The following is a 455316-nucleotide window of genomic DNA, read 5'->3' as shown; positions in this document are numbered from 1 at the left end:
CGGCGCTGAAGTTGTTGTTGTTGTTCTCCCAGTAGAAGCGCGAGGCCGAGGCACCCGTGTCGCTCAGCCAGTAGAGCGTGATGTCGTCGAGGATCTCGTCCTTGGACAGCACGCGTTCCGGTTGACCGTCGCTGAAGGTCCATTCGGCGATCTTCTCGTACATGAACGCGGCCAGCGAGGCCGGCGAGTCGCACAGCGCGTAGCCGATGGTCTGTGGCCGCGTGACCATCAGCGCGCCGTACGCCGCGTTGCGCGCGAAGAAGCGGCTCAAGGTCTCGAAGGCGAGGCGCTCCGGCGCGGACAGTCCCGCCGGCGGCGCATCGCCGGCGTTGATCGGCTTGACGAGCTCCGCCGGGACGGTCGGCGGCATGCTGACATGGATGCCCGCCAGTCCGGGCACCTGGAGCCGGGCCATCGCGTTGGAGATCACCGAGCCGTGATCGCCGCCTTGCGACACGTAGCGTGCGTAGCCGAGCCGCTCCATCAGCACCGCCCAGGCCCGACCCACTCGCTCGGGGCCCCAGCCCAACTCCGTCGGCCGACCAGAGAAGCCGTAGCCAGGGATCGACGGGATGACGACGTCGAAGGCGTCGGCCGCCGCGCCGCCGTACGCGGTCGGGTCCGTCAGCGGGCCGATGCTCTTGACCATCTCGAGGATCGAGCCGGGCCAGCCGTGCGTGATCAGCAGGGGCAAGGCGCTCGGGTGCCGCGACTTCACATGCAGGAAGTGGATGTCCACGCCGTCGATCTGGGTGACGAACTGAGGCAGCGCATTCAACGAGCGCTCCAGGCGGCGCCAGTCGTACGGCCCGCCCCAGTAGGCGCAGAGCTTGCGCAGCGTCGCCAGCGGCACGCCCTGCGAGGTGTCGCGCACCGTCTCCCGGTCGGGCCAGCGCGTGGCGGCCAGACGCCGCCGCAGGTCGTCCAGCGCCGCCTGCGGGACCGCGATGCGGAACGGCCGGATGCTGGCATCGCCCGGGGCGGCCTGCGTGGGGCCGGCGCCGGAGGCGCCGCTCCAGGCGGTGCTGGCCGTGGCGCCGTGGCTGGCCTCGGCGGAACGGGCCAGCAGGCTCAGACCGGATGCGCCTGCGATCGCGGAGGCGGCGAGGAAGTGGCGTCGCGCGGCATTGGCGCGCGGCGGATTCGAGTCGGACATGGGGATGCTCCAAAAAGAGAGTGGATCAAGGCGTCGCATCACATCAAAACCCGCGCGGGCGGCCCATAGCACCCTCGTTCAGCAGGCTGCAACCAAGGTATGGGCAACAGGTGGCCCCCGCGATGGCGCCACTTGGCGACGGTGCGCCCCCGCCTGATTCCGCTGACCGGCTTGCGAACCGCGGCGACTGCTCCTATGATTCCGATTCATGTAGCGTTCCCTACATCAAAAGACATGCCGCCACTCGCAGACCTGCCCTACGAATCCGCCCGCCGCCTCGGCGCGCGGTTGCATCGCGTCCGGCTGGAAGACGGCTCGTCCCGGCTGCTGGTCGGGAGCCAAGGCGATTCCGCGGCGCTGCTGTCCTTGCTTCAGCGCGAGTACGCGTTCCGGGATGCGCTGCGCGGCGACTGGGCCGTGCAGCCCGAGGCGCTCGTTCCGAGCGGGCAGCGCCTGCTGCTGCTGGTCAGCGATCCCGGCGGGGTCCCGCTGCGCCAGCTGGCCCAGCCCGCCTTGCCGGTCCGCCAGTTCCTGCGGTTGGCCTGCGTGATCACGACGGCCATCGCGGCCATGCATCGGTCGGGCGTGTTGCACCGCGCGCTCACACCTGACCGGATCCTGGTGGACGAGCGTCTGCGAGGCGCGCACCTCATCGGTTTCGGCATGGCGACGCGCCTCGAGGTCGACGCGCAGCTTCCGGCGGACGATCCCGCCGAATGGGATGACGCGAGCTTCGACTATCTGGCGCCGGAACTCGGTGCACGGATGAACGTGCGGGCCGACGTCCGGGCCGACCTGTATGCATTGGGGGCCATCTTCCATGAGCTGCTCGTCCACGCGCCGCTCTTCGAAGCGCCCGACGCCGTGGCTCGCCTGCATGCGCATGCCACCCGGCGGCCGACCCTGGCGCATCGCCTGAGGCCCGAGGTGCCGATGCAGCTGTCGCGCATCGTCGGCCGCCTCCTGGAGAAACCGCCCGAGCTGCGCTATGCCGATGCGGCCGCGCTGCTGGCCGACCTCACGGCCTGCGAGGAACTGCTGGACGAGCACGGCGGCATCCCGACCTTTCCGCTGAACGCCGGCTCCGCGATGGCGGATTGGGACCATGCGATGCCCGTGCTCGGGCGAGAGGATGAACTTCGCCGGCTGCAGGCGCTCTACGAAGAGGTCCGGACCGGAGGGGGTGCGCGCACCGCCTTCGTCCATGGCGACGCGGGCATCGGCAAGTCGCGGCTGTTGCGCGAGCTGGTCGCGCGACTGGAGGGCGACAACGCCCCCCTGGTCGCCGCGGCGAAGTGCATGTCCGCCGGCACCGGCCTGCCGTTCGACGTGATGACGCGCGCGCTGCAACCCTTGCTGCAGGTGGCGCTCAGCAGCGCCGAGCAGGAGTTCGCGAACTGGCGCGGGCGCCTGCGCGAAGCCACGCATCCGGTCTCCGCGACGGTGGCCGGCCTGCTGCCCGACCTGCGTCCCCTGCTGGATCTGCCCCCGGAGGGCGACACGCCCTTCCTCGCGGACGTGGCGCTGGTCTTCGAGCGGGAACTGCTGCTGCACGCGATGGCCCGCCTGATCGTCTGCTTCGCGCGGCCGGAGCGGCCCTTGGTGCTGATGCTGGACGATCTGCAATGGGCCGATGTCGAGACGCTGCGACTGCTCGATCGTCTGCTGGCCGATCATCCCGATGCGGCCCTGCTCGTGCTGGGATCGATCCGGTCGTCGGCTCCCGGTCTTCCCCGGCCACTGTCGCCCGCGCCAAACGCCCGCGTCGAGCCGCTGCACCTGGATCTCGCACCGATCGACAGCGCGTCGACGCGCCAGCTCATCGCCGGGGCCCTGGGGCAGGCCATGTCCGACGCCCCGGCGCTGGCCGATCTGCAGCAGCTGGTGGAGAAGTGGACCGGCCGCAACCCGTTCTTCATCCGTCGGCTGCTGAGCCGCCTGCTCGCCGCGCGCCTGCTGCGGCACGACCCGGTCCGGCGCGCCTGGACCTGGGACCTCCACCGCATCCGCGCGGAGCCCGGTCTGTGCGACGTCGGTGGATTGCTGGCCCTGGACCTGGATGAACTGCCTGACGCGTCGCTGCCCTTGCTGCAGACGCTGGCGGCGCTCGGCGACCGCGTCGCGGGGCCGTTGCTGGCGTTGGCGGCCGGCGTAGCGCCCGAGGCATTGCCGCCCGCCCTGGCGGCGGCGGCCGAGGCAGGGTTTGTCAGCGCGGACGGCGATGAATGGGCCTTCACCCATGATCACGTCCGGGAGGCCGTGCTGGCGTCGCAGCCTCCGGCGGCGCGTGCGGCGCTGCATCTGTCCGTCGCGCACCGGCTGATGACGGCACCGCCGTCGACCGTGCCGATCTACCTGCTGGCGACGCAGGTCAACCTCGCCGCGCCCTCGCTGTCGCTCGGCCCGCATGACGAGAGGCGCGCCTTCGCGCGCGTCAACCTCGAGGCCGGCCGACGCGCCAAGGCCGCCACCGCTCATCCGGCGGCGCTGGACTACTTCCGCCATGCGCTGCGCTGGTTCGACGGCGATCGCGGCGAGGAGGCGCTTCAGGCGGCCCTGCTCTGCGGCGAAGCCGAGTTCATGACCGGCGCACTGGCGGAGGCCGAGGCGCGGCTCGCCGGCCTGGCGGACCTGGCCGGCGACGGCGTGTTCGGCGCTGAGCTCGCGCGTCTGCGCGCCGCGTTGTACACCGCCCTGGGGCGCTATGACGACGCTCTCGACGTGGGACTGGGCTTCCTGCGGCAGGCGGGTTTCGAGTTGCCGCGACGACCGGACGACGACCAGGTGGAGGCCGAGTACCGGGAGGTGCGCCAATGGATCGCCACACACGGCATGTCGGCGTTGCGCGATCTTCCGAGCGACACCGACCCGCGACGCCGCGCGATGGTCGACGTCTTCGCCGACTTGCTGCCGCCGGCACTCTATTCCGACCAGCGCCTGGTCGACCTGATGCTGCTCCGGATGGTGCGGCTGGCCATCGCCAACGGCCATGCGGATGCCTCGGCCAACGGCTACGTCTGCATGATCCAGCTGTTCGGCGCACGCCATGGCGACTTCGCCACGTCACACGCCTTCGGCGAGCTGGCCCTGCACCTGGTGAACGAGCGCGGCTTGAGCCGCTACCAGGCCCGGGTCTATCACACGTACGCCACCTTCGTCGTCCCGTGGACGGCCGCGGCGCGCAGCGCACGGCCGCATTTCGACCGGGCCTTCGACGTCGCCACGCGCGTCGGCGACCACACGTTCGCGTTGTACTGCGGTCGCAACCGGGCGACCGGCATGCTGTTCGCCGGGGAATTCCTCGCCGACGTGCGCCAGAGCGTGGAACCCGCGCTGGCCCGGGCGCGCGACGCGGGCTTCCAGCTCGTCGTCGATGCGCTGCTGGCGCAGCGGACGCTGCTGGACGAGCTGCAGGCCGTCGACCGCGATGACGGCGGTCATGGCGGTCATGGCGGTATGGGCCGCGCGGCGATGGACGAGACGATGGCCGAGCCGGTCGAGTCGGCGACGCCCACGCTGGTCGACCTCGCCTACTGGGTGTACCGGTTGCAGGTGGGCGTGCTGTTCGGCGACGCGGCGATGGCGCGCAGGGCGCGCCTGCGCGCCGAGGCCTGCCAGGACGCCGCACGCGGCTTTGCCGAGTACGGCGACCTGCCGTTCTATGGCGCGCTGGCGCTGCTCGCGAGCGGCAGCGAGCAGGAGCCTGAAGACGCGCAGGCGCTGGATCGTCATATGGGGGCCCTGGCAGGATGGTCGACCCACTGCCCGGAGAATTTCGGCGCACGCTGGGCGCTGGTCCGAGCGGAGCTTGCGCGCCGTGAGCGCCGCGCCGCCGAGGCCGCCGAGTTCTACGCCGACGCGGTGTCACAAGCTCGACGCCAACAGCTCACGCAGGTCGAGGCGCTGGCGGCGGAACTCGCCGCGGAGTTCCATCTGGCGCAGGGCCGCGACATCGAGGGACGCGCCTATCTGCGACATGCGCTCGCCGCCTGGCAGCGCTGGGGAGCGACGGCCAAGGAGCGCGAGCTCCAGGCGCGCCACGCCGGGCTGCTGGAGCCGGAAGCCTCGAGTTTCCCGACCACCCGGCTGCACACCCTCGACGTCCAGGCCGTGCTGCGGATCAGCCATGCGCTGGGAGGTGAACTGGTGCCCGAGCGCGTGGTCGAAACGACCATGCACACCGCGCTCGAAAGCGCCGGGGCGGAGTACGGCGCGCTGGCGCTCCTGCGGGGCGACCACTGGCTGGTGCGCGCCACCGCGCGCGTGCAGGCCGGCGTCATCGTGGTCGCGCAGAAGCCGGCGCCGCTGTCGAGCGAAGTGCTGCCCGTGTCGGTGTTGCACGCTGTCGCCCGCGCGCAGCAGGCGACGCAGCTCGACGACGCGCGCGATTCGCAGGCGTTGGCCCAGGACGACTACGTGAAGCGTCTTAGCCCCCGTTCGCTGCTGTGCGTGCCGATGATGCGCCGCGGCCAGCTGATCGGTGTGCTCTACCTGGAGAACAACCTGGCCCCGCGCGTGTTCACGGCGGCCAAGGCGGAATTGCTGGAGGTGATCGCGTCACAGGCCGCATTCGCGCTGGAGAACACCCGGCTCTACGAGGAGGCGGTCGACCAGAGCCTGCAGCGAGCCGCGGCCGAGGAGCGCCTGCGCGCCGCGCTCACGGAGCTGGAGCGGGCCACCCGGCTGAAGGCGATGGGCGAGCTGGTGGCCTCCATCGTGCACGAGATCGGCCAGCCGCTGAGCGCGATCGACACCTCGGCGAGCGCCGCCGGCCGCTGGCTGGATCGCGCCCAGCCGGAGGTGGGCGAAGCGTTGGCGATGGTCCGTCACGTCGGGCTGAGCGCCCGGCGGGCCAAGAGCATCATCCAGGGTCTGCGGGCGATGACGCGCAAAGTGGAGCCGCGCTTGGCCGAGGTCGACCTCGGCGACGCGCTGCGCGAATGCGCCACCCTGGTGAGCGGCTCGCTCGCCGAACTGGGCGTCGCGCTCGACCTGGCCGACACCGGGGCGTCGACGCGGGTGATGGGCGACCGCGTCCAGCTTCAGCAGGTGGCGATCAACCTGTTGATGAACGGCGCGGAGGCCATGCTCGACGCGCCCGCCGACCGGCGCCGGCTGTCACTGTCCTGGGGCGCCGACGGTGCCGGACGGGTGCACGTCGTGGTCGAGGACCGGGGCGACGGCATCTCGCCCGATGCGCTGGGCCAGATCCTGGAACCGTTCTTCACCACCAAGGCCACCGGCATGGGCATGGGACTGGCGATCTGCAAGTCCATCGTCGGCGCCCATGGCGGGACGCTGGCCTTTTCGCCGGCGCTTCCGCACGGCACGCGGGTGGTGCTCGATCTTCCGGTGGCCGATGCCGATGCCGATGCCGATGCCTGCAGGCCCGACGACGGCCCGACGGCCTCACGGGTTCCTGACGCGACGCCTGCCTCGGTCCGGGTGGACGCGCCTGCCGGGCCGATACCCGCTTGATGCGGCCCGCTTGGCGGCCCGCCTGGCGGCCGTCGACGCGGCAGCCGTCGCAACCGTCGGCATGCCGCGCGCCGGCCGGAAGGACAGGTCCGACGGTCCGGCCGTACGAGGACGGGGCCGCCGGCGTTTGACGCCGCACAAACCGTCGTAGGGGTCCTGCCATCCCTGGGTCCGATTGGTCGACGCACGTTGCCCTGGTCCCATGCACACATCGCGGATCGAGGCCGATGGACCACGCACCGCGATCCGCCTCCCGGCGGTGGGCATCGCGTCTGGCGTCGCCCGCGTCGCCGGGGGCCCCTGATGCATGGAGCTTCACATGATGAACCGCACGTTCCCGTTCCCTCCGTCTTCCGTCGCACGGAGCACCGTCCCGCAACGGCTGCTGCTCGCCGTCACGCTGGGTGGCGCCCTCCTGGCCGGACTGATGTCCGTCGCGCTGGCCGCGGAGCCGCCTTCCGCCGGCATGGGCCCGCTGAGCCGCGCCCAGGTGCTGCAGGACCTGAAGGCCTACCAGGACTCCGGCCTGGCCGCCCTGGAGCACGACGATTCCCAGTCGCAGATCGGCACCGAGGCCTGGCGGCAGGCGCGCCGGCGCTACCTCGCGTTGACGCACATGGCGGGCGTCGCCGCCAAGCCGCTGACGCGCCAGGAGGTGCTTGCGGACCTGCGCCTCTATGAGTCGTCCGGCCTGGCGGCGGCGGAGCGGCGCGACGGCGAGCAATCCAACGTCTCCGAAGCGCTGCTGCAGGCACAGGCGCGTTACGACGAGCTCAGCATGATGGACGGCATGAACGACAAGCCGCTCAGTCGTGCGGAGGTGCTCGCGGATCTGCAGATCTACCGCGAATCCGGTCTGGCCGCGTTCGACCGCAGCGAGGGCGACTTCTCGCGCAGTTCGCCCGATTACGTCGCGGCACGGGCACGCTACGAGACGCTCAAGCACGGCGATCGCTACCAGACGCTGGTCACGGCGCTGCGCACGCGCGCTGGCGAGCCGGGCTGAGACCGACGACCCCGGTGCCGGGCGCGGCCACCGCCCGGCACCGCGCCGACGTTCCGGCATGACCGCCCGACATGGAGCTTCCCATGACCTTCCTGCTGCTTGCTTTCGCTGCCGGCGCCTTGGCGCTGTTGAGCCCCTGCATCCTCCCGGTACTGCCGTTCGTGCTGACCGGCTCCGGACGACCGCTCCGCCGCGGCGCGTTGCCGTTGCTGCTCGGCATGGCCGGCAGCTTCGCGGTGTTCGCGTCGTTGACGGCCCTCGGCGGCGGCTGGGTGCTGCGATCGAGCATGCTGGCGCGGGCGTTCGCGCTGGTCTGGCTGGCCGTGGTCGGGATGAGCTTGCTGTTTCCGGGCCTGGCAGAACGTCTGGCCGCGCCGCTCACGCGCTGGTCGGGTCGGCTGCTCGCCAGGAAGGCGGGACCGCCGGGCCCGGGCGGAGACGGCAGCGGATGGTCACTCGCGGTCACGGGGATGGCGACAGGCCTGCTGTGGGCGCCCTGCGCCGGTCCCGTGCTGGGTCTGGTGCTGGCGGGTGCCGTGGCCGGCGCGCCGCCGCTGACCACCCTGCTGCGGCTGCTCGCCTTCGGCGCCGGCGCCGCCTGCGTGATGGCGCTGGTGATCGGCGCTGGCCGGCGGCTGGCATCCGCCGCGCGGCGGACGGCCCGGTACGTCGCCGCGCTGAGGCGAGTGATTGGCGCCCTGGTCCTGCTGTCGGTCGCCGCGGTGGCATCGGGCGGGTGGGAACAGGCCCTGTGGCGCTTGCCGTCCCTCGCGACCCAGACGGCGGAGCAGCGTCTGCTCGACGGTTGGAGCCGCGCGCGTTCCGTGGATCCGACCGGGTCGCGGTCGGCGGGGGACCTCCTGCTCGAGGACACGCTGGACGACGACGGACCGCGAGTCGGCGCGGTGCCCGTGGCTTGGTGGCGCCAGGCGCCCGATGCCACGACGACCCCTGATGCCGCCGACCTCCCCGACGAAGGACGGTTCCCCGGCTTCCCGGGCACCACCGGCTGGATCTCCGGGGGACCGCTCAACGCGCAAGCCCTGCGCGGCAAGGTGGTCGTCGTCAATTTCTGGACCTACTCCTGCATCAACTGTCTGCGCACGCTGCCGCACATGCGTGCCTGGGCCCGCCAGTACGCGTCGCAGGGCCTGGTGGCGGTGGGCATCCACACGCCGGAATTCGCTTTCGAAAAGGACAGCGCCAACGTGGCCGCCGCGGTGCGGCGCCTGCAGATCGACTATCCGGTCGCGCAGGACGACGCCTATGACGTCTGGCGTGCGTTCGGCAACAGCTACTGGCCCGCGATCTATGTCATCGATGCGAAAGGCCGCATCCGGCACCACCAGTTCGGCGAAGGGGGAGAGGCCCACACCGAGCAGGTCATCCGGGCGCTGCTGGCCGAGAGCGGCGCGGCGCCTGCCGCATCGGATGCCGTGGCCGACATGGGCGGTGTCGGGGCCTCGGCGGACCTGGCGACCTTGCGTTCACCGGAGTCCTACATCGGCTACGCGCAGGCCACTGCCCTGGCCTCGCCGGGCGGCGCCGTCCGTGACCGCCCCTCGCGCTACCGCGTCGGCGACCTGGCACTGAACGATTGGGGACTGTCCGGCACCTGGACCGTCGGCCCCGAGTACGCCACCCTCGCGGCAGCCGATGGTGCGATCGCCATGCGCTTTCACGCGCGGGACCTCCACCTGGTGCTGGGCGTGCCGACCGGCGGCGCACCGATCAGATTCGTGCTGACCATCGACGGCGCGCCGCCCGGGGAAGCCCACGGCCTGGACGTCGACGCCCAAGGTCGCGGCGTGGTCACGTCCAGCCGGCTCTACCAGCTGGTCCGCCAGCCGCAGGTGTTGCGCGACCGCCGCGTCGAGATCCGTTTCCTGGATCCCGGCGTGCGGGCCTACGCGTTCACGTTCGGCTGAGCCCCGGAACGCCATGCCAACATCCTTTCGTATAGGAGACATCGGCAGGCCGGCTCTGCTACCGTTCGCGCCTGATGCGATCCCGATAGCCACCATGCAGCCCGTGTTCTCCCCGTCCGCCCGATCGGTCTCCCCGCCGGAGGCCGGGTCGCGGACCGATCCGCCCCGCACCGTCTACGTGGTGGATGACGAGGCGCTCATCCGCACGGCGCTGGCCGGCCTGCTGCGCTCGATGGACCTGCAGGTGCGCGACTTCCCGTCGACCGAGGCCTTTCTCGCGGCACCCAAGCCGGCCGGGCCGTCCTGCCTCGTGCTCGATGTGCGCCTGCGTGGCGAGAGCGGTCTGGCGTTCCAGCAATCGCTGTCCGGACACGGGTTGGGCCATCTGCCGGTCATCATGATGACCGGCCACGGAGACGTGCCGATGACTGTCCGCGCCATGAAGGCCGGCGCGCGCGACTTCATCGAAAAACCGTTCCGCGACCAGGACATGATCGACGCGGTCGTCGCGGCCCTGGAGGCCGACGCCCGCCGGCTGGCGCTGGACCAGTCGCTGGAGGGGCTGCGCGACTGCTGGACCAGCCTGACCGCCCGCGAACGCGAGGTGCTGGGCCTGGTCGCCACCGGGCTCATGAACAAGCAGATCGCGGACCGCATGGGCATCGCCGAGATCACGGCCAAGATCCATCGGGGCCAGGCGATGCGCAAGATGCAGTCCAGGTCGGTCGCGGACCTGGTGCGCAAGATGCAGTCGCTGGGCCTGCTGGACACGGCCGTCTGAGCGCGCGCATGCTGGTCCACCCGGCCCCGATCCCGTCCCCGGCGCTGATCGTCATCGTCGACGACGACCCGTTCGTCCGCACGGCCACGAGCAGCCTCGTGCGCGCCTTCGGCTGGCAGGCGCGCGCCTTCGCGTCCGCGTCCGAATTCTTCGCCGCGGATGTCGCGTGCCGGATGGACTGCCTGGTCTGCGACATCCACATGGATCAACTCGACGGCATCGGCCTGCTCGCGCGGTTGCAGGACGACGGCTGCCGCGTGCCCACGGTGTTCATCACGGCGCTGACCTCGGAATCCGTCCGGCGCCGCGCGCTCCACCAGGGCGCGCTGTGCGTCATCGACAAGCCGATCGACGCCGCGGAGCTGGAAGACTGGGTGCGACGCGCGCTCGAGGAAACGGCCCGCGAGGGTTGAACGCCGGCGTGGCCGCCGCCGCCGTGTTTCCGTTCAGGAGGCGGGCAGCCGGTCGGTCCCGGTCCGCGGCCGTGCACCCGCCGCCGTGCGCGTCAGCCGGCTCGACGTGAGCATCACGGCCGTATTGAGGACCAGTCCGACGAAGCCCGGATGCAGCTCCTGCAGCCAGGACGGCGCCCAAGGCAGCAACTCGCGCAGGGCCACGCCGCCGATGGCGGTGGCGCAGACGAAGCCGACGCCGGCGACGATGCCGGCCATGGCGCCCACGTGATTGCCCGCCGAAGGCGCGATCAGCGCGGTGAGCAGGGCCGGCACGAGTTGAGCCACGACGGCGAAACCGATCAGCAGCAGCACCACGATGCTCGCGCCGCCGTTCAGCGTCAGCGCCACGGTCACGGCCATCAGCAGCGGCACCGCGAGGCGGGACACGCGCATCAGGTGCGCGTCCGAGCTGCCGGGCCGCAGCGGCCGGTAGAGGTTGCGCGCCAGCAGCGTCGAGGCGGAGACCAGCATGATCGAGCCCGGCACGAGGGCCGTCAGCATGCCCGCCGCCCCGATCACGCCGACGAACCAGGGGTCGAAGGCGCGGATGGACAGCGCGAGCAGCGCGAGATCGATCTGTCCGCCACTCAATCCGGGCACGTTCAGGACAGCGGCATAACCCGCGAACATCGAGAACAGCATCACCAGCGCGTAGAGCGGCATCACCGCCGCGTTGCGGCGGAAGATGCGCGGCGACTTCGCGGTGAAGACGGCGCTGAACGCGTGCGGCCACAGGTACATGCCGATCGCGGACATGGCCACCGTGGAGGCGAACCAGACGGCGTTGCGACCCGTGTCGGGCAGGGCGAGGAAACCGGGCCGCACCGTCTCGATGCGCTCGAACATGGCCCCCAGTCCGCCGTGGAAATGCGCCGGCAGGTACAGCCCGAGGAAGACGCAGACCGCGAGCACCAGCGCGTCCTTGACCACGGCCGTGACCGCCGATCCGTGCATGCCGGACAGCATCACGTAGGCGGTCATCGCGACCGCCCCCGTCATGATGGCCATCGCGGGCGAGAGCGCGCCGTAGGACGTGACCTGCACGATCAGGCCCAGCCCCTTCATCTGCACGACCAGATAGGGCACCAGCGCCAGCAGGGCCACTGCGGACACGAGCAGCCCCAGCGCCGGACTGCCGTAGGCCGCGGCGAACACCTCGGGCTGCGTCATCGCGCCGTGCCGCCGCGCCAGCCGCCAGATCGGGGGCAGCAGCCAGTACGACATCACGAAGGCGAGACAGGTGTAGACCAGCACGTACAGCGCCGCGCCGCCGTGTCCGTAGGCGAAGCCGCTGGCGCCGAGGAAGGTGAACGTGGTGTAGAGCTCGCCCGCCATCAGGACGAAGACCAGCACGGTGGAGAAGCCGCGTCCTCCGACGCTCCATTGCGCCAGGTCCATGCGCACCCCGCGTCGCGCCCACAGGCCGGCGCACAGGGCCAGGACGAGCGTGAGCAGGATGACGGACAGCGCGACGTTCATTCGTCCTCCTCCTGCGATCCGCGGTTGGCGGGATCGAGCCGGTACACGCAGGCCATCACCAGCGCGCTGAGCAGCACGCCGCCGATGATCCAGGCCATGAAGAAGGGCAGGCCGAGCACGAAAGGCTTGACGCGGTTGGCGACCGCCAGACCGAGTGCCGCGTGGAGAAAGGGCAGCAGGCCGAGGACATGGTGAAGTCGCATCGCGTCAGCCCCTGTCCGTGCCGGGTGGCGGCCGCGTTCCGGCTTCCGACATCGCGCGCAGCACGGCGTCCGGCGTGGCTGGCGCCTCGCGCACGCGGACACCCGTCGCGTGGTGGATGGCATTGAGGATCGCGGCCGCGGTCGGCACCAGCGCGGGCTCGCCGATCCCCTTGGCCCCATAGGGGCCCAGCGACGTGGGCGCCTCGATGAAGAGCGTCTCCACCTCCGGCACGTCCCGGACCGTCGGGATGAGGTAGTCGTGCAGGTTGTTCCCCGAGCCGGGCTCGTAGCGCTCCATCAGCGCCATGCCCACGCCTTGGGCGACCGCGCCTTCGACCTGGCCCTGCAGCAAGGTGGGATTCACCATGCGGCCCACGTCGTGCGCCGCCACGACGCGTTCGACCCGGACGCGTCCGGTGTCTAGATCCACGACGACCTCCGCCATCTGGGCCCCGAACGCGTAGGCCGCATAGGGCCGGCCCTGGCCGTCGTGATCGAGCGCGGTGGTGGGCGGGTCGAAGCGCTCCTCGCTCTTCAACGCATAGCCCTGCGCATCGACCGGCAGTTCGGCGAGCACGAGTCGCACGCCGGCGACCGTCACCCCGTCTTCGCCGAAATGCACCGGCGCCGCCTCGTCCGCGCCCGCCATGCGCCGGAGCTGGCCCAGCAGGGCGCGCCCGGCGAGGAATGCGGCCCGCCCGGTGACGAAGGTCTGGCGCGAGGCCGACGTGCGGCCGCAGTCCGGCGTCAGGTGGGTGTCGGCGCCGACGATGTGCAGCCGCGCCAGGGGAATGCCGAGCGCATCGGCGGCGATCTGGGGGATCACCGTGTTGGCGCCTTGGCCCGCATCCACGGCACCTTGGTGCAGCACCAGCGTGCCGTCGGGCCGCAGGCCGATGCGGACGGTCGACGGGTTCGGCAGCGCGGTGTTGCCGCAGCCGTAGAAGAACGCGGCGAGGCCCACGCCCCGCCTTTCCCGCGGCCCGGCGTCACCGGCACGCGCATGCGCGGCCCGCCAATGGGGTCGCAGGGCCTCCAGGCAGGCGACCAGTCCCACGCTGTCGTCCAGCACCTGCCCGGTCGGCAAGGTGTCGCCGGGACGCAGCGCATTGCGCAGCCGGAACTCCAGCGGGTCCCAACCGCCGCGCACGGCCAGCTCGTCGATGAGCTGTTCCTGCGACATGGTGGTCTGCGGCACGCCGAATCCCCGGAAGGCGCCGGCGGGCGTGACATGGGTGTGGCGCGCGCGGGCCCGGGCGCGGTAGTGGGGGATGCGATACGGCCCGCCGGCATGGACGGGCACGCGATTGGCCACGGCCGTGCCCCACGACGCGTAGGCGCCGGTGTTGTAGTCGCCCTCGAAGGTCACCGCCAGCAACTGGCCCTGCGCGTCGGCGGCCATGCTGGACGCGATGCGCGCGGGATGTCGCTTGGTCGAGGTGGCCATCGATTCCTCCCGCGTGTACACGAGCGCCACCGGCCGGTCCATGTGCCAGGCGGCGATGGCCAGCAGCGGCTGCACCGTCATGTCCAGCTTCCCGCCGAAGCCGCCGCCGACCGCCGTCGGCACGATGCGCACCCGGTCCGGCGCGATGCCCAGGATGCGGGCCAGCTCTTCGCGATGCGGATGCGGCGCCTGTGTCGACGAGTGGATCTCGACCCCGTCTTCCGTGCGGCGCGCCCATCCGGCTTCAGGTTCCAGATAGGCGTGCTCGACGAAGCTGGATTCGAAGCGGGCCTCCACGACGAGCGCCGCGTCGCGCAGCGCCGTCGCCGCGTCGCCGCGTTGCACCGTGCCCTCGATGAGCAGGTTGCCCGGCCGATGCTCATGGAGCAGCGGGCTGTCGGCGCGGGCCGCGATGTCCACGTCGGCAAGGGCGGGTCTCGGGGTCCAGGTGACGGGGAAGGCTGTCAGGTCCAGGGCCGCGAGGGCGTCCGCCTCGCCCACGATCAGGGCCACGGCCTCCAGGTGATGTCGCGCCTCGGCGACGGGCAGCACCGGTTGGTCGGCATAGGGCGCGGCCACGCCGTGCACGTTCCGGCCCGGCACGTCGGCATGGGTAAGCACGCGCAGCACGCCGGGATGGGCCTGGACGAAGGCCTGCAGATCGCCGAAGGCGAAGCCGGCGCGCGGATGCGGGCAGCGCACGGCGCGCAGGTGGAGGCTGCCGGCCGGAATGCCGTCGGCGCCGAAGCGATCCGTCCCCGTCACCTTGGCGTTGCCGTCCAGCCGCGTCAACGGACGGCCGACCGCGCGGCCGTCGTCCGGCAGGGTGAGTGGACGCGGCGGGGCGTCGGTGGCGACGTCCAGCACCGCGTCGACGATCTTGCGATAGCCGGTGCAGCGGCACAGCACGCCCTCCAGCGCCGCCTCGGCATCGGATCGGTCACGCACGCGTCCGGCGTCGATCGCCGCGCAGGCCGACGTCAACATGCCGGGGATGCAGAAGCCGCATTGCACGGCCTGGTGGGCCAGCAGGGACTGCTGCAGACGCCGACCGCAGGCACTGCCCGCGGCAAGCCCTTCCACGGTGAGCACCCGACGGGCGCGCAACCGGGCCACGGGCGTGATGCAGGCGTAGCGCGGTTCGCCGTCGACGACGATCGTGCAACTGCCGCAATCGCCCTGGCCGCAGCCGACTTTCGTGCCGGTCAGTCCCAGGTGCTCGCGCAGGAAGTGGGTGGCCGGCCGCGAGAGGTCCCCGGGCAGCGGATGCCGCTCGCCGTTGACCTCGACCCACTCGGGCATGGCGTCAGCGGCGGCTGTCATCGGGTGCCTCACAACGCGCGCACGCGCGCGCCACCGCCACGCGGGCCCAGTGGTGTCGCAGCGCCGCCGAACCGCGACGGTCATCGATCGGCGACAGCTCCGGCATCGGCGTCTCGGCGATCAGGCGCTCGAGCGCCTCCCGGGGCGCGCCCTCCAGCCGGGATTCCAGCGCGCGCAGGCGCACGGCGACCTCGGACGCCCCGGCCACGGCGATGGCGGCCTGCGCGAGCGTCCGGTCATCGCGCCAGCGCAGGCGCACGGCAGCGGCGACCACCGCGATGGCCGAGGCCTCGCGCCGCGCGAGCTTCACGAAGGCGGTCCGCTCGTCGGGGCGCTGAGACTCGACCAGGACCGCGACGAGCAGTTCCTCCGGCAGCAGGGCCGTGCGCCGCCGGCCGAGCACGAACTCGGACAGCGGCAACTGGCGCTCGCCATGCCGGCCCCGCAGCGTGACGCGGGCATCGAGCACCAGCAATGCCGGAATGCCGTCGGCGGCGGGCGACGCATGACACAGGTTGCCCCCCAGGCTGCCCTGCAGCCGGATCTGCCGCGATCCGATGGTTCGCGCAGCCTCGCGCAACACTGCGGGCAACTGCTCGCACGCGTCGATCCGGTCCCAGGTGACGGCGGCGCCGATCCGCAGCGTCGATCCGTGCGTCGCGATGCCCTGCAGGGCGTCGACCGCGCTCACGTCCAGCCACGCGACGCCGGTGGGTGGTCCGGCGGAATCGGCGTACGCGTCGGTGGCACCGCAGACGATGCGATGCGGTCCGCGTTCCAGCGCGGCCAGTGCGTCGTCCAGGGAATGCGCGCAGAGGTAGTTCATCGGGCGAGGCCGCGGGGGGCGTATCGACGGCAATCCTACAGGCCGGGGGGCGGGCGCCCTAGGCGGCCTGTGCGCGGACCACGCGCAGGACACTGTCGACGACGAAATCGGCCCACTCATCGACCGCGCCGGGACGTTCCAGCGATTCGCCCAGGAACGCGGAAATGGTGAAGCGGTTGGAGGTGAAGAAATAGGCGGTGGAGACGATCAGGAGGTAGACGTCGCGCGGCCTCAACCCGGGCCGGAAGCTCCCCTGGGCCACCCCCCGCTCCAGGATCTCCGCGATCAGGTCGAGCGCATTGGACGAGAACTGCGTCGCCTTCTCCGACTTCGCCACGTGCCGGCCCTTGTGAAGGTTTTCGGTGTTGAGCAGGGTGACGAACTCCGGATGCCGCCGGTAGTAGGCCACCTTGAACCGGATCAGCGCCGTGAGCGCCTCCACCGCGTCGGGCAGGACAGGGGCGGCCTTGGCCTCCGCTTCATCCATGCGCTGATAGATGCCTTCCAGCACGGCGATGAACAGCCCCTCCTTGCTGCCGAAGTAGTAATAGATCATCCGGTCGTGCGACTTCGCGAGGCTGGAGATCTTCTCGACGCTGCCGCCGTCATAGCCGTAACGCGCGAATATCCGCGTCGCCGCCTTGAGGATGCTGTCGCGCGTCGCCTGGGCCGACGCCTCCCGCACGCCGGTGCCGCGGACCGTCTTCGTCTTGCTGGTGAGTGCCATGGGATCTGATGTAGCAGTTACTACACGAAGGACGACATCATAAGGGTCGGCGGTGGGGGCGGGTCCGCACGCGTGCATCGGGAGATGCCCGGCGGCGGCGGATCAAACGAAGGTATGGGTCCGGGGGGCCGCTCGTTCAATACCCGCGACGCCGGGCCGCTGCTCTGATAGCCACCGAGGCGCTGGAGACCCGGTTTCCGCGCCGATCCCCCACTCACGCAGAGGCTCTCATGACCCGCTTCATCCTCCGTCCGCTCGCCGCCTTCGCACTGATCGCCGCCGCGATCGCCGCGCCCGCCTTCGCCACCGACGCCATGTCGTCGGGCAAGCCCACCATCGTGCTGGTGCACGGCGCCTTCGCCGATGCCTCGAGCTGGAACGGCGTGGCCGCCGAATTGCGCGACAAGGGCTACCCCGTGGTGGCCGTCGCCAATCCGTTGCGCTCGGTGTCCGGCGACGCGCGCTACACCGCCAGCCTGATCGACCGCATCCCCGGCCCGATGGTGCTGGTGGGCCATTCCTACGGTGGCTCCGTCATCAGTGTTGCCGCCGAGGGCCAGGCGCGCGTCAAGGCCCTGGTCTACGTGTCCGCGTTCGCGCCGGAACGAGGCGAATCGGTGGCCGAGCTCGCGGGCAAATTCCCTGGCAGCACGCTCGGCGATTCGCTCGCGACCCCGGTGCCGCTGCCCGAGGGCGGCAACGATCTCTACATCGACCAGCAGAAGTTTGCCGCCCAGTTCGCGGCCGACGTGAAGCCGGCGCTGGCACGCCTGATGGCGATCGGACAGCGGCCGGTGGCCGAGGGGGCCCTCTCCGAGCGCAGCCAGGGCACCGCCTGGAAGGCGCTGCCGGTGTATTTCCTCTATGGCGCCAAGGACAGGAACATCCCGCCCGCGGCGATGGCCTGGATGGCCGAACGCGCCCATGCGCGCAGCACGGTCGTCATCCCCGGCGCCTCCCACGTCCCGCAGGTCAGCCATCCGCATGAGGTCGCGGTGTTGATCGACACCGCCGCCCGCGCGGCCCGATGAACCCCTTCAAGGAGATTGCCATGTCCAAAGACACCTCGCGTCGCGACTTCCTCGCCCAGGCCACGGTGGCCGGCGCCGGCCTGGCGTTGTCCGGGTTCTCCGGCATGTTGTCCGCCGCGCCCGCTCCTGCGTCGGCGCACACGGGCTTCGGCCCGTTGCGCCAGATCGACGCCGGCGCGCTGAATGTCGGCTACGTGGATATCGGCCCGCGCGACGGCCAACCGGTCCTGCTGTTCCACGGCTGGCCCTATGACATCCACTGCTACGAGGAAGTGGCCCCGTTGCTGGCGGCCAAGGGCCTGCGTGTGATCGTGCCCCACCTGCGCGGCTACGGCACCACGCGCTTCCTGTCGGACGCCACCCTGCGCAGCGGGCAGCAGACGGCGCTGGCCGCCGACGCGATCGCATTGATGGATGCGCTGGGCATCCGCAAGGCCATCGTGGCGGGCTGCGACTGGGGCGCGCGCAATGCCTGCGTGATGGCCGCGCTGTGGCCGGAGCGGTGCCAGGCGCTGGTGTCCGTGAGCGGTTTCCTGGTGCTCGACCGCGCCACGGCACTGACGCCGCTGGCGCCGACCGACGAACTCACCTGGTGGTACCAGTACTACTTCGCCACGGAGCGTGGCCGCATCGGCTACCAGACCAACCTCAAGGCGTTTGCTCGGCTGATCTGGCGTCAGGCCTCGCCGCAATGGCGCTTCGACGACGCCACGTTCGAGCGCTGCGCGCAAAGCCTCGTGAACCCCGATCAGGTGGCGCTGGTGGTCCACAACTATCGCTGGCGTATCGGTGCCGCGGAAGGCGATCCGCAGTACGACGCGCTCGAGCGTCAGCTGTCCCAGGTCAAGACCGTGGCGCTGCCGGCCATCACGCTGGAAGGTGACGCCAACGGCGCGCCGCATCCGCCGCCGGCCGCCTATGCCTCGCGCTTCACCGGTCGGTATGAACACCGCAACCTCAGCGGCGGCATCGGCCACAACCTGCCCCAGGAAGCGCCCGCTGAATTCGCCCGCGCCGTCATCGACGTGAGTCGGTGGTGATGCGCCTTTCCAGCCTGTCGACGCACCGCGTGCGTCGCTCCACCCTCGACAACAAGGCCTCTTCATGACCCGCATCATCGACAACGTCCTCTACACCGCCGAAACCCGCACGACGGGCGGCCGCGAAGGCCGCGGCAGTTCCAGCGACGGCGCACTCGACGTGCGTCTCAGCACGCCCGGCGGCACGGGCACCGGCACCAATCCGGAGCAGCTCTTCGCCGTGGGCTATTCGGCCTGCTTCATGGGTGCGATGCGCCGGGTCAAGGCGACCCCGCCGATCCGTGTGCCCGACGACGCGTCGATCCAGGCGCACGTCTCGCTCGGCACGACCGCAGACGGCGGCTTCGCGCTGGCGGTGCAGCTTCATGTCGACCTGCCCGGGCTGGACGAAGCGCAGAAGTGGGCGCTCGTCGACGGCGCCCATCAGCTCTGCCCTTACTCGCATGCGACGCGGGGAAACATCGAGGTGGCGTTCAGCGTCGCGTGATCGCAGGCCCCTCGCTGCTCAACTGGCTCAGGAGTTGCTCCATGAATTCGAACCGTATTGCATCGCTGCTTGCCCTGGCGTCCATCGCCGTTTCATCGACGACATGGGCAGCCGAGGAGGCGGCTTCGAAGCCGGCTTCGCCCATCTATGGCGTGGTCGTGCCCGATGACTATCGCCAGTGGCCATTGGTCGGCGTGGCCACGGAGGATGCGCCGCTGGACGAGCTGCGGGCGGTGGTGGGCAATCGCATCGCGATCGACGCCTATCGCCTGGGCCAACTGCCCTTCCCCGACGGCGCCATGCTGGTCAAGCTGGCGTGGAAACGCCAACGGTCGACGGAGTTCCCTGCAGCGACGGTGCCCGGCCAACCCACTACGGTGCAGGTCATGGTCAAGGATTCGAAGCGTTATGCCGACAGCGGTGGATGGGGGTATGGGCGATTCGTCGACGGCCGACCCGTCGACAAGGCCCAGCATCAAACCTGCTTTGCCTGTCACAACGCCCTCGTGAAGGCGCGAGACGACGTGTTCACGAAGTTCGCGCCTTGAGGCCCACGCCCGGAGCGGGGACCGGCCGATGATCCATCCGTGCGGCTTGCTGCGGCCGGTGCCGACCCCTTGGCGGCACAAACAAAAAGCCCCTGACTCCTTGCGGATCAGGGGCTTTGCGCTTCGCGCGGTCCGACGCTCACACGTCGATATTCGCCGCCCTCAGCGCGTTCTGCTCGATGAACTCGCGGCGAGGTTCCACCTCGTCGCCCATCAGCATCGTGAACACGCGGTCGGCTTCGATCGCGTCCTCGATCTGCACGCGCAGCAGGCGGCGGACCGTCGGGTCCATCGTCGTTTCCCACAGCTGCGCGGGGTTCATCTCGCCCAGGCCCTTGTAGCGCTGGCGGCCGACGCTGGACTCGGCCTGCGTCATCAGCCACGCCATCGCGGCGCGGAAGTCCGCGACCTTGCTTTCCTTGGCCTTCTCGCCCTCACCCTTGCGGATCACCGCTTCCTCGCCGACCAGACCCTTGAAGGTCGTGCCGGCCGCGGCCAGGATCTCGTAGTCCGCGCCGTGCACGAAGTCCGCCGTGATGATGCTCGAGCGCACGTTGCCGTGGTGACGGCGGCTGATGCGCAGGAACTGCTTGTCGGTGCGCGGATCCGTCTCCGCATTCACCACCGCGTCGTGCAGCGTCGTCTGCAGCGCCGTCGCGGCGATCTGCGCCGCTTCCGGCGTGTCCAGGCTGATCGACAGGCCCGACGCCAGCAGGTGCAGCGCCTCGCCGTCCATCCAGGCCGACAGGCGCTCGATCACGTTCTGAGCCGCCACGTACTGGCGCGCCATCGTCTCGAGCTGCTCGCCCTTGAGCACCGGGCCCGCGCCCACGCCAGCCGTGTGCAGCTCGGCGTCGTTCAGCGCGACCTTCAGCAGGAAACCGTCCAGCTCGTGGCCGTCCTTCAGGTACTGCTCGTGCTTGCCGACCTTGACCTTGTACAGCGGCGGCTGCGCGATGTAGATGTGGCCGCGCTCCACCAGCTCCGGCATCTGCCGGTAGAAGAAGGTCAGCAGCAGCGTCCGGATGTGCGCACCGTCCACGTCCGCGTCGGTCATGATGATGATGCGGTGGTAGCGGAGCTTCTCGGGGTTGAAGTCGTCGCTGCCGGCGCCGCGGCCGATGCCGGTGCCCAGCGCGGTGATCAGCGTGATGATTTCATTGCTGGTCAGCAGCTTCTCGTAGCGCGCCTTCTCGACGTTCAGGATCTTGCCGCGCAGCGGCAGGATCGCCTGGAACTTGCGGTCGCGGCCCTGCTTCGCGGAGCCACCGGCGGAGTCGCCCTCCACGATGTAGATCTCGCACAGCGCCGGATCCTTTTCCTGGCAGTCCGCCAGCTTGCCCGGCAGGCCCATGCCGTCCAGCACGCCCTTGCGGCGCGTCATCTCGCGGGCCTTGCGTGCCGCTTCGCGCGCGCGGGCCGCTTCGACGATCTTGCCGCAGATGATCTTGGCGTCGACCGGGTTCTCCAGCAGCCAGTCCGTCAGCTTGCTCGCCACGACGTCTTCCACCGGACCGCGCACTTCGCTCGACACCAGCTTGTCCTTGGTCTGCGAGCTGAACTTCGGCTCCGGCACCTTGATGCTGATCACGCAGGCCAGGCCTTCGCGCATGTCGTCGCCGGTGACGTCGACCTTGGCCTTCTTGGCCAGCTCGTTGTCCTCGATGTACTTGTTGATCACCCGCGTCATCGCCGCGCGCAGACCCGTCAGGTGGGTGCCGCCGTCGCGCTGCGGGATGTTGTTGGTGAAGCAGAGGACGCTCTCGTTGAAGCCGTCGTTCCACTGCATCGAGACCTCGACACCGACGTTGGTGTTCTGGTCCGACAGCTTGTCGCCCTGCGCGTGGAAGATGTTCGGGTTCAGCGGCGTCTTGCCCTTGTTGATGAACTCGACGAAGCCGCGCACCCCGCCCGCGAAGGCGAAGTTGTCTTCCTTGTTGTTGCGCTCGTCGACCAGGCGGATCTTCACGCCGTTGTTCAGGAACGAGAGCTCGCGCAGGCGCTTGGCCAGGATGTCGTAATGGAACTCGGAGTTCTGCGTGAAGATCTCGGTGTCCGGCAGGAAGTGCACCTCGGTGCCGCGCTTGTCGGTCTCGCCGACGATCTTCATCGGGCTGGTCTCGACACCGTCGCGGACCTCGATCACGCGGTCCTGCGGGAAGCCCTTCTTGAACTCCAGCTGATGGACCTTGCCCTCGCGGCGCACGATCAGGCGCAGGGTCTTGGACAGCGCGTTCACGCAGGACACGCCCACGCCGTGCAGGCCGCCCGAGACCTTGTAGCTGTTCTGGTTGAACTTGCCGCCCGCGTGCAGCTCCGTCAGCGCGATCTCGGCCGCCGAGCGCTTGGGCTCGTGCTTGTCGTCCATCTTCACGCCGGTCGGGATGCCGCGGCCGTTGTCGATGACGGAGATCGAGTTGTCCGTGTGGATCGTGATGACGATGTCGTCGCAGTAGCCGGCCAGCGCCTCGTCGATCGAGTTGTCGACGACCTCGAACACCAGGTGATGCAGACCCGTGCCGTCCGAGGTGTCGCCGATGTACATGCCGGGGCGCTTGCGCACCGCCTCCAGACCTTCCAGGATCTGGATGCTGGACTCGCCGTACCCCGCGCCGTCGTTCTGCGGCACAGGCGTCGGGGTGTTCTCAGGAGTGCTGTTATCGGTCATCAGTGGGTACTCGAGGCCGCCGAGGCGGCCGCTGAAAAAAACTGTCTAGAACCCCCGCCTGGCGGGGGCAGGGGGTGCGCAACATGCCCGCTCCGCGGAGCGAAGGTTGCGCAGCAACCTTAGATCCTCATCGGCATGACGACGTACTTGAAGCCCGAATGCTCGGGGATGCTGAGCAAGGCGCTCGACGAGCTGTCGTTTAGGTCCACGCGCACCATGTCCTGCGACATGTTGGCCAGCACGTCCATCAGGTAGGTGACGTTGAAGCCGGTCTCGATCTGGTCGCCGCCGTAGTCGATCTCCAGCTCTTCCTTGGCCTCTTCCTGCTCGGCGTTGCTCGACGCGATCGACAGCAGGCCCGGGTCGAAGGACAGGCGCACCGCCTTGAACTTCTCGCTGGTCAGGATCGCCGCGCGCTGCAGCGCGGCCAGCAGCGGCTGGCGGCCGATCAGCACGTGGAAGCGGTGGTTCTTCGGGATGACGCGGTTGTAGTCGGGGAACTTGCCCTCGACCAGCTTGGTCACGAACTCCATGCCGCTGAAGCTGAACTTGGCCTGGTTGCCGGCGAAGCGCATCTCGATGGGCGCGCTCTCGTCGTCGCCCTTGCCGCCGTCCTTCAGCAGGCGCATCAACTCCAGCACCGTCTTGCGCGGCAGGATGACTTCCTGCTTGGGCATCTCGGTGTCGGTCTCGGCCTGCGCCAGCGCCAGGCGGTGGCCGTCGGTCGCGACCAGCGTCAGCATCTTGCCTTCGGCCACGAACAGGATGCCGTTCAGGTAGTAGCGGATGTCATGCACCGCCATCGCGAAGTGGACCTGGTTGATCAGGCCCTTCAGCGTCTTCTGCGGCACGCTGAACGCGGGGCCGAAGTCGGCCGCTTCCTGCACCAGCGGGAAGTCGTCCGCCGGCAGCGTCTGCAGCGTGAAGCGGCTCTTGCCGCCCTGCAGCGTCATCTTGCTCTGGTTGGACGTCAGGCTCACCGTCTGGTCCGACGGCATCGAGCGCAGGATGTCGATCAGCTTGCGCGCGCCGATGGTCGTGGAGAAGTCGCCGTCGTCGCCGTCGAACTCGACCGCGGTGCGGACCTGGATTTCCAGGTCGCTCGTGGTCAGCTCGACCTGCCGGCCCTGCTTGCGGACCAGCACGTTGGCCAGGATGGGCAGCGTGTGGCGCCGTTCCACGATGCCGGACACCGCCTGCAGCGCGGCAAGCACTTTGTCCTGGCTGTCTTTCAACACGATCATGTCAACCTCTCTCCACTGTTGGCTGTACGGGCGAACGCGGCATTTTCGCTGAAGGCGAAGGCGTTTTTTCTCAACCCTTCAGCGTTTGCTCCAGGACGTGCAACTGCTGGTTCAACTCGGTGTTCTTCTGGCGCTCTCCGCCAATCTTGCGGACCGCGTGCAGCACCGTGGTGTGGTCGCGGCCGCCGAACAGCTCGCCGATCTCTGGCAGGCTCTTCTGCGTCAGTTCCTTGGCCAGATACATCGCGATCTGGCGCGGGCGGGCGATGCTCGCCGGGCGCTTTTTCGAGTACATGTCCGCGACCTTGATCTTGTAGAAGTCGGCGACGGTCTTCTGGATGTTCTCGACCGAGATCTGCCGGTTCTGGATGGATAGCAGGTCCTTGAGGGCCTCGCGCGCCAACTGGATGTTGATTTCCTTGTGCGAGAAGCGGCTGTAGGCCAGCACCTTGCGCAGCGCGCCTTCCAGCTCGCGCACGTTGGCGCGCACGTTCTTCGCGATGAAGAAGGCCACGTCCTCCGGCATCGGCGCGTTCTCCGCGTCGGCCTTCTTGATCAGGATCGCGACGCGCATCTCCAGCTCGGGCGGCTCGATGGCCACCGTCAGGCCGGCGTCGAAGCGGCTGGTCAGGCGTTCGTCGATGTCCACCAAGCCCTTCGGGTAGGTGTCCGACGTCATGATGATGTGCGCCCGCTTGGCCAGCAGCGCCTCGAACGCGTTGAAGAACTCTTCCTGCGTCCGGTCCTTGCCGGCGAAGAACTGGACGTCGTCGATCAGCAGCAGGTCGAGCGAGTGGTACTTGGCCTTGAGCTCGTCGAAGGTCTTGCGCTGGTAGTTCTTGACCACGTCCGAGATGAACTGCTCGGCGTGCAGGTAAAGCACGCGGGCGTCGGGACGGTCCTTCAGGAGCGCATTGCCGACGGCGTGGATCAGGTGGGTCTTGCCCAGGCCGACACCGCCGTAGATGAACAGCGGGTTGTACATCTGGCCCGGCGCGCCGGCCACGTGCAACGCGGCGGTGCGGGCCATCTGGTTGGCGCGGCCCGGCACGAGCGTGTCGAAGGTCAGGCTCGTGTTGATGCGGTGGCGCGTGGCGCTGGGCGGGAGGTTGGCCGGGACGTTGGGCGCTGCGCCCTGGATCAGGCTGGCGGCGGTGGCCGGCGCGGCGGGCGCCGTGGCCACGGAGGCAGGGCGAGCTCCGGTGACTGGTTGGCCGGTCACGGGCTGGGGGGCGCCCGGACCGCCGCGCAGGCCGTGCTGCTGCAGCACCTGGCCCATCGTCATGCCGGACGGCGAGGTGCGGGGCAGCGGTGCGATCGCCTCGCGCGGCGCCAGCGACAACTCGAGGCGCGCGGGCTTTCCGGCGAGTTCGGTCAGGATGGCCTCGATCCGGCCGGCATACTGGCTGCGGATCCAGTCCAGCTTGAACCGGTTGGGGACGCGGAGCGACACCAGCACGGCCTCGTGGCCGTTCTCGTCCTGCTGGGCGACCTCCGCGGGGGGCAGCGGCCGGATCCAGGTATTGAATTGCTGTTCGGGCAGTTCGGCGGCCAGGCGTTCGCAACCGCGCTGCCACAGGGCCGCACCCGACAAGTCTGCGCTCATTGTGGAAAACTTATTCTTCGAGCGGCCCGATTGTACCGATCCGAGGCCGCGGAGTCTGGGTTATCCACAGATTTTTTCCCCCGGTCAAGTGCAGGTAATCCCCGTGGCGAGCTGCATCCGGATTGACCCTGACGCAAATCTTTGCTGTAATCGCGGGTTTTCCGGACGCCCGGACGTAGCTTCGTGGGCCTCCGCTTTCCGAGCGGCTTCCGACATCCCCCGATGTCCGTGCGCAGCGCAACAAGCCAACGGGCCGACACAGGCCCTCAGGGGCACGTGGCGCGAGGCGACGGGAAGTACCAAGTTTCCTAGAGGTTGAACATGAAACGCACTTATCAAGGCTCCAAGACCCGTCGCGCCCGTACCCACGGCTTCCTGGTCCGCATGAAGACGCGTGGCGGCAAGGCCGTCATCGCTGCTCGTCGCGCCAAGGGCCGCAAGCGCCTGGCCGTCTGAGCCCAACGCAAGACCAGACGCCAGACGACCTCGTCAGCACCGTGATCGGCCGCGTCGTACGATCGGCCGATTTCGAGCGCGTGCTGGGTACGCCCAGCCGCGCGCGCAGCGCGCACTTCGCCGTGCACCACCTGGCCGACAGCCCCTCGCTGCCCAAGCGCCGTCCATCCACAGGAACGGCTGACTTGTCCACAGGTGATGCACCGATTCATCCCCAAGCTGTGGATGAAACGCAAACCGCGATCGTGGCGCCCACCTCCGCAGTACCGGCTCCAGCCGCGCCCGACCGGGCTTGGCTGGGCTACGTCGTGCCCAAACGGCACGCGAAGCGCGCGGTCACGCGCACGCTGCTGAAGCGGCAGATCCGCGCGGTGTTCGGCGAGCTGCCGGAGCTGCCGCCTGGGCTGTGGGTGGTCCGGCTGCGCATGCCTTTCGATCGCAAGCAATTCCCCAGCGCGTCCTCGGACGCGCTGCGCGCCGTTGCGCGTGCGGAACTGCTGCAGCTGACCCGCAAGCTGGCGCGACCGCCGGCTCCTGCGCCGGCGAGCTGACCGGACCCCGGTTCGGAAAAACGACCATGGATCCCCGCCCCGGCCTGTCGACGCGTTTGCTGATGGGGCTGGTGCGCGGCTACCAGCTGCTGTTCAGCGCCTGGCTGCGTGCGGGTTGCCGCTACAGCCCGAGCTGCTCCAACTACGCGATGCAGGCCTTGCGTCAGCATGGCGCTGCCGCCGGCACCTATCTGGCGGCCGCACGGATCTTGCGTTGCAACCCTTTCTGTCTGGGCGGACACGATCCCGTGCCCGACAATCCGCCCCGCCTGTTCACCCGATTGCTGCGTCCGTCCGGATGCCGTCCGGGGGCAGCCTCTTCAACCGCCAATCCAAAAGCTTCCCATGACTGATATTCGCCGCACCATCTTGTGGGTGGTGTTCACGATGTCGCTGGTCCTTCTGTGGGACGGCTGGCAGCGGCACAACGGACAGCCGTCGCTGTTCCACCCGGCGCCGGCGAAGGTCGCCACCGCGCCGGCCGGCCCGGCATCGGCCGCTTCCGCCGCCGCACTGCCGGCTGCTGCGGGCGCGTCCGCCGCCGGCACGACCGCCGCGGCCCCGGCACCGATCAAGAACGAGCTGGTCACCTTCACGACCGACGTGGTCAAGGCGACCATCGACACCCGCGGCGGCAGCCTGGTGCGCGTCGAGCTGCTCAAGCACGCCGACGACACCAACCCGAGCGGCCACGTCGTCGTGCTGGACCCGGTCCGCAACTACAGCGCCCGTTCCGGCCTGCTGAACGTGCCCAACGCACCCAGCGACCAGACGGTGCTGACGCTGGTCGACGGCCCGCGCGAGCTGAAGGACGGCCAGGACACCCTGACCGTGAAACTGGAAGCCGACCAGGGCGGCGTGAAGCTGGTCAAGACCTACACCTTCAAGCGGGGCGACTACGCCATCGCGGTGAACCACGAGGTGACCAACACCGGCGCCGCCGCGGTGACGCCGCAGCTGTACCTGCAGCTGGTGCGTGACGGCCACATCGACCACACCGGCCCGTCCTTCGCGCCGACCTCGTTCTCGGGTCCCGCGATCTACACGGACAAGGCGAAGTACCACAAGCTGGCCTTCGACGACCTGAAGAAGAACAAGGCCGAGTACGAGAAGAACGCCGAAGACGGCTGGGTCGCGATGGTCCAGCATTACTTCGTCAGCGCCTGGATCCGCAACGAAGCGGGTCCGCGTGAGTTCAACGTCCGAGCGCTCAACGAGAACCTGTACACCGCCGGCATGGTGATGAACTTCGCCACGGTCGCGCCGGGCGCCTCGGCCAAGCTGGACGACGTGCTCTACGTCGGTCCGCAGGAAGAGAAGAAGCTGGAAGTCCTGGCCCCCGGGCTGGAGCTGGTGAAGGACTACGGCATCTTCAAGATCCTGTCCAAGCCGCTGTTCTGGCTGCTGGACGTGCTGCACTCGCTGCTGGGCAACTGGGGCTGGGCGATCATCCTGCTGGTCGTGATGCTGAAGGCCGCGTTCTACGGCCTGAACGCCAGCGCGTACCGCAGCATGGCCAAGATGAAGGCGGTGAACCCGCGCATCCAGGAAATGCGCGAGCGCATGAAGGACAAGCCGCAACAGATGCAGCAGGAGATGATGCGCATCTACAAGGAAGAGAAGATCAATCCGCTGGGCAGCTGCCTGCCGATCTTCCTGCAGATGCCGTTCTTCATCGCGCTGTACTGGGTGCTGCTGTCGAGCGTCGAGATGCGCGGCGCCCCGTGGGTGATGTGGATCCACGACCTGTCCAAGCCGGACAGCCTGTTCGGTCACCTGTTCGGCGCGCCGATCGGTCCGCTGCCGCTGCTGATGACGGCCTCCAGCCTGCTGCAGGTGTGGCTGAACCCGCAACCGGCCGACCCGGTGCAGGCCAAGATGATGTGGATCATGCCGCTGGCCTTCAGCGTCATGTTCTTCTTCTTCCCCTCGGGTCTGGTGCTGTACTGGCTGGTGAACAACATCCTGTCGATCGCCCAACAATGGATGATCAACAAGCAGATCGGCGGAGCCTCGGCGAAGAAGTGATGACGGTCTGCGGGATGTGGTAATTCCGCACGCTCGCCGAAGGAGCCCCCGCACCCCGGGGGCTTTTTTTCGCCTGCGCCGGAGGCTTAAATCGAGGCATGCGGGGATCGCTTCTCCGACCGCTGCCGGGTCACCGGCACGGGCGGGGACCGGAGGCCCAAGACGCGGGTTCATGAGAGCCTGCGACGACGCCTTCCCCGCGCCATCTTCGACGTTGCGGAGTCGTGCGGACGGCTCCGCAACGTCCTGCGCGCCACACATCAAGAGCGGCGGCCCGAACGGGCCAGCCGCCCCCTCCAAGGAGCCCGAGTTGAACGCCGACACCATCAGCCCACCGCAGGTGCGCGCGCAGGAGCGTGCGCGCGAGGAGGCGTCGTCCGGCGCCTTCGAGTCCAATGGCTACCGGCCCAGCGTGGCCGTGCTGCTGCCCTGCTACAACGAGGGGCTCTCGATCCGGCGCGTGGTGGAAGACTTCCGCCGTCATCTGCCCGAGGCGACGATCTTCGTCTACGACAACCGCTCGACCGACAACACCGCCTCGGAGGCGCGCGCCGCCGGCGCCGTGGTGCGCCACGAGCCGTGGCCGGGCAAGGGCAACGTGGTGCGGCGCATGTTCGCGGACATCGACACCGACATCTACGTGATGGCCGACGGCGACGGCACCTACGACGCGGCGATGTCGCCGATGCTGGTGCAGCGCATGATCGACGGCCACCTGGACATGGTGGTCGGGACGCGCCGCGGCGTCTACGACAACGCCCACCGGGCGGGTCACGGCTTCGGCAACCGGCTGTTCAACGGGGTGTACCAGACGCTGTTCGGGCGGCTGTTCACCGACATCTTCTCGGGCTACCGCGTGTTCTCGCGTCGTTACGTGAAGAGCTTCCCGGCGGTCGCCGCCGGTTTCGAGATCGAGACGGAGATGTCGGTGCATGCCAGCCAGCTGCGCATGCCGATCGAGGAACATCCCACCGAATACGGCAGCCGTCAGGAGGGCAGCGTCAGCAAGCTCAACACGGTGCGCGACGCGCTGCGCATCCTGCGCACGCTGGTGCTGCTGTTCAAGGAGATCCGGCCGGCGCGTTTCTACAGTCTGATCGCCGGTCTGCTGACGCTGGTGGCGGTGGGCCTGGGCGCGCCTCTGCTGCTGACCTTCATCGAGACCGGGCTGGTGCCGCGCCTGCCGACCGCGGTGCTGGCGACCGGACTGGTGCTGCTGGCCGGCATCGCGCTGACCTGCGGACTGATCCTGGACAGCGTCGCGCGCGGACGGCTGGAGCAGAAACGCATGATCTACCTCGGACTGACGCAGTTCAGATCGCGTCCGAGGGGATGAGCCTGCGCCTGCCCGGAGCGGGTTTCGTGCGCTTCCTTCTTGTGGGGGGCACGGGCTTTGTCATCGACGCGGGACTGACGCTGCTGCTGATCCGTGCCGGCCTGCCTGCCGCGTGGGCGCGCGTGCCCGCGATCGCCGCCGCGATGGTCTTCACCTGGCTGGCCAACCGCCGTTTCACCTATCGCGTCCAGACGCGCCGCAGCGGCGCGGAGGCGCTGCGCTACGGCGCCGTAGCGTTCGCGATGGCGCTGTTCAACTACCTCGTCTATCGGCTGCTGCTTGACGCCGGCGTCTCGGCGCTGCCCGCCATCGTCATCGCAACGGCGCTGCAGACCTGCATCAGCTACGTCGCCTACAAGCGCCTGGCCTTCCGACAATCATGAACCGTCCTTCGATCTCCGTCCCCTTGAGCGCTTCCGCGCCGACCCCGTCGCGCCTCACGGCCCTGTCACTCGGCGAACGCTGGCTGTGCGGCCTGGCGATCGTGATCGGGCTGATCGGCGCTGTCGCCTTCTGGGCCGCGCGCGGAAGCCTGTGGGAAGACGAGGTGATCGCCATCACGCACGGGCTGCAGCCGCTGTCGTCGTTCGTGTCGGAGATGCTGCGCAACGACATCCATCCGCCGACCTGGTTCCTGCTCCTGAAGGCTTGGTCCGCGTGGGCGCCGGCCTCGGACGCCTGGGCGCTGGCGAGTTCGCTGGTGCTGGCGCTGGCGAGCGCGTGGACGGTGCATCGCGTGACGCTGCGGCACGACGGCCCGTCCGCGGCGCTGTGGGCCTGCGCGCTCTATTGCGTGCAGCCGACCTTCGCGTGGTCTGCCGGCACGCTGCGCATGTACAGCCTGGTGCCCCTGCTGGCGGTGCTGAGCTGGCATCTGGGCCGGCGTCTGATCCAGGGCGGTCCGACGCGCGTCGGCGTCGTGCTCGTGGCGGTCCAGCTGCTGCTGGCCTACAGCCATGCGATCGAGTTCCTCTTCGTTGGGCTGATCGCGCTCAATGTGCTATGGGTCGACTGGTCCCGCAGCGACCGCGCCGGACGCTGGCGCTGGGCGCGCTGGCAGGGGCTGACGCTGCTGGGGATGGCCTGGCTGCCGTTGAGCGCGCTCTCGCGTGGCACCGAGCCGCTGCCGCCCAGCCATTGGACGGGGCTGTTCCGGAACCCGGCATCGATGATCGCCGGCTGGCCGCTGGAGAGCGACAGCCTGTTCCTGATCGCCGGCGGCCTCGTGTTCCTGGCGATGGCCGCGTTGGCGCTGCGCACGGCCGACGGCCGCCGGATCCTGCTGGGGCTGCCCGTACTGGGGCTGCTGGCGGCGTTGGGCATCGGCATGTTCGGCAAGCCGCTCTACAAGACGCCGGTGTTCGCGGCGAACCTGCTGCCGTTCCTGGCGATCGCCGCCGGGCTCGGTGCGGCACGCCTGGGCGCACCGGCCGCGCGCGCCGGCGCGGCGGTGCTGCTGCTCGTCCTCGCGGCGACGACGCTGCCGTGGTCGCAACGCCAGCTGCCGCCCGAGAACTACGCGCCCGCCGGACGGGCGATCGCCGCGGCGGTACGCCCTGGCGATGTGGTGGTGGTGCCCAACGTCAGCGTGTACTGGGGCGTGATGCGCTACGCCACGACGGCGCCATGGGGCCGGCCGCTCGAGATCCTGCCGCCGGACAACGCATCCTGGCAGGCCCTCAAGCGCAAGCTGGGCCCGGACTGGGTGCGGCGCTTGAGCCTGGCGCAGACGGGCGACCGGGTCGAGTTCAACGGCGTCACCTACGTCGTCGGCGAGCCGCGCGACGTGGCCCTCGCGCCGGGCGTCAGCCTGTGGGTGGTGCAGCGCGCTCGGTATGCCTCCTCGGTGGGATTGGCCGCCCCCGCGCGGGTGATGAGCACCGAGTGGTTCGGCCAGGAACTCAGCGTGCAGCGCCTGCAGGCCGATCCGACGGGGACGACGACGATCTCGAATCCCGACCGGCCCTGATGCCACCGAGGGGTGCGAGACAATCGCCCCCATGCTGTCGCGCCACCAGGACCCCATCGCCGCCATCGCCACCGCGCCAGGAAGAGGGGCGGTCGGCATCGTGCGGGTGTCCGCACCTCAAGACCTGACCCCGCTGGTGACGGCGATCTGCGGCCGCGCGCTGAAGCCGCGCGAGGCGACCTATCTGCCGTTCCGCAGCGCGCAGGGCGAGGCGATCGATCACGGCCTGGCGCTGCTGTTCCCGGCGCCGCATTCGTACACCGGCGAGCACGTGCTGGAGCTCCAGGCTCACGGCGGCCCGGTGGTCTTGCAGCTGCTGCTGGCACGATGCCTGGAAGCCGATCCTGCGCTGCGGATGCGCTTGGCCGAGCCTGGCGAATTCACGCGACGCGCGTTCCTCAACGGCAAGCTGGACTTGGCGCAGGCCGAGGCTGTCGCCGACCTGATCGATGCCAGCACCGAAGCCGCTGCCCGCAGCGCCGGGCGTGCGCTGGCGGGGGCGTTGAGCGGCGAGGTCGGCGGCCTGCGCGATGGACTGATCCAGCTGCGCATGCTCGTTGAGGCAACGTTGGATTTCCCCGAGGAAGAAATCGATTTCCTCGAACAAGCCGATGCGCTGGGCAAGCTGCGGCGATTGCTGGTGCGGGTGGAAGCCTTGCTCGACCGCAGCCGGCAGGGCGCCATCCTGCGCGAGGGCATCAAGGTCGTGCTGGCGGGGCAGCCGAATGTCGGCAAGAGCTCGCTGCTGAATGCGCTCGCCGGTGCCGAACTCGCGATCGTGACGCCGATTCCCGGCACCACGCGGGACAAGCTGAGCCAGACGATCCAGATCGAGGGGGTGCCGCTGCACATCAGCGACACGGCCGGCCTGCGGGACACGGAGGACGAAGTCGAACGCATCGGCGTGGCGCGCAGCTGGGATGCGATCGCGGATGCGGACGTGGTGCTGTTCCTGCACGACCTGACACGTGTCGGCCATGCGGACTACGAGTCCGAGGACGCCGAGATCCGCGCGCGCCTTGCAAGTGTCGATCCAGCGCGGATCCTGCAGATCTACAACAAGGCCGATGCGCACGCGCCGGCGTCATTGCCGGCAGGCGCGCTGACCTTGTCCGCGAAGACAGGCGAGGGCCTGGATGGGCTGCGGCGCAAGCTGTTGGAGCAGGTCGGCTGGCACGCGGTGCCCGAAGGGCTCTTCATCGCCCGCGAACGCCACGTGCAGGCGCTGCGCCGGACACGCGAGCACATCGAGCTGGCCCTCCTTCAGGCCGAGGCGCTGCCGCCGGCACTGGACCTGATGGCGGAGGAATTGCGCCTCGCGCATGACGCGCTCGGCGAGATCACCGGGGCCTTCACCGCCGACGACCTGCTGGGGGAGATCTTCAGCAGGTTCTGCATCGGGAAGTGACCGGGCTCAATGCCCTTCGAACTCGATCAGCGAGAACACCTTCAAGCCCCCGTCGCGCAGGCGCTTTGAGCCACCGAGTTCCGGCAGATCCACGATCGCCGCACCTTCGATGACCTCGGCGCCGAGTCGCTCCAGCAAGCGCTTGCCGGCCATCATCGTGCCGCCGGTCGCGATCAGGTCGTCGATCAGCAGCACGCGGTCGCCGGCCTTCACCGCATCGGTGTGCATCTCCACGGTGGCGCTGCCGTACTCCAGCGCGTAGGTCTCCTGCACCGTCGTGAACGGCAGCTTGCCCTTCTTTCGGATCGGCACGAAACCGACATTCAACTCATACGCGAGCACGGATCCGATGATGAATCCGCGCGCATCCAAGCCCGCGATCGCATCGGGACGGGCGTCGAAGTAGCGATGCACGAACTGGTCGATCAGCACGCGGAACGCCCGGGGGTTCGACAGCAGCGGCGTGATGTCGCGGAACTGCACACCCGCTGACGGCCAGTCCGACACGGTACGGATCTGCTGCTTCAGGAACTGGATCGGGTCCAGGGTGGGATCGGCGTGTGGCATGGGCGTGATTGTCGCGCTGCCGGTCGCGCCGGTGGTTCAGGCCGTCTGCTGCTGGCAGATCAGCCGCGCCCTGCCGGCCTGCTTGGCCTCGTAGAGCGCCGCATCCGCCGTCTGGATCAGGCGTTGTGCTGCGTCGCCGTTCTGGGGGATGAAGGACGCCACCCCGATCGACAGGCTCACCGAGCGTCTCACCGGCGATCCCACATGCTCGATCGCGGCCAGTCTCACGCTGTCCAGGCAGCGCTGGGCCACCACTTGTGCGCCGGCCAGGTCGGTGTCGACCAGCAGCACCGCGAATTCCTCGCCGCCGTAGCGGCAGACCGACTCGCCACCCCGGCCCGCACAGCTGCGCAGCAAGGTCGCGACACGGCGCAGGCAGTCGTCGCCGGAGACATGGCCGTAGCAGTCGTTGTATTGCTTGAAGTGGTCGATGTCGACCATCAGCAGCGCCAGCGGACGGTTGGCACGCGTGGCGCGGTGCCATTCCGTCTGCAGCAGCTGGTCGAAGAGTCGCCGGTTGCCCACGCCGGTCAGGCCGTCCGTCGTCGACTGCCGGGCGAGCAGCTCATTCGCGCGACGCAGGCGCTCCTCCTGGCGCTTGCGCTCGGTGAGGTCGGTGACGATGCAGACGTACAGGTGGATCGTGTCGGTGCGCACCTCGGCGAGCGCCAATTGCAGGTGCAGCGCCTCGCCGCTGCGATGCCGCGCCGTGAACTCGCGCGGCTGGCCCAGCAGCGCACGCGGGTCCAGCGTCGCGTCCGGCGTTGCGCCGGGCTCGGGCACCGTCGCAGTGGCCGCGCCCAGCAGCATGCCGAGGTGCACGCCCTGCAGCTCCGCTGCGGTGAAGCCGAACAGCAGCTCGCAACTCGGGTTGGCCTCCAGCACATGCCCGCCCGAATCGAGCGTCAGGATCCCGTTGGCCGCCGATTCGATCGTCGCCCGCAACTGCGCCCGGCTGGCCGCCAGCCGCTGCTGCTCGTGGATCAGGTCTGTCACGTCCATGCGCACGCCGACGATGCCGCCCGACGGGGTGCGGGACTCGTAGATGCGCAACCACATGTCGTCGTGCACGCGCTGCAGCAGCGGCGACACCTGCTTGCCGCGCGCCTGCTTGCGCTCCTCCAGCCACTCGGGCTCCCGTCCGCGGGCCTCGGGGATGCCGCCGCGCGCGAGCGACTCGCGCACGAGGTCCTCGAAGGTGCACTTGTGCTGGAAGTGCCGCAGCATGTGCGGATAGATCTCGACCAGGCGCTTGTTGTAGGCGATCAGGCGGTCCTCGGCGTCGAAGATCTCCACGCTGGCCGGCAGCGCGTCGATGGCTTCCTCCATCGTGCGCTGCGCCAGCTTCGCCCGGGCTTGCGTGCGCGCCAGCGTCGACACGACCGCCACCGCCAGCAGCACCGTCAGCACCAGCGAGGCCATCCCCAGCCAGGCCAGCCAGCCATCCACCGCCATGCCGCCGAGGCTCACCGTCAGCACGATGGCCTGCAGGCCGACCAGCAGCGCGAACGCGAGCAGCGGCCAGGTGCGGACTTCGGCGAATCGGTTCATCGCGGGAGCGGCGCTGCTGAGGGCGCCCGGAAAAAGGGTGGCTGATCCTAGCCACCGCGCTCCGCAATGGAAACCGCTCTACGGGGGGAGAAGCAGGTTCCTGCGACGTCCCCCCGTTGGTGTGATGCCACGCTTTGTGCGTGACGGTGTACGGAAGGCTCAGCCGCCGCGGGTGATCGGCATGTCGCCGGCGTTGGGGAGCGTCATGTGACGGGCGAGCTCCAGCTTCGCCAGGGAGTTGCGATGGACCTCGTCCGGGCCGTCCGCGAAGCGCAGCGTGCGCTGACCCGCCCACATGTAGGCCAGCGGCGTGTCGTCGCTGACGCCCATGCCGCCGTGGACCTGCATCGCCCAGTCGATGACCTTCAGCGCCATGCTGGGCGCGACGATCTTGATCATCGCGATCTCGGCCTTCGCGACCTTGTTGCCGACGGTGTCCATCATGTAGGCGGCCTTCAGCGTCAGCAGCCGGGCCTGCTCGATGCTGCAGCGCGCCTCGGCGATGCGTTCCTGCGTGACGGTCTGCTGCGCGATCGTCTTGCCGAAGGCGACCCGCGAGATCGCCCGCTTGCACATCAGCTCGAGGGCCCGCTCCGCCGCGCCGATCGAGCGCATGCAGTGGTGGATGCGTCCCGGGCCGAGGCGGCCCTGCGCGATCTCGAAGCCGCGGCCCTCGCCCAGCAGGATGTTGTCCACCGGCACGCGCACGTTCTTCAGCTCGATCTCCATGTGGCCGTGCGGCGCGTCGTCGTAGCCGAAGACGCTCAGGTGGCGCTTGATCGTGAGGCCCGGCGTGTTCGCCGGCACCAGCACCATCGACTGCTGCTCATGGCGGCCCGCGTCGGGGTTGGTCTTGCCCATCACGATGTACAGCGCGCAGCGCGGATCGCCGGCGCCCGACGACCACCACTTCGTGCCGTTGATGACGTACTCGTCGCCGTCGCGGTCGATGCGGCACTGGATGTTGGTCGCGTCCGACGAGGCCACGTCCGGCTCCGTCATCAGGAAGGCGGAACGGATCTCGCCGCGCAGCAGCGGCTCCAGCCAGCGGTCCTTGTGGGCCTCGCTGCCGTAGCGCTCGATGGTCTCCATGTTGCCGGTGTCCGGCGCCGAGCAGTTGAAGACCTCGGGCGCCCAGTACACGCGGCCCATGATCTCGCACAGCGGCGCGTACTCGAGGTTGGACAGCCCTTCCGGCGCGCGCGGCGAGCGGGGCAGGAACAGGTTCCACAGCCCGGCGGCGCGGGCCTTGGGCTTGAGCTCCTCGATCACCTTCGTCGGGATCCACGCGTTGCCGTTGCGGCGGTTGGCATCGATCTCCTCGTGATAGCGCTTCTCGTTGGGATAGATGTGCTCGTCGAAGAACGCGAGCAGGCGTTCGCGCAGCTGTTCAACCTTGGGGCTGTAGTCGAAGTTCATGGGGAGGTCCTTCAGCCGCGTTGGCTGCGATAGCGGAGGTACTGCGCGTACAGCGCTTCCATCGTGGTGGCCCGCTCGTCCGCATGCAGCGGATGCGACGGGGCGAAATTGCAGACGCGCAGCAGCCAACTGGCCGGGGCGTCCCCGGTCGGCGGCGCCACGTCCAGCACATTGATGCAGGCCGGCGACTGGACCCAGCTGCCCAGCATCACGCGCTGGCCGCCGGTCACCGCGTGCGAGAGGATGGCCGCATTGACGACGCCGTGCAGCACCAGCAGCGCGCAGTCCCAGTCGGGATCGGCCTGCAGGCGCGCGACGCCGCCGAGCACGCGGTCGAGCAGCTCGCCGACGCTCTCGCCGTTGAGGAAACGTTGCGACTCCGCGACCGGACTGCGTTGCAGTCCGTTGAAGGCTTGATCCAGGTCCTTGTCTGCGATCTCGCCGAGACGGCCGCCCCGGATCTCCTGCCATTCGGGCCAGGTCTGAGGCCTCAAATCGCTCTGTCCGGAATGCCGCAGCACCAGGTCCGCGGTCTCGACGGTGCGCGGCAGGCCCGAGACGATCGCGCGATCGAAGCGGACGCCCGCGGCGCGGAAGGCCTCGCCGGCGGCTTGCGCCTGCGCGATGCCGTCGTCGTTGAGCCGCACCTGTTCGGGCAGCACCGGGCGACCGGTCGAGCCATCGAAGTAGGTCACCGCGCCATGGCGCATCAGGTAGATGCGACGGCGTTGCGGGCTGCGGGGCAGGGTGTCCAACATGGCAGGCAGTGTGGCGCAACGGCGAAGGGCGCACTGTCACGCAGGCGGCAGGCCTTCGCGCGGGGTCACAATTCGCCCGCCGCGCGATGCGGCATCTCCAATTCTCTTCTTCCCGCCGCCCTTCTGACGCCTTGGTGACAAGCCCTTCCCCGATGCCTTTCCATCGCCCTCACGGCCCTCATGCGGCCGGCGAGGTCCCGCTGCGCGATGACATCCAGGCCTTGCGCGCGATCGCCGTGTTGTGGGTGCTGCTGTATCACGCGCAGATCCCGGGCGCATCGGGCGGCTACCTCGGCGTCGACATCTTCTTCGTCATCTCCGGCTACCTGATCACCGGGCTGATCCAGCGCGCGCTGCAGCGCGGCGACTTCTCCTTCCGCGCCTTCTACGGACGCCGTGCGCGACGACTGCTGCCGGCCGCGTACGTCGTGCTCGGTGCGACCTTGCTCGCGGCGCCATGGGCGCTCAACCGCAGCGAGCAGATCGACTTCGTCGGCCAGCTGCTCGGTGCGCTGGGCTTCGCGAACAACGTCGTGCTGTGGCGGCAGACGGGCTACTTCCAGGGCGCATCCGACCTCAAGCCGCTGCTGCACTTCTGGTCCCTGGCGCTGGAGGAGCAGTACTACCTCGTGCTGCCCGCGTTGTTGGCCTTCAGTCCCGCGCGCCTGCGGGCCGGCGTCGCGATCCTTGTCACCGCGGCCAGCCTCGCATTGCTGATGTGGTGGCAGCCGTTCGATGCGAGCGGCGCGTTCTACCTGCTGCCGACCCGTGCGTGGGAACTGGGCCTCGGATCGATCGGCGCGTTGATGGGCAGTGCGGCGGGCGCAGGTTCGGTGCAACGGGCGCTGCGATGGCTCGCATGGCCGGCCTGGGCGCTGATCCTCGTCGTGCCGATCGCGCCGCAGTGGCTCGGTGCCGCGCATCCCGGGCCGGCCGCGTTGACCGTCGGACTCGCGACGCTGGTCCTGCTGCTGCGCGAGCCCGCCGGACTGCCGCGCGTGGCGGCTCCGCTGATCCGCATCGGCGATTGGTCCTATGCGCTGTACCTTGTGCACTGGCCGCTGATCGCGATCCTTCACAACGCGTGGGTCGGACTGAAGGCCGATCCGCATGCCTTGATGGCCTGGCGCCTTGGCGCTGTGCTGCTGGCATTCCCTCTGGCGTGGGCATTGCATCGCACCGTTGAACGGCCCGCCAAGGCCCTCCTCACCGGCCGACGCGGCGCGCTGATCCTGGGCACCGGCACGGCGGCGATTGCGCTTGGCGGCGTCGTGCTGGCGCTGCACAAGCCCGCGCCGGGCTCGATCGACTTCGTCGAGCTGCGCAAAGCCAACTACGGACTGTCCGCCAACTGCGATGCCGAGGAGCCCTTCGACGGCCGCGAGGACTGTCGCACCCGTCCCGGCGCGCGGTGGATGGTCTGGGGCGATTCCTACGCGATGCACCTGGTGCCGGGACTTGTCCGCGTGGCCAGCGATCAGGGTCTGGTGCAGGCGACGAAGTCCTCGTGCGGACCCTTCCCCGGCCTGACGCCGGTGCGGCCGGAACTCGGTCGGGGCAACAGCTTCGCCTCGCCGTGGATCGAGCAGTGCCAGGCCTTCAACGCGTCGGTGCTGCGCTGGCTGGAGCGGCATCCGGAGATCGACACCGTGGTCCTGTCGAGCCTGCTGACGCAGTACCTGGACGACTCGAAGTACGAGCTTCAACGCACGCGCGCCGGCGAGCGTCTGCGAGGCGAGACAGCGATGCGTGCTGCGCTGCTCGATGACATGACCGCGACCGTGAAACGGCTGCGCGCGATGGGCAAGCGGGTGATGGTGGTGGCGCCGCCGCCGTCGGCGCCCTTCGACATCGCGGGGTGCCTTGAACGTCGTCAGGCGCATCGCTGGACGATCGGCGCGACGCCGGGATGCGTGATCGACGAGAAGGACGACGAACGCCGGCGCGCCGCCGAGCACCGCTTCATCGCCGACCTGGCGAAGTCGGACGCGCGTCTGCCCGTGCTGCGTTTCGAGCCCTTGCTGTGTGACGGCACGACGTGCCAGGTCGAGCGCGACGGCGTGCCGCTCTACCGGGACCAGGGCCATCTGAGCCACGAGGGTTCGCGCCTGCTGATGCCGGGCGTGATGTCCGAAGCACTCGGCGAACGGCAGATGGCCTTCCTCCGAAGTCCTCGGTAGCAAAACCGTCGAAGGACGGCAGTGGTTGGGGACGGGAGGGCATGGGGTTTCGGAGCTCGCCTCCGGGGCCCCATGCCCTCGCGGCCAACGCCCCGATCAACGCAGGGGAAGCGGCCTTCAGCCCACCAGCAACCCATGCTCAGCCCGCGCGAGCGCTTCCGGCGTCCCTGACACGACGAGCGTGTCGCCGCCCTGAAGCACCAGGTCATCGCTCGCGTCCTTCACCGCCCCGTTGGGCCGCCGCACGGACACCACGCTGACGCCCCACGCCGGCAACCCGATCTCCCCGAGCGTGCGCCCTTCCAGGATGCTGGCCATCGGCAGGCTGATGGACTGGAGCCTGGCCTGATCGCGTTCCTCGGAGGTGTCGTCGTCCGCGCCGTGGAAGTAGCCGCGCAGCAATCCATAGCGACGGTCCCGCGCGTCCCGCGCGATGCGCAGCACGCGGCGCATCGGCACGCCGACGAGCGCGAGCGCATGACTCGCGAGCATCAGCGAGCCTTCGATCGCTTCCGGCACCACTTCGGTCGCGCCGGCGGCGCGCAGCTTCTCGAGGTCGGTGTCGTCGATCGTCCGCACCACCACCGGCACATGCGGCGCGTGGCCGCGGACCTCATGCAGCACCTTCAGCGCCGACGGCGTGTCGTGGTACGAGATGACCACCGCGCTCGCCCGCGTCAGGCCCGCGGCGATCAGGCTGGGCAGCCGCGCCGCGTCCCCGAACACGACGCTCTTGCCCGCCGCGGCCGCCTGCCGCACGCGGTCCGGATCCAGGTCCAGCGCCATGTAGGGGATGTGCTCCGTCTCCAGCAGCGTCGCCAGGTTCTGCCCGCTGCGGCCGTAGCCGCAGATGATCACGTGCGCATCGGTCTTGATCGACTTCTTCGCGATCGTCGTCAGCTGCACGGACTGCAGCAGCCAGTCGCTCGCAGACAGCTTCATGACGATGCGGTTGCTGTGTTCGATGATGATCGGCGTCAGCAGCATCGACAGCACCATCGCCGCCAGCACCGGGCTGACCCACTGCGCGGCGATCAGGTTCTGCTGCGCGCCCAGCGTCAGCAGCACGAAGCCGAATTCTCCCGCCTGCGCCAGGTACAGGCCGGTGCGCAGCGCGACGCCGGTCGGCGCGCGGAACAGCTTCGCCAGTCCCGCCACCAGCACGAACTTCGCCAGCGTCGGCACCAGCGTCAGGATGATCACCAGCGGCCATTGGTAGACCAGCGTCTGCCAGTCCAGGCGCATGCCGATGGTGATGAAGAAGAGCCCGAGCAGCACATCGTGGAAGGGCCGGATGTCCAGCTCCACCTGATGCTTGTATTCGGTCTCCGCGATCAGCATGCCGGCGACGAACGCCCCCAGCGCCAGCGACAGCCCCGCATGCTCGGTCAGCCAGGCCAGGCCCAGCGTGACCAGCAGCAGGTTCAGCATGAAGAGCTCCTGGCTCTTGCGCCGCGCCACCAGCGTCAGCCAGCGGCGCATCAGGTGCTGGCCGCCGGTGAGCAGCAGCACCAGCAGCACCACCGCCTTCAGCGCGGCCCAACCGAGCGATTCGATCATCTCGGCGCCGCTCCCGCCCAGTGCCGGGATCAGCACCAGCAGCGGCACGACGGCCAGATCCTGGAACAGCAGCACGCCGATCACGCGCCGGCCGTGTTCGCTCTCCAGCTCCAGCCGTTCGGACATCAGCTTCACGACGATGGCCGTGGAGCTCATCGCCATCGCCGCCCCGAGCGCCAGCGATCCCTGCCATCCCAGATCCCAGGCCCAGCCCAGCATCCCGAACAGCCAGCGGAGGAAGACATTCCCCAGCATCGTCCCGCCGATGGTCACGACCACCTGCAGCAGCCCGAGCCCGAACACCATCGAGCGCATGCTGTGCAGCTTCGGGAGGTTGAACTCCAGGCCGATCACGAACATCAGGAACACCACGCCGAACTCAGCCAGATGCTGCACGCCGGGCACGTCGCTGGCGAGCGCCAGCGCATTCGGGCCGATCACCACGCCCACGACCAGATAACCCAGGATCGGCGGCAGCTTCAGCGAGCGGCAGACCACCACGCCCAGCACGGCGGCGATCAGGTAGATGAGGGTCAGGTCCAGCGCGGTGAGCATGGCGGCGATGGTACTGGCCCCCCACCCCGGGTGGCCCCGGATGCGACAAGGCAAAGGCTGGATATAGTTTGCAGTACGACGTCCGTCGCATTCCATACACAGATCGGACGCGTTTCACGAGGGAGATCCACGCATGACTGCCATCGTCCGCGGCGCCAGCCTGGCGCGCGTGCTGGGCGCTTTCGCGCTCGCCATCAGCCTGACCGGCTGCATGAGTGTCTATGTCGACAACCGGCCGGCGGAAGTTCCGTCCAGCCAGTTCGCCAAACCCGCCGAACCGAAACCGGTCCAGCTGTTCTTCGAATTCCAGACCAAGGGCGTGCAGAACCAGCAGGCCACCGCCCTGCTGAAGGGCCGCATCACGGACCAGGTCCGCACCAGCGGAGTCTTCAGCACCGTGTCCGAGACGCCCGTCGACGGCGGCGCCTCGCTCAGCATCGTGCTGGACAACGTGCCCACGTCCGACGACGCGTTCAGCAAGGGTTTCGTCACCGGGCTGACCTTCGGCCTGGTCGGCTCGCAGGTCGGCGACGGCTATCTCTGCACCGCGACCTATCGCGCGCCCGGCGCCGCCGAGCCTGTCGTCAAGCAGTCCCGCGGAATCCTGTGGGCCACCGTCGGCGCCAAGTCGTCGCCCGAGGGCGCGACCAAGGCCGACAGCATCGACGCCGCCATGACCCGCATCTCCCGCCAGGTCGTCAGCAACGTGCTGAACGACGTGACGCGCGATCCGACGTTCCGCTGATCGCTGCGGATCGCGGCTGATCGCCGCGGTCTGCCCGCTCGCGCAGCTCCTCCCTCCGTCCAGGTTCCATTCCTCATTTCGAGTTTCGAGAAAGCACTCCCATGACCTCGTTCCTGATCCGCGCCGCCCGCCTGACCATGGTGCTGGCCGCCACCGCCGCACTGACCGCCTGCGTGACCGCCAAGATGCCCGCGCCGTCGTCCAGTGCCGCCAACGTCGAGAAGCTGCGCGCCGCCAAGGCCGCGCCCTCGCAGGTGGGCACCTTCAAGCTCGCCGCCGGCAAGCCGGCCGGCATGGACACCGAGCTCGGCGGCCTGCGCGGCTCGTCGATGCAGCCGTCCGCCGGCACCTTCTCCGGCCAGCTGCGCGATGAACTCGCCGCCGAACTGAAGGGCGCGGGCCTGCTCGACGCGGCCAGCCCGGTCGTGATCGAGGGCGAGCTGACCGACAGCCGCGTCGACGCCGCCATCGGCACCGGCACCGGCCGCCTGGCCGCGCGCTTCGTCGTCAAGCGCAACGGCCAGAAGGTCTTCGACAAGGAACTGGCCGCCGAGTCGAGCTGGGAGTCGAGCTTCGTCGGCGCGACCGCCATCCCGCTGGCGATCAACCAGTACGGCGCGCTCTACAAGACGCTGATCGGCAAGCTGCTCGACGACGCGGAGTTCCGCGCCGCGGTCAAGGGCTGAGCCCTGGCCGACCCCCTCACGGCGTCGTGACGTCGTGCGAAAAACAGGCCCAGCGGGGCCTGTTTTTCATGGGGCGCGCGTGACGAAGGCGTGGCGCGGGCATGGCGCGTCCACGCCGGAAGTGGCTTGGCTTTGGTCATGTCCCGGGCGCAAACTAGCCGCCTTATGCATGGGGCGCATGCCCGCATGTGCACTCGGCTTTGCCGCACGTGGCGGACGGGCAGGGCTTCGGGGTACCGTTCGCGCCACCGAAAAGTTACGGAGCATTTCATGCCCAACCTGTCTTTCGTTTCCCCCACGCGCAACAGTCCCTGGGGCACCTACCTGTCCCAGATCGACGCCGTCGAGCCCTATCTGGGCAAGCTGGCCCGCTGGGTGGAAACGCTGCGCCGCCCCAAGCGCGCGCTGATCGTGGACATCCCCATCGAACTCGACAACGGCACCATCGCCCACTTCGAGGGCTACCGTGTCCAGCACAGCCTGACCCGCGGCCCCGGCAAGGGCGGCGTGCGCTACCACCCGGACGTCACGCTGGAAGAAGTGATGGCGCTGTCGGCCTGGATGACGGTCAAGAACGCCGCGGTCAACCTGCCCTACGGCGGCGCGAAGGGCGGCATCCGCCTGGACCCGAAGACGCTGTCGATGAAGGAGCTGGAGAAGGTCACCCGCCGCTACACCAGCGAGATCGGCATGATCATCGGCCCGACGCAGGACATCCCCGCGCCTGACGTGAACACCAACGGCCAGATCATGGCCTGGATGATGGACACGTACTCGATGAACGTCGGCGCGACCGCCACCGGCGTCGTCACCGGCAAGCCGATCGCGCTGGGCGGTTCGCTCGGCCGCGTGGCCGCCACCGGCCGCGGCGTGTTCGTGGTGGGTCGCGAGGCGATGCGCCGCTTGAACGTGAACCTGGAAGGCGCGCGTGTCGCCGTGCAGGGCTTCGGCAACGTGGGTTCCGTGGCTGCCAAGATGTTCGCCGCCAACGGCGCGATCGTCGTCGCGGTGCAGGACCACACCGGCACCATCCTGAACGAGAACGGCCTGGACATGACCGACCTGCTGGACCACGTGGCCCGCACCGGCGGCGTGGGCGGCTTCAAGGGCGCCGACCGCATCGACAACGAGAACTTCTGGGACGTGAAGTCGGACATTCTGATCCCGGCCGCCCTGGAAGGCCAGATCACCGGCGAGCGCGCCAAGCGCGTGCAGACCCGGGTCGTCATCGAAGGCGCTAACGGCCCGACGACGCCGGACGGCGACGCCGTGCTGGCGGACCGCGGCATCATCGTCGTCCCCGACGTGATCGCCAACGCGGGCGGCGTGACCGTGTCCTACTTCGAGTGGGTGCAGGACTTCTCGTCGTTCTTCTGGACCGAGGACGAGATCAACGTCCGCCTGGACAAGATCCTGGTCGGCGCGTTCAAGGGCATCTGGGATACGGCTGAGCACCACAAGATCCCGCTGCGCACGGCGGCGTTCACGGTGGCCTGCACGCGGGTGCTGGAAGCGCGCGAGGAGCGCGGCCTGTATCCCTGAGTCATCGCCCGCGGTTTCTCGCGGTTACGGTACGAACGGGCGCCTCGGCGCCCGTTTTTCGTTGTCAGTGCGTGATCTTCGTGCCGAGCACCACGAGGAACTGCGCAATCCACGCGGGATGCGCGGGCCAGGCCGGCGCGGTGACGAGCTTGCCGTCGGTGACCGCCTGGTCGACCGGGATGTCGGCGAAGCTGGCGCCGGCCAGCTCGACTTCCGCCGCGCAGGCGGGATAGGCCGAGACCTTCTTGCCCCGGATGATGCCGGCCGCGGCCAGCAGCTGCGCGCCGTGGCAGATCGCCGCGATGGGCTTGTCGGCCTGCGAGAAGTGCTGCACCAGCGGGAGCACGCCCGGCATCGTGCGCAGGTACTCCGGCGCCCGGCCGCCGGGGATCACGAGCGCGTCGTAGTCCTGCGGCTTGATGTCGTCGAAGCTCGCGTTCAAGGTGAAGCGGTGACCCGGCTTCTCGGAATAGGTCTGCGCGCCTTCGAAGTCGTGGATCGCCGTCAGGACGAAGTCCCCGGCCTTCTTGCCGGGGCAGATCGCATGGACCTGGTGTCCCACCGCCTGCAGCGCCTGGAACGGCACCATCAGCTCGTAGTCCTCGACGTAGTTGCCGGCCAGCAGCAGCAGTTTCTTGCCCATCGCATCTCTCCAGAGTCGGTTGCAGGAGCAACGATTCTGGGAGGCCGGGATCGTCAGGACGATGAATCCGTCATGTACCCGCGTCGGCGTCGCGGGCTCGCAGCCAGGGCGCCGCGACGACCGCGAGCGTCCAGCAGATCCAGGCGGTCCACATCGTGTGGCTCGGGTAGTGCGCGCCGCGCGCCATCTGGGCGAAGCCATAGAGTACGCCCAGGGACACCACCGCGCCGAGCGCGACCCGGGCCTGCCGCGGATAGGCCCGCCGCAGCATGAAGAACAGGCTGAAGAAGGCGAAGGCGGAACTCGCATGTCCCGAGGGGAAGCAATGGCCAGGACCACCGTCCCGCAGGCCGAAGCGCCAGTGCGAGACATAGTGCGCCACGCCGCCGAACTCGGCCAGGTCCCAGGGGCAGCTCGTCGTGCTGCCCTGCTTCATCAGCGGGATGACGATCAGGCTGACCGCCGTGAGCGCCACCGCGCCCCAGCGCTCGCGGCGCGTGAGTCCGGGCCACAGCGGCCGGACGGCATTGATCACCAGCATCACGGCCAGTCCGGTGGCCACCCAGCGACCGCCTTGATGCAGCAGGCCCGAGGTCATCCAGTGGTCGCGCAGCGCGAAGCCGTGCGCATCGGCGAACAGCCGCACGACGGCCAGGTCCCACCCGGCCAGGTCCCACAGCAGCAGCGCCGCCAGCCCGGCCATCGCCACGAGCCATCCGCGCCGCAGCGCCGGGAGCGACATCGCCCCGACGGGCGACAGGACCGGCGACGCGGTCGAACCGGCGCCGAGCTGGAGGGAGGACAGGGGATGCGGCTTCACGGGGTGCAGTGGGCGCTCCGGCGCTGAAGTCGCCCTGAAGCCAAGCTGAAGGCCGGCTGAAGACCCGCGACGCTTCGCACGCCGGGTCGGGCGCTCGCGCAGTGTGTCGACGGCTGCTATCTTCCCGTCTCGACGATCCGGCCCGACAGGCCGCTGCCACTGCCATGCGACTGCTGCTCCTCGAAGACGACGAACTCCTCGGCGAGGCCCTGCGCGACTTCCTGCGCGCCGAGGGCCACACGGTGACCTGGGCCCGGCGCCTGTCCGAGGTGCTGCCCCGCCAGCACGAGGAATTCGAGGCGCTGCTGGTCGACTGGCAACTCCCCGACGGCTCGGGCCTGGACTGGCTGCGCGGACTGCGCCAGCGCGGCGTGTCGACGCCGGCCTTGATGCTGACCGCCCGGGACCTGCTCGCCGACCGCCTGCAGGGGCTGGACAGCGGCGCCGACGACTACCTGGTCAAGCCCTTTGCGCCGGAGGAACTCGCCGCCCGCCTGCGCGCGGTCAGCCGCCGCCATGTAGGGGCGAGCAGTTCGCAGCGGCGGTACGGCGATGTCGTGCTCGACCTCGCGGCCAAGCGCGCGACGCGGGACGGCCAGGCGGTCGAGTTGACCGCCCGCGAATGGGCCGTGCTGGAGGCGCTGGCGCAACGCGCCGGCCGGCTGTACCCGAAGCGCGATCTCGAACTGCAGGTCCTCGGCGACGACGCCGAAGTCCTGAGCAACGCGCTGGAGGTCCACGTGTCGAGCCTGCGCCGCAAGCTCGGCCGCGAATTGATCGAGACCGTCCGGGGCCTGGGCTATCGCCTCGGGCCGGAGGCCGCGTGACCGTGCATGTGCCCGCGGGCCCGCGCCGCCCCTCCATCGCCGGCCGCCTGGCGCGCCAGCTCCTGATGATCTCCGCCTTCTGGGCGCTGCTGGCCGGCGTCAGCGTCTGGCTGGTCGTGCAGGAGGAGGTGGACGAGTTGCTCGACGAGACGCTGCAGGCGTCTTCGCAGGTGCTCGGACAGTTGCTGCGCCAGGGCAGCGCGATGCCGGCCGAGATCGCCGACAACGACGATCTCAGCACCCATTTCGCCTGGCAGCTCGTCGGGTCGGACGGCGCGCTGCTGCATCGCTCGCCGCTCGCGCCGGTGAATGCCTGGAAGCTGCCGCCCGGCTTCAGCGACTGGCAGGACGATGGCACCGACGGCGATGACTGGCGCGTCCACGTGCGTCCGCTGTCCACGGTCGCCGGGCCGGGCTGGCTGATGGTGGCGCAGACCAGCGCCGAGCGGAAGGAAGTGCGCAGCCGCGTCGGCTTGGCGAGCGCCCTCTCGGCGCTGCTGGTCGGCGGGCTCTGCATGATGTGGATGAACCGGCGCGCGCGGGCCGAGCTGGCGCCGCTGGCCGAGCTGTCCGGCGCGCTCGCCGACTACGACCCGCTCGACACGCGCCAGCTGTTGCCGGAGCAGCACCGGCAGGAACTGGCCGGCATCCGCGCCGCGGTGCTCGACCTCGGACAGCGGCTGGCGCAGCGCGTGGCCAACGAGCGTGCTTTCAGCGCGCATGCGGCCCATGCGCTGCGCACCCCGCTCGCGGGCATGGACGCGCAGCTCGCGATGGCGCTGCGCGAGGCCCCGCCCGAATCACGGGCCCGGCTGCAGCGCACGCGCGAGGCCGCCGACCGGCTGCGCCGCGTCGTGACCGCGTTGCTGACGCTGTTCCGCACCGGCATGAGCCTGCGCTGGCAACGCCTGGATCTGATCGAGCTGCTGTCGCTGCTGCCGCTGCCGGACGGCCTCGCGCTGGACCTGCCGGAGGACGAGGCAGGTATCGACGCCGACCCCGACCTGCTTGCCGCCGCGCTGATCAACCTGATCGACAACGCCTGGCGCCACGGCGCCTCGCGCGTGCAGTTGCGCCTGCACCGCCAGCCCGACGGCGGCCTCCTGCTGCAACTCACGGACAACGGCGAAGGAACGGCCGATTGGCAGCGGGTGGACCTCAACGACGCACTGGAGCGTCAACAGTACGAAGGCCGCATGGGCCTGGGCCTGATGATGGCCGACTTGGTGGCGCGCGCCCATGGCGGCGACCTGCGCCTGCCTCCCGTGGACGGGGGCTTCGGCGTGGCGATGCGGCTCGGTCCGGCGCCGGACTGAATCGACCCCGGCGGCTACACTTTCGCCCTTATGACGACCCATGCCGCCCTCACCCATTCCCGCGCGCTCGACGTGGCCCGCGCGGCCTTGAAAGTCGAGGCCGACGCGCTGCTCGCGCTCGGTCCGCGCCTCGGCGAATCGTTCGAGCAGGTGGTCCGGACGATCCTTGACAGCACCGGCCGCGTGGTCGTGATGGGCATGGGCAAGAGCGGCCACGTGGGCCGCAAGATCGCCGCCACGCTCGCGTCCACGGGCACGCCGGCCTTCTTCGTCCATCCGGGCGAAGCCAGCCATGGCGACCTCGGCATGGTCACCCCCGGCGACATCGTGCTGGCGCTGTCCAACTCCGGCGAGAGCGATGAGCTCAACGCCATCATCCCGGTGCTCAAGCGCCTGGGCGTCACGCTGATCGGCATGACCGGCGGACTGTCGTCGTCGCTGGCCAAGCATTCGAACTTCGTGCTGGACTCGCGGGTCGAGCAGGAGGCCTGTCCCCTCAACCTCGCGCCGACGGCGAGCACCACCGCGCAGATCGCGCTCGGCGACGCGCTGGCCGTGGCGCTGCTCGACGCCCGCGGCTTCCGCGCCGAGGACTTCGCCCGCTCGCATCCGGGCGGCTCGCTGGGCCGCCGTCTGCTGACGCATGTCCGCGACCTGATGCGCAGCGGCGATTCGCTGCCGCGCGTGAGCGCGGAGATGCCGCTGCTCGACATGATGCGGGTGATGTCCGACAAGGGCCTGGGATGCGCGGTGCTGGCCGATGCCGACGGCAAGGTCGGCGGCATCTTCACCGACGGCGACCTGCGCCGCCTGATCGAACGCGGCACCGACCTGCGCGGCCTGACCGCCGGGCAGGTGATGCATCCGAATCCGCGCACGGTGGCCGCCGACGCGCTGGCCGTCGTCGCGGCCGACCTGATGGAGCAGGCGCGCATCACGCTGGTCCTCGCGGTCGACGACGAGCAGCGCCTCGTCGGCGCGATCAGCATCAACGACCTGATGCGCGCGAAGGTGATCTGATGAGCGGCACGCCTTCCTACACCCCGGGCAACCCGGCGGCGGCGATGCCGGCCGTGGTGCGTGAACTCAAGCCCGCCCTGTCCTTCCCGCCCGAACTGCTGCTGAAGGCGCAGGGGCCGGCGCTCGGCCTCAAGGCCGCCATCTTCGATGTCGACGGCGTGCTCACCGATGGCCGCATCTACCTGAGCGAGGCCGGCGAGACCATCAAGGCCTTCGCCACGCTCGACGGCCACGGCATGAAGCTGCTGGCGCAGGGCGGCATCGTCCCCATCGTCATCACCGGCCGGGACTCGCCGGCGGTGCGGCGCCGGGTGGCCGACCTCGGCCTGCCGCACGCGGTCTACGGCGCGAAGAACAAGCTGGCCGCGGCGCAGCCGCTGCTCGATCAACTGGGTCTGCACTGGGATGAGGTCGCCGCGATCGGCGACGACTGGCCCGACCTGCCGCTGATGGTGCGCGCCGGCTTCGCGTGCGCACCGGCGCAGGCCCATGCCGAGGTGAAGGCGGTGGCGCATCACGTCACCGCCGCAGCCGGCGGCCACGGTGCCGCGCGCGAGTTCTGCGACCTGCTGCTGATGGCGGCCGGCCAGTACGCGAAGCTGCTGCACGGCCACCTCGAGACCCTGGACGGGAGCGGGCACTGATGGCGGCTCTCGTTCCGCCGCCGACCGCCCCGCGCCGCCGCGCGCAGCCGCTGCTGTGGCGCCTGCAGTCGATGCTGGCCAACTACGTGCCGCTGCTGCTGATGGCGATGCTGGCGGGCTTCACCTGGTGGCTCATCAAGAACACGCCGCAGCTCGAGGCGCCGCGTGAGAAGACCGCGCCCAAGCATGAGCCGGACTACCGGATGAACGGCTTCGAGGTGCAGCGCTTCAGCAGCGACGGCCGGCTGACCGGCCGGATCATCGGCACCGAGATGCGCCATTACCCGGACAACGACACGCTCGAGATCGACAGCCCGCAGCTGCGCGCCTACGGCAAGCTCGACGAGCTGCTGGTCGCGGACGCGCAGCGCGGCGTGTCCAACGGCGACGGCAGCGAAGTGCAGCTGCTCGGCGACGTGAAGGTCAAGCGCTATCCCAACGGGGACACGGCGCAACCGCCGGACCTGGAGCTCTACGGCGAGTTCCTGCACGCTTTCGTGCCGCAGCAGCAGATCCGTTCGCACCTGCCGGCGCGGGTCGTCGGCATGGGCGGCGAGATGCAGGTGAAGAGCTTCGTCTACGACCAGCTGACCGGACGCCTCACCTTCAGCGGCGGCGGTCGCGCGACCTTTGCCGCGCAACCCGGCGTGCGGCCGTCCCTGCAGCCCGCGAAGGCCGCCGGTCCTGCTGCCGGTCCTGCTGCCGCCAAGCCGGCTGCCAGACCTGCCACGGCGGCTTCCGGCACGGCGACCTTCAGCAGCAAGCCATGACCCCACTTGTCTACATCACCGGTGCCTCCAGCGGCATCGGTCAGGCGCTCGCGCTGCAGTACTACCGCGAGGGCTGGAACCTCGCGCTGGTCGCGCGCCGCGTCGAGGAATTGAGCGCCTGGGCCGAGCAGCAACGCCTGGAACCGTCCCGCTGGCGCGTGTACCGCGCCGACGTCAGCGACGTGGAAGCCATCGCGGCCACCGGTCGCCGTTGCATCGCCGAGCAGGGCCTGCCCGACGTCGTCATCGCCAACGCCGGCATCAGCATCGGCATGGACACGGCGATCTACGAGGACCTGGCCGTGATGCAACGCCTCTACGCGACCAACAACATCGGACTGGCCGCGACCTTCCATCCCTTCGTCGGCCCGATGCGGGCGCGCCGCAGCGGCACGCTGGTCGGCATCGCCAGCGTCGCAGGGATCCGCGGGTTGCCGGGACACGGCGCTTACTGTTCCAGCAAGGCCGCGGTCTTCAGTTATTGCGAGAGCCTGCGCGGGGAATGTCGGCCGGATGGCGTCAAGGTCGTGACGATTGCGCCGGGGTATGTCGATACTCCGCTGACCCGCGAGAACCGGTATGGCATGCCCTTCCTGATGCAGCCCGAAGACTTCGCGCGCAAGGCCTATGCGGCCATCGCGGCGGGCGCGCGCGTGCGCTTCATTCCGTGGCAGATGGGCGTCGTGGCGCGCGTCATGCGGGTGCTGCCGGGCGCGGTTTTCGACCGGCTGCTGGCGGGGCGTCCGCGCAAGCATCGTCAGGGCGAGACCTGACCCTGGCGCACTGCCACGGCCGCTGTCCCTCACCCCTGCCCTCTCCCGCAAGCGGGAGAGGGAGCAAGAGGGGCTGATCACCAAAAGAAAAGGCGCTCCGAGGAGCGCCTTTTTCATTGCGAGGCGGGATCGACCCGCCTGCCGTGCGTGGCTCAGTAGCCGCCGCGACCGCCGCCGTAGCTGCCGCCGCCGCCACCACCGTAGCCGCCACCGCCGCCGCCGCCGTAACCGCCGCCGCCGCTACGGCCACCGCCGTAACCGCCGCCGCCGCCACTGCGACCACCGCCGCCGCCACCACCGTAGCCGCCGCCACCACCGCCGCCGTAGCCGCCGCCACCGCTGCGGCCACCGCCGCCGCCGAAGCCGCCACCACCGCTGCGGCCACCGCCGCCGCCGAAGCCGCCACCGCCGCCCGGACGGTCTTCACGCGGACGAGCCACGTTGACGACGATCGCGCGGCCGTCGAGGGCCTGACCGTTCATGCCGTTGATGGCAGCCTGCGCTTCATCGTCCGTCGACATTTCCACGAAGCCGAAGCCCTTGGAACGTCCGGTCTCACGATCCATCATGACCTTGGCGGAAATGACGGTGCCGAATGGCGCGAATGCCTCCTGGAGCGACTCGTCTCGCACGCTGTAAGCGAGGTTGCCCACGTATAGCTTGTTTCCCATGGGGGAAGCCCTTTCAAAACCAAATAACCCAATGTGCTGCTTCAACCCATCGTGAACCACTCATACGAAGGCGCTGCATTCAGGCGATCCGATTATGTGTGACAGGATTGGCGGTTCGCAACGCGTCAAGCTGGTTGTTGTTTTTCAGCTTATGCGCGCAAACCCCGAGCAGTGCCAGAGGCGCTCAACAATCTCCGCCTCCAACGTCTTGGTGGGGCAAATCAGACTCCTGACTCGCTCCATCTCGCCTTGGTGTTTTCCACTATGCGGATGCAACCCTGCTGAAATCGCACAACGTGTCGCCCATCGCACCGCCACTCCCACTTCAGGACGAGGTCCCGGCCGCACCGCGGCTGCGCATCGTCTCGCTGGTTCCCTCCGTGACGGAACTGCTGTTCGCACTCGGATTGGGCCCTTGGATCGTCGGCCGCACCGGTTTTTGCATTCATCCCGCGCCGGCGGTGTCAGCAATATCAAAGATCGGCGGGACGAAGGACGTCAACCTCCGGAAGCTGCGGGCGCTGGCCCCCAGCCATGTGATCGTCAACGTGGACGAGAACCGCCTCGAAACGGTCCAGGCCTTGCGCACGTTCATCCCCCATTTGGTGGTGACGCACCCCTGTGGGCCGGAAGACAACCTCGCCCTCATCGCGCAGGTCGTGGACATGGTGGAGGTTTTTGCCGCCGAACTGGGGGTCAGGTCTGAACCCTCCGGCAGAAAAGTCATTCCGCCGGACGAAATTTCCTACCTCGAAGGGGCGCTGCCGGATGTCCCTGAACTGCGTGACCGGGCCGAACGTCTCGCGGCCCGGTTGCACGAGGAGTTGGCCGCCTGCCGGTCCTTCCTCGCCGATCGTTCCTTGGCACAGGCGAGGAGGCCCCGCGTTCTTTACCTGATCTGGCGCGCGCCGTGGATGACGGTGGCGCGCGACACCTACATCGCGCGCATGCTCGCCGAGGTGGGATGGCAGACGTGGCCGCCGGTCGACGGCGGTCCGCATGGCGCAGCGCGCTATCCGGTCGTGGCGGGCGACGAGCCCTGGCTGGCGGAGATCGACGAGTTGCTGCTCAGTTCGGAGCCCTACCGTTTCGGCGAGGAGCATCTGGCCGAAGCGCAGGCGCTCTGCCCGAACGCCCGGGTGCGGCTGGTCGATGGGGAACTGATCAGTTGGTACGGCCCACGCGCCGCCGACGGCTTGCGCTACCTTCGCGAACTGGCCGGCGCGGAGCCCCGTGCAACTCCGCGATGATCTCGGCCATGAGCACGTCTTCCGCCGCCTCGCCATCCGTCTCGTCGCCACCGAGGGCAGCCGCGCCGTCCGCCGGCCAGATCCTGCTGCTGGAAGACGACCCCGCGATCGCCCAGACCGTGAGCTTCGTGCTGGAGCGCGAGGGCTACCGGGTCCACGCCTGTGGCTGGCTGCACGAGGCGCGTTCGGCGCTGGCCTCGAACGCGCCGGACCTGGCGATCCTCGACGTCGGCCTGCCGGACGGCAACGGCCTGGACCTGTGCCGCGAGCTGCGCCAGGGCCCGCTGGCGCGGCTGCCCGTGCTGGTGCTGAGCGCCCGCAGCGAGGAGGGCGACAAGGTGCTCGGCCTGGAACTGGGCGCCGACGACTACCTGGCCAAGCCGTTCAGCAACCGCGAGCTCGTGGCGCGCGTGCGGGCGCTGCTGCGCCGTGCCCAGGCGCCGGTGGAACCGGCCGCGCCTGCCGTGGCCGGCTTCGTGGTCGAGGCCGAAGGCTCCCGCGTGCGCTTCCATGGCGAACTCCTGCCGCTGACCCGCCGCGAACTGGGTCTGCTGCTGCGCCTGCTGAAGGCGCCCGGGCGCATCCACAGCCGGGACAGCCTGCTCGATGCCGTCTGGGGCATGGATGCCGACAGCAGCGACCGCACCGTGGACACGCACATCAAGACGCTGCGGGCCAAGCTGCGCCAGGTGCGGCCCGACCTCGACCCGATCCGCACGCACCGCGGCATGGGCTATTCGCTGGAGTGACGGCGGATGCGCCTCGGCCTGCGACTGTTCCTCGGCTTCTTCCTGGTGGCGGGGCTGAGCGCCTTCATCCTGCTGCGCGTCGTGCTGGGCGAGTTCAAGCCCAGCGTGCGCGAGGTGATGGAGGACATGATGGTCGACACCGCCAACCTGGTGGCCGAATTGGCGCGCGACGAGCTTGCCGCGATGCCGCCCGGCGGGGACCTGTCCGGCACGCGATTCGCGCAGCGCGTGCGTGACTACGCCGAGCGCCCCGTCGACGCGCGCATCCTCAGCGCCCGCAAGCGCTCGCTGGACTTCCGGATCTACGTGACGGACGCGGGTGGACGCGTCGTGCTGGACACCAGCCCCGTCCCGGCGGTCGGCCAGGACTATTCCGCCTGGAACGACGTCGCCCGCACCTTGCGTGGTGAATACGGGGCGCGCTCGACACCGGAGAAGCCGACGCTCTATGGCAATGCCGACGAATTGGGCAACGGCAAGGACGGGCAGGGCGGTCCGGTGATGTACGTCGCGGCGCCGGTGCGTCTGGACGGCCGCACGATCGGCGTCGTGACCGTCGCCAAGCCGGCGGCCGCCGTACAGCAGATCATCTATCGCGCCGAGCGCCGCATCTGGATCGCGGGGCTCGGCCTGCTGGCGGTCTCGCTGGCGGTGGGTGTCGCGGTGACCGCGTGGATGATCCTCACGGTGCGGCGCCTGCGGCGCTACGCGCAGGAGGTCCAGCTCGGCGAGCGCCAGGCGCCGCCGAAGGTGCCCGGCGAACTGGGCGACCTGGCGCAGGCGATGGACGCGATGCGCGAGCGCCTCGACGGTCGTGAGCGCCTCGAGCACCTGGTGCGCGCGCTGACGCATGAGCTCAAGAGCCCGCTGGCCGCGCTGCGCGGTGCCGGCGAACTGCTGCAGGACGAACTGCCGGACGCCGATCGGCAGCGCTTCGCCGCGCAGGTGGTCTCGCAGAGCGAGCGCATGACGGAACTGGTCGAGCGTCTGCTCGCACTGTCCACGCTGGAGCTCCGGCGCGGGCCGGAGCATCCGCGTCCAGTGGCGCTCGTCGGCGCGGTCGACGAGGCACTCTCCCTGCTCCGCGACCGGCTGGAGCAGCAGGGACTGACGGTGCGCTGGCTGCGCCGCGATGCGGTCGAACTGCAGGCCGACGCCGAGATGCTGGCGCTGGCCATCAGCAACCTGCTGACGAACGCGATCGACTTCGCGCCAGCCGGATCCGAACTGGCACTGCAGGTCGGCATTGAGCCTGTGACGGACGCTCAGGAGTCCCGCGCGTCCTTCGCCTTCTTCGAACTGCGCGACCACGGCCCCGGCGTGCCGCCGGGCGCGTTCGCGCAACTGGGCGAGCGCTTCTTCTCGACGGCCCGGCCGGGCAGCCTGCGCAAGGGCTCCGGCCTGGGTCTGGCCATCGCGCGCCAGATCGCCGGCCTGCATCGCGGCGAGTTGCGTTTCGAACCGGCCGAGCCTGGTCTGCGGGTGCGGCTCGCCTTCCCGCTCTTCACCGCGGCCTCACAAACTTCGTCCTGAGCTCACGGCCGCTGCCGAGACTGCCGCCTTCCGTGTATCGCCGAGGGGCGAGGAGAAGGGGATGCAGATGAAGGCGCTGTGGTGGAAGCTGGTGATCCTGGGCGGCGTGACGCTGCTGCTGCTGTTCGTACTGTTGCGGATCGGCTGGCTGGTCGACGAGCGGCAGGAGCGCCAACGCGCCGCGGAGGCCGGCGTGGCCGCAGCGCAGGCGGGACCGCAGGTGCTGCTCGGCCCGATGGTGCAGCGCAGCTGCACGGAGGAGTGGGAGTCCGTCAACGGCATCGGCAAGGACCTCACGAAGACGCCGGAACGGCGCGATTTCGTGCTGTCTGCGGTACCGACCGAGCTGAAGGTCGATGGTGCGCTGAACCAGGAGCAGCGAGAGCGCGGCCTGTTCAAGGTGAACGGTTACGCCGGCGAGGTGACGTTGCAGGCGCAGTGGACCTCGCTCGGTGCGTTGACGCCGGTGGCGGAACACAAGGGCAAGTTGAGCTGCGAAGACCCGCGCGTGATGTTCGCCGTCAGCGACGCGCGGGGGCTGCGCGCCGTGAGCGTCAAACGCGGTACCGAGACGCTGCAGGTCCGACCCGGGACCCGTCATGACAGCTACGCGCACGGCTTCCATGCATCGCTTCCGGACCAGGCGACGGAGCAGCCGCTGACCCTGTCGTTTGCGATCAACCTGGTGGGGATGACGGACTTCGGCATCGTGCCGGCCGCCTCGGTGACGCAGGTCAAGCTGCGCTCGAACTGGCCGCACCCGAGCTTCGGCGGCCGCTTCCTGCCGATGTCCAAGCGGATTGACGAACGCGGGTTCGAAGCGCAGTGGCAGGTCACCGAGCTCGCCACGACCGCGCCACGCGATGTCCTCGCCGGGTTCTCGCTGCCCGGCGTAGAGCGCGACCCCGATGCCGCCCGCGCCTATGCACCGAACCCGGTGCCGGGTCGGGAGGCCAAGTCGGGCATCGTGGCCGACACGCTGGCGTTCTCGATGATCGACCCGGTCAATCCGTATGTGATGAGCGACCGCGCCATCAAGTACGGCCTGATGTTCATCGTGCTGACCTTTGTCAGCGTCGGTCTGCTGGAACTGCTGTCCCGCCGCCGCGTCCACCCGGTGCAGTACCTGCTGGTGGGTCTGGCGATGACGCTGTTCTTCCTGCTGCTGCTGAGCCTGTCCGAACACCTGAGCTTCGCGCTGTCCTATGCGCTGGCGGCAGGCGCGGCGATCGGGCTGCTGGCGTTCTATGGCGCAGCCATGCTCGGCACGGCGCTGCGCGGGCTGGGGTTCGGCGCGCTGGTGGCGGTGCTCTACGGCGCGCTGTTCGTCCTGCTCAACCTGGAGAAGGCCTCGCTGGTGGTCGGTGCGTCGCTGCTCTTCGCGGTGCTGGCCATGGTCATGACCCTGACGCGGCGCATCGACTGGTACGCCCTGAACGGGCGCACTGCGGAGCGACCGGAAGAAGAGGCCATCGGCTCTTGGTGACAACGTGGTTGCCGGCCGCCCGTGGCTAGTTCAGCATGGGTCTTCACAGACCCATCACGACAAGAGAGACATGGGCGGAGACAACCCAAGCAACGATCGCGAAGCGGCGCCCGAGACCGCCTCGGGCCGCTTCGACTTCATCATCGTGGGCGCCGGCACCGCCGGCTGCCTGCTCGCCAACCGGCTGAGCGCCGACACATCCAAGCGCGTGCTGCTGCTCGAGGCCGGCGGCCGCGACGACTACCACTGGATCCACATCCCTGTCGGTTACCTGTACTGCATCGGCAATCCGCGCACGGACTGGCTGTTCAAGACCGAGCCCGACGCGGGCCTGAACGGGCGCAGCCTGCGCTACCCGCGCGGCAAGGTGCTGGGCGGGAGCTCCAGCATCAACGGGATGATCTACATGCGCGGCCAGACCCGCGACTACGACGGCTGGGCCGAGGCCGCCGGCGACGACGCGTGGCGCTGGGACGCGGTGCTGCCCTACTTCCGCGAGCACGAGGACCATTGGCGCCTGGACGAAGGCGCCGAACGGCCGCCCGGTTTCGATCCGGCGATGCACGGGCACGGCGGCGAGTGGCGCGTGGAGAAGCAGCGGCTGCGCTGGGCGGTGCTGGACGCGTTCGCGGCCGCGGCGCAGGAAGCGGGCATCCCGGCGACCCCCGACTTCAATCGCGGCAACAACGAAGGCGTGGGCTACTTCGAGGTCAACCAGCGCAACGGCTGGCGCTGGAACACGGCGAAGGCGTTCCTCCGGCCGGCCTGCTATCGGCGCCCCAACTTCGAGATGTGGACCGGCGCGCACGGGCAGCGGCTGCTGTTCGAGCAGATGGACGGCGAGGTCCGCTGCGACGGCGTCCTCGTGCGCACGCCGCAGGGGCTGGAGACGGTCCGCCTGAATCCGGGCGGCGAAGTGCTGCTCGCGGCCGGCGCGATCGGCTCACCGCAGTTGCTGCAGCTGTCGGGCGTCGGCCCGGCGGCGCTGCTCCAACGGCACGGGATCGACGTGGTGAAGGACCTGCCTGGCGTTGGCGGCAACCTGCAGGACCACCTGCAGATCCGCGCGGTCTTCCAGGTGGGCGGCGTCAGCACGCTCAATACGCTGGCGTCGAGCTGGTTCGGCAAGGCGCGCATCGGACTCGAATACGCGCTGCGCCGCACCGGTCCGATGAGCATGGCGCCGTCGCAGCTCGGTGCGTTCGCCAAGAGCGGACCGGACAAGGACTGGCCCGATCTGCAGTACCACGTGCAACCGCTGTCGCTCGATGCCTTCGGCGAGCCGCTGCACGCGTTCAACGCGTTCACGGCCAGCGTCTGCAACCTGAATCCCACCAGCCGGGGCACGGTCGCGATCCGTAGCGCCGATGCGGCCGATGCGCCGCTGATCGCGCCCAACTACCTCAGTACCGCCGAGGACCGCGACATCGCGGCGCGCAGCCTGAGGCTGACGCGGCGCATCGTCGAGCAGCCGGCGCTGTCCCGCTACCGGCCGCGCGAACACAAGCCGGGCGTCGAGTTCCAGACCGATGAGGAGCTGGCCCGCCTGGCCGGCGACATCGCCACGACGATCTTCCATCCCGTCGGCACCTGCCGCATGGGCCGCGCCGACGACGAGAACGCCGTCGTCGACAGCCGCCTGCGCGTTCGCGGCGTCGCCGGCCTGCGCGTCATCGACGCGAGTGTCATGCCGACGATCACCAGCGGGAACACCAATTCGCCCACGCTGATGATCGCGGAGCGCGCCGCCGCCTGGCTGCGCGCCGGGGAGTGAACGGCGCCGATCAGGCGCTGAAGCGTTCCTCGAGGTAGGCCAGCAGCGTGCGGATCGTCTGGGCCTCGCCGCCGACCGGGCGGCCCGGACGTGCGATGTCGTTCCAGGCGAACAGGTCGATGTGCAGCCAGTCCTGCTCGGCCGGGATGAAGGCTTCGAGGAACAGCGCCGCGTTGATCGCGCCGGCCAGCGCGCTGCGGCCGGTGTTCACGATGTCGGCGATGCTCGACGTGATGCCTTCCTTGTAGGGCGACCACAGCGGCATGTGCCACAGCGGGTCGTCCATCTTCAGGCCCAGGTCGACCAGGTCGCGCGCCGTGTCCATGTGCTTGGAGAACAGCGCCGGCAGCTGCGCGCCCAGCGCGATGCGCGCCGCGCCGGTCAGCGTGGCCAGGTCGATGATCAGTTCGGGCCTGGACTCGGTGGCGTAGGCCAGTGCGTCGCACAGGATCACGCGGCCTTCGGCGTCGGTGTTGCCGATCTCGATGTGCAGGCCCGCGCGGGTCTTGATCACGTCGCCCGGACGGTAGGCGTTGCCGCTGATCGAGTTCTCCACAGCCGGGATCAGCACCTGCAGGCGCACCGGCAGCTTCAGCGCCATGATCAGCGTGGCCAGGCCCAGCGTGTTGGCCGCGCCGCCCATGTCCTTCTTCATCTGGCGCATGCCGTCGGCCGGCTTGATGTCCAGGCCGCCGGTGTCGAAGCACACGCCCTTGCCGACCAGCGTCAGGCGCGGGTGCTTGTCGCTCCCCCAGTTCAGCTCGATCAGGCGCGGCGCGCGGGTGCTCGCGCGGCCGACGGCGTGGATCGCGGGGAAGTTCTTCTTCAGCAGGTCGTCGCCGACGATCTCCTTGAACTTCGCGCCGTGCTGCTTGCCAACGACAGCCGCGGCCTTGGCCAGCTCTTCCGGCCCCATGTGCTCGGCGGGGGTGTTGACCAGGTCGCGCACCGCGGTCATCGCGGTGGCGATCGCCAGGCCGCGCTGGCCGTCCGGGCTGCTCTTGATCAGCAGCTGCGCCGGCTCGCGCTTGCGCGGCTTGTAGAGGTCGAACTGGTAGCAGCCCAGCTCCCAGGACATCGCGGCGGCCTCGTCCTGCAGCGGCAGGCCGTCGGGCGACAAGGTGTAGGCGCCTTCGGGCAGCGCGAGCGGCAAGGCCGACAGCGCGAACGGGTGGGCGGCGTGCGCCACGCCGGCGAAGACCTGCGCCAGCTTGCCGTCTTCGCCCGGCACCAGGGCGAAGGTGTCCGGCGCGGCGGAGAAGCCCAGCGTCGCCAGCCATTGCTGGGTGCGCTTGGGCAGCTTCGGGGCGAGAGCCTGGTAGGCGGCGCGATCCAGCGCCAGGATGGGCGTGGCGCGAGCCACCGAGTTCTTGAATTGGACGTTCATCGATGCAGCGGCGCGCCGCGGGTCGCGCGGAGGGCCGGCCTTGGGGGTTGGCGGTGGCGCATTCTCGCTCGCCCTCCCTCCGAAGGTGGGGGCACCACGCTGTTCGGGGGCGTGGTGGCGACGAGCGTCGCCCTTGTCCCTCAAATGGGCTGCGGTACTGCGGCGGCCGGGGTCTGGGAAGCGCTCAGCAGGACTGTCGCAGACGCGACAGCAGCGACTGCGCCGCAGCGGTGGTGCCGGCTGGCGCGTTGGGACTGGCGGCGGACATCGCGGGGTTGTCCTGGGCGGCCTGGATCAGCCGCTGCGCCGCGGCCGGCCCGGGCAGCACCGGGCCGATGAAGCACACCCGCTCGCCCTGGCCGATCAGCAGCGTCGGGAAGGTCTCGACTTCCAGGTCGTCGACCAGCTCGGAGTCGTCCTCGATGTCCACCCACAGGAAACGAGCGCCCGGATGCTGCTGACGCAGCGTCGCGAAGTCGTCCCGGTAGGTGTCGCAGGTCCGGCACCAGGCCGCGCACAGGCAGGCGACCAGCAGGTCGGAAGACCCCTCGGAAGCGGGAGCCGGCAGGGGCGACGGGGTGGAAACAGCAGACATGGGGCCGGAGCTTAGCCGAGTTGAGCCGATGGCAACTTCGTTCGCTATTCGTCCAAAGCACCAGCATGGTGCCCAGTGCGTGACGATGGCGCGAGCTTTGTTCAGATTTGTGAGGAGCCTGTCAACGGCGTCCCAATGGGCCGCGTTAGCTGGCACAAAGCGGTCATTGCAAGCGGTCTTCCCCCCGCCCCAGGCCGCCGAAAGCCAAGAAGGTCCCCGACCATGATGAAGTCCCAAACCCGCACCGAATCCCAGCCGCGCCGCCTCCCGATGCCGGAACTGGCGCAGCACGACAAGGGCCGCAAGCACGAAGCCTTCGAAGTCGCCAGCCTGGGCTGCGACCGCCGCAGCGTCGCGCGCGCCCTGCGCTTCGACCGCAAGCGCTGAGCCCCTGAGCGGAGCCGCCCCGAGTCCGGGCGGCGGCCTCGCTCCCCAGCGCCCCGTCAGTCCTCGTCGTCCGGAGACTGCAAGGGCGCCAGCAGCCGATCGATCTCGTCGGCGCTGAACTTCTCCAGACGCTCCCCCCCGTCACGGCCCAGCATGCCGTCCGCCAGCGCCCGCTTGCGGGCCTGCAGCTCGAGCATGCGCTCCTCGATCGAGCCCTCGATGGCCAGCTGGTGGACGAACACCGGCCGCGTCTGGCCGATCCGGTGCGCCCGGGCATGGGCCTGTGCGTCCACCGCCGGGTTCCACCAGGGGTCGACCTGGATGACGGTGTCCGCCGCCGTCAGCGTCAGCCCCACGCCGCCCGCCTTCAGGCTGACCAGCATCAACGGCGCCTCGCCGGCCTGGAACCGTCGCACCACCTCGCCCCGTTTCCCTTCCGGCGTCGCGCCGGTGAGCGTCATCAGCGGGATCCGGAGTTCGTCCATCGCGGCCTCGATCAGGTCCAGCATGCCGGTGAACTGCGAGAACACCAGGATCGTCCGACCCTGGGCGATCATCTCGGGCACCTTCTCCCGGATCCATTCCAGCTTGGCGGCCTCCATGCCGTGCGGGACCTCGACCCCTGGCACCAGCCGCGGATCGCAGCAGACCTGGCGCAGCTTCAGCATCGCGTCCAGGACGGACATGAGCCCGGAGCCGAAGATCTCCGACTCCTTCAGCAGCCGCCGCACGAGGTGGTCGGCGCCGATCCGCACGCTCTCATACAGCTGACGCTGGCGTCCCTGCAGCGGGATGCGCTGGGTAAGGACCGTCATCGGGGGGAGATCCTTGGCGACCTCTTCCTTCAAGCGCCTGAGGATGAACGGCCGCACGCGGGAGGCCAGCTCCCGGGCGCGGCGGGCGTCGCCGGTCTGTTCGATCGGCTTGCGCCAGTGCCGCGCGAAGGAGCGCGACTCGCCGAGGTAGCCCGGCATCAGGAAATCGAACTGGGTCCAGAGTTCGCCCAGGTGGTTCTCGAGCGGGGTGCCGGTGAGCACGAGGCGCTGATCGGCCTGGAGCCGGCGCAGCGCCCTTGCGGCCCGCGACCGGGGGTTCTTCACGGCCTGGGCTTCGTCCAGCACCAGCACCGAGAACTTCGGTTTCGAGAGCGCCCGCACTTCCCGCCATGCCAGCCCGTAGCTGCAGAGGAGCAGGTCGATGTCGCCGAGGCGCTTCATCACCTGGGCCCGCTCGGCCGGATCGGAGAGCGTGGCCACCCGCAGGTCGGGCGCGACCCGCGTGGCCTCCTGCGTCCAGTTGAAGATGAGCGAGGTCGGCGCGACGACCAGCGCCGGCGACGTGAGCCGCCCGGCCTGTTTCTCGACCAACAGATGCGCCAGCGCCTGCGCGGTCTTGCCCAGGCCCATGTCGTCGGCCAGGATGCCGCCGAGTTCCTGACGTGCCAGGTATTGCAGCCAGGCCAGGCCCTGCAACTGATAAGGGCGCAGCGTGATGCCCAGACCTTGCGGCGCGGCCGATGCCGGCGGCGGACCGGCGTCGCGCAGGCGCTCCCACATCGTTCGCAGCTCGTCGGCGCCGAAGACCTGCCAGCGGCTGTCCGGCACGTCGAGCGCCGCCAGCCGCGCGGCTTCCCAGGAAGTGAGCTTCACCGGCCCGCGCCGTGAGCGTTGAGCGACCAGGACGTCCAGCAGGTTGAGCATCAGCCGCTTCAGCGGCGCCGCCGTGGTGTGCAGTCGCCGTCCGCCGGGCGCCTTCAAGCTGATGATGGCGTCATCGTCGATGCCGGCGATCGCGTCGGCGTAGAGCCAGCGGCGGTCCTTGCGCAGCAGGTCCCAGATCATCGGCGCGAGGTCGACACGCTGCCCCTGCACCGTCACGCCCAAACTGAGCATCCAGGAGCCCTTGCGGCGCGACAGCGCCAGCGTCGGCAGCCGGTCGCCCGGACCGGGCGCAATGGCGGTCCGGACGTCGACCGGCTCGTCGCCCTCCGGCTGGACTTCCAGCGACCATGCGTCGATCGCGACGCTGTGATGGGCGAAGCCGGGCAGGAAGTCGATCTCCCAGCCGAGCTTGCGCAGCCGCGGCACCTCGTCGGCGGCGAAATCGGGGAACAGGTCTTCCTGCTCCAGCGTCCAGCACGGGGTCAGTCCTCGCCCGAAGGACGCGTCGCGCCACTGCAGCATCTCCACGTCCACCGGATGCAGCGGCAGCGCCTGCCATTGCTCCAGCGCCGCCGGATCGGCCGGCCATCGCTCCAGCCGCAGCAGCGACACGCGATCGCCCCGCGGCCCCAGCTTGCCGTGCGGCCGCAGGCCGAGCAGGCCGTCGCCGCGGTTGAGCGTCTGAAGGATCAGCTTCGGAGGGAGCGGGGAAGGCGGCGCGGTCATCGGAGAGGCATTGTCGACGCGCCGCCGACCTGCCGGCCCGATGCACCGGCCCGATGCTCCGGCTCATCGCACCGGCTCAGCCCTCCTTGTTCTCCTTGCCGTCCTTCGGCACGCGGGGCTTGGGCAGGCCAGTCTTCGTGAAGTCGGCCGGCACGCGCATCAGCGTGGCCTCGGGTTCCGCACGGCGGATGTTGCGCAGCTGGTAATTCTGTTCGCCGCTACGCGGGTCCTTGGTCTGGACGCTGACGGTGACCTTCAGGTCGGGGGAGGTCCACACCTCGCGCGAGATCACGATCGGCTTCTCGTTGCCGATCTTGCCCGCCGGGATCGTGCGTGTCGTGCGTCCGCCGGTGACCTTGAGGCCGTCGATCTCCTTGGGCGGCAGGTTGTTCGGTTGCGTGTCCTGCCCGTTGAGGATCAGCGGCTCGACCCGCATCGCCACGGCCGGAGGCAGGGGCGACATCGGCGACAACGGGCCCAGCGGCCCCGGCGGCGTCTCGACGCGGATGACGCGGACCTCCTGGCCGCCGTCGCCCGGGGCGATCACGACAGGCGTCGCGACGCGCACCGTGGTGGGTCCGCTGGGCGCGGCGGGCGGCGACGGCGGCTTGGGCGCCTCGACGCGCTGCGCCGCGTCGCCATGGCCGAAGTTCTCGCGCGCCCAGTCGCGCATCTTGCGGCCGTACTCGCGCATCTTGTCGTTGTAGTCCCGCATCTTGTCCTGGTACTCCCGCATGCGTTCGCCGTACTCGCGCTGGGCCTCGGCGTCGACACGCCCGCCGCCGAGATAGCGCGCGGTCTTGCGTTCAGGATCGAGCAGCCAGTTCTCGCCGCTGACCGCGTCGCGGAGATAGACGACCTTGCGTCCCTGGCGTTCGACCTCCTGGCGCGTCCGGCCCTCGCCGTCACGGCACAGCTGGCTGGTCTGCTGGTGGACGATGCGATTGCCGTCGGCCAGCGGCTGGACGGTCTCATGCACGGCCTGCGCGCAGTACGGCGCGCCCTTGACGACACGCTCCGTGCTGAGGATGTGCATCGCGACGCCGGACTCGGCGATCAGCTCGGCGACGTCGGGCACGGGAGGCACCGGCGGAACAGGCGGGACGACGGCGGGCATCACTGGCGGAGCGGGCGGTGCCGGTTGCGCGCCGGGGTCCGGCGACGCGTGCGCGGCGGGCTGGGCCTGGACCGCGATGGCGGCGAGCGCCAGGGCAAGGGTGGTGAGGGAAGTCTTCATGGCGGTCTCCAGGGAAGGAAGCGGGACGTCGTTCAAAAGAGCAAGAGCGGATGGCGGGGAGCCAGGGTCGAGGAACGGCGGGAGGGTCAGGCGTTGCCGGAACGGTCAGGGCATGACCCGCATCGCGAGCACGTCGCCCGAGGCATGCACCAGCAACTCGGCGCGCACCGGCGCGGCGGCATCGGCGGGGTCGTAGGGCAGGCCCAGCAAGGCGAGGCGCTCACGGGGGACCTCGGCGGGAACGAGCCACGCATTGCCGGCGCCGGCCTTCTCGAAGGCCGCCCAGCGGTCGGCGGACACGAGCACGATGAAGCCGCTGCCCGGATTGCCCATGACGGTGGCGCCGGACTCTCCCGGCGGCGCGGAGCCCAGCAGCCAGACACAGGCGACCAGGACGGAGGCGCACAGCGCCGGGCCGGCGAGCGCCCATCGCCAGCGGCCGGCCTTGCCGGCCTTCTGGCGAGCGGCGAACTGCTGGCGCATCGCGACGAGCACCGCGTCGTCGCGTTCAGACGGCGGCGTGCGCTGGCGCAGGTCCTGGGCCACGGCCCACAGCCAGTCGGCCAGGCGCGCGGTGCGGGGCGGGGAGGTGTCGGTGGTCTTCATCATGCGGACTTCGATGAACGTTCGATCACGTCCGCCGCGGCGGACGACAGGGGCCGGGTCTCGTCCTGCAAGGCGGCCAGCAGGCGCGCCCGACCCCGGTGGAGCCGGGTGCGCAGGGTGTTGAGTTCGACGCCGGCGATCCGGGCGGCCTCGGCATAGGTCCGCTCCTGCAGATCGACCAGGACGATGGCTTCCCGGAATGCCCAGGGCAGGGTCTGCAACGCGGCCCACACCCGGGCCTGGTCCTGCGCGCGGACCAACTGCTGCTCCGGCGCATCGGCGGCGTCGTGACGGAGGTCTTCGGCGTCCTCGTCATGGGCGACCGGCAGGTCCCGCCAGCGCGCCAGCAGGTGATGCCGGGCCACACCGGCGAGGTACGCGCCGAGCGGGCCTCTGCCCGCGTCCCAACCCTCGGGCCGGCCGGCGAACTGCACGAAGGCTTCCTGCATCGCGTCCGCCGCCAGATCGGACTGGCCGCACAGCGCCAGCGCGTAGCGATAGACGCCGGGCGACTCACTGCGATACAGCGGCTCCAGCGCGCTCGCATCCCCCTGGCGCAGGCGCCGGACCAGCGCCTCGCTGACGGTGGTGCTGGAAGGCGGCGGCTCGCGCTCGCCGCCGGCGGCATGCGCGTCGGCGGGGTCGGGGCGGCTGCGGCCAGCCAGGCGGGTCCAGAAGCTCATCGGGCGTTCGACGTGAGTTGCGTGATAGTTGAACGTATTGCGCGAGCGGTCCGGAAAGTTCCCGGCTCGCACACAAGAATTTGTCTGTGTGGCGGCTCGGGCGGAGAAACCTCCCGGCATCGGTTCGAGCCTCCCCCGTGTTTCAGGGGAATGACACCTCCACGCCACACCGGGCGACCCTCGCCCGAAAGTCGAGAACAGTGCACCGTGCGATGTCCGCAAATCGTTTTCGATGGGGCCATTTCACGCAAGTGAGCGCCGGCCAACCGTTCCATCTTGGTGCATTCGCCAAGTGAAAACCCCAAGTGCGTGCATGGGGGTGCGGTCCTAGCATCCACCCCACTCGACGCGACACCCGTCCCGCGCTGGCGACAAGCCGGCACCAAGGGGGTTGCCTACGGGGGCTGAGGAGACAAAACAGATCAGACCAATTCGAACGAACAACAGTGACACTGTCACAATTCGCGGGCACCTGGATCAGGTGCCCGTTTTGTTTTCGTGGCCTGGTTTTGCGCGCATCAAGCGATCGTTCTCGGCCCGTGTCCGCGGCCCCGGGGCCGCTCTTGCGAGTTGCAGATGATCGAGTTGTTGACCGCGGCCGTGGCGTCGCTGCTGGCCGGATTTGTCGATGCCGTCGTGGGCGGCGGCGGGCTGATCCTGGTGCCGGCGCTGTTCAGCGTCTACCCGGGCGCCGCCCCCGCCACCCTCTTCGGCACCAACAAGGGCGCCGCCATCTGGGGGACGGCCTGGGCCACCCATCAATTCTCCAAGCGCGTGTCGCTGCCCTGGCTGGCGCTGATGCCGGCCGCCGCCGCCGCGCTGGCCGGCAGCTTCGCCGGCGCCTGGGCCGTCACGCAGGTGGACCCGAGCGGCCTGCGCAAGGCCCTGCCGGCGATCCTGCTGGGCGTCCTGCTGTACACGCTGGCGAAGAAGGACCTCGGCCGGCACCACGCGCCGCGCCACGAGGCCGCCACGCAGACCCTGATCGCCAGCGTGATCGGGCTGACGATCGGTTTCTACGACGGCTTCTTCGGGCCGGGCACGGGCAGCTTCTTCGTCTTCCTGTTCGTGCGGCTGCTGGGCTTCGACTTCCTGCATGCCTCCGCGACCGCCAAGCTGATGAACACGGCGACCAACTTCGCCGCGCTGGTGCTGTTCGCCTACAAGGGCCACGTCTGGTGGCACGTCGCGGCGGTGATGGCGGTGGCCAACGTCGTCGGCAGCCTGGTCGGGACGCGCATGGCGTTGGCCAAGGGCGCGGGCTTCGTGCGCGGCATGTTCGTCGTCGTCGTGTCACTGCTCATCCTCAAGACTGGCTACGACGCCTTCCTGCGCTGAGGCTGCGCAGCGAACGCCGGGCACGCCAGACGCCCTCCGAACAACACACCCCGGGTGTCCGCCAAAGGCGGGATGCCCGGCAGCCCATCGCCCGGGCTACCATCCGTCCAAACAACCGCTGACCACCATGCCTGTCGATCCTCAACTCCGCGCGCTGGATATCGAGATCCCCACCCAGCCGGACGTGCTGGTCAAGCTCTCGCTGCTGATGGCGGACGAGGACATCGACCTGCAAGCCGTCTCGGGCCTGGTGGAGACCGACATGGCGCTGGCCGCCGCCGTGCTGAAGGCGGTGAACTCGTCGCTGTACGGCCTGCGCGGCCGTGTGCAGACGGTGCACCAGGCGCTGACCTACCTCGGCATGCGCGAGGTCGCCGCGATCACCTTCGAGATGGGCCTGCGCGCCGCCTTCCCGCCGGCGGTCGAGCTGGAACCCGTCTGGACCCGCGCGGCCAAGCGCGGCCTGCTGATGGGCCGGATGGGCCAGATGCTGGGCGTCGACCCCTGGGCGGCGCACTCGGCGGGCCTGTTCGAGGAATGCGGCAAGGCGGTGCTCTATCGCCATGCGCCGGGACACTATCCCGCGATGCTGCGCGCGACGGCGAGCGACAAGGAGCTGGTCCAGCTGGAGCACACCGCCTTCGGCGTCAGCCACGACGCACTGGGCGCGGCGCTCTGCGAGAGCTGGGGCCTGGCGCCTGCCGCCGTCGCCAGCGTGCGGTACCACGTGCAGCTGCAACATGAGCTGGTGATGCCCGAGGCGATGCAGCGCCGGGGCGTCGGCGCGATCTCGCTGGTCGCGTGGACGCTGATGAACAAGCCGGAAGCGCTTGACGAGACCGTGATGGAGATCGCCCCGCAGGCACAGCTCGACGAGACGCTGATGTTGCGCGCCGCGCGCCGCGTCGAGGAGCAGCTGCAGCAGGCTGAATCCCGCGGCCGCTGATACACGGACACGGCGCCGGGCGCGCCGCGATCACGACGCGAGACAGAGCCGATCGCGTCCCATGCGCTTGGCGATGTAGAGCGCCTCATCCGCCGCCTGCAGCAGCGCCTGCGGGCTCAAGTACGGATGTCCCGGCTGCGAGGCTGCGAGACCGGCGCTGATCGTCACGATCCCGTCGTCCGGCGAGCCGTCGGGCAGCGCCCCATGCGGCACCGCCAGCGTGCGCCAGCCCTCTCGCAGGGCTTCCATCAGTCCCTGCGCGGACTCGATGTCGAAGCCGGGCAGCAGCACGACGAATTCCTCGCCGCCCAGACGGGCGACCAGGTCGGTGTCGCGCTGGAAGTGCTCGGCGAGCAGCCGCGCGAGCCGGCGCAGCACCTCATCGCCGGCACTGCGCCCGTGGTGCTCGTTGTACGGCTTGAGGTGATCCACGTCGAGGATCGCCAGTGCCAGCCGTCCCTGGTCGCGCTGCGCCCGCTTGAATTCACGCCGTAGCGCGTCGTCGAACTCCCTCCGATTGGCAATGCCTGTCAGCGCGTCATGACGCTCCATGGAGGCCAGCTCGCGCCGCTTCGCTTCCAGCGATCGCTCCGCCTGCTGCAGCGCGCGGTGCTGGCGGGCGATCTCCTCCCGCAGTTCGCGCCCGCGGGACTGCTCGCGGTGCAGCTCGTCGCCCAGCGAGGTCCGGACGTGGTCGAGCGCCTGCTCCAGTTGCAGCAGTTCGCGGGGCCGCGGCTCGCCAGGTTCGAGCCAGGTCAGCGTCTGCGGCGGCAATGTCGGATCGAAGCGGCTGGCCTGCGCCGACAAGTGGCTCAACTGACGCAGCAGCCAGCGGTCGAGCATGAGCGCGGCGACCAGGCCCAGCACCGTGGCCAGGCTCAGGTGGATCAAGGCGGAGCGCAGCATCGGATCGCGGCGCAGCGTGTCGACGATCGTGGAGGCGGACGCCTGCAGGCGCAACTCGCCGCTGCCGGCGAGCGAGAACTCGGCGCTCTGACCGGGTTCGCCGTCGTCGTCGGACAAGGCGCGGAACTGCTCGCCGTCGCGCGTGCGCAGCTCGATGCGACGCAGGTTGTAGCGGGTGAGGATGTGATGCAGCAGACCGTGCAGCGCCTCGGGCCGCTCCAGCCGCTGCTGGAGGCTGTAGGCCAGCGGACCCGCGTAGAGCAGCGGGATGGCGCTCAGTTCGGCGTCGGCCTCCACGGCGCGGCGCTGCGTCGTCTCGCGCAACTGCCAGCCGCTGGACAACGCGACGAGCAGCAGTCCGAACACGAACAGCGCCAGCAGCGGGCGGGCGCCCACCGAGATGCGGATGGCCTTGTGGGTCATGCGTGGATGCCGAGCTTGCGACGGAAGTCGCGCTATACACCGTCAAGTCATCGTCGGCCCATTGTGCCGAGCCGTGTTCACTGGTTTCCCCGGGGAAACTCCAAGCCGGGACGGGTCTCAGAATGGCCCCCCATACCTCAGGGGGAGGCGATGAAACGAACTGCCGTGGCCGCGTGGCTGTTGCTCGGAGCCGGCGCGGTCAGCGCCGATCCGGGCTATTACCTCGTGCGCCCGTACAGCGAGGCGGGACAGACCACGCTCGACCTGCGCTACTGGCATGTCGATCCGCCGGACGAGCCCGCGACGCTGTGGCCCGAGGTCGGGCTGCGCTACGGCGTGAACTCGCGATGGAGCACCGAACTGCTGCTGAGCTGGATCGGCCCGACGCTGCACGAGCAGACGCTGAGTTCGATCAACTGGGTCAATCAGTTCCTGTTCACGCAGGGGGATTCCCCCTATGACCTGGGCCTGCACCTGCAGGTCATCCGCAATCGCGGGCAAGGCAACGCGATGGAGGTGGGGCCCATCTTCCAGACCGAGTGGGGGATGACACAGCTCAACCTCAACGTCTTCTTCAGCCACGACGCGGGTTCGCGCCGGCAGAACCAGACGAAGCTCCAGTGGCAGGCCTTGCATCGGTGGCAGCCGGGCTGGCGCCTCGGCGTGCAAGGCTTTGCCGAGCCGAAGTCGTGGCGCGCGGGACCTGTCGCGAAGTTCGACCTCGGCGGGCATGCCGAACTGACGGCCGCCTACCTCTGGGGGAACACCTACCGCAGCCGTGGGGACATGCTGACCGCCTCGCTCCAAGTGGGGTTCTGAAACCTAGAATCCGCCCGCCCCGCCAACCTTCTTTCCGAAGGCGCGCGGTGCAGCGTTCTCAGGGCGGGGTGGAAGTCCCCACCGGCGGTATCCGGGGCGCGGTCGACAGACCGACGACCCCGGGAGCCCGCGAGCGCCCGGCACCGCCCTTGTGGTGCCGGGGTCAGCAGACCTGGTGAGAGGCCAGGGCCGACGGTCACAGTCCGGATGAAAGAGATCGCGTCCATCGTCGGCCTCGCGGGCCGGCGCAAGCGTTCGCGCCTGCGCCGCCGGGCGGCCGCGTTGTGCGTGCGCGCCCTGATTCATCGTTCCAACCGAAGGGTTCACATGAATCAGACCAAGCTCCACTCTCCCTCCTCCGCCGTTCCGCGCGTGGCCATTGTGTCCGCGAGCTGGCATGCCGACCTGGTCGGCCGATGTCGCGAGGCCGCCATCCGCGGGCTCGAAGCCGGCGGGCCCGTCAGCGTCGAGACCTTCGAGGTGCCCGGTGCCTTCGAGATTCCGCTCCATGCGATGAAGCTCGCGCGCAGCGGACAGTTCGATGCGGTGCTCGCGTGCGCGCTCGTCGTCGACGGGGGCATCTACCGTCACGACTTCGTCGCGCAGGCCGTCATCGACGGGCTCATGCGGGTGCAGCTCGATACCGGCGTGCCGGTGTTCTCGGCGGTGCTCACGCCGTTGGCGTTCCACGAGCACGCGACGCACCACGGGTTCTTCCATGAGCACCTCGTGATCAAGGGCACCGAGCTCGCCGGAGCCTGCCGCGCGACGCTGGCGGCGTTGCGCAAGCTGGACGCGCTGACCGCTTGAGCGTGTGAGCGTTTGCGTGACGGCGCTCGCATGCCGTCGCCAAGCGCGGCCCTGCACAGGATAGGAGGCCTCGCGTCCGCGAACCTCCCACCCTGTTCCGGGCCCAGTGACATTCGCGGTGCGCGCTATGAGCGCGTGGCTGCGTCGGTCAGTTGGCGTGAGGTCACAAACCTCCGCGGCTGGCCGGTCACTGGATCGGTGAAGGCGATCTCGCGCGCGAGCAGCTGCAGCGGACGCGTGAAGTCCACCGTGTCCTCGACCGGCTGCAGCACCGGATAGATGCGGTCGCCCTCGATGGGCAGACCCAACGCGCACAGCTGCGCGCGCAGCTGATGCTTCACGCCACTGTGCGGGCGCAGCTCGTAACGGGCGCGGTCGGCGCCGAGGCGCTCGATCAGCGCGAGGCGCGTGCGCGCATTCGGCACGGCGCCCTCGTCATCCACCGTGCGCATCTGCATGAAGTCGACGGGGTGTTCCTCGAGTCGGCTCTCGTACTCGAAGGGCAGTCGCGCGCCGATGTCGTCGCGCCACGGCGCGATGGCCTCGTAGACCTTCTCGACATCGCGATCGCGGAACAGCCGCTGGTACGCGTCGCGCGTGGCCGGCTGCACGGAGAACAAGGTCAGTCCCGCCGTCTCTCGATCGAGTCGATGCACCGGACTCAGATCGGCCAGGCCGGTCTCGCGGCGCAGTCGCGTGAGCAGCGTCTGCTGCACGTAGCGCCCCTTCGGCGTGACCGGCAGGAAGTGCGGCTTGTCGGCGACGAGCAGGTGATCGTCCACATGCAGGATGCGGGCCTCGAAAGGCACTTGCGGTTCGTCATCGAGCCAGCGCCAGTAGTAGAGGCGTCGCTGCGCGCGATAAAGCGCATCGGGCGCGAGCGGCGCGCCGGCGTCATCGAGCACGTCGCCCCGCGCCATCCGCGCGGCCCAGTCGTCGCGCGCGACCAGCGGCAGGCGATCGGCCAGGAAGTCCAGCACCAGGATCCAAGCTCCCGGCGGGCAGGCCAGCGCGCTCGCGGCGACACCGTCACGCAGCGGCAAGGCGAGCTTCAACGGACGGGCCATGGGAAACGCGTCTTCAGCGCGGTACGCGGCCTACTCGACCTGCGCCGGACCGCGCGCGCGCTCGTCGAGGAAGCGGTTCAGCCGCTGCAGGTCGTCGGCATCGATCGTCGCGCCGTTGCGCCAGGTCTTGATCCACGCGTCGCGCTGAGGATCCGCGGCGAGCTGCCGCACGGCCTGGTCCATCGCCTCGATGGCGCGGCGGCCTTCCGGCGTGCGGCTGCAGCCGGCGGTGGCGACCGAGGTGCTGCGGCCTTCGGCCAGCGGCAGCTTGGCGAGTTCGGGCGGGCCGGGATGCGTGGCGTTGTACTCGTCGACCGTGACCGGGTACTCGAGCGTGTAGTCCATGCGCCTGGCTCGCAGCATCGGCAGCAGGTGGGCGCCGCGCCCGGCGACGATCGCCCGCGGCGCCCGTTCCGGATTCGCGGCGAGCAGCTTGTCGATGCGGGGGCCATAGCTGCGGTCCCGCGGCAGCAGGCCGGTGAGGTCGGTGCGGCGCAGCAGGTCCGCGAGCTGCAGCGCCTGGCCGTTGGCCTCGAATCGCGCGAGATCCTCGCGCCGCACGACCACGTGGATCTGGCGCGACATCATGGCCGGGTGGAGCGGGGTGAAGTACAGCCATTGCAGTCGCTCAGGCGTGCGCACGTGCAGCACGGAACACAGCGTCTCGCCCTGGCGCACCTGCGCCTCGAAGCGGGGAAGGCTGAGCTCGATGAACTCGTGCCGGTACTGCGGCATGCGCTCGATGAGCAGGCGCAGGAAGCCGTCGACCTCGCCCTGGCCGAGGTCCTCGACGCGCTGCGGCGGCTTGCCGTCGCGATAGACGAAGTGCGGGGCCATGTCCTGCACCAGCCAGCGCAGGACCGGCGGCGCCGGTGGCGGCGAGGGCTGCGCCGCGGCCGGCGCGATGGCCCCGAGGGCGACGAGGAGTCCGGTCATGAAGACCGGAGCGGCCAGGGCCAAGCCGCCCGCGGCCGCGCGGAGGCGGCGGCCGACGGGCATCGGGTGACGAGAGGGTGTCAGTCGCCCTCGACCCATTCCACCTTGGCGCCGAGGCGGGTGATGTTCTCGGCGAACTGCGGATGGGCGCGGCGGACCGGCGTCGCGTTGCGGATCACGGACTTGCCCGGGATGCTGGCCGCGACCATCAGCAGCGCGATCGCGACGCGGATGATGTAGGGGCTCTCGACCTCGGCAGGGCTCAAGGTCTTGCCGCCGAAGGTCACCATGCGGTGCGGGTCGGACAGGAAGGCGTGCGCGCCGAACTTGGACAGCTCGGTGGTCCAGCCCATCGCGCCGTCGTAGACCTTGTTCCAGAACATCACGCTGCCCTCGGCCTTCACGCCGAGCGCGACGAAGATCGGCAGCAGGTCGACCGGCAGGTAGGGCCACGGCGCCGCCTCGACCTTCTGCAGGATGTTGCGGGTGAAGGGCTCCTTGACCTTGAGCTTGCCGTCGACGACGGAGCGCGACCAGCCGTCCTCGTGGATGATATGCACGCCGAACTTGGCGAAGGTGCGGTCGATCAGCGGGAACTGCTCCGGCTGCGAGTTCTTGACCCTGACGTCGCCGCCGGTGATCGCGCCCAGCGCCAGGAAGGTGACGATCTCGTGGAAGTCCTCGGCGAAGGTGAATTCGCCGCCGCCCAGCGACGCGACACCGTGGATGGTCAGCCGCGAGGTGCCCAGGCCTTCGAGCTTGGCGCCGAGCATCTGCATGAACTGGCAGAACTCCTGCACGTGCGGCTCGCTGGCGGCGTTCATCAGCGTCGACGTGCCGTGGGCGAGCGCGGCGCAGAGGACGAAGTTCTCGGTCGTGGTGACGGAGGCGTAGTCGGTCCAGTGGTCGTTGGCGCGGAGCTGTCCTTCGACCTTCACGACCAGGCCGTCGGGGGCGCGATCGACGCTGGCGCCGAAGCGCTGGAAGACCTCGACGTGCGGATCGATCTCGCGCGCGCCCAGGGTGCAGCCCTTGACGTCGTCCTCGATGCGGGCGGCGCCGAAGCGCGCCATCAGGCCGGGCACCAGCATGATCGAGGAGCGCATCTCCTCGGGCAGGTGGTCCTTGGCCGGGTCGAAGTGGGTGTCCAGGTGGTGCAGGTCCAGCACGCCGCTCTTGAAGTCCACGGACACGCTGCTGCCGAGCTTGCGGAAGACCTCGAGGATCTTCTTCACGTCGGTGATCTCGGGCACGCCATGCAGGCGGACCGGCTCGCGCGTGAGCAGGGTGGCGCAGAGGATGGGCAGGACGGCGTTCTTGTTGGCCGAGGGAACGATGCGGCCCTTCAGGGGCGAGCCGCCGTGGACGATGAGGTTGGACATGGCCTGGCGCGGGCGCGCGGGTGGAATTCGGTGGACGAGCGCGAATTATCGGGGGTCGCGGGATGGCCCGGCGCTCGAACGGGACATCGATTTGCATCTTGCAACGCGGGCCCCGGGGGCGCCAGCGAAGGTGTTTTCATGCAGCGGAAGAAATCTTCCTTCCACGCGTCGAATCGAGGCAGCCGGACCTGGGCCGCGAGGGGCTCGTCTCCTAGGGAAGTCATGGGCGTCCGGGAGGGACCGGCCTCGTGAAAATGCCGACCCATGATCCCGCCCGTTGATCCGACCACGCCCGAGACCGCTCCCTTGGTGCCGGACGTGCCTGTGCCTTCGCCCGTGCCCGCAAGCGCACCCGCGACCTCGCCCATCCGCCGGCTGCTCGCGAAGAAGCACGCCGCCGCAGGGGCCCCCGAGGACCCGCGCGACTGGATCACTCCCGAGGATCTCAACGTCGCCCCGGCCTTGCTCGGTCTGCCGCTGGCCTCTCCCTGGCAGCGGGCCAAGGCGATGGCGGTCGACGTGACGCTGGTGACGCTGCTCTCGAACTTCGGCAACACGCCGCTGCTCGCGGGCTGCTGCTGGGTCGCGTGGCGCTGGTACAAGCAGCAGCGCGCGTCGCGCGGGGAGGTCCGGAAGGAATCCGGCTGGCTCGGCTGGGCGCCGGCGTTGTGCCTGGTCGCGTTCGGGCTCTACTCGAGCACGATGGAGCACATCGACGAGCCGACCAAGCGGGCCCGCCGCGAGGCCGTCGCCGCCGCGTCGACCGAGAAGACCGACAAGGCCGACCGCCAGGACGAGGATGCCGACGCGACCGATGTCCACGAGGACGTCAAGGACCTCGTGAAGCACGCGATGGCCACGGCGACCGCCGCCGCCTCGGCCGCCTCCGGATCCGCTTCCGGCGGTCTGGAGCAGAAAGTGATCCGGCAGGTCGAGCAGGACGGCGAACTCCAGCGCAAGGCCGATCGCGTGCGCATCAAGGCGCTGCAGGAGGAGGTCCGCTCGCTCAAGGACGAGGCCAAGCGCTCGCCGCTCGAAAAGCTCCGCCACTGGTGGGAAGTCGTGGGCCTGAACCTCGTCTGGGCCTTCGTGTATTTCGTGGCCTTCCCGCTGATCTGGCCGGGCCAGACACCGGGCAAGAAGCTGATGGGCCTGCGCATCGTGGAACTCACCGGCAAGCCGCTCAAGCCGATGCTCTGCGTGCGCCGCTATGGCGGCTACGCGGCCGGGGCGACCACCGGCGGCATGGGCTTCCTGCAGATCCTGTGGGACGCCAACCGCCAAGGGCTGCACGACAAGGCCGCGCACACCGCCGTCATCGACACGCGCAACCCGCGTCGCCTGCGGCTGTCCGAAGACCTGACGGGCTGAACTCAGCCCTTGGGATCGAGCCGCTTCGCGCGCGCCAGGCGCCAGGCCTCGGCGGGATCATCGCCGTAGACCTCGTCGGCCGTGGTCGCCGTCTCGCGCCGGTGCGTGTCGATCGCGATCCGCTTGTCGAAGACGAAGCACTCTCCGCGCCAATCCGCGTCGGCATCAGGCATCTGCTCGAAGTAGTTGAGGATGCCGCCGTCCAGTTGCCGCACGGTCAGTCCGCGTTCGGTCATCCAGCCGGAGAGCTTCTCGCAGCGGATGCCGCCGGTGCAGTACATCGCAACCGTCTTGCCTTCGCGTTGCCAGGTCTCGGCGTGGGCGTCGATGTAGGCCGGGAAGTCGCGGAAGTGCCGCACCCCTGGATCGATCGCGCCGTCGAAGTGGCCGAGCTCGAACTCGAAGTGATTGCGGTTGTCGAGCACGACGACGTCGTCGCGTCGGATCAGCTCGCGCCATTCGCGCGGCGAGACGTGCGTGTCGCGGGTGTCGGCCAGCCCCGTCACGCCGTCCAGGCCGAAGGCGACGAGCTCCGGCTTTTCATGCACCTTCAGCAGCGTGAAGGGACGCGTCGCGCAGAAGCTGCGCTTGAAGTGCAGGTCGGCGAACGGCGGCTCGGCGCGCAGCGCGGCCTCGTAGGCATTGAGCGCCTGCGGCGGTCCGCCGATCGCGCCGGTGATGCCTTCGGGGGCCAGGAGCACGTTGCCCCCGATGGCACGTCCCAGCGCCTCGTTGACGTCGCGCAGCCGCTGCGCCAGCGCCGACGTCTCATCCAGTCGGACGAACTTGTAGAACGAGCTGTGCTCGTGCTCGGAGGAGGACATCGGAGGGACCACTGAAGACGGACGCTGTAAGGAAACCGGGGGAGAACGCGATGGTACCGAGGTCCTCCGGTGGCCCGGGAGCAACCCGGGTGCGGGACCCGTACTTGCCCGCCTAGAATCCGCCACCCTTTTTCCGCCCTGTCGAGGGCCCAACGCCGTGTCCGATCGCCTTGCCGTCCTGCCTCAATACCTGATGCCCAAGGGCGCCATGACGCGGCTCGCCGGTCGGTTGGCAAGCGCGGAACTGGGCGGCTTCACGACCTGGACGATCAAGCGTTTCATCGCCAAGTACGGCGTGAACATGGCCGAGGCGGCGGAGTCCGATCCGACCGCCTACTCGACCTTCAACGACTTCTTCACCCGCGCGCTGAAGCCAGGCGCCCGCCCGCTGGCGGATGCCCCGCTGATCTGCCCCGTCGACGGCGCGATCAGCCAGTTCGGACCGATCCGCGCGGACCAGATCTTCCAGGCCAAGGGCCACCAGTACTCGACCACCGCGCTGCTCGGCGGCGATCAGCAACTGGGCGCGCAATTCCGCGACGGCCACTTCGCGACGATCTACCTGAGCCCGCGCGACTACCACCGCATCCACATGCCCTGCGCCGGCCGCCTCGTGCGCATGGTGCATGTGCCGGGCGACCTGTTCTCGGTGAACCCGACGACCGCCCGCGGCGTGCCGGGCCTGTTCGCCCGCAACGAGCGCGTGGTCTGCCTCTTCGAAGGCGAGCACGGGCCGTGGGCGCTGGTGCTGGTGGGCGCGACCATCGTCGGTTCGATGGCCACCGTCTGGCATGGCGTCGTCAATCCGCCCCGGCCGGGCCGGCTGCGCACCTGGCACTACGAGAACGAACACTTCAGCTACGCGCAGGGCCAGGAGATGGGCAGATTCCTGCTGGGCTCCACCGTCGTGCTGCTGTTCCCCAAGGACCTGCCGATGGCGTTCAACGCGCAGTGGCAGCCCGGCGGCGCGGTGCGCCTGGGCCAGCCGATGGCCACGCTGGGCTGATCGGCCGGTCCCCCGGCAAGCCCTGTCCCTCCGGCGGGGGCCCGCCTTTGCGGGACAATCGCCGTTTTGCGAAACGACGGCGACGAGCTCCCATGACCCTGCGTGTCCTGACAGGCATCACGACCACCGGCACCCTGCACCTCGGCAACTATGTCGGCGCGGTGCGCCGCGCCATCGCGGCCAGCCGCGAGCCGGGCGCCGAGAGCTTCTTCTTCATGGCCGACTACCACGCGCTGATCAAGTGCGACGAGCCGGCCCGCATCGAAGCCTCGCGCCTGCAGATCGCCGCGACCTGGCTGGCGGCCGGCCTGGACACGAGCCGGGCCGTCTTCTACCGCCAGAGCGACATCCCCGAGATCCCCGAACTGACCTGGCTGCTGACCTGCGTCACGTCCAAGGGCCAGATGAACCGCGCGCATGCCTACAAGGCCTCCGTCGACGCCAACGTGGCCGCGGGCGAGGACCCAGACGCCGGCATCACCATGGGCCTGTACAGCTATCCGATCCTGATGGCCGCGGACATCCTGATGTTCAACGCGCATCGCGTGCCGGTCGGCAAGGACCAGGTCCAGCACATCGAGATGGCGCGCGACGTCGCGCAGCGCTTCAACCACACCTTCAAGACGGAGCTCTTCACGCTGCCCGACGCCAGCGTGGACGAGGAGATGGAGCTGCTGCCAGGCCTGGACGGCCGCAAGATGTCCAAGAGCTACGACAACTCGATCCCGCTGTTCGAAGGCGGCGAGAAGGCGTTGCGCGAGGCGATCTCGAAGATCGTCACCGACTCGCGTCTGCCCGGCGAACCCAAGGAGACCGAGGGCTCGCACCTGGTCCAGATCTACGACGCGTTCGCGACGCCGGAGCAGCGCAAGGCGTTCCGCGCGGCGCTGCAGGCCGGCCTGGCCTGGGGCGAGGCCAAGGACCAGCTGTTCGCCCTGATCAATGCGGAGATCGGCCCGATGCGCGCGAAGTACGAGGCGCTGATGGCCAATCCCGAGAAGATCGAGGAGATCCTGATGGAAGGGGCCGCCAAGGCCCGCGCGATCGCGGGTCCGCTGCTGGCGCAGGCGCGCGAGGCCGTCGGCCTGCGTCGCTTCAAGGCCCTGGCCGCGCCGGTCGCCCAGGCGGCCAAGGCGAAGTCGACGGTGCCGGCCTTCAAGCAGTACCGCGAAGCCGACGGACTCTTCTACTTCAAGCTGCTCGCGGCCGACGGCACCCTGCTGCTGCAAAGCACCGGCCTGTCGCAGGGCAAGGAAGCCGGCCAGTGGGTCGCGAAGCTCAAGCGCGAAGGCGCGGCCGCTTTGGGTGAGGCGCCGGTGTCCAAGGAAACCAGCGACGACGTGCTGCTGCCAGCGCTGGAAGCGCTCGTGGCCGCCGAACTGGAAGCGGCGGCGGCGAAGGGTTGAGCGCATCGGCGTTTCGAAAGGAAACCCTGGTTTAGGGTGCCAAGTCGATCACGTTCATCGAAGAAACCCGCTCGTTCCGCGACGTGAGGCGTCGTAGTCTCCGATGTTGATTCCGTCACGATTCAACACCACAACAAGGAGACCACCGATGTCCACGACGACCCGCCTGCCTGCCGACTCCCTGGCGCTGCAACGCCTCTATGCCTGGGAGCTCGACACGCCGGACCGGGTCACGCTGCGCCAGCCCATGGGCGGCGGCGTGGTCAAGGACTTCACCTGGAAAGAGGTCGCCGACCAGGCGCGCCGCATGGCGGCGCATCTGAAGACGCTCGGTCTCGAGCAGGGCTGGGAACCCGGCGCCCGCGTCGCCATCCTGTCCAAGAACTGCGCGTGGTGGCTGATGAGCGACCTCGCGATCTGGATGGCCGGCTACGTCAGCGTGCCGCTGTACCCGACGCTCGCCCCCGACACCATCCACCAGATCCTCAGCCACAGCGAGGCCAAGCTGCTGTTCGTCGGCAAGCTCGACGGCTGGGAAGGCATGCGTCCCGGCGTGCCGCTCGGCCTGACCTGCATCTCCTATCCGGTCTCCCCCGACGACGCGCAGGACACCTACGACCACTGGGACGCGATCTGCGCCGAGACCCAGCCGCTCAAGGGCAAGCCCGTCCGCGCCGCCGACGACCTCGCCACCATCATCTACACCTCCGGCACGACGGGCACGCCCAAGGGCGTGATGCATTCGTTCGGCAACTTCTCGTGGGCCATCGCCACGGGGCTCAAGCGCATTCCGCTGAGCGAGAGCGATCGCATGCTGTCCTACCTGCCGCTGGCGCACGTCGTCGAACGCGCGCTGGTCGAGCACGGCTGGCTGCACACCGGCATGACGGTGTACTTCGCGGAGAGTCTGGACACCTTCGCCGCCGACCTGCAGCGCGCACGGCCGACGGTGTTCTTCTCCGTGCCGCGGCTGTGGACCAAGTTCCAGCAGGGCGTGCAGGCCAAGCTGCCGCAGCCCAAGCTCGATCTGCTGTTCAAGCTGCCCATCGTCGGCAACCTGGTGCGCAAGAAGATCCTGAAGGCACTGGGCCTGAACGAATGCACCTTCGCCGCCGGCGGCGCCGCGCCGATGCCGGTCGCGCTGCTGAAGTGGTACCGCGCGCTGGGCCTGCCGATCAACGAGGGCTACGGCATGACCGAGAACCTCGCGCTGTCGCACATCACCGTGCCGGGCCGCGACCAGATCGGCAGCGTCGGTCCCGCCTACGACGGCGTGCAGACGCGTCTGGATCCGATCACCGGCGAGCTGCAGATGAAGAGCCAGGCGCTGATGCTCGGCTACTACAAGCAGCCCGAGCTGACCGCGGAGACGCTCACCGCCGACGGCTGGCTGAAGACCGGCGACAAGGCGGAGATCTCCGACAAGGGCGCGCTCGCGGGCTGCGTGCGCATCACCGGCCGGGTGAAGGATCTGTTCAAGACGAGCAAGGGCAAGTACGTGTCGCCCGCGCCGATCGAGGACCGCCTCTCGACGAATCCCGCCATCGAGGCCTGCGCGGTCACGGGCGCGAACTTCGCGCAGCCGGTGGGCATCGCGATGCTGTCGCCCGAGGCCGCCGCGCGCGATCGCGCCGGGCTGGAGCAGGAACTCATCGCGCATCTGGAGAAGGTCAACGAGCGCCTCGATCCGCACGAGCAGCTCGACTGCCTGATCGTCACGGCGACGCCGTGGACCGTCGACAACGGCTTGATCACGCCGACCTTCAAGGTGCGACGCAACCGCGTCGACGAGGTCTACGGCCCGCGTCTGGAAAACTGGATCGCCCAGCGCCGGAAAGTCATCTGGGCGGACTGATGCGCCGTCCCGGCGGCTGACGCATGATGGGCGCATGAAACGCGGATCCCTCAAGCGCTGGGCCGCCCTGCTCAAGGGCGAGCTGCTCACCGTCTTCTACGCGGCACGCGATCCGGAGGCGCCCTGGCTGGCGCGTTTCGTGGCGATCGCGGTCGCCGCCTACGCGCTCAGTCCGATCGACCTGATCCCGGACTTCATCCCGGTGCTCGGCCTGCTCGACGATCTGATCCTGGTGCCGCTCGGATTCTGGCTGGTGCTCCGGCTGATGCCGCCGCAGGTGATCGCGCGGGCCCGATTGCGCGCCGCCGAGCAGCGCGGCCGGCTGCCGCGCAACCTCAAGGTCGGCGCGGCGATCGTCGTGCTGTGGGTGCTGCTGATGGTGCTGCTCGTCGTGTGGCTGACCGGTCGCGGCGGTGCACCGGCCGGCGCCGTCTGAGCGGACGAGATCAATCCGGACCGAGGCCCCGCTTCGCCAGCGTCTCGGCCACCCATTCGATGAACACGCGCATGCGCGCCGACACGTAGCGGTTGGGCGAATAGACCAGGTAGACCGGCACGGCGTTGTGGTGCCACTCGGGGAACAGCGGCACCAGTTCGCCGCTCGTGAGCTGCTCCTCGACCGCGTACTTGGCCAACTGGACGACGCCCAGTCCCGCCAGCCCGGCGGCGACGTAGGCGTTGCTGTCGTTGACGTCGAGCCGGCGGCGGCCCTCGACCTCGATGCGCTCGTCGCCGCGGTGGAACACGAACGGGAACACGCGCCCGGTCCGCGACGAGAAGTAGCCCACCGCCTGGTGCGGCTCCCGGTCCAGGTCTTCCGGGGTCTCGGGCGTGCCGTGCTTCTCCAGGTAGGCCGGCGACGCGCAGGTGCAGAACTGGATCTGCCCGACGCGCCGCGCCACGAGGCCCGCGTCCTGCACCGCGCCGACGCGCAGCACGAAGTCGACGTTGTCGACCAGCAGGTCGATGGCGCGGTCGCTGACGCCCAAGGCGATCTGGATGTCGGGGTAGCGCTCGTGGAAGTCGCCCAGCGCGGGGATCAGCACCCGCGATCCCGTCAGTGTCGTCACGTCGACGCGCAGGCGGCCACGCGGCTTGCTCTGGTCGTGGAGCATCCCCTGGTCGATGGCCTCGAGCTCGCTCAACAGGGCCATGGTCCGCTCGTAATAGGCGGCGCCATCCTGCGTGACGGTCACCTTGCGGGTGGTACGCGTCAGCAGCTGGACCCGCAACCGCGCTTCCAGCGCCTGCACCAGCCGCGTCAGGCTGGCCTTCGGGAGATCCATCGAGTCGGCCGCCTTGGTGAAGCTGCCGGTTTCCACCACCCGGGCGAACGCCCGCATTTGCACGATCCGGTCCATCCGATGCCCTTGATCAGGCGGCCCGGAAGGGGGACTGCTGGGGGGCCGCGGGGCGATTCTCCGGGATTCCGCACGGTCGTGCGCGTTCCGCGCCGCATTCCCGGGTCACGCGCCATGTCGGGGCGATGCGGGCGAATGCCGGATGAATATGTCCTCCCGACGGTTTGAATATCCGATCGATATCGAACGAGGTATGCCGGGGCCCGCAGACTTAATTCTGGCTTAAGCAAAAGAAAACCCCTCGGCGAGTAGTGGCTCATCCGAGGGGGGTATAGGCGGTCGATGACGGACAGGAGGAGGAGTGCGGAGAACCGCCACCGACCAGGGCCGGAGCCCTTGACCTCAAAAAATGCTCTCTACCAGACTATTGTTCGAGTTCTCTCTCAGGGGGGTTGCTTGCAGGCGGGTATCAGGAACGGGAATCAGGAATCCGGAAATCAGCGGCCGGCGACGGCGGTCGACGGGGCGCTGCCGCCGAACTTCTTCACCAGCGTCGCGTAGTAAGGCGAGCTGCGCAGTTCGGCGTACTTGGCCTTGGCAGCGTCGCGGCGGGCGTTGTCGTAGCCGTAGGTTTCCGACTGCTCGACGGCGGCCAGGCCGGATTCGCGGTAGATCTCCAGGTCAGCCAGCACTTCGGCGCGGCTCACGGCGCTGGGGGTGTTGACGGGCTGGGTGTGCGGGTTGTCGTTGGCCATCGCGCTGCCGGCCACCAGGGCGGCGGAAGCGAAGAGGACGGAAGCCAGGATGTTCTTGGAGGTCATGATCTTTCCTTTCAGATGGGTCCCAGGGCAACAGCGAAGGGGCACGGGGTGGATGATTCGGCCCGTCGATTGCGCCAGGGATTCAATCCGGTTTCGTTTGAAATCCGTCGGTTGCCCGGAGGTTTCAAGTCGTCGCCTGGTGGAGATTCCTGGAAGCGGTTTCGATGTGTCGATGGGATGAACTATGAACGATAAGGGTTCACCCTTAAATCCATTCCTTCGCAACAGTCCGTTGAAAAGATCGGAACAATCACTGCGCGCCTGTCGCGCGGTTCCCGTTGGGGGCGGGCATGATGGCGGCCTTTCGGGAGACGTCTTCGATGCTTGGCACCCACGACCTCGGCCTCTTCATCGCTTCCGGCCTGCTGCTCAACATGACGCCGGGACCGGATTCGCTGCTGATCATGGCGCGCAGCGCCACGCAGGGCTTCCGCGCCGGCTCGGCCGCGGCGCTGGGCATCGGCGCCGGCACCTGCGTCCACATCCTGGCGGCGGCGCTGGGGCTGTCGGCCCTCATCTCCGCGTCGACGGCGGCGTTCACCGTGGTCAAGCTGCTCGGCGCGGCCTATCTGGTCTACCTGGGCGCCAGCATGCTGTTCAAGCGCCGCGCCGCCGAGCCCCGGCCGGACGAGGGACGCCAGGAGGAAGCCATGTCGCCGCCTCCCGCGGCGCCGCTGCGGAAGATCTTTGCGCAGGGCTTCCTCACCAACGTGCTGAATCCCAAGGTCGGGTTGTTCTTCCTGGCCTTCGTCCCGCAGTTCATCTCGGCTGATGCGCCGAGCAAGGCCGCAGCGTTCCTGTTCCTCGGCGCCATCTTCAACGTGAACGGGATGCTGTGGTGCCACCTGCTGGCGTGGTCGAGCGCCGTGGCGGGCGCCCGCGCGCGCGGGCAGGGGTGGGCACGCGCGCTCGGACGATGGCTCAATCGCGGCATCGGCGCGCTGTTCCTGGCTTTCGGCGTGCGATTGGCGATGGCCGAAATGGCCTAGGCCACCTGCGGTGCGCGTGGCGTTCGGTTTGGCCGAACCGCGCCTGCGGGTTTTCCATCGCGGGAGTAGGCTTCCGGCATGACTGCCAAGACCCCACCCCTTTCCGGCGGCTCCACGCCGGCGTCCGGCGTCCCCGGGCACTACACCGCACATGAAAAGCGCGACCGCATCTTCGCCATCGTCGGCGCGTCGTCCGGCAACCTGGTCGAGTGGTTCGACTTCTACGTCTACGCGTTCACGTCGATCTACTTCGCCCACGCGTTCTTCCCGAAGGGCGACCCGACGGTGCAACTGCTCAACACGGCAGGCGTGTTCGCGGCAGGCTTCCTGATGCGGCCGATCGGCGGCTGGCTGTTCGGCCGGATCGCCGACCGCAAGGGCCGCAAGACGGCCATGATGATTTCGGTGCTGATGATGTGCGGCGGCTCGCTGGCCATCGCCTGCATGCCGACCTACGAGACCATCGGCGTCCTGGCGCCAGCGCTGCTGCTCGCGGCGCGGCTGTTCCAGGGCCTGTCGGTCGGCGGCGAGTACGGCACCAGCGCCACCTACATGAGCGAGGTCGCGCTGCGCGGCCAGCGCGGGTTCTATGCGTCGTTCCAGTACGTGACGCTGATCGGCGGCCAGCTGCTCGCGGTGCTGGTCGTGGCGATCCTGGAGCAGACGCTGACCGACGCGCAGATGCACGACTGGGGCTGGCGCATCCCGTTCGCAGCGGGCGCCGCGACGGCGGTGATCGCGTTCTATCTGCGCCGCTCACTGGCCGAGACCGCGAAGGCGGAACAGCTCGACCGCAAGGAATCGGGCTCGATGCGCGAGCTGTTCGGCAAGCACATGCGGTCCTTCCTGATCGTGCTGGGGTTCACCGCGGGCGGGTCGCTCGCGTTCTACACGTACACGACCTACATGCAGAAGTACCTGGTGCTGAGCGTGGGCATGGACAAGAAGGTGGCGAGCACGGTGATGACGGCGGCGCTGTTCGTCTACATGTGCATGCAGCCGCTGTTCGGCGCGCTGTCGGACCGCATCGGGCGGCGGACGTCGATGCTGTGGTTCGGCATCCTGGGCGCCCTGTGCACCTGGCCGATCCTCTCGGCGCTCAAGGGCGTGCAGAGCCCGTACGCGGCCTTCGGCCTGATCATCCTGGCGATGGCGATCGTCTCGCTGTACACGTCGATCGGCGGGCTGATCAAGGCGGAGATGTTCCCGCCCGAGATCCGCGCGTTGGGCGTGGGCCTGTCCTATGCGATCGGCAACGCGATCTTCGGCGGCTCGGCGGAGTTCGTCGCGCTGAGCCTCAAGTCCGCCAACATCGAGAGCGCGTTCTACGTCTACGTGTCGGTGATGTGCTTCTTCGCCTTCCTCGTCTGCTTCCTGATCCCCGACCTGCGCAAGCATGGGCATCTGAACGAGGTGCATTGACGGTCTTGTCCATTTGTCCGATTGCCCTTTCAAACCAGTGGCCATCGCGCTTACACTGATCGCCGACAGTCAAGCGCAGCGCTGGTAGAGGTCTCCGCAAGGAGGCAGCCCTGAACGGGTGGGATCCTCGAAGCTGGGGGCTGTCACCAACCCTCGAATGCCGCACCCAGGTGCGGCATTCTGCTTTTCAGGGATTCGAAGTCCGAGAGGAACTTCATGCCGTATCCCAGCCAGCTCCGGCCGTTGCGATAGACGTGCCGTCGCAGCAGGTGGAGATAGCTCGGATCGGTCACCCCGAAGCGACTCGGATTGACGGCGTAGAACGTGCTGCTCGCGACGGCATCCGCGATCTGAAGTCCTGCCAACTGGCTGTGCTGCACGGCGCGCAGACGATCGATGTCGATGGCGGGCCAATGCACCTGTCCATCGATGTTCGGATCAGTAGCGCCGCGCAGCAGACGCATGTGCCCGCGCATGTCCTCATAGGACATGGCGGCGCGATCCGAAAAGATCAGATCGACGGTGCCGTCTCCTTCGTCCGCTCGCGCATGGTCCCGGCAAAGCCACGAGACACGTTCGACCAACAGACGGGTCAGATCGCGATAGAGCAGAAACTTGTTGGACTGATAGGTCGCGATATCCGAGATGTCCGGCTTGTAGCTGAGCACGCTCACGGTCCGGAAGCTCAACTGCGCCAGTTCATGGAACAAGACCAGGCGCGGCAGATGGTCCATCTTGCACAGATGGAACGGGTGCGACCGTTCTCGGCCGAGCCGCTGGCGCACGCGCATCAATGCATCCACGCCCGATCGCTCATTGATCCGTCGAAACACAACGGCCGACAACACAAACCAGCGTGAGCTGCCGCGGCCATCTTCCTTGAAAAGAAATCCGTCGTCGCCGGATTCATCAATGTACGCAATGAAGCTCGAATGCATCCGAGGAATTCTGTTGTGTCCGCGGGAGGTCGCCGGACCAAGGTCACCTCGATTCGATCAACATGGACGCACGTTCCAGCGCTGTCATCGCCCTCGAGTGTCTGCAACGTGATCAGGAACCGTCGCACATCCCCAGGTGATGCGACAGGTACAAGCGCCCGCGGAACCACGACTCCCAGCCGCTGGCCTTGAGCCGGTCGAGCACCGGCCCCTTGACCTCGCTGAGGTCGAGGCGCCGGCCCTGGCGCTCCAGCGTCTCGTGCAGCTCCTTCAGCGCGCTGAGGCCGCTGAAGTCGATGCTGTTGACCGGCGACATCTGCAGCAGCACGCGCCGCGTGGTCGGGTGCGTGTCGAGGTGGGCCTGGACGACGTCCGCCAGGCTGCGGCCGTTGAGGAACAGCAGGCTCTCGTCGATGCGCAGGCCGAGCACCTCCGGATCGAGCTCGACCTTGTAGCGCTCGACGTTGCGGTAATGCTCGGTGCCCGGAATGCGGCCGATCAGCGCCACGTGCGGCCGGGCGCTGCGCTGCAGCAGCAGCGCGATCGCGCTCGCCACGCCGAGGCCCAGGGCCGCGGTGATGCCGACGAAGATCACCAGCAGCGTCACCGCCGTCATGAGCAGCGCCTCGGCGCGGTCGTAGCGCCAGGCGTCGGCATAGGGGCCGAACTTCAGTCCCGACAGCACCGCGACCATGATGCTGGCCGCCAGCACCGGCTTGGGCACCCAGGCCAGCAGCGGCGACAGGGTCAGCAGCACCAGCCCCATCATCGTGGCGACGAAGACGCCGGTCATGCGCGTGCGGCTGCCCGCGTCGCTCATCAGCACGCTGCGCGAGAAGCTCGCCGCGGCGGGCATGCCGCCCGAGATCGCCGCGGCCAGATTGGCCACGGACAGGCCCATCAGCTCGCGTCGCGCATCGACGCGTTGACCGACGCGGCGCGCCAGCGACTCCGCCACCGCGAGGCTCGAGACGTAGCCGAGCAGTCCGATCAGCGCCGCGCCCGGAAGCATCGCGGTCCAGAGCTCGGCGTCGAGCCGCGGCAGCGTGAAGACCAGCGCCAGCGGCGGGAGCTCGCCGACACGCGGCAGCCCCTGCGGATCCCAGCCCCAGGCGACGCCGATGCCGATGAGCAGCACCGCCAGCGGCGCGATGCGCGAGATGAAGCCCTTGGGCAGCCGCCGCACGACGACCAGCGCCAGCAGCGAAACGACGCCGAAGAGTGCCGCGACGCCGCGCCAGTCGAAGCCGTGCTCCGACAGCGAGCGCCACAGGTCCGGCAGGGTGCCGCCGGTCGCCGTCGAGCCGATCAGCACCGGCAGCTGGCTGGCGGCGATGGCGATCGTCGCGCCCGATTCGAAACCGTGCAGCACCGGCACCGACAGCAGCGCCGCCAGCGCGTGCAGGCGCAAGAGCGCGGCCGCGCCGAGGAACAGGCCGACCTCGGCGGACAGCACCAGCGCGGCCTCGCTCGGGCTGACGCCGGCGGGCGCCAGCTGCAGCGTCTGCATGATCATCAGCGCCAGCACCGCGACCGGGCCGATGTTGAGGAAGGGGCTGGAGCCGAGCGCCGCGTAGAACAGCGGCGGCAGCAGGCTCGCGTAGAGGCCGACCTGCGGCGGCAGACCCGCGAGCATCGCGTAGGCCAGGCTCTGCGGAATCAGGAGCACGCTGACGACCACGGCGGCGACGAGATCGTCGCGCAGCGCGTCGCGCAGATAGGGCCGGATGGCGGCGGGAGAGGGCAGCGTCGGCATGGGGGGAGGCCGCAGGAGCAGCGCGCGGCAGTATAGGTGCCCCCTCCCCCGCGGCTGCCGCGGCGCACGCGCCTGCCGCACCCACCTGTCCCCTCGGTGCTCAGAGGATCGGTGCCCCGGCGGGGTTGTCCGGCGGCACGCGCGGCAGCGGCGGCGTGCGCGGTTCCAGCAGGTCGATCGACAAGCGCAGCGTCAACTCCTCGCCGCGCGGCAGCGGGAGCAGCCGCGGCGTGTCCGGCGTCATCAGCCGGAGCTGGACCGAGCTCCGCGTCGGGTGGCGCTCGAAGCTCAGCGTGTCCATCGGCGGTTCGCCGCGCAGCAGCACGATGCGGCCGCCGGCACCGCTCAGCGAGGCGATGCCGCACCAGGGATCGCGCCGCTCCGCGTGGTCGCGGCCGGTGAGCTTCACCACGTCGAGGGACTCGTCCAGCCACGCGGCGTCGGCGAAGTCTTCCGGGAAGTTCAGCAGCCAACCGAGCCGCGCCGGCATCGGCATGCGGCTCAGGTTGCGGACCGACAGGCTCCAGTCGAGCCGGTGCTCGTCCAGGCGGAAGGTCTGGCTCGCCTGGAAGCCCCAGGCGCCCGGCGACGGGCTGCGAGGATGCAGCATCAGCGTGATCGCGTCGGGCGCCTGTTGCGTGATGCGCCAGGGCTCGTCGAAGACGCCCGGGTCCGGGACGAGGTGCGCCATCTCCTCGGGCACTTCCGACGGCGGCGCCAGTCTCACGGCGCCGCCGCCGACCAGCTTGCCCCGCTCGATGAGGAGCGGACGCAGCCACGGTTGGCGACCGCCAGGCCCACTCTCCCCCAGCCAGCGCAGCCGCCCGCCGCGATCCGGCGCGATCACCGCGCGCCAGCGCCCCGATTTCAGTTCGACGACTTGACCCACATGCATCCCCCATGTCCAAAAGCGGCGGAGTCTGCGCGCGGGGACATGGGCCCGGGTTTACCGAAAGAGGGGTGGATCCTTGCCAGCCTGATGCATCGAGGTGGGACAGCTGCAAGGCTTTGCAGAGCGCCCCTCGGGCCCGCTACGCGCTGGCGATCAGCGCCGCGATGCGCTCGTCGGACAGGCGGATCGGCGAGGCGTGCGCGGGCAGCAGGGCGACCACGGCGTGGTCCTCGCGGCTGCTGTCGCGCAGCACCGGCGTCTGCCGCGGTTCGCCGTTGGCGTTGGTCAAGGCCGACACCATCGGCCGGTGCGCCTTGTCGCCGTTGCGCACGACCAGGCCGACCTCGCCGCTGGCCAGCCGCACCAGGCTGCCCGGCGGGAAGATGCCGAAGGACTTGATCAGCGCCGCCGCCAGCGGGCTCTGCGCCGCCATCTGGTGGAGCTCGCGCCCCGCCTGCGCCGCGCTCATCGCCGGCCGGTTGGCCCGGCTGCTCAGACGCGCGGTGTAGACGTCGGCGTAGCGCAGCATCTCGGCCAGTTCGCCCACGTCGCCGATCCCATGCGGGTAGCCGCGTCCGTCCGGCGTCTCGTGGTGCTGCAGCACGGCTTCCAGCCAGTCCGGATCGTCGATGCCGGCGGCGCTCAGCATCTCGACGCTGCGGATGGGGTGCTCGTTGATCGCCTCGCGCTGCATCGCCGTCAGCGGCGAGACCTGGCTGGACAGGCGCGCCTGCAGGTCCAGCATGCCCAGGTTCATCGTCAGCGCGGCCTGGAAGGCCCGGCGTTGATCGTCCGGGCCCCAGCCCAGATAACGGGCCGCCGCGTGGCACGCCGTGGCCGCATGCAAGGAATGCGTAACGCCGTAGTGCCCGCTGGTGGATTCAGGCTGTCGTACCACCTGTGAGAGTGCGACCTCGGGCGAGCTGTCGATCAGCGTCAGCATCAGCGCCGTGGCGCCGTCGAGCGCCCCGGCCATGCGGTCCGGCGAGGCCGAGAGCGCGTTGCGCACATCCTGCATGCCGCGGTCCCATTCCTCGGGGAGCCGGTCGCGCAGGTAGGCGGCGGAGCGCGTCGGTCCGGGCGTCGTCTGCCGCGCCGATTCGGCGAGCTCGCTCGCGTCGACCAGCGCGCCCCGGCGCATCAGCGCGTCGAGCTGCGCCTCGTCGGCGATCACCTGCCCGCGCGCGAGCAGGAGCGTCCGGTCGGTGTCGCGCACGCTGAAGGCGAGCGGCTGACCGAGGACGATCCGGTTCTTGACCGATGACAGTGAACAGACACGCATGACAGACGTGGAGAGCGGAAGGCAGGCCGGCCCCGTTCGACATGTCTTGAAGTTGTAACGCGGGCGGCCCGGACTCTACATCGTCCGTTCGGCCTCCGTTCTGAACTGTCGCGGCACCCCCTCGCCCGGGTGGGGGAGGAAAGCGCCGACTCCGTCACGAATGATCGCCCCGGGGACGCCCGGATCCGGCCGGGCTCGACCGGTCAGGCAGGGACGGCTGCAGGCGCCTCGGCGGCTGCCGGGTAATCGCTGTAGCCCGCCGCGGTGCCGCCGAAGAGGGCCTCGCCATCGAACCCGGCGAGGGTCAGGCCTTGCGCCAGGCGTGCCGGCAGGTCCGGATTGGCGATGAACGCGCGTCCGAACGCGATCAGGTCCACCAGCCCTGAAGCCAGCAGCGACCGGGCGCGCGCGGCGTCATAGCCGCCGGCGACGATGATCCGGCCGCCGTAGGCCGCGCGCAGCGCGTGGCGGAAATCCTCCGGCACCTGCGGCGCATCGTCCCAGTCCGCTTCGGCCAGATGGAGGAAGCCGACACCCCGGCGCGACAGTTCGCCGGCGGCCTGCAGCAGGGTCGGGATGATGTCCGGGCAGGCCATGTTGCGCGCGGTGATGAAGGGCGCCATGCGCACGCCGATGCGCGACGGATCCACCTCGGCGGCCACGGCGTCCACGACCTCCAGCAGGAAGCGGATGCGGTTGTCGCGGGACCCGCCGTATTCGTCCTCGCGGTGGTTGGCGGTGGTGCGCAGGAACTGGTCGATCAGGTAGCCGTTGGCGCCATGGATCTCCACGCCGTCGAAGCCGGCGCGCATCGCGTTGGCGGCGGCGCGGCGGAAGTCGTCGACGACGGCGCGGATCTCATTGCGCGAGAGCGCGCGCGGCACCGGGCAGTCGATCATGCGGCCGACGCCGTCCTCGCCGGCGATCCAGACCCTCGCCTCCGGCGACAGCGCGGACGGCGCGACCGGTTGGCCGCCGTCGTGGAAGACCGGATGGGACATCCGGCCGACGTGCCACAGCTGCAGCACCATGCGGCCGCCAGCGCGGTGAACCGCCCGGGTGACGAGCTGCCAGCCCGCGACCTGCTCCTCGCTGTGGATGCCCGGCGTGAAACTGTAGCCCTGCCCCTGCGGCGAGATCTGCGTGGCTTCGCTGACGATCAGCGCGGCGCTCGCGCGTTGCGCGTAGTACTCGGCCATCAGCGCGTTGGGCACGTTGCCGGGCTGCGTGCTGCGGGCGCGGGTCATCGGCGCCATCACGACGCGATGGGGCAGCGCCAACGGGCCGAGGGTGGTGGGGGTGAAGAGATCGGTCATGGGGGTCCTTGAGGAAGCGTCGGTCATGGCAGCGTCGATCGTGGAAGCGCCGTTCGCGTCGCCGGGGTGGCTCACTGGATGAGGGCGCCGCCGTCGATGTCGATGACGGCGCCGGTGACGAAGGGGTTGTCGATGACGAACAGATAACCGGCGGCAAGGTCCTGCGGGCGGCCCGCGCGACCGGCCGGCAGGCTCGCCGCGGCCTTGGCCAGCATCGCGTCGCGTGCCGCCGGCGCCATGCCGGCGTAGGCCTCCGTGTCGGTCAATCCGGGGCTGACGACGTTGACGCGCAACGGGGCCAGTTCGCGCGCCAGCACCTTGGCGCTCGCCTCGATCGCGGCGTTCATCGCCGTCTTGACGATGGTGCCGGGCGTGGCGCGTCGCGCCAGGAAACCCGAGGTGAAGGTCAGCGTGCCGCCCGGACGCAAGCGGCTGGCCGCCGCGCGGGCCACCGCGATCGCGCCCCAGAACTTGACGTCGAACGCCGCCTTGGCCGCGGTCAGGTCGACCGAGGCGGCGGGGCCGCCCGGCGCTTGCGATCCGGCGGTGACGACAACGTGGTCCACCGGTCCGATCGCGGCGAGGAAAGCTTCCACGGCCGCCGGGTCGGCGATGTCCAGGTCGGTCGACCGGCCCGCGACGATGACGCGCCCCGGGCGTTCCCGGAGCGCGTCGGCCACGGCGCGACCGATGCCGGAAGTTCCGCCGAAGACGACGCTGACGGTGTCTGGCGTGAAGGAAGGAGAGGGGAGTGGGGTGTCCATGTTCGTTCCAGGCTGTTTGATGGTTGCCAGTCTGGAAGCAACAGGCGGGGTCGTTGAATCAGGTGGTCGGCGAGGCTTTTTCAAAGAAAATCGAACAATGACCCGGATCGCCGACCTCGAACTGCTGGTGCGCATCGCCGACCTCGGCAACCTCACCGCGGCCGCGAAGGCCCTGGACTGGTCGCCTGCCGCGGCGAGCGCCGCGCTCAAGCGCATGGAAGAGCAGCTGGGCTTTCCGCTGTTCGTGCGGAGCACCCGCAGCCTGCGGCTGTCGGGCGAGGGCCAGCGCTACCTGCCGCATGCGCGGACGGCATTGCGCGCGCTGACCGATGGCCGGGACGAGGCGCTCGCGGGGCGGGAGGCGCTCAGCGGCGAACTGCATCTGACCGTGCCCTCGGACCTGGGCCGCCATGTGCTGCTGCCGTGGCTGGAGCAGTTCCAGGAACGCCACCCGGCGCTGACGCTGCGACTGCAGATCGGCGACCCGCTGACGGACCTGCTGCGGCGCCCGGTCGATGCCGCCGTCCGCTACGGCCAGCCGGCGAGCGGCGCCCAGGTCGCGTTGCCGCTGCTGCCGGACTGCCGTCGCGTGCTGGTCGCCGCGCCGCATTACCTGGCCTTGCAGGGGATGCCGGCATCGCCGGAGGACATGTCGCGCCACGAGGCGCTGCGCTACCTCGTCGGCGGCGAGGTGCCGTCGCACTGGCCCGTCGAGATCGCCGGCCAGCCGGTGGGGCTGCCGCTCTCGGGGCGCCGTGTCGCCGACGACGGCGAGGTCGTCAAGCGCTGGGCGTTGGCGGGCCTGGGTCTGGCCTACAAGTCGTGGCCGGACGTTGCCCAGGAGCTGGCCAGCGGCCAACTGGTCCACGTCAACCCGCACTGGCGCGGCGATCCGGCGCCGCTGCACCTGATCGTGCCCGGCCGCGCGCAGCTGTCGCCCGCGCTGCGCCTGGTCCGCGACGAACTCCGCCGGCGCCTGGAGGAATTCGCCCGCGCCATGCCGCGCTGAGGCCCTGCCGGGGTCAGGTCTCGCGCCCCCGCGGCACCGGGGCCGTGCCGTCCGGGTGGCAGGCGCAGGCTTCGCCGTGCGCCGCGGACACGAGCTCCTCGAGGATGCCGCAGGCGTGATGGTCGTGATCCGCATCACAGCGCTTCTGCAGCGCGACCAGCTGCGCCTCCAGCGCCCGCATGCTCTGCAGCCGGGCGCGGACTTTGCCGAGTTGCGACGCCACCAGGACATCCACCTTGACCAGTTCCTCGGGATCGCGGGTCTCGAGGCTGTCCAGCAGCAGCGTGACGTCCGCCAGCGACATGTCCAGCGCCCGGCAGTGCCGGATGAAGGCGAGCCGCTCCAGGTGTTGGTGGGCGTAGTCGCGGTAGCCGTTGTCGCTCCGCGCAGGCGGAGGCAGCAGGCCGCTCTTCTCGTAGAAGCGGATGGTCTCGATGTCCACGCCGGTGGACTTGCTCAGTTCGCCGATTCGCATGCCGATCAGGATAGCCGCTTGACCTTGGAGCGGCTACAGACTATCCAATCGACCCCCATGGCACATCAGGAACACGATCACCGCCCCGCCGCGCCCGAGTCCGCCGCGGCTTCCTGCGGCGGATGCTGCGGTCACACGGCCGTCGCGCCGAAGCCTGCACCCGTCCCGGCCGCGCAGGGGCATGGACACGCCCATCGCCACGAGGCCGACCATGGTCATCAGCGCCCGCATGGTCACGACCACGACCACGACCACGACCACGACCACGCGCATGGGCACGACCATGGCCCCGGCGCGTCGTGCGCGGCGCCCGCACCGAAGTCGCCGGCCCCGACCGCCGAGGAACTCGCCGGCACCACGCGCCAGCGCTACTTCATCGCCGGCATGGATTGCCCGACCGAGGAAGGCCTGCTGCGCAAGCAGCTGCAAGGCAAGGACGGTGTGGTCGCGCTGGAGTTCGACCTGATCAACCGTCTCCTCGACGTTCATCACCGCCTGCCCGACGACGCGTCACTGCGCGCGGCGATCAACGCTGTCGGCATGAGCGCCGAGCCCATCGAAGCCGAAACGCCGCCGCCCGTGCCGCCGCCGGCGATCTCGACCGGCCTGAAGTGGCGCATGGCGATCGCCGGCATTGCCGCGATCGCGGCGGAGACGCTCGCGTTCTCCGGCTTCGACGAGTCCGGCCCGCTGGTGATCGCGCTGTCGATCGCGACGATGCTGCTCGGCGGCCTGCCGACGCTGCGCAAGGGCTGGATCGCGCTGAAGAGCGTGACGCTCAACATCCACCTGCTGATGAGCCTCGCGGTCATCGGCGCCATCGTGCTCGGCCAGTGGCCCGAGGCGGCGATGGTGGTGTGGCTGTTCGGCCTGTCCGAGATGATGGAGAGCCTGAGCCTGGCGCGGGCCCGCGATGCGATCCGCGCGCTGACGCAGCTCGCGCCGGAGACGGCGCAGGTGCAAGGCGCCGACGGCCGATGGACCTCGGTGCCCGCGGCCGACGTGGCGATCGGCGCGAAGGTCCGCATCCCTCCGGGCGAGCGCGTGCCGCTCGACGGCCGTCTGCTCACGGGGCGCTCCAGCCTGAACGAGGCGGCGCTGACCGGCGAGGCGATGCCGGTCGACAAGGCGCCCGGCGACGCGCTGCTGGCCGGCAGCATCAACGGCGACGGCCTGCTGGAGATGACCGTCACCGCCGGCAAGGGCCACACGCTGCTCGACCGCATGGCCGCCGCCGTGCAGCAGGCGCAGTCGCAGCGCGCGCCGACGCAGGCCTTCATCGATCGCTTCGCCCGCGTGTACACGCCGGCGGTGGTCCTGGTGGCCGTCGCGCTGGCGGTGCTGCCGCCGCTGCTGGGCTTCGGGACGTGGAGCGACTGGATCTACAAAGGCCTGGTCCTGCTGGTGATCGCCTGCCCGTGTGCGCTCGTGATCTCGACGCCGGTGACGGTCGTCAGCGGCCTGGCCTCGGCGGCGCGGCGCGGCATCCTGATCAAGGGCGGTCTCTACCTCGAGCGCGCCCGGCAGCTGAAGACGCTAGCCTTCGACAAGACCGGCACGCTCACGCAAGGCAAGCCGCAACTGGCGGCGGTGCAGCCGCTCTACCCCTCTGTGAACGCCGACCAGGCGCTGCACCTGGCCGCGCGGCTCGATGCCGGCAGCACGCACCCGCTCGCGCAGGCGATCGTCGCGGCGCACGCACAGCGCGTGGGGACCGTGCTGGAGCCGGTCGACCATCTGCAGAACCTGCCCGGCCTGGGCCTGACCGCGCAGCTGGACGGCGCCGAATTCGCGCTCGGCAATGAGCGTCTGGCCGAGCAGCGTGGCGCCGTCGACGACGAGGCCCGCAGCGCCGCCCGCGCGCTGCAGGCGCAAGGCCACACGCTGGTCTGGCTGATGCGCGGCGCGCAGACGCTGGCCTTGCTGGCGCTGTCCGACACGCCGCGGTCCGAGGCCGCCGAGGTGCTCAAGACGCTGCGCGCGCGCGGCTTGTCGCTGACGATGCTCAGCGGCGACCAGCGCGCGAGCGCCGTCGCGATGGCGGGTCGCCTCGGCATGCCGGAGGACGCGGTGCGCGCGCCGCTGCTGCCGCAGGACAAGCTCGATGCGATCGCGAAGCTCGCGGACGAGCAGGGCCCGGTCGCGATGATCGGCGACGGCGTCAACGACGCGCCGGCGCTGGCGCGCGCCGACATCGCGATCGCGATGGGCGCCGCCGGCAGCGCGACCGCACTGGAGACCGCCGACATCGCGCTGATGCAGGATGACCTGCGCAAGCTGCCCGAGCTGATCGACCTGTCCGAGCGCGTGGCGACGGTGTTGAAGCAGAACATCGTCGTGGCGCTGGGCCTGAAGGCGATCGTGGCGGCGCTGACGCTCGCGGGCATCGGCTCCTTGTGGCTGGCGGTGCTGGCCGACGCGGGCGCGAGCCTCCTGGTGGTGCTCAACGGCCTGCGGCTGCTGCGCGAAAAGCGCCCCTGAGCGCCTGTCCGCATGGAGCTGCTTCGGGACACGCTCCTGCAACGCCGAGACCTGTGCGTACGGCCCTGGGAAGGGTCTCCGCACCTAGGGTGAGCCCTAATGCCGGCGGAGCGGCTGATGCCGACCTTTCGCTGACAATGGCGCCGCCTGCCGCTGGCGGGCCCCAAGGGATTGATCGATCCGGGGCCTGGACCAGCGGCAAACGCGTTCTGATCCCTGGAACGCGGTTTCCCGTGACCCGGAGCGCCGGGTCATTGATTCCTCAGCGATCCACCAGCGATCGATCACGGAGCGTCGTTTGAACACAATTCAAACTCCCGGAGCGCGGCAGACCATCCTCGGCCAGCCCAACAGCCTGTTCGTCCTGTTCTTCACCGAGATGTGGGAACGGTTCTCCTACTACGGCATGCGGGCGCTGCTCGTGCTGTACCTGATCTCCGAGGCCACCAAGGGCGGCTGGGGCTGGACGCGCGAAGAGGCGACCAGCCTCTACGGCACGTACACCATGCTGGTGTACCTGACGCCGATCATCGGCGGCTACATCGCGGACCGGTTCCTCGGCACGCGGCGCTCGGTGGTGCTGGGCGGCTTCATCATCGCGGCCGGCCACATCGCGCTGTTCTTCGACACCAAGGCGACCTTCTATGTCGGCCTGGGTCTGGTGATCCTGGGCACGGGCCTGTTCAAGCCGAACATCTCGGCCATCGTCGGCCAGCTCTACAACAAGGACAACGAAGGCCAGCGTGACGGCGGCTACACGCTGTTCTACATGGGCGTGAACGCGGGCGCCTTCTTCGGCATCTCGCTGTGCGGCTACATCGGCGAGAAGATCGGCTGGCACTATGGCTTCGGCCTGGCGGCAGTCTTCATGATCCTGGGCGCGCTGCAGTTCTGGATGGCGCAAGGCATCTTCGGCGACATCGGCGGCGAACCCGGCAAGAACGCGCCGCTGGTGGACGCGAGCGAGCCGCTGGACGACACGCCCGCCCACATCGTCCGCGACCGCCTGATCGCGATCGGCGTGTTCTCCTTCTTCACGATCTTCTTCTGGTTCGCCTTCGAGCAGGCCGGCGGATCGATGACCATCTTCGCGGCGGACTACACCGACCGCGCGCTGGTGGGCACGAGCGGGCTGATCTTCAAGATCGTCAACTCGCTGATGACGCTGATCCCGGTGGCGATCCTGAGCTGGCTGCTGATCAAGCTGGCCCGCAGCACCGAGGGCCTCTACAAGGCGTCCAACGCCCTGCTCGCCCTGGCGCTGGCGGTGATCTGGGGCCTGTCGCTGTGGATGCTGGGCCGCGAGTTCGCGCTGGAGCAATCGGAGATTCCGGCCACCTGGTTCGGCGTGCTGAACTCCTTCTTCCTGGTGATCCTGGCGCCGATGTTCAGCAAGATGTGGGAGCGTCGCTGGAACCCGAGCGGTCCGGTGAAGTTCGGCGTCGGCCTGGTGCTGCTGGGCCTGGGCTTCGCGGCGCTGTCGTACGGCGCGTCGGGCATCCCGGCGGGCGCCAAGACGGCGCAAGTCAGCATGGTCTTCCTGACGCTGGCTTACCTGCTGCACACGATGGGCGAGCTGTGCCTGTCGCCGGTCGGCCTGTCCTACATCTCCAAGCTGGCGCCGGCGCGCCTGCTGGGCCTGATGTTCGGCGTCTGGTTCGTCAACGCCGCGATCGCCAACAAGATCGCCGGCATGACGGGCTCCTACATCGACGCGATCTCGTCGACGTACTCGATGTCCACCTTCTTCCTCATCTTCACCATCGTCCCCGCGGGCGCCGGCGTGCTGCTGATGCTGCTCAGCCCGTGGATGAAGAAGCTGATGCACGGGGTGCATTGAGCGAAGGCGCAGAGCGCCTTCCTCGAATCGATCAAACCCGGGCCCCGCCCGGGTTTTTTCTTGTCCGTCGTTTGCAATAGGATCGCTCCCTGGCCGGAGCACAGCCGCTCTCCTTCAGGCGCAATCGTCGGCGACCGACGTGACTCGATCCGAGTGCGCTCGTGACTTTCCAGATCCTTCTTCCCACCACGCTGCAGCCTTTCGGGCATGCGCTGGTCCATTCGCTGTTCCAGTCGGAGCGGGATGTGTTCCCGAAAGGCATCACCGTTCTGGTGCAAGGCGAAGTGCTGGCTTTTCCCAGTCGCGTCTACTGCCCACCCGACCGGCTGCAAGCCGTCGTGGACCACGCAGGAGGCGATGCCCGCAGACTCGCGCTTTGCTTCGGCACCCGTCATCACGACGGGCACATCCGCGAGGCTTGCCTGAGGCAACTCGGCGTCATGGATCCGCCGTGGGTGATCCCGTTCTTCGCCCAGCTCCTCGGGGAGTACGTGGTTGAGATCGCCGAGGTCGTCGCCGAGGCGACCTCGAGCGCGGACCCGGCCGAACTCGCCGCCTTCGTGGCGGGCAATCCGGGCTTCATGGCGACGACGCGGCGCAGGGTCCTCAGCTACTGGGACTGTTACTACCGGGACCGCTGGAGCACCGTGACGGGGTATCCCGCCATGGCGGCCCTGGAAGCCATCGAACGGATTGCCGCGGGTGAAGCGATGTCCGGGAGCGCGAAGCCCCGCTCCGGCGTCCTTGCCCAATCCTCCGAACCCCCATCCTCCTGACGTTTTCCGGCAGTGTCTCCGACGAGACTTGCTCACAACCTTGCCCAGGCAGTCAATCGTTTCAAGGAAGCCCTCCCGCGAAGGGACAGGTATTGCCTGAGGCACTGGAAGCGTTTTCATGTACCGCGTACATTCCGCCGCACGCTGCGGTGCAACAGATGCCGTGGGCGTTTTCGGGAGTGATGCATGGCTGGACCTTCTTTCAATCGCAACGCCGTCGCCGGAGCCCTCGTGGCGCTGCTGCTGACCGCCTGTGGACAACAGGATCAACAACAACAGCATGGCGGCCCCCCGCCCGTGACGGTCGCCCCGGCGATCGCGCGCGAAGTCCAGGACTTCGATGAATTCACCGGGCGCCTCGAAGCGCCGGACACTGTCGAGATCCGCGCCCGTGTCGCCGGAACACTCGACAAGGTCCACTTCCGCGAAGGCCAGGTCGTCAAGAAGGGCGACCCGCTCTTCACCATCGACCCGCGTCCGTTCCAGGCCGAGGTCGCCCGCGCCGAGGCCCAGGCCGCCGCCGCCCGCACCGCCGCCGAACTCAGCAAGTCCGACCTGGGCCGCGCCGAGAAGCTCGTCGCCATCCAGGGCGTCAGCCAGCAGGAGATCGACCAGCTCAAGGCCGCCGTCCGCAACAACGAGGCCAACATCCGCGCCGCGGAAGCCGCCGTGACGCAGGCCAAGCTGAACGTCGAGTTCACCCAGGTCCGCGCCCCGGTCACCGGCCGCAGCTCCCGCGCCAACGTGACGCCCGGCAACCTCGTCAACATCGGCGACCCGGTGCTGACCACCGTCGTCTCCAGCGACAAGGTCTACGCCTACTTCGACGCCAGCGAGGCGACCTTCCTGAAGTACGCCGCCGCCGCCCGCGCCGGCGGCAAGCGCGAGCAGGTCTACAAGATCCGTCTCGGCCTGGCCAACGAGCAGGGCTACCCGCACGAAGGCCGCATGGACTTCGTCGACAACCGCCTGAATCCGGCCACCGCCACCATCCGCGGCCGCGCCGTGTTCGACAACAAGGACGGGCTCTTCACCCCCGGCCTGTTCGCGCGCGTCCGTCTGGAAGGCACCGGCTCCTACAACGCCACGCTGATCCCCGACCGCGCCATCGGCACCGACCAGGCCAACAAGGTCGTGATGGTCGTCGGCGCCAACAACATCGTGGCGCCCCGTCCGGTCCAGGCCGGCGCGCTGTTCGACGGCTACCGCGTGGTGCAGGGCGTCAAGCCCGGCGAGCTCGTGATCATCGACGGCCTCCAGCATGCGATGCCCGGCGCGCCGGTCACGCCGCAGCAGGCCAAGCTCGACGACAAGGGCCGCCCCGTCGCCGCGCCGCAGGGCGCCGCCCCCGCCGCTCCTGCCGCGTCGAAGTAACCCGACGCGAGGCCGTCCATGGATATCTCACGCTTCTTCATCGAGCGGCCGCGCTTTGCGTCGGTCCTCTCGATCTTCATCTTCCTGGTGGGCCTGCTGGCGATCTTCCGGCTGCCCATCTCCGAGTACCCCGAGGTCGCGCCGCCGCAGGTCGTCGTGCGCGCCCAGTTCCCCGGCGCCAACCCGCGCGTGATCTCCGAGACGGTGGCCACGCCGCTCGAGGAACAGATCAACGGGCTGGAAAACGTCCTGTACTTCGACAGCCAGGCCACCGCCGACGGCGGCATGACGCTGACGGTCACCTTCAAGATCGGCACCAACCCGGAAGCCGCGGAAACGGCGGTCCAGAACCGCATCAACCGCGCGCTGCCGCGCCTGCCCGACATCGTCCGGCAGATCGGCGTGACGACCGAGAAGTCCAGCCCCAACCTGACCATGGTCGTCCACATGGTCAGCCCGGACAACAGCCGCGACGCGCTGTACCTGCGCAACTACGCGCAGCTGCAGGTCCGCGACGAGCTGCTGCGCGTGCAGGGCATGGGCTCGGTGCAGGTCTTCGGCTCCGGCGACTATGCGATGCGCATCTGGCTGGATCCGGCCAAGCTGGCCGGTCGCGGCCTGACCGCCTCCGACGTCACCAACGCCATCCGTGAGCAGAACACGCAGGTCGCGGCCGGTGTCGTCGGCGCGCCGCCGGCGCCCAAGGGCACCGACTTCCAGCTGCAGATCAACACGCAGGGCCGCCTCGTCACCGAGGAGGAATTCGCCGACGTCATCATCCGCACCGACACCGCCACCGGCGGCCTGGTCCGGGTGCGCGACGTGGGCCGCGTCGAGATGGGCCCCGGCACCTACGCGCTGCGCAGCCTGCTGAACAACAAGGAAGCGGTCGGCATCGGCATCTTCCAGGCCCCGCAGTCCAACGCGCTGAACATCTCCAAGGATGTGCGCGCGACGATGGAGCGCCTGAAGGAGACCTTCCCGGCCGGCGTCAGCTACGACATCGTCTACGACCCGACGCGCTTCGTCGCCACGTCCATCGAGAAGGTGATCCATACCCTGATCGAGGCCGTGCTGCTGGTCGTGCTGGTGGTGATCATCTTCCTGCAGACCTGGCGCGCGTCGATCATCCCGCTGCTGGCCGTGCCGGTATCCATCGTGGGCACGTTCGCGGTTCTGCTGCTGCTGGGCTACTCGATCAACACGCTGACGCTGTTCGGGCTGGTGCTCGCCATCGGTATCGTGGTCGACGATGCGATCGTGGTCGTCGAGAACGTCGAGCGCAACCTCGAGGACGGCCTCACGCCGCATGCCGCGACGATCAAGGCGATGCAGGAGGTCTCCGGGCCCATCATCGCGATCGCGCTGGTGCTGTGCGCGGTGTTCATCCCGCTGACCTTCGTCCCGGGCCTGTCGGGCCAGTTCTATCGCCAGTTCGCGGTCACGATCGCGATCTCGACGGTGATCTCGGCGTTCAACTCGCTGACCCTGTCGCCCGCCATGGCGGCCTTGCTGCTGCGTCCGCACGACGCGCCCAAGGACCCCATCATGAAGGTGATGGACAAGCTGTTCGGCCGGTTCTTCCACTGGTTCAACTGCTTCTTCCAGCGCCGCAGCGAGGGCTACAGCCGCGGCGTCACCGGCATCCTGAAGCGCAAGGGCGGCGCGCTGGTCGTCTACGCGATCCTGCTGGCCCTGACCGCGCTGCTGTTCACGCGCATCCCGTCGGGCTTCGTGCCGGCGCCGGACAAGCAGTACCTGATCGGCATCGCGCAGCTGCCGGCCGGCGCCACGCTGGACCGCACCGAAGAGGTCATCCGGCGCATGAGCGACATCGCGCTGAAGGTGCCCGGCATCCGTGACTCGATCGCCTTCCCGGGCCTGTCGATCGCCGGCTTCTCGGCCGCGCCCAACGAAGGCATCGTGTTCTTCGGCCTGGACGAATTCGAGAACCGGACCACCGCCGACAAGTCCAAGGACGCGATCCTGGGCAAGGTCAACGGCGCGATCCAGCAGATCCAGGGCGCGCGCATGTTCGTCGTGCCGCCGCCGGCGGTGGACGGCCTGGGCAACGCGGGCGGTTTCAAGGTGCAGGTGCAGGACCGTTCCGGCCTCGGCGAGCAGGCGCTGTACGGCGCCGTCTGGGGAACGCTGGGCCCGATCTACGGCGATCCGAAGAGCGGCATCGGCACGCCGTATTCGACCTACGACATCAACGTCCCTCAGCTCTTCGCCCACGTCGACCGGGTGAAGGCCAAGCAGATGGGCGTGAAGCTGCAGGACATCTACGACACGCTGCAGATCAACCTCGGCTCGCTCTACGTCAACGACTTCAGCCGCTTCGGCAAGACCTACCAGGTGATCGTGCAGGCGGACGCGGCCTTCCGTTCCAACGCCGGCAGCATCACCGACCTGAAGACGCGCAACGAGAAGAACGAGATGGTGCCGCTGGGCGCGCTGATGAACGTCGATCCGACCTTCGGACCGACGCGCGTGACGCGCTACAACGGCTTCCCGAGCGCGGACATCAACGGCGCGGCCAAGCCCGGTTTCTCCAGCGGCCAGGCCGAGGCGGAGATCGAGAAGCGCCTGAAGAACCTGCCGCGCGGCATGACCTACGAGTGGACGGAGCTGACCTACCAGGACCGGCTGACCCGCGACATCAAGGTCGGCGGTTTCGCGATCCCGACGCTGGGCGCGGTGCTGGCGATCTCGGTGCTGCTGGTGGTGCTGGTCCTCGCGGCCCAGTATGAAAGCTGGTCGCTGCCGCTGGCCATCATCCTGATCGTGCCGATGTGCATCCTGTCCGCGCTCTTCGGTGTGTGGCTGTCGCACTTCCCACCGTTCGCGCAGGCCGGGGATCTGAACATCTTCTCGCAGGTGGCGCTGGTGGTGCTGGTCGGTCTGGCGTGCAAGAACGCGATCCTGATCGTCGAGTTCGCAAAGGAACTCGAGGAGCGCGGCGAGGCGCTGCACGACGCGATCATCCACGCCTGCCGCATGCGGCTGCGTCCCATCCTGATGACCTCGATCGCGTTCTGCGCGGGCGTCATCCCGCTGATCCTGGGCTCCGGCGCCGGCAGCGAGATGCGTCGCGCGATGGGCATCGCGGTGTTCTCGGGCATGGTCGGGGTGACGCTGTTCGGCATCTTCCTGACGCCGGTGTTCTACGCGCTGCTGCGCAAGAGCACCGAGAAGAAGCGGGCTCATGCGGTCGAGCTGCGTCATCAGATCGATGCCGCCGCCCATCCGTTCCACCCGGGCGTCGACGACGCCGATCCGCCCAAGGGCAGCCCGGCCAAGGGGGGCGCATGATGTTCTATCGAGTCTCTTTGATGGCCGCTGCCGCGGCCGCGACGGTGGCGCTCACGGGCTGCTCGACGGCCCCCGCGCCGAAGAAGTCCGAAGTGCCTGTGTCCACCGGCTTCGCCAACGCACCGCAAGGTGACGGCGCCGCGCTGGCGCAGGCGCCGGTGGGCCGCTTCTGGCAGGGCTTCAACGACAGCGGGCTGGACTCGCTGGTGAACCGCGCGCTGCAGGCCAACACGGACCTGCGCATCGCATCGGCCAACCTGCGTGAAGCACGGGCGTTGTCGCGCTTCGCCGATGCGCAGCTGTTCCCGACCGTCGATCTGACGGCCGGGGCCGGCCGCGCCCGCGCGCCCGATTACCAGGGCAACCCGCAGAGCAGCAACGCGTTCTCGGTCGGCTTCGACGTGCGGTGGGAGGCCGACCTGTTCGGTCGCCTGTCCGACGAGCGCCGGGCCACCGCGGCCGAGCTGCTGGCGGGCGAGGCGGGTCTGCGCTCGGCGCAGGTCAGCGTCGCGGCGGAAGTGGCGCGCAACTACTTCGAGCTGCGCGGTCTGCAGGAGCAACTGCGCGTCGCCCAGCAATCGCTGGAGACGCAGCAGGGCGCGTTGAAGCTGGTGTCCGGTCGCCAGGAAGCGGGCCGCGGCACGGGCTTCGACACCGAGCGCGCCCGCGCGCTGGTGCAGAGCACCGCCGCCACGATTCCCGCGCTGGAGATGGCGCTGGCGCGGACGCGTTACCGCCTGGCGGTGCTGACGGGCCAGCCGCCGACGGCGCTCGACGTGGAACTGTCCGACGTCAAGCCGCTGCCGGGCCTGAAGACCATCGCGCTGGATCGCATCGGCACGCCCGAGGATCTGCTGCGTCGTCGTCCGGACGTCCGTGCCGCCGAAGCGCAGGCCGCGGCCGCCGCGGCGCGTGTCGGCGTGGCGCGTTCGGCGATGTTCCCGCGCATCACGCTGGGCGGCACGATCGGCCAGAACGCGACGCGCATCGGCGACCTGGGCGATGGTCCGGCGTATGCCTACAACCTCGGCGCGCAGCTGGTGTGGAACCTGCTCGACTTCGGCCGCATCCGCGCCCAGATCGCGGCGGCGGATGCCCGCAACGAGGCGGCCTTCGTCAGCTACGAGCGCACCGTGCTCGCCGCGCTGGAGGAGACCGAGGGCGCGCTGGTGACCTACAACCGCAGCCAGCAGCAGGCGCAGGCGCTGTTCGATGCGGCCGTGTCGGCGGAACGTGCGGCCAACATCGCGCGTGAACGCTTCAAGGTCGGCATCAGCGACTTCCTCGCCGTGCTGGACGCCGAGCGCGAACTGCTCACCGCGCGCAACCAGCTGGCGCAATCGCAGACGGCGGCGGCGACCTCGCTGGTCGGTGTCTACAAGGCGCTGGCGGGCGGCATCGATGCGGAGGCGCCCGCGCCGACGGCGATGCGCTGAGGCGTCACCGCCACAACGACAAAAGGGGCCTCGGCCCCTTTTCTTTTGTCGTCTGCGATCCCGGTGTCAGCGCAACACAGCGCTGTCCGCGTCGCGTGCGTCGATCCCGCATCACTGGCCCTTGAACAGGCCCTGGAACTGGCGCGAGACCGGCAGCTTCTCTTCGCAGCCCTTCAGCGACAGCTGCATCGTGTTCTCGTCGACGCGCGTCGCGTTGGCGATGAAGCGGCTGTTGACCAGCACCGAGCGATGCACCTGCCAGAACACGTCCGGATCGAGGTCGCTCAGCAGCTCCTTGAGCGCGGTGCGGATCCAGGCCTCGCCGTCGCGGTGCACGACGCGCGTGTAGCGGCTGTCGCTCTGGAAGAACAGGATGTCGTCGGGGGCGATCAGCTGGATCTCGCGACCCTGGCTGGCCTGGATGGGGCGCATCGTCGGTCGCTGGGCGGGAAGAAGCTGGCGCAGCAGTTCCAGCGTGGCCGCAGGCATCGCCGGTGATGCCGGACCACCGCCCGATCCGGCGCGGTCGTTCGATCCCTCTGATCCGCTCTCCGGCCCGATGTCCTGCGCCTGGCGCTGTCTCAGCCGCTGGATGCATTGCTCCAGCCGTGCGTCCTCGACCGGCTTCAGCACGTAGTCGACCGCGCCCGCCTCGAAGGCCGACAACGCGTGGTCGCCATAGGCCGTGACGAACACGACCTGCGGCGGCTCCGCCAGCTGCGACAGGCGCTGTCCGACCTCCAGGCCGGACATGCCCGGCATGCGGATGTCCAGGAAACACAGCTGCGGCTCGTGCTCGAGGCAGTCGTCCCAGGCGTCGCAGCCGTTGACGCTGGCCGCCACGATCTCGATCTCCGGCGCCAGCCGCGCCAGCGCAGCGCGCAACTGCTCGCGCGGGCCTTCCTCATCGTCCGCGATCAGGGTGCGGATCTTCGTCGTCATGCGTGTTGTCTCCCCGATATGACCGATGCGGTGCCCGGTCGAATCCTCAATGACCGCCTCGATGTGATCTGCGGGCATCCGCGCATTCCGCAGCGGTCAGGCGGCCGGCACCTCGACCCACGCGAGGCATCCCGGCGCATCGAGCGAGCCCGGCTCTAAGCCTAACGCGGCGCGTTCGCCGAACTGCGCCTTGAGCCGCTCCCGCGTGTTGGCCAGGCCCAGGCCCTCGCAGGCGCCGGGCGGCAGGCCCTGCCCGCCATCCTGCACTTCCAGGCGCAGGTGCCCGCCCGCGGCCTTCACCCGCACGGCGATGTGCCCGCCGCGCAGGCTGGGCTCGATGCCGTGCGTGATCGCGTTCTCCGCCAGCGTCAGCAAGGTGCCGGGCGGCAGGCTGGTGCGGGCGATCGCGGTCTGTGCCGTCTCGTCCGTGTCCAGCGACCAGCTCAGACGCTGCCCCAGCCGCGCCTGCATGATGTCCAGGTAGCTGCGCACGATCTGGAGCTCCTGCTCCAGCGGCAGCCGGTCCTGCTCGAACATCGGCAGCGTCGCGCGCAGGTAACGCGTCAGCGAGCGCAGCATGGGTCCGGCGCGGTCGTCGCGGGTGTCGACCCAGTGCTGCAGCGAGGCCAGCGTGTTGAAGAGGAAATGGGGCTGGATCTGCGCCGTCGCCAGCCGCTGCGCCATCGCGATGCGCTCGTCCTGCGCGTCGAGCTCCGCCAGCCGCGCGCCCAGCTGTTGCGTCCGGTACAGCGTCAGGAACCACCACGACGACACCGTCAGCGTCATCCCGCCGGCCACGAAAGGCAGCAGGTCACGGGCTTCCTCGCGGAAGCCCGCCTTCACCATGCCCAGCGTGAACAGCACCATCAGCACGCTGAGCGCGAGCGTCGCACCGTTGAAGCGGGTGCGGGTCGGCTGGCGCCACAGCCAGCGCGCGACGGCCAGCCCCACGGACGCCATCGCCAGACCGCCGATCAGGATCACATGCGCCAGATGGCGCGGCAGCATCGTGTAGAAGACAAGCCCCAGCACCAGCACGTTGCTCATCACGTAGCTGTCGATGGCGCTGGACCAGCGCCTCAGGCCGGAGCGCTCGATCTCCGCCTCGCTGAAGGTGCGCCGCGGGCCCGGGAACAGCCACTGGGTCCAGTCGACCTGGACGGCGCCGGCGTCGGCCGAGGGGGCCGTTGCCGTGGCGGGCGGTGCCGCCGTCGATGTCGCGGTGCCGGTGGCCAGGGACGGCTTGGCGTCGGGGACCGCGTCGGCGGGAGCGCTGGGCGAAGTCATGGGGCAAGTCTAGGCGAGCGGCCTGGACGCCGTCTCCGGATGCGGCGAATGGCGGTTGGCGAGGACGATTGGCTGACGGCGGCGACCGAGCGGACGCCGTGGCGGCCGGTGCCCCGTTCCGCTCAATCGCCTCCTCACGCTCGGTATTCGCTGCACGGGGCACCGGCCGCCACGGCTAGCACAGAGGCTCGCCGCCCACGAAGACCTTCAGCGTGCCGGGCTCGATGGGGATCCAGGCCTCGCCGCGCGTGAGCGGCTCGGTGGCGACGATCGCGATGCGGTCGTCCTCCGTGGTCTTGGCGGCCAGGTCGACGCTCACATCCTCGTCCTGCAGCGTGACGTGGCCGAACGGCGGCTGGCGCAGCAGGTAATGCAGCTTTGTCGAGCCGTGCGCCCACAGCGCCTGGCCGTTGGACAGCAGCATGTTGAAGGTGCCATGGCCATTGAGCCGCGGGAGCAGCTCGCGCAGCGTGTGGTTCAGTTCCTCGATCGCCGGCATGTCGGCATGCGCCTTGGCCAGCTCCTGCATCAGCCAGCAGAAGGCCTGCTCGCTGTCGGTCTGCCCGACCGGCTTGAACGCCGCATGCAGCCGGGGCGTGAAGCCCTTCAGGTCGCCGTTGTGCGCGAACACCCAATAGCGGCCCCAGAGTTCGCGCACGAAGGGGTGGGTGTTCTCCAGCGACACGACGCCCTGCGTCGCCTTGCGGATGTGCGCGATGACGACGTCGCTGCGGATCGGGTAGGTCTTGACCAGCTCCGCCAGCGGCGAGACCCGCGCGCTGTGGTGGTCGACGAAGTGCCGCAGGCCGCGGCCCTCGAAGAAGGCGATGCCGAAGCCGTCCTTGTGCTCGTGCGCCCGCGTCGCCAGCCCGGCGAAGCTGAACATCACATCGGTCGGTCGGCGGGCGTTCATGCCCATCAGCTGGCACATCGCGGTCTCTCCAGGCTCAGGTCGCGGGAGTCATCCTAGGCGACTTGGGGCGCGTCATTCCAGGAACAGCCGCGTGAGGCCCTTCAGGCTGACCAGGTTGCCGGGGTTGCTGGTCTCGTTGAGCACGCCGCTCATCCGCTTCAGCAGGCGCGGGCTCTTCTTCGCGCGCCAGATCAGCAGGTCGGCCAGCCACGGGAAGCGGTTCACGCGGTTGCCGCGCTCATAGAGGTCGTACTTCGGCTGCAGTGCGCGCAGACCCTGCTCGTACTGCTCACGGACCTGCGTGTCGACGGCACTGGCGCCAGCGCCGTTCCCGGCCGCTCCGGCGCGGTGCGCCAGGATGGCCTCCGCGGCCAGCAGGCCGGTCTCCATCGCCTTGCCGATGCCCTCGCCGGTGAAGGAGTAGGTCGAGCCCGCCGCCTCGCCGGTGACCAGGAGGCCGGGCCGCGTCCAGCGCGCGCCGTTGAGCGTGCAGCGCAGCGGCGCGCCCTTGAGCTCGCCGATCAACTCGCCTTCGGCCATCAGGCGCTTCGCGGGCGGGTAGTGTTCGACGAAGGCGTCGAAGATGGCGCGCAGGTTCACGTCCTTCTTCTGCCCCTTGCCGGCCATGTCCTTGTGGCTGTCGGTCACGCCGACGCCGATGTTGAAGCTGCCGTCCGGTGCCGGGAAGATCCAGCCGTAGCCCGGTTGCACCGGCTTGCACCAGACCACCTCCAGCGCCTTGATTTCGCCGACCATGGCCGGCGCGCGCACGTAGCCCCGCAGCGCGACGCCGCTGGGGGTGTGGCGCTCGCACATGCCGGCGGCCGTGAGCGCCTTGGGCACCGCGCCGGTGGCCAGGATCACCCAGTCGGCGGCGATCTCGTGGGGCTGGCCGTCGATGGTGAAGCGCGCGCCGCGCACGCGGCCTTGCGCGTCTTCCAGCGCCGCCTCGAAACGGGCCGGCGCCAGGAAGCGCGCGCCGGCTTCCTGCGCGCCGAGGTTCAGGATCTCGTCGAGCTGCTTGCGCGGCAGCACGGCGAGGTGGCCCGGCACGTCGATCCGGCCGCCGCGCGGCCCGATGCAACCCACGTGCGCCGAGCGCTGCGCCTTGGCCATCACGCGATCCAGCAGGCCCAGGCGTTCCAGCGCGTGGTGCGCGTCCGGGATCAGCCCGTCGCCGCAGACCTTGTCGCGGCCCAGCGGCTGCTGGTCGGCGAACACGACGTCCACGCCCGCCTTCGCCAGCCAGCGCGCCGCGGCGCTGCCGGCGGGACCGGCGCCGATGATCAGCACGTCGCAGCGAAGCGGCGCGGCGGAAGGGATCGCGGGTTCTTTCATGTCGGTGTGGCTGGCGTCACGCCCCGGGGAGCGCAACGGAAGGGGAAATGAAAAAGGGCCCCGGATGGGGCCCTCGGTGCGTGACGGACGCGTCGATCAGAAATCGTACGTGCCGCGGATGTAGAAGGTGCGACCGGTCGCGTCCGTGAAGCGCGGATCGTAACCTGCCTGGAAGACCTGGGTCTGGAAGGTCAGCGGGGGATCGCGGTCCGTCAGGTTGCGAACGCCCAGCGTGATCGACGCCGTCTTGATCGGACGGAACGACGCGTACAGGTCCGCCGTGGCGTAGCTGTTGACGCGGTTGGTCGGATCCACGTCGATGTAGCCCGACTTGTAGTGACCGGTCAGGCCGACCGTGTACTTGTCGTAGGCCCACACCGCCGACAGCGTGTGCTGCCAACGGAACACCGGGCCGGCGCCGGAGTACACGCCGACGTTCTGGTTCCACGGGCCGTCCTGCAGGTCCTGGTACTCGTACTTCGTCACGTACGTGCTGTTCAGGCCCAGCGAGACGGTGCCGGCACCTTGGAAGCGCAGGCGGTAGTTCGCGTTCAGGTCGAAGCCGTTGGTGTTGTTGCCGCCCAGGTTGAGTTGGCGCACGTCCACGTAGCCGCAGTTCGGGCCCGGGCACTGCGAACCGTCGACCGACAGGAAGCCCGCCGCGTTGCGGTGGTAGAACTGACCGAACTTGTCCAGGTTGGCCGGGTCGAACAGCGACGCGTCGCCGATCACGCCGATCAGGTTCTTCACGCGCAGCCACCAGAAGTCGACACCGAAGCTCAGGTCGTTGAGCGGTGCGAACTGGAAGCCCAGCGACGCGCTCTTGCTCTTTTCAGGCTTGAGCTGGTCGTTGCCGCCGTTGCGGACCATGAACTGCGCGTCGCACAGGTTGATGGTCGTTCCGCCGTTGGCGCACAGCGCCGGGTCATTGACCGTGCTGGAGTTCGTGTAGGTCGGCGCGGCATGCAGTTCATACAGCGACGGAGCGCGGAAGCCGGTCGAGTACGAACCACGGACCAGCACTTCCTTCATCGGCTGGAAGCGGAAGCTGACCTTGGGGTTGGTGGTGCTGCCGAAGTCGTTGTACTTGTCGTAGCGGACGGCGGCGGTCACATCCAGGGTCTTCAGGATCGGCACGTTCAGTTCGCCGTAGACGGCGTACACGTTGCGCTTGCCCGTGCTGAAGATGTTGGGGTCGATGCCGGTGGAGGCGATCACCGTCTGCGCGTAGGCGTCCTGCGCGTCCTGGGTGAACTTCTCCTGGCGGAACTCGGCGCCCAGCGCCAGGGCGGCGGGCTTGCCGGCACCCAGCCAGTCGCCCAGTTCGCGGCTGGCGTGCGCGTCCAGGTTGGTCGTGCGGCCCTTGCCGATCATCAGGCGGCCCAGCGCGGCGGCGCTCTGCAGGTAGGCATCGCCGGCGGCGTCCTGCGCGCCGAACGGGTTGATGATGCCGGTCAGGATGCCTTCGGTGATCTTGTTGCCGTCCGAGTAGCCGCTGATCAGGTCCTCGGTCACCTTGTTCTGGTTGTAGCTCAGGCCGGCGGCGTAGTCCCAGCCTGCCAGCGTGCCGTCCAGCGACAGCACCAGGCGCTGCTGCGTGTTGGTGTTCTTGTCGCCGCGCGGGCCGTTCGGGGAGTCACGCCACTTCAGCGTGATGTAGCCCGGCTGGATCGCCGCGCCGCCGTCGGTCATCGTCTGGCCGGCAAAGCCGTCGCCGTCGTAACCCGGCAGCAGCGCCGGGTTGTTCGGGTAGTACGGGTTGGGGGTGCCGTCCGGACGCAGGCGGTTCTGCACCAGGAAGCCGTACGGCACCGGGGCGATGCGCGTCTTCACCTCGGAGCGGGTGATGAAGTACTCCGCGCCGAAGGTGTGGTCGTTGTTCAGCTTGACCGTGCCCTTCAGCATGGCCGAGGTGCGCTGGCTCTCCGGCAGGTAGTCCACGTAGCGCGAGGTCGACATCGTGCAGGACGTCTGGTCGGCGTTCGGGACCAGGAAGTCGCCGCCGGCGCAGGTCGGCGCGGCCGGGTTCCAGACGGTCGAGCCGTCCTGATAGTAGTTGGCCGGCAGGGTGGAGCCCGACTTGCCGCCGACGAAGCGGGTGTTGAACGGACGGTCCGTGCCGCCGATCGGATCCTGCTTCTGCAGGTCGACGAAGCCGAACAGGTTGAAGCCCTGCTTCTCCAGGTCGCCGTAGCCGAAGCCGGCGTTGGCGTTGCGGGTCTTGCCGCCGGCATGCTGCGGCGAGTCGAAGCCCAGCGTCACCGTGCCGCCCGTGTAGTCGGAGCGGGTGATGAAGTTGATGACGCCACCGATTGCGTCCGTGCCGTACAGCGACGAGGCGCCGTCACGCAGCACTTCGATGCGCTCGATCGCCGCCAGCGGGATCATGTTCAGGTCGGGCGCGGAACCGTCGAACGCGTTGTTGGCGATGCGGCGGCCGTTCAGCAGGACCAGGGTCTTGTTGGCGCCGATGCCGCGCAGGTCGGCGAAGGAGGCGCCACCCGTCGACGAGCCGACGGCCTGGCTGGTGCCCAGGCTGCTCTGGCTGGCGGTCAGGGTGCTGAGGATCTGTTCGACGGTCGTCAGGCCTTGCTGGCGGATGTCGCTCATCTTGAAGGTCGTCACCGGGACGGACGACTCGGCGTCGAGCCGCTTGATCGCGGTCCCCGTGACGACGACCCGTTCGAGCTGGCTCTGTTCCTGTTGTTCCTGGGCGAGCGTCGGGAAGGACGCGGCCGCGAAGGTGGCGGCGACTGCCAGGCTCACCGCGTTCAGCTTGTACATATGCACCTCTAGGGGGAGAGCCCGCCCTCCTCGTGGGTGCGGCGAGCCGGAATTGAAACGACCCCGCATCGCGAGGCCTGACAAAAGTGTGCTGACGAATCGCCAGAGGTCATAGGTGCCTGTTCGTAAAGCGCGCGAATTTGGGACCGCGCGCGCCGAAACGGGCTGTTTTCGCGGGTTTCTCCTTACCGTTTCGTGACGGTTCGGTCGTGCCTGCGCCACAGTTTCGGAATTTACGAATGCTTAACTCATATGGAAATGTCGGATTTCAAACGCCGGGGTTTCGAGCGGATTTCGCACGAATCGTTGGATATATGTATGCATGACGTTAAGACAGCGATAAGAAGCGTAGGTGCGCAGCAACGTTGAATTTATCGATTCGATTTGATGAATATGGAAAATGGTCGTCAATCCAATGGCTTATCGATATTGGACAGAGTATGGAAACAATACTTAACCTGAGAGGATCGGCCTCGGACCCTTGTGATGGCGATCGTCCCGTGGCAGCCGAAAAAAAAGGACTCCCGGAGGAGTCCTTGTCGTGATGCGGTGCCGACGCCCCGCCGTGGTGCGGCGGGAGGTGGCGGTCGCGATCAGAAGTCGTAGCTGGCGCGCACCTGGAAGGTCCGGCCCATCGGGCTGTAGTAGCGGTAGTCGAAGCCCAGCATGTGGCCGCCATTGGCGCGCAGCGACAGCGGGGGTTCCTTGTCGAACACGTTCTTGATGCCCAGGGCGACCGTCAGCTGCTTGTTCCAGGTGTAGGCGGTCTGCCAGTCCAGCGTGGTGTACGCCTTCACCTTCAGGCGCACCACTTCCGTCAGCGTGCCGTCGTCGCTGGTCAGCTCCGTCGGGAAGTCCTTGTAGCCCGACTGGTAGTTGATGTTGGCCGTGTGCGCCCAGTTGCCGTGCTGCAGCGTGTTGGTCCACTGGCCCTTCCAGCGGAAGGTCACCTCGCCGATGGACGGATGGTTGTCCGCGATCGTCGAGAAGTACTCCTGGCCCGGCTGCAGCTGGTTCTTGGACGTCAGCATGTAGGTCGCGCGGACGTTCGAGGTCAGCCGGCCGAGCGGGGTGTTCGCGCGGCCGGTGACGTCGAAGTCGATGCCGCTGTTGAACGACTTGCCCAGGTTGGTCGTGCTGGCGTTGTAGGCCAGGTACTTCTGGTTGGTGTTCGGGTCGGTGTACACCAGCCAGCGGTCGGCGTACTTGGCGGGGTTGCCGAAGGCCTCGTTCTCGTCGACCGAGCCGAAGGTCTTGTCGATGGCCACCCACCAGTAGTCGGCACCGAACGAGAAGCTGCTGGCCGGCTCGACGCGGAAGCCGATCGTGGCCTGCTTGGACTCTTCCGGCTTGACCTCGCCATTGCCGCCGGTGAAGACGTTGTACTGCTTGCTGCCCGGCTGGCACAGGGCGCCCAGGCTGGTCGCCATGGCGCGCATCGCGTCGGAGCAGGCGTACTGGTCGGCGGTCACGCCGAACTCCTGCAGCGGGCGATACAGCTGGCGCAGCGTCGGCGCGCGGAAGCCGGTGCCGACCGAGCCGCGGATCAGCAGTTCAGGCATCGGCGTGTACTTGAACGACAGCTTGCCGTTGGTTGCGCTGGCAACGTTGTGATAGTCGTCGTAGCGGACGCCGCCGGTCACTTCCAGGTTCTTCAGGACCGGAACCACCAGTTCCGCGAAGGCGCCGGCGGTGTAGCGGTGGGCCTTGTACGGGACCGCGACGGTGCTGTCGCCGAAGCGCTGGTCGTCGCCGTTGGGACCGCCGTGGCCGAGCGCGACGGCGCCCGGATCGTCCTTGACTTCTTCCTTCTGCACGCTGGCGCCGACGGCCAGGTAGGCGGCGCCGCCCGCAGCCTTGAAGACTTCACGCGAGGCACGGAAGTCGGCGTTGATCATCGTGCTGGTCTCGGTGCTGTAGATGCCCGAGATCATGATGTCCTTGGCCGCGGCCTTGGCGGCGTCCGACTGGTTGCCCGGCAGCACGAACGGGTTCCACAGGCCGCTGCGCAGCAGCGAGCCGAAGGCCTTGGCCAGCGGATAGCCGGAGTTGCTTTCCTCGACCTTGGCGCGCTGGTAGCCGGTGGTGGCGGTGTAGTCCCAGCCGGCCAGCTGACCTTCCAGGGACAGCCACAGGCCCTTGGTGTCGCGCTCGAAGATGCTCGTGCGGTTGCCCAGGTCGAAGGCGCGATACGCCACCGACGCCGCGTCGGTCGCGCTCACGTCGAAGCCCTGGTCGGCCAGCGACTGCAGGTAGGCCGGGGTGTAGCCGACGGCAGCCAGGTAGCTGGCGAACGGGCCGTTGACGTCCACGGCGATGGAGCCCGGCACGGCGGCGATCTTGCCGCTGGTCTTGGTCTTGCCCAGCAGCAGGTCGGCGCGCAGCACGTGCTCGCCCAGCTTCACGCTGCCCGAGCCGAACAGGTTGGTGCGCTTGCGGTCCGGGAAGGCCTGGACGGTGCCGGCATAGTCGAATGCGCAGGCCTTGCCGTCCTGGACGTGCTGCGGCGCGCATTCGCCGTTCTGCGCCAGATAGGCGTTGCGCAGTTCGTAATCCAGGACGTCGTTGCCCTGGCCGTCCTTGGTGATGATCGGCACGGCGATGTTGCCGGGGATGGACGATCCCGAACCGTTGAAGAACGTGAACGCCTTGCCCTTGTAGTTGAAGGGGATGACGCCCGACTTGGTGAAGTCGCGCTGGCTGGCGCTCAGCTGGTCGCGCTTGTCCATGGACAGCGCGGCCATGACGTTGAAGCCGTCGCGCTCCAGGTCGCCGAAGCCGCCGGAGATCGAGGCGCTGCGTTCCTTGCCGCCCGATTCCTGGGGCTGCGACCAGAAGGCGCTCAGGTTGATCTTGGTCGAGTTGGTGCGGGTGATGAAGTTCACCACGCCGGCCACCGCGTCCGAGCCGTACAGCGCCGAGGCGCCGTCGGTCAGGACTTCCACGCGGTCGATGATCGCCAGCGGGATCATGTTCAGGTCCACCGCGCCGCCGGCTTCGCCGATCAGGCGGCGGCCGTTCAGCAGCACCAGGGTGCGGTCGCCGGTCAGGTTGTGGATGGACACGGTGGTCTGGCCGCCGCCGCCGCCGCCGACGGTGTCACCCTCGACGGTGCCGCCCTGCACGGCCGACAGGTTCTGCATCAGCTCGGTGACCGAGGTCACGCCGCTGCGCTCGATCTCGGCGCGGGTGACGGTCTGCACCGGCAGCGAGCCTTCGGCGGCGATCCGCTTGATGGCCGAGCCGGTCACGACGACGCGTTCCAGCTGGGTCTGTTCCTGGGCTTGGGCAAGCGCGGCCGACGACGCGATTGCAATGGTGGCGGCGACTGCCAGGCTCACCGCGTTCAGTTTGGTCTTCAAAGAAACACTCCTAAAGGTGTCGTGCGGCGGCGCTTGTGGCGACGCGCGAAACATATCCAGACGACCTTCGTTCTCAGCAAAACGTGAAGGTCGCGTGAAAGAAGTGTCAATGACCAGAATTCGACAGCCGGCGGGGGTTCCTACCAATTGAGGCGGTCCGGATCAACGGGAAATGGGGTGTTCCCAGAACGGCCGATACCCCTGGATGACCGGCGTCACGGGTGACTTCCGGCCAATGCAGGGGTATCCGCAGGCAAGCCTCTCCCGAGGATTGCCCGAATCGTCATGCGCCCAACCCGTTGTCGAGCAGCAACAAACCGTATCCCGACCGCCACAGGCGGCCGGGAGGGTTTGTCAGCGTTCCATCAGAAACCGTACGCGGCGCGCAGGAAGAAGGCGCGGCCGGTCGGATCCGAATAACGGGGGTCATAACCGCGCTGCGAGCGGGTCGACTGGTTCGAGAACGACGGGTCGGTGTCGAACAGGTTCTTCACGCCCAGCGTCAGCGACGTGGACTTGTTGAACTTGTAGGTGCCCGACAGGTCCACCAGCGTGTACGTCGCGACGTTGCCGTAGAACGAGGCGCCGCCGACCACGGTGGTGGGATCGTTCTGGTCGCGGTAGCCGCTCTGATGACGGATCGACAGACGCGAGCTCCAGTTGTTCAGCGCCCAGGCGGCCGAGAACGTGTGCTTCCAGCGCAGGACCGGATTGGCATCCTTGTAGACGCCGACGTTCTCGATGAAGTCGCCCGACGGGTTCGTCTGGTACTTGTAGCTGTGGACGTAGGTGCTCTCGTACGACAGCGCCAGGTTGCCCCAGCCGGCCAGCGCGGTCGAGTAGGCAGCGGCGAAGTCGATGCCGTCCGTCTTGACCCGGCCGATGTTGTCGTTGGTCTGGATGACGTAGCCGATGGCGTTGCTGTTCAGGTCCAGGCCGCCGCAACGCTGCAGGTTGGCTTGCACGGAGGCCGGCAAGGTGTTGCAGCGCACGATGTTGGCGGCGTAGCGGGTCGGGTCGGCGAAGATCACGTCGATCGGCAGGACGTTGATCTGGTCCTTCAGGCGGATGTTCCAGTAGTCCACCGAGACGGTCAGCGCCTTGACCGGCTCGACCACGAAGCCCACGGTGAAGGTCTTGGACTTCTCCGGCTTCAGCTGCGGGTTGCCGCCGTTCTGCACCTGCGGTTGCGACTGGCAGTCACGGCTCTTCACGCCGCCGTTGACCGGGTTGCCTTGCCCGTCGCACAGCAGCGGGTCGTTCTTCGCGCCGGACGAGAAGGTGACGGTCTGCGGGGCGTACAGGTCGTCCAGGCCAGGGGCGCGGAAGCCGGTGTTGTAGGAGCCGCGCAGGGCCAGTTCCTTGATCGGCTGGAAGCGGATGCCGATCTTCGGGTTGGTCGTCGCGCCGGCGTCGGAGTAGTCGTCGCGGCGCAGGGCCAGCTGGACTTCCACCGACTTCAGCACCGGCAGCAGCAGTTCGGCGCCGATGGCCTTCACGTTGCGGTCGCCGCCCACGTGGTTCGGCGAACGGCCGGCCGACGGGATGGCCAGCACGACGTCGTCGTTGGTGTCGCTCTTGTACTCTTCCTTGCGGTACTCGGCGGCCAGCGCCACGGCGGCGCGGCCACCCGGCAGGTCGAAGAGTTCCCGCGACGCGCGGAAGTCGACGCTCTTCGTCTCGCCGGTGGCGTTGGCGAACACACCGCGGCGCTTGGCCTGTTCGATGATGGCCAGCTGGGCCGGCGTCGCGTTGGCGAAGGGGTTCAGGTTGCCGGCGGCGACCTGGGCGCGGACGAACGGCGCGTTGACGTAGCCGTCGACGGCGGCGTCATTGGCGGTGCTCTTCGAGTAGAGCGCGCCAGCGCGGTAATCCCAGTCGGCGATCACGCCGGACAGGTCGGCCACGGCGCGTTCGGCGGTCGAGTGCGAACCGTTGGTCCGCGGGCCCGCCGGCACCATGCGCCAGCCCACGCTGATCGGCTTGGTCGGATCGATGCCGGGATAGGTGCTCGGGAAGAACGGGTTGTTCGGCTGGATCGTGATCGCGGACACAGGGTCCGGCGCCACGCGGGCCGTGTTGTCGTTCTTGGTCGAGATCACGTCCAGCGACAGCACGTGGTTGTCGCCGACCTTCACGGTGCCGCGGCCGGACAGGGTCGTCTGGTCGACGTCGGGAGCGATGTCGATGGTCGAGCTGAAGTCGAAGATGCAGACCTTGTTGTTGGTCGGGTTCACGACCGACAGCGGCGCCTGGCAGCCGGGGGCCGTCGGGTTGCCCGACAGGTTGCCCTGCGTGAAGTTGCCCGGGAAGGTGGTCGGCGAGCTGCCGGCCACGCCGCGCGAAGCGATGATGCCGGTCTTGGCGAAGTCGCGGTCCAGCGCGCGGATGCGGTCGCTGCGACGCTTGTCGAGCGAGCCCCAGAAGTTGACGCGATCCTTCTCGAGGTCGCCGAAGCCGAAGGTGATGGACGCGCCTTCCTTCTTGCCGCCCTTTTCCTGCGGGTTGGACAGCTCCACGACCGCCTGGCCGCCGCGGAAGTTGGACTTGGTGATGAAGTTGATCACGCCGCCGATCGCGTCCGTGCCGTACACGGCGGACGCGCCGTCACGCAGCACTTCCACGCGGTCGATGACGGCGAAGGGGATGGAGTTCAGGTCGACCGCGTTGGCGCCGAAGGCGAACGCCGTCATGCGGCGGCCGTTCAGCAGGACCAGGGTCTTGTTGGTGCCCAGGCCGCGCAGGTTCGCGTAGGTCGCGCCGCCGGTGCTCGAGCCGATCGAGTTGGCGCCGGTGTTGCTGGACTGGCTGGACGACAGCAGTTCGATGATCGCCTCGACGCTCGACACGCCGGAGGCGCGCAGTTCCTCGGCCTTCATCACCGTGATCGGCAGGGCGCCTTCATCGGAGATCGAGCGCTTGATGGCGGAGCCGGTGATTTCGATGCGTTCGAGCTGCGTGGCCTCTTGGGCTTGTGCGGCGCCGATCGAAGCCGCGAGGATCGCGGTGGCGATGCTGATGCGGCGGAGTTGATGCGAAGGGGTCATGCCTGCTTCCATGAAATGACAAAAATGATTGCGGCGCCGACGAATTGTTGTCACCCGACACTGCACGTAAGTGAAGAAACTTTAAGGAACAGGAATTGCCAAGGACCCTGGGGCCCGCCCCTAAGGGTTTCCCATGCTTGAACGTTCGCGGTTCGCATAGCTCTGCATGCCGAATGGCACCCGGGTGCCTAAAGTCATTCCAGTCCGCATCATTGAAATGCTGGAATTGATATCGGCGCCCACAAAAAAGCGGCCCGGAGGCCGCTGTCATCGTCTTGGACGTACGCCGCACGATGGCGGCGATTCGCTGCAGATGGTTGCCGTTGTTCAGGCGTTCAATGCTGCGCGCCGGTTCCCGCCGCCTTGCGCTTCTGCCGCCAGGCGTGCAGCAGAGGCTCGGTATAACCGCTCGGCTGTTCACGGCCTCTGAACACCAGATCGAGCGCAGCCTGGAACGCCATGCTGTTCGGATGGCCGGCCATGGCTTCGTACAACGGGTCGCCAGCGTTCTGACCATCGACAACGGCGGCCATCCGTTCGAATGTCGCCCGAACCTGTTGTTCGGTCACGACGCCGTGGTACAGCCAGTTCGCCACGTGCTGGCTCGAGATGCGCAAGGTCGCCCGGTCTTCCATCAGGCCGACCTGGTTGATGTCCGGCACCTTCGAGCAACCGACGCCCTGATCGATCCAGCGCACCACGTAACCGAGGATGCCCTGGATGTTGTTGTCCAGCTCCTGCTGTTTCTCGGTGTCGCTCCACGACGGGTCAGCCGCCACCGGGATCGTGAGCAGGCGCTGCAGCAGCTCCGCGCGGTCGACGCCGGGCGCCTCGGCCTCGATCTGCTGCTGGACCTGCGCCACGCTGACCTGGTGGTAATGCAGCGCGTGTAGCGTGGCGGCGGTCGGGCTCGGGACCCAGGCCGTGTTGGCGCCGGCCTTGGGATGGGCGATCTTCTGTTCGAGCATCGCGGCCATCAGGTCGGGCATCGCCCACATGCCCTTGCCGATCTGGGCGCGGCCCCGCAGGCCGGCGCTCAAGCCCGTCAGCACGTTGTTGCGCTCGTAGGCCTGGATCCAGGCGCTGGCCTTCATGTCGCCCTTGCGCAGCATCGGGCCGGCCAGCATGGCGGTGTGCATCTCATCGCCGGTGCGGTCCAGGAAGCCGGTGTTGATGAAGGCGACGCGGCTCGGCGCCGCGGCGATGCAGGCCGCGAGGTTGACGCTGGTGCGGCGCTCCTCGTCCATGATGCCCAGCTTGACCGTCGAGGCCGGCAGGCCGAGCAACTGCTCGACGCGGCCGAACAGCTCGTTGGCGAAGCCGACCTCGGCCGGGCCGTGCATCTTCGGCTTGACGATGTAGATCGAGCCGCGGCGCGAGTTGCGCAGCCCCGAGCCCGACAGCTGCTTCAGGTCGTGGACCGAGATCAGCGTCGTGATCACGGCGTCCAGGATCCCTTCGGGGATCTCTCGGCCGCCGTCGAGCAGGACGGCCGGGTTGGTCATCAGGTGGCCGACGTTGCGGACGAACAGCAGCGAGCGGCCCGGCAGCACGACGTCGTCGCCGCCCCCGGCGGCCTTGTAGACGCGGTCCGGATTCAGGCGGCGGACGAAGGTCCGGCCGCCCTTGCTGACCTCCTCAGTCAGCGAGCCTCGCAGGATGCCCAGCCAGTTGCGGTAGGCCAGCAGCTTGTCCTCGGCGTCCACGGCGGCGATCGAGTCCTCGAGGTCGAGGATGGTCGAGAGCGCCGATTCCATCAGCACGTCCGAGACGCCCGCGGCGTCGGCCTGGCCGATCGTCGAACTGCGATCGAACTGGAGCTCGAGGTGGATGCCGTGGTGACGCAGCAGGATGGCCGTCGGCGCGTCGGCATCGCCCAGATAGCCGATGAACTGGGCCGGATCGGTCAGCGCGACGGTGCGGCCATCCTTCAGCGCCACCGTCAGCGCGGTGCCGCCCACCGTGTAGCCGGCGGCATCGGCGTGCGAGGCGCCCGCCAGCGGCGCGGCCTGGTCCAGCACCTGGCGCGCGAAGGCGATGACCTTCGCGCCACGGGCCGGGTTGTAGCCGCCGGCGCGCTCGGCGCCGTCGGTCTCGGGAATGACGTCGGTGCCGTAGAGCGCGTCATAGAGCGAGCCCCAGCGCGCATTCGCCGCGTTCAGCGCATAACGGGCGTTCAGGATCGGCACCACCAGCTGCGGGCCGGCCTGGATCGCGAGTTCGGCATCCACGTTGGCGGTCGTCGCCTTCGGATCCGCCGGCAGCGGCACCAGATAACCGATCTGCTTCAGGAAGGCCCGGTACGCCGCCATGTCGGCGATCGGGCCGGGATGGGCGCGATGCCAGCCGTCGATCTCGGTCTGCAGCCGGTCGCGCTCGGCGAGCAGCGAGGCGTTCTTGGGTGCCAGGTCATGCGCCAGCGCATCGAAGCCGTGCCAGAAGGCGGCCGGCTCGACGCCGGTGCCCGGCAGCGCCTCGGTCTCGATGAAACGGGCCAGGGCGGCATCGACCTGGAGACGGTGGTGTTGGCTGCGTGCGGTCATGACGGCTCCGAAAGGACGGTTCAACGGTTCAGCGATTCGTTGACTGTAGGGCGTGCGAGGGCGCTGATTCATGTCGGCCCCGGTCGAGGATCCCTGACTTTTTTGCACAAATAACAACGCATAGGGTCGCCATTCATTGCTTCTGGCGGTGCAACGATCCAACAATCGTTGCTCATGGACCGCCTCAAACAGATCGAGTCCTTCGCGCTGGTCGCGACGAAGGGCAGCCTGACCGCCGCGGCACAGGCCGAGGGCGTGGCCCCGGCGGTGATGGGTCGCCGCCTCGACGCGCTGGAGGCGCGGCTCGGCGTGAAGCTGCTGCTGCGCACGACCCGCAAGCTGACGCTGACGCACGAGGGCATCGCCTTCCTCGAGGACTGCCAGCGCCTGCTCGCCGAGTTCGCCAGCGCCGAGGCCAGCGTCAGCGCCGGCGGCGTGAAGGCCAGCGGCCATCTGCGGATCACCGCGCCGGCGGGCTTCGGCCGACGCCATGTCGCACCGCTGGTGCCGGACTTCCTGGCGCGGCATCCGGAGGTCAGCGTGTCGCTGAACCTCAGCGATCGCGTCGTCGACATCGTCAACGAAGGCTTCGATTGCGCGGTGCGCGTCGGCGACCTCAGCGACTCCAGCCTGATCAGCATGCGGCTGGCCGATAACCGGCGGCTGTGCGTGGCGGCGCCGTCCTACCTGAAGCGCGCCGGCACGCCGAAGCATCCGTCCGAGCTGATGCGGCACGAATGCCTGACGCTGAGTTCCGACGCGAGCCAGACGCGCGGCTGGGCATTCCGCATCGACGGGCAGGTGCAGCACCTGCGGCCCAGTGGGCGACTGGACTGCAGCGATGGTCAGGTCCTCCACGACTGGTGCCGGCAGGGGCTCGGACTGGCCTGGCGCAGCACCTGGGAAGTGGCCGCGGCGCTGCACGCCGGCGAGCTGGTCAGCGTGCTCGACGACTTCGCCGCGCCGCCCAACGGCATCTTCGCCGTGCTGCCCCAGCGCAAGCACCTGCCGTTGCGGGTGAGGCTCTGGATAGACTTCCTCAAGGAGCATCACGGCAGCCCCGACTACTGGGGAAGCTGGGCGCGTGCCTCCACCGCGGAGACCCCATGACCCTCGAAGCCCTGCTCGCCGGCCTGCACATCGTGGCCATCCTCAGCCTGGTCGTTTTCCTGTCGAGTCAGGCGGCGCTGTGCCGCAGCGAATGGATGAATCCGGCCGTCGTGCGCCGCCTCTCGCGGCTGGACATGATCTACGGCATGACCGCGGTGGCCGTGCTGCTCACCGGCCTGGCCCGCACCTGGTGGGGCATGAAGGGCCTGGGCTGGTACTGGCACCAACCGCTGCTGCACTTCAAGTTCGGGATGTTCATCGTGATCGGGCTGATCTCGATCAAGCCGACGCTGACCTATCGTCGCTGGCTGAAGACGCTCGACGGCGGCGGCGGTCTGCCCAGCGAGACCGAGGTGCGCGCCACGCGCCGCCTCGTCATGATGCAGGCGCACCTGCTGATCCTGATCCCGATCGCGGCAGTGATGCTCGCGCGGGGCGTGTTGACCAAGTAACTCGCGGTCGGCGAGGTGACGCGGCGTCGCATTGGGATGCCCCGCTAGGCGCAGACCGGAGCCATAGCGGCGCTATGGCGAGGATCTGCAACGACGCGGGGCGCCCAATGCGGCGTTGCGTCACTTCGCCGACAGGCACTCTTTCATGAAGGCCTTGCGCGCATCGCCGGTCTTGCCCTTGGCATCGGCGTTGCAGGTCGTCATCTTGGCCTGCTGCGCGGTCTTCGCGGGCGCCGAAGCGGTCTCGCCCTTGAGGCAGCTGCTCATGAAGGCCTTGCGCTCATCGCCGGACTTGTCCTTGGCGTCCGCATTGCAGCTCTTCATCAGCTGCTGCTGCTTCAGCTGCTTCTCGGACGGCTCCTTCTTGGCGTCGTCGGCGGCATGCGCGCCCAGCGCGGCCAGCGCGAGCAGGGCACCGGCGAACAGCGAGGTCGGGGTCAGGTGTTTCATCACTCTCTCCTACGGGGCTACAGGGGGTTTGGGGAAGGACCTGTCGGGCAGTTGAGCACAGCAACGAACGGCTCTCAAGAGCGGTTGACGCACGTCAAGAGAATGGGTGACTCGCACGCGTTGACGTCGATTCCACGCTGACCTGCAGACACAAGTCAGACGCCCACTCACATGATCCGGCGTGGAGAAGCCAGTGCCTCATGGGCGAGATGGAGCCGCCTGACAAGAACCTGGATGAAAGCCCGGTCGAAACGGTGCTGGCACTCGGGACTCAGCTGCCCCAACGACTCCGGCGTGAAGGACACGGTTGTGCAAAGTTGGGTCACCCGGATGTCGGTGCTGTGGCGGCGCAGATCGGGATTCGGTGCCAGATAGGCCATCTCGCCGACCGAGGTCCCCGTGCCCAGCGTGGCGACCAGCGCCTCGTCGCGCCAGACCTCGACCTCGCCCTGCGTGATGATGTGGAAGGTGTTCCCTTCCTGCCCCTTCTTGAACAGCGGGTAGTCGAGCGGATAACGGCGCCATCGCGCGCGCCGCACGACCTCCCAGAGCTCGACGTCGCCGAAGCCCGCGAAGAACTCCAGCCCGCGCAGCAGGTTGAAACGCTCCGAGTCCTTCACCTCGTTGAGCCGCGCCAGCGGCACCAGCTGCTTCGCGACCAGTTCCGACAGCGCCTGGCCGAAGGACTCCCAGTCGGGATAACGCTCGGTCGGGTGCTTGTAGAGCGCCCGCTGGATGACCGCGTCCAGTTCCGCCGTCACGCCGCCGCGCTGGCCCAGCAGCGGCTGCGGGGCCTGGTGGTAGATCTGATGCATCAGCGCCATCTGGTTGGGCGCGTCGAAGGGCGGCCGGCCGCTGACCAGGTGGTACAGCACGGCGCCCAGCGCATAGATGTCGGCCTGCGCGCCGACGTCGCCGCCTTCGATCTGCTCGGGCGGCATGTAGGCCAGCGAGCCGACGCGATGCACCTGCGTCATGTCGGCATTCAGGTTGAGCGCGCTGCCGAAGTCACTGACCTTGACATCGGTGACCTGACCCTGGCTGTCGAGCACCGCCAGCAGGTTCGCCGGCTTGATGTCGCGGTGCACGACGCCCTGGCGGAACACATACGACAGCGCCATCGCGCACTTGAAGCCGAGTTCGACGATCTGGTCCAGCGGCAGCAGCCGGTCGTTGCGGCAGAAGTGCTTCAGCGTGACGCCGTGGACGAACTCCATGACCAGGTAAGGCAGGTCGCCGTCCTGCACCGCGTCGAGGATCTGCACCACGTTCGGGTGCTGCAGCCGTCCGGCCAGCGCAGCCTCCGCGGCGAAGAAGCGGATGCTGAGCGTGTCTTCCTCGGTATGGCCGCCGGCCGACCAGGCGCGCATGCGCTTGATGGCGACCTCCTGGCCCTTGAAGTCGTCCATGGCGAGGAAGACGTCGCTGGTCGCGCCTTCACCCAGGCGTCTCAGCACGCGGTACTTGCCGATCTGCTCCGGCAGGTCGGCCAGTCCGCCGAGCGTCGAGTCGGAAAAGGTGGAGGGACGGAGATCGTCGGAGGCGCTCATCGGAGGGCCATCCTGCCCCAGGGAGAGGGTGCGGGCAAGAGGGGCGCACGGTCTCTTACAGGGGAGGTCCCCTAAAATGCGGCCCCATGATCCAAGCCAAGCAGGAATTGCTCACCGCCCTCGGCACCGTGCTCCAGGGCCTGAGCCAGGAGGCCGTCGCCGCCGGCCTCATCGCCGCCGCGCCCGCGGCCGCTTTCGAGAACCCCAAGCAAGCCTCCCACGGCGACTTCGCCTGCACGGCGGCGATGCAGCTGTCCAAGGCGCTGAAGAAGAACCCGCGCGAACTGGCGCAGACGCTGATCGCCCAGCTGCAGGCGCAGCCCGCCTTCGAGCGCTGGGTCGAGGCGCTGGAGATCGCCGGTCCCGGTTTCATCAACATCCGCCTGAAGCCGGCAGCCCGGCAGGCCGTGGTCGGCGAGGTCTTCGCGGCGACGTCGCGTTTCGGCCACCAGCCCGCGCGCGAGACGTCGGCGCTGGTCGAGTTCGTCTCGGCCAATCCGACCGGCCCGCTGCACGTCGGCCATGCGCGCCAGGCGGCGCTGGGCGATTCGCTCTGCCACCTGTTCACGACGCAGGGCTGGAAGGTCAGCCGCGAGTTCTATTACAACGACGCCGGCGTGCAGATCGCGACGCTCGCGCAGTCCACGCAGTCGCGCCTGAAGGGCCTGAAGCCGGGAGACGACGGCTGGCCCGAGTCGGCCTACAACGGCGACTACATCCAGGACATCGCCGACGCCTTCCTGCGCAAGGAGACGGTGAAGGCGGACGACCGCGAGTTCACCGCCTCCGGCGACATCGACGACCTGGACGGCATCCGCCAGTTCGCCGTGGCCTACCTGCGACACGAGCAGGACCTGGATCTGCAGGCGTTCGGACTGCGCTTCGACAACTACTTCCTCGAGTCCTCGCTGTACAGCGGCGGCCAGGTCGAGGACGCCGTGTCGCGCATCATCGCCAACGGCAAGACCTACGAGGACGGCGGCGCGCTGTGGCTGCGCTCGACCGACTACGGCGACGACAAGGACCGCGTGATGCGCAAGTCCGACGGGACGTTCACCTACTTCGTCCCGGACGTCGCGTACCACGTCAACAAGTTCAAGCGCGGCTTCTCCAAGTGCATCAACGTCCAGGGCAGCGACCACCACGGCACGATCGCCCGGGTGCGCGGCGGCCTGCAGGCCACCGGCGTCGGCATCCCGCCCGGCTTCCCCGACTACGTGCTGCACAAGATGGTCACGGTCATGAAGGGCGGCCAGGAGGTCAAGATCTCCAAGCGTGCCGGCAGCTACGTGACGTTGCGCGACCTGATCGACTGGACCAGCCGCGACGCGGTGCGCTTCTTCCTGATCAGCCGCAAGGCCGACACCGAGTTCGTCTTCGACGTCGACCTCGCGCTCAAGGCCAACGACGAGAACCCCGTGTTCTACGTGCAGTACGCGCATGCGCGCATCTGCTCGGTGCTGCGCAAGGGCGCGGAACAAGGCCATGACGAGGCCGCCGTCGCCGGCGCCGACCTGTCGCTGCTGACGGCGCCGACCGAGTCCGCGCTGATGCTGAAGCTGGCGGACTATCCCCGCATGCTGACGGCCGCGGCGCAAGACCTGGCCCCGCACGACGTCGCGTTCTATCTGCGCGACCTGGCCGGCGCGCTGCACAGCTACTATGGCGCCGAACGCGTGCTGGGCGACGACCCGGCCCTGACGCGCGCGCGCCTGGCGCTGCTGGCCGCGACGCGGCAGGTGATGCGCAACGCGCTGGCGGTGCTGGGGGTGTCGGCCCCGGACGCGATGGAACGTGACTCGCAGGAGCAGCAATGAGCAAAGAGAAGCAGCGCGGCGGATTCGCCATGGGCCTGATCGTGGGCCTGCTGCTGGGGCTGGGGATCGCGCTGGGCGTGGCCCTGTACGTGACGAAGGCGCCGGTGCCCTTCGTCAACAAGCTGCCGCAGCGCACCGCGGAGCAGGACGCCCAGGAAGCCGAACGCAACCGGAACTGGGATCCCAACGCCCCGCTGGCCGGCCGCGCCGGCGCGAAGGCGGCCTCGGGCGTCGTGACGCCGGCGGTCGTTCCGGCCCCGACGCCGGCCCAGCAGGCGCCGCAGGTCACCACCGGCTCGACGCCGGCTCCGGCGGTCGAAGGCCGCCCGGCGGAGCGCGCTCCCGCCGCCCAGCCGCAGGCTCAGACGCCGCCGGCCGCGAAGCCGGAACAGCGCCCGGCGGAGCAACGCGCCGCCGACGGCGCGCGGCCCGATGGCTCGCGCGGCAGCTTCTTCGTCCAGGCCGGCGCCTACACGCGCATGGAGGACGCCGAGCAGCAGCGCGCCAAGCTGGCGATCCAGGGCTTCGCCGCCAAGGTGATGGAGCGCGAGCAATCCGGCCGCACCGTGTTCCGTGTGCGCCTGGGACCCTTCGACACGCGTGACGAAGCCGAGGCGCAGCAGAAGAAGCTCGAGGGTGCCGGCGTCGAAGCCAACCTCGTCGCGATCCAGCGCTGAGCGGCCGCCTCACGCCCGAACGGCCTCCGTACAACGTTAATGCCGCTCTAAGTTTGACTTTCTAGGATGGCCGGCCGCTGCGGCGCCGGTCGCAGCGGAACCAACAAGGAATCGAAGATGAAGCGTCGCGAATTCAACACCCTCACGGCCCTGTCGACCGCCGCGGGCGGTGGTGTGCTCCTGGCCGGCGCCCCGGCGCAGGCGCAGGGCGGCCCGGTCGAAGGCCGCCAGTACCAGCGTCTGGCCACGCCGGTGGCGGGCTCGACGCCGGGCAAGGTCGAGGTGATCGAGTTCTTCTGGTACGGCTGCCCGCACTGCTACGTCTTCGAGCCGACGATCGAGGCCTGGGCCAAGCAGCTGCCTGCGGACGTCGTGTACCGCAAGGTCCACGTGGCCTTCCGCGCCAACGTGAAGATCCACCAGCAGCTGTTCTTCACGCTGGAGGCGATGGGCAAGGAAGCGCAGGTGCGCCCCGCCATCTTCAACGCCATCCACCGCGGCAACCAGAGCCTGCTCGATGTGGAGGAGATGGCCAAGTTCCTGGCGCCGCTGGGCGTGGATCCGGCGAAGTTCAAGGAGACCTTCAAGTCCTTCACCGTGCAGTCCAAGTGCCAGCAGGCCGAGAAGCTGCAGAACCAGTACAACATCGACGGCGTGCCCAGCGTGGCGATCGGCGGGCGTTTCCTGACGTCGCCGGCCATGGCGGGCTTCGGGCTGCGCGTCAGCGAGGAAGAACTCGGCCAGCGTTGCATCGCCGTCGCGAACTATCTGCTGCCGCTGGCGCGCAAGGGCGCCTGAGCGGCCTGATCGTCTACTGCCCCGGCTGCTGGCCCTCACCCCCCGCTCTCTCCAGCGAGGCGGCAAAAGAGTCCGGCTGGAGTCTTTCGAAAGCGCCCCTCGTGGGCGCTTTCTGCTTTTTCGGTGCCAGGACTTGCGCACCGTGTGTCTGGGGCTTAAAGTGATATCACCTTTTTGGAGGAGTTGGTGATGAGCACGACCGCAGTCCCGAAGACCCCCCCGTCGCGCGCCGCTGCGCCGGCGACGATGGAGCGCCGCGCCGGGACGGCCAATGGCTACGCCGCGCTGCTGATCGGCCTGGGCCTGCTGGCCTTCGCCGTCTGGCGCGTCGCCTCGTTCCGCCATGAGGCGATCGACCTGACGCAGGTGACGCTGATCCTGGTGGGCCTGATCCTGCTGTCGGGCCTGTACATCCAGCAGCCCAACGAGGCGCGCCTGCTGACGCTCTTCGGCCGCTATGTCGGCACCGACCGCGTGTCCGGGCTGCGCTGGACGATCCCGCTGTTCATGGCCAAGCGCCGCCTCTCGCTGCGCGCGCGCAACCTGGACGCGCCGACGCTGAAGGTCAACGACAAGCGCGGCAACCCCGTCGAGATCGGCGCGGCCGTGGTCTGGCGGGTCCAGGACACGGCGCGCGCGGTGTTCGAGGTCGACGACTTCGAGCAGTACGTCAGCATCCAGGCGGAGGCCGCGATCCGGCATGTCGCCTCGCAGTTCGCCTACGACGAGGGCGACGACATCGACAGCCAGGAGATCACGCTGCGCGCCGGCGCCGACGAGGTGATGGCCGCGATGATCGACGAACTGCAGGCGCGCCTCCAGCCCGCAGGGGTCAGCGTCGAGACGGCCATGCTGACCCATCTGGCCTATGCGCCGGAGATCGCGCAGGTGATGCTGCGCCGCCAGCAGGCCGAAGCCATCATCAGCGCCCGCAAGAAGATCGTGCACGGCGCGGTCAGCATGGTCGAGGAAGCCCTCAAGGGCCTGAGCGAGCGCGAGATCGTGCAGCTCGACGACGAGCGCAAGGCGGCGATGGTGTCCAACCTGCTGGTGGTGCTGTGCTCCGACAAGGACACGCAGCCGATCATCAACGCGGGCACGCTCTACAACTGAGTGCGCGCAGGGAGCAGGCATGGCCATGACATCACGCAATCCGTCGACTGGGACCACCGCGGCGCCCCCCTCGCCGACAGGCGGCGGCTGGAGCCCGTGGCGAGCCCTGTTCGTCGCGTGCTGGGGCGCGCACCTGTCGTTCATCCTGCTATCCGCGGGGTCCTTGCCGGCCGTCGTGGTGGATCCTTCCCATGGGGGCAAGACCTGGAGCCGGGACGCCTATGTGGCGATCTCGCTCGGCATGGGCGTCCTCGTGCCCGCGATGTGCACCTGGGGTGTGGCCTTCGTCGCCCGGCACTTCACCGGCGCGCTGAACATGCCGAACAAGGACTACTGGATGGCGCCGGAGCGCCGCGCGTCGACGCTGGTCACGCTGGGTCGCCTGATGTGGCCGCTGGGCTTGCTGATCGTGCTGGCGCAGGCCGGGTCGACCGTGATGGTGCTGGCGTCGGTGATGCATTGGCCGCTGGGTGGCGAGATCCCCATCGTGGGCGGCGTGGTGTGGGCGATGGCCATGGCGGCCTGGGTGGGCGTGGTGCTGCGGACCTTCCGTCTGCCCGAGCGGTCATCGATGTCATCGCCATCGCAGCGCCCGGCATCGCAGGGCGATCGTCAAAGACCGCGCACCCCTCACCGCCGTCCCGGGCGCTGACGACGGAGCGGCGCAGCGATGGGCAGTCCCGGCAAGAAGCAGTTTCCGCTGCGCCTCGATCCGGCGTTGTGGGAGGAGATCGAGCGCCTGGCCGCGATCGAGCTGCGGTCCTCCAATGCGCAGATCGAGTTGCTGCTGCGCGAGGCGCTCAAGCGCCGCGGCATCAAGCCGGCGCTCTCGCCCACGCCGCGCCGGGGTCGTCCGCCGGCGGGTGAGGGGGACGCCTCCGGCGAGGGCGATGAAGGCTCTGGCCTCTTCGATGTCCCCGGCAGCGCCGACGGCGCCGGCAACGCTGGCGAATAACCCGTCCGCCGTCCCCGCCATCGAGGCCTCCAGCGGACTTCGCACGACCGTGCTAAATTGCGGCGCATGGAAGCCAAGACTGCCCGCAGTGAGCTGACGCAGAGCGCCATCGTCGACGTCGCGCTGGAGATGGCACGTCTGGACGGGCTGGACAGCCTGTCGATCGGCGAGGTGGCCAAGCGGCTGAACCTGTCCAAGAGCGGCGTGTTCTCGCGCATCGGCTCGCGTGAAGCGTTGCAGGCCGCGGTGCTGGATGCGTTCGAGAAGATTTTCCAGCAGGAGGTCATCCTGCCCGCGCTGCGCGAGCCGCGCGGCCTGCCGCGGATGGATGCGATGGTGCGCGCCTGGTTGAATCGCGTCGACGGGCCGCACGGCAACTGCCTCTACGTGGCCGGCGCCTTCGAGTACGACGATCGCGACGACGCGATGCGCGATCACCTGCTGGACGGTGTCCGCCGCTGGCGCGGCACGCTGCGGCGTACGCTGCTCCAGGCGCAGGACGCCGGTCAGCTGCGCGCGGATGCCGACCTTGACCAGTTGATCTTCGAGCTCGATGGGCTGTTCACCGCGCTCGTCCGCGAGGTGCGCTTCCTGCGCACGCCGGATGCCGTCGATCGGGCCTGGACCAGCTATCGCCGCCTGATGGCGCCGGCGCTGGTCACGAACGCCCCTCCGTCTTCCGCTTCACCCGCCTGAGGCCGCCGCACATGAACCGCGCCGGCCTCATCGCTTCCACCAATTTCGCACGATCGTGCGAAGTCGCTCGCGGCTCATGTCGCGGCGCCTGTTCCTGACCTTCGAGGAGTCGATCATGACCATCCTGCTGATCCTGAGTCTGTTGTCCGGCGGCGCGTTGTGGCGCGCCTGGGCCTCCTGGCGCCGGCTGATGCGGCAACTGCCGCGGCGCAACCGCGACATGGTGCTGTTCTGAGCGCGCGCCCGCTCCCGCGTCACCACCCGGTCACGGGATAAGCCGGAGTGGCGATGCCATGAGCGCTCCTTACACTCGATGGCTTGTCCCATTGAGGAAAGTCCATGGCGTGGTTGATGCGCTGGCGGCCCGTGACCGTCGGCCCCGAGAAGGCGATTGCTCCCGATGAACGCCTGTCCTGGCCGCAGACCGCGGCGCTCGGCCTGCAACATGTGATCGCCATGTTCGGCGCCACCGTGCTGGCGCCGCTGCTGATGGGCTTCGATCCCAACGTCGCCGTGCTGATGAGCGGCGTGGGCACCTTGCTGTTCTTCTTCCTGACCGGTGGTCGCGTGCCGAGCTACCTGGGCTCGAGCTTCGCGTTCATCGGCGTGGTCATCGCCGCGACCGGGTATGCCGGCAGCGGCCCCAATCCCAACCTGCCGCTGGCGCTGGGCGGCATCATCGCCTGTGGGGTGCTGTACACCGCCATCGGCCTGCTGGTGTCGGCCACCGGCAGCGGCTGGGTCGAGAAGCTGATGCCGCCGGTCGTGACGGGCGCGGTGGTCGCGGTGATCGGGCTCAACCTCGCCTCGGTGCCGATCAAGAACATGGCGCCGACGCCGTTCGACGCCTGGATGCAGGCAGCGACCTTCGTCAGCGTCGCCGTGGTCGCGGTCTTCGCGCGCGGCATGCTGCAACGCCTGCTGATCCTCGCCGGCCTGATCCAGGCCAGCCTGATCTACGCGCTGTTGACCAACGGTTTCGGCCTGGGCGCGCCGATCGACCTGTCGAAGGTCGCGGCGGCGGCGTGGATCGGCCTGCCGCAGTTCCATGCGCCGGTCTTCGACGGCGCCGCGATGCTGATGATCGCGCCGGTCGCGCTGATCCTGGTCGCGGAGAACCTCGGTCACCTGAAGGCGGTCGGCGCGATGACCGGCCGCGACATGACGCCCTTCCTCGGTCGCGCCTTCATCGGCGACGGGCTCGCGACGATCGCCAGCGGCGCCGTCGGCGGCACGGGCGTCACGACCTACGCCGAGAACATCGGCGTCATGGCCGCGACCCGGATCTATTCGACGGCGGTCTTCGTCATCGCGGCGCTGATGGCGCTGGCGCTGGGCTTCTCGCCGAAGTTCGGCGCGCTGATCCAGGCCATCCCGCTGGCCGTGATGGGCGGCGTCAGCATCGTCGTGTTCGGCCTGATCGCGATCGCGGGCGCCCGCATCTGGGTGGACCACCAGGTCGACTTCCGCGACCCGCGCAACCTGATGGTGGCCGCGATCACGCTGGTGATCGGCACGGGTGACTTCACGCTGAAGCTGGGTGGGTTTACCCTGGGTGGCATCGGAACTGCCACCTTCGGCGCGATCCTGTTGCATGCGCTGCTCCGGCGCAGCCGCACGGACTGACCCCACGCCGCCTGCACGGGTGTGGAGACCCGGGCTTCCAATAACGAGACGGACAACTCGACATCAGCACGATGAGCAAGGTTGGGGTGTTGCGAGCAGCGGTGGACGGACGGTCGTCGGCGGGCGTGGCCGATGGACGCGTGCGCGCCGCGGCCCTGGCACTCGCCGTGAGCCTGGCCTTGCCGCTGCTGTCCGGGTGCGGCCCCGGCGATGGCGCGGCCCCGGCCGCCTCGTCCGCCGGTCCGGCCCTGCAGGATCGCGCGCTGCAGGCCGAGCTCGAACAGCAGGAACGCGTCGGACAAGCCCATCCGCGCGAGCATGTGCGCGAGCTGCAGGCGATCGAGACACGCGCCGCGGTGGGCAGCGCCGAGCGGCTGGAAGCGCTGAGCCAGCGCGCGGCCCTGCTCGCGCAGCTGCGCGACCGCAGCGGTCACGAGGCGGCGCTCGAGCAGCTCAAGGCCTGGCCCGAGGCCGCGCCGACGCGGGGACAGATCCCGCTGGCGCTGATGCTGGCACGCGCGCAGTGGCTGAAGGCGAACGGCGAACTGGGCGCCGGCGTGCGGCTGCTGGGCGGCCTGTCCGACATCGACGCCGCCACCGCCGACCGGCGCCTGATGTGGCGCGCCACCGAGCTGCGCGCCTACATCCAGGGCGATTACGGCGAGGTCGACGCGGCGGTCGAGAGCGGCTTGAAGGCGCTGGATCAGGCGCGGGCGATGGACTCGCGCTGGCGCGCCGCGGCCACCGAGGCGACCCTCGCCTTCAACTATTTCCGCAGCCAGCAGATCGACCATGCCAAGCGCACCGCGCGCGAGGCGTTGCAGGCTGCGCAGCAGGACCCCGACCCGGTGCTGCTGTACTCGGTCCACACGATCCTGGGCATCGTGTACTCGCAGGACGAGGATCCGAAGCTCAGCCAGCAGGCCCGCGAGCAGGCGCTGCAGTACGCCCGCGAGGCGCAGGCCCAGGGCCTGCAGGCGCTGGCCCTGGGCAACCTGGCGGATTACGAGCTGCGCACCGGCAACTACGCACGCGCGCTGGACCTCTCGACGCAAAGCCTGGCCCTGGCGCACGAGAGCGGCGACATCTCGACCGAGATCCTCGCGCGGCACAACTCGGGCATCGCCAAGATCGGTCTGCGCAAGCTGGAAGAGGGCAAGCGCGACGTGCTGCAGGCCATCACGATGGACGCCCAGCGCGAGGCCGGCAGCTACACGGCGGAGTCCTGGCTGGAACTGGGCATCTACCTGGAGAAGTTCGACGACCTGCCCGGCGCAATCGCGGCCTTCCATCAGTCGCGCAAGGAATTCGACGAGGTGCTGCGCGACGAGACCCGCAAGGCGGTGCTGGAGGCGCAGGCGCGTTTCGAGGACCAGCAGCGCCAGCGCGAGATCCGTCTGCTCAACCAGGACAACAGCCTCAAGGCCGAGCAGATCCGCACCCGCGACCTGCAGCTGAAGCTGTGGGCGGAGGTCGGCGGCTGCGTGCTGCTGTCCGGCGCCCTGCTGGCGCTGGCCTACCGGCGCATCCGCCGCACGAATGCGGCGCTGGCGCAGACCAACGAATCGCTGCGCGTGCAGAGCGAGCGCGATCCGCTGACGGGGCTCGCGAACCGGCGCCACTTCCAGCAGGCCATCGCGCAGCGCACCCGCGAGGGCGGCCTGCGCGGCAGCCTGTTCCTGATCGACATCGACCACTTCAAGCGCATCAACGACCAATGGGGCCACGCGGCCGGCGACACCGTGCTGGTCGAAGTCGCGCGCCGCCTGAGCGGCGTGTTGCGCGAGCAGGACCTGGTGGTCCGCTGGGGCGGGGAGGAGTTCCTGATCCTGGTGAACTCCGAGGCGACGGAGGATGCGCGTCAACTGGGCCAGCGGCTGCTGGACCAGATCGGCGGGCAGCCGGTCGACCACGGATCGCTGCGCATCCCGATCAGCGCATCTGTCGGCTTCGCCAGCTTCCCCATGGCGCCGCAAGACCTGACCCTGGAATGGGAGCGCGCCATCGACCTCGTCGACACCGTGATGTACATGGCCAAGGCCCACGGCCGCAACAAGGCCTACGGGGTGGCGGCCATGCAGGCGCGCGACCGCGATCAGCTGCTCGCGCTGGCCGGGCGCATCGAGTCCGCCTGGCACCAGGGCCAGGTGCAGCTGGTCAGCCTGCTCGGACCTGCGCAGGAGCCGCGCGCATGAGGACAGGAGTGCGTGCCTGCCTGAAGGCTGTCCGGACGGTCGCCCGGACAGTGAGTCTGACGGCCGTCCTGCTGGGCCTGGGCGCGACCCTGGCGCTCGCGGAGATCCCCGATCGCGCGCTGGATGCGCAGCTCGCGCAGCTGGACCGCTTCGGCTACAACGAGCCGGAGAAGGCGGCGCAGCAGTTGCGCGCGCTGCTCGCGGAGCCGGCACATGCGCCGCACCGTCTCCACATCGAGTACGCGCTGGGCCGCAACGCGGTCCAGGCCGGTCGTCCCGACGACGTGCGCCGCATCTCCCGCGAGCTGGAGGCGCGGCCGGGCGGTCGGCCGCTGTCGCGTCTGCTGCTGGCTGAACTGCAGGATCGGCAGGGGCAGACCGGCCGCTCCGGCGAGATGGCGCAGCTGGCGCTGGATGAGCTGGCGCCGGCCTGTCCGGCCACGTCGACGCCGGCGATTCCACCCGGCTGCGATGCGCGCGTGATGATCCAGGCGCTGCGCCTGGTGGCGCGGGCACAGGGCGCGCGCGGCGAATACGCCTTCGCGGAAACCTCGTTGCGGCGGGCCTTGTCGCTGGCGCAGGCGATCCAGGACCACAGCGTGACCGGCACGATGATGGGCTCACTGGCAGTCAACAGCCAGGTGAGGGACGAGTCCGCCGCGGCCCAGCAGTGGATGGCGCAGGCATGGCAGCTCGCGCAAGGCGACGTCTCGGCGATGAGCCGCGCCAAGATGGTCGAGTCGATGGTCGCGTCCCGGCGCGGGGACCGGACCGCCCAGTTGTCCGCGCTGGAAGACGCGCTGCGCCTGGCCGAGCAGGCGGGCGGCCGGCGCGACGTGGCGCTGCTGCAGAACAACCTGCTGGACGCCTACATCCACACCGATCAGTCCGCCAAGGCGATCCAGCTCGCGCGGCTGGCGCTGCCGGTCGTCCAGTCCTACAACGACCAGACGGTCGAGCGCACGCTGCGGCACAACCTGTCGGTGGCGCTGGTCCAGCAGCGCCAGTTCGAGCCGGCACGGCGCGAGATCGCGCGGGTCCTCGAGATGGCGCAGGGCGACTTCGATCCCGTGCGCCGCGCGCTGCAGCTGCGGGAACTGGGCGAGGCCTACGCGAAGGTCGGCCAGGCCAAGGAGGCGCTGCGGCTGTATCACGAGGAGCGTGCGCTGAGCGCGGACACGGCGCGCCGCAACCGCGAGTCCTCGCTGCAGCAGTTGCGGCTGAAGTACGACAGCGAGGCCAAGCAGCGCGACCTGGAACTGCTGCGCCGCGAGCAGACGCTGAAGGACCGTGAGCTCGGCAACCGCCGGCTGGCGCAGTACGTCGGCGTCGGGCTGGCGGCGCTGCTGGGGCTGTCGCTGATCCTGATGGGCGTGATGCTGGCGCGCGTGCGCGAGGCCAACCGCAAGCTGAAGGCCAACCAGAGCCTGCTGCGCGCGCAGAGCGAGCGCGATCCGCTGACGGACCTCGCCAACCGCCGTCACTTCCTCGCGGTCATGGACCGCCACGCGAAGGACATGTTCACCGGCGCGCTGCTGATGATCGACATCGATCACTTCAAGCACGTCAACGATCGCCACGGCCACGCGGCCGGCGACGCCGTGATCATCGAGGTCTCGCGTCGCATCGCGCAGGCGGTGCGGGCCGAGGACCTGGTGGTGCGCTGGGGCGGCGAGGAGTTCCTGGTCTTCGCGCGCAATGTCGCGCCGGACCAGCTGCAACTGCTCGCGGAGCGCGTCCTGTTCATCGTCGGCGAGACGCCGGTGCAGACTGCGGCGGGACCGCTGCGGGTGACCTGCTCGATCGGCTTCGCGCATTTCCCGCTGCCGCCGGCGCAGCTCGCGCTGCACTGGGAACAGGCCGTCAACTGGGCCGACATGGCGCTCTACACGGCCAAGTCGCAGGGCCGCAACCGGGCGCGCGGCATCGTCACCGTCGCGGCCGGCGACGCGCAGGCGCTGATCCAGATCGAGGCCGACTTCGACGCCGCCTGCAGCTCGGAGCGCGTGCAGCTCCAGACCATCCTGGGTCCGGAGTCCCCCGAGGTGCCCGGCGCCGACTAGTCGCCCATACTGGGGCGGCCAAGATCACAACATCGGAGACGTCCCCATGAGCCTGAACCGCCGCGCGCTGCTCGCGCTGTCGTCCACTGTCTGGCTGCCGGAGCTCGTCCGCGCGCAGGCGGCCTGGCCCTCGCGCCCGCTGCGCATCGTCGTGCCCTTCCCGCCGGCCGGCACCACGGACCTGATGGCGCGCGCGATGGCGCCCGAGTTGCAGAAAGCCTTCGGCCAGCCGGTCATCGTCGAGAACAAGCCCGGCGCGGGCGGCAACACCGGCTCGGCCGACGTGGCGCATGCGACCGACGGCCACTCGCTGGTGATGGGCACGGTGGGCACGCATGCGATCAACCAGTCGCTGTATCCGAAGATGCCTTTCGACCCGGTCAAGGACTTTGCGCCGATCACCTTGGTGGCGTCCGTGCCCAACGTGCTGGTGATGAATCCGGCGAACGCGCAGAAGTACGGCATCAACAGCGTGGCGGACCTGGCGCGCGTCGCCAAGGCCAATCCCGGCAAGCTGAACATGTGCTCCAGCGGCAACGGCACGTCCATCCATCTGGCGGGGGAGCTCTTCAAGAGCCTGACCGGCACCTACATGATCCATTTCCCGTACCGCGGCTCGGGACCGGCGCTGCTGGACCTGATGGGCGGGAACATGGACCTGATGTTCGACAACCTGCCCTCGGCGCTGCCGCACATCAAGTCCGGCAGGCTGAAGGTGATCGCCGTGACGAGCGCGAAGCGCAGCGAGGCGCTGCCTGACCTGCCGACCATCGCCGAGAGCGGCGTGCCGGAGCTGAAGGCCTTCGAGGCCTCGTCGTGGTTCGGGCTGCTGGCGCCGGTCTCGCAGCCGGCCGATCAGGTCGCACGCGTGCAGCGCGAAGTGGCGAAGGCCCTGGCGACGCCGGTGATGAAGGAGCGCATGGCCGCGCAGGGCGCGGTCCCTGGTGGCGGCACGAGCGCCGAGTTCGCCGCGCTCATTGCCCGCGAGACGACCAAGTGGGCCAAGGTGGTCAAGGTCTCCGGCGCGAAGGTCGACTGAGCGCGCCGACTCGATCTCGATCGCGCCTCTCGATCCGAAGCCGGCGCTGCCGGTGCCCCTCAGAGCGAATGCCGAGCGTGAGGAGGCGATTGAGCGGCGAGGGGCACCGGCAGCGCCGGCTGGGCGCAGTCAGAGAACGCGCTCCGGATTCAGAACTTGAAGTCGTAGTCGATGGTGAGCGGCGCGTGGTCGCTGAAGCGCTGGTCCAGGTAGATCGCCTCGCGCGTGGCCAGATGGGCCATGCCGGGCGTGGCCAGGTGGTAGTCCAGACGCCAGCCCACGTTCTTCGCCCAGGCCTGGCCGCGGTTGCTCCACCAGGTGTATTGATCGGGCTTGTCGTTGAGCACGCGGAAGACATCGACGAGGCCGATGTCCTTCTCGAGCAACCGGGTCATCCAGTCGCGCTCCTCGGGCAGGAAGCCGCTGTTCTTCCGGTTGCCCTTCCAGTTCTTCAGGTCGATCTCCTTGTGGGCGATGTTGACGTCGGCCACGAGGATGAACTCGCGCTCCGCGCGCAGGGCCATCAGGTAGGGGTACATCTCCGCCAGGAAGCGGAACTTCGCGGCCTGGCGCTCCTCGCCGCTGGACCCGCTGGGGAAGTAGCAGCTGATGAGGCTGAGCTTGCGTCCCGGCTTGTCGAAGCGCTTCTCGATCCAGCGGCCTTCGTTGTCGAACTCGCTGCTGCCGAAGCCGACGATCACGTCGCTGGGGGTCTCCTTCGTGTAGAGACCGACGCCGGAGTAGCCCTTCTTCTGCGCGTAGTGGAAGTGGCCGGTGAGCGTGTCGTAGCCCGCGAACTGCGACTCGACGACATCGGCCTGCGCCTTGAGTTCCTGGACGCCGACCACGTCGGCCTGCTGCTGCGGCAGCCAGTCGAAGACGCCCTTGGTGGCGGCCGAGCGGATGCCGTTGAGGTTGAGGGTGATGAAGCGCATGGGCGGTGGACGGGTGACCCTGGAAGAGGGCGGCAGTATCGCAAAGCCTCGTTCCGAAGTTGGCAGCAGCGGGGGAGGCGCCTGACCGGTCAGGGGGATGGTGCTGCACCAAGTAGCGCCCGCCCCGTGCGCCGTCCACGCCCATTCGGGCGACACGCGAGCGGGTGCAGTGTTTGGGCAACACAAAACGCACCTTCATGGTGCGTGGGGTGACGGCTTTATGACGAACTTGCTAGATTCGCGTCCACCGCGCCAACCGGCGCCCACATTTTTGCCGTCTGTGAACCCGGTTTACCTATCGGTGTCCCGGTCGGCCTCCCCCGGTTTTCCATCCTTCCCCCGGAGTCCATCCATGAATCGATTCGCCACCCAGCGCGCAGCCGTTCCGGCCCTGCGCGAGGCCGCCGCAGCCGTGTCGCTGGCCCTGCTCGCCTGGCCCGCGCTGGCGCAGGACGCGCAGACTGACACCGCGGCCAAGGAGAAGGGCCAGCTGGAGACGGTGACCATCACCGCTGAGCGCCGGGTCGAGAACATCAAGGAAGTGCCGAACGCGGTCACCAAGATCTCCGGCGAGAAGCTGGACGTCTTGAACTCCGCCGGCCAGGACGTGCGTTTCCTGTCGGGCCGCGTGCCCAGCCTGAACATCGAATCGTCGTTCGGCCGCGCTTTCCCCCGCTTCTACATCCGCGGCTACGGCAACACCGACTTCCGCCTGAACGCGTCGCAGCCGGTCTCGCTGGTGTATGACGACGTGGTCCAGGAGAACCCGATCCTGAAGGGCTTCCCGGCCTTCGACCTGGCCGCCGTCGAAGTGGTGGCGGGCCCGCAGGGCACGCTCTATGGCCGCAACACGCCGGCCGGCGTCGTGAAGTTCGATTCGGTGAAACCGTCGCAGCGCCAGGAAGGCTACCTGAACGTCTCGTACGGCAACTACGGCACCATGAACCTGGAAGGCGCCGCCAACGTGCCGCTGACCGGCGACTGGGCGGCCCGTATCTCCGCGCAGATCCAGCATCGCGACGACTGGGTCAAGAACCAGGTGCCCACCGGCAAGACCGGCGAGCTCGAGGGCTACGACGACCGTGCCCTGCGCCTGCAGGCGCTGTATCAGCCGCACAAGGATTTCAGCGCGCTGTTCAACTTCCACGGCCGCGACCTGAAGGGCAGCGCGCGCGTGTTCCGCTCGTCGATCATCAAGACCGGCACCAACGACCTGGTCGACGGCTTCGATCCCGAGAAGGCCTACACCGACGGCGTGAACGAGCAGACCCTGCACGCCACCGGCGGCAGCGCGCGCCTGCGCTGGGGCCTGGGCGCGATCAACCTGTACTCGATCACCGGCTACGAGTCGGTGCGCCCCTTCAGCCGCGGTGACGTGGACGGCGGCTTCGTGTACTTCGGCCCCAAGCCGTACACGCAGGAAGGACAGGCGACCTTCCCGGCTGAATCGTCGAGTTCGATGAGCGGCCATCGCCAGATCACGCAGGAGTTCCGCGTCGAGTCCGCCGCGGCCGGCCCGCTGCGTTGGCAAGGCGGTCTGTACTTCTTCGACGAGCGCTATACCGCGCGCAGCACCGACTACACGACCGCGACCGGCGTGGCCGCCGGCTACGTCGACACGTACCAGAAGAACACCGCGTGGGCGGCCTTCGGCTCGGTGAACTACGCAGTCACGCAGGACTTCCAGCTGCGTGGCGGCCTGCGCTTCACGCACGACAAGAAGGACGTGAAGGTCACCAGCGACTACACCGACCTGAACACCTCCACCGGTGTCACCGCCAACACCGGCGACTCCAAGTGGAACTGGGACGTGTCCGGCACCTACAAGGTCACGAAGGACACCAACCTGTATGCGCGCGTGGCCACCGGCTTCCGCGCCTCGTCGGTCCAGGGCGCGTCGCGCTTTGCTGGCCAGTCGCAGGCGACGCCGGAGAACGTGACCTCCTACGAGGTGGGCGTGAAGTCGGACTTCTGGGATCGTCGCGCGCGCCTGTCGGCCAGCGCCTTCACCTACACCGTGAAGGACCTGCAGTTGACCGCCGTCGGCGGCCAGAACAACGCGAACCGCCTGCTGAATGCCAAGAAGGCTGAAGGCAATGGCGTGGAGCTGAACCTGGAAGTCCTGCCGGTCGATCAACTGCTGATCACCCTGGGCGGCAGCCTGAACAACACCAAGATCCGCGACAACACGCTGTCGCTGCCGGCTTGCGGCGGCGGTTGCACGATGACGGATCCGCTGGTGGCCGGCTCGACGACCAACTACAGCATCGACGGCAATCCGCTGCCGAACGCGCCGAAGTGGGTGGCCAACCTGACCGCGCGCTACTCGATCCCGACCGCGGCCGGCAACGAGTTCTACATCTACACCGACTGGGCCTACCGCTCGAAGGTCAACTTCTTCCTGTACGAGGCCAAGGAGTTCACCGGCAAGTCGCTGACCGAAGGCGGCCTGCGCGTGGGCTACATCTGGAGCAACGGCAAGTATGAAGTCGCCGGCTTCGTCCGCAACATCACGGACCAGATCCGTGTGACCGGTGCGATCGACTTCAACAACAACACCGGCTTCATCAACGACCCGCGTACCTACGGCGTCCAGTTCAAGGCGATCTTCTGATCGCGGACGGACCCTGGTGACCGACGAGGCCCGCTTTCGAGCGGGCCTTTTTTCTGGGCGCCGTTCAGCTCAGGCCCAGTTCAGGCGATCGGCAAGGCGCTCAACGCGCGACTCAGTTCGTCGTGCAGCGCACGCACCGGCGCGACCTCGGGATGTTCCGCCGCCGTGCCCGATTCAGCGATGAAGCGGCAGGCGGCGAAGTCCCGCGAGCGTTGGTCGTACGCGGCGGTCCACGCCTGGCGGTCCGCGAGCCGCGCCGGATTGATGGGCCAGGTGCCCGGCCGGGGCGTCATGTGACGGGCGATGCCCATGCGCCAGGGCTTGCCGGTCAGGCGCGCACGGAAGCAGCGCTGCGCGAGGGACATGCGCTGGTACAGCCGGTCCGCGCCCGCCGCGGTCATCGCTGCCTGGGCCAGCGGATCCGCCGGATCGAACGGCTGGTGCGTGACCAGCAGACGGAATCCCGCAGGCGTCTCATACAGCCGGATCCGCCAATCGGCATGCGCGGCGATGAAGGCGTCGACGCGCTGGCGGGTCATCAGCGCCGGTGTGCGGTCGTAGCGCCGGTTCAACCGGTCGATCGAGGATCGGACGAACGCCGCAAGGATCAGCGACACCACCAGGGCGCCGACATGCCATCCCGCGCCACGTCCCCAGACGGCCAGTTGCAAGCCGACAACCACCCCCAGGAAGATGCCACCCGACACCTTGGGCGGCAGCGTCGACGCCGGCACATCGACGTCGATGAACAACGTCGATGGCGTGTTCAGGCAATGCGCGCCGTAGGCGTTGCGCGTGATGACGCTGTCACCGTGCCGGGCGAGGATCTCCTCGCGGATCGGCAGGCCTTCTTCCCCATACGGCGTCTTGCGGTCTCGCGGTTCGACCTTCTCGCCGGCCTGCGCACGGGCCATGGCCTCGGCGGCGCGTTCGTCGGCGTGGCGCTGCGCATCGTCCTGGCTCATGTCCGACCAGCCGAAGCGGCGGATCGTCCGCTGCCTGTCGCCGGCCCGGTGCCGGACACGGCCCTCCGCCCAGAAGGTGGGCACCAGCATGTCGATTCCTCTCTCGTGTTGACGGATGTTGCGAAGGTGTTTCGAGGGGTGTTGCCGAGGGCGGACCATACCGGATTGCGGCGACACTCCGGCGAGGGACCGCCGCTTGCCGCGTCACCCCGCGCCCTACAATTCCGGCCCAATTTCACTGTCACGACTCGACGTCGCGCCGCCATGACCACCGCCGCCAATCGCCAGGATTCCAGCCAGCATGCTCAGGACGCCCTGGCCCAGGAATTCGTCGCCTTCGCCGTCGACACCGGCGTGCTGCGCTTCGGTGAGTTCAAGACCAAGGCGGGTCGTCTCAGCCCGTACTTCTTCAACGCCGGCCTGTTCGACGACGGCCTGAAGATCGGCAGGCTGGCGCAGTTCTACGCGCAGCGGCTGCTGGCCTCGGGCGTCGAGTTCGACATGATCTTCGGCCCCGCCTACAAGGGCATCACGCTGGCCGCGGCCGTCGCGATCGAACTGGCGCGGCTGGGCCACAACAAGCCGTTCGCCTACAACCGCAAGGAAGCGAAGGACCACGGCGAGGGCGGCACGCTGGTCGGCGCCAAGGTCCAGGGTCGCGTGCTGATCATCGACGACGTCATCTCCGCCGGCACGTCGGTGCGCGAATCGATCGCGATGATCCAGGCCGCCGGTGCCACGCCCTGCGGCGTGGCCATCGCGCTGGATCGCCAGGAGAAGGCGGCCGAGAACGGCCAGGATCTGCCCTGGTCGGCGGTACAGTACGTGCGCGACCAGTTGAAGCTGCCGGTCGTCGCCATCGCGGGGCTGTCGGACCTGCTCCAGTATCTGCAGACCACCAGCAGCACCGCCGTGTCCGCCCATGCGACGGCGGTCCATGCCTACAGAGATCGCTACGGAGTCTGATGCGCGCTTCCCTCTCACGCCGTCCGCTGTCCCGATCGATCGCCAGGTCGACGCTGGCCGGTCTGCTGCTGTCGACCGGTACGCTGGCGGGCGTCGCCTGGGCTCAGACGAAGGCGGCGCCGCCGACCAACATCTACACCTGCACGACGCCCGACGGCCGTCGGCTGACCTCCGATCGACCGATTCCGGAATGCCAGTCGCGCGAGCAGCGCGTGCTGAATTCCGATGGCTCGGTCCGCAGGATGCAGCCTCCGGCGATGTCGCCCGAGGAGCAGGCGGCGGCCGATCAGCGCAAGCGCATGGAGGAAGTCCAGCGCGCCGCCCAGCAGGACGCGATCCGGCGTGACCGCAACCTGCTGCAGCGTTACGCCGATCAAGCCTCGCATCAGCGCGCGCGCGAGGCGGCGCTCGACGACATCCGTGAAGCGATGCAGCAGTCCGAGAAGCGCCTGCAGGTGCTCGCGGCCGAGCGCAAGCCCATGCTCGACGACGCCGAGTTCTACAAGGGCAAGCGGATGCCGATGAAGCTGCAGCATCAGCTCGACATGAACGATGCTTCGGCCGCCGCGCAGCGCGAGTCGATCGACAACCAGAAGGCCGAGATCGTGCGCGTCAACAAGCTCTATGACGAGGAGCTGGGGCGCTTGAAACGGCTGTGGGCCGGTGCGGCGCCGGGTTCGCTGGAAAAGCCGTCGACGCCGGCCGCGTCGCAGCCCACGCCGGCGAAGCCGCCGGTGCAGGCCTCCCCGGCCAGCGGGCGCTGACGAGCGCGCCTGGCGGCGCGCCAGTCGGATCGCCCTGGCGTGGTGGCGCTCAGGCGCCGAGTTTCTTCTTCAGCAACTCGTTGACGGTGGCCGGATTGGCCTTGCCCTTGGCCGCCTTCATCGCCTGGCCGACCAGCGCGTTGAACGCCTTCTCCTTCCCGGCACGGAATTCCTCGACCGACTTGGCGTTGGCCGCGAGCACCTCGTCGAGGATGCGCTCGATCTCGCCGGTGTCGTTGGACTGCTTCAGGTCCTTCGCGTCGATGATCGCGTCGACATCGGCGCCCTCGCCGGTCCACAGCGCCTCGAACACCTGCTTGGCGGAGTTGTTGTTGATCGTGCCGTCGTGGATGCGCTTGATCAGCGCGCCCAGTTGCGCCGGCGTCACCGGCGCGCTGTCGATGCTGCGTTCCTCGCTGTTGAGCCGGCGCGAGACCTCGCCCATCACCCAGTTCGCGACCAGCTTGGGCGCACCGCACAGGTCGCGCGCGGCTTCGTAGAAGCGCGCCGTCGCCAGGCTTTGCGTCATCATCGTCGCGTCGTAGGCGGGCAGGCCGTCGGCCTCCTGGAAGCGCGCGGCCATCACGGTCGGCAGCTCGGGCATCTCGCCGCGCACGCGATCGACCCACTCGGCCGAGATCATCAGCGGCGGCAGGTCCGGATCGGGGAAGTAGCGGTAGTCGGCCGCGTCTTCCTTCGTGCGCATCGAGCGGGTCTCGCCGGTGTCCGGGTTGTAGAGCACCGTCGCCTGCTGGATTTCCAGGCCGTCCTCGATCTGGTCGATCTGCCAGTTGACCTCGTAGTTCACCGCGTCCACCAGGTAGCGGAAGCTGTTGAGGTTCTTGATCTCGCGGCGCGTGCCGAAGGGCGCGCCGGGCTTGCGCACCGAGACGTTGACGTCGCAGCGGAAAGAGCCCTCCTGCATGTTGCCGTCGCAGATGCCCAGCCACATCACCAGCGCATGCAGCGTCTTCGCGTACTCGACGGCCTCCGCGCCGGAGCGCATCTCGGGCTCCGAGACGATCTCCAGCAGCGGCGTGCCGGCGCGGTTCAGGTCGATGCCCGACTGGCCGTGGTAGTCCTCGTGCAGGCTCTTGCCGGCGTCCTCTTCCAGATGCGCGCGGGTGAGCTTCACGACCTTCTTCTCGTCGCCGACGAAGAACTCGATGTGACCGCCCTGCACGACCGGGATCTCGTACTGGCTGATCTGGTAGCCCTTGGGCAGGTCCGGATAGAAGTAGTTCTTGCGCGCGAAGATCGACAGCGGCGCGACCTTCGCGCCGACCGACAGGCCGAAGCGGATGGCGCGCTCGACGGCGCCGCGGTTCAGCACCGGCAGCGTGCCGGGCAGCGCCAGGTCGACCGCGCTGGCCTGCGTGTTGGGCGCCGCGCCGAAGGCGGTCGACGAGCCGCTGAAGATCTTCGATTCGGTCGAGAGTTGGACGTGGTTCTCCAGGCCGATGACGACCTCGTAGCCCCGCACCAGTTGACTGTTCTTGCTCATGACGTTCACACCCCTGCCGGACGCTGGCGGTGCCAGTCGGTGGCCTGCTGCAGCGCATGCGCGGCGTGCAGCAGCGTGCCTTCCTTGAAGTAGTTGCCCAGCAGCTGCAGGCCCACCGGCATGCCGCCGTCGCCCAGGCCCACCGGCACGCTCATGCCGGGCAGGCCGGCCAGCGAGCCGGGCAGCGTGAAGATGTCGGCGAGGTAGGCCTTCACCGGATCGTCCGCGCCCTCGCCCTGCTTCCACGCGACCGTCGGCGCCACCGGGCCGGCGATCAGGTCGCAGTGCCGGAAGGCCTGCTGGAAGTCGTCCGCGATCATGCGGCGCAGCTTCTGCGCCTGCAGGTAGTAGGCGTCGTAGTAGCCGTGCGACAGCACGTAGCTGCCGATCATGATCCGGCGCTTGACCTCGGCGCCGAAGCCTTCGGCGCGGGTCTTCTCGTACATGTCGATCAGGTTGCCGTAGTCCTTGGCGCGGTGCCCGAACTTCACGCCGTCGAAGCGCGACAGGTTCGAGCTCGCCTCGGCCGGGGCGATGATGTAGTAGACCGGGATCGCGAGTTCTGTGCGCGGCAGCGACACGTCCACCAGCGTCGCGCCGAGCTTCTCCAGTTCCGCCAGACCGGCGCGCACGGCACCGTCCACGTCGGCGGACAGCGCGGCCGGGAAGAACTCCTTCGGCAGGCCGATGCGCAGCCCCTTCAGCGGCTGTGCGGCGGTCGCGCCGTCACGGGCGGTCAGCATCTGCGCGCTGAAGTCCTGCGGCGGCTGCTGGACGCTGGTGGCGTCGCGTTCGTCGAAGCCGCTCATCGTCGACAGCAGCAGCGCGCAGTCCTCGGCCGAGCGGGCGAACACGCCGGCCTGGTCCAGGCTGGACGCGAACGCGATCATCCCGTAGCGCGAGCACACGCCGTAGGTCGGCTTGATGCCGGTGATGCCGGAGAAGCTGGCCGGCTGGCGGATCGAACCGCCGGTGTCGGTGCCGGTCGTCGCGGGGACGAGGCCCGCGGCCACGGCCACGGCCGAGCCGCCCGAGGAGCCGCCTGGCACGCGCGTGCGGTCCCAGGGGTTCAGCGCCTTGAAGTAGGCGCTGTTCTCGTTGGCCGAGCCCATCGCGAACTCGTCGCAGTTCAGCTTGCCCAGCGAGACCGTGCCGGCGGCGTTCAGGCGCTCGATGACGGTGGCGTCGAAGGGGCTGAGGTAACCCTCGAGCATCTTCGAGCCGGCCGTGGTCGGCATGTCGCGGGTGACGAAGATGTCCTTGTGCGCGAGCGGCACGCCGATCAGCGCGCCGGCTTCGCCGGTCGCGAGGCGCGTGTCCGCGTCCTTCGCCCGGGCGAGCGCGTAGGCCTCGTCGATGTGCAGGAAGGCGCCGAGATCCTTCGCCGCGGCAACACGCGCAAGCAGATGTTGCGTCAGTTCGGTGCTGGAGACCGTCTTGGCGCGCAAGGCGCGGCCGAGCTCGGCCACGCCGAGGTGGTGGAGGGGCGGGGTCATTCGATGACTTTCGGGACCAGGAACAGGCCGTCCTCGACGGCGGGGGCGCTGCGCTGGTTGAGCTCGCGCTGGTCGGATTCGGTGACGCGGTCCTCGCGCAGCCGCAGGGCGACCTCCTGGACCGCTGACAGCGGCGTGTAGAGGGGGTCGACGCCGCTGGTGTCGACCGCGCTCATCTGCTCGACGATCGAGAAGAAGCCGTTGAGCTGCGGCAGCAGCGCGGCCTGCTCGTCGCCGGAAAGTTCAAGCCGGGCCAGTTTGGCGATCCGGCTGACGTCGTCGTGGGTGAGTGCCATGGGTATTGAAACGCTTACGGATGGCTTGCAGACGGGCCAAACCAGGGGGTGATCAGTTATTATCCCCGCTTATCTCCATGAGCCGAGGCTGCCAGCGCAGCCTCGTTCCTTATGGCAAGGAATCTCGCTCGCGCGGACGCCGCCGGTCCGCGCGTTTACCCGACCCGAACCGCCCCGAATCGCAGCCGCCCGGACAGAACGCAGACGAACGCCGCTTGATGCCGTCGAATGCCGCCGATTGCGTGTAGTTCGACGATGACGGGCGGCTCCAGGTGCCGAAGCGTCTTGTCCAGGTCTTGCCTACACACATGTTCGCCTCCCTGCGCCGCTATTTCTCCACCGACCTCGCCATCGACCTGGGCACCGCCAACACGCTGATCTACGTCCGCGGCAAAGGCGTGGTGCTGGACGAGCCGTCCGTCGTCGCCATCCGCCATGAAGGCGGTCCCAACGGCAAGAAGACGATCCAGGCCGTCGGCCACGAAGCCAAGGCCATGCTGGGCAAGGTGCCCGGCAACATCGAGGCGATCCGCCCGATGAAGGACGGCGTGATCGCCGACTTCGTGGTGACGGAGCAGATGATCAAGCAGTTCATCAAGATGGTGCACGACACCAAGCTGCTGCGTCCGTCGCCCCGCATCATCATCTGCGTCCCCTGCGGCTCCACCCAGGTCGAGAAGCGCGCCATCCGTGACGCCGCGCTGGGCGCGGGCGCCTCGGAGGTCTACCTGATCGAGGAGCCGATGGCGGCTGCGATCGGCGCCGGCCTGCCGGTGTCGGAAGCGTCGGGCTCGATGGTCATCGACATCGGCGGCGGCACGACCGAGGTCGGCGTGATCTCGCTGGGCGGCATGGTCTACAAGGGCTCGGTCCGCGTCGGCGGCGACAAGTTCGACGAAGCCATCATCAACTACATCCGCCGCAACTACGGCATGCTGATCGGCGAGCCGACGGCGGAGTCCATCAAGAAGAACATCGGTTCGGCCTTCCCCGGCTCCGAGGTCAAGGAGATGGAAGTCAAGGGCCGCAACCTCAGCGAAGGCGTGCCGCGCAGCTTCACGATCTCGTCCAACGAGATCCTGGAAGCGCTGACCGACCCGCTGAACCAGATCGTCTCGGCCGTGAAGAACGCGCTGGAACAGACGCCGCCGGAACTGGGCGCCGACATCGCCGAGCGCGGCATGATGCTGACCGGTGGCGGCGCGCTGCTGCGCGACCTGGACCGCCTGCTGGCCGAGGAAACCGGCCTGCCGGTCCTCGTGGCCGAAGACCCGCTGACCTGCGTGGTCCGCGGTTGCGGCATGGCCCTGGAGCGCATGGAACGCCTGGGCTCGATCTTCACGAACGAATAAGTGGATGCGGCCTCAGTCGGCCGCTTTGCGTTGAATCTCCTTCGCTGAGATCTCCATGCCTCTCGGCACCCTCGACCGCAATCCACCGCCGCTGTTCCGCGAAGGCCCGTCCGCGCTGACGAAGCTGGCCTTCTGCGCGGCATTGGCGGTCTTTCTCATGGTGGCGGACTCGCGTTTCCAGGTCACGGCGCCCGCCCGCGCGGGGCTGGCGCTCGCGCTGCATCCGCTGCAACGCGCGCTGCTGGCGCCCGTCGATGCCTGGGAGCAGGCCGGCGACTACGCCCGCGGCATGGAGAAGGCCACCGAGGCCGAGAACCAGGCCCGGCAGCAACTCGCCTCGCAGGCGGTGATCCTGAGCCGTGCCGCGCAGCTGCAGGCCGAGAACACGCGCCTGCGCGCGCTGCTCGACCTGCGCGACGCGCTGCCGGTGAAGGGCCTTGCCGCCGAGGTGCTCTACGAGGCGCCGGACCCGTTCTCGCGCCGCATCATCATCGACCGCGGAGGCCATCGTGGCGTCCGGCTCGGGGCGCCGGTGGTCAACGATGCCGGCGTGCTCGGCCAGGTGACGCGGGTCTATCCGCTGTCCGCCGAGGTGACTCTGCTGACCGACCGCGATGCCACCATCCCCGTGCTCAACACCCGCACCCAGCAGCGCGGCGTCGCCTATGGCGGCGAGCGCGGCGTGATGGAGCTGCGCTTCATCGCCGCCAACGCCGACATCAAGGCCGGCGATGTGTTGTCGACGTCGGGCCTGGACGGCCTCTATCCGCCAGGTCTCCCGGTGGCGAAGGTCGCGGAGGTCGAGCGCCGCGGTGACACCAGCTTCGCGCGCGTCGGTCTGGCGCCGATCGCGCAGCCCGACAGCGCGCGCCACGTGCTGGTGCTGGAGCCGCTGGAAGGGCAGGAGTCCGCGCGCACCGAAGCCGCGCAGGAAGCGGCCAGCGCCGCGAACGCCGCCGCGGTCGAAGCCGCCGGCAGGCCGCCGCGCGGCCGTGCGGCGTCGGCCGCGTCCGCGCCGAAAGGAGGCACCCGATGATCATGCCCCGTGGCGCGAGCCAGCTGCTGCTGCCCGCCAACCCCCTGTTCATCGCCTTCAGCCTGGTCGTCGGCCTGCTGATCGACATGGTCCCCGTCGGCCGGCAACCCTGGATGCCGGACGTGCTCGCGCTGGTGCTGGTGTTCTGGAACGTCCATCAGCCGCGCCGTGTCGGCGTCGGCTGGGCCTTCGTCTTCGGCCTGATGATCGACGTCCACCACGGCGCGCTGCTCGGCCAGCATGCGCTGGCCTACAGCCTGCTCGCCTTCGGCGCGGTCGCGCTGCACCGCCGGCTGCTGTGGTTCACGCTGGGCGCGCAGGCCTTGCACGTGCTGCCGCTGTTCGTGCTGGCGACCGCGATCGCCGTGATCGTCCGGCTGATCGTCGGCGGCATGTGGCCGGGCTGGAGCCTCGTGCTGGCACCGCTGCTGCAGGCGGCACTGTGGCCGATCGCCGCGGCGCTCCTGCTGGCGCCCCAGCGCCGCGCGCCGGATCCCGACGCGCACCGCCCGCTCTGAGCGTGCCGGGAACAGGCCCGCGATGACGGTCATCAAGAACCTCCAGGCGGAGCTGAGCCGCTTCCGGCTGCGGCTGTTCGCCGCGGCCGCGTTCGTGCTGTTCTGCTTCGGCCTGCTGGTCGCGCGTCTCGTCTACCTTCAGATCACGCAGCACGACACGCTGCTCGAGCGTGCCGAGACCAACCGCGTCTCCGTCGTCCCCATCGTGCCGAACCGCGGCCTGATCGTCGACCGGAACGGCGTGGTGCTGGCGAGCAACTACTCGGCCTACACGCTGGAGATCACGCCGTCGAAGGTGCCGGACCTGGAGCGCACGATCGACGCGTTGTCCGCCGTCATCGACATCCAGCAGCGCGACCGCCGGCGGTTCAAGCGGCTGATGGAGGAAAGCAAGAACTTCGAGTCCCTGCCGATCCGCACGAAGCTGACCGACACCGAAGTCGCCCGCTTCGCCGCGCAGCGCTTCCGCTTCCCGGGCGTGGACATCAAGGCGCGGCTGTTCCGCAGCTATCCGCTGGGTGACATCGGCGCGCATCTGCTGGGCTACATCGGCCGCATCAACCAGGCCGAGAAGAAGGCGATGGACGACTGGTCCGAAGAGGACGTCGCCAACTACCGTGGCACGGAGTACATCGGCAAGCTCGGGCTGGAGCAGGCCTATGAGCGCGAACTGCACGGCCAGACAGGCTTCGAGGAGATGGAGACCAGCGCCGGCGGCCGCGCGGTGCGGCGGCTGCGCAACCGCCCGCCGACGCCGGGCAATACGCTGCACCTGTCGATCGACATCAAGCTGCAGGCGTTGGTGGAGCGGCTCTTCGGCGATCGACGCGGCGCGCTCGTGGCCATGGATCCGCGCAACGGCGAGGTGCTGGCCTTCGTCTCGAAGCCGACCTTCGACCCCAACCTCTTCGTCGACGGCATCGACGCGGACAGCTGGCGAGACCTCAACGAGGACATCGACAAACCGCTGCTGAACCGCGCGCTGCGCGGCACCTATCCGCCGGGCTCGACCTTCAAGCCCTACATGGCGATGGCGGCGTTGAACACCGGCAAGCGGGCCGCCAACGTGGTGATCCAGGACAACCTGAACTACAGCTTCGGCGGGCGGGTGTTCGGTAGCGCGACAGGCGACCGGGCCGGGGCCAAGGACATGCGGTTGGCGATCGTGACCTCGTCGAACGTCTACTTCTATTCGCTGGCCAACGAGATGGGCGTGGACATGATCCACGACCAGCTCGAACCCTTCGGCTTCGGCCGCCGGACCGAGATCGACCTGCTCGGTGAGGTCACCGGCATCCTGCCCAGCACCGAGTGGAAGCGCCGCGCCTACAAGCGGCCCGAACAGCAGAAGTGGTACGCCGGCGAGACGATCTCGCTGGGCATCGGCCAGGGCTACAACAACTTCACCATGCTGCAGCTGGCGACGGCCATGTCGACGCTGTCCAGCGGCGGGGAGCGCTACCGGCCCCGGCTGGTGCGGGAGATCGAGGACGTCGTCAAGCACGCGCAGCGGCGCGTCGCGAGCGATGCGCTGGCGCCGCTGGCGCTGCGCCGGGCGGACGTCGACGTGATCCGCAATGCGATGCACGACGTGACGCTGGAAGGCACGTCGCGCGCGGTGTTCGCCGGCGCGCAGTACCAGAGCGCCGGCAAGACCGGGACGGCGCAGGCGGTGGGCCTGCGTGCCGGCCAGACCTACAGCAGCATCAAGGCGGATGAGCGCAAGCGCGACCACTCGCTGTACATCTCGTTCGCGCCTTATCAGGCGCCGACCATTGCGCTGGCACTGATCGTCGAGAACGCGGGCTTCGGTTCCGAGTCCGCCGCGCCGATCGCGCGACGCGTATTCGACTACGTGCTCACCGGGACCTACCCGAGCGAAGAGGACATCGCCAAGGTGCGGGTCGGCCAGGTCGGCGCGCCGATCGGCACGCCGCGCCGCGTCGAGGACATCCCGCTGCCCAACGCTGCGGCCAGCGCGCCGGAGGCGGCCGCGTCGGGCGCGTCCTCGCCCGCGTCGACCCCTTCGCCCACGCCCTCGGCGTCGACAGCGCCACCCGCACGGTCCGCCGCGCCGCGCCCCACCCCGGGAGCCTCACGATGAGCGCCGTCTTCAGCAAACCCAGCCTGCTGCAGCGCGTGAAGCCGCTGTTCCAGGGCTTCGACATCCCGCTGCTGCTCGCGATGGCCTGGCTCATGGGGCTGGGTCTGATGTGCATGTACTCGGCGGGCTACGACCACGGCACCCGTTTCGTCGATCACGCCCGGAACATGGTCCTGGCCATGGGTGTGCTGTTCGTGACCGCGCAGGTGCCGCCGCAGCGGCTCATGCAACTGGCGTTGCCGCTCTATGCGGTCGGCGTGACGCTGCTGGTGGCGGTGGCGCTGTTCGGCATCACGAAGAAGGGCGCGACGCGCTGGCTGTATGTCGGCACGCAGATCCAGCCGTCCGAGCTGCTGAAGATCGCCGTGCCGCTGATGCTGGCGTGGTGGTTCCAGAAGCGCGAAGGTCAATTGCGGCTGCCGGACTTCATTGCGGCCTTCATCCTGCTCGTCGTGCCGGTCGGGCTGATCGCGAAGCAGCCGGACCTCGGCACCTCGCTGCTGGTGCTGGGCGCGGGCCTGTACGTGATCTTCTTCGCCGGTCTGTCCTGGAAGCTGATCATCCCGGCGCTGGTGCTGGCCGGCGCGGGCATCACGGCGCTGGTCTTCAGCGAGGACCAGATCTGCCAGCCCGACGTGAAATGGATCGTGCTGAAGGACTACCAGAAGGATCGCGTCTGCACCTTGCTGGACCCGACGAAGGATCCGCTGGGCAAGGGCTTCCACATCATCCAGGGCGAGATCGCGATCGGCTCGGGTGGCGTGACCGGCAAGGGCTTCATGAAGGGCACGCAGACGCACCTGGAGTTCATTCCGGAGCGGACGACCGACTTCATCTTCGCGGCCTACGGCGAGGAGTTCGGACTGATCGGGGCGGCGGGGCTGCTGATCGGCTTCACCGCGCTGATCCTGCGCGGGCTCGCGATCGCGCACGAGGCGCCGACCTTGTTCTCGAGATTGCTCGCGGGGGCCATCACGCTGAGCTTCTTCACCTACGTGTTCGTGAACATGGGGATGGTGACCGGCATCCTGCCCGTGGTGGGGGTGCCGTTGCCGTTCATCTCGTACGGGGGGACGGCGATGGTGACGCTGGGCCTGTCGCTCGGGATGCTGATGTCGATCGCCAAGAGCCGGGGTGGGACGCAGCGCTGATCAGGCGGCGGCGCCCCTTCCGCGGAGGCGGTCAGACACTGGCGTTCTGCAGCGGGTGCGCGGCGAAGCGGACCGTGAACCGCGCGCCCGGTCCTGCGCCTTCGGACTCCGCCTGCCGGCGCGCCCGTGTGTCGTCGACCGTGATCTCGGCCTCATGCTGCTGGACGATCTCGCGCACGATCGCCAGCCCCAAGCCGGAGCCGTCGACGTTGGTGCCCAGCGCCCGATAGAACGGCTGAAAGATCTGCTCGCGTTCCGACTCGACGATGCCCGGCCCCGAATCTTCGACCTGCAGGACGCAGACCTGTCCGAACGGGTCCTCGACGACGCGCACGGTGACCGTGCCGTCGCTCGGCGTGTAGAGCAGCGCGTTGTCGACGAGATTGCGGATCAACTCGCGGATCAGCAACGGGTGCCCGTTGATGCGCAGCCCGGCCTGGCTGGCCTCCGGCCCTTCGTAGCCGAGGTCCAGGCGCTTCTCCATGGCGCGTGGCACGAAGTCGCGCACCGTCTCGATCGCCAGCACGGCAAGGTTCACTTCGCTGCGACGCGCGGCGTGCTCCTGGTCCTCGGCGCGGGCCATGGCCAGCAACTGGTTGACCATGTGCGCCGCGCGCTGGCTCGACACCGCGATCTGCTTCAGCGAACGACGCAGTTCCGCTGGCGAGCTGCGACCTTCGTCGATCTCGCGCTGTGCCAACTCGGCCTGCGTGCGCAGCCCCGCGAGCGGCGTCTTCAACTGATGCGCGGCATCGGCCAGGAAGTGCTTCTGCGAGCGGATCGATTGATCGAGCCGCTCCAGCAGGTCGTTGATGGCCTGCACCAACGGCGCGACTTCGTCGGGGATGCGCTGTTCGTCGATGGGGCTCAGGTCCGAGCTGTCGCGCGAGCGGATGCGCCGCTGCAGATCGTTCAGCGGCGCGATACCGCGCGCCAGCGCCAGCCACACCAGCAGCACCGCCAGCGGCAGGATCACGAACTGCGGCAGGATGACGCCCTTGATGATCTCGTTGGTCAGGCGCGAGCGTTTGCCCAGCGTCTCCGCGACCTGCACCAGCATCATCCGCTCACTGCCGGCCATCCCCTCCGGCACCACCCAGAGGTAGGACACGCGCACCGCTTCGTTGTTGATCTCGTCGAATCGGCGGTTGACCTCCCAGGGCACGATCGGCGGCTCGACCTCGGGCACCGGCAGCTGCGCATCGCCGCTCAGCAATTCGCCGCGCAGGCCCAGCACCTGGTAGTAGACGGTGTCGGATTCGTCCGCGCGCAGCAGGGCGGCGGCCTCCGGGGCCAGCGCGTACCGCGAGCGGCCGCGCCGCGCGGCCGCGTCGCCAGGCGTCGGCTCGGTCACGACTTGCAGGCCGAGCGTGCGCGCCATTTCGTCGAGCTCGCGGTCATACGGCTTGTTGGCGATGCCCTGGGCCACCAGCCAGGTCAGCGCGACGCTGATCGGCCAGATGACCAGCAGCGGCGCGAGCATCCAGTCGAGGATCTCGCCGAACAGCGAGCGATGGCCGGAGGAATCAGCCGCCATGCGGCAGCTCAGCCGGGAATCTTCTCAAGGCAGTAGCCCAAGCCGCGCACCGTGGCGATGCGGATCGGGCCCTGTTCGATCTTCTTGCGCAACCGATGGATGTAGACCTCGATCGCGTTGTTGCTGACCTCTTCGCCCCATTCGCACAGGCGCTCGACCAGCTGGTCCTTGCTGACGAGACGGCCGGCGCGCTGCAGCAGCACCTCCAGCAGCGACAACTCACGCGCCGAGAGTTCCACCATCTGCTCGTTGATGTAGGCGACACGGCCGGTCGCATCGAAGGTGAGCGGACCATGACGGATCACGCTCGATGCGGTGCCCAGGCCGCGACGCGTCAGCGCGCGCACGCGGGCTTCGAGCTCCTGCAGCGAGAAGGGCTTGGCCATGTAGTCGTCGGCGCCGAGGTCGAGGCCCTTGACACGTTCCTCGATGCTGTCGGCGGCGGTCAGGATCAGCACCGGCACGGACGAACCGCGCGCGCGCAGCCGTCTCAGGACCTCCAGGCCGTGGAGCTTGGGCAGGCCGAGATCGAGGATCAGCAGGTCGAATTCATGGGAGGCGAGTGCCGCGTCCGCTTCGCTGCCGCTGCCGACCTGATCGACGGCGCAACCCGACGCCCGCAACGAGCGCAGCAGGCCGTCGGCCAGGACCTGGTCGTCTTCGGCGATCAAGATGCGCATGTGTCGTCCCCTCTGGTTATGGAGACATTCTAGGGAGCGGCCTGCTGGTGTTCCCTAGGCGTTTCCGAGGCGTCCGACGGTGGGGGATCGGGGGTGCCTGGTCAGGCGGACGACAGGTTCGCGTGGGGACGTCTCCCACCGATGACGGAAATGGGAGGGAGGTCCGCTGCTGGCTCATCTAGTGAGCCACTGGCGGCCTAAGATGCCTGCATCGACCCTCACCGGCACCGCACAGCGGATCGGCCGGGCTCGACAAAGTACTGTACAGATATACAGATTGCGCCAATAATCCGCCGCAGCCAACAGGAGAAGATTGCATGGACGCCCCCGTGAAGAACGCCAACACCGAAAAAGCCAAGGCCCTGCAGGCCGCCCTCGCCCAGATCGAAAAGCAGTTCGGCAAGGGCTCCATCATGCGGCTGGCCGAAGGCGAGAAGATCGAGGACATCCAGGTCGTCTCCACCGGCTCGCTGGGCCTGGACATCGCGTTGGGCGTCGGCGGCCTGCCGCGCGGCCGCGTGGTCGAGATCTACGGCCCGGAATCCTCGGGCAAGACCACGCTGACGCTGCAGGTCATCGCCCAGATGCAGAAGCTGGACGGCGTGTGCGCCTTCATCGACGCCGAACATGCGCTGGACGTCCAGTACGCGCAGAAGCTGGGGGTCAACCTCCAGGAACTGCTGATCAGCCAGCCCGACACCGGCGAACAGGCGCTGGAGATCGTGGATTCGCTGGTGCGCTCGGGGTCGGTCGACCTGATCGTCATCGACTCGGTCGCCGCGCTGACGCCGAAGGCGGAGCTCGAAGGCGAGATGGGCGATTCGCTGCCCGGCCTGCAGGCCCGGCTGATGAGCCAGGCGCTGCGCAAGCTGACCGCCACCATCAAGAAGACCAACTGCACCGTCGTCTTCATCAACCAGATCCGGATGAAGATCGGTGTGATGTTCGGCAGCCCGGAAACGACCACCGGCGGCAACGCGCTGAAGTTCTACGCCTCGGTGCGCCTGGACATCCGCCGCATCGGCTCGATCAAGAAGGGCGAGGAAGTCATCGGTTCGGAGACCAAGGTCAAGGTGGTCAAGAACAAGGTCGCGCCGCCGTTCAAGACGGCGGAGTTCGACATCCTCTACGGCGAAGGCATCAGCCGCGAGGGCGAGATCATCGACATGGGTGTGGCGAACAAGATCGTCGAGAAGGCTGGCTCCTGGTACGCCTACAGCGGCGAGAAGATCGGCCAGGGCAAGGACAACGCGCGCGAGTTCCTGCGCGAGAACGCGGATCTGGCGGTCGAGATCGAGAACAAGATCCGCGACTCGCTGGGCATCCCGTTGCTCGGCGCGACGCCCGGCGGCGACGCAGAGTAAACGCGGGGCCTTCGCATGACCCCGCCTGATGGTCGGCGGGGCCGGGCCTCGCAGCCGCTGTCGCTGAAGGCACGCGCGGTCGCGCTGCTTGCTCAGCGAGAGCACAGCGCGATGGAGTTGCGGCGCAAGCTGCTGCGCATCGCGCGTGATCGGCTGGCCGAAGCCGCCGAGGCTTCGGCAGCTTCGCGCGACGAGTTCTCGGATGACGACGAGTCGACAGCGCTCAGCGGCGAAGTCGAAGCGGTGCTCGACTGGCTCAAGGCCAATGGGTATCTCGACGAGTCGAGATTCGTCGAGTCCCGCATTCATGTGCGCTCGCAGCGCTTCGGCCAGCGGCGCATCGAGCAGGAGCTCGCCCAGCACGGACTGTCGTTGGACGCAGAGCAGCGTTCGACCCTCGCGGCCAGCGAGCTGGATCGCGCGTGCGACATGCTCCGCCGCAAGTTCAGCGATGGCGCGGTCCTCGACGCCGCGGCGCTAGCCAAACGCATGCGATTTCTCATCGGGCGCGGATTCGGTCCTGACCTCGCGCGGCGCGCGGTCCGACGTGTCGCCGAGGGCGGCGATGCCGATGCATGAAGCACGCTCCGGGTGGGCGACAGGTCGTGCCGCCTGAAAGAGCGACAGCGTCTGAAACTCCACGAAACTTCGTGCGTCACGAGCACCTTGCGACGCGCTGACAAGCCCACGGCAGTGCGCGTCTCAACCGCGCCAAGGGCTTGATGCAACGCAGCATGCTACATTTTCGGCTTCGCAAAACAGCCCGCCGGCGTTCGTCCGCGGGCATGTTTTCGCGTGTTTGCATCGGTTTTATGTCTTCCTCCGCCTCCCCCGAGCGCCATCCGCCGCACCCTCGTCGCTCCGTCGACGCGCGGTCCTATGGCCGCGACGACGGGTTCCTTGTCGCGGGAGCCTGGCTGAATCCGGCGTTGCAAACCTCCTCTCCACGCCGGTACCGCGGAGCGTCCGCGGCATTGGCTGCTTCTTCCTGATTCATCCATCAAGCGAGACCTCCCTATGAAGATTCACGAGTACCAGGGCAAGGAAATCCTGCGCCAGTTCGGCGTGCCGGTGCCGCGCGGCATTCCCGCGTTCACGGTGCAAGAGGCGGTCGAAGCCGCGCAGAAGCTGGGCGGCCCGGTCTGGGTGGTCAAGGCGCAGATCCACGCCGGCGGTCGCGGCAAGGGCGGCGGCGTCAAGCTGGGCAAGAGCCTGGACGACGTGAAGGCGCTGTCCGAGCAGATCCTGGGCATGCAGCTGGTCACGCACCAGACCGGCCCGGTCGGCCAGAAGGTCCGCCGCCTGTACATCGAAGAAGGCGCGGACATCAAGAACGAGTTGTACATCTCGCTGGTGACCGACCGCGGCACGCAGAAGGTGGCCTTCATCGCGTCGAGCGAGGGCGGCATGGACATCGAGGAGGTCGCCCACTCGACCCCCGAGAAGATCATCACCGAGTACATCGACCCGCTGACCGGCATCACGACCGAGCAGTCGAAGAAGATCGCCGCGGCCATCGGCCTGAGCGGCGCTTCGGTGGACCAGGCCGTCGACCTGTTCGCCAAGCTGTACAAGTGCTACATGGACACGGACGCGTCGCTGGTTGAAATCAACCCGCTGAACTGCGATTCGAAGGGCAACCTGATCGCCCTGGACGCCAAGTTCAACTTCGACGCCAACGCCCTGTTCCGCCACCCGGAAATCGTTGCCTACCGCGACCTGGACGAAGAAGACGCGGCGGAGATCGAAGCCTCGAAATTCGACCTGGCCTACATCTCGCTGGACGGCAACATCGGCTGCCTGGTGAACGGCGCCGGCCTGGCCATGGCCACGATGGACACCATCAAGCTGTTCGGCGGCGAGCCCGCCAACTTCCTGGACGTCGGCGGCGGCGCCACGGCCGAGAAGGTCACCGAGGCCTTCAAGATCATGCTGAAGAACCCCGAGGTGAAGGGCATCCTCGTGAACATCTTCGGCGGCATCATGAAGTGCGACACCATCGCCGAAGGCGTGATCACGGCCTGCAAGGCCGTCAACCTGAACGTCCCGCTGGTCGTCCGCATGAAGGGCACCAACGAGGAGCTGGGCAAGAAGATGCTGGCCGAGTCCGGCCTGCCCATCATCGCCGCCGACACCATGGCCGAAGCCGCGACGAAGATCGTCGCCGCCGTCAAGTAAGCCGCAGACCCAGCCAAGGAATACGACATGAGCATCTACATCAACAAGGACACCAAGGTCATCACCCAGGGCATCACGGGCAAGACCGGTCAGTTCCACACCCTGGGCTGCCAGGCCTACGCCAACGGCAAGAACGCGTTCGTCGCCGGCGTGAACCCCAAGAAGGCGGGCGAGAAGTTCTCGGACATCCCCATCTACGGCACCGTGAAGGAAGCCGCCGCCCAGACTGGCGCGACCGTGTCGGTGATCTACGTGCCGCCGGCGGGCGCCGCCGCGGCGATCTGGGAAGCCGTCGAGGCTGACCTGGATCTGGCGATCTGCATCACCGAAGGCATCCCCGTCCGCGACATGCTGGAAGTGCGCAACAAGATGAAGGCCAAGGAACTGGCTGGCGGCAAGAAGACGCTGCTGCTGGGCCCGAACTGCCCTGGTCTGATCACGCCCGACGAGATCAAGATCGGCATCATGCCCGGCCACATCCATCGCAAGGGTCGCATCGGCGTGGTCTCGCGCTCGGGCACGCTGACCTATGAAGCGGTGGCACAGCTGACCGAAATCGGCCTGGGCCAGTCCTCGGCCGTCGGCATCGGTGGCGACCCGATCAACGGTCTGAAGCACATCGACGTGATGCAGGCCTTCAACGACGACCCGGACACCGACGCCGTCATCATGATCGGCGAGATCGGCGGCCCGGACGAGGCGGAAGCCGCCCGTTGGTGCAAGGCCAACATGAAGAAGCCGGTGGTCGGCTTCATCGCCGGTGTGACCGCCCCTCCCGGAAAGCGCATGGGCCACGCCGGCGCGCTGATCTCGGGCGGTGCCGACACGGCCGATGCCAAGCTCGCCATCATGGAAGAGTGCGGCTTCACCGTGACGCGCAACCCGTCGGAGATGGGCAAGCTGCTGAAAGGCCTGCTGTAAGTAGCAGGAAAAACCTGATGCCAGGAGCCGTTGCTGCGTAATTTCACGCACTGCGGTTCCGGGGGGCGGGCGCGGACAATCCAGCCGTACCCCTCGAACCAATGAAGGGGCCCCAGGGGCCCCTTCATTCGTTTGCCCCTCCAACGCTTTAGACTGGGCCCTCGTTGCGCGAGGCCCGGCGCGGGTTTCCTACATGGACATGCTCACCAGCCCCGAGTTCTGGCTCGCCGTCGGCCAGATCATCCTGATCGACATCCTGCTGGGTGGCGACAATGCCGTCGTTATCGCGCTTGCCTGCCGCAAGCTCCCACCGAATCTGCGCACCAAAGGCATCCTCTGGGGCACTGCCGGTGCCATCGTGCTGCGCGTCGTCCTGATCTTCTTTGCGCTGACGCTGCTCAAGCTGCCGTTCCTGAAGCTGGTCGGCGGCGTGCTGCTGCTGTGGATCGGCATCAAGCTGCTGTTGCCGGAGGCCGAGGACGATCACGCGAAGATGGAAGCGAGCGACAAGCTCTGGGGCGCGGTGAAGACCGTCATCATCGCGGACTTCGTGATGAGCCTCGACAACGTCATCGCGATCGCCGGCGCCGCGGAAGGCGCGGGTGGCCAGCATCAGATGCCGCTGGTGATCTTTGGCCTGCTGGTGTCGATCCCCATCATCGTGTGGGGCAGCCAGCTGGTGATCAAGCTGATGGACAAGTTCCCGATCGTGATCACGCTGGGCGCGATGCTGCTCGGATGGATTGCCGGCACGATGCTGGTGACCGATCCGGCGCTCAATGCCTGGGTGCCGATGCAAGCGGGCAGCAAGCCCGGCACGACGGAAGTCCTGCCGCAGGTGTACTACGCCCTGGGCGTCGGCGGCGCCTTGTTCGTCCTGCTCGTCGGCAAGCTGCTGGCCGCACGTCGGCCGGCGCAAGCCTGACGAAGGGCTCGCCATGTCATGAGCGCCTCCGGCTTCCTGAAGCGACTGCTGGGCCGAGGCGCGTCTGACGATGGGAGTCTGGGTGCGTCCGACACCCTGCCGACGACACAACCGATGCCGCGCTCGGCGGGCGTGGCGCTGGACGACTACGAGATCGGCGAGGAAATCGGCCGCGGTGCGATGGCTGTTGTCCATCGGGCCGTGGACCGCCGCAGCGGCCGGACCGTCGCCATCAAGCGCCTGGCGCTGCAACGCGAGTTCGCACCCGAGGACCTGATCGACGTCCGCGACCGCTTCATGCGCGAGGCCAGTGCCGCAAGACATCTGGACCATCCCGACATCCTGCGCGTGCTGGATGCCGGGGAATGCGCCGGTGAAACCTGGATCGCGATGGAATACGTCGTGGGACAGGATCTCAGTCACCACACGCGGCCTGGTCAGTTGCTGCCCCTGCGCGAAGTGCTGCTGCTCGCTGCGCGCCTGGCGCGCGCGCTTCAGTACGCTCATGGCCACGGGGTCGTCCACCGCGATATCAAACCCGCCAACGTCATGCTGGAACGGGAATCGGGCAGCGTGAAGATCATGGATTTCGGCATCGCCCGCGTCGCCGATGGGAGTCGCACACGAACCGGATTGGTCCTGGGCACGCCGTCCTACATGTCGCCGGAACAACTGGCCGGCCTTCAGGTGGACGGACGCAGCGATCTCTACTCATTGGGCGCGATGCTGTTCCAGCTGCTGACCGGCCATCTTCCGCATCAGTCAGAGTCGATGGCGACCTTGATGCACCAGATCATGAATCAACCTGCGGCGGACGTCCGTCGTCTCCGTCCCGAGCTGCCGGAGTCGTTGGCCATGGTGGTGGCCCTGGCGCTGGAAAAACGTCCCGAACTGCGCTATCAGCGCGGCGACACGCTGGCCCAGGATCTCGAGTCGGTGCTGAGCCAGATCCCGGTGGAACTGGCCAATAGCACAGGCGCGACACCCCCCCCACCGGCGGGACAGGCATTCGAGCAAACTTTGCGGCTACAGTCCCAGGGCGCAGTGCACAATCCCTTTCCCCCAGCCGATCCCGCCAGCAAGACATGACCCTGGAGTTCTTCAGCGCCACCGATACCGGTCGTGTGCGCGACAACAATGAAGACTCGGTCGCCCTGGAACCGGGCGTCGGGCTTGCAGTGCTTGCCGACGGCATGGGGGGCTACAACGCGGGAGAGGTCGCCAGCCAGATGCTGACGACGTTCATCAAATCGGAGTTGGGTCGATGGCTGGCCGAAGCCGGCCAGCACGCGACGGACATCGATGTACGGCGGGCGATGGACATCTGCGTGGACAACGCCAACCGCGCGATCTTCAACGCTGCCAACACCAATCCACGCTATGCGGGCATGGGGACGACGCTGGTGCTGGCGGTCTTCCGGGAACAGAGCCTGTTGCTGGGACACGTGGGCGATTCGCGGGCCTATCGCTATCGGGAAGGCCAACTCGTCCAACTGACGCGTGACCATTCGTTGCTGCAGGAACAGATCGATGCAGGTCTACTGACGCCAGAAGAAGCCGTCTTCAGCAGCAACAAGAATCTGGTGACGCGGGCCGTTGGCGTCGAGGATACGGTGATGCTGGAAGTGCATCAGCATGAACTGTTGCCCGGCGATCAGATCCTGTTGTGCAGCGATGGTCTCTCGGACATGGTCGATGACGCCAGCGTGGCACAGGTGCTGCAAAGCCACAACGATTTGCCTGAAGCAGCGCAGGCGCTGGTGGACACGGCCAATGACCTTGGCGGCAAGGATAATATTGCGATCGTTCTGGTTCGCGCGGAAAGTCGCACCAAGCCATGGGCGTGGTGGCCATTCAGTCGCAACAATGGGCGCCGTTGAGGCGACCCTCTACAAATAAAGACAGGACTCGAGGTCAAGCATGGGCAAGCTGGTGGTGTCGCTCGACGGCGTGGTGATCAAGGAAGTGCAGATCACCAAGGACAAGACCACGCTCGGCCGGAGGCCGTACAACGACATCGTGATCGACAACCTGGCGGTCAGCGGCGAACACGCCGTGCTGCAGATGGTCGGGGCGGATGTCTTCATCGAGGACCTGAACTCGACGAACGGCACGTACATCAACGGCAAGGCGATCAAGAAGCAGTTGCTTTCGCATAGCGACGTGATCGAGGTCGGCAAGTACAAGATCAAGTTCCTGCTCGAGGACAACGGCGACTATGAGAAGACGATGATCCTGCGGCCCGGCACTGCGCCGAGCAGCGGTTTCGGTCTGCCGTCTTCCTTCGGTGGCTTGGGCCCGGCGCCGGTGTCGACTGCGCCGGCAGCAATCAAGGTGCTGAACGGTCCTGCGGCGGGTCGAGAGGTGTCGCTGACCAAGGTCGTGACGACGGTGGGCAAGCCGGGCGTGCAGGTGGCGTCGATCACGAAGAGACCGAGCGGCTACGTGTTCGCGCACGTCGAGGGCGGTGCCCGACCCGTGGTGAATGGCGCGCCTTTGACGGCAGAGTCGGTCCCGCTGAAGAACGGTGATGTGATCGAGTTGGCCGGCACGCAAATGCAGTTCGTGCAGGCGTGATCGGCACGACTCACGACGAAGGGACCCTTGAGGTCCCTTTTTGCTGCCCGGCCGCTGGGCAATGCGCGTGGTTTCGGCGCACCATCCTGTATCGAGATGATTCGTTGCTGTCGGGCGATCACCTACGCGCGTGCAGGTTTTCACGGCATCGGGGTGGGGTCGCGTAAGCGACGGCAATAAACCTTCGAATCGAGGATTCGGCGCTTAGCGCCACACAAGGGTCCCTCTACAGTCTTCCGCATGAAGATTCGCGTGCTCGGTTGCGCCGGCGCCCTGGCGGCCGGCTACAGGACCACTTCTTTTTTGCTCGACGACGATGTGCTCATCGACGCCGGTAGCGGCGTGGCCGAACTGACCGTGGACGCGATGGTGAAGGTGAACCACATCCTGGTCACGCATTCGCACCTGGACCATGTGTTAGCGATCGGTCTGCTGGCGGATACGGTCCAGCGGCGACGCGCGCAAGCCGGCCGTCCCCCGGTGAAGGTACATGCGCTGCCCGAAACACTTCAAGCACTGCGCTCGCACGTTTTCAATGGCGTGATCTGGCCCGATTTCACTCGCTTGCCCTCGGTTGAGCGGCCTGCGTTGACCTTCCATGAATTTGCGGTCGGCGATCGTCTTGACCTGGGCGGCGATCGCTACGTCGAGGTCATCAGCGCCGCACACACGGTGCCGGCCGTGGGGTTTGCTGTCGATGGTGGTGCTGGTGGTCACTGGATCTTCACCGGTGACACCGGCCCAAATCCGGCGCTCTGGAAGCGACTGTCGGAAATCAAGGTCGCGCATCTGATCATCGAATGCGCCTTTGGCGACGATGAATGCGGGTTGGCGGGCATCAGCAAGCACTTGTGCCCCACGACCCTTCGCGAGGAGCTCGCAAAACTCGGCGGGGCGATCGATGTACACATCACCCATATCAAGCCCGGAGAACGTGCGGCGGTAATGGACGCGGTCATGGGCCTGCGTACGACACACCGCATCTCTGCATTGGAGAACTTCCAGGAGTTCACGCTGGCTTGACGTCTTATTGATGGATTCCTTTTTTCCACCCGCAGCCCGCGCCGGAAGTCCGCCGCGGGCTGCGTCGCTTCTGCGTCTTCACATCTCGCATCGGCGTGAGCTGACAAACCTTGTCCGGGACGGGAGAGGTGACAAATTTGGGCAAGCTGCCTGACAAAAAACGTCACTTGAAGCCATGCCTGATGCTGCCAAGCCGTGATGTCGTGCACTAATCAAGAAAAGAAGGGGCTGGCACGAGCCCTGCGTACATCCGCTTCGTCTCTACCCCACTTCCTCTCTTTGGAGTTTTTATGAAGCGCGTTCAACAAGGTTTCACCCTGATCGAACTGATGATCGTCGTGGCGATTATCGGTATTCTGGCTGCCGTGGCTCTGCCGGCGTACTCGGACTACATCAAGAAGTCCAAGGTCACGGAAGTGATCGGCGTCGCCAGCCAGCCCAAAGCCGCCATTCAAGAATGGCTGAGCGTCAAGGGCTCGTTCCCCGCTGACCAAGCCACCCTGGGCCTGGAATTCAACGCCACCAAGTATGTGTCCGCCATGACGTACACCGGTGGCGCGACCGCCGTTCTGACCGCCACCGCCCAAGCTATCGGCGACGGTGTCGATGCCTCAAACATCGTGCTGACCGGCAGCCGCGTTGGCGCCACCGACCAAGTCACCTGGGTCTGCACGGGCACCATCAACGCCAAGTACCTGCCGGCAAGCTGCAAGTAATCTTCCTCTTCGAGGTTGAATCAAATGGGGCTTCGGCCCCATTTGTCATTTTCGGCCCGGCAGAATTACGCATCTGCTTCCCTCGCTCCCGGCTCCCATGACGCCTACGCTTCGCGGACGCCTCAAGGCCTCCTCGCTCCATTTCATCTTCACGCTGATCGTTGCCGCCTCCGTCGCGGCCATCGTCTTTCTGGTCTGGTATCCGTGGCCGTACACAGACATCTCCGGCGGCGCCGGCCTGTTCGGACTGATCGTGGGCGTGGACATCGTCCTGGGACCTTTGATCACCCTGGTGGTCTTCGACAACCGCAAGCCTCGAGGCGAGCTGTGGCGTGACATGTCGGTGGTCGTGGCGCTGCAGCTGGCGGGTCTGACGTATGGCGCTCACACGATGTTTGTCGCCCGGCCCGTGGTGCTCGCTCTGGAGATCGACCGTTTCCGCGCCGTGATCGCCGCCAGCGTCGTGGAGCAGGAACTGCCTCAAGCACCAGCAGCGCTGCGGACCCTGTCGATGTCCGGCCCTCGGCTCGTGAATACGCGTCCCGTGTCGGCCAAAGAGCAGATGGATGCAGTCTTCGCTGGGCTGGGTGGCGCCGATCTCGGCATGCGACCGAGCTTCTGGCAGGAATGGGGCGCGCCGGGCCGGGCGCAGGCGCTGAAGGTGGGCAAGCCGGTGAGCGAACTACTGGCACGTCACCCCGCTCAGTCAGAAGAGCTCCGGGCCGCCGTCGCCAGGACGGGCAAGCCCATCGACCAGCTTCTCTATGTTCCCTTGCTCGCGCGCCGCACCGACTGGTCGGTGCTGATCGACAAGGGCACGGGCGACCCGGTCGGCTTTGCGCCTGTCGACGGCTTCTGATCCCTTCGTTTCATCGCGTTCCAAGCGAGAGGGCCAGCGGGCGTTAGAGTTCCGCCCTGCCCCCACGACTCGGACCGTTCATGACGCTCGCCGCGACAGCGCCTGCCGCCAATTTCCCCGCTTCTTCCACCGCGCCGCATCTCCAGGTCCTGACACTGCTCGGCCTGTTGCTTGGCGTGACGCTGGCGCCTCTGATCGCCTACAACCAGACGCCGTCGGCGACGCTCTACAACCAGTTGGCGGCGTTCGCTGGGCTCGGGTTGCTGACCGCCGGTCTCGCGTGGAGTCGCTCACTGGAGTCTGGTTGGCAATTCGATGGCGTGTCCCTGGCACTCCTTCTGATGACGGCCGTTGCAGCGGCTGCGCCCTCTACGCATGGGCTTCCGTGGTCGATGGCCCTCACCAGCATCGCGATGCTGCTCGGCGCGTTGGTGGCAGTGCAGGTCGGTCGCGCAGTGACGTCGCGGCAGCGTGACGCGGTGCTGACGCTCTTCTGCGTCGCGCTCGTCGGAGCGGGCTTGCTGAGCGTCGTCGTCTGCATCGTGCAGATGTTCTTTCCGGAACTGGCCAACGGCGTCCTCATTGCCCGTTCGGGCGTCGTGGGAAGCGCGGTCGGCAACATGCGGCAACCCAATCACCTCGCTAGCCTGCTGATGTGGGCATGCGTCGGCGCTGTCTGGCTCGAGCAGGGCGGCTGGCTGGCGCGGCGGCTCGGGAGCGCAATGGCAGGCACTATCGCGTTGTATGTGCTGCTTTTCCTTTTCGTCTTCTGCGTGTTGCTCAGCGGCTCTCGCACCGGGTGGATCGGCATCGCCTTGCTGGTGATCTGGGGGGCAATCGACTGGCGGCTGGCACCGCGCGTGCGAATCGCGCTGGGGTCAACCGCAGTCATGTTTGCGATCAGTTGGGGCCTGATGGATTTGTACGCCGCGCTGGGCCATCACGCCTTCCGTGCGCAGTCGCGGCTCTCGGGCGAGGGGGCCGGCTCGCCGGCGCGTCTCGCCATTCTTAAGAACGCTGCAGGCCTCCTCGCACAGTACCCGCTGACAGGCTCGGGCTGGGGGGATTTCAATCTCGCCTGGACCCTGACGCCGTTCCCGGATCGGCCAGTCGCGTTCTTCGATCACACGCACAACCTCGAGATGCAACTGCTCGTCGAGATGGGGCTGCCGCTCGGCCTGTTGGCGCTGGCGCTGCTGGCTTGGGGCTTGACGATCGGGCTCTTGCGTGCCGTCCGGGGCGGTCCCGCCGGTCATTGCGCCGGCATGCTCGTAGCGATGATCGGCGTCCATAGCCAGGTGGAGTACCCCCTCTGGTACGCCTATTTCCTGCTGCCCGCAGCACTCGCCTATGGCTTGTGCTGGGCAGGGAAAAATGACGTCAACGCGCGGAAGACCGCGGATCCTTCGCCTTCAAAAGCCCTGCCGCGTCGGCGTCCTGCGCTGGCCGTGCTCGGCCTGGCGATCACGGCGGCGGTGCCGCTGGTGGTCCTCGACTACCTGCGCATCGTCCACATCTACGCGCCGCCTTTGGGAGCAACATCGCTCGACGATCGCATTGCGGCGGGCCAGCGCTCCCCATTTTTCGCGCTGCAGGCCGAGTACGCCGAAGCGACGGTTCAACCTCCTGGCCCCGTGGCGCTCGAATCCTCGCGGCTGACCGGCCACCATCTCATCGACACGCGCCTGCTGATGGCCTGGGCGAAGTCGCTCAACGCAGTGGGCGAGACCGACAAGGCCCGTTACCTGGTGCAGCGGCTACGTGAGTTCCGAAACGCAGCCAGCGAGGAATGGCTGGGCGAATGCGACGAAGTGGCTGCGCTGGACGCTGCGGCGAAGCCGTTCCAATGCGAGCCCCCGCAACAGGAATACAGCTTCCGCGAATTCCGCTGAGTCTGTCGCTCGCGGCGAGGATCGGCCTGAGCGTCCTAGACCTCGGCGCGCCACTCGCCCGACTTCCCGCCCTGCTTCTCCAGCACGCGGATCTGCTCCATCACCATCCCGCGATCGGCGGCCTTGCACATGTCGTAGACGGTGAGCAGTCCGACCTGCACGGCCGTCAGCGCTTCCATCTCCACGCCGGTTCGCCCGAGCGTCTCCACCTGCGCGGTGCAGATCACGGCGCTCGAAGCCTCGTCCAGTTCGAACTCGACCGCAACCCGTGTGATCGGCAGCGGATGGCAGAGCGGGATCAGATCCGATGTTCGCTTCGCGGCCTGGATCGCGGCGATGCGCGCGACACCGATCACGTCGCCCTTCTTGGCGTTCCCGTCGCGGATCAGCGCCAGTGTCTCGGCCTTCATCCGGATGCGGCCCGCGGCCCGGGCCACGCGGTGCGTGACATCCTTGCCGGAGACGTCCACCATGTGGGCCTGTCCGTTGGCGTCAAAATGGGTCAGAGGCGAGCTCATGAGCGCGGCAACAATCGCGAAACCGAAGAGGCGTCATCATAGTTCCGGCCCTGGAGATCCCTTGAAGCGAACGAACCCCATTCCCTTCACCCGACGCTGCCTGGCGGTGCTGCTCAGCGCATCCCTGCTCGGCCAGGCTGCCGTCGCGCAGGTGAACTTGCCGGCACTCGGCGACTCCGTGTCGGCAGACGTGAGCATCAGCGCCGAGAAGAAGCTGGGCGATCAGGTCATGCGGCAGATCCGCCCGGACCCGGACTACCTCGACGATCCGCTGCTGCTCGAATACGCGCAGAACACCTGGCAGCCGTTGGTGGATGCCGCGCGTCGCCTCGGCAACATCAGTGATGACACCAGCGACCGCTTCGCCTGGGAACTCTTCCTGGTCCGTGACCGCTCGGTGAACGCGTTCGCGCTGCCGGGCGGCTACGTGGGGATCCATCTGGGCCTGATCGCGATGACCGGCGCACGCGACGAGATGGCGTCGGTGATGGGCCACGAGCTGTCGCACGTCACGCAGCGCCACATCGCGCGAAGCATCGTCGGCGACGCCCGGACCAGTGCGCTGGCCACCGTGGGCTTGCTGCTAGGCATCCTCGCCGCCGCGAAGAGCCGCAGCATGGATGGTGCGCAGGCCGCGATCGTCACCAGCCAGGCGGCGGCGGCGCAGGCTCAACTGAATTTCTCGCGCGACATGGAGCGCGAGGCCGATCGCGTCGGCTTCCAGGTCATGACGCAGGCCGGCTATCAGCCGGCTGGCATGGCCAGCATGTTCGAGCGCATGGAACAGGCCTACCACCTGATGGATTCCGGCGCCTACCCCTACTTGCGCAGCCACCCGCTCACCAGTGAGCGGATCGGCGAAGCACGTGCGCGGCTGGGCACGACGGGCCAGACCAAGCTGGTGGGCACCCCGGAGCACGCGCTGATGGCCGCGCGTGCGCGGGTCCTCATGGACCAGCGGACCGATCCGTGGCGCGTGCTCCAGGGCCTGGATGCCGGATCGAGAGCCGGCGAGAAGAACATCGACCAGCTGGCGGCCCGCTACACGAGCGCGCTCGCGTCGATCAAGCTGCGCGACTTCTCTCGCGCCGAAGCCACCTTGAAGACGGCCGACGCCTTGGCCGGGCTGCTCGGCGCGGACCCGGGCGCGAAGCGCCTGCTGGTCTACGCGCATGCCGAGCTGGAGGTTGCCCGAGGCAAGCCCGAAGCCGGCTTCGCGGCGCTGGAGCCATTGAAGAACGAACGCTCACGTCCGATGTTGATGATCCGCGCCGATCTGGCGCAGGCGGACCCGCGGCCGGAGGTGAAGCGCGAAGCCGCCGAAGCACTGCAGACCCACCTCGCGCTGCACGCGCAGGATGCGTTGGCCTGGCAGGAAAGCGGCACGTTGTGGCAACAGCTCGGCCAACCGTTGCGGTCGTTGCGGGCGCAGGGCGAGACCCGGGCCGCGCTCGGCGACATCACGGGCGCGATCGATCGGCTCGCGTCCGCTGAACGCCAGGGTCGGGCAAGGTCCGCGGACCAGTTCGAGGCCTCGGTGATCGACTCGCGACTGCGCGACCTGCGCTACGAGCGTCGCCAGATGCTCATGGAGATGTACCCGCGCGGCGTGCCGCCTGGCGCGGAGCCCTGATCGAGGCTTACTCGCTGTCCGGGAACAGACGCTCGATCAGCACATCGATGGCCATCCCGCACAGCGAGTAGATCAGCGAGCCGATCAAGGCCGCGCCGAAGCCCGCGACGGTGAAACCGTCCAGCACGCTGGCCGTTGCCCAGAACAGCAGCGCGTTGATGACGAAGAGGAACAGTCCCAGCGTCAGCAACGTGACCGGGAGCGTGAGCAGCACCAGCACCGGCCGCAGAATGGTGTTGAACAGGCCCAGCACGAAGGCCGCGATCAGCGCGGTGACGAAGCCCTTCACCTGGACGCCAGGGTAGAGGTGGGCCACCAGCAGCAGCGCGGCGGCCAGCAGCAACCAGCGGGTCAGCGTTTTCATGCGCTCAGCATACCGGCATCGATCATCAGAAAAATACGAACTTGAAATAGCAAATGAAGCAGGATAATGCGAACCTTCCGAAGGGGGAGTAGCCGCGCGGCGCAAGCCGCGGCAGAAGCCCGTCAAGACGTTGCCGTGAAGGCAGCCGGGCCCTGCACCTGACGCGGGACTTGCCAGGTCATCCGACCCCGAGCCGCATCAGCCTTGCAAGACCCTTCGGCCGCACCGTACCGCCCGCAGCGGCGCGGTGACGTTGAAACCGGGACGGCGCAGGCGCGCCGTCCGCTTCTTGCAAGGAGCTCTCATGAGCACGATCGTCCCCATGTGGCTGTGGGTGGTATTTGTCGGCATCGTCGTGGTGTCCCTGATCCTGGACTTCGTCGTCCTGCGCAAGCAGGGCGCGCACGACGTCGGCGTCAAGGAGGCGATCAACTGGTCGCTGGTGTGGGTGGCGTTGAGCGTCGCCTTCATGGGCCTGCTCTGGTGGGCCGTGCGCGACGGCACCGGCAGCACGGAACTCGCCAACACCAAGGCGTTGGAGTTCATCACCGGCTACCTCATCGAGAAGTCGCTGGCGGTCGACAACATCTTTGTCTTCCTGATGATCTTCACCTACTTCTCGGTGCCGTCGGCCTACCAGAAGCGAGTGCTGATGATGGGCATCATCGGCGCCATCGTGCTGCGCACGGTGATGATCCTCGTGGGTGGATGGCTGATCGCGCAGTTCCACTGGATCCTCTACCTGTTCGGCGCCTTCCTGCTGATCACCGGGATCAAGATGTGGTGGGCCGCCGGCCAGGAGCCCGACCTCGAGGACAACCCCGCGCTGAAGCTGCTGCGCCGCGTGCTGCCGGTCAGCAAGAACTTCGACGGCGAACGCTTCTTCACGCTGGAGAACGGCAAGCGGATCGCCACGCCGATGATGCTGGTGATCGCGCTGGTGGGCATGACCGACGTGATCTTCGCGGTGGACTCGATCCCGGCGATCTTCGCGATCACCAACGATCCGTTCATCGTGCTGAGCTCCAACATCTTCGCGATCCTGGGCCTGCGTGCGATGTACTTCCTGCTGGCGGCGATGGCGTCCAAGTTCCATCTGCTCAGCTACGGCTTGGCGGTGGTCCTGGTGTTCATCGGCGCGAAGATGATGCTGATCGACGTGATCAAGATCCCTGTGCTGCTCTCGCTGGGCGTGGTGGTCGCGATCCTGGCCATCACGATGGTCTGGAGCCTGCGCACGGCGCCCAAGCTGTCGGCTCACCATTCGGACGAGCCCCGGAAGGCGGCCGACTGATGCTGGACTGACCGGATCCGGGCGGATGTCCCGGTCCGGTCTTCTCAGTCCTTGAAACCCGCGCGACGCGCCAGCGTCCCGCGGGTTTTGTGCTTTACAGAACAGAAACAGGGGCGTCGCGCGTTCGCCACGCGGAAAGACCTGCGAAACCGCAATTCTTTGACACACTCAAATGAGAATGCTTAGCATTTGCGGCCTTTGAGTCCAAACCGGCCTCAACCACTCGCCACCGCCAGCCAGACGCGATCAGGGAGGGGCCCGCCACCGTGCGCCGTGAAGCGTCGGGACGACGCCGCCAGCACGCGCAGCCAGCCGAGCCAGATTTCCCATAAGAACTTCCCTCGGAGCTCGAATCCATGTCCCGCTACATCAAGAGCCGCAAGCACGCGGTGGCCCCGCTGGCCGCACTGGCAGCCTCCCTGACCCTCCCGCTGGCCCATGCCGCCGAAGCCCCGGCGCCCGCGGACGCCTCGACCGCTTCCGCCGCCGCTGCGCCTTACCTGCCGCAGGTGAAGGTCGATGGCACTGCGCAGTCCGACTACAAGGCCGACAAGAGCGCATCCTCCAAGCTGACCCAGCCGCTGCTGGAAACGCCCAAGACGATCTCGGTCATCAAGAAGGAAGTGCTGCGCGAGCAAGGCGCGGTCTCCCTGATCGAGGCGCTGCAGAACACCCCGGGCATCACGATGCAGCTGGGCGAGAACGGCAACACCTCCGCCGGCGACACCTTCCAGATGCGCGGCTTCTCGGCCAGCACCTCGACCTTCGTCGATGGCATCCGCGACCTGGGCGCGGTGACCCGCGACGTGTTCAACATCGAGCAGATCGAAGTCGTGAAGGGTCCGGCGGGCGCCGACACCGGCCGCGCCGCCAGCGCCGGCTACATCAACCTGATCACCAAGCTGCCGCAGATCGACAACTCGATCGACGGCTCGGTGACGATCGGCGACGCGAGCCGCAAGCGCGCTTCGGTCGACGTCAACCAGAAGATCTTCGACAACAGCGCCGTGCGCCTGAACGCGGTGTGGCAGGACTACGGCGTCCCGGGTCGTGACGAGGTCAAGCGCAAGAACTACGGCATCGCGCCGTCGATCGCTTTCGGCCTGAACACGCCGACGCGCTTCTTCCTGTACTCGCAGCATCTGCGCCAGAACAACCGCCCGGACGGCGGCATCCCGACGATCGGCTGGCCCGGCTACACGGCGGTGGCCTCGGCGACGGTCACTCAGGCCCAGGCGGCCGCGCTGATGGCGGCGCCGAAGATCGACAGCAAGAATTTCTACGGCAGCGTCCACGACTACGAGGACGTGAAGGCGGACATGGTCACCGCCAAGCTGGAGATGGACATCGGCAACCAGATGACGGTGCGCAACATCTCGCGCTACGGCCGCACGTACATGGACCGCATGGTCACCGGCGTCAACGGGATCGTCGCGGTGAACCCGGACGACCGCAGCACCTGGACGCTGGCCCGCTCGCGTCAGCGCGTCAACCAGACCAACGAGATCCTGGCCAACCAGACCAGCATCAACGCGACGCTGTCGACCGGTGGCATCAAGCACGACCTGTCGACCGGCATCGAGCTGACGTACGAAAGCCAGGACAACCGTGCCTTCACCGCCGCCGCCGCGCCGGCGGCCAACCTGTACAACCCGAACCCGAATGTCGACCTCGGCGGCTCTACCCGCAACGTCGCGGGCGACACCTCGGGCAGCACGACCACCACCGCGATCTACGCGCTGGACACGATCTCGGTCACCGATGCGCTGAAGCTGACCGCCGGCCTGCGTACCGAGCACTACAAGGTGAAGTACGCCAGCGTCGCCACCGGCGCCCTGGACACCGGCAAGTGGGTCACCAGCTGGAACGTCGCCGCGCTGTACAAGCTGGCCGAGAACGGTACGGTCTACGCAGCGGCAGCCAACTCGCTGACCCCTCCGGGCGGCGCCAACTCGACGCTGGCCGCCACCGGCCAGAACTCGACGGCTGCTGATGCGCAGGAGACCAAGAACTACGAAGTCGGCACGAAGTGGGACGTGCTGAACAAGCGCCTGAACCTGACCGCCGCGCTGTATCGCAGCGAGAACGACGGACAGGTCAGCGTGGACTCGGTGACCAACGTCGCCACCCAGGGCGGCAAGACCCGCGTGCAGGGGATCGAGCTGGCCGCGGTCGGCCAGATCACCAACTTCTGGCAGATCACCGCAGGCGTGCAGACCATGGACGCCAAGCAACTGAACCAACGCACCGCCACGGCCGTGAGCGATGGCGTGCGCTGGACGCCGAAGTGGTCCGCGACGCTGTGGAACTCGTATCAGTGGAACGACTTCACCATCGGCGGCGGCGTGCGCCACACGGCCGAACAGAAGCGCGTCATCACGGTGGCCGCCGCGCCGTCGAACGGCCTGTCGACGCTGCCCTCGTACACCGTCGTGGATGCGATGGGCGCCTACCGCGTCAACAAGAACCTCAGCCTGCAGCTGAACATCACCAACCTGTTCGACAAGGAATACATGTCCTCGTTGAACAACGGCGGCAGCCGACTGGTGCTGGGCGCTCCGCGCGCGGTGACGCTGATGGCCAACATCGGCTTCTGATCAACGCCTGACCGTTTGAGGTAGCGTACGGCCGGCCCGTCCCTGTCCTGGCAGGGTCGGGCCGTCGTCCGTCCTGCCTCTTGAATTGATTCGAACCGGACATGCTTCTTCACATCCCCGAAGTGCTCAGCAAGCAGGACGTGCGCGAGATGCGCAAGCTCCTGGACGCCGCCGACTGGACCGACGGCCGCGCGACCGTGGGCGAGCAGGGCGCGAAGGTCAAGCAGAACCGGCAACTGTCGGTCGAGCATCCGGCCGCGCGCCAGATCGGCGCGCACATCCGCGACGTGCTGGCGCGGCATCCGCTGTTCATCTCGGCCGCGCTGCCGCTGCGCACGCTGGCGCCGCTGTTCAACCGCTACGAGGGCGGCGAGCACTACGGCTTCCACGTCGACGGCGCGATCATGCGTCAGCAGGGCACCGACCAGCCGCTGCGCAGCGACGTGTCCTCCACGCTCTTCCTGAGCGAGCCCGACGAGTACGACGGCGGCGAGCTCGAGGTCGTCGACACTTACGGCACGCACGAGGTGAAGCTGCCCGCGGGCGACCTGATCGTCTACGCGAGCACCAGCCTGCATCGCGTGACGCCCGTGACGCGTGGCGCACGGATCTGCTCGTTCTTCTGGACGCAGAGCCTGATCCGCCAGGACTGGCAGCGCGCGATGCTCTTCGACCTCGACCAGACCATCCAGAAGCTGCGCGGCCGGCTGGGCGACGACGCCGAGACCACGGCGCTCACCGGTCACTATCACAACCTGCTGCGGCTCTGGGCCGAGACATGAGCGGACCCAAGAGCGCGAATGCGACCAGCCCCGCCAAGCGGTCCGGTTGGCTGAAGCAGCTGCATCAGTGGCACTGGATCAGCTCGGCGATCTGCCTGATCGGCATGATCCTGTTCGCCGTCACCGGCATCACGCTGAACCACGCGGCCGACATCGAGTCCAAGCCGGTCATCGTCAGCAGGACCGCGCAGTTGCCGGCCGAACTGGCCACGCCGCTGAAGCCGAAGTCCGCGAACGAGCCCGACAGCAAGGCGCTCGTGCCCGCTCCAGTGCGCGCATGGCTGGCCAAGGAACTGGGCCGCGCGATCGACGGTCGCGAGGCCGAATGGAACCGCGACGAGATCTACCTCGCGCTGCCGCGGCCCGGCGGCGACGCCTGGGTCCGCATCGCGCGCGACAGCGGCGAGGTCGAATTCGAGGACACCGACCGCGGCTGGATCTCCTACCTCAACGACCTGCACAAGGGCCGCCATGCCGGCGTGGCCTGGAGCTGGTTCATCGACATCTTCGCGGTCGCCTGCCTGCTGTTCTCGATCACGGGCCTGCTGATCCTCAAGTTCCATGCGGTCAGCCGCCCCAGCACCTGGCCGCTCGTCGGCCTGGGTCTGGTGATCCCGGCGCTGCTGGCGCTGCTGCTGATCCATTGATTGTTTTTTCCGCTCCGAGCCGCCGCCAGGATCCTCCCGACCTTCAACCGAGACTCGACCATGAATCGCTCCGCAAGTCGTACCCTCCTCCAGCTCGGTGCCCTCGGCACGCTGGGCACCCTGGCCGTCGGCTCGTCCGCCTGGGCCGCCACCGTCCAGCTCAAGCTGGAAGTGCCGCGCCTGAACGTCGCCGAATATCACCGCCCCTACATCGCCGTGTGGGTCGAGAAGGCCGGCGAGTCCGGTCCGGCCGTCGCGCAGCTGGCAGTCTGGTACGACACCAAGAAGCAGAACAACGCCGGTACCAAATGGCTCAAGGACATGCGCCAGTGGTGGCGCCAGGGCGGCCGCAATCTGACCGTGCCCGCGGACGGCGTCACCGCCGCCACGCGCGCGCCGGGTGAGCACGCGATCTCGCTGGACACCAGCGCCGCGCTCGCCGCGCTGCCTCCCGGCAAGTACGAAGTCGTCGTCGAATCGAGCCGCGAAGCCGGCGGCCGTGAAGTGCAGCGCCTGCCGCTGACCTGGCCGGTCAAGGCCGCCGCGACGGAGAAGGCGCAGGGCGAGCACGAGCTCGGCGCGCTGGAACTGACGGTCAAGCCCTGATCGCGTCGCGACAGGCTCCACGACAAGACACGGAGGAACTGACCATGATGAAGACTTCGATCGCTTCCCGCATCGCCACGCGCCTGGCTCCCGTCGCGCTGGCCATTGGCGCGCTGCTTCCGCTGACCGCCAACGCGCACATGACCTGGCTGCTGCCCAACAAGGCGGCCTTCGACGGCAAGGAGCCGGTGGCGTCGTTCGACGCGGCCGTCTCGGAGGACCTCTTCAACTTCGAGCGCGCGCTCAAGCTGGAGACGGTGCGCATCACCGCGCCCGACGGCAAGACCGTCGAGGCCGAGAACCGCAGCGCCGCCCGCCATCGCGAGAGCTTCGACGTGAAGCTGACGCAGGACGGCACCTGGCGCGTCAGCAACGTCAGCCAGTCGCTGATGGGCTCGTACAAGCAGGGCGGCGAGACCAAGCGCTTCCGCGGCACCAAGGAGTCCTTCGCGAAGGACGTGCCGGCCGATGCCGAGGTTACCGCGCTGACGGTGATGAGCAATCGCCAGCAGACCTTCGTCAGCAAGGAAGAGGCCGGCAAGGTCGACTTCAAGCCCGAGGGCGACGGTCTTGAGCTGCTGCCCCTGGGCCCGGTCACCGACCTGAGCCATGGCGACAAGACGAAGTTCCGTCTGGTGCTGGACGGCAAGCCGGCGGCCGACGTGCAGCTCAAGCTGATCCGCGAAGGCAACCGCTACCGCTACAAGTTCGGCGAGGTCGAACTGAAGTCCGACGCCAAGGGGGAGTTCACCGTCCAGTGGACCGAGCCGGGTCGCTACTTCATCGGCGCGAGCACCGGACCGGCGCGCGGCCCGAACGCGCCCACCGGCACGCGCGAAGCGCCGGTGCAGCGCGCCAGCGTGAGCGCCACCTTCGAGGTGCTGCCGAAGTGAGCGTGACTGGCGGGACGATGGCGACGCGGGACTCGGGCATCGCGCTCGAGCCGCGTGTCCTCGTCCCGCTGCGCATCGTCGGCGAGCCGCCGGCGCTCGGCCAGGCCGTGCATGCGTTGGCCGGCGAGACGATGGGGACGACCTGGTCCGCGCGTTTCATCGGGCCGGCCGGACTTCGCCTCGGCGCGATCGAGGCGGCCGTCAGCCGGGTCTGTGACGAGGTCATCGCGCAGATGAGCCACTGGGAGGCGGACTCGGACCTGAGCCGTTTCAATCGCGCCGCGACGGGCACGTCGTGCCCGCTGCCCGATGGCTTCGCCACGGTCGTCGATGCGGCCCTTCGCATCGCGGCCGAGAGCGGCGGTGCCTATGACCCGACCGCCGGCGCGCTCGTCGCGCTCTGGGGGTTCGGGCCTTCGGGTGAGGCGGCGCTCGGGCCACGCCACGATGCGCCCGGCTTCCGCGCGCCGTCGCTCGAGGACTGCGACCGCGTCCATTGCGGTTGGGACTCGCTGCCGTGGGACGCCTCACGGCGCGTGCTGACCCAGCCCGGCGAGGTGACGCTCGATCTGTCGGCGATCGCCAAGGGCTTCGCGGTCGACCGGGTGTCCGCGATCCTGACAGCGCTCGGTCTGCCGGATCACCTCGTCGAGATCGGCGGAGAACTTCGCGGTGCCGGGCTCAAGCCCGAAGGCCAACCGTGGTGGGTCGATCTGGAGCCGCCGTCCGCCGATTGCGGCCTCGCGCCGGTACGCATCGCGCTGCACGGCCTGTCGGTGGCGACCTCCGGCGATTACCGGAAATTCTTCGACGAAGCCGACGGGCCGCGGCGCTCCCACACCATCGATCCGCGCACGCGGCGGCCGATCGAGCACGGACTCGCGTCGGTCACCGTCGTGCACGACAGCGCGATGTGGGCCGATGGATGGTCGACGGCGCTGATGGTGCTCGGACCGGACGAAGGTCTCGCGCTGGCGGAGCGTCTCGGCCTCGCTGCGCTGCTGGTGCGCCGTCGCTCGCCGGCGGAGGGCGGCGGCGGCTTCGAGGAGCGCTTCTCCACCGCGATGCGCGCACTGATGCTCTGATGGCTGCGATCCTGTCCCGACCCGCGGCGGCGCTGCTGCTGATCGCGCTCTATCTGCTGATGTGCGCCGCGGTCTGGTGGCGGCATCGCCGTCGGCTGCGGCAAGCGGCCGACGCTGCCGCCGCGCTGCTGCCCGCCGCCGACGCGGGGCCGCCCGTGCTGGTGTTGCACGCGAGCCAGACCGGCCAGGCTGAAGAGATCGCCTGGCAGACCGCCAAGGCGCTGCATCTCGCCGGCATGCCGGTTCGCGTGGTCGCGCTCGGCGAGATCGATCGCGAGGCCCTACGCGGCGCACGGCATGCGCTGTTCATCGCCAGCACCTACGGCGAGGGTGACGCGCCGGACAGCGCGGCGCCGTTCGCGCGCGACCTGATGGCCGCGGACGGCGGCGGCGGTCTGGATCTGTCGTCGCTGGAAGTCGGCGTGCTGGCGCTGGGCGATTCGACCTACACGCATTTCTGCGGCTTCGGTCGCGCGCTCGATGCCTGGCTGCGTGAGCGAGGCGCGCGGCCGATGTTCGACCGCATCGAGGCCGACCGCGCCGACGAGCACTCGCTCGCCTCATGGCGCCAGCGGCTCAGTCACTTCGCGGGCACGGCCGATCTCGCGGAATGGGAGACGCCCGTCTTCACGCCGTGGCGTCTGCATGCGCGCCGACATCTGAATCCGGGCAGCCAGGGTGGTCCGGTGTTCCATCTGGAACTGACGCCGGCAGACGGTTCGCCGCTGCCGGCGTGGGAAGCGGGCGACCTGGTGCAGGTGAGCGTCGCGGCCGAGCGCGGTGATGGCGTCCGCGATGTCGGTGTCACCGACAACGACGTGCAGCGACCGCGCGAGTACACGATCGCCTCGCTGCCTTCCGATGGCCGCGTCGAGCTGATGGTCCGCCGCACCACGCGCGAGGACGGCACGCCGGGACGCTCGTCCGGCTGGCTGACCGGACAGCTGCCGCTCGACGGCACCGTGTCCATGCGCCTGCGCGCGCATGCGAGCTTCCGCATCGGTGCCAACGCCGATCGCAAACTCATCCTCATCGGCAACGGCACCGGACTCGCGGGACTGCGCGCGCATCTGAAGGCGCGGGCGACGGCCCGCGTGGGCACGACGATCGCGCCCGCGTGGCTTCTCTTCGGCGAGCGCCAGTCGGCGCACGACGCGCACTACCGCGATGAGATCGAGGCCTGGCAGCGCGACGGCCTGATCGCGCAGGCGGACTGGGCCTTCTCGCGCGACCAGCCCGAGCGCGTCCATGTGCAGCACCTGCTCGCGCGACACGCGCAACGACTGCGCGAATGGGTCGCCGACGGCGCGGCGCTCTATGTCTGCGGCAGCCTGCAGGGGATGGCCGGCGCGGTCGACGCGGTGTTGCGCGAGACGCTCGGCGAGACCGGTGTCGACGCCCTCATCCGCGACGGCCGCTACCGCCGCGATGTCTACTGAGCGCGTCGCCGCCGATGCGCGCGCGACGCGATGACCACGGGGAACCCCGTAGGCGGAGACGTGCGGCGCGCGTAGGACACGCGGAGATTGATGCGCGCCTGCGACAAACACGGGGCGTGACGTTGACTTCGAGGCCGTTTCCCCCCCGGTAAAGCCTTCTCAATGGCAGAGGTGCGCAGTACCATTGCCCGCGCAGGGTGCCATCGAGTACCGAAGGCGTCAGACCTTCACCAGGGCCCGGCACATCAACAACCCTTGATGGAGAGAATCGAAATGGCAACTGCGAAGAAGGCTGCGCCCGCCAAGAAGGCGGCACCGGCCAAGAAGGCGGCTCCGGCGGCGAAGAAGGCCGCTGCTCCCGCGAAGAAGGCGGCACCGGCGAAGAAGGCCGCGCCCGCGACGAAGGCGGCAGCCCCTGCGAAGAAGGCTGCCGCTCCCGCGAAGAAGCGCACCCCCAACGCCGCCTTCATGAAGGCCCTGACCCCCAGCGCCTCGCTGGCCGCGATCGTCGGCGACAAGCCGCTGCCGCGGACCGACGTGGTGAAGAAGGTCTGGGAATACATCAAGAAGCACAACCTGCAGGACCCGGCGCAGAAGCGCGTCATCAACGCCGACGCCAAGCTGAAGGAAATCTTCGGCAAGGCCAAGGCCGACATGTTCGAGATGACCCGTCTGATCAACAGCCACCTGAAGGACTGAGCGGAAGGGGCCGCGAGGCCTCGCCGCATTTCGGACAAGGCCCGCCTCGCGCGGGCTTTTTTGCGTCCGCTCGCCGGCGGCGTTCAGCGCCGGGAAGCGCCGGTCAAAGCCGCTCGAGGGCTGCGCGCAGCTGGCGCACGTCGATCGGCTTGAGCCAGTAATCCTGGAAGCCCGCCGCGCGTGCGCGCTGACGCTGGTCGTCCATCACGTCGGCGGAGAGCGCGATGCAGCGCAACTGAGCGAACTGCGGTTGCGCCCGCACCAGCGCCATCAACTCCAGCCCGTTCATGTCGGGCAGGTTCATGTCCATCAGCACCAGCGAGGGGGTGACGCGCGACAGCGCGTCCATCGCCTGCGCGCCGGTCTCGGCGACGTCCAGGGTCCAGCCGGGCATCAGGCGGAACACCTCTTCCATCAGCACGATGTTGATGCGGTCGTCTTCGACGTAGAGGACGTGACGGGCGGCGATGGGGGACGACATGGCGATGGCTGGCAGGGGACTCGGCACGATAACAGCGAATCTCCGCGACGGCAGCGTTGTCCATGCCGCCGGTGCTTTTACCCCTGGGTGTGCGAACTGTGAGGCGGGTGTGACAAAAACCACGCGCGACCACACCCCCGGCTGAGGGGGACGGCCCGGAGCGACGAGGTTTCGCTCCCTACACTGCCGACCAATTCCTGTCACATCCCGTGATTCAAGCGCACGGATGGATACAGGAAAGACTGCCGGCAAGGCCTGACCCCGACGAGGTGTTCTCACGGAGGCGGCCGCCGAATAAAGAGATCTGTCATGTCGTTGGTGGCCGCATTCGCGTTGGCCGCGTCCACGGTGACGCTGCCGAACTGCTCCTGGGACCGACCCGGGGTGAACCCATTCATGGGGGACCTCGTCGCGGCCGTGGACCGGTACAAGGACATCCCGGCGGCCACGCGCGCCAAGCTGAAGGCCCGCATGGCGGGTCGCCAGTACGACGAGATCGTCGACATCCACCGCGACAGCATCGTCGGCCGCTACGACTACGGCGCCGAGATCCGCGACATGCACTTCGGCGCCGGATCGGTGTGCAAGACCGTGACGCGCGGCAAGTGGACGGAGCAGACGCTGGAACGCGGACTCGTGTATTGCGAGGACGGTCAATGCATCCTGGTGCCGACGGTCTGCCGCAATGTCAGCCGCATCTCGCGCGGCAAGCTGAAGCCCGCCGCGGGTGGCGCGCAGACGGCGAAGAACGAAGAGGAACCGCTGATGTTCGAGCCGCCGGCGGCCGGTGCCGCGGACGGCGCGGGCGATCCGGGCAGCTTCGCGCGCACGGCGGGCCTGCCACCGACGGCGACGTCCGATACCAGCCTGGTTGCGCCCACGCCGGGCAGCAGCAGCGGCGGTTTCGGCGGCGGTGCCGCTCCGTCCGCTGGTGGCGGCCCGGGCGTCATCACGCTGCCGCAGATCCCGCAGAACAGCGGCGGCAACGGTGGCACCCTTCCGGTGGTGCCCGGGGTGCCGGAGCCGCAGACGTGGCTGCTGTTCGCGCTCGGTCTTGGGGCGCTGGCGTTTGCGGTGAAGCGCAGGACGGTCGCTTGACTGCGTCGGTCGGCGCGTGATCGAGCCAACCTCAGCCCCTTTTCTCCATCTCCCTCCTTCACTTGCCTGCCGGCAAGTGAATTCCCTCCTTGAGTTCCGAAAAGGGGCTGAGGTCGTCTCGATCCGAACGATCGAGCGGTGCGATGGGTGCGTGCGGTGCTGCGGATCAGCCGCGAGCGAGCAGCGGCTTCAGATATCGGCCCGTGTGGCTGGCTTCGCAGGCAGCGACATCTTCGGGCGTTCCCGCGACGAGTAGTCGTCCGCCGCCTGAGCCGCCCTCGGGGCCCATGTCGATCAGCCAATCGGCCGTCTTGATGACGTCGAGGTTGTGTTCAATGATCACGATGGTGTTGCCCGCGTCGCGCAGTTGATGCACGACCTTCAGCAGCAGCGCGATGTCCGCGAAGTGAAGACCCGTCGTCGGTTCGTCCAGGATGTAGAGCGTGCGGCCGGTGTCGCGCTTGGAGAGCTCCAGCGCCAGCTTGACCCGCTGCGCCTCGCCGCCCGACAGCGTCGTCGCGCTCTGTCCCAGTTTCACGTAGCCCAGGCCGACGTCCATCAGCGTCTGCAGCTTGCGCGCGAGCGTCGGCACCGCGCTGAAGAAGGTCAGCGCATCCTCCACCGTCAGGCCGAGCACCTCCGAGATGTTCCTGCCCTTGTAGAGCACCTCCAGCGTCTCGCGGTTGTAGCGTTTGCCGAAGCAGGTGTCGCAGGGGACGTAGACGTCGGGCAGGAAGTGCATCTCCACCTTCAGCACGCCGTCGCCCTGGCAGGCCTCGCAGCGGCCGCCGGCCACGTTGAAACTGAAGCGGCCGGCGCCGTAGCCGCGCTCGCGCGCGGTGGGCATCTCGGCGAACAACTCGCGGATCGGCGTGAACAGGCCGGTGTAGGTCGCGGGGTTCGACCGCGGCGTGCGGCCGATCGGCGACTGGTCGACGTTGATGACCTTGTCGAAGGCATCCATGCCCTCGATCTCGTCGTGCTCGGCCGGCTCGGCGTGGCTCTGGTAGAGCTTGCGCGAGACGGCCGCGTACAGCGTGTCGTTGACCAGCGTGCTCTTGCCTGAGCCGGAGACACCCGTCACGCAGGTCAGCAGCCCGACCGGGAACTCCGCGGTCACGCCCTTGAGGTTGTTGCCGCGCGCGTTGACGATCTTCAGCGTGCGTGGATCGGGTGTGTCGGACAGCGCATGGCGCTTCTTCGGGACCTCGATGCGTTCGAGACCGCTCAGGTAGCGGCCGGTGGACGATTCATGGTTCGCCGCGACTTCCTCGGGCGTGCCCTGCGCCATGATCCGGCCGCCGTGGACGCCCGCGCCCGGGCCGAGGTCCAGCACGTGGTCCGCCGCGCGGATCGCGTCCTCGTCGTGCTCGACCACCAGCACCGAGTTGCCCAGGTCGCGCAGCCGCCGCAGCGTGGCGATCAGGCGGTCGTTGTCGCGCTGGTGCAGGCCGATGCTGGGCTCGTCCAGCACATACATCACGCCCGTCAGGCCCGAGCCGATCTGCGACGCCAGCCGGATGCGCTGGGCCTCGCCGCCGGACAAGGTGTCGGCGCTGCGGTCCAGGCTCAGGTAGTTGAGGCCGACATCATTGAGGAAGTGCAGGCGCGACGCGATCTCGCGGATCACCTTGTCGGCGATCTCGGCTTTCGCGCCCTTGAGCTTCAGCCCCTCGAAGTAATGCAGCGCCTCGCGCAGCGTCGCATGTTCGACTTCGTAGATCGGCTTGCCGCGCTCGCCCTCGGCGGCCTCGGCCGGCTGCAGCAGCACGTTGCGCGCCTCGCGCCGCAGCCGGGATCCCTCGCACTCGGGGCAGGGTTTGGCACTCTGGTAGCGCGCGAGTTCCTCGCGCACCGCGGCCGAGTCGGTCTCACGATAACGCCGCGTGAGGTTGGGCAGGATGCCTTCGAACGGGTGGGCGCGCTTGACGCTGCGCTTCTTCCCGTTCGCGCCTTCGGCCTCGTAGGTGAAGGTGATCTCGTCGCCGCCCGAGCCCTGCAGCAAGACCTGGCGCGCCTGTTCGGGGAGTTCCTCGAAGGGCAGCTCGATGTCGAAGCCGTAGTGCTTGGCGACGGTCTCCAGCATCGAGAAGGTGTAGGCGTTGCGACGGTCCCATCCCTTCACCGCGCCGCTCGCGAGACTGAGCGTGGGGAAGGCGACGACGCGTTCCGGATCGAAGACGGTGACCTGGCCGAGGCCCTCGCAGGACGGGCAGGCACCGACCGGGGAGTTGAACGAGAACAGCCGCGGCTCGAGCTCCGGCAGCGAGTAGCTGCAGATCGGACACGCGAACTTGCTGGAGTAGATGGCCTCGGTGCCGCTGTCCATGTTCAGCACCAGCGCGCGGCCGTCGGCCAGGCGCAGGGCGGCCTCGAAGCTCTCGGCCAGGCGTTGGCGCAGCGTGTCGGCGCTGTCGTGGCGCAGCTTGATGCGGTCGACGACGACGTCGATGTCGTGCTTCTCGGCCTTCTTCAGCGCGGGCAGTTCCGTGACTTCAACGGTCTGCCCGTCGACGCGGAAGCGCACGTAGCCCTGCGCCTGCAGGTCCTGGAAGAGCTCGACGAATTCGCCCTTGCGATCGCGCACGACCGGCGCCAGCACCATCAGGCGCGATTCGTCGGGCATCGCCAGCACCGCGTCGACCATCTGGCCGACGCTCGACGCCTCCAGCGGCAGGTGGTGATCCGGGCAGAACGGCGTGCCGGCGCGCGCGTAGAGCAGGCGCAGGTAGTCGTGGATCTCCGTGACGGTGCCGACCGTGGAGCGCGGGTTGTGGCTGGTGGCCTTCTGTTCGATCGAGATCGCCGGCGACAGGCCCTCGATGACGTCGACATCGGGCTTGTCCATCAACTGCAGGAACTGCCGCGCGTAGGCCGACAGGCTCTCGACGTAGCGGCGCTGGCCCTCGGCGTACAGCGTGTCGAAGGCCAGCGAGGACTTGCCCGAGCCCGACAGGCCGGTGATGACGACCAGCTGGTTGCGCGGCAGGTCGACGTCGATGTTCTTGAGGTTGTGGGTGCGGGCGCCCCGGACGCGGATCATCGGAATCTCGCCCACCGGTCGCAGCGCCTGTCCGAGGTAGCGGCCGGCGCCCGCCTGCAGTTCTGCGTCCGCTTTCTGCCCGGTGCCGGGCGCGGCGCCGGGCTCGGACGGGGCGGGGGCGACGGGCGGGACTTTCGTGGACATTGGGGGGCCGGGACACAGCTGGAGTCGAACTCGCCATGATAGGGCCAGGGCCGGTTCCGCGCCGGGCCCTGCTGACACCGCGTGGCAGCGGGAGGAATGCCTAAATCCTTCCCGGCGACCCCGTCTTTGCGGGGGGGCTCCCCCTTTTCGGGCGTGCAGAATCGGTGATCCCCCTCCAGCCCCACCCTCCTCGATGAAGCTCAAAGCGCCGTCGCTGTCGCTACGCAGTGTGATCCTGCTCGCGGTGGTGATCGGAATCGCCGTACCGGCGCTGGCGCTGGTGGCCTTCAGCGACGCCTTCATCCGGCGCAGCCTGGAACCGGTGCTGGAAGGCCAGCGCGCGGCCGTGCTGACGCTCGCCGCGAACGGCCTGGCCGAGCCGCTGTGGACGGTCGACAGTCCCGCGGTGCAGCGGGCACTGGATCAGCTGCTGTCGGACGTCAACGTCTGCGCGGTGGAGCTGAGCGAGGAGCGCGCCGACACCCGCGACATCGTCCGCACCAAGTGCAGCCCCGGCTGGCCGACGGTCACGCTGGCCGCGACCATCCAGCGCGACGCGCAGGTGCTGGGCAGCCTGCGGGTGCAGTTCGACGACGCCGCGCAGGAGCGCATGCTGGAAGAAGGCCGGCGGCAGACCGCGCTGATCGTCGCTTTCCAGGTGGCGGCAGGCGTCGTCATCGTGCTGCTGGTGTTCTATCTGCGCCTGGTGCGGCCGATCGACCGCCTGAAGCGGCTGGCCAGCGCGATCGCGGAGCGCCAGCCGGTCCCGCGCCTGCGCTGGAACCGCAAGGACGAGCTGGGCCAGCTAGGCGTCCACCTGGACCAGATGGGCCAGCAGATCGCCGGCCTGCTGGCCGACATGGAAAGCAAGAACGCGCAGCTGCATCAGCTGGCGATGTACGACCACCTCACCGGGCTGCCCAACCGGACGCTGTTCCGCGAGGTGTTCCTGCATGAGGCCGCCGTGGCGCGCCGCGATCAGACGCACCTGGCCCTGCTGTTCGTCGATCTGGACCGCTTCAAGGCGATCAACGATTCGCTGGGCCATGCGGCCGGCGACCGCATGCTGCTGCAAGCCAGCGAGCGCCTGCGCCAGGCGGTGCGGGAGTCGGATCTGGCCTGCCGCGTCAGCGGCGACGAGTTCCTGCTGCTGATGCGCGATTCCAGCGAGCACGTCGGCGTCGCCGCGCAGCGCCTGATCGAGGCGCTCAACGCGCCCTTGCAGCTCGAAGGCGGCGTGGCGAGCGTGTCGGCGAGCGTCGGCATCGCGCTGTTCCCGCGCGACGGCGACGACTTCGACACGCTGGTCCGGCACGCCGACCTGGCGATGTACCGCGCCAAGCAGATGGGCCGGTCGCGCTACAGCTTCTTCCAGCAGGACATGGATGCGGCGGCGGTGGAGCGGATGGAGCTCGAGCGCGAACTGAAACTGGCGCTCGAACGCGACGAGCTGCTGCTCCATTACCAGGCCGTCGTGGACGCCCGCACCGGCGAGTGGTCGGGGTTGGAGGCGCTGATGCGCTGGCAGCATCCGCAGCGCGGTCTGGTGATGCCGGGTCAGTTCATCGAGCTGGCGGAAGAGACGGGACAGATCCTGGCGCTCGGCTGGAGCACCATCGAGCAGGCCTGCGCTCAACTGGCCCGCTGGAAGGCGGCGGGGCGGCACCCGGGGCCGATCTCGATCAACCTGTCGGCGCTGCAGTTCCGCGAACCCCGGCTGGCCGAGCGCATCGCCGAGTCGATGCGCCGCCACGCCGTCGCCCCGGGCGAGCTGGCGATCGAACTGACCGAGAGCTCGCTGCTGACCGACACCGACACCGTCCTGCAGACGCTGGCGCGCCTGTCGGAGCTGGGACTGAGCCTGTCGGTGGACGATTTCGGGACGGGGTATTCCTCGCTCGCCTATCTGAAGCTGCTGCGCCCGGCGCGGCTGAAGATCGATCGGGCCTTCGTCCGCGACCTGCCCAACAGCGCCGACGACCGCGCCCTGGTGCGCGCCATGATGGGCATGGCCGAGGCGCTGGGCATCGACGTCGTCGCCGAGGGCGTCGAGACCGAGGCGCAGCGCGACGCGCTGCTCGCGCTCGGCTGCTGGCAGCAGCAGGGCTATTTCTATTGCCGGCCGCAGCCCGCCGCGGCGCTCGCGGACCGGCTGGCCGTCTGGCCGCCCCAGGCTGGGGCGTCGCGGCTGGCGCAGGTCTGAGACCAACCCCCCTAACTTCCGTTCAGCCGGCTGACCGGCATTTCGGCGCGCGATTGCGGCAATTCGTCGCGTCCGGATGGCCTTGTCATGGACGGCGGCGCACAGTCCAACCTCGTTGAACCTTCCAGGACAGGAAAGACACCGCAGGGGACCACCATGAACGACGCCGCAAAGACCTTCCTCACCGCCCTGGCCGCCGTGGCCAGCGCCGCCGTCATCGCCTTGTGGCTGGCGGACACGAACGAGGCCGCGCGTCAGTCCAACCCCCTGCCCCTGCACTGGGCCGAGCAGACCATGCCGGGACCTCAGGCCGAAGAGGCCAGCAAGCCCCGCGGATGACCGCGTTGCCTGCGCTCCGATAGACGCCACGCTTCCCCCCGGCATTTCGAAGCCCGCCTGACCAGCGGGCTTCTTTTTTGTCCGCTGCGTGTGTCCGTCGCGTGTGTCCGCGGTGTCCGATGTGTCCGCGGACACAGGCGTCGAGATCGCTCAGAACACCGATGGAATCGAGCATCTGAGCGATCGGCGATATCGTCTCATCCATTCGTCGCGATTTCTCGCAGTTCAATCCGCCGCCGCGCGCATTCGTCGCTTGTGCCTCGCGGAGCGGGGCCGCAATGACGACACTGTCTTCACTGACACACGCAACCCCTTCCAGGAGATCGACATGAGCACCACCACTTTCAAGACCCGTTCCACCCGCAGCCCGCGCATCGGCATGACCCGCGCGGCGAGCTTCAAGGCCTTTGCCTTCGGCATCGGCGCCACGTTGGCGATCGCGTTCAGCCTGCTGCACGTGCAGGAACAGCGCGAGCAACGCGCCGCCGTCATCACGCTGGATCCGGTGGTCATCACCGCCAAGCGCACCCAGCTGCCGACTGTCTACATCACGGGCCGCCGCGACACCTCGGCCGACGGCCAGCGACTGGCTTCGGCCGCGCAGGTCGGTTGCACGACCCAGCTCTGCTGAACTCCCGCGGTTGCGCTGTCAAGGCGGCGACCGCGGCTGATCAGCTGTAGCGCTCGCCAACGAAAACGCCCGGCATTGCCGGGCGTTTTCCTTTTCGTCATGACGAATCGCGCATGACGGTCACATGACGCGACGAAGGGGCCGGAGGGATCGCGGGGTCAGTCCTCGCCCAGCACGCGCAGCAGCGCGTCGCCATAGGCCTCGAGTTTCTTCGCGCCGATGCCGCTGATGCCGGACATCTCTTCCAGCGATTGCGGCTGCACGCGCGCCAGTTCCGCGAGCGTGACGTTCTGGAAGATCACGTAGGCGGGCAGGCCGTGCTCGCGCGCCACGTCGGCGCGCCAGGCCTTGAGCGCGTCGAAACGCGCTTGCGCCGCCGCGTCCAGATCGGCCTCCGCCTCGGAACGCCGGGACGACGATGCCCCCGTGCGGCTGGACTTGCTCCGCTTGGTCGGCGTGGCGGGCTGGCGCAGCAGCATCTGCACTTCGCCGCGCAGCACGGCCTTGGCCTCGCCGCCGAGCGACAGCGTGTTGTATTCGCCTTCCGTCACCGCGTAGCCGAGGGCGATCAGCTGGCGGATCACCGCGCGCCACTGCTGCTCGCTGAGCGACGCGCCGACGGCCCAGGTGCTCAGTTCGTGATGCCGGTACTGCTTGACCTTGTCGGTCTCCTTGCCGCGCAGCACGTCGATCAGGTGGCCGGAGCCGAAGCTGAAGCCCGTCACCTGATGGAAGCGGTAGATGCAGGACAGCGCCATCCGCGCCGCCTCGGTCGCGTCCCAGGTCGCGGGCGGGTTCACGCAGTTGTCGCAGTTGCCGCAGGGCTGGCTGTCCTCGCCGAAGTAGGCCAGCAGCCGCACGCGCCGGCAGTCGATGGCCTCGGCCAGCGCGAGCAGCGCGTCGAGCTTGCCGCGCTGCACCTGCTTGAACTCGTCGGTGGACGGGCTCTCGTCGATCATGCGCCGCTGCTGGACGACGTCGGCCAGTCCGTACGCCATCCACGCCTCGGCCGGCGCGCCGTCGCGGCCGGCACGGCCGGTCTCCTGGTAGTAGCCCTCGATGTTCTTGGGCAGGTCCAGGTGGGCGACGAAGCGCACGTCGGGCTTGTCGATGCCCATGCCGAAGGCGATGGTCGCGACCATCACGATGCCGTCCTCGCGCAGGAAGCGGTCCTGGTGGCGGCGGCGCTGGTCCTGTTCCATGCCCGCGTGGTACGGCAGCGCGTTGATGCCTTTGGACTTCAGCCAGTCGGCGGTCTCGTCGACCTTCTTGCGGCTCTGGCAGTAGACGACGCCGGCCGCGTCCTCGTGCTCGTCCTGGATGAAGCGCAGCAGCTGTTCGCGCGGGCTGTCCTTCTCGACGATCAGGTAGCGGATGTTGGGCCGGTCGAAGGACGCGACGAAGACCTGCGCCTCCTCGAGCTGCAGCCGCTCGATGATGTCCGCGCGGGTGATGTCGTCGGCGGTGGCCGTCAGCGCGATGCGCGGGATGTCGGGGAAGCGTTCGTGGAGCAGGCTCAGCGACAGGTACTCGCTGCGGAAGTCGTGACCCCACTGGCTGACGCAATGCGCCTCGTCGATCGCGAACAGGCTCAGCAGGCCGCGCTCGTACAGCGACTGCATCTGCGCGATGAAGCGCGGCGTGTTGACGCGTTCCGGCGCCGCGTAGAGCAGGGTCAGACGGCCGGCGAGCATTTCGCGCTCGATGCGCTGGGTCTCTTCCGAGGTCTGCGTCGAGTTGAGGAAGGAGGCGTTGACGCCGGCTTCCTCCAGGGCGCCGACCTGGTCGTGCATCAGGGCGATCAGCGGACTGACGACCACGGTGACGCCGTGGCCGGCGCGCTGGCGCGCGATCGCGGGGATCTGGTAGCAGAGCGACTTGCCGCCGCCCGTGGGCATGAGGACCAGCGCGTCGCCGCCGGCGGTCACGTGGTCGACGATCGAGGCCTGCTGGCCGCGAAAGGCGCTGTAACCGAACACCTCTTGCAGGATGGCTAGCGGGACGGGATGATGGTTGGACGAACTCATGGAGCTCTCGATTGTCCCGTACATCGGCGGGACCGCCGTTGACCCGGTCCTGATCCCCTGCGACGGCGGCGCGGAGCGACACCGAACTCTCACAGCACAGGCAGACACGTCGACATGATTGCTGCGCCGTTGCCCGATGACGAGAACGCCCGCCTGTCCACGCTGCGCGTGCTGCAGGTGCTGGACACGGATCCCGAGGAACGCTTCGACCGCCTGACGCGGATGGCCAGACGGCTGTTCCAGGTGCCGATCGCGCTGGTCAGCCTGATCGATGCGGACCGGCAGTGGTTCAAGTCCGCACAGGGCCTGGACGTCTCGGAGACGCCGCGCGACGTCAGTTTCTGCGGCCACGCGATCCTCTCGGACGACATCCTCCTGATCCCCGACACGCATGCGGATCCGCGTTTCGCGGACAACCCGCTGGTGACCGGCGGGCCGATGATCCGCTTCTACGCGGGCTGCCCGGTGCGTGCGCCCAGCGGGCACCGGCTCGGCACGCTGTGCTTGATCGACCGCGCGCCGCGCGGCTTCGACACGGACGACCAGGCGACGCTGCGCGACCTGGCCTTCATGGTCGAACAGCAGTTCGCGGCGATGTATATGGCGATGGTCGACGAACTGACCGGCCTGGCGAACCGGCGTGGCTTCGAATCGCAGGCGGGCCATGTGCTGGCGCTCTGCCGGCGCAAGCAGTGGCCGGCGACGATGCTGTACTTCGACCTGGACCACTTCAAGCACGTCAACGACCGCTACGGCCACGCGGAGGGCGACTGGGCGCTGAAGTCCTTCGCCGACATCCTGCGCTTCTGCCTGCGGTCGTCGGACGTGGTGGCCCGCACCGGCGGGGACGAGTTCGTGGCGCTGCTCAGCGGCACGGCGACCGAGCAGATGGCGCCGGCGCTGGAGCGGGTGCGGACGCAGGTCGGCGCGTTGAACCTGCGGGCGCAGCGGGGCTACGAGCTGGCTTTCAGCGTGGGCGACGCGGCGATGTCGGGCGAGGCGCCGCTGGCGCTCGACGAGTTGATGCAGCAGGCGGACGCAGCGATGTACGCGAACAAGCAATCACGGCGGCGGATGAACTGAGCCGCGGACGCTTGATCCGAGTCGTTCACCGACTTGGATGCGGCACCAGATTGGCGTTTTCCAGCGATCGCTCCGGGATGGAGCGGGCGGCATAATCCGACCCCTGCGCCGCGTTTCCGGCAAGCCGATTCCGGCCCGGGGGCGGATCCGACAGGCCCATTCCGGGCAGTTCTGGGCGATTGGCGGCGCAAGAGTTTCCCTTTCCGAACACCCCAACCATACGCAAGCGAAGGCAACCACCATGGCCTCGGTCAATAAAGTCATCATCCTCGGCAACCTGGGCCGTGATCCCGAACTGCGCTACACGCCGAGTGGCAGCGCGGTGTGCAACGTGAGCATCGCGACGACGCGCAACTGGAAGAGCCGCGAAGGCGGCGAGCGCCAGGAAGAGACCGAATGGCACCGTGTGGTGTTCTACGACCGCCTGGCCGAGATCGCCGGCGAGTACCTGAAGAAGGGCCGTCCGGTCTACGTCGAAGGCCGCCTGAAGACCCGCAAGTGGCAGGACAAGGAAGGCAAGGACAACTACACCACCGAGATCATTGCCGAGCAGATGCAACTGCTGGGCGGCCGTGATGGCGGCGATGAAATGGGTGGTGGCGGCGGTGGCGGCTACAGCCGCGAACAGCGCGGCGGCGGTCAAGGCGGTGGCCAGGGCGGCGGTGGAAGCGGTCGCGACAGCGGCGACTTCGACGCGCCGCGCGCGCCGGCTCCCCGCGCGGCAGCCCCTCGCGCCCCGGCGCCCGCGCCGAAGGCCGCGACCGGCTTCGACGACATGGATGACGATATTCCGTTCTGATCGACCTGGTTCCCGACGAACCGATGTCTGAACGAACGAGGCCCGCTGGCATGACTGCCGCGGGCCTTTTTTCATCGCCGATGATTACTGAATCCCGCCCCACGCCCGAGGTGCGCCTCGCGCAGTCCTTCGAAGTCTTCGACGTGTCGCCCATCAAGTGGGGATCGCCGTCGATGGTGGTCAGCGTCCGCGTCGACGGGCTCGTCCACTACGCACTGCCACTCGTCGGCAAACCTCAGACCTTGAGAGGCGTACCAGCGGTCGTCGCATTCGACAGTCCGAAGGAAAGGCGCGTCCTGGGATGGTGTCTGCCGACCACGGGCGAAGTCCAGATCGTCCAGGGGTGGAATCCGTGGCTGGGCCTGGTGCCCGCGGGTCTCGTCACGGCCTGCTCGATCTTCCTCGCCACCAGGATCATGCCGTCATGGGCCGCCGTGATGATCGGCTTGACGATGCTCCGGCTGTCCGTATGGAGGATCCAGGACGTCGTTCGAAAACGGCAAGGCTTGAAGGACGCGCTCGCTCATCTTGCTGCCGCGAATGCCGCGCCGGAGTCCGACGATGTGCAGGGGTCAGGTATGAACGAGCGCTTCTCCGGCACCTTGAAGCCCCTGTTGAAGCACTGGGGCCGACAGTCGACCATGCGGCTGGCACCCGGCCTGTCTGATGCGGAGATCGCGGACTTCGAACGCCGCCATGCCGTCCGTCTTCCGGAGGACTTCGCGGCCTACCTGCGCCTCGCGAACGGATTCGTGGATGAAGGATCTTGGGATGACTGCGACGACCAGACGTTCCAGTTCTATCCATTGCGAGACGAGTATCTCGTGCAGCCCGGGTATCTCAAGTTCTGCGAGTGGGTCGTCGGCATGAACGACTACGGCATCTGCGTCGACCCCGACGGACCATTGGGAACGGTCGTGACCCTCTACGGAGAAGGCCGGGTCAGGGTCATTGCACCGAGCTTTGCCGCCTTTGCGACGCTGTACATCGCGGATGACGGCGTGCTCTACGGTAGCGACTCGTGAATCGTTGGAACCCCGCTTCTCCGACCCTGACTGAACCCATGCCTCCTGCCCGTCGCCAACGAAGATGACGGGTGTCAGGTCGTCGAGGCGGCTGTAACGGGCGTGCACTTTCCATCCGTTCGTGCACGGGACAAACCTACGTCGGCGCGGCGTCTCCCGCAAATGCCGATCAGCCACACGACGACGTGACGGGCGGGAGGCACCCGTCTTCCTCTACCGGTCAGGGCTGGACGGCGACCGTCAGATCCAGCTCCACGCTCGCGTTCTTCGGCAACGCATACACGCCGACCGACGTCCGCACATGCGTGCCTGCCGGACCGAGCACCTGCACCAGCAACTCCGACGCGCCGTCAGCCACTTCGCTGAGCTGGGTGAAGTTCTCCGCGCACTGCGTGAACACGTTCAGGCGCAGGATCTGCTTCACCGCGTCCAGCGAGCCGAGCGAGCGCTGCAGCAGCACCAGCGCGCGCATCGCGCAGATCTTCGCGGCGTGCTGCGCGCGGACCAGGTCCACCTCGGTGCCGACGCGGCCGGTGACCACGACGGTGTCTTTCACGCGCGGCACCTGTCCGCTCACGTAGACGGTATTGCCGTCGCGCATCAGCGGCTGGTAGTTGCCGCCGGCCTTGATTTCGCCGTCGAAGTCGTAGCCCAGTTGCTGGGCGGCCTGGGTGAGGGCCTGGTCTCTGCTCATGGTGTTCTCGTCGAAAGGGAATGCCCCATTCTCACGCGATCACGCCTTGTGATCCGACCTCACATCCATCACGACCAGGCCGACGAGCATCACCAGCGGTAATAGCAGCGACCAGAACTTCCACCCCACGTACGCGAACGCCCCCGACAGCGCGCCGACAGCAAACGCGAGGACGGGCCAGATGAAGCGCTTCAGCCGGTCCCGCACCTCCGGGCCGGCCGCGCCGCGCAGCAGGTCGACGCTGTCGATCACGACCTGCGTGACGTTCCCGGTCATCACCGTCGTCGGCGTCAGCGCCGGCCACGCCAGCCGCCCCGCCGCGTTCTGCACGGCCATCGCGGCCGTCATGAACAGGCCCGTCGCCATCGCCCACGGCGCATCCGGCGCGAGCACCGCGCCCGCCGGCACGCTGCACACCAACGCCACGAGCAGCAGCACCGTCTGCATCACCAGCAAGGGCCGGCTCGCCACCGTCTTCGTCCGCTCGCAGCGCAGCGCCACCAGACGTGCCAGCGCCACGGCCACGATGAAGGTCGGGAACACCAGCAGCTTCAGCAGCACGCTGCCGGCGCTCGCGCGGCTCAGCTCCGCGCCGATCAGCACGAAGTTCCCCGTCACGTGCGCCGTGAACAGCCCGAACAGCGCAACGAAGCCCACCGTGTCCACATACCCGCCGATGAAGCCCAGCGCGAGGCTCGCCAGCAGCAGCTTCTTCGCGCCGGTCATGCCGCCCCCTTGCGCTCGAGCACCGCGATCCTCGCCGCCATCGCCAGCGCGCAGATCAGCCCCAGGTGCTCGAAGAATGCGTTCTTCGCCATGAAGCGTGCCTGCCCGCTCAGGTCCCAGAAGTTGTTGGCGACGAGCATCGCGACCAGCGTCAGCACGCCCAGCGCGCCGGCCGCCAGCCACACCTGACGGTTGACGATCAGCAGCACCGCGCCGATCAGTTCCACCGCGATCGCCAGCACCGCCCACAGCGCCGCCGGCTGCAGGCCGAAGTGCGCCTGCTCCGCGACCGCACCGGGGAAGTCCATCGCCTTGTCGATCCCGCCGATGAGGTAGGCCGAGGCCAACCCCACCCGAAGCAGGACCCCGAAGGTGGGCCATTGCAGGAGCCCCTCCACCCACCGCGGCGCGGCGGCGGAGAAGGTCTTCATCGCTCGATATTCGCTCATCTCATCTCTCTCATCACACCGCCCAGCACGCGCAACCCAGCGCGCCCCAGAAGCCGCGCAGGTCTGACGCCGGAATCTCCGACGCCCACGCGTTCGCATGCGCATGCCCGTGGACGCCGCACGCCGTGTCGCAGCAGGCGACGCGTTGCATCGCTGCCTGCAGCGGCTTGCCTTCCGCACCCCACGCGCCGTAACCGCCGAAGCGCCGCACCGGAGACCAGTCCGGCATCGCCGGCGGCGGTGCCGAGTCGTCGAGCTCCGCGAACTCGCCCGCGCCCCACACCACCTTGCCGCCGACCATCGTCAGCAGCGCGCTCGTGTCGGCGATGTCCGATTCCGGGCAGCCGAAGAAGTCGCGGTCCGGCACGACCAGATCGGCCAGTTGACCCGCCGCGATCTGGCCCTTGTTGCCCTGCTCGTTCGAGAACCAGGTGACGTTCTCCGTCCACATCCGCAGCGCCGCCTCGCGATCGAGGCAGTTGCGCTGCGGCGTGATCTGCAGCCCGCCGACGGTGCGACCCGTCACCAGCCACGACAGCGAGACCCACGGGTTGTACGAGGCCACCCGCGTCGCATCCGTCCCCGCCGACACCTTCATGCCCCGGCGCAGCATCTCGGCCACCGGCGGCGTCGCCTCGGCGGCGCGCGCGCCGTAGCGCTCCACGAAGTACTCGCCCTGGTAGGCCATGCGGTGCTGCACCGCCACGCCGCCGCCCATCGCGGCGATCCGGTCCATCGAGCGCGTGGAGATCGTCTCCGCATGATCGAAGAACCAGTTCAGCCCGTTGATCGGCGTGTCGCGATGGACCTTCTCGAAGACGTCCAGCGCGCGCGAGATCGTCTCGTCGTAGGTCGCATGCATGCGCCACGGCCAGCGGTTCTGGACCAGGATGCGCACGACCTCCTCGAGCTCGCCTTCCATCTGGTCCGGCATGTCCGGCCGCGGCTGGCGGAAGTCCTCGAAGTCGGCGGCGGAGAACACCAGCATCTCGCCCGCGCCGTTGTGGCGGAAGTAGTCGTCCCCCTGCTTGTAGGTGACCGACTGCGCCCAGTGGAGGAAGTCCTCCTTCTCCTGTCCCGCCTTCTGGGTGAACAGGTTGTAGGCCAGGCGGATCGTCAGCTGTCCGGCGTCGGACAGCTTCTGGATGATCTGGTAATCCTCGGGATAGTTCTGGAAACCGCCGCCGGCATCGATCGCGCCGGTGACGCCGAGACGGTTGAGCTCGCGCATGAAGTGGCGCGTGCTGTTGAGCTGGTACTCGGGCGGCAGCTTCGGCCCCTTGGCCAGCGTCGCGTAGAGGATCGATGCATTCGGCTTGGCCAGCAGCAGGCCGGTCGGATAACCCGCGGCGTCGCGCAGGATCTGGCCGCCCGGAGGCTCCGGCGTCTCGCGCGTGTAGCCGACGGCCCGGAGCGCGGCGCCGTTCAGCAGCGCGCGGTCGTAGAGGTGCAGCAGGAAGACCGGCGTGTCCGGCGCGATCGCGTTCAACTCGTCGATCGTCGGCAGCCGCTTCTCGGCGAACTGGTGCTCGGTGAAGCCGCCGACCACGCGCACCCACTGCGGCGCGGGCGTGATGTCGACCTGCGCCTTCAGCATCGCCATCGCGTCGGCCAGGCTGCGCACGCCGTCCCAGCGCAGCTCCATGTTGAAGTTGAGCCCGCCGCGGATGATGTGCAGGTGGTTGTCGATCAGGCCCGGCAGCACGCCGCGGCCCTTCAGGTCGATGCGGCGCGTCGAGGCACCGGCGAGCGCCAGGATCTCCTGGTTCGCGCCGACGCTCAGGAAGCGGCCGTCCTTGATGGCCACCGCTTCGGCGCTCGGCCGCGTGCGGTCCAGCGTCGTGAAGCGGCCGTTGAACAGCACCAGGTCGGGATGGACGCTCGTCTCAGACATCGTGGGTCTCCGTGGCCTGGGTCCGGGCCTTCACTTCCGCCTGCGCCTTCTCGCAGCCGGGCATCTGTCCGAACATGTGCGGACGCACCTTCTGTTCGATCCAGCTCGCCTGGTGCGTGTCGCGCTGCAGCCATTGCCGCACCAGCGGCGGGATCTGCTCGCCGGCGAGGATGCCCAGCAGGCCCACCAGCGCGATCACCGGCGGCGCCGGCGATCGCACGTTGAGCACGCCATAGATCACCCCGACGAGCAGACCGACGGCGGCCGACAAAACGTATGCATTCATGAGGGCCGCCTTTCCGCGGGAGCCAGGGTGACGAGTGGCGGGGTGACGCGGGCGATCAGCCCTCGTGGGCGCCGAACATCGACTTGGCGTAGTTGATGCCGATGCCGTAGGAGCCGCCGACCTTCTTCGCGATGCCGGTGGTCAGGTCGTAGGTCTCGCCGCGCGCCCAGTCGCGCTGCAGCTCCAGCAGGTACTGCAGCGCCGTCATCGGCTGCGCGCCGGCTTGCACCATGCGTTCGACCGCGCGCTCATGCGCTTCGACCGAGACGTCGCCGCAGGCGTCGGTGATCACGTAGACCTCGAAGCCCTGGTCGAGCGCCGACAGCGCCGGACCCACGATGCACACGCTGGTCCACAGGCCCGCCAGCACGATGCGCGGCTTGCCGATGCGGTTGATCTCCTCGATCACCGCGGCGTCTTCCCAGGTGTTCATCGAGGTGCGGTCCAGCAGCTTCTGGCCAGGGAAGGGCGCGGTGATCTCCTCGAACATCGGGCCGGAGAAACTCTTCTCGGCGACCGTGGTCAGGATGGTCGACACGCCAAAACCGGCGGCCGCCTGCGCCACCAGCGACGCGTGGGTGCGCAGCTCGTTGGCGGAGATCGAATGCGTGGCGAAGGCCATCTGCGACTGGAAGTCGATCAGGACCAGCGTGTGGTCCTTGGGGTTCAGCAGCTTGGCGCCGGGGGTGGCCTTGGCGATCGGGGTCATGGACATCTCCTTCAGGGAATGAAAGGCCGATCGCGCCCGGCGGCGGCGGCGCCACCGGGCAGGCTGCGATCGGCCGGGAACGATCAGGACTTGGCGAATGCCAGCAGGTCGGCGTTGAGCTGGTCCTTGGCGGTGACCGCCAGGCCGTGGGCGCCGCCCTTGTAGACCTTGAGCGTGGCCTGGGGCGCCAGCTTCACCGACAGCTCGGCGGAGTGGGCGAAGGGCACGATCTGGTCGTCGTCGCCGTGGATGATCAACGTGGGCACGGTGATCTTCTTGAGGTCCTCGGTGAAGTCGGTTTCCGAGAACTGCTTGATGCAGTCGTACTGCGACTTCAGCGACCCCTGCATGCCCTGCAGCCAGAAGCTGTCGCGGGTGCCCTGCGACACGACCGCGCCCGGACGATTCGCGCCGAAGAAGGGCGTGGTCAGGTCCTTGTAGAACTGCGAGCGGTCCTTCTGCACGCCGGCGCGGATGCCGTCGAAGACGTCCTTGGGCAGGCCCTTCGGATAGGCGGCGGACTTCATCATCGTCGGCGGCACGGCGCCGACGAGCACGACCTTGGCCACGCGCTTCGTGCCGTGACGGCCGACGTAGCGGGTGACCTCGCCGCCACCGGTCGAGTGGCCGATCAGGATGACGTTCTTGACGTCCAGCTTGTCGAGCACCGCGGCCAGGTCGTCGGCGTAGGTGTCCATGTCGTTGCCGTTCCAGCTCTGGCTGGAGCGGCCGTGGCCGCGGCGGTCATGCGCGATCACGCGGAAGCCGTTCTGGCCGAGGAACAGCATCTGGTCTTCCCACGCGTCGCTGCTGAGCGGCCAGCCGTGGGAGAAGACGACCGGTTGGCCGCTGCCCCAGTCCTTGTAGAAGATCTCGGTACCGTCCTTGGTGGTGACGTAGCTCATGGGGGCTCCTGGCAGGGTGTGTGTGGATGAGGGAACGGAAGAGGCCGCGGCCGCCGCGTCGTCGGCCAGCGCGAGCGGCAGCGCCGCGGCGAGCGCGAGTTGACCGCCCAGCGCGAGCACGTCGCGACGGGTAAGGTCCATGGGAAAGGTGGGAGTCGTCATCGAGGGTCTCCGGGGAATGTCCCATCGTAGGAACGGCGCCCCGGCGGAACCAGCCGCCGATGGCGCACCCCATGCTCTCCCGTAGGAGGCAGACCGGTGTGACGCCCCGTTGCAGGCGGCGTCCGGAAGGATTACAGGCGCAACAGGCCGCGCTTGAGCGCGAGCACGACGGCATGCGTGCGGTCCCGCGCGTCGAGCTTGGCCAGGATGGTCTTGACCCGCGCCTTGATGGTGTCCTCGGACAGCGAGAGCAGACCGCCGATCTCGCGGTTGCTCCGGCCCTGCGCGATGTGCTCGAGCACGTCGAGCTCACGGCCGGAGAGCTGCTCCTGGCCGGCGTGCGCGGCGATCTCCTGCGCGACTTCGTTCGGGATCCAGCGGTGGCCGCGATGCACGGCGCGGATCGCGTCCAGCAGCTCGGTGCGCAGCTGGGTCTTCAGCAGGTAGCCGCTGGCGCCCAGCTTCAGCGCCTGCCAGGCCTGGCCGTCGGACTTGAAGGTCGTCAGCACGATCACCCGCGCGGCCGGGCTCAGCGCGCGCAGCCGCGCCAGCGCCTCCAGCCCGTCCATGCCCGGCATCTGGATGTCCATCAGCGTGACGTCGGGGCGCAGCCGCTCGAAGGCCTGCAGGCCCTGCCAGCCGTTGTCGGCCTCGCCCACCGGCGTCATGTCCGGCTGCTCGCCCAGCACCGCGGCGATGCCCTCCCGCATCAGCGGGTGGTCGTCGACCGTCAGGACGCGGATGGGATCGGACGCGGGCACCATGGCGGCGATCATAGGGGCGACCCCTTCCGGACGTCCCTGTTCCAGGGGGCCGATACCCTTTCGGGTAAACGTTGTCGACTCGACCGGGGCTATCGCGGTGCAGCATCGCTTCCGATGATCGGGCGTCTCTCAGGGGAGCGCTTTCACAGCTCCCCCAGCGCCCGTCCTCCACGGTCCTCCATCGCCCTCCAACGTCCCGGGAGCTGTCCATGTCCCTGATCGAGCGCCTCCATGCCGTTCCGGACGCCGTCCTCGACGCGATCGTCCTCCACCGCAATCCCTTGCTGCGCGCCGGCATCGCCGCCGCGCTGTCGCCGTTCTTCCGCGCCCACGATGCCGGGGACGACGCCGGCCTGATCGCCGAGTCCGGCGTGCTGCCGACACTCTCCGCCGGACCCTCGGGCCGTGTCGAGCCGATCCGGCTGGTCGTCACCGACCACGACGGCGCGCTGCAGGCGCTGGCCGGCGTGCCGCGCCGCGCGGCCGTCGGCGGCCACGGTGCTCCGTCCACCGGCGCTCTTCCCGGGCCCCATTGGCTGGTCGTCAGCCCCGTGGTCCATGGCGGCCGGGTCCGCCAGGCGATGGCCGCGGGCGTGCTCGGCTACGTGCACGCCGCCTGCGCGCTGGAGGAGCTGCGCGACGCCGCGCGCGCCGTCGCCGCCGGCCGGCGCTACCTGTGCCGCACGGCGGCCGGCGCGGTCGCCGAGGGCTGGCTCGGCGACGACCTCACCCCGCGCGAGCGCGATGTGCTGCGCATGCTGTGCCTGGGGCTGGACAACAAGTCGATCGGCCTGCGGCTGGGCGTCGCGGCCGGCACGGTCAAGACGCATGTGAAGACGCTGCTGCAGAAGCTCGGCGCACGCAGCCGCACGCAGGCCGCCACCGAAGCGCTGCGGCGCGGGCTGCTCGAGGACGAGCCGCTGATCGACGACCCGTTCCCGCATCCCGTGCGCGTCGCCGCGCGCGGACCGGCGCAGGGGCTCTATGCACTCCGCCCGCTGCCCGCCGCATGAGCGGGATCGCGCGTGCCGACGGCGCGCTTGACGGCGCGCTGGCCGGCTGGCGACAGTTGCGCGCCGGTCGTCGGCGGACCATTCTCTGAAACAAGGAGTCGGGGTGTGCGCAGGCTGTGGGCCGGATTGATCCTCTCGGCGACCTGCCTGCTCGGCGCCGATCGCGCGCCGGCGCAGGCCGTCGGGGCGGGCCTGCCGGACTTCTCCCACCGCTCGTGGACCGTCCGCGACGGCGCGCCGCCGGACGTCTGGACGCTGGGCGGCGGGCGCGAGGGCGTGCTCTGGCTCGGCACCGGCATGGGCCTGTACCGCTTCGACGGCCTGCGCTTCGAGCGCTACCGTCCCGGCGATCCCTCCCTGCCGGCGCTCAACATCAATGCCCTGCTCGTCGACGACGACAGGACCCTGTGGGTCGGCCTGTTCGACGGCGGCGTCGTGCAGCTGCGCGAGGGTCAGGTCGTGCGTCACGGCGTGGCCCAGGGGCTGCCGGGCGGACGCGTGCTGCGGCTGGTGCGGGCTTCGGGCTCGTTGTGGGCGGCGGCCGGCAAGGGCCTCGCCCGTTTCGACGGCCAGCGCTGGTCCCGTGTCGGCGAACAGCAGGGCTATCCGGAGCCCGGCGCCGAATACCTGTTCCGCGACCGGCAGGGCACCTTGTGGGTCAGCTCCGGCGAGCGTCTCTATCGCCTGGCCGCGGGTGCCGACCGTTTCGAATACACCGGCGTGCTGACGGGTCGCACCGCCGTCATGACGCAGGACGGGCAGGACCGGCTCTGGCTGGCGGACGGCCGTGGCGGCGTGCGGCCGCTGGGGCTGCCGGGCTCGTGGCGCTCCTGGGCCGCGTTGCCGGAGACGGCCCCGCCGCCCGGGCCGGTGCGCGCCGACGATCTCGCCGCGGCGCCGTTTTCTCCCAGCGTCGTGTCCTCGCGCGACGGCCAGCCGGTCACGCGGGTCAAGCAGATGCTGTTCGCCAGCGACGGCGGGCTGTGGGTGACGGTGAACGGGCGCGGCGTGTTCCGCACCGACGCCGCGGACACGGCGCGTCTGCTGGCGGGCGAGCAGCTCGACTGGGCGCGCGGCCAGTGGTTCACCGTCACGGACGGGCTGGGGTCGTCGATCACCGTCCCGCTGCTGGAAAGCGACGATGGCGAGATCTGGGTCGGCACCAACGTCGGCGTGAGCAGCCTGCGGCAGCACCGCGTCCAGCGCGTCACGCGGCTGGAGGACGCGGCCTCCACCGGCTTCAGCGTGCAGCCGGCCGGCACCGGCGTGCTGCTGTCGAGCTCTTCCGCGAGCTGGCGGGTGGACCCGCCCGGCGGCGCGGTGCGCGAGAACGGCGTCGATCCCCGGCCGCTGTCGCGGCGCCCGGCCACGCAGGCGGTGCGGGCGACCGACGGCTCGCTCTGGCTGTGGGACAACGAAGCGCTCTGGCGCTCGCCGCCCGGCGGACGCTGGGAGCGCTGGAACCTGCCGCTGCCGGCCGGCGCGCAGGCCGCGGCGGAAGGCATGGCCGCCGATCCGACGGGCGGCTTGTGGCTGTCGCTGCGAGAGACCGGCGTGTTCCACGCCACGCGCGCGGGTCTCGAGCGCGTCAAGGACGCGGAACTGAACGGCGCCCCGCCGGGCGCACTGGCCGTCGATGCGGACGGCGCGGTCTGGTTCGGCCACGACGGCGTGCTCACCGGCATCGACGACCGCGGCCAGCGCCTGCGCTTCGGCCCGGAGCAGGGGCTGCGCACCGGTCGCATCCTCACGGTGATCAACACCCGCCACGGGTTGATCGTCGCCGGCGAGAACGGCGTCGCCCTGGGCCGGGAGGGGCGCTTCGCCACGATCACCCTCGACCGCGATCCCGCCTTCGGACGCGTGTCCGGCGTCGTCGAGTCCTTCGACGGGGACCTCTGGCTCAACGGCGCACGGGGCCTCGTGCGGCTGGCGGCGGCGGAGGTGCCCTCCCTGTTCGACGAGTCGGCCCATCCGCTGAGCTACCAGTTGCTCGATGCCGCCGACGGCTTGCCGGGCATTGCGCGGCAGGCGTCGGCGACGCCCACCGCCGTGCGCGACGCCCGTGGGCGGCTGTGGTTCGTGACCAACCTGGGGGTGGTCTGGCTCGACCCGGCGCGGACCCCGCGCAGCGCGCGCGAAGTCGGCGTGGACGTGCAGGCGCTGATGGCCGGCGGGCAGAACTATCCCGCCGCGCAGGGTCAGGAGTTGCCCAAGGGGACGAACGCGCTGACGCTGCGCTACGCCGCCCGCGTGCTGAGCAAGGCGGAGCAGGTCCGCTACCGCTTCCGGCTGCGCGGGGTCGATGCCGACTGGCGCGATGCCGGCACGCAACGTGAGGCGACCTACGCCAACCTCGGCCCCGGCGACTACCGCTTCGAAGTGCTCGCGTCGAATCCCGACGGCCTCTGGAGCCGCCAGCCGACGGTACTGGCCTTCCGCATCGCGCCGATGCTCCATCAGCAGCCGGTGTTCCGCTGGGCCGTGGTGTTGACGCTGATCGTCGTCGTCTGGGGGGGATACCGGTTGCGCGTCCGGTCGTTGCAGGCCCGTCTGCGCCTGCGGCTGGCCGATCGCCACCGCGAGCGGGAGCGCATCGCGCGTGATCTGCACGACACGCTGCTGCAGGGCTTCCAGGGCCTGCTGCTGGGCCTGGATGCGAGCGTGCGGCGCGTCGCCGACGCGGCGCTGCGCCACAAGATGGAACGCGACCTGACGCGCGCGGAGGCGCTGCTCGCCGAAGGGCGCGATCGCGTCGGACAGCTCCGCCAGCGCATCGACGACGAGGATGCCGCCGATCGGCGGAGTCGGCGAGGACATGACCGCGACGATGGAGACGGCGATGGGCATGACGAGGCCGATCGTGGCGGGGGCGACGGTGATGGCGGACGAGATGGCGGAAGGGATGGCCGGGACGGCAGTGCCTGGGCCGACCGCCTGTCGCGCGCCGGGCAGGACCTGATCCGTCCGCCGACCCAGTTCCGGATGCAGGTGAGCGGGACGCCGCGCGCGCTGCCGGCGCCGGTGGAGGACGAACTGCTGCTGATCGCGCGCGAGGGCCTGACGAATGCCGACCGCCACGCGCGGGCGACCGAGGTGACGCTGGCGCTCGACTACCGGGCCGACGCGGTCACGCTGACGGTGCGCGACAACGGCATCGGGCTGGCGCCGGACTGGGCGTCACGCCAGGCGCGCGGCCTGCGTTACGGCATGTGCGGGATGCGCGAGCGGGCGCGGCTCATGGACGCGGGCTTCGCGGTGCGCAGCGCGCCGGGCGCGGGCACCGAGCTCGTGCTGCGCGTGGCTGACACGCGACACGGCGGTTGGCTGGAACGCTGGCGGCAGGCGCGGACGCCCGTCTCCCCGTGAAGTCCCGGAGGGTCAGGGCAAACCCCGCTCCCTAGAATCCGCGCCGTCGAAGTCCGACGCTCCACGAGGGAAGAGTGATGAAGAAGTTCGCCGCGCTGTCCGCGCTTTGCCTGTCCTTGACCGCCGCGCTGCCGGCCTTCGCCGATCCGGCACCGGTGCCCGACACCGCACAGGCGCAAGCGCTGCGCGACGCCGTCCGCGCCGACCGCAAGGGCGTCGTCCTGAAGGCGCTGGCCCTGGACGAGGCACAGACCAAGAAGTTCGTGCCGGTGTACGAGGCCTACGAGCGCGAGCTCGCCGCGCTGAACCGCCAGTTCACCCGCATGTCGGTGGAGTACGTGCAGATCGGCGAGAAGCCGACCAACGCGCAGTCGAAGTACTTCTCGCGCGGTTACCTCGGCTACGTCGATGCCGAGCAGAAGCTCTACAAGAAGTACCACCCGCGCGTGGTCAAGGCGATCGGCGAGGTCGGTGCCGCACGTTTCCTGTCCGTGGAGCGCCGTATCCGCGCCCTGCAGGACTACGACCTCTGGATCTAAGCCTTTCGGCTTTCAGATCCAACCGAGGTCGATCGCTCTGAGGACCGCCTGGGTGCGGTCCCGGACGCCCATCTTCGCGAACACCGCGGAGCAGTGGTTCTTGATGACGCCCTCGCTGTTGCCCAGCAGCGCGGCGATCTCGGTGTTGCTGCGGCCGCTGGCCACCAGACGCAGCACCTGAAGTTCCTTGGGGCTGAGCGTCTCGGGCTCGGGCGTCGCCGCGAAGGCGCGCTCGACCGGCGCGCGTTCCATGCGCTCGGTCAGCAATGGCCGTAGCGCGGTCGATCCGCCGACCACGTCGCGCAATGCCTGCACCAGCGTGTCCGGGCTGATCGCCTTCAGCAGGAAACCGCGCGCCCCGGCCCGCACCGCCTCGTCGAAGGCAGCCGTGTCGTCGAAGGTCGTCAGCAGCACCACCGGGATCTTCAGCGCCCGCGCCGCCAGCGCACGGATCAGCCCGATCCCGTCCAGCCGCGGCATGCGCATGTCCGACAGGATCACATCCGGCTGCTCGCGCGCCAGCAGCTCCAGCGCCTCCGCGCCGTCCGACGCCTCGCCGATCAGGCGGATGTCGTCGTGCAACGCCAGCAGGCCCTTCAGCCCCTCGCGCACCAGTTGCTGGTCTTCCACCAGCAGCAGCTTGATCGTGTTCTCGCTCATGTCGTCTCCTTCCCTGGATGCGCCGGCCCGCTTCAGGCGCGCCGCGGGCAGTTCAATTCGATCAGGAATCCGGGGTGATGCCGCAGCACCTGCATCGTCCCGCCCAGTTCGGCCATGCGCTCCTGCATGCCCTTGAGGCCGTTGCCCTCGCGCAGCTTGCGCGTGCCCCGGCCATTGTCGTCAACCCGCACGCGCACCTGCGATCCCGCGGACAGCAGCGCCGCCGGGGCGGCGTGACCGGCCGCGGATGCCGTCTCCCCGGCCTGGTGCGGTGGCGCCGGCATTACGGCCTCCACCGCCTCCAGCGTCACCCGCACGTGCGTCGCGCCGGCATGGCGCACGGCGTTGGTCACCGCCTCCTGCACGCAGCGCAGCAGCGCATGCGCGCAGCGCGGCGTCAGGTCCTGCGCGACCGGGTCCAGCGCCAGCTCGATCTGCGTGCTGGCGATGCCGTCCGCCAGCGTGCGCAGCGCCGCCTCGAGGTTGATGCGCTGGCTTTCGCGCTCGCGTGACACGGCAGCGCGGACCTCCGCCAGCAGTCCCGCCGCGCCGAGCTTGGCCTTTTCGACCGCCTGCGCCGCGCCCGGTTCGTCGTGGCGCTTCAGCAGCGCCTCGCTGAGCTGCAGGTGCAGGTTGAGCGCGGTCAGGTGGTGGCCCATCACGTCGTGCAGCTCGCGCGCCATGTGCAGGCGCTCGGCGTAGCGCAGCTGCTCGATCTGCAGGCGCTCGCCGGATTCCTTCTCGGCCAGCATGGCCTGGAACCAGCGCCGGCGTTCGCCCTCGGCGGCGGCCAGCCGGCCCAGCCCGAAGGCCATGCCGTGCAGCGCCACCATCGACATCGACAGCCCCACGCTGTTCAGCCACCAGGGCATGTCGGGCTGGATCTGCTCCAGCCGCTGGGCCTCGCTGGGCAGCAGCCAGTACAGCGCCACGTTGATGACGACCTGCGCCAGCGCGAAGTTGAAGGCGCGCCGCACGTTGAGCAGCAGCGCCGCCAGCACGGTGACCAGGAAGGGGAGTCCGGGTGTCACCAGCAGCGCCAGGAAGTTGAGCAGCACCACCCGCGACAAGGCGTTGCGCGGTGGCAGGTCCAGATGCTGCTGGCGTGCCAGGCGCCAGAAGTGCCAGGCGAACACCATGACCAGCGCGAGGCAGGTCAGGACGAAGGGCGCGTCGTGCGTGGTGCCGCCGGTGCGGCGGTAGAGGCTGGCCAGGACGCCGTCGTAGGGTTCCGTCTGATTGCCCATCAGGCCCCAGATGGCCGAGCCCAGCTCCAGCAGGCAGATCGCCAGGGCGGCAATGCGCAGCACGAAGGCGGGCTGGGCGATGCGGGCGAGCAGACGATCCAGGGGGCGATCCAAGGGGCGATCCAGACAGGGGCGACAGGATGCCAGCGTGCCACAGGCGACGACCGGCAGGGAAGGTGCGCATTGTCATGGGACACCCGCGGGGCGGTTCCGCCCATGCGACGAGTGCCCCGAATCGCTGGATGAGTTGCGGGCGGCGCGCCCGCTCGAACGCTCAGGCGATCGCTTCCGCGATCACCCCGCCGCCCAGGCAGACGTCGCCGTCGTAGAGCACGGCGCTCTGGCCCGGCGTGACCGCCCATTGCGCCTGCGGGAAGTCCAGCCGGATGCTGCCCTCGCCCGGTGTCAGCGCGCAGGCGGCATCAGCCTGGCGGTAGCGCGTCTTGGCGCCGAAGCCGCCGAAGGCCGGCGCCTCGTCGGTCCAGCTCAGGTCCTGCGCGACCAGGCCGCGGCTCTGCAGCAGCGGGTGGTCATGGCCCTGGACGACGACCAGCGTGTTGGTCTCCAGATCCTTGCGGGCGACGAACCACGGCGCGTGCTCGCCGCCGCCGCGCGGCGCGCCCTTCTCCTTGATGCCGCCGATGCCCAGGCCCTGGCGCTGGCCCAGCGTGTAGAACGACAGGCCGACGTGCTCGCCCACCTTGCGGCCGCGGTCGTCCTTGATCGGACCGGGTTTCTGGGACAGGTAGCGGTTGAGGAACTCGCGGAACGGACGCTCGCCGATGAAGCAGATGCCGGTCGAGTCCTTCTTCTTCGCGTTGGGCAGGCCGATCTCCTCGGCGATGCGGCGGACCTCGGTCTTGGGCAGGTCGCCGACCGGGAACATCGTCTTGCGCAGCTGGGCCTGGTTGAGCCGGTGCAGGAAGTAGCTCTGGTCCTTCAGCGGATCCAGCCCCTTGAGCAGCTGCACGCGGCCGTCGACCTCGCGGACCCGGGCGTAATGGCCGGTGGCAATCTTCTCCGCGCCCAGGCGCATCGCGTGGTCGAGGAAGGCCTTGAACTTGATCTCGGCGTTGCACAGCACGTCCGGGTTGGGCGTGCGGCCGGCCTGGTACTCGCGCAGGAACTCGGCGAAGACGCGGTCCTTGTACTCGGCGGCGAAGTTGACGTGCTCGATCTCGATGCCGATGACGTCCGCCACGGCGGCCGCGTCGACGAAGTCGATGTTGGAGGAGCAGTACTCGCTGTCGTCGTCGTCTTCCCAGTTCTTCATGAAGATGCCGACGACCTCGTGCCCGGCCTGCTTCAGCAGCCAGGCCGTCACGGCGGAATCAACGCCGCCGGACAGGCCGACGACGACGCGTTGCTTCTTGGGAGTCATGGGGCGGCATTGTCCCAAAGGTCGGCATCACCCAGTCCGGGCGGGGTCGGAGCGAGGGCGGCGCGCCCATCCGTGACGCAGTGCGCGCGCGAGAGGCGACCCCCGATTCAGGTGTCAGGGATGGCTGACAGGGGTTTGCGCCAAGCCTGACAGGGGCTCGCGGCAACGTCGACTCCACCGCCCCGGTCCCTGGGAAGAAACTGGATGAAACAGGGAGCACGAGATCATGAACATCGTCATCGTCGACGGATCCATCACGGCACGGGCGCAGTGGCAGGCGCTGCTGGCACGGGAGCGCCAGATCCACGTGGTGGGCGAGGCCGCGTGCGAGCAGTCCGCCATCGAGGTCATCACGCAGACGCAGCCGGACGTGGTCCTGATGGACCTGGCGCTGCAGCCGGGCAGCGGGCTGCGGGTGCTGCGGGCGATCCGGCAACTGGGTGTCGGCGCCCGGGTGATCGTGCTGACCCACAGCTACTACGAGGACATGCGGCGTGCCTGCGCGGAGCACGGCATCTCCGGTTTCTTTGAGAAGGGCATCCAGTGCGACGAGGCGCTCGCGACCTTGCGCGGCTGGCTCGCGCCGCTGCAGGCGGACGAGCACGAACGCCAGGCCGCGGTGGACGGACTGGACGTCCAGTCGCGCATCCACGTCGCCTTCGACGAACTGGCGGACCTGGCCTGCGACATCAGCGGCGGCGCGATGGCGGCCGTCGGCCTGGTCGACGGCGAGCAACTGCGGCTGATCGGCACGTCCGGCCTGCAACTGCGGCAGATCCCGCGGGCCCGCGGCCTGTGCACGCACGTGATGCATCACGGGCACCTGCAGGAAGTGCCCGACACCTGGCACGACCAGCGCTTCCTGGATCATCCGCTGGTGCAGGGCGCGCCCTACGTGCGCTTCTACGCGTCGGTGCCGTTGTCGCTGTCGACCGGCGAGGTCGTCGGCAGCCTGTGCGTGATGGACCGGTTGCCGCGCCGGCTGCGCGAACGGCAGCGCGAGTCGCTGATGACGCTGGCGCGCTGCGCGGTCAACGAGCTGGAGTCCTGCCGTCGCGAGCCCCGCCATGCCGCGCAGGCGATCAGCGCCGCCATGACCCTCTGAGGACCGGCACCTCGCAGCACGACGGGCCCTGCGGGGCCCGCCGTCGTTGCGGGCCGCCCGTGCGCCGGTTCAGTGCGGCCAGGCCCGGGGCGCGTAGAGCGACGGATGGCCGCTCACCGCCTCGATCGGCAGGCGCCGGCCGGCGGCGTGATCCTCGATGCACTGCAGGATCAGCGGACTGCGATGGCGGTCCTGGCTGGCGCGGATCTCGTCCAGCGTCAGCCACAGCGTGCGCTGGATGGGCTCGTCGAACGGCCGGCCCGGGATCTGGTCGCCGACCCGGCCGGTGAAGGCCAGGCGGACGTAGGTGACGTCGTCGTTGCGGTCGGGACGCAGGAAGCGCGACATGTAGACGCCGAGGAAGGCGTCCGGCGTGAACGGCCGGGCGGTTTCCTCGAGGACTTCGCGGATGACGGCGTCGATCGCGGACTCCGCCTGCTCCAGGTGGCCGGCGGGGTTGTTCAGCAGCAGTCCGTCGCGGGTGAGTTCCTCGACCAGCAGGTAGCGGCCGTCCTGTTCGATCACGGCGGCGACGGTGACGCTGGGCTTGAATCGTTCGGTCATTGGTCCTTCCTGAGCGGGCGGCTCGAGCCGCGGCGCCAATGCCGGGAGCGGCCACCTCGATGGGTGCGGGCCGCATTGTGAACGCCGAAAATGAAAAACCCCGGCGGGCCGGGGTCTTGTCATCGGGACAGGGGATCAGCGGCGACCGCGGTCGTGGTCGTCCCGGTCGCGATCGGGGCCGCGCCCGTGGTCATGGTCCGGACCGCGGCCATGGTCCCGGTCCGGGCCCCGGCCGTGATCGTGGCCGTGGCCGTGGTCGTCGCGCCAGTCGCGGCGGCCGTCCGGACGCCAGCGGTACTCGGTGTGCTCGCGGCGGTATTGCGGCGCGTAGACGTCGCGGTACCAGGTCTCGCGGACGAAGTACACCGGGCGGCCGCAGGCGTTGTAGCGTCCGCAGTAACGGGCCCAGTTCTTCTGGTGGCCCGGGGGCACCATCAGGTAGACCGCGGGTTCCGGCGCGGGGACGCGCTGGACCAGCACCGGCCGTTCGTAAACGACCTGCGGCCGGACGTTGCCGATGTCGATCTGGCCGTAGAAGCCCGGCTCGCCGATGCTCACGGACACGCCCACGTCGGCCGCCCGGGAAGCCATCGGCACCAGGGCCGCGATCGCCAACGCACTGCTGAAAACCATCTTCTTGATCATGGGGTGACTCCTTTCGGGGGTCATTGAACGCCTCCATTTAACGCCGCTTTCACCCCTTCGGACGACAGCTGTTCACCACTCGAAACAGCTTTGCCCCGAGGTTGCGCCCAGGTTGCGGAGGGGCTTCTCCCTGGTGAAAACCCCTGTCGCGGGCGAGGCTCGCCCAGGGCGGTGACCCGGTTAAGCTCGCCCGGACCCCTGAATGACGGAGGACCTCCAGATGCTGATCGGTGTGCCGCTGGAAACCGCGGCGGGAGAGACGCGCGTCGCCGCGACGCCGGAAACCGTCAAGAAGCTCGTCGCGCAGGGCCATGTGCTGCGCGTGGAGCAAGGCGCGGGCCTGAACGCCAGCGCCACCGACGAGGCCTACGCCGCCGCCGGGGCGGAGATCGTCGACCGGGCTGCCGCCTTCGGTGCCGACCTGATGCTCAAGGTCCGCTCGCCGGATCCCGGCGAACTGGCGATGTTCAAGCCGGGCGCGGTCCTCGTCGGGATGCTCAATCCGTTCGACCGCGACGGGCTGGAGCGTCTGGCCGGGGCCCGCCTCACCGCCTTCGCGCTGGAAGCCGCGCCGCGCACCTCCCGTGCGCAGAGCATGGACGTGCTGTCCAGCCAGGCCAACATCGCCGGCTACAAGGCGGTGATGCTGGGCGCCTTCCACTACCAGCGCCTGTTCCCGATGCTGATGACCGCCGCGGGCACGATCAAGGCCGCGCGGGTTGTCGTGCTCGGCGTGGGCGTTGCGGGCCTGCAGGCGATCGCGACGGCCAAGCGGCTGGGCGCGGTGATCGAGGCCTCGGACGTGCGGCCCGCCGTCAAGGAGCAGGTCGAGTCGCTGGGTGCGAAGTTCATCGACGTGCCCTACGAGACCGACGAGGAGCGCGAGGCCGCCGTCGGCGTCGGCGGCTATGCCCGCCCGATGCCGCCGAGCTGGCTGCAGCGCCAGCAGGTCGAGGTCGCCAAGCGCGTCGCGCAGGCGGACGTCGTCATCACCACCGCGCTGATCCCCGGCCGCCCGGCGCCGGTGCTGGTCACCGAGGAGATGGTCCGCGCGATGAAGCCCGGCTCCGTGATCGTCGACATCGCGGCGCCCGCCGGCGGCAACTGCCCGCTGACCGAGCCCGGCCAGACGGTCCGCAAGCACGGCGTCACGCTCGTCGGCGAGACCAACCTGCCGGCGCTGGTCGCGGCGGATTCGTCCTCGCTCTACGCGCGCAACCTGCTGGACTTCCTGAAGCTGGTGCTGACGAAGGAAGGCGGCTTCGCGCTGCCCGCCGACGACGACATCGTGACCGCCTGCCTCGTCGCGCACGAGGGCCAGGTGTTGCGCAAGGCCTGACCCCCGGATCCTCGAATCCCCGTTTCCCTGTTCCCCTGGAAGGAGCTCTCCGCATGGACGCCGTCTCCCCCACCCTGATCAACCTGACGATCTTCGTGCTGGCCATCTACGTCGGCTACCACGTCGTCTGGACCGTCACGCCCGCGCTGCACACGCCGCTGATGGCCGTGACCAACGCGATCTCCGCCATCGTCATCGTCGGCGCGATGCTCGCGGCCGCGCTCACCGAGACCACGCTCGGCAAGGGCCTGGGCACCTTCGCCGTCGCGCTCGCGGCGGTGAACGTCTTCGGCGGCTTCCTCGTCACGCGGCGGATGCTGGAGATGTTCAAGAAGAAAGAACGCAAGGCGCCCGCCGAGGGCAAGGGCGGCGAGACCCACAACGCGGCGAAGGGCTGATCCCATGTCGATGAACCTCGTCACGCTGCTGTACCTCATTGCGAGTGTCTGCTTCATCCAGGCGTTGAAAGGCCTGTCGCATCCGACGACCTCCATCCGCGGCAACCTCTTCGGCATGGTCGGCATGACCATCGCCGTGCTCACGACCGGCGCGCTGATCCTCAAGCTCGCCGGCGGAGAAACGCTGGGCCTGGGCTACGTGCTCGGCGGCTTGGTGATCGGCGGCGGCATCGGCACGGTCATGGCGCAGCGCGTCGAGATGACCAAGATGCCGGAGCTGGTCGCCTTCATGCACAGCATGATCGGCCTGGCCGCGGTATGCATCGCGGGCGCCGCGGTCGTGGAGCCGCATGCCTTCGCCATCTCGCCGCGCGGCGAGCCCATCCCCGGCGGCAACCGCATCGAGCTGGCGCTCGGCTGCTTCATCGGCGCGGTGACCTTCTCCGGCTCCGTGATCGCCTTCGGCAAGCTCAGCGGCAAGTACAAGTTCCGGCTGTTCCAGGGCGCGCCGGTCACCTTCCCTGGCCAGCACTGGCTGAACGCGCTCCTCGGCCTGGCAGCGGCGTTCTTCATCTTCGGCTTCTGGCATTCGCAGAGCGCGATGGATTTCATCCTCGTCGCGTTGCTGGGTTTCGCGCTCGGCGTGCTGCTGATCATCCCGATCGGCGGCGCCGACATGCCGGTGGTCGTGTCCATGCTCAACAGCTATTCCGGCTGGGCAGCGGCGGGCATCGGCTTCTCGCTCAACAACAGCATGCTGATCATCGCGGGATCGCTGGTGGGCAGCTCGGGCGCGATCCTGAGCTACATCATGTGCAAGGCGATGAACCGCTCGTTCTTCAACGTGATCCTGGGCGGCTTCGGCGCGGAGGCCGGCGCGGCCGCCGCCACCACGCAGCAGCGCAACGTCAAGAGCGGCAGCGCGGACGACGCCGCCTTCATCCTCGGCAACGCGGAGAGCGTGATCATCGTCCCCGGCTACGGCCTGGCGGTGGCGCGCGCGCAGCACGCGGTGAAGGAGCTGGCGCAGAAGCTGATCGACAAGGGCGTGACGGTCCGCTACGCGATCCATCCGGTGGCCGGCCGCATGCCCGGCCACATGAACGTGCTGCTCGCCGAGGCCGAGGTGCCCTACGACCAGGTGCACGAGATGGAGGACATCAATGCCGAGTTCGGCCAGACCGATGTCGCCATCATCCTCGGCGCGAACGACGTGGTGAACCCGGCGGCGCTGCAAAAGGGCAGCCCCATCTTCGGCATGCCCATCCTCGAGGCGTACAAGGCGCGAACCATCATCGTCAACAAGCGGTCGATGGCGGCGGGCTACGCGGGCCTGGACAACGAGCTTTTCTACATGGACAAGACCATGATGGTCTTCGGTGACGCGAAGAAGGTGGTCGAGGACATGCTCAAGGCTGTCGAGTAGCCCATCTGCGGGGGCGGTCCGCGCGCGCCTCCGGTCATCTTCCAGCTTTATCGGTAGATGGCCTACCGACTTGGGTGGAAGCTGTCGCCCTCTACTGCAAATGAAGGCTGATGCGGACCGTGGCTGACACGAAGAGACTGGGCGATCCTTCTCTTTGCTGTGTCCAAGATGTCCGCCCACCCAGTTCTGTTGCCTGGCGCGCCTACGCCGCTCCCTTCAAATGGCATGCCTCTGGCAGGCGTGCGCGAACGACCTGCCCGTCCTGACGAGGATGAGCGTGAGGACGAGGCGGCCGCCGCCGAGTCCGGCAGCGCCTCACCGGAGACGCCCGCCGCCAGCCCGGATGTCGCGGCGAGCCCGGAGGTGACCGTGGCACCGGAGGCCAGTACCGGTTCGGCCGGGGAATTCCCCGCCGTCGCCAGTGACGAGCCTCACCGCGACCACGCGTCCGCGATGCTGGCCGCCGGTCTCGGGCTGCTCGGCATCGGCGGCGCGGCGGGTCTGGCGGGCGCGTCTTCCGCGCCTTCCATGGCCGCCTCGAAGCCCATCGGCGTGATCGATCCGCCGAACACCGATCATCCGAAGTCGGATCCCCTCGTGCCGGAACAGAAGCCGGACCCGGGCGCATCGAAGCCGGGCGTGGATCAGCCCTCGGCGGACCACCCGCCGCCGGACCAGTCCCACACGGGGCAGCCTCAACAGCCGGACCCGGGCCCGACGAACGCGGGCCCATCGAACCCCGACCCCGCGCAGCCCGGCGGCACCGATCAGCAGCCTCCCGCGCAGCCCGGCGGCACGGACCAACACCCGCCTTCCCATGTGCCGGTCGCGCCGACGTTGACGCTCGCCTCCGACACCGGTGCCAGCGCCCAGGACCTCATCACGTCCTCGGGCTCGGTGAATGTCTCGGATCTGGAGGCGGGAGCGACGCTCACGATCAGCCTGGATGGGGGCAAGACCTGGACCCCGCATGGCGGCGATGCGCAATTGCCGGAGGCGCTGTTCGGTGCCGACGGGGTGAAGCACCTGGAGGGCCGGCAGGTCGATGCGAGCGGCCACGAGGGCGACGTGGCCGACCTGTCCTTCACGCTGGACCGGACGGCGCCGGATGCGCCGCAGTGGGCGATGCCCGCCGGAAAGCCCGCGCTCGGCTTGGCGGACGTCGTCGCGGTCCAGGGCGTCGAGGACGGCGCGCTGCTGGCATACCGGATCGATGGCAAGGCATGGGCACCCCTGGACAGCCATCAACTCCCGGCCACGGTGTTCAACAGCGACGGTGCGCACGCTTTGGCGCTGCGGCAGACCGACCTGGCCGGCAACGTCGGCCAGGTCGCCGAGATCCCGGTGGCCGTCGATCTGACGCCGCCGCAGATCTCGCCCAACGCGATCGCGATCGGCACCGAATACCCGGGGAACTGGCGCAACGCCTCTCGCTCGACCAACGCCGACTTCGCCCTCGGCTACCGGGTCAATGGGGGCGAATGGAAATCCCCGGGAAGCCTGGACCTGTCGCAGGAGGGCCACTACCGACTGGAGGTGCGCGACACCGACGCGGCAGGCAATCAGAGCACCCTGACCCGCGAGCTGACCATCGACAACACGCCGCCGGCCAAGCTCAGCCTCGAATTGACCAACGACAACGGCAGCAGCCACACCGACAAGATCTCCGGCGACCTGAACCTGAAGGTCGTCGGCCTCGAGCCGGGCGCCACCTGGACCTTCAGCAACGGCATCAGCCACATCGCCTACGTTGGCAGCGGTGACAGCATTCCGATGTCCGCGCTCGGCCTCGATCCGTCAGGCGGGCAGCAGTTGTCGCGGGTGGGCGTGCAGCAAACGGACCTCGCGGGCAACCTTGGCCCGAACACCGTCGTGGACTTCACCTACGACCCGTCGCTGGGGACCGGCGTCTTCCCTGTGTGATCGTCCGACCCGGGCCAGCGCCCCCTAGGTCCGAGGTGTCGCTCAGACCTTCGATGGCCTAGCATCTGCCGCGGCCGGCCCCTTGGGGAGCCGGCCGTTCCCGTTCATGTGCTGCGTGGGGGCGACTTGGCCGTTTTCACCCGATCGATGGAGGTCCGTCCGGCGACGGCGACGGTGTCGATCCGGCGGCTCGCGCTGCTGGTGGCGCTGCCGCTGCTGATGCTCGGTGCCGTCCATCTGTTCTCCCAGCACTACGGCACGGCGACACCGCCGCAGGTGCTGCGCCTGACCGAGGCCCGCCTGCTCCCGGGCGACGCGCTCGATCCCGCGCAGATCGCCGGCGCATTGCCCGATGCGCGGTCGGGGGCGCTGTCGAGTGCGCACACGCGGGCCGGGCTGGCCGTCGCGGAACCGGCCGCGTCGGCCATCGTCTCGCGGCCGTTGAACCCGACAGCGACCCCGACGCCCTTGCCGTCGACGATGCCCAGCACGCCCACCGTGTCGCTCGCGCCGGGACACGTGGTCGCCCTGCCCGTCCAGATCCACGACACCGACGCGCCGGGGCCGCTCTGGTTCGCGCTCGATTTCCGGCTGGACCGCGCCGCCGAGGCGCCGTACTGGCTGGTGATCCAGCATCGACCTGCGGCGACGGTCTACCTGGATGGCCAGCTGATCGCGACCTCCAGTCCCGGCAGCGGCTATGCGTCCGAGGATGAGGACGATCTCGCGCAACGTGGCCTGCTGCTCGCCGGCCGCCGCCTGCAGGTCAGCATCCCGCCCGCGCTGCTGCCGGCCGGCGAGCATCGGCTCAGCCTGCGGCTGGCGCGTCCGGGCTTCGAAGGCGCGGGCTTGTCCGCGCCGCTGCTGGGTCCGTCGACTCAGATCCGCGCGCTGCAGGAGGGCCGCCGCTTCTGGCAGGTGATCCGCGTCACGACGGCACTGGCCGGCATCGTGATCGGCGCCTTCATGCTGATGGTCTGGCTCGCGCTGCGTCAGGAATGGCTGTACGGCGTCACCGGCCTGTTCTGCCTGTGCACCGCGCTGCTGCTGTCGCCCTACCTGCTCAACGGCGCACTGTTCCCCGCGCCGTGGTGGCGCGTGACGCTCGACCTGGCCGACGTGCTCTCGAAAGCGGGTTTGCTGTTCCTGGTCGTGCGGCTGTCGGGGAGTGGTGAGCGCTGGCCGGAGAAGATGGCCGTCGCCTACCTGGTGCTCGGCACCGTGATCGACGGCGCGGCCGCCTTCCTCGGTTGGAGCTGGACCGATTTCCACCACCCCTGGCCGTGGTGGGCGCTCGGCAGCCGCGCGGTCGTGCTCGGCGCCGCCGCCGTGCTGGCCGCCCGGGCCGCGCTCGCGACGGAGCGCGGCGCCCATCTGGCCGGCGCCTGTGCTGTCGCGTTGTCGGCCTGGGTCTGGCTCTACGTGAGCTGGTTCGCGCTGGTGCTCTCGAAGCAGATGAGCGTCGTCGACATCAACGTCGTCGGACACGCCGTGCTGATCGCGATCGCCGGTGTGGCGCTGCAGCGGCGCTTCGTCGGTTCGCTGCGCGACGAGGCGATGGCGCGCATCCGGCTTGAACAGGCGCTCGATGCACGCACGCGTGAACTGCAGGATCGCTGGGAGGATCTGCAGGACAGCGAACGCCAGCGCACCGCGGCGCAGGAGCGAGAGCGCCTGCTGCAGGAGATGCATGACGGGCTGGGCTCGCAACTGGTGACCGCGCGCCTGTGCGCGGAGCGCGGCGTGACGTCGCAGTCGCTGGTCCGCCTGCTCGACGAATGCATCCGCGAGATGCGCCTGACCGTCGACGCGCTCGCCGTCACGGACGGGGATCTCACGCTGCTGCTCGCCAACCTCCGGCACCGGATGGCGCCGCGGCTGCAGGACGCGGGACTCGAGCTCGACTGGCAGCTGACCGACATCCCGCTGCTGCCGACCTTGCGCGGCACGGGCGGCCGCGAGCTGATCCGCATCGTGCAGGAGGCGCTCAGCAACGTGATCCACCACGCCGGCGCCACGCGGGTCCGGTTCTCGACGCGCGTGGACGAGGCGCGGGGCCAGGTCTTGCTGTCCATCGTCGACAACGGACGTGGGATGGCCGCGGACCTGCGCCAGGGCAACGGCCTGCGCGGCATGCGTCGCCGCGCCGAGCGGATCTCGGCCGAGATCGACTGGCGCGCGCCGGAAGAGGCGCCGGCCGAGGGCGGCACCGAGCTGCTGCTGTGGTTGCCGCTGCACGTGGGTCCATAGGACGCGCCCCGCGTGCGCGGGCACGTCGCAGGCCCGCAATCGCGCCACATCGAAGCCGTTCAAGGCGCGTTCTGGAGTCATCTCTCCACTTTGTGCGGTCTATCGAATCCCCTGATGGGGCGCCCATGGCGATCGGCGAGAATCCGCGCCGTACCTTGGAGACAGAACAATGGAGAAGAACTGGCTGAAGCACTATCCGGCGGGGGTGCCTGCCGAGATCGATGCAGACGTCTATCCCTCGCTCGTCGAGCTGATGGAAGCGGCGTTCAAGCAGTTCCCGGAGCGCCCCGCGTACAAGATGCTGGGCCGCTCGATCAGCTTCGCGCAGATCGACGAAGCCTCGCGCGCGTTCGCCGCGTACCTGCAGGGCCTGGGCCTGGAGAAGGGCGATCGCGTCGCGATCATGATGCCCAACGTGCCGCAGTACCCGGTCGCCGTCGCGGCGGTGCTGAGAGCCGGCTTCGTCGTGGTCAACGTCAATCCGCTGTACACGCCGCGCGAGCTGGAGCACCAGCTCAAGGATGCCGGCGCGAAGGCGATCGTCATCATCGAGAACTTCGCCGCCACGCTGCAGCAGGTGCTCGCGAACGTGCCGACGAAGCACATCGTCCTGGCCGCGATGGGCGACATGCTGGGCTTCGCCAAGGGCATGGTCGTCAACTACGTCGTGCGCAAGGTCAAGAAGCTGGTGCCGGCCTTCGAGCTGCCGTCGGCGGTGCGCTTCAACGATGCGGTCTCCAAGGGGCGCGGCCAGACCTACAAGCGTCCGACGGTCGGTCCCAACGACATTGCGGTGCTGCAGTACACCGGCGGCACCACCGGCGTTTCCAAGGGCGCGGTGCTGCTGCATCGCAACCTGGTGGCCAACACGCTGCAGTGCGAGGCCTGGTACCAGCCCGCGCTGAAGAAGAAGCCCGCCGATGAACAGCTGATGAGCGTCTGCGCGCTGCCGCTGTATCACATCTTCGGGTTCACCACCAACCTGATGCTGTCGATGCGCGTCGGCGGCTGCAACGTGCTGATCCCCAATCCGCGCGACCTGCCCGCGGTGTTCAAGGAACTCAGCCATCACAAGATCCACAGCCTGCCCGCGGTCAACACGCTCTTCATGGCGATGGCCAACCACGCGCAGTTCAACACGGTGGACTGGAGCGGGCTGGTGATCTCGGTCGGCGGCGGCATGGCCGTGCAGCAGGCGACGGCGCGGCTGTGGCTGGAGAAGACCGGCTGCCCGATCGTCGAGGGCTACGGCCTGTCGGAGACCTCGCCGGTCGCGTGCTGCAACCCGACGGACAGCACGGCCTACACCGGCTCGATCGGCCTGCCGCTGTCCGGCACCGAGGTGACGCTGCTCGACGACGACGGCAACGAAGTGCCGCCCGGCAGCACCGGCGAGATCGCGATCCGCGGCCCGCAGGTGATGGCCGGCTACTGGCAACGGCCGGACGAGACCGCCAAGGTCATGACGTCCGACGGCTACTTCCGCACCGGCGACATCGGCACGGTGGACGAGCGCGGCTTCTTCCGCATCGTCGACCGCAAGAAGGACATGATCCTGGTCAGCGGTTTCAACGTCTATCCGAACGAGATCGAGGACGTGCTGACGCAGATGCCGGGCGTGGCCGAATGCGCCGCCGTCGGCGTGCCCGACGAGAAGGCCGGCGAGGCGGTCAAGGTCGTGATCGTGCGCCGCAATCCGGCGCTGACCGAGGCCGACGTGAAGGCCTTCTGCGAAGCGAACCTGACCGGCTACAAGCGGCCGCGGATCATCGAATTCCGGACCGAACTGCCAAAAACGCCGGTTGGCAAGGTATTGCGCCGTGAATTGCGCGACAAGAAGTAGCAGTCGGTAGCAGTTTTAGGGATTGCACTTGGGCGAAACCCGCCCTTGACACCCTAAAGTTCGCCCTCCTGAGGAGGAGGGAAGGCCGTGCTCGAAGAACGCTACGAAAAGACCGAGGCCGGGAGAGCGGAAATCAAGTCGCGCGCGCTGGTGCAAGCCCGCGTGGCCCGCAACCTGTTGCTGGTGATCGACGCCAGCAAGACGGGCGGCGACTGGGTGGGCGTGGTGCAAGGCGCCGCCGCCGCCGATCTCGAACTGCTGGTGCAGCATCAACTCGTCAAGGTGACCGCCGGTGCGCCGCTGTCGCGGCCCATGGGGCCGTCGTCGATCGCGACCCCGATGGGATCGGGTGCGCCGTCGTCGCGCCTGAGCGGCGCCTCGGCCTCGCGGCCCGTGCCGTCGCGGCTCGCGGGTGCGCCGACGTCGTCGCTGCCCTACCAGGAGCTGTACACCGCGCTGAGCACCTTCGCCAAGCAGCAGGGGCTGCTGAAGGGCTACAAGATCGCGCTGGAGGTCGAGCAGTGCGCCGACATGAACCAGCTGACGACGCTGGCGCTGGACATCATCGACCGCGTGCGGGCCGCCAAGGGCGACGCCGCGGCGCACGAACTGCGTGCGACACTGGGCTTCAACTGAACCGGACCGCCTGACGCTTTGGAGGCGGTCCTTCCACTGTTGGGAGCCCCTCCATGTCCACGTCCTACCGCGTCGCGGTGCTGGTCGGCAGCCTGCGCAAGGCGTCGTTCAACCGCAAGCTGGCCCTCGCGCTGGCCCACATCGCCCCCGCTGAGCTGAAGCTCGAGATCGTCGAGATCGGCGCGCTGCCCTTCTACAACGAGGACGACGCGGCCGACCCGCCGGCGGCGTGGGTGGAATTCCGCAAGGCCGTGAAGGCCGCGGACGCGCTGCTGTTCGTGAGCCCCGAGTACAACCGCTCGATCCCCGGCGCGCTGAAGAACGCGCTGGACGTGGGATCGCGGCCGTACGGTCAGAGCGCCTTCGACGGCAAGCCCGCGGCGGTGATCACGCTGTCGCCGGGCGCGCTGGGCGGCTTCGGTGCGAACCACCATCTGCGCCAGGTGCTGGCCTGCCTGAACACGCCGATGCTGCCGTCGCCGGAGGTCTACCTCGGCGGCGCGGCCGACATGTTCAAGGACGACGGCAGCTTCGCGAAGCCGGAGACGGAAGCCTTCCTGCGCAAGGTCCTGGCGGGCTTCGCCGCCTGGGTGGGCAAGCACAAGGGGTGAACGTTGGCGGCGAGGTTGTTTGTCGAGCAGCCGCTGGGTGCGGTGGGGCTCGACGTTGAATTGGCGCTGCCCTCCGGGGCGGCGCGTCATGTGCAGGTGTTGCGGCTGCAGCCGGGGGACGAGGTCACGCTGTTCGACGGCAGCGGGGACGAGTGGACCGCGGCGGTCACGGCGATGGGTCGCAGCGAGGTCCGCGTCGCGCTGAAGGCGCGTCAGGCGGTGGATCGCGAGCTCAGGCGCGCGGTGACGCTGGCCGTCGTGATGCCGGCCAACGACCGGATGGACGGCATCGTCGAGAAGGCCTGCGAGCTCGGCGCGGTGGCGATCCAGCCGCTGATGAGCGAGCGCTCCGTGCTGCGCCTCAATGGCGATCGTGCGGACAAGAAGCGCGCGCACTGGCAAGGCGTCGCGATCGCGGCGGCCGAGCAGTGTGGGCGCTCCAAGCCTCTGCAGGTCGCGTCGGTGAGGACGCTGGCGTCCTGGCTCGCTGAGCTTCCCGCCGATGCCGACGAGCAGCGCTGGCTGCTGAGCCCCGTCGCTGCGCAGCCGCTGTCGGCGCTGACGTCGTCATCGAGCGACGCTCAGCGCATCACGGTCCTCAGCGGCCCCGAAGGTGGCCTCAGCGAGGCCGAAGAGCAGTCCGCACGCTCACGCGGATTCAGCGCTGCGAAGCTCGGTCCCAGGATCCTGCGGGCCGATACTGCGCCGCTCGCTGTGCTCGGCTGGCTGGCGCTCAGCGAAGCCTGAGCCGAGCCTCGCCAGCAGTTCGTCGACGACATCCTTCATCGATCCATTTCCAATGTCACGACCGCTCCCACGAGGCCAGCAGTGACTGGTGGTCTCGCGACATTTGCATGACGTGTGTTACCTCGACGGTGTCGTCGTCGAGGATGCGATAGAAGATTCGATAGTTGCCGTGAGTGCGGCGGCGAAAGCCGGCTGTCTCGAAGCCTGAGATCACGGGATATGACTCGGCCATGTGGCCGAGTCCCGCGATCTTCTCGTGCAGTTCCCCGATGAAAGAATCTGCACGTCGCTTGTTCTTGCGCGCGATGTACTGGTGTATTGACCGCAAGTCCGCCCACGCCTCCGGGTGGAGGCTGACCTTCATGCGCTGCGGTCGCCCTTGATTCCCAATTCCCGGTAAAGGCGGTCAAAAGCCTCCTCTACGGGGATGTACTCCGAAGACGGGGTCGACAGCCTGCTCTCAAGCAGCTCTTTGAACGCTTGGGCTTGAGCATCCCGCCAGCCCTTCAGTTCCTCACTCTCGCGCAGCACCTGCATGCGCGACGAATACTTTCCGCTCTCAATCAGATTCAGCACGATGGCCTCCAATTCGGGTCCCAGATCTGCGTGAATCATCTCGGTCATTCCCTCGAAAAGAAATCGCATCGTCGGGGGAGACTCATCCCCACCAAGGGGGCCCACCTTCGGCGGACTTACTCGTCGGAGTCAGTGTTCCCTGCGTTCTGCTTGCGAGCCGAGCCCGCGACAAGATCGAACTTGAAGAGCCGGCATTCGATCGGTCCGTTCCACATCGGGATGCGGCGCGACTCCTTGAGTCGCATCTTGCTCGGCAATTTCATTTCCGGGCACAGCAGCCACGCGGTCCATCCCGCCGGATGCTGCGTGTAGGCGCGCTTCCAATGCGCCGAGAGACGCGGGAAGAAGTCGTCGCCGGCATCGCGCTCTTCGGACAGCGCGCCGCCGTCCATGCGCTGCGTACCGGCCTTGCCGCGGACCTCGATCCGCTCGCCGTAAGGCGGGTTCAGCATCAGCGTGCCGGGCATGTCGTCCGGCAGCGCCGGCGCCGGACGCTCGAGCGCATCGCCGCCGTTGAACTGGATGTACTGCGCCACGCCGGCGCGCTCCGCGTTGCGCCGCGCAAAGTCGACCATCCGGAACGACACATCGCTCGCGAAGATCGGCACGGCCGACGGACGCTCCGCCGCGCGTGCCTCTTCCTTGATCGCGCGCCAGGCCGGCAGCAGCGACTGGAATGGCTTCAACTTCTCGAATGCGAAACGGCGCTGGATGCCCGGCGCGATGTTGCAGGCGATGGTCGCCGCTTCCACCGGGATCGTGCCCGAGCCGCAGCACGGGTCGTGCAGTGCGCCGCCCGCTTCGCGCGTGCCTTTCCAGCCCGCTGCGGCCAGCATCGCTGCCGCGAGTGTTTCCTTCAGCGGTGCGTCGCCCTTGTCCTCGCGCCAGCCGCGCTTGAACAGCGACTCGCCCGAGCTGTCGACGTATACCGTCGCCAGGTCCTCGGTCAGGTGCAGCTGCAGCGGCAGGTCGGGCCAGCGCGTGTCGACGCTGGGCCGCTCGCCGGTCGCGTCGCGCAGGATGTCGCAGACGGCATCCTTCACCCGCAGCGTCGCGAAGTTCAGGCTGTGCAGCGGCGATCGCTGCGCGGTCGTATCGACGCGCAGCGTCTGCTGCGGCGTGATCCAGCGCGTCCAGTCGACGGTGCGCGCGATCGCGTAGATGTCGTCCTCGTGGCGGTACTCCTCGCGCGCCACCTCGATCAGCACGCGCTGCGTGAGCCGGCTGTGCAGGTTCAGCCGCATCACTGCCGCGAGCGTGCCGTACAGGCCGACGCCGCCGCGGAACGCCTTCGGGCCTTGCAGACAATCGTCCGGACCGAGGATGTCGCGCACCTCCGCCTCCAGCCAGTCTTCGACGCCGGCGGCGCAGGGCAGGAACAGGTGATAGGCGGAATCGGACATCGTGGGTGCGGCGTGAGTCGGGCGCAGGTACGCCCGGGAGGATCAAGCTTCGGATTGTCCCACCGACGTCGACTGGCTTGACTCCCTCTCCCGCTTGCGGGAGAGGGCAGGGGTGAGGGCCAGCGGCGGTGGCAGTACGACGTCAGCGCGACTTGCGCAGATTCGCCGGCGCGAGCTTCAGTGCCTCGCGGTACTTCGCGACGGTGCGTCGCGCCACGGTGATGCCCTGCTCGCCGAGCATCGTCGACAGCTGGCTGTCCGACAGCGGGCTGGCGGTGTTCTCGGCCGCGATGAACTGCTTGATCAGTGCGCGCACCGCGGTGCTGGACGCATTGCCGCCAGCCTCCGTCGACAGGCTCGATCCGAAGAAGTACTTCAGCTCGAAGGTGCCCCACGGCGTCGCCATGTACTTGGCGGTCGTGACGCGCGAGATCGTCGATTCGTGCAAGCCCAGCTCGTCGGCGATCTCGCGCAGCACGAGCGGCTTCATCGCCAGCTCGCCGTGGGTGAAGAACCCGCGCTGGCGCTCGACGATCGCCTCGCTGACGCGCTGGATCGTGTCGAAGCGCTGCTGGATGTTCTTGATGAACCAGCGCGCCTCCTGCAGCTGCCCGCCCAGCGGCGAGTTGCTGACGCCGCCGCGCGTCGCGCGAAGCGCCTGTGCGTAGAGGTCGTTGATGCGCAGCTTGGGCAGCACGTCCGGATTGATGGAAACGCGGAAGTTGCGTCCCGACTTCTGCACGATCACATCGGGGATGACAGGCCGGTTCTCGCTGCGCGCATAACGTCGGCCGGGCTTGGGCTCCAACCCGGCGATCAGCGATTGCGCGTCGCGTAGCAGCTCTTCATCGGCACCGGTCAACGACATCAGCCGACGCCAGTCGCGCTTGGCGAGCAGGTCCAGATGCCGACGGCAGATCACGATCGCGAGCGCCTGCTCAGGCGAGCGCGGCAGCGTGCGCAACTGCAGCTCCAGACACTCGCCGAGGTCGCGTGCGCCGACCCCGGCCGGCTCCATCGACTGCAGCCACTTGAGCGCGACCTTGAAGCGGTCGAGAAGATCCTCGCGCTGCTCCAGGTCGGCGCCCTCGCCGAGGATCGCGGCGATGATTTCCTCGAGCGGATCCTCGAGATACCCGTCCTCGTTGAGCGACTCGATCAGCGCCAGCAGCGCCGCGCGATCGACAGCGCTCAGGTTCATGCCGGGGATCTGCCCGCGCAGCACGTCCTGCAGCGATTCGTCGGGGGACTCGGTGTCGGGCCGCTCGTCGTCGTCCCCGGAGGACGATGACGCGCTGCCCGGCGTCTCGCGGATGCCGTCGAAGTCGTCGCGCTCGGTGCCGTTCTCCCAGTCGTCGCGCTCGGTGGTGCCGAACTCCTCGGCGCGCATTTCATCGCCGGCCGGCGTGTCCCCGGCGGGCGCGTCCGACTCGGTCTGCGCGACGCGTTCCTCGCGCTCTTCGCGCTCGGTCAGACGCTCCTGCGTGGCGGTCGGCAGCGGGGCGTCGAACTCCTCGTCGGTCTCCAGCAGCGGGTTGCTCGCGAGCATCTGCTCCACCTCCTGGTGGAGCTCCAGCGTCGACAACTGCAGCAGACGGATGGACTGCTGCAGCTGAGGCGTCAGCGCAAGATGCTGGGACAGGCGAACCTGTAGCGTCGGCCTCATGTCGACTCCCGGCCCTTACATCTTGAAGTGTTCGCCGAGGTAGACCCTGCGCACGTCCTGATGCTCGACGATGTGCTGGGGCGTGCCTTCGGCGAGCACCGCCCCTTCGCTGATGATGTAGGCGCGGTCGCAGATGCCCAGCGTCTCGCGCACGTTGTGGTCGGTGATCAGCACGCCGATGCCGCGCTGCTTCAGGAAGCGGATGATCCGCTGGATCTCCAGCACCGCGATCGGGTCGACGCCGGCGAAGGGCTCGTCCAGCAGGATGAAGCGCGGCTGCGTGGCCAGCGCGCGGGCGATCTCGACGCGGCGGCGCTCGCCGCCGGACAGCGCCGGCGCGGGCGTGTCGCGCAGCTTCTCGATCGACAGTTCGTTGAGCAGCTTGTCCAGCTCCGCGTCGATGCGCGACGAGGGCCAGGCCTTGCCCTTGTCGTCGAGCTGCAGCTCCAGCACGGCGCGGATGTTCTCTTCGACGTTGAGCTTGCGGAAAATCGACGCTTCCTGCGGCAGGTAGCTCAGCCCCATGCGCGCGCGCTGGTGGATGGGCAGCGTCTGCACCGGCTGGCCGTCGATCTGGATCTCGCCGGCGTCGGCGCGGACCAGGCCCACGATCATGTAGAAACTGGTCGTCTTGCCGGCGCCGTTCGGGCCGAGCAGGCCGATCACCTCGCCGCTGTGCAGGTCGAGGTGGACATCCTTCACCACCTTCCTGACGCCGTAAGACTTCTGCAGCCCCCAGGCCTGGAGGCGGCTCCGGGAGGAATTCGTGCGGGCTTCCGTCATTGCTGGGGGGACTGGCGAGGAGCGAGGTTGATGCTGGGGCGCAACGGCAGCGGGGCGCTGCTGGCGGGCGGCGGTTCGCTCGCGGCGTTGCGCGGCATCAGCACGACACGGCCGCGGCCGCTCGGATGCGGAGAACCGGCGCCGGTCTCTACGATCAGGCGCTCGGTGCGGTTGTCGTAGTTCAGCGTGGCGCCGGACAGCGCCTGCTTCAGCTGGTCGCCCTGCATCACCCGCGCCTCGGCGTTGCCGACCAGGCGGATGGTCTCGGTGCGGGTGTCGTATTCGATCTGGTCGGCGCGGCCTTCGATGCGCTCGCCCGGGGTGTCGCGATCCTGGCGAAAGTGCACCTGCTTGGCGGAGGTGCCGTTGGCGTAGGCCTGGTAGTAGCCGTCGCTGGTCTCCTGCACGTCCATCCGATCGGCCCGTAGCTCCATCGAGCCCTTGGTCATGATCACGTTGCCGTTGAACTCGGACCGCTGCTTGACCTTGTCGATCGCGCCTTCACGGTCGAACACCAGGTTCAGGGGCTTGGCGCGGTCGTCCTTGGCGGCCTGCGACAAAGGCGCGGCCAGGGCCAGCGCGAGCGCGGTCGACAACAGCAGAGGGCGGCGAAGCGACATGGGGGGATCCTGACGGCACAAAACTTGCTGGCCATTCTAGCCATCGCTGAAGCAGGGAGCAGGGGGTCGTCCCGCGTGAGCGAGGGGCCTAGTCTTCGCGCTTGTGGAAAGTTCGGTTTTGGTGCATCGGGCGGGCGAGAGACCGAACGGGAGCCGCCCGACTGGGGCCCCTCTTCTCCGTGTCCCTCCTTCGTCTGCCTCCCGGCAGCCGAATTCCTTCCTTGACCTCCGAAGAGGGGCCCCAGTCGGTCGACTCAGGCAACGCTCGCTGTCGGCTCCGTACCCTGGTAACCACGCGGCACGGCACCCAGCAGACGCTTCGTGTACTCCTGCTTCGGGGCGGCCAGCAGCGCACGGGCATCGGCCTGCTCGACGACATCGCCGTGCTGCATCACCAGCACCTCGTCGGAGATGAACTTCACCACCGCCAGGTCATGGCTGATGAAGATGTAGCTCAGGCCGAATTCGTCCTGCAGGTCCTTCAGCAGGTTCAGCACCTGGGCCTGGACCGAGACGTCGAGCGCCGAGACGGCCTCGTCCAGCACCAGCACTTCCGGCTGCAGCGTCAGGCAGCGCGCGATGGCGATGCGCTGGCGCTGGCCGCCGGAGAACTCGTGCGGATACTTGTGCAGCGCCGATTCGTCGAGTCCGACCTTCTTCAGCAGCGCGCTGGCCGTGGCCACGCGCTCGTCGTGGCTCTTGCCGATGCCGTGGATCTCCATCGGCTCCAGCAGCGTCTGCGCGATCGTGAAGCGCGGGTTCAGCGAGGCATACGGATTCTGGAAGACGACCTGGATCCGGCGGCGCATCTTCTGCCAGTCCGGCCCGTTCATCGTCAGCAGGTCCTTGCCTTCGAAGAGCACCTGGCCGCCCGTGGGCTCGTGCAGCCGCAGCAGCGTCAGGCCCATCGTCGTCTTGCCGGAACCGGACTCGCCCACCACGCCTAGCGTGTGGCCCTTGCGCAGCTGGAAGTCCACGCCCTTGACCGCCTTGAACTCGGTCTTGCTGAACAGGCCCGACTTGAAGAAGAAGCTCTTCTTCAGGCCCTTGACCTCCAGGATCACCGGCGCGGCCGGATCCTTCGCCTTGCCCGTGCCCTCGGACACCGAGCGGCCGGCGATGTGGTCGTCGATGACCATCAGCCGCGCCGGGTTCTCGGTCAGCGACGGCCGGCAGGCCAGCAGCGCCTTCGTGTACGAGTCCTGCGGCTGGTGGAAGATGTCGGCCACCGGCGCCTGCTCGCGGATCTCGCCATGGCGCATGACGACGACGTGGTCGGCGATCTCGCCCACCACGCCAAGGTCGTGCGAGATGAACAGCATGCTCATCTTGTGCGATTCCTTCAGGCGCGCGAGCAACTCCATCACCTGGCGCTGGATGGTCACGTCGAGCGCCGTCGTCGGCTCGTCGGCGATCAGCAGCTTGGGGCTGCAGGCCAGCGCGACCGCGATCATCACGCGCTGCTGCTGGCCGCCGGACATTTCGTGCGGATAGCTCTTCAGGCGCCGCTTCGGATCGGGGATGCCGACCTCGTTGAGCAGCTCCTCGGCGCGCACCAATGCCTGGCGCCGGCTCATGCCCAGATGCTTGATCAGCGGCTCCATGATCTGGTCCGCGACCGGGAACACCGGGTTCAGCGAGCTCATCGGATCCTGGAACACGCAGGCGATCTCGCGCCCGCGCACGGACTGCAACTCGCGCAGCGAGGTCTTCAGCAGGTCGCGGCCCTGGAAAAGGATCGCGCCGGTGCGCTCGGCGTTGTCGGGCAGCAGGTTGAGGATGGACATCGCCGTCACGCTCTTGCCCGAGCCCGACTCGCCCACCAGCGCCACCGTGCGGTTCTCCGGGATGTCGAAGCTGACGCCCTTGACGGCCAGCTGGCGCTGCATGACGCCGTCGACCTTGCCCATGCGGAAGGCGACCTTCAGGTCTTGAATGCTCAACAGCATGGCGTTACTCCAGACCGCGCAGTTTGGGATCGAGCGCGTCGCGCAGCGCATCCGTGAAGAGGGCGAACGCCGTGACGAACACCGCCATGAAGCCGGTCACCGCGGCCAGCTGCCACCAGTAGCCCAGGATCAGCTCGCTCTGCGCCTCGGCCAGCATCGTGCCCCAGGAGACCTGGTCCACGCTGACGCCCAGGCCCAGGTAGGACAGGATGACCTCGCTCTTGATGAAGCCCACCACGTGCAGCGAGAGCTGCACCAGCGCCACGTGCGAGACGTTGGGCAGGATGTGCTTGAACATGCGCGATCTCTTGCTCGCGCCGATGGCCTCGGCGCTGCGGACGTATTCGCGGACCGAGTGCTTCATGAACTCGGCACGCACCAGCCGGTAGATGCCGGTCCAGCCCGCCAGGCCCAGGATCATCACGACCGGCAGCACTCCGCGTCCGAAGACCACCGCGAAGGCGAAGATCAGCAGGATGTTGGGCATCGCCGTGAAGACGTTGTAGACCCACTCCAGGAAGTCGCCGACCTTGCCGCCGTAGAAGCCCGACAGCGCGCCCAGCACGGTGCCGATCAACGTGGCCACCAGCGCGGCCAGCACGCCGACCATGATGGAGATCTCCGCGCCCTTGATCGCCTTGGCCAGCACGTCGCGGCCCAGGCGGTCGCCGCCGAAGGGCAGCGTCTCGGCGCGCGGCGCCTCGTCGGTCTTGTACTGCTTGGCCTTCTCGGTCCACTCGGCGTACTTGGGCGCGAGCGGATCGATGTCGCTCAAGTCGACGTTCGGACCCTTGGGTTGCACGATGGCGCCGGCACTCTCGGCCGGTGCGGGACCGACGAAGGTCGGCGGCGCGTTGGGCACGCCGGTTTCCTTCTGCCAGTCGCGGGCCATCAGGCCGAGGCCGGCGGCCAGCACCAGCAGCAGTGACAGCGCGACGACGACCATCGCGAACATGCCGAGCTTGTCGGACTTCAGACGCCGCCACGAGGCGTACCAGACGCCGCGCGAGCGTTGGGGCTTCACGGCCACGGTGGGGGTGGGCAGCACTGCGCTCATTTGAGGACCACCCGCGGATCGACGAGCTTGTAGAGAAGGTCGGTGACCAGGTTGACCACCATGGTCAGCGCCGCGATGTAGATCGCGAAGGCCTGGATCACCGGATAGTCGTTGCGGTTGACCGCGAGCAGGATCTCGCGGCCCAGACCCGGGATGGAGAAGAAGACCTCCAGCAGGAAGGAGCCGACGAACACGCCGGGCAGCGCCACGGAGATGTTGGTCATGATCGGGATCATCGCGTTGCGCAGCACGTGCTTGAGCAGGATGGTCTTCTCGGTCATGCCCTTGGCGCGCGCGGTGCGGACGTACTCGTGGCCGATCTCGTCGAGGAAGAAGGTGCGGTACAGCCGCGTGTACGGCGACAGCGCGACGGCCACCGCGACCAGCACCGGCAGCGGCGCGTAGGTCGTGAGGTTGGTCCACAGCGAGTCGCTCCAGCCCTGCACCGGGAACCAGCCCAGGCGGAAGGCGAAGAAGTACTGCGCCACGATCACGTAGACCAGCAGCGAGATCGACACCGCGACCGTCGTGAGGATCATGACCGCGCGGTCCGTCAGGCTGCCGCGCATGTAGGCGACGGCCAGCGCGAACGGGATCGCGAGGATCACTTCCAGCACCAGGATCGGCAGCATCACCGTCAGCGTGGCCGGCATGCGCGTGGCGAAGAGGTTGGCCACGGACTCGTTGGTGGCCCAGCTCTTGCCCCAGTCGAAGGTGACGATCTGCTGCAGGAAGATCAGCAGCTGTTCCCACACCGGCTTGTTCAGTCCGAGCTGATCGCGGATGGCCTCGATCTGGTCCTGGCTGGCGTTCAGGCCGCCCAGCACTTCGGCGGGATCACCGCCGAACCATTTGAAGAGGAAGAACACCAGCAGCACGACACCCAGCAAGGTGGGGATCATTTGCCACAGGCGCCTGATGAGATAGGCCGCCATACGCGCGGGACTCCAAGCAAGCGCCGCCGAGCCCGATGTCGAACGCGGCGACCGATAAAGACAAACCCCGGACGCTTGTGACGGCCGGGGCCTGCAGGTGAAAAACCACGCGCGAGTCTACGTGAGCGCCTGCCGCCCCCGCACCGGCATTTGCCCTGAATCCATCGAAGAAAACTGATGATGCACCCTCGTGGAAGCAGGTGTGTTCATCCGCAATGCGCCCCTGCTTGGGCAGGCCTTCAAGCTCTCGGGGTTGTTGGCATGGCGGGCGCGGACATCGCCCACTAGACTGGCGCGCTTTCGAATTCAAGGACGGCATCCAGATGCGACGCGGCACGGCCGGGACACGATCCCAGGCGCTCTTACTTTCGGCATCCCTCGCGTCATCCCTGGCGATCCTGGCAGCCCTGACGGCGATCCCGTCGAGCGCCCGGGCCGCCGGCGATGCGCCCTCGACCGCTGCGGCGACGGCCCCCGCGCCCAAGGTGCTGCGCTACGCGATCCGCGTGGCCGAGACCGGCTTCGATCCGGTGCAGGTCACCGACCTGTATTCGCGCAACATCACGGCGGCGATCTTCGACGCGCCGCTGCGCTACAGCTATCTGGGCCGTCCGTACCGACTCGAGCCCAACATCACCGACGGCATGCCCGAGGTCTTCGACGACTACAAGCGCTTCGTCTTCAAGATCAAGCCCGGCATCTACTTCAACGACGATCCGGCGTTCAAGGGCCAGAAGCGCGAGCTCGTCGCCGACGACCTGGTCTACACGGTCAAGCGCCACTACGACCCGCGCAACAAGAGCGGCCATCTGTACCGGCTCGAAGGCGCGAAGATCCTCGGCCTGTCCGAGGTGCGCGCCGAGGCGCTGAAGAACAAGACGCCGTTCGACTACGCGCGGCCGGTCGACGGCGTGCGCGCGCTGGACCGCTACACGGTCGAGATCCGCGTCGCCAACAGCGATCCGCGTTTCCTCATGCACTTCGCCGATCCGATGGTGGGCCTGATGGCGCGCGAGGTCGTCGAGTTCTACGGCGACCGCATCATGGAGCACCCCGTCGGCACCGGCGCGTGGCGCCTGGCCGAGTGGCGCCGCTCGTCACGCATGGTGCTGGAGAAGAACCCCAACTTCCGCGACGTGCGTTATCACGAGGAAGTCGGCGCCGACCGTCCGCCCGCTTTGATCGAAGCGGTCAAGCGCCTGCAGGGCCGCAAGCTGCCGATGGTCGATCGCGTGGAGATCTCGGTGATCGAGGAAAGCCAGCCGCGCTGGCTCGCGTTCCTGCGCAAGGAATTCGACTTCATGGATGAACTGCCGGAGGACTTCGCGCCGGTGGCGATCCCGCAGAACAAGCTCGCGCCCAACCTGACCAAGGACGGCATGCGGGCGATCCGCTACGAGCGCGCCGACATCTCGGCCTCCTACTTCAACATGGAGGACCCGGTCGTCGGCGGCTACACGCCCGAGAAGATCGCGCTGCGCCGCGCGATCTCGCTGGGCGTCGACGTCGAGCGCCAGGTGCGCCTGCCCCGCAAGGGCCAGGCGATCCCCGCGCAGGGGATCATCTCGCCGGGCGTGACCGGCTACGACAAGGCCTTCAAGACGGAGATGAGCCAGTACGACCCGGCCCGCGCCAAGGCGCTGCTGGACCTGTACGGCTACGTCGACAAGGACGGCGACGGCTGGCGCGACCTGCCCGACGGCAGCCCGCTGGTGCTGGAGTACGCGACGCAGCCCGACGGCCGCAACCGCCAGCTGGTCGAGCTCTGGCAGAAGGACATGGATGCGCTGAAGGTGCGCATCAAGTTCAGGATCGCCAAGTGGCCGGAGAACCTGAAGGCCGCCAATGCCGGCAAGCTCCAGATGTGGGGCATGGGCTGGAGCGCGGACATCCCCGACGGCGAGAACTTCCTCGGCCTGGCCTACGGCGGCAGCAAGGGCCAGTCGAACAAGGCCCGCTTCGACCTGCCCGAGTTCAACGCGCTGTACCGCAAGCAGCACTCGATGGCCGACGGCCCCGAGCGCGTCGCGGTCATGCAGGACGCGCAGCGCCTGCTGACGGCCTATATGCCCTACAAGGTCGAGGTGCACCGCATCTACACCGACATCACCCAGCCCTGGGTGATCGGCTACGACAAGAACCTCTACCAGCGCGACTTCTATACGTTCGTCGACATCGACGCCGACGCGTTGGCCAAGGCTCACGCGAAGAAGAACTGACGCCACGCCGCCGCCCATGACGATGCTCCGCGCCCGACGCTTCCCTTCGATCCTGCGCGGGGCCCTCCTCGCGTCCGCGCTGGCGCTGGCCGGCTTGCATGCCGGACATGCGGCGGACGGCGCGAGCGCGCCGGCAAGCGCCGCCTCGTCGGGGGTCACGCCCAAGGTCCTGCGCTACGCCTTCCGCGTCGCGGAGACCGGCTTCGATCCCGCGAAGATCAGCGATATCTACTCGCGCACGATCACGCCACACGTGTTCGAAGGGCTCTACACCTACGACCAGCTCGCACGTCCCGCGCGCATGAAGCCGTTGACCGCGGCAGCGATGCCCGAGTCCTCCGACGACTTCAAGGTCTGGACGGTGACGCTGCGCCCGGGCATCCGCTTCGCCGATGACCCGGCCTTCAAGGGGAAGCCGCGCGAGCTGACCGCCGAGGACTACGTCTACTCGATCAAGCGCTTCGCCGATCCGGCGGTGGCGTCGCCGGCGTGGAGCGAGGTCGAGGAGCTCGAGCTGGTCGGCCTCAACGAGTATCACGCGCAGGTGCGCAAGTCCGGCAAGCCCTTCGACTACGACAAGCCCATCGAGGGCCTGCGCGCGCTGGACCGCTACACGCTGCAGTTCAAGTCGAAGGCGACGCGGCCGCGATTGATGGAAGTCTTCGCGCAGGGCGACCTGTACGGCGCTGTCGCCCGCGAGGTCATCGAGGCCTATCCGGGCGACTCGATGGCGCATCCGGTCGGCACCGGACCGTTCGTGCTCAAGCACTGGCGCCGCAGCTCGCTGATCGTGCTGGAGCGCAATCCGATCTACCGCGAGCGCTTCTACGACCAGGAAGTGGATCCCGCGCCCGACGATGCCGAGGGCCAGGCGCTGAAGGCGCGCTTCAAGGGCAGGCGCCTGCCGATGATCGACCGCGTCGAGATCGGCGTGATCGAGGAGAACCAGCCGCGCTGGTTGTCCTTCCTCAACGGCGAGTACGACTTCATCGATCGCACGCCCGAGGACTTCATCAATCAGGCGATGCCCAACGGGAAGATCGCGCCCAACCTCGAGAAGCAGGGCAAGCACGCGTACCGGACCGTGGCGTCGGACGTGCTGTTCACCGTGTTCAACATGGAAGACCCGGTCGTCGGCGGCTACACGCCGGAGAAGATCGCGCTGCGCCGCGCGGTCTCGCTGGCGATGGACGTCCAGCGCGAGCTGAGCCTGGTGCGCCGCGGCCAGGCGGTGCAGGCCCAGTCGCTCTACATGCCGGGAACCACGGGCTACGACGCGACGTTCAAGAGCGACATGAGCACCTTCGATCCGGCGCGTGCGAAGGCCTTGCTGGACCTCTACGGCTACGTCGACAAGGATGGGGACGGCTGGCGCGAGAAGCCCGACGGCAGTCCGCTGGTGCTGGAGAGCCTGACCACGCCCGAGCAGTTCCAGCGCCAGATCGACGAGATCGTGCAGAAGAACCTCAACGCCGTGGGGCTGCGCATCGTGTTCAAGCCGGCGAAGTGGCCGGAGAACCTCAAGTCGCTGCGCGCCGGGAAGTACCAGATCTGGTCGTTGGCGACGTCCGCATCCAAGCCCGACGGGCAGGACTCGCTGGCGCGCATGTACAGCGGCCAGATCGGCGCGCAGAACTACGCGCGATTCCGGCTGCCGGCGGTCGACAAGCTCTACGACGAAGCCTCGCACCTGCCCGACGGGCCGGAGCGCCTGAAGATCTTCGACGAGACCAAGCGCTACGCGGCCGCGTACATGCCCTACAAGTACCGCGGCCACCGCTTCATCACTGACATCGCGCAGCCGCAGCTGACCGGCTACCGTCGTCCGCAGTTCTGGCTGAACTGGTGGGAGTACGTGGACATCGATCCCGACGCCGCCGCGAAGTTCAAGCACTAGGCCCCCGTAGACCCCGACGTTTCAAGGTCCCGACATCCCATGCGTGCACGCCGCCCCGTTCCGTTCCACCGCGCGGCCGCCGCGTTGACGCAGGGCGCTGCGGCGCTCGCCATTGCGGTGTCCGCGACCTTCGCCTCCCTGGCGACGGTGGCCGTCGCCGCGCCGCCGCCGGTCGCCAAGGCCCCGGACGCGCCGCCGGCGAAGCAGGAGAAGGTGCTCCGCTACGCCTTCCTCGTCGCGGAGACGGGTTTCGATCCCGCGCAATTGAGCGACCTCTACTCGCGCATCGTCACGGCCCACATCTTCGAGTCGCTCTACAACTACGACTACCTCGCGCGGCCGTTCAAGCTCAAGCCCAACACGGCGGCGGAGATGCCGGAGGTCTCGGAGGACTTCCGCACCTGGACGATCAGGATCCGTCCCGGCATCTACTTCGCCGACGATCCGGCGTTCAAGGGCAAGCGGCGTGAGCTGACCGCCGAGGACTATGTCTACAGCCTCAAGCGTTTCTACGACCCGGCGACGAAGGGGCCGTTGTACTCGAGCTTCAAGCAGGAGGGCATCCTCGGCTTGGAGGAATTGCGCGTCGCGGCGCTGAAGACGAAGAAGCCCTTCGACTACGACAAACCCGTGGAAGGCGTGCGCGCGCTGGACCGCTACACGCTGCAGTTCAAGCTGGCGGAGCCGCGGCCGCGCTTCATCTACAACCTCGCCGGCGGCGACACCTACGGCGCGGTGGCGCGCGAGGTCATCGAGGCCTACGCCGGCAAGACGATGGAGCACCCGGTCGGCACGGGGCCGTTCATGCTGGAACGCTGGCGGCGCGGCTCGCTGATCCGGCTGGTGAAGAACCCCGGCTATCGCGACGTCTTCTACGACGCGCAGCCCAACCCCGGCGACACCGAAGGCGAGCAGATGCTGGCGCGCTTCAAGGGCCGCAAGCTGCCGATGGTGGATGCCGTCGAGGTGAGCATCATCGAAGCCGGACAGCCGCGCTGGCTGTCCTACCTGAACCGTGAGTTCGACCTGCTCTTCCTGCTGCCGGAGGAATACGCGGACATCGCGATCCCGCATGGCAAGCTGGCGCCCAACCTCGACAAGCAGGGGATGAAGCTGTACCGCGTGCTGGCGAGCGACCGCACGATGTACTACTTCAACATGGAAGATCCGACGGTCGGCGGCTACACGGCGGACAAGGTCGCGTTGCGTCGCGCGATCGGGCTGGCGACCGATGTGCCGACCGAGATCGCCACGACGCGCCGCCACCAGGCGGTGCCCGCGCAGTCCGTCATCGCGCCGGCGACCTGGGGCTACCAGGAGGACTACAAGAGCGAGAACAGCGACTTCGACCTGGCGCGCGCCAAGGCGCTGCTCGACACCTACGGCTATGTCGACAAGGACGGTGACGGCTGGCGCGACAAGCCCGACGGCAGCCCGCTGGTGCTGGAGGTGGCGTCGACGCCGGATTCGCGTTCCAAGCCGTATGACGAGCTGTGGAAGCGCGACATGGACAAGCTGGGCGTGCAGATCAGGATCCGCATGGCGCAGTGGCCGGAGAACCTGAAGTCGGCGCGCGCGGGGCAGCTGATGATCTGGCAGCTGGGCTTCAACAGCTCGACGCCGGACGCGCAGCTGGGGCTGGAGCTGCTCTACGGGCCGGCGGCCGGCGGGCAGAACCTGGGCCGCTTCAAGCTGGAGCGCTACGACGAGATCTACCGCCGCATGATGGTGCTGCCCGACGGCCCCGAACGCGCCGAGCTGCTGCGCGAGGCGCAGAAGCTGCTGACGGCCTACATGCCGCAGAAGTTCCGCGTGCACCGCATCGTCACCGACATCGCGCAGCCGTGGCTGGTGGGCTACCGGCGGCCGTTCTTCAACCAGATCTTCTGGCCCTACGTCGACATCGAGACGGACAAGCTGCCCAAGCGCTGAGTCCTTCTTGCGCCCTCTCCCGCTTGCGGGAGAGGGCGGGGGTGAGGGCCAGCGGCCGTCGCAGTACGGCAGACCGGACCGGTCACACGCGTGACGGCGAGCCCGAGGGATCTGGGCTACCGTCAAGACTCGACAAGGAGTCCCGCATGCCCCCGACGCCGCAGATCGATCACTACCGCCGTTTCCTGCACGAGCAGCGAGGCCTGGTCTTCGACGATTACGCGTCGCTGTGGGGCTGGTCGGTGACGGAGCTGGACGCGTTCTGGCGCAGCATCTGGGACCATTTCGACCTGCGCTCGGAGACGCCGTTCGAAGCGGCGCTCTGCGAGGAACGCATGCCGGGCGCGGTCTGGTTCCAAGGCGCGACCTTGAACATCGCGGCGCAGGCCTTGCGCCATGTCGACGCCGCGGAGGCCGCTGGCCATCCGGCCATCGTGCATGCCAACGAGGCGATGCTCGCCCGCGGCGAACTCGGCGAAATGCGCTGGCCCGAACTGCAACGTCAGGTCGGCGCGCTCGCGGCCTCGATGCATGAACTCGGCGTGCGACGCGGCGATCGCGTCGCTGCCTACCTGCCCAACGTGCCGGCGACGGCGGTGGCTTTCCTCGCCGTCGCGAGCCTGGGCGCGGTGTGGTCGGTGTGCTCGCCGGACATGGGGCCGGTGGCGGTGCTGGACCGCTTCCGCCAGATCGAACCGAAGCTGCTCATCGCCGCCGACGGCGTTCGCTACGCGGGGCAGGACATCGACCGGATGGGAATGCTCGGCCAACTGCTCGACGAACTGCCGACGGTGACGGACGTGGTGCTGCTCGGCAATCTGGATCCTCAGATCGATCCGTCGCCGCTGGCAGCATCCGCCGCCGATGCGGGGGGCACTGCGGGTGCTGAGGGTGTGACGAAGACGAAACGCGGCGCCCATCGCTGGGACACGCTGATCGCCAACACGCGGTCGCACGCGCCGGAGGCGGTGCCCTTCGACCATCCGTTGTGGATCGTCTACTCCAGCGGCACCACGGGCCTGCCGAAGCCCATCGTGCACGGGCACGGCGGCGTGCTGCTGGAGATGCTCAAGGGCTCCATCCACAACAACGTCGGCGCGTCCGCGGAGACAGGCGACCGCTTCCACTGGTACAGCTCGACGGGCTGGATCATGTGGAACTGCCAGGTCGGCGCCTTGATGGGCGGCACGACGATCTGCCTCTTCGATGGCAGCCCGGCCGGACCGAAGGACGCGCCGGACTGGAGCACCTTGTGGCGCTTCGTGGCGCTGTCGGGCGCGACCTTCTTCGGCGCCGGTGCCGCGTTCTACGCGAGCTGCCTGAAGGCCGGCGTCGAGCCCCTGAAGCACGGCGACCTGAGCCGCCTGCGCGCGATCGGCAGCACGGGCAGTCCGCTGGCGGACGAGAGCTACGACTGGATCTGGGCGAACTGCCCGAAGCCCGACGGTCAGCCGATCTGGATCTGCATCATCAGCGGCGGCACGGACTTCGCCGGGGCCTTCCTCACAGGGCTGATCACGGAGCCGCTGGTGCGCGGCCAGATGCAGGTGCGCAGCCTGGGCGCGGCGGTGCACGCGTTCTCGGAGGTGGATGCCGACGGCCAGGGCAAGCCGCTGATCGACGAGGTCGGCGAACTCGTCTGCACACGGCCGATGCCGTCGATGCCGCTGTACTTCTGGGGCGATCGGGATCACGAGCGCTACCTGTCGAGCTACTTCGACATGTACCGCGGCCCCAACGGCGAAGGCATCTGGCGCCATGGTGACTGGCTGCGCGTCACGCCGTCGGGCGGCGGGATCATCTACGGGCGTTCGGACGCCACGATCAACCGCCACGGGATCCGGATGGGCACGTCGGAGCTGTACCGCGCGGTGGAGACGCATCCGGAGGTGCTGGACAGCCTGGTCGTGGACCTGGAGTACCTCGGCCGGCCGAGCTGCCTGCTGCTGTTCGTGCAGCTCCGGGATGGCCTGCCGCTGGACGAGGCGCTGCAGCTTCGCTTGAAGACCTCGATCAAGAAGGCGCTGTCGGCGCGGCACGTGCCGGACGAGATCCACCAGGTCGAGGCGATCCCGCGCACGCTGTCGGGCAAGAAGATGGAGCTGCCGATCAAGAAGCTGCTGCTCGGCGCGTCGGCGGAGCAGGTGATGAAGCGCGACGCAATGGCGAATGCGGATGCGGTGGCTTGGTATCAGCGGTTTGCCCAGGACCGCGCTTAGTCCGCGCCCCGACGCCATCTTTCAACGTGTGAGACGTTGGGGGTAAGAGGCGGCGAAGTGACCTCTTCGCAATCGGTCATCAGTTGGGACGAGCTCCAGGAATCTGCGTGGACAAGCCATCAGCAGGGGCCACCATCGGTCAGACGAAGGTAGAACGAATCGCGATCCAGGCGGTGACTTCGGAGGACGTCGTCGAGTCGTTTGTCCCAGGTGTTGGCATCCTCGTAGTCCAGCGAGGTATGTACGTCATATCGCGCCCAAGATCCTTCGTCAGTCTGGAACGTGCAGAGCCAAGGCGTGCCTTCAAGGCGAATCCGATGGCGCCTCAAGAACTCTCCGGTCAGGTGCAGCATGGCCAATGCATCCGAAGGTGAAAGCCTCTGGTGCTTCAGGACTTCCTTCATTGCCCCCGCCGAGGCGTCCCAGTCTTCCATCGCGCATCGGGCGATGAGGTCGGCGTCGGCTGCTGCGCCAAAGGCCACATGGGGGTGCCGCAACGCTTGCATCAGCGCGTCGAATTCTGCCTCGCTCGAGTGAGTTCGTTGAACAGGCAGCGACGTCGTCGCGATCTCGGCATCAGTGCGATCGTTCTTGAATTTCACGCTCATTGTTCGCTCGCTTTCGTCGGAGGGTTCCGTGACTCGATGCCTGCAGTTTCGGCAAGTGAAGAGCTTGCGTCTTTCCTCCAAAGTGCGGACTCGATGGGGGAACTGATTTAGGGAGGTCAGTCCTCCCGTTCATACTCATCACGGCTATTGGCAGAGAGCGCCCCGGCAGGTTGGATGTGATCCATCGTCGGTCACCGCTACAGTCGATCTCTTCCGACCTCGACATCGACACGCCGTGACCCTGAAACGCACCTTGATCGCCCTGGCCCTGCTGTCGCTGCTGAGCGGCTGTGTGTCGGGCTACCGCGAGCTTCACCACGCCCGGTTGGGACTGATCGAGATCCCGCTGACCTTTGCTTCCATGGTGGTGGTCTACGCCTGGTACCGGCGCGACTCCATCCAGCGGCGTTTCTTCGGCGGCACGCTGATGGGCGGCGGCATCCTGGCCGCGACCTTGCTGGTGGTGCCGATCTACCTCTACAGCAGCCGACCGGAAGGCGAAAGAGCGCGGCCGATCATGGCCTTCCTGGGCCTGATGCTGCTGTCCATGGTGATCTCCGCGATCGGTGCGCTTCCTTTCCTGGCGATGACGCCTTGAGGATGGCGCGGCGCCGTGTCGAAACGGCAGTGTTCCGATCGTCGTGAGGAAGGAGGGACCCTTGCCCTTCGACTTCAACCTTCCAGCGGGAGAGACGCATGACGACACGAGCGAACGACACGGCCGTCGGCCAGGAGGTGCTGGCGTTGCTGAGCGCCTATCAGGCCGCAGCGCTGGCCAAGGACGTCGACGCGCTGCTGGCGCTGTACGCGCCGGACGCGCAGATCTACGACTGCTGGGACCAGTGGTCCTACGACGGCGAGGCCCAATGGCGCGCGGCCGTCGAGCGCTGGTTCAAGATGGCGGCGGACGGCGCCAACCGCGTGGTCTTCGACGATCCGCATGTGCATGCGAGCGGCGACATGGCGGCCTTGCACGCCTTCGTGCGCTATGAACTCGTGGCGGATGGCGAAACCAGGTTCACGATGGACAACCGCATCAGCTGGACGCTGCTGCGCCGCGACGGCGCCTGGAAGATCGTCCATGAGCACACGTCGACGCCGTTGGCTGGCGAGGACATGAAGGGCGTGATCCAGCGGACCGCCTAGGACCTCGCTTGCGTCTGAAGGCTGCGCGCCAGCGTTACATGACGCCCTCGCGTCGCTCCCGCGACGCGCCCCCGCTTCCAGGGACGACGGCCCCGCGGGCAAGTTCCAGGCCTGCCGATGACACCGACCGTTCACCGGTCTGTCACCCCGCCCTCTGAACATCCGCCCCGTCCCACCGCGACCGCAGCGTCAAGACCTGACCCCTCGGGCAGATCGACGCACGGTCGCGGCGCTTCCCGTCCGCCCGACCTCCCTGGAGTCCCCATGCGCAAGCCCTTCGCCCGCTCCCTGTCCGCCGCCATCACGCGCGCCTGCCTGCCGCTGGTGCTGGCCATCGCCGCGCCGTTCGCGTCCGCCACCGTCGTCACCTTCGACGACCTGACCGACGACGGCCTGGTCCCCGCCGATTACGCCGGCCTCGACTGGTCCGCCAGCTCCTGGTTCCAGTACGGCGGCGAGCAGGCCCCGTACACGCCGCATTCCGGCGACCGTCGCGCCACGCTCGGCTTCGACGGCAGCAGCGCCACCAGCGCCATCGGCTTCCTCACGCCCAGCACCTTCCAGGGCGCGTGGTTCGCCGGCTTCGACGGCGTCAATGTCGCGATCGACCTGTACTTCGCCGGCTCGCTCGTCGCGTCGACCTCGCTGCTCAACCTGAGCGACAGCCCCGCGTTCCTGGGCAGCGGCTACGCCGGCCTCGTCGACCGCCTCGTGTTCCGCAGCAACGATCCGGCCTTCTTCGTCATGGACGACCTGACCTTCTCCGCCGTGCCGGAACCGGCCTCGGGCGCGCTCGCGCTGGGCGGCCTCGCCGTCGCCGCGCTGGTGATCCGTCGCCGCAAGACCTCGTCGTCCATCAACGCCGCCGCCTGAGGAGCCCGCCATGACGCAGCAGCAACCGCCCCGCCGCCAGTTCCTCCGTGCCGTCGCCGGCGCCGCCGGCGCCACCGCCGCGATGACCAGCTTCCCGCCGGCCATCGCCCGCGCGCTGTCCATCAAGGCGGCCGTGCGCACCGGCACGATCCAGGACGTCGAGCACATCGTCATCCTGACCCAGGAGAACCGCTCCTTCGACCACTACTTCGGCACGCTGAACGGCGTGCGCGGCTTCGGCGATCCGTTCCCGGCGCCGGTCGCCGACTCGGCCAACGTGAAAGGCCGCTCGGTCTGGATCCAGCCCACCGTCAACAACGCCGCGCCCGGCGCGATCGCGCCCTTCCACCTGAACACCGCGCAGAACTTCGCCTTCATGCGCGTCAGCGGCACGCCGCACTCGTGGACCGACGCGCAGGCCGCGTGGGACAACGGCCGCATGAACAACTGGCCCAAGGCCAAGCAGAACCATTCGATGGGCCACTTCAAGGAGCAGGAGCTGCCCTTCCAGTTCGCCCTGGCCAACGCCTTCACGCTGTGCGACGCGTACCACTGCGCGACGCAGACCGGCACCAACACCAACCGCCTGTTCATCTGGACCGGCACCAACGACCCGCTGCGCCTGGGCAACGGCCCGTCCACCGACAACAGCCACGACTGGTTCAACCCGAACCCGCTCGACGACTACACCTGGACCACCTACCCCGAGCGCCTGCAGTCCGCCGGCATCAGCTGGCAGGTCTACCAGAACATGGACGACAACTTCACCGACAACTCGCTGGCCGGGTTCAAGGTGTTCCGCGACGGCTGGTACAACCGGCCGGGCTTCTCGCAGGTGCTGAAGGACCGCGGCATCTCGACGCGCGACCTCGACCTGCTGCGCGACGACGTGATCAACAACCGCCTGCCGCAGGTGTCGTGGGTCGTCGCGACCGCGGAGGGCTCCGAGCATCCCGGCCCGTCCAGCCCCGCGCAGGGCGCCGACTACACCGCCAAGGTGCTGGACACGCTGACCTCGAATCCGGACGTGTGGGCCAAGACCGTCCTGTTCATCAACTTCGACGAGAACGACGGCTTCTTCGACCACGTGCCGCCGCCGGCCGCGCCGTCGTACGTCACTTGGAACGCGAACCCCGCGCAGGCCGTGCTCGCCGGCGCGTCGACGGTCGACACGACCGGCGAGTACTGCGAGATCCTCAACGGCGCGTCGGCCACCTACCTGCACCGTCCGTACGGCATGGGTCCGCGCGTGCCGCTCTACATCGTGTCGCCGTGGAGCAAGGGCGGCTGGGTGAACTCGCAGACCTCGGACCACACGTCCGTGCTGCGTTTCATCGAAGCGCGCTTCGGCGTGAAGGAGACCAACATCGGCGCGTGGCGCCGTGCGGTCGCGGGCGACCTGACCTCGTGCTTCAACTTCGCCGACCCGGAGGACAGCGAGTTCTTCTCGAAGCTGCCCGACACTGTCGCGCTCGCCAACAAGGCGCGGGCGCTGCCCGGCACGACCACGCCGCCCGTCCCCGGCTCGCTGCAACTGCCGTCGCAGGCCGCCGGCGTGCGTCCGGCGCGTGCGCTGCCGTATGACCTGCAGGCCACCAGCGCGCTGACGCCCGGCGCAGGTCCGAACGCGACGTCCATCGCGGTCACGTTCCAGAACACGGGCAGCGCCGCCGCCGTCTTCCACGTCTACGACCGCACGCGTCTCAGCGAGGTGCCGCGCCGCTACACGGTCGAAGCGGGCAAGCAGCTCACCGGCAGCTTCGCGCCGCAGAGCGCCGGCGCGTACGACCTGTGGGTGCTCGGCCCCAACGGCTTCCACCGCCACCTCGCCGGCAATGCGCGGCGCGCGGCGGCGGCGGGTCAACCCAACCCGGACGTCATCGCGAAGTCCGCGCCGGCCAGCGGCGAGTTGGTGCTGACGCTGGTGAACACCGGCCCGGTCGCGGCGACCTTCACCGTCGCGCACAACAAGTACCAGGTCGCCGCGCCGCGCACGGTGAACGTGCCGGCGCGCAGCAGCAGCGAGGTGCGCGTCGGTGTCGCGGTCGCGGCGCATTGGTACGACGTGTCGGTGCGGGTGAACGGCCAGGCCGACTTCCTGCGCCGCTTCGCCGGACACATCGAGACCGGCGCGCCGTCGGTCAGCGATCCGGCGATGGAAGGCGTGGCGAAGGCCGACCAGTACCGCGTGCAGGGCGCGTGAAGGCGCGCTGAGCAGTGAAGCGGGGCGCCAGCCCCGCCGCAGGGTTGGGCAGGACGCGGGAGCGTTCCTTGCCCAACCCGGACCTCCCCATGAAAACACGGAGGTCCTCATGTCCGCCATGCGTCTTCGTCTTCAACGACAACCACGATCCGTTCTCCGATCCACCGTGGCTGCCATCGCGGCCACTGCCGCGTTCTGCGGTGCAGCAAGCGGCGCGTTCGCACAGTCCGCAGGCGTGCCTCAAGACGCCATCGGCTTCACCGAGTACGTTGCTTCGCAACTGCGTCAGCAGCTGGGCGACGGCACCGTCGTCGTCCGCGAGCCGCTGACGCTGGGCGTCGCGGACCAGCGCACGCGGCTCGACAAGCTCTATGCGGGCTGCCAGACCAACCGTGGCAATTGCGCCGACGACGTGAACGTGTTCGTGAAGACGACGACGCAGCAGTTCCGCGCCACCACGATCCCCGCGACGCGCGAGTCGCTCCGGCTGGCGGTGCGCACGGCCGCGTCGGTGCAGCAGGCACAGCGCGAGGTCGGCGGCGACGCCACGACCTTCCGCCCCCGGCCCTTCATCGGTCCGCTGGTGACGGTGCCGGTCTTCGACACGCCGCGCGCGTCGCGGCTGATCAGCGAGAAGGACTACAAGACGCTGAACCTGTCGGTCGACCAGGTGCGCGAGACCGCGCGCAAGAACACCTACGACGCGATGCCGCAGGTGCTGCAGCACGCCAAGCCGGTGCCTGCGGGCGAGGTGGGCAAGCTCGACGGTCCGGTGCTCCAGCCGAGCCGGCTGGTCTTCATCGACGACTGGAAGCCGCTGGCGGACGCGCAGAAGGGCAAGCTGATCGTCGCCGCGCCGGCCAACGACACGGTGCTCTACGTCAGCGACGACGACGCGTCCACGCTCGATGCGCTGCGCGCGCAGGTGCGCGAGCTGATGGGCAAGTCGCCCAATCCGCTGACGGACGTGCTGCTGCGGTGGTCGCCGTCGGGGTGGGTGCCGGTCCAGTGAGCGGCGCGGCGGCGGCGTCCTCGACGTCCGCGTTGACCCTCAGGCCCGATTCATGTGAGGACGGACCAGCCGCCGGCCCAGGAACCAGCCGACGCGCTGCAGCGCGAGCAGCCATCCACCGCTGAGCCACAACGCGCCGACGGCCGCGAGCGCGAGCAACGCGGGCGTACTGTCCGCGGGCAGCAGCGGTGGCAGCACGCTCGCGAGCAGCAGGGCGCCCAGCGTCATGCGCAGTCCTGCGTTGCCGGACAGCCAGCTCGTCAGCACCGGCAAGCCGATCGTCATCAGCGCGGCGATCGCCGGCCAGCCGCCGTGCGGCCGCCCCGGCTGCAGACGCCAGACCGGATTCGGCGTGTAGAGCCCCGCGCGCAGCACCATCGGACCGGCCAGGACCCACGCCGCGAGCAGGCCCGCCGGCAGCGGCGCGACCGCGCCCGGCAGCGTCAGCAGATAGAGGTAGAGCCCGGTCTGCGTCATGCCGGTGGCGAGGTCGTCCGGCATCGCCAGCATCACGCCGAACAGGGCGGCCAGGATGGCCAGCGGCACCAGCCAGGCGTGCAGTGTGTCGGTCATGGGGAACAGACCGTCGACGTAGCCGGCCACCCCGCTCGCCGCCAGCAATCCCACGCCGATCCAGGACCAGAGGTGGGGCAGACCCGGGACGCGCAGACGCCCGAACGGCGACTCGGCGACCCGCTTCCGCCCTTCGCGCAGCGAGCCCATCAGCGTGTCGAAGACGACGATGCCCAGCGGCACCGAGATGCCCAGGACCATCGCGTGGCTCACCGCGCGCGGCCAGTCGTGGCCGATCGCGAGGTGCAGGCCGAAGAGCAGGATCAGCAGGAGCAGGAAGTGCCAGCCCTGCACGCGCTTGATCAGCGTGAGCGCGGCCTGCTGGTCGCTGCGGTCGGCGCCAAGCCGGCGCAGCAGGAAGCCGCCGGCGTGATGCAGGTGCAGGTGGAAGGCGTAGCCCATCATCGCCGCGGCCAGCGAGGCGATCGAGCGGTCCCGGTCGCGCATCGAGCCGGCCAGTCGCGCGACAGCGGCCGTCGGGCCGAACTCGCGCAGCACGTCGGGATCGGTCACCGGGCGTGGGAACTCGCGGAGCAGCTCCATCAACCCGGCCATGCGTTCGGGGCCGAGGCGGCGCTCGGTGCGGAAGTCCTGCTCCCAGGCGAAGTGGTCGCGCAGCAGGTCGATCATCGCCACCGGCAGCTCGGCGTGGGTGTCGAGGATCAGGTGCGCGAAGCAGATCGAGGCGTGGTCGCGCACCTCCAGCGGCATCGCGAGCAGTTCCTCGCGCAGCGCCGGGACGGCGGCGGCCAGGCGCGGCTGGCCCTGGCGGCGCAGCTGCACCAGTTCCTCGCAGATCAGCTCGGGAGCCCGCCACGCCGGCAGCGTCGGGGCCACAGGCGCCGGATCCGCGTGGTGGAGCGGTCTGTCGCGGTCCAGCACGTCGTCGTCGCGTGGCAGCGGCAGCGGCGGCAACTTCGCGAGAGCCGCCTCGCGCGCTGCGGCCTCCTGGTCGGGCGGGGTCGCAGGCTTCGCGGCCGGTTCATCGGTCGCAGCGGTCGTCGAGGTCGCGACGGCCGCCGTCAGGGTGTCGGTGACTTCCGCGGCCCAGTCGACCTCGGGCGTCGCCGTGGCTCCGGAGACCTTCGAAGCGTCGCTTACGTCGGTGAGTTCGCTGACCTCGGCTGCGGCGGGGGGATGAGCCGCGGCTTCGGCCTCGGCGCGCGCCACGGCCTGCTGATGCCACCGCGCATGCCCGACGACCCGGTCATACGCCTCGCGCAGCGCCTGGTAGGCCTGCGCGTCGTCGTCGGGTCGTGTCTTGCGCAGCGTCTTCGCGTAGGCGCGCTTGATCTCGCCGGGATCGGTGCTCGGCGTCGCGAGCCCGACCGTCTCGCAATCCTGGCGCCAGGCCTCGTGCCAGTCTTCCATCACCTCGTGCTCCGTCAGAAGCGGAAACCGCCGTCGATGCTGTCCAGCGCCTCGCGCATCTGCTGGCGCGCCTGGCGGATGACGCGCGGGTCCTGCGTGTCGAGCGCCTGCTCGAACTGGCCCAGCCACGCCTGGATCGCCTCGCGCTGCTCGCCGAGCCGGTCTTCGTAGAGCCGCTTGGCGCGCTCGACCAGATAGCGGTTCTCTTCCTCGTCGCGCGGATGGCGCTTGAGCGCGCGCAGTTGCTTGAGCGCCTCGGTCATCTGCGCCTCGCTCATCTCGGTCGCGGTGTTGCGGATCAGCGTGCTCGCGGTCTGGCCGCCCAGCACGTCGCGCACGTCCGCTTCCAGCAGGCCGTTGGCGTCGTAGGTGAAGCGCACCTCGATCGAGGCCTCGCCGGCCGGGGCCGGCGTCAGCGCGATCTCCAGCTTGCCCAGATGCAGGTTCTCGCTGCCGATCGGCGACTCGCCCTGGCGGATGTCCAGCTCCACGACCTTCTGCTGGTCGTGCACGCTGAAGTAGCGCTGCATCCGCGACACCGGCACCGGTGTGTTGCGTTCGATGATGGGGCTGAAGCGGTCGTCGACCCGCTGCTGGCCGACGCGCTGCGACGTGATCACGCCCAGCGAGAACGGCATCACGTCGGTCAGCACGACCTCGTCCAGCGCCGCGTCGCGCGCCTTCAGGCCGGCCTGCACGGCCGCGCCCTGCGCGATGGCCTGGTCGGGATCGATGGTGCGCAGCGGCAGGCGCTGGAAGAGCCGCGTGATCATCTGGCGGATCATCGGCATGCGCGTCGCGCCGCCGACCAGCACCACCTCGTTCAGCGCCGACGGCGACAGCTGCGCGTCCTGCAGCGCGCGCTCGATCGGACGGCGCAGGCGTTGCAGCAGTTCGGCGGTGGCGGTCTCGAAGTCGGCGCGGCTGATCTCCAGTTCGGCGCGGCGGCCGTCCAGCATCAGGCCCATGACGGCGCTCTCGCGCTCGCTGAGGTCGCGCTTGGCCTGCTCCGCGGCGCGCCACCACAGCGCGGGGTCCTTCTGCAGCCGTTCGCGCTCGGCGAGCGACAGCGCGCCGCAGCGTTCGATGAACAGCTTGCCCACGGCGTGCGCGAAGTCCTCGCCGCCCAGGCGCGTGTCGCCGGCGCTGGCGCGCACCTCGACGACGCCGTCGAAGTACTCCAGCACCGACACGTCGAAGGTGCCGCCGCCCAGGTCGAAGACCAGGAAGGTGCTGTTGTCGGGGCGGTCCTGCAGGCCGTAGGCCAGGCCGGCGGCGGTGGGCTCGTTGAGCAGCCGCTCGACCTTGAGCCCGGCCAGTTCGCCTGCGGCGCGCGTGGCGCGGCGCTGGGCTTCGTTGAAGTAGGCGGGGACGGTGATGACGGCTTCGGTGACCGCCTCGCCCAGGAAGGCCTCGGCATCGGCCTTCAGCGACTGCAGCACCAGCGCGGACAGCTCCTCGGCGCGCAGTTGCCGGTCGCCGAGCCGCACCGTGCGGTCCGTGCCCATCAGCCGCTTGAAAGCCTGCGCGGTGCGGGCCGGATCGGTGGCGGCGCGCTCGCGGGCGGCCAAGCCGGTGATCAGCTTGCCGGCGTCGTCGATCGCCACGGCCGACGGCGTCGCGAAGTCGCCCAGCGCGTTGGGGATCAGTTGCGGGCGGCCGTCGCGGAAGACGGCGATGAGGCTGTTGGTCGTGCCGAGGTCGATGCCGACGATCATGGGAGGCGGAGGGGTCGGGTGTTGCGCGGCGTGGGGCCGCGGGCGCGCCTGAGCGCGAGGCGGCGGCAGGATATCAGTGCCCTGCCGCCGCGGACCCCTCGTCCGCCCGGAGGCCCCCTCACGGGGGAGGCCATCCGTGGCGAATCCGGCGACCTGTCACACCGCGGTGGCGCCGGCGTTGCGCACCGTCAACAGGTCGCCGAGTTGGACGCGGCGCAGGAACTCGCTGCGGATGCGGTCGGCGACCGCGCTGACGACGTTGCTGCCGTCCTCCGACGGATCGATGTGGACCCGGAACGGACGCTGGCCGAAGGGCGCGCCGACGACGTCCACGACGGCCCGTGCCACCTCGGTCGGATCCGCGTCCGCCGGCTCCGCGGCGGCCAGGTTGGTCATGATCTCCTGGGCCAGGCCTTGCGTCGGGCCCTGGTCGTAGGCCGCGACGCGTTCGACATCGCCCGGCGAGCCCGAATGCACGAAGTGGTTGGTGCCCTTGGTGAAGGCGCCCGGGACCACGATCGCTGTCTCGATGCCCCAGCGCGCCAGTTCCCCCGCGTAACTGACGGCGACCGCGTCCATCGCCGCCTTGGCCGCGAAGTAGGGCGCCAGGTAGGGCGGCGTGCCGCCGCGCGTGCTGCTGCTGCCGATCCACAGCAGCAGGCCGCGGCCCTGCTTGCGCAACTGCGGCAGCGCCGCGCGGTTGACCCGCTGCGCGCCGATCACGTTGACGTCGTAGAGCTGCGCGTACTGTTCCGGCAGGAAGGCTTCCGCCGGGCCGAAGGCCATGTGGCCGGCGTTGTGCATGACGACGTCGAGCCGGCCCTGCTCGGCAACGATGCGGGCGATGGCGGCGTCGGCCGAGTCCTGCGACTGGACGTCGAGTTCCAGCGCATGGAGCTTCACGCCGTGCTCGCGGGCGTAGGCGTCGACGGCCGTGACCTGCGACGCATTGCGACTCTGCGTGGCGCGCATGCTGGCGTAGACGATGTGGCCGGCGTCGGCCAGCGCGCGGGCGCTCATGGCGCCGAAGCCGCTCGAGGCGCCGGTGACGAGGATGACCTGGGAAGAGGAAGAAGGCGTCGACGTGTTCATGGCAGTGCTCCTAAAAGGGGGGGACTGAACCGGGACTCGAAGGGGTCAGTCATTGATGGGGGCGATGGGCCCCCGAGGGGCCCTCAAAAGGGGGCGTTCGTTCAGGCGAAGCCGCCGTTGGCGCGCAGGACCTGGCTGTTGATCCAGCCGCCGTCCTTGCCGACGAGGAAGGACACGGCGTTGGCGATGTCCTCGGGCGTGCCCAGGCGTTCCAGCGGGGCGACCTTGGCGGCGCTGTCGATCTGCTCCTGCGACTTGCCCTTGAAGAACAGCTCGGTGCCGACCGGTCCGGGGGCCACCGCATTGACGGTGATCGAGCGGCCGCGCAGCTCGTTGGCCAGCACGTGGACCAGGCCTTCGACGCCGGCCTTGGAGGCGATGTACGGGCCGTAGTTCGGGAAGGACTTGGCGATCACGCTGGTCGACAGCGCCACGATGCGGCCGCCGGCGGCGACCTTCTCCGCGGCGTGCGACAGCACCAGGAAGGCGCCGCGCAGGTTGGTGTCGATCACCTGGTCGAAGGTCTCCAGGCTGGACGGCTTGATCGCGCCCATCGGCATCACGCCGGCGCTGTGCACGACCGCGTCGAGGCGGCCGTAACGGCGCAGCGTTTCGTCGAACAGCGCGGCCACCTGCCCGGCGTCGGACACGTCGGCCTGGACGGCGGTGGCGCGACCGCCGGCGGCTTCGATGGCGGCGACGGTGTCCTGCGCCGCGGCGGCATTGCCGGCGTAGTTGACGACGACCGAGTAGCCGTCGGCGGCCAGCCGCCTGGCGATGGCTTGGCCGATGCCGCGCGAGGCGCCGGTGACGAGGGCGGTGCGCAGGCCGCGGTCGGTGGTGATGGAGGTCGAGATCGGGGTCGAGGCGGAAGTGGCAGTCATGGTTCGCTCCAAGGGTTGAGGGAAGCGCCTGAGAAGGGGGAGAGGAGGCGGGAGGAGGGCTTCCGGGTTGCGATGGAACGAATTCTGGTTGTTGATCAGATCCGGAAAAAGGAGTGAAAATTGGCTAGTCAGTTCAACCTGACTCAACAAATGCCTGCGAGGATGCTGGAATGGACCGATTCGAGACCCTTCAGCTGTTCACCCGGATCGTGGAGCTGCGCAGCTTCACGCAGGCGGCCGCTCACCTGGACATCCCCCGGGCGACGGCCACGCACGCCATCAAGGCGCTGGAGGCGCGGCTGGGCACGCGGCTGCTGGACCGCACCACGCGCGACGTGCGGCCGACGCTCGACGGCCAGGCGTACTACGAGCGCTGCGTCCTCGTGCTCAATGAGCTCGACGATGCCGAGGCCTCGCTGAAGCAGGTGGCGTCGAATCCGCGCGGCGTGCTGCGCGTGGACATGCACGGCGTGCACGCGTCCCACATCGTGCTGCCGCGCATCGACGAGTTTCGTGCCCGCTTCCCGCAGATCGAGCTGGTGGTCAGCGGCGGCGACCGCCTGGTGGACCTTGTGCGCGAGGGTGTCGACTGCGTGCTGCGGGCGGGCACGCCGCGCGACTCGACGCTGGTCGCGCGCAAGCTGGCGTCGATGCCGCAGATCATCTGCGCGAGTCCCGAGTACCTCGCCCGCGCCGGCACGCCGCGGCATCCCGACGATCTGCCATGGCACCAGACGGTGCGCTTCTTCGCCAGCGGCGGCGGGGCGGACTATCCGCTCGAACTCACGGTGGACGGCCAGCTGCGGCGCTATCCGCTGCCGGGCTGGATCTCGGTCAACGATGCGCAGAACTACCTTGCCTGCGCGCTGCGCGGCTGCGGCCTGATCCAGGTGCCGCGCTTCCACCTCGAGCAGGAGCTGGCCGACGGCAGGCTCGTCGAAGTGCTGTCGGACTGGGAGAGTCCGGCGATGACGCTGTCGGCGCTCTATCCGCAGCATCGGCAGCTGTCGCCGCGTGTGCGGGTGTTCGTGGACTGGCTGGCGCAGTTGTATGCGGAGAAGTTTCCGGTGCCGTCGGCAGCAGCCTGAAGCGATCGCTCGATTCCCCCCCCCTCTCTTCGTCTGTCCCGATCAACTCCTGCGCCCGATCGTCTGTCCCGAGCCAAGTCCATCTGTCGCATGCGGGGTTGACGTCCCACTTCCTTGTGTATTACTGTACCGATACACGCTGACAACACCGTCGGCACTCGCACCCCGCCGATGGACGCCGACCTCCTCTTCAGCATCAACCCGGGCTCCCCCGAGCCGATCTACCGCCAACTGGTGGAGCAGCTGCGCCGCCGCGTGGCCAGCGGGCAGCTGGTGGCGGGGCAGGAGATCCCTTCCGTGCGTGAACTGGCGCAGGCGCTGGCGGTGAATCCGATGACGGTCTCCAAGGCCTTCGGGCTGATGGAGGCCGAGGGCCTGGTGGAGCGCCGCCGCGGTCTGCCGATGGTGGTGGCGGCGCAGCATCAGAAGGCGATGAAGACGCGCGGCCGCGTGGAGCTGCTGCGCCCGGCGCTGGAGAAGGCCGCCGCGGAGGCGCGCCAGCTGGAGCTGCCGCCGGATCAGGTGCTGGCGCTGTTCAAGGCGCTGCTCGAGGACCAGGGAGAGACGCGATGACTCACACGCTGAAGCAGACACTGCACGAGACACTGGATCACACGATGACGATCAGCCCCGCGCAGAGCCGGGCGCTGGCCGATGACGCGCTCGCCGCGCCGCCGGTGAGCGCGAGCGGCCTGCGGGTCGACTTCAAGGGTCAGCCGGGCGTTCTCGCCGGTCTGGACTGGACGTTGGCGCCGCGGCAGGTGGTCGGGCTGCTGGGCCGCAACGGCGCCGGCAAGACCACGTTGCTGGAGACGCTGCTGGGCCTGCGCGAACCGCAGGCCGGTGAGGTGCGTCTCTTCGGTCAGCCCGCGTTGACGCCGGACGACGCGTTGCGTGCGCGGCTGGGCTATGTGCCGCAGCAGTCGGCGCTGTTCGAGGACTTCCAGGCCGGCGATCTGCTGCGCTACTTCCGCAGCTTCTATCCGCGCTGGAACGACGCGAAGGTCGACGGCCTGATGTCGCGTTGGGAGATCCCGCGTGATCGTCGCATCGCTCAGCTGTCGCAGGGGCAGCAGCAGCGGCTCTCGATCATCCGGGCGCTGGCACACGAGCCCGATCTGCTGGTGCTCGACGAGCCCGTCGCCAGCCTCGACGCCGCCGGCCGCCGCGACTTCCTGCGCGAGCTCGTCGACCAGGTGCTGGACCGCGGCACGACGGTGCTGTTCTCGACGCACATCCTGTCGGACCTGGAACGCGTGGCCTTCAACGTCGCCTTCCTGAGCCGCGGCCGCATCGCGCTTCACGCGCCGCAGGACGCCCTCGCGGAAGAGGTCCGGCTGCTGGCCGGGCCGTTGGGGCGATTGCAGACGGCCGTCGACGTGCACGGGGGTCAGGTCTTGAGTCGACGTGACCTCGGCGAGCACCCGCGCTGGCTGGTGCGTTTCCCCGAGGGCAATCTCCCGCAGAGCGACGCCGCGCTCCGTTGCGAAGCGCTCAGCCTCGAAGACCTCTTCCTGGAGCTGACGCAGTGAACGCGGCAATGAACGCGGCGCGCCCGCTGCCCGGCGTCGGCGGGCACCTCGCGGTGCTGCGCGCGACGGCGCGGCCTTTGCGCCGGCTGTGGTGGGCGCTGCTGCCGATGGCCGGGATCACGGGCCTGACCTCGATGAAGTCCGCGTCCGCAGCGGGCGTCGCGTTCTGCATCATGGCCGCGATCGGGCTGCAGTTCGTGTGGTGGCTGTGTGCCAGCGCAATGAGCATGCAGAACCACCCGATCACCGCGCGCCTGGTGCCCGGCCATCTGCGCCTGCTGCGCGAGGTCGGGGTCGCGCTGTTCCTCCTGATCGCGATCGGGACCGGGCTGCTGCTGCATGCCGTGTTCGGCCACTTCCTGCTGTTCACGATGCTGGCGGGAGCCGTGCTCGTCAGCTTCTCGATGGCGCTGCGCTGGCCGATCACCTGGTTCGTGTTCTGGGTCTTTCCGTGGATCCCGAGCGCGCTGCTCAAGGACACCGTCGTCTGGCGCGAGGCCGCGGCCCTGCTGCGCGGCTGGCACGAGCAGCAGCCCGTGACGCAGGCGGCGCTGGCGATGCTCGCGCTGAGCGTGGTCCTCTGGCACCTGTTCCAGGACGGCGGCCCCGGGCACTTGCGCTCCTGGCAGTCGGCCAGGGTCTTCAATGACCTGATGTCGATGAAGGCGACCTGCGCGACGCGCACGGCGCGGCCGCCTGTCCACCCGGTGCTGCGCCTCCTCGGCAAGCCGTTCACCTGGGGACTGCCGACCTGGACCCGCCACCTGATCCGCACCGCCACCCCGACCGCCGACAGCGTGGCGGCGCGTGCCGAGATCGCCACCCTGCGGAACCTGCACTGGTCGGCGACCGTGGGCGTGGCCGCCGTCATCTTCCTGGCGCTGCTGGCCGCGGAGCTCGCGGTGCTGTACTGGCTGCCCGCTCCGCGCGCGGCGACGGTGCTGCAGGGGGCGCTGCCGGGGACCTCGTTCGGCGTGATGTGCGCGCTGTTCGGGCCGCTGCTCAGCATCGCCGCGATGCTGAGACGGACCCGGACCGAGCAGTCCTTGCTGACGCTCGTGCCGGGCATGCCGCGGGGCGAGGCGATGAACCGCGTGCTCGCGCGCCGGATGCTGACGCAGTTCCTGCTGGTGCTGGGCTTCGGGGCGGCGGTGTTGACGCTGATGGTGTCGCTCGTGCCCGGCGAGTGGCCGCGCGATCAGCCGCTGATGGGCCTGCATTTCGCCGCCATCGCGCTGCCGGCGGGGCTGCTGCTGTGGCAGGACTGGTCGCGGAAGCGTCAGCCGGGAGCGACCCAGGCCGTGATGCTCATGCTCGGAGGGATGCTGGTGGCCGGACTGAGCATCGGCGCGAACCGGTTCTTCCAGATCATGCCTTGGCATGTCGTGGCGGTGACGGCGCCGCTGGCCGCCGTGCTGGCCGTGTGGCGCTGGCGCGCAGTGCGGCGCATGGCGCCGTTCTGGCCGGTGGGCCGGCACGCAGAGGACTGAGCGGCCAGGACCGCCGCTCGGGGCGACCGCCCAGGTCGGCCGCTCAGATCGGCAGCTCGGTGTAGTACCGCCCGCCGTGGAAGATCAGCGGCTGCGCCTGCTCGGCGCGCGTGCAGGCCTCGACTTCGCCGACGAAGATGACGTGGTCGCCTTCCTCGTACTGGCTTCTGTTCGCGCATTCGAAGACGGCGGCGCAGCCCTCCAGCACCGGCGCGCCACCGCAACCCTCGCGGAAGCGCACGCCGGCGAAGCGGTCGATGTCGCGCGTGGCGAAACGCTGCGCCAGTTCCTTCTGATCCGCGGCCAGGATGTTGATCGCGTAGTGCGAGCCGCGGCTGAACACCGGCATCGATCCGGCCCGGCGCGCCAGGCTCCACAGCACCAGCGGCGGGGACAGCGACACTGAGTTGAACGAGTTGGCCGTCAGGCCGACCAGGGTGCCGTCCTCCGCGCGCGCCGTCACGATGGTGACGCCGGTGGCGAACATGCCCAGCGCCGCGCGGAATTCCTGCGGGTCTAGCGGCGAAGTGGCACAGGTCGGAGACGGCGTGATCAGTGGCGACTGGGACATGATGACCGGGATTGTCGCCTGCCTAGAATCCCGCCATGGTTGATGCTGACTTCTCTCCCGATGCCGACGTTCACCTGCCGTCGGCCCCCGCCTACGGCTTCGGTCGCTGCGATTGCCGCCGCTGCGGCGCCGACGGTGCGCCGCGCCAGCCCGCTCGGCGCCTGTTCACCGGCCTGATCGCGGCCGGCGGCGCGCTGGCGCTGTCGCCGGCCTGGGCCCAGGACGGCGTCGAGGTCGGCAAGCAGAGCCGCTTCACGAAGCTGGTGTCGGCTGAACAGATCGAGGCCGCCGCGCAGCAGCAGTACGTGCAGATGATGCGGCAGGCGAAATCGCAGAACGCGCTGGCGCCGCCCAACAACGCGCAACTGATCCGCCTGCGGGCGATCGCGCAGCGGATCATCCCGTTCGCCGCGGCATGGAACACGCGCGCGCAGCAGTGGCGCTGGGAGGTGAACCTGATCGGCGGCAAGGAGCTCAACGCCTTCTGCATGCCGGGCGGCAAGATCGCCTTCTACTACGGGATCCTCCAGCAACTGCAGCTGAGCGACGACGAGGTCGCGATGATCATGGGCCACGAGATGGCCCACGCGCTGCGGGAACACGCCCGCGAGCGCATGGGCAAGAACATGGCGACCAGCGGCGCGATCCAGCTGGGCGCGGCGATCTTCGGCCTGGGCGACTTCGGCCGTGGCGTGGCCAACATGGGCGGTCAGCTGCTGTCCCTGACCTTCAGCCGCGAGGACGAGAGCGAGGCCGACCTGGTCGGCATGGAGCTCGCCGCGCGCGCCGGCTACAACCCGCATGCCGGCATCACGCTGTGGGAAAAGATGGGACAGGCCAGCAAGGGCGCGCCGCCGCAGTTCCTGTCCACGCACCCGTCGGGCCCGACGCGGATCCGCGACATCGAGCGCACGCTGCCGCGCGTCCAGGGCCTCTACGCCCGGGCGCCCAAACCCGATCAGCGCTTCCAGCCGCCCGCGCCGGCGGCAAAGTCCTGACGGACACCGGCCAGGGACCTCGGGCAAGCACGGGGAGACACGCTGCCTCTTTCGAGGCTTGATGGCTCGAAAGGCCGATGCCATCGTGCTTCCCTACGGTTAGGTGCTGGCACAGCGATTGCCGTGGCCGCCCACGAGGGCCACACTGGCACCTCGTCACCTGAGGGTCCACATGTCGGGTCAGGAGCCATCGCACGGGCCGGGTGCATCCCCCGCACCCGAGGAAGGCGTCGCGCACGTCGGGGCCGCGCTCGACTACGTCACCGACGCCGTCATCCTGCTGGAGCACGACTGGACCATCGAATTCGTCAACGTCGCCTTCGAGCGCGCGAGCGGCCGGCAGCGCGAGGCGCTCATCGGCAGGAATTACTGGACCTGCCTGGCCGGCGCGATGGGGGCGCGTTTCGACGTCGAGGCTCGCTCCGCGATGCAGACGCGCGCCGCGCACATCTACGAGGAATTCAATGCCCGCCTGAGCAAGTGGTTCGAGTGCCGCGCCTTTCCCTGCGAGCACGGCCTGGTGGTGCTGTTCATCGACATCACGATGCGCAAGTCCGACGAGCTGACGCGTGTCGACTTCGAGGAAAAGCTGATGCGCATCCAGCGGATGGAATCGCTGGGCACGCTGGCCGGCGGCGTGGCGCACGACTTCAACAACATCCTGGCGGCTATCCTTGGACACGCGGGGATGATGCTCGACGAGCTGCCCCCGGCGTCGCCGCTGCGCGGGCACATGCAGCAGATCAAGCGGGCCGGCGACCGCGCGCGCGAGATCGTGCAGCGCATCCTGGCCTACGCGCGGGGCAGCGGGCATGAGTTGTCCAAGCACCGGCTGCGCCCGCTGGTCGAGGACAGCATCGGGCTGTTGCGCTCGACGCTGCCGGCGTCGGTGCGGCTGACGGTGGACCTGCACGGCGACGACTGCGTCGCGACGGTCGATCCGGCGGAGGTCCAGCAGGTCGTGCTGAACCTGTGCACGAACGCGTGGCAGGCGATGCCGGGCGGACACGGGCAACTGCACGTCGGCCTGCGCGCGGTGCATTTCGATGTCCCGCATGCCTTCGCGATCGGCCGCGTGGCGCCGACGCATTACGCGGAGCTCAGCGTGCGCGACGACGGCCACGGCATGGAGGAGGACGTGGCGAAGCGGCTGTTCGAGCCCTTCTTCACGACCAAGCCGCGGGGCCAGGGCACGGGCCTGGGCCTGCACATCGTGCACGGCATCGTGCATGCGCACGGCGGCGCGATCGACGTGCAGTCGAAGCCGGGGATGGGGACCATCTTCTCGGTCTACCTGCCGGTCGTGGGCAGCGAGGCGGCGCCGCTGGACACGGCGGCGCTGGCGAGGGTGGCCGACCCCGGCGTGGGTGAGCACGTCCTCTACGTCGACGACGATCCCATCGTGCTGATGATGGTGGAGGCGTTGCTGAAGAAGGCGGGCTACGACGTCCGCACCTACGCCGAGCCGAGCGAATGCCTCGCGGACATCGAGAGCGGCCGCGTGCCGGTGCAGCTGCTGATCACCGACTTCAACATGCCGGGCATGAACGGCCTGGAGCTGGCGGTGGCGGTGCGCGCGACATTGCCGACGGTGCCGGTGATCGTCACGACCGGCTACATCGGCGACGAGCTGACCGATGCGGCCGACCGCATGGGGGGCGTGGCGGTGCTGCAGAAGGAGCGCAGCTTCGAGGAGCTGGTGGAGCTGGCCGCGCTGGCGCTGCGGGGCTTTCCGGAGTCGAGGTTCCTGGACACGGGCTTGTCGCCGCTCTGAATGCGGCTTGAGAGCGTTGCGACGCTGTCGGGAGACGGCGAAGCCTCAGCCCCAGCGCGCGCCGACGAAAGGATTGGTGCGCCGCTCCTCGCCGAAGCTGCTCTCGGGTCCGTGGCCGGGGACGAAGACGGTGTCATCGCCCATCGGCCAGAGGCGCTCGTTGATCGAGCGGATCAGCGTGGCGTGGTCGCCGCCGGGGAAGTCGGTGCGGCCGATGCTGCCGGCGAAGAGCACGTCGCCGACGAAGCAGCGCTTCGCGCTCGCGGAGTGGAAGACGACATGGCCTGGCGTGTGGCCGGGGCAGTGGCGCACGGTCAGGGTTTCGTGGCCGATCTGGACGGTGTCGCCGTCCTCGAGCCAGCGCGTAGGCGTGAACATCTCGGCCGGCGGAAAGCCGAACATCGCGGACTGCTGCGGCAGTCCGGCGATCCAGAACTGGTCGCCCTGGTGCGGTCCGATGATGGGCAGGCTGCGCAGACGCGCGAGCTCGCCCGTGCCGCCGGCGTGGTCGATGTGGGCATGGGTCAGCCAGATCGCCTTCAGCGTCAGGCCCAGGCGCTCGACCTCGGCGAGCAGGCGGGGGATCTCGCCGCCCGGATCGACGATCGCGGCTTCACGCGTGACGTCGCACCAGACGATGGAGCAGTTCTGGCGGAAGGGGGTGACGGGGACGGTCTGGTCGCGGAGAGGCATGGGGTACGGCGGAGTTTGGAATGAGGGCGACCTCAACTCTGAAGTGCAACACCTTCAGTAAGGTGTCAAAGGACGAAGAACAAAAAGTGGATCAAGAACGAAGACTTGCTTGGACGAGCGTAAGTTGTTGATTCTTATTGGCCAACTTGGCAACGGATTTGCTGTGCCCGACGTTGAATCAAAACTGGATCAAGAAAATCTACGCCCAGTGAGGAACGTAGCCGGCACGAGGATGATCAGGGTCCGCAATACGAATCAGCTTCGCATCCAGAGTCTTGTTGATCACCGCGGTGGCCTGCGCAGCGTTCTTCGGAGCGATTCCCAAGCGCTGACACAAGGAAGCGTTCTTCATCTTGTCACCGCTCAGGAACTTGAGCACGGCGTGGAAGTAGCACGCCCTGATGCGTTCATCTGAACTCATCTGAGCGAAGCTGCGCGGGCCATAGAGGACCGCCTGGAAGGAGTTTTCTTCTTCCCGGAAAAGTGGTGGCGGAAGCTCATGGACTTCGCAGGCCTCCACCACCTTGTCCAGGCCGCTCCCCTGTTCCTCGCACATCTTCATCCGCCGCATCAGCGACGCAAGCGCTTCATTGCGAGACCTCGGCGGCAAGTCGATCATCCGCTCGGGCTTCATCAGCGGCGCCCCAGGGTTGCTGATCTCCAGGCGGTCGAGGAACAGCTCGATTTGCGGCCCGGCACCTGTAATTGTCATGTCCTGATGGATCAGCGCGTTCGCGACGAGCTCCCGAATTGCCAAGACAGGAAATAGCGGATGCGCCTCGCGCAATGCCGCCCCGATGTGCTCGTTCTTCGGCTGCAGATCGTTCACATAGTTCACGATTCCCTCGAAGCCGATCGCATAGCCCTGCTGAGCATCCAGTCGGTGAGTCACCGTCGCTGCGCGGTTCTTGCCGGCATAGGCGACGAAGCGAACCGCCTTGCGCGAGATGCCAGCGTCGAAGTCGGCAAGATTGTGGGCGAACAGCACCGCTCCCAGGTTGGTCACGTTCCAGTGCGCGCCCACGTCCCGGGCCACAAGCCGATCAGCCTCCAGCTTGTCGATGATGGTCGCGTGACTCTCAGGCAAGACCTGCCCCGTCAGACGGAAGTACTGCGTGAAGTCGAGCAGCTTCAGCACCTCGTCCCGCGTCAGGAACTGCCGGGCTATTCCTTGCTCCCAACGATATGGCATCAGGCGCTCGACCAGCCGCTGATACCGCTCCGGGTACTCGGTCAACTTCGGCGTCGCGCTGCCGATTCGGATGTACGGCGTGCCGTTGAAGGCTACGGGGGCTCCCGTTGCGGCCGGGATTTCCAGAAGAACGACGCGGCCCTGCGGATGCGCGACCACGCTGAACCTGAAGGCTATGCTGGGCGACAAGGCGGCTGCAAGCCAGATGGGCAGTATCTGATTCCCAGCTGCCTTTTTGGTGTCCGGGTTGAAGTCGGTTCCCGTCACCTCATGGGTTTCATCAGCGATTCCCCACGCCATGAAGGCCATGTCGCGACCCTCGCTGCGGGCCGCATTCGAAAGCGCCGAGCAGCGCTTCCCGATCATCTCAGGGTCGGTGTTGTTTTCCTTGAACTCCAACCAGGAGGCCTCGGCAGGCTCACCTCGCAGCTGATCGATCAGCGCAATCTCACGGGCAGGGTGGTTCATGCGAAGGCGTCGCGGGTGTGGTCTGCGCAGCCAGACTGGCCGGACGACTCGTGAAAGTTCGGGATGGGTCGAGAACTTTACCCCGACGAAGTGGCGTCGATAACCATCCCTTCGCTTCGAACCGCGGAGCTACCGCAATGAGTGTTGAACAGTCCCGTCACGTCCGCAGCCGCGCGACCGCCCAGCCCATCGCCGGCCACACCACCCGACGGACGAGGAACGAGCTCAACGCCAGGACTGATCCGACCAGGATCGGCAGGATCGGACCGAAGGTCCACGCCATGCCGAGGACGAATCCGAGCAGGTACTCCCCGCGATACGTGGGCAGCGCGACGCCGCTGAGCAGGATCGCCAGGAGTACGGCCGCGGCGTGATCGGGCGTTCCGAGGCTGAAGGCCAGCGACAGGCCGATGCCCGCGCAGGCGGCGCCCAGCGCGGCGATCAAGATGGCGCGTTTCGCCGGGCCGGAGCTCGCGCGGCGCAGGAAGCGGCCGGAGAGGATCCACGTCAACGCCGGCATGGCCACGATGCCCCAGCCGTTGGACACGGACGGCAGGTCCGGATTGGCGAGCAGGTGATGGTTGACGATGCCGCCGTGCGTCCACTGCCACGCCAGATGCGCGAGCTCGAGCAGCGCGACCAGGATCGTGAGCAGCACGCGAGTGCGGCGGGTGTCCGCGGCGGTGGTGAGGGCGAGGGACATCGCACGCTCCTGGAGTGGAAGAAGCGGCGATCGTCGGCGGGAGGGCCAGGACTTGCCCGGCGAAAGCGACGAGCTGTCGAATGCGTCGGATGGGGCGTCACATGGGCCAATGCGGGGCCGGTTGTGGGATAGTGGATCGATCCGTCATCCGCCTGCAGGCCCATCGAGATGCCCCGAGATTCCGCCTCTTCCGCCCCCGCCGAAGGACAGGCGAATGCCCATCACGGGCCGCGTCAAGGTCTGGCCACGCTCACGCTGGGTGCCTTGGGCGTCGTGTTCGGCGACATCGGAACGAGCCCGCTCTACACGATGCGCGAGGTGCTCAATCCCGCCAACGGCGTGACGCTGGCGCCGGCGGCCATCATCGGCGCGGTGTCGGCCATCTTCTGGGCGTTGATGGTCGTGGTGACGCTCAAGTACGTCGTGCTGATCCTTCGCGCGGACAACCGGGGTGAGGGCGGCATCATGGCGCTCACGGCACTGGCGGTGCGCGCGGCCGGCGACACCCCGGCCAGGCGGCGCATGCTGCTGCTGGTCGGCGTCTGCGGCGCGGCGCTCTTCTATGGCGACAGCGTCATCACGCCGGCCATCTCCGTCATGGGGGCCGTCGAGGGACTGGAGCTCGTCACGCCGGCGCTCAAGCCTTTCGTGCTGCCCATCTCGGTGGCGGTCCTGACGGGCCTGTTCCTGATCCAGCGTCACGGCTCGGCGGCGGTCGGCGTGCTGTTCGGGCCGGTCATGCTGCTCTGGTTCAGCGTGCTCGGCCTGATCGGCGCTTTCCAGATCGCGCAGGCCCCGGAGATCCTCCAGGCGCTGGATCCCCGTTTCGGTTTCGCATTCCTCCAGGCGCGGGGCCCGGGCCTCTTCCTCGTCGTGGGGGCGCTCGTCCTCGCGCTGACGGGGGCGGAGGCGCTCTACGCGGACATGGGGCACTTCGGCCGTCGCCCGATCCGGCTGGCGTGGTCGGCGCTGGTGCTGCCGACCCTCGCCCTGAACTATGCCGGGCAAGGCGCGTTGCTGCTGAGGGACCCGACCGCGCTGGACAACCCGTTCTTCCGGCTGTTTCCCTCGTCGTGGCTGATCCCCATGGTGCTGCTGGCCACGCTCGCCTCCGTGATCGCGTCCCAGGCGGTGATCTCCGGCGCGTTCTCGTTGACGAAGGAAGCGATCCAGCTCGGCCTGCTGCCTCGCATGCGCGTCATCTACACCTCGGCGCAGGCCATGGGCCAGGTCTATCTGCCGGCGATCAACTGGACGCTGCTGATCGCGGTGCTCCTGGCAGTCATCGGTTTCGAGAGTTCGTCGGCACTGGCCTCGGCCTACGGCATCGCGGTGACCATCACCATGCTGATCACCACGGCACTGACCTTCTTCGTGGTGCGGCATGCCTGGCGCTATCCGGCGCCCGTGGCCTGGGCGGCGACGGCGGGGTTCCTCGTGGTGGACGCATTGCTCGTGGTCTCGTGCTCGCTCAAGATCCTGCAGGGCGGCTGGTTCCCGCTGGCGCTCGGCCTGGTGCTCTTCGCGGTGATGGCCACGTGGCGCCTGGGCAAGGAGCGCCTGCATGCGCAGGTCGCGGACGAAGACCTGCCGCTGCTCCCCTTCCTCGAATCGTTGTCCCACGACGTTGAAGGACCTCGACCGGACCGCATCGCGGTCTATCCGGTGTCCAACCCGGAGGTCGTGCCGCCGGCGCTGCTGCACAACCTGAAACACTACCAGCTGCTGCACGCGCGCAACGTGATCGTGACCGTGCGCTTCGACGAAGTCCCGTTCGTGCCCGAGGACCAGCAGCTCACGGTGGAGACGCTTCGCCCGGGCTTCTGGCGGGTGGTGGTGCGTTACGGGTTCAAGCATGAGCCCAATCTGCCGGCAGCCCTGGGGCGCTGCGCGCGCCACGATCTGCAATTCGATCCCTTCCTCGCCTCGTACTTCCTGAGCCGGCAGGTCGTCGTGCCGGGGACTCACAAGAAGAAGTCGGGGATGGCGCGCTGGCGGCAGCAGCTGTTCATCGCCATGGCGCGCAATTCCAGCAGCGCGGCCGATTACTTCCGGCTGCCGGACAACGGGGTCATCGAGCTGGGGTCACGGGTTCAGCTCTAGGCCTCTGGACGGGGCGCCCGCGTGTTCACCGCCAACTGGTCGGCGAAGGCCCGTTGGTAAGCGGGACGGGCTTCGCCGCGCGCGACATAGGCGGCCAGTCGCGGGAACTCATCGAGCAGACCCGTCGACCGCAGGCGCAGCAACACGTGGACCATCATCAGGTCCGCGGCGCTGAAGGCACCGGCTAGCCAGTCGGCGTCGCCCAGACGCGCGGCCAGTTGCTGCAAGCGCGTCCGCACACGCGTTTCGAGCAAGGGGAGCCGGGCCGCGTACCAGGGCTGGTCGCGCTCGAACAGGCGGGCCATGGTCAATTCGAGGATGGGTGGCTCCAAGGTGTTCACCGCGGCGAAGACCCAGGCGACGGCGCTCGCCCGCGCATCGGCGTCGTCGGGCAGCAGTCCGGGATGTCGGTGACCGATGTGAAGGACGATCGCGCCTGTCTCGAAGAGCGCCAGTCCTTCTTCTTCGTACGTGGGAATCTGCCCGAAGGGATTGAGCGCCAGGTGCGCCGGCTCCTTCATGGCCTGGAACGAGACGAGGCGGACGTCGTAGGCCAGCCCCGCCTCTTCCAGTGCCCAGCGGACGCGCGTGTCGCGTGCCAAGCCCTTGCCGCCGTCGGGCGAGCGGTCGAAAGCGGTGATGGTGATGGTCATGACGTCGATCCTTGCACGAGACGTGTCTGGGAACGACGAATGACCCTCACCGCGATCGACAGCTCAGCGCGAGAAAGCTGGCGTGGCGAGTGTCTTCAGCGTCCGGAGCGGAAACCTCGTGCCGCCAGTCGAGCGAGGACGACGACGACCAGCAGCGCCACGCCGTCGAGGACGAACAGGGCCATGCCCGGCTCAGCCCGCTTGGCCAGGTCGGTCGATTGGCCGAAGTGGCTCGCGCCGATGCCATAGGCTTCAACGAAGGCCATGGCGGTGATCCACGCTGCCGTCGCGGCGATCGCGATGGCCAGCACGGTGGCCACGTTGGCCTTCAGATAGCTCTTCCTCTTGCGCGTCGTGGCCGGCGCATGGTCGACACCCGTCGCCGCTGTCGCTGCTGTCACCACGTCGAGATCTGCCTGCATGCTCATTCCTCCGTCTGTCCGAGGAGGCGTTGTATGAGGAGCGACCGGTTGAATGTCCTGGCGTGTCGCGAACTGCGGAATGCGCCGTTGAATGGGTCCGTGCCGAGGGTGGATGGAGACAGAGTCGACCGCGGGTGGCGGTGACGATTGCGGCGCCGAAGGCGCGCATGCTTCAATCACGACATGCCCAAAGACGCCGCCTTCCTGTCCGGCACCGAGAACCTCTCGATGTCCTCGGCAACGGTCATCCCGGTGCTGCACTACCCCGATGTGGCGGCTGCTGCAGCGTGGCTGGTCCGGGTCTTCGGCTTCACCGAGCGCCTGCGCATCGGCGGCCATCGCGTGCAGCTCGAGATCGGATCCGGCGCCATGGTGGTCGCGCAGGGCGATGCGCCAGCGGAACCAGGTTTCTCGATCATGGTCCGCGTCGCGAGCGCTGATCAGCACGCCGCACGAGCGGCAGCGGCGGGCGCCAAGGTCTTGTCTCAGCCGCACTCGTTCCCGTATGGAGAGCGGCAGTACACCGCCGCCGACCTGGCGGGGTATGTCTGGACCTTCTCGCAGTCGGAGCGCGATGTGCATCCGGATGCATGGGGCGGGGAACTCGTCGAGCGACAGTTGCCAGACTGAAGCGGAGGTCGGGCCCCCGCGGGCCCGGCCAAGGCGATGACGCTGCGGCCACGATGTCGCTCGCGCGCACCACTTGAAAGGCGCGATCCGGGCAATGCGTCACAGGGCCATGGATCTCCGTGCCGGACACCCGATTCGACGGATTGTTCAGCGGCATCGCGATCGATAGGGTTCGGGCCGCCATGCAACCCATCAGCTTCATACCCATGATTTCGCACCGCGTTCTCGCCAGGACTCTCCTCGCCATTGCCCTCGTCCCCGTGCTCGCTTCCTGCGGCGGTGGTGGCGATGACGAGAAGGCCTGCGGCCCGGATGTCCTGACGCTCACATTCAGCTGGAACTCCAACGGTTCGATCGACAGCCGGGTGAGCGGCAAGGTCGGTGTCCCCTTGACGGCGACGCCGACCATCACGGGACTTCCCGCCTCGTGTGCCGGCCAGCAGTCGTTCTCGGTCAACGTCCCGCAGGGGCTGCCGGGCGGGCTCGTGCTGGACACCAGGTCCGGCGTGATCTCCGGCACGCCCACCCAGGCGATCGGCATCGGAGGTCCGTCCGCCGATGGCGGGCTGGTGGCGATGCACCTGCCGGGCTACCGCAAGATCGAAGCACTGGGGATCATCAATATCGCGCCTTGAACGGCGAAGACGGAAGGTCCGCTTCATGAAGGTGGTGCGCTTCAGCGCCCCAATGAAAAACGGCCTGGTGAGTACCAGGCCGTTGTTTGGCTTTTCGTAGACCCCGGCCCTCACCCCTGCCCTCTCCCGCAAGCGGGAGAGGGAGCAAGCCAGGTCCCGTTCGAGGCTTAGAGCGAGTTGAGGAACGCGAGCAGTGCCTCCCGGTCCGCCGTGCTCAGCTTGACGAAGCGCTGACGGCTCGCGTCGCCTTCACCGCCGTGCCACAGCACCGCTTCCGTCAGCGTGCGGGCGCGGCCGTCGTGCAGGTAACCCACCTTCACGCCGTTGCCCGCCACGCGCTCCGTGTACCCGATGCCCCACAGGGCCGACGTGCGCCACTGGCTGCCGCTCGCCTGCGATTCGGCGAAGTTGTCGGCCAGCTCGCTGCCCATGTCATGCAGCAGCAGGTCGGTGTAGGGCTTGATGGTCTGGTTGCGCATCTCGGCCAGCTCGGTGCCCGAACCTGTCTTCATCTCGGCGATGTGGCAGGCCGTGCAGCGGATGGTGGAGAACACCTTCGAGCCCGCCGCGACCTTGACCGGATCCACGTCCAGGTAGGGCAGCGGCGTCACGCCCTTGGGGAAGCCGCTGACGACGCTGCGCTGCGCCGGCACGCCCAGCTGGGCCACGTAGCGCGAGAGCAGTTGCAGCTCGTCCTCGGTCACGCCCTTTTCCACCTTCGTCTTGTTGCACTGGGCCGGGCCGGCCAGGCAGTCGCGGTTCGGGTAGACCGGAGAAGTGACGGACATGTCCAGCAGCAGCGCGTTGGCCGTCTGGTGACGCAGGCTGACCTTCGCGGCCTTCCAGCCGTAGCGGCCCACGCGCACGGCGCCGGTCTCCGGGTCGTAGACCAGGTTGGCCTGACCCTTGACGCCGTCCTCGTCCGCGGTGGTGCGCACCCGCGACAGGATGTCCGCGTCGGTGATCGCCTCCAGCAGGCCCATGCCGATCACCGGCTGCGCGCTGCGCAGCGAGTACACCGTCGGCGTCGGACCGTCGAAGCTCACCTTGGGCTTGCTCAGCGTGATGACGGTGCCGTCGGCCAGCGTGACGTTCTTCGTGTCGAAGCCGGCGACGCGCACGCCGTTGCCCCAGTCCTGCGCCGCGCCGGTGGTGGCCGAGCGGGCATTCATCTGCACGGCTTCGCCGTACACCGGGTGGGGCAGCTGCTTGCCGTTGCCGTCCAGCGCGGCCACGCGCACGGCCATGGTGTCCAGGCGCTGGTTGAGCACCTGCGGCGCCAGGCTGCGGCCGTTGTTGATGTGGCAGCCGAAGCAGTTGGTCTGGTTGAAGCGCGGGCCCTGCAGCTTCACCGCGTCGTTGTTGCGATCGTTGCCCTGCTCGTTGTGATCACCGGTCCACATGTTGGTGTGGAACCAGCGACGGCCTTCGACGAAGGTCTGCATGTTCTTCATGCCGATCTGCGTATTCGGCTGCTGGAACATGAAGGTCGAGTTGTCGGCGTAGTCGTAGGAGACCGAGCCGGTGCCGCCCGACAGCGTCTCGACCGGCAGCGGCGCGTTGTTCAGCCGCGGCTGGATGCCGTACTGCGGACGCAGGCCGCTGCCCACCACGTACGTCACCTCGTTGGTGTAGTAGCGGAAGTTGCCGTTGTCCTGGATCGCGTCCATCGCGGCGCGGCTGGAGAAGAACGAGCCGGTGAACTCGATCGCGTCGCCCACCTTGAGGTTGCGCGACGGGATGTTGACGCCGTTGGGCACCATCACGCCGTTGGCGTTCGGGGCCAGGTCCGAATGGCCCGGGACGTTGTCCAGCACCACCGAGCAGCCGTCGTTCGCGCCGATGACGCCGCCATAACCCGAGGTGGGCCGGGCGAGCGCGCCTTCAGGCGGCTTGGGCACGATCGGGCAGGAGGTCTTGTCGACGAATCCGTCCGTGTAGGTGGTGTTGTCCAGCAGCCGGCCGGGCGACATCCAGCCGTAGCCGGTGACGTTCGGATCATCGATGCGGCGGAAGAAGGAATGACCGCCGCCGCGCTGCGCCTGCTGGTAGTACTGGTTGACGACGATGCTCGGCTTGGTGACGCCGGCCACGCGGCTGTTGTCGATGAACTCGACGCCCCAGGTGCGGTTCTTGAAGTAGTTGGCGATGAAGTTCAGGTACGCGCCCGGGCCCTTGTCCTGCGGCTTGCCGTTGGCGTCCACGGTGTCGTTGGGGCCGAAGCCGATCTCGTTCCAGTCCTCGCCGCGCTCGCGGCCGTGGCGCGAGCGGCCCACGAAGCCGAAGCGGGTCACCAGCGTGCCGTCGGGCAGCGTGAACTGCACCTGCTCCAGCGTGGCCGGCGTCGGCGGCGTGACCACCGAGGCGCCCTTGGGCGGCGTGGGCACGGCCGACGCGGTGAGCATCGGCAGGGTGTTGTCGCTGCCGGGCGAGTTGAAGCTGACCTCAAGCAGCGAATAGCCGTACTGCGTGCCGCGGGCGACGCCCTGCAGGCGGATGTAGCGCGCGTTGGCGTTCAGGTTGAAGAACTCCTCCGTGCCGCCCTTGCCGCCGGCCACGTAGCGCAGCTGGTACCAGGTCGTGCCGTCGTCGGAGACCTGGATCGCGTACTCCTTGCCATACGCGTTCTGCCACACCAGCTTCATGTAGCCGACCGGCGTCTTGGTGCCGAAGTCGAACTGGATCCAGGCCTTGTCGTCGAAGGCGCTGGCCCAGCGGGTGTTCAGGTCGCCGTCCAGTGTCTTCTGGGCGGTGTCGCCGTTGTTCTCCAGCGCGCTGGACGTCGCCGTGATGCCGGTGATGGCCTTGCCCGGCTTGCTGATGTCCAGCCCGGAGGGCGACTGCAGGGACGGGGGCACGGCAGGCGTCGCCGGCGTGCTGCTGTCGCCGCCGGTGGGCAGGCTCGGCGGCGCGGGCGCGGGCGGGGGCAGTTCGGGCTCGTCGCCGACGGGCGCCGAGGCCGGCGGCGCGGGAGCAGGCGCCGGTGCCGGGGCGCCGGACAAGGGCGGGTTCCCGCCGCTGTCCGCGGCGCCACCGCCGCCACCGCCGCAGGCGACCAGCGTGCCAGCGGCGCTGAGGGCGACGACGGCGCTCAAGACGATTCCCCAGGGGTTTCGGGGGGAGGGGCAGCCCAATGTCGGGTCAGCCTCTGGATTGTTGTGGCGCATGGGCGCTCCTGCAGGTCCGTAGAACGAGACACCAGGGCGCGCGCACGGACGCCTGACCCAGGTGGACTTTCGCCTGTTCAAGCAGAGAACGTGCCGGTTGCGCTTGGAAACAAAGTGCGGTCAGCGTTGCGATTCGCGGGTCTGTGACGTCCGACCCTAATCCCAAAGAGGTATTCGGGCGATGTGCGATGCGATGCCAGGGTCAGGTTTTGTCAGCCCTGGCATCGGACGCGACAAATAGTGTCACTTCGAGAAGCTGGCACTGGCCGTCGTGATGCTGAGCGCGCGTTGACCGGCCGCCTCGACGCGGGCGAGCTGCTCGGGCGTCGCGGTCACGAGACCGTCATCTCCCTGGTGGTCCAGCAGTCCCAGGCGGCGGGCTTCGGCGGTCTCGGCCTGGACCTGCAGACGGGTCTTGGCCGTGCCGGTCAGCGGCGGCTCGTAGTTGTCGCGCTGCGAGCGCAGCAGCTCGCCGCTCGCCTGCGCGGCGGCCAGCTCGGCCAGCACCTCGGCGCGCGTGCGGGGCGTGCCGACGGCGCTGGTCCGCGAGAATGGCGCGTCCTCTTTCCAGTCCGTGGTGTCGCCGGCGGCGTGCGCGCGGATCAGCTCGGCCTGGACCTGCACGCGGGGCAGCGAGGTCGTCTGCGCGGCGGCGGGTTGCGCGATGGCGGCGAAGGTCGCGGCGATGAGGGTGGCGGCGAACAGGGTGCGGGAGGAAGCGGTGGTCATGTCGGACTCCTATGAAGGGGTGGGGTTGGTGTGGAATGGATTTGATCCATCGCAGGTATCTGGGGTTTGTCCCCGCCCCGTGCCTTCGGCAAGAGCCTGTATGCGCGGCGGCGCGCGATACATGACCGTACAAAGAGGGCCGCACAAAGAGGGCCGTAGAAGGAGCCCGCCTCGCTACGCGGTGGGCGCGAAATCGTTCGCCAGGCCGCGTGCCAGCGCGATGGCCGCCGCGTGGGTGCGCGAGTTGGCGCCGAGCTTGCTCATGATGGCGCCCATGTGCGACTTGACCGTCCCGAGCTCGATGTCCAGCAGGCGCGCGATCGTCTTGTTGGACTCGCCGGCGACGACCAGGCGCAGCACCTCCGTTTCCCGCGAGGTCAGCGCCGTGCGCGTCAGGCTGTCGGCCATGCGCTGCGCCACGGTCAGTCCCAGATAACGCTGGCCGCGCGCCGCCGCCGTCACGCCTTCGACCAGCTCGCTGAGCGGGCCGCCGAGCAGCAGGTAGCCGTGCACGCCGGCCTCGATCGCGGCGCGGATGTCGGCCTCGCGGCCGTGCGTGGTCAGCGCGACGACCCGCGCGCCGTCCAGGCGCTGCAGCGCGCGTTGGCCCGGCGCCGCGAGCCGCAGGGCGTCCTGCAGGTCGGAGACCACGACGTCGATGGGCGGGTCCTGCCGCCGCTCGTCGATGCCGTCCTTGAACACCTCGATGCCGCCGTGATCCCCGAGCGCGGCGGTGATGCCCACGCAGAGCAGGGGATCTGGATGCATGACCAGGACGCGGATCCGGGGCGTCGTGGAAAGGGTCGGGCGGGACGGGAACATCGTGGACCTTCCTGGGGAAATGGACGAAGTGGACGAAGTGGACGAGGTGGGCGGAATGGGCGGAATGCGGAGGAGCGGGCGGGCCTCGGTCATGGCGTGACCTCGCCATGGCCTTGGCGGTGGGCCGCTCGATCGGCGCGATCAGCGCGGGCCACGGCGGCGCGCAGCCGCAACATCCCGCGATCCCTGATGGCGAGTCGCTCGAGCGTGGCGAGCGTCGAATCGAAGTAGTTGCGCGTACTGCCCACCGTGCCGCTGCCGGTGCGGATCATCCGGACGACGCCGTCGATGGGCCCGCGCGCGATGTAGCGCGCATGACTCCGGTTGGCCACGAAGGTCAGCGCGCGCACGCGGTTGTCGCCCACCTGGGCGGAGACCCAGCGGGCGTCGTAGGACCCCGCCAGCATCTCGCGTTGCCAGAGCAGGCGCGTCTCCGTCGTCACCTGTGAGGCCGCGATGCGGAAGAGCAGGCCCTTGCAGACGCCGCCGCGATCGAGCGCCAGCATAGCGCCCGGTGTCTCCGGCGTGCCGCGGCCGAACAGCATGCGCAGGCAGAAGCGCCGGTGCCATCCGCGGATCTGCGCGATCCAGGCCTGTTCCGCGTCCAGCGCGGGATTCCACATCAGCGAGCCGTAGCCGAAGACGTGCAGGTCCTCGCCCTCGTCCAGCGACTGCAAGGCGTCTTGCCTCGACTGCTCGAGCTGTTCGTCCGAACGCAGCTGGATACCCGGCGGCGGCGCGGCGCGCATCGCGGCCTGCCAGCCGCCGGCCGCCAGCGTCGCGCGGGTGCGCTCGTGGTCCGGATCGGTGGGGAGGGGCGTGTCCATGCGGGGAAGACTCCAGGTGCGCCGCCGGCATCGGCCGGACGAGGTTCATGGCGCCGACTCTAGAAGTCGAGCCCGCTGCGCAGCAAGATGCCGACGGCCAAAGCGCTTTTGTGATCTCGACAAAGATCGCCGCGGCGATCTAATTGGGGCCGTGAACGTGTGAGCCCCGGAGGGTCCCCATGGATCGGATCGCAGCAATGAACGCCTTCGTCCGTGTCGTCGAGGCCGGCAACTTCACCAAGGCCGCGGAGTCGCTCGCCTTGCCCAACGCGAGCGTCACGCGCCAGATCCAGAGCCTGGAGCAGGATCTGAAAGTGCTGCTGCTGCATCGGACGACCCGCGCCGTCACCGTGACGGCCGAGGGCGCGACCTATTACGAACGTGTCGTGCGGCTGCTGTCGGATCTGGCCGACATCGAGTCGTCGACGCGCCAGTCGAGCGCGAAACCCGCCGGCACCGTTCGTGTCGATGTGCCCGCGGCGATCGCGACCCTGGTGCTCGTGCCGGCGCTCGGCGATTTCCGGCGCGCCTATCCGGACGTGAGGATCGAGCTGGGGGTGGGCAATCGCCACACGGATCTGGTCGCGGAGGGCGTCGACTGCGTGATCCGCGCGGGGGAGGTCAGCGAGCAGTTCCTCGTCGCGCGGCGCATCGGCGGTTTCCGTTTCGCCACCTGCGCGACGCCGGCCTTCCTCGACGAGCACGGCACGCCGGCCTCGCCGGAGGAGGTGCCTTTCTATCCCACCGTCGGCCTGGCCGGCGGATCGGGCGGGCGCGTGCAGCCGTTCCGCTTCACGCGGGGCGAGGTCGAGCACCGCTTCACGCCGGACCATGGGCTGGTCGTCAACGACACGAACGCCTATCTGGCGGCCGGGCTCGCCGGACTGGGACTGATCCAGGCGCCGTGCTACACGATCGATGCGGCGGTCCAGGAGGGCCGCTTGATCTCGCTGCTCGACGAGTGGCATCCCGACGAGATTCCCGTGCACGTCCTCTACGCGCCGAACCGCTATCTCAGCGCCAAGGTGCGGGTCTTCATCGACTGGGCCGTGGACCTGTTCGAACGCCACGAACATCTGCGGCGCGGCTGAGCGGCAGTTGGGGGTCAGGTCTCCGCCTACGACTTCGGTCGCAGCGGCGGACGGCGTCAGGTCGGATGCCGTCCCCCTCGGGATCGGCGAGCCTAGCGGCTCCGAACTCCCGAGGATCCATCGAGCATGAACACCGAAGAAGAGACGCGCCGCGTCGTCAACCCGCCCTCGCTTCCGAGCCGCCGTCGGCTGCTCGCGGCCGCCGCCGTCGTCGGCGCTTCCAACATGGTCCTGCCATGGCTGCCCGCCAGCGCCCATGCGGCCGCGCTGGCGGACGCCGCCACCGGCGACAGCACGGCGATCCGCCCGTTCCGCGCCAGCTTTGCGCGCGCGGACCTGGCCGACCTGCGCCGGCGCATCACGTCGACGCGCTGGCCCACGCCGGAGACCGTCACCGATGCGTCGCAGGGCGTCCGCCTGAGGACCGTGCAGCAGCTCGCCCGCTACTGGACGCACGGTTATGACTGGCGGCGTCTGGAGACGCGCCTCAACCGGCATCCCCAGTTCGTCACGACCATCGACGGGGTGGAGATCCACTTCATCCACGTGCGCTCGAAGCACGCGAATGCGCTGCCGGTGATCGTCACGCACGGCTGGCCGGGCTCGATCGTCGAGCAGCTCAAGCTCATCGAGCCGCTCACCGATCCGACGGCGCATGGCGGACGCGCGGAAGACGCGTTCGACATCGTGATCCCGTCCTTGCCGGGGCATGGCTTCTCGGGCAAGCCGCGGACGATCGGCTGGGATCCCGTGCGCATCGCCCGCGCTTGGGTCGAGCTGATGCGCCGCCTCGGCTACACGCGCTACGTGGCCCAGGGCGGCGACTGGGGCGACGCGGTCACGGAGCAGATGGCCCTGCTCACGCCGCCCGGGCTGATCGGCATCCACGTCAACATGCCGGCGACGCTGCCGCCGGAAGTGGCTCGTGCGCTGAAGTACGGCGAACCCGCGCCTGCGGGACTGTCGACCGATGAGCAGCAGGCGTTCGGCCAGCTCGACGACTTCTTCAAGCACGGCCTGGGTTACGCGCTGGAGATGTCCAACCGGCCGCAGACGCTGTATGCGCTGGAGGATTCGCCGATTGGCCTGGCGGCCTGGATGCTCGACCACGATGCCCGCAGCCAGGCGCTGATCGCCCGTGTGTTCGACGGCCAGGCCGAAGGGCTCACGCGCGACGACATCATCGACAACGTGATGCTGTACTGGCTCACGAAGACGGCGGTGTCCTCGGCCCGGCTGTACTGGGAGAACAAGCTGGAGTTCTTCGCGGTCAAGCAGGTCGCGATCCCCGTCGCGGTCAGCGTGTTCCCCGACGAGATCTACGCCGCGCCGCGCAGCTGGACCGAGCACGCCTACCCGCGGCTCATCCACTTCAACCGGCTGGACAAGGGCGGCCACTTCGCGGCGTGGGAGCAGACCGAGGTCTTCGTCCGCGAGCTGCGCACAGGCTTTGCCAGCTTGCGCTGAGCGTTGTCCGTGCCCGGGTTGAATCCAGGCTGAGCCCGGGTTCATCCCGTGCTGAGTCCCGACAAGACGCCGCCATCGTGCGGCGCCTTGTCATTGCGCGTTCAGGCGCACGGGGCCACGGCCATCGAGAGCACGTACCCCGCGCTGCGGACCGTCTTGATGTAGCGGGGTTCGCGCGCGTCGTCGCGCAGTCGCAGGCGCAGGCGGCTGACCAGCAGGTCGATCGAGCGCTCGAAGGGCTCCGTCGGACGGCCTTGCGTGAGCCCCAGCAGCTGGTCGCGGCTGAGCACCCGTTGCGGATGGTCGAGGAACACGCGCAGCAGCCGGTATTCGGCGCCGCTGAGGTCGACCGGCGACTCGTGGTCGTCGAGCAGGTGGCGCTCGACGGTGTCGAGCTTCCAGGTGCCGAAGGCCAGGCGCGGGACGGTATCGGTCGACTGCATGTTGGGCGGCAGCATGCGGGTGCGCCGCAAGACCGCGCGGATGCGCGCCAGCAGCTCGCGCTGCGCGATCGGCTTGACCAGGTAATCGTCCGCGCCCATCTCCAGGCCGAGGATCCGGTCCACCTCGTCGCCGCGCGCGGAGAGCATGAGCAGGGGCATCGTCCGATGCTTGCCGCTGCGCAGCTCGCGGCAGAGGTTCAGCCCGTCGTCGCCGGGCAGCTCGAGGTCCAGCACGATCAGGTCGAACGGTCCCGACTGCTCGAGCGCCGCGCGCAGATGACGGCCGGTCGCGACCGCCGTCACGTGCATCCCGTGTCGCTCGAGGTAGGCCTTCAGCGTCTCGCGCTGCGCGCGATCGCCGTGGACGAGGAGGAGGTGGTCGCTGGTGTTCATCGTCAAACCCGTCGGAACTCGTCGCGCCATTCTTCGCGCGAGGCGGACGCGCGCCATCCGACCTTCGTCGAAGCGGCGGCTGCATCGAACGGTCGTCCCCCTCCGGGCCGGTGAACCGCCTGCGACTTTGGACGGAGGCGCCGATGGCGAACCAGTCGGATGGCGGGCGGCGGCGGCCTCCGTAGTCTTCGATGCATGGACGTTATCAGGACGTCCTCGCGACAAGGAGCGCCGACGATGGCAACACTGAAATTCCAATTCGACACCACGCTGACGCCGGAGCAGTTCATCGCCGGTCTCACGGACTTCGGTCCGGGCCGGTCCAAGATCTTCCGCTTCAGCACCGACGACTTCCTGCAGGTGCATCGTCAGGGCCGCACGCAGGCGGTCGTCACCGAGGGCTCGCCCGGCGTCTGGGAGCGGCTGCACTACGACTGGTCGGTCCCCACCCGCGTGGTGCTGACGACGATGGACTCGAACGTCTGGGGCGGCCGGTCGGGCCACAGCTACAGCTTCTTCCCGCTGGCCGGCGGCAGGTCGCGATTGGAGGCGGTCGTCGTCCGGGAAGGCCGCAACCTCAAGGGCCGCCTGCTGGGCCTGCTGCTCGGCAGCGTGGGCCGGAGCACCTTGCGGGAAGCGCTGACCGGCGCGATCGAGGCCATGGAGGCCCGCTACGCCTGAGGACGCTCGACGCGCCACGGCGCGGACGTATCCATGACAATTTCTTCAATGTACTGAACACGCGATCTAGGATGACGCCCATGGAACTGACCGCCACCACCATCCTGGTCGCCTTCACCGGTGTCTTCCTGATCTGCTTCATGAAGGGCGCCTTCGGCGGCGGCTTCGCCATCGTCGGCATTCCGCTGCTGTCCATCGTGATGGACCCGGTGACCGCGGGCGGCCTGCTCGCGCCGCTGTTCATCGCGATGGATCTCTTCAGCCTGCGCTACTGGAAGCCGTCGACCTGGTCCAAGCCCGACCTCCAGCTGCTGGTGCCAGGTCTTGTCGTGGGCATCGGTGCCGGCTACCTGCTGTTCCGCGTGCTGGACCATCGCGCGATCGCCATCCTGATGGCGGTGATCACGCTGGCCTTCGTCGGACTGTGGTTCGCGCGGGGCGGCGAGGTGACGGTGCAGCCGCGGTCGCCGCGCAAGGCCGTCGCCGCGGGGCTGACCTCGGGGATCACCACCATGGTCGCGCACTCCGGCGGGCCGCCCCTGGCGATCTATCTGCTGCCGCTCGGCCTGAGCAAGCAGGTCTACGCGGGCACCACCAGCCTGTTCTTCACCGTGGGCAACCTGCTGAAGGCGGCCCCGTGGCTGATGCTGGCCAAGCCCGCGGGGGCCGTCTGGAGCCTGATGGGGATCTGCCTGCTGGCGATCCCGTCGGGCGTCTGGCTGGGGTGGCGCCTGCACGCCCGGCTGGACCAGCGTCAGATGTACAAGGCCTGCTACGCCCTGCTGGTGGTCACGGCCGTCAAGCTGCTGTGGGACGGCGTGTCGGGCTATCTGCGCTGATTCAGCGCGCCGCGCCCAGCACCGCCGGCGCTTGCTGGCGGCGTCCGTCCAGGCTCAAGCTGCCGGCGCCGAACGCGACGATCTGCAGCAGGCCGCCGGCCATCGCGATGTTCTTCAGGAAGTGGAACATCTGGTTCTGATCGCCCAGCGCGTTGTGGAAGATCACGGCGGAGACCACCGAGAACACCGCCAGCGCCGCGGCCACGAGCCGCGTGCGATAGCCCAGCACGAGCAGCAGGCCGCCGCCCAGTTCCGCCACCAGCGCCGCGCCGTAGGCGAGCGTCGGGGCCGGCAGTCCCACCGAGGCGATGTAGCCGATCGTGCCGGCCGGCGCGGCGAGCTTGCCGAAGGCGCTGATCAGGAAGATGGCGGCCATCATCACGCGGCCGACGAGCGGCAGCACGGAGGTCGAAGCGGAGGTGTTCTGGGTGGTCATGGTGGATTCCTTTGAAAGTGGCGTGAATGGGATGAATGACTGAAAGGGACAAGGGAACAGGAGACTCGGTCTGGGCGCCGTCAGCGCACTCGGCCGCGGGCGCGGAGTTGCTCGCCGAGCTGAGCAATTTCTCGTTCACCGCGCGCCAGCGCGGTCTGGCTGGTGTGGACGGAGTACCGGCCCAGCACGAGATCGTGCGGATGCGGGACGGCCGTGCCGACGATGAATTCGGTGTCGCCTTCGGCGATCACCTCGATGGGGGCCTCGCTGCTGTCCAGGATGGCCAGCTCGTTCTCGAGGCGATGGCCGTCGAAACGCAGCGCGCCTTGCGACACATGGAACCAGCCCACGCGGTGGCCTGTCGGCGGCGTCAGTTGCCAGTGCTCGCCGTCGCGCAGCTGGACGTGCAGCAGCTGCAGTCCGGCGGGTGCGTCGACCTGGCTCGCGCCGTCGCCGAGGCGTCCGAAGATCACGCGCGCCGGACCCTGTCGCGGCACCGCTTCCGGGCCGAGGTACTGGCTGCGGGCCTCCGCGCCTTCCAGGTCTTCGGGCAACGCCACCCAGATCTGGTAGCCCCGGAACCGGGTCGTGCCGACCGGCACACCGTCGTGCCAGATGCCGCGTCCGGCCCGCATCCACTCGACGCTGCCGTCTTGCAGCACGCCGTGCGCGCCGGTGGTGTCCTCGTAGCGCATGTGGCCCGACAGCAGGATGGTGGTGGTCGCGATGCCCGAGTGCGGATGCATCGGGAACATGGGACCGCCGGTCGGGACGAAGTCGAAGTAGTCCAGGAAGACGAAGGGCTTGATCAGTTCGCCGATGTCGCCCGGGCTGAACACCCGGGTGACGGGACCGTGGCGGCGGCCCGCGGCACGGAACTCGAGCGTCCGGGAGGGGAGGGCGTCGCGGCCGCCCGCGGGCAGCGGCGCCTCTGTCGGCGACACGGCGGCGCGACGCGGAATCTGGAGATCGGCTGACATCGGTGTTGCTTTCGTTCGATGGGATGGCACGAAGCTTAGGAACTGGACAGCCAGCTGGATAGCCTATATGTTTGGATGGATACCATCTGCTGGAGCGATAGATGCTGGACGGCGTATCCATGGACCAGCTGCGGACCTTCATCGCGGCGGTCGAGGAAGGCAGCTTCTCCGCTGCGGGGCGCAAGCTTCGGCGCGCTCAATCCGTGGTCAGCCAGACCCTGGCGAATCTCGAAGCGCAACTGCGCGTGAGCCTGTTCGACCGCAGCGGGCGTTATCCGGTGCTGACCGACCAGGGTCAGGCCTTGCTGGGGGAGGCCAAGGCGGTCGTGAACGGCATGGATGCGTTCAAGGCGCGCGCACGCACGCTGTCGGAAGGCCTGGAGCCGGAACTGTCCGTCGCCATCGACGTGATGTACCCGATGGCCTCGCTGACCGAGACGGTCGGCGCCTTCCGCCTGGCCTTTCCGACGACGCCGCTGCGCATGTATGTCGAGGCGCTGGGGGCCGTCGTGCAGCCGGTCCTGGACGGCGCCTGCCGCATCGGCGTCATCGGTTCCCTGCCCGTGGTGCCGGACGGACTGCAGGCCGAGCCGCTGGCCGAAGTGCCGATGGTCACCGTGGTCGCGCCCGGTCATCCGCTGGCGCAACTGCCCGGTCTGCTGCGTTCGGCCGAGCTGGAGCGGCACGTGCAGCTGGTCCTCACCGATCGGACGACGCTCAGCACCGGGCGGAACTACGGCGTGATGTCGCCGCAGATCTGGCGCCTGGCCGACCTGGGCGCCAAGCACGCCTTCCTCAAGGCCGGATTCGGCTGGGGGCACATGCCGTTGGCGATGGTGCAGCCCGACCTGGAGGCAGGACAACTGGTGCGGCTCCGGCTGGAGGCGCATCAGCCGGCGACGCCCGGCATCGTCATGTACGCGGCTTACCGGACGGACGCTCCGCCGGGACCCGCCGGGCGGTGGTTCATCGACCGGCTGCGTCAGCCGACCGTCGATCAATCTGTTTGAGAGATGGATTCCATCGAATCAAATAGGCTACCGCGATAGATCGTCCGTTCCTACGCTTCGATCCATGCAACTCGCCGAGTTGCTCCCCTCCGAAGGAGTAGACGATGTCTCAGAACACCACCATCCGTTTCCATCAATACGGCAGCCCGTCCGTCCTGCAGGTCGAGGAGGACGACATCGCCGCTCCCGGCGCCGGTCAGGTGCGCCTGCGCCATGAAGCCATCGGCGTGAATTTCATCGACACGCTGTTCCGCCAGGGTGCCTTCCCCGTGCCGCTGCCGTCGGTGCCCGGCGTCGAGGGCGTCGGCATCGTCGAAGCCCTGGGCGCCGGCGTGGCCGGCATCGCCGTCGGTCAGCGCATGGCCTACTACCTGGCGCCCGGCAGCTACACGCAGCAGCGGCTGATCAACGCCGACCAGTTGGTGCCGGTGCCCGACGATCTCTCCGCGGAACAGGTCGCCGCCTTGCTGACCAAAGGACTGACGGCCTGGGCCGGCCTGAACGGCTATCACCCGCTTCGCGCCGGAGAGATCGTCCTGGTCCAGGGAGCGTCCAGTAGCGTGGGGAGTCTGCTCGCGCGCTGGGCCAAGGCCCGGGGCGCCGTCGTGATCGGCACGGCGGGCACGGCGGAAAAACGCGCGGCGCTGGCGTCCGTGATCGACCATGTGCTGCCGTCCGACGCGGCCGACCTCGCGAAGCAGATCAAGCGCCTGGCGCCCCAGGGCGTCGACGTGGTCTACGAGTTCGTCGGCAAGGCCACCTTCGCGACCACGCAGGCGGTGGTGCGCGACGGCGGCGTCATCGTGTCGATCGGCTCCGCATCGGGCGCGCCCGAGGTCGACAAGGCCGAGCTGGCGCGACGCAAGGTCTCGATGGTGGGAGGGCCCATGGCCAGCCATCTGCAAGGGCGCGTCGATGAAGCCACCGCCGCCGTCTTCGATGCCTATCGACGCGGCCTCTTCGGTGCTGTTCCCGTCACGCGTTATGCGCTCAAGGATGCGGCACAGGCCCACACCGACATCGCGGAGCGTCGCAAGACCGGATCGCTGGTGCTGATTCCGTGAGCGCCTCGGTCGGCGCCGCTTCACGCTGATGGCCGGCATCGCCGTGGCGCCGGCGAGCTTCGTCGCCGCGGCATTGACGATGCGCTAGACGAGCACGCAGTGCGCGACCGCGCCGAAGTGGCAGCCGCTGCCGACCACGACGAACAGGTGCCAGATGCCATGGGCGTGACGGCTGCAGCTCGGATTGGCGAAGAAGTAGGTGCCGGCGGTGTAAGCCGCGGCACCGGCGACGAACAGCGTCACGCAGGCCACCGGCAGTTCCTGGAGGGCGGGGATGCACACCATGGTCGCCAGCCAGCCGATCGCCAGATAGACCTTGAGCATGGGCCGTTCGACGTCGCCCCACACGGTGCGCCGGATGCCCCACAGGGACACGATCCAGACGCTGGCCAAGGCCACCCATCGCAGCCAGCCATCGCCGGTCAGGACCGCGAACGGCGTCATCGTCCCGGCGATCAGCAGGAAGATCGCGCAATGGTCCAGCCGGACCCAGAGACGTTGCCGCGGACCGCGGGTGCTGTGGCAGAGTGTGGAAGCCGCGAACAGCGCGACGAGGGCTGCGCCGAAGACGCAGGCGACGGCGAAGCGCCGCCCGCTGCCCGTGCCCAGCGCCTGATGCGCCAGCCACGCGACCGCGGGCAGGGCGGCCAGCAGACCCGCGAGATGGGTGCCGGCGTTCAAGCGTTCGCCTGGGTACATCGCTGCCTTCAGCGTCATGAGGTCACCCAGCGTAGCCAGAATATGTGACGCCTCGTCGGGCGTCGGATCGAGTCACTCCCGCAGCGTCTGCGCGAGCGTCTTCCGCATGCGCTCGAAGCGGTCGGGATCGGTGGCGCGCAAGGTCTTCAGATCCTGCGCGACCCGCTCCAGCCGGTCCTCCGCCCCGTCGGCCTTGAGCGCCTCGATGTCCTCGCGCAGTTGCGCGAAGCGCGCGAGGGGCCCGTTCGGGCCATCGGGCGCGCCTTCCGGGTAGAGCACGTCCATCAGCGCCTGCACCGCGTCTGAGAGCCGGCCGAGCTGCCGCCCGTAGCTGTGCTGCGAGACGATGCGCGCCTCGGTCTGGGGGGCGCTCGAATTGAACGCGTTGATGTTGTAGGTGATGGGCAGGATGGGCTGGGTCAGCTGGCTCGGCGCCAGCGTCAGTGCCCGGAAGGGCCAGCCGATCAGCTGCGAGACATCGAAGGACGGCGACGACGTGGTCATGCGGGGCTCCCTGGGTGCGTGCTGCACGACGAAGCCTACGGAGATCGCCGTGCAGGCGAATCCCTCATCGAGGGGACGCGGGTCTCACGTCGGGCTCACCTCGGACTCACGTCGGAATGACGAACGCCCTCAACTCGATCATCAGTCCGTCGCGGAATCGCCAGACATCGGCATAGGCGTTCTGGACCGGCTGGCCGTCATCGCCCTTGCTCTCGATGGTTCCGAGCGCGACGACGACGTCCCGTTCGGCGACCAGTTCGGTGACGGTGAATGAAGGCGGCTCCGCATAACCGGTCGACATCCATTGGCGCACGGCGGCCTTGCCGTTCAGCGTGTCCCCGCCGATCGTGGTCCACGTGATGTCCTCGGCGCAGTGCGCCAGGAATCCTTCGGTGTCGCCGCGCGTGATGGCGGCATTGGCGGCCGTCAGCGTGGCCTTGTTGCGATCGGACATGGGGGCTCCTTGAGGAAGAGGAGCCTCCTCAGGGCAAGCTGCGCGCCGGTGCCTCGCAATGCAGTCCCGCCACGCCCAACGCCCGCGCCGCCGCGCAGGCATTGATCGCGCCGGAGACGCTCATCGAGCCCAGCAGCGCCCGTTTCAAACGCTCGGCATCGGCGCCCGGCACGGCCGCGCGCAGCAGCGCGATCACGCCGGTCGCATGGGCCGCGGCGAGCGAGCTGCCGGCATCGATGTCGTAGCTGCCGCCCGGCACCGTCGTCAGCACCGATCGTCCCGGCGCGGCGAGCCAGCCTTCAGCGCCGCCGGTCTCGCCCGTGCTGGCCACGACCAGCGCGCCGGGCACCTCGCTCGGAAAGCCCTTGCCGAGCCGGCCCGGCGGCGCGGCGGCCACCAGTACCGCCCCGCGCGACAACGCGTGCTGCGCGAGCTTCATCAGCAGTGGATCGCTCGGTCCGCCCAGGCTCATGTTGATGACATCGGCACCATCCGAGATCGCCGCGCCGAGCGCCTGCGCCAGCGTGAAGGAGTTGCAGCGCGCCGGCGCCGGTCCCGTGTCCGCGCCCGCACGCGCGGCATCCGTCCAGCAGGCGCGATAGCTCGTCACCACGGCGCCGGGCGCGACGCCGACGATGCCCTGGCGGTTGTTCACCTTCGCGGCGATGAGGCCCATCACTTCCGTGCCGTGGCGCTCCGGCACGGCATCGACCTGCGCGCCGCCGCCGGCGACGTAGTCCCGCTGGCCTGCCACCTGGCCGAGGAGATCCGGATGGCGCGCGTCGACGCCGGTGTCGATCACCGCGACCTTCACCCGTGCACCGACGCTCACCTGCTGCAGCGCCGCCGTGGACATCTGCTGGAAGCCCTTCTGCAGGCCGAAGTAGGGGTCGTTGTAGAGCGAGGTCGGCGCGGAGGTCTCCGGCGCCGGAACGGGCGGCGAAGCCGGTGACACCGGCGAAGGCGTCGAAGGCGTTGAAGGTGCCGGCGCTCCCGGCGCGGGGCCGTTGAGCGTCTCGAAGTCGTTGAGCGGTTGCGCGAGCTTCACGCGCGTGTCCTGGCGCAGGCGCGCCAGCACCGCGTCGACATCGTCGCCAGCGCCGAGCGCGTACAGCATGCAGCGCAGGTTCAGCGGCGCGATGGTCCAGGCGGCCTGCTCACGCAGCCCGTACTCGCGTGCGAGCGCTTCGGACATTGCCAAGGCGCGCGCGCTGCCCGCGTAGCCCGCCATCCGGCGGTAATCGCCACGCGCCGACCCACCGGCGCCGGGCAGCGGCTCGCCGCGATCCTCGACGGCCAGGATGATGAGACGGCCTTCCGATGCAGCCATCGACGGCGGCAACGGCATCAATGGCATCGACGGCGTCGTGAATGGCGTCGTCGCCGTGGGTGCATCGGGTACGACGGTCTCCGCGCGCGCGGGGTTGCCCAGCGCGAGCGCCGCCGTCAAGACGGTCAACGCGGAAGCGATGAGACCGATGCCGCGCACGATGAAAAAGGGCATCACTCAGCGTCCCGGGGCCGCGGCGCCGACCGGCTCCGCGAGCAGCACGCCGGGTTCCGCGCGCAGGCGCTCGACCATCGCGGGAACCGCCTGCGCCTGCGTCGGTTGCAGCGGCGCCAGCAGCAGGCTGCTCGCGTCCTCGTCCGCGCCGACGATCCTCAGCCCGTGGTGGGTCAAGACCTGGCGCAGCCGGCCCATGTCCACGCGTTCTTCCGGCACCAGCCGCACCACCGCGCCGGCGGGCAGCGCGGCCGGCTGGCTCAGCGTCACGTAGTCGGCGGGTGGGTGGCCATCGCTCCAGAGCCGCAGACCCAGCACGCACATCGCCACCGCCTGTACCGCCACCGCCGCCGTCAGCCAGCGCGTCGTGCGCGATCCGCCGTCGTTGGCCGAAGCGCCGCGCGGACCTTCGACCGGCGTCGCCGGGCCCGCGTCGCGATCGCGCGCCCACAGCCGGTCCAGGCCGGCCTGGATGGCCGCCTCTTCTGCTTCGGCCGCCGCCGCACCCGCCGTCCCGGCTGCGCCTGTGACGCCCGCTGCGTTGACCACGCGCGGCGCGTCCTGCATGCCGCGATGGATGTTCCGCTGCAGCGCCAGCTCCTCGCGGCAATGCGCGCAATGCGGCAGGTGCGTCTGCACGAGGCGGCGCTGCTCCGGCGTCGCCGTGCCGGCCACGACCCACGCGATCGCGTCCCAGACCTGGCGGTGTTCGTTCGGTTGACCCATCGCCGGATCGCCGGTGGAAAGGCCGGAGGCGCCAGTGGCGTCGGAGGGGGCGTCGTGGGAAGTCATCGGATCGGTCCTTCGGTGCCGCTGGCCGGGGGAGTCTCGCCGCCCAGCTCGGGCAGCACGTTGCGCAGCCGGACGCGCGCATGGAACATGCGGGCCTTCACGGTGCCGGTGGCGCAATTCATGATGCGGGCGATGTCCTCGCAGGTCTCGCCCAGGTAGTACGCCAGCTCCAGCGTCACCCGCTGTTCCACCGGCAGCGCGGCCAGTCCCCGCGCCACCCAGTCGCGCAGTTCGCGGTCGACGGCGTCGTTGACCGAGGGCTCGGCCATCGCCAACTCGGCCTCGTTCACCGAGGAGGCGTTGATCTCCTGCGCCGTGACGCCGTCGCGCAGCGCCTTGAGCATGCAGCGGTAGGCGATGCCGTGGATCCAGGTCGACACCCGGGACTCGCCGCGGAAATTGCCCGCGGTCCGCCACACGATCCACAGCGTGTCGTTGACGACCTCCTCGGCCAGGTCCGGCCGGCCGCAACTGCGCAGCACGAAGCGCGACAGCCGCGGCTGGCAGTGCCGGTACAGCTGCTCGAAAGCCGTCCGGTCGCCGGCCGCGGCGGCCTGCAACCAGGCACGCAGACGCGACTCGGCGGCCGTGTCCGCTTCATTCGGAACAGGTTGAAACATGGGCGACTGATTTCTGCAGAAGTGTCTCTCATGGGTGCCAGAATCGCCGCCGATGGTTGCCGTGCCCCCAAAAAATCTCGCCCGAGCCGTCGCCTTCCTGGCGGCGGGTCTCGTCGCGTCGGGGGTCGCCGCCGCGCAGAACTGGGGCGGTACGGTGTCGGTCGTGACGGAGCGCGTGTCGCGCGGCATCAGCCTCAGCGGCGACCGCCCGGGCGCCACCGCCGACCTCTACTACCGCGACGACCGGAACTGGAGCCTGGGCCTGGGTCTGGGCACCATGCACATGCGCAACGGGGCGGATACCGAGGCCATCCTCTCCGCGACCCGGTGGTGGCAGATCGACGACCGCCGCGTCGTGACCTTGTCCGGCGCCCATTACGCCTACGCCGGCGGCGGCAACGCGGACCGGCTGCGCTACAGCGAGGTGTCGATGGGCGGGCTGTGGGACACGGCCGCGTGGGGGCAATGGGGCGTCACGGTGTCGGCGTCGCCGGACCTGGCCGCGTACTCGTCGTGGGGCTACCTCGGCCATCGCGGCGCGACCATCGCCGAACTGACCTGGCACCGCCGCCTCGTCGATGCCTTGGCGGCCGACGTGGGCTGGGGCATGGTCTCCAACTGGGGGCATGGCAGCGGCTCCTACCGCTTCGCCAACGCCGGGCTGGCCTACACGGTCGGGGACTGGCGCTTCAGCGTCTCGCGGCTGTACAGCTCGCTGCCGCAGCGCGGCGACCCGTCGCTGCAGCGCTGGGTCGCCGGGGTGGCGTGGTCCTTCTGAGCCCTCTTGCTCCCTCGCCCGCTTGCGGGAGAGGGTGAGGGCCAGCGGCCTCACGCAGTCAGCCCGACTGCTGCTCCAGGAATCGCTGCGCGTCCAGCGCCGCCATGCAGCCCGTTCCGGCGCTGGTGATGGCCTGCCGATACACGTGATCCTGCACGTCGCCCGCGGCGAACACGCCCGGCACGCTGGTCATCGTGGCAAAGCCTTCCAAGCCGCTGCGCGTCAGCACATAGCCGTCGCGCAGCTCGATCTGTCCGCGGAAGATCTCCGTGTTGGGCTTGTGGCCGATGGCGATGAAGCAGCCCTGCAGCTGGATGTCGGTGATCGCGCCGTCCTGCGTGCCCTTGATGCGCACGCCAGTCACGCCGCCCGCATCGCCCAGAACCTCGTCCAAGGTATGGAACACGTGCAGCGCGATCTTGCCCGCCTCGACCTTGGCCATCAGCTTGTCGACGAGGATGGGCTCGGCGCGGAACCTGTCCCGGCGATGGATCAGATGGACCTTGCTGGCGATGTTGGAGAGGTAGAGCGCTTCCTCGACGGCGGTGTTGCCGCCGCCAACCACGCAGACTTCCTGCCCGCGATAGAAGAAGCCGTCGCAGGTCGCGCAGGCGCTGACGCCGCGGCCCATGAACGCTTCTTCCGACGGCAGGCCCAGGTACTGCGCGGACGCGCCGGTGGCGAGGATCACCGCATCCGCCGTGTAGACCGCGCTGTCGCCGGTCAGCGTGAATGGACGCTTGGAGAAGTCGACGCTGTTGATGTGGTCGAAGACGATCTCGGTCTGGAAGCGCTCGGCGTGTTCCTGGAAACGCTTCATCAGCTCGGGACCCTGCACGCCCATCACGTCGGCCGGCCAGTTGTCGACCTCGGTCGTGGTCATCAGCTGGCCGCCTTGCGCGATGCCGGTGACGAGCAGCGGTTTCAGATTCGCGCGCGCGGCGTAGAGCGCGGCGGTGTAGCCGGCCGGGCCCGAGCCGAGGATCAGCAGGGCGGTGTGTCGTTGGGGGAGGGTCATGTCGGTCCTGCGTGGCGTGTCAGGTCTTGCGGGGTCACAGCTTGGCGCGATCCAGGCGCTGGGCGAATTCATCGGCCGGCAGGAAGCCGATCGTGCGGGCGGCGGCGAGCTCCTTGCCCTGCGCGTCGAAGAACAGGATCCCCGGCGGGCCGAACAGCTGGAAGCGCTTGAGCAGGGCCTTGGCCTCCGCGCTGTTGGCGGTCACGTCGGCCTGCAGCAGGCGCGCGTTGCGCAGCCGCGTGGCGATCGCCGGATCGGAGAAGGTGAGGTGCTCCATCTCCTTGCAGGCAACGCACCAGTCCGCGTAGAAGTCCAGCATCACCGGACGATCCGACGAGGCCAGCGCCGCATCGAGCTGCGCCACCGTCGTGATGCGCTCGAAGGCCGGTGCCTGCGTCGCGCGCGACGCGGCTTCCGCGCTGGCGAGCGGCAGGCCGCCCACGGAGGTCCGCGCCAGATGACGCAGCGGCATCAGCACGCTGTCGCCGCCGGACAGCGCGCCGCCGATCATCGCGGCGGACCACAGGGCCACCAGCGCGCCGCCGGCCTTCAGGGCGCGCGGCCGCCCGGACTCGAAGGCGCCCAGGCAGATGGCCGCGATCAACGCGACGGCGCCGATCAGGAACATCAGCGCGCCGGTCGGCAGCACCGGCGAGACCAGCCACAGCGCGACGGCGATCAGCAGCAGGCCGAAGAAGGTCTTCACGTGTTCCATCCAACGGCCCGCGCGCGGCAGCAGCGTGCCGGCGGAGAGTCCGAGCAGCAGCAGCGGCACGCTCATGCCGCAGGCCAGCGCGAACAGCGCCGAGCCGCCCAGCACCACGTCGCGGGTCTGGCTGATGTAGACGAGCGCACCGGCCAGCGGCGCGGCGACGCACGGCCCCACCAGCAGCGCCGACAGCCCGCCCATCAGGAACACGCCGACGTGCCGGCCGCCCTTGATGCGGTTGGAGGCGTTGTTGACGCGGTCCTGGATGAAGCCCGGCATCTGGAATTCCCAGACTCCGAACATCGACAGCGCCAGCACCGACAGCAGCAGCGCGAAGCTGCCCAGCACCCACGGGTTCTGCAGCGCGGCGGCGAAGCCGGAGCCGAGCAGGCCCGCCACGACGCCGGCGCTGGTGTAGACCATCGCCATGCCCAGCGAGTACGCGACGGCCAGCGAGAAGCCGCGCGCCCGCGAGACCGGCGCGCCCTGGCCGACGATGATCGACGACAGGATCGGGAGCATGGGCAGCACGCAGGGCGTGAAGGACAGCAGCAGGCCGCCGAGCAGGAACATGCCGACGACGCGCAGCAGGCTGCCCGACTGGAGCGCGGCGGCGCTGCTGTCGACGGGGGCTTGATCGGCGGCAGCGGCGGTCGATGCCGTGGATGGGGTCGAGGACGTCGATGGCGATGGCGATGGCGTTGGGGCGGCGGCGGTCGAGGAGGCCGATGCCGTCGAAGCGGTCGACGATCCGGATCCCGTCGGCGCCGCCTCCTCGATGGGCGCGGACAGCGCGTCCGGCTGCGCCTCCCAGCTCGCCTTCAGCAGGCCGTCGCCGCCGCGCGTCAGATGCACGAGCGCCTGCTGCGGCGGATAGCAGAGCCCGCGATCCGCGCAGCCCTGATACCGCACCGTCAGCGTCTGAGGCACGACGCCCTGCGGCAGCGGCTGCACGACGCGGATGGCATCGGCCCACAAGGTCATCGTCTTGTTGAAGTTGGGATCGAAGACCGACTTGCCGGCCGGCAGGCCCGGGGCGGGCAGCGTGGCGCCGTCCGCCTCGATGGCAAAGCGCTCGCGGTACAGGTGGTAGCCGGCGGCGATGTCGAATTCGACGACCACGGCGGCGGTGGCCGCATTGCCGCCGCCTGCGCGGCCCGCGCCGTCGGCGGCCGCCTCGATGCGGGCCCGGCCCGGGAAGGCCTGCGTGGGCTCGAGGAACGCGGGTTGATCGACCGCCGCATGGGCGGAGCCCGGGTCGGTGACGGCCAGCGCGAACGCGGCCGCCGCTCCGGCGAGGAAAGTGGTGAGGAGTCTCATGGCGAGGTCGGAAGTGAGATCAGTTGTTCGGGGTCGTGCGTGCGGACCTGGCCGTCGGCGTCGACGAGCAGGAACCCGACGCCCGGCGTACTCAGTCGCGATGCCGCTTCGGCACCGATCAGCATGGCCATCGTGGTCAGCGCGCCGGCCGCGACGCACAGCGGCGCGACGACGCTGACGGCCTGCCAGTGGCGGACCGGCTGACCGCTGCGCGGATCGAGGATGTGGCAGCAGCGCCGGCCGTCGGGGGTGATGAAGAAGCGCTCGTAGTCGCCGCTGGTGGCGAGCGCGCCGTCGCTGAGCGGGATGCGGGCGCAGACCTCGTCCTCGCGGCGCGGATGCCGGATCGCGAAGACCCAGGGCTGACCGTCGGGACGCGGGCCGATGACGCGGATGTCGCCACCGAGGTTGATGAAGCCGTGCCGCAGGCCGAGTCCCCGCAGCGCGGCGACCGCGCGGTCGGCGGCGTACTCCTTCCCGATGCCGCCGAAGTCGATCTCCATGCCGGCCTGCGGCAGGGCGATGGCGCGTCCGTCCCACTGCACGCGGTGCCAGCCGATGCGCTGGAGTTGAAGCGCCAGCGCGTCGGGGGTGGGCTCGCGGCCGGCCTTGAAGTCCCAGACGCGGCGCAGGCAGCCGCTGGTGATGTCGAACAGGCCGTCGCTCTGGCGATGCAGTTCGGCGGCGAAGTTCAGCAGCTGCACCGTCTCCTCGTCGACGGCGACGGCATTGCGGCCGGCGCGCGCGTTGATCGCGGAGATCACGCTGTCCTCGCGGTAACGCGAGTACTTGCGCTCGATGCGGCGCACCTCGGCCTCCGCCGCTTCAGAGGCGTCGGCGGCCAGGTCCGGCGCCACGCCCCCGAGGACGATCTCGTTGGGCGAGGCCATCGCAGTGAAGGCATGGCGGTGGACGGACCACATGGCGCGTTTGTCGGTTCTGGTCGTCGATGTGTTCGTCGACGCCGGTCAGAACTTGTGCGAGAGGCCGACCTGCAGCCAGTCGGCCTGGAAGCGCGCGAGCCCCGGCGAGCCGCTGCCGCCCAGGCGCCAGGCGGCGCGCTGCTCGTAGTGCTCGAGGCTCAGGTCGGCGGTCCAGCTCGGGGCGATCTCGTAGGCGACCTTCATGCCGACGGTGATCGCGCCGAAAGCGGACAGCCGCTGGTCCGGGGACAGGTATTGCGGCGAGGTCGCCGTGTAGCCCGGCGGCAGCGGCGCGCCGAGTGCGGCGTCGTAGACCGGGTCGTAATAGAACTTCGCCGCGCGCTGCGTCGTGTAGCGCAGCGACGGCGTCACCGTCCAGCCGCCGGACAGGGGTTGCACCCAGGCCGTCTCCAGCGTGTTGGCGCGCACGCCGAAGCTGTCGGCGTAATAGCGCCAGCTGCTGCGCAGCGTCGCCTTCCAGTCGGTGAAATGATGGTTCCAGCGCGTCATCAGCGTGTACTGCTCGCGGCGGTCGGGACGACGGTCCGGGAACTTGTACGGGTCCGAGTACATGCCGTGGCCCCAGCTCGCGCCGAGGCTGAGCTGCACCAGGTCCACGGCCGTCCAGGCCTGTGTGACGCCGGCGGTCAGCTGGGTCGTGTTCCGGCCGCGGCTGAGCGTCGGATCGTCGGAGGAGCCGATCCAGTCGTCGCTGTAGGCGGCGCCGATGTTCCAGGTGGTGTTGTTGTCTTCGCTGGAACGGCGATAGCCGGCGGACACGGTGCGCGAGCGGTAGTCGTGTTCGGTGGAATACGCGGCGCCGAGGGACCAGGCATCGCGGTCGTTGTAGCGGGTCACCTGGATGTCGCCGGCCTTGCGGGTCTCCTCCAGCCGCGAGGCGCCGGAGACTGCGCTGTGATATCGCGGCGAGGCGCCGGAGACGCTGTCGTTGACCAGCGAGCCCTCGACGGACCAGCGGCCGGCCACCGGCACCATCAGGTAGACCGAGGGCGCGGTGACCTTGATGCGGTCGAAGCCGGGCTGGCGGTCGCGGTAGTGCAGCAGCTTGACGGACATCTCGGCCTGCTCGGGCGGGGTCTCGGCGAGGGCGGGTGCCTGCAGGCCGGGGAGCAGGAGCGCGGCGGCCAGGACGCCACCCCAGGCGTTGCGGTTGCTGCCGGCGCTGGCGCCGGTGTCCTCGATCACGTCTGCGTTCACGTCGTTCTCAGTTGCAGCCACAACCACCTCCTCCGACACCGTTGCCGCCGGAGGCGTTTTCCTTGCTCGTGTAGATGTGCTGCGCGAACCGGTCGCTGAGGACGTCGCCGCCCATCGTCATTTCGGGACGGGCGAGCGCGCCCTTCTCCCAGGGCTGGGGCGGCTGCATGGCGCAGCCGGTCGTCGTGACTGCGATCGACGCGATCAACGCGGTCATCGCGGCGCGCGCGAGGCGATGCGGCGTCGAAGGTGTGGGCATGGGGAACTCCTCAGGAGAAAAGTCGGAGCGATGAAGGACGGAGCGACTCACGACGCCTTCAGCGCGGCGGCGATACGAGCCTCGAGCTCGGCCTCGTCCTCGGCGCGGAAACCGCTGTGCTGCATCAGCACGCGACCGTCGGGACCGAGCAGGACCGAGCTCGGCATCGTCCGCACTCCGACGCGGCGGGCCGAGTCGCCCTTCGGGTCGAAGCCCAGCGAGACGCTGGCCGGCACTTCCTTGAGGAAGGCCTGCGCGTCCGCGCGGCTCGCGTCGAGATTCACCGCGACGATGCGCAAGCCCTGAGCGCCGTACTTCGCCTGCATGCGGTTCATCCACGGGAAGGACTGGCGGCACGGGCCGCACCACGACGCCCAGAAGTCGACATAGGTCACCTTCGCCTTGCCGTCATGCAAGGGGACCGGCGCGCCGTCGGCGTTCGTGACGCTTGCGACCGGGAGCGGCTGGCCGATGTCGGCAGCCGATGCATCCGTCGGCGTGAACGACAGCGTCGTTGCCAAGCCAACAGCAGCCAGCGCGAGGGGCGTCGCGCGGGCGCTGCGGCGGCGCCACAGGATCAGCGCGGAGAGCCCCGCCATCACGAGCAGCAAGGGGTCGGCCGCGCCAGTGCCCGAGCCGATCGTGCAGCCACCACCACCGCTGTTCGAGGGCTCGGTGCTGCCCGGCGATCCGCGCAGCGCGACGGTCGTCGTGGCCGGCGTCATGTCGCCTTGCAAGGTGAGCGTGCCGGTGTCCGTGCCGGTGGGCGCAGAGGCGGCCGTGCCGGCACCCAGCCAGCGCAGGGTGACCTGGCAGTTCGAGCCGGGCTGCACCGTGAAGGGCGCGGCGCCGCAGGCGTTGGTGCCGGTGGTGTCGATGGTGAAGCGGGCGCTGTCGACGCTCAGCGCGCCGATGTGCAGTACGCCGGCGCCGCTGTTGGTCAGCGTCAGCGGACGACCGTTCGTGTCGGCGGGCCCGAAGTCGAGCGAGGTCGCCGACAGCTGCAGCGCCGGTTGCGGCGGCGCGAGGCCGACGCCAGTCAGCGTCAGCGGCGCGGGGAGCGAGGCGTTGTCCGCGACGACCGCGGCCGTGGCGGCGCGTGTGCCGACCGCGCGCGGGCTGAAGCCGATGGCGAGGTCGCAGTTGGCGCCGACCGCGAGTGCCGCTCCGGCCGTGCAGGTGGAACTCGTGTCGACGCGGTAGTCGGCGGCGGCATCGCCGGCGAGGGCGAAGCTGCCGAGCGTCGCGGCGACGTCGCCCGTGTTGCTCAGCGTGAAGTGCTTGAGGCCGCCGTCGGCGCCCATCGTGACGGTGCCGAAGTCGGCACTCGTGGCGGCGGTCCACACGAGGATCGGCGTGTTCGTGAGCACGCCCGTGCCGCTCAACGCGACCGCCTGCGGCGAGGCGGCGGCGTTGCTGGTCAGGCTCAACGTGCCGGTCGCGGCGCCGGCCCCGGCAGGAACGAAGCTGACGTTGACGGCACAGCTGCCGCCGGCAGGCACGCCGCCGCTGCAGTTGTCGGTCGTCGTGAACGGTCCCGTGGCCGCGATGGCGCTGAAGCTGAGGGCGGCGTTGCCGGTGTTGGAGACGGTGACGGTCTGCGCGGTGCTGGTCCGTCCGACGGTCAACGCGCCGAAGCTGAGTTGCGTCGTCGACAGCGAGGACACCGGCGTGGGCTGGGCCTGACCGGTGCCGGTCATCGCGATGTTGACGTTCGCAGTGGCGTTGTTGGCCGTGGGGGCGATCGCCGCAACGGCCAGTGTGGCGGCACGTGCGCCGGTCGCGGCCGGGGTGAAGGTGGCGGTGACGGTGCAGCTGGCGCCGACGGCTAGCGGCGTGCCGACGGCACAACTGCCGCCGCGTGTGAACTCGGCCGCGTTGGCGCCGGTGACGCCGATGCTGCTGAAGTCGAGCGAGGCCGTGCCGGTGTTGCTCAGCGTGACGGTGCGCGCGGCGGAGGCGCTCGCCAGCGGCTGGTTGCCGAAGGCCAGGGTGGTGGCGTCGGCCGAGAGCACCGCCGTCAGGTTGACATTGGCGGTGCCGCTGAGCGTGATCGGGATGGGCGTGGAGATGCCGTTGTGGGTGATCGTGAGCGCGCCGCTGCGCGCGCCGGCGGCGGTGGGCTGGAAGACGACACCGACGGTGCAGCTGGTGCCCGCGGGCACGGTCGCGCCGCAGGAGCCGCCCTGCACCGCGAAGTCGCCGCTGGCGACGGCCGAGAGGCTGCCGAGCGCAGCGAGCCGGCTGGCGCTGATGGTGACGGTGGAGACCGCGCTCGACTGGCCGACGGCGGTCTGCGCGAAGCTGATCGACGACGGCGAGTTGCCGAGGTAGGCGGCGATGTTGGCGATGTCGGCGGCGGAGACTGCGCCGCCCACGCCGCTCATCTGCGGGATCGTGTTGATCGCGTTCTGGATCATCGCGGGGTTGTTGCGGCCGCGGTCGACCACGGCCGTGGAAGCGACCGTGTGGCAGGCGGCGCAGACCTGCGAGAAGCGGGCCTGGCCGGCGACGGGGTCGGCGGCGAAGGCGGGACCCGCGAGGACCGCGGCCGTGATCGCAAGGGTCGCGACGATCGCGCCGGGAAGGGCGCTGCGCAAGGGAAGGGTCATGGCGGGAGCCTCGTCAGGATGAAGAGAGAGGGGGAGTGAGCAGCGGCAGCAGCGTGGGTGCCGCGAGCAGCCAGCACGCGTTGAAGCCCGCATGCCAGGCGATGCAGCGGGGCAGCGAGCGATGTCTTCGATAGCTGAGGCCGATCCACCACGCGGGCACGGCGGTGGCGAGCGCGAGCAGCAGCGCGGAAAGCGGCAGCGTGGTGGGTGTGACGATGGCGAGCACGATCGCGTGCGTCGCGCCGAAGGCGAGCGCGGTCAGCGCGACGGCATGGCGCCGCGCGCCGGCGGCGCGCGAAGTCGACAGCCGCTCCTGGAGGCCGAGCCGGAAGAGGATCTCTTCGAAGCACGGCGCGAGCAGGAGCTGCCGGAGTACGACGTCCCACGGGATAGGGACGGGGATGAAAGACGGCATGGGCGCGGCGGAAATTCACGCAGGGGTTCTGCGTAGGTGCCAGCGCGCGGGAGAAAGGTTGCGAAGGGGAGGGGCGTTACGAGTTGGTCACAAACGGGGCGAGGGCCTCGGCTTTGATGCCGAAGCCCCCACACGTATTCATGCCGCTTCCAAATCGGCAAAGGACGCAAAGTTCATGGCGTAACGCTTCCTGGCCAACGTCGCCTTGAAGGCGTCCGCTTCAGGGACGGTGATCAGCCCCGCATCGATGCAGCGTTTGAGGACGTCCTCGGTACGCAGCAAGCGATGTTTCCCCAACATCTCGATCGCGATGCGCTCGGCATCACGCTTTTCGTCGGTGGCGACCGAGTGATCCCGCATATGCGCGATCGCGATGCAAGCGGCCTCGCCCGGCTCGATCTCATTGATCAGGCGCTTGTAAAGACTCGATGTCTCGTGGTCGTCGATGTGGCAGGGATGGAGATGCCCCTCTGCGAGGGCCAGGGAGAGCGCCTTGGCCTGGGCGTCCCAGGTGACCTCGTCGATGACCTGCGACGGGACGACGAACCCGTGATTCTTCAAACGGCCCAGCAGGTCGAGTTGTTGAATGTGGATGAAGTTGATCAAAACGTTGGCGTCGGTCACCACAGTCGTGTTCGCCATGGCGTGGTCTGTCGAATTCATTGCGAGTCACTCCATGCTGAAGACCTCGACGAGCTTCGCGATGGTGTTGCTCGCGAAGCCGAACTCTTTGCCGATCCCGGTCAACTTCCGACGAGAGATCCTTTCCAGGCGAAAGGCCTCGATGGCCAAGCTCAGCATCCGACCAAGGCTGTCCCGTCGGCTGTCGACTTCCGGCGGATTGAACAACCCCAGGAGCGCCGAGTAAGGCTCGCCATCGCCCTTTGCTTCCTGCGTCGAGAGGACTTGGTATTCGCTGGCGGAAATGAGTTGAAGGTGCCTGATCCGGCGAAGAGCGGATCGGCGGCTGACCCCGAATGCCTGTGCGACGGCGGCGACCTCCAGCAATCCGATCGCCTTCCCAGCGGGGCGAGTGATGGCGTGCAGCACACCGCCTTCAGGCATCAGGAAGGCTGCGGCGAAAGCATCGGCGCGCAGCTCGATCAAGTCTTCTGGCGGCCCGATCTTGCTGAGCGACGCCAAGCGGTGGCGATCCATCAGCACATGGCCGTATTCATGTGCCAGCGAAAAGCGCCGATGGGTCCATGACTGCGCTGCATTGAAGAGGATGAACGCTCCGAATCGCGGGTCGAACAGCGTCAATCCGGACACGTTGTCCGGAGAGGAGATCGCCACGCTCCCAACCCCGTTGATCTCGAAGAGATGTTGCATCCGGAAGAGATCCCGATCACCGAGGGCCAGTCGCTCGCGTTCTTCCGCTGCCGTCGAATCCCCCTGGCGAATGGCCTCCTCGGCGTCTGACGGAGCCGACAGATCTCGAGCAGGACAGAGTGCTGCGGAGCGCCTGCTTCCGACCTTCTGTTCGAGCGAGGCGAACTGCAGTGCGTAAGCAATGCCCTCTTGCAGCGACCGCAGCAGCTTCATCCGGTCGATCGGCTGCGGCGTCGCCCTGAACAAGGCTGATAGGCCCCCGCAGTCGACGAAATCATCCCCGCTGAACTCCCAGAGCCTCCGGCCCACCGCATAGGCGATGCGCTCGAACTCCCTGTCTCGGGTCGGTCGCTCATCGCGCTCGATGGCGCTGATGTCTTGCGCCGACAGATCGACGAACTCTCCCAGTTCCTGCTGGGTCAAATGAAAACGTTCCCGGGCGATGCGAATCTGTTCGCCACACCCGTGATGCGCCAAGGTCATGCTGGCTCCCCGATCGAAGTGGAAAGCAGCAGATGGTGAATCGCGGCGGGCTCATTGACGATGACTCAGTCTCATCGTCTTTCGCGTTGCTCTCACTCGTTTGAGGAGTCCCCATCGCGACGATGAGTGGGTGACGATTCAGACGCGTCGCCGACCGGCCATTTCCTCGCCCATTGCGCGCAGCACGGTGCCAGGTGTTGCCACACTCGCCACCGGATACGCGTCGTGGTCTTCGGCGTCGATATGACGCCGGTACAGCGTGGCGAAGGTCTGCCAGCGTTCGCGCGCGGCGCTGAGCGTCTCGACCGGCATCGATCCGTCACGGATCGCTTCCAGGTCCGGGACGATCCCGGCCCAGCGCGTCTCCATCTCCCGATGGTCGGCCAGCAATCGATCGGCGAGCTCGCCGTTGCCCTGCTCGCGCAGCCGTGGCAGCACGTGCAGTTCCTCATCCTCGTGATGCAGCGGCGCGGCGAGGGCGAAGTAACGCAGCACGTCCTTTGCCGCGTCCCGTGCCTGTTCGTCGCAGCCGTGCGTCGCGACGTGCGCGCCGACGCGTTCGAGCAGGGTCAGCGTCCGCTCCATCCGCTCGTGGCACGCGGCCATCAACTCGAAGGGCTCGTTGAAGCCGGCGGCGGGCGAGGCGTGCAGGAGATTCATGACAGGGCCGACGGCGTCATTCGCGAGTCGCTGCCGGATGGACGCCGGAGGGCTCCCGGATCACTCCAGGTAGTGCCCCATCCGCTTGCGCTTGGTCTCGAGGTAGCGCTCGTTGTGCGGGTTCGCCGCGATGCGCAGCGGCACCAGCGCCTCGACCTCGACGCCGCCTTCGACCAGCGCGTCGCGCTTCTGCGGGTTGTTGGTGATCAGCCGGACGCTCTTCACGCCCAGCAGGCACAGGATGTCGATGGCGTCGGCGTAGTCGCGCTCGTCCTCGGCATGGCCCAGGCGCAGGTTGGCGTCGATGGTGTCCACGCCGGCTTCCTGCAGCGCGTAGGCGCGCAGCTTCTCGACCAGGCCGATGCCGCGGCCTTCATGGCCGCGCATGTAGATGACGATGCCGCCTTCGTCCTTCAGCAGGTCCAGCGCGCCCTGCAGCTGCGGACCGCAGTCGCAGCGCAGCGACTGGAAGACGTCGCCGGTCAGGCACTCGCTGTGCACGCGCAGCAGGCCGCCGCGCTCCTGCAGCGGACCGACCGACAGGACCAGATGCTCCGAACCGGTCGCGGGACTGCGGAAGGCCCGCGCCTGGAAGTCGCCCAGCGTCGAAGGCAGGTGCACCACTTCCCACTCGGTCGCCCCTTGCGTCCCCAACGGGATCTTCTCGCAGTGATTCACAGCCATCTCTCCAGCTTCGCCTCGGCGTCCTCGCGGACGTCCCGGTCGTGTCGTTCGTTCATGTCGTGCGATGCGCGCCCGTCGAAGCGACGGCGCGCACGTGCAAGTCCAGCAATTTAACCCGTCTCAGGGAAAACGCGCTGTCCCGAGGTGGAGAGCCCTCTCGGTCGCCGGGGCCTGGGCATGCAAAATCGGCCGCACCGACACCGCCCCTGGGACGCCCATGACCGCTCTCCCGCCCGCCGCCGCGCCCGCGTCCACCCCGACGCTGCCGACGCCGCGCTTCGACGAATTCCCGCGCTACGAGGCGCTGACGCAGCTGCTGTTCAGCTACGCGGAAGCCTGTCCCAACCTGGTGTCGGTGCGGTCCCTCGGCAAGAGCTTCGAGGGCCGCGAGATCTGGGTCCTCATCCTGACCAACACCGCGACCGGCAGCGACGTCGAGAAGCCCGCCTTCTGGCTCGACGGCAACATCCACGCCGCCGAGCTCACCGCCTGCACGACCTGCCTGTACTACCTGCACGACCTGCTGAGCAAGTACGGCACCGACCCGCAGGCCACCCACCTGCTGGACACGCGCACGATCTACATGGTGCCGCGACTGAACCCGGACGGCGCGGAGCTCGCGCTGGCGGACCGGCCGCGGCACATCCGCTCGTCGACGCGCCCGTACCCGTTCGACGAGGAGCCGGTCGAAGGCCTCAGCGTCGAGGACATCGACGGCGACGGCCGCATCCTGACGATGCGCATCGCGGACCCGCACGGCGGCTACAAGAAGCATGCGGACGATCCGCGGCTGATGGTCCCGCGCCAGCCCGGCGAGTTCGGCGGCGAGTACTACCGCCTGATGCCCGAGGGCCTGGTCATCAACCACGACGGCTTCAGCATCAAGGTCAACCGCGACAGCGAAGGCCTGGACCTGAACCGCAACTTCCCCGCCGGCTGGCGGCAGGAGTTCGAGCAGGTGGGCGCCGGTCCCTACCCGACCAGCGAGCCCGAAGTGCGCGCGATGGTCGACTTCATGGTGAGCCACCCCAACATCGGCGCGGCGATCAGCTTCCACACGCACAGCGGCGTGATCCTGCGGCCCTGCGGCACGCGCAGCGACGACGAGATGCCGCCGGAGGACCTCTGGGCGTTTCAGCGCTTCTCCAAGCTCGGCGAGCAGCACACGGGCTATCCCGCCGTGAGCATCTGGCACGAGTTCAAGTACCACCCCAAGGAAGTCATCACCGGCACGCAGGACTGGGTCTACGAGCACCTGGGCGCGCTGTTCTGGGTGGTGGAGCTGTGGTCGCCCAACAAGGAGGCCGGTATCACCGGCTACAAGTGGATCGACTGGTTCCGCGACCATCCGGTGGAGGACGACCTCAAGCTGCTGAAGTGGAGCGACGAGCACTGCGGAGGCAAGGCGCATGTGGAGTGGACGTCGTTCATGCATCCGCAGCTGGGGCCGGTGGAGATCGGCGGCTGGGACAAGATGAACTTCTGGCGCAACCCGCCGCCGCACCTGCGGGAGCGGGAGGCGGCGCGTTTCCCGGCGTGGATGAACCAGATCGCGCTGAGCCTGCCGAAGCTGGAGCTGCTGCGCACGGAGGTGCGGGCGCTCGGGCCGGACACGTGGCGGGTACGCATGGCGGTGGGCAACAGCGGCTGGCTGCCGGCCTACGTGACCAAGCAGGCGCTGACGCGCAAGCAGACACGCGGCGTGATGTTCGAGATCTTCCTGCCGGTGGATCCGGAAGTGGGGTTGGTGAGCGGCAAGCCGCGCATGGAAGGTCCGCAGTTGGAAGGGCATGCGCCGAAGCAGACGCAGCTGGCCTTCCTGCCGGAGCGGGACATCACCGGCGATCGCGCGTACGGCGAGTGGGTGGTGCGAGCGCCGCAGGGCACGCGTCTGAGCCTCGTTGCGTGGGCGGATCGCGCCGGTACGGTGAGGACGGAAGTCACCCTCGATTGACGCTGGTCGCCGTGCCGCGACCGCAGCCCTCACCCCTGCCCTCTCCCGCAAGCGGGAGAGGGAGAAAGAGGGTCAGTGGCGTGGCTCGTTCTTGTCCTGCTCCGCCGCCGTGAGGACTGCTTCGCGCCAGAGGCGCGCGGGAATGAACGTCCGCAGTTGCTCCATCGCGCGCTCGATGAGCGCCGGGTGCAGTTCATGGCCGATATGCGGGAGCACGTCGGCGGTGATGTCGGCACCGAGCGTCATCAGCTCGCGTGCCGCGTTCAACAGCGCGGGATAGGGCAACTCGCCGTCGTCCTTCCCGTGCAGCAGATGGATGGAGACATCCTTGGGCGCATGCTGCGGCCAGTAGGCAAACGCGCCGCCGAAGGCCAGCACGCGGCCGGCCAGCTGCTCTTCCTGCTGCAGCGCTTCCAGCGCCAGGATCGCGCCCTGCGAGAACCCCGCCAGCGCGACGCGCCCCCACTCCAGATCGAGCTTCTCCGCCCAGCCGCGCACCAGCGCGACCAGCGTCGGCACGGCCGCGCTCAGGCGCAGCGCCCGGAGCGTGTCGTCGCCCTCCTCGGAGTACCACTGGAAGCCCGCCCCGCCGCCCGGGATCGCGTCGAAGGGCTCGAAGCCCTCGAGCAGCACCAGCGCGGCGCGCGGGTACTGGCGATGCAGGGCCTCGGCCAGCGGGCGCATCTGTTCAGGATCGGCGCCGGCGCCGTGCAGCAGCACGAACAGCAGTTCAGGAGCTCCGTCCTTCGGGAGCAGCACATGGGCTTGGGTCATGGGCCGCGATTGTCCGTCACGTGGTGTCGATGCGCTCCAGCGCGGCCCGGATATCCGCGGCGTTCGTGGGCCTGACCAGGCGCTCCACCTCCTGCCCGTCGCGCATGAAGATCAGCGTCGGCCATAGCTTGACCTTGAACGAGCGCCCTAGCGCCTGGCCCTTGCCGTCCTCGACCTTGATGTGCTGCACCATCGCGTGCCGGCCTTCGAAGGCCTGCTCCAGCAGCGGCTGCGCCGCCTCGCAGATGGGGCACCAGGAAGCACCGAACTCGACCAGCAGCGGATGCTCCTTCGACAGCGTGTCCACGGCATCGCGGATCGGCTCCGTCAGCGCGTAATGGGGATTCATCGGCATGAAGACCTCCTTGTCGATTGAAGCGGAGCCGCTCAGGCCGCGGCGCGGCGCAGGCTCATCTCGAACACCACGCCTTCCGGCACATTGAATGCCCGGATGCTGCCATCCATCTTCGCCAGGTAGGTCTTCGCGACGAAGAGCCCCTGGCCGCGGCGTTCCCCGTTGACCTGCGGAGCGGTGTCGGAAACGCCGTACTCGAAGATCTGGTCCAGCATCGCCGCATCGATGTGCGGTCCCCGGTTGCGGATCCGCAGCAGGACGAAGCCGGGCTCGCCCGCCTCCAGGGTGATGGCAATGGGCGTGCCCTCGGGCCGGTAGCGGTCGGCGTTGCGCAGCACGTGGGTGACGGCGTCTTCCAGCGCGTAGGCCTCCGCGTGCACCGGTTGCGGTTCGGGCAGCGCGGTCTCGAAAGTGACGTGGTCGATGCCGGCGTAGTGCGCGTTCGCGGCCACCTCGCGGCAGAAGGCGGCCAGGTCCAGCGCCTCCGTGTGCAGGTCCGCCGACGCCAGTGCCTCGCTCGGCGGCGCGCTGCCGTAGAGCACCTTCACCGCCTGCTGCATGCGTTGCACATAACGATGGCTGGGATCGTCGCCCGCGCCGTGCAGCACCATCAGGGACTGCAGCGGGGACATGATCTCGTGGCCCACCGCGTGCCACATCTCGCGCTCGCGCTCGGCCCGCAGCTGCTCGCGGCGCAGGCCGTCCTTCACGCGGGTCAGCGCGTCGGCCAGGCTGCCGGCCAGGATGCCCAGTTCGTCGCGGCCGCGCAGGTCGGCCACGTCGAGCTCGCCGATGCGCTGTTCCGCCCGCGCGTCCTGCATGTTGTAGGAGACGGCGGCCGCGCGTTTCGTGAGCACGGCGATGCCGCGGATCAGGCCCAGCTCCACCATCAGCCATGCGAGCGCGACGGCCGCCAGCATGGCCGCCGCCAGCCACGCCAGCGGGCGCGCCTCCAGCGCGAGCTGGCGGTCGAGGCTGCGCAGGTCGCCGCGCAGGTCGAGCCGGTAGCGGCCGCTCGGCGTCGCCACTTCGTCGGAGGCGGTCAGCCAGCGGATCTCGGCCGCATCGGTGTCGGCGCCGACGCCCAGGATCTCGCCCTGCACCGGCAGGCGGCGCATCACGTGGATCAGCCACGGCAGCGCGCGTTCCGACAGCTCGGGGCCGCGGCGCTCGGCGATCGTCGTCGCCTGCTTGCCCAGGCGCTCGATGCGCAGCGTCTCGCCCGGTTGCAGCGAGGCGCCGATCCGGTCCAGCGACAGCGCGAGCGACGCGCCCGGCCGGGCGCTGTCGAACAGCGCCGCCGATTTCACAGGGGCTTCGGCACTCGTCTCATCGGGCGCGAGCAGCTCGACCCGCACCCGCATCTGATCGAGGTCAGCCGGCGGCCACACCGGCCGGGCGCGGTGGCCGGCGTCGTCGAAGAGCGCGTCCTGGAAGGCCTCGACCGGCAGCCGGATCGAATAGAAGGTGCGCCGCGCGCAGTCCGGACCGGCGCTGCCTTCGGCGCAGGGGCCTTCGCGCCAGAGCCAGCCGCGGAACTCGCGCACCGGGCGCGCCTTGCCAGGCAACTGCGGGCCTGCACCGAGGAAGCCGGTCAAGCGTCCGCGCTGCGTGCCGTCCGCCGCGGAGGCGCCTTCGAACGGCGCGATCCAGGTCTGCGTGCCGCCGCGCAGCTTCAGCGTCACGCGCGCGCGGTGCACGCCGCTCAGGTCCAGCGCGCCGTGCTCGCGGCCCGCGAGCGGGCCGCTCTCCAGGCTGCCGACCAGGTACAGGAAACCGCCCGCGTAGGCGTTCGCGCCGACGGCGGCGCACAGGCTCGCGCCGTCGGGCCAGCGCAGGCCGCAGCCGGCCATCTCGACCGCGCGCTGCGCCTTGTTCTGGTCGTCGAAGTCGATCGCCGAGAACGGCAGCAGCACCGGCGCCTGGCCGTCCCGGTCGCCCACGCTCATCTGCGGGTTGAGCAGCGCCAGCTGGCCGCTCGGGTGGCGCAGCTGCAGGACGATCTCCGCCAGCGACTGGCGGAAGCCCTGCGCGTAGCGCTGGTAGGCCCGCTGCTTCTGGTCGATCAGCACGGTCAGCACCAGGCCGACCGTCGCCAGCGCCAGCAGCAGGAAGGCCAGGTGCACGACCGCGCGCCGGCGGAAGGCCGCCAGGCCCAGGCGCGGCACGGCCAGCGCGGGCAGCTCGACCGGTCCGAGCTTCATGCGGCGTCCACGCCGGCGCTCTTTCCGGTGCTCTTCACCGCGCTCATCGCGGCGCCGACCACCGGAACCCGCGCATCGGCACGTTCTCGATCGCGTCGAAGGACGGGTCGACTTCCTTCAGCGCCTCGCGCAGCGTCGACACGTGCTTGCGCACGTTGTCGCGCGTGCGGCCGCTCTTGACGACGTCGTAGAGCTCCTCGTACGACACCACCTGCGGCGCGCGCTGGTAGAGCGTGGCGAGGATGCGCTGCGCCGTCAGCGGCAGGTTGATGCGCTGGCCTTTCCACAGCGGGCTGCGCTGCCAGAGCGGATCCAGTTGCAGCGCCTCGGGCGCGGCCGCCACCGGCTCGGCGGCCTCGCGGGCGCGGGCGGCGCGCAGGATGTCGAGGAAGGTGTCGATGAACTCGGACTCGTCGAAGCTGGTCTTTTGCAGGTAATCCCAGGCGTCGAGCGCCTTCATGATCCCGCGGTAGATGGCCGCCGGCATCGCCGACACGACCAGCACCGGCGTGCCGGCGTTCAGCTTGTTGATCTCGTTGATCAGCGCGATGCCGGCGTTGCGCTCGCGGCCGAGCTCGATGTCGAGCACGACCATCTCGTAGCGCTCGCGCGCCAGCGCGGCCTCGGCGGCGTCGCGGTCGAACCACTGGTCGACCTGCAGCTCGGGCCGCGCGGCGCGGATCCAGCCGGTGAGTTGCTCGCTGGTGGGGCGGTCGTCCTCGATGACGGCGACCTTGTTCCTGGGGATGGCCATGGCGCCGGATTATCGACACCGCCGCGCCCGCCGGCGCGACCCGCCCGTGAAGGTTTCTTCCGGACCGTGAAGGGACCCGCCGACGCCCGCATTGAGGCTTCCGGGCCCTTTCCGGACCATGAGCGTCATCCCAACACCCGAATCACGGGAACCCCGGAGGACCTCATGAACGACCGCCTGCAATCGATCCGCAACGCCGCCGCGCGGCTCAAGGCTCGGCTGCCCGGTTTCTCCCGCCGCAGCCGCGGCGACGAGTTCGGCGGCGAAGGCGCCGGCGCCGGTGCCGGCGGCCTGGGCGTGCCGCTGAAGCGCGCCGGCGCCGGCCTGGTCCGCTGCCTGCCCTGGCTGGCCGGCCTGACCGCCGTGGCCGGCGCGGTGGCGCTGCTGGTCACGCATCCGCCGATGCATGAGGTGCCGCGCGGCGCCGTCAGCCTGCGCACCAACGTGCTGACCGGTGGCGTGACCGAGGCCCGTTCCGGTTCCATGCTCCAGATCCCCGGCCTGCACGACGTCCGCGACCTGCCGGTGCGCGACCGCAGCTATCACCCCGAACGCTTCGCCCGCGCCGACGGCGAGGCGCCGCTGCAGTCGCTCGAAGGACTCTCCCTGGGCCTGGACCTGACCGTGCGCTGGACCGTCGATCCGACGCGGCTGGCGCAGCTCGCTGCTTCGCTCCCCGACGACATCGAAGGCGACGTGATCGCTCCGGCCCTGCAGGGCATCGTCTACCGTCAGATCGCGACGCACACGGTGCGCGAGATCTTCTCGACGCAGCGCGGTCCCATCCAGGCCGCGCTGGAGTCGGAGCTGCGCCGCAAGCTGGCGATGGACGGCATCGTCCTGCGTGGCCTGGAGATCGGCAACGTCGACCTGCCGCAGGAGTACCGCGCCGGCCTGGAGAACCTCCTGTCCGAAGGTCTGGCCAGCGAGAAGATGCGCTACACGCTGGAGCTCAAGGAGAAGCAGGTCAAGCAGACCGAGCTCGAGGCCGCCGCTGAGAAGGTCCGCCGCGAGACCTCCGCGGAGGCCGCGGCGCGCGAGCAGATCATTGCGGCCAAGGGCCAGGAAGAGGCGATGAAGCATGTGCTGCCGTTCAAACAGCGCCAGGTCGAGCAGCGCCAGCTGGAGGCCGAGGCCGAGCGCGTCGCGCGGGTCCGCATGGCCGAAGGCAACGCGCAGGCGCGCGGCATCGAGGCCGAGGGCGAGGCCAAGGCCCGCGAGAAGCTGGCCGACGCCGAGGCCTATCGCCAGACGCGCATCGGCAAGGTCGCGGTCGACCAGATGGCGGCCGAAGGCGCGCTGCTCAGCCGCCATCCGCTGCTGATCCAGAAGGCGATGGCCGACAAGCTGTCCGACAAGGTGCAGGTGATCATCGCGCCGCCCCCGTCGGACGGCGGGTTCATCGGCAAGACGCTGCTGGGCGCCAAGCCCGGGCAGGCCGAGTCGTCGACGCAAGAGCAGGCCGCGCAATGACTGCCGTGAAGGAGAACGCCATGTGCCGCATGAAGCTCGTGATGGCCGCTGCCATCGCCGCCGTCGCCGTCCAGTTGCTCTGTGTCCATCCGGCCAATGCCGCGACGGACGACACGACGCCGAAGCCGCCGATCAAGCGTGTCTCGCCGGACGATGCGGCGCCGCGCACCGCGCTGGTGGTGCAGGACAACGTCGCGATGCGCGCGGCGGCGAAGGATTCGTCGCCGGCCCAGGCGCAGCTCTGGCGCGGTGAGGCGTTGGAGATCCGCGGCGAACGGCCCGACCACTTCCAGGTCTACGACTACCGCCGGGAGCGCGGCGGTTTTGTCCGCAAGGCCGCGCTGCTGCCGCTGAACGGACCCGCCGCGCAGCCCGATGCACTGCTGGCCGCGCTGCGCGTGGTGCGCCAGCAGACGGGCGCGGAGTCGCTCGGCCTGGGCCTGGCCGCCGCCTACGTGCAGTCGGCCAGCGCAGCGCAGATGAACAGCGTCGACGGCGCGGAGGCGCTCGATGCGATGGGAACGCTCGCCGAGCGGCTGGCCGATCGTGCCTCGCGCACGCAGCCTCGGACGGACGGCGTGGCGACGGTGGCGCCGTCGGCCGCCGAGACGCAGGTTGCCGCCCAACTCGACGTCGCCGCGCGCTACGGCCTGCGCTTCCGCACGCTGGAGCGCGAGGCCGGCGCGATGCAGCTCTGCTACGACGGCGAGGCGTTCCGCCGCGTCCTCGCGATGCCGGCCTCGACGCCGGAGCAGAAGGCGCGCGCCGCGCTGGCGCTGACGCGCGTCGACTGCCTGGACCCGGTCGCGACGCCGCCGCAGCGCGAGCAGATGGACCAGTGGCGCGCGGACGTACTGGACAAGGTCGATCTGAAGGATCCGGCGCTGGCGACGCACTGGCGCAATCGCGTGCTGATGCGGCAGTCGGGCGTGTGGAGCAGCCTGTCGTTCATCCGTGCGCGTCGCGCGAGCGCCGTTGCCGCGGGTGCGACCGGTGCCGCGGCAGCGACCGCCTCACCCGCGACCTTGCAGGTGGACGCTTCATCGGCGGCATCACGCCGCTCGCTCGAAGCGTTTGCGCGCATCGTGCCCGCCGAGCTTTCCGACGACGACCAACCGACCTACAACGATGCCGCCATGCGCGGCAACGCGATGCGCTGGGCCGCGTTGCCGGCGGGTGCGCCGGAGCAGGTCCTCGGCGCGGTGAAGCTGAACGTCGCGGCCGGTCAGCCGGGCGAGACCTGCCTGACGCTCACGATGAACGGCGCGAAGGAAGGCAATCCGCCGCTGCTGCGCCACTGCGCCTGGGGGCTGGTGATGACGGCGTCGGCGCGGGTCAATCGCGAGGGCAACGCGATCACGATCGCCTCGGTGCCGGCGGACGGCTGGCGCGAGCTCTGGCTGCTGCGCCGCACGTCGCAGGGCTGGAAGGTGTCGGTGCTGCCGCCGGTGGCCGCACAGCCTGGCCTGGGCTACGCGGAATTCGCCGGCTGGGTGCCGGGCGGCAAGGAACTGCTGGTCGCGCGTGAGTCCCGCGCCGAAGGCCGCTACAAGCGCAGCTACGAGCTGGTCGACCTCGACACGCTCGAGACGAAGCGCCAGGCCGGCGACGTGACGATGGTCGGCGCGTTCCAACGCTGGCAGGCGGCGGACTGGAAGGGCACCAGCCTGAGCGCGAGGTGAGGGCCACTCCATTTCGCATGGCGCCGCGGCGTGGACAGAAGAGGGAGCCCATTCCCTCGAAGGTGGGCCCCCTTCATATCCCTCCCCGCCCACAACTTTGAGTCATGGCAGAAAGGGTTTCGATTTCGAGAATGCATACATCGCATCGACATGAGGTCGGTGGCAGAAAGGCAGAAACGATGTTGCAGCGAATCGAATTTGAAGACGAGCCTGAGGAGGCAGCGCTGGCGCCAGTGCCGGAGTTCCTTGAGCGCGGACGGCCGGTGTGGGTGTACAGCAAGAGCCAGAAGCCCTATCTCTACCGGCCGTGGATGAACCCCTGCTCGCCAGGTGAATGGCCGTACGACCTCCAAGCGCTTCGTGGCACGGAGGACTACGACGACATCCTCGAGTGGTACGCGCAGAAGCATCCGCAACTGCTGCGCGAGGACTTCTGGGTCGTCGATCGGGAGCTTGCGCGATGCGCGGGAGACCGGCAGATCAGTGTCTACGTGGTCAGGGATCCTGAGGAGCACTACCTAGGCTTGCAGTTCACGCTCTTCGGCTATGCGCCGGACGCGAAGTATCCCCATCCCGAGATCGAAGCCTTCGAATCACTGTACGAGTCCGTCCCGGCGATTGCCCGTCTGTGGCTGGTCGCTCATGCCAATGCTTGGCCCGGCCGCTTCGAGGACCGGCATCTGGTGAAGTGAGGACTGAACCATGACTGTCTTTGACCCCGATGAAGTCCTCGCCGTGGCGAGGCACCTCTGGACCCGAAACGACGAGGCGAGCAACCGCAGCGCGGTGTCACGTGCCTATTACGGCGTGTTCTTGAGGGCTCGTGACATGGCAGGCATTTCCGAGCGACATCCCATGGTTCATCAGTGGACGCAGGAACATTACGAACGTGATGGCGAGAAGGGTCTGGCTAAGAGGCTGAGCGCTCTACGTCGCAGCAGGAACTACGCTGACTACTCGACCGAACGGCACGTCACGCGGAAGGAGGCGGAGGCGGCAATGAATCTGTCGCAGCAAGTTCGCGCGGAGCTTCGTGCGCTGGCAGGTCGTCGGCAGTACAGGGACAGCAGCAAGGTCTCGGTAGAGAAATCTGACCCGGTCAATCCGCCGTGAGCTTCACCAGCACCTGCCGCAGCCGCTGCGCGTCGATCGGCTTGGTGAGGAACTCGTTCATCCCGGCGGCCAGCGCCTCGTCGCGCTCCTGGACCAGCGCGGCGGCCGTCAGCGCGATGATCGGCAGCTCGGTCGCGTCGTAGCGCTGGCGCAGCTGCCGTGTCGCCTCGTGGCCGCTCATGACCGGCATCTGGACGTCCATCAGCACCGCGTCGAAGGGCTTGCCCATGCTGGCCGCCGCCGTCACCGCCTCCACCGCCTGGCTGCCGTCGCTGGCCTGCGAGACCTCCGCGCCCCACTGCTCGAGCATGGCCACGGCGATCATCATGTTCACCGGGTTGTCCTCGACCATCAGGATGCGGCGTCCCGCCAGCTCCGCGTCATCGGCCGGCGCGCGGCGTTGCGCGCTCACCGGCGCCGGTGCCGCCGGCAGCGGCAGCTCGGCCCAGAAGGTCGCACCCGCGCCCGGCTGGCTGTCCACGCCCACGTCGCCGCCCATCAGCGTCGCCAGCTCGCGGCAGATCGACAGGCCCAGACCCGTGCCGCCGTAGCGGCGCGTGGTCGATTCGTCGGCCTGCGTGAAGGGCTGGAACAGCCGCTCGTGCATGGCCTCGGCGATGCCGGGACCGGTGTCGCTGACCTCGACGCGCAGGCGCCGCTCGTCCAGCCGGCGCACCTGCACCGCCACGCGGCCCTGCTCGGTGAACTTCAGCGCGTTGCTCAGGTAATTGCTCAGGATCTGCCGAGTGCGCACCGGATCGCCGATCACCCAGGCGGGCACCGCGTCGTCGACGTCGATGCTGAAGCCCAGCCCGCGCGCCTGCGCCAGCGTCAGGTAGCCCATGCGCATCGTCGCGAGCATGTCGCGCAGCGCGAAGGGGACCGTCTCCAGCGTCAGCCGGCCGGCCTCGATCTTGGACAGGTCCAGGATGTCCGACATCAGGCCCGACAGGCTCTCCGCGCTGTCCACCATCTGGTCCAGGTAGTGGCTGCGCGTGTCGCCGTTCAGGTCCGGCTGTTGCAGCAGCCGCGCCAGGCCGACCAGACCGTTCAGCGGCGTGCGGATCTCGTGGCTGATGTTGGCCAGGAACGCGCTCTTGGCGCGGTTGGCCGCCTGGGCCTCGTCCTTGGCCGTCGCCAGGGCGGCCTCGACGCGCCGGCGCTCGGTCACGTCTTCCATGATCCAGATCGTGCCGCCGCGGCTCGGGTGGTTCGGGTCCACGGCGCGGGCCAGGATCCGGCACAGGAAACGGCTGCCGTCGCGGCGCCGCATCAGGCGTTCCACCTCGACCTGTTCGCCTGCGGCCAGTCGCGGACCGAGCTCGTGGCCGACGGACTCGTAGTCCTCCGGGCTGGGCCAGACCACGTTGCCCGCCTGGCCGATCAGTCCGCCCGCGGGCCAGCCGAACATCTCCTCCACCAGCCGGTTCGCCTGCACGAAGCGCTGGTCGCGCGTCAGCGCGATGCCGATGGACGCGTTCTCCAGGATCGCCGCATGGACCAGCCGCGTGCGCTCGGTGTCGCTGACGTCGCGCGAGTTGACGACCAGGTAGGACATCCCGTCCATCACGAACGGCGCCGCCGACAGCAGCATCGGGATCGGCTGTCCGCGCCGGTTGACGAAGCTCGCCGGCAGGTCGCTGACGCGGCCGTGCTGGCGCAGCGCCTCGACCAGCCGCTCGCGGTCGGCGATGTCCTGCCAGATGCCGAGCTCCTCCGAGCTGCGACCCAGCACCTCGTCGGCGGTGTAGCCGCTGACCAGCTCGAAGGTCTTGTTGACCATCACGTAGCGGCCGCTGACGGTCTCGGTCAGCGTGACGACGTCGGGGCTGGTCGCGAACAGGTGGGAGAGCAGCGCCTCCGACCGGCGCAGCGCATCCTGCGCGCGCGAGGTCTCGGTCTGGTCGATGAAGAAGGACAGCGTCGCGGGACCGGTGGCCGCGTCCACGCGCACGCTGGTGGCCTGCACCAGGCGGCGCCGGCGCGAGAGCGTCCGCAGCCGGAACTCGGTCATCGGCAGCATCGCGCCGACGGGCAGCGCCTCGATCTTGGCGGCGCGCTGGCGGGCGCGTTCCTCGTCGCCGGGCTCGTAATGGGAGAACAGGTCCTGCCCGATCATCGACGAGCGCTGCGTGTAGCCGAACATGGCCATCGCCGCCGGGTTGGCGTCCATCACGCGGCCCCAGCGGTGCAGCACCAGCGGCGACGGCGAGCGGCGGAACAGCTCGCGGTAGCGCGTCTCGGTGGCGACCATGGCCTGCTCGGTCTGGACCTCGTCGGTGACGTCGCGTCCCACGCCCCAGTAGCCGCGGAAGTTGCCCTTGGCGTCGAAGCGCGGTTCGCCGCTGATGGACACGTAGTGCAGCGAACCGTCCTCGGTCGTGCGGCGCATGACCAGGCCTCGGAAGGGGCGATGGGATTCGAGATCGGCGCGGTGCGCGTCGAGCTCCTCGTCGGAAAGGCCGAGGTGCTCGATCTCCCAGGGCGCGCGGCCGAGCCGCTCCGCCATCGACAGCCCCGAGGCGCCCGGGTTGTGTTCCGTCAGGTGCGTGAAGCGGAACTGGCGATCCATCTCCCAGTACCAGTCCGCCGCCATGTTGAGCAGGTGGCGGAAGCGCGCGTGGCGGTCGTTGACCTCCTGCATCGCGCGACGGATCAGCTTGGCCGTGCCCAGGCCGACGACCAGCCCCGAGGTCAACAGCACCAGTTGCGTCAGCAGCCGGGCGGTGAGCCCGACCGGCGCGGCGCCGACCTGGATCCAGCCGCCCAGTTCCGCCGAGGCCAGCCCGCCCAGCGCGGCCAATCCCAGCCCGAACAGCGACAGGCCGGCACCCAGGCCGATCATGCCGGTGCCGAGCGCGACCATCAGGCCCATGATCCCGAGGCTCGCCGCGTTGAGGCCGAGCTGGCGCGACACCGCCAGCGACAGCGCCGTCGCCATGGCCAGGCACATCAGCGCGACCGCCGCCGCGGGACCGTGGTGGGACGGGAGCCGCCACAGCATCGCCAGGCCGGCGAAGGTGGTCACGAGCGCGAGCACCGGCGGCAGCAGGCCGCCGAAGGGTTCCGCCGCGCCGGCGCTGGCCAGCAGCAGCAGGCCGGCCATGCCGGACAGCAGCACGCACGCGGCCATGAACAGCCGCGCGGCGCGCCATTGCAGCTTCGCGGGCAGGCTGTCGCCGCGCGACAGCTCGTGCCCCACCAGACTGCTCAGATCGTCCTGGGAATCCTTGCTCACTCGATCCCGCCCCAACTCGTTGTGTATGGACATGCCCCTTTCTCTCCTTGGAAAGGTTCCGGGGCGAGCGGCATGCCAGATCGGCGCGCGCGGCCCGGATTTGCAACGTCCGGTAACGGAGTCTCGGCGAGCGGAGGGTGTTCTGAAGAGCCGAGGAATCCCCAAACGCGTCCTGTTCGCTGCGCGTTCGGGGTTTCTGCCAATTAATTGGCGGGCGTCAGTGCAGAGGGATCAGGCGGCGGCCACGGGGCGGAGCGCGTCGCGTGTCGCCAGCGCCACACGGCGCGCGGCGGCGGCGAAGTCCTCGCCGGCGGACGCGTACAACACGGCGCGGGAGGAATTCACGATCACCGTGCCGCCGCTGCCGTCGTTCCCTCTGCGCCAGCCGGCCGCAACCGTGGCGGCCGCGTCGCCGCCCTGGGCGCCGACGCCCGGGATCAGCAGCGGCAGCGTCGGGGCGAGTTCGCGAACGCGCTCGATCTCCTTCGGGTAGGTCGCGCCGACCACCAGGCCCAGCTGGCCGTTGACGTTCCAGTCGCCCTGGGCCAGTGCGGCCAGGTGCTCGAACAGGCGCGGCTGGCCCGGCACGTCGGCCAGGCGCTGCATCTGCCAGTCGTCGCCGCCCGGGTTGGACGTGCGGCACAGCAGGAAGGCACCCTTGTCGGCGTAGCGCAGGTAGGGCTCGACGCTGTCGCGGCCCATGAACGGCGACAGCGTCACCGCGTCGGCCTGGTAGCGCTCGAAGGCCTCGCGGGCGTACTGCTCGGCGGTGGCGCCGATGTCGCCGCGCTTGGCGTCCAGGATCACCGGCACGTGCGGCGCGTGGCGCTTGATGTGGGCCATCAGCTGCTCGAGCTGGTCCTCGGCGCGGTGCGCGGCGAAGTAGGCGATCTGCGGCTTGTACGAGCTCACCAGGTCCTTGGTGGCGTCGACGATGGCGGCGCAGAAGTCGTAGATCCGGCCGGCGTCGCCCTTCCAGTGGGTCGGGAACTTCGCGGGATCGGGATCCAGCCCGACGCACAGCAGGGAGTCGTTCAGGCGCTCGGCGGCCTGGAGCTTCGACATGAATTTCATGTGCGGTATTGTCCCGCTTTTGCTTGAGATCACATCCGGGGGCGACGTCCCCGGGCGCTGGGAGGCGGGGATGGACGTGTTGAGAACGGCGCGACTGCGCCTGCGGTGGTTCCGGCAGTCGGATGCGGCCTTCATCCGCGGGCTGCTCAACGAGCCCGCGTGGATCGAACACATCTACGACGCGCAGGTCCGCACCGACGAGCAGGCCGCGGCCTGGATCCGCGAGCGGCTGGAGGCGCGCTACTGGCTGCTGGGTTACGGCTTCTGGGCCGTCGAGCGGATCGAGGACGGCGAGCTGCTCGGCCTGGCCGGCGTGATCCAGCGCGAGGGGCTGCCGCATCCGGACATCGGCTACGGCTTCCCGGCGCGGTTCTGGGGTCAGGGCTACGCACGCGAGGCGGCAGCCGCCACCTTCGCCTACTGCCGCCAGGTCCTGGGGCTGCGGCACCTGCTGGGCACGACCGCGCCGGAGAACCATCCGTCCGGTCGCGTGCTGCTCGCGATCGGCATGAGCGATGACGGGCTTCAGCAGACCGAGGCGCACGAAGGCCTGTCGCGGGTCTATTCGTGGCACGACCCGGTCGAACACGCCGATGCCGAGGACATCGCCGCGCTGCGGCGCCGCTGGCACGCCGCGCTGCGCGGTCCGGCCCGGCCGGCGCTGATGGCCTGCGTGACGCCGGAGACCGTCGACCGCGTGATGGCCAGCCGCACCGACCTGTCGCCGCAGGCGCTGGACCACCTGGCGCAGCGCTGGGCACCGATGGCGGATGACCCGACGCTGAGGGCGGTGCGCACGCCCGCGGGCTGGCGGCTGGAAGTGCCGGCCGATCGCTGAGGCCGTCGAGGCCCGACGCGCGCGTGCGCAGGCGCGCTTAAGCGTGGCTGAAGTCGGCGGGGGAGGGCCTCGCCTATGCTCGGTGCCATGGACATTCCTGCTCAGACCGCCGCGCGCATCCTGCTCATCGAGGACGACGAACGCCTGGCGCAGCTGGTCGCCGAGGCGCTCAGCAAGGCCAACTACGCGGTGACCGTCTGCGGCGACGGCCTGGCCGGCGAGGCGCTGATGCGGCAGGAACCCTTCGAGCTGGTGCTGCTGGACGGCCACCTGCCGGGCAAGGACGGCTTCGACGTGCTGCGCGACACGCGCCGCGATTTCCCCGGCCGCATCGTGATGCTGACGGCGCGCGACGATGACATCGACCAGGTGCTCGGCCTGGAGGGCGGCGCGGACGACTACATCGCCAAGCCGGTGGCGCCTCGCGTGCTGCTGGCGCGGTTGAAGGCGCTGCTGCGACGCGACGCGCTGCCGGCCGCGCATCCGGTCGGCGAGGCGCTGCACTTCGGCCCGCTGACGCTGCTGCCGCAATCGCGCGAGCTGCGTCTGAACGGCGAGCCCGTCATCCTCACGACCGCCGAATACGAGCTGCTGAACTTCCTCGCGCATCGCGCGGGCCAGGTCGTCAGCCGCGACGACATCATGCAGGGCCTGCGCGGGTTGGAGTTCGACGGGTTGGATCGCGCGATCGACGCGCGAATCTCGCGGCTGCGCAAGAAGATCGGCGACGACGCGCAGGCGCCGGTGCGGATCAAGACGGTGCGCGGGCAGGGCTACCTCTTCGCGATCGACTGATGGCCGCGATCACGCTGCGCGCCTCGCTGCTGCGGATGGCGCTGGGACTCGGGCTGGCGGTGCTGGCGCTGATCCTGCTCGTCGAGGGGCTGGTGCTGATCGGCGCGTCCGAAGTCACCAACGACTACGTCCGCAACTTCATGCGCGGCACGGTGGACCTGCTGGTGCGCGACCTCGCGCCGCTCGATCCGCCGGCGCGGCGCGAACGGGTGCGCGAGCTCGACGCGCAGTTCGACTATCCCGTGCGGCTGATCCGCACCGACCTCGCGCAGCTCAGCGCGGACCAGCGGCGCCGGCTCGAACGCGGCGAGGTGCTGGTCACCGGCTTCAACCGGCGCATCTACGCGGCGCTGCCGGGCGAACCGGACCAACTGCTGCTGCTCGGACCGCTCGATTCCAAGCGGGCGGGCGAGCTGCCGAAGGAACTCGCGGCGCAACTGGGTGTGGCGGTCGTGATCGCTCTGGCCGTTGCGCTGATCGCGTGGTGGCAACTGAGGCCGTTGTGGCGCGACCTGCGCGGATTGCAGCGCGCCGCCGAGCGATTGAGCGCGGGGCGGCTCGACACCGAATTGCCGCCGCTGAAGAGCCGGCTCTTCGCGCCGGTCGCCGCGGCGACGCGTGCGATGCTGGAGCGGCTGGCTGCCGCGATGGCGACGCAGCGTGAGTTGACTGGCGCGGTCTCGCATGAACTCCGCACGCCGCTGGCGCGGCTGCGCTTCGCCGTCGATGCGCTCGTCGACGAGGACGATCGCGACCGCCGCGAGCAGGCGGTGATGGCCTGCGAGCGCGACATCGCCGAGCTCGACGAACTCATCGATGCGAGCCTCACGCTGGCGCGGCTCGACATGGGCGCGCTGCAGCCGCATGTGATGCAGGGCAACCTGGGCGACATGCTGGCGAAGGAGGCGGCTTCGCTGGCGCCGCTGCTCGACGGCAAGGCGCTCGACACCGACTTGCGGCTGCCCGACGCGTTGCCCTTCGACGAGCGACTGCTGCCCTACGCGATCCGCAACGGGCTGCGCAACGCGGCGCGGTATGCGAAGGGCCGGATCCTGCTGACGGCGTGGGTCGAGGCGGGCCAGCTCTGGCTTGCGATCGACGATGACGGCGAGGGTGTGCCCCCGTCGCTGCGCGAGGCGGCCTTCGAGCCCTTCAAGCGTCTCGAGCGCAAGGGGCGCGGCACGCGCGGCTTCGGCCTGGGCCTGGCGATCGTGCGGCACGTGGCGCATGCACACGGCGGGCATGCGCGGCTGGGCGAAGCGCCGCGACTCGGTGGTGCGCGGCTGCTGCTTTACTGGCCTGCCGAAGCCGCCTGAATCCCATTTCTCCTTTATCCATCGGGGTTCCCGGCCGATCGAGGCCGCCGCGCGCGTGCGTGTGTTCGTGCGACTGCCGCCCCGCGTGAAGCTTCGTCAAGCGCTGCGCACGCCGCTGTCATCGACCGTCACACAAGCGCTCAACTCGCGCCACAGACGCGGCGAGGTCGAATTCCCAGAATGAGCTCCATGTCGAACGAGCCTGGCGGATGTCCAAGGCACCCCCGGACGACAGATCGGTCAACAGCTCTGAAGGAGTTCCAGATGAACAGCAACAACAACACCCGCCCCTCGATCAACGGCAAGAAGGCCGGCCTGCTGGCTGCCGCCGCCGTCGCGCTGACCTTGGGCGCGGGCGTCGCGCACGCCGATCCGATGACCCCGTACTACATCGGTGGCGACGTCGGCAAGGCCTCGCAACGCGTGGATGGCAACGCGCAGAAGCGCTCGTCGGACAGCTACAGCATCTTCGGTGGCTACAAGTTCAACGAGAACTTCGCCGCTGAAGTGGCCTACACCGACCTGGGCAAGGTCGACTTCGGCGGCGTGACCGCGAAGAACAAGGTGTACTCGCTGGACGGCATCGCCCGCGCTCCGCTGGGCGCCGGCTTCGGCGTCTATGGCAAGGTCGGCGTGGCGTACGCCCAGCGCGACTTCAGCAACGGCCTGGGCGACAAGGACAAGACCGGCCTGAAGCTGGGTGTCGGCGTCGACTACGCGCTGACGAAGAACGTCTCGCTGCGCGCCGAAGCGACCCGCTTCAACAACATGCCGCAAGCCAACGGCTTCGACAAGAAGGACGATCGTCTGAGCATGGGCCTGGCCTATCAATTCTAAGACGACCGGCCACGGTTGACCGGTGCCGATTCCCCCCGGCACCGGCGCCTGACGGGGGCTGCTCCGAGCGACACCCGAACCCCGATTCCCCGGCAGGTGCAAGGGCAGTGCAGAAATGCACTGCCCTTTTTTCATGTCGATCGGACGCGCGCGGATCGTGCTCGCCGTCCGTGACCGACGTCGTCCGCGCACAGGCGGGTCATGGGCGTCGGCCCTCGTTCTCGATGGAATGCAAACGCGCCGTCACCCGACGGTGTGATTCATCGACGCCAAGGTCGTGAATCCACTTCCTCTTCGAGAACCTCGACATGAACGCACTGAAAACCTCCTGTGAATCGCGCGACCTGGAATTCCGCGAACTGACCGACGCGGAGATCGACACCGTGCACGGCGGCGATTCGTGGGCCGGCACGCCGGAAGGCCGCGCGACGGCCGACGCCACGACCTGCGCCAACACCATCCTCGCGTGGAGCGGCATCGGCTCCACGGTGGGCGGCATCGGCGGCAGCTTCATCACCGTGCTGGGCGGCTGGGCCATCGGCGGCGGCCTGGCCGCGGAGTACTCCAAGGCATGCAACATCACGCGGTGAATACGGACGCTCCCGCGCGGCCGTCGACAGGCGGCCTGCCCCGGACCGTGGCGCGCGTGGTCGCGGCGGGCGCGGGCGCCCGTCTCGTGCTCGCGTTGCCCGGGTGCTGCTCGGCCTGGTCGTACCCGCAGCTCAGCCTGGCGATCGTCGGCGCGTGCTTGTGGGGCGCCGTGGTCTTCCGGGTGACGCTGGTGTTCCTCGCGGCTGCTGTCGACGGCACGCAGCCACGGGTCTCGCGAGGCGGCGTCGCCGCCCTCGGTCTCGTGGCCGCGGCGATCGGGGCGGAGGCCTTCCTGGCCATCGCGGAGGTCGCGTCCGACCCGCTGGTGGTCACGGTGCTCCAGGTCGTCGCGGTGAGCTGGATGCTGGGCTGCGCGGTGCTCGTCGGACGCCGCTGGCGTCAATCTCCAACTGCTGATCGGAACACCCGATAGCAAAAAGGGGCAGTGCCTGTTTGCACTGCCCCTTCTTTGCGATCCGGCGATCGCGAGGTCGATCGCTTCAGGTCGATGGATCAGATCCGCTTCGCCAGCGCTTCCGCCGTGCCGGTGTAGTTGCCCGGCGTCATCGCCAGCAGGCGTTGCTTCTCGGCTTCCGGCAACTCCAGACCCTGGATGAAGGCCTGGATCGACTCACGCGTGATCGCCTTGCCGCGGGTCAGCTCCTTCAGGCGCTCGTACGGGTTGGGCAGCGCGTAGCGGCGCATCACCGTCTGGATCGGCTCGGCCAGCACTTCCCACGACGAATCCAGGTCCGCGTCCAGCGCGGCCTGGTTGAGCTCCAGCTTGTCGAGGCCCTTGGTCAGCGAGTCGTAACCCAGCAACGCGTAACCCAGCGCCACGCCCATGTTGCGCAGCACCGTCGAGTCCGTCAGGTCCCGCTGCCAACGCGAGATCGGCAGCTTCTGGCTCAGGTGCGTCAGCACCGCGCTGGCCAGGCCGAAGTTGCCCTCGGCGTTCTCGAAGTCGATCGGGTTGACCTTGTGCGGCATCGTCGACGAGCCGATCTCGCCGGCTTTCGTCTTCTGCTTGAAGTAGCCCAGCGACACGTAACCCCACACGTCGCGCGACCAGTCCACGAGGATGGTGTTGGCGCGCGTTACGGCGTCGAACAGCTCGGCCATGTAGTCGTGCGGCTCGATCTGGATCGTGTAGGGATTGAAGGTCAGACCCAGCTGCTTCTCGATCACCGACTGGCTGAACGCCTCCCAGTCCTTCTCCGGATAGGCCGACAGGTGCGCGTTGTAGTTGCCCACGGCGCCGTTCATCTTGGCCAGCAGCTTCACCTCGGCGATCACCGTGCGGGCGCGGCGCAGGCGCGCCACGACGTTCGCGATCTCCTTGCCGACGGTCGTCGGGCTGGCGGTCTGGCCGTGCGTGCGGCTCAGCATCGGCGCGGCGGCGTGGGCCTGGGCCATCGCGGTCATCTTCTCGATGACACGGTCCAGCGCCGGCAGGATCACCTGGTCGCGCGCGGCCTTCAGCATCAGGCCGTGGCTGGTGTTGTTGATGTCCTCGCTGGTGCAGGCGAAGTGCACGAACTCGCCAGCGCCTTCCAGCTCCGCCTTGCCGGCGAACTGCTGCTTGATCCAGTACTCGACCGCCTTGACGTCGTGGTTGGTCGTCTTCTCGATGTCCTTGATCGCCTGCGCGTCGGTCTCCGCGAAGTTGGCCACCAGCGTTCGCAGGAACTCGCGCGAGGCTGTCGACAACGGCTTCAGTTCCGCCAGGCCGGCGTCGGACAGCGCGATGAACCACTCGATCTCCACCTGGACGCGACGATGCATCAGGCCGAATTCCGACAACAGCGGACGCAGCGCGGCCATGCGCGATGCATAGCGGCCATCCAGGGGCGACAGGGCGGTGAGGGCGGAGAGATTCATGGCGCGCGCGGGCCGGAACCGGCCATTCAGGGGGTGGGACAAACCCGGGGATTCTACAGAGCGGGTCACAATGGCCCCCGCTCCGACCCGCCACCCCCGAGGGGATGCATCCGTCGGGTGCGGAGCAGGGACTTTGAGGGAAGGCTCGAGGGAAGGCATGCAAGAGAGAAGTCAACGCAAGGGCACCGTCTGGATGACGGCCCAGACGCTCGTCACGGCCGCGGCATCCGCCGTCACGATGACCCTGATGAGCGGCTGCAAGCCGGCCGGCGATGCGCCCCGGCCGCTGGCGCCGGTCGAGGCGGCCTCGGCCAACCCGGCCGTCAGCGCCACGCTGCTCAAGCAGAGCGATGAGGTGCTCGCGCGCTACCGCCAGATGATCGTGCTGATGGATGGCGAAGCAGCACTGAAGTCCGCCGAGCGCGATGCCGTGCGGTCCGTCGGCATGCTGCTCTTCCACGACATGCAGGAGAGCATCCGCGCCCTCGGTGAGACGGCGGCCAGGAGCACCGATCCCGCCGGCCTGGCCGCGCTCTCGGAGCTGCTCGACCGCATCGAGCAGGAGCCGTCGTGGTTCGACGCCGACCGGCTCGCGTTCAAGGAATTCCTGACCCAACTCTCGCAGCAGTTCTCGACCTCGCAGAGCATCGCCGGCCTCAAGCTGGCCAAGCGCGCGGGCGAGGACCTGAGCGTGCTGGCCGAGATCGAGAACGCCTACGAGCAGGAACTGCGCGACACCTTCGGCCGCTTCGCGCAGCGCGGCATCGTGCCCAAGCGCGAGAAGTGGACCGACTACGTCGCCAAGCTCAAGGGCTTGTACGCGCGCGACCGCATCCTGAAGGACTACGCGACCATCCTGCCGGATCTGCAGGCGCGCCCGAGCGTCACGGAGGGCCCGGACGACGCCGTCGCCTCGACGTCCACCGCGCAGACAGCGACCGCGCCTGCCGCGGCGGCCGCGACGCGCGGACCGACCAAGGCGGAGCGCGAGTTCTTCGGCCGTCAGCTGCCGCCCAAGACGGTGCTGCTGACCTTCGACGACGGCCCGCACCCGCGCTACACCGACGAGATCCTGGAGATCCTCAAGCGCTACCAGGCGCCGGCCGTGTTCTTCGAACTGGGCCGCAACCTCGGCAGCGTCGACGCGAACGGCAAGATCAAGCCGGGCCCGGGCAGCGAGGTCGCCAAGCGCGTGCTCGCCGCCGGCCATCCGATCGCGAACCACAGCTTCAGCCACGGCGTGATGTCGAAGTTCGAGCTCGACAAGGTCCGCCAGGAAGCCAGCTCGACCGAAGCGCTGCTCGACGCCGCCGGCCGCGACGGCCAGGCGCTGTTCCGCTTTCCCTACGGCGCGCGCAACGACGCGGCACTGGGCGCAATCGAGGCGCTCAAGCTGCGCTCGATGATGTGGAACGTCGACTCGCTGGACTGGTCCGACCCCATCCCGAAGTCCATCGCCGCGCGCGTGCTGGGCGAGCTCAGCAAGCAGCAGCGCGGCATCGTGCTGTTCCATGACATCCACGCGCGCACCGTCGAGGCGCTGCCGCTGGTGCTCGATCAACTGAAGGCCGAGGGCTACAAGTTCGCGGCCTGGAAGGACGGCAAGATCTTCGCGGCCGACACGCCCGCCGCGGACGCGACGCCGCCGGATCTTGCGGGCGCGAACCTCTATCGCGACAGCGTCGCGCTCGTGATCGGCATCGACCAGTACAAGGCCTGGCCCCGACTGCAGCATGCGGTGCGCGATGCCCGCGCGATCCAGGAGACGCTGCAGACGCAATTCGGCTTCCGGCCCGAGAACGTCACCACGCTGACCGACGCCGACGCGACGCGCGCCAACATCCTGCGCGCGCTCAACGGCATGGCGCGCAAGGGCGGCGACGGCAAGCTCAAGCGCGACGACCGCGTCTTCGTCTTCTTCGCCGGCCACGGCAGCACGCGCAAGCTGCCGAGCGGACGCGACGTCGGCTACATCATCCCGGTCGACGCCGGCACCGACGACCTGCAGACCGACGCGATCGCGATGCCGCAGCTGCAGGAGCTCAGCGAGGCGCTGCCTGCGAAGCACGCGTTCTTCGTCATCGATGCCTGCTATTCGGGCCTGGGACTGACGCGCGGCGGCGCGCCGGGCGGCAGCGCCAACTTCGTGCGCGACAACGCGCGCCGCATGGGCCGCCAGATGATGACGGCCGGCGGTGCCGACCAGCAGGTCGCCGACGACGGTCCTGGCGGACATTCGGTCTTCACCTGGACGCTGCTGCAGGCGCTGTCCGGCAAGGCCGACCTCAACGGCGACGGCCTGATCACCGCGACCGAACTGGCCGCCTACGTGGCGCCGGCGGTCTCTGCGATCGCGCACCAGACGCCCGCCTTCGGCAGCCTGCCGGGCAGCGAGGGCGGCGAGTTCATCTTCGAACTCGCTTCCGCGCAGGAGCAGGCGCTGAGCGGCGACAGCAACCAGCTCGACGCCAAGACGAGCGCGCTCGCCAAGCAGGCCGACGACGCCCGCAACGCCCAGCTGCAGCCCGTCGCACAAGCCTCCGCGCCGACCGGTGCCTCACCCGGATCGCCCGCGGCCAGCGCGACCTCGGTGCAGGTCACGCTGAAGGGCCTGGACGGCACGGACACAGCGATCGCGACGAGCGCCGCCCCGGCGCCGACCAGTGCGCGCATCGCGGCGCAACGTGCCAACGACCGCGGCCTGCAGCTCTACAAGGAGCGCCGCTACGACGAGGCCGAGGCCGCGTTCACCGAGGCGCTCAAGCTGCAGCCCAAGTTCGCCCTGGCGGCCAACAACCTCGGCTTCATCTACTACAAGCGCGACAAGCCGGCCGAGGCCGCGCGCTGGTACCGCAAGGCGATCGAGATGGACGGCAGCCGCGCGCTGGCGCACCTGAACCTCGGCGATGCGTTGCTGCGCGCGGGCGACGACGCGGGCGCGCAGGCGGCGTACCAGGCCTTCATCGAGCTCTCGCCCAAGCATGCGCGGGCCGTGGAACTCAAAGCCTGGATCGAGCATCCGGACAGCGCGAAGAAACCGGAACCGCCGCGGTGAACCGACGCCCTTCCCGATGCCGCGCCAGCGGCCGGGGAGAGGCGCCGGACAGCGATCGAATAGCGATCGAATAGCGATCGATCGGCGATCGGAAATGACGGCGATCGAGCGTTGGAAAGCGCCGACGGCGGGCGGGTTGTCCCTGATGCGAGCGGCATTCCGCCTGCTGCTTAATCCGTCCTTTCCCGCTCGGTTGACGACTGGTTACCGCTTCGCTCGATGCTTTCCCTGGCCTCCGATGGCGCCGCACCGCGCCTGATCCGCGTGCATCAGATTGATCCCCTTGCCTGGGCGCCGCTGCTGGCGGCCAGCGAGAGCGAGGGGCGGCAGATGCTGCGCCGCCTGATGGACGAATGGCGCAGCGGCGCCAACCGCTACGAGCAGCCCGGTGAATCGCTGTGGGCCTGGCTTGATGCGACCGGACTGGTCATCGCGGTGGGCGGTCTCAACGTCGAGCCGCCGCCCGGACGTCCTGGCACCGGCCGCATGCGTCGCTTCTACGTGCATCCCGACTGGCGCGGTCACGGCCTGGCGAAGCGCCTTGTGAATGCGGTGCTGGCCAGTGCACAGGGCCACTTCAGCCGCTTGCATGTCAACTGCGAAGAACCGGCCTCCGCGACCTTCTGGACCCGCTGTGGCTTCGCGCCGATAGCCGCGGCCCTCGATCCCAACGAGCGTCCCGCCCGCTACACCCATGTGCGGCTGCTGCCGCAATTCCAGGCCGCCTGACAGGCTGACAGCCAGACAAGACCTGTCCCTCTCACGGAGTCCTCGGTAGCAAAACCTAGGAAGTGAGAAGGTGGTTGGGGACGGGAGGGCGTGGGGTTTCCGCGCTTGCCGCGGGGGCCCCATGTCCTCGCGGCCAACGCCCGTGCTGGCGAAGGACGAGCGGACTCAAGCAGTCTTCGGCGGCCAGTGCTTCGCGCACACCTCGACGACGTGGGGCAGCGCTTCTATGCGCCCGAGCAGCGCGAAGAACTCCGGCCGATTCGCCTCGAGGTATTTCCTCGACCCCGACCACTTCGACACAATCACCGCCATCGCGTCGAGCGCTCCCGGCTTCGCGCCGCTGAGCCATGGCTGCCCGGGGAACATGTCCGCGAAGATCTCCCAGTGCTTGTGCAGCCGCGCCTTCGTGCCGGCGATGATGGCCTCGCGGTCGTCCTTGTCGGTGCGCGTCGAGTAGCGCTCCGGATAGTCGATGATGCTGATGCAGCTGTAGCAGTTGGCCGCGATGTAGACGAGGCCGCGCAGGATCTGATCGCGGTGGCGCTCGTCGGCGCCGAGCAGTCCGGCGGAGGGGAAGCGCAGGCCGAGATGCATCAGGATGGCGCCGCTCTCGGTGAGCACGTCGCCGTCGGGCGTATGCAGCGTCGGGATCTGCATCAGTGGATTGAGCTTGCGCAGCGCGTCCTGCTCCGACGCGTTCTCCCACGAGGACGCGTGCACCGTGCGGTACTCCTGGCCGCACCAGCGCAGGCCGATCTCGACGATCGCCGAGCCGGAACCCTGCGTGCCGTACAGGACGTAGCCGGCGCCGGGTGTCGAGGTGGACGTCGAGTTGGAAGCCGAAGGGGAGGCGGTCATCACGATCTCCGCGAAGGTGGAGCGGAGAGTGTAGGAGCGTCGATCAGCGCTCGAAGAACCGCATCCGCTCCTCGTCCGCCGGGTGCGTGTTGAACGCGATGCGCAGCAGCTCGCCGGCGCCGGCCTTGGCCCGTTCGCCGATGTCGCGGCCGAGGCCTGCGGGCTCGGAGGCGCGTTCGGCGCGCGCCTGGGCGGACCGCTTCGCACGCCACTCGCCGATGCGCTCGAACAGCACCAGCATCGCCCGTGGCGACCGGCCGCTGTCGACGAGCAGCCGTTTCGCCTGTGCGTCGGCCGCGCGCTCGAAGTCGCGCGAGTAGCTCGCTTGCATCAGCACCGCGGGCGCGCCCGCGAGCAGGCTGGAGAAATCGCCGATCGCGAAACCCAGCAAGCCTCCCATCAGGCTCGCGCGCATCGTCAGCCGCAGGCCGTGCTGCTCGCGCACATGGCCGAGTTCATGCGCCAGCACGCCGAGCACCGCATCGGGCTCGTCGCCCAGCAGCCGCAGCAGTTCGTCGGTGACGACGATGTGCCCGCCCGGCAGCGCGAACGCGTTCGGACCGAAGGTCTGGCCGGCGTCGCGGAAGTGCAGCTCGTAGGGGGTCGATTCGCCGGGCTGGCTCGCGACCATCGCGGCGAAGCGCTCGCGCCACTGCCGCTGATCGCGCGTCGATGTCTGGCTCGGCTTGAGCAGCAGGTCGTCGATCTGCGCCATCGCCCCGTCGCCGATCGACTGCTCGATAGCCGCGGGCAGGTGGCGAGCGATCACGTCCGCAGCGGCGGGTACGCCCCAGTGCCAGGTCGCGCCGCCGACGGCCACGACCACGACCAGCGCCACGATCGAGTGCTTCCAGCTGGAGAACCACCGCACCGCGAGTCCACCGCCCAGCCCGCGTCCTTGCGTCGAAGCGTCGGCCCAGGCGTCCCAATCGGCGGCGTCCTTGGCCATCAACACACCGCCGTCGGGCAACTGCGCCTGGCGCTGCCCGTGGCGCGTGCGCTCCGGCCATTGCACCTGGCGGATCGGGTAGCGGCGCTCGACGCCTTCCAGCCCCTGGTCGTGGACGACCAGCTGCTCGCGCTCCAGCCACAGGCGGACCGGCCGCGCGCGGGCGCTGCGGCCGTCGAACCAGTCCGCGTGGAGGGTGGCCGCTTCCGCCGCCTGCTCCGCGCCCGCCGCGCCCGCCGCGCTTGCCGCACTCGGCGACGCGCTCGGAGCGTCCGCTGCTTCCGGCATCACAGCCCCATGTCGATGCCGAAGAAGTCACCCGCGAGATCGCCCGCGGCGTCCTGCGAGGCGCTCTCCTGTCCGGCCACCCAGGTCTCGGGGTCGCCGTCCATCGTCAGGCTCACCGCCTCCAGGCGCATGCGCGCGGTGTGCACCGCGGCGAACGGCCGGTACAGGCCGAGGGTCAGCGCGGTCAGCAGCCAGTTCTTCAACGTGAGCCCGGCCAGCGCGCCGAAGCGCAGCTGGCTGGTGAAGGACAGGTCGTCGGTCGTCGTGCGGTTCCAGAGCAGGTTCTGGAAACGTGCCGTGAAGAACGGCCCGACCAGGGTGAACATCAGCAGGTAGATCAGACCGACCGAGATGAACGTGGAGACCATGATCGCCGCCTGGGACTTGCCCAGGAAGATGCTCATGCCCGACAGCAGCATCACCAGCACCGTGCCCGTCACGATCACGAGCAGCCCGATGCCGGCGCCCTTGAGGCACAGCCAGTACATGCTGCCGGCGCCCAGACGCAGTTCGCCCTGCTGCGCCGCGATGCGGTAGCCGTTGTGCTGGTAGCGCTTGGCCGCCGCGACGATCCACGGCATCACCAGCGCCATGCCGAGCACGGCCAGCAGCACCAGTTGCTCGACGATCCCGAAACGCGGCTTGCCGTCGACCAGCAGCCCGGCGGGGCCGCCGAGCGCCTGGGCCGCGAGCACCACGCCGGACAGGATCCACACCGGCAGCGCCGGGGCGTAGGCGCCCTTGAGCGTGCCGGCGAAACCGAAGCGCAGGCCGCGCCACGCGGTGTTCCCCAACCGGAACTGCATGCCGGCGCGCCACAGCGCCGGCCAGATCGCGGCCATCACGACGAAGGCCACCAGGCCTGCCATCGGCGAGAAATGGCCCGCCGCCGAGTACGTGCCCATCAGCACCAGCAGCAGCACATGGCCGCGGAACATCTTCCACGGATCGCCGTGGAAGCTCAGCGCATGGCCGTCGACCAGCGTGTTGGCGTAGAAGTAGCGGATGCGCCGCGCCTTCGCGAACGGCCAGTACAGGCTGGCCGTGACGATCGTCAACAGCAGGTTGACGATCCAGATCCGGAAGTATTCGCTGCCCGATCCGGTGAACTGGATCTCCAGCTTGCGCTTGCGGTACTCCGACAGCGGCCACCCGGTCAGTCCGCCGGTCGCCGCTCCCTCCTCGTGCTCTCGCATGATTCCCTCTCTCTGTCGCTGTGTTGTCGCTCTCAAGGAGCTGTTCCGTCTTGTGGGCGCATCGCTTGCCTGATGCGCCTTCGTCGGCCCCCGGCCGCGACCCCGCATCCAGGCGGGGCGGGCGGGAGTGTGCGTCACCGGCGCAGGGGACGGCAATACACCCAAATGAGGGCAGCCCGACTGTCGCTTGCGGGAGTCAGTCCCCGGAGGCGACTCGGTAGAATCCCGCGACACCATGAAGCTCATCGGATCCCTCACCAGCCCCTACGTCCGCAAGGTCCGCGTCGTCATGGCGGAAAAGAAGCTCGACTACCAGTTCGAGCTGGAAGACGTCTGGGGCAGCGACAACATCCTCAAGATCAATCCGCTCGGCAAGGTGCCGTGCCTGGTCATGGAGGGACAGGATTCGATCACCGGCGCGGTGTTCGATTCGCGCGTCATCGTCGAGTACGTCGACACGCTGTCGCCAGTCGGCCGCCTCATTCCCGAGCGCGGCCGCGAGCGCTGCGAGGTGCGCACCTGGGAGGCGCTGGCCGACGGCCTGATCGACGCCTGCATCGCGGCGCGCCTGGAGCACACCTGGTCCGGCCGCGCGCCGGGCGAGCGCAGCGAAGCCTGGGTGGCGCGTCAGATGAACAAGGTCCTGGCCTCGCTGCAGGCGATGGCCAACGGCCTGGGCGAGAAGCACTGGTGCTCCGGCAACCACTTCACGCTGGCCGACATCGCGCTCGGCTGCGCGCTGGGCTACCTGGACTTCCGCTTCGCCCAGATCGACTGGCGCGCGGCGCATCCCAACCTGGCGAAACACTTCGAGAAGCTCATGACGCGTCAGAGCTTCCAGGACACGCTGCCGCCCGCGAACGGCTGACCCGGCGCACGGCGCGAGGCCGTCCTTCCGCGGACCGTCGCCCGGCGCGTCTCCGTCCGATGGGCGGGGGCGCCACTGACTTCCCGCCGGTCTGTTCAAACGGGCCCACAATGGCCCGATCCGGCTCGACATCCGAGCCGGTCTGGACATTCCTTTGACGGATCCCGGGAGGATTGGATGGGTGTGAAGCGAGCGTTGGCGCCGATCGGGCGCTTTTTCGGTGGCGTGTGGTGGTTCCTGAACGGCACGCGGCGCGTGGTGTTCACGCTGCTGTTCTGGGTGATCCTGATCGCCCTGATCTGGGCCGCGGTGCATGGCGGCAAGCCGCTGCAGGACAAGACGACGCTCGTGCTCGACATCCGCGGCGATGTCGTCGAGCAGTTCTCCGGTTCGCCGCGCGACCAGGCGATCGCGCAGATCAAGGGCGAAGCCCGGGCGCAGACGCGCCTGCGCGACATCCTGCGCGCGCTGGATGCGGCGGCCAAGGACGACCACATCGTGCAGGTCGTGCTGGACCTGGACCAGTTCGGCGGCGCCACGCCGGCCGCGCTGCATGAGATCGAAGCCGCGCTGACCCGCTTCAAGGCGAGCAAGAAGCCCGTCGTGGCCGCCGGGCTGGCCTTCGACCAGCGCGCGTACTACCTGGCCGCGCAGGCCACCGAGGTCTACATCCACCCGATGGGCGGCGTGATGATCGAGGGGTACGGCCGCTACCGGAATTACTACAAGGACGCGCTGGACCGCGTGGGCATCACGCCCAACGTGCTGCGTGTCGGCACCTACAAGAACGCGGTCGAGCCCTACTTCGCCAACGGTCCGTCGCCCGCGACGCTGGAGGCCGAGGGTTATCTGTACGACGAACTCTGGGCGCGTTACCAGACCGCGATCGAGACGGCGCGGAAGCTGCCCAAGGGCTCGGTGCAGCGCGCGATCGACGAGCTGCCGCAACGGCTCAAGGCGGCCGGCGGCGACCCTGCCAAGCTGACGCTGGCCGAGAAGCTGGTCGACGGCCTGAAGACCGAGGACGAGGTCGAGGTGCTGCTCGAGAAACGCGGCGCCAAGGACGAGAAGCGCCTGCGCCAGATCAACCTGGGCGCCTATGTCGCGCAACTGCCGCCGAAGCTGCCCAAGCCCGAAGGCCAGGTCGGCGTGATCGTGGCCGAAGGCGAGATCGTCGACGGCAGCGCGGGGCCGGGCAAGATCGGTGGCGAGTCGATGTCCAAGCTCATCCGCCAGGCGCGCGAGGACGACAAGGTCAAGGCCGTCGTGCTGCGCGTGAACTCGCCGGGCGGCAGCGCGTTCGCCTCGGAGCTGGTGCGCCGCGAACTGGAACTGACCCGCGCGGTCGGCAAGCCGGTCGTCGTGTCGATGGGCGGCGTGGCGGCGTCGGGGGGCTACTGGATCTCGATGTCGGCGGACGAGGTGATCGCCGACGCGTCGACGATCACCGGCTCGATCGGCGTGTTCGGCATGCTGCCCACCGGCGAGAAGCTGCTGGACAAGCTGTCGATCCACACCGGCGGCTACACGACGACCTGGCTGGCCAACGGCTATGACCCGAGACGTCCGCTGGACCCGCGCATGGCGCAGGTGGTGCAGTCGTCGATCGAGCACATCTATGCCGACTTCACCGGCAAGGCGGCGCAGGCGCGCAAGAAATCGTCGCAGCAGATCGACGCCGTCGGCCAGGGTCGCGTGTGGACCGGCTCGCAGGCGCTGGAGCGTGGACTGGTCGACAGGAACGGCCTGCTGTCCGACGCGATCGCCAGCGCCGCCAAGCGCGCCAAGCTCGGCGACGAGCCGACGGTGCGTTACGTCGAACCCGACCGCAGCGCCTTCGATCGCCTGCTGACGAGCATGGGCGATGCGGCGGCACCGTCGCTGCGCGGGATGGTCATGCATGCGCTGGGCGGCATCCCGGCGGTGCCGGCGCCGCTGCGCGAGGCGCAGGTCGACATCACCTGGCTGGCCGAGCAGGCGGAGGCCGGCCCGGCGGGATCGAAGCCGCCGGTGCGCGCGATCGTGCACTGCCTCTGCACCGCGCCATGACCACGCGATAGCGGTGTGAGAAAGGTGTCTCCGGGCGGCGGACCCGGAGGCGTCGGGGCCACGCGACGGCGTGGCTATACTTCCGCCGATGGCGCCGATTTGTCCGGCTTGCGGGCGCCCAAGAAATGCAGCTAAAGAGGGACACCCGATCCACGGATCGAGACCCGGTGTTCCGCTTCAAGCAGCGGCGCCGGGTTTTGTTTTTTGGGGTGTTCCATGGGATCTGTCGGTGACGTCACACCGCAGCGGCTGTTGTTCGATGAGCCGCTGATCTTGCGCAGCGGCGCGCGCATCGCGGGGTATGAGCTGATGGTCGAGACCTACGGCCGGCTCAACGAGGACAAGTCCAACGCGATCCTCGTGTGCCACGCGCTGAACGCGAGCCACCACGTGGCCGGCACGCATGCCGACGTCGAGAAGAGCGAAGGCTGGTGGGACAACCTGGTCGGTCCGGGCAAGCCGCTGGACACGGACCGCTTCTTCGTCATCGGCATCAACAACCTGGGCTCGTGCTTCGGCTCGACCGGCCCCATGCACCTGAACCCGGAGACGGGCCGCGTCTACGGCAAGGACTTCCCCGTCGTCACGGTGCAGGACTGGGTCGACGCGCAGGCGCGCGTGCTGGACCGCTTCGGCATCCAGAAGCTGGCGGCGGTGCTGGGCGGATCGCTGGGCGGGATGCAGGCGCTGGACTGGTCGCTGCGGTACCCGGAGCGCCTGCGTCACTGCATCGCGGTGGCGACGGCGCCCAACCTGTCGGCGCAGAACATCGCGTTCAACGAGGTCGCCCGGCGCGCCATCATCACCGACCCCGAGTTCCACGACGGCTTCTTCTACGAGCACGGCGTGGTGCCGCGCCGCGGCCTGCGGGTGGCGCGGATGATCGGCCACATCACCTACCTGAGCGACGACGTGATGGAGGAGAAATTCGGCCGCCAGATGCGCTCGGCGGAGCTGGGATATTCGACCTCGGACATCGAATTCCAGATCGAGAGCTACCTGCGCTACCAGGGCGACAAGTTCAGCGAGTACTTCGACGCCAACACCTACCTGCTGATCACGCGCGCGCTGGACTACTTCGACCCGGCGCGCGAGCACGGGGGCGACCTGAGCCGCACCTTCGCCAGCGCGCTGTGCAAGTTCCTGGTGGTGAGCTTCACGACCGACTGGCGCTTCTCGCCGGCGCGCTCGCGCGAGATCGTCAAGGCGCTGCTCGACAACAGGCGCGATGTGTCCTACGCGGAGATCGACGCGCCGCACGGCCACGATGCCTTCCTGCTCGAGGACCCGCGGTATCACGGCGTGCTGCGCGCCTACTTCGATCGCATCGCGAAAGAGCATGAGAAGCCGTTGCCCGGCGGTGCGTCTGCCCCGGTCTCGCACCGTCTGCAGGGAGTGTCGGTATGAGCGACCGCGCGGTGATGGACATGATCGCGGAGCTGGTTCCGGCCGGCTCGCGCGTGCTCGACCTGGGCTGTGGCACCGGCGAACTGCTCGCGCACCTTCAGGCGACGAAGGGCTGTACCGGTTACGGCGTGGAGCTGGACGATGCGAACGTGCTCGCCTGCGCGCAGCGCGGCGTGAACGTGATCCAGCTCAACCTGGAAGAGGGCCTGGCGATCTTCGAGGACCAGAGCTTCGACGTCGTGCTGCAGCTGGAGACGCTGCAGAACCTGCGCAACACCGAGGCGATGCTGCGCGAGACCGCGCGCGTCGGCCGGATGGGCGTCGTGAGCTTTCCCAACTTCGCGCATTGGCCGAACCGGCTGCAGGTCCTGGCGGGGCGGATGCCGGTGACGCGCGTGCTGCCGTACCAGTGGTACGACACGCCCAACATCCGCGTCGGCACCTACGCCGACTTCCAGATCCTGGCGCGCAAGTGCGGGCTGCGGGTGCTGGACAGCTTCGGCGTGCAGGAGAGCCGTCAGGTCCGCGTGATGCCGAACCTGATGGCCAGCATGGCGGTGTTCAAGTTCGATCGGGACTGAGCGTCGGCGACCCCCGTGACCCGCGGTTTGCAAACCGCGAGTGCGGTCAGTCCTCGTAGCGTCCCAGCCGGACCATCGTCTGGCCTGCCATCCCGGCGCGGCGCGACGGCATGATCAACACGCAACCGTCGTGCGGCGTGACCCACAGGCGATCGCCATCCTCGGCCAGCGGCGTGCCGGCGTTCGGGATCACCTTCAGGTGGTGCGTCGGCACCAGGAAGCGGAACTCCGGCGTCACCGCCGTCACGCCCTCGCCGACGCGCACCAGCCGCTGCCGCTCGGGCGTCGCCACGCGTTGCCGCGCGTCCGCCCAGTCCGCGTCGACCATCTCCAGATGGCGCAGGAAGCGCAGCGTGACGTCGAGCGCCATGTCGGCGCTCGCCGGCTCCCAGTGCGAGCCGCATTCGACCAGCACGGCCTGCCGGTCGCTCTGCGGATCGGCGAAGCCGCCGCGATCGATCAGCCGCAGGCCCGCCGCGTGGCCGGTGTCCACCAGCAGCGTTTCCGGCTGGCCCAGCGCTCGCGCCAGCGGCACGCTCTTGTCCGTCATGCCGCAGATCGTCAGCGCTGGAGCGCCCGCCTCCTGCATCGAATGCAGGTCCAGCAGCACGTCCGCCGCGTCGACGAAGGGCGCGAGTTCGCGCGCGCGCCGCAGCTCGGCCGAGTCGCGCGCGCCGCGCAACACGGCGTCGTCCCAGATCCGGTTCATGTCCTCGTCGACGCAGCGCGACGAGAAGGGCTCCAGCGCATTGAAGCGCCCGAAGGCCTCGACGTTGGCGAAGGCCAGCACCAGGCGGCCGCGCAAGGGCGTCACGCCCTGGCTCAGCAGCGTGTCCAGCGCGATCGCGCCGCACAACTCGTTGCCGTGCGTCAGCGCGACGACCATCGCCGTCGGCCCCGGCCGGCCGGAGTCCAGCACATGGACGAAGTCGATATCGCTCCCCGGGCCGTGCCGCCAGCGCTCGATCGCCGGCGGCTGGAGCCGGACTTCCGGGTTGAAGGGTGGAAAGGTCTCGAGCAGGGCGGGCGTCATCGTCTTCGAAACGTGGGGGGCGTCCACGACGGGGGACATGCCGGGCGATCCTACACTCCGGCCCCATGAAGACTCTCACCGGCCATGACGGCCTCCCGCTGCACTGGCGGGAATGGGGCGCCGACCTGTCGCTGCCCACCCGCGGCACCGTGCTGATCGTCCACGGCCTGGGCGAACACATCGGCCGCTACGAGGCCGTCGCCCAGCGCCTGAACGACTGGGGCTGGCACGTCGCCGGCTTCGACCAGCGCGGCCACGGCGCCTCCGGCGGCCCTCGCGGCGACATTCCGAAACACGACAGCCTGCTGCTCGACCTGGCCGCCACCATCGACTGCCTGCGTGCCGACGACCGGAAGGGACGGGGACCGCTGATCCTGCTCGGTCACTCGATGGGCGGCGCGGTCGCCGCGCGCTTCGTCGCCGGCGCGCTGGAGAACGCCCCCTGGTCGCGGCCGGTCGACGGGCTGGTGCTCAGCTCGCCGGCGCTGGACGCGGGCCTGTCCGCCTTCCAGCGCGGGCTGCTCGGCGCCACGCTGCCGCTGGTGCCGCATCTGGCCGTCGGCAACGGGTTGAATCCGTCCTGGGTCTCGCGCAGCGCGGACGTGGTCCAGGCCTACAAGGACGACCCGCTGGTCCACAACCGCATCACCCCGACGCTGGCGAAGATGATCGCCAGCTTCGGTCCCGAGACGCTGCCGCTGGTGCCGCGCTGGACCACGCCGACGCTGTTGATGTGGGCCGGCGCCGACCGCTGCGTCGCCCCGGCCGGCAGCGCCGCCTTCGCCGCGGCGGCCGCTGCGGGCGGGACGGTGCAGGCCGTGCCCTTCCCGGGCCTGGCGCACGAGATCTTCAACGAGCCTGAGCGCGAACAGGTCTTCGCCCGGCTGCGCGCCTGGCTGGGCACACGCTCCTAGAATCGGCCGATCGTCCCCATTCCGTCACTTCCGCCCGGACCGGCCGCCCCAGCGCGACCCCGGACCCAGCCAAGGCGGCCCACCGGCCGCGCAAGGAGACCCGCATGAACGCACGTGATCCGTCGTTGCCGCTGCAGACCGATGCCATCAGCGCCCTGGGCGCTTTCGCCGAGAAGGTCTGGGACGAGGAGATCGTCCCCGCGCTGACCGACTACATCGCCATCCCCGCCAAGAGCCCGATGTTCGATGCGGACTGGCAGGCCAACGGCTACATCGACCGCGTTGTCCGCGACGCCGCCCAGTGGGTGGAAAGCAAGAAGATCCCCGGCCTGAAGCTGGAGGTCATCCGTCAGGAAGGCCGCACGCCGGTCATCTTCTTCGAGCTGCCGTCGACCAAGGCTGACAGCGCCGACACCGTCGTCCTCTACGGCCACCTGGACAAGCAGCCGGAGTTCAACGGCTGGCGCGCCGACCTCGGCCCGTGGACGCCGAAGTATGAGGACGGCAAGCTCTACGGCCGCGGCGGCGCCGACGACGGCTACGCGATCTACGCCTCGATCACCGCGCTGCTGGCGCTGGACCAGCAGGGCATCCCCCGCCCGCGCTGCGTGGGCCTGATCGAGGCCTGCGAGGAATCCGGCTCCTACGACCTGCCGGCCTACATCGACCTGCTCCGGCCGCGCCTGGGCAACGTGTCGCTGGTGGTCTGCCTGGACTCCGGCGCCGGCGACTACGACCGCCTCTGGATGACGACCTCGCTGCGTGGCATGGTCTCCGGCGTGCTCAAGGTCGAGGTGCTGACCGAAGGCATCCACTCCGGCGACGCGTCGGGCGTGGTGCCGTCGTCGTTCCGCATCCTGCGGCAGGTGCTGGACCGGCTGGAGGATTCCAAGACCGGCCGCCTGCTGCCCGAGTCCTTCCACTGCGAGATCCCCGGCGTGCGCTTCGAGCAGGCGCAGGCGACCGCCGCGATCCTGAAGGAAGAGGTCTACAAGCGCCTGCCCTGGGCCTGCGGCGCGGACGGCGCGCCGGTGCTGCCGGTGACCTCGGATCCGGTCGAGGTGCTGCTCAACCGCACCTGGCGGCCGACGCTGTCGGTGACCGGCGTGGACGGCTTCCCCGAGCTGAAGAGCGCCGGCAACGTGCTGCGCCCGTACACCGCGTTCAAGCTGTCGCTGCGCCTGCCGCCGCTGATCGACGGCAACGAGGCCGCGCTGAAGCTCAAGGCGCTGCTCGAGGACAACGCGCCGTACAACGCCAAGGTCAGCTTCGTGCCGGACGGCCGCGCCGGCGCGTATGGCGCCACCGGCTGGAACACGCCGGAGCTGTCGCCGTGGCTGAGCCAGGTGCTGGACGACGCCAGCCAGGCCCACTTCGGCCAGCCGGTCGGCTACATCGGCCAGGGCGGCACCATCCCGCTGATGAGCATGCTGCAGAAGGGCTTCCCCGCCGCGCAGATGATGGTCTGCGGCGTGCTGGGCCCCAAGAGCAACGCCCACGGCCCCAACGAGTTCCTGCACGTGCCCTACGGCAAGCGCCTGACCGCCGCGGTGGCGCAGGTGATCGCCGCGCACCCCTGACCGCCGCGGACCCGGTCGGCGGCCCGAAGGCCGTCAAGGTCCGCTGATCGACGCACAGAGAGGCGGCCCGCGGCGACGCGGCGTCCGCCCGGAGGAGACGGGATGGATCAGGTCAAGGCGATGCGGGTCTTCACCCGCGTGATCGACGAGGGCAGCCTCGCCGGCGCCGCGCGGGCCATGGACCTGGCACCCGCCGTGGTCACGCGGCTGGTGGCGGATCTCGAGGAACATCTCGGCGCGCGGCTGCTCAACCGCACGACGCGGCGGCTGTCGCTGACGGACGTCGGCGAGGGCTACCTCGAACGCTGCCGCCGCATCCTCAGCGACATCGAGGAGGCGGAGGCGCTGGCCTCCGCGGCCACCAACGAGCCGCGCGGCACGCTGCGCGTGCTGATCCCGCCGGCCATCGCGATCCACCAGCTGGCGCGGCACATGGCGCGCTTCCATGCGCTGTACCCGCTGGTCAGCGTCGAACTGGTCGCGCCGGGCCCGGTGGACACGCTCGACGAGAGCTTCGACATCACCGTCATCTCCACCCGCAGCCCGCTGCAGGGGGATTTCATCGCCCGCAAGCTGGCGCGCACCGAGGTGATCCTGTGCGCGTCGCCCGAGTACCTGGGCCGGCGCGGCAAGCCGCAGCACCCGTCGGACCTCAAGCAGCACGACGTCATGCTGCCGCCGATCCACGAGCTGACCCGCGGCGTGACCTTCGAGCGCTGCGGCGCGGACGGCCTCACGACCGAGAGCTTCTTCGCGATCCCCAGCCGGCCGGTGATGACGACCTCCTCGGTCGACACCAAGTACGCCTGCGCGCTGCACGGGCTGGGCGTGGCGGGGCTGCCGTCCTTCGTCGTCGGCGACGCGCTGATGGAAGGGGCGCTCGAGCGCGTGCTGCCGCAGTGGCGCATCTACAGCTATCAGCTGTGGGCCGCGATGCCGACCCGCAAGTTCGTCCCGGCGCGCACCCGCGCGTTCATGGACTTCCTCGTCGAGATCTTCGGCGGGAAGGACGAGGACCCGTGGCTGACCGCCGCGGGCTGCCCGTCGTACCGCGCTGCCCAGGAGTTCCTGGCGGCGCAGGCGGCCAAGGCGGCTGCCACGCCCGCCGAGGGAGATTGAGGCGGCTCGTGGCGCCCGTCCGCGCTGCTTCTATGCCTCAGGGCGTCAGCGCAGGCTGAAACCGACCTGGGTGTACTGCGGTTGCAGATCCTCGATCAGGCGCAGCAGCGGCGACAGCTCGATGTAGCGTGTCGCCGTCTTCACGACGTAGGCGTAGAAGCGCGGCAGGTCTTCCGCGTAATGCGGCTTGCCGTCGCGGTGCTTGAGCCGGCAGAAGATGCCCATGATCTTCAGCTGCCGCTGCAGCACGGTCCATTCGAGCCGGCGCCAGAACAGGCCGAAGTCCAGCGCCATCTCGTGCGGGTCCTCGCCGTTCGGATCCAGGCCGAAGAGACCGGCGCGCTTCGCGCCTTCCCAGTAGCGCACGGCCCAGTCGAGCTCCTCGGCCTCTTCCCACGAGATGAACGCGTCGCGCATCAGCGAGGCGATGTCGTAGGTGACAGGACCCATCACCGCATCCTGGAAGTCGATGATGCCGGGCGTGGCGAAGGCCGTCTCGGTGCCTGCGATCCCCGCCGGGCAGACCATCAGGTTGCGCGGCATGTAGTCGCGGTGCATCGGCACGCGCGGCTGCGCCAGGACGTTGGCCGACAGCATCGCCACGGTGCGGTCCCAGTAGCCGCGCTGCTTGTCGTTCCAGGTCTTGCCGTGGTGGGCCTGGACGCACCAGTCGACGAAGATCTGCAGCTCGCGGCGCACGAAGGCGTCGTCGAACAGCGGAAGCGCGCCCTCGGCGCGCGCCGCCTCGCTGGTCTGCCAGCGCAACAGCGCGGCGGTGGCATCGCGCATCAGCACGCGGGGCACTTCCGTGTCGCCCGCGCGCTGGGCGGCGAGCAGCGCGTCCAGGTAGGACGCGGTGCCGAGGTCTTCCATCAGCGCGAAGCCGAGCGCCGCGTCGTGCGCGAGCATCCTCGGCACATGCAGGCCGCGTTCGGCCATCAGCGCGCCGACCTTGACGAAATTCGCCACCTGGTTGGGCGACGCCGGGTCGTCCATGACGATCAGCGTGCCGCCATCCGCCGCGGTGATGCGCAGGTAACGGCGGAAGCCCGCGTCGCTGCTGGCCGCGACCAGCGTCTCCTCGCGCAGCCCGTGCGTCGCCGCGAGTGGCGCCAGCCAGCGATGGAAGCGGGCGGCGCGGTCGGCATCGGGCCAGGGCGGGGGCGATGCGTGCGAGGCGTGCGGGTCGGGAGGGGTCATCGGCGGGGGAAGCAGAAGGGCCGCTGCGTGAGCGGCCCCGGGGTCGGTGACAAGGCGCTCCGGCGGTCCTGCCGGCGTGCGAGCCTCGTGGATAATGATTCTACAAACCCCGGGCAGCGCGGCGCGATCGACGCGCGGCCGCCTGACCTCTGCAAGACGCTGCCCGCCTGATGCGCCCACCGGTTTCCCGTCCTCGTCCGATCTCGCTGGCCGCCGCCTTGGTGGTCGCCCTGCCTGGACTCTCCGCCTTTTCCGCGCAAGCGCAGGAATCGGGCGGCCAGCCGCTGATCCTCAAGTCGATCAAGCAGTTGCACCAGACCAAGCGCAAGGACGCCCGTCCCGCGCTGGCGCTGAGCGCCGACCGCATCACCAGCGACATGGACCAGACCTCCACCGCCGAGGGCGATGTCCAGTTGCGCTACGGCGGCATGCTGCTGAAGTCGAAGAACCTGCGCTACGACTATCCGCAGGACCTGGCCGTCGCGGACGGCGATGTCGAGCTCAGCCAGAACGGCGCCGTGCTGCGCGGGCCGAAGCTGGAGCTCTTCGTCGACAAGTTCGAAGGTCAGCTCGAGAGCCCGACCTACTTCTTCGCCGCGACCGGCGGCAGCGGCAGCGCCAAGGCGATCCACTTCCTCGGCGACCAGCGCATGCGCGCGGACGAGGCCACGTACTCGACCTGCCCGGTGTCGGAGAAGGGCGAGAAGGACGCGGCCGATGCCGCCAGCGGCAAGGGCAAGCGCGACTGGGAGCTGGTCACCAGCAGCCTGAACCTGGACTTCGATGCCGGCGAGGGGGTCGCGAAGGACGCCGTGGTGCGATTCCTCGGCGTGCCCATCCTGGCGGCGCCGTCGCTGAGCTTCCCGCTCGGCGACCAGCCCAAGTCGGGCCTGCTGCCGCCCAACGTCAACATCGACAACCGCAGCGGCGTCGAGTACAGCCAGCCCTTCTACTGGAGCATCGCGCCCAACCGCGACGCGACGATCACGCCCTTCGTGATGACGCGGCGCGGTCCCGGGGTCGACACGCAGTTCCGCTACCTGGAGCCGGGGCACCGCGGCCAGGTCGACTACGCGCTGCTGCCGCACGACCGGGTCACCGGCATCTCGCGCTGGGACCTGCGCCTGAACGCCGACGGCGACGTGTTGCCCAACTGGACCTACAACGTCCACACCGAGCGCGTCTCGGACGACAACTACTGGAAGGACCTGCGCAGCCGCATGCTGTCGCAGACGCCCCGCCTGCTGTCGACGGACCTGCGCACGCAGCGCGACTTCAGCTTCAACTGGGGCGAGATGCAGACCTACGCGCGGGTCCAGAAATGGCAGCCGCTGCAGGTCGCGGAGACCCAGGACCAGTTCGCCTCGCCGTACCAGCGTTCGCCGCAGATCGGCCTGCGCCTGCAGACCGGCGCCGACGAATCGGTGCTGGCCGGCTATCTGCCGACCGGGCGTCGCGCGCGGCTGGAAGGCGGCCTGGAGCTCGAGTACAACCGCTTCGACCTGCCCGGCGGCGCGCTGGGCTCGCAGACGCAGACCGGGGAACGGGTGCACCTGCTCGGCCACGTCAGCCTGCCGTTCAGCGGCGCGGCGTGGTGGCTGATCCCCAAGCTGTCGGTCAACGCGGCGAGCTACAACCTCGACCAGGCGATCGACGTGACCGGCCGGCGGTCGATCGGCCGGACGATCCCGACCTTCAGCGTCGACCACGGCTGGATCCTGGAGCGCAACACCTCGCTGTTCGGCCAGGCGATGCGCCAGACGCTGGAGCCGCGCTTCCTGTACGTCAACACGCCGTACCGCGACCAGAGCGCGATGCCCAACTTCGACGCGGCGCCGCGGGACTACAACTTCGACTCGGTCTTCGCGGAGAACCAGTTCTCCGGCGTCGACCGCGTCAACGACGCCAACATGCTGGCCTTCGGCGCGACCACGCGCTGGATCGAGGACGAGCGCGGCGAGGAGCAGCTGCGGCTGGGCATGGTCCAGCGCTACCTGTTCCGCAACCAGCAGATCACGCCCGACGGCTCGCCGCAGACGCACCGCCTGTCCGACGTGGTGCTGCTGGCGTCCGCGCACTTGAACCAGGCCTGGTGGACCGACAGCACGCTGCAGCTGAACTCCGCCGACGGCAAGGTCGAGCGGACGGTGCTGCGGCTGCGTTACTCGCCGGGGCCGTTCCGGACCGTCAGCGCGTCGTATCGCCTGGCCCGCGGGCAGAGCGAACAGGTCGAGCTGGCCTGGCAATGGCCGCTGTTCGGACCGGACCGCAAATCGGTCGCCGGCGGACCCGGCTGCGCCGGCGCCTGGTACGGCGCGGGCCGTCTGCAGTACAGCATGCGCGACAAGCGCTTCACCGATTCCGTGATCGGCGCCGAGTACGACTCCGGCTGCTGGATCCTGCGCGTCGGCGCGGAACGCCAGGCCACCGGCCGCGCGGAAACCAACACCCGACTGATCCTCCAGCTGGAGCTGGTCGGCCTGTCGCCGCTCGGCTCCAATGCGCTGAAAGTGTTGAGAGACAATATCCCGGGTTACCGTTCGCTGAGCTCCGAGCGCTCGGCTTTTGGCACATATGACTGAACTGCGTTCGATGCGACATCTCAAGCCGGTGGCGGCCACCCTCCTGTCCCTGACCGCCATCCTGGCCGGGTCGGCTTCCTCGGCGCAGACGACGCCCGTTCCAGCCCCTGCGGCCGCCGCTTCCGCGCCTGCCGCGGCGGCATCCGCGCCCGCTGCCAATCGTCCTGTCGTCGAACAACGGCAACTCAAGCCGGGCGACTACATCGCGGTGATCGTCAACACCGACATCGTGGCGGCGTCGGAGGTGATCCAGCGCACCGAGCGCGCCCGCGAGGAAGCGCGCCAGCGCGGCCAGACCGTCACCAACGAACTGCTGCACAAGCAGGCGCTGGACAGCCTGGTGGACGAACGCGTCGTCGTGACCTACGCCCGCGAGAACGGCCCGCGCGTGGACGAGCCGGAACTGGACCGTGTCGTCGCGAACGTCGCCACCCAGAACAAGCTGACGATGCCCGAGCTGCGCCAGCGCCTGGCCGCCGAAGGCATCGACTTCAAGCGCTTCCGCGAGAACCTGCGCGACCAGATGTTGAGCGAGCGCGTCCGCGAACGCGAGGTGCAAGGCCGCATCCGCATCACCGACGGCGACATCGACAAGTACCTGGAGGAGCGCCAGGCCGCCTTGCAGGGCCGCGCGCAGCTGAACATCGCGCAGATCCTGGTGCCGGTGCCAGACGGCCTGAGCGTGGAGGCCGTGGCCGAGCGCAAGGCGCGCGCCGAAGCCGCGCTGGCGCGCATCAAGGCCGGCGAGGACTTCGCCAAGGTCGCCCGCGAGGTGTCGGAAGACGCCAACAAGAACCGCGGCGGCGAGATCGGCCTGCGTGCCGCGGACAAGCTGCCCGACGTCTTCGTCGACGCGGTCAAGGACCTGAAGGACGGCGAGGTGCGGCCGCAGCCGCTGCGCTCCGAGGCCGGCTTCCACGTGCTGAAGCTGATCGAGCGCCAGACCGGCAAGGCGTCGATCAACGTGGTCGTGCAGACCCACGCGCGCCACATCCTGCTGCGTCCGTCCGAACAGCTGACCCCCGAGCAGGCCACGCGGCGGCTGGTCGAGTTCAAGCGTGCGATCGAATCCCGTCGCGCCACCTTCGAGCAACTGGCCCGCGCCAACTCGGAAGACGGCAGCGCGCAGGAAGGCGGCGACCTGGGCTGGGTCTCGCCGGGCGGATTCGTGCCCGAGTTCGAACAGGCGATGGATGCCCTGCCGCTCAACGGCATTTCGGATCCCGTGCCCTCGCGCTTCGGCATCCATCTGATCCAGGTGATCGAGCGCCGCGACGTCGTGCTCGACACCAAGCAGCTGCGCGAGCAGGCCCGCACCGCGCTCCGTGAGCGCAAGTACGAAGACGCCTACAACGACTGGATGAAGGAAATGCGCGCCCGCGCCTTCATCGAGACGCGCGAGTGGCTGGACTGAGCGGCCGGGGCTGACTTCATGGGACATGTCGCGCGCAAGCGCTTCGGCCAGCACTTCCTGACCGACAAGGCGATCATCGACGGCATCGTCGACGCGATCGCGCCGGGCGAGGACCAGGCGATGGTCGAGATCGGCCCGGGCCTGGGCGCGATGACGTTGCCGCTGCTGCAACGCCTGCCGGCGTCGAGCCGGCCGCTGACGGTCATCGAGCTCGACCGCGACCTCGCCGCCCGCATGCGCAAGCGCGGCGACGTGACGGTCATCGAATCCGACGTGCTGAAAGTCGACTTCGCCGCGCTGGCCGCCGAGCGCGGCCGCAAGCTCAAGGTCGTCGGCAACCTGCCGTACAACATCTCGTCGCCGATCCTGTTCCACCTGCTGGGCTTCGTGGACCACGTGGTCGACCAGACCTTCATGCTGCAGAAGGAAGTCGTCGACCGCATGGCCGCCAAGCCGGGTGGCAAGGACTTCGGCCGGCTGAGCGTCATGCTGCAGTGGCGCTACGACGTCGAGGCGCTGTTCGACGTGCCGCCGGAGGCCTTCGATCCGCCGCCGCGGGTCGACTCGGCGATCGTGCGGATGGTGCCGCTGTCGGCGCCCGCGAAGATCGACGAGGCGCTGCTGAGCGAGCTGGTCGCATCGGCGTTCTCGCAGCGCCGCAAGCTGCTGAGGCATTCGCTCGGCAAGTGGCTGGACGCCCGCGGCTTCCAGGGCGAGTTCAACCTGCAGCGCCGCGCCGAGGAAGTGCCGGTGGACGAGTTCGTCGCGCTCGCGCTGGCGGTGCAGGGCTGAGCCTGACAAACAAAAAGGCCTTCCGTCGCCGGAAGGCCTTCTGCATCAGACCCGGAGGTCAGTCGCGCTTCAAGTGCGTTTTCTACCGGTCACGCGGCGCTGAGCCACATGGACGTATCGAAGGCACTGCACATCATCGGCATGTTCATGCCGAAGTTCGGATTCGGATTCGCCTTGGTGCTCTTGAGCACCGGCTTGACCTCTGGAGCCACTTCGGTAGCCCGCTCCCATGAACCTTGTTCTTGAGAGCGGGCTACTGAAAAGAATAGAAGCACCGGAATGAGACCTTCCGCTCGGCCCAGAAATCGGCCGCCTCGCGGAAGACGTCGAGCAACTGCTCGCGCGCCTCACGATCGAACTTCGCATGGTCCGGCAACTGGTCCAGCACCACGACGAAACCTGGTTGCGTGCCCGACTTGTGGACCAGATTGGTCATGCAGTCGTACAGCGCTTCCATGTTCTTCCCGAAATGGGCCGGGAACAGGAAATTGCTGGCAATCAATTCCAGCACGTCCTGTTTGGTCTCCGCTGGAGACAGGTCGGCGTACAGGAAGTGTTGGCCGGCGTCCTGCGCGGCCTGCATCAAGTCCTCGACCCGGTAGGCTCTGATCGCCTGCACGATGTTGGGACGGACTGTCTGCAAAAGCATTGTCGCGTTCCTCCTAGATGGGGTTCCGAGTTCATGTCCAACCCTGCTTGTCGCCCCGGACAGAACTCGCTGGGGAGCCTGCGATCGTCGGTGGCATGGGCTGGGTCAGAGAGGGTTAACCCTGAACTCTGAAACCGAGATGGTACAGAAATGGGCCCGAATGCTCAAGCCGGGGGCTACCAGAATGCCCTAAAAAGCGGCAACGTTAGCGTGCGCACACATTCGTTATGTGGCCGGTAGCGCGTAGCAGTCATCCAGCAGAAATTGGCTGGTGAGCCGCTACAAACTTTTTCTATAGGCTAGGCCGCAGGTCGGGTTTAAGGGCCTTCCAGCCGCTCTTCCGAGGGGCTGCGGAGGCCCGGCGACCGAATATTCTTCGGTCGCCGGGCGGTCACTTCGGCAGGAAGCGGACGACCGCCCGGAACCGGATTTCCGACGGAATCCGTTCGGATCTCAGCGGGCCGCGTTCGCGTCCGCGACGGTCAAGGCCGTCATGTTCACGATACGGCGGACCGTGGCCGAAGGCGTCAGCACATGCACCGGCTTGGCGGCGCCGAGCAGCACCGGCCCGATGGCGATACCGCCGCCGGCGGCCGTCTTCAGCAGGTTGTAGCTGATGTTGGCGGCGTCGATGTTCGGCATGACCAGCAGGTTGGCCTCGCCCGTCAGCGAGCTCTTGGAGACCAGTTGGTCGCGGTAGTGCGGGTCGAGCGCGGCGTCGCCGTGCATCTCGCCGTCGGCTTCCAGCCAGGGCGCCTGTTCCTTGATCAAGGCCAGCGCATCGCGCATCTTGACGGCGGACGGGCAGTTGCTCGAGCCGAAATTGCTGTGCGACAGCAGCGCCGCCTTCGGACGCAGGCCGAAGCGCATCATTTCCTCGGCCGCCATCTGCGTGATCTCGGCGATCTGCTCGGCGGTCGGGTCGTAGTTGACGTGCGTGTCGACCAGCATGACCTGGCGGCCCGGCAGGATCAGGCCGTTCATGCAGGCGAAGGTCTTGACGCCGGGGCGCTTGCCGATGACCTGGTCGATGTACTGCAGGTGCATCGCGGTGTTGCTCCACGTGCCGCAGAGCATCCCGTCGACCTCCCCCTTGTGCAGCATCATGGCGCCGATCAGCGTCAGCCGGCGGCGCATCTCGATCTTGGCGAGCTGCTGGGTCACGCCCTTGCGCTCGGTCATCTCGAGGTAGGTCTGCCAGTAGTCGCGATAGCGGTGGTCGAACTCGGTGTTCACCACGTCGTAGTCGCGGCCCTCCTGCAGGCGCAGACCGAAGCGCTCGCAGCGTTGCGCGATGACCTGCGGACGGCCGATCAGCGTCGGGCGGGCAATGCCCTCGTCGATGACGATCTGCACCGCGCGCAGCACGCGTTCCTCTTCGCCCTCGGCGTAGGCCACGCGCTTGTGCTTGGCCTTCTTCGCGATCTGGAAGATCGGCTTCATCGTTGTGCCGGAGGCGTAGACGAAGCTCTGCAGCTTCTCCAGATACGCCGGCATGTCGGCGATCGGACGCAGCGCGACGCCCGACGCCTCCGCCGCCAGCGCGACCGCCGGAGCGATCTTCATCATCAGGCGCGGGTCGAAGGGCTTGGGGATCAGGTATTCGGGGCCGAAGCTCAGGTTCGCGCCCGCATAGGCGGCGGCGACGACCTCGCTCTGTTCCGCCTGGGCGAGTTCAGCGATCGCGTGGACGGCGGCGATCTCCATCTCGTCGTTGATCGTCGTCGCGCCGCAGTCCAGCGCGCCGCGGAAGATGTACGGGAAGCACAGGACGTTGTTGACCTGGTTCGGATAGTCCGTCCGGCCCGTGGCCATCAGCGCGTCGCCGCGGATCGCGTGGACGTCCTCCGGCTGGATCTCCGGATTCGGATTGGCCAGCGCGAAGATGATCGGCGTGGCCGCCATCGAGGCGACCATGTCCTGCTTGAGCACGCCGCCCGCCGAGAGGCCCAGGAAGATGTCCGCGCCCGCGATCACGTCGCGCAGGCTGCGCTGCTCGGTGGGTTGGGCGTAGACGGCCTTGTCCGGGTCCATCAGCTCGGTGCGGCCTTCGTAGACGACGCCGGCCAGGTCGGTCACCCAGATGTTCTCGCGCGGCAGGCCCAGCTTGACCAGCAGGTTCAGGCAGGCGAGGGCGGCGGCGCCGGCGCCCGAGGTCACCAGCTTCACCGACTTGATGTCCTTGCCCGCGACCTTCAGCCCGTTGAGCAGGCCGGCGGCGACCACGATGGCGGTGCCGTGCTGGTCGTCGTGGAACACGGGGATCTTCATCCGCTTGCGCAGCTCGCGCTCGACGTAGAAGCAGTCCGGCGCCTTGATGTCCTCGAGGTTGATGCCGCCGAAGGTCGGCTCCAGCGCGGCGATCACGTCGACCAGCTTGTCGAGGTTGTGCTTCTCGTCGATCTCGAGGTCGAAGACGTCGATGCCGGCGAATTTCTTGAAGAGGACGCCCTTGCCTTCCATGACCGGCTTGGAGGCGAGCGGTCCGATGTCGCCCAGGCCCAGCACGGCGGTGCCGTTCGAGATCACCGCGACCAGGTTGCCGCGCGAGGTGTAGCGGAACGCGTTGGCCGGGTCGGCGACGATCTCCTCGCACGCGGCGGCCACGCCCGGCGAGTACGCCAGGGCCAGGTCACGCTGGTTGATCAGCTGCTTGGTGGCCGCGATGGCGATCTTCCCGGGGGTCGGGAACTCGTGGTACTCGAGAGCGGCCTGGCGCAGCTGCGCACGTTTTTCTTCGGACGTGGACATGGGGGACTCTTCTGGTTGAAACCGGTCCGCCGTCGTGGGCCGGGTCGGCGATTGTAGGAGTCCGACCCGACGGCGGCAGTGCGGACTATGCGTATGCTGCATGTCGGCAGGGCCGCAGGCACATACGCGAAACTGCGCATCGCCAGGGGTTTCCGGCGCGCCATACTGCCTGCCCCGCGCACGCGCGAGACACTGGCGGAAAACTCGCCCCGTGCGTCCGGGCGATCCTTTCAATCGCCTTTCACGCCGCGCTCACGCGCCACGTTTCCGGCCTCCTGTCGTCCACCGCTTGCCTTCTCCGACCATCATGCGGCCCGCCGCTCCCTTCTCCCCGATGGCGCCGGGCGCACGGCCTCGACGCTGGCGTCGCGCCCTGCTGTGGGGGACGCTGGTCGCGCTGCTGCTGATCGCGCAGTCGCTGCTGCTGTCACTGACCCTGAGCCATGAAGCGGCGCGCGCGCAGGAGGCCTCCGACCTGGCCGCCGCCGAGGTGACCGCGCGAGCCAAGCAGTTGATCGGCCGCGACCTGCAGGGCCTGCAAGGGCTGATGTGGGCGGAGGACGACGACTGGCGTGGCAACGCCGCCGCGCAGCTGCGGCAGACGCGCGTGCTGCTGCGCATCGAGCTGCGCGACTCGGAGCGCCAGGTGCGCCGCGCCGTCGACACGCCGTACGCGCCGCCGCTGTTCTCGATCCTGTCGCGCGAGCAGCTGCAGATCGAGACCGAGCTCGCCTGCATCGCCGCGCTGCGGCAGGGCACGCCGCTGTTCTCGCGCTCCTACTTCGTGCCGGGGCCGGGCGGCGACGGCATGGAGGTCGCCGACCTCTGCCTGCCGCGCGTGCGCGCCGGGGAGCCGCGCTCCTACGTCGTCGCGACGATGGGCCTGCGGCCGTTGCTTGAAGAGTCGGTCTCGCAGGACCAGGCGCGCCGCTTCGAGATGTCCTTCGTCGAGGGCGACGGCACGCGTCTGGCGCGGACCGGCCTGACGCGCGGCACCGGCTTCTACCTGTCGGAGCGCCTGCTCGACCTGCCGGGCCTGAGCCTGCAGCTGCGTGTCGACAACGCCACCGGGCGGCCGCAACTGATCCCCAACCTGGCGACGGCGCTGGTGCTCGGCCTGTCGATGGCGCTGTTCGCGCTGGTCATCATCCTGGCGCGCGACACCCGCAAGCGCGCGCAGGCGGAGCACGCGCTCGCGGAGTCGCTCGCGTTCAGGCAGGCGATGGAGAACTCGCTGATCACCGGCCTGCGCGCGCGGGACCTCGACGGCAACATCAGCTACGTGAATCCGGCGTTCTGCGCGATGGTCGGCTACCCGGCGGAGGAGGTGGTCAACACCGGCCGTCCGCCACATGCGCCGCCCTACTGGCCGCCGGAATTCACCGACGAGTACTGGCGCCGGCATCACGATCGCGAGGCGCGCTGGGAAGCCGGACTGCCGCCGCGCGAGGGCTTCGAGACCGTCTTCGCCCGCAGCACCGGGGAGCGTTTCCCGGTGATGATCTACGAGGCGCCGCTGCTGAACGCCGAAGGCCAGCAGACCGGCTGGATGAGCGCGGTGCTGGATCTGAGCGCGCAGCGCAAGGTCGAGGAACTGTCGCGCCAGCAGTCGGACCGGCTGCAGGCGACGGCGCGACTGGCGACGGTCGGCGAGATGGCCTCGCTGTTGAGCCACGAACTGAATCAGCCGCTGGCGGCGATCGCGAGCTACGCGACGGCCTCGATCAACCTGATGGTGCGCGAGGCCGACGACCCGCAGACGCCGGCCATGGTGCGCCAGGCCGTGACCCGCATCGCCGAGCAGGCCGAGCGCGCCGGCCGCGTGATCAAGAGCGTGCACGACTTCGTCCGGCGTCGCGAGGCGGCGCGGGAATGGGTGAACGTCGAGCAGCTGCTGGACGCGGTGCTTCCGCTGATCCGGCTGCAGGCCCGCAAGAGCGGCGCGCGCATCGAGATGGACCTGGCCAAGGGCCTGCCGCGCGTGCGCTGCGACCGGACCATGGTCGAGCAGGTGCTGCTGAACCTCACCCGCAATGCGATCCAGGCGATGGACGGCCCGACGCCGCTCGCCGACCGTGCGCTGATCATCCAGGTGAAGCGTCTGCAGCCGCGCTGGCTGAGCTTCGCGGTGATCGACCGCGGGCCGGGCATTCCGCCCGAAGTGGCGCGCCAGCTGTTCACGCCGTTCTTCACGACCCGCACCGAGGGCATGGGCCTGGGGCTGAGCCTGTGTCGCACGGTGGTGGAGCAGCACGGCGGCGCGATGGATTTCGAAAGCCGCGTCGCGCCCGCGTCGCCGACCGGGACCGAGTTCCGTTTCAGCCTGCCGTGCGAGGATGCGCCTGGGTCGGCGCCGAAGTCCGGGGCCGACCGGTTTCCCGTCATTGGATCTGGAGAGTCGTCCGCATGAAGCCGCAGTCCCTGCCGATGGTCTACCTCGTCGACGACGAGGAAGTGGTGCGCGACGCGCTCGCCTGGCTGCTGCGCTCGCGGCGGCTGCTGTCCGAGGGCTTTGGCAGCGCCGAGGCCTTCGAGTCGATGCTGGACGGCCTGCCGCGCAGCGGGCGCGACTGGCCGTCGGCGCCGAGCTGCCTGCTGCTGGACGTGCGGATGCCAGGCATGAGCGGCCTGGCGCTGTTCGAGCGGCTCATCGAACGTGGCCTGCTCGAGACGCTGCCGGTGATCTTCCTGACCGGACACGGCGACGTGCCGACCGCGGTCGCGGCGGTGAAGCAGGGGGCCTACGATTTCGTCGAGAAGCCGTTCTCGGACAACGCGCTGGTGGACCGCGTCGAGCACGCGCTGGCGCAGAGCGCCGAGGCGATCTCCGCACGGGACGCCAAGTTGGCGTTGGGCCATCGCGTGGGCGACCTGACCGAACGGGAACGCGAGGTGATGCAGCTCGTGGTGCAGGGCCTGCCCAACAAGCTGATCGCCGACCAGCTCAACATCAGCGTGCGGACGGTGGAAGTCCATCGCGCGCGGGTCTTCGAGAAGATGGACGTGAAGTCCGCGGTCGAGCTGTCCAACCTGCTGCGCGGCGACAATGCCGCCCATGGGTAATTCTTCTGACGCATCGGCGGCTTCTGGCGCATCCGGCGCATCCGGCGCGAGCGATCGGCGGGACGGGCCGCCGCTGGGCGAGTTCGACCTGATCGACCGTTTCTTCGGCCGCGCGGGGCGCACCGGCCGGACCGAGGGGGGCGCGGTGACGCTGGGCATCGGCGACGACTGCGCGGTGCTGACGCCGTCGGCGGGCCACCAATGGCTGGTCACGGCGGACATGCTGGTGGAGGGCCGGCACTTCCTGTCGACGGTCTCGCCGCGACGGCTCGGTCACAAGGCGCTGGCGGTGAACCTCAGCGACCTCGCGGCTTGCGGCGCGACGCCCAAGGCCTTCTTCCTGTCGCTGGCGCTGCCGCGCGTGGACGAGACTTTCCTCGCTGGTTTCGCACAAGGCTTGTTCGAGCTCGCCGACGCGCATCGCATCGTGCTCGCCGGCGGTGACACGACGGCGGGACCGCTCAACATCAACATCACGGCGATGGGCGAAGTGCCGGCTGGTCAGGCGCTGTTGCGCACGGGCGCGAAGGCGGGTGACGACATCTGGGTCAGCGGCACGCTCGGCGATGCGCGGCTGGCGCTGGAGGTGTTCCGCGGCACGCTGGCGCTGAGCGCGGCGCAGTTCGAGGAAGCCCGTCTGCGGATGGAAATGCCCGAGCCGCGCGTCGCGCTCGGCCGCGCGTTGCGCGGGATCGCGACGAGCGCGGTGGATGTGTCGGACGGCCTGGCCGGTGACATCGGCCATGTGCTGAAGCGCTCCAACGTCGGTGCGACGCTGCGGCTGGCGGACCTGCCGCGCTCGGCGGTGCTGGGCGCGATGCCAGAGGACATCCAGCAGCTGTGCCTGCTGACCGGTGGCGACGACTACGAACTGGTCTTCACCGCGCCTGCGGATGCGCGCGAGCGCGTGCTCGACGCGGGTCGTGCATCCGGCACGCCGGTGTACCGCGTCGGCCGCATCGATGAAGAACCCGGCCTGCGCGTCGTCGACGGCGCGGGGCGTCCGCTGCAGGGTTCGCTGCAGAGCTTCGATCACTTCAAATCATGAGCGCGGTGCGTCCGACTTTCGGCTTCATGGCGAGGCATCCCGCGCACTGGATCGCGATGGGCTTCGGCAGCGGGCTGGCGCCGAAGGCGCCGGGAACGGTGGGCACGCTGTGGGGCTGGGCCGCGTTCGCGATCCTGAACCTGTGGCTGACGCCGGTGCTGTGGGGCGTGGTCATTGCCGCGAGCATCCCGATCGGCTGGTGGGCCTCGACGGTCACGGCGCGGAACTTGAAGACCTGCGATCCGGGGTCGGTCGTGTGGGACGAGATCGTCGCGATCTGGATCGTGCTGTGGCTGATCATGCCGGCGGGGTTCTGGTGGCAGTTGGCGGCGTTCGGCGTGTTCCGCTTCTTCGACGCAGCGAAGCCAGGCCCGGTGCGCTGGGCCGACGCGCTGTTCAAGATCGAGCCCGGCCAGCCGGTGACGGTGTGGCAAGGCTTCGGCATCCTGTTCGACGATCTTGTGGCGGCTGCATGTACGCTCGTGGTGTTGGCCGGCGCGAGGGCGCTGCTGCATTGAGGAGATCCCCATGCTGTTTCCCGACGAATCCGAACTGATCGAACGCATCGCCCTGGCGCTGATCCAGCGCAAGGAGCGCATGGGCACCGCGGAGTCCTGCACCGGCGGGCTGATCGCGGCGGCGTGCACGAGCCTGGCGGGCTCCAGCCAGTGGTTCGAGCGCGGCGTGGTGAGCTACACCAACCAGGCGAAGACGGAGCTGCTCGGCGTGCCGGCGGCGCTGATCACGCTGCATGGTGCGGTGAGCGGCGAAGTGGCCGAGCAGATGGCGCGCGGCTTGGTGGCGCACGCGCCGATCGACTGGGCGATCGCGGTGACCGGTGTTGCTGGACCTGGCGGTGGCACCGAGAACAAGCCGGTCGGGACGGTGTGGCTCGCGCTGATGCATGGCCGGCAGCGCGTGCGCGTGTGGAAGGAGCATTTCACCGGCGACCGGCATGCAGTGCGCGCGCAGACCGTCCGCGCAGGGCTTGAGGCGCTGTGTGATGCGCTTGAGGATAGAGATTCCTGATCCACACGATGCTCGCAAAGGCGTCACTCGAATCCACGAAGGATTTCGTCCAAGTTGCGCGAGGTGTGGAGTACTCGGATGACGTCCACGACATCCAGCTCCTCGTTCACCAGATAGAGGATCTGGTACGCCTCGAAGACGCGCCGTCGGAGGCTGGAGACGGCATAGCGCGGGACAATCCTGAAAGACCTGCCCATGGTCGAGAGCTGCGCAATCTTTCCGCGCAAGACCGCAGCGTAGCTGGCAGCTCGCTGTTGGTCGTCGCGGGCAATGTAGGCGGCAATCTCGCGCAGATCGTTCAAGGCCTCCGGTTGGAGGCGGACCTTCATTCGTTGCGCGGCCTCAAAGCAGGGTACTCCTCATAGAGGACTTCGAAGGCTTCGTCGAGTGGGATGCCTTTGCCCGCCTTCGCGTCCGCAATGCCGCGTTCAATCGACTCGTCTAACGCGCGTAGTTGCGCTGCGCGCCACGTCTGCAGCTCCACGCTGTTGCGCAGCACCTGCGTGCGCGACGAATACTTTCCGCTCTCGATCAGATCCAGCACGATGGCCTCCAGTTCGGGTCCCAAATCTGCGTGAATCATCTCGGTGAGTCCTGAGGAAAGAAATCGCTTCGGAGGGGGAGATCGCATCCCCAATCAGCGGGAGCAAAGTGGAGCTGCCTACTCGCATAAGTGAGTAGGTCAACGGCGACCGGCGTTCCTGCCGGGCAAGACCTGCCCCTCACAGTCCGGCCAGGATCGTGTTCGCCCGCGCATCCCCGAGGTCCGGCGGCTGCCACTCGCGAAGCCAGTCGGCGAACTTCTCCGCCGGCATCGGCCGCGACAGGTAATAGCCCTGGCCCTGGTCGCAGCCCAGCGTCTGCAGCAGCGTCCATTGCTTGGCCGTCTCCAGGCCTTCGGCCACCACCGTCAGCCCCAGGTTGTGCGCCAGCTCGATCGTCGAGCGCACGATCTTCGCGTCGTCGATGTCGCGCTCCATGTTCATCACGAAGCTGCGGTCGATCTTCAACTCGTCCACCGACAGCTGCTTCAGATACGCCAGCGACGAGTAGCCCGTCCCGAAGTCGTCGATCGACAGCTTGAAGCCCAGCGCGTGCAACTGCTCCAGCGTCTGCAGCGCTCGCTGCGGGTCGTCCATGATCGCGGACTCGGTGATCTCCAGGCACAGCGCCGGCGGCGGCACGCCCGCCACCAGGTCCGCCACCTTGATCGGCAGGTCCTGGTCCATCAGGTCGCGCGTCGAGAGGTTCACGCTGATCGGCAAGGCCAGGCCGTCCCGCTGCAAGGTCATCCACGCCTGCGCCGAGGCATGCAGCACCCACGCGGTGATCTGGCGGATGAAGCCGGTCTGCTCCGCGAAGGGGATGAATTCCATCGGCGGCACCAGGCCGCGCGTCGGATGCTGCCAGCGCACCAGCGCCTCCGCGCCCGAGATCTTCTGGCCGTGCAGGTCCACCTTCGGTTGCAGGAACAGGCGCAGCTCGCCCGCGTCGATCGCGTGCCGCAGCTCGCTCAGCAGCGAAAGCGATTCCTGGCTGGCCGCATCCATGCTCGGGGCGTAGACCTCGCAGCCGCTCTGTCCGCGCTTGGCCGCGTGCATCGCCAGTTCCGCGCGTGCCAGCAACAGCATCGGGTCGCGCCCGTGCTGCGGATACAGCGCCACGCCCATTCCCGCCGACAGGTCCACCGTCTGGTCGTCGATGCTCAGCGCCCGCTCGAAGTCACGCTGGATGCGCTTGCAGATCGCCTCGGCCCGCGTCGCGCCGGCACCGTCGATCATCAGCAGGAACTCGTCCCCGCCCACCCGGGCGATCAGGCTGACCTCGTCCTTCAGCAGGTGCTGCAACCGGTCCGCCACCGCGCGCAGCAGCCGGTCGCCGAAGGGACGCCCCAGCACGTCGTTGACATGCTTGAAGCGATCCAGGTTCAGCATCAGCAGCGAGAAGCGCACGTCGCTTTCCGCCATCCGTCTGGCGAGCGCCTGGTGGAACTGCTCGCGGTTCGGCAGGTCCGTCAGCGGGTCCCAGAAGGCGAGCCGGTTCACCTCTTCCTCGCGCGCCCGGATGCCCTGGCGCATCGCCTCGAAGGCCTCGGCCAGGTCGCCGATCTCGTCGCTCGACGGCCGCTCGACGGGCTGGGCATAGTCGCCCTGGCCGAGCCGGTGCGCCGCGCTCGCGAGTGCCTTCACCGGCCCGCTGATGCGCCGCGCCGTCAGCACCGCGCCGACCGCGAACAGCGCGACCCCCGCCAGGCTCACGCCCAGCAGCATCCATTGCAGCCGGCGGTAGGGCGCCACGGCCTCGTCGACCGAGCGCAGCAGCAGCACCGCCACGGTCTTCTCCAGGTCGCCGCCGTGCGCCAGCGGCTGCAGCCGCGCCTGGAACTGCTCGCCGTCGAGCGCCAGATGGAAGGTGTGCGTCGCGCGTTCCGCCGTCGCGATCGTCGGCATCGCCTGCACGGCCTGCGCGGTCGCCGTCGGGTCCAGGACGCTCGAGATCACCTGCCATTGCCCCGGCGCCGTCTGCGTGACCAGCACGCCCTGGATGTGGACGATGCGCTTGAGCTCCTGCAACTGCTCGGTCTTCATCTCGAAGCCGGTGAAGATCCACCCGCCCAGGCCGGCCGCCCGCATGCGCGCGACGACGACCTGGTAGGCCTTGCCGTCGAGCAGCAGCAGCTGGCTCTGCGTCCGTCCCTGCTGCTGCCGCGTCACGCCGCGCAGCAGCGGCGCAATCCGGCGCGCGATCGGGTCGGTCGCCGTCACCAGCTCGAAGCCGTCGTTGGCATAACCGATGAAGGCGGCATCACCGCGCTCGCTGAGGTTGGTGAAGACGTCCTGCAGCGTGGCGCGCAGTTCCTCGCCCTGCAGGCCCTGTGCGACGGCCTCGCGCAGGCCGTGGTCGGACTGCAGCAGATCGGCGACCAGGCCGCGCTGTTCGTTGTCTTCGTCGATCAACTGCACCAGGATGCGCTCGCCGGCCTCGAGCTCCTCGGCCACCGACGCCCGCGCGTTGCGGCCGATGCCCTCGTTGATCAGCGTGAGATTCAGCACCTGGACGACCAGCAGCAGCGCCAGGAACAACGCGACGATGCGTCCTTCCAGCCGCCGCAGGTTGAGGAAGTCCGGCCAGCGCATCGCGGCGTCAGTCCTTCAGCTCGACCTTCAGCACGCCGGCGGCGCCTGCGCCCACGGTCAGGGGCTGCGCGGTCGGCGCGGCATTGCCCAGGCGCGTCGCCCACAGCCGCAGGCGGTGGTCACCCGGCGGCAGGTTCAGCTTGACCTCGCCCTTGGCGTCCGTGATGCCGAACACCGGCGTGTCGACCACCACGATGTGCGCGCTCATCCGGTCGTGGATGTTGCAGCCGAGCTGGGCCACGCCCGGCTTGTCGAAGACCACCGGTTCGGACGGCGTGCCCGAGTACAGCTTGAGCTCGAACTTCTTCGTCGGCGAAAACGAATAGACGTGGTGCCGTACGGTGTCGAAGTTGGGGAAGTTCACCGCGGTGCCGGTTTGCACCACCAGCAGCTGTGGCTGAAACTGGCGGTCGCGCTGGGACATCTCGGCGGTGGCGCCGGTGGCCGGCTTGGCGGGCGGCCCTTTCAGTTCGACGGCGACGGCCGCGTTCGGCACCGGGGCGCCGCCCGTGTCACGGACCTGGATCGTCCAGTCCGCCGCGTGGGCTGCAGTGGCGCTCATCAGCGCGGCAGCCAGTGTCGTGGCGGTTATCAATGCAGGGGCGGAACGGAGGAGGCTCATCAGCAACGCCAGATGGACGACAAGCGTCAACCATAGCGGGTTTTCTGTGCCGGCGGACGCAGGGCTTGCTCCAACAGGAGGGCCAATCGCCCGAGCGCTTCCCACGGATCGGTGGGCCATTCCGGGTGGCGCAAGCCCTTGACGATGCCGTCGCAGATCTGGGCGGCGACGACCAGCCGCGTCAGCGCCGCACCGTGCAACTGCGGAACGATGCGTTCGAAGAGACGTTCCTTGGGGCCCCAGATGCGGGACTCCCGCAAGGCCATCGGCAGCGGCTTGCCCGCGGCGACCGCGTCGTGGACGCGCTTCAGGCCGCGGATGTCCTCGGCCATCGTCCAGTGCACCAGCACCGCGGCCTCGCCCTCGGCCTTCAGTCCGTCGAGCATGCGCAACACCCGGCCGACCTTGCCGCTCAGCAACGCTTCGCTGAGCTTGAACACGTCGAAACGCGCCACGTCCAGCACCGCCGCTTCGATCTGCTGCAGGCTGAGTTCGCCCGCGGGGTGAAGCAGCGCGAGCTTCTGGAGTTCCTGGTGCGCGGCGAGCAGGTTGCCCTCCACGCGGTCGGCGAAGAACTCCAGCGCCCGCTGGCCGTCCGGGCCGGCCGCGACCGGCTGCCCCTGCTGTTGCAGTCGCCGGGCGATCCAGGCGGGCAATTCGCGCCGTTCGACCGGGTCGACCTTCACCGACACGCCGGCGCTGTCCAGCGCGGTGAACCAGGCGCTGCTCAACTGGGTCTTGTCCAGGCGAGGGAGCGTGACCAGCGTCAGCACGTCCGGTGGCAGGCCATCGACATAGCGTTGCAGCGCGTCCGAACCGTCCTTGCCCGGCTTGCCGCCAGGGATGCGGATCTCGATCAGCTGCTTGTCGGCGAACAGGCTCATCGCCTGCGATGCTGCGATCACCGAGGCCCAGTCGAAGTGCGTGCCGCTGACGATGAAGACCTGACGCTCGTTGTAGCCCTGCTTGCGCGCCTCGGCGCGCAAGAGGTCGGCAGCTTCCTGCGCGAGCAGGGGCTCGTCGCCGTGCACGACGTACACAGGCTTGAGCCCTTTCGCCAGGTGGCCGGCGAGTGCGTCGCCCTTGATCTGCATGCGCGCGGTCCGTCCGGGGTCAGTTGGGCAGGTGCACCGCCGCCAGGCGACGCAGCAGCAGGCCGACGGCCTCCACCTGCATGGCCTTCTGCAGCGAGGCCTCTTCCTGCTCCTTGGCCAGCGCCGCGCTTTCACTGTAGTTCATGTCGCGCGTGAGCCGCAGCTCCGTGCGCGGCAGCAGGATGTCCCCGCCTGCCGTGCGCAGCGAGTAGTCCAGCGACAGACGCAACTGCCATTCCGTGATCTGCCCGGCGGCGGTCGTCGCCACTGAGGTCTTGTCGCGGATCTCGCGCTCGGCGTCGATGATCACGTCCGCGCGGTTCGGGTCCTCGACCAGGCGCACCGTGCTGCGCTGGACCTGCCGGCGCAGTTCCTGCGCCAGCGGCGAATGCGGGATGAAGCCGGTCAGCGCCAGCGTCTTGAAGTGATAGACCGGTTCCTTGCGCAGCTCGAAGCCGCAGCCCGACAGCAGGCCGGCCGCACCAACGGCACCCAGCGCGCCCAGGGACGCGAACGACGACAGCAGACCACGGCGCTTCATCATGCTCACACCACCACGTTGACGAGACGACCGGGAACGATGACGACCTTCTTGGGCGCCTTGCCTTCCGCGAACTTCTCGAAGTCCGGGCTGGCCAGCGCGATCGCCTCGATCGTGGCCTTGTCGGCCGAGGCCGCCACCTTGATCGCGCCGCGCAGCTTGCCGTTGACCTGCAGCATCAGCTCGATCTGGTCCTGCACCAGCGCCGATTCGTCGACCTGCGGCCAAGCGGCATCCAGCAGCTCGCCCAGTTCGGCGGCGAAACCGAGCTCGGTCCACAGCGCGTGCGCGATGTGCGGGCAGGCCGGGTAGATCACGCGCAGCAGCACCGAGAAGCCTTCGCGGACCGCGGCCGACTGGCCCTCGGCCTTGAAGCCTTCCAGCGCGTTCAACAGCTTCATCGCGCCCGAGACCACGGTGTTGTACTGCATGCGCTCGTAGTCATACGAGACCTGCTTCAGCACCAGGTGGACCTCGCGGCGCAACGCCTTGCCGTCGTCGCCCAGCGCGGCGAAGTCGGCGCCGCCGGTCTTGATCGCCTCGGCGTGCTTGGTGCCGAAGCCCCACACGCGTTTCAGGAAGCGGTGCGCGCCTTCAACGCCGGCGTCGTTCCACTCCAGCGTCTGCTCGGGTGGGGACGCGAACATCACGAACAGTCGGGCCGTGTCGGCGCCGTACTCATCGATCAGGGCTTGCGGGTCGACGCCGTTGTTCTTCGACTTCGACATCGTCGTCATCTCGTACTCGAGCGGCAGACCATCGGCCTTCAGCGTGCCGCCGGTCGGCACGCCGTGCTCGTTGCGGATGATGTCGACCTCATGTTCCCAGTAGTAGTTCTTGCCGGCGTCTTCAGGCTTGCGGGAGAACGCCCCCTTCAGCACCATGCCCTGCGTCAGCAGGTTGGTGAAGGGCTCGCTGAACTTGATCAGCTTGAGGTCGCGCATGACCTTGGTCCAGAAGCGCGCGTACAGCAGATGCAGGATCGCGTGTTCGATGCCGCCGATGTACTGGTCCATCGGCATCCAGTAGTCGGTGCCGCCGGCGACCATCTGGTCCGGATTGGTCGCATCGCAATAGCGCATGAAGTACCACGAGCTGTCCACGAAGGTGTCCATCGTGTCCGTCTCGCGCTTGGCCGCGGCGCCGCACTTCGGGCAGCTGCAGTCGAGGAAGTCCGCGCGCTTGTTCAGCGGGTTGCCGCTGCCGTCGGGGATGCAGTCCTCGGGCAGCACGACGGGCAGGTCCTTCTCCGGGACCGGCACCGCGCCGCAGGTGTCGCAATGGATGATCGGGATCGGCGTGCCCCAGTAGCGCTGGCGGCTGACGCCCCAGTCGCGCAGGCGCCAGGTGGTCTTCTTCTCGCCCAGGCCCTTGGTGCCGACCAGCTCGGCCACCTTGTCCACGGCCTGCTTGTGCGTCAGGCCGTCCAGCGCGCCGGAGTTGATGCACAGGCCGCGCTGCTTGTCGCCGTACCACTCGGCCCAGGCGTCGGTCGAGTAGGCCACATCGCCCACCGCCACGACCTGCTTGATCGCGATGCCGTACTTCTTCGCGAAGGCGAAGTCGCGTTCGTCATGCGCCGGCACGCCCATCACGGCGCCGTCGCCGTAGCTCATCAGCACGTAGTTGCCGACCCAGACCTCGACCTGCTCGCCGGTCAGCGGGTGCGTCACGAAGAGGCCGGTCGCCAGGCCCTTCTTGTCCTGCGTGGCCAGTTCGGCCTCGGTGGTGCCGCCCTGCTGGCATTCCTCGATGAACGCGGCCAGCGCGGGGTTGGTGGTCGCGGCGTGCGCGGCCAGCGGATGCTCCGGCGCGACGGCGCAGAAGGTCACGCCCATGATCGTGTCGGCGCGGGTTGTGAAGACGTAGAGCAGGCCGCCCTGGATGGGCTGGCCATCCTCGCCCGCGATCGCGTGCGGGAAGGCGAAGCGCACGCCCTCGCTCTTGCCGATCCAGTTCTCCTGCATCAGGCGCACGCGCTCGGGCCAGCCCGACAGGTAGTTCTTGTCCGACGGGTCGGCCACCGCGGCCAGCAGCTCCTCGGCGTAGTCGGTGATCTTCAGGTAGTAGCCGGGGATCTCGCGCTTCTCGATCGTCGCGCCCGAGCGCCAGCCCTTGCCGTCGATGACCTGCTCGTTGGCCAGCACGGTCTGGTCGATCGGGTCCCAGTTCACGACCTGCGTGCGGCGCTCGGCGATGCCGGCCTCCAGCATCTTCAGGAACAGCCACTGGTTCCAGCGGTAGTAGTCCGGCTTGCAGGTGGCGATCTCGCGCGACCAGTCGATTGCCAGGCCCATCGCCTGCATCTGCGACTTCATGTACGCGATGTTGTCGTAGGTCCAGGCGGCCGGCGGCACCTTGTTCTTCATCGCCGCGTTCTCCGCGGGCAGGCCGAAGGCGTCCCAGCCCATCGGCATCAGCACGTTGTAGCCCTTCATGCGCAGCTGACGGGTCAACATGTCGTTGATCGTGTAGTTGCGGACGTGGCCCATGTGCAGCTTGCCGCTCGGGTAGGGCAGCATGGAGCAGGCATAGAACTTCGGCTTGGACGCGTCCTCGACGACGCGGTAGGCGTCGCGGGCGTTCCAGTGATCGCGGGCGGCCTGTTCGACCTCGGAGGGGGCGTATTTCTCGTTCATGGTGGCTCGGGCAACGTAGCCGTCGATTGTAGGAGGCCGCGCGCGGCCGCCCCATCCTCTGTGGGAGGGCCACCCTGCGGGGGTGAGCGATCAGCGCTTCGGGGGAGTCGCGCCGCCCTTCGCAGGTTCGGCGCCCTCGGCCGGTTCGCCGTTCTCGGCGACGAACGCGATCCGGTTCAGTCCCGCCTTCTGCGCCCAGCCGATCAGCTGCGCGACCTTGCCGTAGGGCACGGACTGGTCCGCGCTCAGACGCAGTTCGGCATCGGGCTGGCGCTGGGCCAGTTGCGCGAGGCGCTCTCGCATGGTCTTGGCATCGAGCTTGTACTCGCCGAGCACGTACTCGCCTTCGGGCGTGATCGCCAGGGCGATGAAGCTCGCACCCGGCGCGGGCGAGGCCGCATCGCTCTTGGGCAGATCCAGCTTGAGCGCGCTGCCCATCAGCGGGGCCGCGATGATGAAGATCACCAGCAGCACCAGCATGACGTCGATCAGCGGCGTCATGTTGATCTCGCCCATCGGCTTGGGCGCTTCGCGGCGTTCGAGGCGGCCGAAACTCATGGCGGATGCGTCCGGACGGGCAGGGCGCTCAGGCGCCGCCGAGCAGCTCGCGCAGATCGTGCGCGAAGCCTTCGAGCTCGGCCTCGCAGGCGGCGACCCACTTGCCGAACAGGTTGTAGGCCAGTACTGCGGGGATCGCCACGGCCAGGCCGGCGGCGGTCATGATCAGCGACTCGCCGACCGGGCCGGCGACCTTGTCCAGACTGAAGTTGCCGGTCGAGGAGATGCTCATCAGCGCGTGATAGATGCCCCAGACGGTGCCGAACAGGCCGACGAAGGGGGCGGTGGCGCCGATCGTCGCCAGCACGACCTGACCCCGGTTCAGGCCGTTCAGCACGGCGTGCAGCGCGTCGCGCAGGCGGCGCGTCAACTGCGACGTCTTCTGCGCCGAAGCCGCCAGCGTGCCCGGCGCCCCGTCCTGCATGGCGGCGTCGATCAGCGGGAGCATCAGCGTGCCGCGGTCGAGCGCCTTCAACTGATCGCGGCCTTGGCCGACATCGGGCGCGGCCCAGAACACCGGCAGGCCACGGCCGAGATCGGTCCGCGCCCGCGCCAGCGTCCAGCTGCGCCAGAAGATCAGCACCCAGCTGCACACGGACATCGCCAGCAGCAGCAGGGAAACGAAACGGGCGACACCGTCGCCCGCTTGCCAGAGATGGATCAGTTCGGTCATCGCGTCGTGAGTCGGGCGCCGATCGGGAGAGTGCTTGGGCTCAGGCGATGCCGAGCACGTCGTTCATGTCGAACAGCCCGGTCTTGCGTTCGCCCAGGAAGCGCGCGGCGCGCAGGCTGCCCTGCGCGAAGGTGGCGCGGCTGGAGGCCTTGTGGCTGATCTCGATGCGTTCGCCGATGCCCAGGTACATCACGGTGTGGTCGCCGATCACGTCGCCGCCGCGCACGGTGGCGAAGCCGATCGTCGACGGATCGCGCTCGCCGGTGACGCCTTCGCGGCCGTAGACCGCGCAGGTCTTCAGGTCGCGGCCGAGCGCCTCGGCGACGACTTCGCCCATCTTCAGCGCGGTGCCGCTGGGCGCGTCGACCTTGTGGCGGTGGTGGGCCTCGACGATCTCGATGTCGTAGCCCTGCGCGAGCGCCTTCGATGCCTGCTGCAGCAGCTTGAGCACGACGTTCACGCCCACGCTCATGTTGGGCGCCATCATGACGGCGGCGCGCTGCGCAAATTCGCCGATCTTTGCCTTCTCGTCCGGGCTGAAGCCGGTCGTGCCGATGACGGTCCGCACGCCCAGCTCGGCACACAGCGCGAGGTGCGCCATCGTGCCTTCGGGACGGGTGAAGTCGATCAGCACGTCGGCCTTGGACAGGCCCGCCTTGATGTCACTGGTGATCGCCACGCCGGTGGTCTGGCCCAGGAAGGCGCCGGCGTCCTGGCCCAGTGCCGGGCTGCCGTCGCGGTCGAGCGCGGCCGCCAGTTCGAGGTCGTCCGCCGCCAGCACCGCTTCGACCAGCATCCGGCCCATGCGGCCGGACGCGCCGGTGATCGCGATCCGCAGACGGCTCATCGGCGGGGCTCCAGCGGCGGGTAGTCGCGCGTCGGGCCGATCGGCTCCGGCGCCGTGGTCGCGGCCGTGCGCACCGGCGGCGGCAGCGCCTTGCGCTCCTCTTCCGTCAGCTCGAGCTTGGGCTCCTTGCCGGAGACCTTCAGCGTGTTGATCGACGCGATGAATTCCTTCTCGGTCGGCAGGTCGTCCGGCGCGTCGATCTTCGACAGCTGGTCGCCGTTGAAGGTCAGCAGGATGTGGCGGTTCTGCGGTGCGGCGCCCTGGCGCCGGATCGTGAACACGTAGTCCCAGCGGGCCTCATGGAAGACATCGGCCAGCAGCGGCGAGCCGAGGACGTCGCGCACCTGGGCGCGCGTCATGCCGGGCTTGACCGCGGCGATCTGCTCCTTGGTGACGACATTGCCCTGGACGATCTCGACGCGATACGGCGTGACCAGGCCGAGCACCTTGTCGCCGCTCACGGAGAGCGCGTCGAACTTGGGCATCTGCGAGCAGCCGCCCAGCGTCAGGAGACCAACGACCAGGCCGGCCACGGCGGTGCCGGAGGCGTTCCGGCGTGCAATGCGGGGGATACGGAAATTCAATGACATGGCACGTCTCGGCCGAGGCGCTAGGGCTATGATCGGCGGATTCTAGCGGCACGCACCCACGCTCTTCCGCAGGCGCAAACCCCATGAACCGGTCAGACGAAATCAAGAACAGCGGGCTCAAGGCCACCTTGCCCCGCATCAAGATCCTCGAGATCTTCCAGACGACCCAACAGCGGCACATGACCGCCGAGGACGTTTACAAAGCTTTGCTCGATGAACGCGCGGACATCGGCCTCGCGACGGTCTATCGCGTGCTCACGCAGTTCGAGCAGGCGGGCCTGCTGTCGCGCAACCACTTCGAGTCCGGCAAGGCGGTGTTCGAGCTCAACGAGGGCCATCACCATGACCACCTGGTGTGCCTGACCTGCGGCTTCGTCGAGGAGTTCTACGATCCGCAGATCGAGGAACGCCAGCACGCGATCGCGTTGGATCGGGGCTTCCAGTTGCAGGAGCACTCGCTCGCGCTGTACGCGAACTGCGTGAAGAAGGACTGTCCGAACAAGCTGGCCCGCTGAGCGATCCTGCTCACGACTCGTTCAACGACAAGGGGCTCCGATGGAGCCCCTTCTTCATGGTCGGACGGATTCGGATCGGCAGTCTCAGTTCGTGTCGTTGAGGCCCTGCTCGATCGCGCGCTGGTGGCGCTCGACGAACTCGCGGTAGGTGTCGATGCCGCGCAGCTGCAGGATGGTGTTGCGCACGGCGGCTTCGACCAGCACGGCCAGGTTGCGACCAGCGTCCACCGCGATCACGACCTTGCGCACCGGCATGCCCAGCACGTCCTCGTAGAGGGGCTCGTAGGGCAGGCGTTCGAAGTCGCGCTCCATGGTTTCCTTGCGGACTAGGTGCACGATCAGCTTGAGCCGCATCTTCCGGCGCACCGCCGTCTCGCCGAAGATCGCCTTGATGTCCAGCAGGCCGATGCCGCGGACTTCCAGCAGGTTCATCAGCAGTTCGGGGCAACGGCCCTCGATCGCGGTCTGCGCGATGCGGAAGAAGTCCACCGCGTCGTCCGCCACCAGACCGTGGCCGCGGCTGATCAATTCCAGGCCCAGTTCGCTCTTGCCGAGACCGGACTCGCCGGTCAGCAGCACACCCAGGCCGAGGATGTCCATGAACACGCCGTGCCGCGTCGTGCGGTTGGCGCAGACATGCGCGAGGTAGGCCCGGACCAGGTCGATGACGTGGCCGGCGCTCTCGGCGGTGGTGAACAGCGGGATCTCGGCACGGTCGCACATCGCGACCAGACGGTCCGGCGGCACTTGGTCGTCGGCGACGATGATCACCGGCGGCTCCAGCGTGACGATGCGCGCGATGCGGCGGTCCAGCACGTCGCCCGAGGCCTGGCTCAGGTAGCCGACCTCGCGCCGGCCCACGATCTGCACGCGGTACGGATGGATGTAGTTCAGGTAGCCGACGAGGTCGGCAGCCGACTGCGCGTCGCGCAGCGCGGCTTCGTCGAAGCGGCGCTCAGGATGCGCGTGCCCGGCGATCCACTCCCAACGCAAGGCCTCGCGGTGTTCCTCGAACAACCGGTCCGCGCTGATGGAGGTGGCTTTCAAGTTCGGCTGGCCGTGGTCGTGGCAGTGAGGGGTTGGAAGGCCGTGCCGGCGCTCAGGCGACCGACTTCAGCGGCTCCCAGTCCGCGATCAGGCGATGCACCGTCGCGGCTTCGGGTTCGGTCTTCAGGCGCTCGCGCAGTTCGCGGTCGGACAGCATCTCGGCGATCTCGGACAGGATCTCGAGGTGTCTCTGCGTCGCCGCTTCGGGCACCAGCAGGAAGATCAGCAGCGTGACCGGTTCGTCGTCCGGCGCGTCGAAGCCGATGGGCTGCTGCACGCGCAGCACCGCGGCCAGCGGATTCTTCAGGCCCTTGATGCGGCCGTGCGGAATCGCGACGCCGTGGCCCAGGCCCGTCGAGCCCAGGCGTTCGCGGGCGAACAGGTTGTCCGTGACCGCGGCGCGGGAAATGGAATGGTTGTTCTCGAAGAGCAGCCCGGCGTGTTCGAAGACCCGCTTTTTGCTGGAAGCGTCCACATCGACCAGCACGTTGCTGGCAGGAAGGATGGCGGCGAGACGGTTCATCGGGCATTTGCCGGTCACGACGACCGGCGGGCTGGGAGAGCAGCGCTGCGCACCAGCGGGGCGCAGATTCGAGGGTTGAGGGACAGGATTATAGGAATCCCGCCACCGACAGGGACATGCCGGATGCGACGCTCCTGTGAAAACGTCGCCCTTGGTGTTGCATTGCAACAATTCTCGGCAAAAAGGCGGCCCGATGGGCCGCCTTGCGGGCGGAACCCCGGGAAATCCCCGAGGTCCGGAGGCGCCTCGCCGCCTGGCCTGTGCCGCGGCGGGAGTGCCCGTGAGCCGGTCACCCGGCGCTCAGGTCCATGCGCTTGGCCGATTCATGGTGATGGTTCTGCACACGGTCCTTGTGGCGGCAGACCTGCCGATCCAGCTTGTCCATCAGCTCGTCGATGGCCGCGTAGAGGTCCTCGTGCGAGTGTTCGCAGAAGATTTCCCTTCCCTTCACATGCAACGTGACTTCCGCGCGTTGGCGTCGATCCTTCTCCTTCTGCTTCTCCACGGTCAGCAGGACGTTGATATCCACGACCTGGTCAAAGTGCCGGATGACCCGGCTCAACTTGTTCAGCACGTACTCACGCAGAGCCTGTGTCACTTCGAGATGGTGGCCGCTGATGGTCAGGTTCATAAAGCCTCCTTTCACAAGGGCTTGGTCGGAAACGGTGTCGGAGTCGGCGGCAGGTGCCGCTTTGAAAAGAGCAGTTCAGGGTCTTGGGGGTCTTTGAGCCTTGAGTCGGTGGAGAAATCGATGTGGGTGGAAGGCCACGCCGCCGACCGGGAGTCGGAAGCGGGCGGGAAGCGGATGGGGGATCAGGGGATGGCGTCGGAATGAACGGTCCGCGAGGGACCCGGAAGGCCGCGAGGGCCGATGGCATGCGGGTTCTGAGGCGACATCGATGAAGAAGACGCGACCAGTCTGCTCCCGTTCGGGGGCCCGGGCAAGTGATGAAAAGCAAGGTTTGGGGGCGAATATTCCCGCCTTGCGGCATGGCGAGGTCCGTGCTCGAATGCTGGATGTTGTGCGGCGGACGCTTCCAGGCGCTCTTCCTTGCCGCTCCCGAGGACGCGATGTGATAATTCCGCGTCCCGATTACTGGAGTTCCCCTTGGACAGCGACCACCCTCGGTGGCCATCCACTCCAGCGTCAATCCGCCGCAGCTTCTGAGCGTTCAGCGTCACCGCCACCAACGCCGCCGCGACGCTTGTCCGGAGTGAGACGGGCCACCTTCGACCTGCATCCCGCGCGTGCCGCCTGCCGGCGCCGCCCGCTCCCTGACACTTCCTGCGCCGCGACGATCCAGAAGGTCCGTCAACGCGCACTCCGGCTTGCGCGTTCGCCAGAGCGCGTCACCGCCGACGAAGGACCTGCATGCTGAATGTTTTCACGCTGGACAACGGACGCCTCAAGGGAGGCATGGTCCAGGAGGAGATCGCGACCGCCGCGGAACTGCTCGCGCGGACGGACGACGGTCGCGACCCGGTCTGGGTCGACCTGGAGTCGCCCACGCCGGAGGAGAAGGACTGGATCCGCGAACGCTTCGGGCTGGTGATCCCCGAGGACATCGTCGACGAGGACCTGGAGGAGTCGGCCCGCTTCTACGAGGAAGACAACGGCGAGCTGCACATCCGCTCCGACTTCCTGATCGACGACATGGAGGCGCCGCGCAACGTGCGCGTGGCCTTCATCCTGTTCAACAACGTGCTGTTCTCGGTCCACAACGAGGACCTGCCGGTGTTCCGCCTGCTGCGCCTGCGCGCGCGCCGCATCCCCGCGCTGATCGAGGACGCCAAGGACGTGCTGCTCAAGCTCTACGACGCCGATGCGGAGTACTCCGCCGACGTGCTCGAGGGCATCTACGACAACCTCGAGAAGGTCAGCGCGCGCGTGCTGAAGAAGGACGTCAACGACACGGAAGCCGGCGCGGTGCTCGCGGCCATCGCGCGTGAGGAGGACCTGAACGGCCGCATCCGGCGCAACGTGATGGACACGCGCCGCGCGGTCAGTTTCATGATGCGCAGCCGCATGCTCAATGCCGAGCAGTTCGAGGAGTCCCGGCAGATCCTGCGCGACATCGACTCGCTCGACTCGCACACGGCCTTCCTGTTCGACAAGATCAACTTCCTGATGGACGCCACGGTCGGCTTCATCAACATCAACCAGAACAAGATCATCAAGATCTTCTCGGTCGCGAGCGTCGCGCTGCTGCCGCCGACGCTGATCGCCAGCGTCTACGGCATGAACTTCGACAGCATGCCGGAGCTCCACTGGAAGTACGGCTACCTCTTCGCGATCGGACTGATGGTCGCGTCGGTCACCGCGCCGTTCATCTACTTCCGTCGCAAGGGCTGGCTCGCCTGAGTCCGCCGCCGGCCCTCCCGGGCCTTGTCGAGGCAGAAATACAAAGGGCCTCCGCGATGCGGAAGCCCTGGGTATAAAAGTAGCCTCAAGACGCCCCTGGCCAACGAGGGAGGGAGGGAGGAGGAGGAGAAAGGCCTCGGGATTGCAGCTTCACGAGGAAGCAGGTCTTGCGGCTGAAAGTGGATGCGTTGACTGTACTCCCATCGCTGCCGGGATTGGTGGAAACCCGGAATGCCCTCCTGAACCGCTGCGCCTTCCGGCCCGTTTAAGCGTCCTCAAAGGGAGCGCTGCTACTGGCCGTTGACGCTGCGTTTGTCGTCAGCGATGTGTTGAACGAGCCGTCATGGTGCAGCGCATCGCGGTCGATGTCATCCCACCGATGAACGAATAAGTGAGCAACTGTCACCGTTGTCCCGCCTAGCCGGGACAGTTTTCAAGGTGATGACGACCCCTCGCTACAGGCGCACCGATTGCCAGATCCCGCGCCTTTTGATCAGCTTTTGCAAGCGATACGGCGGGCAAGGATCAGGTTTTTCGGTTTTCCCGTTCGAGCCCGTTCAAGCGGACCTTATTGCGGCTGCGCGACCAGCTTTTCCACCGCCTGGGTGAACTGGGTGCTGTCCGGGCTCACGCCGGACGCGAAGCTCATGACCTGCTTGCCGTCGCGCGAGATCAGGTACTTGTGGAAGTTCCACTTCGGCGCCTGTCCTGTGCGCTTCGCCAAGTCAGCGAACAGCGGATTCAGGTCTGCCTTCCCCGCTGCCACGTTGCTCTTGCTGAACATCGGGAACTTCACGTTGAACGTGTTCTCGCAGAACTCGGCGATTTCCTTGTTGCTGCCGTACTCCTGGTTGCCGAAGTCACCGGACGGAAAACCGAGCACCACCAGGCCCTTGTCCGCATAGCGCGCCGAGAGGGCTTCGAGCGCCTTGTACTGCGGCGTGTAGCCGCAGAAGCTGGCCGTATTGACCACCAGGACGACTTTGCCGGCGTACTGGCAGAGCGCCTGCGGCTTCTCGTCCTGCAGACGGGGCATTTGACGATTGAGCAGTTCAGGGCAGGATGCGGTGGACGCGGCGGCGGTTTCCGCTGCGGGGGCCGCGTGGACGGAGGTCGCGGCGAACGGTGCCACGAGCGCCGCCAGCAGGAGCGCGGTTCGCCGGAGGAAGGGGCCGAAGGACGGGGTCATGTCGTTGTCTCCTGGGATCGGTAAATCCGGATGGTCCGGAAGCCGCAGCGCTGCGCAAGAAGCGAACGCGGCATCAGGTTCATTGGAAGCGCGATTAGGCCAGATCGCCCCACGGGCCGATCGCGTAAGGGAATGTCATGGTGCGACCGGTAGAATCCGCCGCGCTCAACAGGACGCAGACTGATGCTTTATCCCGAACTCTTCAAGCAACTCGAAGCCGTGCGCTGGAACATGGACACGGACATCCCGTGGGACAAGTTCGACGCGTCCAAGCTGACCGACGACCAGGCGCGCACGATCAAGATGAACGCGATCACCGAGTGGTCCGCGCTGCCGGCCACCGAGATGTTCCTGCGCGACAACAAGGACGACAGCGACTTCTCGGCCTTCATGAGCGTCTGGTTCTTCGAGGAGCAGAAGCATTCGCTGGTGCTGATGGAGTACCTCCGCCGTTTCCGCCCGGACATGGTGCCGACCGAAGCCGAATTGCACGAGGTGCGTTTCGAGTTCGACCCGGCCCCCGCGCTGGAAACGCTGATGCTGCACTTCTGCGGCGAGATCCGCCTGAACCACTGGTACCGCCGTGCCGCCGAGTGGCACACCGAGCCGGTCATCAAGGCGATCTACGAGACCCTGTCGCGCGACGAGGCCCGCCATGGCGGCGCCTACCTGCGTTACATGAAGCGCGCGATGACCAAGTTCGGTGACGAGGCCAAGGCCGCGTTCGCGAAGGTCGGCGTGCTGATGGCCAGCGCGCGCCGCACGGCCCAGGCGCTGCATCCGACCAACCTGCATGTGAACGCCAAGCTGTTCCCGCGCGACACCATCCAGAGCCGCCTGCCCGATCCGGAATGGCTGGAGCGCTGGCTGGACAAGCAGATCCAGTTCGACACCGTGTGGGAGAACAAGGTCGTCGAGCGCATCCTGCACAACATGAGCCTGCTGATGGAGCGCAGCTTCGCCAGCGTCCAGGAGTTGAACCGCTTCCGCAAGGAACTGACGCAGCGTCTGGCCCAGGCAGCGCAGCAGGCGCAGGGCGGCGATGCCGCGCCGCAGGCGACCTGACCCCAGACGCGCTCCGCTCGCACAAAGGCCCGCCATGCGGGCCTTTTCTTTTTTGTCGCGGCCGCATCGACGCGGTCTTCGCACATGGCCTTGGCGCATGCGCGCCAGGCCCGTCGCGGCCACAATGCATCATTCCGTTTCCATTCTTCCAACGCCATCCGCCGACCGCTCATGAAGTATCTGCACACCATGGTCCGCGTGACCGACCTCGAGGCCTCCCTGAACTTCTACCGCGACGCGCTCGGCCTGCAGGAAGTCCGCCGCACCGAGCATGAGGCCGGCCGCTTCACGCTGGTCTACCTCGCCGCGCCCGGTGACGAGGACGCCCAGATCGAACTCACGTACAACTGGGACGCCGAGGTCTACACCGGCGGCCGCAATTTCGGCCACGTGGCCTACGCGGTGCCGGACATCTACGCCGCCTGCCAGCGTCTGATGGATGCCGGCGTGTTGATCAACCGCCCGCCGCGCGACGGCCGCATGGCCTTCGTGCGCTCGCCCGACAACATCTCCGTCGAACTGCTGCAGGACGGCCCGGCGCTGCCGCCGGCCGAGCCGTGGATCTCGATGCCCAATACAGGCGCCTGGTAATGCGTCGAACGCTTGTCCCCCTGCTGCTGGCCGTGCCGCTGGCCTGTGCCGCGCAGGCGCAGGGCAAGCTGTTGCTCACCGGCGGTGTGAGCAGCATCGACGGCGCGGCCGGTGGAGGCCTGACCCCCTGGGCGCTGACCGGCAGCTATGCCACCCGCGGCCAGGTCGGCGCCACGGCCTACTTCACGCGCCTGCCGGTGCAGGACTACAGCCTGTCCGGCTACGGCGCGTCGGTGGCTTTCGGTGAGCGCGCCGAGCTGTCGCTCGCGAAGCAGGACTTCAACGCTGGCGGCACGGGCGCGGCGCTCGGCCTGCCGGGGCTCACGCTGAAGCAGACGATCCTCGGCGCGAAGTTTCGGCTGGTAGGAGATGCGGTGCTCGACGCGGACACCTGGGTGCCCCAGATCGCGTTGGGAGTCGAATACAAGCACCTCGATGCCGGCGGTCTTGCGCCGACGCTGAGCGCGCTCGGCGCGAAGCGCAACGGGGTCGACGTCTATCTGAGCGCCACCAAGCTGTTCCTGGCGCAGAGCACCTTGGTGAACGTGACGCTGCGTGCGACGCGCGCCAACCAGAACGGTCTGCTGGGTTTCGGCGGCGCGGCGAGCAGCCGCTACTCGCTGATGCCTGAAGTGTCGGTCGCGTACCTGATCAACAAGCAGTGGGCGATCGGCGCCGAGTACCGCATGAAGCCCGACAAGCTCAATCCTTCGGCACTCGGCGACGCACTGCGCGAAGATGACTGGAAGGATGTGTTCGTCGCGTGGGCGCCGAACAAGCACCTCTCGCTGACGGCGGCCTATGTGGATCTTGGCCGTGTGGTGCCCGGCATCCAGCCGCGTCGGCAACGCGGGGTCTACGGGTCGATCCAGTTCGCGTACTGATCCCCGGTGCGGCGCCGAATCGCGACCACGACAAATCGACGAGGAGACCTGGACGATGCGATCTGCTCGAAGGATGTGGACCGCCAGTGCACTGGCGCTGCTGGTCGGCGTGGCCGTGAATGCTCATGCGGCGGACGATGCGCTGTATCGCTCGCTGGGCGGTGAGGCGGGCATCGCCCGCATCGTCGACGGCATGGTCGATCGCGCCTATGCGGATCCGCGCATCCAGCAGAAGTTCGACGGCGTCAATCCGAAGGCACTGAAGGAATCGATCCGCAACCAGTTCTGCGCGCTCAGTGGCGGAGGCTGCAAGTACGAGGGCGAGACGATGAAGAACTCGCATGCCCATCTGGCGCTGACCAAGGCCGACTTCAATGCGTTGGTGGAGGACCTGCAGCTCGCAATGGATGACCAGCAGGTGCCGTTCGCGGTGCAGAACCGTTTGCTGGCGCTGCTTGCGCCGATGCACCGGGACATCGTCACGCGCTGAGGGGTGGCAGAGGCCCGGCGCCTTCCATTCGCTGCGCCAGAAAGCAGAAAGCCCGGCAGAGCCGGGCTTTCTTGAATCTGGTGGCCAAGGGCGGAATCGAACCACCGACACGCGGATTTTCAATCCGCTGCTCTACCAACTGAGCTACTTGGCCGTGAGACTGGGTCTCTTGCTCCGCTGTTCCAAGTCTTGCGACCCGTGCCGAACAACGAAGACAGCGACTATAACACTAAATTCCGCTGCCTCTCTTGTTCCTCGACAAATCGACGCCCAACTGCTTCAGCTTGCGATACAGGTGGGTGCGTTCGAGGCCGGTCTTCTCGGCCACGCGGGTCATCGAGCCGTTCTCCTTGGCCAGATGGAATTCGAAGTAGCTCTTCTCGAACGCGTCGCGTGCCTCGCGCAGCGGACGGTCCAGTTCGAAGACCTGTTCGGAGGCCAGGCCTTGATGCGGCAGCGGGGTCACCGGTGCGAGACCCGCCGTCTGGACCGGCATCGCGCCGGTCGAGATCGGCGGCAGCGCCTCCGGGCGCGGATAGCTGTTGCCGATAGCCGTCCCGATCACGGGCGCCGCCGGCGGCGCCGGGCGGGGCGCCGTCTTCACCAGGGCCTGCTCGACCGCGCGCAGCAGCTTCTGCAGCGTGATCGGCTTCTCCAGGAAGGCCATCGCGCCGAACTTGGTCGCCTCGACCGCAGTGTCGATCGTGCCGTGGCCGCTCATCATGATGACCGGCATCGTCAGCTGGCCGGTGCTGCCCCACTCCTTGAGCAGCGTGATGCCGTCGACGTCCGGCATCCAGATGTCCAGCAGCACCAGGTCCGGGCGCGAGCGCTCGCGGCTCGCCCTCGCCTGCTGGGCGTTCTGTGCGAGTTCGATGGTGTGCCCCTCGTCGGAGAGGATTTCGGACAAGAGGGCGCGGATGCCCAGTTCGTCGTCAACAACAAGAATGGTTGCCATGTATGCCTACTGTTCACGCGGCCGAGGCGCGTCCTGCGCAGGGCTCGGTGCAGTCGCGAGTTTTGAAAATGATAACGAAACTTGTGCGCCGCTCGGCGGCTGATCGCCGCCGCTGGACGCTGGGAGATTCACCAAGCGGATGCGCGCGCCGTGCTCGTCGGCGATTTTCTTCACCACGGCAAGCCCGAGCCCCGTGCCCTTGGTCTTGGTCGTGACGTAAGGCTCGAAGGCGCGCTTCAGCACGTTCTCCGCGAAACCCGGCCCGTTGTCGATGATCACCAGCCGCAGCGCCCTCAGCTCGCCGGCTTCGGTCAATGCCTTCTGCGTCCGCACCGTCACGTGGCCGTCCGGACGATGGCTGACCGCATCCAGCGCGTTCTGCACGAGGTTGTGGATCACCTGCCTCAGCTGCGGCGCGTCGCCCATCATCAACGGCGGATCGGTCGCCAGATCCGCTTTCAACTGCCCCGCCTCCTGCGCTTCGGCGTACAGCGTCAGCACTTCGGCGACCAGTCCGTTCAAGTCCAGCGGTGCGAGCTTGGCGGCGGGCAGCCGAGCATAGTCCCGGAACTCGTTGACCAGCTGCTTCATCGCCTGCACCTGGTTGACGATGGTGCCCACCGAGCGCACCAGCATCGCCTGATCGGTGCCTTCGAGCTTGGACTCCAGCTTGAACTGCAGCCGCTCCGCCGACAGCTGGATCGGCGTCAGCGGGTTCTTGATCTCGTGCGCGAGCCGTCGCGCCACCTCGCTCCAGGCGGCGGAGCGCTGCGCCGACACGACCTCGCTGATGTCGTCGAACACCAGCAGCCGTGCGTCCTGCGGCAGCAGCGCGCCACGCATCAGCAGCGTCAGCGCGGTCTTCTCGTCGAGCTGCAGCTCGAACGAATCCTGCCAATGCTCGCGCTCGCCGGACTCGGAACCCTGCAGCTCGAAGCGCTGCCAGATGTCCTTGCTGAAGGCCGTCAGCACCGGCAGGTCCTCCAGCGGCCGACCCACGTAGGCCGACAGCGGCAGCTTCAGGATGCGCGTCGCGCCGGGGTTGACGGTCTCGATGCGGCGATCCGCGTCGAACACGATGACGCCCGCCGTCAGGTTGTCGAGGATGGTCTGCACATGCGTGCGCGCGCTCTCGAGCTGCGTCACGCTGAGCTCCACCAGCGCGCGCGCGTCGGCGAGCTGCTGCGTCATGTCCGCGAACGAGCGCGTCAGCCCGCCCAGCTCGTCGCGCGAGCGGAACACCGGCTTGGCCTTCAGGTCGCCGGTCGCGACCTCGCGCATGCCTTCGGCCAGCAGCAGCAGCGGCTGCACCAGCTGGTTGGACAGCGCCACCGCCAGCAGCAGCGCCGCGAACACCGCGAGGATCAGCACCAGCGTCAGCGTGCCCAGGTACATGCGCCGCAGGCCGTCGCGCAGCAGCGAGCGCTGCAGGTACTCCTGGTTCGCCGCCGACACGTTCAGCGCGTTGCTGATCACCTTGCCGGAGATCTGCTTGACGACCATCAGGTAGCGGTCGCTGTTGGTCAACTGCAGTGCGCTGCTCGGCAGCAGCGCCAGGGAGCGGATGCGCGCCTCGCCCTGCATCGCCGCCTGCTCGTCCTCCAGTCCTTCCAGCCGCGAGGCGATCCCGTTGCTGCGCGCCTGCGAGATCAGCGTGGAGCTGGGCCGCGCGGGGATCTCGCTCGACTCGCCGCCGGCGGACAGCACGATCTGGCCGTTGCCCGCAACCAAGGCGACGCTGCGCGCGCCCAGCTGGTCGCGCAGGCGCTCCAGCGCCAGCGGCGCCAGCGCGCCGTCTTCCCAGCGTTCGGCCGCGGCGCGGGTGCGCACGGTCTGCTCGGTGCGCAGGTTCTCCAACGTGTCCTGGCCCAGCGCCAGGCCCGCCTCCAGCGCGCTGGCGAGACGTTGGTCGAACAGGCTCTCGATGCTCCGGTTCACGAACTGGTAGGACACCGTGTAGATCAGCAGGCCCGGCACCACGCCCACGATCGCGAAGATCCCGGCGAGCTTGAGCAGCAGCCGGCTGCCGAAGCGGCCGCGTTTCACCCGCAGCGCGAGCCGCGTGCCGGCCACACCGATGACGATGATCAGCGCGGTGGCGACCGCGACGTTGACCCAGAACAGCCAGACGTAGTGGCGCTCCAGGAAGCCGCGTTGCGCGGTCGTGCTGATGGACAGCAGGAAGGCCAGCATGCCGCTGGCCCCCGCGATCGCGGTCACGGAGATCAACCACGCCAGGCGCGCCGACTTGGTCACTGGTCAGGGTCCTTGATCCGCCCGGTCAAGGCTGCGGCCGATTGGGCGGCGGCGTGGACGGCGCCTCCAGCGTCAGCGTGACATTGCGGTCGACGCTCAAGGCCCAGCCCTGGCTGCCGCCCAGGCCGATCTGCAGCGGCCTCGGGAGCTGCGAGGTGTCCAGCTTGTAGCTGAACTCCAGGTAATAGCGGCCATCGTCCTCGATGTCCTTGGTCTCGGCGACGCGCCATCCGGACACGCCGCGCAGCGACGAGATCGCCTCGCCGAGCGTGTCGAAGCTCTGGTGCAGGCCGCCGGTGCTGACGCGGTACTGGCGCGTCAGCGGCTGCCAGGTCAGGCGCCAGGTCCGGCTGGCTTGCGCGACACGGGCATCGCGCCAGTACCAGCGGTTGCGCAAGACCTGGACCTCCGCGACGAAATAGACCGCCACGCCCTTGAGCAGCGCGTCCTCGGCCTGCTTGGGCAGCTCGAAGCGGGTGCTGAAGCTGAGCGCCAGGCCGTCCTCGACGCGTTCCGCGTTCAGCACCTGCAACGCCACGCCCTGGGCCAGCGCCCAGCCGTGCAACGCCAGCAGCGCGCCGACCAGGGTCAGGCGCTGCCACCAGGAACACAGCGGAACGGGACGGGATGGCGGGGACACGCGGAAGGATTCAGGGGGGAAGTTCTCGGGTCAGGTCTTCTGCAGCAGCGCGTAATAGAAGCCGTCGGTGACGGCCGGCGCGCCGGATGCGGAGTCCTGCGGACCATTGTCCGCGAGCGGCAGCAGATGCCCGGCCCCCCGGTCGAACTGACGCGACCGCGCATCGCCATGGCGTTGCAAAAACGCGTCGATCTGGTCCTGGCCCTCAGCCTTGAAGACCGAGCAGGTCGCGTAGACCAGCCGGCCGCCGGGCTTGAGCAGCGGCCACAGCGCCTCGAGCAGCTCTGACTGGATCCGTGCGAGCGACGGAATGTCGTCCGGCCGGCGCAGCCAGCGCACGTCCGGATGCCGGCGCACGATGCCCGAAGCGCTGCACGGCGCGTCCAGCAGGATCGCATCGAACGGCCGGCCATCCCACCAGGCGGCGGTGTCGCGGGCGTCGGCGGCGCGCACGGCGCCGTCGAGCTTCAGGCGCTGCAGGTTCTGGCTCACCCGTTCCAGGCGCTTGGCGTCGGCATCCAATGCCAGCAGATCGAGCCGGTTGCCGGCGAGTTCCTGCAGGTGGGCCGTCTTGCCGCCCGGCGCGGCGCAGGCGTCGAGCACCCGTGCCCCCTCGCCCAGTTCCAGCCATGCCTCCCCCGGGGACAGGTCTTGCGGGCGCCGCTGGCCCAGCACCAGCGGCGCGGCCAACTGGGCGGACGCGTCCTGCACCGAGGCATGCCCGCCGTCGAAGCCGGGCAGGGCCTGGACCGGACGCGGTTCGTCGAGCACGAGGGCCTGCGGGAACAGCGCGCCGGCCGGATGCGCCGCGATGCCGGCCTCCCGCAGGCGGGCGAGGTAGCCGTCCAGCGTGTCGTGTGCCGGGTTGACCCGCAAGGTCATCGGCGGTTTCTGCTGGTTGGCCTGCAGCAGCCCTTGCCATTCGGCGGGCCAGTCGGCACGCAGCCGGTCCTGCCACCAGCGCGGGTGGTTGAAGCGGGCGACGGGATCGGCCTCCGCGGCGGCGACCAGCGCCTCCCGTTCGCGCAGGAAGCGCCGCAGCACCGCGTTGACGAAGCCGGCGCTGTTGGGCGCGCGCTGGCGCACGGCATGCACGGCCTGGTCGACCAGGGTGTGATCGGTGTAGGCGGTCTCACCGGGCCAGAGCAGCGCCAGCGCGGTCACCAGCAGCGCGTCCACGCGGGGCGGCGGATTCTTCGGAGCGAGCGTGGCTCGCACGACCTGCGCGGCACCCAGCCGGCGCAGCACGGTGAAGCTCAGCGCCTGCACGCCGGGGCGGATGTCGGCGGGAGAACGGGCGAGCCACTCGGTCAGCGAGTGGCCGTCGCGCACGGCCTGGACCGCATCGGCCGCACCGGCCAGCAGCCGATGAAGCGGAGGTGCGCCGCCGGCCGCGGCGTTCTTGGAAGAGGGAGGAGAAGAGGGGGCAGACACCGGTGGAGTTTAGTGGCGAAGGTAGCGAGTGCTTATGGGGCCGGAATGATGCTGGGGGTTCCCGGAGGGACGCCCCCTGCATCGTGGAGTGCCCGCGCCTGGCCTCCCGCACGCGAGCGCATCGCAAGGGCCGCTGCTACCGGCAAGAGCCTTGCTTTCGCAATGGCATGAAGATGCCGCGACAATCCCGCCCCATGACGAGCACCCTCATCCTGAGCCCCGAAGAGCTGGCAGCGCTGCCGGCTTCCGACCGCATCCGTTACCGGCTGGTCCAGGCGGGCCGGCGCCATCACGCCAACGACAACATCGCCGACTTCATCGAGGCCGGCGAGCTGGAGCAGTTGCAGGCCGAGGTGCAGGCGCGGATGCAGGACGTGCTGCAGTCGCTGGTGATCGACACCGACAGCGACCACAACACGCAGGAGACGGCCAAGCGCGTGGCCAAGATGTTCGTGAAGGAGGTCTTCGCGGGCCGCTACGCACCGCCGCCGCCGGTGACCGAGTTTCCCAACGCCGAGCGTCTGAACGAGCTGATGATCGTCGGCCCGATCACCGTGCGCAGCGCCTGCTCGCACCACCTCTGCCCGATCATCGGCAAGGTCTGGATCGGCCTGCTGCCGAGCGAGCATTCGAACCTGATCGGTCTGTCGAAGTATGTGCGCCTGACCGAGTGGATCATGAGCCGTCCTCAGATCCAGGAAGAGGCCGTCGTGATGCTGGCCAACGAGCTGCAGGACCGCGTCAAGCCGGACGGTCTCGCGATCGTGATGGATGCGGACCACTTCTGCATGCACTGGCGCGGCGTCAAGGACATGGACTCGACGATGACGAACAGCGTGATGCGCGGGTCGTTCCTGAAGGATGCGACGCTGCGCGCGGAGTTCCTCGCGCTGATGAAGAACAAGAAGGGCTGATCCCTTCAGTGATCGTTGACGAGGGCCCGCTTGGCGGGCCCTTCGTGTTTCCGCTCAGAGGCTGCGCGCCTCGCTGAAGCCGACGAAGCTCATCAGCACGCGGGTCGGGAACTGGCGGATCGCCGCGTTGTAGGCGTCGACCGCCTGGTTGAAGACCTGCCGCGAGAACGCCCGCTGGCGGTCGATCATCTTGAGCTCGTCGACGGCGCCGCCGAGGTCCGGATCGGCGTTCAGCTCCGCGTGGTGCTCGACCAGCGACACCATCCGCGTCAGCGCCGCGCCGTGCACCGCCGCGGCCACCGCCAGCAGCGCCACCGGATCCGCCGCATAGGGCCGGGCGCGCACCGCCTGCGCGGCGGCACGGGCCTCGGCCTGCGTCGACGCCAGCGCATCGAGGCTGGCCTGCTCGCTGGGCAGGCGCTCGCGCAGCCGCTCCAGCAGCAGATCGCCGTGGGCGAACCGGCGCGTCAGCGCGTCGTCCAGCTGCGCGTAGGCCTTGCCGATCTCATTGCGCAGCAGCATCACGCGGTTGTAGGCACCGATGCTCCAGAAGGCCACCACCGCGGCCAGACCCCACAGCCACCAGTTCCAATGGATCGCCGGCACGGCGCTGGCGGCACTCACGGCGCTGGCCGCGTCGATCGCGTTCGCGGCGTTGAGGGGGATCATGGCGTGACGGCCTTGCCGGCCGTCTTCGCCTGCTGGAACTCGTTCCAGCCCTTGGCCCGCAGCTCGCAGGCCGGGCAGTGGCCGCAGCCCCAGCCCCACGGGTGCCGGGTCTTGCGCTCGCCGAGGTAGCAGGTGTGCGTGTGCTCGATGATCAACTCGTTGAAGGCCTCGCCGCCCAGCGACTCCGTCAGCGCCCAGGTCTGCGCCTTGGTCAGAAACATCAGCGGCGTGTCCAGCGTCATCGGCGTGTCCAGCCCCAGGCTCAGCGCGACCTGCAGCGCCTTGAGCGTGTTGTCGCGGCAGTCGGGATAGCCGGAGAAATCGGTCTCGCACATGCCGCCGACCAGCACCGACGCGCCGCGCCGGTAGGCCAGCGTCGCGGCGAAGGTCAGGAACAGCAGGTTGCGGCCGGGGACGAAGGTGTTCGGCAGGCCGTTGGCCTGCAGCTCGATCGCGCGTTCCTGCGTCAGCGCCGTGTCGGAGATCTGGCCCAGCAGACTCAGGTCGAGCAGGTGGTCCTCGCCGAGCTTGGCGGCCCACTGCGGGAACTGCGCGGCGATCTGCGCGCGCACGGTCTGGCGGCAGTCGAGCTCAACGCGGTGGCGCTGGCCGTAGTCGAAGCCCAGCGTCTCGACCTCGGCGAAGCGGTCCAGCGCCCAGGCCAGGCAGGCGGTGGAATCCTGCCCGCCGGAGAACAGCACCAGCGCCTTGCGGCGCGAGGCGTGGACGGCGGGAATCGGGGCGGTGGCGGCGTCGGACATGGGGAATGGAGGGCGGGGGACCCGCGGTTGTCGGGGAAAGCGGCAGGCCGGAAGTGTGCCAGCACCGTGATAGCGTCGTCGGCCTCAAGGAGGAAAAGCAATGCAACGAGTGTTCATGGCGGGCGCCATCGCCGCCGCCACCGTTCCCGGCTTGGCCGCGTTCACCGCGCCGGCCATCGCGGCGACCGGGCCGTCCGCGGGATCGTCGTCCCCGAGCGCGTCCTCGATCGCCCAGGTGCTGCTGTATCCGGGCGGCGCCCAGGTGGAGCGCAGCGCGCGCGTGCCGGCCGGCGCGACCCAGGCGCGCTTCGCGTGCCTGCCCGCGGGCCTGGAGCGCGATGCGATCCAGGTGCAGGCGGCCGCAGGCATCAACCTCGGTGAACTCAAGATCGATCGCGTGCCGCGCGACTCCCTGCCCGAATGCCGTCAGCGCGATCCGCGTGTCCGCGAGGTCGAGCAGCAGCGCGACGCTGTCGAGGCCGAGATCGCCGGCGTCGATCTGGCGCTCGGTTATCTGAAGGGCCTGTCGGATCGCGAGGCCAAGCCCGGCGCGGCGTTGACCTCCAGCCTCGATGCCTTGCGGCGCAATGCCCAGGACCTGACGTCGAAGCGCCAGGCGCTGAAGGAGCGGCTGACCGACATCGGCAACGACCTGACGGCGGCGAAGGCCGCGGCGCCGACGGCTTCCAGCCAGGTGTCCGTCGTGACGCTGCGCCTGTCGACCAGCGATGGCGGCGACATCGGCCTGTCGTACCGGCTGAGCGGCGCCGGCTGGCAGCCGCAGTACCGCGCACGGCTGGACACGGCGACCGGTGGGCTCGTCATCGAACGCCTCGCGCAGATCGCGCAGAACAGCGGTGAGGACTGGACCGACGTGAAGTTGAAGCTGTCGACCGTCCAGCCGCGACAGGCGACGGCGGTGGCGCCGCTGCAGCCGTGGACGCTCTGGCTGCAACCGCCGGCCGGCCGCGCCCGCACGAAGTTTGATGAGCCCGCGCCGATGATGGCCGCCGCGCCGGCCGCCGACTTGAAGTCGATCCAGGTCACCGGCTCCGCCATCGCGCCGGTGCGCTTTGATCCGAGTGTCTTCGAAGGAGAGTTCGGCGCCGAATATGACCTGCCGCAACGCGTCACGCTGCGCGCCGATGGCGCGGTGTCCACCGTCAGCCTCGGCCGGACGACCGCGGAGGCGCGATTGCTGGCTCGCGTGCAGCCGCAGACCGAAGCGGCGGCCTACCTCGTGGCCGAGCTGCCGCGCCCGCAGGGGTCGTGGCCCACGGGGCCGGTCCAGCTGTTCCGCGACAACGCGCTCATCGGCCAGGTGCCTCTGCAGTTCGGCACCGAGAAGACGTGGACGCTGCCCTTCGGCCTCGACGACCGGCTGCGCGTGCGCGTCGAGCCCGACAAGCGCGAGGGCGCCAACGGCGGCTTCATCGGCTCGCGCCGAGAGGTCGTGGTGACGCGCCAGTGGCAGGTCGAGAACCTGCGCGGACGGCCGGTCACGCTGCAGGTCCTGGAAGCCGCACCGGTGCCGGACCACGAGGACGTCCGCGTGCAGACGCAGTTCACGCCGCCGGTGACGACGGCCGGCTGGCGCGATCGCCCGGGGATCCAGATGTGGGAGCTGCCGCTGGCGCCCGCCCAGACGCAGCGCTTCCAGGCGGTCTACCGCATCAGCGCGCCGAAGGACGAGTACGTGTCGAACATGCCCTGACCCTCCGCCGGGGACGTGGTCCGAGTCGGGGCGGGAACCGCGCGGGGCCCGGGCGTGATGTCCGGACGGGAGCGGATCAGCCCCGGATCTCGCCCTGGCCGAGCACCACCCACTTCATCGACGTCAGCCCCTCCAGGCCCACCGGGCCGCGGGCGTGGAACTTGTCGGTGGAGATGCCGATCTCCGCGCCCAGGCCGTACTCGAAGCCGTCGGCGAAGCGCGTGCTGGCGTTGACCATCACGCTGGCCGAATCGACCTCGCGCAGGAAGCGCATCGCGCTGACGTGATTGGTCGTCAGGATCGCGTCGGTGTGGTGCGAGCCATGGCGGTTGACGTGCGCGATGGCCTCGTCGAGCGAGTCCACGACCTTGATGCTGATGATCGGCGCGAGGTACTCGGTGTCCCAGTCCTCGGGCGTCGCGGGCTTGAGCAGGTCGCGTGGCACGGCTTCCAGCAGCGCCAGCGTCCGCTCGCAGCCGCGCATTTCCACGCCCTTGGCGGCGAACACCATGCCGATGCGGGGCAGGAAGTCGGCCGCCTGCTTCGCGTGGACCAGCAGCGACTCGGTCGCATTGCAGGGGCTGTACTTCTGCGTCTTCGCGTTGTCGACGACCGTCACGGACAGGTCCAGGTCGACTTCGGCGTCGACGTAGCTGTGGCAGTTCCCGTCCAGGTGCTTGATCACCGGCACGCGCGCCTCGCGGCTGATGCGCTCGATCAGGCCCTTGCCGCCGCGCGGGATGATCACGTCGACGTAGGCGGGCATCGCGATCAGCAGGCCGACCGCAGCGCGATCGGTCGTGTTGATCAGTTGCACCGCCTCGCGGGGCAGGCCGGCTTCCTCGAGGCTGTCCGCCACCAGCGCCGCGAGCGCCAAGTTGCTGTGCAGCGCCTCGGAGCCGCCGCGCAGGATGCAGGCGTTGCCGCTCTTGATCGCGAGCGACGCGGCCTCGATGGTCACGTTGGGACGGCTCTCGTAGATCATGCCGAACACGCCCAGCGGCACGCGCATCTGGCCCACGCTGATGCCGGTCGGGCGGCGCTTCATGCCGGTGATCTCGCCGATGGGGTCAGGCATGGCGGCGATCTGCTCGCAGCCTTCGGCGACGGTGGCCAGGACCTTCGCGGTCAGGCGCAGGCGGTCGACCATCGGGGCTTCCAGGCCGGACGCCGTGGCCGAGGCAAGGTCGCGCTCGTTCGCGGTCGTGAGCGCCGGGCCCGCTTCGCGCAGGCGGCGGGCGAGCGCTTGCAGCGCGAGGTTCCTGGCGGCGGTTGGAGCGGCGGCCATCAGCGTCGCGGCCGCGCGGGCCGCCTCGCCGACGCCGGTCATGTAGGCGTTGAGGTCGGTCATAGACCTTTGATTCTGACCGATGCCCCGCAGTCGCCGCCGCGCCGGGGCCATCGAAAGCCGCAAGGAGAGCCTTCGCGGTGTCACCCATGTCCTGGCACACCTGTCACCCATGTCCCGGCACACGACTGTTACCCACGTCCTGGCACATCGCTTGTGGGCGGGTGCGGCAAAGGGTTTGTCCCAGTCAGGCGGCACTTGCGGCGTCGATGCTCGATCTTCTACAGTTGTAGTACGACAAGTGTAGAAATGCAGGATCCGGCGATGGACGAGTCGATCAATGACGACGGTAAGGGCGACGTGTCGCTCAGCGAATTGCAGCTGGCGCTGATGCGCGTGCTGTGGACGCGCGGGAAGGCCAGCAACGCCGAGATGGCGGAGGCGCTGCGCGAGCAGCAGCGCCCGCTGGCGCACACGACGGTGGCGACGCTGCTCTCGCGCCTGGAGAAGCGCGGCCTGATCGCCAGCGAGCGCGACGGCCGCGCGCTGGTCTACCGCGCCGCGGTCAGCGAGCCGGCAGTCCAGCGTTCGATGGTGTCGGGACTGCTGAGCACGCTCTTCGGCGGCAAGCCCGAAGCGCTGCTGAGCCATCTGGTCGCGGAAGGCGAACTCGGCGACGATGACCTCGCCAGGATGCGCGCGCTGCTGAAGAGCAAGGGAGGCCGCCATGATTGAAGCCCTGTCCGGCTGGCTGTTGAACTACCTGCTGCACAGCACGGTGCTGCTGGGCGGCGTCTGGGCGCTGGAACGCGCAGGCTGGCTGAAGCACCCCGCCTGGCGCGAGGCGTTCTGGCGCGCCGCCTTCTTCGGCGCGGTGCTCACGGCGAGCGTGCAGCCGCTGACGCAGGTCACGCGGGTGGCGTTGCCGGATGTCTGGGCGCCGACGCCGATGCGGGTCCACGAGCAAGACACAAGCGCCGATGGCGTCCGGAACGTGGGAACGATTGCCCCGTCGTCGACCGGCGACAGGGACGCCTCAACATCCGCCCCCGCGGTGTCGGTGACCGCGCCGTCGCCCGCGCGACTGCAAGTCGAACGGGCGGCCGATCGCCTGACCGTCATCGCCGATCACCCGGTCGACCTCTCCGATGAGTCCATGCTCCGGCGTCGAGCGCTGCTGCGCGACGGTCTTGCCGCGCTGCTGCTCGCCTGGCCGGTGGTCGCGCTGTTTGGTCTCGGGCTGACGCTGGTCCGCTGGCTGGGCCTGCGCCGTCAGGTGCGCAGGCTCCCGGTCTGCGACGACCAGGAGCTCCATCAGGCTGCCGCCGAACTCGCGGCCCACGCCGGCGTGCGCGCGCCGACGCTGCGCGTGAGCCCGCACTGGGCCAGCCCGCTCGTCGCGCCGGGTGCGCAGATCTGCCTGCCCCAACGCCTGATGCGCACGCTCGACGGCCAGCAGCGGGTCGCGGTGCTCGCGCACGAGATCGCCCATCTGCGTCGTCGCGATCTGGCCTGGCGCCTGGCGGCCCGGCTCGTGTCGCAGCTCGGCTGGCTGCAGCCGCTGAACCGCCTCGCGATGCGCCGGCTGGACCTGCTCGCCGAACTGGCCTGCGACGCCTGGGCCGCGGCCGAAGCCGGCGCGATGCCGCTGGCCGAAGGGCTCTACGTCTGCGCCCGCGACATGGCCGCCGCGACCGCCGCGGCCGAAGGCCGGCGGGGCGCCCGCCCGATGCCGGCGCTGGCGAGCGCGATGGCCGCCGCCCGGTCCCCCTTGATGGCGCGCATGGACGCCTTGCTGGAAGGTTCGCCGCTGGCCGGCACCACGCCCGCCCGCCGCCGTCTTGGCCGCGTGCTGATCGCCGGCGGCCTGTGCGCCATGGCGCTGGCCGTGCCGATGCTGGTCATCGGCAAGGCGCCGCGTCTCAACGTCGACCTGAGCGGGGTCAGCGGTGCGTTCACGTCCGCTCTCAGCGGCATGAAGGTCACGCGGCAGGTCGTGATCGCCGACGGCGTCGAGCGCCGCGTGAACTTCTCGGGCGACCTGGAATTCAATGGCGACGACACCGACGTCGTCTCGCTGGACGACAAGCTCTCGATCATGGAGCGCGCTGACGGCGTGACGCGCCGAGTCGAGATCTCCGCCGACGGCAAGGGCGGGCAGGTGCGCCGTTTCTGGCTCGATGGCGACGTCAAGCCGATCGATGCGCAGGCTCAGCTCTGGATCACGAGCCAGATCGGGTTGATCGCCGAGAGCGTCCAGGGCAGCGGCCCGCGCGTGGAGCGCCTGCTGCGCCAGGGCGGGACCGAGGCGGCGCTCGTGGACATCGGCAAGGCACAGGACGCGATGGCGCGCCGCAGCCGCATCGAGGCGCTGCTCGAGAGCGGCCCGCAGAGCGACGAGACCGTGTCGCAGTTGATCGCGCTGGCCGGCCGGATGAAGGATGATTTCCAGCGCCGCACCGCGTTCATCGCGCTGATCCAGCATCGGGCGCTGGCGCCGGCCCAGCAGCGTGAACTGCTGGCGCTGGTCCCCACGCTCAAGGGCGATTTCGACCGCCGCGAAGTGCTGGTGGCGCTGTCCCCGCAACTGGCCAACGACGGCGCGGTGATGACCGCGTGGCAGCAGGCCGTGCGCGGCTTCGGTGGCGATTTCGACAAGCGCGCCGCGATCGTCGCGCTCATCGACGAGGACCACGAGGCCACGCCGGAGCGACTGCGGACGGCGATCGCCGCGAGCGGCATGATCAACGGCGACTTCGACCGGCGTACCGTGCTCGAAGCGGCGGCGCACCAGATGCGCGGTGACGTGACCGCCTATGCCGCGGCGTATGTCGACGCGGTGCGAGGCATGTCGGGCGATTTCCACCGCCGTTCGGCGCTGACCGCGTTGATGGACGAGGTCAAGGTCGATCGCGAGGTCGCCACGCAGGTCTTGCGGGGCGTCGGCAACATGAGCGTCGGCTTCGATCGCGCCGAGTTGCTGATCGCGCTGGCGGAACACCTGCCGGCGGACCCGGAGGTGCTGACGCAGTACCGGCAGGCCGCGCGCGGGCTGAGCACGCACGACCGGGGCCGCGTGGAGGCGGCGATCGACCACCTGACCCCCTCCTGAAACGGAAACGACAACGGAAACGGAAACGGGCGCCGAGGCGCCCGTTGTCGTTGGTGCCCGCGCGCGGTCGGCGCGGGAGGGGTCAGGTCATCACGGCTTCGCGGCCGAGGCCGGCATGGCCGGCGCGGTCACGTCGACCGGCGCGCCTTGCAGATCCCGGATTTCCAGCGGCTTGCGACCGAAGGCCTCCAGCTGCGGCAGCACCTTGGCCTTGTCGCCGACGGCCACGACGATCAGCGCCGCCGGATCGACGTAGGTCTTCGTCGCCTTGTAGGCGCTGCTCGCGTTCACGGCACCGTACTTGCGCGGCAGCGAGGTGATGCTGTCCGCCGGCGCGCCGACGGCCCACTCGCTCGCGTAGCTCGAGGCCACGACGCGGTTGGTGTCGAACAGCCCCGGCAGCGCCAGCAGCTGCGCGTTGCGCACGCGGTTCAGCTCGTCGGCGCCCATCGGCTTGGCGCGCATGCCGTCGATCTCCTTGAACATGTCGGTCAGCGCAGGGCCGGTGACGTCGGTGCGCACACTGCCGCGGATGCCGAACAGGCCGCTGTCGCGGTTCATCGTGTACGCCGAGTAGATGCCGTAGGTGTAGCCCTTGACCTCGCGCAGCTGCGTGTTGATGCGCGACGTGAAGAGACCGCCCATCGCGGCGTTCATCACCTTGATGTCCTCGGCATCGGGCGTGCCGGACTTCGGTCCGGGCGCGACGACGCTCAGCGCGGTCTGCGGCGCATTCGGCTTGTCGACCAGGATCACGCGAGCGGCGACCGGCTGCGGCGCGGCGGCGTTGACCGCGGCGGCGGCCGTCGTCGGACGCTCCCAGCCGCCGAACAGGCGCTCGGCCAGCGACTTCAGCTCATCGGCCGAGATGTCGCCGGCGACCACCAGCGCGGCCTGGTCGGGCCGGTAGTGCGTCGCCCAGAACTGGCGCAGCGCGGCGGCGTCGGTGGCCTTGATCGAGGCCTCGTCGCCGATCGCCGCCTTGGCCAGCGGATGGCCTTCACCGTAGATGACGCGATTGGAGACCACCGAGGCGACGGCCGGCGCCTGCTCGCGTTGCTGCTGCAGCGCGGCCAGGCGCTGGTTCTGCAGGCGCGCGATCTCGGCGGCGTCGAAGGCCGGGTGCAGCGCGACGTCCGCCATCAGCGCCAGCGTCTGCGCGAAGTTGCGCTTCAGGCTGCTCGCCTCGATGCGGGCCTCGTCGCGGCCCGCGCCGGTGCTGATCGCCGCGCCCAGCGCGGCGGCCTCATCGGCGATCTGCTGCGCGGTGCGCGTCTGCGTACCCTGCTGCAAGATGCCGGCGGTGAAGCTCGACAGGCCGGGACGGTCCGCCGGATTCGCGGTCTGACCGGCGCGCACGACCAGCGTCGCGCTCACCAGCGGCAGGCCCGGATTCGGCACATGGATCAACGTCAGTCCGTTGGCCAGCGTCAGGCGCTTGCCTTCCGGCAGCACCGATGCCTTGGCCTTGCCGCCCTTGGGCTGTGTCTTGCGCCAGGCGACGTCGGGGTTCATCGACTCGCGCTCGCCCTTGGCGGCCTTCTCCGGCATCGGCGGGGTCGGGACTTCCGGCGCCAGCTTCTGCTCGCCCGGCGTCGCCAGCACGACGACGCGGGCGTTCTTCTTCAGCTGCTGCGCGACGACGTCGCGGATCTTCTCCGGCGTGATCGCCTGGTAGCGCGCCAGGTCCTTGCCGATGTAGTTCGGATCGCCGGCCTGCTGGTTGTAGTAGTTGATCTGGTCCGCCAGGGCCTGGACCTTTTCCAGGCGCGCCAGCGTGCCGGTCTCGATGGCGGCGCGGGCGCGGGCCATCTCCTCGGGCGTGGGCGGATTGACCGACAGATCGGCGACGGCGTCGTCGACGATCTTCTGGATCTCGTCCAGCGACTTGCCGGGACGCGCGATCACTTCGACCGAGAACACCGAGCCCAGCGACAGCGAGTACTGCTGCACCTGCACCGACTGCGCCAGCTGCTTGTCGTAGACCAGGGTCTTGTAGAGGCGGCTGGACTTGCCGCCGCCCAGCACGTGCGAGGCGAGGTCCAGCTCGGCGTCGCCGGGCTGGAACACGGCCGGGGTGTGCCAGGCGATGTCCAGGCGGGGGAGCTCGATCCGATCGGTGACCTCGATGCGCTTTTCTTCGGTCAGCTTCGGTTGGGGAACGTTGACCGGCGGCACCGGATCACCGGCCTTCAGCGGGCCGAAGTACTTCTGCACCAGCTGCTTGGCCTGCGCGGGATCGAAGTCGCCGGCCAGCACCAGGGTCGCGTTGTTCGGGCGGTAGTAGCTGCGGGCGAAGGCCTTGACGTCGTTCAGCTTGATCGACTGGATGTCGGCGTGCGAGCCGATCACCGTGGCGCGGTACGGATGGCCTTCCGGGTACAGCGCCTGGTACAGCGCTTCCTCGACGATGCCGTAGGGGCGGTTCTCGACGGACTGGCGGCGCTCGTTGCGCACGACGTCCTGCTGGTTGGCCAGCGAGACGGAATCGACCTCGTCGATCATGTAGCCCAGCATGTCGGACTTCAGCCACAGGCCGAGTTCGAGCTGGTTCGACGGCAGCGTGAAGAAGTAGTTCGTGCGGTCGAAGTCGGTCGAGCCGTTGGAATCCGTGCCGCCGGCGGCATCGACGATCTTGTCGGCCGTGCCGCGCGGGATGTGGCGCGTGCCGGCAAACATCAGATGTTCGAACAGATGCGCGAAGCCGGTCTGCCCCGGGGCCTCGTTGCGCGGGCCGGCGTGCACCCACAGGTTGAAGGCCACCAGCGGCAGGCGGTGGTCCTCGACCAGGATCACCTCGAAGCCGTTGGCCAGCTTCACCTTCTCCAGCTTCACGTTGAGCGTGCCGCCGACGGTGGAGACGGCGCTGGTGCCGTCCGCGGCGGGCGCTGCGAGGGCGCTGTTGATGCCGCCGAGGGCGGTCAGGACGGCCAGGGTGATGGCGGCGGATGCCGCGGGCTTGAATCGCATGGTGGGACGCTTCCCTTCTAAGTTGGTGCGGGGCACGCTAACCAAAGCGGGCGTCCCTCACAAGTGCCGGAACTCCGAAAGATCAAGGTTCGGCGAGTTGGAACCGATCGTGCGGTCGATGCCACGTCAAGGCCTCGTCAACGCGAGGTCGGATCAGGACACGGCGCGATCAGAGCGGGCGCAGCATCCACTGCTGATGCAACGGCTGCGGAACGGCGCCCAGCGCGCGCAGTGTGGCACCGCCGAGGTCCTCGCGCTGCAACTGCGGCACGCGCAGGCGGCGCTCCGGGTAGACAGCGGCGAGGGCCTGGATCAGCGCGCGGGCGTCCGCATCATGCGGAGCGATCAGGCTGTGGACCATCACGGTCTCGTCGGGCAGGCTGAAGACGATCTGGCTGTCGCCGGTCTGCCAGCCGTGATAGTCGACGCCGTGCCGGATCGTGGCGGCCGTGACTTGCAGCGGCAAGTCGGGGATGCGGTGTTCGGCGGCCTCCAGCCAGCCCAGCAGATGCGGCATGTCGATCGCGTGAGGCGCGCCAGCGGTCGACGGCGCGATCGTCCCGGGCTCGGCCACGTAGCCGAACAGGTCATGCTGCTTGCGGAAGCCGCGTCCCTCATACAGGCGTCGCGCGCGATCGTTCTGCGCGAAGACCTCGAGCTCCACGGCCCGCATCCCGGCCGCGGCCGCGCGGGCGATGAAGTCGTCGAGCAATGCGGGTGCGGCGCCGGTGCCGCGCGCGGCGGGCAGTGCGCCCATGGTCGCGAGGCGCCACCGGTTCGACACCGGCCGCTGCGCGACGAACGCGAAGGCCAGCGGCGCGCCGGCCGCGTCGAGCGCCACGCGCGACAGCGGCAGGTCGACGCCTTGCCGCGCGAGGAACATCGGCCACTGCGCGAACGGGATGTGGAACGGGCCGATCAGGTAATCGGCGAACGCGCCGGTGAACGCGGCGTGGAGGATCTCCGGCGCGACTTCGTCGGCGCGGACGAAGGAGAAGTCGTGGACGCGAGTGTCGGTGGGTTGTCTCATGTGGCGCTGGGAGGCTCCCGTCCGCCGGCTGTGGGTCCGGCGGCACTTGATGGGGCGACACCCGATGGTACGGCGGTCAGGAAGGCTTTCTGGGCCACGGCGTTTTCGATGTCGGTCTTGAACCATTGAAGCATCTCGACGACTTCCTCGACGAGCGTCAGAAATCGGACGATGTCGATGAAGAGATGCTCGCCGTGCGCAATTGCGTTTCGATTGGCCAGCAAGACTTCATCCAGTGTTGAAAAGCGCGTCGAGTACGGTCGATGGTCGATGTCGAGCCATTCGGCGATGTTCTTGAAGACCTTCGAGTTCAAGTTCGAGTTCGTCCCAATGCTGGCCTTCGACAGGCGCGTCGCTTGATCCTGCTGAGCTCGCAGGAAAGCCACGGCCGCGATGGCGGCATTGGCCGTACCGGTCGTCGCCAATGGTGCCAGCAGGGTCTTCATGCTGAGGGCGACGAAGCAATCCTTCAGATCGCGGTTCCTGTCACCGCGATGCGCCAAGTGGGCAACATAGGCGTTTGCAGCCCCTTTCACGAATCCTTCCCAGTGCGCGTACAGCATGGCGACGCCTGCCCTGATGTGGACGTCGACGCGAGCGCGTTTGGCCGAAGTGACGCAGGCCTGCAGTTCGCGGATCTCCGCGAGGCGCCACGCCAGATCGGATCGCAGATGAGTCATCAGCTCTGCAGAGGTCCGGATCTTCATGATCGTGGTGCCTTCAACAGTGATTGAATCCGCTCGACATCGGGCAGTCGTGTCAGTCGAGATTGGAGGGCCCCGCTTTGCCCAACGAGTTCATGGCCAGGCGAAGCTCCTCTGGCGTGAAGATCGTCCCATTCGAGTTGAAGCGCTCGAACAGTGCCTGCGCCACGTCCATCCCGCATTGATGCCGAAGGATCTCCACATGGATTCGTGCACGCCGGAGGTCCAGTCGGAGTTGGATGTTGAACGCCGCGCCATCGTCGTCGGGATCATCGTCCTCGTCTTCTTCAGCAACCGCGCCGTGCCAGGACATGCCCGAAAGCGCAGGCAAGAGCGTCGTGTGGCGGAGGATGAGTGGAGTGACTGGACGACCCTGCTCATCCAGCAAGTCACCGGTCAATTGAAGGACTGTCATGACCGGGTGCCGCCATCCAGCAAATCCCACGTGCCGTCCTCGCGTTGAAAGACGAATATCGGCGGAACGGCGAGACCGAGAAGAACGGACTCCACGAAACGAGTCTTTTGCGATTCGTCCCATCGGAACAGGCGCTGGTAGATCGGATCGATCACCAGTTCCTTGGAACGATAGAGGGTGACGATCTCTCCCAGCGACATGCCGTACCCGTCGGTAGAGATCTGACGGCGTGCTTGATGGAGCTGACTCTGGAGTTCCCGGGCGGTCATTGCTGAAGGTCTCGTGTGATGTGAGACCAACGATTCTGAGCCCCGCCCGGGAGCCCGAATTCATACGCATCCCAGTCATTTCCGAGATACGGAGATCGTGCTATCGACGATTGAATGCGCCTATCTTGTCGTGCCCAGCCACGCCGGAATCGCCAGCCAGATCGGCGCCGTCGCCGCGAACAGCAACGTGCCCAGCACGATGGCGCCCGAAGCTTCCGCCTCCAGCGTCCGGTAGCGTTGCGCGAACATCATCGCGTTCGAGCCCGGCGGCAGCGCGGCCATCATTACGATGACGGCGAGCGGCATGCCCGACAGTCCGAAGCCCCAGTGCGCGATGCCCAGCACCAGCGCGGGCAGCACCAGCAGCTTCAGCGCGGCCAGCCCGAGCAGCGTGCGCATCGCGCCGCGCGGCATGCCGTAGTAGGACAGCGACATGCCGATCAGCACCAGGCACAGCGGCACGACCGCGCTGCCCAGCATCTGCAGCACCTCGTCGAGCACGGCGGGCAGCGGGATGCCGGTGGTGTGCCACGCGAAGCCGCACAGCACCGGCAGCACCACCGGATGGATGACCGTGTTGCGCATCGTCGTGAGGATGGTCCGCTTCAGGCTCGCGCCGCTGGTCGTGTGGCGGGCGAGGTCCATCTCGACGAGGACGGTGGCGATGGTCAACAGCGTCAGCGCGTGCAGGCTGACCACGGTGATGTGGACGGCGAGGCCGCTTTCGCCGAACACGCCGGCCACCAGCGGCACGCCGACCTGCAGCGTGTTGCCGAAGCTCGCGGTGATGCTGCGCACGGCGGGCGCGGCCGGGTTGTCGGGATGGCGCTTGCGCTCGTACAGGTAGACGGCGACCAGCATCAGCACCACCGGCGCGAAGAACGCGGCCACGGTGAGCCAGGGCAGTTCGGAGATCTCCACGCGCGCGGTCGTGCGGAACATCAGCGCGGGGACGAAGAGGTAGAACGCGATGTTCGAGAGGATGCGGGCCGGGTCGTTCTCGCCGCCGGCCTTGCCCAGCCAGCGCATGTGCCCGACGAACCAGCCCATGCCCGCGGCGATGAAGATCGCCAGCAGCTTGTAGAACAGGACGGCAGTCATGGCGAAGCAGTATGCCGCCCAGCGCGCGATGCCCGCGCGCCGCGCGCACAGCAGCCTCCGTTCACCGTGAAGTCAACGATCGCCACAACAACGCGAAGTCAGCGATCGCCACTGGGGCCGGAATGGTGCTTGGGGTTCGCGGACGCGATGCCCCATGCACCGTGGAGTGCCCGCGCTTGGCGAACCGAAGTTTGAGCGCCGCTTCAGGATGCCAGCGGCAGCTCCAGCGCAAAGCTGAACCGGCTGCCCTCATCCGGCGAGGTCTCGACGGTGATCTCCCCGCCCATGAGCCGCACGAGCTGCTGGCTGATGGCCAACCCGAGCCCGGTCCCGCCGGTGCGGCGCGACTGGTCGGCGACCTGCTCGAAGGGCTGGAACAGCCGCTCCATCTGGTCCGGCGCCATGCCGATGCCGGTGTCCGACACGGTGAAGCGCAGCATCAGGCTGCTCGGCCCTTGCGCCACGACGTCGACGGCGAGACCGATGTGCCCGTGGTCGGTGAACTTCACCGCGTTGGAGAGCAGGTTCAGCAGCACCTGCCGCAGCCGCTGCCCGTCCGCCCGCACGCGCGAGGGCAGTTGAGGATCCAGCTGCACGGCGAAGGCCAGGCCCTTCTCGGCCGCGCGCGGCCGCATCGATTCGCTGCAGATCTCCAGCAGCGCCCGCAGGTCGAGCGGGCTCAGCTGCAGCGTCAGCTTGCCGGCCTCGATGCTGGCGACATCCAGCAGGTCGGTGATCAGCACCAGCAGGTGCTCGCCGGACTCGCGCATCAGCCGGATGCGATGCTGCTGCGCCTCGGTGAGCGAGCTGTCCATCTGCAGCAGCTGCGCGAAACCGAGGATCGCGTTCAGCGGCGTGCGGAACTCGTGGCTCATCGTGGCCAGGAAGCGGCTCTTCGCCTGGTTCGCGGCTTCGGCCCTCTGCTTGGCCTGCGACAGCTCGACGGTGCGCTCGGTCACCAGCTCCTCGAGGTGGTCGCGATGCTGCGTCAGCTCCTGCTCCGCCAGCCGGCGCAGCGTGATGTCGCTGACGAGTCCCTCGATGCGCGGCGCGCCGTCGAGCACCAGGTGCAGGCTGAGTTCCACCCACAGGTCGCGGCCATCGCGCGTCGTCACCAGCAGCGGCACCTGCTGCAGCAGGCGGTGCCGCTCCAGCGCGCGCGCCAGACGGCGGTATTCGTCCCGCTCGATGCGCACCATGCGCCGCAGGGTCACGCCTTGCGCATCCTCGGGCCGCCCCAGCCCCAGCATCTGCGCCAGCGCCTTGTTCACGCGCAGCAGCCGGCCGTGGCCGTCAGCCTGGAAGATGCCTTCGGCCGCGTTCTCGAACAGGCTGCGGTAACGCTGCTCGCTGCTGCGCAGTCCCTCGGCGAAATCGCGCAGCTTGCCGCTCATCGCGTTGAGTTGCTCGGTCAGGTCGCCGATCTCGTCGGCGTGTTCGGGTTCGATGTGCGCGCCGAGCTCACCGCTCGCGACGCGCTGCGCCAGCCCGCGCAGGCGCGAGACCGGGCGCTCCACCAGCCGGCGCACCAGCACGTAGCTCGTGATCGCGATCGCCAGCAGCACCGTCGCCAGCAGGCTGGCCACCAGCCGGCGCGTCTCGCCCAGCGTCTGGTCGATGTAGCTGCGCGTGTAGACCAGCGTCGCGCGACCCAGCGCGCCAGCCGGACCTTGCGCGCCGGCACGGTGGCTCAGCTCGAATTCCAGCGTGAGGGGCCGTACCGCCGGCGTCGCGCGCGCGCGCTGCAGCGTCTCCAGCCCGGGCGCGGCCAGCGTGATCGCCTGGACCTCCGGATCCGCCATCACGGCGTCCAGCAGTTCCGACAGCGCGGCGCTGTCCAGGTTCCAGACCGGCTCCGCGAAGCCGCGCGCGACCAGCTGCGCCATGCGCTGCTGGCGCTCGATCAGCGCCTCATTGAGCTCGTGCTCGTGGCGGTCGACCCAGTACAGGCCGATCAAGCCCACCAGCACCGTCGCGCTGAGGCTCAGCGCGGCGACCAGCCGCGTCTGGATGCTCAGCGTCGATCGACCCATGACCGCATGCCCTCTCCTGATCCGCACATTTGTTTGCGGTCGAGTGTCGCGCAAATGCGAGGGGCGTCCGGCGATTGAGGCACGAACCGACCCCCCAGGATTTCACGGGTTGCGATTTGGGGGAGGGCCCGACGGCGGCTAGCCGGTGAACTGCGGCGCCAGCCGCGCTTCGCTCCAGCGCCAGGGGAGCGCACCGGGGCGGCGCAGGCCGGCGGTGATGCGCAGGGTCAGGCCTCGCGTGTCGTCGGTCCAGGTGACGTCGGCCTCGGCCGCCAGATGCAGGAGCTCTCCGCGCGCGTAGTCCGGCACCAGCAGCCCCGCCCGTGGATGGCGCAGCAGGTTGCCCAGCGTCATGAAGAAGCGGTTGCCGGGGAACTCCGGCATCCACAGCGTGATGCCGCCGTCCAGGCGGCGTTCGGCGCGGATGAAGCCCGGCGGGCCGCCGCGATGCGAGACGTCGACGCCGTCCGCGCGCCCGTCGCCGGGCAATGGCGCCGAGGCGCTCGCGATGAACAGGGTGTCCGCGGCCCCGATCAGCGCCAAGGCCTCGTCATCGAGCGCCGCGCCCAGCGGCCGTGCCAATCCGGGGGGCGCGGTGTCCCAATCCAGCGGATCGCGCGCCTGGATGTACTTCGGACAGTTGCCGAAGCTCTGCACGACGCCGACCGACAGGCCTTCGCCCGACAGCGCGATCAGGCGCCCGTTCATGCGGTTGCGCCGCCGTGTGTGCGGTTCAAGCCCGAGCAGACCCACCGGGGCACCCGGCCCGCGCGCCCGCAGCGCGGCGAGCGCCGGATCCTGGCCATCGAGCGCCGTGCTCACGGTCATCGTCCGCGCCTCCGGCGTCGCGACGAAGCCGGGCGGGCCCGCCAGCATCGTCGCCCACGGCTGCCCAGCGGCGTCGATGGCGCCGAGCAGCAGCGTGGGCAGCTTGTTGAACAGCTCGCGGTGCTGATCCGGCATGTGGTCGCGGACCACCTGCGGGCCGATCTCCGCCATGCGCTCGCGGACGCCGACCGCTGCCTGCAGCGCCTGCTCGCCGGGGTGCCAGGTCGTGTCCATGGCGGATCTCAGAACTGTTGCGGCAGCGGCTTGAAGCGGGGCAGCGCCTCGATGCGCGCCAGCCAGCCGCGCAGCCGCGGATAGTCGCTCAGCGACACGCCGCCCAACGGCGCCTGCGCCGTGTAGCCGTAGAAGGACACGTCGGCGAGCGTCGGCCGGTCGGCGATCAGGAAGTCGGTGCGGGAGAGCTGGTCCTCGATGAGCGCGAACAGCCGATGTCCCAACGCGAGCGACGCCGGATCGACCGGCAACCCGGTCAACGCGCGGAAGCGCGGCGTGGCCGCGCCCGGTCCGAGCAGGCTCACCGACAGGCTGAACCAGCGCTGCTGCCAGGCGGCCTCGACGGCATCGCGCGGCAGCCAGCCGGCGTCCGGCGCGTAGCGCGTCGCGAGGTAGACGAGGATCGAGTTGCTCTCCGGCAGCACCACCTCGCCGTCCTCCAGCACCGGGACCTGGCTCAGCGGATTCATCGCCACGAAGGCCGGTTGCCGCTGGTCGCCGCCAGGCAGACTGATGTCCACCACCGTGTAGGGCAGATCGAGCAGGGACAGCAGCAGTTCGACGCGGTGGCAATGGCCGGAGGCCGCCACGCGATGCAGTCGGAACGGAGCGGGCGGACGGAGGACGGGGGCGTTCATCGGGGAGGGCTCCAGCGGAGGTCTTCGGGGGCCTCTACCGTAGCTCTTGCATCCGTTGACTGGAATGCCGATGCCGGATCATTCAGAATTGCAGCCGACGAAATAATTCAGCGTTGCTCCGGGCAACGCGCCGCACGATGGACCACCTCGACCGCCTGCGCTGCTTCGTCGCCGTGGCCGACACGCAGAGCTTTGCTGCTGCGGCGCGACGGCTGGGCTGTTCCGCCCCGGCCGCCACGCGGGCGATCGCTTCGCTGGAGCAGCGGCTCGGCATCCAGCTGTTCCAGCGCAGCACGCGCTCGGTGCGGCTGACCGAGGCGGGTGAGCGCTTCGTCGTCGACTGCCGACGCATCCTCGGCGATCTGGACGCCTCGGAGGCCGCCGCCGTGGGCGCGCAGGCCGAGCCGACGGGGCTGCTGTCCCTGACCGCGCCCTCGATGTTCGGGCGGCTGCATGTCGCACCGCTGACCGCGGCGTTCCTCCAGCAGCACGCGCGCATCCGGTTGAAGCTGCTGCTCGTGGACCGGGTCGTGTCGCTGCTGGAGGAGGGCCTGGACCTGGCCGTCCGGATCGCCCATCTCCCGGACTCCGGCTTGACGGCCGTGCCGGTGGGCGCGATGCGGCGGGTGATCGTGGCCTCGCCCGACTACCTGGCCCGTGCCGGCGAACCACGCACGCCGCGGGACCTCGTCGACCATCGCATCGTGGCCAGCTACTTCGACGGCCAGAGCATGACGCCCTGGCGCTTCCGCGATGGTCCGCAGGCGCTCTCGCCGACGCTGATGGTGAACGACAACGCCGCGGGCATCGCGGCAGCCGTCGCCGGCGTGGGCCTGGCGCGGTGTCAGGTCTATCAGGCGGCGGACGCGGTGCGCGACGGCCTGCTGCGCATCGTGCTCGCCGACCATGAGCCGCCGGCGGCGCCGGTGCATCTCGTCCATGCGGCGGGCCGTCGCGTGCCCGCCTCGCTGCGGCTGTTGCTGGACTTCATGGCGGAGCGTCTGCGCGCCCAGCCTGTCTTGCGCGGCGAAGCATTCCTGCGCGTGCCGTGACGGGCGCCGCGGCGTCTCAGCGCCGCTCCAGCGCCGCTCCAGGGGCGCTCCAGGGACGCTCTAGGGACGCTTCGCGTCGCTGGCCTGGGCGTAGGGCAGCACCTCGAACGGGTCGTAGACCGCCGGTGCATCGCTGGCACCCTCCGGGCCGCCGGCCTCGTTGTCGGCGGCGGTCGGCGCGGGGCAGAGTTCATCGATGAAGCGGTCGAATGCCGACAGCGCGGCTGCGAGGCGCTCCGCCGTCGCAGCCGTATGGACATCGAACGCCCGGTAGGCATGGTCGCGCGACCGGCCATTGGCCTCCCTGCTGATGACGCCGCGCATGAGCAGCCCCTCCTGCTTCTTCGCCAGGCGGCGCTCCTCGTCGGCCAGCGGGGCGAGTTGCGACTCGGGCATCCGGAGCAGGCTGCGCAACGCCAGTTGCATCCGATGACTCAGGAGAATCGCCTGATCGGCGCTCATGAGATCAGCCGCCGACGGCGCCGCTGAGTGCACCGCTCTGACCGCGACATGGTAGAGGCCGTTCAGCATGTGCAGGCGCAAAGGCAGCAGCCGGGTCGCGGCAGGCCTGCCCGCCGCTTCACGCTTGATGTGATCGAGCATGGCGTCCAGCCTGGCCAGCTGCTTGGCGCGCGAGAAGATCAGAGGGCGCCGCGACGGCCGGTCGAGGATGGCCAGCACCGCGAGTCGCGCGGAGGTCCGCGCGGACGACGTGGTCGTCGCCGCCGCTGTCGCCGACGTCATGCGCGGCGCGACGGGGTCGCTCCACGGTGAAGCCGACGAGGGCGACGGCTCGTCGTCGGTCGCCGCGGACGACGAAGGGTGGGTGACAGCGGAGGAGGCTAAGCGGTCCATGCGCGATGCGAGCTGAGCGGGAGGACCCGCTCAGTGCATCGCGCGGGGCGATCAGCCCTTGGCCGTCGCCTTCTTTGCCGCGACCTTCTTCGCGGGTACCTTGGCCGCTCCGGTCTTGGCGGCCGGTGTCTTGGCCGCCGGCTTCGCGCCGGTCTTCGCACCCGGCTTGGCGGCGCGCGGCTCGAACTCGAACATCACCTTGCCTTCCTTCTTGTCGTAGGCGAGGAAGGCCTTGAACTTGCGGCGCGTCTTGTTGGAGACGAAGTTCTCCAGCAGGTCCGTCTTGCCGGTCGCGAGCAGCTTGGTCATCTGCTCGGCCTCGATCGGCTGCTGCAGGATGATCTTGCCGCTCTTGAAGTCGCAGGTGATCTTGTCGCCGACCGCGTGTTCGCAGACGTAGTTGCTGCCGAAGTCGAAGACGCGGCCGTTGCACTTCGGGCAGTGGCCCAGCGCGGTGTGGCCGCTGAAGTCCACCGGCTCGCCGTTCTCCTCGGCCTTCTTGGCGTCCTCGCCGAAGTCGAACTCCAGCTTCCAGTTGTCGATCTCGGCGTCGAACACCAGCGCCAGCTCGGCCGTGAAGGGCCAGCCCGCCTTGGAGCGGAAGCCTTCCAGCGGGCCGACCTTCTTGTCGCGCAGGAAGGTCTCCACCTCGGCCAGTTCGAAGCTGCGGCCGCCCGGGATCTTGGGGATCGAGAAGCCGCACTCGTCGCCGTTGCCGACCTTGCCGGTGCAGGTGAAGCGGCGGTAGTTCTCCTTGACCACGCCGCCGCACTTCGGACACGGCGTCTTCAGCGTCGCGTAGTCGCCGGGGATGGTGTCGCGGTCGTACTCCTTGGCCTTGCGCACGACCTTTTCGGTCATCGCGGCGATCTCGGCCATGAAGGCCTCGCGCTTGAGGCGGCCCTTCTCCATCTCGGACAGCTGGAACTCCCAGTTGCCGGTCAGTTCGGGCTTGGTCAGTTCCTCCACGCCCAGGCCGCGCAGCAGCGTCATCAGCTGGAAGGCCTTGGCGGTCGGGATCATCTCCCGGCCCTCGCGCAGCATGTACTTCTCGGCCAGCAGACCTTCGATGATCGCGGCGCGCGTGGCCGGCGTGCCCAGGCCCTTCTCGGCCATGGCCTCGCGCAGCTCGTCGTCGTCGACCAGCTTGCCCGCGCCTTCCATCGCCGACAGCAGCGTCGCTTCCGTGTAGCGCGCCGGCGGCTTGGTCACCAGCGCCTTCACGTCGGTGCTCTCGGTGCGCACGACCTCGCCGGCCTTCACCGGCACCAGCATCGCGCCGCTGGTGCCCGGCTCGGCGTTCTCGTCGGTGGCTTCCTTGCCGTAGACGGCTTGCCAGCCCGGCTTCACCAGGACCTTGCCGTTGGTCTGGAACGCATACGACTTCTCGGGCGTCTTCACCGTCGAGATGCGCGTCGTGACCTGGAACTCGGCCGGCGGGAAGAACACGGCCAGGAAGCGCTTGACGACCATGTCGTAGAGCTTGGCCTCGGCCTCGGTCAGGCTGCGGGGCGCCTGCAGCGTCGGGATGATCGCGAAGTGATCCGACACCTTGGTGTTGTCGAAGACCTTCTTCGTGGGCTTGATGTAGCCCTTGTCCAGCGCCGTGCGCGCATGCTGCGCCAGCGCCTGCAACGGGCCGGGCATGTCCTCGCTGGCGATCATGCGCGCCGTGTCCTGCGCGACGATCAGGTAGTCCTCCGGCAGGTAGCGCGAGTCGGTCCGCGGGTAGGTCAGGACCTTGTGCTTTTCATACAGCGCTTGCGCCAGGCCGAGTGTCGTCTTGGCCGAGAAGCCGAAGCGGGAGTTGGCCTCGCGCTGCAGCGTGGTCAGGTCGTACAGGCCGGGGCTGGCCGTCGTGCTGGGCTTGGATTCCTCGGTCACCGTGGCGGGCTGGCCCAGCGCGGCGGCGGCGATGGCATCGGCCTCCGCCTGTGTCCAGACGCGGTCGGCACGCTGCTCGGGGTCGTCGGCGTTCTTCTTGAACGCGGGGTCGAACCACTTGCCTTCGTACTGGCCGGCCTCGGCGTCGAAGCTGCCGCGGATTTCCCAGTAGTCGCGGTAGACGTGCTTGCGGATCTTCTCCTCGCGCTCGACGACGATCGACAGCGTCGGCGTCTGCACGCGGCCCACGGTAGTCAGGAAGAAGCCGCCGTCGCGCGAGTTGAACGCGGTCATCGCCCGCGTGCCGTTGATGCCCACCAGCCAGTCGGCTTCGGAACGGCAACGCGCCGCGTCGGCCAGCGGCAGCATCTGCTGGTCGGTGCGCAACTGCTCGAAGCCGTCGCGGATCGCCTGCGGCGTCATCGACTGCAGCCACAGCCGGCTCACCGGCTTGGCGACCTGCGCCTTGGCGCTGCCCGCGTACTGGACGATCAGGCGGAAGATCAGTTCCCCTTCGCGTCCCGCGTCACACGCGTTGATCAGCGAGGTCACGTCCTTGCGCTTGATCAGCTTGACCAGCGCGTTCAGGCGGCCCTTGCTCTTGTCGATCGGGTTCAGATCGAAGTGGGGCGGGATCACCGGCAGGTGGGCGAAGCTCCACTTGCCGCGCTTGACGTCGAACTCCTCCGGCGCCTTGATCTCCACCAGATGGCCGACGGCCGAGCTGACGACGTACTCGTCGTTCTCGAAATACTCGTCGTGCTTGTCGAACTTCCCCGACAGCGCGGTCAACGCCTTGACGATGTCTTGCGCCACCGACGGCTTCTCCGCGATCACCAATGCCTTGCTCATGCGCTTGTTTCTTTCCTCTTCGTTCAGGCGTCCAAGATCTTCATGAACGTCTGCCTACAATCCGGCCTCGCGCGCGCCCACGCACCTACGTACGTGTGTACACGCGCGCGCACCCATGAATTCAATGTACCGGACTCGCTCCATGCCGCAACCGCGCCCCGCTCCGAGTGTTCCCGCCCCTGAAGACGACGCCGTCGCGGCTCCCGCCCCCACCCCCGCCCCCAAGAGAAGCGCCCGCATCCAGGTCCGGGCCTCCGGCGTGCATGGCCGCGGGGTGTACGCGCTGGTGCCGCTGCAGGCCGGCGAGAAACTGATCGAATACAAGGGCGAGCGCATCCAGTGGGACGAAGCGCTGCGTCGCCATCCGCACGATCCGTCGCAGCCGGACCATACCTTCTACTTTCACCTTGAGACTGGCGGGGTCATCGACGCGGCCGTCGACGGCAACCAGGCGCGCTGGATCAACCACGCCTGCAGCCCGAACTGCGAGGCTCGCGAGCTGGACGGCCGGGTGTTCATCCATGCCCTGACGGACATTTCCCCTGGCGAGGAGCTGTTCTACGACTATGGTCTGGTGATCGATGAGCGCTATACGCCCAAGCTGAAGAAGCGGTTCGAATGCCGGTGCGGCACGCCGGGCTGCCGGGGCACGATGCTGGCGCCCAAGGAAAAGAAGGCGGCCAAGGGCGCCTGAAGGTGCCCGAGGGCCCCGGAAGGCGCATCGGAGGTAGCGAGGCACCCTGTCAGGTCCTACAGCCACCGATTCGCGGTGCGGGCCCTCCGGGCGGGGACCATCTCCCTCTAGACTCAGACCATTCACGACCACCGGGCCGGTCGGCCCGGGAAGACCAAGACGGGATCGCAAGATCACATTCGCGGCGATGCAAGAACATCAGAACTGGGGCGCAGAGGCCCTGTGGCAAGACCTGGAGCCGTTGCTGCCGGGGCTCAGCATCGAGGTGCTGGCGCGGGTCGAATCGACCAACGCCACGCTCATCGATCGCGTGCGCCGCGACGAGGGCACCGTGGCCGCGGGCCGCGCGGGCGATCGTCCGTACGGGCGGCGTCAGCACGACCTGCACCCCTGCCTGCTGATCGCCGAGCACCAGACCCACGGCCGCGGCCGGCAGGGCCGCGCCTGGCACAGCACGGCCGGCGCGTCGCTGACCTTCTCGCTGTCGATACCGGTGGAGGTCGCGGACTGGTCCGGGCTGTCGCTGGTCGTCGGCGCGGCGATCGCCGAGGCGCTCGATCCCGACGGCGGCCGCCTGGGCCTGAAGTGGCCCAACGACCTGTGGCTCGACGAGCGCAAGCTCGGCGGCATCCTGATCGAGACCGTGCCGGCCGGCAGTTCGCGCATGGCGGTGGTGGGCGTGGGCCTGAACGTGTCGGACCGCGCGAAGGTCGCGGAGTCGCAGCTGAACACCGGCTTCGCCTGCCTGCAGGAACTGATCCCCGACGTGACGCCGCCGCAGGCCTTGGCGCGGCTGGCGCCGGCGCTGGTGAAGGCGCTGGCGGCGTTCCCGCAGACGGGCTTCGCCGCGTGGCAGGAGCGCTTCGCGCGCCGCGATCTGCTGCAGGGCAAGGCGATCACCGCCGGCGCGCTGGAGGGTATCGGCGCGGGTGTCAACGATCGCGGTGAACTGCTGGTCGACACGCCGCAGGGCCGCCAGACGGTCAGCGGCGGCGAGGTCAGCGTGCGGCTCGGCGGCGCGTCCGCCGGACAGGGGTAAGCCACGATGCTGCGTGCCGCGGTCGTCCTGCTCTTCGTCATCAACGTGCTGGTGTTCGGCTGGAACAAGGGGTGGATCGCCGGCATGTCGCCCGCCACGCCGCGCCTGGACCAGCAGATCAATCCGGAGCGGCTGTCGCTGCTCAACCAGAAGGCCGTCACGCAACTCGCGGCGCGCTCCTGCCTGGAGCTGGGACCGCTGATCGGCGATGAACTGCTCAAGCGCGCCAATGCAGCCCTGACCGCGGCCGGGATCCCGGCGTCGTCGATCGAGACCAATGCCGTCAACACCGGCGGCGTGTGGGCGCTGGCCACGATCAAGATGCCCAGCAAGGACTTCCGCGAGCGCAAGGAAGACACCTACCGCAGCGCCAAGATCGCGTTCGAGCCGCTGCAAGGCTTCCCCGACGAGCAGCCCACGCTGGTGCTGAGCAAGCACGACAGCGAAGCGGCCGCGCTGGCGGCGCTCGACGGGATGACGAAGCGCAACTACAAGGGCCTGCGCGTGATGCGGCTCCAGGAGCCGCTGCAGCAGACGACGCTGCGGCTGGCGCGGCTGGATGGGGTCCAGACCGGGAAGCTGAACGCGCTGGCCAATCCGCCCTGGGGCGAGAAGCGCAAGGACTGCTCGGTGGAAGCACCAGTTGCTTCATCCGCAGCGAGCGCGGCGAACGGGTCAGGGTCGGGCGCTAGTCGCTGACAAGTCCTGACCCCCTCTCCCGTTTGCGGGAGACCGCCTACCTGATGAGTTCGGGGCGTTGGCCGCCGAGGCATGAGGCTGTCAGACCTCTGGTCTTCCAGCGCTCGCCGGCGTCGTTCAGTCCACTGGACTGAACTCGGTCCGGCTCTCCCCCGGAGTCAAGCTCCGAAACCTCACGCCTCACCGTCCCCAACCACTTCCGTACTGCCCCGGTTTTGCCACCGAGGACTTCGTAGGTTCTCGGCTCGATTACTTCGAGCGGATCTTGGCGAGACGCGGCTTCGGCCAGCGCAACGCCACGATCGCCAGCACCAGGCCAGCCAGCCACAGGCCGCTCATGGCGCCACCACCACCGCCGCCGCCCGACGACGTGTCGGTGGGCGTGGTCGGCGTCGTGGGAGTCGTCGGCGTCGTGGCGGGCGTCACCGCCAGCACGGCCGCATTCGCGTCCAGCATCCCGGCGCCGCAGGTGCTGGTCGTGCAGTTGCACTCGAGCTGCGGTTGCGTGCTGTTGCCCGCCACGCACTGCGCAACACCTGCGGTCGCCGCAGGGAAAGCCCGTGCCGAGGACTGCAGCGCGGTCTTGATCTTGGCCGGGGTCAACGTCGAATCCACCTGCAGCATCAGCGCGATCGTGGCGCTGACCAGCGGCGTCGAGAAGCTCGTGCCCGTGCCCGTGTAGTTGAAGGCGTTGCTGTTCGCGACCGGCGTGGTCGTGCCGCTGTTGCTGGTGGACAGGATCGGGTACAGGCAGGCGCCGGTCGAGTTGACGCAGTTGCCGCCCGGTGCGCTGATCGTCACCTGCGGGCCGAGGTTGGAGAAGCCGACCTTGGTACCCGCGTGGCGCAGGCCCGCCACCGCGATGACGTTGTTGCAGTTGGCCGGCGTGCCGACGGCGATGCCGCCTTCCTTGGTCGGGTCGTCGTTCTCGACGCCATTGCCAGCGGCAGCGACCACCGTCACACCCGCCGTGACCGCCGCGTTGATCGCGTCCTGATAGGTCGAGGTGCAGGCCCCGTCTCCGCCCAGGCTCATGTTGATGATCTTGGCCGGGGTGCTGTTGGTAGGCAGGCCTGGCACGGTGATACCCGCCGCCCAGCGCATGCCCGCGGCGATGTCGGAGGCCCAGCCGCCGCACTTGCCCAGCACGCGCACCGGCTGGACCTTGGCGCCGTAGGCGAGACCCGCCATGCCCTGGCCGTTGTTGGCGATGGCCGCGATCAGGCCGGACACCCGCGTGCCGTGCCAGGAGCTGGAGCCGATGTCGTCGGCCGTGCAGCTGGTGCCCAACCGGCCGCTGTCGATGTCGGACTGGTCGACCCAGTCGCCGGGATCGCTCGGATCGCTGTCGGCGCCATCGCCGTCATTGGCGGTCGCGATGACGCTGGTGCCGCTGTTGCCGAAGCCGATCATGTCGTAGCCCTGGACGAACTGGCCGGCCAGGTCCGGATGGTCCATGCGCACGCCGGTGTCCAGCACCGCGACGACGACGCCCGAGCCCGTCGACTTGTCCCACGCCGCCGGCGCGTTGATCGACGAGAGCACCGTGGAGTCCGGCGCCTTGAGGTACCACTGGCCCGCGGCGACGCCGTTGTTGGCGGCGGTCGCGTACAGCGGGTCGTTGGGCACGGAGAAATGCTTCTGCCAGCGGTCGACCTCGACCGACTCGACATCGCCGTCGCTGGCCAGTCGCTTGGCGAGTTCCGCGGAGCTCATGCCGCTCGCGGTGTAGACGTGGGTGCGGCTGTCCAGGCTGCGACGCGCGTGCAGGGTCGCAGCGTGTCTGAGACCGAGCGTCGTGCCGCGCACCTGCGCGATGTCCTTCGCTTCGGAAGCCGTCGCGCGCATGGCGAGCGGCCGGGCCTTGACCGCATCCGCCTGCGCCTTGAAGCGCACGATCACGCGCGCGAAATCGGGTTGCTGGTCGGGCTTGACGACGGTCCCGGTGACCGCGCCGGCGGTCCCGGCCCCAAACAACCCGAGGACAGCCACGGCAGCAGCCAGACGCTTCGGCAAAGACAGCACGGACATGCGGAAACTCCACAAAACTGAGCTAACCAGTTTAGGGGTGAGGCTGCTAAGAAATTGCTAATGGACCGACACATTTGCAGCGAGGCATCACCTCCAAAGGGGGATTCCTCACGCAAAGATGAGCCACCTATCGTCGAAGTGGTGACCGTTCGTATCAGGGGCGGTTCTTGAGCCTTCCGAAGGCGTTGCAAGGTGTTTCCCGACCGGGCGCTGCGGAAACGAAAAAGCCCCGCCAAGGCGGGGCTTCGGGAGGCGGGAAAGAGGCCGCCGGGGTCGCTTACTTGGCGACGACCTTGACCATCTCGAGCACCTTGTTCGAGTAGCCCCACTCGTTGTCGTACCAGGACACCAGCTTGACGAAGGTGCCGTCCAGCGCGATGCCGGCGTCGGCGTCGAAGATGGAGGTGCGCGGGTCACCGCGGAAGTCGGTGGCGACGACCTTGTCCTCGGTGTAGCCCAGCACGCCCTTCAGGGCGCCTTCGCTCTGGGCCTTCATTTCGGCGCAGATCTCGGCGTAGGTGGCGTTGTTGTTCAGCTCGACGGTCAGGTCGACGACGGAGACGTCGGAGGTCGGCACGCGGAAGGACATGCCGGTCAGCTTCTTGTTCAGCTCGGGGATCACCACGCCCACGGCCTTGGCGGCGCCGGTCGAGGACGGGATGATGTTCTCGAGGATGCCGCGGCCGCCGCGCCAGTCCTTGTTGGACGGGCCGTCGACGGTCTTCTGCGTGGCGGTGGTGGCGTGCACGGTGGTCATCAGGCCGCGCTTGATGCCCCACTTGTCGTTCAGCACCTTGGCCAGCGGAGCCAGGCAGTTGGTGGTGCAGCTGGCGTTGGAGATGATGGCCTGGCCGGCGTAGGTCTTGTCGTTGACGCCGTAGACGAACATCGGGGTGTCGTCCTTGGACGGGGCCGACATGATCACCTTCTTGGCGCCGGCGGTCAGATGCTTCTCGCCGGTTTCCTTGGTCAGGAACAGGCCGGTGGCTTCGACGACGATGTCGGCGCCGACTTCGTTCCACTTCAGCTCGGCGGGATCCTTGACCTGGGTCAGGCGGATGCGCTGGCCGTTGACGATCAGCGTGTTGCCGTCGACCGCCACGTCGCCGTCGAAGCGGCCGTGGACGCTGTCGTACTTGAGCATGTATGCCAGGTAATCGGGCTCGAGCAGGTCGTTGATGGCGACGATCTGGATGTCCTTGAAGTTCGCCACGGCGGCGCGGAACACCATGCGGCCGATGCGACCGAACCCGTTGATACCGATCTTGATGGTCATGAGGAAAGTCTCCTGCGAGTGAAATGAATCGATGACGTCATGGGCGCGTCGCCCAGCCAGTGGACGTCGTGCCTCGGAGGTGTTCGGTCCGGCGCGACTAGCGGGGCTGCAAGGCAGCGGGCTGGGTCGCCGGGAACCCTCGATTTGAACAGATAGTCGACGGCCGGCGTTTCGAGCGGGTTACCGGGTTACGGCGACGCGGCCGCAGTGGTTTCATCGCCCAGCTTCAACTTGCCGCAAGGCACGTCGATCTGGATCGTCTGGCCGAACAGGTCGTTGGCCATCTTGTCGGGCTTGAGGCGTAGATCGCGGGCCTCCAGCCATTTCAGGAAAGACAGCCGGTTCGGATTGGCCGGTTGCCCTGCTTCCACCTCGTTGGGCAGGCGCGGCCCGTAGATCGTGTAGTTCACCTTGAACGGGCAGCTCATGGTGTCGAAGTCGAAATCGGCCTTCAGCGTCTCCAGGTCCTGGACCATGCCAAGGAACCTCGTCAGCGGCAGCTGCGCGTTGTTGAGGGCATAGACGCGATAACCGGGGGGCAAGGTCGTGAACTGCTGGCGCATCACCACGGGGCCCTTGAGCGCGTCGGTCTCGCCCGTCAGGCAGGGCATCCGGGACCGGGCGGCCCAGGCGACGGTGGCTCGCACCGCTTCGGGGGACGCGTTGGTGTAGAGCACCTTGACCTCGGGGATGCCCGAGGCGTCCGACGACCCGCCCGGGGGCTGACGGGTCGGGAAGAAGGTCAAGGTCAGCACCACGTGTTCGACGTCACGCGAGCTTGTCGACTCGTCGATGCGGACACCGTCCGCCGGCTGCACGATGCAGGCCGTCGGAATGCTTGGGCGATCGGGCGGCATGGGCAGCGGGGCGAGGCCGCTGTTGTTGAAGTTGAACTCCTGCACGGCCTGGACACTGCCATCCGAGGGCTGCAGGCAAGGCAATCGGTAGCGGTCCACGTAGCGCCGAACGACCTTGAGCTGGTCCTCGCGCAGGGTGTTGGCGAGGATCTCGACCTCGGGCGCCGCCGTCGGCGTCGAGAAGCGCAGCAGCACACGGGCCCATGGCGACCCGCGATCCAGATCGTTGCGCTGGGGAAAGACCGGCGGCTCGGCGGGGCGTTGCAGGCAAGCGAGCGATTGGGCCTCGCTGGCGGGGGTGGCCTCGGTGCGGGCTTGCGCGCAGGCGCTGTTGGCGCTCAGCAGCAGCGCGAGCGCGCCGGCCAGCGTTGCGATGTGACGGTGCGGCATCGGAATCCTTGTTGTCCTGTCCCTGTGCCCGCGCGGCGATCGATCGCCGTCCTCCGGGCGCGGCGCAGTCTATGCGTGCGACCGCGCGCGCGGCCTCAGGGCTTTCGGGGGTAATGAACGGGATCCGAGGGGCGGAAACGACAAAGGGGTGCCAGAGGCACCCCTTCGAGGGAGACGGCGCCGGACCCGAGCGGATCCGCGCCGTCGATGGCGTGAGCGATCAGCCCTTCCCCAATCAGCCCTTCAGCCGCGCCTGGCCGATGACGACCTTGACGGTGTCGGCGACGTTCTCCGGCGTGAAGCCGAAGTGCTTGAACAGCACGTTGGCCGGAGCCGACTCGCCGTAGGTGTCCAGGCCGACGACGGCGGACACGCCGTACTTCCACCACAGGTCGGTCACGCCGGCCTCGATGGCGACGCGCGGCAGGCCTTCCGGCAGCACCAGCTTCTTGTACTTCGCGTCCTGGCGGTCGAACAGGCTCGTGCAAGGCATCGAGACCACGCGCACCGGGATGCCGGCCACGGCCAGCTGCTGCTGGGCCGCGATGGCCAGCTGCACTTCCGAGCCGGTGGCGATCAGCACCGCTTGCGCCTTCTTCTTCAGGCCGACGTCGGCCGGCTCGCTCAGCACGTAGCCGCCGGTGGTGATGGCGTCGACGGCCTCGCCCGACTTCTTCAGGTAGGGCAGGTTCTGGCGGCTCAGCGCGAGCACGCTGGGACGCTGGCTGTTGGCCAGGGCCAGCGTCCAGGCCACCGCGGTCTCCGCGGTGTCGGCGGGACGCCAGACGTCCAGACCCGGGATCAGGCGCAGGCTGGAGACGTGCTCGACGGACTGGTGCGTCGGGCCGTCTTCACCCAGGCCGATGGAGTCGTGCGTGAACACGTGGATCACACGCTGCTTCATCAACGCGGCCATGCGGATGGCATTGCGGCTGTAGTCGCTGAAGGTCAGGAAGGTGCCGCCGTAGGGGATGAAGCCGCCGTGCAGCGCGACGCCGTTCATGATCGCGGCCATGCCGAACTCGCGCACGCCGTAGTTGATGTGACGGCCGCCGTTGGAGCTGCCGTCCTCTTCCAGGCGGAAGGCGGGCGTGCTCTTGGTGTTGGTCAGGTTGGAGCCGGTCAGGTCGGCCGAGCCGCCCAGCAGCTCGGGCATCGCAGCGGTGAAGGCTTCCAGCGCGATCTGGCTGGCCTTGCGGGAGGCGACGGTCTCGGCCTTCTCATGCGCGCCGATGACGGCCTGCGCGGCGACGTCGGCGAAGTTGGGCGGCAGCACGCCGGCGATGCGGCGCGAGAACTCGGCGGCCAGTTCCGGGAACTGCGTGGCGTAGGCGTCGAACTTGTCGTCCCAGGCCTTCTCGAAGCCGGTGCCGGCGTCCTTGCCGTCCCAGTCGGCGTAGACCTCGGCGGGCAGCACGAAGGGTTCGTGCGACCAGCCCAGCGCTTCGCGGGTCAGCTTGATTTCCTCGGCGCCCAGCGGTTCGCCATGGGCCTTCGACGTGTTGGCGCGGTTCGGGCTGCCCTTGCCGATGTGGGTCTTCGCGATGATCAGCGACGGCTTGTCCTTGCTGGTCTTGGCCAGCGCGATGGCGGCGTCGACGGCGTCGACGTCATGGCCGTCCACCGGACCGACGACGTTCCAGCCGTAGGCTTCGAAGCGCTTGGCGGTGTCGTCGCCGAACCAGGGGTCGACCTGGCCGTCGATGGAGATGCCGTTGTCGTCGTAGATCGCGATCAGCTTGTTCAGCTTCCACGAGCCGGCCAGCGAGCAGGCTTCATGGCTGATGCCTTCCATCAGGCAACCGTCGCCGAGGAAGGCGTAGGTGTGATGGTCGACGATGGTGTGGCCGTCGCGGTTGAATTCCTTGGCGAGCTGCTTCTCAGCCAGCGCGAAGCCGACGGCGTTGGTGATGCCCTGGCCGAGCGGGCCGGTGGTGGTCTCGACGCCGGGGGTGATGCCGACTTCCGGGTGGCCCGGGGTCTTGGAGTGCATCTGGCGGAAGGCCTTGAGCTCGGCGATCGGCAGGTCGTAGCCGGTCAGGTGCAGCAGGGCGTAGATCAGCATGGAGCCGTGGCCGTTGGACAGCACGAAGCGGTCGCGGTCGGCCCACTGCGGGTTGGCCGGGTTGTGGCGCAGGTGGCGCTTCCACAGCGCGACGGCGATCTCGGCCATGCCCATCGGGGCGCCCGGGTGGCCGGAGTTGGCCTGCTGGACGGCGTCCATCGCCAGGGCACGGATGGCGTTGGCCATCTGGGTGGTGTTCGGGGTGACGACGGCAGCGCTGGTCTCGGCCATGGTGTTGGTCTCGGGCAGGGGTTGGGGCAAACCCGAGATTCTAGTGAAGGCGCCGGGGAGCGGTTTCCGGGTGTGCGCGGGGTGACGAAAAGTGCGCGGAAGCGTATCGCGGAGCGGGCTCTAAACTCGCGGCCTCAATTTCTGGACCCATCGATGCGAGCCATGATCCTCGCGGCCGGGCGCGGCGAGCGCATGCGGCCGCTGACCGACCACACGCCCAAGCCCTTGCTCAAGGTGCGGGGCAAGCCGCTGATCGAATGGCACATCGAGGCCTTCGCGCGCGCCGGTATCCGGGACATCGTGATCAACACGGCGTGGCTGCACGAGCAGTTCGAGGCGACGCTGGGCGACGGCGCGCGATTCGGCGTGACGCTGCACTACAGCCATGAAGGCGAGCGTTACGGCCGCGCGCTGGAGACGGGCGGCGGCATCGCGACGGCGCTGGACCTGCTGTGCGCGGACGGCGACGACGCGTTCTGGGCGGTGTCGGCGGACATCTTCATTCCCGACTTCGAGTTCGATCCGGCGAAGGCCGCGGCCTTCGCGGCCGGCCCGCTGCTGGCGCACCTGTGGTTCGTGCCGAAGCAGCCGCGACATCCGAAGGGCGACTTCGGTATCGACGCGGCAGGCTTCGCGACGATCGCCGGCGACCTCGAGGTCTACAGCAACATCGGCCTGTACAAGCGCGCGTTCTTCGACGGCGTGCAGGCGGGAGAGCACCAGCGCATCCGCGCGAGCCTCGACCGCGCGATCCACGCGCGAGCCGTGACGGCGGAGCTCTACACCGGGCCGTGGGCGAATGTGGGATCGCCGGAGCAGTTGGAGGAACTCAATGGGAAATGAGCCTGTCCGCTTCGCAGGTGAAGTGACGTGGCCGGAATATCGCCACATCCGGCGTCGCCTGCCGCCGTGGTGGGGACGAACAGCCATCGTCTTGCCGGCAGCGATGCTCGTCATTATGTGGTGCGCTGGCGACTTCACATTGCTGCGCGGCGACCCCGTCAGGTTCGTGATCGACCTGATGCCGTTCGCGCTGCTGTTTGCGATCGCCGTCGGGGCGGGCTTCCTGATCGAGCGTCAGCAGTGGAAGGCCTTCAGCCGCACCCAGGGCAAGGCAAGCGGCGAGGTCAGTGCGGCAGGGCTGCTCTGGAAGACGGAAACGCTCACGGCCCAGTTGCCCTGGGACAAGATCACCGGATACAAGCTCGACGATCAACTCGTCCTGCTCTATTACTCCGCGATGTGCGCGCACGTCCTGCCGCGAAGCTTCTTCGCCGATGAGGCGTCGTGGAACGCGCTGCAGGCCTTGGTGAAGCAGCACGCGAAGGCGATCGGCTGAGCGCTGCCGCCTCGGACTTTAGGGATCGCAGTTTGCGATCTCAAACAGGAGAGGGCACCTAGCGCAGAGCCGCCCACGATCTCAGGCCGATGACCTGGCCTGAGATCGCGGGCGGTTTCTTGTGTAGCAGGTACATGACTGAGATCAAGGCGTTGCTTCAATTTGGTGCGCGCTTGAGTGACAAGACCTGACCCCCTTCCCACCTAGGAAGGAAGCGCCAGAAGTCTTTGATTTAAATCAGAGAGCCTTCGGGTCGATGCGCAGAGCATGCGTACTCGTGATTCCGATTGCGGCTCGACAGATCAGGGCGCCGCTCGGTGATCTCGTTCAGCCTCGTTGAATCGATCTGGAGAAGTAACCCGTGCCCATCTTCCATCGCACCGCGCTGGCCCAAGAGCTGGCGAGCCACATCCTGGACGACGACCTTGCACCTGCACGGTCCGGCCTTTTTCTCGGCGCACGTCGTCGCACCGGCAAGTCGACGTTCCTGCAGCAGGACCTCTGCCCCGAGCTGAAGCGCCGCGGCGCTATCGTCATCTACGCTGACCTCTGGGAGGAGCGCGACCAGGATCCCGGTGACGTCATCATTGAAGCCATCCGCGAAGAACTCGCTCGGCATGAAAGCGTCGTCATGCGCTTTGCGCGTTCGGCCGGCATGGAGCGAGTGAACATGGGTGGGGTCGCCTTCACCATGGATCGGGTCGGCCTCGGAAAGCAGGTGTCGTTGGCGAAGGCATTGGCCATGCTCTCAGATGAGTGCCAACGAATGATCGTGCTCATCGTCGATGAGGCTCAGCATGCGATCACGACGGACAAGGGAAGCAACGCGCTCTATGCGTTGAAGGCCGCTCGGGACAAACTGAACATGGGGCCGCACCACGGCCTTCGGATCGTGGCCACCGGATCGAATCGCGACAAGCTGGCCATGCTGGTGGAATGGAAGGATCAGGCATTCTTCTGCGCTCCGATGAAGGAGTTTCCGCCGCTCGGAGTCGACTACCTGAACTGGATTTGCGAGCGTGCACCGGCCTCCGCGGCGTTGAAGGCGGGAGCGTTGTCCACCCTCTTCGAGCGCTCGGGCTACCGCCCTGAATGGATGCAGATCGGCCTGAACGCACTTGCTTTGCGAGACAACTGGACCCCGGAAGAGGCCGCAGCGGTGTTTGCCGAGGCCATCGAGTCACGGGCCGATTCGCGCATTCAGAACCTGCTGGCGTTGATCGGATTGCTCAGCCCGCTACAGTCGGCGGTACTCCGCGTGCTGGCCGCACAGGGCCGGCGTTTCGTACCGTTCTGGAACCGTACTTTGGAGACCTTTCGGTTGGTGATAGAGCAGGACGACGGTAATGATGTCGACGAACCGATCAACGTCGAGACCGTTCAACAGGCCCTGGATGCGCTCAAGGACAAGGGATTTCTCTGGCGCTCCGTCCACGGCGTCTATGCCCTGGAGGAGTTCGGCATTCGTGAGGCGCTGGAGGAGGGGCGCCTGCTGACGGAGTCGACGCAGCGTGTCACGCTGATGGGGAGCCAAGCTGTCTGAAGCGGCATGCAGGCTGGATGCCACGCATTCAGCCCGTGAGCAGCAACCCTGCGGCGACCTTCTACGTGAGGGTCGCCGCGATCAAGCCACTCTCATCGAGCCGAGCCTACGGGCCGTCCCGCCCAGCGCTCGCACTGCTGCCGCACCAACTCGTTCAGCAGCTGCTCCTTCTCCACGACCCCGCGCGCCCACGTCGCGTCGTTGCCTTGCCAGCGCATCTCCTCTCGGACATATCTCAGCGCCGGCTCCGCCTTCAACGCCACCGCATGCGGCTCCAGCGCATGCAGCGTGACGTTCAGGTCTTCACGCAAGCTGCGGTGCTCACCGCTCTTCGGATCCACGAAGGTTCCGTCCAGCCCGAACCGGCACGCCTGGAACCGGTTGAACGTGTAGGGCAGGTAGTCGTCCTCATGCAGCTCGAACGGCTTGTCGTGCGAGATCCACCGCGCCAGGCATTGGATCAGCGCCGCCAGCGCCGACGCCTTCTCGATCGTCAGCGGCGTGTCGAGCACCCGCACCTCGATCGTCCCGTACTCGGGCTTGGGCCGGATGTCCCAGTAGAAGTCCTTCATGCTCTTGACGACGCCCGTGTGGGTCATCTTCTCGAAGAACACCAGGAAGTCGTCCCAGGTCAGCACGAAGGGCGCACGCCCCGACAACGGGAACGCGAACACCGAGTTCAGCCGCGCCGAATGGAAGCCCGTGTCGTTCCCCTGCACATACGGCGATGACGCCGACAGCGCGATCAGATGCGGGATGAAACGCGACAGCCCATGCAGCAGCCGCAGCGCCTGGTCCGGGCCTTCGCAGCCGATGTGCACGTGCTGCCCGAACACCGTGAACTGCTTGCTCAGGTAGCCGTACAGCGACGAGATCTCCTGGAAGCGCGGCTTGTCGAAGATCCGCTGCTTGCTCCAGTGCTGGTACGGGTGCGTGCCGCCGCCGGACAGACCCAGGTTGAGCCGGTCGGCGCTGCGCACCAGCGCGTCGCGCGTGACCGTCAGTTGCTCCAGCACCTGCTCGTAGTTCGTGCAGACGTTGGTGCAGAGCTCGATCATGCTGTCCGTGATCTCGGGCGTGACGTCGCCCGGCACGGTCTCGCCTTTCATCACCCGCAGCAGGTCCTTCGATCCCGGCATCAGGTCGTAGTCGTGGCGGTTGACGATCTGGAGCTCCAGCTCCACACCCATTGTCAGGGGCTTCGAAATGGCAAATGGTTCGAGGCTCATCGCTTCGCAGCCTCCTTGACTACAGGCGTTTCAGGGTGATGCTCGCCGGCGAGGCGCAGACCCCATTGCACGGCGATCGGGCCGACCAGCTCCATCAAGGCGATCGTCGAGAGGATGACCGGCGCGAGCAGCGCGGCTGTCTGAGGGTGATGCAGCTGTACTTCGCTGAAGAGCACCAGCATCGTGCCGGACACCGGGCTCAGGCACACCGCCAGCGCGATGCCCTGGCGGGCGTCGATGCCGCTGAGGCGCGCCATGCCGGTGAGCGCGAGAGCTTTGGCCAAGAGGCGCAGCAGCAGCAGTGCCAGCGCCAGCACCGCGCCCATCGCCAGCGCCTGCAACGTCCATGCGGAACCGACCGCGACGAACAGCATCAGCACCAGCACCCCGCCCGCCGTGCCGAAGTGGCGCGGCCACACCCACGGCCGTTCGGTCGTGTTGCGCAGGATCATGCCGGCCAGCAGCGGCACCAGCAGCGTCGACAGGTTGAGCACCCGCGCCACGCTCAGCGCCACCAGCACCAGACCCAGCAGCATCAGCACCGAGTTCTCGTTGCGCAGGTCCAGCCGCCGCATCAGGTTGGCGGTGAGCCGCGCCAGCAGCGCGGCGACGATGATCGAACCGATGAACGCATACAGCGGCTGCGCGACGGCTTCCAGCCAGTCGCCCTTCTGGTCCAGCGCGAGCCAGCCCAACAGCAGCTTGTGCGCGAGCACGCCGTAGATCGTGTTCAGCGAGGTCAGCGCGAGCATGCGCTCGCTGACCTGACCGGCGGCGCGCAGCTCGGCGCCGACTCTGCCGACCACCGCCGCGCTCGACGCCATCGTCAGCACCGCGCAGCTGAACGACACCAGCGGGCTCACGCCGAGCAGCGTCAGCCCGAAGCCGACGACGACGAAGGACGCGATCGCCTCCGCCGCGCTCGCACCGAGCAGCGCCTTGTTGTTGCGCAGCCAGCGCAGGTTCACGCGCGAGCCCATCTCGAACAGCAGCAGCGCGAGCGCCAGATCGACGACCAGCCGCAGCCGCGCGTCGAGCGCGCCGTTGGCGAAGATGCCGTGACCCAGCGCCGCCAGCACCATGCCGACGACGCTGTAACCGACGACGCGGGGCAGGCCCAGGCGGCGGTTCACGAATTCGCCGAGCACGCCGGCGGCCACCATGGTCAGCGAGGCCCAGAACAGCCAGTCGGGCCGGGGCGGCCAGCTGCTGAACTGCAGGAAGTTCGCAAAGTCGTTCATCAAAACGAAGGTTCTCCTCGATTCGTGGACGGCGGCCAGCTCCGGAATCCGGTGGGCCGGGGAGAGCCCCCGATCATCGGGCCAATCCGGTCGCCATGGCGGCGATCCAGGACAGGCGCTGGCAGCCTTTACTTGTCGGCTTTACCGATTGCCGGTCATCGGCAACCGGGCGGGAGCGTCGATTGCCGTCTCCCCGCCGGTCTCGTCGCACGTGTGGCAATCGGCGGACCGGAGGTGATCCGGCCGGGCCATGCCCCAGGGGTCAGGACTTGCCGGCGTCGTGAGTCCGTGCAGAGGCGGATCCGGGTTCAGTCCTGGATTCAGCTTCTGGCGTCGGCCGGCGGCGAAGAGCGAACGACCGTCAGGTCGCCGCTCGCCAGCCAGTCTGCCATCGATTCGCGCGAGTGCTGGCGCAGTGCGCCCTCGAGGTCGGGGACGTCGTCCCGCGGCGGCACGCCGACGACGCCTTCCCAGCCGTTGCGGCCGCTGCGCTTGACGGCATACAGCGCCTCGTCGGCGAGCGCGATCGTCGCGGCCCAGTCCAGCGCGCGTGGAATGGCCGGCGCGAGCGGGAAGGCCGCGAAGCCCACCGAGCAGGTCACGTCCACGGTCCGGCCGTCGCCGAGGTCGAACGGCGCGCCGCTGACCTGCAGCCGTGCGCGTTCCGCGAGCTCCGCCGCATGGGCGCGCGAGGTGTCGCGCGCGACGATGAGGAACTCCTCGCCGCCCCAGCGCACCAGGTAGTCCGCCTCGCGGAACACGGCGGTCAGCCGCTCGCGCATCTGCTGCAGCACCGCGTCGCCGGCCGCGTGTCCGAGGCGGTCGTTCAGCGCCTTGAAGTGGTCGAGGTCGAGCAGGAAGAAGATCAGGTCGCCGTCTTCCGGCGGCGCCGCGCCGTCGTTGTGCGCCTGCTCGTGGCGACGCACCGCGAGCGCCACGTCCGCGTCGATGTGCTGCGTCAGGAAGCGGCGGTTGCGCAAGCCGGTGAGCGGATCGGACAGGCTGGATTCCTCCAGCGCCACCGTCTTCGCCTGCAGGTCGAGCGAGAGCCGCTCGAGCTCGGCCGTCCGCGCCCGCACCTTGATCTCCAGCGCCATCTGCGAACGCCGCAGGTACGAGGTCCGCAGGGCCACCAGCAGGTAGACCAGCGCGATCAAGGTGGCGCCGCCGAGCGTGCGCGCCCACCAGGTCTGCCACCAGTCCGGCATCACGCGCACGGGGATGTCGAGCTCCAGCGGGCTCCACACGCCGTTGCGGTTGGTGCCGCGCACGCGCAGCCGGTACTTGCCCGGATCGAGGTTGGTGTAGACCGCCACGCGCAGGTCGGCGCCGGTGCTGATCCATTCCGGATCGAAGCCTTCGAGCTGATACGCGTAGCGGTTGCGTTCGGGCTCGCTGAAGTCGAGCGCGGCGAACTCGACGCTGAAGCTGCGGTTGTCGGCGCCGATGGTCAGGCCGTCCTCGGGCAGCTTGCCGGCCGCCATACGCTGTCCATCCACGCGCAGCTCCGTCGTGACCAGCGCGGGCTGGTACGCCCAGGCCTCGAAGCGCTCGGGCGTCACCACCAGCACGCCCTTGCTGCCGCCGAACAGCAGCCGGCCGTCGCGCGTCTTCAGGTAGGCGCGGAACCAGCCCGTGCCGATGTCCACGCCGTCCGCGTTGGTCAGCTCGTAGTAGTTGTCCTTCACCGGGTCGTAGACGAAGTTCTGCGACCAGATGCGGCCCTCGCCGTCCTCGAGCAGGTTGGCGCCGAAGGAACGGCCGATGACGCCGTGCTTCTCGCTGATGCGGTCGAACTCGGCATCGCGGCCGTCCCAGCGGGTGAGCAGGTGCAGCCCCGCCGCGGTGTCGACCCACAGGCGCTGCTTCGAATCGACCAGCAGGCCGACGATCGAGTGGTGGCTCATGTCGCGGCCCGGCCGGGCGCGCGCGACGACCAGCTCCGTGCCGCCAGCAGGGAGGCGGTACAGGCCCTTCTCGGTGCCGACCCACAGGCCGCCGTCCTCCGTTTCGGACAGCGCGTTGACGTCCCCGGTGAGCGGCTGGCCGCCCTCCTGTCGCAGCCGGATCGGCGCGGCCGGAGCAGCCTGCGCGCCGTGTGCGCCTTGCACACCCTGTCCGCCCTGCGCGGGCTGGCCCGGCGGCAGGCGGTAGAGCCCATCCTGCGTGCCGATCCACAAGGTGCCGTCACGGCCGGCGAGCAGCCGCCGCGCGCGGCCCGTGCCGGCCTGGATGACGCGGAGCAGCTGACGTTCGCGCGTGTACTGGTGCAGGCCGCCGTCGCTGCCGAGCCAGATCGTCCCGTCCTTCATCTGGGCGAGGCTGGAGATGCGTCCGCCCGACAGCCCGCCGCGCTGACCCGGCGCGGGGCGCAAGGTGGCGATCGAGCGCAACTGCTCGTCGAGCACCGTCACGCCGCTTTCATTGCTGCCGAGCCAGATCTCGCCGCTGTCCAGCTGCACCATCGCGCGGGTGCTCGGATCGATCAGCTGCGCCTGCTTGCCCGGATCGCGGCCACGCACCCAGGTGCTGGTGTTCGACGGGTTGTGGCGCTGCAGGCCGCCGCCGTAGCCGCCGGTCCAGATCCAGCCGGCGCGATCGCGCATCAGCGCGCGGACCTCGTTGCCGCCGAGGCTGCCGCGGTTCAGCGGGTCGTGCTTCATGGTCCGCAGCAGCTCGCCGCTGGCCACCGAACGCAGCTCCAGCCCACCGTTGCGGCCGAGCCAGAGGTGGCGGTCGTCCAGCGCGACGAAGGTGTTGACCGAGCCGTTCACCGCCTCTTCGGCGCGTTCGAGCAGGCTGCCTTCGCCGGTCTTCGGATCGATGAGGGCGAGGTCGCCCTGTTGCGTGCCAGCCCACACGCGGCCGTCGGGCGCGACGAACAGGCTCAGCACGATCTTGTCGGCGAGGCCCGGCTTGCCCGGCGTCGAGAACACGGGCTCGAAGCGGTCCGATCCGGCGCGCTTGCGCGCCAGGCCCTTCCAGGTGCCGACCCAGAGCGAGCCTTCGCCGTCGACGGCCAGCGACTGGACGCGGTCGTCCGGCAGGCCGCCCTGCGCGCGGTCCGCTTGGCGGAAGTGTTGGAAGCGGCCTTCGACCGGGTCGTAGCGGTCCAGGCCGTGGCCGATCGTGCCGATCCAGAGCTGGCCGTCGCGGTCCTCGGCCAGCGCGCGGATGGTTCCGGCGGAGACCGCGCTGCGCGGCAGCTGCGGGTTGGCGTCGGAGCGGAACAGCGACAGCTTCTCGCTCTGCGGGTCGTAGGCGGCCAGGCCGTCGGCCTCGGTGCCTATCCACAGGCGGCCGTCGCGCGCCACCAGCAGCGCGCGGATGAAACCCAGGCTGCGCGCGGAACGCACGCCGTTCTCGATCGGGGCGCCGGGCTGGCGGAAGTTGTAGCCGTCGAAGCGCACCAGCCCCGCGCCGGTGCCGATCCACAGGAAGCCGGTGCGGTCCTGCGCGATCGCCGAGATGATGTTCAGCGGGACCGGGGCGTCGATGCCGACGGTCTCGAAGCGCGGTTCGGCGAGCAGGGACACCTCGGGCGGCGCCGGCCGATCGGAACGGTCGGCACGCGCTTCATCCGGGAACGCCGCGACCGCGCCCGGCGCGATCGCCATGGCCGAAGCCAGGACCAGCACGACGGCGGCGCACAGACTCGGGAGCAGGGGAAAGGCACGTCGTCGCAGCATCGCGCGGGATGCTAGCTGCCCTCCCGCCCGATCTGCGGCACCGGCGCGACAACCCGGCCCCGTCAATGAGGGGCTTGGCGGGCGGTCTGCGGATAAACCCCGAGCCTTCGGGACAGCCTGCGGGAGGCCAGGCGCGGGCACTCCACGATGCAGGGGGCATCGCGTCCGCGAACCCCCCGCATCATTCCGGCCCCACTGGCACTCGCTGCCCGCGGAGCAGGACCGGCTTACTTCGTCATTTCGCCAGCGGCAGCGTGATGGCGTCGATGCGCGCCAGGATGTCCGGGGTCAGCTTTGGCGTGACGGCCAGCGCGCCCAGGTTGTCCTGCAGCTGCGAGAGCTTGCTCGCGCCCAGGATCACCGTCGACACGCGCGGGTTGCGGTTGATCCAGGCGATGGCCAGTTGCGCCAGCGTGCAGCCCAGTTCATCGGCGATCTTGCCGAGTTCGGCGACCGCCGCGTTGCGCTGCGGTTCCTGCAGCTGCTCGCGCAGCCAGGACATGCTCTCCAGCGCGCCGCGGCTGCCCTCGGGGATGCCGTTGCGGTACTTGCCGGTCAGCAGGCCGGACGCCAGCGGGCTCCAGGTGGTCAGTCCCAGGCCGATGTCCTCGTAGAGGCGGGCATAGTCCTTCTCCACGCGCTGGCGGTGGAACAGGTGGTACTGCGGCTGCTCCATCACCGGCTTGTGCAGGTGGTGGCGCTCGGCGATCTCCCAGGCGGCGCGGATCTCGTCGGCGCTCCACTCGCTGGTGCCCCAGTAGTGCGCCTTGCCCTGCGTGATCATGTCGCTCATCGCCCGCACGGTCTCCTCGATCGGCGTGTGCGGATCGGGACGGTGGCAGTAGACGAGGTCGATCTCGTCCAGCCCGAAGCGCTTGAGCGAGCCGTCGATCGCCTGCATCAGGTACTTGCGGTTGAGCGTGTCCTTGTAGTTGATCGTGGTGCCCGACTTGTCGATGCCCCAGTAGAACTTCGTCGACACGACGTAGGTGTGGCGGCCCCATCCCAGCTGCTTGAAGACCTGGCCCATGATCTCCTCGCTCTTGCCGAGCGCGTAGGCCTCGGCGTTGTCGAAGAAGTTGATGCCGGCGTCGCGGGCCGCGGCCATCAGCTCGACGGCCGAGCCCGTGTCGACCTGGTTGTGATACGTCACCCAGGAGCCCAGGGACAGTTCGGACACCTGCAGGCCGCTGCGGCCGAGTCGACGGTATTGCATGCTTCTCTCCTTGGTTGTCTCTCTCAGAGGCGCGCAAGCGTAGCGGAGCGCGGCGCGGCTGTCAGACGGCATGTCGAATGCCCCGCCGCCGTGGGGTTGCCTCTGACGTCAAGCTGCCGCCGCCCTGTCGTCGTGATGTCACCGTGAAGCCGAACACTGTGCCGCGCACATGCGACTGCACGTGCTTCATCCTCATTTCGCAAGCCCACCGCTCGCCCGACCATGACCAAGAAGCCCCTGCTGAACCTGCTCAAGAACGACGAGCCCGTCTCGTCCTCCGAGACCATCGACCACACGCGGCGCCATCTGGTGCGTGGCGCGCTGGCGGCCGGCGCCTTGGCCGGACTGCCGCTGGCCGGCTGCGGCAGCGACGACGGCGATGCGCCGCAGGTCGCGGTCGTCTTCAGCCACGGCGTCGCCAGCGGCGATCCGCTCAGCGACCGCGTGATCCTGTGGACCCGCGTGCTGGCGCAGGACGCCGCCGATGTGCGCGACGTGCCGGTGAGCTGGGAGGTCGCGAGCGATGCCGCCTTCGCTTCCATCGTCGCCAGCGGCACGGCGACCGCGCGCGCGTCGGGCGATTTCTGCGTGAAGGTCGACGCGACCGGGCTGCAGTCCGGCGTGCGCTACTGGTACCGCTTCAAGGCCTACGCGGCGACCTCGACCGTCGGTCGCGCGAAGACCTTGCCGGCGGCCAACGTGGCGCAGGTGCGGCTGGCGGTGTTCTCGTGCTCGAACTACCCGACCGGCTACTTCAACGTCTACGCCGAGGCGGCCAAGCGCGCCGAGCCCGACAGCTACGACGTCGCCGTCCACCTGGGCGACTACATCTACGAGTACGGCCCCGGCCAGTACGCGAGCGGGAGCGCGCAAGCCCTGGGCCGCGTGGTCGAGCCGCAGAAGGAGATCGTCGCGCTGGCCGACTACCGCCGCCGCTATGCGCAGTACCGCGCCGACGCCGATCTGCAGAAGCTGCACGCCGCGCTGCCGATGATCGCCGTCTGGGACGACCACGAGGTCGCGAACGATGCCTGGAAGAACGGCGCCGAGAACCACCAGCCGGCCACCGAAGGCGACTACGCCACGCGCCGCGCCGCCGCCGTGCAGGCCTGGCATGAATGGCTGCCGGTGCGCGACGGCAGCGACCCGCTGACCACCTACCGCAGCTTCAACTTCGGCGCGCTGATGTCGCTGCACATGCTGGACACGCGGGTCCTCGCGCGCGACGAGCAGCTCGACTACGCCGACTACATCACCCAGACCGGCCTGGACAGCGCGAAGTTCCAGGCCGACATGGCCCGCACCGACCGCACGCTGATGGGCGCGACGCAGAGCCAGTGGCTGCAGACGCAGATGCAGGCGTCGACGGCGACCTGGCAGGTGCTGGGCCAGCAGGTACTGATGGGCCGGATGAATATCCCGGCGCCTATCCTGTTCGAGGCCAACGCGCCCGGCACGGGCGTCTCGGTGTCGCAGTACGCGGCGATCGTCGCCAAGGCGCAGAGCAACCCGGCCAGCCTGTCGCCGCAGGAGCAGGCCGTGCTCGCCGCGCCGAGCATTCCGTACAACCTCGATGCGTGGGACGGCTACCCGGTCGCGCGCGAGACGCTGCTGGGCACCGCGCGCCAACTGGACAAGAACCTGGTCGTGCTGGCCGGCGACACGCACAACGCCTGGGCGAACGACCTGCTCGACGCCTCGAACCGCCAGATCGGCGTCGAGTTCGCGACCTCGTCGGTGACCTCGCCGGGCTTCGAGGAGTACCTGCCCAAGGAGAACCCGCAACAGCTCGCCGGCGCGCTGACGCAGCTGATCGGGCCGCTGGTCTACGCGGACACCTCGCGCCGCGGCTACATGACCGTGACCGCGACGGCGGGCGAGTGCCGCTGCGACTGGATCTTCGTCAGCACGATCCTGAGCCGCGAGTACACCGCGACGGTGGCGCAGTCGCTGCGCACGCTGCCCGGCGCGAGTGGGCGCAAGCTGGTCGCGGTCTGAGCGCGCACCAGCGCGCTTGAACGCCACCGGGGGGCCCTTGAGCACAGCCCCACGGCCTGCGCGCCGTGGGCGCTGTCCGAGCCGCGCGGGGGGAGGGCGGCGATATAGTGATCCGCAACCGGTTGCCCGACGCGACCGGAGCCGTTTCACGGGTCGATGCCATGCCCCAGCCTTCAGACTCCGCCGCTCATGACGGCCCCGCCCCCGCGGTCGCCGATGCCTTCGATGCCTCGTTCGACGGCAACGCGCCGCCGCTGCGCCTCGCGGTGATCGGCGCGGGTCCGGCGGGCCTCGCGCTGGCGCTGCTCGCCGCGCGCTACCTGCCTCAGGCGCAGGTCAGCCTCTTCGACGCCCGGCCCTTGGAGCGCGACGTCTCCGGCGATCCGCGCACCATCGCGCTGTCGCTCGGCAGCGTGCAGCTGCTGCAGCGCCTGCGCGTGTGGCCCGCGGCGCAGGCGCAGGCGATCCGCGAGGTCCACGTGAGCCAGGCGCCGCCGACGCTCTCCAGTCCCTGGTTCGGCCCCTCGGGCGAGCCGGAGGTCCACCTCTCCGCCGCCGAGCAGTCGGTGCCGCAACTCGGTGCCGTGCTGGCCTACGGGCAACTCGTGGCCCCGTTGCAGGCCGCCTGGCAGCAGGCCAGCGCGCTGGAGCCGAAGCGCCTGATCAGCCGCTTCGGCCAGGCAGTGGACGGCATCAAGCAGGACCGTCCCGACGAGGTCGAGATCGACGCCGGCATCGCCGAGCGCTTCGATCTGGCGGTGGTCGCGGAAGGCGGCGTGTTCTCCGACCAGGCCCGCAAGGCACTGGCGCACGACTACAGGCAGAACGCGTGGGTGGGCACGGTGACGCTGTCGCCGGACAGCCCGGCGGGCGTGGCCTACGAGCGCTTCACGCGACGCGGCCCGCTGGCGCTGCTGCCGCTGCCGGACCGCGAGGGCCAACGCCGCGCCGCGCTGATCTGGTGCCAGCCGCAGGACGAGGACGAGGTGACCGGCCTGACCGACGCGCAGCGGCTGAGGGTGATCCAGCAGCAGCTGCCCGACCGCGTTGGGCGCCTGCAGGGCATCGGTCCGCTGAAGTGTTTCCCGCTGGGCCTGAACGCCGAGCGCACGCTGGTCGAGGGGCGCCGCATCCGCATCGGCAACGCGGCGCAGACGCTGCATCCGGTGGCGGGCCAGGGCCTGAACCTGGGACTGCGGGACGCCTTCGCACTGGTCGAGGCGCTGCGGCGCGATCCGCGCATCGACATGGCGCTGCGGCGCGTCGAGTGGCAGCGCGCGCCGGACCGCTGGGCGACGATCCTCACCACCGATTTCCTGGCGCGCACCTTCGCCTGGCGCTGGCCGGGGCTGCCGGCGGCGCGGGGCCTGGGCCTCGCCGCGTTGCAGGCCTTGCCGCCGCTCAAGCGGGCGCTGGCGGGGCAGATGATGTTCGGCCGCCGCTGAGCGCCGACACCGCGCTGTTCCGTCGAGCCTTCCCGCCGAACGTTCCCTTGAGCCGTCATCGATCGCGACCCCTTCCATGAGCAGTCCCCCGGGCGCGGCGAGCTCCGCCGGCGCCGCTCCCCTCCACGACTACGCGGAACCCGGCACCACCGCCTACCGCCGCATCGCGTTCGCGCTGTTCCTGGCGGGTTTCACGACCTTCTCGCTGCTCTACAGCGTGCAGCCGTTGCTGCCGCTGTTCGCGGCGGAATTCCACGTCGGCGCGGCGGCCAGCGCCTTGTCGCTGTCGCTGGCGACGGGGGCGTTGGCTTTCGCGATCCTGTGCGCGGGCGCGCTGTCCGAGAGCATGGACCGCCGGCGGCTGATGTTCGCCTCGATGGCGATGGCCGCGGTGCTGAACCTGATCGCGTCGGTGGTGCCGAGCTGGCATGCGATGCTGGTCGCGCGGGCGATCGAGGGCCTGGTCCTCGGCGGCGTGCCGGCGGTGGCGATGGCCTACCTCGCCGAAGAGATCCATCCGAAGGGCCTGGGTCGCGCGATGGGTCAGTACGTCGGCGGGACGGCCTTCGGCGGGATGATGGGCCGGGTCGGCGTGAGCATGCTGAGCGATGCTTTCGGCTGGCGGCCGGCGCTCTTCGTCGTCAGCGTGCTGGGGCTGGCGGCGGCGATCGGTTTCTGGTTCCTGCTGCCACCCTCGAAGCACTTCGTGCGCCGCACCGGCGTGAAGCTCTCGGAGCACGTCGCCGCGTGGCGCGGGCACCTGACGCATCCGATGCTGCCGCTGCTGTTCGCGATGGGCTTCCTGATGATGGGCATGTTCGTCGCGGTCTACAACTACGCCGGTTTCCGGCTGATGCGCGCGCCGTTCTCGCTCAGCCAGAGCGCGATCGGATTGATCTTCTGCGCCTACCTGTTCGGCATCGCCGCATCGGCGACGGCGGGCGGCCTGTCCGACCGCTTCGGCCGCGCGCCGGCGCTGTTGTCGGGCATCGGGCTGGCGATCACCGGCGTGCTGCTGACGCTCACGACTTGGCTCCCGGCGGTGATCGTGGGCATCGTGCTGCTGACGATCGGGTTCTTCGTCGCGCACTCGGTGAGCAGCGCCTGGGTCGGCGCGCTCGGTGGCCGCAGCAAGGGGCATGCGGCGTCGCTGTACCTGCTCGCGTACTACATCGGCTCCAGCACGCTCGGCGCGATGGGTGGATGGTTCTGGGATCACAGCGGATGGGGCGCGCTGGTGGGGTATGCGCTGGCGGTGCTGGCGGTCGCCGCGCTCGCCGCCAGCAGCTTGCGTCGCCGGGCGAAGCAAGCTGCCGTGTGATGCGCCGCCTGACGCGCCTTCGGACGCGCGGTCAGACGAGTGGTTCAGCCGAACGTGCCCGCGCCCGCGCCGGCGCCCGTCTGGAATTCAGCCGCCGCGCCGGACTCGTTGTGGTCCCGGATCGCGTCCCAGGCCAGGTCCAGCAGTTTCCCGCCGCCCCAGCCCCGGATGAAACCGATGAAGCAGACCGGGCCGATGATGCCGCCGCTGACCTGATCCATCAGGCTCAGGTCCAGTTCCTGGATGTCATTCATTTTGCTGCTCACTTCCTTCAAGAGGATCAAGAACGGCCCGCGGGGCGAATCCCTGCAGACCGGACGGCGTGAGTAGCGACGGCGCAATGGGGCGGCATGACACCTCCGATGGGCGTGGCACGACTCGCAGCGAGTGCGGTCGGCAACTTCAGGTCATTTCGCGCCGCGCGCGAATCCGAAGAATGCGGTCTCTCATGATTCCTGAGAGGCCCCATGCAGAACGACGCTGTCCTTGCCCGATCCACGCCGACGATCCCCCAGTTCCCGGAAGAAGAGCTCCACTTTTCGCAGCCCGCGGACGCGCGCCCGGCTGCGCCTTTTCGCGATGAGTTCCTCGATCCCGAGCCCGGGCTCTCCCCGATGCGGGCGGGTCGATGCGCCTTCATCCAGGCGCTGGCCCGTCCGCTCGATGGCGCGTTCCTGAGCGAATTCCTCGTCGACTTCACCTGGGCGTCGTCGTTGCTGGAGGGGAGCAGCTATTCGGTCCTCGACACGGCCACCTTGATCGAGTGCGGAGAGCGCAACCCGTCCAAGCCCATGGACGAGGCCGTGCTCGCGCTCAACCATCAGCGGGCCGCGGCGCATCTCTGGTCGGACCGTGAGTGGAGCGTCGACAACCTCTGCCGGATGCATGCGCTGCTGACCGACGATCACGGCCTGGCGGAGGTCTGCGACTCCGATCACTTCCTGCCGGTCGAGCAGCGCGGCAGGCCGCGGGAGTTCCAGGACATCCGTCTGCGGCAGTCGGCCTACCTTCCGCCCTTCCGGCCGGGAACGGGTCATGCGACCTCGCTGCTCGGGCAGGTGATGGCCGTCGCCCGCACCTTGCATCCCGTGCAGGCGGCCTTCTACCTGCTGACCCGCGTGGCCTACATCCAGTCCTTCGCCAACGGCAACAAGCGGACCGCCCGCATCGCCGCCAACCTGCCCTTGCTGGAGTCGGGTCTGCTGCCGCTGTCCTATGTCGATGTCGACAAGGCCGAGTACCTCCGCGGCATGGTGGCCTTCTACGAGCTCGGCAGCGCCCGCGTCCTTGAGCGGACGTTCATCCGCGCCTATGCGAAGTCGGTCGTGCGGGCGAGTCAGGTGCCCGCCGCCATGCGCGCCGACGGCTTCAATGCCGACGAGGTCAGCGAGCATCTGGCGGAGTACATCACCACCGGTCGACGCCCCGCCGATCCGCACGCCGTGGTCTTCCTCGCGTGATCCTTCCGACCCGTCGGACGCCCCGGAAAACGCTGTCCGGATGCACCTCGTTGGTGATCCCTGTCGACACGTCCACCTACCTGACACGACGCTGAACACTCCGATCGGGGTTTTCGATTACGTAGTCGCATGCGTGCAATTCGACACGCTTGATGCACCATGTGCCGAGAAGGCTGACGCCCAACGACGGGCCGTTTGTTGTCTGACGGCTTCCTCGTTGGCGGGTTGGCATTCCGACCCCTCATGCACAAAGACCATTCGGAGACAAACATGAAGTTCAGCGCGCGTTGGATCACCGCTACCGCACTGGCCGCCGCCAGCTTCGCCGCCACCGCGGCCGACCCGATCAAGATCGGCGTCTCGGGCCCGTTCACCGGCGGTTCGTCGTCGATGGGCGTCAGCATGCGCGACGGTGTGCGATTGGCAGCCCAGGAAATCAACAAGAACGGCGGGGTCTTGGGTCGCCAGATCCAGCTCATCGAACGCGACGACGAAGCCAAGAACGAACGCGGCGTGCAGATCGCCCAGGAGCTGATCAATCGTGAGAAGGTGACCGCCACTGTCGGCTTCATCAACACCGGCGTCGCTCTGGCCGCCCAGCGCTTCTACCAGGACGCCAAGATCCCGGTGATGAACAACGTGGCCACCGGCTCCGTCATCACCCAGCAGTTCAAGGACGCGCCGGACAACTACGTGTTCCGCAACGCCGCCCACGACAGCATCCAGGCGCCGATGATCGTCGAGGAAGCCGTCACCCGCCGCGGCTTCAAGAAGGTCGCCATCCTCGCCGACTCGACCAACTACGGCCAGCTCGGCCGCGCCGACCTGGAGAAGGCGCTGGAGCTCAAGGGCATCAAGCCGGTCGCCGTCGAGAAGTTCAACATCAAGGACGTCGACATGACGGCCCAGCTGCTGAAGGCCAAGGAAGCCGGCGCCGAAGCCATCCTGACCTACGGCATCGGCCCCGAGCTCGCGCAGATCGCCAACGGCATGACCAAGCTCGGCTGGAAGGTGCCGATGGTCGGCAGCTGGACGCTGTCGATGGCCAACTACATCGACAACGCTGGCCCCGGCGGCGAAGGCGCGCGCATGCCGCAGACCTTCATCCAGGAACCGACGACGCCCAAGCGCCAGTCCTTCATCGTCAACTACCTGAAGACGTTCAACCCGAAGAACAGCCGCATCGACTCGCCGGTGTCGGCCGCGCAGGGCTACGACTCGATCTACCTGCTGGCCGCCGCGATCAAGCAGGCCGGCGGCACCGACGGTCCCAAGGTCAAGGCAGCCCTGGAAGACCTGAAGGCGCCGGTGGAAGGCGTCGTGACGACCTACAACAAGCCGTTCACGAAGACCGACCACGAGGCCATCACCGCCAACATCCCGGTGTTCGGCGAAGTGAAGGGCCAGCGCGTGGTCTACGCCTACGAGGCCGACTTCAAGGCGGCCTCCGAGGTCAAGGTCAAGGACGTGAACGCCAAGGGCGCGCTGACCCAGAAGAAGTGACCCCCTGAAACGGCCGCCTCGCGCGGCCGTTTTTCCGGGAGCCGTCCGCGCGACGGCTCCTCCGACTTCCCAGCAGTTCCGGACTCCGTATGCAGATCCTGACCCAACTGGTGTTCAGCGGCATCGCGCTCGGCATGATCTACGCGGTCATCGCCTTCGGCTACCAGCTGACCTTCTCGACTTCCGACACCCTCAACTTCGGCCAGGGCGATGCGCTGATGCTCGGCGCGCTGGTCGGGCTGACCCTCGTCGGCCACGGCGTCAACTACTGGCTCATGATCCCGATCGTGTGCCTGTTCGGCGCGGTGCAGGGCGCCTTCGTCGAACGCATCGGCGTGCGGCCCGCCATCAAGATCAAGTCGGAGTTCGGCTGGATCATGTCCACCATCGCGCTGGGCATCATCTTCAAGAACGTGGCCGAGAACGTGTGGGGCCGCGACGACCTGAAGTTCCCCTCGCCGCTGCCGGAGGCGCCCATCCAGTTCCTCGGCGCCAACGTGCTGCCGATGGAGATCCTGGTCGTCGGCGGCGCGCTGGCGATGATGCTGGCGGTGGAGCTCTTCAACCGGCGCTCGATCTACGGCCGCGCCGTCGTCGCGACCTTCAACGACCGCGACGCCGCCAAGCTGATGGGCATCAACACGGGGCTGGTGATCACCTTCTCGTACGCGCTGTCGTCGCTGACGGCGGCCTTCGCCGGCGTGCTGATCGCGCCGCTGACGCTGACCGGCGCCACGATGGGCGCGGTACTCGGCCTGAAGGCCTTCGCCGTGGCCATCATCGGCGGGCTGACCTCGGGCATGGGCATCATCGTCGGCGGGATCATCCTCGGCATCGCCGAGACGACCACCGGCTTCTACCTGTCCACCGGCTACAAGGACGTGCCGGGCCTCGTGCTGCTGCTGATCGTGCTGGCGTTCAAGCCGGCCGGCCTGTTCGGCAAGACCGCGATCAAGAAGGTCTGAGCGTTCATGAGCACCAAGATCAATCCGAAGAAATTCATCGCGGGCGCGATCGCGCTCGTCGCGCTGCTCGCGTTCCCGCTGGTGTCCGGCAACCCGTACTACATCCATCTGGTCGAGACGATCCTGATCTACGCGATCGTCCTGTTCGGGCTCGACATCGTCGTGGGCTACACCGGGCAGGTGTCGCTCGGCCATGCGGGCCTGTTCGGCGTCGGCGCCTACACGGCCGGCGTGCTGGTCATGAAGTTCGGCCTGCCGATCTACCTGACGCTGCCGGCGGCGATCGCCGTGACGGCGGGCTTCGGCGCGCTGCTCGCGCTGCCGGCGCTGCGGGTGACCGGGCCCTACCTGGCGATGGTGACGCTGGCCTTCGGCACCATCATCCAGATCCTCATCAACGAGATGGACTTCCTGACGCACGGGCCGATGGGCATCACGCTCACCAAGCCCCAGCTGATGGGCCACACGATGACGGAGGACGAGTACTACTGGCTGGTCGTGGTGATGCTGATCGCGTCGCTGGTGTTCGTGCACCGCGTGCTGCGCTCGCACCTCGGGCGCGCGTTCGAGGCGCTGCGCGGCAGCCCGGTGGCGTCGGACTGCATGGGCGTCTCGGTGTACCGCTACAAGGTCTACGCGTTCGTGATCAGCGCGGGCCTGGCCGGCCTGGCCGGCGCGCTGTACGCCTACTCCGAGCAGTACATCTCGCCCAACACCTACAACTTCGAGCTGACGGTCTTCTTCCTGCTGGCCATCATCATGGGCGGCCGCAAGACCCGCACCGGCGCGCTGCTGGGCGCGGCGATCGTCGTGGTGCTGCCCAAGCTGCTCGACGACCTGGAGCTGTTCCGCTACGTGTCGGTGATCTTCGCGATCGTCGTGACCGCGGTCACCGTGGTGGCGTACCGCCGGGGCAAGGTCGACCTGAAGCAGGCGGCGATCCCGGTGGTCGGCAGCATCGCGCTGGCGGGGCTGTCCTTCGTGCTGCAGTCGATGACGGACTGGCGCCTGTCGATCTTCGGGCTGATCACGCTGTTCGTCGTGTACTACCTGCAGGACGGCATCGTCGGTTTCGTGCGCAACGCGCTGCACATCAAGGCCAAGCCGGTGGGCGAGGGCGGTCCGGTGGCGGAGAAGCCCTCGGATGCGATTTCCCAGGCCACAGGCGCCGACGCGGGCGACGAGATCCTCATCGACGCACGCGGCGTGCTGATGCAGTTCGGCGGCCTGAAAGCCCTGAACAACGTGGACCTGCAGGTGCGGCGCGGCACCATCCACGGCCTGATCGGGCCGAACGGCTCGGGCAAGAGCACGATGATGAACGTGCTGACCGGCATCTACGTGCCGACGGCGGGCGACCTGAAATTCGTCGACCGCTCGCTGGTCGGGCGGACCTCGGCGGACATCGCGCTGTCGGGCATCGCGCGGACCTTCCAGAACGTGCAGCTGTTCGGCGAGATGAGCGCGCTGCACAACGTGATGGTGGCGCTGCATCACAGCTTCGGCAGCAACCTGGTGCAGGTGGCGCTGCACTCGCCGCGCTACACGGAGGAAGACGCGAAGGCCCGCGCGCGGGCGCTGAGCCTGCTCGAGTTCGTCGGCCTGGCGGACCTCGCGCTCGAGGAGGCCCGCAACCTGCCTTACGGCAAGCAGCGGCTGCTGGAGATCGCCCGGGCGCTGGCGCTGGATCCGCGCCTGCTGCTGCTGGACGAGCCGGCGGCGGGGCTGACCGCGCCGGACATCAAGGAGCTGATGCGCATCATCGGCAAGATCCGCGACCACGGCATCACGGTGATCCTGATCGAGCACCACATGGACGTGGTGATGGGCATCTGCGACGTGGTGTCGGTGCTGGACTTCGGCCAGAAGATCGCCGAGGGCAAGCCGGCGCAGGTGCAGGCCGATCCCAAGGTCATCGAGGCTTACCTCGGCGGCCAGACGGCATGAGCGGGAAGCAGAACGGGAAGCGGAACGGACTGACATGCTGAAGATCGATCAACTGCATGCCGGCTACGGCAAGGTCGAGGTGCTGCACGGCATCTCGGTGGAAGTGCCCAAGGGCAAGGTGGTGACGCTGATCGGCTCGAACGGGGCCGGCAAGACGACGACGATGCGCGCGGTGTCGGGGATGATCGCGCCGAGCTCGGGGCAGATCACGCTCAACGGCAAGCGCATCGACGGGCTGGAGTCGTATCACATCGCCCGGCTGGGACTGGCGCATTCGCCGGAAGGACGCCGCGTCTTCGCGACGATGAGCGTCACCGACAACCTGCGCCTGGGCGCGTTCCCGCGCTACACGGGCGCGCGGCCCAAGGGCGATGTGGAGGCCGACCTCGAGAAGGCGATGGAGCTGTTCCCGCGCCTGAAGGAGCGGCGTCAGCAGCTCGCGGGCACGCTGTCCGGCGGCGAGCAGCAGATGCTCGCGATGGCGCGGGCGACGATGCTGAATCCGGAGGTCGTGCTGCTGGACGAGCCCTCGATGGGACTGGCGCCCATCCTGGTGGACGAAGTGTTCCGCATCATCGCGCGCCTGAAGTCGGAGGGCGTGACGATGCTGCTGGTGGAGCAGTTCGCCGCGGCGGCGCTGGCGGTGGCGGACTACGGCTACGTGCTGGAGAACGGCCGCATCTCGCTGCACGGACCGGCGGAGAAGCTGCGCACGGATCCGGCGGTGAAGGCGGCGTATCTGGGCGGGGGGCACTGAGCCGGGCACTGAGCGGCCCTGCTCACATCGATCGGGCATTGCGCCTGCATCGACAAGTCGGAATCGTCATCGCATCGACCGCGAATGCACAGGTGTCAGCCGCGACGCGCTTGCATAGAGTGACTGCATCGCCCAACCGGGCTTCAAGCAGTCGAGGTGAATGCATGACGACCGATTCCCATCGCGAGCCGGACCGCCCGCCCGTTGAAGCGTGGCAGGCGCAAGGCCTCTATCCGTTCCCGCGCGATCCGGCGACCTCCGTCGAGCTGCTGGAACGACAGCTGTTCGACCAGGTCGCCTGGCATCTGTCGCGCTTCCATCCCGTGTTCCGCACACTGGCGCCGGAGGCGATCGCACTCCAGTTCCGAGTCTTGAGGCAGGCGGTCGAGTGCGGGCCGGAAGAGCTTCAACTCCTGCTGACCGAGGTGCTCAACCTGCCTGCCGAGGAACGGCAGATGATGGCGGAGCTCCTCAAGGACGTGTCCTTGTCGTCGGTGATCCGGGAGTCGCATGTGGTCACGCAGAGGCTTCAGCTGCTCGATGGCCTGGAGACGCTCCTGTTCGACAAGCAACTCCAGCCGCATGTGAAGGAACGCGGCGAATTGCATCCCATCGTCGCGCGCAACCCGTGGCTCTTCGGCGACGAATTCGCGCTCTCCGTCGACAGCCGGTCGCTCACGGAGGTGTTGCGCAAGCACCAGAAGCTGCTGGGAAGCGAGGTCCAGATCGACCAGCCGCTCGACGGTCCGAAAGACAGGCTGGCCATCATCGACCTCATGTTCTCCCGCGCGACGAGGCGTCACCAGCCGTCGACGCTGGAGCATCTGGTGGTGGAACTCAAGGCGCCGCGGGTCAAGATCTCCGAGGACGAGATCGATCAGATCAACCGCTACGCCAAGCGTGTGTCCCGCGATGAGCGCTTCCGCGGCGTCGAGGTCAAATGGTCGTTCTGGCTGGTGGGCCGGGAGCTCGCCAAGGGCGCGCTCGATCACGCGGAACTGGAGCGGCAGGTGCATCTTCCGTACAACTTCTCGGTCCGGGTGACGACGTGGGCCGAGGTCATCGACGAGAACCGGGCACGACTGCAGTTCCTGCAGGAAACCTTGGACTACAAGGCCAGCCGGCAGGCAGGACTGAAGCACCTGCAGCGCCGTTATCCCGACTGTCTGGGCGAAGTGGTCCAGCGCGCGCGTGAGCCGCAGGCCAGCTATGCGCGCGCCGGATGATCCGCGGCGAAGGGGCGGCATCGCCGCCACCTTCGTTCACGGCATCAGACGAACATCCCGCCCGACGCCTCCACGCGCTGCGCGGTGATCCAGCCGTTGTCATCCGACAGCAGCGAGGCGACGACCGGGCCGATGTCGTCCGGCAGGCCGGCGCGGCCAAGCGCCGTCACCGAGGCGATGAAGCCGTTCACCTCCTTGTTGTCGCGCACCGCGCCGCCGCCGAAGTCGGTCTCGATCGCGCCGGGCGCCAGCGTGTTCACGCGGATGCCGCGTGCGCCGAACTCCTTGGCCATGTAGCGGGTCATCACCTCGATGCCGCCCTTCATCACGGCGTACGCGCCGTAGCCGGGAATCGTGAAGCGTGCCAGGCCGCTCGACACGTTCAGCACGCTGCCGCCGTCGTTGATCAGCGGCAGCAGCGCCTGCGTCAGGAAGAACGGGCCCTTCAGATGCACGCGCATGAGGTCGTCGAACTGGGCTTCGGTCGTGTCGGCGATCGGCGTATGGACGCCCATGCCGGCGTTGTTGACCAGGTGGTCGAAGCGCTCGACCTGCCAGTGCTGCTTCAGCGTCTGCTTCAGCGCCTCGGCGAAGGCGGGGAAGGCGCCGCTGTCGTCGACGTCCAGCTGCAGCGCCGCCGCGCGGCCGCCGAGCGCGCGGATCTCGTCGACCACGGCCTGTGCCTCGCCCTGCTGGCTGCGGTAGGTCACGATGCTGTCGATGCCGCGGCGCGCCAGGTGCACCGCCGCGTTGCGGCCCAGGCCGCGGCTGCCGCCGGTGATCAGCGCGATCTTGGTGGTGGATGAAGTCGTCATGGTGAGCTCCTGTGGGGGCGTGTTGATCGGATGCAGGAACTTTATTGATCGACGAATGGCGTATAAATCGCCTAAAACTGATTTGACCGTTCGTCCAAGGTGAACAAATGAGTGACGTCCCCGTCCTGTCCTCACCGACCTCCGCGCCCCTTCCAGCGTCCGGCCAGGCGTCCGTCACGGCGCCGGGCATGGCGCCGGTCGCCATGCCCGGCGCAGGACCGACCTCGCCGCCGCCGTCGATCGACACGCTCCAGGTGTTCGTCCGCGTCGCGGAGCTCGCCAGCTTCACGCAGGCGGCGCAGAGCCTCGGCCTGCCGAAGGCGAGCGCGTCCACGGCTGTCCAGCGGCTGGAGGCCAGCCTGGGCACCCGGCTGTTCCACCGCACGACGCGGCGCGTGCAGCTGACACAGGACGGCCAGGCCTGCTACGAGCGCTGCAAGGACCTGCTCGCCGATCTCGACGACATGCAGACCATGTTCCAGCCGGCGGCCAGCGGATTGCGCGGCCGGCTGCGGGTCGACATGCCGATGCGGGTCGCGCATGACATCGTCGTGCCGCGGCTGCCGGAGTTCCTCGCGGCGCATCCGGGGCTGGAGCTCGAGCTCAGCAGCACGGACCGGCGCGTGGACCTCGTGCGCGAGGGCTTCGACTGCGTGTTGCGGGTCGGCCCGCTCAGCGATTCGAGCCTGGTCGCGCGGCCGCTCGGCGGATTCGAGATGGCCAACCTGGCCAGCGCCGACTACCTCGCGGCGTTCGGGGTGCCGCAGACGCTGGAGGATCTCGCGCGTCATCGGCTCATCCAGTACGCCACGACGCTGGGCCAGCGCTGCCCGGGTTTCGAGTGGTGCGACGCGTCCGGCGCGACGCGCTTCGAGCCGATGACGGGGGCGCTGACCGTGAGCGACTCGGGTTCCTACACCGCAGCCTGCCTCGCCGGCCTGGGCATCACGCAGGTGCCGCGTCACGGGTTCGAGGCCGAGGTGCTGGATGGTCGTCTGATCGAGGTGCTCCCGCAGTTCCGGCCCGCGCCGATGCCGGTCCATCTGCTCTATGCGCACCGCCGGCAACTGCCTCGGCGCGTCCAGGCGTTCATGCAATGGCTGGCCGACCTGATGGCTCCGCGCCTGTTGCCGCTATCCTCTGCTTCTCCGGCCCCGACCGCCTGATCCGCTGATCCCCTTGCGTTCCGACCCTCTCCTGGACCCGCACGCCGCCCTCTCCCGGCAGGCGCACGCCGCGCTGCAGGCCGGCGACGCCGTCGCCGCGCAGGCGCCCGGCGAAGAGTGGCTGCTGCTCGCGCTGGAGGAGGGCGACGAGGCGCAGCGCGCGCAGGCGCTGCTGCACCTGGCGCGCTGCGACCGCGTGCTGCACCGGCCCGGCGAAGCGCGCGCGCGGAGCGAGCTGGCGGCGCGCCTGTTCCGGCAGCAGGGCGATGCGGTCGGCGAGGCCGGCGCGTTGTCGGTGCTCGCGCACAGCGCGTCGACCGCCGGTCACCACGAGGAAGCCATCGAGGCGGCGCTGCTCGGCCTGCGGCTGGCGCAATCGCGCGGCGACGGCGCGGCGCTGGTGGTGGCGCTGCAGGATCTTGGCGCCTGCCACGTGTGGGCGCGCAACTTCGACAAGGCCGCCGAGGTGCTGAGACAAGCCGCCGACGCCGCCAACGCGTGCAAGCCGCGGCTCAGTCCGCTCATCGCCTGCCTGTGGCTGGCGCTGGGGTCACTCCTTGCCTATGCCGGCGAGCGCGAGCAGCGCGGCCAGCTGCCGCCGCTGGGGCCGCTCGAAGGGCACCTGATCAACGCGCGGCATCTGCTGTCCGAAGGCGATGCCGAGACGCACTGCTGGTGGACGCTGATGCAGACGATGGCGCAGATCTGGAAGGGCGCGACGGCCTACGCGCAACCCGAGTTGCAGCAGACGCTGGCGCAGTTGCCGGAGCAGGAGCGTCACTGGCTCGTCGCGCTGGCGGGCTGGGTGCAGGCGGAGCTCGCCTGGGCGCGTCGCCTGTGGCCGCAGGCGCGGCGCGCGGCGGCGCAGACGGTGACGGCGGCGGACGCCGTGCAGCACGAGCCGCTGGCGCAGCTCGGCGAGCTGATCGCGAGCCAGATCGAGGAACAGCAAGGGCAGCCGCAGCGTGCGCTGCAGCGGATGCGCGCGCTGCGCGAGCGCGAGGCGCGCGTGCGCATCGCCAGCCTCGCGAGCCGCGAGGCGACGGTGCAATGGCAGCTCGACGCGCGCCGCAGCGAGCGCGACCGCGCGCAGCTCGCGGACGAGGCGTTGCGGTTGGAGAAGCTGTCGATGGAGGATCCGCTGACGGAGCTGGCGAATCGCCGCAGCTTCGAGGATCACGCGCGGGCGCAACTCGCGGGCGGCGGCGTGGTGAGCCTGGCGCTGATCGATGTCGACCATTTCAAGCAGGTCAACGACCGGCACTCGCACCTGGTCGGCGACCAGGTGCTGAGCCAGATCGCGCGACTGATGCGACAGCACGTGCGGGAGCACGACGTCGCCGCGCGCCTGGCCGGCGACGAGTTCGTGCTGCTGCTGCGCGGCGCGACGGAAGAGATCGCGCAGCAGGCCTGCCTCCGGCTCGACGAGGCGGTGCGCAAGCACGACTGGTCGACGGTGTCCGAGGGTCTGCAGGTGAGCATCAGCATCGGCGCCGCGCAGCGCCAGGAGGGCGACACGCTGGAGACGCTGATGGCGCGCAGCGACGCCGCGATGTACGCCGCCAAGCGCGAGCGCAAGAGCGCCGCGATGGCGGGCACGTGGCTCACCGATGAGAGCGAGGGCGAGGGCGATTCGCCGGATTGATCGTGCGCGCCGACGGCGCGTGTTTCGATCAGATACGCAAGAACCTGCGTGGCGGTTTCGCCGAAAAAACGCCTTGGGTGAAAGTCGACCCCTCTGACCCGAGCCAAGAATGAACGCCTCTTCCGCAACTTGCCGTTAGGAGGCTTCATGACTCTGCTGATGGGCGCTTCGGCCCACAACAAGCCGCCGCTCCCCCCAACCACTTCTCCCATCCTGGATCGAGTGTCGAATGCCTTCGATGTGATCCCGGGGCCGTACTCCATCACGGCCCGACGTCAGCTCGAGGCCATCAACCGCCTGATCCGCCTTCGAGAAGAGGGGCGCTTCACGCCTCCGCCGGCCGGGGCGGGCAAGGGGCATATGCGATACGACGCCCCTGAGCGAATGCTTGAGATCTACTCGAAGCATCGTCAACTCTTGGAAGAGCCGCGAGGAGGCGGCGACGTCGTGGCGTGGACTCGGGAGACTCGCGATGAAGACCGTTGTCGTTGACTCGAATGTGGCGCTCGGATGGCTGGCGCTGCGCAAGGACAGCGAGTCGCTTCATCGCTATGCGGGGCGTCTGGCTGAAGCTTCGGCGTTGAAGGAGGCCCGCCTCATCGCGCCCTATGTCTTCACCGCCGAGTGCGCGTACACCCTGCTGAAGCGTGGACGCGCACAAAGCTGGCCGGAGGAGGAGCTCCAGATGTACGCGGAGCTTCTCGACTTCTATCCGATTGCGATGGACGAGGATGTCATGCCGCTTCCGGAGCAGGTGGAGTTCGCCTTGCAGCACAACGTGCAGGGCTTCGACGCGCTGTACTTGGCGCTCGCGATCGACAAGAACGCAGCGCTCGCCACGGCGGACAAGGGGCTGCGGGCCGCTGCGGAACTCGCCGGTGTTGAAGTGTTCTGACCGGCAGGGGCCTCAGTGCCCCTGCTCCCTCGCCCGCTTGAGCAGCAGCTCCCTTTCGCGCTCATTGCCGGTCATCGCGGCGGCGCGTTCGAATTCCTCTTTCGCCTCTGCGTTCCGGCCGAGCTTGGACAGCAGGTCCGCGCGCACGCTGGGCAGCCAGTGGTACTGCTTCAGCGCGGGCTCCTCCATCAGGCGGTCGACGATCTCCAGACCGACTGCGGGGCCGAAGGCCATCGACAAGGCCACGGCGCGATTGAGTTCCACCACCGGCGACGGCTGCCGCACCGCGAGCGCTTCGTAGAGCGCGGCGATGCGCGGCCACTCGGTGTCTTCGGCGCGGCGTGCCCGCGCGTGGCAGGCAGCGATCGCCGCCTGCAGCGCGTACGGTCCCAGGCCTTGCCCGTCGTTCAACTCGGCGGCCAGACGGTCGTCCGCTTCCAGTGCCGTCAGGCCGCGCTCGATAGCCGCTGCATCCCACGCCGAGCGGTCCTGCTCCAGCAGCAGCACCGGCTGTCCCTGCGCATCGACGCGCGCCGCGGCGCGTGAGGACTGCAGTTCCATCAGCGCCAGCAGACCCAGCACCTCGCCCTCTTGCGGCGCGAGCTTCACCAGCATGCGCGTCAGCCGCAACGCCTCATCGCACAGGTCCTGCCGGATCCAGCGCTCGCCGCTGGTGGCCGCGTAGCCCTCGTTGAAGATCAGGTAGAGCACTTCCAATACGGCGGACAGCCGCTCGGTCAGCGCCTCGCCGCGTGGCAGCTCGAACGGCACGTTCGCCTCGCCCAGCGTGCGCTTCGCGCGGACCAGCCGCTGCGCCACCGTCGGCTCCGTCTGCAGGTAGGCGCGAGCGATCTCGCCGGTCGTCAGGCCGGCCACCATCTTCAAGGTCAGCGCCACGCGCGCTTCCAGGCTCAGCACCGGGTGGCATGCGCAGAACATCAGCCGCAGCACGTCGTCGCCGATCTCGCGCGCCGCGCGGTCGTCGTCCAGGCTCTCGACGAAGTCCGGCACGATCATCGCCTCGCGCGCGTCGAGCTCATGGCCGAGCTGCTCCAGCTTGTCGCCGCTCAGCTTCACGTGGCGCAGCCGGTCCAGCGCGCGGTGCTTGGCCGTGGTCATCAGCCAGGCGGCGGGCTTGTCCGGCAGTCCCTGTCTCGGCCAGGTCTCCAGCGCGGCGACGAGCGCGTCCTGCGCCAGCTCCTCCGCCAGCGGGACGTCGCGCGTCAGCCGCGATAGGGCACCGATGATCTTGGCGGACTCCTGCCGCCAGACGGTCGTGATCGCGCGATGGGTCTCGTCGGTCATGCGCGCGATCGTACGGCCTCAGGCCGCCCCCTGCCGCATGACATGCCGCCGCGGAGGTCGCGGCGGCGGCCGCGCGGTCGCGCGCGGCCTGGTCCGGTCTCAGGCCCCGGGGAACTGCGTGATGTCCATGTACATCAGCTCCCAGATGTGCCCGTCCGGATCCGCATACGCCTGCGAGTACATGAAGCCCATGTCCTGCGGCGCGCGCGGCACGGTGCCGCCGGCGGCCAGGGCCTTGGCGATCAGCTCGTCGACCTGCGCTTTGCTCTCGCAGGACAGGCAGGTCAGCACCTCGGTGGTCGCATGCGCGTCCGAGATCTTGCGCGGCGTGAAGGTCTGGAAGAACTCCTCCACCAGCAGCATCGCGTAGATGTCGTCCGAGATGACCATCGACAAGGCCTGCTCGTTGGAGAACTGCGGGTTGAACTCGTAGCCCATCGAGCCGTAGAAGCGCTTGCTGCGCTCCACGTCCTTGACGGGCAGGTTCACGAAGATTTGCTTGTGGCGCATGGCGGAACTCCTGAATGGGTGTGAGGTCGCGGGGCCCGTGCTGGCGGATCGGTGGTCGCATCGTGCCCTCCTGATGGCGGCGCTCCGCTTCCGGAGCGTCCACACTGGCACGACGACGCAGCCCCGCCGGTTTCGACAGGACGCGACGCGATCACGCAAAAAATCTTCAGGAAGCCTTGGACTCCGCGTAGCACGGGACCATCGAGCGGACCTCCACCGTGCACCACTCCGCCGCCGGGCATTCGCGGGCGATCGCCAGCGCCTCCTCGCGCGTCTTCACGTTCAGCCAGAAGAAGCCGCCGACCATCTCCTTGGCCTCGGCGAAGGGGCCGTCGACCGTCGTCATGCGGCCGTCGCGCTTGGCGACGCGGGTCGATCCGTTGACCGACTGCAACGACTGCGCCGCGTGCAGCAGGCCCTTCGCCTGGAGCTGGTCGGCGTAGGCGGTCATGCGGTCGTAGGCCTCGCGGCCTTCCTCCGGCGTGCGCGCCTCGCGCTGGCCGACAGGTTCGTTGATCAGCAGGATGTAGCTCATGCGGGTCTCCGTGTGGTCGGGCTATTGGACACCACACGTCCCCGTCACTGTCAAAGGTCAGGGCAAGTTCGGACCACGAAGACCGGCGGCCGGCCAGCCGTCCACGCCCCCCGCCGTCGATCCGCCCGGCGCGCTGTCGATCCGTCGTTTCCCCGGGAGGGACGGCCTCGACGCCTCCCTACACTGCGCCGCATGACTCCCGCCCCGTCCCGTCCCGTCTGGCGCGATGCCCGCCGACTGCGCGCCTCCTGGCACGCCTGGCTGAGCAACGACGTTCAGCCCAGCGGCCCCGGCTGGCTGCAGTGGGTGTGGACCGTGCTGTTCTCCTGCGCGCTGGCGGTCGGCTTCACGGTCCTGGGCTTCGTGCTGAACGCGCGCACTGCCCGCTGGACCGATCCCGCGATCTGGGCATGGTGGTACTGGAAGAACGTCATCGTCTGCCTGACCATCGGCCTGCTCATCCAGACGCTGTTCACGATCCTCGTGCCGCTCTTCGGCGGGCGCGCCCGCATCCGCGCCTGGGCGGACTGGCGGCGCACGGTGTTCTTCTCCGGCGTGCCCCTGCTGGGCGTGCTGCTCGGCTGGGTGCCGGGCATGTGGCTGGCAGGCTTGGCGAACTGGGTCCGGCTGGACTGGTCCCAGGGCGGGAAGATCATCGGCATCACTTCCGCGCTCTCGTTGTGCATCACTTTCGCGCTGCACCACTGGTTCGCGGCCAAGAACCGCCAGCTCACCGCCGAGCGCCGCGCCACCGAGGCGCAACTGCGGCTGCTGCAGGGCCAGATCGAGCCGCACTTCCTCTTCAACACGCTGGCCAACGTCCACTCGCTGATCGACTACGACGCGCCCAAGGCCAAGGAGATGCTGGGCGCCTTCACCGCCTACCTGCGGGCGTCGCTGGGCGGCCTGCGGCGCGAGACGGGGCCGCTGGACGACGAGCTGTCCCTCGCCACCGCCTACCTGACCGTGCTGCAGACACGGATGGAAGACCGCCTGCGCTTCGAGATCCACGCCACGCCCGAGGCCCGCGTCGTGCCGCTGCCGCCGATGCTGCTGCAGCCGCTGGTGGAGAACGCGGTCCATCACGGCCTCGAGCCCAAGATCGACGGCGGCACCGTGCGCGTCGACGCCGCACTGGAAGGCGGCTTCCTGGTGATCGAGGTGCGCGATGACGGCGTCGGTCCCGGCGCCTCCCGCCGCACCGGCAACGGCATCGCGCTGGACAACCTGCGCGAGCGCCTGATGACGCATTACGGCGACCGCGCGTCGCTGACCCTCGTTCCCGCCGAGCCTGGCTGCCGCGTCACGCTGCGCCTGCCTCTGGAGGCCTGAACGCCTGAGCGCCTGCTCCCCGGATTCCTCCCGTCCTTTCCATTGCCGACCATGACCGCACTCACCGCACCGACCGCGCTGATCGCCGACGACGAACCCCACCTGGCCCGCGCTCTCGCGGCGCAGCTGGCGGCCGTCTGGCCGGAGCTCGACATCGTCCACATCGCCCGCAACGGTCTGGAGGCCGCCGAGCAGATCGCGGCGCTGCAGCCGGACCTGGCCTTCCTCGACATCCAGATGCCGGGCCTGACCGGACTCGAGGTCGCCGAAGGCATCGAGGGCGCGACGCGGGTCGTCTTCGTCACGGCCTACGACCAGTACGCGGTGCAGGCCTTCGAGCAGGAGGCCATCGACTACGTGCTCAAGCCGGTGGAGGCGGAACGGCTTGGCCGCACGGTCGAACGGATCCGCCGCGCGTTGGCGAAATCCGTGGCGGACGCGACCGGCGACGACGGCGTGGACGCGCGGCTGCTGGCCGCGCTGCAGCGCCTGCACGCGCCGGGCGGCGCGACGGTGAGGCCCACCGGACCGTTGCGCTGGGTGCGCGCGACGCAGGGCGACCTGATGCATCAGGTGCCCGTCGACGAGGTGCTCTTCTTCCGTGCCGACGACAAGTACACCTGCGTTCAGACCGCGACGACCGAGTACCTGATCCGCACGCCCATCCACGAGCTCGCCGCGCAGCTCGACGGCGAGCGTTTCTGGCAGGTGCACCGGTCGACGATCGTGAACCTGGACCATGTGAGCGGCACCCGTCGCGACGAACTGAGCCGGCTGTTCGTGCGCGTGCGCGGCCATGCGAGCGAGCTGCCGGTCAGCCGCGCGTACGTGCACCTGTTCAAGTCGATGTAGTCGTCCGGGCGGTTGGTGATCGCCGGGCGACCGGAACGGTCCGGCGGCGGCCTGGCGGTGGGCCGGTGACGGCGGTCCCGTCATGGGCGAGACCTACACTGCCGGACACATGCAGCTCGATCCCCGCTCGATCACCGTCATGACCGCGCTGATGGCCGCTGTCATGGGGGCGGTGCTGCTCGGCGTGCGCCGCAACTATCCGCCGACGATCCGCGGACTGCTGCCCTGGGCGCTGGCGCCGATGACCTGCGCGCTCGCCGCCGGCGTGTACGCGCTGCAGGGACTGCTGCCGGAATTCGTCGTGGCGCAGGCCGGCAACGCGCTGCTGCTCACCGGCTGCGGGCTGTTCTATTTCGGCTCGCAACGTTTCTTCGGACAGCGCGTGACCTGGCGCCTGTGGGGCGCGGTCGCGCTGCTCAGCCTGGCCGTGCTGACCTGGTTCCTGGTCTGGCCGGACTACCGCGTCCGCATGGTCGTGTTCACCGGAACGATGACCGCCTGCGTGCTCGCGCATGCGCGGTTGATCCTGCGCGACGGCCGCGGATTCGCGGCGCGCCTGATCGGCGCGACGCTGCTGCTGCAGGCGCTGGTGCTCGTCGCGCGCGGCGTCGCGACCTTCTGGGTCGACGGCACGCAGTCGTCGCGTTTCGCGATGACGGCGGTGCAGACGACCTACATCGCGAGCTACTGCTTCAGCGTGCTGCTGCTGAGCGTGGGCGTGCTGCTGATGGCCAGCGAGCGCGTGCGCGAGGAGTTCGAGCTGCTCGCCACCCGCGACGCGCTGACCGGCGCGCTGACGCGCCGCGCGGTGCTGCAGGCCGGCGGCGAGGAGTTCGACCGCTGGCGCCGTTACGGGCAGCCGCTGTCGCTGCTGCTGCTCGACATCGACCACTTCAAGCTGGTCAACGACCGGCACGGCCACCAGGCCGGCGACCGCGTGCTGGCCGGCGCGGTGGCGGTGATGCGGGAGCAGCTGCGCGTGACGGACCGGCTCGGGCGTTATGGCGGCGAGGAGTTCGTGATCCTGCTGCCGTCCACCGATGCCGAGGCCGCTTTGGCATCGGCCGAACGCGTCCGCGCCGCGCTCGCGTCGCATGTGCCCGAGCCTGGCATCCCGCCGTGCACGGCGAGCCTGGGCGTCGCCTGCGCGCTGCCGGACGATGCCAGCCTGGACGCGCTCCTCGCGCGCGCCGACGCGGCGCTCTATCGCGCCAAGGCGAACGGGCGCGACCGCGTCGAGTGACTCCCATCCCGCGCCGGACGCGCGGCGCCAGCGCCAGTCGAACGGACCGGATCGATCCAGAGGCCGGAGCGATCGTTGCGCGCTTCCCGCTTTTCGGCGGAACACCCCTTGGCGCGCATGACACCAACGTTCCGTCCACCGCCGGTGGAGGCCGCCGCGGCGGCCGTGTCGTTCGAAGAGGATTGTCATGTTGGAAACACAACGAGCGGGGCTCAACGGCCCGGGTGGCATGCGGTTGCGTGCCTGGTCGATCTGGATGGCCGCCTTGGCGGGTGTCGGAGGAGCGACCCTCGCGGACACCGCGGTTGCCGTGGATGCCGGATCGCAGCCCCGGACGCCGCGCCCCGCCGGGCTGGTGCATCTGCTGGTCACCGAACACTGCTCGGCGACGCTGATCACGGACCGTGCGGCGGTGACGTCGGCGACGTGTGTCCTGCCCAGGCGAAACACAACGCGGGGGCCATCTCCGCAGGTCGAATTCCGGCAGGTCGTCGACCCGGAGGGGCGGCTCTTGCGGGGACGCGTGATCCCCTTCGTGCAGGACGCGAACGTCTCGATGGAGAGGGCTCGGACCGGCGTCGGCGACCTGGCGCTCGTCCTCTTCGACGAGGTGCCGCCGGTGAAGGGCGACGCGACCCCTGACCGCGCCATTCCCAGCTACCGATCGGAATACCTGCTGATGGCGTCCCCCGCGGAACGCCGCGCCGGTTATCTGGGGGACACCCTGGCGCCCTCAGCCGTGAAGCGGGTCTCGCCCGCCACGGTCTACACACGGCACGACCTGGCCCCGCCCGATCATCTGCCCGGAGGGGTGATGGACCAGTTCGGCCCCGTGCTCCGCTCCTTCGCAGCCGCGCGGAGCGAGGCCCCGGCTGTCTACGGCGCGGCGCTCGCAGAGCTCGTGCGAGCGGATCTGGGCCTGCAACTCTCCGACGAGGACCTCGCGGACCTCGTGATGCCCGCGCTGTCGAACGTCAGCTTCGTCGGCCCGGTGGGCACGCGCGAGACAAGGCCCGGGGAGTGGGGGGCGGGCATCTTCGCGCAGGACGGCGGTCGGGACGTGCTGGTGGGCCTGGTCGGGCAAGGGCCCTATCAAATCCGCCTGTCCAACTACTGGCCATGGATCTTCAAGATGCTGCTGAAGAACGGACGCAGGGAAGAGGCCCTGGCCATCGCCGACCGCGTGCTCGAGAAGATCCCCGGACAGCGACTGGCGGACACGCGCGAGTGCACGCACGTGGGCCAGCTGTACGTGGATGCGGCGGGGCTCGACGTCCTGCTCGGCACCATGCCCTTCTTCCGACTGATGCAACATCCGATGCGTCCAGGCCCGGACGGCGCGAAGTTCACGAGCGCCTGCACGTCCTTCGCCAACGCCGGTACGCCGGGCTCCGCCTGGGAGCCGTTGGGCACCGAGCTGCCTTCGGCGACGGAGGGACGCCGCATCACCTTCAACTGGCGCTACGACGGTGGTCCGCCCGAGGACGGGACGCCTGTCGTCGGGGGCTACTACGGCTATCTGAACCCCACCAACGCCCGGCGGGAGTACTTCCAGCTCAAGTCCGCCCGGCCCGATGGGCGCCTGGCCTATTTCCCGCTCGACGCCAGCAGCAACGCCTACTGGGACTACGTTGGCGGGCAACTCCCGCCGGTGCGTGAGATGCGCCTCCTGGACGCGCCTCGCGCCGTGCCGTGACGCGCTGATGCCGTGACGGTGGAGCGGCGCCCGAGGGCGTCGCGCCTCACTTGAAGAACCAGTACCCCACCAGGATCGCGCCCACCAGGCCGACGAAGTCGGCCAGCAGCCCGCAGGTCAGGGCGTAGCGGGTCTTCTTGATGTTGACGCTGCCGAAGTAGACGGCCAGCACGTAGAACGTGGTCTCGGTCGAGCCCTGGATGATCGCGGCGAGCTTGCCCTCGAAGCTGTCGACGCCGTAGGTCTTGAGCACGTCCACCATCAGCCCGCGCGCGCCGCTGCCCGACAGCGTCTTCATCAGGCCGACCGGCAGGGCCGGGACGAAGTCGGTCGGCAGGCCCAGCGCGGCCACGCCGGCCGCGATGCCGCGCACGACGAACTCCATGCAGCCCGTCGTGCGGAACACCGAGATCGCCACCAGGATCGCGATCAGGTAGGGAATGATCTGCACCGCGACGCCGAATCCTTCCTTGGCGCCCTCGACGAAGGACTCGTAGACGTTGATGCGGCGCCAGGCGCCGACGGCGATGAACATCACGATGATGGTCAGGATCACGCCGCTGCCCAGCACGCCGATGTACTGCGACATCACCTCCGGCGGATAGCTGTGCAGCCAGCCGAAGACGGCCGCCATGATCCCGATGAAGCCGCCGACGAACACCAGCACCGGCGCGCTGAACAGGTTGATGCGCTGCACCCAGGCCACCGCGATCAGCCCCGACATGAACGAGATGAAGGTGGCGATCAGCGTGGGCAGGAAGATGTCCGCCGCATTGAACCCGACCAGCCCCTGGTCCACCGCCATCGCCTGCCGGATCGCGATCACCGTGGTCGGGATCAGCGTGATGCCGGCGGTGTTCAGCACCAGGAACATGACCATCGCGTTGCTGGCGGTGTCCTTCTGCGGATTCAGCTCCTGCAGTTCCTTCATCGCCTTCAGGCCCAGCGGCGTGGCGGCGTTGTCCAGCCCGAGCATGTTGGCCGAGAAGTTCATGACCATCGAGCCGCCCGCCGGGTGACCCCGCGGCACCTCCGGGAAGATGCGGCCGAAGAACGGGCCCATCGCGCGCGCGAACAGCTGGATCACGCCGGCGTTCTCGCCGACCTTCATCAGGCCCAGCCACAGGCTCATCACGCCGACCAGGCCGAGCGAGATGTCGAAGCCGGTCTTGGCCGTGTCGAAGATGCCGGTCAGCACCTGCGTGAAGATGGTCAGGTCGCCCTGGACCAGCCGCGCGAGCGCGACCGCGAAGCCGATCAGGAAGAACCCGATCCAGATGAAGTTGAGCACCATGGGCGCGCATTATTCCGGCGTCCCGCGCGGCGGGCCGCGGCGACTGGGGATTGCGAGCATCACCTTGTGGGGGCGGGTCATAACCGGCGCGGGAAATGCGGGCGGTCCCCATCGGACGGAAGCCGGACGGCCGCATCCATCGCGCGCATGACATCGGCACGCATCGGGCCGGCGGGCCCGGTCCCGGGCAGTCGAGGATCGACGTGCCCCGGCTCGCGGTCATTGAGCCGTGAGGGCTGCCTTCGAAGAATGTCCCGACCCTTCCCGTTGTCGAAGGGCTGGAGACTGTCATGTCGATCTTTTCCTGCCGTCGAGGGCTTGCCGGCCCGATGCCTCGTCCGGGTCGCGCCGGTGTCCGTCGCGGACGCGGACCATGGATGCTCGGCGTCTTGCTGGGCACGATCCTCACCACCGAGGCGGCGGCGGAGGCACCGCAGCGCCCCGCGCCGTCCGGGACGCTGTATCAGGTGCCGTTGTGGGTGCTGGGGCGGGATCACTGCTCCGCGACGCAGATCTCGCCGCGCGTGGCGTTGACCACCTACGCGTGCGCCGTCGGCGCGCTGTCTGCTGGCGGCGATGGACGCGTCCAGCTCGCGCAACGCGTCAATCGGCGGCCATTGGGCGGGCGTCTCATCGAGGATCGCCAGCTGCGCCATGCGCCTCCCGCCGGGCTGCAGCTGATCGTGCTGGACGAACCCGAGTCCTGGGCGCCGCTGGGTACCACCGGCGCTCCGATCCCGAGCTACCGGCGCGAGCGGGAACTGCTGCGGGATCCGGCAGCGCCCAGCCCCGCCCGGTGGGAGGGTACGCGCCTCTATGCCTACGGCCCCACGCCGACGCGGGTCGATCGCACCGACACGCCCATGTTCATCAGGAGTTACCACGGCGTGATGGGTTCGGGCATGCGCTTCGGCGATGAGATCCACCTGCCATTGACCTTCCGCTCGCTGACCTTCCACAGGCGGACGGAGCCGGAGCGTTTTGCCTTCGCCGCCGGGACCGCCATCGGCGGCGAGGACACCTTGGGCCAGGACGTGACGGTGGCCTTGAACGGTCGCGATGATGTCCTGCGCGCCGACCGCTGGCTGATCCCGCTGGTCGGACTGGCGTCGGACGGCATCACCCGCGCCGGCCGCCCCATGCCCGCGCCGGGTCAACCGGCCGTGCTCGACGCGCCCTTCGTCGGTGCCAACCAGGGCGCCGGCCTGATGGCGACGCGCGCCTCGCCCACGGACGAGTACTACCGGCCGGGTGCGCTCGTGGGACTTCTGGCGGCGCCTGGCACCCTGCATCTCCGTCTGGCCCTGCATTGGCCGGAGGTGCATCGGGTGATGCTGGCACAGGGGCTGAGCGCCGATGCCGCGCATCTGGCCCGGCAGGTCCTGGATGCCAAGGTGCCGTGGGATGGCAACGCCGAAAGCGGAACGCCGGGCGACATCTTCCTGAGCGAAGACAACCGGACCGGCGTGACGAGCTTCCATCGATTGAAGGCGCGGATCCCGGAAGGCTCCTACTGGCGCCTCCCCGACATCGGCCACGACAACGATCCGTGGTGGGAGCCGCTCGGCACCGCGCTGCCGGCGCGTTGGCGCGTGCTGGGCTGGCGCGCGCCGCTCACGCCTCTTCCAGGAAGCGCTCCCGCACTTCCAGCACCTGAGGCAGCACGCCGATGAAGAGCTCGACCAGCGCCGGGTCGAAGTGCCGTCCGGCCTGCGCGCGCAGGTGCTCGACGGCCCGTTCGATCGGCCACGCCGGCTTGTAGGGCCGGATGCTGGTCAGCGCGTCGAAGACGTCGGCGATGGCGACGATGCGGGCCTCCTGCGGGATGGCCTCGCCGGCCAGTCCTTCGGGATAACCGCTGCCGTCCCACTTCTCGTGGTGCGCCAGCGCGACGCGCCGCGCCAGGCCCAGCAGCCCGGTCGTCTGGTCGCCGAGGATCTCGGCGCCGATGGCCGGGTGGCGGCGCATCACGGTCCATTCGGCCTCGGTCAGCGGTCCGGGCTTCTGCAGGATCGCGTCGGGAATGCCCAGCTTGCCGACGTCGTGCATCGGCGCGGCGTGCAGCAGGTCGTCGGCCTCGAGATCGGTCCAGCCGGCGGCCAGCGCCAGCAATTGGGCGTAGTGGCTCATCCGCACGACGTGCCAGCCGGTCTCGTTGTCCTTGTATTCGGCCGCGCGGCCCAGCCGCTGCACGATCTGCAGCCGCGTCTCGCGCAGTTCGTCGGCGCGCACCAGCGACAGGTGGGTACGCACCCGCGCGCGCACGACGGGCGGGCTCACCGGCTTGGCGATGTAGTCCACCGCGCCGGCTTCGAAGCCTTCTGTCTCGTCGCGCGAGTCGGCCAACGCGGTGACGAAGATCACCGGCGTGCGCTTGGTCGCCGGCTGCGACTTCAGCACCCGGCAGACGTCCAGGCCGGACATGCCCGGCATCATGATGTCCAGCAGGATCAGCTGCGGCGACTCGGTCTTCGCGAGCTCCAGCGCCTTCTGTCCGTCGCGCGCGAACAGCAGCCGGTAGTCGTCCTGCAGCACGTGGCGCAGCACCTGCAGGTTGGCGGGCTCGTCGTCGACGAGCAGCAGCCGCGGGCGGTGGTCGGCGGTCATCGCGTCATCCTCGCGCACCTGACGCGGCATGGGAAGCCGCGCTCAGCTGCGTGCGCAACGACTGCAGCAGCAGCAGCGCCGCGTCGAAATCGAAATCGTCCAGCGCCTGCGACAGCGGCGCGGTGCGTTCGGCGCCGAAGGCGGCCCGCAGCGCGGCCAGCGATTCGTCGTCGAGCTCGCTGCGCTTGAGCGCCGCGGCCAGCCGATCGATCAGCGTCTTCTTCTCGCGCAGTTCCTGCGCCACGGCAACCGCCGTTGCCGACGGCTCCGCCATGGGCATGGGCGCGCTCGCGGCGAAGCCGGACGGCGTGCCGTCGAGCTCCGCCACGGCGTCCAGCGTGTTCTGCAAGGCCAGCGCGAGCGTGTCCACCAGCGCCATCAAATCTTCCTGCTTGCCGAGCCGCAGCGCCGATTCCACCGGCTGCGCCGCCGCGAGCAGCCCCGGCATCGCCAGGCTGCCGGCGACGCCGCGCCACCGGTGCACCAGCCCGCGCATCTCGATCCATTGCCGGCCGTGCGTCAACTGGTGCAGCCGCGCGACGCCGTCGCGCTGCTCTTCGGCGAAGCGGCGCAGGCCGCGTTGCCACGCGGTCACGCTGCCCCAGAGCCGCAGGCCCTGCTGCCAGTCCAGCGGCCCGGCCGCCGCGCCGGCGACGCGCGCATCGATCGCATGGCGCGTCGTCGGCACCGGCCCGGCCGAGTCCGCCGAGCGGCCCGGCGTCAGTCCCAGCACGCGGGCGATCTCGGCGAACAGCCGCGCCGGGTCCAGCGGCTTGACCGCGAAACCGTCCATGCCCGCGGCCAGCGCCGCCTGGCGGTCTTCCTCCAGCACGCTGGCGGTCAGTGCGACGACCGGCGTGTGGCCGCGGCCCTGCGCGTGCTCGAAGTTGCGGATCCGGCGCGTCGCGCCCAGCCCGTCCAGCCCGGGCATGTGAACGTCCATCAGCACCGCGTCGAAGCGTTCGTCGGAGAAGGCCTTCAACGCCTGCAGCCCGTCCGAGGCCAGCGTGACCTGATGGCCCTCGCGGCCCAGGATGATCTGCAGCAGCTCGCCGTTCTGCGCCACGTCGTCCGCCACCAGCAGCCGCAGCGGCGGCAGCGTGACGGCGACCTCGGTCGCGTCGGACTCGGCACGCGCCGCATCGCCCGCCGCCAGCGGCAGCCAGACGTGGAAGGTGCTGCCCTGGTCGACTTCGCTCTCGACGGTGATGCGGCCGCCCATGCGCTCGACCAGCTGGCGCGAGATCGTCGTGCCCAGCCCGGTGCCGCCGAAGCGGCGCGTCGTCGAGGCATCGGCCTGCGCGAAGGCGTCGAAGATGCGATCCAGCCGGTCGGCGGCGATGCCGATGCCGGTATCGATGACGGCCAGGTGGATCTGTCCGCCTTCCTGGCGCATGCGCAGCGTCACCACGCCGCGCTCGGTGAACTTGATGGCGTTGCCGACCAGGTTCAGCAGCACCTGCTGCACGCGCAGCGGGTCGCCCTTGAAGAAGCGCGGTTCGGCGCCCGGATAGTCGAGGTACAGCGCCAGGTTCTTGCGCTGCGCCAGCAGCCGCAGCGAGTCCAGCGCCTGTTCGCAGACGGTGCGCAGCGAGAAGTCGACGGCCTCCAGCTCCATCGCGCCCTTGTCCAGCTTGGCGGTGTCGAGGATGTCGTTGAGCAGCGAGAGCAGCGATCGCGCCGAGCCCCGCACCGTCGTCAGGTGGCGGCGCTGCGCGTCGGCCAGCGTGGTGTCCAGCAACAGCTCGGTGAAGCCCAGGATGGCGTTCATCGGCGTGCGGATCTCGTGGCTCATGTTGGCCAGGAAGGCGCTCTTGGCCGCGGCGGCGGATTCGGCGCGTTCCTTGGCTTCCTCGAGCTGGCGCTGCAGGCGCTTGGGTTCGGTGATGTCGAGGATCACGCCGTCGATCCACTGCGGCGCGCCGCCGGCGTCGCGCATCGCGCGGCCGCGCTCCGAGACCCAGCGCTCGCCGGCCTCGCGGGTGTGGACGCGGTACTCGATCGAGTAGGGCGCATCGGCGGCCACGGCGGTCTCGACCGCCGCGTTCACGCGTTCCTGGTCATGGCGGTGGATCAGCGCGGCGAAGTGCTGCGTGCCGTCCAGGAAGTCCTGCGCGGGCCAGCCGGTCAGTTCCTCGACGGCGTCGTTGATCAGCAGCATCGACCAGTTCTCGTCCAGGCGGCAGCGGAAGGTGACGCCGGGGCTGTTGGCGATGACGGTGCGGTACTTGGTCTCGCTGTCGCGCAGCGCCTGCTCCATCGCGAGCATGCGCTGGCGCTCCTCCATCAGGTCGGTGTTGAGCCGGCGCAGCGCCAGCAGGCCGTTGGCGCCGGCGGTGATCGCGCTGATCGCCAGCGCCATCACGGTCACGGCCAGCGCGAGCCAGCCGGCGTTCTCGATGCTGGTGTTGCAGGGACCGTCTCCCAGCCCGACGAAGCGCGCCGCGCCCATGGCCGTGTAGTGCATGCCCGCGATGGCGCAGCCCATCACGAGGCCGCCCAGCGCGATCGCCCAATGGCGATGGATCCGTCCGGCCAGCCCGAAGCGGATCCACAGCGCCAGCATCGCCAGCAGGACCGCCACGACGATGGAGGCGCCGAACCAGACGGGGTCGTAGCGCAGCGCGAGGGACATCTCCATCGCCGCCATGCCGGTGTAATGCATCGTGCCGATGCCGGCACCGACCAGCACGCCGCCGACGACGAGCCGCCAGCCGTCGAGCCGGTGACGGGCCAGCAGCGCCAGCGCGACCCAGGACGCGATCAGCGCGGGGACCATCGAGATCGCGGTGATGTGGGCGTCGAAGGAGATCTGCGCGCAGAGCTCGAACGCCAGCATGCCGATGAAGTGCATCGACCAGATGCCGCCGCCCAGGGCCAGCGCGCCGGTGGCCAGGATGGCCTGGCGGCGCCAGCCCCTGGCCGGTTTGGCCACGCCCGCGACCTGCAGCGCCAGCGCCGAGGTCAGCGAGGCGACGACCAGCGACAGCAGCACCAGCGGCCAGTCGTAACGGCCGGTGAGCAGCAGCGTCGGGGCGCCGTCGCGGAACAGGAAGAACTGCGGCAGGACCGCGGAAAGTTCGGGCACGGGAAGGGGCAGGTGTTGCGCTCGCGCGAGCGCAAGACCAGGGCATGGGAGGAGGGCGTCATGGTGCCAAGAAGCGGCGTGCGCCAAGCGGCACAAATACGCGGCATCTCTCCCCTAAATGCAAACGCCCCGCGAGTGCGGGGCGCTTAGCGGAGCGTTCGGAGGATCAGAACGCGGGCACGACCGCGCCCTTGTACTGCGTCTGGATGAAACGCTTCACCGCCTCGCTCTGCAGCGCGGCGGCCAGCTTCTTCACGGCCGGGGCGTTCTGGTTGTCGTCACGCGTGACCAGCCAGTTGGCGTACGGGGACTCGCCGCCCTCGATCGCCAGCGCGTCCTTGGACGGGTTCAGCTTGGCTTCCAGCGCGTAGTTCGTGTTGATCAGCGCCAGGTCGACCTGCGGCAGGATGCGCGGCAGCGTGGCGGCCTCGATCTCGCGGAACTTCAGCTTCTTCGGGTTGTCGGCGATGTCCTTGGTCGTGGACAGGATGTTGGCCTTGTCCTTGAGCTTGATCACGCCGGCCTTGTCCAGCAGCAGCAGCGCGCGGCCGCCGTTGGTCGGATCGTTGGGGATCGCGACGGTGCCGCCCTCGGGCAGCGCGGCCAGGGTCTTGTGCTTGGTCGAATAGGCGCCGAAGGGTTCCACGTGCACGGCCGCGACGGCGACGAGGTGCGTGCCCTTGCCCTTGTTGAATTCGTTCAGGTAGGGCTTGTGCTGGAAGAAGTTGGCATCCAGGCGTTTCTCGGCGACCTGCACGTTGGGCTGGACGTAGTCGGTGAAGACCTTGACCTCGAGTTCCACGCCCTGCTTGGCCAGCTCGGGCTTGATCAGGTTCAGGATCTCGGCGTGCGGCACCGCGGTGGCGGCGACGGTCAGCTTCTCGGCGGCGGCGGTGCCGGCGGCAGCCAGCGACAGGGCCGCGACGGCGGCGGCGAACAGCTTCTTCATGGGTAAAACTCCTCTGAGGGACAGTGCCGGATACCTGCTTGGGGCGCCCGGCGATGAAAGGGGGAGGCGGGGTTCTTGGCGAGCCTGGCGGCGGATGGCCGGCCGTGGCTGAGGGTGGCTATCGATGGGAGACGCGGGCGACCAGCCAGTCGCCGAACATCTGCAGCAGTTGCACGAGCACGAGCAGCAGCACGACGGTGACGACCATGACCTCGGTCTGGAAGCGCTGGTAACCGAAGCGGATGGCCAGGTCGCCCAGGCCGCCGCCGCCGATCACGCCGGACATCGCCGTGTAGCCGACCAGCGTGATCGCGGTGACGGTCAGCGCGGAGACGAGGCCGGGCAGCGCCTCGGGCAGCAGGCCCTGCCACACGATCTGGCGGGTGCTGGCGCCCATCGCGAGGCCGGCTTCGACGATGCCGCGGTCGACGCCGCGCAGCGCGGTCTCGACCAGTCGGGCCAGGAAGGGCGTCGCGCCGACGACCAGCGGCGGGATCGCGCCGGCCACGCCGAGCGAGGTGCCGGTGACCAGCAGCGTGAACGGGATCAGCACGATCAGCAGGATCACGAAGGGCAGCGAGCGCAGCACGTTCACGACGAGGGACAGCAGCGTGTACACCTTGGGCGAGGACACCAGCCGGTCCCGGTCGAACAGGTAGAGCGCGATGCCCAGCGGCAGGCCGAGCAGCGCGGTGAACAGCAGCGAGCCGCCCAGCATCAGCAGCGTGTCGCCGCCGGCGGTGGCGATCTCGGGCCAGTCGATGGCGCGCAGGGTGTCGAGCAGGGAAGGGGTGGCGGCGAGGCTCATGCGCGCAGCTCCTCGACCTGCACGCCGCGCTCGGCCAGCAGTTGGCGCGCGGCGGCGTGGTCGCCCCCGCTGACGGCGATCGTCAACTGCCCGTAGGGCTGCTTCTTGATCCGGTCGATGCGGCCGGACAGGATGCCGAAGTCCAGGTTCGCGTGGCGGGCGACCTCGCCCAGCAGCGGTTCATAGGTGCGTTCGCCGAAGAAGGTCAGGCGCCAGAGGCTGCCCGCGACATGCGCGTAGTCGTCGCGCTGCTCGCCTTCGTCGACATGTTCCGATGCGAGGACGAAACGCTTCGCGGTCCCCGAGCGCGGGTGGAGGAAGACCTGCGCCACCGGGCCCTGCTCGACGATGCGGCCGCTCTCGAGCACCGCGACGCGATCGCAGACGCGGCGGACCACGTCCATCTCGTGCGTGATCAGGACGATGGTCAGCTTCAGCTCGTCGTTGAGTTCGGCCAGCAGGTCCAGGATCGAGCGCGTGGTCTCGGGGTCGAGCGCGCTGGTGGCTTCATCGCACAGCAGCACCTGCGGGTCCAGCGCCAGCGCGCGGGCGATGCCGACGCGCTGCTTCTGTCCGCCGGACAACTGGGCGGGGTACTTGTCCGCCTGGTCGGCGAGACCGACCCGGGCGAGCAGTGCCTGAACACGCGGGGCGATCCTGGCCGTGTCCCAGCCAGCGATGCGCAGCGGCCAGGCGACGTTCTGCGCCACCGTGCGCGAGCTCAGCAGATTGAAGTGCTGGAAGATCATCGCGATCTTCTGCCGGGCGGCGCGCAGGCCGCCGGCGTCCAGCGTCTGGAGGTCCTGGCCGGCCACGACCACACGGCCGCTGTCCGGACGCTCCAGCAGGTTGATGACGCGCAGCAAGGTGCTCTTGCCAGCGCCCGACGCGCCGATGATCCCGAACACCTCGCCCGATTCGATCTTCAGATCCACGCCCTGGAGCGCCGGAACGCGGCGACCCTCGACGTCATACGATTTGTGCAGGCTTTGGAGTTCGATCACGGACAGATGAAGGACGCTAGCGGCAGGTGACACCCGTTGCCGTCATGCGCCTCTTTGGGGCGGAAGTCGTGATGCTTAGGGATTACCCGGCGTTTGGCAAGCAATCAATGCTTATATGCATATGCCGGGGTGGGGAATCTGCTGAATTCGTATAACGGGAAGGGCGGGTTTCCGAGGCCTGCTCAGACCGGAAGAGCGAGGGATGCGAGCTCTCTCACGAGATCCGCAATGTTGTTGCGCAACGCAGATTCCGTGGCGATCCGCAGTTGCTCGCTCGGATTCAGGCTGTCGTCGATGCCGGCCTTCTGAGTCGTGCGCAGCGTCCGCTGATACAGCACCTTGCCGCCGCCGGCCGCACGCTCCGTCAACGTGTAGCGGATGGAGAGGGCGACCTCCGGGAGCACCGGTACGTTCGGCTGCGCCAGCGCCAGCACCTCGACCTGCAACTGGTAGCGGCCCGTGTCGGGGACGTCCGGCATCAGCCCCAGGCGTCGCAGCGACTCCTGGTAGGTCTGGTTCAAGGTCATCGCATTGATGCGGCTGCCCCACCACATCGAGGTCTCCTGGCCGCCGGTGACCGGCAGCAGGTCGATGTTGCGACGCAGCTGCGGACTCAGCCACGAGCGCAGTTGCAGCGACTCCATGTCGGTCAGCGAGGACTCGAGCGGCCGGGCCGGCGTGCCGCATCCCGCCAGCAGCGCGCAGGCGCACGCCGCGGCAGCCAGCGAGGCCAGCGCGGAACGGAGGGGAGCGGGGCGACGGTCGATCATGCCGGGCATCTTGCCTCCGCGAACCGGGCAACGATCGCCCGAAGTGGACCGCTTTCGTGGCTCAGAGTTCGCGGCTCAGAGCCGCCGATGCTGCAGCGCCGGCAGTTGCTCGCGCACCTGCGCGATGCGCGCCGGATCGATCTTGGCCACCGCCAGGCCTTCACCCTCGGGCACGCAGGCCAGGACCTCGCCCCACGGGTCGATGACCATGCTGTGGCCCCAGGTGCGGCGGCCGTTCTCGTGCGTGCCGCCTTGCGCGGCGGCGATGACGTAGGCCTGGTTCTCGACCGCGCGGGCGCGCAGGAGCAGCTCCCAATGCGCCTGACCGGTCGTGAAGGTGAAGGCCGCCGGTACGCTGATCAGGTCGAGCGGCCGTGCGCCGCTGAAGCTCATCGCGCGATACAGCTCCGGGAAGCGCAGGTCATAGCAGATGGACAGGCCCACGCGCAGCGTCGTCCTGTCGGGGATCGCGGCGTCGACGGTCACCGGCGCTTCGCCGGCCTCCAGCACGCGGGCCTCGTCGTAGCGTTCGCGGCCGTTGTCGTAGCAGAAGAGGTGGAGCTTGTCGTAGCGCGCCGTCAGCGAGCCGTCCGGCGCGAAGACGCAGGTGGTGTTGCGCACCCGCTCCGCCGGCACCGTCGCGACCGCTATCGCCATGGGCAGCGTGCCGCCGAGGATCCACACGCCGTGCTCGCGGGCAGCGCGGCTGAGCGCGCCCTGGATGGGCGCGTCGAGGTCGCCGGGCTGCTCGGCGAAGGGCAGCTTGTCGGTGTCCTTGTGGCCCATGAGGCAGAAGTACTCCGGCAGCGACACCAGCGCGGCGCCTTGCCGGGCGGCCTCGCCGATCCAGTGGCGGGCGCGTTCGAGGTTTTCCTCCAGCCGGGTGGTGGAGACCATCTGGATCGCGGCGACGGTGACCGGTGCGGTGCTGTGGGCAGGCGTGCTCATGGGGCGGACTCTCCTTGCGCGGTGGCCGTGCTGTTGTAGCTGCCCTGCGGCTGGGCGCGGCGCGGCAACTGCTCGATGCGGGGATCGGACCAGGTGCCGGTGACGCGGAATTCCTCGCTGCTGGCCGCGGCCAGCGGCTTGCGCAGCAGCCACTGCGCCAGGAAGGCGCCCAGCCCGATCGCGGGGTTCACCGCCGCATAGGCGAGCGCGGCACCGCCGGCGTTGATCTCCGGCAGGACCAGGACGTGCAGGTCCTGCGTCTCGGCGGCGAGGTCCGCGCTGCCCTCCATCAGCACCGCGGCCTGCAGGCCCTTCATGCGCAGGTTGTCGCTGCGGGCCACGCCCTTGCCGATCCGGATGTCGCCGGTGACGTTGTCGAAGGCGAAGCCCTCCGAGAACACGTCGCGGAAGTCCAGCATCAGCCGCCGCGGGATGGACTGCAGGCTCAGCACGCCCAGCAGCCGCCCGACGCCGGGCTCCGCCTTGAGGAACTGGCCCTTCTCCATCGCGACGCTCAACTGGCCGCTCATGCTGGCGTAGTCCGGCGACAGCGGCGAGCCCTGCCAGGACACCTGCCCGGTCAGTTCGCCCTTGCCGCCGCGCAAGACCTGGCCCTGGCCGATCCGCTCCAGCAACTTGCCCGCGTCCGCGACGTCCAGCTTCCAGTCGAGTTCGGTGCGGCGCAGCGCCTGGCCGGGTTCCGGCGCCCACTTGCCGGAGGCGCTCAGCGTCGCATCCGGACTCTTGAGCACGAGGCGGCCGAGGCGCCAGTCGCGCGCGTCGCTCTGTTGCTGGGCGTCGATCTCGAGCCGGCCGAGCCGCTTGCCGCGCAGCTCGAAGTCCTCGACGACGATGTCCAGCGTCGGGACCGATTTCGGCTGCCTGTCGAGCAGCTGCTCGACGCCGTCGACGTCGCTGCGGGGCACGGACAGCCGGGACAGCCGCGCATAGACGCGGCCCGGCTGGTTGGGTTTCGCGGCCCGCACCTCGATCAGGCCGCTGAGCTGCTGCGCGTCCATGGAGACCCGCCAGCCCGCGCCGGTGTCGTGCGAGATGCCGGCGGTGACGCCGTTCAGCGTGCGGCCCGCCACCTGCAGCGTCTGCGCCTTCAGCGTGAGTTGCGATGGCGTGTAGCCGCCCTCGGCCATGCCCTCGGTCGCGCTGTCGAGCGCCGAGCCTTCCTTCCCGCCGGTCAGTCCCGGCAGCGCCGTCTGCCAGGCGTCGGCGTTGAACTGGTCGAAGGTGGCGCGGGCGACCACGCCTTGCGCGGGCAGATCGGGCAGCTTCTCACGCACGGCGACGGCGCCGCGCAGGACCTTCGCCTCGTGCGTCGTGACGTCGCGCTGGTAGAGCGCCTGCACCGGGCCGGCCTCGACGCGCAGCTCCTCGCGCTGCGTGCCGGCCGGCGCCGCGATCGCCCGCGTGGCGACGCGCAGGGGCCAGGTCTCGTCGGCGGCCTTGTGCATGGGCGCCGGCAGGTTCACCGTGATGCCCTGCATCGGACTGGTGACGGTGATCTCCGTCTGCCCGCCCCGGAGCACGCCCAGGTCGAAACGCACCGGGGCCTGGCCCGTCATCACCGACGCGACCTGCTGGAGGCCCAGCTCCGGCGCGTTGCGCAGCGCCTCGGCCGTCACCGTGCCCAGCGCCGCGAAGCGCATCGAGCCGTCGGCCTGGCTGCCGCCGTCGAAGGTGGCGTCGCCGCCCAGCACGCGCGCCTGACCGCCGCGGATCTGCAGCCCCTTCTGGTCGAAGCTCACCAGCGCCTTCGCCTGGCCGAGCAACGGGGTGTCGGGCCGGATGCGCAGGTCGTTGCCGGTCAGCGTGACCAGGCCCTTCACCGTGGTGTCGTCGATGTGCATCAACGGCAGCCGCAGGTTGAGCTTCAGCGCCATCGGGCCGGTGGCGGTGCTGTTGTCCAGCACGTGGCTGGTCAGTGCCGCGACCGGCGAGCTCTTCACGTAGCGCAGGCCGTCGGCCAGCGCGCCGCGCGCCTGGCCGTCGATGTCCAGCACCGGCGCGTGGTGGTAGAGGTCGGGGATCGCACCCTGGACGTTGAACAGCTCCACGCCCATCAGCTTCGTCTTCGCGTTGCGGATGCTCATGGACGCGCGGTCGAAGATCAGCTCGGCGTCCAGCTGTTCCATCACGGGCCACGGCGACTGGAAGGCGGGATGCTCGTCGTCGGCCGGGTGGCTGGGCACGTAGGCCAGCGTCAGGTTGCGGACCTGCCCGGCGACGCGGAACTGGCCCTTGCTGCGCGGCGTGTCGAACGGGAAATCGAGCAGGTCGCCCTGCAGCCGCACCTGGATCTTCTGGACGGTGCCGTCGCGGATCGCGTCGCGGACATACCGGCGCGCCTCATGGCCCATCGACGCGGGCAGGTAGCGCAGCACGCGCGGCGCGCTGATCTCGTCGATGTGGCCGGTCAGGTCGAGCCTGCCCGAGTCGTGGGGGCGTTTGCCTTCACCGCTCTGCCAGGAGCCGTCGATCTCCGCGCGCAGGTCGCCGTTGGCGATCCGGACGTCGGTGAACTGCACCGACCAGCGCGTGCGGGGTTCGGCGGGCGCCGACGCCGCGCTCGCGACCGAGGCCGCCGCCAGCGGCCGGGCGACCGGCGCCGTCGCCGGGATGGCGG

Annotated in this window: 388 protein-coding genes, 1 tRNA gene and 1 riboswitch (1 of these 390 only partly in view); of the genes, 202 read left to right on the top strand and 187 right to left on the bottom strand. The window is 68.8% G+C overall.

Annotation, left to right across the window (positions count from 1 at the left end; genetic code table 11):
• A protein-coding gene (locus tag AC07OZ_RS09190; protein ID WP_495466847.1) for an epoxide hydrolase family protein crosses the window boundary here: on the bottom strand, nt 1-1156 show its 5' portion. 209 nt of this gene lie to the left of the window's left edge; only the first 1156 of its 1365 coding nucleotides appear in the window; the start codon lies at nt 1154-1156; its stop codon lies off the left edge, out of view.
• A gap of 234 nt (nt 1157-1390) precedes the next feature.
• Between AC07OZ_RS09190 and AC07OZ_RS09185 the strand changes: the two genes are divergently transcribed.
• From AC07OZ_RS09185 to AC07OZ_RS09165, 5 genes are all read left to right on the top strand, one after another.
• Entirely contained in the window at nt 1391-6634 is a 5244-nt protein-coding gene (locus AC07OZ_RS09185; RefSeq protein WP_495466846.1) for an AAA family ATPase, read from the top strand.
• A 319-nt stretch (nt 6635-6953) separates the two neighbouring features.
• Entirely contained in the window at nt 6954-7640 is a 687-nt protein-coding gene (locus AC07OZ_RS09180; RefSeq protein WP_495466845.1) for a hypothetical protein, read from the top strand.
• Between the two features lie 83 nt (nt 7641-7723).
• Entirely contained in the window at nt 7724-9568 is a 1845-nt protein-coding gene (locus AC07OZ_RS09175; RefSeq protein WP_495466844.1) for a cytochrome c biogenesis protein DipZ, read from the top strand.
• Nucleotides 9569-9662: 94 nt separating this feature from the next.
• Nucleotides 9663-10349 (top strand): response regulator transcription factor, encoded by a 687-nt coding sequence (locus AC07OZ_RS09170; protein ID WP_495466843.1) that lies wholly within the window; start codon nt 9663-9665, stop codon nt 10347-10349.
• A gap of 8 nt (nt 10350-10357) precedes the next feature.
• Nucleotides 10358-10762 carry a response regulator transcription factor gene (locus AC07OZ_RS09165; protein WP_495466842.1) on the top strand — a complete coding sequence of 135 codons (405 nt, stop codon included), beginning with the start codon at nt 10358-10360 and terminating at the stop codon, nt 10760-10762.
• A gap of 33 nt (nt 10763-10795) precedes the next feature.
• On the opposite strand, the gene AC07OZ_RS09160 is transcribed toward AC07OZ_RS09165, so the two are convergent.
• Genes AC07OZ_RS09160 through AC07OZ_RS09140 form a run of 5 tightly spaced genes read right to left on the bottom strand, consistent with a single transcriptional unit; the run spans nt 10796 to nt 16809 of the window.
• On the bottom strand, nt 10796-12283 hold the full coding sequence (locus tag AC07OZ_RS09160) for a sodium:solute symporter family protein (RefSeq protein WP_495466841.1): 1488 nt from the start codon (nt 12281-12283) through the stop codon (nt 10796-10798).
• The gene (locus AC07OZ_RS09155) at nt 12280-12486 is read right to left on the bottom strand and encodes a DUF3311 domain-containing protein (RefSeq protein WP_495466840.1); all 207 of its coding nucleotides are present in this window, start codon (nt 12484-12486) and stop codon (nt 12280-12282) included. The genes AC07OZ_RS09160 and AC07OZ_RS09155 overlap by 4 nt, the downstream gene beginning before the upstream one ends.
• 4 nt (nt 12487-12490) lie before the next feature.
• Nucleotides 12491-15256 carry a molybdopterin-dependent oxidoreductase gene (locus AC07OZ_RS09150; protein WP_495466839.1) on the bottom strand — a complete coding sequence of 922 codons (2766 nt, stop codon included), beginning with the start codon at nt 15254-15256 and terminating at the stop codon, nt 12491-12493.
• Nucleotides 15240-16082, bottom strand: a complete 843-nt coding sequence (locus tag AC07OZ_RS09145) for an FAD binding domain-containing protein (protein WP_495466838.1) — start codon at nt 16080-16082, stop codon at nt 15240-15242. Before AC07OZ_RS09145 ends, AC07OZ_RS09150 begins: the two co-directional genes overlap by 17 nt.
• 58 nt (nt 16083-16140) lie before the next feature.
• Nucleotides 16141-16809: a TetR/AcrR family transcriptional regulator gene (locus tag AC07OZ_RS09140; RefSeq protein WP_495466837.1), complete on the bottom strand. Its 669-nt coding sequence runs from the start codon at nt 16807-16809 to the stop codon at nt 16141-16143.
• Between the two features lie 230 nt (nt 16810-17039).
• On the opposite strand from AC07OZ_RS09140, the gene AC07OZ_RS09135 reads away from it, so the two are divergent.
• The 4 genes from AC07OZ_RS09135 (at nt 17040) to AC07OZ_RS09120 (ending at nt 19915) form a co-directional block, all read left to right on the top strand.
• Nucleotides 17040-17840: an alpha/beta fold hydrolase gene (locus tag AC07OZ_RS09135; RefSeq protein ID WP_495466836.1), complete on the top strand. Its 801-nt coding sequence runs from the start codon at nt 17040-17042 to the stop codon at nt 17838-17840.
• Nucleotides 17841-17860: 20 nt separating this feature from the next.
• On the top strand, nt 17861-18880 hold the full coding sequence (locus AC07OZ_RS09130) for an alpha/beta fold hydrolase (protein ID WP_495466835.1): 1020 nt from the start codon (nt 17861-17863) through the stop codon (nt 18878-18880).
• Nucleotides 18881-18944: 64 nt separating this feature from the next.
• Complete coding sequence (locus AC07OZ_RS09125; RefSeq protein WP_495466834.1) at nt 18945-19367, top strand: organic hydroperoxide resistance protein; 423 nt, start codon at nt 18945-18947, stop codon at nt 19365-19367.
• A 41-nt stretch (nt 19368-19408) separates the two neighbouring features.
• A complete protein-coding gene (locus tag AC07OZ_RS09120; RefSeq protein WP_495466833.1) occupies nt 19409-19915 on the top strand; it encodes a cytochrome P460 family protein in 507 nt (168 codons plus the stop codon).
• Nucleotides 19916-20054: 139 nt separating this feature from the next.
• Here the strand turns inward: AC07OZ_RS09120 and gyrB are convergent, their stop codons facing one another.
• The 3 genes from gyrB to dnaA form a co-directional block, all read right to left on the bottom strand.
• A complete protein-coding gene (gene gyrB / locus AC07OZ_RS09115) occupies nt 20055-22583 on the bottom strand; it encodes a DNA topoisomerase (ATP-hydrolyzing) subunit B (protein WP_495466832.1) in 2529 nt (842 codons plus the stop codon).
• Nucleotides 22584-22702: 119 nt separating this feature from the next.
• Nucleotides 22703-23827 (bottom strand): DNA polymerase III subunit beta, encoded by a 1125-nt coding sequence (dnaN, locus tag AC07OZ_RS09110; RefSeq protein WP_495466831.1) that lies wholly within the window; start codon nt 23825-23827, stop codon nt 22703-22705.
• 70 nt (nt 23828-23897) lie between these two features.
• Nucleotides 23898-25433 carry a chromosomal replication initiator protein DnaA gene (dnaA, locus tag AC07OZ_RS09105; RefSeq protein WP_495466830.1) on the bottom strand — a complete coding sequence of 512 codons (1536 nt, stop codon included), beginning with the start codon at nt 25431-25433 and terminating at the stop codon, nt 23898-23900.
• Nucleotides 25434-25754: 321 nt separating this feature from the next.
• On the opposite strand from dnaA, the gene rpmH reads away from it, so the two are divergent.
• From rpmH to mnmE, 8 genes are all read left to right on the top strand, one after another.
• Nucleotides 25755-25889 carry a 50S ribosomal protein L34 gene (gene rpmH, locus AC07OZ_RS09100; RefSeq protein WP_067065970.1) on the top strand — a complete coding sequence of 45 codons (135 nt, stop codon included), beginning with the start codon at nt 25755-25757 and terminating at the stop codon, nt 25887-25889.
• A gap of 41 nt (nt 25890-25930) precedes the next feature.
• Nucleotides 25931-26440, top strand: a complete 510-nt coding sequence (locus AC07OZ_RS09095; RefSeq protein ID WP_495466829.1) for a ribonuclease P protein component — start codon at nt 25931-25933, stop codon at nt 26438-26440.
• A gap of 26 nt (nt 26441-26466) precedes the next feature.
• A complete protein-coding gene (gene yidD, locus AC07OZ_RS09090; protein WP_431264377.1) occupies nt 26467-26793 on the top strand; it encodes a membrane protein insertion efficiency factor YidD in 327 nt (108 codons plus the stop codon).
• Nucleotides 26786-28468 carry a membrane protein insertase YidC gene (gene yidC, locus AC07OZ_RS09085; protein ID WP_495466828.1) on the top strand — a complete coding sequence of 561 codons (1683 nt, stop codon included), beginning with the start codon at nt 26786-26788 and terminating at the stop codon, nt 28466-28468. Before yidD ends, yidC begins: the two co-directional genes overlap by 8 nt.
• A gap of 310 nt (nt 28469-28778) precedes the next feature.
• Nucleotides 28779-29804, top strand: a complete 1026-nt coding sequence (locus AC07OZ_RS09080) for a glycosyltransferase (RefSeq protein ID WP_495466827.1) — start codon at nt 28779-28781, stop codon at nt 29802-29804.
• A 26-nt stretch (nt 29805-29830) separates the two neighbouring features.
• Nucleotides 29831-30187, top strand: coding sequence for a GtrA family protein (locus tag AC07OZ_RS09075; protein WP_495466826.1), 357 nt, complete (start codon nt 29831-29833; stop codon nt 30185-30187).
• Nucleotides 30184-31773: a hypothetical protein gene (locus AC07OZ_RS09070; protein WP_495466825.1), complete on the top strand. Its 1590-nt coding sequence runs from the start codon at nt 30184-30186 to the stop codon at nt 31771-31773. The genes AC07OZ_RS09075 and AC07OZ_RS09070 overlap by 4 nt, the downstream gene beginning before the upstream one ends.
• A gap of 31 nt (nt 31774-31804) precedes the next feature.
• Nucleotides 31805-33181: a tRNA uridine-5-carboxymethylaminomethyl(34) synthesis GTPase MnmE gene (gene mnmE, locus AC07OZ_RS09065; protein ID WP_495466824.1), complete on the top strand. Its 1377-nt coding sequence runs from the start codon at nt 31805-31807 to the stop codon at nt 33179-33181.
• A 6-nt stretch (nt 33182-33187) separates the two neighbouring features.
• Here mnmE and AC07OZ_RS09060 read toward each other — a convergent pair whose 3' ends face one another.
• The 4 genes from AC07OZ_RS09060 to AC07OZ_RS09045 all read right to left on the bottom strand — a co-directional run bounded on the left by AC07OZ_RS09060 (nt 33188) and on the right by AC07OZ_RS09045 (nt 37476).
• A complete protein-coding gene (locus tag AC07OZ_RS09060; RefSeq protein ID WP_495466823.1) occupies nt 33188-33748 on the bottom strand; it encodes an adenine phosphoribosyltransferase in 561 nt (186 codons plus the stop codon).
• Nucleotides 33749-33784: 36 nt separating this feature from the next.
• Nucleotides 33785-35299 (bottom strand): sensor domain-containing diguanylate cyclase, encoded by a 1515-nt coding sequence (locus AC07OZ_RS09055; RefSeq protein ID WP_495466822.1) that lies wholly within the window; start codon nt 35297-35299, stop codon nt 33785-33787.
• Nucleotides 35300-35458: 159 nt separating this feature from the next.
• On the bottom strand, nt 35459-36718 hold the full coding sequence (locus AC07OZ_RS09050; RefSeq protein WP_495466821.1) for an acyl-CoA dehydrogenase family protein: 1260 nt from the start codon (nt 36716-36718) through the stop codon (nt 35459-35461).
• Between the two features lie 11 nt (nt 36719-36729).
• Nucleotides 36730-37476: a histidine phosphatase family protein gene (locus AC07OZ_RS09045; RefSeq protein ID WP_495466820.1), complete on the bottom strand. Its 747-nt coding sequence runs from the start codon at nt 37474-37476 to the stop codon at nt 36730-36732.
• A 152-nt stretch (nt 37477-37628) separates the two neighbouring features.
• On the opposite strand from AC07OZ_RS09045, the gene AC07OZ_RS09040 reads away from it, so the two are divergent.
• Nucleotides 37629-39656: an acyltransferase family protein gene (locus tag AC07OZ_RS09040; RefSeq protein WP_495466819.1), complete on the top strand. Its 2028-nt coding sequence runs from the start codon at nt 37629-37631 to the stop codon at nt 39654-39656.
• A gap of 117 nt (nt 39657-39773) precedes the next feature.
• Here the strand turns inward: AC07OZ_RS09040 and AC07OZ_RS09035 are convergent, their stop codons facing one another.
• The gene (locus tag AC07OZ_RS09035) at nt 39774-41771 is read right to left on the bottom strand and encodes a monovalent cation:proton antiporter family protein (protein ID WP_495466818.1); all 1998 of its coding nucleotides are present in this window, start codon (nt 41769-41771) and stop codon (nt 39774-39776) included.
• A 133-nt stretch (nt 41772-41904) separates the two neighbouring features.
• Between AC07OZ_RS09035 and AC07OZ_RS09030 the strand changes: the two genes are divergently transcribed.
• The 3 genes from AC07OZ_RS09030 (at nt 41905) to AC07OZ_RS09020 (ending at nt 44744) form a co-directional block, all read left to right on the top strand.
• Nucleotides 41905-42516 (top strand): hypothetical protein, encoded by a 612-nt coding sequence (locus tag AC07OZ_RS09030; RefSeq protein WP_495466817.1) that lies wholly within the window; start codon nt 41905-41907, stop codon nt 42514-42516.
• Between the two features lie 101 nt (nt 42517-42617).
• Nucleotides 42618-43202 (top strand): hypothetical protein, encoded by a 585-nt coding sequence (locus tag AC07OZ_RS09025; protein ID WP_495466816.1) that lies wholly within the window; start codon nt 42618-42620, stop codon nt 43200-43202.
• Nucleotides 43203-43472: 270 nt separating this feature from the next.
• Nucleotides 43473-44744 (top strand): Glu/Leu/Phe/Val family dehydrogenase, encoded by a 1272-nt coding sequence (locus tag AC07OZ_RS09020; protein WP_495466815.1) that lies wholly within the window; start codon nt 43473-43475, stop codon nt 44742-44744.
• Nucleotides 44745-44808: 64 nt separating this feature from the next.
• Here the strand turns inward: AC07OZ_RS09020 and AC07OZ_RS09015 are convergent, their stop codons facing one another.
• Both AC07OZ_RS09015 and AC07OZ_RS09010 read right to left on the bottom strand, forming a co-directional pair.
• The gene (locus tag AC07OZ_RS09015; RefSeq protein ID WP_495466814.1) at nt 44809-45387 is read right to left on the bottom strand and encodes a DJ-1/PfpI family protein; all 579 of its coding nucleotides are present in this window, start codon (nt 45385-45387) and stop codon (nt 44809-44811) included.
• 70 nt (nt 45388-45457) lie between these two features.
• Nucleotides 45458-46207 carry a phosphatase PAP2 family protein gene (locus tag AC07OZ_RS09010; protein ID WP_495466813.1) on the bottom strand — a complete coding sequence of 250 codons (750 nt, stop codon included), beginning with the start codon at nt 46205-46207 and terminating at the stop codon, nt 45458-45460.
• A gap of 164 nt (nt 46208-46371) precedes the next feature.
• Here AC07OZ_RS09010 and AC07OZ_RS09005 point away from each other — a divergent pair, with 164 nt between their 5' ends.
• From AC07OZ_RS09005 to AC07OZ_RS08980, 6 genes are read left to right on the top strand one after another with little or no spacing between them, the layout of a single operon-like run.
• Nucleotides 46372-47034, top strand: coding sequence for a response regulator transcription factor (locus AC07OZ_RS09005; protein WP_495466812.1), 663 nt, complete (start codon nt 46372-46374; stop codon nt 47032-47034).
• Nucleotides 47031-48350, top strand: a complete 1320-nt coding sequence (locus tag AC07OZ_RS09000) for a sensor histidine kinase (RefSeq protein ID WP_495466811.1) — start codon at nt 47031-47033, stop codon at nt 48348-48350. The genes AC07OZ_RS09005 and AC07OZ_RS09000 overlap by 4 nt, the downstream gene beginning before the upstream one ends.
• A gap of 30 nt (nt 48351-48380) precedes the next feature.
• The gene (locus AC07OZ_RS08995) at nt 48381-49370 is read left to right on the top strand and encodes a KpsF/GutQ family sugar-phosphate isomerase (RefSeq protein WP_495466810.1); all 990 of its coding nucleotides are present in this window, start codon (nt 48381-48383) and stop codon (nt 49368-49370) included.
• Nucleotides 49371-49414: 44 nt separating this feature from the next.
• Nucleotides 49415-50014 carry a KdsC family phosphatase gene (locus AC07OZ_RS08990; protein ID WP_495467355.1) on the top strand — a complete coding sequence of 200 codons (600 nt, stop codon included), beginning with the start codon at nt 49415-49417 and terminating at the stop codon, nt 50012-50014.
• Nucleotides 50014-50784 carry an LPS export ABC transporter periplasmic protein LptC gene (lptC, locus tag AC07OZ_RS08985; RefSeq protein WP_495466809.1) on the top strand — a complete coding sequence of 257 codons (771 nt, stop codon included), beginning with the start codon at nt 50014-50016 and terminating at the stop codon, nt 50782-50784. Before AC07OZ_RS08990 ends, lptC begins: the two co-directional genes overlap by 1 nt.
• Nucleotides 50781-51557, top strand: a complete 777-nt coding sequence (locus AC07OZ_RS08980) for an SDR family oxidoreductase (protein WP_495466808.1) — start codon at nt 50781-50783, stop codon at nt 51555-51557. Before lptC ends, AC07OZ_RS08980 begins: the two co-directional genes overlap by 4 nt.
• A 152-nt stretch (nt 51558-51709) precedes the next feature.
• Here AC07OZ_RS08980 and rbp read toward each other — a convergent pair whose 3' ends face one another.
• Nucleotides 51710-52228, bottom strand: a complete 519-nt coding sequence (gene rbp, locus AC07OZ_RS08975) for an RNA-binding regulator (RefSeq protein ID WP_067280428.1) — start codon at nt 52226-52228, stop codon at nt 51710-51712.
• 305 nt (nt 52229-52533) lie between these two features.
• Between rbp and AC07OZ_RS08970 the strand changes: the two genes are divergently transcribed.
• The 5 genes from AC07OZ_RS08970 (at nt 52534) to AC07OZ_RS08950 (ending at nt 59020) form a co-directional block, all read left to right on the top strand.
• Entirely contained in the window at nt 52534-53478 is a 945-nt protein-coding gene (locus AC07OZ_RS08970) for a helical backbone metal receptor (RefSeq protein ID WP_495467354.1), read from the top strand.
• 8 nt (nt 53479-53486) lie between these two features.
• Nucleotides 53487-54227: a two-component system response regulator CreB gene (creB, locus tag AC07OZ_RS08965; protein WP_495466807.1), complete on the top strand. Its 741-nt coding sequence runs from the start codon at nt 53487-53489 to the stop codon at nt 54225-54227.
• A gap of 6 nt (nt 54228-54233) precedes the next feature.
• Nucleotides 54234-55760: a two-component system sensor histidine kinase CreC gene (creC, locus tag AC07OZ_RS08960; RefSeq protein WP_495466806.1), complete on the top strand. Its 1527-nt coding sequence runs from the start codon at nt 54234-54236 to the stop codon at nt 55758-55760.
• A gap of 61 nt (nt 55761-55821) precedes the next feature.
• On the top strand, nt 55822-57246 hold the full coding sequence (creD, locus tag AC07OZ_RS08955; protein WP_495466805.1) for a cell envelope integrity protein CreD: 1425 nt from the start codon (nt 55822-55824) through the stop codon (nt 57244-57246).
• A 70-nt stretch (nt 57247-57316) separates the two neighbouring features.
• A complete protein-coding gene (locus AC07OZ_RS08950; protein WP_495466804.1) occupies nt 57317-59020 on the top strand; it encodes a GMC family oxidoreductase in 1704 nt (567 codons plus the stop codon).
• A gap of 10 nt (nt 59021-59030) precedes the next feature.
• On the opposite strand, the gene AC07OZ_RS08945 is transcribed toward AC07OZ_RS08950, so the two are convergent.
• Together AC07OZ_RS08945 and AC07OZ_RS08940 are read right to left on the bottom strand one after the other, a co-directional pair.
• Nucleotides 59031-60407 (bottom strand): leucyl aminopeptidase family protein, encoded by a 1377-nt coding sequence (locus AC07OZ_RS08945; RefSeq protein ID WP_495466803.1) that lies wholly within the window; start codon nt 60405-60407, stop codon nt 59031-59033.
• Nucleotides 60408-60591: 184 nt separating this feature from the next.
• Nucleotides 60592-61002, bottom strand: coding sequence for a thioredoxin family protein (locus AC07OZ_RS08940; protein ID WP_495466802.1), 411 nt, complete (start codon nt 61000-61002; stop codon nt 60592-60594).
• A 222-nt stretch (nt 61003-61224) separates the two neighbouring features.
• On the opposite strand from AC07OZ_RS08940, the gene AC07OZ_RS08935 reads away from it, so the two are divergent.
• Complete coding sequence (locus tag AC07OZ_RS08935) at nt 61225-61389, top strand: hypothetical protein (RefSeq protein ID WP_157522821.1); 165 nt, start codon at nt 61225-61227, stop codon at nt 61387-61389.
• A 56-nt stretch (nt 61390-61445) separates the two neighbouring features.
• Here AC07OZ_RS08935 and AC07OZ_RS08930 read toward each other — a convergent pair whose 3' ends face one another.
• From AC07OZ_RS08930 to AC07OZ_RS08915, 4 genes are all read right to left on the bottom strand, one after another.
• Complete coding sequence (locus AC07OZ_RS08930; RefSeq protein ID WP_495466801.1) at nt 61446-63776, bottom strand: DEAD/DEAH box helicase; 2331 nt, start codon at nt 63774-63776, stop codon at nt 61446-61448.
• A gap of 76 nt (nt 63777-63852) precedes the next feature.
• On the bottom strand, nt 63853-65013 hold the full coding sequence (locus AC07OZ_RS08925; RefSeq protein WP_495466800.1) for a hypothetical protein: 1161 nt from the start codon (nt 65011-65013) through the stop codon (nt 63853-63855).
• 105 nt (nt 65014-65118) lie between these two features.
• Nucleotides 65119-65622 carry a hypothetical protein gene (locus AC07OZ_RS08920; protein ID WP_495466799.1) on the bottom strand — a complete coding sequence of 168 codons (504 nt, stop codon included), beginning with the start codon at nt 65620-65622 and terminating at the stop codon, nt 65119-65121.
• Nucleotides 65619-66302, bottom strand: a complete 684-nt coding sequence (locus tag AC07OZ_RS08915) for an RNA polymerase sigma factor (RefSeq protein ID WP_495466798.1) — start codon at nt 66300-66302, stop codon at nt 65619-65621. Before AC07OZ_RS08915 ends, AC07OZ_RS08920 begins: the two co-directional genes overlap by 4 nt.
• Before the next feature lie 576 nt (nt 66303-66878).
• Here AC07OZ_RS08915 and AC07OZ_RS08910 point away from each other — a divergent pair.
• Both AC07OZ_RS08910 and AC07OZ_RS08905 read left to right on the top strand, forming a co-directional pair.
• On the top strand, nt 66879-67640 hold the full coding sequence (locus AC07OZ_RS08910) for a TSUP family transporter (protein ID WP_495466797.1): 762 nt from the start codon (nt 66879-66881) through the stop codon (nt 67638-67640).
• 127 nt (nt 67641-67767) lie between these two features.
• On the top strand, nt 67768-68586 hold the full coding sequence (locus tag AC07OZ_RS08905) for an HDOD domain-containing protein (protein WP_495466796.1): 819 nt from the start codon (nt 67768-67770) through the stop codon (nt 68584-68586).
• Nucleotides 68587-68616: 30 nt separating this feature from the next.
• Here the strand turns inward: AC07OZ_RS08905 and AC07OZ_RS08900 are convergent, their stop codons facing one another.
• A complete protein-coding gene (locus AC07OZ_RS08900; protein WP_495466795.1) occupies nt 68617-69915 on the bottom strand; it encodes a GGDEF domain-containing protein in 1299 nt (432 codons plus the stop codon).
• 150 nt (nt 69916-70065) lie between these two features.
• Between AC07OZ_RS08900 and AC07OZ_RS08895 the strand changes: the two genes are divergently transcribed.
• Complete coding sequence (locus tag AC07OZ_RS08895) at nt 70066-70734, top strand: hypothetical protein (RefSeq protein WP_495466794.1); 669 nt, start codon at nt 70066-70068, stop codon at nt 70732-70734.
• A gap of 50 nt (nt 70735-70784) precedes the next feature.
• Nucleotides 70785-70957: riboswitch (FMN riboswitch) on the top strand.
• 104 nt (nt 70958-71061) lie between these two features.
• Complete coding sequence (locus AC07OZ_RS08890; RefSeq protein ID WP_495467353.1) at nt 71062-71544, top strand: 6,7-dimethyl-8-ribityllumazine synthase; 483 nt, start codon at nt 71062-71064, stop codon at nt 71542-71544.
• Between the two features lie 125 nt (nt 71545-71669).
• Here the strand turns inward: AC07OZ_RS08890 and AC07OZ_RS08885 are convergent, their stop codons facing one another.
• From AC07OZ_RS08885 to AC07OZ_RS08875, 3 genes are all read right to left on the bottom strand, one after another.
• The gene (locus tag AC07OZ_RS08885; RefSeq protein ID WP_495466793.1) at nt 71670-72611 is read right to left on the bottom strand and encodes a pseudouridine synthase; all 942 of its coding nucleotides are present in this window, start codon (nt 72609-72611) and stop codon (nt 71670-71672) included.
• Nucleotides 72612-72641: 30 nt separating this feature from the next.
• Nucleotides 72642-73547 carry a TIGR02285 family protein gene (locus AC07OZ_RS08880; protein ID WP_495466792.1) on the bottom strand — a complete coding sequence of 302 codons (906 nt, stop codon included), beginning with the start codon at nt 73545-73547 and terminating at the stop codon, nt 72642-72644.
• Nucleotides 73548-73627: 80 nt separating this feature from the next.
• On the bottom strand, nt 73628-74929 hold the full coding sequence (locus tag AC07OZ_RS08875) for a UDP-N-acetylglucosamine 1-carboxyvinyltransferase (RefSeq protein WP_495466791.1): 1302 nt from the start codon (nt 74927-74929) through the stop codon (nt 73628-73630).
• Between the two features lie 264 nt (nt 74930-75193).
• Between AC07OZ_RS08875 and AC07OZ_RS08870 the strand changes: the two genes are divergently transcribed.
• Entirely contained in the window at nt 75194-76300 is a 1107-nt protein-coding gene (locus tag AC07OZ_RS08870; protein ID WP_495466790.1) for an RDD family protein, read from the top strand.
• Nucleotides 76301-76302: 2 nt separating this feature from the next.
• Here the strand turns inward: AC07OZ_RS08870 and trhO are convergent, their stop codons facing one another.
• A complete protein-coding gene (gene trhO, locus AC07OZ_RS08865) occupies nt 76303-77124 on the bottom strand; it encodes an oxygen-dependent tRNA uridine(34) hydroxylase TrhO (protein WP_495466789.1) in 822 nt (273 codons plus the stop codon).
• A 157-nt stretch (nt 77125-77281) separates the two neighbouring features.
• Here trhO and asd point away from each other — a divergent pair, with 157 nt between their 5' ends.
• The 4 genes from asd (at nt 77282) to AC07OZ_RS08845 (ending at nt 81827) form a co-directional block, all read left to right on the top strand.
• Nucleotides 77282-78130 carry an archaetidylserine decarboxylase gene (gene asd / locus AC07OZ_RS08860; protein ID WP_495466788.1) on the top strand — a complete coding sequence of 283 codons (849 nt, stop codon included), beginning with the start codon at nt 77282-77284 and terminating at the stop codon, nt 78128-78130.
• 92 nt (nt 78131-78222) lie between these two features.
• Nucleotides 78223-79536: a tryptophan--tRNA ligase gene (locus AC07OZ_RS08855; RefSeq protein WP_495466787.1), complete on the top strand. Its 1314-nt coding sequence runs from the start codon at nt 78223-78225 to the stop codon at nt 79534-79536.
• 148 nt (nt 79537-79684) lie between these two features.
• Nucleotides 79685-81391: an AMP-binding protein gene (locus AC07OZ_RS08850; RefSeq protein WP_495466786.1), complete on the top strand. Its 1707-nt coding sequence runs from the start codon at nt 79685-79687 to the stop codon at nt 81389-81391.
• 34 nt (nt 81392-81425) lie between these two features.
• Nucleotides 81426-81827, top strand: coding sequence for a YkvA family protein (locus tag AC07OZ_RS08845; RefSeq protein WP_495466785.1), 402 nt, complete (start codon nt 81426-81428; stop codon nt 81825-81827).
• Between the two features lie 10 nt (nt 81828-81837).
• On the opposite strand, the gene AC07OZ_RS08840 is transcribed toward AC07OZ_RS08845, so the two are convergent.
• Together AC07OZ_RS08840 and AC07OZ_RS08835 are read right to left on the bottom strand one after the other, a co-directional pair.
• On the bottom strand, nt 81838-82752 hold the full coding sequence (locus AC07OZ_RS08840; RefSeq protein ID WP_495466784.1) for a LysR family transcriptional regulator: 915 nt from the start codon (nt 82750-82752) through the stop codon (nt 81838-81840).
• 437 nt (nt 82753-83189) lie between these two features.
• Complete coding sequence (locus AC07OZ_RS08835) at nt 83190-83513, bottom strand: DUF4148 domain-containing protein (protein ID WP_495466783.1); 324 nt, start codon at nt 83511-83513, stop codon at nt 83190-83192.
• Between the two features lie 320 nt (nt 83514-83833).
• Between AC07OZ_RS08835 and AC07OZ_RS08830 the strand changes: the two genes are divergently transcribed.
• Together AC07OZ_RS08830 and AC07OZ_RS08825 are read left to right on the top strand one after the other, a co-directional pair.
• The gene (locus AC07OZ_RS08830) at nt 83834-84502 is read left to right on the top strand and encodes a LysE family translocator (protein ID WP_495466782.1); all 669 of its coding nucleotides are present in this window, start codon (nt 83834-83836) and stop codon (nt 84500-84502) included.
• A 78-nt stretch (nt 84503-84580) separates the two neighbouring features.
• The gene (locus tag AC07OZ_RS08825) at nt 84581-85924 is read left to right on the top strand and encodes an MFS family transporter (RefSeq protein WP_495466781.1); all 1344 of its coding nucleotides are present in this window, start codon (nt 84581-84583) and stop codon (nt 85922-85924) included.
• Nucleotides 85925-86067: 143 nt separating this feature from the next.
• On the opposite strand, the gene AC07OZ_RS08820 is transcribed toward AC07OZ_RS08825, so the two are convergent.
• From AC07OZ_RS08820 to AC07OZ_RS08795, 6 genes are all read right to left on the bottom strand, one after another.
• Entirely contained in the window at nt 86068-86862 is a 795-nt protein-coding gene (locus AC07OZ_RS08820) for a DUF3800 domain-containing protein (protein ID WP_495466780.1), read from the bottom strand.
• Nucleotides 86863-86974: 112 nt separating this feature from the next.
• Entirely contained in the window at nt 86975-88618 is a 1644-nt protein-coding gene (locus tag AC07OZ_RS08815; protein ID WP_495466779.1) for a SulP family inorganic anion transporter, read from the bottom strand.
• A 100-nt stretch (nt 88619-88718) separates the two neighbouring features.
• Nucleotides 88719-89513 carry an aldose epimerase family protein gene (locus AC07OZ_RS08810; protein WP_495466778.1) on the bottom strand — a complete coding sequence of 265 codons (795 nt, stop codon included), beginning with the start codon at nt 89511-89513 and terminating at the stop codon, nt 88719-88721.
• A gap of 136 nt (nt 89514-89649) precedes the next feature.
• Nucleotides 89650-90792, bottom strand: coding sequence for an HD-GYP domain-containing protein (locus AC07OZ_RS08805; protein WP_495466777.1), 1143 nt, complete (start codon nt 90790-90792; stop codon nt 89650-89652).
• Nucleotides 90793-90995: 203 nt separating this feature from the next.
• Entirely contained in the window at nt 90996-92108 is a 1113-nt protein-coding gene (locus AC07OZ_RS08800; RefSeq protein ID WP_495466776.1) for an alkene reductase, read from the bottom strand.
• A gap of 71 nt (nt 92109-92179) precedes the next feature.
• Nucleotides 92180-92872 (bottom strand): SDR family oxidoreductase, encoded by a 693-nt coding sequence (locus AC07OZ_RS08795; RefSeq protein WP_495466775.1) that lies wholly within the window; start codon nt 92870-92872, stop codon nt 92180-92182.
• Between the two features lie 97 nt (nt 92873-92969).
• Here AC07OZ_RS08795 and AC07OZ_RS08790 point away from each other — a divergent pair, with 97 nt between their 5' ends.
• A complete protein-coding gene (locus AC07OZ_RS08790; protein WP_495466774.1) occupies nt 92970-93881 on the top strand; it encodes a LysR family transcriptional regulator in 912 nt (303 codons plus the stop codon).
• Nucleotides 93882-93894: 13 nt separating this feature from the next.
• Here AC07OZ_RS08790 and AC07OZ_RS08785 read toward each other — a convergent pair whose 3' ends face one another.
• A complete protein-coding gene (locus tag AC07OZ_RS08785; protein WP_495466773.1) occupies nt 93895-94356 on the bottom strand; it encodes a Cd(II)/Pb(II)-responsive transcriptional regulator in 462 nt (153 codons plus the stop codon).
• A 57-nt stretch (nt 94357-94413) separates the two neighbouring features.
• Here AC07OZ_RS08785 and AC07OZ_RS08780 point away from each other — a divergent pair, with 57 nt between their 5' ends.
• The 6 genes from AC07OZ_RS08780 (at nt 94414) to AC07OZ_RS08755 (ending at nt 105578) form a co-directional block, all read left to right on the top strand.
• Nucleotides 94414-96837, top strand: a complete 2424-nt coding sequence (locus AC07OZ_RS08780; protein WP_495466772.1) for a heavy metal translocating P-type ATPase — start codon at nt 94414-94416, stop codon at nt 96835-96837.
• Nucleotides 96838-97135: 298 nt separating this feature from the next.
• On the top strand, nt 97136-98677 hold the full coding sequence (locus AC07OZ_RS08775) for a peptide MFS transporter (protein ID WP_495466771.1): 1542 nt from the start codon (nt 97136-97138) through the stop codon (nt 98675-98677).
• Between the two features lie 161 nt (nt 98678-98838).
• Nucleotides 98839-99453, top strand: coding sequence for a hypothetical protein (locus AC07OZ_RS08770; protein ID WP_495466770.1), 615 nt, complete (start codon nt 98839-98841; stop codon nt 99451-99453).
• A 186-nt stretch (nt 99454-99639) separates the two neighbouring features.
• A complete protein-coding gene (locus tag AC07OZ_RS08765; RefSeq protein WP_495466769.1) occupies nt 99640-100827 on the top strand; it encodes an efflux RND transporter periplasmic adaptor subunit in 1188 nt (395 codons plus the stop codon).
• An 18-nt stretch (nt 100828-100845) separates the two neighbouring features.
• Complete coding sequence (locus tag AC07OZ_RS08760; RefSeq protein ID WP_495466768.1) at nt 100846-104142, top strand: efflux RND transporter permease subunit; 3297 nt, start codon at nt 100846-100848, stop codon at nt 104140-104142.
• A gap of 20 nt (nt 104143-104162) precedes the next feature.
• The gene (locus tag AC07OZ_RS08755) at nt 104163-105578 is read left to right on the top strand and encodes an efflux transporter outer membrane subunit (protein WP_495466767.1); all 1416 of its coding nucleotides are present in this window, start codon (nt 104163-104165) and stop codon (nt 105576-105578) included.
• 111 nt (nt 105579-105689) lie between these two features.
• On the opposite strand, the gene AC07OZ_RS08750 is transcribed toward AC07OZ_RS08755, so the two are convergent.
• From AC07OZ_RS08750 to AC07OZ_RS08715, 8 genes are all read right to left on the bottom strand, one after another.
• Nucleotides 105690-106520, bottom strand: a complete 831-nt coding sequence (locus AC07OZ_RS08750; RefSeq protein ID WP_495466766.1) for a LytR/AlgR family response regulator transcription factor — start codon at nt 106518-106520, stop codon at nt 105690-105692.
• A 96-nt stretch (nt 106521-106616) separates the two neighbouring features.
• Nucleotides 106617-107807, bottom strand: coding sequence for a sensor histidine kinase (locus AC07OZ_RS08745; RefSeq protein ID WP_495466765.1), 1191 nt, complete (start codon nt 107805-107807; stop codon nt 106617-106619).
• Nucleotides 107808-107982: 175 nt separating this feature from the next.
• Nucleotides 107983-108738 (bottom strand): class II glutamine amidotransferase, encoded by a 756-nt coding sequence (locus AC07OZ_RS08740; protein ID WP_495466764.1) that lies wholly within the window; start codon nt 108736-108738, stop codon nt 107983-107985.
• A gap of 54 nt (nt 108739-108792) precedes the next feature.
• The gene (locus AC07OZ_RS08735; protein ID WP_495466763.1) at nt 108793-110058 is read right to left on the bottom strand and encodes a geranylgeranyl reductase family protein; all 1266 of its coding nucleotides are present in this window, start codon (nt 110056-110058) and stop codon (nt 108793-108795) included.
• Nucleotides 110059-110154: 96 nt separating this feature from the next.
• Nucleotides 110155-112842, bottom strand: a complete 2688-nt coding sequence (locus AC07OZ_RS08730; RefSeq protein WP_495466762.1) for a TonB-dependent receptor — start codon at nt 112840-112842, stop codon at nt 110155-110157.
• A 593-nt stretch (nt 112843-113435) separates the two neighbouring features.
• Entirely contained in the window at nt 113436-116204 is a 2769-nt protein-coding gene (locus AC07OZ_RS08725; RefSeq protein WP_495466761.1) for a TonB-dependent receptor domain-containing protein, read from the bottom strand.
• Between the two features lie 365 nt (nt 116205-116569).
• Entirely contained in the window at nt 116570-119251 is a 2682-nt protein-coding gene (locus AC07OZ_RS08720) for a TonB-dependent receptor (RefSeq protein WP_495466760.1), read from the bottom strand.
• 335 nt (nt 119252-119586) lie between these two features.
• Nucleotides 119587-121794, bottom strand: a complete 2208-nt coding sequence (locus tag AC07OZ_RS08715) for a malate synthase G (protein ID WP_495466759.1) — start codon at nt 121792-121794, stop codon at nt 119587-119589.
• A gap of 174 nt (nt 121795-121968) precedes the next feature.
• Here AC07OZ_RS08715 and AC07OZ_RS08710 point away from each other — a divergent pair, with 174 nt between their 5' ends.
• Nucleotides 121969-122904 carry a LysR family transcriptional regulator gene (locus AC07OZ_RS08710; protein ID WP_495466758.1) on the top strand — a complete coding sequence of 312 codons (936 nt, stop codon included), beginning with the start codon at nt 121969-121971 and terminating at the stop codon, nt 122902-122904.
• Entirely contained in the window at nt 122901-123356 is a 456-nt protein-coding gene (locus AC07OZ_RS08705; protein WP_495466757.1) for a DUF2214 family protein, read from the top strand. Before AC07OZ_RS08710 ends, AC07OZ_RS08705 begins: the two co-directional genes overlap by 4 nt.
• Nucleotides 123357-123476: 120 nt before the next feature.
• On the opposite strand, the gene AC07OZ_RS08700 is transcribed toward AC07OZ_RS08705, so the two are convergent.
• Both AC07OZ_RS08700 and AC07OZ_RS08695 read right to left on the bottom strand, forming a co-directional pair.
• Entirely contained in the window at nt 123477-123806 is a 330-nt protein-coding gene (locus tag AC07OZ_RS08700) for a PsiF family protein (protein WP_495466756.1), read from the bottom strand.
• A gap of 167 nt (nt 123807-123973) precedes the next feature.
• A complete protein-coding gene (locus AC07OZ_RS08695; protein WP_495466755.1) occupies nt 123974-125356 on the bottom strand; it encodes a serine/threonine-protein kinase in 1383 nt (460 codons plus the stop codon).
• Nucleotides 125357-125442: 86 nt separating this feature from the next.
• Between AC07OZ_RS08695 and argS the strand changes: the two genes are divergently transcribed.
• The 11 genes from argS (at nt 125443) to AC07OZ_RS08640 (ending at nt 138335) form a co-directional block, all read left to right on the top strand.
• Nucleotides 125443-127173 carry an arginine--tRNA ligase gene (argS, locus tag AC07OZ_RS08690; protein WP_495466754.1) on the top strand — a complete coding sequence of 577 codons (1731 nt, stop codon included), beginning with the start codon at nt 125443-125445 and terminating at the stop codon, nt 127171-127173.
• A complete protein-coding gene (locus AC07OZ_RS08685; protein ID WP_495466753.1) occupies nt 127170-127850 on the top strand; it encodes an SPOR domain-containing protein in 681 nt (226 codons plus the stop codon). Before argS ends, AC07OZ_RS08685 begins: the two co-directional genes overlap by 4 nt.
• Before the next feature lie 117 nt (nt 127851-127967).
• Entirely contained in the window at nt 127968-128648 is a 681-nt protein-coding gene (locus AC07OZ_RS08680; protein WP_495466752.1) for a thiol:disulfide interchange protein DsbA/DsbL, read from the top strand.
• A gap of 189 nt (nt 128649-128837) precedes the next feature.
• Entirely contained in the window at nt 128838-129761 is a 924-nt protein-coding gene (locus tag AC07OZ_RS08675; RefSeq protein ID WP_495466751.1) for an SPFH domain-containing protein, read from the top strand.
• Between the two features lie 25 nt (nt 129762-129786).
• Nucleotides 129787-130413, top strand: coding sequence for a hypothetical protein (locus AC07OZ_RS08670; RefSeq protein ID WP_495466750.1), 627 nt, complete (start codon nt 129787-129789; stop codon nt 130411-130413).
• A gap of 18 nt (nt 130414-130431) precedes the next feature.
• Nucleotides 130432-130716: a type II toxin-antitoxin system antitoxin gene (locus AC07OZ_RS08665; protein ID WP_495466749.1), complete on the top strand. Its 285-nt coding sequence runs from the start codon at nt 130432-130434 to the stop codon at nt 130714-130716.
• A 66-nt stretch (nt 130717-130782) separates the two neighbouring features.
• Entirely contained in the window at nt 130783-131412 is a 630-nt protein-coding gene (locus AC07OZ_RS08660; protein ID WP_495466748.1) for a TetR/AcrR family transcriptional regulator, read from the top strand.
• A gap of 339 nt (nt 131413-131751) precedes the next feature.
• Nucleotides 131752-133038 (top strand): solute carrier family 23 protein, encoded by a 1287-nt coding sequence (locus AC07OZ_RS08655; protein ID WP_495466747.1) that lies wholly within the window; start codon nt 131752-131754, stop codon nt 133036-133038.
• A 71-nt stretch (nt 133039-133109) separates the two neighbouring features.
• The gene (locus tag AC07OZ_RS08650) at nt 133110-135233 is read left to right on the top strand and encodes a GGDEF domain-containing protein (RefSeq protein WP_495466746.1); all 2124 of its coding nucleotides are present in this window, start codon (nt 133110-133112) and stop codon (nt 135231-135233) included.
• Nucleotides 135230-137296, top strand: a complete 2067-nt coding sequence (locus AC07OZ_RS08645; RefSeq protein WP_495466745.1) for a GGDEF domain-containing protein — start codon at nt 135230-135232, stop codon at nt 137294-137296. The genes AC07OZ_RS08650 and AC07OZ_RS08645 overlap by 4 nt, the downstream gene beginning before the upstream one ends.
• A gap of 46 nt (nt 137297-137342) precedes the next feature.
• Nucleotides 137343-138335, top strand: coding sequence for a Bug family tripartite tricarboxylate transporter substrate binding protein (locus AC07OZ_RS08640; protein ID WP_495466744.1), 993 nt, complete (start codon nt 137343-137345; stop codon nt 138333-138335).
• Nucleotides 138336-138484: 149 nt separating this feature from the next.
• Here the strand turns inward: AC07OZ_RS08640 and AC07OZ_RS08635 are convergent, their stop codons facing one another.
• The gene (locus AC07OZ_RS08635) at nt 138485-139270 is read right to left on the bottom strand and encodes an exodeoxyribonuclease III (RefSeq protein WP_495466743.1); all 786 of its coding nucleotides are present in this window, start codon (nt 139268-139270) and stop codon (nt 138485-138487) included.
• 352 nt (nt 139271-139622) lie between these two features.
• Between AC07OZ_RS08635 and AC07OZ_RS08630 the strand changes: the two genes are divergently transcribed.
• On the top strand, nt 139623-141884 hold the full coding sequence (locus AC07OZ_RS08630) for a TonB-dependent receptor (RefSeq protein WP_495466742.1): 2262 nt from the start codon (nt 139623-139625) through the stop codon (nt 141882-141884).
• 80 nt (nt 141885-141964) lie between these two features.
• On the opposite strand, the gene AC07OZ_RS08625 is transcribed toward AC07OZ_RS08630, so the two are convergent.
• Nucleotides 141965-142939: a hypothetical protein gene (locus AC07OZ_RS08625; RefSeq protein ID WP_495466741.1), complete on the bottom strand. Its 975-nt coding sequence runs from the start codon at nt 142937-142939 to the stop codon at nt 141965-141967.
• 174 nt (nt 142940-143113) lie between these two features.
• Here AC07OZ_RS08625 and pyrE point away from each other — a divergent pair, with 174 nt between their 5' ends.
• Both pyrE and AC07OZ_RS08615 read left to right on the top strand, forming a co-directional pair.
• Complete coding sequence (gene pyrE / locus AC07OZ_RS08620) at nt 143114-143815, top strand: orotate phosphoribosyltransferase (RefSeq protein WP_495466740.1); 702 nt, start codon at nt 143114-143116, stop codon at nt 143813-143815.
• A complete protein-coding gene (locus AC07OZ_RS08615) occupies nt 143815-144579 on the top strand; it encodes a hypothetical protein (RefSeq protein ID WP_495466739.1) in 765 nt (254 codons plus the stop codon). The genes pyrE and AC07OZ_RS08615 overlap by 1 nt, the downstream gene beginning before the upstream one ends.
• Before the next feature lie 49 nt (nt 144580-144628).
• Here the strand turns inward: AC07OZ_RS08615 and gatB are convergent, their stop codons facing one another.
• From gatB to gatC, 3 genes are read right to left on the bottom strand one after another with little or no spacing between them, the layout of a single operon-like run.
• Complete coding sequence (gene gatB / locus AC07OZ_RS08610) at nt 144629-146083, bottom strand: Asp-tRNA(Asn)/Glu-tRNA(Gln) amidotransferase subunit GatB (protein WP_495136831.1); 1455 nt, start codon at nt 146081-146083, stop codon at nt 144629-144631.
• 5 nt (nt 146084-146088) lie between these two features.
• Nucleotides 146089-147579, bottom strand: coding sequence for an Asp-tRNA(Asn)/Glu-tRNA(Gln) amidotransferase subunit GatA (gene gatA / locus AC07OZ_RS08605; RefSeq protein ID WP_495466738.1), 1491 nt, complete (start codon nt 147577-147579; stop codon nt 146089-146091).
• Nucleotides 147576-147875 carry an Asp-tRNA(Asn)/Glu-tRNA(Gln) amidotransferase subunit GatC gene (gene gatC, locus AC07OZ_RS08600; protein WP_431049169.1) on the bottom strand — a complete coding sequence of 100 codons (300 nt, stop codon included), beginning with the start codon at nt 147873-147875 and terminating at the stop codon, nt 147576-147578. Before gatC ends, gatA begins: the two co-directional genes overlap by 4 nt.
• 308 nt (nt 147876-148183) lie before the next feature.
• On the opposite strand from gatC, the gene AC07OZ_RS08595 reads away from it, so the two are divergent.
• From AC07OZ_RS08595 to rodA, 5 genes are read left to right on the top strand one after another with little or no spacing between them, the layout of a single operon-like run.
• On the top strand, nt 148184-149227 hold the full coding sequence (locus AC07OZ_RS08595) for a rod shape-determining protein (protein WP_067280645.1): 1044 nt from the start codon (nt 148184-148186) through the stop codon (nt 149225-149227).
• A 55-nt stretch (nt 149228-149282) separates the two neighbouring features.
• A complete protein-coding gene (mreC, locus tag AC07OZ_RS08590; RefSeq protein WP_495466737.1) occupies nt 149283-150263 on the top strand; it encodes a rod shape-determining protein MreC in 981 nt (326 codons plus the stop codon).
• Nucleotides 150260-150781, top strand: a complete 522-nt coding sequence (gene mreD / locus AC07OZ_RS08585; protein WP_495466736.1) for a rod shape-determining protein MreD — start codon at nt 150260-150262, stop codon at nt 150779-150781. Before mreC ends, mreD begins: the two co-directional genes overlap by 4 nt.
• Nucleotides 150782-150803: 22 nt before the next feature.
• Nucleotides 150804-152885, top strand: a complete 2082-nt coding sequence (gene mrdA / locus AC07OZ_RS08580) for a penicillin-binding protein 2 (protein WP_495466735.1) — start codon at nt 150804-150806, stop codon at nt 152883-152885.
• Nucleotides 152882-154036, top strand: a complete 1155-nt coding sequence (gene rodA / locus AC07OZ_RS08575) for a rod shape-determining protein RodA (protein ID WP_495466734.1) — start codon at nt 152882-152884, stop codon at nt 154034-154036. Before mrdA ends, rodA begins: the two co-directional genes overlap by 4 nt.
• Nucleotides 154037-154067: 31 nt before the next feature.
• Here rodA and AC07OZ_RS08570 read toward each other — a convergent pair whose 3' ends face one another.
• Complete coding sequence (locus tag AC07OZ_RS08570; protein WP_495466733.1) at nt 154068-155573, bottom strand: sensor histidine kinase; 1506 nt, start codon at nt 155571-155573, stop codon at nt 154068-154070.
• An 8-nt stretch (nt 155574-155581) separates the two neighbouring features.
• The gene (locus tag AC07OZ_RS08565) at nt 155582-156253 is read right to left on the bottom strand and encodes a response regulator (RefSeq protein WP_067280662.1); all 672 of its coding nucleotides are present in this window, start codon (nt 156251-156253) and stop codon (nt 155582-155584) included.
• A gap of 317 nt (nt 156254-156570) precedes the next feature.
• Here AC07OZ_RS08565 and recA point away from each other — a divergent pair, with 317 nt between their 5' ends.
• From recA to AC07OZ_RS08505, 12 genes are all read left to right on the top strand, one after another.
• Complete coding sequence (gene recA / locus AC07OZ_RS08560) at nt 156571-157617, top strand: recombinase RecA (protein WP_495466732.1); 1047 nt, start codon at nt 156571-156573, stop codon at nt 157615-157617.
• A gap of 111 nt (nt 157618-157728) precedes the next feature.
• On the top strand, nt 157729-158196 hold the full coding sequence (locus AC07OZ_RS08555; RefSeq protein ID WP_495466731.1) for a regulatory protein RecX: 468 nt from the start codon (nt 157729-157731) through the stop codon (nt 158194-158196).
• 438 nt (nt 158197-158634) lie between these two features.
• Nucleotides 158635-159795 (top strand): ADP-forming succinate--CoA ligase subunit beta, encoded by a 1161-nt coding sequence (gene sucC, locus AC07OZ_RS08550; protein ID WP_431049162.1) that lies wholly within the window; start codon nt 158635-158637, stop codon nt 159793-159795.
• 27 nt (nt 159796-159822) lie between these two features.
• Nucleotides 159823-160716: a succinate--CoA ligase subunit alpha gene (sucD, locus tag AC07OZ_RS08545; protein ID WP_297524421.1), complete on the top strand. Its 894-nt coding sequence runs from the start codon at nt 159823-159825 to the stop codon at nt 160714-160716.
• 193 nt (nt 160717-160909) lie between these two features.
• Complete coding sequence (locus AC07OZ_RS08540) at nt 160910-161641, top strand: TerC family protein (protein WP_495466730.1); 732 nt, start codon at nt 160910-160912, stop codon at nt 161639-161641.
• Between the two features lie 18 nt (nt 161642-161659).
• Nucleotides 161660-162730: a serine/threonine-protein kinase gene (locus tag AC07OZ_RS08535; RefSeq protein WP_495466729.1), complete on the top strand. Its 1071-nt coding sequence runs from the start codon at nt 161660-161662 to the stop codon at nt 162728-162730.
• Nucleotides 162727-163521 (top strand): Stp1/IreP family PP2C-type Ser/Thr phosphatase, encoded by a 795-nt coding sequence (locus AC07OZ_RS08530; RefSeq protein WP_067280684.1) that lies wholly within the window; start codon nt 162727-162729, stop codon nt 163519-163521. The genes AC07OZ_RS08535 and AC07OZ_RS08530 overlap by 4 nt, the downstream gene beginning before the upstream one ends.
• A 40-nt stretch (nt 163522-163561) precedes the next feature.
• The gene (locus tag AC07OZ_RS08525) at nt 163562-164218 is read left to right on the top strand and encodes an FHA domain-containing protein (RefSeq protein ID WP_377159155.1); all 657 of its coding nucleotides are present in this window, start codon (nt 163562-163564) and stop codon (nt 164216-164218) included.
• Nucleotides 164219-164458: 240 nt separating this feature from the next.
• On the top strand, nt 164459-165241 hold the full coding sequence (locus AC07OZ_RS08520) for an MBL fold metallo-hydrolase (protein WP_495466728.1): 783 nt from the start codon (nt 164459-164461) through the stop codon (nt 165239-165241).
• Between the two features lie 290 nt (nt 165242-165531).
• Nucleotides 165532-165957 (top strand): pilin, encoded by a 426-nt coding sequence (locus AC07OZ_RS08515; RefSeq protein ID WP_495466727.1) that lies wholly within the window; start codon nt 165532-165534, stop codon nt 165955-165957.
• Between the two features lie 97 nt (nt 165958-166054).
• Nucleotides 166055-166816, top strand: a complete 762-nt coding sequence (gene tfpZ, locus AC07OZ_RS08510; protein WP_495466726.1) for a TfpX/TfpZ family type IV pilin accessory protein — start codon at nt 166055-166057, stop codon at nt 166814-166816.
• Between the two features lie 80 nt (nt 166817-166896).
• Entirely contained in the window at nt 166897-168708 is a 1812-nt protein-coding gene (locus AC07OZ_RS08505; protein ID WP_495466725.1) for a Wzy polymerase domain-containing protein, read from the top strand.
• Between the two features lie 35 nt (nt 168709-168743).
• Here the strand turns inward: AC07OZ_RS08505 and moaC are convergent, their stop codons facing one another.
• Complete coding sequence (moaC, locus tag AC07OZ_RS08500) at nt 168744-169226, bottom strand: cyclic pyranopterin monophosphate synthase MoaC (protein ID WP_495466724.1); 483 nt, start codon at nt 169224-169226, stop codon at nt 168744-168746.
• 61 nt (nt 169227-169287) lie between these two features.
• Here moaC and AC07OZ_RS08495 point away from each other — a divergent pair, with 61 nt between their 5' ends.
• Nucleotides 169288-170859 carry a M48 family metalloprotease gene (locus tag AC07OZ_RS08495; protein WP_495466723.1) on the top strand — a complete coding sequence of 524 codons (1572 nt, stop codon included), beginning with the start codon at nt 169288-169290 and terminating at the stop codon, nt 170857-170859.
• A 7-nt stretch (nt 170860-170866) separates the two neighbouring features.
• Here AC07OZ_RS08495 and AC07OZ_RS08490 read toward each other — a convergent pair whose 3' ends face one another.
• Nucleotides 170867-171223, bottom strand: a complete 357-nt coding sequence (locus AC07OZ_RS08490; RefSeq protein WP_067280698.1) for a phage holin family protein — start codon at nt 171221-171223, stop codon at nt 170867-170869.
• A 304-nt stretch (nt 171224-171527) separates the two neighbouring features.
• On the opposite strand from AC07OZ_RS08490, the gene AC07OZ_RS08485 reads away from it, so the two are divergent.
• The 9 genes from AC07OZ_RS08485 to AC07OZ_RS08445 all read left to right on the top strand — a co-directional run bounded on the left by AC07OZ_RS08485 (nt 171528) and on the right by AC07OZ_RS08445 (nt 181265).
• On the top strand, nt 171528-172517 hold the full coding sequence (locus tag AC07OZ_RS08485) for a TerC family protein (RefSeq protein WP_495466722.1): 990 nt from the start codon (nt 171528-171530) through the stop codon (nt 172515-172517).
• A gap of 356 nt (nt 172518-172873) precedes the next feature.
• Complete coding sequence (locus tag AC07OZ_RS08480; RefSeq protein ID WP_495466721.1) at nt 172874-175114, top strand: catecholate siderophore receptor Fiu; 2241 nt, start codon at nt 172874-172876, stop codon at nt 175112-175114.
• A gap of 101 nt (nt 175115-175215) precedes the next feature.
• Nucleotides 175216-175896, top strand: coding sequence for a Fe2+-dependent dioxygenase (locus tag AC07OZ_RS08475; protein WP_495466720.1), 681 nt, complete (start codon nt 175216-175218; stop codon nt 175894-175896).
• Nucleotides 175893-176543 (top strand): PepSY-associated TM helix domain-containing protein, encoded by a 651-nt coding sequence (locus tag AC07OZ_RS08470; protein WP_495466719.1) that lies wholly within the window; start codon nt 175893-175895, stop codon nt 176541-176543. The genes AC07OZ_RS08475 and AC07OZ_RS08470 overlap by 4 nt, the downstream gene beginning before the upstream one ends.
• A 60-nt stretch (nt 176544-176603) precedes the next feature.
• Nucleotides 176604-177149 (top strand): DUF2271 domain-containing protein, encoded by a 546-nt coding sequence (locus AC07OZ_RS08465; RefSeq protein ID WP_088408638.1) that lies wholly within the window; start codon nt 176604-176606, stop codon nt 177147-177149.
• Between the two features lie 44 nt (nt 177150-177193).
• Nucleotides 177194-178042, top strand: a complete 849-nt coding sequence (locus AC07OZ_RS08460; RefSeq protein ID WP_495466718.1) for a DUF4198 domain-containing protein — start codon at nt 177194-177196, stop codon at nt 178040-178042.
• Nucleotides 178039-179127, top strand: a complete 1089-nt coding sequence (locus AC07OZ_RS08455) for an FAD:protein FMN transferase (protein WP_495466717.1) — start codon at nt 178039-178041, stop codon at nt 179125-179127. The genes AC07OZ_RS08460 and AC07OZ_RS08455 overlap by 4 nt, the downstream gene beginning before the upstream one ends.
• On the top strand, nt 179127-180566 hold the full coding sequence (locus tag AC07OZ_RS08450; RefSeq protein ID WP_495466716.1) for a sulfite reductase subunit alpha: 1440 nt from the start codon (nt 179127-179129) through the stop codon (nt 180564-180566). Before AC07OZ_RS08455 ends, AC07OZ_RS08450 begins: the two co-directional genes overlap by 1 nt.
• Nucleotides 180567-180839: 273 nt before the next feature.
• On the top strand, nt 180840-181265 hold the full coding sequence (locus tag AC07OZ_RS08445) for an SWIB/MDM2 domain-containing protein (RefSeq protein WP_067280713.1): 426 nt from the start codon (nt 180840-180842) through the stop codon (nt 181263-181265).
• A 103-nt stretch (nt 181266-181368) separates the two neighbouring features.
• On the opposite strand, the gene AC07OZ_RS08440 is transcribed toward AC07OZ_RS08445, so the two are convergent.
• Nucleotides 181369-181746, bottom strand: coding sequence for a response regulator (locus tag AC07OZ_RS08440; protein WP_495466715.1), 378 nt, complete (start codon nt 181744-181746; stop codon nt 181369-181371).
• 309 nt (nt 181747-182055) lie between these two features.
• On the opposite strand from AC07OZ_RS08440, the gene AC07OZ_RS08435 reads away from it, so the two are divergent.
• Nucleotides 182056-182844: an MHFG family PEP-CTERM protein gene (locus AC07OZ_RS08435; protein WP_495466714.1), complete on the top strand. Its 789-nt coding sequence runs from the start codon at nt 182056-182058 to the stop codon at nt 182842-182844.
• A 166-nt stretch (nt 182845-183010) separates the two neighbouring features.
• On the opposite strand, the gene uvrA is transcribed toward AC07OZ_RS08435, so the two are convergent.
• A complete protein-coding gene (uvrA, locus tag AC07OZ_RS08430) occupies nt 183011-186031 on the bottom strand; it encodes an excinuclease ABC subunit UvrA (protein WP_495466713.1) in 3021 nt (1006 codons plus the stop codon).
• A 193-nt stretch (nt 186032-186224) separates the two neighbouring features.
• Between uvrA and AC07OZ_RS08425 the strand changes: the two genes are divergently transcribed.
• The 3 genes from AC07OZ_RS08425 (at nt 186225) to AC07OZ_RS08415 (ending at nt 189204) form a co-directional block, all read left to right on the top strand.
• The gene (locus AC07OZ_RS08425; protein ID WP_495466712.1) at nt 186225-188234 is read left to right on the top strand and encodes a putative bifunctional diguanylate cyclase/phosphodiesterase; all 2010 of its coding nucleotides are present in this window, start codon (nt 186225-186227) and stop codon (nt 188232-188234) included.
• Nucleotides 188235-188390: 156 nt separating this feature from the next.
• Nucleotides 188391-188573, top strand: coding sequence for a hypothetical protein (locus tag AC07OZ_RS08420; protein ID WP_495466711.1), 183 nt, complete (start codon nt 188391-188393; stop codon nt 188571-188573).
• A gap of 328 nt (nt 188574-188901) precedes the next feature.
• The gene (locus tag AC07OZ_RS08415; RefSeq protein WP_495466710.1) at nt 188902-189204 is read left to right on the top strand and encodes a hypothetical protein; all 303 of its coding nucleotides are present in this window, start codon (nt 188902-188904) and stop codon (nt 189202-189204) included.
• A gap of 158 nt (nt 189205-189362) precedes the next feature.
• Here AC07OZ_RS08415 and recQ read toward each other — a convergent pair whose 3' ends face one another.
• The gene (gene recQ / locus AC07OZ_RS08410; RefSeq protein ID WP_495466709.1) at nt 189363-191231 is read right to left on the bottom strand and encodes a DNA helicase RecQ; all 1869 of its coding nucleotides are present in this window, start codon (nt 191229-191231) and stop codon (nt 189363-189365) included.
• Nucleotides 191232-191345: 114 nt separating this feature from the next.
• Between recQ and AC07OZ_RS08405 the strand changes: the two genes are divergently transcribed.
• From AC07OZ_RS08405 to AC07OZ_RS08395, 3 genes are all read left to right on the top strand, one after another.
• Entirely contained in the window at nt 191346-192314 is a 969-nt protein-coding gene (locus AC07OZ_RS08405) for a sensor domain-containing diguanylate cyclase (RefSeq protein ID WP_495466708.1), read from the top strand.
• Between the two features lie 241 nt (nt 192315-192555).
• Nucleotides 192556-193113 carry a single-stranded DNA-binding protein gene (locus AC07OZ_RS08400; protein WP_088408626.1) on the top strand — a complete coding sequence of 186 codons (558 nt, stop codon included), beginning with the start codon at nt 192556-192558 and terminating at the stop codon, nt 193111-193113.
• A 50-nt stretch (nt 193114-193163) separates the two neighbouring features.
• Nucleotides 193164-194138: an SMI1/KNR4 family protein gene (locus tag AC07OZ_RS08395; RefSeq protein WP_495466707.1), complete on the top strand. Its 975-nt coding sequence runs from the start codon at nt 193164-193166 to the stop codon at nt 194136-194138.
• A 220-nt stretch (nt 194139-194358) separates the two neighbouring features.
• Here the strand turns inward: AC07OZ_RS08395 and AC07OZ_RS08390 are convergent, their stop codons facing one another.
• The 8 genes from AC07OZ_RS08390 to AC07OZ_RS08355 all read right to left on the bottom strand — a co-directional run bounded on the left by AC07OZ_RS08390 (nt 194359) and on the right by AC07OZ_RS08355 (nt 200727).
• Entirely contained in the window at nt 194359-194832 is a 474-nt protein-coding gene (locus AC07OZ_RS08390) for a RidA family protein (protein WP_495466706.1), read from the bottom strand.
• 39 nt (nt 194833-194871) lie between these two features.
• Entirely contained in the window at nt 194872-195558 is a 687-nt protein-coding gene (locus AC07OZ_RS08385; protein WP_495466705.1) for a YoaK family protein, read from the bottom strand.
• On the bottom strand, nt 195555-196007 hold the full coding sequence (locus AC07OZ_RS08380; protein ID WP_495466704.1) for a DoxX family protein: 453 nt from the start codon (nt 196005-196007) through the stop codon (nt 195555-195557). Before AC07OZ_RS08380 ends, AC07OZ_RS08385 begins: the two co-directional genes overlap by 4 nt.
• Before the next feature lie 13 nt (nt 196008-196020).
• The gene (locus AC07OZ_RS08375) at nt 196021-197901 is read right to left on the bottom strand and encodes an amidohydrolase (RefSeq protein WP_495466703.1); all 1881 of its coding nucleotides are present in this window, start codon (nt 197899-197901) and stop codon (nt 196021-196023) included.
• A complete protein-coding gene (locus AC07OZ_RS08370; protein ID WP_495466702.1) occupies nt 197894-198187 on the bottom strand; it encodes a XapX domain-containing protein in 294 nt (97 codons plus the stop codon). The genes AC07OZ_RS08375 and AC07OZ_RS08370 overlap by 8 nt, the downstream gene beginning before the upstream one ends.
• Nucleotides 198188-198242: 55 nt before the next feature.
• A complete protein-coding gene (locus AC07OZ_RS08365; protein WP_495466701.1) occupies nt 198243-198896 on the bottom strand; it encodes a hydrolase in 654 nt (217 codons plus the stop codon).
• Nucleotides 198897-198979: 83 nt separating this feature from the next.
• On the bottom strand, nt 198980-199963 hold the full coding sequence (locus AC07OZ_RS08360) for an alpha/beta fold hydrolase (protein WP_495466700.1): 984 nt from the start codon (nt 199961-199963) through the stop codon (nt 198980-198982).
• 131 nt (nt 199964-200094) lie between these two features.
• The gene (locus tag AC07OZ_RS08355; RefSeq protein ID WP_495466699.1) at nt 200095-200727 is read right to left on the bottom strand and encodes a response regulator; all 633 of its coding nucleotides are present in this window, start codon (nt 200725-200727) and stop codon (nt 200095-200097) included.
• Nucleotides 200728-200936: 209 nt separating this feature from the next.
• Here AC07OZ_RS08355 and AC07OZ_RS08350 point away from each other — a divergent pair, with 209 nt between their 5' ends.
• The 3 genes from AC07OZ_RS08350 to AC07OZ_RS08340 all read left to right on the top strand — a co-directional run bounded on the left by AC07OZ_RS08350 (nt 200937) and on the right by AC07OZ_RS08340 (nt 205648).
• The gene (locus AC07OZ_RS08350; RefSeq protein WP_495466698.1) at nt 200937-201740 is read left to right on the top strand and encodes a LuxR C-terminal-related transcriptional regulator; all 804 of its coding nucleotides are present in this window, start codon (nt 200937-200939) and stop codon (nt 201738-201740) included.
• A gap of 105 nt (nt 201741-201845) precedes the next feature.
• Nucleotides 201846-205109: a sensor histidine kinase gene (locus AC07OZ_RS08345; protein WP_495466697.1), complete on the top strand. Its 3264-nt coding sequence runs from the start codon at nt 201846-201848 to the stop codon at nt 205107-205109.
• Between the two features lie 77 nt (nt 205110-205186).
• Nucleotides 205187-205648 carry a hypothetical protein gene (locus AC07OZ_RS08340; RefSeq protein ID WP_495466696.1) on the top strand — a complete coding sequence of 154 codons (462 nt, stop codon included), beginning with the start codon at nt 205187-205189 and terminating at the stop codon, nt 205646-205648.
• Between the two features lie 12 nt (nt 205649-205660).
• Here AC07OZ_RS08340 and AC07OZ_RS08335 read toward each other — a convergent pair whose 3' ends face one another.
• From AC07OZ_RS08335 to mnmA, 3 genes are all read right to left on the bottom strand, one after another.
• The gene (locus AC07OZ_RS08335; protein ID WP_067280760.1) at nt 205661-206308 is read right to left on the bottom strand and encodes a response regulator; all 648 of its coding nucleotides are present in this window, start codon (nt 206306-206308) and stop codon (nt 205661-205663) included.
• Nucleotides 206309-206340: 32 nt separating this feature from the next.
• On the bottom strand, nt 206341-207669 hold the full coding sequence (locus AC07OZ_RS08330) for a sensor histidine kinase (RefSeq protein ID WP_495466695.1): 1329 nt from the start codon (nt 207667-207669) through the stop codon (nt 206341-206343).
• Between the two features lie 160 nt (nt 207670-207829).
• Nucleotides 207830-208936: a tRNA 2-thiouridine(34) synthase MnmA gene (gene mnmA / locus AC07OZ_RS08325; protein ID WP_495466694.1), complete on the bottom strand. Its 1107-nt coding sequence runs from the start codon at nt 208934-208936 to the stop codon at nt 207830-207832.
• 226 nt (nt 208937-209162) lie between these two features.
• On the opposite strand from mnmA, the gene AC07OZ_RS08320 reads away from it, so the two are divergent.
• Entirely contained in the window at nt 209163-210041 is an 879-nt protein-coding gene (locus AC07OZ_RS08320; protein ID WP_495466693.1) for a response regulator, read from the top strand.
• Nucleotides 210042-210110: 69 nt separating this feature from the next.
• Here AC07OZ_RS08320 and AC07OZ_RS08315 read toward each other — a convergent pair whose 3' ends face one another.
• Nucleotides 210111-210605: an NUDIX hydrolase gene (locus AC07OZ_RS08315; protein ID WP_495466692.1), complete on the bottom strand. Its 495-nt coding sequence runs from the start codon at nt 210603-210605 to the stop codon at nt 210111-210113.
• A 135-nt stretch (nt 210606-210740) separates the two neighbouring features.
• Nucleotides 210741-211250: a hypothetical protein gene (locus tag AC07OZ_RS08310; RefSeq protein WP_495466691.1), complete on the bottom strand. Its 510-nt coding sequence runs from the start codon at nt 211248-211250 to the stop codon at nt 210741-210743.
• 220 nt (nt 211251-211470) lie between these two features.
• Between AC07OZ_RS08310 and AC07OZ_RS08305 the strand changes: the two genes are divergently transcribed.
• From AC07OZ_RS08305 to AC07OZ_RS08265, 9 genes are all read left to right on the top strand, one after another.
• The gene (locus AC07OZ_RS08305) at nt 211471-212589 is read left to right on the top strand and encodes a Re/Si-specific NAD(P)(+) transhydrogenase subunit alpha (protein WP_495467352.1); all 1119 of its coding nucleotides are present in this window, start codon (nt 211471-211473) and stop codon (nt 212587-212589) included.
• A gap of 53 nt (nt 212590-212642) precedes the next feature.
• The gene (locus AC07OZ_RS08300) at nt 212643-212987 is read left to right on the top strand and encodes an NAD(P) transhydrogenase subunit alpha part 2 (RefSeq protein WP_495466690.1); all 345 of its coding nucleotides are present in this window, start codon (nt 212643-212645) and stop codon (nt 212985-212987) included.
• A 4-nt stretch (nt 212988-212991) separates the two neighbouring features.
• Nucleotides 212992-214413, top strand: coding sequence for an NAD(P)(+) transhydrogenase (Re/Si-specific) subunit beta (locus AC07OZ_RS08295; protein WP_495466689.1), 1422 nt, complete (start codon nt 212992-212994; stop codon nt 214411-214413).
• Nucleotides 214414-214638: 225 nt separating this feature from the next.
• Nucleotides 214639-216336 carry an Ig-like domain-containing protein gene (locus tag AC07OZ_RS08290; RefSeq protein WP_495466688.1) on the top strand — a complete coding sequence of 566 codons (1698 nt, stop codon included), beginning with the start codon at nt 214639-214641 and terminating at the stop codon, nt 216334-216336.
• Nucleotides 216337-216462: 126 nt separating this feature from the next.
• Nucleotides 216463-218586, top strand: a complete 2124-nt coding sequence (locus tag AC07OZ_RS08285) for a sensor histidine kinase (RefSeq protein WP_495466687.1) — start codon at nt 216463-216465, stop codon at nt 218584-218586.
• Nucleotides 218587-218755: 169 nt separating this feature from the next.
• A complete protein-coding gene (locus AC07OZ_RS08280; protein ID WP_495466686.1) occupies nt 218756-220429 on the top strand; it encodes a long-chain-fatty-acid--CoA ligase in 1674 nt (557 codons plus the stop codon).
• Between the two features lie 87 nt (nt 220430-220516).
• Nucleotides 220517-221065, top strand: coding sequence for a hypothetical protein (locus AC07OZ_RS08275; protein ID WP_495466685.1), 549 nt, complete (start codon nt 220517-220519; stop codon nt 221063-221065).
• 53 nt (nt 221066-221118) lie between these two features.
• Entirely contained in the window at nt 221119-221676 is a 558-nt protein-coding gene (locus tag AC07OZ_RS08270) for an NADPH-dependent FMN reductase (RefSeq protein WP_495466684.1), read from the top strand.
• 15 nt (nt 221677-221691) lie between these two features.
• Entirely contained in the window at nt 221692-222423 is a 732-nt protein-coding gene (locus AC07OZ_RS08265; RefSeq protein WP_495466683.1) for a 16S rRNA (uracil(1498)-N(3))-methyltransferase, read from the top strand.
• A 55-nt stretch (nt 222424-222478) separates the two neighbouring features.
• Here the strand turns inward: AC07OZ_RS08265 and AC07OZ_RS08260 are convergent, their stop codons facing one another.
• From AC07OZ_RS08260 to AC07OZ_RS08220, 9 genes are all read right to left on the bottom strand, one after another.
• Nucleotides 222479-222787, bottom strand: a complete 309-nt coding sequence (locus AC07OZ_RS08260) for a type II toxin-antitoxin system RelE/ParE family toxin (RefSeq protein ID WP_431264231.1) — start codon at nt 222785-222787, stop codon at nt 222479-222481.
• A complete protein-coding gene (locus AC07OZ_RS08255; protein ID WP_495466682.1) occupies nt 222784-223068 on the bottom strand; it encodes a type II toxin-antitoxin system ParD family antitoxin in 285 nt (94 codons plus the stop codon). The genes AC07OZ_RS08260 and AC07OZ_RS08255 overlap by 4 nt, the downstream gene beginning before the upstream one ends.
• A 47-nt stretch (nt 223069-223115) precedes the next feature.
• On the bottom strand, nt 223116-224402 hold the full coding sequence (locus AC07OZ_RS08250) for a THUMP domain-containing class I SAM-dependent RNA methyltransferase (protein WP_495466681.1): 1287 nt from the start codon (nt 224400-224402) through the stop codon (nt 223116-223118).
• Between the two features lie 142 nt (nt 224403-224544).
• Nucleotides 224545-226068 carry an RNA polymerase factor sigma-54 gene (locus AC07OZ_RS08245; protein WP_495466680.1) on the bottom strand — a complete coding sequence of 508 codons (1524 nt, stop codon included), beginning with the start codon at nt 226066-226068 and terminating at the stop codon, nt 224545-224547.
• 15 nt (nt 226069-226083) lie between these two features.
• Entirely contained in the window at nt 226084-226851 is a 768-nt protein-coding gene (lptB, locus tag AC07OZ_RS08240) for an LPS export ABC transporter ATP-binding protein (protein WP_495466679.1), read from the bottom strand.
• Nucleotides 226848-227471: a lipopolysaccharide transport periplasmic protein LptA gene (gene lptA, locus AC07OZ_RS08235; RefSeq protein ID WP_495466678.1), complete on the bottom strand. Its 624-nt coding sequence runs from the start codon at nt 227469-227471 to the stop codon at nt 226848-226850. Before lptA ends, lptB begins: the two co-directional genes overlap by 4 nt.
• A 254-nt stretch (nt 227472-227725) precedes the next feature.
• Complete coding sequence (locus AC07OZ_RS08230) at nt 227726-229420, bottom strand: ABC transporter ATP-binding protein (protein ID WP_495466677.1); 1695 nt, start codon at nt 229418-229420, stop codon at nt 227726-227728.
• Nucleotides 229421-229424: 4 nt separating this feature from the next.
• Nucleotides 229425-230477 carry an ABC transporter permease gene (locus AC07OZ_RS08225; protein WP_495466676.1) on the bottom strand — a complete coding sequence of 351 codons (1053 nt, stop codon included), beginning with the start codon at nt 230475-230477 and terminating at the stop codon, nt 229425-229427.
• On the bottom strand, nt 230474-231412 hold the full coding sequence (locus AC07OZ_RS08220; RefSeq protein ID WP_067280828.1) for an ABC transporter permease: 939 nt from the start codon (nt 231410-231412) through the stop codon (nt 230474-230476). Before AC07OZ_RS08220 ends, AC07OZ_RS08225 begins: the two co-directional genes overlap by 4 nt.
• A gap of 323 nt (nt 231413-231735) precedes the next feature.
• On the opposite strand from AC07OZ_RS08220, the gene AC07OZ_RS08215 reads away from it, so the two are divergent.
• The 4 genes from AC07OZ_RS08215 (at nt 231736) to AC07OZ_RS08200 (ending at nt 239679) form a co-directional block, all read left to right on the top strand.
• Nucleotides 231736-233631, top strand: a complete 1896-nt coding sequence (locus tag AC07OZ_RS08215; RefSeq protein WP_495466675.1) for an ABC transporter substrate-binding protein — start codon at nt 231736-231738, stop codon at nt 233629-233631.
• Nucleotides 233632-233647: 16 nt separating this feature from the next.
• Nucleotides 233648-235528, top strand: coding sequence for an ABC transporter substrate-binding protein (locus AC07OZ_RS08210; protein WP_495466674.1), 1881 nt, complete (start codon nt 233648-233650; stop codon nt 235526-235528).
• A 39-nt stretch (nt 235529-235567) separates the two neighbouring features.
• Nucleotides 235568-237460, top strand: a complete 1893-nt coding sequence (locus AC07OZ_RS08205; protein WP_495466673.1) for an ABC transporter substrate-binding protein — start codon at nt 235568-235570, stop codon at nt 237458-237460.
• Nucleotides 237461-237606: 146 nt separating this feature from the next.
• On the top strand, nt 237607-239679 hold the full coding sequence (locus AC07OZ_RS08200) for an acetoacetate--CoA ligase (RefSeq protein ID WP_495466672.1): 2073 nt from the start codon (nt 237607-237609) through the stop codon (nt 239677-239679).
• 119 nt (nt 239680-239798) lie between these two features.
• Here AC07OZ_RS08200 and AC07OZ_RS08195 read toward each other — a convergent pair whose 3' ends face one another.
• A complete protein-coding gene (locus tag AC07OZ_RS08195) occupies nt 239799-240287 on the bottom strand; it encodes a hypothetical protein (protein ID WP_495466671.1) in 489 nt (162 codons plus the stop codon).
• 235 nt (nt 240288-240522) lie between these two features.
• On the opposite strand from AC07OZ_RS08195, the gene AC07OZ_RS08190 reads away from it, so the two are divergent.
• From AC07OZ_RS08190 to AC07OZ_RS08170, 5 genes are all read left to right on the top strand, one after another.
• A complete protein-coding gene (locus AC07OZ_RS08190; protein ID WP_495466670.1) occupies nt 240523-240885 on the top strand; it encodes a hypothetical protein in 363 nt (120 codons plus the stop codon).
• 98 nt (nt 240886-240983) lie between these two features.
• Entirely contained in the window at nt 240984-241433 is a 450-nt protein-coding gene (locus AC07OZ_RS08185) for a YybH family protein (protein ID WP_495466669.1), read from the top strand.
• A 264-nt stretch (nt 241434-241697) separates the two neighbouring features.
• Nucleotides 241698-242306: a PEP-CTERM sorting domain-containing protein gene (locus AC07OZ_RS08180; RefSeq protein ID WP_495466668.1), complete on the top strand. Its 609-nt coding sequence runs from the start codon at nt 241698-241700 to the stop codon at nt 242304-242306.
• 10 nt (nt 242307-242316) lie between these two features.
• On the top strand, nt 242317-244509 hold the full coding sequence (locus AC07OZ_RS08175; protein ID WP_495466667.1) for a phosphocholine-specific phospholipase C: 2193 nt from the start codon (nt 242317-242319) through the stop codon (nt 244507-244509).
• A 166-nt stretch (nt 244510-244675) separates the two neighbouring features.
• Complete coding sequence (locus AC07OZ_RS08170; protein ID WP_495466666.1) at nt 244676-245521, top strand: DUF1444 domain-containing protein; 846 nt, start codon at nt 244676-244678, stop codon at nt 245519-245521.
• 39 nt (nt 245522-245560) lie between these two features.
• Here AC07OZ_RS08170 and AC07OZ_RS08165 read toward each other — a convergent pair whose 3' ends face one another.
• From AC07OZ_RS08165 to AC07OZ_RS08150, 4 genes are all read right to left on the bottom strand, one after another.
• Nucleotides 245561-247465, bottom strand: coding sequence for a hypothetical protein (locus AC07OZ_RS08165; RefSeq protein WP_495466665.1), 1905 nt, complete (start codon nt 247463-247465; stop codon nt 245561-245563).
• Between the two features lie 14 nt (nt 247466-247479).
• On the bottom strand, nt 247480-249183 hold the full coding sequence (locus tag AC07OZ_RS08160; RefSeq protein ID WP_495466664.1) for an Hsp70 family protein: 1704 nt from the start codon (nt 249181-249183) through the stop codon (nt 247480-247482).
• 156 nt (nt 249184-249339) lie between these two features.
• Entirely contained in the window at nt 249340-250275 is a 936-nt protein-coding gene (locus tag AC07OZ_RS08155) for an SDR family NAD(P)-dependent oxidoreductase (protein WP_495466663.1), read from the bottom strand.
• A gap of 101 nt (nt 250276-250376) precedes the next feature.
• Entirely contained in the window at nt 250377-251159 is a 783-nt protein-coding gene (locus tag AC07OZ_RS08150; RefSeq protein ID WP_495466662.1) for an SDR family oxidoreductase, read from the bottom strand.
• Between the two features lie 170 nt (nt 251160-251329).
• Between AC07OZ_RS08150 and AC07OZ_RS08145 the strand changes: the two genes are divergently transcribed.
• The 4 genes from AC07OZ_RS08145 to AC07OZ_RS08130 all read left to right on the top strand — a co-directional run bounded on the left by AC07OZ_RS08145 (nt 251330) and on the right by AC07OZ_RS08130 (nt 255269).
• Nucleotides 251330-252247 carry a LysR family transcriptional regulator gene (locus tag AC07OZ_RS08145; protein WP_495466661.1) on the top strand — a complete coding sequence of 306 codons (918 nt, stop codon included), beginning with the start codon at nt 251330-251332 and terminating at the stop codon, nt 252245-252247.
• Between the two features lie 171 nt (nt 252248-252418).
• Nucleotides 252419-252820: a GntR family transcriptional regulator gene (locus AC07OZ_RS08140; protein WP_088408574.1), complete on the top strand. Its 402-nt coding sequence runs from the start codon at nt 252419-252421 to the stop codon at nt 252818-252820.
• Nucleotides 252817-253779 (top strand): ABC transporter ATP-binding protein, encoded by a 963-nt coding sequence (locus tag AC07OZ_RS08135; RefSeq protein ID WP_495466660.1) that lies wholly within the window; start codon nt 252817-252819, stop codon nt 253777-253779. The genes AC07OZ_RS08140 and AC07OZ_RS08135 overlap by 4 nt, the downstream gene beginning before the upstream one ends.
• Nucleotides 253776-255269, top strand: a complete 1494-nt coding sequence (locus AC07OZ_RS08130) for a hypothetical protein (protein WP_495466659.1) — start codon at nt 253776-253778, stop codon at nt 255267-255269. The genes AC07OZ_RS08135 and AC07OZ_RS08130 overlap by 4 nt, the downstream gene beginning before the upstream one ends.
• 43 nt (nt 255270-255312) lie before the next feature.
• On the opposite strand, the gene AC07OZ_RS08125 is transcribed toward AC07OZ_RS08130, so the two are convergent.
• Nucleotides 255313-255840, bottom strand: coding sequence for a flavin reductase family protein (locus AC07OZ_RS08125; protein ID WP_331614856.1), 528 nt, complete (start codon nt 255838-255840; stop codon nt 255313-255315).
• 35 nt (nt 255841-255875) lie between these two features.
• On the opposite strand from AC07OZ_RS08125, the gene AC07OZ_RS08120 reads away from it, so the two are divergent.
• Nucleotides 255876-256838 (top strand): M48 family metallopeptidase, encoded by a 963-nt coding sequence (locus AC07OZ_RS08120; protein WP_495466658.1) that lies wholly within the window; start codon nt 255876-255878, stop codon nt 256836-256838.
• A gap of 172 nt (nt 256839-257010) precedes the next feature.
• Nucleotides 257011-258612 (top strand): hybrid sensor histidine kinase/response regulator, encoded by a 1602-nt coding sequence (locus AC07OZ_RS08115; RefSeq protein WP_495466657.1) that lies wholly within the window; start codon nt 257011-257013, stop codon nt 258610-258612.
• 45 nt (nt 258613-258657) lie between these two features.
• On the opposite strand, the gene AC07OZ_RS08110 is transcribed toward AC07OZ_RS08115, so the two are convergent.
• The 3 genes from AC07OZ_RS08110 to AC07OZ_RS08100 form a co-directional block, all read right to left on the bottom strand.
• On the bottom strand, nt 258658-259305 hold the full coding sequence (locus AC07OZ_RS08110) for an MBL fold metallo-hydrolase (RefSeq protein ID WP_495466656.1): 648 nt from the start codon (nt 259303-259305) through the stop codon (nt 258658-258660).
• Nucleotides 259306-259504: 199 nt separating this feature from the next.
• Nucleotides 259505-260965: an ATP-binding protein gene (locus AC07OZ_RS08105; RefSeq protein ID WP_495466655.1), complete on the bottom strand. Its 1461-nt coding sequence runs from the start codon at nt 260963-260965 to the stop codon at nt 259505-259507.
• Nucleotides 260966-261122: 157 nt separating this feature from the next.
• Nucleotides 261123-261668 carry a hypothetical protein gene (locus AC07OZ_RS08100; protein WP_495466654.1) on the bottom strand — a complete coding sequence of 182 codons (546 nt, stop codon included), beginning with the start codon at nt 261666-261668 and terminating at the stop codon, nt 261123-261125.
• 168 nt (nt 261669-261836) lie between these two features.
• On the opposite strand from AC07OZ_RS08100, the gene AC07OZ_RS08095 reads away from it, so the two are divergent.
• A complete protein-coding gene (locus AC07OZ_RS08095; RefSeq protein WP_495466653.1) occupies nt 261837-263771 on the top strand; it encodes a potassium transporter Kup in 1935 nt (644 codons plus the stop codon).
• Here the strand turns inward: AC07OZ_RS08095 and AC07OZ_RS08090 are convergent.
• A complete protein-coding gene (locus AC07OZ_RS08090) occupies nt 263768-264424 on the bottom strand; it encodes a glutathione S-transferase family protein (protein WP_495466652.1) in 657 nt (218 codons plus the stop codon). The genes AC07OZ_RS08095 and AC07OZ_RS08090 overlap by 4 nt on opposite strands.
• Nucleotides 264425-264519: 95 nt before the next feature.
• Nucleotides 264520-264846 carry a hypothetical protein gene (locus AC07OZ_RS08085; protein ID WP_495466651.1) on the bottom strand — a complete coding sequence of 109 codons (327 nt, stop codon included), beginning with the start codon at nt 264844-264846 and terminating at the stop codon, nt 264520-264522.
• A 183-nt stretch (nt 264847-265029) separates the two neighbouring features.
• Here AC07OZ_RS08085 and AC07OZ_RS08080 point away from each other — a divergent pair, with 183 nt between their 5' ends.
• Together AC07OZ_RS08080 and AC07OZ_RS08075 are read left to right on the top strand one after the other, a co-directional pair.
• Nucleotides 265030-265476 (top strand): VOC family protein, encoded by a 447-nt coding sequence (locus AC07OZ_RS08080; RefSeq protein WP_495466650.1) that lies wholly within the window; start codon nt 265030-265032, stop codon nt 265474-265476.
• 119 nt (nt 265477-265595) lie between these two features.
• On the top strand, nt 265596-266111 hold the full coding sequence (locus tag AC07OZ_RS08075; protein ID WP_495466649.1) for a putative Ig domain-containing protein: 516 nt from the start codon (nt 265596-265598) through the stop codon (nt 266109-266111).
• Nucleotides 266112-266278: 167 nt separating this feature from the next.
• Here the strand turns inward: AC07OZ_RS08075 and AC07OZ_RS08070 are convergent, their stop codons facing one another.
• The 4 genes from AC07OZ_RS08070 to AC07OZ_RS08055 form a co-directional block, all read right to left on the bottom strand.
• Nucleotides 266279-269206 carry a di-heme oxidoredictase family protein gene (locus AC07OZ_RS08070; RefSeq protein ID WP_495466648.1) on the bottom strand — a complete coding sequence of 976 codons (2928 nt, stop codon included), beginning with the start codon at nt 269204-269206 and terminating at the stop codon, nt 266279-266281.
• Nucleotides 269207-269521: 315 nt separating this feature from the next.
• Nucleotides 269522-270007 carry a hypothetical protein gene (locus tag AC07OZ_RS08065; RefSeq protein WP_495466647.1) on the bottom strand — a complete coding sequence of 162 codons (486 nt, stop codon included), beginning with the start codon at nt 270005-270007 and terminating at the stop codon, nt 269522-269524.
• Between the two features lie 174 nt (nt 270008-270181).
• Nucleotides 270182-270775 (bottom strand): LuxR C-terminal-related transcriptional regulator, encoded by a 594-nt coding sequence (locus tag AC07OZ_RS08060; RefSeq protein ID WP_495466646.1) that lies wholly within the window; start codon nt 270773-270775, stop codon nt 270182-270184.
• A 143-nt stretch (nt 270776-270918) separates the two neighbouring features.
• The gene (locus AC07OZ_RS08055; RefSeq protein ID WP_495466645.1) at nt 270919-271656 is read right to left on the bottom strand and encodes a gamma-glutamylcyclotransferase; all 738 of its coding nucleotides are present in this window, start codon (nt 271654-271656) and stop codon (nt 270919-270921) included.
• A 197-nt stretch (nt 271657-271853) separates the two neighbouring features.
• Between AC07OZ_RS08055 and AC07OZ_RS08050 the strand changes: the two genes are divergently transcribed.
• Complete coding sequence (locus AC07OZ_RS08050) at nt 271854-272747, top strand: LysR family transcriptional regulator (RefSeq protein ID WP_495466644.1); 894 nt, start codon at nt 271854-271856, stop codon at nt 272745-272747.
• A gap of 126 nt (nt 272748-272873) precedes the next feature.
• On the top strand, nt 272874-274214 hold the full coding sequence (locus AC07OZ_RS08045) for an epoxide hydrolase family protein (protein ID WP_495466643.1): 1341 nt from the start codon (nt 272874-272876) through the stop codon (nt 274212-274214).
• A gap of 101 nt (nt 274215-274315) precedes the next feature.
• Here the strand turns inward: AC07OZ_RS08045 and AC07OZ_RS08040 are convergent, their stop codons facing one another.
• Nucleotides 274316-275050 (bottom strand): response regulator, encoded by a 735-nt coding sequence (locus AC07OZ_RS08040; protein WP_495466642.1) that lies wholly within the window; start codon nt 275048-275050, stop codon nt 274316-274318.
• Between the two features lie 237 nt (nt 275051-275287).
• On the opposite strand from AC07OZ_RS08040, the gene AC07OZ_RS08035 reads away from it, so the two are divergent.
• Together AC07OZ_RS08035 and AC07OZ_RS08030 are read left to right on the top strand one after the other, a co-directional pair.
• On the top strand, nt 275288-275731 hold the full coding sequence (locus AC07OZ_RS08035) for a hypothetical protein (protein ID WP_495466641.1): 444 nt from the start codon (nt 275288-275290) through the stop codon (nt 275729-275731).
• A gap of 80 nt (nt 275732-275811) precedes the next feature.
• Nucleotides 275812-276570, top strand: a complete 759-nt coding sequence (locus AC07OZ_RS08030; protein WP_495466640.1) for a sulfite exporter TauE/SafE family protein — start codon at nt 275812-275814, stop codon at nt 276568-276570.
• Between the two features lies 1 nt (nt 276571).
• Here AC07OZ_RS08030 and AC07OZ_RS08025 read toward each other — a convergent pair whose 3' ends face one another.
• Entirely contained in the window at nt 276572-277006 is a 435-nt protein-coding gene (locus AC07OZ_RS08025; protein WP_495466639.1) for a DoxX family protein, read from the bottom strand.
• Nucleotides 277007-277086: 80 nt separating this feature from the next.
• A complete protein-coding gene (locus AC07OZ_RS08020) occupies nt 277087-277986 on the bottom strand; it encodes a pirin family protein (RefSeq protein ID WP_495466638.1) in 900 nt (299 codons plus the stop codon).
• Nucleotides 277987-278087: 101 nt separating this feature from the next.
• Here AC07OZ_RS08020 and AC07OZ_RS08015 point away from each other — a divergent pair, with 101 nt between their 5' ends.
• Complete coding sequence (locus AC07OZ_RS08015; protein ID WP_495466637.1) at nt 278088-278996, top strand: LysR family transcriptional regulator; 909 nt, start codon at nt 278088-278090, stop codon at nt 278994-278996.
• A 104-nt stretch (nt 278997-279100) separates the two neighbouring features.
• Complete coding sequence (locus tag AC07OZ_RS08010) at nt 279101-280060, top strand: quinone oxidoreductase family protein (RefSeq protein WP_495466636.1); 960 nt, start codon at nt 279101-279103, stop codon at nt 280058-280060.
• Nucleotides 280061-280144: 84 nt separating this feature from the next.
• Here AC07OZ_RS08010 and trhA read toward each other — a convergent pair whose 3' ends face one another.
• From trhA to AC07OZ_RS07980, 6 genes are all read right to left on the bottom strand, one after another.
• Complete coding sequence (gene trhA / locus AC07OZ_RS08005; RefSeq protein ID WP_495466635.1) at nt 280145-280777, bottom strand: PAQR family membrane homeostasis protein TrhA; 633 nt, start codon at nt 280775-280777, stop codon at nt 280145-280147.
• 54 nt (nt 280778-280831) lie between these two features.
• On the bottom strand, nt 280832-281263 hold the full coding sequence (locus AC07OZ_RS08000) for a hypothetical protein (protein WP_495466634.1): 432 nt from the start codon (nt 281261-281263) through the stop codon (nt 280832-280834).
• Between the two features lie 106 nt (nt 281264-281369).
• On the bottom strand, nt 281370-281717 hold the full coding sequence (locus tag AC07OZ_RS07995; protein WP_495466633.1) for a nuclear transport factor 2 family protein: 348 nt from the start codon (nt 281715-281717) through the stop codon (nt 281370-281372).
• 28 nt (nt 281718-281745) lie between these two features.
• Nucleotides 281746-283221: a S8 family peptidase gene (locus AC07OZ_RS07990; RefSeq protein WP_495466632.1), complete on the bottom strand. Its 1476-nt coding sequence runs from the start codon at nt 283219-283221 to the stop codon at nt 281746-281748.
• Nucleotides 283222-283224: 3 nt separating this feature from the next.
• On the bottom strand, nt 283225-284013 hold the full coding sequence (locus AC07OZ_RS07985; protein ID WP_495466631.1) for a zf-HC2 domain-containing protein: 789 nt from the start codon (nt 284011-284013) through the stop codon (nt 283225-283227).
• Complete coding sequence (locus tag AC07OZ_RS07980) at nt 284010-284633, bottom strand: RNA polymerase sigma factor (protein WP_495466630.1); 624 nt, start codon at nt 284631-284633, stop codon at nt 284010-284012. The genes AC07OZ_RS07985 and AC07OZ_RS07980 overlap by 4 nt, the downstream gene beginning before the upstream one ends.
• Before the next feature lie 52 nt (nt 284634-284685).
• Between AC07OZ_RS07980 and AC07OZ_RS07975 the strand changes: the two genes are divergently transcribed.
• Entirely contained in the window at nt 284686-285411 is a 726-nt protein-coding gene (locus AC07OZ_RS07975) for a hypothetical protein (protein WP_495466629.1), read from the top strand.
• 58 nt (nt 285412-285469) lie between these two features.
• Here the strand turns inward: AC07OZ_RS07975 and trxB are convergent, their stop codons facing one another.
• The 11 genes from trxB to ribA form a co-directional block, all read right to left on the bottom strand.
• On the bottom strand, nt 285470-286429 hold the full coding sequence (gene trxB, locus AC07OZ_RS07970; protein ID WP_495466628.1) for a thioredoxin-disulfide reductase: 960 nt from the start codon (nt 286427-286429) through the stop codon (nt 285470-285472).
• A 34-nt stretch (nt 286430-286463) separates the two neighbouring features.
• Nucleotides 286464-288458, bottom strand: coding sequence for a protein-disulfide reductase DsbD (gene dsbD, locus AC07OZ_RS07965; protein WP_495466627.1), 1995 nt, complete (start codon nt 288456-288458; stop codon nt 286464-286466).
• Nucleotides 288455-289381: an FAD:protein FMN transferase gene (locus AC07OZ_RS07960; protein WP_495466626.1), complete on the bottom strand. Its 927-nt coding sequence runs from the start codon at nt 289379-289381 to the stop codon at nt 288455-288457. The genes dsbD and AC07OZ_RS07960 overlap by 4 nt, the downstream gene beginning before the upstream one ends.
• A 45-nt stretch (nt 289382-289426) precedes the next feature.
• Nucleotides 289427-290599, bottom strand: coding sequence for a DUF3570 domain-containing protein (locus AC07OZ_RS07955; protein ID WP_495466625.1), 1173 nt, complete (start codon nt 290597-290599; stop codon nt 289427-289429).
• A gap of 7 nt (nt 290600-290606) precedes the next feature.
• The gene (locus AC07OZ_RS07950) at nt 290607-290858 is read right to left on the bottom strand and encodes a DUF4266 domain-containing protein (RefSeq protein WP_495466624.1); all 252 of its coding nucleotides are present in this window, start codon (nt 290856-290858) and stop codon (nt 290607-290609) included.
• A gap of 47 nt (nt 290859-290905) precedes the next feature.
• The gene (locus AC07OZ_RS07945) at nt 290906-293470 is read right to left on the bottom strand and encodes a choice-of-anchor D domain-containing protein (protein ID WP_495466623.1); all 2565 of its coding nucleotides are present in this window, start codon (nt 293468-293470) and stop codon (nt 290906-290908) included.
• Nucleotides 293471-293483: 13 nt separating this feature from the next.
• Nucleotides 293484-293885 (bottom strand): CPBP family glutamic-type intramembrane protease, encoded by a 402-nt coding sequence (locus AC07OZ_RS07940; protein ID WP_495466622.1) that lies wholly within the window; start codon nt 293883-293885, stop codon nt 293484-293486.
• 138 nt (nt 293886-294023) lie between these two features.
• On the bottom strand, nt 294024-294548 hold the full coding sequence (locus tag AC07OZ_RS07935; protein WP_495466621.1) for a PIN domain-containing protein: 525 nt from the start codon (nt 294546-294548) through the stop codon (nt 294024-294026).
• Between the two features lie 6 nt (nt 294549-294554).
• Nucleotides 294555-295700 (bottom strand): ImmA/IrrE family metallo-endopeptidase, encoded by a 1146-nt coding sequence (locus AC07OZ_RS07930; RefSeq protein ID WP_495466620.1) that lies wholly within the window; start codon nt 295698-295700, stop codon nt 294555-294557.
• Nucleotides 295701-295838: 138 nt separating this feature from the next.
• A complete protein-coding gene (locus AC07OZ_RS07925) occupies nt 295839-296360 on the bottom strand; it encodes a hemerythrin domain-containing protein (protein ID WP_495466619.1) in 522 nt (173 codons plus the stop codon).
• A 60-nt stretch (nt 296361-296420) separates the two neighbouring features.
• On the bottom strand, nt 296421-297044 hold the full coding sequence (gene ribA / locus AC07OZ_RS07920; protein ID WP_331614064.1) for a GTP cyclohydrolase II: 624 nt from the start codon (nt 297042-297044) through the stop codon (nt 296421-296423).
• A 217-nt stretch (nt 297045-297261) separates the two neighbouring features.
• On the opposite strand from ribA, the gene AC07OZ_RS07915 reads away from it, so the two are divergent.
• Nucleotides 297262-298998: a M14 family metallopeptidase gene (locus tag AC07OZ_RS07915; protein WP_495466618.1), complete on the top strand. Its 1737-nt coding sequence runs from the start codon at nt 297262-297264 to the stop codon at nt 298996-298998.
• 72 nt (nt 298999-299070) lie between these two features.
• Here AC07OZ_RS07915 and ypfH read toward each other — a convergent pair whose 3' ends face one another.
• The 4 genes from ypfH to AC07OZ_RS07895 are packed head-to-tail and all read right to left on the bottom strand — an operon-like array spanning nt 299071 to nt 303085.
• On the bottom strand, nt 299071-299772 hold the full coding sequence (gene ypfH / locus AC07OZ_RS07910) for an esterase (protein ID WP_495466617.1): 702 nt from the start codon (nt 299770-299772) through the stop codon (nt 299071-299073).
• 16 nt (nt 299773-299788) lie between these two features.
• On the bottom strand, nt 299789-300127 hold the full coding sequence (locus AC07OZ_RS07905; RefSeq protein ID WP_495466616.1) for a thioredoxin family protein: 339 nt from the start codon (nt 300125-300127) through the stop codon (nt 299789-299791).
• Between the two features lie 32 nt (nt 300128-300159).
• Complete coding sequence (locus AC07OZ_RS07900; protein ID WP_495466615.1) at nt 300160-302331, bottom strand: ATP-binding protein; 2172 nt, start codon at nt 302329-302331, stop codon at nt 300160-300162.
• Nucleotides 302332-302374: 43 nt separating this feature from the next.
• Nucleotides 302375-303085, bottom strand: a complete 711-nt coding sequence (locus AC07OZ_RS07895) for a response regulator (protein WP_495466614.1) — start codon at nt 303083-303085, stop codon at nt 302375-302377.
• A 165-nt stretch (nt 303086-303250) separates the two neighbouring features.
• On the opposite strand from AC07OZ_RS07895, the gene AC07OZ_RS07890 reads away from it, so the two are divergent.
• The 4 genes from AC07OZ_RS07890 (at nt 303251) to AC07OZ_RS07875 (ending at nt 307353) form a co-directional block, all read left to right on the top strand.
• A complete protein-coding gene (locus AC07OZ_RS07890) occupies nt 303251-304558 on the top strand; it encodes an SPFH domain-containing protein (protein WP_495466613.1) in 1308 nt (435 codons plus the stop codon).
• A complete protein-coding gene (locus tag AC07OZ_RS07885) occupies nt 304555-306240 on the top strand; it encodes an SH3 domain-containing protein (RefSeq protein ID WP_495466612.1) in 1686 nt (561 codons plus the stop codon). Before AC07OZ_RS07890 ends, AC07OZ_RS07885 begins: the two co-directional genes overlap by 4 nt.
• Nucleotides 306241-306419: 179 nt before the next feature.
• Complete coding sequence (locus AC07OZ_RS07880) at nt 306420-306932, top strand: hypothetical protein (protein ID WP_495466611.1); 513 nt, start codon at nt 306420-306422, stop codon at nt 306930-306932.
• Between the two features lie 10 nt (nt 306933-306942).
• A complete protein-coding gene (locus tag AC07OZ_RS07875; protein WP_495466610.1) occupies nt 306943-307353 on the top strand; it encodes a hypothetical protein in 411 nt (136 codons plus the stop codon).
• Here AC07OZ_RS07875 and AC07OZ_RS07870 read toward each other — a convergent pair.
• Both AC07OZ_RS07870 and pyrF read right to left on the bottom strand, forming a co-directional pair.
• On the bottom strand, nt 307340-310591 hold the full coding sequence (locus AC07OZ_RS07870) for a PAS domain-containing hybrid sensor histidine kinase/response regulator (RefSeq protein ID WP_495466609.1): 3252 nt from the start codon (nt 310589-310591) through the stop codon (nt 307340-307342). The two genes, AC07OZ_RS07875 and AC07OZ_RS07870, sit on opposite strands and share 14 nt — an antisense overlap.
• Before the next feature lie 231 nt (nt 310592-310822).
• Nucleotides 310823-311665 (bottom strand): orotidine-5'-phosphate decarboxylase, encoded by an 843-nt coding sequence (pyrF, locus tag AC07OZ_RS07865; protein ID WP_495466608.1) that lies wholly within the window; start codon nt 311663-311665, stop codon nt 310823-310825.
• Between the two features lie 70 nt (nt 311666-311735).
• On the opposite strand from pyrF, the gene AC07OZ_RS07860 reads away from it, so the two are divergent.
• The 6 genes from AC07OZ_RS07860 (at nt 311736) to AC07OZ_RS07835 (ending at nt 316475) form a co-directional block, all read left to right on the top strand.
• Nucleotides 311736-312503: a GNAT family N-acetyltransferase gene (locus tag AC07OZ_RS07860; protein ID WP_495466607.1), complete on the top strand. Its 768-nt coding sequence runs from the start codon at nt 311736-311738 to the stop codon at nt 312501-312503.
• Nucleotides 312504-312590: 87 nt separating this feature from the next.
• Nucleotides 312591-313298, top strand: a complete 708-nt coding sequence (locus tag AC07OZ_RS07855) for a winged helix-turn-helix domain-containing protein (protein WP_495466606.1) — start codon at nt 312591-312593, stop codon at nt 313296-313298.
• The gene (locus AC07OZ_RS07850) at nt 313298-314614 is read left to right on the top strand and encodes an ATP-binding protein (protein WP_495466605.1); all 1317 of its coding nucleotides are present in this window, start codon (nt 313298-313300) and stop codon (nt 314612-314614) included. Before AC07OZ_RS07855 ends, AC07OZ_RS07850 begins: the two co-directional genes overlap by 1 nt.
• A gap of 264 nt (nt 314615-314878) precedes the next feature.
• Nucleotides 314879-315451, top strand: a complete 573-nt coding sequence (locus AC07OZ_RS07845; protein WP_495466604.1) for an outer membrane beta-barrel protein — start codon at nt 314879-314881, stop codon at nt 315449-315451.
• A gap of 308 nt (nt 315452-315759) precedes the next feature.
• A complete protein-coding gene (locus AC07OZ_RS07840) occupies nt 315760-316041 on the top strand; it encodes a hypothetical protein (protein ID WP_495466603.1) in 282 nt (93 codons plus the stop codon).
• Nucleotides 316023-316475: a hypothetical protein gene (locus AC07OZ_RS07835; protein WP_495466602.1), complete on the top strand. Its 453-nt coding sequence runs from the start codon at nt 316023-316025 to the stop codon at nt 316473-316475. The genes AC07OZ_RS07840 and AC07OZ_RS07835 overlap by 19 nt, the downstream gene beginning before the upstream one ends.
• 80 nt (nt 316476-316555) lie before the next feature.
• Here the strand turns inward: AC07OZ_RS07835 and purB are convergent, their stop codons facing one another.
• Nucleotides 316556-317923 carry an adenylosuccinate lyase gene (gene purB / locus AC07OZ_RS07830; RefSeq protein ID WP_495466601.1) on the bottom strand — a complete coding sequence of 456 codons (1368 nt, stop codon included), beginning with the start codon at nt 317921-317923 and terminating at the stop codon, nt 316556-316558.
• 157 nt (nt 317924-318080) lie between these two features.
• On the opposite strand from purB, the gene AC07OZ_RS07825 reads away from it, so the two are divergent.
• Complete coding sequence (locus AC07OZ_RS07825; RefSeq protein ID WP_495466600.1) at nt 318081-320978, top strand: polysaccharide deacetylase family protein; 2898 nt, start codon at nt 318081-318083, stop codon at nt 320976-320978.
• 219 nt (nt 320979-321197) lie between these two features.
• On the top strand, nt 321198-321707 hold the full coding sequence (locus AC07OZ_RS07820; protein ID WP_495466599.1) for a GNAT family N-acetyltransferase: 510 nt from the start codon (nt 321198-321200) through the stop codon (nt 321705-321707).
• A 165-nt stretch (nt 321708-321872) separates the two neighbouring features.
• On the opposite strand, the gene AC07OZ_RS07815 is transcribed toward AC07OZ_RS07820, so the two are convergent.
• Genes AC07OZ_RS07815 through AC07OZ_RS07805 form a run of 3 tightly spaced genes read right to left on the bottom strand, consistent with a single transcriptional unit; the run spans nt 321873 to nt 324998 of the window.
• Nucleotides 321873-322565, bottom strand: a complete 693-nt coding sequence (locus AC07OZ_RS07815) for a glutathione S-transferase family protein (RefSeq protein WP_495466598.1) — start codon at nt 322563-322565, stop codon at nt 321873-321875.
• Between the two features lie 43 nt (nt 322566-322608).
• Nucleotides 322609-323802 carry a M48 family metallopeptidase gene (locus AC07OZ_RS07810; RefSeq protein WP_495466597.1) on the bottom strand — a complete coding sequence of 398 codons (1194 nt, stop codon included), beginning with the start codon at nt 323800-323802 and terminating at the stop codon, nt 322609-322611.
• Nucleotides 323802-324998 carry a YjgN family protein gene (locus AC07OZ_RS07805; RefSeq protein ID WP_495466596.1) on the bottom strand — a complete coding sequence of 399 codons (1197 nt, stop codon included), beginning with the start codon at nt 324996-324998 and terminating at the stop codon, nt 323802-323804. Before AC07OZ_RS07805 ends, AC07OZ_RS07810 begins: the two co-directional genes overlap by 1 nt.
• Nucleotides 324999-325233: 235 nt before the next feature.
• Between AC07OZ_RS07805 and AC07OZ_RS07800 the strand changes: the two genes are divergently transcribed.
• The 4 genes from AC07OZ_RS07800 (at nt 325234) to metW (ending at nt 329903) form a co-directional block, all read left to right on the top strand.
• Nucleotides 325234-325866 carry a glutathione S-transferase family protein gene (locus AC07OZ_RS07800; protein ID WP_495466595.1) on the top strand — a complete coding sequence of 211 codons (633 nt, stop codon included), beginning with the start codon at nt 325234-325236 and terminating at the stop codon, nt 325864-325866.
• Nucleotides 325867-326043: 177 nt separating this feature from the next.
• Nucleotides 326044-327915: a signal peptide peptidase SppA gene (gene sppA, locus AC07OZ_RS07795; protein WP_495466594.1), complete on the top strand. Its 1872-nt coding sequence runs from the start codon at nt 326044-326046 to the stop codon at nt 327913-327915.
• 216 nt (nt 327916-328131) lie between these two features.
• Nucleotides 328132-329322 (top strand): homoserine O-succinyltransferase MetX, encoded by a 1191-nt coding sequence (gene metX / locus AC07OZ_RS07790; protein WP_495466593.1) that lies wholly within the window; start codon nt 328132-328134, stop codon nt 329320-329322.
• Entirely contained in the window at nt 329319-329903 is a 585-nt protein-coding gene (gene metW, locus AC07OZ_RS07785; RefSeq protein ID WP_495466592.1) for a methionine biosynthesis protein MetW, read from the top strand. Before metX ends, metW begins: the two co-directional genes overlap by 4 nt.
• Before the next feature lie 46 nt (nt 329904-329949).
• Here metW and AC07OZ_RS07780 read toward each other — a convergent pair whose 3' ends face one another.
• A complete protein-coding gene (locus AC07OZ_RS07780; RefSeq protein WP_495466591.1) occupies nt 329950-330975 on the bottom strand; it encodes a M14 family metallopeptidase in 1026 nt (341 codons plus the stop codon).
• Nucleotides 330976-331001: 26 nt separating this feature from the next.
• On the opposite strand from AC07OZ_RS07780, the gene AC07OZ_RS07775 reads away from it, so the two are divergent.
• The 3 genes from AC07OZ_RS07775 (at nt 331002) to AC07OZ_RS07765 (ending at nt 334549) form a co-directional block, all read left to right on the top strand.
• Nucleotides 331002-331850: an alpha/beta hydrolase gene (locus tag AC07OZ_RS07775; RefSeq protein ID WP_495466590.1), complete on the top strand. Its 849-nt coding sequence runs from the start codon at nt 331002-331004 to the stop codon at nt 331848-331850.
• Nucleotides 331851-331954: 104 nt separating this feature from the next.
• Nucleotides 331955-333430 (top strand): M20 family metallopeptidase, encoded by a 1476-nt coding sequence (locus AC07OZ_RS07770; protein WP_495466589.1) that lies wholly within the window; start codon nt 331955-331957, stop codon nt 333428-333430.
• A gap of 102 nt (nt 333431-333532) precedes the next feature.
• On the top strand, nt 333533-334549 hold the full coding sequence (locus AC07OZ_RS07765; RefSeq protein WP_377159391.1) for a LysR family transcriptional regulator: 1017 nt from the start codon (nt 333533-333535) through the stop codon (nt 334547-334549).
• A gap of 45 nt (nt 334550-334594) precedes the next feature.
• Here the strand turns inward: AC07OZ_RS07765 and AC07OZ_RS07760 are convergent, their stop codons facing one another.
• The gene (locus tag AC07OZ_RS07760) at nt 334595-335749 is read right to left on the bottom strand and encodes an aminoglycoside phosphotransferase family protein (protein WP_495466588.1); all 1155 of its coding nucleotides are present in this window, start codon (nt 335747-335749) and stop codon (nt 334595-334597) included.
• A 170-nt stretch (nt 335750-335919) separates the two neighbouring features.
• Between AC07OZ_RS07760 and AC07OZ_RS07755 the strand changes: the two genes are divergently transcribed.
• Genes AC07OZ_RS07755 through rsmA form a run of 3 tightly spaced genes read left to right on the top strand, consistent with a single transcriptional unit; the run spans nt 335920 to nt 340537 of the window.
• Nucleotides 335920-338331 (top strand): LPS-assembly protein LptD, encoded by a 2412-nt coding sequence (locus AC07OZ_RS07755; RefSeq protein WP_495466587.1) that lies wholly within the window; start codon nt 335920-335922, stop codon nt 338329-338331.
• A 10-nt stretch (nt 338332-338341) separates the two neighbouring features.
• Nucleotides 338342-339745 carry a peptidylprolyl isomerase gene (locus AC07OZ_RS07750; protein WP_495466586.1) on the top strand — a complete coding sequence of 468 codons (1404 nt, stop codon included), beginning with the start codon at nt 338342-338344 and terminating at the stop codon, nt 339743-339745.
• An 18-nt stretch (nt 339746-339763) separates the two neighbouring features.
• A complete protein-coding gene (gene rsmA / locus AC07OZ_RS07745) occupies nt 339764-340537 on the top strand; it encodes a 16S rRNA (adenine(1518)-N(6)/adenine(1519)-N(6))-dimethyltransferase RsmA (RefSeq protein ID WP_495466585.1) in 774 nt (257 codons plus the stop codon).
• 89 nt (nt 340538-340626) lie between these two features.
• Here the strand turns inward: rsmA and AC07OZ_RS07740 are convergent, their stop codons facing one another.
• The 3 genes from AC07OZ_RS07740 to AC07OZ_RS07730 all read right to left on the bottom strand — a co-directional run bounded on the left by AC07OZ_RS07740 (nt 340627) and on the right by AC07OZ_RS07730 (nt 343937).
• Entirely contained in the window at nt 340627-340749 is a 123-nt protein-coding gene (locus AC07OZ_RS07740) for a hypothetical protein (protein WP_255362631.1), read from the bottom strand.
• A 41-nt stretch (nt 340750-340790) separates the two neighbouring features.
• Nucleotides 340791-341186: a barstar family protein gene (locus AC07OZ_RS07735; protein WP_297526049.1), complete on the bottom strand. Its 396-nt coding sequence runs from the start codon at nt 341184-341186 to the stop codon at nt 340791-340793.
• Nucleotides 341187-341639: 453 nt separating this feature from the next.
• Nucleotides 341640-343937, bottom strand: a complete 2298-nt coding sequence (locus tag AC07OZ_RS07730; RefSeq protein ID WP_495466584.1) for an NADP-dependent malic enzyme — start codon at nt 343935-343937, stop codon at nt 341640-341642.
• A 289-nt stretch (nt 343938-344226) separates the two neighbouring features.
• Here AC07OZ_RS07730 and AC07OZ_RS07725 point away from each other — a divergent pair, with 289 nt between their 5' ends.
• The 5 genes from AC07OZ_RS07725 to AC07OZ_RS07705 all read left to right on the top strand — a co-directional run bounded on the left by AC07OZ_RS07725 (nt 344227) and on the right by AC07OZ_RS07705 (nt 349077).
• Nucleotides 344227-346347 (top strand): two-component system sensor histidine kinase NtrB, encoded by a 2121-nt coding sequence (locus AC07OZ_RS07725; protein ID WP_495466583.1) that lies wholly within the window; start codon nt 344227-344229, stop codon nt 346345-346347.
• Entirely contained in the window at nt 346344-347000 is a 657-nt protein-coding gene (locus AC07OZ_RS07720) for a response regulator transcription factor (RefSeq protein WP_377159404.1), read from the top strand. Before AC07OZ_RS07725 ends, AC07OZ_RS07720 begins: the two co-directional genes overlap by 4 nt.
• A 73-nt stretch (nt 347001-347073) precedes the next feature.
• Nucleotides 347074-348048 carry a thiamine-phosphate kinase gene (gene thiL, locus AC07OZ_RS07715; RefSeq protein ID WP_495467351.1) on the top strand — a complete coding sequence of 325 codons (975 nt, stop codon included), beginning with the start codon at nt 347074-347076 and terminating at the stop codon, nt 348046-348048.
• Nucleotides 348045-348566, top strand: coding sequence for a phosphatidylglycerophosphatase A family protein (locus AC07OZ_RS07710; RefSeq protein WP_495466582.1), 522 nt, complete (start codon nt 348045-348047; stop codon nt 348564-348566). Before thiL ends, AC07OZ_RS07710 begins: the two co-directional genes overlap by 4 nt.
• 10 nt (nt 348567-348576) lie before the next feature.
• Nucleotides 348577-349077 carry a CinA family protein gene (locus tag AC07OZ_RS07705; protein WP_067281115.1) on the top strand — a complete coding sequence of 167 codons (501 nt, stop codon included), beginning with the start codon at nt 348577-348579 and terminating at the stop codon, nt 349075-349077.
• A gap of 23 nt (nt 349078-349100) precedes the next feature.
• Here the strand turns inward: AC07OZ_RS07705 and AC07OZ_RS07700 are convergent, their stop codons facing one another.
• The 11 genes from AC07OZ_RS07700 to AC07OZ_RS07650 all read right to left on the bottom strand — a co-directional run bounded on the left by AC07OZ_RS07700 (nt 349101) and on the right by AC07OZ_RS07650 (nt 359778).
• Complete coding sequence (locus tag AC07OZ_RS07700) at nt 349101-349406, bottom strand: type II toxin-antitoxin system RelE/ParE family toxin (RefSeq protein ID WP_495466581.1); 306 nt, start codon at nt 349404-349406, stop codon at nt 349101-349103.
• Nucleotides 349403-349660, bottom strand: coding sequence for a type II toxin-antitoxin system ParD family antitoxin (locus AC07OZ_RS07695; RefSeq protein WP_495466580.1), 258 nt, complete (start codon nt 349658-349660; stop codon nt 349403-349405). Before AC07OZ_RS07695 ends, AC07OZ_RS07700 begins: the two co-directional genes overlap by 4 nt.
• Before the next feature lie 139 nt (nt 349661-349799).
• Nucleotides 349800-352214: a putative bifunctional diguanylate cyclase/phosphodiesterase gene (locus tag AC07OZ_RS07690; protein WP_495466579.1), complete on the bottom strand. Its 2415-nt coding sequence runs from the start codon at nt 352212-352214 to the stop codon at nt 349800-349802.
• Nucleotides 352215-352221: 7 nt separating this feature from the next.
• On the bottom strand, nt 352222-352836 hold the full coding sequence (locus AC07OZ_RS07685; RefSeq protein WP_495466578.1) for a methylamine utilization protein: 615 nt from the start codon (nt 352834-352836) through the stop codon (nt 352222-352224).
• A 26-nt stretch (nt 352837-352862) separates the two neighbouring features.
• Nucleotides 352863-353930 (bottom strand): DNA polymerase III subunit delta, encoded by a 1068-nt coding sequence (gene holA, locus AC07OZ_RS07680; RefSeq protein WP_495466577.1) that lies wholly within the window; start codon nt 353928-353930, stop codon nt 352863-352865.
• A gap of 19 nt (nt 353931-353949) precedes the next feature.
• On the bottom strand, nt 353950-354474 hold the full coding sequence (locus AC07OZ_RS07675) for an LPS-assembly lipoprotein LptE (protein WP_495466576.1): 525 nt from the start codon (nt 354472-354474) through the stop codon (nt 353950-353952).
• Nucleotides 354475-354476: 2 nt separating this feature from the next.
• A complete protein-coding gene (gene leuS, locus AC07OZ_RS07670; RefSeq protein ID WP_495466575.1) occupies nt 354477-357110 on the bottom strand; it encodes a leucine--tRNA ligase in 2634 nt (877 codons plus the stop codon).
• A gap of 90 nt (nt 357111-357200) precedes the next feature.
• Nucleotides 357201-357668 (bottom strand): ExbD/TolR family protein, encoded by a 468-nt coding sequence (locus tag AC07OZ_RS07665; protein ID WP_495466574.1) that lies wholly within the window; start codon nt 357666-357668, stop codon nt 357201-357203.
• A 28-nt stretch (nt 357669-357696) separates the two neighbouring features.
• Nucleotides 357697-358341, bottom strand: coding sequence for a MotA/TolQ/ExbB proton channel family protein (locus AC07OZ_RS07660; protein ID WP_495466573.1), 645 nt, complete (start codon nt 358339-358341; stop codon nt 357697-357699).
• Between the two features lie 40 nt (nt 358342-358381).
• A complete protein-coding gene (gene dapB / locus AC07OZ_RS07655) occupies nt 358382-359188 on the bottom strand; it encodes a 4-hydroxy-tetrahydrodipicolinate reductase (RefSeq protein WP_495466572.1) in 807 nt (268 codons plus the stop codon).
• The gene (locus tag AC07OZ_RS07650) at nt 359185-359778 is read right to left on the bottom strand and encodes an outer membrane protein assembly factor BamE (protein ID WP_495466571.1); all 594 of its coding nucleotides are present in this window, start codon (nt 359776-359778) and stop codon (nt 359185-359187) included. The genes dapB and AC07OZ_RS07650 overlap by 4 nt, the downstream gene beginning before the upstream one ends.
• 83 nt (nt 359779-359861) lie before the next feature.
• Between AC07OZ_RS07650 and fur the strand changes: the two genes are divergently transcribed.
• Nucleotides 359862-360293: a ferric iron uptake transcriptional regulator gene (gene fur, locus AC07OZ_RS07645; protein ID WP_495466570.1), complete on the top strand. Its 432-nt coding sequence runs from the start codon at nt 359862-359864 to the stop codon at nt 360291-360293.
• A gap of 84 nt (nt 360294-360377) precedes the next feature.
• Here the strand turns inward: fur and hprK are convergent, their stop codons facing one another.
• The 3 genes from hprK to hpf form a co-directional block, all read right to left on the bottom strand.
• Nucleotides 360378-361340, bottom strand: coding sequence for an HPr(Ser) kinase/phosphatase (gene hprK / locus AC07OZ_RS07640; protein ID WP_067281136.1), 963 nt, complete (start codon nt 361338-361340; stop codon nt 360378-360380).
• Between the two features lie 52 nt (nt 361341-361392).
• Nucleotides 361393-361863, bottom strand: a complete 471-nt coding sequence (gene ptsN / locus AC07OZ_RS07635; RefSeq protein WP_067281138.1) for a PTS IIA-like nitrogen regulatory protein PtsN — start codon at nt 361861-361863, stop codon at nt 361393-361395.
• Nucleotides 361864-362152: 289 nt separating this feature from the next.
• Complete coding sequence (gene hpf / locus AC07OZ_RS07630; RefSeq protein WP_067281141.1) at nt 362153-362494, bottom strand: ribosome hibernation-promoting factor, HPF/YfiA family; 342 nt, start codon at nt 362492-362494, stop codon at nt 362153-362155.
• A gap of 741 nt (nt 362495-363235) precedes the next feature.
• On the opposite strand from hpf, the gene corA reads away from it, so the two are divergent.
• Nucleotides 363236-364225 carry a magnesium/cobalt transporter CorA gene (corA, locus tag AC07OZ_RS07625; RefSeq protein ID WP_495466569.1) on the top strand — a complete coding sequence of 330 codons (990 nt, stop codon included), beginning with the start codon at nt 363236-363238 and terminating at the stop codon, nt 364223-364225.
• A 568-nt stretch (nt 364226-364793) separates the two neighbouring features.
• Here the strand turns inward: corA and AC07OZ_RS07620 are convergent.
• Nucleotides 364794-365414, bottom strand: coding sequence for a glutathione peroxidase (locus AC07OZ_RS07620; protein WP_495466568.1), 621 nt, complete (start codon nt 365412-365414; stop codon nt 364794-364796).
• Nucleotides 365415-365597: 183 nt separating this feature from the next.
• On the opposite strand from AC07OZ_RS07620, the gene AC07OZ_RS07615 reads away from it, so the two are divergent.
• The 4 genes from AC07OZ_RS07615 to AC07OZ_RS07600 all read left to right on the top strand — a co-directional run bounded on the left by AC07OZ_RS07615 (nt 365598) and on the right by AC07OZ_RS07600 (nt 368444).
• Complete coding sequence (locus AC07OZ_RS07615; protein ID WP_331615247.1) at nt 365598-366479, top strand: ferritin family protein; 882 nt, start codon at nt 365598-365600, stop codon at nt 366477-366479.
• A 171-nt stretch (nt 366480-366650) separates the two neighbouring features.
• Complete coding sequence (locus AC07OZ_RS07610; protein WP_495466567.1) at nt 366651-367070, top strand: VOC family protein; 420 nt, start codon at nt 366651-366653, stop codon at nt 367068-367070.
• Entirely contained in the window at nt 367070-367954 is an 885-nt protein-coding gene (locus AC07OZ_RS07605) for a DUF3034 family protein (protein WP_495466566.1), read from the top strand. Before AC07OZ_RS07610 ends, AC07OZ_RS07605 begins: the two co-directional genes overlap by 1 nt.
• Before the next feature lie 55 nt (nt 367955-368009).
• Complete coding sequence (locus tag AC07OZ_RS07600) at nt 368010-368444, top strand: group I truncated hemoglobin (protein ID WP_495466565.1); 435 nt, start codon at nt 368010-368012, stop codon at nt 368442-368444.
• Nucleotides 368445-368522: 78 nt separating this feature from the next.
• On the opposite strand, the gene AC07OZ_RS07595 is transcribed toward AC07OZ_RS07600, so the two are convergent.
• The 5 genes from AC07OZ_RS07595 to rsmB all read right to left on the bottom strand — a co-directional run bounded on the left by AC07OZ_RS07595 (nt 368523) and on the right by rsmB (nt 373732).
• Nucleotides 368523-368598 (bottom strand) — tRNA-Phe (locus tag AC07OZ_RS07595).
• 75 nt (nt 368599-368673) lie between these two features.
• A complete protein-coding gene (locus AC07OZ_RS07590) occupies nt 368674-369402 on the bottom strand; it encodes a response regulator (RefSeq protein WP_495466564.1) in 729 nt (242 codons plus the stop codon).
• A 6-nt stretch (nt 369403-369408) separates the two neighbouring features.
• Nucleotides 369409-371658 carry a sensor histidine kinase gene (locus tag AC07OZ_RS07585; protein WP_495466563.1) on the bottom strand — a complete coding sequence of 750 codons (2250 nt, stop codon included), beginning with the start codon at nt 371656-371658 and terminating at the stop codon, nt 369409-369411.
• A 25-nt stretch (nt 371659-371683) separates the two neighbouring features.
• On the bottom strand, nt 371684-372298 hold the full coding sequence (locus tag AC07OZ_RS07580) for a DUF4390 domain-containing protein (RefSeq protein ID WP_495466562.1): 615 nt from the start codon (nt 372296-372298) through the stop codon (nt 371684-371686).
• Between the two features lie 30 nt (nt 372299-372328).
• On the bottom strand, nt 372329-373732 hold the full coding sequence (gene rsmB / locus AC07OZ_RS07575) for a 16S rRNA (cytosine(967)-C(5))-methyltransferase RsmB (RefSeq protein WP_495466561.1): 1404 nt from the start codon (nt 373730-373732) through the stop codon (nt 372329-372331).
• 194 nt (nt 373733-373926) lie between these two features.
• On the opposite strand from rsmB, the gene folE reads away from it, so the two are divergent.
• Entirely contained in the window at nt 373927-374646 is a 720-nt protein-coding gene (gene folE, locus AC07OZ_RS07570) for a GTP cyclohydrolase I (protein WP_495466560.1), read from the top strand.
• A gap of 54 nt (nt 374647-374700) precedes the next feature.
• Here the strand turns inward: folE and AC07OZ_RS07565 are convergent, their stop codons facing one another.
• Nucleotides 374701-375315: a LemA family protein gene (locus tag AC07OZ_RS07565; RefSeq protein WP_495466559.1), complete on the bottom strand. Its 615-nt coding sequence runs from the start codon at nt 375313-375315 to the stop codon at nt 374701-374703.
• Nucleotides 375312-376076, bottom strand: coding sequence for a 7-cyano-7-deazaguanine synthase QueC (gene queC, locus AC07OZ_RS07560; protein ID WP_495466558.1), 765 nt, complete (start codon nt 376074-376076; stop codon nt 375312-375314). The genes AC07OZ_RS07565 and queC overlap by 4 nt, the downstream gene beginning before the upstream one ends.
• 100 nt (nt 376077-376176) lie before the next feature.
• Here queC and AC07OZ_RS07555 point away from each other — a divergent pair, with 100 nt between their 5' ends.
• Nucleotides 376177-377790, top strand: a complete 1614-nt coding sequence (locus tag AC07OZ_RS07555; RefSeq protein WP_495466557.1) for a DUF4139 domain-containing protein — start codon at nt 376177-376179, stop codon at nt 377788-377790.
• A gap of 76 nt (nt 377791-377866) precedes the next feature.
• Here AC07OZ_RS07555 and AC07OZ_RS07550 read toward each other — a convergent pair whose 3' ends face one another.
• Nucleotides 377867-379141, bottom strand: a complete 1275-nt coding sequence (locus AC07OZ_RS07550; RefSeq protein WP_495466556.1) for a glutamate-5-semialdehyde dehydrogenase — start codon at nt 379139-379141, stop codon at nt 377867-377869.
• Between the two features lie 261 nt (nt 379142-379402).
• Here AC07OZ_RS07550 and AC07OZ_RS07545 point away from each other — a divergent pair, with 261 nt between their 5' ends.
• Nucleotides 379403-379813 carry a BlaI/MecI/CopY family transcriptional regulator gene (locus AC07OZ_RS07545; protein WP_495466555.1) on the top strand — a complete coding sequence of 137 codons (411 nt, stop codon included), beginning with the start codon at nt 379403-379405 and terminating at the stop codon, nt 379811-379813.
• Nucleotides 379806-382190 (top strand): M56 family metallopeptidase, encoded by a 2385-nt coding sequence (locus tag AC07OZ_RS07540; protein ID WP_495466554.1) that lies wholly within the window; start codon nt 379806-379808, stop codon nt 382188-382190. Before AC07OZ_RS07545 ends, AC07OZ_RS07540 begins: the two co-directional genes overlap by 8 nt.
• 90 nt (nt 382191-382280) lie before the next feature.
• Here the strand turns inward: AC07OZ_RS07540 and AC07OZ_RS07535 are convergent, their stop codons facing one another.
• The 9 genes from AC07OZ_RS07535 to AC07OZ_RS07495 form a co-directional block, all read right to left on the bottom strand.
• A complete protein-coding gene (locus tag AC07OZ_RS07535; RefSeq protein WP_495466553.1) occupies nt 382281-385160 on the bottom strand; it encodes a M16 family metallopeptidase in 2880 nt (959 codons plus the stop codon).
• A gap of 169 nt (nt 385161-385329) precedes the next feature.
• Entirely contained in the window at nt 385330-386190 is an 861-nt protein-coding gene (locus AC07OZ_RS07530; protein WP_495466552.1) for a GNAT family N-acetyltransferase, read from the bottom strand.
• Nucleotides 386187-386897 (bottom strand): MAE_28990/MAE_18760 family HEPN-like nuclease, encoded by a 711-nt coding sequence (locus AC07OZ_RS07525; RefSeq protein WP_495466551.1) that lies wholly within the window; start codon nt 386895-386897, stop codon nt 386187-386189. Before AC07OZ_RS07525 ends, AC07OZ_RS07530 begins: the two co-directional genes overlap by 4 nt.
• A 52-nt stretch (nt 386898-386949) precedes the next feature.
• The gene (locus tag AC07OZ_RS07520) at nt 386950-387309 is read right to left on the bottom strand and encodes a hypothetical protein (protein WP_495466550.1); all 360 of its coding nucleotides are present in this window, start codon (nt 387307-387309) and stop codon (nt 386950-386952) included.
• Nucleotides 387306-387578, bottom strand: a complete 273-nt coding sequence (locus AC07OZ_RS07515; protein ID WP_495466549.1) for a DUF262 domain-containing protein — start codon at nt 387576-387578, stop codon at nt 387306-387308. Before AC07OZ_RS07515 ends, AC07OZ_RS07520 begins: the two co-directional genes overlap by 4 nt.
• A 120-nt stretch (nt 387579-387698) precedes the next feature.
• Entirely contained in the window at nt 387699-388679 is a 981-nt protein-coding gene (locus AC07OZ_RS07510) for an AEC family transporter (protein WP_495466548.1), read from the bottom strand.
• Between the two features lie 203 nt (nt 388680-388882).
• Nucleotides 388883-390712 (bottom strand): ATP-binding protein, encoded by a 1830-nt coding sequence (locus tag AC07OZ_RS07505; protein ID WP_495466547.1) that lies wholly within the window; start codon nt 390710-390712, stop codon nt 388883-388885.
• A gap of 138 nt (nt 390713-390850) precedes the next feature.
• Entirely contained in the window at nt 390851-391774 is a 924-nt protein-coding gene (locus AC07OZ_RS07500) for a flavin-nucleotide-binding protein (RefSeq protein WP_495466546.1), read from the bottom strand.
• An 8-nt stretch (nt 391775-391782) separates the two neighbouring features.
• Nucleotides 391783-392412, bottom strand: a complete 630-nt coding sequence (locus AC07OZ_RS07495) for a glutathione S-transferase family protein (RefSeq protein WP_495466545.1) — start codon at nt 392410-392412, stop codon at nt 391783-391785.
• A gap of 137 nt (nt 392413-392549) precedes the next feature.
• Between AC07OZ_RS07495 and AC07OZ_RS07490 the strand changes: the two genes are divergently transcribed.
• Nucleotides 392550-393464 carry a LysR substrate-binding domain-containing protein gene (locus tag AC07OZ_RS07490; RefSeq protein WP_495466544.1) on the top strand — a complete coding sequence of 305 codons (915 nt, stop codon included), beginning with the start codon at nt 392550-392552 and terminating at the stop codon, nt 393462-393464.
• Between the two features lie 60 nt (nt 393465-393524).
• Here the strand turns inward: AC07OZ_RS07490 and AC07OZ_RS07485 are convergent, their stop codons facing one another.
• Both AC07OZ_RS07485 and AC07OZ_RS07480 read right to left on the bottom strand, forming a co-directional pair.
• Entirely contained in the window at nt 393525-394319 is a 795-nt protein-coding gene (locus tag AC07OZ_RS07485) for a hypothetical protein (protein ID WP_495466543.1), read from the bottom strand.
• A gap of 51 nt (nt 394320-394370) precedes the next feature.
• The gene (locus AC07OZ_RS07480) at nt 394371-397055 is read right to left on the bottom strand and encodes a DNA topoisomerase III (protein WP_495466542.1); all 2685 of its coding nucleotides are present in this window, start codon (nt 397053-397055) and stop codon (nt 394371-394373) included.
• A 142-nt stretch (nt 397056-397197) separates the two neighbouring features.
• Between AC07OZ_RS07480 and AC07OZ_RS07475 the strand changes: the two genes are divergently transcribed.
• The 3 genes from AC07OZ_RS07475 to AC07OZ_RS07465 all read left to right on the top strand — a co-directional run bounded on the left by AC07OZ_RS07475 (nt 397198) and on the right by AC07OZ_RS07465 (nt 399487).
• Nucleotides 397198-397749: an SET domain-containing protein gene (locus AC07OZ_RS07475; RefSeq protein ID WP_495466541.1), complete on the top strand. Its 552-nt coding sequence runs from the start codon at nt 397198-397200 to the stop codon at nt 397747-397749.
• A gap of 187 nt (nt 397750-397936) precedes the next feature.
• Nucleotides 397937-398788, top strand: a complete 852-nt coding sequence (locus AC07OZ_RS07470; protein WP_495466540.1) for a biotin--[acetyl-CoA-carboxylase] ligase — start codon at nt 397937-397939, stop codon at nt 398786-398788.
• A 6-nt stretch (nt 398789-398794) separates the two neighbouring features.
• Nucleotides 398795-399487: a hypothetical protein gene (locus AC07OZ_RS07465; RefSeq protein ID WP_495466539.1), complete on the top strand. Its 693-nt coding sequence runs from the start codon at nt 398795-398797 to the stop codon at nt 399485-399487.
• A gap of 249 nt (nt 399488-399736) precedes the next feature.
• Here AC07OZ_RS07465 and AC07OZ_RS07460 read toward each other — a convergent pair whose 3' ends face one another.
• The 4 genes from AC07OZ_RS07460 to tkt all read right to left on the bottom strand — a co-directional run bounded on the left by AC07OZ_RS07460 (nt 399737) and on the right by tkt (nt 406337).
• Complete coding sequence (locus AC07OZ_RS07460; protein ID WP_495466538.1) at nt 399737-401518, bottom strand: S8 family peptidase; 1782 nt, start codon at nt 401516-401518, stop codon at nt 399737-399739.
• A 277-nt stretch (nt 401519-401795) separates the two neighbouring features.
• On the bottom strand, nt 401796-402794 hold the full coding sequence (gene gap / locus AC07OZ_RS07455; RefSeq protein WP_067281231.1) for a type I glyceraldehyde-3-phosphate dehydrogenase: 999 nt from the start codon (nt 402792-402794) through the stop codon (nt 401796-401798).
• 188 nt (nt 402795-402982) lie between these two features.
• On the bottom strand, nt 402983-404041 hold the full coding sequence (locus tag AC07OZ_RS07450) for a hypothetical protein (RefSeq protein WP_495466537.1): 1059 nt from the start codon (nt 404039-404041) through the stop codon (nt 402983-402985).
• A 235-nt stretch (nt 404042-404276) separates the two neighbouring features.
• Complete coding sequence (gene tkt / locus AC07OZ_RS07445; RefSeq protein WP_495467350.1) at nt 404277-406337, bottom strand: transketolase; 2061 nt, start codon at nt 406335-406337, stop codon at nt 404277-404279.
• 153 nt (nt 406338-406490) lie between these two features.
• On the opposite strand from tkt, the gene murU reads away from it, so the two are divergent.
• From murU to AC07OZ_RS07430, 3 genes are all read left to right on the top strand, one after another.
• Nucleotides 406491-407180 carry an N-acetylmuramate alpha-1-phosphate uridylyltransferase MurU gene (murU, locus tag AC07OZ_RS07440; protein WP_495466536.1) on the top strand — a complete coding sequence of 230 codons (690 nt, stop codon included), beginning with the start codon at nt 406491-406493 and terminating at the stop codon, nt 407178-407180.
• Nucleotides 407170-407676, top strand: a complete 507-nt coding sequence (locus tag AC07OZ_RS07435) for a YcxB family protein (RefSeq protein ID WP_495466535.1) — start codon at nt 407170-407172, stop codon at nt 407674-407676. The genes murU and AC07OZ_RS07435 overlap by 11 nt, the downstream gene beginning before the upstream one ends.
• A gap of 361 nt (nt 407677-408037) precedes the next feature.
• The gene (locus AC07OZ_RS07430) at nt 408038-409219 is read left to right on the top strand and encodes an ATP-binding protein (RefSeq protein ID WP_495466534.1); all 1182 of its coding nucleotides are present in this window, start codon (nt 408038-408040) and stop codon (nt 409217-409219) included.
• Between the two features lie 92 nt (nt 409220-409311).
• Here AC07OZ_RS07430 and AC07OZ_RS07425 read toward each other — a convergent pair whose 3' ends face one another.
• The 4 genes from AC07OZ_RS07425 to AC07OZ_RS07410 all read right to left on the bottom strand — a co-directional run bounded on the left by AC07OZ_RS07425 (nt 409312) and on the right by AC07OZ_RS07410 (nt 416594).
• Nucleotides 409312-410448, bottom strand: a complete 1137-nt coding sequence (locus AC07OZ_RS07425) for a YbdK family carboxylate-amine ligase (RefSeq protein ID WP_495466533.1) — start codon at nt 410446-410448, stop codon at nt 409312-409314.
• Complete coding sequence (locus AC07OZ_RS07420; RefSeq protein ID WP_495466532.1) at nt 410445-411689, bottom strand: cation:proton antiporter; 1245 nt, start codon at nt 411687-411689, stop codon at nt 410445-410447. Before AC07OZ_RS07420 ends, AC07OZ_RS07425 begins: the two co-directional genes overlap by 4 nt.
• A gap of 320 nt (nt 411690-412009) precedes the next feature.
• Nucleotides 412010-415378 (bottom strand): ligand-binding sensor domain-containing protein, encoded by a 3369-nt coding sequence (locus tag AC07OZ_RS07415; RefSeq protein ID WP_495466531.1) that lies wholly within the window; start codon nt 415376-415378, stop codon nt 412010-412012.
• Nucleotides 415379-415613: 235 nt separating this feature from the next.
• Nucleotides 415614-416594: a potassium channel beta subunit family protein gene (locus AC07OZ_RS07410; RefSeq protein WP_495466530.1), complete on the bottom strand. Its 981-nt coding sequence runs from the start codon at nt 416592-416594 to the stop codon at nt 415614-415616.
• Nucleotides 416595-416816: 222 nt separating this feature from the next.
• Here AC07OZ_RS07410 and AC07OZ_RS07405 point away from each other — a divergent pair, with 222 nt between their 5' ends.
• The 3 genes from AC07OZ_RS07405 to AC07OZ_RS07395 all read left to right on the top strand — a co-directional run bounded on the left by AC07OZ_RS07405 (nt 416817) and on the right by AC07OZ_RS07395 (nt 421358).
• On the top strand, nt 416817-418592 hold the full coding sequence (locus AC07OZ_RS07405) for an alkaline phosphatase D family protein (RefSeq protein ID WP_495466529.1): 1776 nt from the start codon (nt 416817-416819) through the stop codon (nt 418590-418592).
• A gap of 161 nt (nt 418593-418753) precedes the next feature.
• Nucleotides 418754-420037, top strand: coding sequence for an FAD-dependent monooxygenase (locus AC07OZ_RS07400; protein ID WP_495466528.1), 1284 nt, complete (start codon nt 418754-418756; stop codon nt 420035-420037).
• Between the two features lie 76 nt (nt 420038-420113).
• The gene (locus AC07OZ_RS07395) at nt 420114-421358 is read left to right on the top strand and encodes an MFS transporter (protein WP_495466527.1); all 1245 of its coding nucleotides are present in this window, start codon (nt 420114-420116) and stop codon (nt 421356-421358) included.
• 44 nt (nt 421359-421402) lie between these two features.
• Here the strand turns inward: AC07OZ_RS07395 and AC07OZ_RS07390 are convergent, their stop codons facing one another.
• Complete coding sequence (locus AC07OZ_RS07390; RefSeq protein ID WP_495466526.1) at nt 421403-421612, bottom strand: hypothetical protein; 210 nt, start codon at nt 421610-421612, stop codon at nt 421403-421405.
• A 213-nt stretch (nt 421613-421825) separates the two neighbouring features.
• Between AC07OZ_RS07390 and AC07OZ_RS07385 the strand changes: the two genes are divergently transcribed.
• From AC07OZ_RS07385 to AC07OZ_RS07360, 6 genes are all read left to right on the top strand, one after another.
• Complete coding sequence (locus tag AC07OZ_RS07385) at nt 421826-422818, top strand: Fic family protein (RefSeq protein WP_495466525.1); 993 nt, start codon at nt 421826-421828, stop codon at nt 422816-422818.
• Nucleotides 422819-423088: 270 nt separating this feature from the next.
• A complete protein-coding gene (locus AC07OZ_RS07380; protein ID WP_495466524.1) occupies nt 423089-424321 on the top strand; it encodes an ABC transporter substrate-binding protein in 1233 nt (410 codons plus the stop codon).
• Between the two features lie 89 nt (nt 424322-424410).
• Nucleotides 424411-425286, top strand: coding sequence for a branched-chain amino acid ABC transporter permease (locus tag AC07OZ_RS07375; RefSeq protein ID WP_495466523.1), 876 nt, complete (start codon nt 424411-424413; stop codon nt 425284-425286).
• Between the two features lie 6 nt (nt 425287-425292).
• Nucleotides 425293-427233, top strand: a complete 1941-nt coding sequence (locus tag AC07OZ_RS07370) for a branched-chain amino acid ABC transporter ATP-binding protein/permease (protein WP_495466522.1) — start codon at nt 425293-425295, stop codon at nt 427231-427233.
• 34 nt (nt 427234-427267) lie between these two features.
• The gene (locus tag AC07OZ_RS07365) at nt 427268-427990 is read left to right on the top strand and encodes an ABC transporter ATP-binding protein (protein WP_495046846.1); all 723 of its coding nucleotides are present in this window, start codon (nt 427268-427270) and stop codon (nt 427988-427990) included.
• 164 nt (nt 427991-428154) lie between these two features.
• Nucleotides 428155-429216 (top strand): histidine kinase, encoded by a 1062-nt coding sequence (locus AC07OZ_RS07360; RefSeq protein ID WP_495466521.1) that lies wholly within the window; start codon nt 428155-428157, stop codon nt 429214-429216.
• 44 nt (nt 429217-429260) lie between these two features.
• On the opposite strand, the gene AC07OZ_RS07355 is transcribed toward AC07OZ_RS07360, so the two are convergent.
• Nucleotides 429261-430031, bottom strand: a complete 771-nt coding sequence (locus AC07OZ_RS07355) for an SDR family NAD(P)-dependent oxidoreductase (RefSeq protein WP_495466520.1) — start codon at nt 430029-430031, stop codon at nt 429261-429263.
• Nucleotides 430032-430234: 203 nt separating this feature from the next.
• On the opposite strand from AC07OZ_RS07355, the gene AC07OZ_RS07350 reads away from it, so the two are divergent.
• The 4 genes from AC07OZ_RS07350 to AC07OZ_RS07335 all read left to right on the top strand — a co-directional run bounded on the left by AC07OZ_RS07350 (nt 430235) and on the right by AC07OZ_RS07335 (nt 433737).
• Nucleotides 430235-431197 carry a LysR family transcriptional regulator gene (locus AC07OZ_RS07350; protein ID WP_495467349.1) on the top strand — a complete coding sequence of 321 codons (963 nt, stop codon included), beginning with the start codon at nt 430235-430237 and terminating at the stop codon, nt 431195-431197.
• Nucleotides 431198-431210: 13 nt separating this feature from the next.
• Nucleotides 431211-432842, top strand: a complete 1632-nt coding sequence (locus AC07OZ_RS07345) for a diguanylate cyclase (protein WP_495466519.1) — start codon at nt 431211-431213, stop codon at nt 432840-432842.
• A 147-nt stretch (nt 432843-432989) separates the two neighbouring features.
• Nucleotides 432990-433334, top strand: coding sequence for a hypothetical protein (locus AC07OZ_RS07340; protein WP_495466518.1), 345 nt, complete (start codon nt 432990-432992; stop codon nt 433332-433334).
• Nucleotides 433315-433737, top strand: a complete 423-nt coding sequence (locus AC07OZ_RS07335) for a type II toxin-antitoxin system VapC family toxin (protein WP_495466517.1) — start codon at nt 433315-433317, stop codon at nt 433735-433737. Before AC07OZ_RS07340 ends, AC07OZ_RS07335 begins: the two co-directional genes overlap by 20 nt.
• A 12-nt stretch (nt 433738-433749) precedes the next feature.
• Here AC07OZ_RS07335 and AC07OZ_RS07330 read toward each other — a convergent pair whose 3' ends face one another.
• The 3 genes from AC07OZ_RS07330 to AC07OZ_RS07320 all read right to left on the bottom strand — a co-directional run bounded on the left by AC07OZ_RS07330 (nt 433750) and on the right by AC07OZ_RS07320 (nt 436087).
• The gene (locus AC07OZ_RS07330) at nt 433750-435042 is read right to left on the bottom strand and encodes an RNA polymerase sigma factor (protein ID WP_495466516.1); all 1293 of its coding nucleotides are present in this window, start codon (nt 435040-435042) and stop codon (nt 433750-433752) included.
• 99 nt (nt 435043-435141) lie between these two features.
• Nucleotides 435142-435552 (bottom strand): VOC family protein, encoded by a 411-nt coding sequence (locus AC07OZ_RS07325; RefSeq protein ID WP_495466515.1) that lies wholly within the window; start codon nt 435550-435552, stop codon nt 435142-435144.
• Between the two features lie 166 nt (nt 435553-435718).
• A complete protein-coding gene (locus AC07OZ_RS07320; protein WP_495466514.1) occupies nt 435719-436087 on the bottom strand; it encodes a YciI family protein in 369 nt (122 codons plus the stop codon).
• 192 nt (nt 436088-436279) lie between these two features.
• Here AC07OZ_RS07320 and AC07OZ_RS07315 point away from each other — a divergent pair, with 192 nt between their 5' ends.
• The 4 genes from AC07OZ_RS07315 to AC07OZ_RS07300 all read left to right on the top strand — a co-directional run bounded on the left by AC07OZ_RS07315 (nt 436280) and on the right by AC07OZ_RS07300 (nt 441210).
• A complete protein-coding gene (locus AC07OZ_RS07315; RefSeq protein WP_495466513.1) occupies nt 436280-437419 on the top strand; it encodes a sensor histidine kinase in 1140 nt (379 codons plus the stop codon).
• Nucleotides 437420-437470: 51 nt separating this feature from the next.
• Nucleotides 437471-438271, top strand: a complete 801-nt coding sequence (locus AC07OZ_RS07310; protein ID WP_495466512.1) for a LytR/AlgR family response regulator transcription factor — start codon at nt 437471-437473, stop codon at nt 438269-438271.
• Between the two features lie 82 nt (nt 438272-438353).
• Nucleotides 438354-439514 carry a GGDEF domain-containing protein gene (locus tag AC07OZ_RS07305; protein WP_495466511.1) on the top strand — a complete coding sequence of 387 codons (1161 nt, stop codon included), beginning with the start codon at nt 438354-438356 and terminating at the stop codon, nt 439512-439514.
• Nucleotides 439515-439701: 187 nt separating this feature from the next.
• Complete coding sequence (locus AC07OZ_RS07300; RefSeq protein ID WP_495466510.1) at nt 439702-441210, top strand: hypothetical protein; 1509 nt, start codon at nt 439702-439704, stop codon at nt 441208-441210.
• A gap of 46 nt (nt 441211-441256) precedes the next feature.
• Here AC07OZ_RS07300 and AC07OZ_RS07295 read toward each other — a convergent pair whose 3' ends face one another.
• On the bottom strand, nt 441257-442504 hold the full coding sequence (locus AC07OZ_RS07295; RefSeq protein ID WP_495466509.1) for a nucleoside recognition domain-containing protein: 1248 nt from the start codon (nt 442502-442504) through the stop codon (nt 441257-441259).
• Between the two features lie 377 nt (nt 442505-442881).
• Between AC07OZ_RS07295 and AC07OZ_RS07290 the strand changes: the two genes are divergently transcribed.
• A complete protein-coding gene (locus AC07OZ_RS07290; RefSeq protein ID WP_495466508.1) occupies nt 442882-444177 on the top strand; it encodes a hypothetical protein in 1296 nt (431 codons plus the stop codon).
• Here AC07OZ_RS07290 and AC07OZ_RS07285 read toward each other — a convergent pair.
• The 8 genes from AC07OZ_RS07285 to AC07OZ_RS07250 all read right to left on the bottom strand — a co-directional run.
• A complete protein-coding gene (locus tag AC07OZ_RS07285; RefSeq protein WP_495466507.1) occupies nt 444119-445111 on the bottom strand; it encodes an HD domain-containing phosphohydrolase in 993 nt (330 codons plus the stop codon). The genes AC07OZ_RS07290 and AC07OZ_RS07285 overlap by 59 nt on opposite strands.
• 4 nt (nt 445112-445115) lie before the next feature.
• The gene (locus AC07OZ_RS07280; protein WP_495466506.1) at nt 445116-448199 is read right to left on the bottom strand and encodes an MHYT domain-containing protein; all 3084 of its coding nucleotides are present in this window, start codon (nt 448197-448199) and stop codon (nt 445116-445118) included.
• A gap of 166 nt (nt 448200-448365) precedes the next feature.
• Entirely contained in the window at nt 448366-449148 is a 783-nt protein-coding gene (locus tag AC07OZ_RS07275) for a MetQ/NlpA family ABC transporter substrate-binding protein (protein WP_495466505.1), read from the bottom strand.
• A gap of 118 nt (nt 449149-449266) precedes the next feature.
• Nucleotides 449267-449956 (bottom strand): methionine ABC transporter permease, encoded by a 690-nt coding sequence (locus tag AC07OZ_RS07270; protein WP_495466504.1) that lies wholly within the window; start codon nt 449954-449956, stop codon nt 449267-449269.
• Nucleotides 449953-450960: a methionine ABC transporter ATP-binding protein gene (locus AC07OZ_RS07265; protein ID WP_495466503.1), complete on the bottom strand. Its 1008-nt coding sequence runs from the start codon at nt 450958-450960 to the stop codon at nt 449953-449955. Before AC07OZ_RS07265 ends, AC07OZ_RS07270 begins: the two co-directional genes overlap by 4 nt.
• Before the next feature lie 182 nt (nt 450961-451142).
• A complete protein-coding gene (locus tag AC07OZ_RS07260; protein ID WP_495466502.1) occupies nt 451143-451730 on the bottom strand; it encodes a hypothetical protein in 588 nt (195 codons plus the stop codon).
• Nucleotides 451731-451805: 75 nt separating this feature from the next.
• Nucleotides 451806-452678: a carbon-nitrogen hydrolase family protein gene (locus AC07OZ_RS07255; RefSeq protein ID WP_495466501.1), complete on the bottom strand. Its 873-nt coding sequence runs from the start codon at nt 452676-452678 to the stop codon at nt 451806-451808.
• On the bottom strand, nt 452675-455316 hold a 2642-nt coding region (locus AC07OZ_RS07250; protein ID WP_495466500.1), incomplete at its 5' end, for a YhdP family protein. The genes AC07OZ_RS07250 and AC07OZ_RS07255, both read right to left, overlap by 4 nt.

The sequence above is a fragment of the Roseateles sp. GW821-FHT09G03 genome (genome assembly GCF_059416045.1).
The sequence above is the reverse complement of the archived record's forward strand: the minus strand, read 5'-3'. Positions and strand labels throughout refer to the sequence as shown.

Bases quoted from the DNA above. Each gene is read 5' to 3' on its own strand.
- AC07OZ_RS08845 (WP_495466785.1), top strand. From the start codon at position 81,426: ATGAAACGCGGATCCCTCAAGCGCTGGGCCGCCCTGCTCAAGGGCGAG.
- AC07OZ_RS07565 (WP_495466559.1), bottom strand. From the start codon at position 375,315: ATGATCCCCCTCAACGCCGCGAACGCGATCGACGCGGCCAGCGCCGTG.
- AC07OZ_RS08805 (WP_495466777.1), bottom strand. From the start codon at position 90,792: ATGCGTGTCTGTTCACTGTCATCGGTCAAGAACCGGATCGTCCTCGGT.
- AC07OZ_RS08450 (WP_495466716.1), top strand. From the start codon at position 179,127: ATGGCTGCGATCCTGTCCCGACCCGCGGCGGCGCTGCTGCTGATCGCG.
- mnmA (WP_495466694.1), bottom strand. From the start codon at position 208,936: ATGACTCCCAAGAAGCAACGCGTCGTCGTCGGCCTGTCCGGCGGCGTT.
- AC07OZ_RS08555 (WP_495466731.1), top strand. From the start codon at position 157,729: ATGGAGTTGCGGCGCAAGCTGCTGCGCATCGCGCGTGATCGGCTGGCC.
- AC07OZ_RS09015 (WP_495466814.1), bottom strand. From the start codon at position 45,387: ATGGGCAAGAAACTGCTGCTGCTGGCCGGCAACTACGTCGAGGACTAC.
- AC07OZ_RS08010 (WP_495466636.1), top strand. From the start codon at position 279,101: ATGTCTCAGAACACCACCATCCGTTTCCATCAATACGGCAGCCCGTCC.
- AC07OZ_RS08660 (WP_495466748.1), top strand. From the start codon at position 130,783: ATGGAAGCCAAGACTGCCCGCAGTGAGCTGACGCAGAGCGCCATCGTC.
- AC07OZ_RS09140 (WP_495466837.1), bottom strand. From the start codon at position 16,809: ATGGCACTCACCAGCAAGACGAAGACGGTCCGCGGCACCGGCGTGCGG.
- AC07OZ_RS08625 (WP_495466741.1), bottom strand. From the start codon at position 142,939: ATGCTGGTGCCCACCTTCTGGGCGGAGGGCCGTGTCCGGCACCGGGCC.
- AC07OZ_RS07435 (WP_495466535.1), top strand. From the start codon at position 407,170: ATGGGAAATGAGCCTGTCCGCTTCGCAGGTGAAGTGACGTGGCCGGAA.
- AC07OZ_RS08485 (WP_495466722.1), top strand. From the start codon at position 171,528: ATGAGCACGATCGTCCCCATGTGGCTGTGGGTGGTATTTGTCGGCATC.
- AC07OZ_RS08165 (WP_495466665.1), bottom strand. From the start codon at position 247,465: ATGGAAGACTGGCACGAGGCCTGGCGCCAGGATTGCGAGACGGTCGGG.
- rsmA (WP_495466585.1), top strand. From the start codon at position 339,764: ATGGGACATGTCGCGCGCAAGCGCTTCGGCCAGCACTTCCTGACCGAC.
- AC07OZ_RS07755 (WP_495466587.1), top strand. From the start codon at position 335,920: ATGCGCCCACCGGTTTCCCGTCCTCGTCCGATCTCGCTGGCCGCCGCC.
- AC07OZ_RS07465 (WP_495466539.1), top strand. From the start codon at position 398,795: ATGCTGCGTGCCGCGGTCGTCCTGCTCTTCGTCATCAACGTGCTGGTG.
- AC07OZ_RS08415 (WP_495466710.1), top strand. From the start codon at position 188,902: ATGAGCACCACCACTTTCAAGACCCGTTCCACCCGCAGCCCGCGCATC.
- AC07OZ_RS09155 (WP_495466840.1), bottom strand. From the start codon at position 12,486: ATGCGACTTCACCATGTCCTCGGCCTGCTGCCCTTTCTCCACGCGGCA.
- AC07OZ_RS08855 (WP_495466787.1), top strand. From the start codon at position 78,223: ATGACCCTGCGTGTCCTGACAGGCATCACGACCACCGGCACCCTGCAC.
- AC07OZ_RS07545 (WP_495466555.1), top strand. From the start codon at position 379,403: ATGGACGAGTCGATCAATGACGACGGTAAGGGCGACGTGTCGCTCAGC.
- AC07OZ_RS08670 (WP_495466750.1), top strand. From the start codon at position 129,787: ATGACATCACGCAATCCGTCGACTGGGACCACCGCGGCGCCCCCCTCG.
- AC07OZ_RS08705 (WP_495466757.1), top strand. From the start codon at position 122,901: ATGACCCTCGAAGCCCTGCTCGCCGGCCTGCACATCGTGGCCATCCTC.
- AC07OZ_RS08525 (WP_377159155.1), top strand. From the start codon at position 163,562: ATGGGCAAGCTGGTGGTGTCGCTCGACGGCGTGGTGATCAAGGAAGTG.
- AC07OZ_RS07600 (WP_495466565.1), top strand. From the start codon at position 368,010: ATGCGATCTGCTCGAAGGATGTGGACCGCCAGTGCACTGGCGCTGCTG.
- tfpZ (WP_495466726.1), top strand. From the start codon at position 166,055: ATGACGCCTACGCTTCGCGGACGCCTCAAGGCCTCCTCGCTCCATTTC.
- AC07OZ_RS08155 (WP_495466663.1), bottom strand. From the start codon at position 250,275: ATGAACACGTCGACGCCTTCTTCCTCTTCCCAGGTCATCCTCGTCACC.
- AC07OZ_RS08760 (WP_495466768.1), top strand. From the start codon at position 100,846: ATGGATATCTCACGCTTCTTCATCGAGCGGCCGCGCTTTGCGTCGGTC.
- AC07OZ_RS08085 (WP_495466651.1), bottom strand. From the start codon at position 264,846: ATGCAGGCAGATCTCGACGTGGTGACAGCAGCGACAGCGGCGACGGGT.
- AC07OZ_RS07310 (WP_495466512.1), top strand. From the start codon at position 437,471: ATGACCGCACTCACCGCACCGACCGCGCTGATCGCCGACGACGAACCC.
- AC07OZ_RS08570 (WP_495466733.1), bottom strand. From the start codon at position 155,573: ATGGCGGCTGATTCCTCCGGCCATCGCTCGCTGTTCGGCGAGATCCTC.
- AC07OZ_RS08400 (WP_088408626.1), top strand. From the start codon at position 192,556: ATGGCCTCGGTCAATAAAGTCATCATCCTCGGCAACCTGGGCCGTGAT.
- AC07OZ_RS08105 (WP_495466655.1), bottom strand. From the start codon at position 260,965: ATGAACCACCCTGCCCGTGAGATTGCGCTGATCGATCAGCTGCGAGGT.
- AC07OZ_RS07450 (WP_495466537.1), bottom strand. From the start codon at position 404,041: ATGCCGCACCGTCACATCGCAACGCTGGCCGGCGCGCTCGCGCTGCTG.
- AC07OZ_RS08700 (WP_495466756.1), bottom strand. From the start codon at position 123,806: ATGAAACACCTGACCCCGACCTCGCTGTTCGCCGGTGCCCTGCTCGCG.
- AC07OZ_RS08475 (WP_495466720.1), top strand. From the start codon at position 175,216: ATGCTTCTTCACATCCCCGAAGTGCTCAGCAAGCAGGACGTGCGCGAG.
- AC07OZ_RS08830 (WP_495466782.1), top strand. From the start codon at position 83,834: ATGCTTGGCACCCACGACCTCGGCCTCTTCATCGCTTCCGGCCTGCTG.
- AC07OZ_RS08140 (WP_088408574.1), top strand. From the start codon at position 252,419: ATGGACGCCGACCTCCTCTTCAGCATCAACCCGGGCTCCCCCGAGCCG.
- AC07OZ_RS08160 (WP_495466664.1), bottom strand. From the start codon at position 249,183: ATGATCGTCGGCATCGACCTCGGCACGACCAACAGCCTCATCGCCGTC.
- gatA (WP_495466738.1), bottom strand. From the start codon at position 147,579: ATGACCCCGCCCCTCCACCACCTCGGCGTGGCCGAGCTCGGCCGCGCC.
- AC07OZ_RS07805 (WP_495466596.1), bottom strand. From the start codon at position 324,998: ATGCGAGAGCACGAGGAGGGAGCGGCGACCGGCGGACTGACCGGGTGG.
- ypfH (WP_495466617.1), bottom strand. From the start codon at position 299,772: ATGACCCAAGCCCATGTGCTGCTCCCGAAGGACGGAGCTCCTGAACTG.
- AC07OZ_RS07520 (WP_495466550.1), bottom strand. From the start codon at position 387,309: ATGACAGTCCTTCAATTGACCGGTGACTTGCTGGATGAGCAGGGTCGT.
- AC07OZ_RS07880 (WP_495466611.1), top strand. From the start codon at position 306,420: ATGTTGCAGCGAATCGAATTTGAAGACGAGCCTGAGGAGGCAGCGCTG.
- AC07OZ_RS07995 (WP_495466633.1), bottom strand. From the start codon at position 281,717: ATGTCCGATCGCAACAAGGCCACGCTGACGGCCGCCAATGCCGCCATC.
- AC07OZ_RS08250 (WP_495466681.1), bottom strand. From the start codon at position 224,402: ATGTCCGATTCCGCCTATCACCTGTTCCTGCCCTGCGCCGCCGGCGTC.
- sucD (WP_297524421.1), top strand. From the start codon at position 159,823: ATGAGCATCTACATCAACAAGGACACCAAGGTCATCACCCAGGGCATC.
- gatC (WP_431049169.1), bottom strand. From the start codon at position 147,875: ATGGCACTCACCCACGACGACGTCAGCCGGATCGCCAAACTGGCCCGG.
- AC07OZ_RS08115 (WP_495466657.1), top strand. From the start codon at position 257,011: ATGTCGGGTCAGGAGCCATCGCACGGGCCGGGTGCATCCCCCGCACCC.
- AC07OZ_RS08030 (WP_495466640.1), top strand. From the start codon at position 275,812: ATGGAACTGACCGCCACCACCATCCTGGTCGCCTTCACCGGTGTCTTC.
- AC07OZ_RS07975 (WP_495466629.1), top strand. From the start codon at position 284,686: ATGGTTGCCGTGCCCCCAAAAAATCTCGCCCGAGCCGTCGCCTTCCTG.
- AC07OZ_RS08360 (WP_495466700.1), bottom strand. From the start codon at position 199,963: ATGACGACTCCCACCTTTCCCATGGACCTTACCCGTCGCGACGTGCTC.
- AC07OZ_RS08540 (WP_495466730.1), top strand. From the start codon at position 160,910: ATGGACATGCTCACCAGCCCCGAGTTCTGGCTCGCCGTCGGCCAGATC.
- AC07OZ_RS08090 (WP_495466652.1), bottom strand. From the start codon at position 264,424: ATGACCATCACCATCACCGCTTTCGACCGCTCGCCCGACGGCGGCAAG.
- AC07OZ_RS08370 (WP_495466702.1), bottom strand. From the start codon at position 198,187: ATGAATGCATACGTTTTGTCGGCCGCCGTCGGTCTGCTCGTCGGGGTG.
- rpmH (WP_067065970.1), top strand. From the start codon at position 25,755: ATGAAACGCACTTATCAAGGCTCCAAGACCCGTCGCGCCCGTACCCAC.
- AC07OZ_RS08815 (WP_495466779.1), bottom strand. From the start codon at position 88,618: ATGCCGACGCTGCCCTCTCCCGCCGCCATCCGGCCCTATCTGCGCGAC.
- leuS (WP_495466575.1), bottom strand. From the start codon at position 357,110: ATGAACGAGAAATACGCCCCCTCCGAGGTCGAACAGGCCGCCCGCGAT.
- AC07OZ_RS07400 (WP_495466528.1), top strand. From the start codon at position 418,754: ATGCCCCAGCCTTCAGACTCCGCCGCTCATGACGGCCCCGCCCCCGCG.
- AC07OZ_RS08680 (WP_495466752.1), top strand. From the start codon at position 127,968: ATGAAGCGTCGCGAATTCAACACCCTCACGGCCCTGTCGACCGCCGCG.
- AC07OZ_RS08290 (WP_495466688.1), top strand. From the start codon at position 214,639: ATGCCTCTGGCAGGCGTGCGCGAACGACCTGCCCGTCCTGACGAGGAT.
- AC07OZ_RS08980 (WP_495466808.1), top strand. From the start codon at position 50,781: ATGACCCCACTTGTCTACATCACCGGTGCCTCCAGCGGCATCGGTCAG.
- AC07OZ_RS08740 (WP_495466764.1), bottom strand. From the start codon at position 108,738: ATGTGCCAGCTGATGGGCATGAACGCCCGCCGACCGACCGATGTGATG.
- AC07OZ_RS07295 (WP_495466509.1), bottom strand. From the start codon at position 442,504: ATGGTGCTCAACTTCATCTGGATCGGGTTCTTCCTGATCGGCTTCGCG.
- AC07OZ_RS08215 (WP_495466675.1), top strand. From the start codon at position 231,736: ATGCGACGCGGCACGGCCGGGACACGATCCCAGGCGCTCTTACTTTCG.
- holA (WP_495466577.1), bottom strand. From the start codon at position 353,930: ATGCAGATCAAGGGCGACGCACTCGCCGGCCACCTGGCGAAAGGGCTC.
- rbp (WP_067280428.1), bottom strand. From the start codon at position 52,228: ATGGGAAACAAGCTATACGTGGGCAACCTCGCTTACAGCGTGCGAGAC.
- AC07OZ_RS07915 (WP_495466618.1), top strand. From the start codon at position 297,262: ATGACCGCTCTCCCGCCCGCCGCCGCGCCCGCGTCCACCCCGACGCTG.
- AC07OZ_RS08195 (WP_495466671.1), bottom strand. From the start codon at position 240,287: ATGAGCGTGAAATTCAAGAACGATCGCACTGATGCCGAGATCGCGACG.
- AC07OZ_RS08110 (WP_495466656.1), bottom strand. From the start codon at position 259,305: ATGCCTCTCCGCGACCAGACCGTCCCCGTCACCCCCTTCCGCCAGAAC.
- murU (WP_495466536.1), top strand. From the start codon at position 406,491: ATGCGAGCCATGATCCTCGCGGCCGGGCGCGGCGAGCGCATGCGGCCG.
- mnmE (WP_495466824.1), top strand. From the start codon at position 31,805: ATGCTGTCGCGCCACCAGGACCCCATCGCCGCCATCGCCACCGCGCCA.
- AC07OZ_RS09070 (WP_495466825.1), top strand. From the start codon at position 30,184: ATGAACCGTCCTTCGATCTCCGTCCCCTTGAGCGCTTCCGCGCCGACC.
- corA (WP_495466569.1), top strand. From the start codon at position 363,236: ATGCTGAATGTTTTCACGCTGGACAACGGACGCCTCAAGGGAGGCATG.
- AC07OZ_RS08065 (WP_495466647.1), bottom strand. From the start codon at position 270,007: ATGACCACCGCTTCCTCCCGCACCCTGTTCGCCGCCACCCTCATCGCC.
- AC07OZ_RS08940 (WP_495466802.1), bottom strand. From the start codon at position 61,002: ATGTCTGCTGTTTCCACCCCGTCGCCCCTGCCGGCTCCCGCTTCCGAG.
- AC07OZ_RS07530 (WP_495466552.1), bottom strand. From the start codon at position 386,190: ATGAGACAACCCACCGACACTCGCGTCCACGACTTCTCCTTCGTCCGC.
- AC07OZ_RS08995 (WP_495466810.1), top strand. From the start codon at position 48,381: ATGACGACCCATGCCGCCCTCACCCATTCCCGCGCGCTCGACGTGGCC.
- AC07OZ_RS08615 (WP_495466739.1), top strand. From the start codon at position 143,815: ATGCGCGCTTCCCTCTCACGCCGTCCGCTGTCCCGATCGATCGCCAGG.
- AC07OZ_RS08095 (WP_495466653.1), top strand. From the start codon at position 261,837: ATGCCCCGAGATTCCGCCTCTTCCGCCCCCGCCGAAGGACAGGCGAAT.
- AC07OZ_RS08910 (WP_495466797.1), top strand. From the start codon at position 66,879: ATGATCGAGTTGTTGACCGCGGCCGTGGCGTCGCTGCTGGCCGGATTT.
- AC07OZ_RS07315 (WP_495466513.1), top strand. From the start codon at position 436,280: ATGACTCCCGCCCCGTCCCGTCCCGTCTGGCGCGATGCCCGCCGACTG.
- AC07OZ_RS09185 (WP_495466846.1), top strand. From the start codon at position 1,391: ATGCCGCCACTCGCAGACCTGCCCTACGAATCCGCCCGCCGCCTCGGC.
- sppA (WP_495466594.1), top strand. From the start codon at position 326,044: ATGGGTGTGAAGCGAGCGTTGGCGCCGATCGGGCGCTTTTTCGGTGGC.
- AC07OZ_RS08800 (WP_495466776.1), bottom strand. From the start codon at position 92,108: ATGACCGATCTCTTCACCCCCACCACCCTCGGCCCGTTGGCGCTGCCC.
- recA (WP_495466732.1), top strand. From the start codon at position 156,571: ATGGACGCCCCCGTGAAGAACGCCAACACCGAAAAAGCCAAGGCCCTG.
- AC07OZ_RS07775 (WP_495466590.1), top strand. From the start codon at position 331,002: ATGAAGACTCTCACCGGCCATGACGGCCTCCCGCTGCACTGGCGGGAA.
- AC07OZ_RS08730 (WP_495466762.1), bottom strand. From the start codon at position 112,842: ATGTACAAGCTGAACGCGGTGAGCCTGGCAGTCGCCGCCACCTTCGCG.
- AC07OZ_RS08530 (WP_067280684.1), top strand. From the start codon at position 162,727: ATGACCCTGGAGTTCTTCAGCGCCACCGATACCGGTCGTGTGCGCGAC.
- AC07OZ_RS08180 (WP_495466668.1), top strand. From the start codon at position 241,698: ATGCGCAAGCCCTTCGCCCGCTCCCTGTCCGCCGCCATCACGCGCGCC.
- rodA (WP_495466734.1), top strand. From the start codon at position 152,882: ATGAGCGCCGTCTTCAGCAAACCCAGCCTGCTGCAGCGCGTGAAGCCG.
- AC07OZ_RS08395 (WP_495466707.1), top strand. From the start codon at position 193,164: ATGACTGCCGCGGGCCTTTTTTCATCGCCGATGATTACTGAATCCCGC.
- AC07OZ_RS08515 (WP_495466727.1), top strand. From the start codon at position 165,532: ATGAAGCGCGTTCAACAAGGTTTCACCCTGATCGAACTGATGATCGTC.
- AC07OZ_RS08990 (WP_495467355.1), top strand. From the start codon at position 49,415: ATGCCGGCCGTGGTGCGTGAACTCAAGCCCGCCCTGTCCTTCCCGCCC.
- AC07OZ_RS07485 (WP_495466543.1), bottom strand. From the start codon at position 394,319: ATGGACCGCTTAGCCTCCTCCGCTGTCACCCACCCTTCGTCGTCCGCG.
- AC07OZ_RS08420 (WP_495466711.1), top strand. From the start codon at position 188,391: ATGAACGACGCCGCAAAGACCTTCCTCACCGCCCTGGCCGCCGTGGCC.
- AC07OZ_RS07665 (WP_495466574.1), bottom strand. From the start codon at position 357,668: ATGAGTTTCGGCCGCCTCGAACGCCGCGAAGCGCCCAAGCCGATGGGC.
- trxB (WP_495466628.1), bottom strand. From the start codon at position 286,429: ATGACCCTCCCCCAACGACACACCGCCCTGCTGATCCTCGGCTCGGGC.
- AC07OZ_RS09035 (WP_495466818.1), bottom strand. From the start codon at position 41,771: ATGCTCACCGCGCTGGACCTGACCCTCATCTACCTGATCGCCGCCGTG.
- AC07OZ_RS09180 (WP_495466845.1), top strand. From the start codon at position 6,954: ATGATGAACCGCACGTTCCCGTTCCCTCCGTCTTCCGTCGCACGGAGC.
- dnaA (WP_495466830.1), bottom strand. From the start codon at position 25,433: ATGAGCGCAGACTTGTCGGGTGCGGCCCTGTGGCAGCGCGGTTGCGAA.
- AC07OZ_RS07385 (WP_495466525.1), top strand. From the start codon at position 421,826: ATGCAGAACGACGCTGTCCTTGCCCGATCCACGCCGACGATCCCCCAG.
- AC07OZ_RS07825 (WP_495466600.1), top strand. From the start codon at position 318,081: ATGCAAGAGAGAAGTCAACGCAAGGGCACCGTCTGGATGACGGCCCAG.
- AC07OZ_RS08480 (WP_495466721.1), top strand. From the start codon at position 172,874: ATGTCCCGCTACATCAAGAGCCGCAAGCACGCGGTGGCCCCGCTGGCC.
- AC07OZ_RS08150 (WP_495466662.1), bottom strand. From the start codon at position 251,159: ATGACTGCCACTTCCGCCTCGACCCCGATCTCGACCTCCATCACCACC.
- AC07OZ_RS07420 (WP_495466532.1), bottom strand. From the start codon at position 411,689: ATGAACGACTTTGCGAACTTCCTGCAGTTCAGCAGCTGGCCGCCCCGG.
- AC07OZ_RS07325 (WP_495466515.1), bottom strand. From the start codon at position 435,552: ATGCGCCACAAGCAAATCTTCGTGAACCTGCCCGTCAAGGACGTGGAG.
- AC07OZ_RS08295 (WP_495466689.1), top strand. From the start codon at position 212,992: ATGTCGATGAACCTCGTCACGCTGCTGTACCTCATTGCGAGTGTCTGC.
- AC07OZ_RS07525 (WP_495466551.1), bottom strand. From the start codon at position 386,897: ATGAAGATCCGGACCTCTGCAGAGCTGATGACTCATCTGCGATCCGAT.
- AC07OZ_RS08925 (WP_495466800.1), bottom strand. From the start codon at position 65,013: ATGAAGACTTCCCTCACCACCCTTGCCCTGGCGCTCGCCGCCATCGCG.
- pyrE (WP_495466740.1), top strand. From the start codon at position 143,114: ATGACCACCGCCGCCAATCGCCAGGATTCCAGCCAGCATGCTCAGGAC.
- AC07OZ_RS07255 (WP_495466501.1), bottom strand. From the start codon at position 452,678: ATGAGCACGCCTGCCCACAGCACCGCACCGGTCACCGTCGCCGCGATC.
- AC07OZ_RS08350 (WP_495466698.1), top strand. From the start codon at position 200,937: ATGTCCCTGATCGAGCGCCTCCATGCCGTTCCGGACGCCGTCCTCGAC.
- AC07OZ_RS07875 (WP_495466610.1), top strand. From the start codon at position 306,943: ATGACTGTCTTTGACCCCGATGAAGTCCTCGCCGTGGCGAGGCACCTC.
- metX (WP_495466593.1), top strand. From the start codon at position 328,132: ATGGGATCTGTCGGTGACGTCACACCGCAGCGGCTGTTGTTCGATGAG.
- AC07OZ_RS08520 (WP_495466728.1), top strand. From the start codon at position 164,459: ATGAAGATTCGCGTGCTCGGTTGCGCCGGCGCCCTGGCGGCCGGCTAC.
- AC07OZ_RS07305 (WP_495466511.1), top strand. From the start codon at position 438,354: ATGGGCGAGACCTACACTGCCGGACACATGCAGCTCGATCCCCGCTCG.
- AC07OZ_RS07675 (WP_495466576.1), bottom strand. From the start codon at position 354,474: ATGATGAAGCGCCGTGGTCTGCTGTCGTCGTTCGCGTCCCTGGGCGCG.
- folE (WP_495466560.1), top strand. From the start codon at position 373,927: ATGACGAGCACCCTCATCCTGAGCCCCGAAGAGCTGGCAGCGCTGCCG.
- AC07OZ_RS08900 (WP_495466795.1), bottom strand. From the start codon at position 69,915: ATGACCCACAAGGCCATCCGCATCTCGGTGGGCGCCCGCCCGCTGCTG.
- sucC (WP_431049162.1), top strand. From the start codon at position 158,635: ATGAAGATTCACGAGTACCAGGGCAAGGAAATCCTGCGCCAGTTCGGC.
- trhA (WP_495466635.1), bottom strand. From the start codon at position 280,777: ATGACGCTGAAGGCAGCGATGTACCCAGGCGAACGCTTGAACGCCGGC.
- AC07OZ_RS08040 (WP_495466642.1), bottom strand. From the start codon at position 275,050: ATGAACACCAGCGACCACCTCCTCCTCGTCCACGGCGATCGCGCGCAG.
- AC07OZ_RS07650 (WP_495466571.1), bottom strand. From the start codon at position 359,778: ATGTCATTGAATTTCCGTATCCCCCGCATTGCACGCCGGAACGCCTCC.
- AC07OZ_RS08895 (WP_495466794.1), top strand. From the start codon at position 70,066: ATGAAACGAACTGCCGTGGCCGCGTGGCTGTTGCTCGGAGCCGGCGCG.
- AC07OZ_RS07355 (WP_495466520.1), bottom strand. From the start codon at position 430,031: ATGACGACTTCATCCACCACCAAGATCGCGCTGATCACCGGCGGCAGC.
- recQ (WP_495466709.1), bottom strand. From the start codon at position 191,231: ATGAGTTCGTCCAACCATCATCCCGTCCCGCTAGCCATCCTGCAAGAG.
- AC07OZ_RS08015 (WP_495466637.1), top strand. From the start codon at position 278,088: ATGCTGGACGGCGTATCCATGGACCAGCTGCGGACCTTCATCGCGGCG.
- AC07OZ_RS08225 (WP_495466676.1), bottom strand. From the start codon at position 230,477: ATGAGCGCAGTGCTGCCCACCCCCACCGTGGCCGTGAAGCCCCAACGC.
- AC07OZ_RS07735 (WP_297526049.1), bottom strand. From the start codon at position 341,186: ATGCTTTTGCAGACAGTCCGTCCCAACATCGTGCAGGCGATCAGAGCC.
- AC07OZ_RS09145 (WP_495466838.1), bottom strand. From the start codon at position 16,082: ATGAACTACCTCTGCGCGCATTCCCTGGACGACGCACTGGCCGCGCTG.
- AC07OZ_RS07360 (WP_495466521.1), top strand. From the start codon at position 428,155: ATGACGACCGATTCCCATCGCGAGCCGGACCGCCCGCCCGTTGAAGCG.
- dsbD (WP_495466627.1), bottom strand. From the start codon at position 288,458: ATGAGACTCCTCACCACTTTCCTCGCCGGAGCGGCGGCCGCGTTCGCG.
- gap (WP_067281231.1), bottom strand. From the start codon at position 402,794: ATGACCATCAAGATCGGTATCAACGGGTTCGGTCGCATCGGCCGCATG.
- AC07OZ_RS08685 (WP_495466753.1), top strand. From the start codon at position 127,170: ATGAGCAAAGAGAAGCAGCGCGGCGGATTCGCCATGGGCCTGATCGTG.
- AC07OZ_RS07505 (WP_495466547.1), bottom strand. From the start codon at position 390,712: ATGGGTCGATCGACGCTGAGCATCCAGACGCGGCTGGTCGCCGCGCTG.
- AC07OZ_RS07610 (WP_495466567.1), top strand. From the start codon at position 366,651: ATGAAGTATCTGCACACCATGGTCCGCGTGACCGACCTCGAGGCCTCC.
- AC07OZ_RS07510 (WP_495466548.1), bottom strand. From the start codon at position 388,679: ATGACTGCCGTCCTGTTCTACAAGCTGCTGGCGATCTTCATCGCCGCG.
- AC07OZ_RS09040 (WP_495466819.1), top strand. From the start codon at position 37,629: ATGCCTTTCCATCGCCCTCACGGCCCTCATGCGGCCGGCGAGGTCCCG.
- AC07OZ_RS08080 (WP_495466650.1), top strand. From the start codon at position 265,030: ATGCCCAAAGACGCCGCCTTCCTGTCCGGCACCGAGAACCTCTCGATG.
- AC07OZ_RS08020 (WP_495466638.1), bottom strand. From the start codon at position 277,986: ATGTCAGCCGATCTCCAGATTCCGCGTCGCGCCGCCGTGTCGCCGACA.
- AC07OZ_RS08755 (WP_495466767.1), top strand. From the start codon at position 104,163: ATGGCCGCTGCCGCGGCCGCGACGGTGGCGCTCACGGGCTGCTCGACG.
- metW (WP_495466592.1), top strand. From the start codon at position 329,319: ATGAGCGACCGCGCGGTGATGGACATGATCGCGGAGCTGGTTCCGGCC.
- AC07OZ_RS08840 (WP_495466784.1), bottom strand. From the start codon at position 82,752: ATGGACCGGATCGTGCAAATGCGGGCGTTCGCCCGGGTGGTGGAAACC.
- AC07OZ_RS08125 (WP_331614856.1), bottom strand. From the start codon at position 255,840: ATGTCCCAGTCGCCACTGATCACGCCGTCTCCGACCTGTGCCACTTCG.
- AC07OZ_RS07380 (WP_495466524.1), top strand. From the start codon at position 423,089: ATGAAGTTCAGCGCGCGTTGGATCACCGCTACCGCACTGGCCGCCGCC.
- AC07OZ_RS08825 (WP_495466781.1), top strand. From the start codon at position 84,581: ATGACTGCCAAGACCCCACCCCTTTCCGGCGGCTCCACGCCGGCGTCC.
- AC07OZ_RS07750 (WP_495466586.1), top strand. From the start codon at position 338,342: ATGCGACATCTCAAGCCGGTGGCGGCCACCCTCCTGTCCCTGACCGCC.
- AC07OZ_RS07590 (WP_495466564.1), bottom strand. From the start codon at position 369,402: ATGGCAACCATTCTTGTTGTTGACGACGAACTGGGCATCCGCGCCCTC.
- AC07OZ_RS07700 (WP_495466581.1), bottom strand. From the start codon at position 349,406: ATGAAGGTCCGCCTCCAACCGGAGGCCTTGAACGATCTGCGCGAGATT.
- AC07OZ_RS07905 (WP_495466616.1), bottom strand. From the start codon at position 300,127: ATGCCGATGAATCCCCATTACGCGCTGACGGAGCCGATCCGCGATGCC.
- AC07OZ_RS07780 (WP_495466591.1), bottom strand. From the start codon at position 330,975: ATGTCCCCCGTCGTGGACGCCCCCCACGTTTCGAAGACGATGACGCCC.
- AC07OZ_RS07770 (WP_495466589.1), top strand. From the start codon at position 331,955: ATGAACGCACGTGATCCGTCGTTGCCGCTGCAGACCGATGCCATCAGC.
- AC07OZ_RS08120 (WP_495466658.1), top strand. From the start codon at position 255,876: ATGGTTGATGCTGACTTCTCTCCCGATGCCGACGTTCACCTGCCGTCG.
- AC07OZ_RS08175 (WP_495466667.1), top strand. From the start codon at position 242,317: ATGACGCAGCAGCAACCGCCCCGCCGCCAGTTCCTCCGTGCCGTCGCC.
- AC07OZ_RS09120 (WP_495466833.1), top strand. From the start codon at position 19,409: ATGAATTCGAACCGTATTGCATCGCTGCTTGCCCTGGCGTCCATCGCC.
- AC07OZ_RS08255 (WP_495466682.1), bottom strand. From the start codon at position 223,068: ATGCGATTTCTTTTCGAGGGAATGACCGAGATGATTCACGCAGATCTG.
- creD (WP_495466805.1), top strand. From the start codon at position 55,822: ATGCAGATGAAGGCGCTGTGGTGGAAGCTGGTGATCCTGGGCGGCGTG.
- dapB (WP_495466572.1), bottom strand. From the start codon at position 359,188: ATGAGCCGTCTGCGGATCGCGATCACCGGCGCGTCCGGCCGCATGGGC.
- AC07OZ_RS08380 (WP_495466704.1), bottom strand. From the start codon at position 196,007: ATGAGCGAATATCGAGCGATGAAGACCTTCTCCGCCGCCGCGCCGCGG.
- AC07OZ_RS08045 (WP_495466643.1), top strand. From the start codon at position 272,874: ATGAACACCGAAGAAGAGACGCGCCGCGTCGTCAACCCGCCCTCGCTT.
- AC07OZ_RS08935 (WP_157522821.1), top strand. From the start codon at position 61,225: ATGATGAAGTCCCAAACCCGCACCGAATCCCAGCCGCGCCGCCTCCCG.
- AC07OZ_RS09160 (WP_495466841.1), bottom strand. From the start codon at position 12,283: ATGAACGTCGCGCTGTCCGTCATCCTGCTCACGCTCGTCCTGGCCCTG.
- AC07OZ_RS09030 (WP_495466817.1), top strand. From the start codon at position 41,905: ATGACTGCCATCGTCCGCGGCGCCAGCCTGGCGCGCGTGCTGGGCGCT.
- AC07OZ_RS07475 (WP_495466541.1), top strand. From the start codon at position 397,198: ATGCCGCAACCGCGCCCCGCTCCGAGTGTTCCCGCCCCTGAAGACGAC.
- AC07OZ_RS08595 (WP_067280645.1), top strand. From the start codon at position 148,184: ATGTTCGCCTCCCTGCGCCGCTATTTCTCCACCGACCTCGCCATCGAC.
- AC07OZ_RS07990 (WP_495466632.1), bottom strand. From the start codon at position 283,221: ATGCCCTTTTTCATCGTGCGCGGCATCGGTCTCATCGCTTCCGCGTTG.
- AC07OZ_RS08300 (WP_495466690.1), top strand. From the start codon at position 212,643: ATGGACGCCGTCTCCCCCACCCTGATCAACCTGACGATCTTCGTGCTG.
- AC07OZ_RS08320 (WP_495466693.1), top strand. From the start codon at position 209,163: ATGAACATCGTCATCGTCGACGGATCCATCACGGCACGGGCGCAGTGG.
- AC07OZ_RS08745 (WP_495466765.1), bottom strand. From the start codon at position 107,807: ATGACTTCGCCCAGCGCTCCCGCCGACGCGGTCCCCGACGCCAAGCCG.
- AC07OZ_RS08050 (WP_495466644.1), top strand. From the start codon at position 271,854: ATGAACGCCTTCGTCCGTGTCGTCGAGGCCGGCAACTTCACCAAGGCC.
- AC07OZ_RS07490 (WP_495466544.1), top strand. From the start codon at position 392,550: ATGGACCACCTCGACCGCCTGCGCTGCTTCGTCGCCGTGGCCGACACG.
- AC07OZ_RS08675 (WP_495466751.1), top strand. From the start codon at position 128,838: ATGAGCACGACCGCAGTCCCGAAGACCCCCCCGTCGCGCGCCGCTGCG.
- AC07OZ_RS08655 (WP_495466747.1), top strand. From the start codon at position 131,752: ATGGCGTGGTTGATGCGCTGGCGGCCCGTGACCGTCGGCCCCGAGAAG.
- AC07OZ_RS09050 (WP_495466821.1), bottom strand. From the start codon at position 36,718: ATGAACTTCGACTACAGCCCCAAGGTTGAACAGCTGCGCGAACGCCTG.
- AC07OZ_RS07930 (WP_495466620.1), bottom strand. From the start codon at position 295,700: ATGACCTTGGCGCATCACGGGTGTGGCGAACAGATTCGCATCGCCCGG.
- AC07OZ_RS07950 (WP_495466624.1), bottom strand. From the start codon at position 290,858: ATGCCCACACCTTCGACGCCGCATCGCCTCGCGCGCGCCGCGATGACC.
- AC07OZ_RS08060 (WP_495466646.1), bottom strand. From the start codon at position 270,775: ATGCATCCAGATCCCCTGCTCTGCGTGGGCATCACCGCCGCGCTCGGG.
- AC07OZ_RS08230 (WP_495466677.1), bottom strand. From the start codon at position 229,420: ATGCTGTTGAGCATTCAAGACCTGAAGGTCGCCTTCCGCATGGGCAAG.
- purB (WP_495466601.1), bottom strand. From the start codon at position 317,923: ATGAATCTCTCCGCCCTCACCGCCCTGTCGCCCCTGGATGGCCGCTAT.
- AC07OZ_RS07615 (WP_331615247.1), top strand. From the start codon at position 365,598: ATGCTTTATCCCGAACTCTTCAAGCAACTCGAAGCCGTGCGCTGGAAC.
- AC07OZ_RS08340 (WP_495466696.1), top strand. From the start codon at position 205,187: ATGAAGAAGTTCGCCGCGCTGTCCGCGCTTTGCCTGTCCTTGACCGCC.
- AC07OZ_RS07840 (WP_495466603.1), top strand. From the start codon at position 315,760: ATGAACGCACTGAAAACCTCCTGTGAATCGCGCGACCTGGAATTCCGC.
- AC07OZ_RS08565 (WP_067280662.1), bottom strand. From the start codon at position 156,253: ATGCGCATCTTGATCGCCGAAGACGACCAGGTCCTGGCCGACGGCCTG.
- AC07OZ_RS07540 (WP_495466554.1), top strand. From the start codon at position 379,806: ATGATTGAAGCCCTGTCCGGCTGGCTGTTGAACTACCTGCTGCACAGC.
- AC07OZ_RS08715 (WP_495466759.1), bottom strand. From the start codon at position 121,794: ATGACCGCACGCAGCCAACACCACCGTCTCCAGGTCGATGCCGCCCTG.
- tkt (WP_495467350.1), bottom strand. From the start codon at position 406,337: ATGGCCGAGACCAGCGCTGCCGTCGTCACCCCGAACACCACCCAGATG.
- AC07OZ_RS07335 (WP_495466517.1), top strand. From the start codon at position 433,315: ATGAAGACCGTTGTCGTTGACTCGAATGTGGCGCTCGGATGGCTGGCG.
- AC07OZ_RS07895 (WP_495466614.1), bottom strand. From the start codon at position 303,085: ATGGCCATCCCCAGGAACAAGGTCGCCGTCATCGAGGACGACCGCCCC.
- AC07OZ_RS07925 (WP_495466619.1), bottom strand. From the start codon at position 296,360: ATGAATCTCCTGCACGCCTCGCCCGCCGCCGGCTTCAACGAGCCCTTC.
- AC07OZ_RS07960 (WP_495466626.1), bottom strand. From the start codon at position 289,381: ATGTGGTCCGTCCACCGCCATGCCTTCACTGCGATGGCCTCGCCCAAC.
- AC07OZ_RS09165 (WP_495466842.1), top strand. From the start codon at position 10,358: ATGCTGGTCCACCCGGCCCCGATCCCGTCCCCGGCGCTGATCGTCATC.
- yidD (WP_431264377.1), top strand. From the start codon at position 26,467: ATGGATCCCCGCCCCGGCCTGTCGACGCGTTTGCTGATGGGGCTGGTG.
- AC07OZ_RS08640 (WP_495466744.1), top strand. From the start codon at position 137,343: ATGAGCCTGAACCGCCGCGCGCTGCTCGCGCTGTCGTCCACTGTCTGG.
- AC07OZ_RS09020 (WP_495466815.1), top strand. From the start codon at position 43,473: ATGCCCAACCTGTCTTTCGTTTCCCCCACGCGCAACAGTCCCTGGGGC.
- AC07OZ_RS07885 (WP_495466612.1), top strand. From the start codon at position 304,555: ATGACTGCCGTGAAGGAGAACGCCATGTGCCGCATGAAGCTCGTGATG.
- AC07OZ_RS09125 (WP_495466834.1), top strand. From the start codon at position 18,945: ATGACCCGCATCATCGACAACGTCCTCTACACCGCCGAAACCCGCACG.
- mrdA (WP_495466735.1), top strand. From the start codon at position 150,804: ATGACGGTCATCAAGAACCTCCAGGCGGAGCTGAGCCGCTTCCGGCTG.
- AC07OZ_RS08710 (WP_495466758.1), top strand. From the start codon at position 121,969: ATGGACCGCCTCAAACAGATCGAGTCCTTCGCGCTGGTCGCGACGAAG.
- AC07OZ_RS07765 (WP_377159391.1), top strand. From the start codon at position 333,533: ATGGATCAGGTCAAGGCGATGCGGGTCTTCACCCGCGTGATCGACGAG.
- AC07OZ_RS08835 (WP_495466783.1), bottom strand. From the start codon at position 83,513: ATGACCTCCAAGAACATCCTGGCTTCCGTCCTCTTCGCTTCCGCCGCC.
- creB (WP_495466807.1), top strand. From the start codon at position 53,487: ATGAGCACGTCTTCCGCCGCCTCGCCATCCGTCTCGTCGCCACCGAGG.
- AC07OZ_RS07850 (WP_495466605.1), top strand. From the start codon at position 313,298: ATGGCCGCGATCACGCTGCGCGCCTCGCTGCTGCGGATGGCGCTGGGA.
- AC07OZ_RS08535 (WP_495466729.1), top strand. From the start codon at position 161,660: ATGAGCGCCTCCGGCTTCCTGAAGCGACTGCTGGGCCGAGGCGCGTCT.
- AC07OZ_RS08810 (WP_495466778.1), bottom strand. From the start codon at position 89,513: ATGCATGTGGGTCAAGTCGTCGAACTGAAATCGGGGCGCTGGCGCGCG.
- AC07OZ_RS08465 (WP_088408638.1), top strand. From the start codon at position 176,604: ATGAATCGCTCCGCAAGTCGTACCCTCCTCCAGCTCGGTGCCCTCGGC.
- AC07OZ_RS08185 (WP_495466669.1), top strand. From the start codon at position 240,984: ATGACGACACGAGCGAACGACACGGCCGTCGGCCAGGAGGTGCTGGCG.
- AC07OZ_RS08630 (WP_495466742.1), top strand. From the start codon at position 139,623: ATGAATCGATTCGCCACCCAGCGCGCAGCCGTTCCGGCCCTGCGCGAG.
- AC07OZ_RS08490 (WP_067280698.1), bottom strand. From the start codon at position 171,223: ATGAAAACGCTGACCCGCTGGTTGCTGCTGGCCGCCGCGCTGCTGCTG.
- AC07OZ_RS07760 (WP_495466588.1), bottom strand. From the start codon at position 335,749: ATGACCCCTCCCGACCCGCACGCCTCGCACGCATCGCCCCCGCCCTGG.
- lptA (WP_495466678.1), bottom strand. From the start codon at position 227,471: ATGTCGCTTCGCCGCCCTCTGCTGTTGTCGACCGCGCTCGCGCTGGCC.
- AC07OZ_RS08025 (WP_495466639.1), bottom strand. From the start codon at position 277,006: ATGACCACCCAGAACACCTCCGCTTCGACCTCCGTGCTGCCGCTCGTC.
- AC07OZ_RS08355 (WP_495466699.1), bottom strand. From the start codon at position 200,727: ATGGTGCCCGCGTCCGATCCCATCCGCGTCCTGACGGTCGACGACCAC.
- hpf (WP_067281141.1), bottom strand. From the start codon at position 362,494: ATGAACCTGACCATCAGCGGCCACCATCTCGAAGTGACACAGGCTCTG.
- AC07OZ_RS08785 (WP_495466773.1), bottom strand. From the start codon at position 94,356: ATGCGAATCGGCGAACTGAGCAAGTCCACCGGCGTGGACATCGAGACC.
- ribA (WP_331614064.1), bottom strand. From the start codon at position 297,044: ATGGCTGTGAATCACTGCGAGAAGATCCCGTTGGGGACGCAAGGGGCG.
- AC07OZ_RS07425 (WP_495466533.1), bottom strand. From the start codon at position 410,448: ATGAGCCTCGAACCATTTGCCATTTCGAAGCCCCTGACAATGGGTGTG.
- AC07OZ_RS07685 (WP_495466578.1), bottom strand. From the start codon at position 352,836: ATGAGCCTCCTCCGTTCCGCCCCTGCATTGATAACCGCCACGACACTG.
- AC07OZ_RS07410 (WP_495466530.1), bottom strand. From the start codon at position 416,594: ATGCAATACCGTCGACTCGGCCGCAGCGGCCTGCAGGTGTCCGAACTG.
- AC07OZ_RS08335 (WP_067280760.1), bottom strand. From the start codon at position 206,308: ATGAGCGAGAACACGATCAAGCTGCTGCTGGTGGAAGACCAGCAACTG.
- AC07OZ_RS08650 (WP_495466746.1), top strand. From the start codon at position 133,110: ATGAGCAAGGTTGGGGTGTTGCGAGCAGCGGTGGACGGACGGTCGTCG.
- AC07OZ_RS08460 (WP_495466718.1), top strand. From the start codon at position 177,194: ATGATGAAGACTTCGATCGCTTCCCGCATCGCCACGCGCCTGGCTCCC.
- pyrF (WP_495466608.1), bottom strand. From the start codon at position 311,665: ATGAAATTCATGTCGAAGCTCCAGGCCGCCGAGCGCCTGAACGACTCC.
- AC07OZ_RS07890 (WP_495466613.1), top strand. From the start codon at position 303,251: ATGAACGACCGCCTGCAATCGATCCGCAACGCCGCCGCGCGGCTCAAG.
- AC07OZ_RS08850 (WP_495466786.1), top strand. From the start codon at position 79,685: ATGTCCACGACGACCCGCCTGCCTGCCGACTCCCTGGCGCTGCAACGC.
- AC07OZ_RS07495 (WP_495466545.1), bottom strand. From the start codon at position 392,412: ATGAACGCCCCCGTCCTCCGTCCGCCCGCTCCGTTCCGACTGCATCGC.
- AC07OZ_RS08365 (WP_495466701.1), bottom strand. From the start codon at position 198,896: ATGACCCCGATCGCCAAGGCCACCCCCGGCGCCAAGCTGCTGAACCCC.
- moaC (WP_495466724.1), bottom strand. From the start codon at position 169,226: ATGAGCTCGCCTCTGACCCATTTTGACGCCAACGGACAGGCCCACATG.
- AC07OZ_RS08405 (WP_495466708.1), top strand. From the start codon at position 191,346: ATGATTGCTGCGCCGTTGCCCGATGACGAGAACGCCCGCCTGTCCACG.
- trhO (WP_495466789.1), bottom strand. From the start codon at position 77,124: ATGTCCTCCTCCGAGCACGAGCACAGCTCGTTCTACAAGTTCGTCCGA.
- AC07OZ_RS08220 (WP_067280828.1), bottom strand. From the start codon at position 231,412: ATGGCGGCCTATCTCATCAGGCGCCTGTGGCAAATGATCCCCACCTTG.
- AC07OZ_RS08135 (WP_495466660.1), top strand. From the start codon at position 252,817: ATGACTCACACGCTGAAGCAGACACTGCACGAGACACTGGATCACACG.
- AC07OZ_RS08695 (WP_495466755.1), bottom strand. From the start codon at position 125,356: ATGAGCGCCTCCGACGATCTCCGTCCCTCCACCTTTTCCGACTCGACG.
- AC07OZ_RS08870 (WP_495466790.1), top strand. From the start codon at position 75,194: ATGATCCCGCCCGTTGATCCGACCACGCCCGAGACCGCTCCCTTGGTG.
- AC07OZ_RS07270 (WP_495466504.1), bottom strand. From the start codon at position 449,956: ATGAGCCTCGCCGCCACCCCTTCCCTGCTCGACACCCTGCGCGCCATC.
- AC07OZ_RS07835 (WP_495466602.1), top strand. From the start codon at position 316,023: ATGCAACATCACGCGGTGAATACGGACGCTCCCGCGCGGCCGTCGACA.
- AC07OZ_RS08880 (WP_495466792.1), bottom strand. From the start codon at position 73,547: ATGACCGGACTCCTCGTCGCCCTCGGGGCCATCGCGCCGGCCGCGGCG.
- AC07OZ_RS09005 (WP_495466812.1), top strand. From the start codon at position 46,372: ATGCGACTGCTGCTCCTCGAAGACGACGAACTCCTCGGCGAGGCCCTG.
- AC07OZ_RS08305 (WP_495467352.1), top strand. From the start codon at position 211,471: ATGCTGATCGGTGTGCCGCTGGAAACCGCGGCGGGAGAGACGCGCGTC.
- AC07OZ_RS07470 (WP_495466540.1), top strand. From the start codon at position 397,937: ATGCAAGAACATCAGAACTGGGGCGCAGAGGCCCTGTGGCAAGACCTG.
- AC07OZ_RS08790 (WP_495466774.1), top strand. From the start codon at position 92,970: ATGACCCGGATCGCCGACCTCGAACTGCTGGTGCGCATCGCCGACCTC.
- AC07OZ_RS07940 (WP_495466622.1), bottom strand. From the start codon at position 293,885: ATGCCGTCTTTCATCCCCGTCCCTATCCCGTGGGACGTCGTACTCCGG.
- AC07OZ_RS08425 (WP_495466712.1), top strand. From the start codon at position 186,225: ATGAAGCTCAAAGCGCCGTCGCTGTCGCTACGCAGTGTGATCCTGCTC.
- AC07OZ_RS07260 (WP_495466502.1), bottom strand. From the start codon at position 451,730: ATGATCGACCGTCGCCCCGCTCCCCTCCGTTCCGCGCTGGCCTCGCTG.
- fur (WP_495466570.1), top strand. From the start codon at position 359,862: ATGAACCGGTCAGACGAAATCAAGAACAGCGGGCTCAAGGCCACCTTG.
- AC07OZ_RS08820 (WP_495466780.1), bottom strand. From the start codon at position 86,862: ATGCATTCGAGCTTCATTGCGTACATTGATGAATCCGGCGACGACGGA.
- AC07OZ_RS07900 (WP_495466615.1), bottom strand. From the start codon at position 302,331: ATGAAGCTCGGACCGGTCGAGCTGCCCGCGCTGGCCGTGCCGCGCCTG.
- AC07OZ_RS08055 (WP_495466645.1), bottom strand. From the start codon at position 271,656: ATGGACACGCCCCTCCCCACCGATCCGGACCACGAGCGCACCCGCGCG.
- AC07OZ_RS09170 (WP_495466843.1), top strand. From the start codon at position 9,663: ATGCAGCCCGTGTTCTCCCCGTCCGCCCGATCGGTCTCCCCGCCGGAG.
- AC07OZ_RS08915 (WP_495466798.1), bottom strand. From the start codon at position 66,302: ATGAGCTTCTGGACCCGCCTGGCTGGCCGCAGCCGCCCCGACCCCGCC.
- AC07OZ_RS07290 (WP_495466508.1), top strand. From the start codon at position 442,882: ATGCTCGGCGTCTTGCTGGGCACGATCCTCACCACCGAGGCGGCGGCG.
- AC07OZ_RS08795 (WP_495466775.1), bottom strand. From the start codon at position 92,872: ATGGACACCCCACTCCCCTCTCCTTCCTTCACGCCAGACACCGTCAGC.
- AC07OZ_RS07845 (WP_495466604.1), top strand. From the start codon at position 314,879: ATGAACAGCAACAACAACACCCGCCCCTCGATCAACGGCAAGAAGGCC.
- AC07OZ_RS08750 (WP_495466766.1), bottom strand. From the start codon at position 106,520: ATGACGACGAAGATCCGCACCCTGATCGCGGACGATGAGGAAGGCCCG.
- AC07OZ_RS07390 (WP_495466526.1), bottom strand. From the start codon at position 421,612: ATGAATGACATCCAGGAACTGGACCTGAGCCTGATGGATCAGGTCAGC.
- AC07OZ_RS09045 (WP_495466820.1), bottom strand. From the start codon at position 37,476: ATGTTGGACACCCTGCCCCGCAGCCCGCAACGCCGTCGCATCTACCTG.
- AC07OZ_RS09135 (WP_495466836.1), top strand. From the start codon at position 17,040: ATGACCCGCTTCATCCTCCGTCCGCTCGCCGCCTTCGCACTGATCGCC.
- AC07OZ_RS08930 (WP_495466801.1), bottom strand. From the start codon at position 63,776: ATGACCGCGCCGCCTTCCCCGCTCCCTCCGAAGCTGATCCTTCAGACG.
- AC07OZ_RS08435 (WP_495466714.1), top strand. From the start codon at position 182,056: ATGTCGTTGGTGGCCGCATTCGCGTTGGCCGCGTCCACGGTGACGCTG.
- AC07OZ_RS07860 (WP_495466607.1), top strand. From the start codon at position 311,736: ATGGACGTGTTGAGAACGGCGCGACTGCGCCTGCGGTGGTTCCGGCAG.
- AC07OZ_RS08205 (WP_495466673.1), top strand. From the start codon at position 235,568: ATGCGTGCACGCCGCCCCGTTCCGTTCCACCGCGCGGCCGCCGCGTTG.
- AC07OZ_RS07855 (WP_495466606.1), top strand. From the start codon at position 312,591: ATGGACATTCCTGCTCAGACCGCCGCGCGCATCCTGCTCATCGAGGAC.
- AC07OZ_RS07330 (WP_495466516.1), bottom strand. From the start codon at position 435,042: ATGACCGACGAGACCCATCGCGCGATCACGACCGTCTGGCGGCAGGAG.
- gatB (WP_495136831.1), bottom strand. From the start codon at position 146,083: ATGAGCAAGAACAGTCAACTGGTGCGGGGCTACGAGGTCGTCATCGGC.
- AC07OZ_RS08100 (WP_495466654.1), bottom strand. From the start codon at position 261,668: ATGTCCCTCGCCCTCACCACCGCCGCGGACACCCGCCGCACTCGCGTG.
- argS (WP_495466754.1), top strand. From the start codon at position 125,443: ATGATCCAAGCCAAGCAGGAATTGCTCACCGCCCTCGGCACCGTGCTC.
- AC07OZ_RS07945 (WP_495466623.1), bottom strand. From the start codon at position 293,470: ATGACCCTTCCCTTGCGCAGCGCCCTTCCCGGCGCGATCGTCGCGACC.
- AC07OZ_RS07695 (WP_495466580.1), bottom strand. From the start codon at position 349,660: ATGATTCACGCAGATTTGGGACCCGAACTGGAGGCCATCGTGCTGGAT.
- gyrB (WP_495466832.1), bottom strand. From the start codon at position 22,583: ATGACCGATAACAGCACTCCTGAGAACACCCCGACGCCTGTGCCGCAG.
- AC07OZ_RS07720 (WP_377159404.1), top strand. From the start codon at position 346,344: ATGAAGCCGCAGTCCCTGCCGATGGTCTACCTCGTCGACGACGAGGAA.
- AC07OZ_RS08315 (WP_495466692.1), bottom strand. From the start codon at position 210,605: ATGACCGAACGATTCAAGCCCAGCGTCACCGTCGCCGCCGTGATCGAA.
- AC07OZ_RS08905 (WP_495466796.1), top strand. From the start codon at position 67,768: ATGCCTGTCGATCCTCAACTCCGCGCGCTGGATATCGAGATCCCCACC.
- AC07OZ_RS08735 (WP_495466763.1), bottom strand. From the start codon at position 110,058: ATGAAAGAACCCGCGATCCCTTCCGCCGCGCCGCTTCGCTGCGACGTG.
- AC07OZ_RS09025 (WP_495466816.1), top strand. From the start codon at position 42,618: ATGACCTCGTTCCTGATCCGCGCCGCCCGCCTGACCATGGTGCTGGCC.
- AC07OZ_RS07375 (WP_495466523.1), top strand. From the start codon at position 424,411: ATGCAGATCCTGACCCAACTGGTGTTCAGCGGCATCGCGCTCGGCATG.
- AC07OZ_RS07350 (WP_495467349.1), top strand. From the start codon at position 430,235: ATGCCCGGCGCAGGACCGACCTCGCCGCCGCCGTCGATCGACACGCTC.
- AC07OZ_RS07660 (WP_495466573.1), bottom strand. From the start codon at position 358,341: ATGACCGAACTGATCCATCTCTGGCAAGCGGGCGACGGTGTCGCCCGT.
- AC07OZ_RS07800 (WP_495466595.1), top strand. From the start codon at position 325,234: ATGAAGCTCATCGGATCCCTCACCAGCCCCTACGTCCGCAAGGTCCGC.
- AC07OZ_RS07275 (WP_495466505.1), bottom strand. From the start codon at position 449,148: ATGAAGAAGCTGTTCGCCGCCGCCGTCGCGGCCCTGTCGCTGGCTGCC.
- AC07OZ_RS08920 (WP_495466799.1), bottom strand. From the start codon at position 65,622: ATGATGAAGACCACCGACACCTCCCCGCCCCGCACCGCGCGCCTGGCC.
- AC07OZ_RS07500 (WP_495466546.1), bottom strand. From the start codon at position 391,774: ATGGACACGACCTGGCACCCCGGCGAGCAGGCGCTGCAGGCAGCGGTC.
- AC07OZ_RS08945 (WP_495466803.1), bottom strand. From the start codon at position 60,407: ATGAACGTCCAATTCAAGAACTCGGTGGCTCGCGCCACGCCCATCCTG.
- AC07OZ_RS08665 (WP_495466749.1), top strand. From the start codon at position 130,432: ATGGGCAGTCCCGGCAAGAAGCAGTTTCCGCTGCGCCTCGATCCGGCG.
- AC07OZ_RS08000 (WP_495466634.1), bottom strand. From the start codon at position 281,263: ATGACCACGTCGTCGCCGTCCTTCGATGTCTCGCAGCTGATCGGCTGG.
- lptB (WP_495466679.1), bottom strand. From the start codon at position 226,851: ATGACGGAAGCCCGCACGAATTCCTCCCGGAGCCGCCTCCAGGCCTGG.
- AC07OZ_RS08875 (WP_495466791.1), bottom strand. From the start codon at position 74,929: ATGTCCAACCTCATCGTCCACGGCGGCTCGCCCCTGAAGGGCCGCATC.
- AC07OZ_RS08890 (WP_495467353.1), top strand. From the start codon at position 71,062: ATGAATCAGACCAAGCTCCACTCTCCCTCCTCCGCCGTTCCGCGCGTG.
- AC07OZ_RS07820 (WP_495466599.1), top strand. From the start codon at position 321,198: ATGCTTTCCCTGGCCTCCGATGGCGCCGCACCGCGCCTGATCCGCGTG.
- AC07OZ_RS08390 (WP_495466706.1), bottom strand. From the start codon at position 194,832: ATGAGCAGAGACCAGGCCCTCACCCAGGCCGCCCAGCAACTGGGCTAC.
- AC07OZ_RS07395 (WP_495466527.1), top strand. From the start codon at position 420,114: ATGAGCAGTCCCCCGGGCGCGGCGAGCTCCGCCGGCGCCGCTCCCCTC.
- AC07OZ_RS07460 (WP_495466538.1), bottom strand. From the start codon at position 401,518: ATGTCCGTGCTGTCTTTGCCGAAGCGTCTGGCTGCTGCCGTGGCTGTC.
- AC07OZ_RS09150 (WP_495466839.1), bottom strand. From the start codon at position 15,256: ATGACAGCCGCCGCTGACGCCATGCCCGAGTGGGTCGAGGTCAACGGC.
- AC07OZ_RS08375 (WP_495466703.1), bottom strand. From the start codon at position 197,901: ATGTCTGAGACGAGCGTCCATCCCGACCTGGTGCTGTTCAACGGCCGC.
- AC07OZ_RS07690 (WP_495466579.1), bottom strand. From the start codon at position 352,214: ATGCGCTGGCCGGACTTCCTCAACCTGCGGCGGCTGGAAGGACGCATC.
- yidC (WP_495466828.1), top strand. From the start codon at position 26,786: ATGACTGATATTCGCCGCACCATCTTGTGGGTGGTGTTCACGATGTCG.
- AC07OZ_RS08200 (WP_495466672.1), top strand. From the start codon at position 237,607: ATGCCCCCGACGCCGCAGATCGATCACTACCGCCGTTTCCTGCACGAG.
- AC07OZ_RS09060 (WP_495466823.1), bottom strand. From the start codon at position 33,748: ATGCCACACGCCGATCCCACCCTGGACCCGATCCAGTTCCTGAAGCAG.
- AC07OZ_RS08210 (WP_495466674.1), top strand. From the start codon at position 233,648: ATGACGATGCTCCGCGCCCGACGCTTCCCTTCGATCCTGCGCGGGGCC.
- AC07OZ_RS07320 (WP_495466514.1), bottom strand. From the start codon at position 436,087: ATGAGCTACATCCTGCTGATCAACGAACCTGTCGGCCAGCGCGAGGCG.
- AC07OZ_RS07405 (WP_495466529.1), top strand. From the start codon at position 416,817: ATGACCAAGAAGCCCCTGCTGAACCTGCTCAAGAACGACGAGCCCGTC.
- AC07OZ_RS08645 (WP_495466745.1), top strand. From the start codon at position 135,230: ATGAGGACAGGAGTGCGTGCCTGCCTGAAGGCTGTCCGGACGGTCGCC.
- AC07OZ_RS09130 (WP_495466835.1), top strand. From the start codon at position 17,861: ATGTCCAAAGACACCTCGCGTCGCGACTTCCTCGCCCAGGCCACGGTG.
- dnaN (WP_495466831.1), bottom strand. From the start codon at position 23,827: ATGATCGTGTTGAAAGACAGCCAGGACAAAGTGCTTGCCGCGCTGCAG.
- AC07OZ_RS08245 (WP_495466680.1), bottom strand. From the start codon at position 226,068: ATGAGGCCGACGCTACAGGTTCGCCTGTCCCAGCATCTTGCGCTGACG.
- lptC (WP_495466809.1), top strand. From the start codon at position 50,014: ATGGCGGCTCTCGTTCCGCCGCCGACCGCCCCGCGCCGCCGCGCGCAG.
- AC07OZ_RS07285 (WP_495466507.1), bottom strand. From the start codon at position 445,111: ATGACCGCCGACCACCGCCCGCGGCTGCTGCTCGTCGACGACGAGCCC.
- AC07OZ_RS08765 (WP_495466769.1), top strand. From the start codon at position 99,640: ATGGCTGGACCTTCTTTCAATCGCAACGCCGTCGCCGGAGCCCTCGTG.
- creC (WP_495466806.1), top strand. From the start codon at position 54,234: ATGCGCCTCGGCCTGCGACTGTTCCTCGGCTTCTTCCTGGTGGCGGGG.
- AC07OZ_RS08145 (WP_495466661.1), top strand. From the start codon at position 251,330: ATGGACCGATTCGAGACCCTTCAGCTGTTCACCCGGATCGTGGAGCTG.
- AC07OZ_RS07935 (WP_495466621.1), bottom strand. From the start codon at position 294,548: ATGAATTCGACAGACCACGCCATGGCGAACACGACTGTGGTGACCGAC.
- AC07OZ_RS07980 (WP_495466630.1), bottom strand. From the start codon at position 284,633: ATGTTTCAACCTGTTCCGAATGAAGCGGACACGGCCGCCGAGTCGCGT.
- AC07OZ_RS07710 (WP_495466582.1), top strand. From the start codon at position 348,045: ATGAGCGCGGTGCGTCCGACTTTCGGCTTCATGGCGAGGCATCCCGCG.
- AC07OZ_RS08280 (WP_495466686.1), top strand. From the start codon at position 218,756: ATGGAGAAGAACTGGCTGAAGCACTATCCGGCGGGGGTGCCTGCCGAG.
- AC07OZ_RS07415 (WP_495466531.1), bottom strand. From the start codon at position 415,378: ATGCTGCGACGACGTGCCTTTCCCCTGCTCCCGAGTCTGTGCGCCGCC.
- AC07OZ_RS07985 (WP_495466631.1), bottom strand. From the start codon at position 284,013: ATGACTTCCCACGACGCCCCCTCCGACGCCACTGGCGCCTCCGGCCTT.
- mreD (WP_495466736.1), top strand. From the start codon at position 150,260: ATGATCATGCCCCGTGGCGCGAGCCAGCTGCTGCTGCCCGCCAACCCC.
- AC07OZ_RS08445 (WP_067280713.1), top strand. From the start codon at position 180,840: ATGGCAACTGCGAAGAAGGCTGCGCCCGCCAAGAAGGCGGCACCGGCC.
- AC07OZ_RS08720 (WP_495466760.1), bottom strand. From the start codon at position 119,251: ATGACCCCTTCGCATCAACTCCGCCGCATCAGCATCGCCACCGCGATC.
- ptsN (WP_067281138.1), bottom strand. From the start codon at position 361,863: ATGAACCGTCTCGCCGCCATCCTTCCTGCCAGCAACGTGCTGGTCGAT.
- AC07OZ_RS08885 (WP_495466793.1), bottom strand. From the start codon at position 72,611: ATGGCCCGTCCGTTGAAGCTCGCCTTGCCGCTGCGTGACGGTGTCGCC.
- AC07OZ_RS07605 (WP_495466566.1), top strand. From the start codon at position 367,070: ATGCGTCGAACGCTTGTCCCCCTGCTGCTGGCCGTGCCGCTGGCCTGT.
- AC07OZ_RS09055 (WP_495466822.1), bottom strand. From the start codon at position 35,299: ATGAACCGATTCGCCGAAGTCCGCACCTGGCCGCTGCTCGCGTTCGCG.
- AC07OZ_RS08385 (WP_495466705.1), bottom strand. From the start codon at position 195,558: ATGACCGGCGCGAAGAAGCTGCTGCTGGCGAGCCTCGCGCTGGGCTTC.
- AC07OZ_RS08635 (WP_495466743.1), bottom strand. From the start codon at position 139,270: ATGCGCTTCATCACCCTCAACCTCAACGGCATCCGCTCGGCCGCCACC.
- AC07OZ_RS08440 (WP_495466715.1), bottom strand. From the start codon at position 181,746: ATGTCGTCCCCCATCGCCGCCCGTCACGTCCTCTACGTCGAAGACGAC.
- AC07OZ_RS08270 (WP_495466684.1), top strand. From the start codon at position 221,119: ATGTCCACGTCCTACCGCGTCGCGGTGCTGGTCGGCAGCCTGCGCAAG.
- AC07OZ_RS08470 (WP_495466719.1), top strand. From the start codon at position 175,893: ATGAGCGGACCCAAGAGCGCGAATGCGACCAGCCCCGCCAAGCGGTCC.
- uvrA (WP_495466713.1), bottom strand. From the start codon at position 186,031: ATGTCCACGAAAGTCCCGCCCGTCGCCCCCGCCCCGTCCGAGCCCGGC.
- AC07OZ_RS07705 (WP_067281115.1), top strand. From the start codon at position 348,577: ATGCTGTTTCCCGACGAATCCGAACTGATCGAACGCATCGCCCTGGCG.
- AC07OZ_RS07340 (WP_495466518.1), top strand. From the start codon at position 432,990: ATGACTCTGCTGATGGGCGCTTCGGCCCACAACAAGCCGCCGCTCCCC.
- AC07OZ_RS08260 (WP_431264231.1), bottom strand. From the start codon at position 222,787: ATGAAGGTCAGCCTCCACCCGGAGGCGTGGGCGGACTTGCGGTCAATA.
- AC07OZ_RS08950 (WP_495466804.1), top strand. From the start codon at position 57,317: ATGGGCGGAGACAACCCAAGCAACGATCGCGAAGCGGCGCCCGAGACC.
- AC07OZ_RS08505 (WP_495466725.1), top strand. From the start codon at position 166,897: ATGACGCTCGCCGCGACAGCGCCTGCCGCCAATTTCCCCGCTTCTTCC.
- AC07OZ_RS07480 (WP_495466542.1), bottom strand. From the start codon at position 397,055: ATGAGCAAGGCATTGGTGATCGCGGAGAAGCCGTCGGTGGCGCAAGAC.
- AC07OZ_RS07810 (WP_495466597.1), bottom strand. From the start codon at position 323,802: ATGCCGGAAGCAGCGGACGCTCCGAGCGCGTCGCCGAGTGCGGCAAGC.
- AC07OZ_RS09175 (WP_495466844.1), top strand. From the start codon at position 7,724: ATGACCTTCCTGCTGCTTGCTTTCGCTGCCGGCGCCTTGGCGCTGTTG.
- AC07OZ_RS07550 (WP_495466556.1), bottom strand. From the start codon at position 379,141: ATGACCGACCTCAACGCCTACATGACCGGCGTCGGCGAGGCGGCCCGC.
- AC07OZ_RS08035 (WP_495466641.1), top strand. From the start codon at position 275,288: ATGGCAACACTGAAATTCCAATTCGACACCACGCTGACGCCGGAGCAG.
- AC07OZ_RS07730 (WP_495466584.1), bottom strand. From the start codon at position 343,937: ATGTCCACGTCCGAAGAAAAACGTGCGCAGCTGCGCCAGGCCGCTCTC.
- AC07OZ_RS07555 (WP_495466557.1), top strand. From the start codon at position 376,177: ATGCAACGAGTGTTCATGGCGGGCGCCATCGCCGCCGCCACCGTTCCC.
- AC07OZ_RS08310 (WP_495466691.1), bottom strand. From the start codon at position 211,250: ATGATCAAGAAGATGGTTTTCAGCAGTGCGTTGGCGATCGCGGCCCTG.
- AC07OZ_RS07300 (WP_495466510.1), top strand. From the start codon at position 439,702: ATGTTGGAAACACAACGAGCGGGGCTCAACGGCCCGGGTGGCATGCGG.
- AC07OZ_RS07365 (WP_495046846.1), top strand. From the start codon at position 427,268: ATGCTGAAGATCGATCAACTGCATGCCGGCTACGGCAAGGTCGAGGTG.
- AC07OZ_RS08780 (WP_495466772.1), top strand. From the start codon at position 94,414: ATGGCACATCAGGAACACGATCACCGCCCCGCCGCGCCCGAGTCCGCC.
- mreC (WP_495466737.1), top strand. From the start codon at position 149,283: ATGCCTCTCGGCACCCTCGACCGCAATCCACCGCCGCTGTTCCGCGAA.
- AC07OZ_RS07620 (WP_495466568.1), bottom strand. From the start codon at position 365,414: ATGACCCCGTCCTTCGGCCCCTTCCTCCGGCGAACCGCGCTCCTGCTG.
- queC (WP_495466558.1), bottom strand. From the start codon at position 376,076: ATGTCCGACGCCGCCACCGCCCCGATTCCCGCCGTCCACGCCTCGCGC.
- AC07OZ_RS07370 (WP_495466522.1), top strand. From the start codon at position 425,293: ATGAGCACCAAGATCAATCCGAAGAAATTCATCGCGGGCGCGATCGCG.
- AC07OZ_RS07515 (WP_495466549.1), bottom strand. From the start codon at position 387,578: ATGACCGCCCGGGAACTCCAGAGTCAGCTCCATCAAGCACGCCGTCAG.
- AC07OZ_RS07535 (WP_495466553.1), bottom strand. From the start codon at position 385,160: ATGCGATTCAAGCCCGCGGCATCCGCCGCCATCACCCTGGCCGTCCTG.
- AC07OZ_RS07815 (WP_495466598.1), bottom strand. From the start codon at position 322,565: ATGACCGCCTCCCCTTCGGCTTCCAACTCGACGTCCACCTCGACACCC.